417 protein-coding genes, 4 tRNA genes, 1 other RNA gene and 3 pseudogenes (2 of these 425 only partly in view) are annotated in these 461,373 nt (G+C 64.1%); 213 read left to right on the forward strand and 212 right to left on the reverse strand.

All coding sequences use genetic code 11. The features are described from left to right. The 3 genes in view from OU999_01120 to OU999_01130 are tightly spaced (at most 9 nt apart) and all read left to right on the forward strand, a layout consistent with a single transcriptional unit that may run on beyond the window. On the forward strand, positions 1-383 hold the final stretch of the coding sequence (locus OU999_01120; protein ID WAC23825.1) for an efflux RND transporter periplasmic adaptor subunit. Its footprint begins 772 nt before the window's first position; only the last 383 of its 1,155 coding nucleotides appear in the window; its start codon lies off the left edge, out of view; it ends in the stop codon at positions 381-383. A 9-nt stretch (positions 384-392) separates the two neighbouring features. Beyond that, positions 393-3,584, forward strand: a complete 3,192-nt coding sequence (locus OU999_01125) for a multidrug efflux RND transporter permease subunit (protein WAC23826.1) — start codon at positions 393-395, stop codon at positions 3,582-3,584. Beyond that, the gene (locus OU999_01130; protein WAC23827.1) at positions 3,581-5,035 is read left to right on the forward strand and encodes an efflux transporter outer membrane subunit; all 1,455 of its coding nucleotides are present in this window, start codon (positions 3,581-3,583) and stop codon (positions 5,033-5,035) included. Before OU999_01125 ends, OU999_01130 begins: the two co-directional genes overlap by 4 nt. A 51-nt stretch (positions 5,036-5,086) precedes the next feature. Here the strand turns inward: OU999_01130 and OU999_01135 are convergent, their stop codons facing one another. Further along, positions 5,087-7,126 (reverse strand): DEAD/DEAH box helicase, encoded by a 2,040-nt coding sequence (locus OU999_01135; GenBank protein ID WAC23828.1) that lies wholly within the window; start codon positions 7,124-7,126, stop codon positions 5,087-5,089. A 272-nt stretch (positions 7,127-7,398) separates the two neighbouring features. Here OU999_01135 and OU999_01140 point away from each other — a divergent pair, with 272 nt between their 5' ends. After that, positions 7,399-7,716 (forward strand): hypothetical protein, encoded by a 318-nt coding sequence (locus OU999_01140; protein WAC23829.1) that lies wholly within the window; start codon positions 7,399-7,401, stop codon positions 7,714-7,716. A gap of 43 nt (positions 7,717-7,759) precedes the next feature. Here the strand turns inward: OU999_01140 and OU999_01145 are convergent, their stop codons facing one another. The 4 genes from OU999_01145 to radC form a co-directional block, all read right to left on the reverse strand. After that, positions 7,760-9,292, reverse strand: coding sequence for a methyl-accepting chemotaxis protein (locus tag OU999_01145; GenBank protein ID WAC23830.1), 1,533 nt, complete (start codon positions 9,290-9,292; stop codon positions 7,760-7,762). A 7-nt stretch (positions 9,293-9,299) separates the two neighbouring features. Continuing rightward, entirely contained in the window at positions 9,300-9,632 is a 333-nt protein-coding gene (locus OU999_01150; GenBank protein ID WAC23831.1) for a hypothetical protein, read from the reverse strand. Positions 9,633-9,790: 158 nt separating this feature from the next. After that, complete coding sequence (locus tag OU999_01155; protein WAC23832.1) at positions 9,791-10,978, reverse strand: NAD(P)/FAD-dependent oxidoreductase; 1,188 nt, start codon at positions 10,976-10,978, stop codon at positions 9,791-9,793. Positions 10,979-11,051: 73 nt separating this feature from the next. Then, the gene (gene radC, locus OU999_01160; protein ID WAC23833.1) at positions 11,052-11,780 is read right to left on the reverse strand and encodes a DNA repair protein RadC; all 729 of its coding nucleotides are present in this window, start codon (positions 11,778-11,780) and stop codon (positions 11,052-11,054) included. A gap of 104 nt (positions 11,781-11,884) precedes the next feature. Here radC and OU999_01165 point away from each other — a divergent pair, with 104 nt between their 5' ends. The 13 genes and pseudogenes from OU999_01165 to leuB all read left to right on the forward strand — a co-directional run bounded on the left by OU999_01165 (position 11,885) and on the right by leuB (position 23,075). Beyond that, complete coding sequence (locus OU999_01165; protein ID WAC23834.1) at positions 11,885-15,085, forward strand: YdbH domain-containing protein; 3,201 nt, start codon at positions 11,885-11,887, stop codon at positions 15,083-15,085. 20 nt (positions 15,086-15,105) lie between these two features. Next, the gene (locus tag OU999_01170; protein ID WAC25318.1) at positions 15,106-15,297 is read left to right on the forward strand and encodes a YnbE family lipoprotein; all 192 of its coding nucleotides are present in this window, start codon (positions 15,106-15,108) and stop codon (positions 15,295-15,297) included. Beyond that, positions 15,297-15,677, forward strand: coding sequence for a YdbL family protein (locus OU999_01175; protein ID WAC23835.1), 381 nt, complete (start codon positions 15,297-15,299; stop codon positions 15,675-15,677). The genes OU999_01170 and OU999_01175 overlap by 1 nt, the downstream gene beginning before the upstream one ends. 204 nt (positions 15,678-15,881) lie before the next feature. Continuing rightward, positions 15,882-16,241 (forward strand): AtpZ/AtpI family protein, encoded by a 360-nt coding sequence (locus OU999_01180; protein WAC23836.1) that lies wholly within the window; start codon positions 15,882-15,884, stop codon positions 16,239-16,241. Between the two features lie 15 nt (positions 16,242-16,256). After that, positions 16,257-17,043: pseudogene (locus OU999_01185) on the forward strand (F0F1 ATP synthase subunit A). A 57-nt stretch (positions 17,044-17,100) separates the two neighbouring features. Continuing rightward, a complete protein-coding gene (locus OU999_01190) occupies positions 17,101-17,328 on the forward strand; it encodes a F0F1 ATP synthase subunit C (protein ID WAC23837.1) in 228 nt (75 codons plus the stop codon). 78 nt (positions 17,329-17,406) lie between these two features. Further along, on the forward strand, positions 17,407-17,901 hold the full coding sequence (locus OU999_01195) for an ATPase (protein ID WAC23838.1): 495 nt from the start codon (positions 17,407-17,409) through the stop codon (positions 17,899-17,901). Continuing rightward, positions 17,894-18,445, forward strand: coding sequence for a F0F1 ATP synthase subunit B (locus tag OU999_01200; protein ID WAC23839.1), 552 nt, complete (start codon positions 17,894-17,896; stop codon positions 18,443-18,445). Before OU999_01195 ends, OU999_01200 begins: the two co-directional genes overlap by 8 nt. A 188-nt stretch (positions 18,446-18,633) precedes the next feature. Further along, the gene (gene uvrC, locus OU999_01205; protein ID WAC23840.1) at positions 18,634-20,577 is read left to right on the forward strand and encodes an excinuclease ABC subunit UvrC; all 1,944 of its coding nucleotides are present in this window, start codon (positions 18,634-18,636) and stop codon (positions 20,575-20,577) included. A gap of 36 nt (positions 20,578-20,613) precedes the next feature. Beyond that, on the forward strand, positions 20,614-20,883 hold the full coding sequence (locus tag OU999_01210; GenBank protein WAC23841.1) for a BrnT family toxin: 270 nt from the start codon (positions 20,614-20,616) through the stop codon (positions 20,881-20,883). Continuing rightward, complete coding sequence (locus tag OU999_01215) at positions 20,864-21,187, forward strand: CopG family antitoxin (protein ID WAC23842.1); 324 nt, start codon at positions 20,864-20,866, stop codon at positions 21,185-21,187. Before OU999_01210 ends, OU999_01215 begins: the two co-directional genes overlap by 20 nt. A gap of 15 nt (positions 21,188-21,202) precedes the next feature. After that, the gene (gene recO, locus OU999_01220) at positions 21,203-21,937 is read left to right on the forward strand and encodes a DNA repair protein RecO (protein ID WAC23843.1); all 735 of its coding nucleotides are present in this window, start codon (positions 21,203-21,205) and stop codon (positions 21,935-21,937) included. A gap of 79 nt (positions 21,938-22,016) precedes the next feature. Continuing rightward, positions 22,017-23,075, forward strand: a complete 1,059-nt coding sequence (gene leuB, locus OU999_01225; protein WAC23844.1) for a 3-isopropylmalate dehydrogenase — start codon at positions 22,017-22,019, stop codon at positions 23,073-23,075. On the opposite strand, the gene purD is transcribed toward leuB, so the two are convergent. Then, complete coding sequence (gene purD / locus OU999_01230; protein ID WAC23845.1) at positions 23,072-24,340, reverse strand: phosphoribosylamine--glycine ligase; 1,269 nt, start codon at positions 24,338-24,340, stop codon at positions 23,072-23,074. The genes leuB and purD overlap by 4 nt on opposite strands. Before the next feature lie 31 nt (positions 24,341-24,371). Here purD and xseA point away from each other — a divergent pair, with 31 nt between their 5' ends. The 4 genes from xseA (at position 24,372) to OU999_01250 (ending at position 30,429) form a co-directional block, all read left to right on the forward strand. After that, positions 24,372-25,811, forward strand: a complete 1,440-nt coding sequence (gene xseA / locus OU999_01235) for an exodeoxyribonuclease VII large subunit (GenBank protein ID WAC23846.1) — start codon at positions 24,372-24,374, stop codon at positions 25,809-25,811. A gap of 106 nt (positions 25,812-25,917) precedes the next feature. Further along, entirely contained in the window at positions 25,918-26,121 is a 204-nt protein-coding gene (locus tag OU999_01240) for a DUF2093 domain-containing protein (protein WAC23847.1), read from the forward strand. Between the two features lie 151 nt (positions 26,122-26,272). Beyond that, positions 26,273-27,046, forward strand: a complete 774-nt coding sequence (locus tag OU999_01245; GenBank protein WAC25319.1) for a M23 family metallopeptidase — start codon at positions 26,273-26,275, stop codon at positions 27,044-27,046. 233 nt (positions 27,047-27,279) lie between these two features. Further along, the gene (locus OU999_01250; protein WAC23848.1) at positions 27,280-30,429 is read left to right on the forward strand and encodes a TonB-dependent receptor; all 3,150 of its coding nucleotides are present in this window, start codon (positions 27,280-27,282) and stop codon (positions 30,427-30,429) included. A 157-nt stretch (positions 30,430-30,586) separates the two neighbouring features. Here OU999_01250 and OU999_01255 read toward each other — a convergent pair whose 3' ends face one another. Beyond that, the gene (locus OU999_01255) at positions 30,587-31,129 is read right to left on the reverse strand and encodes a hypothetical protein (protein ID WAC23849.1); all 543 of its coding nucleotides are present in this window, start codon (positions 31,127-31,129) and stop codon (positions 30,587-30,589) included. A gap of 312 nt (positions 31,130-31,441) precedes the next feature. Between OU999_01255 and OU999_01260 the strand changes: the two genes are divergently transcribed. The 3 genes from OU999_01260 to OU999_01270 all read left to right on the forward strand — a co-directional run bounded on the left by OU999_01260 (position 31,442) and on the right by OU999_01270 (position 38,001). Next, complete coding sequence (locus OU999_01260) at positions 31,442-34,567, forward strand: TonB-dependent receptor (GenBank protein ID WAC23850.1); 3,126 nt, start codon at positions 31,442-31,444, stop codon at positions 34,565-34,567. A 171-nt stretch (positions 34,568-34,738) separates the two neighbouring features. Beyond that, positions 34,739-36,913, forward strand: a complete 2,175-nt coding sequence (locus OU999_01265; GenBank protein ID WAC23851.1) for a TonB-dependent receptor — start codon at positions 34,739-34,741, stop codon at positions 36,911-36,913. After that, the gene (locus OU999_01270) at positions 36,913-38,001 is read left to right on the forward strand and encodes a PepSY-associated TM helix domain-containing protein (GenBank protein ID WAC23852.1); all 1,089 of its coding nucleotides are present in this window, start codon (positions 36,913-36,915) and stop codon (positions 37,999-38,001) included. Before OU999_01265 ends, OU999_01270 begins: the two co-directional genes overlap by 1 nt. Positions 38,002-38,004: 3 nt before the next feature. Here OU999_01270 and ruvB read toward each other — a convergent pair whose 3' ends face one another. The 9 genes from ruvB to OU999_01315 all read right to left on the reverse strand — a co-directional run bounded on the left by ruvB (position 38,005) and on the right by OU999_01315 (position 42,718). Beyond that, on the reverse strand, positions 38,005-39,027 hold the full coding sequence (ruvB, locus tag OU999_01275) for a Holliday junction branch migration DNA helicase RuvB (protein ID WAC23853.1): 1,023 nt from the start codon (positions 39,025-39,027) through the stop codon (positions 38,005-38,007). Next, positions 39,024-39,242, reverse strand: a complete 219-nt coding sequence (locus tag OU999_01280; protein WAC23854.1) for a type II toxin-antitoxin system HicA family toxin — start codon at positions 39,240-39,242, stop codon at positions 39,024-39,026. Before OU999_01280 ends, ruvB begins: the two co-directional genes overlap by 4 nt. Next, the gene (locus OU999_01285; protein WAC23855.1) at positions 39,235-39,441 is read right to left on the reverse strand and encodes a type II toxin-antitoxin system HicB family antitoxin; all 207 of its coding nucleotides are present in this window, start codon (positions 39,439-39,441) and stop codon (positions 39,235-39,237) included. The genes OU999_01280 and OU999_01285 overlap by 8 nt, the downstream gene beginning before the upstream one ends. A 29-nt stretch (positions 39,442-39,470) precedes the next feature. Beyond that, positions 39,471-40,070: a Holliday junction branch migration protein RuvA gene (ruvA, locus tag OU999_01290; GenBank protein WAC23856.1), complete on the reverse strand. Its 600-nt coding sequence runs from the start codon at positions 40,068-40,070 to the stop codon at positions 39,471-39,473. Between the two features lie 162 nt (positions 40,071-40,232). Further along, positions 40,233-40,718 (reverse strand): crossover junction endodeoxyribonuclease RuvC, encoded by a 486-nt coding sequence (gene ruvC, locus OU999_01295; protein WAC23857.1) that lies wholly within the window; start codon positions 40,716-40,718, stop codon positions 40,233-40,235. 46 nt (positions 40,719-40,764) lie between these two features. Further along, a complete protein-coding gene (locus OU999_01300; GenBank protein WAC23858.1) occupies positions 40,765-41,508 on the reverse strand; it encodes a YebC/PmpR family DNA-binding transcriptional regulator in 744 nt (247 codons plus the stop codon). 69 nt (positions 41,509-41,577) lie between these two features. Next, the gene (locus tag OU999_01305; GenBank protein WAC23859.1) at positions 41,578-42,072 is read right to left on the reverse strand and encodes a GNAT family N-acetyltransferase; all 495 of its coding nucleotides are present in this window, start codon (positions 42,070-42,072) and stop codon (positions 41,578-41,580) included. Positions 42,073-42,079: 7 nt separating this feature from the next. Further along, positions 42,080-42,322, reverse strand: coding sequence for a DUF2312 domain-containing protein (locus OU999_01310; GenBank protein WAC23860.1), 243 nt, complete (start codon positions 42,320-42,322; stop codon positions 42,080-42,082). A gap of 72 nt (positions 42,323-42,394) precedes the next feature. Continuing rightward, the gene (locus OU999_01315; GenBank protein ID WAC23861.1) at positions 42,395-42,718 is read right to left on the reverse strand and encodes a DUF1244 domain-containing protein; all 324 of its coding nucleotides are present in this window, start codon (positions 42,716-42,718) and stop codon (positions 42,395-42,397) included. Between the two features lie 110 nt (positions 42,719-42,828). Here OU999_01315 and pyk point away from each other — a divergent pair, with 110 nt between their 5' ends. Beyond that, a complete protein-coding gene (gene pyk / locus OU999_01320) occupies positions 42,829-44,286 on the forward strand; it encodes a pyruvate kinase (protein WAC23862.1) in 1,458 nt (485 codons plus the stop codon). On the opposite strand, the gene OU999_01325 is transcribed toward pyk, so the two are convergent. The 4 genes from OU999_01325 to ykgO all read right to left on the reverse strand — a co-directional run bounded on the left by OU999_01325 (position 44,274) and on the right by ykgO (position 45,824). Then, entirely contained in the window at positions 44,274-44,672 is a 399-nt protein-coding gene (locus tag OU999_01325) for a type II toxin-antitoxin system VapC family toxin (protein WAC23863.1), read from the reverse strand. The genes pyk and OU999_01325 overlap by 13 nt on opposite strands. Then, positions 44,669-44,938, reverse strand: a complete 270-nt coding sequence (locus OU999_01330; GenBank protein WAC23864.1) for a type II toxin-antitoxin system prevent-host-death family antitoxin — start codon at positions 44,936-44,938, stop codon at positions 44,669-44,671. Before OU999_01330 ends, OU999_01325 begins: the two co-directional genes overlap by 4 nt. A gap of 28 nt (positions 44,939-44,966) precedes the next feature. Further along, entirely contained in the window at positions 44,967-45,590 is a 624-nt protein-coding gene (locus OU999_01335) for an HAD family phosphatase (protein ID WAC23865.1), read from the reverse strand. 108 nt (positions 45,591-45,698) lie between these two features. After that, positions 45,699-45,824 (reverse strand): type B 50S ribosomal protein L36, encoded by a 126-nt coding sequence (gene ykgO, locus OU999_01340; GenBank protein WAC23866.1) that lies wholly within the window; start codon positions 45,822-45,824, stop codon positions 45,699-45,701. Positions 45,825-46,074: 250 nt separating this feature from the next. On the opposite strand from ykgO, the gene OU999_01345 reads away from it, so the two are divergent. From OU999_01345 to OU999_01355, 3 genes are read left to right on the forward strand one after another with little or no spacing between them, the layout of a single operon-like run. Next, on the forward strand, positions 46,075-46,701 hold the full coding sequence (locus tag OU999_01345; protein ID WAC23867.1) for a DUF4136 domain-containing protein: 627 nt from the start codon (positions 46,075-46,077) through the stop codon (positions 46,699-46,701). After that, positions 46,698-47,858, forward strand: coding sequence for a M14-type cytosolic carboxypeptidase (locus OU999_01350; GenBank protein WAC23868.1), 1,161 nt, complete (start codon positions 46,698-46,700; stop codon positions 47,856-47,858). The genes OU999_01345 and OU999_01350 overlap by 4 nt, the downstream gene beginning before the upstream one ends. A 37-nt stretch (positions 47,859-47,895) precedes the next feature. Next, a complete protein-coding gene (locus OU999_01355; protein ID WAC23869.1) occupies positions 47,896-48,360 on the forward strand; it encodes a hypothetical protein in 465 nt (154 codons plus the stop codon). A gap of 12 nt (positions 48,361-48,372) precedes the next feature. Here OU999_01355 and OU999_01360 read toward each other — a convergent pair whose 3' ends face one another. The 9 genes from OU999_01360 to OU999_01400 form a co-directional block, all read right to left on the reverse strand. Beyond that, positions 48,373-50,157, reverse strand: coding sequence for an SLC13 family permease (locus tag OU999_01360; GenBank protein WAC23870.1), 1,785 nt, complete (start codon positions 50,155-50,157; stop codon positions 48,373-48,375). A 38-nt stretch (positions 50,158-50,195) separates the two neighbouring features. Next, entirely contained in the window at positions 50,196-51,545 is a 1,350-nt protein-coding gene (locus OU999_01365) for an MFS transporter (protein ID WAC23871.1), read from the reverse strand. A 168-nt stretch (positions 51,546-51,713) separates the two neighbouring features. Then, on the reverse strand, positions 51,714-52,784 hold the full coding sequence (gene aroC / locus OU999_01370; protein ID WAC23872.1) for a chorismate synthase: 1,071 nt from the start codon (positions 52,782-52,784) through the stop codon (positions 51,714-51,716). A gap of 82 nt (positions 52,785-52,866) precedes the next feature. Next, positions 52,867-53,121: a DUF2442 domain-containing protein gene (locus tag OU999_01375; protein ID WAC23873.1), complete on the reverse strand. Its 255-nt coding sequence runs from the start codon at positions 53,119-53,121 to the stop codon at positions 52,867-52,869. Further along, positions 53,105-53,332, reverse strand: coding sequence for a DUF4160 domain-containing protein (locus OU999_01380; GenBank protein ID WAC23874.1), 228 nt, complete (start codon positions 53,330-53,332; stop codon positions 53,105-53,107). The genes OU999_01375 and OU999_01380 overlap by 17 nt, the downstream gene beginning before the upstream one ends. 22 nt (positions 53,333-53,354) lie before the next feature. Further along, positions 53,355-54,158, reverse strand: coding sequence for an enoyl-ACP reductase FabI (gene fabI, locus OU999_01385; GenBank protein ID WAC23875.1), 804 nt, complete (start codon positions 54,156-54,158; stop codon positions 53,355-53,357). 11 nt (positions 54,159-54,169) lie between these two features. After that, positions 54,170-55,063 (reverse strand): YihY/virulence factor BrkB family protein, encoded by an 894-nt coding sequence (locus OU999_01390; protein WAC23876.1) that lies wholly within the window; start codon positions 55,061-55,063, stop codon positions 54,170-54,172. Between the two features lie 14 nt (positions 55,064-55,077). After that, the gene (locus tag OU999_01395) at positions 55,078-56,016 is read right to left on the reverse strand and encodes a DnaJ domain-containing protein (GenBank protein WAC23877.1); all 939 of its coding nucleotides are present in this window, start codon (positions 56,014-56,016) and stop codon (positions 55,078-55,080) included. A gap of 79 nt (positions 56,017-56,095) precedes the next feature. Beyond that, positions 56,096-56,557: an ABA4-like family protein gene (locus tag OU999_01400; protein ID WAC23878.1), complete on the reverse strand. Its 462-nt coding sequence runs from the start codon at positions 56,555-56,557 to the stop codon at positions 56,096-56,098. 139 nt (positions 56,558-56,696) lie between these two features. Here OU999_01400 and pdxH point away from each other — a divergent pair, with 139 nt between their 5' ends. Together pdxH and OU999_01410 are read left to right on the forward strand one after the other, a co-directional pair. Further along, a complete protein-coding gene (pdxH, locus tag OU999_01405) occupies positions 56,697-57,275 on the forward strand; it encodes a pyridoxamine 5'-phosphate oxidase (GenBank protein WAC23879.1) in 579 nt (192 codons plus the stop codon). Positions 57,276-57,286: 11 nt separating this feature from the next. Continuing rightward, positions 57,287-58,096 (forward strand): PhzF family phenazine biosynthesis protein, encoded by an 810-nt coding sequence (locus OU999_01410; protein WAC23880.1) that lies wholly within the window; start codon positions 57,287-57,289, stop codon positions 58,094-58,096. Between the two features lie 49 nt (positions 58,097-58,145). Here OU999_01410 and OU999_01415 read toward each other — a convergent pair whose 3' ends face one another. After that, positions 58,146-58,766: a twin-arginine translocation pathway signal protein gene (locus OU999_01415; protein WAC23881.1), complete on the reverse strand. Its 621-nt coding sequence runs from the start codon at positions 58,764-58,766 to the stop codon at positions 58,146-58,148. Positions 58,767-58,822: 56 nt separating this feature from the next. Beyond that, entirely contained in the window at positions 58,823-59,944 is a 1,122-nt protein-coding gene (locus OU999_01420) for a serine hydrolase (GenBank protein WAC23882.1), read from the reverse strand. 29 nt (positions 59,945-59,973) lie between these two features. On the opposite strand from OU999_01420, the gene OU999_01425 reads away from it, so the two are divergent. Further along, on the forward strand, positions 59,974-60,339 hold the full coding sequence (locus OU999_01425; GenBank protein ID WAC23883.1) for a hypothetical protein: 366 nt from the start codon (positions 59,974-59,976) through the stop codon (positions 60,337-60,339). A 10-nt stretch (positions 60,340-60,349) separates the two neighbouring features. Here OU999_01425 and OU999_01430 read toward each other — a convergent pair whose 3' ends face one another. Continuing rightward, entirely contained in the window at positions 60,350-60,637 is a 288-nt protein-coding gene (locus tag OU999_01430; GenBank protein ID WAC23884.1) for a chorismate mutase, read from the reverse strand. Between the two features lie 93 nt (positions 60,638-60,730). Between OU999_01430 and OU999_01435 the strand changes: the two genes are divergently transcribed. From OU999_01435 to OU999_01450, 4 genes are all read left to right on the forward strand, one after another. Beyond that, entirely contained in the window at positions 60,731-61,759 is a 1,029-nt protein-coding gene (locus tag OU999_01435) for a polyprenyl synthetase family protein (protein ID WAC23885.1), read from the forward strand. A gap of 52 nt (positions 61,760-61,811) precedes the next feature. Beyond that, the gene (locus OU999_01440; protein WAC23886.1) at positions 61,812-63,218 is read left to right on the forward strand and encodes an MATE family efflux transporter; all 1,407 of its coding nucleotides are present in this window, start codon (positions 61,812-61,814) and stop codon (positions 63,216-63,218) included. After that, on the forward strand, positions 63,211-65,655 hold the full coding sequence (hrpB, locus tag OU999_01445; GenBank protein WAC23887.1) for an ATP-dependent helicase HrpB: 2,445 nt from the start codon (positions 63,211-63,213) through the stop codon (positions 65,653-65,655). The genes OU999_01440 and hrpB overlap by 8 nt, the downstream gene beginning before the upstream one ends. A 125-nt stretch (positions 65,656-65,780) precedes the next feature. Then, entirely contained in the window at positions 65,781-66,059 is a 279-nt protein-coding gene (locus tag OU999_01450; GenBank protein WAC23888.1) for an ETC complex I subunit, read from the forward strand. Between the two features lie 26 nt (positions 66,060-66,085). Here OU999_01450 and ruvX read toward each other — a convergent pair whose 3' ends face one another. Next, complete coding sequence (gene ruvX, locus OU999_01455; protein ID WAC25320.1) at positions 66,086-66,544, reverse strand: Holliday junction resolvase RuvX; 459 nt, start codon at positions 66,542-66,544, stop codon at positions 66,086-66,088. Beyond that, on the reverse strand, positions 66,541-67,653 hold the full coding sequence (locus OU999_01460; GenBank protein WAC23889.1) for a DUF3089 domain-containing protein: 1,113 nt from the start codon (positions 67,651-67,653) through the stop codon (positions 66,541-66,543). The genes ruvX and OU999_01460 overlap by 4 nt, the downstream gene beginning before the upstream one ends. Before the next feature lie 171 nt (positions 67,654-67,824). Between OU999_01460 and gatC the strand changes: the two genes are divergently transcribed. From gatC to rimK, 37 genes are all read left to right on the forward strand, one after another. Next, on the forward strand, positions 67,825-68,112 hold the full coding sequence (gatC, locus tag OU999_01465) for an Asp-tRNA(Asn)/Glu-tRNA(Gln) amidotransferase subunit GatC (protein ID WAC23890.1): 288 nt from the start codon (positions 67,825-67,827) through the stop codon (positions 68,110-68,112). Positions 68,113-68,263: 151 nt separating this feature from the next. Then, entirely contained in the window at positions 68,264-69,748 is a 1,485-nt protein-coding gene (gatA, locus tag OU999_01470; protein ID WAC23891.1) for an Asp-tRNA(Asn)/Glu-tRNA(Gln) amidotransferase subunit GatA, read from the forward strand. 1 nt (position 69,749) lies between these two features. Further along, a complete protein-coding gene (locus OU999_01475; protein ID WAC23892.1) occupies positions 69,750-70,094 on the forward strand; it encodes a type II toxin-antitoxin system PrlF family antitoxin in 345 nt (114 codons plus the stop codon). Further along, complete coding sequence (locus OU999_01480) at positions 70,091-70,498, forward strand: type II toxin-antitoxin system VapC family toxin (GenBank protein WAC23893.1); 408 nt, start codon at positions 70,091-70,093, stop codon at positions 70,496-70,498. The genes OU999_01475 and OU999_01480 overlap by 4 nt, the downstream gene beginning before the upstream one ends. Further along, the gene (gatB, locus tag OU999_01485; GenBank protein WAC23894.1) at positions 70,491-71,993 is read left to right on the forward strand and encodes an Asp-tRNA(Asn)/Glu-tRNA(Gln) amidotransferase subunit GatB; all 1,503 of its coding nucleotides are present in this window, start codon (positions 70,491-70,493) and stop codon (positions 71,991-71,993) included. Before OU999_01480 ends, gatB begins: the two co-directional genes overlap by 8 nt. Before the next feature lie 181 nt (positions 71,994-72,174). Continuing rightward, positions 72,175-73,440, forward strand: a complete 1,266-nt coding sequence (locus OU999_01490; GenBank protein ID WAC23895.1) for an HD-GYP domain-containing protein — start codon at positions 72,175-72,177, stop codon at positions 73,438-73,440. Positions 73,441-73,642: 202 nt separating this feature from the next. Beyond that, complete coding sequence (gene rpsL / locus OU999_01495; GenBank protein ID WAC23896.1) at positions 73,643-74,014, forward strand: 30S ribosomal protein S12; 372 nt, start codon at positions 73,643-73,645, stop codon at positions 74,012-74,014. A 101-nt stretch (positions 74,015-74,115) separates the two neighbouring features. Beyond that, positions 74,116-74,586, forward strand: a complete 471-nt coding sequence (rpsG, locus tag OU999_01500; protein ID WAC23897.1) for a 30S ribosomal protein S7 — start codon at positions 74,116-74,118, stop codon at positions 74,584-74,586. Between the two features lie 259 nt (positions 74,587-74,845). Then, positions 74,846-76,942 (forward strand): elongation factor G, encoded by a 2,097-nt coding sequence (gene fusA / locus OU999_01505; protein WAC23898.1) that lies wholly within the window; start codon positions 74,846-74,848, stop codon positions 76,940-76,942. A 155-nt stretch (positions 76,943-77,097) separates the two neighbouring features. Then, positions 77,098-78,288 (forward strand): elongation factor Tu, encoded by a 1,191-nt coding sequence (gene tuf / locus OU999_01510; GenBank protein ID WAC23899.1) that lies wholly within the window; start codon positions 77,098-77,100, stop codon positions 78,286-78,288. Positions 78,289-78,428: 140 nt separating this feature from the next. Further along, positions 78,429-78,740, forward strand: coding sequence for a 30S ribosomal protein S10 (rpsJ, locus tag OU999_01515; protein WAC23900.1), 312 nt, complete (start codon positions 78,429-78,431; stop codon positions 78,738-78,740). Between the two features lie 255 nt (positions 78,741-78,995). After that, on the forward strand, positions 78,996-79,754 hold the full coding sequence (gene rplC, locus OU999_01520) for a 50S ribosomal protein L3 (GenBank protein ID WAC23901.1): 759 nt from the start codon (positions 78,996-78,998) through the stop codon (positions 79,752-79,754). Positions 79,755-79,760: 6 nt separating this feature from the next. Further along, entirely contained in the window at positions 79,761-80,387 is a 627-nt protein-coding gene (gene rplD / locus OU999_01525; protein WAC23902.1) for a 50S ribosomal protein L4, read from the forward strand. After that, a complete protein-coding gene (locus OU999_01530) occupies positions 80,380-80,691 on the forward strand; it encodes a 50S ribosomal protein L23 (GenBank protein WAC23903.1) in 312 nt (103 codons plus the stop codon). The genes rplD and OU999_01530 overlap by 8 nt, the downstream gene beginning before the upstream one ends. 30 nt (positions 80,692-80,721) lie before the next feature. Next, the gene (rplB, locus tag OU999_01535; protein WAC23904.1) at positions 80,722-81,558 is read left to right on the forward strand and encodes a 50S ribosomal protein L2; all 837 of its coding nucleotides are present in this window, start codon (positions 80,722-80,724) and stop codon (positions 81,556-81,558) included. A 3-nt stretch (positions 81,559-81,561) separates the two neighbouring features. Continuing rightward, positions 81,562-81,837 (forward strand): 30S ribosomal protein S19, encoded by a 276-nt coding sequence (rpsS, locus tag OU999_01540; protein ID WAC23905.1) that lies wholly within the window; start codon positions 81,562-81,564, stop codon positions 81,835-81,837. Then, positions 81,837-82,214, forward strand: a complete 378-nt coding sequence (gene rplV, locus OU999_01545; GenBank protein ID WAC23906.1) for a 50S ribosomal protein L22 — start codon at positions 81,837-81,839, stop codon at positions 82,212-82,214. Before rpsS ends, rplV begins: the two co-directional genes overlap by 1 nt. Positions 82,215-82,217: 3 nt before the next feature. Continuing rightward, positions 82,218-82,916 (forward strand): 30S ribosomal protein S3, encoded by a 699-nt coding sequence (gene rpsC, locus OU999_01550; GenBank protein WAC23907.1) that lies wholly within the window; start codon positions 82,218-82,220, stop codon positions 82,914-82,916. A 30-nt stretch (positions 82,917-82,946) separates the two neighbouring features. After that, positions 82,947-83,381: a 50S ribosomal protein L16 gene (rplP, locus tag OU999_01555; GenBank protein WAC23908.1), complete on the forward strand. Its 435-nt coding sequence runs from the start codon at positions 82,947-82,949 to the stop codon at positions 83,379-83,381. Beyond that, complete coding sequence (rpmC, locus tag OU999_01560) at positions 83,381-83,587, forward strand: 50S ribosomal protein L29 (GenBank protein WAC23909.1); 207 nt, start codon at positions 83,381-83,383, stop codon at positions 83,585-83,587. Before rplP ends, rpmC begins: the two co-directional genes overlap by 1 nt. 10 nt (positions 83,588-83,597) lie before the next feature. Then, on the forward strand, positions 83,598-83,867 hold the full coding sequence (gene rpsQ / locus OU999_01565; GenBank protein WAC23910.1) for a 30S ribosomal protein S17: 270 nt from the start codon (positions 83,598-83,600) through the stop codon (positions 83,865-83,867). 56 nt (positions 83,868-83,923) lie between these two features. Then, positions 83,924-84,292 carry a 50S ribosomal protein L14 gene (gene rplN, locus OU999_01570; protein ID WAC23911.1) on the forward strand — a complete coding sequence of 123 codons (369 nt, stop codon included), beginning with the start codon at positions 83,924-83,926 and terminating at the stop codon, positions 84,290-84,292. Positions 84,293-84,294: 2 nt separating this feature from the next. After that, complete coding sequence (gene rplX / locus OU999_01575) at positions 84,295-84,615, forward strand: 50S ribosomal protein L24 (protein WAC23912.1); 321 nt, start codon at positions 84,295-84,297, stop codon at positions 84,613-84,615. Continuing rightward, on the forward strand, positions 84,608-85,189 hold the full coding sequence (gene rplE / locus OU999_01580) for a 50S ribosomal protein L5 (GenBank protein ID WAC23913.1): 582 nt from the start codon (positions 84,608-84,610) through the stop codon (positions 85,187-85,189). Before rplX ends, rplE begins: the two co-directional genes overlap by 8 nt. A gap of 42 nt (positions 85,190-85,231) precedes the next feature. Then, positions 85,232-85,537, forward strand: a complete 306-nt coding sequence (gene rpsN / locus OU999_01585) for a 30S ribosomal protein S14 (GenBank protein WAC23914.1) — start codon at positions 85,232-85,234, stop codon at positions 85,535-85,537. A gap of 12 nt (positions 85,538-85,549) precedes the next feature. Further along, positions 85,550-85,945 carry a 30S ribosomal protein S8 gene (gene rpsH / locus OU999_01590; GenBank protein WAC23915.1) on the forward strand — a complete coding sequence of 132 codons (396 nt, stop codon included), beginning with the start codon at positions 85,550-85,552 and terminating at the stop codon, positions 85,943-85,945. Position 85,946: 1 nt separating this feature from the next. Further along, the gene (gene rplF / locus OU999_01595) at positions 85,947-86,480 is read left to right on the forward strand and encodes a 50S ribosomal protein L6 (protein ID WAC23916.1); all 534 of its coding nucleotides are present in this window, start codon (positions 85,947-85,949) and stop codon (positions 86,478-86,480) included. 3 nt (positions 86,481-86,483) lie between these two features. After that, positions 86,484-86,834 carry a 50S ribosomal protein L18 gene (gene rplR / locus OU999_01600; GenBank protein ID WAC23917.1) on the forward strand — a complete coding sequence of 117 codons (351 nt, stop codon included), beginning with the start codon at positions 86,484-86,486 and terminating at the stop codon, positions 86,832-86,834. 3 nt (positions 86,835-86,837) lie between these two features. Next, the gene (gene rpsE, locus OU999_01605) at positions 86,838-87,539 is read left to right on the forward strand and encodes a 30S ribosomal protein S5 (protein ID WAC23918.1); all 702 of its coding nucleotides are present in this window, start codon (positions 86,838-86,840) and stop codon (positions 87,537-87,539) included. 5 nt (positions 87,540-87,544) lie between these two features. Next, positions 87,545-87,721 (forward strand): 50S ribosomal protein L30, encoded by a 177-nt coding sequence (gene rpmD / locus OU999_01610; GenBank protein ID WAC23919.1) that lies wholly within the window; start codon positions 87,545-87,547, stop codon positions 87,719-87,721. 165 nt (positions 87,722-87,886) lie between these two features. Continuing rightward, positions 87,887-88,387, forward strand: a complete 501-nt coding sequence (gene rplO / locus OU999_01615; GenBank protein WAC23920.1) for a 50S ribosomal protein L15 — start codon at positions 87,887-87,889, stop codon at positions 88,385-88,387. Between the two features lie 198 nt (positions 88,388-88,585). Continuing rightward, the gene (gene secY, locus OU999_01620; protein ID WAC23921.1) at positions 88,586-89,953 is read left to right on the forward strand and encodes a preprotein translocase subunit SecY; all 1,368 of its coding nucleotides are present in this window, start codon (positions 88,586-88,588) and stop codon (positions 89,951-89,953) included. A 61-nt stretch (positions 89,954-90,014) separates the two neighbouring features. Beyond that, positions 90,015-90,662: an adenylate kinase gene (locus tag OU999_01625; protein ID WAC23922.1), complete on the forward strand. Its 648-nt coding sequence runs from the start codon at positions 90,015-90,017 to the stop codon at positions 90,660-90,662. Positions 90,663-90,813: 151 nt separating this feature from the next. Then, positions 90,814-91,698 (forward strand): hypothetical protein, encoded by an 885-nt coding sequence (locus OU999_01630; GenBank protein WAC23923.1) that lies wholly within the window; start codon positions 90,814-90,816, stop codon positions 91,696-91,698. A 247-nt stretch (positions 91,699-91,945) separates the two neighbouring features. Beyond that, on the forward strand, positions 91,946-93,301 hold the full coding sequence (gene gdhA / locus OU999_01635; protein ID WAC23924.1) for an NADP-specific glutamate dehydrogenase: 1,356 nt from the start codon (positions 91,946-91,948) through the stop codon (positions 93,299-93,301). 84 nt (positions 93,302-93,385) lie between these two features. Beyond that, on the forward strand, positions 93,386-93,856 hold the full coding sequence (locus OU999_01640) for a RimK/LysX family protein (protein ID WAC23925.1): 471 nt from the start codon (positions 93,386-93,388) through the stop codon (positions 93,854-93,856). A 10-nt stretch (positions 93,857-93,866) separates the two neighbouring features. Beyond that, positions 93,867-94,772, forward strand: coding sequence for a 30S ribosomal protein S6--L-glutamate ligase (gene rimK, locus OU999_01645; GenBank protein WAC23926.1), 906 nt, complete (start codon positions 93,867-93,869; stop codon positions 94,770-94,772). Positions 94,773-94,795: 23 nt separating this feature from the next. Here the strand turns inward: rimK and OU999_01650 are convergent, their stop codons facing one another. The 4 genes from OU999_01650 to OU999_01665 form a co-directional block, all read right to left on the reverse strand. Continuing rightward, entirely contained in the window at positions 94,796-95,320 is a 525-nt protein-coding gene (locus tag OU999_01650) for an NUDIX hydrolase (protein WAC23927.1), read from the reverse strand. Positions 95,321-95,425: 105 nt separating this feature from the next. Further along, entirely contained in the window at positions 95,426-96,109 is a 684-nt protein-coding gene (locus tag OU999_01655; protein ID WAC23928.1) for a hypothetical protein, read from the reverse strand. A 2-nt stretch (positions 96,110-96,111) separates the two neighbouring features. Then, positions 96,112-96,897: a TPM domain-containing protein gene (locus OU999_01660; protein WAC25321.1), complete on the reverse strand. Its 786-nt coding sequence runs from the start codon at positions 96,895-96,897 to the stop codon at positions 96,112-96,114. 50 nt (positions 96,898-96,947) lie between these two features. Then, on the reverse strand, positions 96,948-97,538 hold the full coding sequence (locus OU999_01665; protein WAC23929.1) for a LemA family protein: 591 nt from the start codon (positions 97,536-97,538) through the stop codon (positions 96,948-96,950). Positions 97,539-97,698: 160 nt separating this feature from the next. Here OU999_01665 and mscL point away from each other — a divergent pair, with 160 nt between their 5' ends. Continuing rightward, positions 97,699-98,124: a large conductance mechanosensitive channel protein MscL gene (mscL, locus tag OU999_01670; protein ID WAC23930.1), complete on the forward strand. Its 426-nt coding sequence runs from the start codon at positions 97,699-97,701 to the stop codon at positions 98,122-98,124. Between the two features lie 153 nt (positions 98,125-98,277). Further along, positions 98,278-98,659: a transfer-messenger RNA gene (ssrA, locus tag OU999_01675) on the forward strand. An 11-nt stretch (positions 98,660-98,670) separates the two neighbouring features. Here the strand turns inward: ssrA and OU999_01680 are convergent. The 4 genes from OU999_01680 to OU999_01695 all read right to left on the reverse strand — a co-directional run bounded on the left by OU999_01680 (position 98,671) and on the right by OU999_01695 (position 102,491). Continuing rightward, on the reverse strand, positions 98,671-98,898 hold the full coding sequence (locus tag OU999_01680; GenBank protein WAC23931.1) for a hypothetical protein: 228 nt from the start codon (positions 98,896-98,898) through the stop codon (positions 98,671-98,673). A 90-nt stretch (positions 98,899-98,988) separates the two neighbouring features. Further along, positions 98,989-100,239: an N-succinylarginine dihydrolase gene (locus tag OU999_01685; GenBank protein WAC23932.1), complete on the reverse strand. Its 1,251-nt coding sequence runs from the start codon at positions 100,237-100,239 to the stop codon at positions 98,989-98,991. A 54-nt stretch (positions 100,240-100,293) separates the two neighbouring features. Next, entirely contained in the window at positions 100,294-101,304 is a 1,011-nt protein-coding gene (locus OU999_01690) for an arginine N-succinyltransferase (GenBank protein WAC23933.1), read from the reverse strand. Beyond that, positions 101,301-102,491, reverse strand: coding sequence for a hydrolase (locus tag OU999_01695; GenBank protein ID WAC25322.1), 1,191 nt, complete (start codon positions 102,489-102,491; stop codon positions 101,301-101,303). Before OU999_01695 ends, OU999_01690 begins: the two co-directional genes overlap by 4 nt. A gap of 218 nt (positions 102,492-102,709) precedes the next feature. Here OU999_01695 and OU999_01700 point away from each other — a divergent pair, with 218 nt between their 5' ends. Next, on the forward strand, positions 102,710-104,815 hold the full coding sequence (locus OU999_01700) for a malate synthase G (GenBank protein WAC23934.1): 2,106 nt from the start codon (positions 102,710-102,712) through the stop codon (positions 104,813-104,815). 82 nt (positions 104,816-104,897) lie between these two features. Here the strand turns inward: OU999_01700 and OU999_01705 are convergent, their stop codons facing one another. The 3 genes from OU999_01705 to OU999_01715 all read right to left on the reverse strand — a co-directional run bounded on the left by OU999_01705 (position 104,898) and on the right by OU999_01715 (position 107,899). Next, a complete protein-coding gene (locus OU999_01705) occupies positions 104,898-105,731 on the reverse strand; it encodes an alpha/beta fold hydrolase (GenBank protein WAC23935.1) in 834 nt (277 codons plus the stop codon). A gap of 69 nt (positions 105,732-105,800) precedes the next feature. Beyond that, positions 105,801-107,507 (reverse strand): alpha/beta fold hydrolase, encoded by a 1,707-nt coding sequence (locus OU999_01710; GenBank protein WAC23936.1) that lies wholly within the window; start codon positions 107,505-107,507, stop codon positions 105,801-105,803. Positions 107,508-107,611: 104 nt separating this feature from the next. Next, positions 107,612-107,899 carry a 4a-hydroxytetrahydrobiopterin dehydratase gene (locus OU999_01715; GenBank protein WAC25323.1) on the reverse strand — a complete coding sequence of 96 codons (288 nt, stop codon included), beginning with the start codon at positions 107,897-107,899 and terminating at the stop codon, positions 107,612-107,614. Positions 107,900-107,947: 48 nt separating this feature from the next. On the opposite strand from OU999_01715, the gene ccmA reads away from it, so the two are divergent. Next, entirely contained in the window at positions 107,948-108,610 is a 663-nt protein-coding gene (ccmA, locus tag OU999_01720; GenBank protein ID WAC23937.1) for a heme ABC exporter ATP-binding protein CcmA, read from the forward strand. Then, entirely contained in the window at positions 108,607-109,278 is a 672-nt protein-coding gene (locus OU999_01725) for a heme exporter protein CcmB (protein WAC23938.1), read from the forward strand. Before ccmA ends, OU999_01725 begins: the two co-directional genes overlap by 4 nt. On the opposite strand, the gene OU999_01730 is transcribed toward OU999_01725, so the two are convergent. Then, positions 109,279-110,010, reverse strand: a complete 732-nt coding sequence (locus OU999_01730) for an extensin family protein (GenBank protein ID WAC23939.1) — start codon at positions 110,008-110,010, stop codon at positions 109,279-109,281. Between the two features lie 117 nt (positions 110,011-110,127). On the opposite strand from OU999_01730, the gene OU999_01735 reads away from it, so the two are divergent. Continuing rightward, the gene (locus OU999_01735) at positions 110,128-110,562 is read left to right on the forward strand and encodes a hypothetical protein (GenBank protein WAC23940.1); all 435 of its coding nucleotides are present in this window, start codon (positions 110,128-110,130) and stop codon (positions 110,560-110,562) included. A 100-nt stretch (positions 110,563-110,662) separates the two neighbouring features. On the opposite strand, the gene OU999_01740 is transcribed toward OU999_01735, so the two are convergent. From OU999_01740 to OU999_01765, 6 genes are all read right to left on the reverse strand, one after another. Next, positions 110,663-112,051: a glutamate--cysteine ligase gene (locus OU999_01740; protein WAC23941.1), complete on the reverse strand. Its 1,389-nt coding sequence runs from the start codon at positions 112,049-112,051 to the stop codon at positions 110,663-110,665. A gap of 102 nt (positions 112,052-112,153) precedes the next feature. Continuing rightward, on the reverse strand, positions 112,154-112,915 hold the full coding sequence (locus tag OU999_01745; GenBank protein WAC23942.1) for a 16S rRNA (uracil(1498)-N(3))-methyltransferase: 762 nt from the start codon (positions 112,913-112,915) through the stop codon (positions 112,154-112,156). Between the two features lie 33 nt (positions 112,916-112,948). Then, entirely contained in the window at positions 112,949-116,995 is a 4,047-nt protein-coding gene (locus tag OU999_01750; protein ID WAC23943.1) for a CHAT domain-containing protein, read from the reverse strand. Between the two features lie 450 nt (positions 116,996-117,445). Further along, on the reverse strand, positions 117,446-117,667 hold the full coding sequence (locus OU999_01755; protein ID WAC23944.1) for a hypothetical protein: 222 nt from the start codon (positions 117,665-117,667) through the stop codon (positions 117,446-117,448). A gap of 241 nt (positions 117,668-117,908) precedes the next feature. Continuing rightward, positions 117,909-119,582 (reverse strand): amidohydrolase family protein, encoded by a 1,674-nt coding sequence (locus OU999_01760; protein ID WAC23945.1) that lies wholly within the window; start codon positions 119,580-119,582, stop codon positions 117,909-117,911. Then, positions 119,579-120,463 (reverse strand): NAD(P)-dependent oxidoreductase, encoded by an 885-nt coding sequence (locus tag OU999_01765; protein ID WAC23946.1) that lies wholly within the window; start codon positions 120,461-120,463, stop codon positions 119,579-119,581. The genes OU999_01760 and OU999_01765 overlap by 4 nt, the downstream gene beginning before the upstream one ends. A 59-nt stretch (positions 120,464-120,522) precedes the next feature. On the opposite strand from OU999_01765, the gene OU999_01770 reads away from it, so the two are divergent. From OU999_01770 to OU999_01800, 7 genes are all read left to right on the forward strand, one after another. Next, positions 120,523-121,749, forward strand: coding sequence for a threonine ammonia-lyase (locus OU999_01770; protein ID WAC23947.1), 1,227 nt, complete (start codon positions 120,523-120,525; stop codon positions 121,747-121,749). A 330-nt stretch (positions 121,750-122,079) separates the two neighbouring features. Continuing rightward, positions 122,080-122,835 carry an arginyltransferase gene (locus OU999_01775; GenBank protein ID WAC23948.1) on the forward strand — a complete coding sequence of 252 codons (756 nt, stop codon included), beginning with the start codon at positions 122,080-122,082 and terminating at the stop codon, positions 122,833-122,835. Positions 122,836-122,889: 54 nt separating this feature from the next. After that, a complete protein-coding gene (locus OU999_01780; protein WAC23949.1) occupies positions 122,890-125,160 on the forward strand; it encodes a BamA/TamA family outer membrane protein in 2,271 nt (756 codons plus the stop codon). Next, positions 125,160-129,362, forward strand: coding sequence for a translocation/assembly module TamB domain-containing protein (locus OU999_01785; GenBank protein WAC23950.1), 4,203 nt, complete (start codon positions 125,160-125,162; stop codon positions 129,360-129,362). The genes OU999_01780 and OU999_01785 overlap by 1 nt, the downstream gene beginning before the upstream one ends. Before the next feature lie 239 nt (positions 129,363-129,601). Next, positions 129,602-130,513: an alpha/beta hydrolase gene (locus OU999_01790; protein ID WAC23951.1), complete on the forward strand. Its 912-nt coding sequence runs from the start codon at positions 129,602-129,604 to the stop codon at positions 130,511-130,513. Continuing rightward, entirely contained in the window at positions 130,510-131,748 is a 1,239-nt protein-coding gene (locus tag OU999_01795) for an aminotransferase class V-fold PLP-dependent enzyme (protein ID WAC23952.1), read from the forward strand. Before OU999_01790 ends, OU999_01795 begins: the two co-directional genes overlap by 4 nt. Positions 131,749-131,856: 108 nt before the next feature. After that, complete coding sequence (locus tag OU999_01800; GenBank protein ID WAC23953.1) at positions 131,857-132,381, forward strand: DUF2239 family protein; 525 nt, start codon at positions 131,857-131,859, stop codon at positions 132,379-132,381. Positions 132,382-132,412: 31 nt separating this feature from the next. On the opposite strand, the gene OU999_01805 is transcribed toward OU999_01800, so the two are convergent. The 3 genes from OU999_01805 to OU999_01815 form a co-directional block, all read right to left on the reverse strand. After that, positions 132,413-133,459: a tyrosine-protein phosphatase gene (locus OU999_01805; GenBank protein WAC23954.1), complete on the reverse strand. Its 1,047-nt coding sequence runs from the start codon at positions 133,457-133,459 to the stop codon at positions 132,413-132,415. 14 nt (positions 133,460-133,473) lie between these two features. Beyond that, on the reverse strand, positions 133,474-136,143 hold the full coding sequence (locus OU999_01810) for a TonB-dependent receptor (protein ID WAC23955.1): 2,670 nt from the start codon (positions 136,141-136,143) through the stop codon (positions 133,474-133,476). Between the two features lie 144 nt (positions 136,144-136,287). Then, positions 136,288-136,968 carry an arylesterase gene (locus OU999_01815; protein WAC23956.1) on the reverse strand — a complete coding sequence of 227 codons (681 nt, stop codon included), beginning with the start codon at positions 136,966-136,968 and terminating at the stop codon, positions 136,288-136,290. Positions 136,969-137,021: 53 nt separating this feature from the next. On the opposite strand from OU999_01815, the gene OU999_01820 reads away from it, so the two are divergent. Next, the gene (locus OU999_01820; protein ID WAC23957.1) at positions 137,022-137,732 is read left to right on the forward strand and encodes an ATP-binding cassette domain-containing protein; all 711 of its coding nucleotides are present in this window, start codon (positions 137,022-137,024) and stop codon (positions 137,730-137,732) included. Then, positions 137,729-140,260: an ABC transporter permease gene (locus OU999_01825; protein WAC23958.1), complete on the forward strand. Its 2,532-nt coding sequence runs from the start codon at positions 137,729-137,731 to the stop codon at positions 140,258-140,260. Before OU999_01820 ends, OU999_01825 begins: the two co-directional genes overlap by 4 nt. Before the next feature lie 85 nt (positions 140,261-140,345). On the opposite strand, the pseudogene bchJ reads toward OU999_01825, so the two are convergent. From bchJ to phaC, 7 genes and pseudogenes are all read right to left on the reverse strand, one after another. Next, a pseudogene (bchJ, locus tag OU999_01830) lies at positions 140,346-140,837 on the reverse strand (bacteriochlorophyll 4-vinyl reductase). Between the two features lie 31 nt (positions 140,838-140,868). After that, a complete protein-coding gene (bchE, locus tag OU999_01835; GenBank protein WAC23959.1) occupies positions 140,869-142,488 on the reverse strand; it encodes a magnesium-protoporphyrin IX monomethyl ester anaerobic oxidative cyclase in 1,620 nt (539 codons plus the stop codon). A 114-nt stretch (positions 142,489-142,602) separates the two neighbouring features. Beyond that, positions 142,603-143,472: a sterol desaturase family protein gene (locus tag OU999_01840; protein WAC23960.1), complete on the reverse strand. Its 870-nt coding sequence runs from the start codon at positions 143,470-143,472 to the stop codon at positions 142,603-142,605. A 253-nt stretch (positions 143,473-143,725) separates the two neighbouring features. Beyond that, on the reverse strand, positions 143,726-144,823 hold the full coding sequence (locus OU999_01845) for a hypothetical protein (protein ID WAC23961.1): 1,098 nt from the start codon (positions 144,821-144,823) through the stop codon (positions 143,726-143,728). After that, positions 144,823-146,025, reverse strand: coding sequence for a hypothetical protein (locus OU999_01850; protein WAC23962.1), 1,203 nt, complete (start codon positions 146,023-146,025; stop codon positions 144,823-144,825). The genes OU999_01845 and OU999_01850 overlap by 1 nt, the downstream gene beginning before the upstream one ends. 270 nt (positions 146,026-146,295) lie before the next feature. Beyond that, a complete protein-coding gene (locus OU999_01855; protein WAC23963.1) occupies positions 146,296-147,150 on the reverse strand; it encodes a phasin family protein in 855 nt (284 codons plus the stop codon). A 153-nt stretch (positions 147,151-147,303) separates the two neighbouring features. Further along, positions 147,304-149,124, reverse strand: coding sequence for a class I poly(R)-hydroxyalkanoic acid synthase (gene phaC / locus OU999_01860; protein WAC23964.1), 1,821 nt, complete (start codon positions 149,122-149,124; stop codon positions 147,304-147,306). Between the two features lie 172 nt (positions 149,125-149,296). Here phaC and OU999_01865 point away from each other — a divergent pair, with 172 nt between their 5' ends. The 5 genes from OU999_01865 to OU999_01885 all read left to right on the forward strand — a co-directional run bounded on the left by OU999_01865 (position 149,297) and on the right by OU999_01885 (position 153,507). Then, a complete protein-coding gene (locus OU999_01865) occupies positions 149,297-150,508 on the forward strand; it encodes an LL-diaminopimelate aminotransferase (protein WAC23965.1) in 1,212 nt (403 codons plus the stop codon). 107 nt (positions 150,509-150,615) lie between these two features. After that, positions 150,616-151,329 (forward strand): response regulator transcription factor, encoded by a 714-nt coding sequence (locus tag OU999_01870; protein ID WAC23966.1) that lies wholly within the window; start codon positions 150,616-150,618, stop codon positions 151,327-151,329. Positions 151,330-151,397: 68 nt separating this feature from the next. Further along, positions 151,398-152,090, forward strand: a complete 693-nt coding sequence (locus OU999_01875) for a glutathione S-transferase N-terminal domain-containing protein (protein ID WAC23967.1) — start codon at positions 151,398-151,400, stop codon at positions 152,088-152,090. Then, entirely contained in the window at positions 152,087-152,713 is a 627-nt protein-coding gene (locus tag OU999_01880) for a 2-hydroxychromene-2-carboxylate isomerase (protein ID WAC23968.1), read from the forward strand. Before OU999_01875 ends, OU999_01880 begins: the two co-directional genes overlap by 4 nt. Then, positions 152,710-153,507: a crotonase/enoyl-CoA hydratase family protein gene (locus OU999_01885; protein WAC23969.1), complete on the forward strand. Its 798-nt coding sequence runs from the start codon at positions 152,710-152,712 to the stop codon at positions 153,505-153,507. The genes OU999_01880 and OU999_01885 overlap by 4 nt, the downstream gene beginning before the upstream one ends. A gap of 1,004 nt (positions 153,508-154,511) precedes the next feature. Here the strand turns inward: OU999_01885 and OU999_01890 are convergent. The 3 genes from OU999_01890 to OU999_01900 all read right to left on the reverse strand — a co-directional run bounded on the left by OU999_01890 (position 154,512) and on the right by OU999_01900 (position 158,368). Then, positions 154,512-155,948 (reverse strand): amidohydrolase, encoded by a 1,437-nt coding sequence (locus OU999_01890; protein ID WAC23970.1) that lies wholly within the window; start codon positions 155,946-155,948, stop codon positions 154,512-154,514. A gap of 78 nt (positions 155,949-156,026) precedes the next feature. Then, positions 156,027-157,043 carry an SDR family oxidoreductase gene (locus OU999_01895; GenBank protein WAC23971.1) on the reverse strand — a complete coding sequence of 339 codons (1,017 nt, stop codon included), beginning with the start codon at positions 157,041-157,043 and terminating at the stop codon, positions 156,027-156,029. Between the two features lie 269 nt (positions 157,044-157,312). Beyond that, on the reverse strand, positions 157,313-158,368 hold the full coding sequence (locus tag OU999_01900; protein ID WAC23972.1) for a methyltransferase domain-containing protein: 1,056 nt from the start codon (positions 158,366-158,368) through the stop codon (positions 157,313-157,315). Between the two features lie 85 nt (positions 158,369-158,453). Here OU999_01900 and OU999_01905 point away from each other — a divergent pair, with 85 nt between their 5' ends. The 12 genes from OU999_01905 (at position 158,454) to OU999_01960 (ending at position 173,769) form a co-directional block, all read left to right on the forward strand. After that, positions 158,454-159,866, forward strand: a complete 1,413-nt coding sequence (locus tag OU999_01905; GenBank protein WAC23973.1) for an FAD-dependent oxidoreductase — start codon at positions 158,454-158,456, stop codon at positions 159,864-159,866. Positions 159,867-160,159: 293 nt separating this feature from the next. After that, complete coding sequence (locus OU999_01910; GenBank protein WAC23974.1) at positions 160,160-160,330, forward strand: hypothetical protein; 171 nt, start codon at positions 160,160-160,162, stop codon at positions 160,328-160,330. 488 nt (positions 160,331-160,818) lie between these two features. Continuing rightward, the gene (locus OU999_01915) at positions 160,819-161,439 is read left to right on the forward strand and encodes a polysaccharide export protein (protein WAC25324.1); all 621 of its coding nucleotides are present in this window, start codon (positions 160,819-160,821) and stop codon (positions 161,437-161,439) included. Between the two features lie 55 nt (positions 161,440-161,494). After that, entirely contained in the window at positions 161,495-163,009 is a 1,515-nt protein-coding gene (locus tag OU999_01920; GenBank protein WAC23975.1) for a Wzz/FepE/Etk N-terminal domain-containing protein, read from the forward strand. A gap of 14 nt (positions 163,010-163,023) precedes the next feature. Then, positions 163,024-164,079: an AAA family ATPase gene (locus tag OU999_01925; GenBank protein ID WAC23976.1), complete on the forward strand. Its 1,056-nt coding sequence runs from the start codon at positions 163,024-163,026 to the stop codon at positions 164,077-164,079. A gap of 2 nt (positions 164,080-164,081) precedes the next feature. Beyond that, entirely contained in the window at positions 164,082-165,815 is a 1,734-nt protein-coding gene (locus OU999_01930; protein ID WAC23977.1) for a hypothetical protein, read from the forward strand. Positions 165,816-165,844: 29 nt separating this feature from the next. Then, entirely contained in the window at positions 165,845-167,077 is a 1,233-nt protein-coding gene (locus OU999_01935) for an XrtA-associated ATPase (protein ID WAC23978.1), read from the forward strand. 41 nt (positions 167,078-167,118) lie between these two features. After that, positions 167,119-168,009 carry a DUF3473 domain-containing protein gene (locus tag OU999_01940; GenBank protein ID WAC23979.1) on the forward strand — a complete coding sequence of 297 codons (891 nt, stop codon included), beginning with the start codon at positions 167,119-167,121 and terminating at the stop codon, positions 168,007-168,009. Then, positions 168,009-169,103, forward strand: a complete 1,095-nt coding sequence (locus OU999_01945; GenBank protein WAC23980.1) for a FemAB family PEP-CTERM system-associated protein — start codon at positions 168,009-168,011, stop codon at positions 169,101-169,103. The genes OU999_01940 and OU999_01945 overlap by 1 nt, the downstream gene beginning before the upstream one ends. Next, entirely contained in the window at positions 169,103-170,326 is a 1,224-nt protein-coding gene (locus tag OU999_01950) for a TIGR03087 family PEP-CTERM/XrtA system glycosyltransferase (protein WAC23981.1), read from the forward strand. The genes OU999_01945 and OU999_01950 overlap by 1 nt, the downstream gene beginning before the upstream one ends. After that, entirely contained in the window at positions 170,326-171,873 is a 1,548-nt protein-coding gene (gene xrtA, locus OU999_01955) for an exosortase A (GenBank protein WAC23982.1), read from the forward strand. Before OU999_01950 ends, xrtA begins: the two co-directional genes overlap by 1 nt. 6 nt (positions 171,874-171,879) lie before the next feature. Beyond that, a complete protein-coding gene (locus OU999_01960) occupies positions 171,880-173,769 on the forward strand; it encodes an amidotransferase 1, exosortase A system-associated (GenBank protein WAC23983.1) in 1,890 nt (629 codons plus the stop codon). 7 nt (positions 173,770-173,776) lie between these two features. Here the strand turns inward: OU999_01960 and OU999_01965 are convergent, their stop codons facing one another. Together OU999_01965 and mnmA are read right to left on the reverse strand one after the other, a co-directional pair. Continuing rightward, positions 173,777-175,141, reverse strand: coding sequence for an alginate export family protein (locus OU999_01965; protein ID WAC23984.1), 1,365 nt, complete (start codon positions 175,139-175,141; stop codon positions 173,777-173,779). 61 nt (positions 175,142-175,202) lie between these two features. Further along, entirely contained in the window at positions 175,203-176,339 is a 1,137-nt protein-coding gene (gene mnmA / locus OU999_01970; protein WAC25325.1) for a tRNA 2-thiouridine(34) synthase MnmA, read from the reverse strand. A 191-nt stretch (positions 176,340-176,530) separates the two neighbouring features. On the opposite strand from mnmA, the gene OU999_01975 reads away from it, so the two are divergent. Together OU999_01975 and OU999_01980 are read left to right on the forward strand one after the other, a co-directional pair. Continuing rightward, positions 176,531-176,899 (forward strand): hypothetical protein, encoded by a 369-nt coding sequence (locus tag OU999_01975; protein ID WAC23985.1) that lies wholly within the window; start codon positions 176,531-176,533, stop codon positions 176,897-176,899. Between the two features lie 7 nt (positions 176,900-176,906). Next, positions 176,907-177,206 carry a DUF1153 domain-containing protein gene (locus OU999_01980; protein WAC23986.1) on the forward strand — a complete coding sequence of 100 codons (300 nt, stop codon included), beginning with the start codon at positions 176,907-176,909 and terminating at the stop codon, positions 177,204-177,206. A gap of 96 nt (positions 177,207-177,302) precedes the next feature. Here the strand turns inward: OU999_01980 and OU999_01985 are convergent, their stop codons facing one another. The 4 genes from OU999_01985 to hisS form a co-directional block, all read right to left on the reverse strand. Further along, positions 177,303-178,187 (reverse strand): DUF4167 domain-containing protein, encoded by an 885-nt coding sequence (locus OU999_01985; protein ID WAC23987.1) that lies wholly within the window; start codon positions 178,185-178,187, stop codon positions 177,303-177,305. A 232-nt stretch (positions 178,188-178,419) separates the two neighbouring features. Next, on the reverse strand, positions 178,420-179,277 hold the full coding sequence (gene prmC / locus OU999_01990; GenBank protein ID WAC23988.1) for a peptide chain release factor N(5)-glutamine methyltransferase: 858 nt from the start codon (positions 179,275-179,277) through the stop codon (positions 178,420-178,422). Between the two features lie 97 nt (positions 179,278-179,374). Continuing rightward, on the reverse strand, positions 179,375-180,463 hold the full coding sequence (prfA, locus tag OU999_01995) for a peptide chain release factor 1 (GenBank protein ID WAC23989.1): 1,089 nt from the start codon (positions 180,461-180,463) through the stop codon (positions 179,375-179,377). A gap of 142 nt (positions 180,464-180,605) precedes the next feature. Then, positions 180,606-181,853, reverse strand: a complete 1,248-nt coding sequence (gene hisS / locus OU999_02000; protein WAC23990.1) for a histidine--tRNA ligase — start codon at positions 181,851-181,853, stop codon at positions 180,606-180,608. Positions 181,854-181,962: 109 nt separating this feature from the next. On the opposite strand from hisS, the gene OU999_02005 reads away from it, so the two are divergent. The 8 genes from OU999_02005 to OU999_02040 all read left to right on the forward strand — a co-directional run bounded on the left by OU999_02005 (position 181,963) and on the right by OU999_02040 (position 189,782). Next, positions 181,963-183,891: a peptidase M61 gene (locus OU999_02005; protein WAC23991.1), complete on the forward strand. Its 1,929-nt coding sequence runs from the start codon at positions 181,963-181,965 to the stop codon at positions 183,889-183,891. A 62-nt stretch (positions 183,892-183,953) separates the two neighbouring features. Beyond that, on the forward strand, positions 183,954-184,496 hold the full coding sequence (ppa, locus tag OU999_02010; protein ID WAC23992.1) for an inorganic diphosphatase: 543 nt from the start codon (positions 183,954-183,956) through the stop codon (positions 184,494-184,496). Positions 184,497-184,527: 31 nt separating this feature from the next. After that, on the forward strand, positions 184,528-184,833 hold the full coding sequence (locus tag OU999_02015; GenBank protein ID WAC23993.1) for a hypothetical protein: 306 nt from the start codon (positions 184,528-184,530) through the stop codon (positions 184,831-184,833). A 159-nt stretch (positions 184,834-184,992) separates the two neighbouring features. Beyond that, a complete protein-coding gene (sucC, locus tag OU999_02020; protein WAC23994.1) occupies positions 184,993-186,192 on the forward strand; it encodes an ADP-forming succinate--CoA ligase subunit beta in 1,200 nt (399 codons plus the stop codon). A gap of 263 nt (positions 186,193-186,455) precedes the next feature. Continuing rightward, a complete protein-coding gene (locus OU999_02025; protein WAC23995.1) occupies positions 186,456-187,205 on the forward strand; it encodes an electron transfer flavoprotein subunit beta/FixA family protein in 750 nt (249 codons plus the stop codon). After that, positions 187,202-188,131 (forward strand): electron transfer flavoprotein subunit alpha/FixB family protein, encoded by a 930-nt coding sequence (locus OU999_02030; protein ID WAC23996.1) that lies wholly within the window; start codon positions 187,202-187,204, stop codon positions 188,129-188,131. Before OU999_02025 ends, OU999_02030 begins: the two co-directional genes overlap by 4 nt. 481 nt (positions 188,132-188,612) lie before the next feature. Continuing rightward, positions 188,613-189,002 (forward strand): hypothetical protein, encoded by a 390-nt coding sequence (locus tag OU999_02035; GenBank protein WAC23997.1) that lies wholly within the window; start codon positions 188,613-188,615, stop codon positions 189,000-189,002. Between the two features lie 123 nt (positions 189,003-189,125). Continuing rightward, a complete protein-coding gene (locus OU999_02040) occupies positions 189,126-189,782 on the forward strand; it encodes a hypothetical protein (protein WAC23998.1) in 657 nt (218 codons plus the stop codon). 30 nt (positions 189,783-189,812) lie between these two features. Here the strand turns inward: OU999_02040 and OU999_02045 are convergent, their stop codons facing one another. From OU999_02045 to mdh, 8 genes are all read right to left on the reverse strand, one after another. Next, positions 189,813-190,535 (reverse strand): hypothetical protein, encoded by a 723-nt coding sequence (locus OU999_02045; GenBank protein ID WAC23999.1) that lies wholly within the window; start codon positions 190,533-190,535, stop codon positions 189,813-189,815. Between the two features lie 3 nt (positions 190,536-190,538). Continuing rightward, positions 190,539-191,195, reverse strand: a complete 657-nt coding sequence (locus OU999_02050; GenBank protein ID WAC25326.1) for a trimeric intracellular cation channel family protein — start codon at positions 191,193-191,195, stop codon at positions 190,539-190,541. 206 nt (positions 191,196-191,401) lie between these two features. Next, positions 191,402-192,799 (reverse strand): dihydrolipoyl dehydrogenase, encoded by a 1,398-nt coding sequence (gene lpdA / locus OU999_02055; protein ID WAC24000.1) that lies wholly within the window; start codon positions 192,797-192,799, stop codon positions 191,402-191,404. A gap of 178 nt (positions 192,800-192,977) precedes the next feature. Beyond that, on the reverse strand, positions 192,978-194,216 hold the full coding sequence (gene odhB, locus OU999_02060; GenBank protein WAC24001.1) for a 2-oxoglutarate dehydrogenase complex dihydrolipoyllysine-residue succinyltransferase: 1,239 nt from the start codon (positions 194,214-194,216) through the stop codon (positions 192,978-192,980). Positions 194,217-194,276: 60 nt separating this feature from the next. After that, positions 194,277-197,102: a 2-oxoglutarate dehydrogenase E1 component gene (locus OU999_02065; protein WAC24002.1), complete on the reverse strand. Its 2,826-nt coding sequence runs from the start codon at positions 197,100-197,102 to the stop codon at positions 194,277-194,279. Positions 197,103-197,284: 182 nt separating this feature from the next. Next, positions 197,285-198,172, reverse strand: coding sequence for a succinate--CoA ligase subunit alpha (sucD, locus tag OU999_02070; protein ID WAC24003.1), 888 nt, complete (start codon positions 198,170-198,172; stop codon positions 197,285-197,287). Next, positions 198,169-198,777: a hypothetical protein gene (locus tag OU999_02075; protein ID WAC24004.1), complete on the reverse strand. Its 609-nt coding sequence runs from the start codon at positions 198,775-198,777 to the stop codon at positions 198,169-198,171. The genes sucD and OU999_02075 overlap by 4 nt, the downstream gene beginning before the upstream one ends. Then, the gene (mdh, locus tag OU999_02080; GenBank protein ID WAC24005.1) at positions 198,777-199,739 is read right to left on the reverse strand and encodes a malate dehydrogenase; all 963 of its coding nucleotides are present in this window, start codon (positions 199,737-199,739) and stop codon (positions 198,777-198,779) included. The genes OU999_02075 and mdh overlap by 1 nt, the downstream gene beginning before the upstream one ends. Positions 199,740-200,176: 437 nt before the next feature. Here mdh and OU999_02085 point away from each other — a divergent pair, with 437 nt between their 5' ends. Beyond that, positions 200,177-201,196: a hypothetical protein gene (locus OU999_02085; GenBank protein ID WAC24006.1), complete on the forward strand. Its 1,020-nt coding sequence runs from the start codon at positions 200,177-200,179 to the stop codon at positions 201,194-201,196. Positions 201,197-201,209: 13 nt separating this feature from the next. Here the strand turns inward: OU999_02085 and OU999_02090 are convergent, their stop codons facing one another. Next, positions 201,210-202,124, reverse strand: coding sequence for a GNAT family N-acetyltransferase (locus OU999_02090; protein ID WAC24007.1), 915 nt, complete (start codon positions 202,122-202,124; stop codon positions 201,210-201,212). A gap of 177 nt (positions 202,125-202,301) precedes the next feature. Between OU999_02090 and OU999_02095 the strand changes: the two genes are divergently transcribed. Then, positions 202,302-203,180, forward strand: a complete 879-nt coding sequence (locus OU999_02095) for a class I SAM-dependent methyltransferase (GenBank protein WAC24008.1) — start codon at positions 202,302-202,304, stop codon at positions 203,178-203,180. Between the two features lie 3 nt (positions 203,181-203,183). Here the strand turns inward: OU999_02095 and OU999_02100 are convergent, their stop codons facing one another. From OU999_02100 to infA, 11 genes are all read right to left on the reverse strand, one after another. Continuing rightward, positions 203,184-203,768, reverse strand: a complete 585-nt coding sequence (locus OU999_02100; protein WAC24009.1) for an urea carboxylase-associated family protein — start codon at positions 203,766-203,768, stop codon at positions 203,184-203,186. After that, positions 203,758-204,453: a YqcI/YcgG family protein gene (locus OU999_02105; GenBank protein ID WAC24010.1), complete on the reverse strand. Its 696-nt coding sequence runs from the start codon at positions 204,451-204,453 to the stop codon at positions 203,758-203,760. The genes OU999_02100 and OU999_02105 overlap by 11 nt, the downstream gene beginning before the upstream one ends. A gap of 43 nt (positions 204,454-204,496) precedes the next feature. Further along, positions 204,497-205,936 carry a UdgX family uracil-DNA binding protein gene (locus OU999_02110; protein WAC24011.1) on the reverse strand — a complete coding sequence of 480 codons (1,440 nt, stop codon included), beginning with the start codon at positions 205,934-205,936 and terminating at the stop codon, positions 204,497-204,499. An 11-nt stretch (positions 205,937-205,947) separates the two neighbouring features. After that, the gene (locus tag OU999_02115; protein WAC24012.1) at positions 205,948-207,198 is read right to left on the reverse strand and encodes a putative DNA modification/repair radical SAM protein; all 1,251 of its coding nucleotides are present in this window, start codon (positions 207,196-207,198) and stop codon (positions 205,948-205,950) included. Between the two features lie 96 nt (positions 207,199-207,294). Further along, a complete protein-coding gene (locus OU999_02120) occupies positions 207,295-208,131 on the reverse strand; it encodes an alpha/beta hydrolase (GenBank protein WAC25327.1) in 837 nt (278 codons plus the stop codon). 138 nt (positions 208,132-208,269) lie between these two features. Next, positions 208,270-208,839: a DUF1993 domain-containing protein gene (locus tag OU999_02125; protein ID WAC24013.1), complete on the reverse strand. Its 570-nt coding sequence runs from the start codon at positions 208,837-208,839 to the stop codon at positions 208,270-208,272. Between the two features lie 94 nt (positions 208,840-208,933). Then, a tRNA-Phe gene (locus tag OU999_02130) sits at positions 208,934-209,009 on the reverse strand. A 131-nt stretch (positions 209,010-209,140) separates the two neighbouring features. Beyond that, positions 209,141-209,305: a DNA gyrase inhibitor YacG gene (gene yacG / locus OU999_02135; GenBank protein ID WAC24014.1), complete on the reverse strand. Its 165-nt coding sequence runs from the start codon at positions 209,303-209,305 to the stop codon at positions 209,141-209,143. An 11-nt stretch (positions 209,306-209,316) separates the two neighbouring features. Then, positions 209,317-210,285, reverse strand: a complete 969-nt coding sequence (locus tag OU999_02140) for a ribonuclease E/G (protein ID WAC24015.1) — start codon at positions 210,283-210,285, stop codon at positions 209,317-209,319. Beyond that, complete coding sequence (locus OU999_02145) at positions 210,282-210,863, reverse strand: Maf family protein (GenBank protein WAC24016.1); 582 nt, start codon at positions 210,861-210,863, stop codon at positions 210,282-210,284. Before OU999_02145 ends, OU999_02140 begins: the two co-directional genes overlap by 4 nt. Further along, entirely contained in the window at positions 210,863-211,081 is a 219-nt protein-coding gene (gene infA / locus OU999_02150; GenBank protein ID WAC24017.1) for a translation initiation factor IF-1, read from the reverse strand. Before infA ends, OU999_02145 begins: the two co-directional genes overlap by 1 nt. Positions 211,082-211,374: 293 nt before the next feature. Between infA and OU999_02155 the strand changes: the two genes are divergently transcribed. From OU999_02155 to rmuC, 7 genes are all read left to right on the forward strand, one after another. Continuing rightward, complete coding sequence (locus OU999_02155) at positions 211,375-214,221, forward strand: TonB-dependent receptor (protein ID WAC24018.1); 2,847 nt, start codon at positions 211,375-211,377, stop codon at positions 214,219-214,221. Between the two features lie 119 nt (positions 214,222-214,340). Further along, on the forward strand, positions 214,341-215,108 hold the full coding sequence (locus tag OU999_02160; protein ID WAC24019.1) for a tetratricopeptide repeat protein: 768 nt from the start codon (positions 214,341-214,343) through the stop codon (positions 215,106-215,108). Between the two features lie 86 nt (positions 215,109-215,194). Then, on the forward strand, positions 215,195-216,502 hold the full coding sequence (locus tag OU999_02165) for a PQQ-binding-like beta-propeller repeat protein (protein WAC24020.1): 1,308 nt from the start codon (positions 215,195-215,197) through the stop codon (positions 216,500-216,502). 56 nt (positions 216,503-216,558) lie between these two features. Further along, entirely contained in the window at positions 216,559-217,965 is a 1,407-nt protein-coding gene (gene der / locus OU999_02170; GenBank protein ID WAC24021.1) for a ribosome biogenesis GTPase Der, read from the forward strand. Between the two features lie 144 nt (positions 217,966-218,109). Further along, positions 218,110-218,559 (forward strand): Hpt domain-containing protein, encoded by a 450-nt coding sequence (locus OU999_02175; protein ID WAC24022.1) that lies wholly within the window; start codon positions 218,110-218,112, stop codon positions 218,557-218,559. Between the two features lie 51 nt (positions 218,560-218,610). Next, positions 218,611-219,135: a peptide deformylase gene (gene def / locus OU999_02180; protein WAC24023.1), complete on the forward strand. Its 525-nt coding sequence runs from the start codon at positions 218,611-218,613 to the stop codon at positions 219,133-219,135. Positions 219,136-219,347: 212 nt separating this feature from the next. Beyond that, positions 219,348-220,856 carry a DNA recombination protein RmuC gene (gene rmuC / locus OU999_02185; protein WAC24024.1) on the forward strand — a complete coding sequence of 503 codons (1,509 nt, stop codon included), beginning with the start codon at positions 219,348-219,350 and terminating at the stop codon, positions 220,854-220,856. 274 nt (positions 220,857-221,130) lie between these two features. Here the strand turns inward: rmuC and OU999_02190 are convergent, their stop codons facing one another. The 3 genes from OU999_02190 to OU999_02200 form a co-directional block, all read right to left on the reverse strand. Continuing rightward, positions 221,131-221,448: a hypothetical protein gene (locus tag OU999_02190; protein ID WAC24025.1), complete on the reverse strand. Its 318-nt coding sequence runs from the start codon at positions 221,446-221,448 to the stop codon at positions 221,131-221,133. Positions 221,449-221,509: 61 nt separating this feature from the next. Then, the gene (locus OU999_02195) at positions 221,510-221,959 is read right to left on the reverse strand and encodes a hypothetical protein (protein WAC24026.1); all 450 of its coding nucleotides are present in this window, start codon (positions 221,957-221,959) and stop codon (positions 221,510-221,512) included. Positions 221,960-222,004: 45 nt separating this feature from the next. Then, the gene (locus OU999_02200) at positions 222,005-223,612 is read right to left on the reverse strand and encodes a phosphoenolpyruvate carboxykinase (GenBank protein WAC24027.1); all 1,608 of its coding nucleotides are present in this window, start codon (positions 223,610-223,612) and stop codon (positions 222,005-222,007) included. A 285-nt stretch (positions 223,613-223,897) separates the two neighbouring features. Between OU999_02200 and OU999_02205 the strand changes: the two genes are divergently transcribed. The 7 genes from OU999_02205 to OU999_02235 all read left to right on the forward strand — a co-directional run bounded on the left by OU999_02205 (position 223,898) and on the right by OU999_02235 (position 229,273). After that, complete coding sequence (locus OU999_02205; protein ID WAC24028.1) at positions 223,898-224,605, forward strand: response regulator transcription factor; 708 nt, start codon at positions 223,898-223,900, stop codon at positions 224,603-224,605. Further along, positions 224,574-226,172, forward strand: a complete 1,599-nt coding sequence (locus tag OU999_02210) for a stimulus-sensing domain-containing protein (protein WAC24029.1) — start codon at positions 224,574-224,576, stop codon at positions 226,170-226,172. The genes OU999_02205 and OU999_02210 overlap by 32 nt, the downstream gene beginning before the upstream one ends. A 51-nt stretch (positions 226,173-226,223) precedes the next feature. Further along, positions 226,224-226,658, forward strand: coding sequence for an HPr kinase/phosphatase C-terminal domain-containing protein (locus tag OU999_02215; protein WAC24030.1), 435 nt, complete (start codon positions 226,224-226,226; stop codon positions 226,656-226,658). Between the two features lie 51 nt (positions 226,659-226,709). Beyond that, positions 226,710-227,660, forward strand: coding sequence for an RNase adapter RapZ (gene rapZ / locus OU999_02220; protein WAC24031.1), 951 nt, complete (start codon positions 226,710-226,712; stop codon positions 227,658-227,660). A 105-nt stretch (positions 227,661-227,765) separates the two neighbouring features. After that, positions 227,766-228,176 carry a PTS sugar transporter subunit IIA gene (locus OU999_02225; GenBank protein WAC24032.1) on the forward strand — a complete coding sequence of 137 codons (411 nt, stop codon included), beginning with the start codon at positions 227,766-227,768 and terminating at the stop codon, positions 228,174-228,176. After that, entirely contained in the window at positions 228,173-228,445 is a 273-nt protein-coding gene (locus OU999_02230; GenBank protein WAC24033.1) for an HPr family phosphocarrier protein, read from the forward strand. The genes OU999_02225 and OU999_02230 overlap by 4 nt, the downstream gene beginning before the upstream one ends. Before the next feature lie 21 nt (positions 228,446-228,466). Further along, complete coding sequence (locus OU999_02235; GenBank protein ID WAC24034.1) at positions 228,467-229,273, forward strand: RNA methyltransferase; 807 nt, start codon at positions 228,467-228,469, stop codon at positions 229,271-229,273. Between the two features lie 112 nt (positions 229,274-229,385). Here OU999_02235 and purH read toward each other — a convergent pair whose 3' ends face one another. From purH to htpX, 5 genes are all read right to left on the reverse strand, one after another. After that, on the reverse strand, positions 229,386-230,975 hold the full coding sequence (purH, locus tag OU999_02240) for a bifunctional phosphoribosylaminoimidazolecarboxamide formyltransferase/IMP cyclohydrolase (GenBank protein ID WAC24035.1): 1,590 nt from the start codon (positions 230,973-230,975) through the stop codon (positions 229,386-229,388). A 4-nt stretch (positions 230,976-230,979) separates the two neighbouring features. Further along, positions 230,980-232,836: a heparinase II/III family protein gene (locus OU999_02245; GenBank protein WAC24036.1), complete on the reverse strand. Its 1,857-nt coding sequence runs from the start codon at positions 232,834-232,836 to the stop codon at positions 230,980-230,982. Then, positions 232,833-233,495, reverse strand: a complete 663-nt coding sequence (gene rpe / locus OU999_02250; GenBank protein WAC24037.1) for a ribulose-phosphate 3-epimerase — start codon at positions 233,493-233,495, stop codon at positions 232,833-232,835. The genes OU999_02245 and rpe overlap by 4 nt, the downstream gene beginning before the upstream one ends. Before the next feature lie 96 nt (positions 233,496-233,591). Continuing rightward, on the reverse strand, positions 233,592-234,878 hold the full coding sequence (locus OU999_02255) for an RsmB/NOP family class I SAM-dependent RNA methyltransferase (GenBank protein ID WAC24038.1): 1,287 nt from the start codon (positions 234,876-234,878) through the stop codon (positions 233,592-233,594). A 100-nt stretch (positions 234,879-234,978) separates the two neighbouring features. Then, positions 234,979-235,854, reverse strand: a complete 876-nt coding sequence (htpX, locus tag OU999_02260; GenBank protein WAC24039.1) for a zinc metalloprotease HtpX — start codon at positions 235,852-235,854, stop codon at positions 234,979-234,981. 139 nt (positions 235,855-235,993) lie between these two features. Here htpX and OU999_02265 point away from each other — a divergent pair, with 139 nt between their 5' ends. Together OU999_02265 and OU999_02270 are read left to right on the forward strand one after the other, a co-directional pair. Beyond that, positions 235,994-236,173, forward strand: a complete 180-nt coding sequence (locus OU999_02265; protein WAC24040.1) for a DUF1674 domain-containing protein — start codon at positions 235,994-235,996, stop codon at positions 236,171-236,173. A gap of 93 nt (positions 236,174-236,266) precedes the next feature. Further along, positions 236,267-237,046: a Coq4 family protein gene (locus tag OU999_02270; protein ID WAC24041.1), complete on the forward strand. Its 780-nt coding sequence runs from the start codon at positions 236,267-236,269 to the stop codon at positions 237,044-237,046. Positions 237,047-237,061: 15 nt separating this feature from the next. Here the strand turns inward: OU999_02270 and OU999_02275 are convergent, their stop codons facing one another. The 3 genes from OU999_02275 to cysD are packed head-to-tail and all read right to left on the reverse strand — an operon-like array spanning position 237,062 to position 240,614. Further along, positions 237,062-237,799 (reverse strand): 3'(2'),5'-bisphosphate nucleotidase CysQ, encoded by a 738-nt coding sequence (locus tag OU999_02275; GenBank protein WAC24042.1) that lies wholly within the window; start codon positions 237,797-237,799, stop codon positions 237,062-237,064. Further along, positions 237,796-239,700, reverse strand: a complete 1,905-nt coding sequence (gene cysN / locus OU999_02280; GenBank protein ID WAC24043.1) for a sulfate adenylyltransferase subunit CysN — start codon at positions 239,698-239,700, stop codon at positions 237,796-237,798. The genes OU999_02275 and cysN overlap by 4 nt, the downstream gene beginning before the upstream one ends. Beyond that, on the reverse strand, positions 239,700-240,614 hold the full coding sequence (gene cysD / locus OU999_02285; GenBank protein WAC24044.1) for a sulfate adenylyltransferase subunit CysD: 915 nt from the start codon (positions 240,612-240,614) through the stop codon (positions 239,700-239,702). The genes cysN and cysD overlap by 1 nt, the downstream gene beginning before the upstream one ends. An 84-nt stretch (positions 240,615-240,698) precedes the next feature. On the opposite strand from cysD, the gene OU999_02290 reads away from it, so the two are divergent. From OU999_02290 to OU999_02300, 3 genes are all read left to right on the forward strand, one after another. Continuing rightward, positions 240,699-241,745 (forward strand): helix-turn-helix transcriptional regulator, encoded by a 1,047-nt coding sequence (locus OU999_02290; protein ID WAC24045.1) that lies wholly within the window; start codon positions 240,699-240,701, stop codon positions 241,743-241,745. Positions 241,746-241,877: 132 nt separating this feature from the next. Then, positions 241,878-244,271 carry a M1 family metallopeptidase gene (locus OU999_02295; GenBank protein WAC24046.1) on the forward strand — a complete coding sequence of 798 codons (2,394 nt, stop codon included), beginning with the start codon at positions 241,878-241,880 and terminating at the stop codon, positions 244,269-244,271. Next, entirely contained in the window at positions 244,268-244,762 is a 495-nt protein-coding gene (locus OU999_02300) for a hypothetical protein (GenBank protein WAC24047.1), read from the forward strand. Before OU999_02295 ends, OU999_02300 begins: the two co-directional genes overlap by 4 nt. A gap of 3 nt (positions 244,763-244,765) precedes the next feature. On the opposite strand, the gene OU999_02305 is transcribed toward OU999_02300, so the two are convergent. Genes OU999_02305 through OU999_02315 form a run of 3 tightly spaced genes read right to left on the reverse strand, consistent with a single transcriptional unit; the run spans position 244,766 to position 250,327 of the window. Further along, positions 244,766-246,382 (reverse strand): family 43 glycosylhydrolase, encoded by a 1,617-nt coding sequence (locus OU999_02305; protein ID WAC24048.1) that lies wholly within the window; start codon positions 246,380-246,382, stop codon positions 244,766-244,768. Further along, positions 246,379-247,380, reverse strand: coding sequence for an alpha/beta hydrolase (locus OU999_02310; GenBank protein WAC24049.1), 1,002 nt, complete (start codon positions 247,378-247,380; stop codon positions 246,379-246,381). The genes OU999_02305 and OU999_02310 overlap by 4 nt, the downstream gene beginning before the upstream one ends. Before the next feature lie 55 nt (positions 247,381-247,435). Beyond that, positions 247,436-250,327 carry a TonB-dependent receptor gene (locus OU999_02315; GenBank protein WAC24050.1) on the reverse strand — a complete coding sequence of 964 codons (2,892 nt, stop codon included), beginning with the start codon at positions 250,325-250,327 and terminating at the stop codon, positions 247,436-247,438. A 251-nt stretch (positions 250,328-250,578) separates the two neighbouring features. Here OU999_02315 and OU999_02320 point away from each other — a divergent pair, with 251 nt between their 5' ends. After that, on the forward strand, positions 250,579-251,925 hold the full coding sequence (locus OU999_02320; GenBank protein WAC24051.1) for a pectate lyase: 1,347 nt from the start codon (positions 250,579-250,581) through the stop codon (positions 251,923-251,925). After that, on the forward strand, positions 251,922-252,380 hold the full coding sequence (locus tag OU999_02325) for a cupin domain-containing protein (protein ID WAC24052.1): 459 nt from the start codon (positions 251,922-251,924) through the stop codon (positions 252,378-252,380). Before OU999_02320 ends, OU999_02325 begins: the two co-directional genes overlap by 4 nt. Here the strand turns inward: OU999_02325 and OU999_02330 are convergent. From OU999_02330 to OU999_02350, 5 genes are all read right to left on the reverse strand, one after another. Then, complete coding sequence (locus OU999_02330; GenBank protein ID WAC24053.1) at positions 252,313-253,857, reverse strand: carboxylesterase family protein; 1,545 nt, start codon at positions 253,855-253,857, stop codon at positions 252,313-252,315. The two genes, OU999_02325 and OU999_02330, sit on opposite strands and share 68 nt — an antisense overlap. Next, positions 253,844-254,854: a sugar kinase gene (locus OU999_02335; protein WAC24054.1), complete on the reverse strand. Its 1,011-nt coding sequence runs from the start codon at positions 254,852-254,854 to the stop codon at positions 253,844-253,846. The genes OU999_02330 and OU999_02335 overlap by 14 nt, the downstream gene beginning before the upstream one ends. Continuing rightward, positions 254,851-255,624, reverse strand: coding sequence for a 2-dehydro-3-deoxy-D-gluconate 5-dehydrogenase KduD (gene kduD / locus OU999_02340; protein ID WAC24055.1), 774 nt, complete (start codon positions 255,622-255,624; stop codon positions 254,851-254,853). Before kduD ends, OU999_02335 begins: the two co-directional genes overlap by 4 nt. A 32-nt stretch (positions 255,625-255,656) precedes the next feature. Next, on the reverse strand, positions 255,657-256,295 hold the full coding sequence (locus OU999_02345; GenBank protein WAC24056.1) for an RpiB/LacA/LacB family sugar-phosphate isomerase: 639 nt from the start codon (positions 256,293-256,295) through the stop codon (positions 255,657-255,659). Positions 256,296-256,421: 126 nt separating this feature from the next. After that, positions 256,422-257,438 carry a LacI family DNA-binding transcriptional regulator gene (locus tag OU999_02350; protein WAC24057.1) on the reverse strand — a complete coding sequence of 339 codons (1,017 nt, stop codon included), beginning with the start codon at positions 257,436-257,438 and terminating at the stop codon, positions 256,422-256,424. Positions 257,439-257,601: 163 nt separating this feature from the next. On the opposite strand from OU999_02350, the gene OU999_02355 reads away from it, so the two are divergent. The 5 genes from OU999_02355 (at position 257,602) to OU999_02375 (ending at position 263,139) form a co-directional block, all read left to right on the forward strand. Then, positions 257,602-259,104, forward strand: a complete 1,503-nt coding sequence (locus OU999_02355) for an altronate dehydratase family protein (protein WAC24058.1) — start codon at positions 257,602-257,604, stop codon at positions 259,102-259,104. A gap of 79 nt (positions 259,105-259,183) precedes the next feature. Continuing rightward, complete coding sequence (locus OU999_02360; protein ID WAC24059.1) at positions 259,184-259,999, forward strand: 2-keto-4-pentenoate hydratase; 816 nt, start codon at positions 259,184-259,186, stop codon at positions 259,997-259,999. Between the two features lie 59 nt (positions 260,000-260,058). After that, positions 260,059-261,357 carry an MFS transporter gene (locus tag OU999_02365; protein WAC24060.1) on the forward strand — a complete coding sequence of 433 codons (1,299 nt, stop codon included), beginning with the start codon at positions 260,059-260,061 and terminating at the stop codon, positions 261,355-261,357. A 97-nt stretch (positions 261,358-261,454) separates the two neighbouring features. Next, positions 261,455-262,228: a hypothetical protein gene (locus tag OU999_02370; protein ID WAC24061.1), complete on the forward strand. Its 774-nt coding sequence runs from the start codon at positions 261,455-261,457 to the stop codon at positions 262,226-262,228. Positions 262,229-262,245: 17 nt separating this feature from the next. Beyond that, complete coding sequence (locus OU999_02375; protein ID WAC24062.1) at positions 262,246-263,139, forward strand: polysaccharide pyruvyl transferase family protein; 894 nt, start codon at positions 262,246-262,248, stop codon at positions 263,137-263,139. Here the strand turns inward: OU999_02375 and OU999_02380 are convergent. From OU999_02380 to OU999_02390, 3 genes are read right to left on the reverse strand one after another with little or no spacing between them, the layout of a single operon-like run. After that, positions 263,087-263,866: an ATP-binding cassette domain-containing protein gene (locus OU999_02380; GenBank protein ID WAC24063.1), complete on the reverse strand. Its 780-nt coding sequence runs from the start codon at positions 263,864-263,866 to the stop codon at positions 263,087-263,089. The two genes, OU999_02375 and OU999_02380, sit on opposite strands and share 53 nt — an antisense overlap. An 8-nt stretch (positions 263,867-263,874) precedes the next feature. Beyond that, complete coding sequence (locus OU999_02385; protein WAC24064.1) at positions 263,875-264,846, reverse strand: hypothetical protein; 972 nt, start codon at positions 264,844-264,846, stop codon at positions 263,875-263,877. After that, positions 264,843-265,196 carry a hypothetical protein gene (locus OU999_02390; GenBank protein ID WAC24065.1) on the reverse strand — a complete coding sequence of 118 codons (354 nt, stop codon included), beginning with the start codon at positions 265,194-265,196 and terminating at the stop codon, positions 264,843-264,845. Before OU999_02390 ends, OU999_02385 begins: the two co-directional genes overlap by 4 nt. On the opposite strand from OU999_02390, the gene OU999_02395 reads away from it, so the two are divergent. After that, positions 265,195-266,181, forward strand: coding sequence for a glycosyltransferase family A protein (locus OU999_02395; protein WAC24066.1), 987 nt, complete (start codon positions 265,195-265,197; stop codon positions 266,179-266,181). The genes OU999_02390 and OU999_02395 overlap by 2 nt on opposite strands. A 63-nt stretch (positions 266,182-266,244) precedes the next feature. Here OU999_02395 and OU999_02400 read toward each other — a convergent pair whose 3' ends face one another. The 8 genes from OU999_02400 to OU999_02435 form a co-directional block, all read right to left on the reverse strand. Continuing rightward, positions 266,245-267,711 carry a glycerol kinase gene (locus tag OU999_02400; protein WAC24067.1) on the reverse strand — a complete coding sequence of 489 codons (1,467 nt, stop codon included), beginning with the start codon at positions 267,709-267,711 and terminating at the stop codon, positions 266,245-266,247. Next, positions 267,701-268,318: a 3,4-dihydroxy-2-butanone-4-phosphate synthase gene (locus tag OU999_02405; protein WAC24068.1), complete on the reverse strand. Its 618-nt coding sequence runs from the start codon at positions 268,316-268,318 to the stop codon at positions 267,701-267,703. The genes OU999_02400 and OU999_02405 overlap by 11 nt, the downstream gene beginning before the upstream one ends. Further along, positions 268,315-268,893, reverse strand: coding sequence for an NAD(P)H-dependent oxidoreductase (locus OU999_02410; GenBank protein WAC24069.1), 579 nt, complete (start codon positions 268,891-268,893; stop codon positions 268,315-268,317). The genes OU999_02405 and OU999_02410 overlap by 4 nt, the downstream gene beginning before the upstream one ends. Beyond that, complete coding sequence (gene glpD, locus OU999_02415) at positions 268,890-270,392, reverse strand: glycerol-3-phosphate dehydrogenase (GenBank protein ID WAC24070.1); 1,503 nt, start codon at positions 270,390-270,392, stop codon at positions 268,890-268,892. Before glpD ends, OU999_02410 begins: the two co-directional genes overlap by 4 nt. Continuing rightward, positions 270,392-271,489: an LLM class flavin-dependent oxidoreductase gene (locus OU999_02420; GenBank protein WAC24071.1), complete on the reverse strand. Its 1,098-nt coding sequence runs from the start codon at positions 271,487-271,489 to the stop codon at positions 270,392-270,394. The genes glpD and OU999_02420 overlap by 1 nt, the downstream gene beginning before the upstream one ends. Before the next feature lie 116 nt (positions 271,490-271,605). After that, a complete protein-coding gene (locus tag OU999_02425; GenBank protein ID WAC24072.1) occupies positions 271,606-272,520 on the reverse strand; it encodes an aldo/keto reductase in 915 nt (304 codons plus the stop codon). After that, complete coding sequence (locus tag OU999_02430; protein WAC24073.1) at positions 272,517-273,530, reverse strand: LacI family DNA-binding transcriptional regulator; 1,014 nt, start codon at positions 273,528-273,530, stop codon at positions 272,517-272,519. The genes OU999_02425 and OU999_02430 overlap by 4 nt, the downstream gene beginning before the upstream one ends. After that, complete coding sequence (locus OU999_02435) at positions 273,527-275,536, reverse strand: alpha-glucosidase (protein WAC24074.1); 2,010 nt, start codon at positions 275,534-275,536, stop codon at positions 273,527-273,529. Before OU999_02435 ends, OU999_02430 begins: the two co-directional genes overlap by 4 nt. 177 nt (positions 275,537-275,713) lie before the next feature. Here OU999_02435 and OU999_02440 point away from each other — a divergent pair, with 177 nt between their 5' ends. Next, the gene (locus OU999_02440; GenBank protein ID WAC24075.1) at positions 275,714-278,053 is read left to right on the forward strand and encodes a TonB-dependent receptor; all 2,340 of its coding nucleotides are present in this window, start codon (positions 275,714-275,716) and stop codon (positions 278,051-278,053) included. A 327-nt stretch (positions 278,054-278,380) separates the two neighbouring features. Here the strand turns inward: OU999_02440 and OU999_02445 are convergent, their stop codons facing one another. Both OU999_02445 and OU999_02450 read right to left on the reverse strand, forming a co-directional pair. Beyond that, the gene (locus OU999_02445) at positions 278,381-278,935 is read right to left on the reverse strand and encodes a hypothetical protein (GenBank protein WAC24076.1); all 555 of its coding nucleotides are present in this window, start codon (positions 278,933-278,935) and stop codon (positions 278,381-278,383) included. Positions 278,936-279,343: 408 nt separating this feature from the next. Beyond that, positions 279,344-280,564 carry a serine hydrolase gene (locus OU999_02450; GenBank protein WAC24077.1) on the reverse strand — a complete coding sequence of 407 codons (1,221 nt, stop codon included), beginning with the start codon at positions 280,562-280,564 and terminating at the stop codon, positions 279,344-279,346. Positions 280,565-280,772: 208 nt separating this feature from the next. On the opposite strand from OU999_02450, the gene OU999_02455 reads away from it, so the two are divergent. Further along, entirely contained in the window at positions 280,773-281,243 is a 471-nt protein-coding gene (locus OU999_02455; GenBank protein ID WAC24078.1) for a hypothetical protein, read from the forward strand. Positions 281,244-281,266: 23 nt separating this feature from the next. On the opposite strand, the gene OU999_02460 is transcribed toward OU999_02455, so the two are convergent. Beyond that, entirely contained in the window at positions 281,267-282,493 is a 1,227-nt protein-coding gene (locus OU999_02460; protein WAC25328.1) for an MFS transporter, read from the reverse strand. A 131-nt stretch (positions 282,494-282,624) separates the two neighbouring features. Between OU999_02460 and OU999_02465 the strand changes: the two genes are divergently transcribed. Continuing rightward, a complete protein-coding gene (locus tag OU999_02465; protein WAC24079.1) occupies positions 282,625-283,728 on the forward strand; it encodes a putative sulfate exporter family transporter in 1,104 nt (367 codons plus the stop codon). Here OU999_02465 and OU999_02470 read toward each other — a convergent pair. The 5 genes from OU999_02470 to OU999_02490 form a co-directional block, all read right to left on the reverse strand. Then, positions 283,725-284,084, reverse strand: a complete 360-nt coding sequence (locus OU999_02470; protein WAC24080.1) for a cytochrome C nitrite reductase — start codon at positions 284,082-284,084, stop codon at positions 283,725-283,727. The two genes, OU999_02465 and OU999_02470, sit on opposite strands and share 4 nt — an antisense overlap. Beyond that, entirely contained in the window at positions 284,084-285,283 is a 1,200-nt protein-coding gene (locus OU999_02475; protein ID WAC24081.1) for a molybdopterin-dependent oxidoreductase, read from the reverse strand. Before OU999_02475 ends, OU999_02470 begins: the two co-directional genes overlap by 1 nt. 71 nt (positions 285,284-285,354) lie before the next feature. Continuing rightward, positions 285,355-285,924: a YkgJ family cysteine cluster protein gene (locus OU999_02480; protein ID WAC24082.1), complete on the reverse strand. Its 570-nt coding sequence runs from the start codon at positions 285,922-285,924 to the stop codon at positions 285,355-285,357. A gap of 52 nt (positions 285,925-285,976) precedes the next feature. After that, entirely contained in the window at positions 285,977-287,035 is a 1,059-nt protein-coding gene (locus OU999_02485) for a DUF2332 family protein (GenBank protein WAC24083.1), read from the reverse strand. A 170-nt stretch (positions 287,036-287,205) separates the two neighbouring features. Then, complete coding sequence (locus tag OU999_02490; GenBank protein WAC24084.1) at positions 287,206-287,424, reverse strand: hypothetical protein; 219 nt, start codon at positions 287,422-287,424, stop codon at positions 287,206-287,208. 338 nt (positions 287,425-287,762) lie between these two features. Here OU999_02490 and OU999_02495 point away from each other — a divergent pair, with 338 nt between their 5' ends. From OU999_02495 to OU999_02520, 6 genes are all read left to right on the forward strand, one after another. Beyond that, positions 287,763-290,174 (forward strand): TonB-dependent receptor, encoded by a 2,412-nt coding sequence (locus OU999_02495; GenBank protein WAC24085.1) that lies wholly within the window; start codon positions 287,763-287,765, stop codon positions 290,172-290,174. 250 nt (positions 290,175-290,424) lie between these two features. After that, positions 290,425-292,911, forward strand: a complete 2,487-nt coding sequence (locus OU999_02500; GenBank protein WAC24086.1) for a TonB-dependent receptor — start codon at positions 290,425-290,427, stop codon at positions 292,909-292,911. A gap of 97 nt (positions 292,912-293,008) precedes the next feature. Next, on the forward strand, positions 293,009-294,841 hold the full coding sequence (locus OU999_02505; GenBank protein ID WAC24087.1) for a methyl-accepting chemotaxis protein: 1,833 nt from the start codon (positions 293,009-293,011) through the stop codon (positions 294,839-294,841). Positions 294,842-295,320: 479 nt separating this feature from the next. Next, positions 295,321-317,493: an autotransporter-associated beta strand repeat-containing protein gene (locus tag OU999_02510; protein WAC24088.1), complete on the forward strand. Its 22,173-nt coding sequence runs from the start codon at positions 295,321-295,323 to the stop codon at positions 317,491-317,493. Between the two features lie 268 nt (positions 317,494-317,761). Further along, on the forward strand, positions 317,762-318,346 hold the full coding sequence (locus tag OU999_02515) for a hypothetical protein (GenBank protein ID WAC24089.1): 585 nt from the start codon (positions 317,762-317,764) through the stop codon (positions 318,344-318,346). A 28-nt stretch (positions 318,347-318,374) separates the two neighbouring features. After that, positions 318,375-318,944 (forward strand): hypothetical protein, encoded by a 570-nt coding sequence (locus OU999_02520; protein ID WAC24090.1) that lies wholly within the window; start codon positions 318,375-318,377, stop codon positions 318,942-318,944. Between the two features lie 158 nt (positions 318,945-319,102). Here the strand turns inward: OU999_02520 and OU999_02525 are convergent. The 6 genes from OU999_02525 to OU999_02550 form a co-directional block, all read right to left on the reverse strand. After that, positions 319,103-319,178: transfer RNA gene (locus tag OU999_02525), tRNA-Lys, on the reverse strand. 158 nt (positions 319,179-319,336) lie between these two features. Beyond that, positions 319,337-320,458 carry a rod shape-determining protein RodA gene (gene rodA / locus OU999_02530; GenBank protein ID WAC25329.1) on the reverse strand — a complete coding sequence of 374 codons (1,122 nt, stop codon included), beginning with the start codon at positions 320,456-320,458 and terminating at the stop codon, positions 319,337-319,339. Positions 320,459-320,460: 2 nt separating this feature from the next. Beyond that, positions 320,461-322,380 carry a penicillin-binding protein 2 gene (gene mrdA / locus OU999_02535; protein ID WAC24091.1) on the reverse strand — a complete coding sequence of 640 codons (1,920 nt, stop codon included), beginning with the start codon at positions 322,378-322,380 and terminating at the stop codon, positions 320,461-320,463. A gap of 14 nt (positions 322,381-322,394) precedes the next feature. Continuing rightward, positions 322,395-322,910 (reverse strand): rod shape-determining protein MreD, encoded by a 516-nt coding sequence (mreD, locus tag OU999_02540; protein ID WAC24092.1) that lies wholly within the window; start codon positions 322,908-322,910, stop codon positions 322,395-322,397. Continuing rightward, positions 322,907-323,947: a rod shape-determining protein MreC gene (mreC, locus tag OU999_02545; GenBank protein ID WAC24093.1), complete on the reverse strand. Its 1,041-nt coding sequence runs from the start codon at positions 323,945-323,947 to the stop codon at positions 322,907-322,909. Before mreC ends, mreD begins: the two co-directional genes overlap by 4 nt. Before the next feature lie 14 nt (positions 323,948-323,961). Then, on the reverse strand, positions 323,962-325,005 hold the full coding sequence (locus OU999_02550; protein ID WAC24094.1) for a rod shape-determining protein: 1,044 nt from the start codon (positions 325,003-325,005) through the stop codon (positions 323,962-323,964). Positions 325,006-325,180: 175 nt separating this feature from the next. Here OU999_02550 and mutL point away from each other — a divergent pair, with 175 nt between their 5' ends. Further along, positions 325,181-326,983: a DNA mismatch repair endonuclease MutL gene (gene mutL, locus OU999_02555; protein ID WAC24095.1), complete on the forward strand. Its 1,803-nt coding sequence runs from the start codon at positions 325,181-325,183 to the stop codon at positions 326,981-326,983. A 111-nt stretch (positions 326,984-327,094) separates the two neighbouring features. Next, positions 327,095-327,607, forward strand: a complete 513-nt coding sequence (locus OU999_02560) for a hypothetical protein (GenBank protein WAC24096.1) — start codon at positions 327,095-327,097, stop codon at positions 327,605-327,607. A 12-nt stretch (positions 327,608-327,619) separates the two neighbouring features. Here OU999_02560 and OU999_02565 read toward each other — a convergent pair whose 3' ends face one another. From OU999_02565 to OU999_02590, 6 genes are all read right to left on the reverse strand, one after another. Further along, positions 327,620-328,084: a MaoC family dehydratase gene (locus OU999_02565; GenBank protein WAC24097.1), complete on the reverse strand. Its 465-nt coding sequence runs from the start codon at positions 328,082-328,084 to the stop codon at positions 327,620-327,622. A gap of 42 nt (positions 328,085-328,126) precedes the next feature. Beyond that, positions 328,127-329,335, reverse strand: a complete 1,209-nt coding sequence (locus OU999_02570; protein WAC24098.1) for an ectonucleotide pyrophosphatase/phosphodiesterase — start codon at positions 329,333-329,335, stop codon at positions 328,127-328,129. Continuing rightward, the gene (locus tag OU999_02575) at positions 329,332-330,888 is read right to left on the reverse strand and encodes an alkaline phosphatase D family protein (protein ID WAC24099.1); all 1,557 of its coding nucleotides are present in this window, start codon (positions 330,886-330,888) and stop codon (positions 329,332-329,334) included. The genes OU999_02570 and OU999_02575 overlap by 4 nt, the downstream gene beginning before the upstream one ends. A 93-nt stretch (positions 330,889-330,981) precedes the next feature. Further along, on the reverse strand, positions 330,982-332,082 hold the full coding sequence (gene ychF, locus OU999_02580) for a redox-regulated ATPase YchF (protein ID WAC24100.1): 1,101 nt from the start codon (positions 332,080-332,082) through the stop codon (positions 330,982-330,984). Next, positions 332,083-332,523, reverse strand: a complete 441-nt coding sequence (locus OU999_02585; protein ID WAC24101.1) for a DUF1330 domain-containing protein — start codon at positions 332,521-332,523, stop codon at positions 332,083-332,085. 215 nt (positions 332,524-332,738) lie between these two features. Continuing rightward, positions 332,739-334,640: a DUF839 domain-containing protein gene (locus OU999_02590; protein WAC24102.1), complete on the reverse strand. Its 1,902-nt coding sequence runs from the start codon at positions 334,638-334,640 to the stop codon at positions 332,739-332,741. Positions 334,641-334,789: 149 nt separating this feature from the next. On the opposite strand from OU999_02590, the gene aac(3) reads away from it, so the two are divergent. Beyond that, a complete protein-coding gene (gene aac(3), locus OU999_02595; protein WAC24103.1) occupies positions 334,790-335,662 on the forward strand; it encodes an aminoglycoside 3-N-acetyltransferase in 873 nt (290 codons plus the stop codon). On the opposite strand, the gene OU999_02600 is transcribed toward aac(3), so the two are convergent. The 5 genes from OU999_02600 to OU999_02620 form a co-directional block, all read right to left on the reverse strand. Next, on the reverse strand, positions 335,652-336,491 hold the full coding sequence (locus tag OU999_02600; GenBank protein ID WAC24104.1) for a hypothetical protein: 840 nt from the start codon (positions 336,489-336,491) through the stop codon (positions 335,652-335,654). The two genes, aac(3) and OU999_02600, sit on opposite strands and share 11 nt — an antisense overlap. Then, positions 336,488-337,057 (reverse strand): aminoacyl-tRNA hydrolase, encoded by a 570-nt coding sequence (gene pth, locus OU999_02605; GenBank protein ID WAC24105.1) that lies wholly within the window; start codon positions 337,055-337,057, stop codon positions 336,488-336,490. Before pth ends, OU999_02600 begins: the two co-directional genes overlap by 4 nt. Before the next feature lie 113 nt (positions 337,058-337,170). Beyond that, positions 337,171-337,782 (reverse strand): 50S ribosomal protein L25/general stress protein Ctc, encoded by a 612-nt coding sequence (locus tag OU999_02610; protein WAC24106.1) that lies wholly within the window; start codon positions 337,780-337,782, stop codon positions 337,171-337,173. Positions 337,783-337,901: 119 nt separating this feature from the next. Continuing rightward, positions 337,902-338,822, reverse strand: a complete 921-nt coding sequence (locus OU999_02615) for a TraB/GumN family protein (protein ID WAC24107.1) — start codon at positions 338,820-338,822, stop codon at positions 337,902-337,904. Between the two features lie 66 nt (positions 338,823-338,888). Continuing rightward, complete coding sequence (locus OU999_02620) at positions 338,889-341,225, reverse strand: patatin-like protein (protein WAC24108.1); 2,337 nt, start codon at positions 341,223-341,225, stop codon at positions 338,889-338,891. 130 nt (positions 341,226-341,355) lie between these two features. On the opposite strand from OU999_02620, the gene radA reads away from it, so the two are divergent. The 8 genes from radA (at position 341,356) to OU999_02660 (ending at position 349,737) form a co-directional block, all read left to right on the forward strand. Continuing rightward, a complete protein-coding gene (radA, locus tag OU999_02625) occupies positions 341,356-342,735 on the forward strand; it encodes a DNA repair protein RadA (protein ID WAC24109.1) in 1,380 nt (459 codons plus the stop codon). A gap of 12 nt (positions 342,736-342,747) precedes the next feature. Further along, a complete protein-coding gene (locus tag OU999_02630; protein ID WAC24110.1) occupies positions 342,748-343,251 on the forward strand; it encodes a CvpA family protein in 504 nt (167 codons plus the stop codon). Positions 343,252-343,271: 20 nt separating this feature from the next. Further along, on the forward strand, positions 343,272-343,706 hold the full coding sequence (locus tag OU999_02635; GenBank protein ID WAC24111.1) for an iron-sulfur cluster assembly scaffold protein: 435 nt from the start codon (positions 343,272-343,274) through the stop codon (positions 343,704-343,706). Positions 343,707-343,709: 3 nt separating this feature from the next. Further along, positions 343,710-345,485, forward strand: coding sequence for a monovalent cation:proton antiporter-2 (CPA2) family protein (locus OU999_02640; protein ID WAC24112.1), 1,776 nt, complete (start codon positions 343,710-343,712; stop codon positions 345,483-345,485). 75 nt (positions 345,486-345,560) lie between these two features. Beyond that, entirely contained in the window at positions 345,561-345,839 is a 279-nt protein-coding gene (locus OU999_02645; protein WAC24113.1) for a hypothetical protein, read from the forward strand. Between the two features lie 117 nt (positions 345,840-345,956). Then, positions 345,957-348,680 carry a preprotein translocase subunit SecA gene (gene secA, locus OU999_02650; protein WAC24114.1) on the forward strand — a complete coding sequence of 908 codons (2,724 nt, stop codon included), beginning with the start codon at positions 345,957-345,959 and terminating at the stop codon, positions 348,678-348,680. 6 nt (positions 348,681-348,686) lie between these two features. After that, a complete protein-coding gene (locus OU999_02655; GenBank protein ID WAC24115.1) occupies positions 348,687-349,439 on the forward strand; it encodes a sulfite exporter TauE/SafE family protein in 753 nt (250 codons plus the stop codon). Between the two features lie 169 nt (positions 349,440-349,608). Continuing rightward, on the forward strand, positions 349,609-349,737 hold the full coding sequence (locus tag OU999_02660; protein WAC24116.1) for a hypothetical protein: 129 nt from the start codon (positions 349,609-349,611) through the stop codon (positions 349,735-349,737). Positions 349,738-349,827: 90 nt separating this feature from the next. On the opposite strand, the gene OU999_02665 is transcribed toward OU999_02660, so the two are convergent. Beyond that, positions 349,828-349,902, reverse strand: a tRNA-Asn gene (locus tag OU999_02665). Between the two features lie 94 nt (positions 349,903-349,996). Then, complete coding sequence (locus tag OU999_02670) at positions 349,997-350,785, reverse strand: NAD kinase (GenBank protein ID WAC24117.1); 789 nt, start codon at positions 350,783-350,785, stop codon at positions 349,997-349,999. A 113-nt stretch (positions 350,786-350,898) separates the two neighbouring features. Between OU999_02670 and OU999_02675 the strand changes: the two genes are divergently transcribed. Next, the gene (locus OU999_02675; GenBank protein WAC24118.1) at positions 350,899-352,533 is read left to right on the forward strand and encodes a bifunctional diguanylate cyclase/phosphodiesterase; all 1,635 of its coding nucleotides are present in this window, start codon (positions 350,899-350,901) and stop codon (positions 352,531-352,533) included. 121 nt (positions 352,534-352,654) lie between these two features. On the opposite strand, the gene mfd is transcribed toward OU999_02675, so the two are convergent. Next, positions 352,655-356,152, reverse strand: a complete 3,498-nt coding sequence (mfd, locus tag OU999_02680; protein ID WAC24119.1) for a transcription-repair coupling factor — start codon at positions 356,150-356,152, stop codon at positions 352,655-352,657. Positions 356,153-356,181: 29 nt separating this feature from the next. Further along, on the reverse strand, positions 356,182-356,448 hold the full coding sequence (locus OU999_02685) for a succinate dehydrogenase assembly factor 2 (protein ID WAC24120.1): 267 nt from the start codon (positions 356,446-356,448) through the stop codon (positions 356,182-356,184). A gap of 103 nt (positions 356,449-356,551) precedes the next feature. Here OU999_02685 and recG point away from each other — a divergent pair, with 103 nt between their 5' ends. After that, the gene (recG, locus tag OU999_02690) at positions 356,552-358,609 is read left to right on the forward strand and encodes an ATP-dependent DNA helicase RecG (GenBank protein WAC24121.1); all 2,058 of its coding nucleotides are present in this window, start codon (positions 356,552-356,554) and stop codon (positions 358,607-358,609) included. 31 nt (positions 358,610-358,640) lie between these two features. Here recG and OU999_02695 read toward each other — a convergent pair whose 3' ends face one another. The 8 genes from OU999_02695 to OU999_02730 form a co-directional block, all read right to left on the reverse strand. After that, positions 358,641-358,979 carry a PilZ domain-containing protein gene (locus OU999_02695; protein ID WAC24122.1) on the reverse strand — a complete coding sequence of 113 codons (339 nt, stop codon included), beginning with the start codon at positions 358,977-358,979 and terminating at the stop codon, positions 358,641-358,643. A gap of 98 nt (positions 358,980-359,077) precedes the next feature. Beyond that, positions 359,078-360,301, reverse strand: a complete 1,224-nt coding sequence (gene tyrS, locus OU999_02700; GenBank protein ID WAC24123.1) for a tyrosine--tRNA ligase — start codon at positions 360,299-360,301, stop codon at positions 359,078-359,080. 48 nt (positions 360,302-360,349) lie between these two features. Continuing rightward, positions 360,350-361,348 (reverse strand): CDF family Co(II)/Ni(II) efflux transporter DmeF, encoded by a 999-nt coding sequence (gene dmeF, locus OU999_02705; protein ID WAC24124.1) that lies wholly within the window; start codon positions 361,346-361,348, stop codon positions 360,350-360,352. Positions 361,349-361,444: 96 nt separating this feature from the next. Further along, positions 361,445-362,350 (reverse strand): hypothetical protein, encoded by a 906-nt coding sequence (locus OU999_02710; protein ID WAC24125.1) that lies wholly within the window; start codon positions 362,348-362,350, stop codon positions 361,445-361,447. An 80-nt stretch (positions 362,351-362,430) separates the two neighbouring features. After that, complete coding sequence (locus OU999_02715; protein ID WAC25330.1) at positions 362,431-363,231, reverse strand: DUF1295 domain-containing protein; 801 nt, start codon at positions 363,229-363,231, stop codon at positions 362,431-362,433. Positions 363,232-363,236: 5 nt separating this feature from the next. Continuing rightward, positions 363,237-363,869, reverse strand: coding sequence for a lysophospholipid acyltransferase family protein (locus OU999_02720; protein WAC24126.1), 633 nt, complete (start codon positions 363,867-363,869; stop codon positions 363,237-363,239). A 125-nt stretch (positions 363,870-363,994) separates the two neighbouring features. Then, on the reverse strand, positions 363,995-364,321 hold the full coding sequence (locus OU999_02725; protein WAC24127.1) for a DUF167 family protein: 327 nt from the start codon (positions 364,319-364,321) through the stop codon (positions 363,995-363,997). 22 nt (positions 364,322-364,343) lie between these two features. Beyond that, positions 364,344-366,164 carry a DUF885 domain-containing protein gene (locus OU999_02730; GenBank protein WAC24128.1) on the reverse strand — a complete coding sequence of 607 codons (1,821 nt, stop codon included), beginning with the start codon at positions 366,162-366,164 and terminating at the stop codon, positions 364,344-364,346. Between the two features lie 283 nt (positions 366,165-366,447). Between OU999_02730 and OU999_02735 the strand changes: the two genes are divergently transcribed. Beyond that, positions 366,448-366,855, forward strand: a complete 408-nt coding sequence (locus OU999_02735) for a response regulator (GenBank protein WAC24129.1) — start codon at positions 366,448-366,450, stop codon at positions 366,853-366,855. 48 nt (positions 366,856-366,903) lie between these two features. Here OU999_02735 and OU999_02740 read toward each other — a convergent pair. Continuing rightward, positions 366,904-367,884, reverse strand: a pseudogene (locus tag OU999_02740) (PAS domain-containing protein). 155 nt (positions 367,885-368,039) lie between these two features. Continuing rightward, positions 368,040-368,777, reverse strand: a complete 738-nt coding sequence (locus OU999_02745) for a Crp/Fnr family transcriptional regulator (protein ID WAC24130.1) — start codon at positions 368,775-368,777, stop codon at positions 368,040-368,042. A gap of 274 nt (positions 368,778-369,051) precedes the next feature. On the opposite strand from OU999_02745, the gene OU999_02750 reads away from it, so the two are divergent. Beyond that, a complete protein-coding gene (locus tag OU999_02750; GenBank protein WAC24131.1) occupies positions 369,052-370,812 on the forward strand; it encodes a class I adenylate-forming enzyme family protein in 1,761 nt (586 codons plus the stop codon). A gap of 42 nt (positions 370,813-370,854) precedes the next feature. On the opposite strand, the gene OU999_02755 is transcribed toward OU999_02750, so the two are convergent. Next, complete coding sequence (locus tag OU999_02755; protein WAC24132.1) at positions 370,855-371,598, reverse strand: hypothetical protein; 744 nt, start codon at positions 371,596-371,598, stop codon at positions 370,855-370,857. Positions 371,599-371,739: 141 nt separating this feature from the next. Between OU999_02755 and OU999_02760 the strand changes: the two genes are divergently transcribed. The 6 genes from OU999_02760 to OU999_02785 are packed head-to-tail and all read left to right on the forward strand — an operon-like array spanning position 371,740 to position 377,919. Next, positions 371,740-372,384, forward strand: a complete 645-nt coding sequence (locus OU999_02760) for a hypothetical protein (GenBank protein ID WAC24133.1) — start codon at positions 371,740-371,742, stop codon at positions 372,382-372,384. Position 372,385: 1 nt separating this feature from the next. Beyond that, on the forward strand, positions 372,386-373,693 hold the full coding sequence (locus OU999_02765; GenBank protein ID WAC24134.1) for a DUF4350 domain-containing protein: 1,308 nt from the start codon (positions 372,386-372,388) through the stop codon (positions 373,691-373,693). Then, entirely contained in the window at positions 373,690-374,646 is a 957-nt protein-coding gene (locus OU999_02770; protein WAC24135.1) for a MoxR family ATPase, read from the forward strand. The genes OU999_02765 and OU999_02770 overlap by 4 nt, the downstream gene beginning before the upstream one ends. Next, complete coding sequence (locus tag OU999_02775; protein WAC24136.1) at positions 374,643-375,965, forward strand: DUF58 domain-containing protein; 1,323 nt, start codon at positions 374,643-374,645, stop codon at positions 375,963-375,965. Before OU999_02770 ends, OU999_02775 begins: the two co-directional genes overlap by 4 nt. A gap of 11 nt (positions 375,966-375,976) precedes the next feature. Then, positions 375,977-376,993: a stage II sporulation protein M gene (locus tag OU999_02780; protein ID WAC25331.1), complete on the forward strand. Its 1,017-nt coding sequence runs from the start codon at positions 375,977-375,979 to the stop codon at positions 376,991-376,993. Further along, on the forward strand, positions 376,993-377,919 hold the full coding sequence (locus OU999_02785; GenBank protein WAC24137.1) for an RDD family protein: 927 nt from the start codon (positions 376,993-376,995) through the stop codon (positions 377,917-377,919). The genes OU999_02780 and OU999_02785 overlap by 1 nt, the downstream gene beginning before the upstream one ends. A gap of 22 nt (positions 377,920-377,941) precedes the next feature. On the opposite strand, the gene OU999_02790 is transcribed toward OU999_02785, so the two are convergent. From OU999_02790 to OU999_02805, 4 genes are all read right to left on the reverse strand, one after another. Beyond that, entirely contained in the window at positions 377,942-378,277 is a 336-nt protein-coding gene (locus tag OU999_02790) for a hypothetical protein (GenBank protein WAC24138.1), read from the reverse strand. Between the two features lie 108 nt (positions 378,278-378,385). After that, positions 378,386-379,915: a methylmalonyl-CoA carboxyltransferase gene (locus OU999_02795; protein ID WAC24139.1), complete on the reverse strand. Its 1,530-nt coding sequence runs from the start codon at positions 379,913-379,915 to the stop codon at positions 378,386-378,388. A gap of 44 nt (positions 379,916-379,959) precedes the next feature. Continuing rightward, a complete protein-coding gene (locus tag OU999_02800) occupies positions 379,960-380,529 on the reverse strand; it encodes a peroxiredoxin (protein ID WAC24140.1) in 570 nt (189 codons plus the stop codon). Positions 380,530-380,593: 64 nt separating this feature from the next. Further along, positions 380,594-381,355, reverse strand: a complete 762-nt coding sequence (locus OU999_02805; protein ID WAC24141.1) for a glycerophosphoryl diester phosphodiesterase membrane domain-containing protein — start codon at positions 381,353-381,355, stop codon at positions 380,594-380,596. A 145-nt stretch (positions 381,356-381,500) separates the two neighbouring features. Between OU999_02805 and lipB the strand changes: the two genes are divergently transcribed. Both lipB and OU999_02815 read left to right on the forward strand, forming a co-directional pair. Further along, positions 381,501-382,175 (forward strand): lipoyl(octanoyl) transferase LipB, encoded by a 675-nt coding sequence (gene lipB, locus OU999_02810; GenBank protein ID WAC25332.1) that lies wholly within the window; start codon positions 381,501-381,503, stop codon positions 382,173-382,175. After that, on the forward strand, positions 382,172-382,492 hold the full coding sequence (locus tag OU999_02815; GenBank protein ID WAC24142.1) for a hypothetical protein: 321 nt from the start codon (positions 382,172-382,174) through the stop codon (positions 382,490-382,492). The genes lipB and OU999_02815 overlap by 4 nt, the downstream gene beginning before the upstream one ends. A gap of 68 nt (positions 382,493-382,560) precedes the next feature. On the opposite strand, the gene queC is transcribed toward OU999_02815, so the two are convergent. The 14 genes from queC to OU999_02885 form a co-directional block, all read right to left on the reverse strand. Next, positions 382,561-383,244, reverse strand: a complete 684-nt coding sequence (gene queC / locus OU999_02820; GenBank protein ID WAC24143.1) for a 7-cyano-7-deazaguanine synthase QueC — start codon at positions 383,242-383,244, stop codon at positions 382,561-382,563. 175 nt (positions 383,245-383,419) lie between these two features. Continuing rightward, positions 383,420-383,836: a hypothetical protein gene (locus OU999_02825; protein WAC24144.1), complete on the reverse strand. Its 417-nt coding sequence runs from the start codon at positions 383,834-383,836 to the stop codon at positions 383,420-383,422. Positions 383,837-384,003: 167 nt separating this feature from the next. Beyond that, entirely contained in the window at positions 384,004-384,900 is an 897-nt protein-coding gene (locus tag OU999_02830) for an Hsp33 family molecular chaperone HslO (GenBank protein ID WAC24145.1), read from the reverse strand. A gap of 190 nt (positions 384,901-385,090) precedes the next feature. Next, positions 385,091-386,329, reverse strand: a complete 1,239-nt coding sequence (locus OU999_02835) for a hypothetical protein (GenBank protein ID WAC24146.1) — start codon at positions 386,327-386,329, stop codon at positions 385,091-385,093. 280 nt (positions 386,330-386,609) lie between these two features. Further along, positions 386,610-387,029, reverse strand: coding sequence for a SufE family protein (locus tag OU999_02840; GenBank protein WAC24147.1), 420 nt, complete (start codon positions 387,027-387,029; stop codon positions 386,610-386,612). Between the two features lie 54 nt (positions 387,030-387,083). After that, positions 387,084-387,323, reverse strand: a complete 240-nt coding sequence (locus OU999_02845; protein WAC24148.1) for a hypothetical protein — start codon at positions 387,321-387,323, stop codon at positions 387,084-387,086. 51 nt (positions 387,324-387,374) lie between these two features. Next, complete coding sequence (locus OU999_02850) at positions 387,375-387,644, reverse strand: hypothetical protein (protein ID WAC24149.1); 270 nt, start codon at positions 387,642-387,644, stop codon at positions 387,375-387,377. Positions 387,645-387,672: 28 nt separating this feature from the next. After that, the gene (locus OU999_02855) at positions 387,673-387,933 is read right to left on the reverse strand and encodes a hypothetical protein (protein ID WAC24150.1); all 261 of its coding nucleotides are present in this window, start codon (positions 387,931-387,933) and stop codon (positions 387,673-387,675) included. A 25-nt stretch (positions 387,934-387,958) separates the two neighbouring features. Continuing rightward, positions 387,959-388,267 (reverse strand): hypothetical protein, encoded by a 309-nt coding sequence (locus OU999_02860; GenBank protein ID WAC24151.1) that lies wholly within the window; start codon positions 388,265-388,267, stop codon positions 387,959-387,961. 14 nt (positions 388,268-388,281) lie between these two features. Further along, the gene (locus OU999_02865) at positions 388,282-388,602 is read right to left on the reverse strand and encodes a hypothetical protein (protein WAC24152.1); all 321 of its coding nucleotides are present in this window, start codon (positions 388,600-388,602) and stop codon (positions 388,282-388,284) included. Positions 388,603-388,641: 39 nt separating this feature from the next. Next, a complete protein-coding gene (gene pspC, locus OU999_02870; GenBank protein ID WAC24153.1) occupies positions 388,642-389,049 on the reverse strand; it encodes an envelope stress response membrane protein PspC in 408 nt (135 codons plus the stop codon). Beyond that, complete coding sequence (gene pspB / locus OU999_02875; protein WAC24154.1) at positions 389,046-389,348, reverse strand: envelope stress response membrane protein PspB; 303 nt, start codon at positions 389,346-389,348, stop codon at positions 389,046-389,048. Before pspB ends, pspC begins: the two co-directional genes overlap by 4 nt. 4 nt (positions 389,349-389,352) lie before the next feature. Next, the gene (gene pspA, locus OU999_02880; GenBank protein ID WAC24155.1) at positions 389,353-390,039 is read right to left on the reverse strand and encodes a phage shock protein PspA; all 687 of its coding nucleotides are present in this window, start codon (positions 390,037-390,039) and stop codon (positions 389,353-389,355) included. Positions 390,040-390,165: 126 nt separating this feature from the next. Next, positions 390,166-390,366: a hypothetical protein gene (locus OU999_02885; GenBank protein ID WAC24156.1), complete on the reverse strand. Its 201-nt coding sequence runs from the start codon at positions 390,364-390,366 to the stop codon at positions 390,166-390,168. Between the two features lie 162 nt (positions 390,367-390,528). On the opposite strand from OU999_02885, the gene pspF reads away from it, so the two are divergent. Together pspF and OU999_02895 are read left to right on the forward strand one after the other, a co-directional pair. Then, the gene (pspF, locus tag OU999_02890) at positions 390,529-391,587 is read left to right on the forward strand and encodes a phage shock protein operon transcriptional activator (GenBank protein WAC24157.1); all 1,059 of its coding nucleotides are present in this window, start codon (positions 390,529-390,531) and stop codon (positions 391,585-391,587) included. 41 nt (positions 391,588-391,628) lie between these two features. Next, on the forward strand, positions 391,629-392,768 hold the full coding sequence (locus OU999_02895) for a cupin domain-containing protein (protein WAC24158.1): 1,140 nt from the start codon (positions 391,629-391,631) through the stop codon (positions 392,766-392,768). A 9-nt stretch (positions 392,769-392,777) separates the two neighbouring features. Here the strand turns inward: OU999_02895 and OU999_02900 are convergent, their stop codons facing one another. Next, positions 392,778-393,320, reverse strand: coding sequence for a pseudouridine synthase (locus OU999_02900; GenBank protein ID WAC24159.1), 543 nt, complete (start codon positions 393,318-393,320; stop codon positions 392,778-392,780). Positions 393,321-393,417: 97 nt separating this feature from the next. Between OU999_02900 and OU999_02905 the strand changes: the two genes are divergently transcribed. The 4 genes from OU999_02905 (at position 393,418) to OU999_02920 (ending at position 396,873) form a co-directional block, all read left to right on the forward strand. Then, entirely contained in the window at positions 393,418-394,551 is a 1,134-nt protein-coding gene (locus OU999_02905) for a zinc-binding dehydrogenase (GenBank protein ID WAC24160.1), read from the forward strand. Positions 394,552-394,750: 199 nt separating this feature from the next. Then, positions 394,751-395,239, forward strand: coding sequence for a glycine zipper 2TM domain-containing protein (locus OU999_02910; GenBank protein ID WAC24161.1), 489 nt, complete (start codon positions 394,751-394,753; stop codon positions 395,237-395,239). 155 nt (positions 395,240-395,394) lie between these two features. Further along, positions 395,395-395,949 (forward strand): GNAT family N-acetyltransferase, encoded by a 555-nt coding sequence (locus OU999_02915; GenBank protein ID WAC24162.1) that lies wholly within the window; start codon positions 395,395-395,397, stop codon positions 395,947-395,949. Between the two features lie 168 nt (positions 395,950-396,117). After that, on the forward strand, positions 396,118-396,873 hold the full coding sequence (locus OU999_02920; protein WAC24163.1) for a hypothetical protein: 756 nt from the start codon (positions 396,118-396,120) through the stop codon (positions 396,871-396,873). Positions 396,874-396,879: 6 nt separating this feature from the next. On the opposite strand, the gene OU999_02925 is transcribed toward OU999_02920, so the two are convergent. The 5 genes from OU999_02925 to OU999_02945 form a co-directional block, all read right to left on the reverse strand. Then, positions 396,880-397,851: a DUF481 domain-containing protein gene (locus OU999_02925; protein WAC24164.1), complete on the reverse strand. Its 972-nt coding sequence runs from the start codon at positions 397,849-397,851 to the stop codon at positions 396,880-396,882. 37 nt (positions 397,852-397,888) lie between these two features. After that, on the reverse strand, positions 397,889-398,365 hold the full coding sequence (locus tag OU999_02930) for an RNA pyrophosphohydrolase (protein WAC24165.1): 477 nt from the start codon (positions 398,363-398,365) through the stop codon (positions 397,889-397,891). 17 nt (positions 398,366-398,382) lie between these two features. Continuing rightward, entirely contained in the window at positions 398,383-399,123 is a 741-nt protein-coding gene (locus OU999_02935) for a hypothetical protein (protein ID WAC24166.1), read from the reverse strand. Between the two features lie 5 nt (positions 399,124-399,128). Continuing rightward, the gene (locus OU999_02940; GenBank protein ID WAC24167.1) at positions 399,129-400,106 is read right to left on the reverse strand and encodes an alpha/beta hydrolase; all 978 of its coding nucleotides are present in this window, start codon (positions 400,104-400,106) and stop codon (positions 399,129-399,131) included. Positions 400,107-400,212: 106 nt separating this feature from the next. Continuing rightward, on the reverse strand, positions 400,213-401,115 hold the full coding sequence (locus OU999_02945) for a hypothetical protein (protein WAC24168.1): 903 nt from the start codon (positions 401,113-401,115) through the stop codon (positions 400,213-400,215). A 281-nt stretch (positions 401,116-401,396) separates the two neighbouring features. Between OU999_02945 and OU999_02950 the strand changes: the two genes are divergently transcribed. Then, positions 401,397-401,927, forward strand: coding sequence for a hypothetical protein (locus tag OU999_02950; GenBank protein ID WAC24169.1), 531 nt, complete (start codon positions 401,397-401,399; stop codon positions 401,925-401,927). Positions 401,928-401,990: 63 nt separating this feature from the next. Here the strand turns inward: OU999_02950 and bfr are convergent, their stop codons facing one another. The 3 genes from bfr to OU999_02965 form a co-directional block, all read right to left on the reverse strand. Beyond that, positions 401,991-402,470 carry a bacterioferritin gene (gene bfr, locus OU999_02955; GenBank protein WAC24170.1) on the reverse strand — a complete coding sequence of 160 codons (480 nt, stop codon included), beginning with the start codon at positions 402,468-402,470 and terminating at the stop codon, positions 401,991-401,993. Positions 402,471-402,617: 147 nt separating this feature from the next. Beyond that, positions 402,618-402,788 (reverse strand): (2Fe-2S)-binding protein, encoded by a 171-nt coding sequence (locus tag OU999_02960; GenBank protein WAC24171.1) that lies wholly within the window; start codon positions 402,786-402,788, stop codon positions 402,618-402,620. 65 nt (positions 402,789-402,853) lie between these two features. Then, positions 402,854-404,092 (reverse strand): DUF418 domain-containing protein, encoded by a 1,239-nt coding sequence (locus OU999_02965; GenBank protein WAC24172.1) that lies wholly within the window; start codon positions 404,090-404,092, stop codon positions 402,854-402,856. An 844-nt stretch (positions 404,093-404,936) separates the two neighbouring features. On the opposite strand from OU999_02965, the gene OU999_02970 reads away from it, so the two are divergent. The 9 genes from OU999_02970 (at position 404,937) to OU999_03010 (ending at position 412,491) form a co-directional block, all read left to right on the forward strand. Beyond that, on the forward strand, positions 404,937-405,560 hold the full coding sequence (locus OU999_02970; GenBank protein ID WAC24173.1) for a TetR/AcrR family transcriptional regulator: 624 nt from the start codon (positions 404,937-404,939) through the stop codon (positions 405,558-405,560). Positions 405,561-405,695: 135 nt separating this feature from the next. Next, positions 405,696-406,613, forward strand: a complete 918-nt coding sequence (locus tag OU999_02975; GenBank protein ID WAC24174.1) for a haloalkane dehalogenase — start codon at positions 405,696-405,698, stop codon at positions 406,611-406,613. A 16-nt stretch (positions 406,614-406,629) separates the two neighbouring features. Beyond that, positions 406,630-407,535 carry a dienelactone hydrolase family protein gene (locus OU999_02980; protein ID WAC24175.1) on the forward strand — a complete coding sequence of 302 codons (906 nt, stop codon included), beginning with the start codon at positions 406,630-406,632 and terminating at the stop codon, positions 407,533-407,535. A 143-nt stretch (positions 407,536-407,678) separates the two neighbouring features. Beyond that, entirely contained in the window at positions 407,679-409,112 is a 1,434-nt protein-coding gene (locus OU999_02985; protein WAC24176.1) for a cytochrome ubiquinol oxidase subunit I, read from the forward strand. Then, on the forward strand, positions 409,109-410,110 hold the full coding sequence (gene cydB, locus OU999_02990; protein WAC24177.1) for a cytochrome d ubiquinol oxidase subunit II: 1,002 nt from the start codon (positions 409,109-409,111) through the stop codon (positions 410,108-410,110). Before OU999_02985 ends, cydB begins: the two co-directional genes overlap by 4 nt. Beyond that, positions 410,110-410,253: a DUF2474 domain-containing protein gene (locus OU999_02995; protein ID WAC24178.1), complete on the forward strand. Its 144-nt coding sequence runs from the start codon at positions 410,110-410,112 to the stop codon at positions 410,251-410,253. The genes cydB and OU999_02995 overlap by 1 nt, the downstream gene beginning before the upstream one ends. 30 nt (positions 410,254-410,283) lie before the next feature. Beyond that, positions 410,284-410,700, forward strand: a complete 417-nt coding sequence (locus OU999_03000; GenBank protein ID WAC24179.1) for a phosphate-starvation-inducible PsiE family protein — start codon at positions 410,284-410,286, stop codon at positions 410,698-410,700. Between the two features lie 57 nt (positions 410,701-410,757). Next, positions 410,758-411,315, forward strand: a complete 558-nt coding sequence (locus tag OU999_03005; GenBank protein ID WAC24180.1) for a phosphoribosyltransferase family protein — start codon at positions 410,758-410,760, stop codon at positions 411,313-411,315. 153 nt (positions 411,316-411,468) lie between these two features. Continuing rightward, positions 411,469-412,491, forward strand: coding sequence for an adenosine deaminase (locus OU999_03010; protein WAC24181.1), 1,023 nt, complete (start codon positions 411,469-411,471; stop codon positions 412,489-412,491). Positions 412,492-412,500: 9 nt separating this feature from the next. Here OU999_03010 and gpmA read toward each other — a convergent pair whose 3' ends face one another. Next, positions 412,501-413,187: a 2,3-diphosphoglycerate-dependent phosphoglycerate mutase gene (gene gpmA, locus OU999_03015; protein WAC24182.1), complete on the reverse strand. Its 687-nt coding sequence runs from the start codon at positions 413,185-413,187 to the stop codon at positions 412,501-412,503. Between the two features lie 181 nt (positions 413,188-413,368). Then, complete coding sequence (locus OU999_03020) at positions 413,369-414,691, reverse strand: cytochrome P450 (GenBank protein ID WAC25333.1); 1,323 nt, start codon at positions 414,689-414,691, stop codon at positions 413,369-413,371. Between the two features lie 270 nt (positions 414,692-414,961). On the opposite strand from OU999_03020, the gene OU999_03025 reads away from it, so the two are divergent. The 7 genes from OU999_03025 (at position 414,962) to OU999_03055 (ending at position 420,109) form a co-directional block, all read left to right on the forward strand. Beyond that, on the forward strand, positions 414,962-415,942 hold the full coding sequence (locus OU999_03025; GenBank protein WAC24183.1) for a hypothetical protein: 981 nt from the start codon (positions 414,962-414,964) through the stop codon (positions 415,940-415,942). 74 nt (positions 415,943-416,016) lie between these two features. Then, positions 416,017-416,427, forward strand: coding sequence for an MsnO8 family LLM class oxidoreductase (locus tag OU999_03030; protein WAC24184.1), 411 nt, complete (start codon positions 416,017-416,019; stop codon positions 416,425-416,427). Further along, positions 416,348-417,010 carry an LLM class flavin-dependent oxidoreductase gene (locus OU999_03035; protein ID WAC24185.1) on the forward strand — a complete coding sequence of 221 codons (663 nt, stop codon included), beginning with the start codon at positions 416,348-416,350 and terminating at the stop codon, positions 417,008-417,010. The genes OU999_03030 and OU999_03035 overlap by 80 nt, the downstream gene beginning before the upstream one ends. Positions 417,011-417,014: 4 nt before the next feature. Next, the gene (locus tag OU999_03040; GenBank protein WAC24186.1) at positions 417,015-417,707 is read left to right on the forward strand and encodes an RNA pseudouridine synthase; all 693 of its coding nucleotides are present in this window, start codon (positions 417,015-417,017) and stop codon (positions 417,705-417,707) included. Then, positions 417,700-418,107, forward strand: coding sequence for an alternative ribosome rescue aminoacyl-tRNA hydrolase ArfB (gene arfB / locus OU999_03045; protein ID WAC24187.1), 408 nt, complete (start codon positions 417,700-417,702; stop codon positions 418,105-418,107). Before OU999_03040 ends, arfB begins: the two co-directional genes overlap by 8 nt. Positions 418,108-418,131: 24 nt before the next feature. Further along, positions 418,132-418,614, forward strand: a complete 483-nt coding sequence (locus OU999_03050; protein WAC24188.1) for a GAF domain-containing protein — start codon at positions 418,132-418,134, stop codon at positions 418,612-418,614. A 190-nt stretch (positions 418,615-418,804) separates the two neighbouring features. Beyond that, entirely contained in the window at positions 418,805-420,109 is a 1,305-nt protein-coding gene (locus tag OU999_03055) for an RcnB family protein (protein ID WAC24189.1), read from the forward strand. 3 nt (positions 420,110-420,112) lie between these two features. Here OU999_03055 and OU999_03060 read toward each other — a convergent pair whose 3' ends face one another. The 4 genes from OU999_03060 to OU999_03075 all read right to left on the reverse strand — a co-directional run bounded on the left by OU999_03060 (position 420,113) and on the right by OU999_03075 (position 423,217). After that, positions 420,113-421,213: a hypothetical protein gene (locus OU999_03060; GenBank protein WAC24190.1), complete on the reverse strand. Its 1,101-nt coding sequence runs from the start codon at positions 421,211-421,213 to the stop codon at positions 420,113-420,115. Continuing rightward, a complete protein-coding gene (locus tag OU999_03065; protein ID WAC24191.1) occupies positions 421,207-422,313 on the reverse strand; it encodes a phosphotransferase in 1,107 nt (368 codons plus the stop codon). Before OU999_03065 ends, OU999_03060 begins: the two co-directional genes overlap by 7 nt. 101 nt (positions 422,314-422,414) lie before the next feature. Beyond that, a complete protein-coding gene (locus OU999_03070; protein WAC24192.1) occupies positions 422,415-422,894 on the reverse strand; it encodes a DUF1465 family protein in 480 nt (159 codons plus the stop codon). 125 nt (positions 422,895-423,019) lie between these two features. After that, a complete protein-coding gene (locus OU999_03075; GenBank protein WAC24193.1) occupies positions 423,020-423,217 on the reverse strand; it encodes a DUF465 domain-containing protein in 198 nt (65 codons plus the stop codon). A gap of 204 nt (positions 423,218-423,421) precedes the next feature. Between OU999_03075 and OU999_03080 the strand changes: the two genes are divergently transcribed. Continuing rightward, entirely contained in the window at positions 423,422-423,580 is a 159-nt protein-coding gene (locus tag OU999_03080; protein WAC24194.1) for a YdcH family protein, read from the forward strand. 143 nt (positions 423,581-423,723) lie between these two features. On the opposite strand, the gene OU999_03085 is transcribed toward OU999_03080, so the two are convergent. Then, entirely contained in the window at positions 423,724-424,842 is a 1,119-nt protein-coding gene (locus OU999_03085) for a DUF5694 domain-containing protein (protein WAC24195.1), read from the reverse strand. A gap of 135 nt (positions 424,843-424,977) precedes the next feature. Between OU999_03085 and ptsP the strand changes: the two genes are divergently transcribed. The 7 genes from ptsP (at position 424,978) to OU999_03120 (ending at position 433,288) form a co-directional block, all read left to right on the forward strand. Further along, positions 424,978-427,260, forward strand: a complete 2,283-nt coding sequence (gene ptsP, locus OU999_03090) for a phosphoenolpyruvate--protein phosphotransferase (protein ID WAC24196.1) — start codon at positions 424,978-424,980, stop codon at positions 427,258-427,260. A 167-nt stretch (positions 427,261-427,427) separates the two neighbouring features. Further along, positions 427,428-428,318, forward strand: a complete 891-nt coding sequence (locus OU999_03095) for a DUF4115 domain-containing protein (GenBank protein ID WAC24197.1) — start codon at positions 427,428-427,430, stop codon at positions 428,316-428,318. A 134-nt stretch (positions 428,319-428,452) separates the two neighbouring features. Then, positions 428,453-429,427: a hypothetical protein gene (locus OU999_03100; protein ID WAC24198.1), complete on the forward strand. Its 975-nt coding sequence runs from the start codon at positions 428,453-428,455 to the stop codon at positions 429,425-429,427. Positions 429,428-429,434: 7 nt separating this feature from the next. Continuing rightward, positions 429,435-430,385, forward strand: coding sequence for a tRNA lysidine(34) synthetase TilS (gene tilS / locus OU999_03105; GenBank protein ID WAC24199.1), 951 nt, complete (start codon positions 429,435-429,437; stop codon positions 430,383-430,385). A gap of 93 nt (positions 430,386-430,478) precedes the next feature. Further along, complete coding sequence (gene ftsH, locus OU999_03110) at positions 430,479-432,434, forward strand: ATP-dependent zinc metalloprotease FtsH (GenBank protein WAC24200.1); 1,956 nt, start codon at positions 430,479-430,481, stop codon at positions 432,432-432,434. A 21-nt stretch (positions 432,435-432,455) separates the two neighbouring features. Next, the gene (locus OU999_03115; protein ID WAC24201.1) at positions 432,456-432,848 is read left to right on the forward strand and encodes a hypothetical protein; all 393 of its coding nucleotides are present in this window, start codon (positions 432,456-432,458) and stop codon (positions 432,846-432,848) included. Positions 432,849-432,910: 62 nt separating this feature from the next. Continuing rightward, a complete protein-coding gene (locus tag OU999_03120) occupies positions 432,911-433,288 on the forward strand; it encodes a hypothetical protein (protein ID WAC24202.1) in 378 nt (125 codons plus the stop codon). A 53-nt stretch (positions 433,289-433,341) separates the two neighbouring features. On the opposite strand, the gene OU999_03125 is transcribed toward OU999_03120, so the two are convergent. From OU999_03125 to OU999_03140, 4 genes are all read right to left on the reverse strand, one after another. Beyond that, complete coding sequence (locus OU999_03125) at positions 433,342-434,319, reverse strand: nitronate monooxygenase family protein (GenBank protein ID WAC24203.1); 978 nt, start codon at positions 434,317-434,319, stop codon at positions 433,342-433,344. Positions 434,320-434,378: 59 nt separating this feature from the next. Next, complete coding sequence (locus tag OU999_03130) at positions 434,379-435,152, reverse strand: thioesterase family protein (GenBank protein WAC24204.1); 774 nt, start codon at positions 435,150-435,152, stop codon at positions 434,379-434,381. 98 nt (positions 435,153-435,250) lie between these two features. After that, a tRNA-Val gene (locus OU999_03135) sits at positions 435,251-435,325 on the reverse strand. Between the two features lie 108 nt (positions 435,326-435,433). Then, the gene (locus OU999_03140) at positions 435,434-435,811 is read right to left on the reverse strand and encodes a response regulator (GenBank protein WAC24205.1); all 378 of its coding nucleotides are present in this window, start codon (positions 435,809-435,811) and stop codon (positions 435,434-435,436) included. Between the two features lie 198 nt (positions 435,812-436,009). Between OU999_03140 and OU999_03145 the strand changes: the two genes are divergently transcribed. Next, a complete protein-coding gene (locus tag OU999_03145) occupies positions 436,010-436,906 on the forward strand; it encodes an N-formylglutamate amidohydrolase (GenBank protein ID WAC24206.1) in 897 nt (298 codons plus the stop codon). 253 nt (positions 436,907-437,159) lie between these two features. After that, positions 437,160-437,588: an addiction module antidote protein gene (locus OU999_03150; protein ID WAC24207.1), complete on the forward strand. Its 429-nt coding sequence runs from the start codon at positions 437,160-437,162 to the stop codon at positions 437,586-437,588. A 21-nt stretch (positions 437,589-437,609) separates the two neighbouring features. Here OU999_03150 and OU999_03155 read toward each other — a convergent pair whose 3' ends face one another. The 4 genes from OU999_03155 to OU999_03170 all read right to left on the reverse strand — a co-directional run bounded on the left by OU999_03155 (position 437,610) and on the right by OU999_03170 (position 443,132). After that, positions 437,610-438,509, reverse strand: coding sequence for a hydrogen peroxide-inducible genes activator (locus tag OU999_03155; GenBank protein WAC24208.1), 900 nt, complete (start codon positions 438,507-438,509; stop codon positions 437,610-437,612). Between the two features lie 330 nt (positions 438,510-438,839). Further along, positions 438,840-440,318, reverse strand: a complete 1,479-nt coding sequence (locus OU999_03160) for a TolC family protein (GenBank protein ID WAC24209.1) — start codon at positions 440,316-440,318, stop codon at positions 438,840-438,842. Then, the gene (locus OU999_03165; protein ID WAC24210.1) at positions 440,318-441,421 is read right to left on the reverse strand and encodes an HlyD family efflux transporter periplasmic adaptor subunit; all 1,104 of its coding nucleotides are present in this window, start codon (positions 441,419-441,421) and stop codon (positions 440,318-440,320) included. Before OU999_03165 ends, OU999_03160 begins: the two co-directional genes overlap by 1 nt. Continuing rightward, a complete protein-coding gene (locus tag OU999_03170; protein ID WAC24211.1) occupies positions 441,408-443,132 on the reverse strand; it encodes an ABC transporter ATP-binding protein in 1,725 nt (574 codons plus the stop codon). Before OU999_03170 ends, OU999_03165 begins: the two co-directional genes overlap by 14 nt. Before the next feature lie 237 nt (positions 443,133-443,369). Between OU999_03170 and OU999_03175 the strand changes: the two genes are divergently transcribed. Beyond that, positions 443,370-443,573, forward strand: coding sequence for a hypothetical protein (locus OU999_03175; GenBank protein WAC24212.1), 204 nt, complete (start codon positions 443,370-443,372; stop codon positions 443,571-443,573). On the opposite strand, the gene OU999_03180 is transcribed toward OU999_03175, so the two are convergent. Together OU999_03180 and uvrA are read right to left on the reverse strand one after the other, a co-directional pair. Beyond that, positions 443,560-443,856, reverse strand: a complete 297-nt coding sequence (locus OU999_03180; protein WAC24213.1) for a hypothetical protein — start codon at positions 443,854-443,856, stop codon at positions 443,560-443,562. The genes OU999_03175 and OU999_03180 overlap by 14 nt on opposite strands. Further along, positions 443,856-446,855, reverse strand: a complete 3,000-nt coding sequence (uvrA, locus tag OU999_03185) for an excinuclease ABC subunit UvrA (protein WAC24214.1) — start codon at positions 446,853-446,855, stop codon at positions 443,856-443,858. The genes OU999_03180 and uvrA overlap by 1 nt, the downstream gene beginning before the upstream one ends. A 199-nt stretch (positions 446,856-447,054) precedes the next feature. On the opposite strand from uvrA, the gene OU999_03190 reads away from it, so the two are divergent. Beyond that, entirely contained in the window at positions 447,055-447,507 is a 453-nt protein-coding gene (locus OU999_03190) for a hypothetical protein (protein ID WAC24215.1), read from the forward strand. A gap of 27 nt (positions 447,508-447,534) precedes the next feature. Here the strand turns inward: OU999_03190 and OU999_03195 are convergent, their stop codons facing one another. From OU999_03195 to OU999_03210, 4 genes are all read right to left on the reverse strand, one after another. After that, the gene (locus OU999_03195) at positions 447,535-448,911 is read right to left on the reverse strand and encodes a HAMP domain-containing sensor histidine kinase (GenBank protein WAC24216.1); all 1,377 of its coding nucleotides are present in this window, start codon (positions 448,909-448,911) and stop codon (positions 447,535-447,537) included. Beyond that, positions 448,908-449,903 carry a hypothetical protein gene (locus OU999_03200; protein WAC24217.1) on the reverse strand — a complete coding sequence of 332 codons (996 nt, stop codon included), beginning with the start codon at positions 449,901-449,903 and terminating at the stop codon, positions 448,908-448,910. Before OU999_03200 ends, OU999_03195 begins: the two co-directional genes overlap by 4 nt. 60 nt (positions 449,904-449,963) lie before the next feature. Next, on the reverse strand, positions 449,964-451,175 hold the full coding sequence (locus tag OU999_03205) for a hypothetical protein (GenBank protein WAC24218.1): 1,212 nt from the start codon (positions 451,173-451,175) through the stop codon (positions 449,964-449,966). A gap of 99 nt (positions 451,176-451,274) precedes the next feature. Further along, a complete protein-coding gene (locus OU999_03210) occupies positions 451,275-451,592 on the reverse strand; it encodes an Hpt domain-containing protein (GenBank protein ID WAC24219.1) in 318 nt (105 codons plus the stop codon). 70 nt (positions 451,593-451,662) lie between these two features. On the opposite strand from OU999_03210, the gene OU999_03215 reads away from it, so the two are divergent. Next, positions 451,663-454,029 carry a hypothetical protein gene (locus OU999_03215; protein ID WAC24220.1) on the forward strand — a complete coding sequence of 789 codons (2,367 nt, stop codon included), beginning with the start codon at positions 451,663-451,665 and terminating at the stop codon, positions 454,027-454,029. A 9-nt stretch (positions 454,030-454,038) separates the two neighbouring features. Here OU999_03215 and OU999_03220 read toward each other — a convergent pair whose 3' ends face one another. Genes OU999_03220 through OU999_03230 form a run of 3 tightly spaced genes read right to left on the reverse strand, consistent with a single transcriptional unit; the run spans position 454,039 to position 459,846 of the window. Next, the gene (locus OU999_03220; protein ID WAC24221.1) at positions 454,039-455,502 is read right to left on the reverse strand and encodes an efflux transporter outer membrane subunit; all 1,464 of its coding nucleotides are present in this window, start codon (positions 455,500-455,502) and stop codon (positions 454,039-454,041) included. After that, positions 455,499-458,693: a multidrug efflux RND transporter permease subunit gene (locus OU999_03225; GenBank protein WAC24222.1), complete on the reverse strand. Its 3,195-nt coding sequence runs from the start codon at positions 458,691-458,693 to the stop codon at positions 455,499-455,501. The genes OU999_03220 and OU999_03225 overlap by 4 nt, the downstream gene beginning before the upstream one ends. A gap of 4 nt (positions 458,694-458,697) precedes the next feature. Then, positions 458,698-459,846, reverse strand: coding sequence for an efflux RND transporter periplasmic adaptor subunit (locus OU999_03230; protein ID WAC24223.1), 1,149 nt, complete (start codon positions 459,844-459,846; stop codon positions 458,698-458,700). Positions 459,847-460,168: 322 nt separating this feature from the next. On the opposite strand from OU999_03230, the gene folE reads away from it, so the two are divergent. Together folE and OU999_03240 are read left to right on the forward strand one after the other, a co-directional pair. Then, positions 460,169-460,783 carry a GTP cyclohydrolase I FolE gene (folE, locus tag OU999_03235; GenBank protein WAC24224.1) on the forward strand — a complete coding sequence of 205 codons (615 nt, stop codon included), beginning with the start codon at positions 460,169-460,171 and terminating at the stop codon, positions 460,781-460,783. Positions 460,784-460,904: 121 nt separating this feature from the next. Beyond that, positions 460,905-461,373, forward strand: the 5' portion of a protein-coding gene (locus OU999_03240) for an intradiol ring-cleavage dioxygenase (protein ID WAC24225.1). The gene runs 461 nt beyond the window's last position; 469 of the gene's 930 nt are visible here — the first part of the coding sequence; its start codon is at positions 460,905-460,907; its stop codon lies beyond the right edge, outside the window.

Here is a 461,373-nt window from a genome sequence, read left to right on the forward strand (position 1 = left end):
TCAATGCCGCGACCGGTACGGTGACCCTGCGCGCGCGCTTCTCCAACCCGCAAGGCCTGTTGCTGCCCGGCATGTTCGTGCGGGCGCGCTTCGATCAGGCGATCAACACCAATGCCATTCTGGTGCCGCAGGCGGCGGTCACGCACAATGCGCGCGGCGATGCGAGCGTGTTCGTGGTTGATGCGGGCAACAAGGCCGCAGAGCGCAAGGTGACTGCCGATCGTGCGGTCGGCAATGACTGGGTCGTGACCAGCGGGTTGAAGCCCGGCGACAAGGTGATCGTCCAGGGCCTGGCCAAGATCAAGCCCGGCGCGCCGATCCGGCCCGTTCCGGCCAGCAAGCCTCAGGTGATCGCGCCGCCCAAGCCCGACACCAAAGGCTGAGGCGCGGCGATGTCGCGCATCTTCATCGAGCGACCGATTTTTGCCTGGGTGCTGGCAATCATCACGATGCTGGCAGGCGTCGGCGCGATCTATCTGCTGCCGGTCGAGCAATATCCCGATGTCGCCCCGCCCCAGGTCAACATCCGCGCGACCTTTCCCGGAGCCTCGGCGGACACGTTGGAAAACAGCGTCACCCAGATTATCGAGCAGCAGCTGACCGGCATCGACGGGCTGTTGTATTTCAACTCCAGCTCCACCTCGCGCGGGCAGGTGACGATCAGCGCGACGTTCGAAAAGGGCACCGACCCGGATATTGCGCAGGTGCAGGTGCAGAACCAGGTGCAGCAGGCGCTCGCCCGTCTGCCGCAGCAGGTGCAGCAACAGGGGCTGCGCGTAACCAAATCGAACCCCGATTTCCTGTTCATCGTCGGCGTCTATGACGAGACCGACCGCAGCACCAATATCGATGTGTCGGACTTTCTGGTGTCGAACCTGCAGGATACCCTGTCGCGCATCGATGGTGTCGGGGAAACCAACGTGTTCGGATCGCAATATGCGATGCGCATCTGGCTCGATCCCGATCGTCTCGCCTCTGTCGGGCTGATGCCGGGCGACATCGTCACCGCCATCCGCAACCAGAATACCGAGGTCGCCGCAGGTGAGGTCGGCGGGCTGCCGCAGCCGGAGAGCAACCGGCTCAACGCCACGGTCACGTCGCAATCGCGCCTGCGCACGGTGGACGAATTCAAGGCGATCATCCTCAAGTCCGAACAGAGCGGCGCGATCGTCAAGCTGGGCGATGTCGCCCGGGTGGAGCTGGGCGCGGAAAACTATTCCGCCTCCAGCCGCATCAACGGCCATCCGGGCGCGGGCCTGGCGATTTCGCTGGCCCCCGGCGCGGACGCGCTGGCCACTGCCGATCTGGTCAAGCAGGCCGTGGCCGACGCACGGTCGAGCTTTCCTCCGGGTTACAACGTGGCCTATGCCAATGATTCGACCGCCTTCATCCGGCTGTCGATCGAGGAGGTGGTGCAGACGCTGATCGAGGCGATCATTCTGGTCGTCATCGTGATGTTCGTCTTCCTGCAAAGCTGGCGCGCGACGCTGATCCCGACCATCGCGGTGCCGGTGGTGCTGCTGGGGACGTTCGCGATCTTCTATCTTGCGGATTTCTCGATCAATACGCTGACCCTGTTCGGGCTTGTGCTGGCTATCGGCCTGCTGGTTGATGATGCGATCGTGGTGGTCGAGAATGTCGAGCGCCTGCTCGACGAAAATCCCGACATGACGCCCAAGGAAGCGACCATCAAGTCGATGGGCGAGATCCAGGTGGCACTGGTGGCGATTGCCGTGGTGCTGTCTGCCGTGTTCCTGCCGATGGCATTTTTCGGCGGGTCGACCGGCGTCATCTATCGCCAGTTCTCGATCACCATCGTCTCGGCCATGGTGCTGTCGGCGCTGGTCGCGCTGATCCTCAGTCCGGCGCTGACCGCGACGCTGCTCAAGCAGAAAAAGCATGACGGGACCGAGCGGGAGAGTCGGTTGAAGCGCAGCTGGCCCTGGGGCGCGCAGCGGATGGAGCGCGCGCAGCGCTGGTTCAACCACGGCTTTGCCCGCGGGACCGACCGCTATGTCGCGGCGGTCGAAAAGGTGGTCGATCGCAAATGGCTGTTCATGGCGATCTATGCGATCGTGCTGGTACTGCTGGTCGCGCTGTTCGTGCGGCTGCCCACAGGGTTCCTGCCGACCGAGGATCAGGGCGCGGCGCGGCTGCAGTTCCGCCTGCCGGCCGGCGCGACCCAGGGGCGCACACGCGAAGTGCAGCTGGCGATCGAGAAGTACATGCTCAATGACGAGCGCAAGAATATCGCGGTGATGTTCAGCGTGGCCGGTGGCGGGCAGGGCGCGGCAGGCCAGAATACCGGCCAGGGCTTCGTCAACTTTGTCGACTGGTCCGATCGCACCGGTGCAGCAGATTCTGCCGATGCGATCAGCGAGCGGGCGACCAAGGCCTTCTCCGCCTTTCGCGATGCGCAGGTCAATGTGCTGGTGCCGGCCGCGATACGCGGGCTGGGCCAGACCAACGGCTTCAGCCTGCAGTTGCAGAACACCAGCGGCATGAGCCGAGAGGAGTTCGCAGAAGCGCGCGACAAGCTTTTGGAACTGGCGGAAAATGACCCGGTGCTCGCGGGCGTGCGGCTGGGCGAACTGCCCGATGTGCAGACGCTGCAGGTCGATATCGACCAGCCCAAGCTGGCCTCGCTGGGGCTCAACCAGAATGACGTCAACACCACGCTGTCGGCGGCCTGGGGTGGGCAATATGTCAATGATTTCATCGACCGTGGCCGGGTGAAGCGCGTGTTCGTGCAGGCTGATGCGCCCTATCGCGCGACGCCCGATGATATCGGCCGCTGGTTCGTGCGCGGCAATGACGGGCAGATGGCGCCATTCTCGGCATTCTCCCGCACCCGCTGGTCGACCACGCCGACGACGCTGTCGCGCTTCCAGGGCTATCCGAGTTTCCAGTATGAAGGCCAGGCGGCACCGGGGCAGAGCTCCGGCGCGGCGATGGACCGGATCGAGGAGCTGGCCAAGGAGATCCCGGGGGTCAGCGTGGCCTGGTCAGGGCTTTCATTCCAGGAACGACTGTCCTCGGGCCAGGCACCATTGCTCTATTCGCTGTCGCTGCTCGTCGTCTTCCTCTGCCTGGCTGCGCTTTACGAAAGCTGGACGATCCCCGTTGCGGTGATGCTGGTGATCCCATTGGGCCTGGTCGGGGCGGTGTTCGCGGTGACGCTGCGCGGGCTGGAGAATGACGTCTATCTGCAGATCGGCCTGCTCACCACCATGGGGCTGGCGGCGAAGAACGCCATTCTGGTGATCGAATTTGCCGAGCAGGCGGAAAAGCGCGGCGCGCGCGTCATCGATGCTGCGCTTGAGGCCGCGCGCCTGCGTCTGCGGCCCATTCTGATGACCAGCCTGGCATTCATCTTCGGCGTGCTGCCTCTCGCCCTGTCGAGCGGCGCAGGGGCGAACAGCCGCATCGCGATCGGCACATCGGTGATCGGCGGCATGCTGACCGCGACGGTGCTGGCGATCTTCTTCATCCCGCTGTTCTTCGTGCTGGTCCGCCGTACGACGCGCGACACGCTCAAGAAGCTGCACATCGGCGAGCCCAAGCCCAATGAAGGTGCAGCATGAGGCGCGCGGCACCTTTGATCGCGCTGGCGCTGCTCTCGGGCTGCTCTATGGCGCCCAAATATGTCCAGCCCGACCTGCCGGTTCCGGCCTCCTGGCCGGTGGGCGATGCCTATCTTGCGCAGAGCGAGGCGGCGCTGCCGGTGATGAGCTATCGCGAGGTATTTGCCGACCCGCGTCTGGCGCAGGTGATCGAGCAGGCGCTTGCCAATAACCGCAACCTGCGCGTGGCGGCCGCGAATATCGAGGCGGCGCGCGCGCAGTTCCGCATCCAGCGCGCCAGCCAGCTGCCGCAGATCGGCGTGGCGGCAGGCAGGACGCAATTCGACAACGGCACCGCCAACCAGAACCGCAACCAGGATGTCGATATCGGCAACAGCCCGACGGCCAGCCGGTCGACCGCCGGGGTCCGCTATACCGCCGATGTCAGCAACACTGCCTTCGAGATCGACCTGTTCGGGCGCTTGCAGTCGCTGTCCGACGCGGCGCTCAACCGCTATTTTGGCACCGAGGCAGCGGCGCGCGCGACGCGGCTGACGCTGATCGGCGATGTTGCCGATGCCTGGCTGACCTATGCCGCCGACCGGTCGCTGCTCAAGCTGGCCGAGGATACCGCCGCCAATGCGCGCGAGCGGGTGAAGCTGACCCGGCTGCGGCTGGAGGGCGGCATCGCTCCGCGCACCGATCTGCGTCAGGCCGAGCAGATACTGGCGACCGCCGAGGCCGATATCGCGCAGCAGACCACGGCGCTGGCGCAGGACGTGAATGCGCTGCAACTGCTCGTCGGCGCACCTGTCGATACGGCGCTGCTGCCGCAGTCGATCGCCGATGCAGGCGAGGCGGTGCGCACACTTCCGGCAGGGCTTGATTCGACGATCCTGCTGCGCCGCCCCGACGTGATGCAGGCCGAATATGAACTGCGCGCCGCCAATGCGGAGATCGGTGCCGCGCGCGCAGCGCTGTTCCCGCGCATCACGCTGACAGGGCTTGCCGGGCTTGCCAGCAATGCGCTGTCCACGCTGTTTACCGGCGCGGCGTTCAACTATTCGGCGGGTGTCAATGTGCGCTATTCGCTGTTTGCTGGCGGTGCTGCGCAGGCGGGCGTGGCGCAGACCCAGGCGCAGCGCGATGCGGCCATCGCAGGCTATGAGGGCGCGATCCAGGCGGCCTTCCGCGATGTGGCCGATGCGCTGGCACGGCGCGGCACGATAACCGAGCAGCTCCGCGCCAACCGTTCGTTCGTGGATGCGGCAGAGGACAGCTTCCGCCTCACCGATATGCGCTATCGCGGCGGGCTCGATTCCTTCCTCACCAGCCTCGATGCCCAGCGCTCGCTCTATCAGGCGCAGCGCACGTTGCTGACGACGCAGCTTGTCGAGGCGAGCAATCGCGTAACGCTCTACCGCGCGCTCGGCGGAGAAGCGGTCGAGACGTCACCCGGCGCGAGGCCGTGAGCCTTTAGGCAGTCCCCTCCCTGAAAGAGAGGGGACGATCGGGCAATTCCCTTAGCCCTTGGGACGCTTGTTGAAGGGTTTGCCGCCCGGCTTTCCTGCGGGACGAGGCTTGCCGTCGAAGCGCGGCTTGCCGCCAGGGCCACCAGTCCGGGGACCTTCGCTGCGGGGCGCATCGCTGCGCGGGCCACGTGCGGGACGATCGGCAAAGGAAGCGCGGTCGGCCTGGGTCTTCTTGTCGCCAAACACCTTCTTCTCGCCGAAGGGCTTGCGGTCACCGAACGGCTTCTTGTCGCCAAACGCCTTGCGCTCTCCTGCGGGCTTGCGATCGCCATAAGGCTTGCGCTCGCCATCTTCACGGGGCGGACGGCGCTCGCCATCCGGGCGGGCTTCATAGCGCGGCTTGAGCGGCGCATTGCCGCGACCCTTTTTGCCCGAGCCGGCACCATCGCGGCGCTGCGGCGGGCCGGAGCGGCGCTGGAACTCGGGCGGACCATCGGCCTTGGTGATGATGACGCTGCCTTCATCGCCATCCTCGCCGCCAGAGGTACGCTCCACCGCCTGGGCAAAGCGATCCGCCACGGTACGCGGGATCTCGAAATGGGTGGCGTCGTCGCTCAACCGGATGGCGCCGATTTCGCCGCGCGTGACATGGCCACGGCGGCACAGCAGTGGCAGCAGCCAGCGCGGATCGGCATTCTGACGGCGGCCGATGTTCATCGAGAACCACACGGTGTCCTCAAAACCGGGACGCGGGCCGAAGTCGCGCGGCGGCGGCGGCGAGGATGCGTCGAGCAGCTCTTCGGGCTCGGGCATCTGCGCACGGTGCGCCTGCACCAGCATGATGGCCAGATCTTCGGCACTGCGTTCGGCCAGCAGGGCCTGTGCCAGCTCGCGATCGGCCTCTTCGACCTCGACCGGCGCGCGCAGCCGCTCCAGCAGGCGTTCGCGGTCGGCCTGGCGGATGTCTTCGGCCGAAGGCGGCGTGATCCACTGCGCCGGGATATTCGCCCCGCGCAGCATCTGTTCCAGACGGCGGCGGCGCGGATAGGGCACGATCATCAGCGCGGTGCCCTTCTTGCCTGCGCGTCCGGTGCGGCCCGACCGGTGCTTCAGCGTATCGGCATCGCGCGGCAGCTCGACATGGATGACCAGCGAAAGGCCGGGAAGGTCGATGCCGCGTGCAGCGACATCGGTCGCCACGCACACGCGCGCACGGCGGTCACGCAGCGCCTGAAGCGCCTGGTTGCGCTCGTTCTGGCTGTGCTCGCCCGACAGGGCCACGGCGGAAAAGCCGCGCTCGATCAGGCTGGAATGCAGATGGCGGACATTATCGCGCGTCGCGCAGAACAGGATGGCGGTCTCCGCTTCATGCAGGCGCAGCAGGTTGACCACCGCATTTTCGATGTCCGAAGGCGCGACAGTGCAGGCGACATAATCGATGTCGCCATGGCCGCGATCTTCGCTGACCGTCGAGATACGATGCGCATCGCGTTGATAACGCTTGGCCAGCGCGACGATCGGCTTGGGCATGGTCGCCGAGAACAGCAGGGTGCGGCGGCCCTCGGGCGTGGCGTCGAGGATTTCTTCAAGGTCTTCGCGAAAGCCCATGTCGAGCATTTCGTCGGCTTCGTCGAGCACCGCGACTTTCAGCGCCGACAGGTCGAGCGCGCCGCGTTCCAGATGGTCGCGCAGGCGTCCGGGTGTGCCGACCACGATCTGTGCGCCATAGCCCAGATTGCGCCGCTCGCGCGAGGCATCCATGCCACCGACACAGGTGGCGATGCGCGCGCCTGCGGGGCCGTAGAGCCACATGAATTCGCGGCTGACCTGCAGCGCCAGTTCGCGCGTCGGGGCGATGATCAGCGCCTGGGGGGCGGTGCCACCGCTCACCCGGCCATCCTCGCCGATCAGTTCGGTCGCCATCGAAAGCCCGAAGGCGACGGTCTTGCCCGATCCGGTCTGAGCGGAAACAATCAGGTCGCGGCCTTGCGCTTCGGCTTCCAGAACGGCCTGCTGCACGGGGGTGAGGGTGTCATAGCCGTGCGCATCAAGCGCGTCCGACAGAACGGCGGGAACGGTATCAAAAGGCATGGGATTTCAATTCGTGTCGATGATGCGAAGGTTCCGCATCCATCGGCGAAACCGCGCGCGAGGCCCAAAATCCGGCTTCGCTGCAAGCCCGGGCGCTTAGCGGATTTGCGGCCTTGGCACAATCATATTCGCTTGAGGCCCAATTCCGCTCCGATTGAGTCGGCCCCGCTTTGGGTGTAATCTGCGCGCACAGGAGAGATGGCATGGTGAACAGGCGGACTGGGATCTCGATATTGGCATGTGCAGCTATGCTGGCCTTGCCAGCCGGAGTCATGGCGCAGGAGGTCGGCAACTGGGTGCTGTCTCCCTGGCGGGGCAGCACTGTGCTCTATCCCGGCGTGATTGAATCGCGCACTGGCAGTCTGGTCACCATCCGGTTCGACGACGGTGATGTCGAGACGCGCCAGGCCAGCACGGTCCGGCCCTTCGATTGGCGCGCAGGCAGCCGCATCGCCTGTCTATGGAGCGACAACAGATGGTATAACGCGACCGTCCGCACGATCGCGGCAGACGGCTTTACCATGCAGATCCGCTATGACGACGATGGCGTGATCGAGAACACCAATACGGGCCGCTGCCGCACGCGCTGAAGCCTGTGCGGCAAGCCTGGCAGTTTCGGCCCGCCCGGTGTGATCAGGCTGCGCGCGCCAGCTTGGGGTGCGCCATGGCCATGCCAGCTTGAGACAGGCGGAAGCGGCTGATTTCCTGGGCCAGAGTGCGCGACTGGTCTGCCAGCGAGCGGGCGGCTGCGCTGGTTTCCTCGACCATCGCCGCATTCTGCTGGGTAATGCCGTCGAGCGCGCCGACGGTGCCGTTGACCTCGCGCAGCTTGGCTGCCTGGCTTTCGACCGACCCTGCGATGGTGGAGACGAACTCGCTGATCTGCAGGATGCGGGTGGTGATCCGCTCCAGCGTCTCGCTGGTTTCGCTGACCACATTAACGCCCAGGGCGATCTGCTCGTTCGACGCGCTGATCTTGGTCTTGATGTCCTGCGCGGCTTCGGCCGAGCGCTGCGCGAGCGCACGGACTTCGGACGCGACGACAGCAAAGCCCTTGCCAGCCTCGCCGACGCGGGCGGCTTCCACCCCGGCATTGAGGGCCAAGAGGTTGGTCTGGAAGGACAGCGCGTCGATCACCGCGATGATCTGGTCGATTTCGCGCGCAGAGCTCTCGATATTGGTCATCGCCTCGCGGGCTCGTTCCACAATGCCCGCCGATTTCTCGGCCTCGCCTTGTGCGGCATCGAGCACATGCCGGGCTTCGACCGCGCGATTGGCGGTGTCCGAAATCGAATCGGATACCGAGCGGATGGTCGAGACGGTGTCGTGCAGCGTCGAGCTCTGGCGCTCGGTGCGATCTGCCATGTCGTTCGAGGCATGGCTGACATCGCCCGCGCTTTCGTCGATACGGGTGGCGACACCCGAAATCTTCTCCAGCGACTGGCGCATGCCCTCCAGCGCACCGTGATAGTCGGCGCGGAGCTGCTCGTATTCGGGCGGGAAGGGCACGTCGATGCGCGCGGTCAGGTCGTTGCGTGCCATGGCCTTGAGGCCTTCGCCAAGTTCGCCGATGACCTTGGTCTGCTTGGCGGCAATGGCATCGCGGGTGGCTGCGGCATCCTGCTCCAGCCGTTCGGCCTCGCGCCTGGCTTCGGCCTGACGCTCGATCATCCGTTCAAGCTGCAGCGATACCTGGATCAGTACGGCAGCCTCGACCAGCACGATCGCCGCATGCAGCAGCACGCGCGGCAAATCCGCGCCGTCCGGGAAGACCCAGGCCGGCATCAGCACGTTGGTGCCCAGATGGTGCACTGCAATCACCGCTGTCCCGGCCACGATCGCGCGCCAGTCGCACATCACCACCAGCGTGGCGAGCAGCGCGAAGAACGCCATATGGACGTCCATCTGCAGATTGGTGCCGGCTGCCTGGTAGAGCAGGATGGCCGGATAGACCGGCAATGTGCCGCCCAGAAGGATGCGGGTGGTGCCATCGGCCTTGCCGCTGCGCACGAGAAAGGTGGGGATCAGCGTGACCGCGACCGCCATGGCGATCGGCGCCCAGCCGCTGCCGGCATACAGGCTGATCCCGGCGATGACGCCGACGCAAAGCCATGCGATGACGATCAGCGCGAAGGCGCCGTTCTTGCGAATTCCTGTCAGTTCCATGCGACGCTCATATGTTCCTTGAGGTGGAGGCGAGGTTGCCGCAGAAGATTGCGGGTGCCTTGATCACCAGGCTGTTGTGATGCCACGCGCCAGCTGTGAGCTGTTCGCGCTTGCCATAGACCAGGATCGATCCGGGCAGCGGGCCAGTACCCAGAAAGGCGGCCCCGTCGCGTATCGTCCAGTCCATCGCCCGGCCCATGCCGCCGCCGTCCAGTGGAATGACCATCATCGGCCCTTCGTTTGGCGGAGCGAGCATCGCGGCCAGCAGCGCGAGCGCCACGACCAGCCCCTGCACCAGCACGGCAAGGCTGACCCCGCAATCAGCTGGCCGTGCAGGCATGTCCGGAGGGTGCGTTGGTGCGTGCATCGTCACCGATATCGCCCACCCTGGTAAATTTTCGATTATTCATCCGACTGGATGCAAGAAAAGCCCAAATCAACGCAGTTGCAAACGATTGATGATGGTATTGATTTCCAAATAAAACCACCAATTTGGTTTTAAATCGCCTGGCCAGCCGCATGTCCGCTCGCCCAGGCCCATTGGAAATTATAACCGCCGAGCCAGCCGGTCACGTCCACCGCCTCGCCAATGGCGTAAAGGCCGGGAACCTTGCGCGCTTCCATGGTCTGCGACGACAGGCCATCGGTGCTGATGCCGCCGGCGGTGACCTCGGCCTTGGCATAGCCTTCGGTGCCATTGGGGTGGAATGCCCAGGCCCGCAGCCGCTGCTCTGCAGCCTGGAGCAGCTTGTCCGGCGTATCGGCCAGCCGCGCGTCGCCGCCGATTCGCTCGCCCAGCGTCGCGGCGAGGCGATCGGGCAGCATGGTGCCGAGCAGGCTGCGCAGGCTGGCGCGTGGCTGGTTGCGCTTGGCGGCGGTCAGCCAGCCGGCGGGCGCATCGGGCAGAAAGTCGATGCCGACCGGATCGCCATGCCGCCAATAGCTGGAAACCTGGAGGATCGCGGGACCGGACAGCCCCTTGTGCGTGAACAGCGCCGCCTCGCGAAACATCGTCTTGCCGGCACGCGCGATAACTTCGGTTGCGACCCCGGAAAGCGAGCGGAACAGTGTCTCGTCACCGCCCAGCGTCAACGGAACCAGCGCCGGCCGGGGCTCGACCACCTTGAGGCCAAACTGTCGTGCCAGATCATAGGCAAATCCGGTCGCGCCCATCTTGGGGATGGAAGGCCCGCCGGTGGCGATGACCAGCGCGGGCGCGGCTGCCGACCGGTCGCCATAGGTGACATGATATTGGCCATCGGCATGGCTGACCGCGCGCACCGGATGGCCCAGCGCGATCTCGACCGCGCCCTTGTCGCATTCGTCGAGCAGCATCGCGACGATCTGCCGCGCCGACCCGTCGCAGAACAACTGGCCCAGCGTCTTTTCGTGCCATGCAATGCCATGCGCATCGACCAGATCGATGAAATCCTGCGCGCTGTAGCGGCCCAGCGCCGACTTGGCGAAATGCGGATTGGCGCTGAGATAGCGGTCCGGCTGGGTATGGATATTGGTGAAGTTGCAGCGTCCGCCGCCCGAGATCAGGATCTTCTTGCCCGGTGCATCGGCATGATCGAGCAGCAACACCCGCCGTCCGCGCTGTCCGGCGGTCGCCGCGCAGAACAGGCCGGCCGCGCCAGCGCCCAGGATGATCGCGTCATAGGTTGAGGGGGCAAAGGCGGGCATGGACCGGGCCTATGGCGGATGCGGGAGGGAAGGGGAACACCCAAAATCCTCGCTGGGCGAGCAAGGCGAAGTGCTAGATCAACCCCATCGAGCGCATGCTCGAATGGCCGTCTAGCCCGATGATGATATGATCGTGCACCCCGATGCCCAGCCTTTTGCCGGCCTCGATGATCTCGCGGGTGATGTGGATGTCCTGCTTGCTGGGCTGCGGATTGCCGCTGGGGTGGTTGTGAACGAGGATCAGCGATACCGCCCCCAGGTCGAGCGCGCGCTTGATTACCTGGCGGGTGTAGATCGCGGCCTGGTCGACCGACCCTTCGGACATCACATCGTCGCTGATCAGCATGTTCTTGGCGTTGAGGAACAGCACGCGCACCCGTTCGCGGGTGAGATGCGCCATGTCGAGCCGCAGATAGTCGAGCAGCGCCTGCCAGCTCGACAGGATCGGCTGGCGGCGCACCGGTTCGCTCACCAGCCGCCGCGCTGCCACCTGCACGATCTTCAGCGCCGCTGCACTCGTCTCGCCCATGCCCGGCAGCGCGCGCAGCGAATCGCCATCGGCGGTGAGCACGCCTGCCAGCGAGCCGAAATGGTCGATCAGCTGCTTGGCCAGCGGCTTGGTGTCGCGGCGCGGAATCGCCAGGGTCAGCAGATATTCAACGATTTCATGATCATGCAGCCCGGTTCCGTCAGTGTTCAGCAACCGCTCCCTAAGCCGGGCGCGATGGCCCGCACCATGATGCCCGCCTGCCGGAAGATCGGGCAGTTCGGCATCGGCCAGCAGAGGCAGCGAAGAGGGCATGATTTGAGGTTAATGGGTCGTCTTGATGCGGGCAAACGCTTTGTCGGAACGGCTTTGCCCGTACGCCGTTGCAAGGCGATCCTTTGCAAGCCATTCAGGTGACAATGAGCGATCCCGATACAGAAGCCGAAACGATCCCGCCCGAAAGGCAGGTGCGGGCGTGGCGGCGTATCGCCTGGCCGCTGCGCGTCGTGCTTTGCGGGGTCGCGCTGCTGGGGCTGGCCGGTCTGATCGCCTGGACCCAGCGCGAGGATATTGCGCGCAACCTGATCGGCAATGAACTGGAGGCGCGCGGAATAGAGGCGCGCTACGACATCGAATCGATTGGCGTAGGACGTCAGATGGTGCGCAATCTGGTGCTGGGCGATCCCCGACGGCCCGATGCGACGATTGCGCGGCTCAGCATCGATATCAGCGGCGGCCTGTTCGGCCTCAGCATCGACCGCGTGATCGTGGAAGGGCTGCGCGGCTATGGGCGGCTCGACAAGGGGCGGATCAGCTTCGGCAGCCTGGACAAGCTCATCTACACCGGCAGCGAGGACCCGTTCAGTCTGCCAAGGCTGGACCTGACGCTGCGCGATGCGCGGGCGCGGATCGAAAGCCCCTATGGCACGATCGGTATCAAGGCCGACGGCAGCGGAAACCTGCGCGATGGCTTCAAGGGCCAGGTCGCAGCGATTGGCGCCAAGCTGAGCTATGCCGGTTGCGCGCTTGACCGGCCCAGCCTGTTCGGCGCAGTCCGCATCGTCAACCAGCGTCCGTCCTTCCGGGGACCGGTGCGCTTTTCCGGCCTCTCCTGTGCTACCGGCGGATTGTCGGTCGGGCCGTCGTCGATTGCGCTGCGCGCGGGAGCCAACGCCGCGCTCGACCGGGTCGAGGGGGCGATCGTCCCCGCAACCGGCGCGATCCGGGGCAATGGCTTTGCCGCAGACGGGCTTGGCGGCAGGCTGGGCTTTTCCGCCAGCGCGCAGCAGCTCGATGGCGATATCGATCTGGCGCTGAACCAGATCGGCGTCACGGATAATGGCTTCGGCCGGCTGGCCGCCCAGGGCAAGGGCGTCTTGCGTCTGGGCGGCGCGCAACCCGATTTCGGTTTCGAGGGCGATCTGCAGGGCGAGCGCCTGACGATGCCGAACGCGCGGCTCTCCGGGCTGGACAGCGCGGTCAGGGCCAGTGCCAGCCTGCCGATCGGGCCGCTGGTCGAACGGATGGCTGCGGCCGCGCGCAGGGCGCTGCCGGGTGCGGACCTGACGATGACCGTGCAGGCGCGGGCCAAGGGCGAACAGCTTTCGCTCGCCGTACCGCGGCTTGCGCTGACCGGGGCGAGCGGGGAGCGCCTTATCGGCGGCAACAGCCTCAGCGTGAAGCGCGTCGGCAGCGAATGGCAACTCGCGGGCAATGTAGCGACCGGCGGGGCGGGGCTGCCGGTCGCGCAGCTGCGCATCGTTCCGCGCGGGCAGGGGGCCTATGCGCTCAAGGCGACGATGCAGGATTACAGCGCAAGGGGGGCGTCGTTGGCACTGCCGCAGTTCGAGGCGCTGTGGAACGGACGCGGTGCGCTCAGCTTTACCGGGCTGGCGCGGCTTTCCGGCCCCATTCCGGGCGGAGCCGTGAGCGGTCTGGTGCTGCCGCTACAGGGCCGCTGGAGCGATGCGCGCGGGCTTGCCCTGTATGACCGCTGCCAGCTGCTGCGCTTTGACCGGCTGCAGCTTTCGAATTTCACGTCCGGCGCGCAGGCGATCACTTTGTGTCCGCAGCGCGGCCAACCGATGGTCCGCACCGGCGCTCAGGGGCTCGCCGTGTCGGCGCGTCTGGCTGGCGCTACGCTGCTGCGCGGCAGGCTCGGATCGAGCGATCTGACGCTGGCCGCCGGTTCAGCGCAGGTCGATTTTCCCGGCGCCGCCCGGCTGACCGATGTCGATCTGCTGATAGGCAATGAAAGCTCTGGCACGCATATCACCGCCGGCGATCTCAGCGTCGATCTGGGAGGCGTGCTGGGTGGGCGCTATGCCGATGCCGAGGCGACCATCGGCGCGGTACCGATGATCCTGACGCGGGGTTCGGGCAGCTGGCGCTTTGCCGAATCGGTGCTGGAGGTCAGGGGCGACGAATGGCTGCTGCGCGATCGCCAGATTCCGGCGCGGTTCCAGCCGCTGATCACCGACGACATGCAGCTGACTCTGGCGGACGGACGTATCGCGGTGACCGGGGTGCTCGACGAGCCGCAGACACAGCGCCCCGTTGTGCGCGTCGCCATTTCGCATGATCTGGCGAGCGTGACCGGCCATGCCGATCTGTTCGTCGATGCGCTGACATTTGACGACCGCTTGCAGCCCGAAATGATCAGCAACATCGCGCTGGGCGTCATCGCCAACACGCGCGGGCTGGTCGCGGGGCAGGGGCGGATCGACTGGTCGGCAAACGGGGTCACGGCGAGCACCGGGCGATTCCGCACCGATTCGCTCGATTTTGCCGCCGCCTTCGGTCCGGTCACCGGGCTGTCCGGGGAAATCGTGTTCACCGACCTGTTGGGCCTGTCGACGGGCCCCGGCCAGGTCGTCCGGTTGGCGCAGGTCAATCCCGGCTTCGCGGTCTATAACGGCACGATTCGCTACCAGCTGCTGCCTGGCTTCAAGATGCAGGTCGAGGGCGGCGAATGGCCGTTTGCCGGTGGGCGGCTGCTGCTCGACCCCGGCATGGTCGATCTGGTGAGCGAGGAGCCGCGCCGTCTGGTCTTCCGCGTCGACCGCGTCGATGCCGCGCAATTCCTCTCCGGTTTCGACTTCGAGAATATCAACGCCACCGGCCAGTTCACCGGGGTCATTCCCATCATTTTCGACAAGGATGGCGGCCATGTGCGCGGCGGGCGGCTGGAGGTGATCGGCGATGGCGGGACGCTCGCCTATGTTGGGGAACTGACTTATGAAGACCTTGGCACGATGGCAAACTTCGCCTTCAACGCCTTGCGATCATTGCGATATCGTGACCTGGTTGTCGAGATGGATGGCGAGCTGGCCGGCGAAGTTGTCACGCGGATCCGCTTCGATGGCCTCAGCCAGGGCGAGGGGGCATCGCGCAATTTCCTCACCCGCCAGGTCGAAAAGCTGCCGCTGCAGTTCAACGTGACGATCAGCGCGCCCTTCCTGCAGCTGATCACCTCGGCGCGCTCGCTCTACGACACGCAGTATATTACCGACCCCGGCGTGCTCGGGCTGCTGCCGGGCCAGATCAACAACCCGAAGCCAAGTTCGACAACGCCAGCAAAACCGGGCATTCAGCCCCCAGAAAGCGAGGATCGTCCATGAAGGGCAGCAAGAGGATGGCGATGGTGAGGAACCCGTGGGGGCAGATGGCGGTACTGGCATTGGCCACCGCATTGCTGGGCGGGTGTGTGACGGTGACGGCGCCTGACAAGCCGATCGTCATCAACCTCAACATCAATATCAAACAGGAAGTCGTCTATCGGCTCGATGGCAAGGCCAAAGAGGTGATCGACGAAAATGCGGAGATTTTCTGATGAACAGGGCGATTATCAAGGCGGGGCTCGCAGGCGTTCTGGCGCTGGGGCTGGCGCTGCCCGCCATGGCGCAGCGCGATCCGGCCTATGAGGCTGCGCGCGAAAACGGCAGCATCGGCGAAAAGCCGGACGGCTATCTGGGCATTGTCAGCGGCGGCGATGCGCAGTTGCAGAAGCTGGTCAGCGACATCAACCTCAAGCGCAAGCAGGTCTATACCGACCGTGCTTCGGCCGAAGGTTCGACCGTCGAACAGTTCGCTTTCACGGCGGGATGCAACACCATTTCGCGCACCAGGCCGGGTGAAAAATACCAGGCGCCCGATGGCAGCTGGAAGACTCGGGACGGCAGTCCACCGGTGCGCGATGCACGCTGCCCCTGAGGCACACAGCCGTATTAACCTGGATCAAGCCCGGATTTCATCGGAAATCCGGGCTTTTTTGTGCGTATTCTCGCAGCGCAGCATGACCATTGACTTGGGCACCAGCCCTTTCTAAACGGGCCGCGCCTTGGCGGGTCCGCTCGCTGTCGGGTGCGTGCTTTTTGAACATCGTAGCCTCAGGCCCGATAACAGGGAGTAAAGCACATGGCAGAGAATGAACCCGGGCAAGACCCTGTCGGCGGCGACGCGCGGATCGATCACATCGGTGACCGTATTCGCGATATCACGCAGCGGGAGCAGGCCGAAGCGAGCGGCAAAGGGGGCGGGGTCGATGCAAATTATCGACTTGGCAACCGGGTGCTCGCCGATCTGCTGGGGGGAATTGCAGGTGGTTTGCTGTTCGGCTGGCTGTTCGATCGCTGGCTGGGCACATCGCCCTGGCTCCTGATCACGTTCCTCGCACTGGGGATCATCGTGGCCTTCAGGAACATCATCCGGGTTTCCAACGCATATTCGGCGGGGCTGAAAAATCAGCAGTCTCCGCAGGATAAGTCTGAAGATTAAACGAAGAGGTAGGTTGTGGCAGCCGAGTCAGGCAAAATCGACCCGATGCACCAGTTCGAGATCGCTCCCCTGTTCCAGGGCGGGTTCGATCTTGCTGGCCAGACCATCACCTTCACCAACAGCGCCCTGTGGATGCTGTTGACGCTGGTTGCCGTCTGGGTGTTCATGCAGGGCGGCATGAAGCGCGAGCTGGTGCCCGGACCGCTGGCAGTTGATGGTCGAAGGCTTTACCGGCTTTATCGACGACATGATGACCGCCAATATCGGCGCCGAAGGCCGCAAGTACGCGCCTTATGTGTTCTCGCTGTTCATGTTCATCCTGTTCGCCAATATCCTGGGCCTGCTGCCCATTGGTGTTGTCGGCGGACACCCGTTCACCGTCACCAGCCATCTGACGATCACCGGCGTGCTCGCCATCGTAAGCTTCTCGATCGTGCTGATCGTCGGCTTTGCGCGGCATGGCTTCCACTTCTTCTCGCTGTTCGTGCCGCACGGTACGCCGCTGCCGATGATCCCTTTCATCTTCGTGGTCGAGCTGCTGTCGTTCCTGGTGCGTCCGTTCAGCCTGGGTCTGCGACTGTTCGTCGCGATGACCGCGGGGCACATCCTGCTCAAGGTGCTGGCCGGTTTCGTGATCAACTCGACCAACGCCGGTATCGGCTATGGCCTGATGGTCGGCCTGCCCAGCCTGACGCTGATGGTCGGCATCAGCGCGCTGGAAATCCTGGTCGCGGTTGTCCAGGCCTATGTCTTTGCGCTGCTCACCTCGCTGTACATCAACGATGCGGTGAACCTGCACTAAGCCTTTCTTTTCGTTATCAATCTTTCCATCCAATCGAGTTTCTTAAGGAGTATTACAATGGACGCAGAAGCTGCAAAACTGGTCGGTGCTGGCCTGGCTGCAATCGGTGCCGGCATGGCCGCCATCGGCGTGGGTAACGTGTTCGGTTCGTTCCTGGAAAGCGCACTGCGCAACCCGGCTGCTGCCGATGGCCAGCAGGGCCGTCTGTTCATCGGCTTCGCCGCTGCCGAACTTCTCGGCCTGCTGGCGTTCGTCGTGGCGATGATCCTGATCTTCGTTGCCTGATTTCCGCGGGATCGGGGTCCGGTGTTCGCACCGGCCCCGTCCGCACCTACAAGATTCTGATCCACGGATAGCTTCGATATGCCCCAGATAGACCAGATCATGACCACTTACGGGTCCCAGCTTTTCTGGCTGGTGATCACGTTCGGGCTGATTTACTTCGTGATCGGGCGCTCGATGTTTCCCAAGATCCAGGGCACGGTCGATCAGCGCAAGGCCAAGATTGCCGGCGACATCGCCGCTGCCAAGGCCGCGCACGCCCGCGCTGATGAAATCGAGGAAGAATATCGCCTGGCCCATGCCAAGGCCCGCGATGCGGCGCTCGCCGTGACAGCGGAAGCCAAGGCCAAGGGTGCGCGCGAAGCCGAAGCCAAGGTGCGTGAGGCCGATGTCGGCATCGCATCGCATCTGGCCGAAGCGGAAGCTGCGATTGCTGCCCAGCAGACCGCGGCCCTGACCGAGATCGAGGCGGTGGCTGTCGAAGCGGCACAGGATATCGTCGCCCGGCTGACCCCGGCAAAGATCACCAAGCCGCAGGTCAACCGTGCGGTCAAGGGAGCGCTGGCCGATGCTTGACCTCATCATCCTCGCCTCGGAAGCAGGCGAACATGCTGACCCCTCCGTGGGCGGCGTCCACCTGCTGAACGCGACCTTCTTCGTTTCTGCCGCGATGCTGATCCTGATCGGCATCATCCTGTGGAAGAAGGTGCCTGCTGCGGTCGCCGCATCGCTCGATGCGAAGATCGCCGGTATCAAGGCCGAACTCGACGAAGCCCAGACGCTGCGTGCCGAAGCCGAAAAGCTGCGCGCCGAATATGAGGCCAAGCTGGCCTCTGCTTCGAAGGAAGCTGCGGACATGAATGCCCGCGCCGAAGCCGAAGCCGAAGCCGTGCTCGCCAAGGCGCGCACCGATGCGGAAAACCTGATCGCACGTCGCCAGAAAATGGCGACCGACAAGATCGCTGCCGCCGAGCGTGCTGCCGTCGCCGAAATCCGCGAAAAGGTGGCCAAGGCAGCGACGGGCGCAGCCGCCAAGCTGATCGCCGAAAACCACGGTGCGGAAGCCGACCAGGCACTGGTCGATCACACCGTCGCCGAACTCGGCACCCGGCTGAACTGATCACGCTCCTCCCCTTTCGGGAGAGGGAAATGTCGCCTGGCCAGCTTGCTGGCCAGGCGAACGTGTTTCTGCGGGGCGCTCTTGATGCTTCTCGCTTGAGGGCAGGGGGCCAGCGTGCAGGGGCCAGACGCCAAAGCATCGCCAGCCCATTGACCTGATGACTCCGCCGCGCCACATGCAGCGACATCATGGCAGGCCGTCCCGCTCATCCCAATGACAGCAACCCGCGCGCACCCGACCGCTTTCTTGAAGAAGCGGCGACGTACAGCGTGCGCGGAGCCGATGCGCCGGACCTCGACACCGGGATAGCCGCGATCCGCAATACGTTGAAAACGCTGCCCACGCGACCTGGCGTCTATCGCATGATCGATGCGCGCGGCGATGTGCTCTATGTCGGTAAGGCGCGTGCACTTAAGAACCGCGTGACCAACTACACCCAGGTAGACAAGCTGCCGCGCCGGTTGCAGCGCATGGTCTCGCTGACCCGGTCGATGATGATCGTCACGACCAACAGCGAGGCCGAGGCGCTGCTGCTGGAGGCGCAGCTGATCAAACGCTATCGTCCGGCGTACAATGTGCTGCTGCGCGACGACAAGAGCTTCCCCTATATCCTGCTGCGCGAGGATCACGATTTTCCGCGCATGTCGAAATATCGCGGCGCTCAGAAGTACAAGGGCCAGTATTTCGGCCCCTTCGCCAGCGCCGGATCGGTGACCAGCACGCTCAATTCGCTGCAGAAGCTGTTCCTGCTGCGCTCCTGCTCGGACAGCTTCTTCGCCAACCGCTCGCGGCCGTGCCTGCTGTACCAGATCAAGCGCTGCTCGGCCCCGTGCGTCGACCGGATCAGCAAGGAGGACTACGCTGCCCTGGTGGGCGATGCGCGCGCCTTTCTGACCGGCAAGTCGACCGATGTGCAGGCCAAGCTGGGCAAGAAGATGGAGACCGCAGCCGAGGCGCTCGATTTCGAAAGCGCGGCGGCCTATCGCGACCGGCTGAAGGCGCTGACCTTCATCCAGGGCAGCCAGGCGGTCAATGCGCAGGGGATTGCCGATGCCGATGTGTTCGCCATGGCCAGCCAGGGCGGCACCGTGTGCATCCAGGCGTTCTTCATCCGCGCCGGGCAGAACTGGGGCCATCGCAGCTTCTTCCCCGCGCATGTCCAGGATCTGGACGAGGCGGAGATCCTGACCAGCTTCCTGATGCAATTCTATCAGGACATGCCGCCGCCCAAGCTGATCCTGACCGACCGCCAGCCGTTCGAATGCGATCTGATGCTGGAGGCCCTGTCGGCCAACCGCACGAGCAAGCTGGAGCTGCTGGTGCCGCAGCGCGGCGAGCGCAAGCGGCTGATCGACCAGGCGCAGCGCAATGCAACCGAGGCCTTGCAGCGCCGTGTCGCGGAGAGCGCGAGCACCGCCAAGCACCTGACCGAGATGGCCGAGCTGTTCGGGCTCGATGGCCCCCCCGACCGGATCGAGGTCTATGACAACAGCCATATCCAGGGCACCAATGCGCTCGGCGCAATGGTCGTTGCGGGGCCGGAGGGCTTTCGCAAGGCGGCCTATCGCAAGTTCAATATCAAGCGCGCCGAGACAGTGCCGGGCGATGACTATGCGATGATGCGCGAAGTGTTCGAACGCCGCTTCGCCCGTGCGCAGAGCGAGGATCCGGATCGCAGCGGCGGCGACTGGCCCGATCTGGTGCTGGTCGATGGCGGCAAGGGCCAGCTCAAGGCCGCAATGGAGGCGTTGGCGGGGCTGGGCATCGATGACGTTGCGCTGGTCGGCGTCGCCAAGGGGCCCGACCGCAATGCCGGGCGCGAGACCTTCTTCCTGCCCGATGGCAAGGAATTCACCCTGCCGGTGAACAGCCCGGTACTGTTCTACCTGCAGCGGCTACGCGACGAGGCGCATCGCTTCGCCATCGGCGCGCATCGCGGCAAGCGCAAGAAGGCGATGACCACCAGCCCGCTCGACGAGGTGCCCGGCATCGGCCCGGCGCGCAAACGCGCGCTGCTGATGCATTTCGGCACCGCCAAGGCGGTGCGCAGCGCCAGCCTGGAGGATCTGCAAAAGGCCCCCGGCGTGTCCAAGGCGATGGCGCAGATGGTCTATGACTATTTCCGGGGATGATTGCATTTTTATACCATTTTGGTATATCGGCGATCCATGCAGTTCGAGTTCGATCCCGCAAAGAGCGCGTTGAACAAGCAGAAGCACGGCATCGATTTTGTCGAGGCGCAGGCGCTTTGGGATGGACGTGCCAGCTACATCATTGAAGCAAGGCATGACGGAGAACTCCGCTATGCCTTGATTGGCAAGATTGACGGGAAGGTCTGGACGGCGATCCATACCATTCGAGATGGGATGTTTCGGATTATTTCCGTGAGGCGGGGGCGTGAAGCAGAGGTGCGATATTATGAAGCCCAAGACCATTAGTGCAGAAGAATTTGACCGGATGTTCGACGATGGCGAGGACATAAGCGAATATCTCGATTGGTCGACAGCACGCCGGTTGCATGAGCCTGCCAAGCGCGTAAATGTCGATTTCCCCGCTGACGTCGTCTCAAAACTTGATCGCGCGGCAAAGCGACGCGGTGTTTCGCGTCAGGCATTGATCAAGATGTGGATTGTGGCCCAACTCGATAACGAAGCCCTGGTCAACAGGTCGAGCAGCCGGAGCGAGGCGGTCGGAGCTGCCCAGCAATCCGAAAATGAACCGAAACTCGACAACGCGGCCTGAAATTTTTACAGTTGCATGCCCGTCATCCGCACCTCCGCGATCGTCTGCACGGTGCGCAAGCATGGCGAGCATGGCGCGGTGGTGCGGCTGTTCACGCCCAATCATGGGCTGCAATCGGGCTATGTGCGGGGAGGGCGGTCGACGGCGTTGCGCCCGGTGCTGATGCCCGCGAACCTGGTGACGGCGGAGCTGCGCAGCCGGGTGAATGACCAGCTTGCCGGGCTGACGGTCGAACTCGCGGAGAGCCGCGCGCCTTTCTACAGCGAGCCGCTCGCTGCTGCGGCGTTCGAATGGGTGACGTTGCTCACCGCGACGGTCGCGCCAGAGGACCAGCCATTTCCGCGTCTTTACGCCGCGCTGACGGCGCTGCTCGACCTGGTCTGTGCGGCCCCCTCGGCGCGATGGTGGCTGCGCGCGATGGTGCGCTATGAGGCGCTGCTGCTGGCCGAGCTGGGCTTCGGGCTTGATGTGGAGCGCTGTGCGGTGACCGGCGAGCGCGAGGATCTGGCCTATGTCAGCCCGCGCACCGGGCGCGCGGTGTCGCTGCACGCCGCCGGGGTCTATGCCGAAAAGCTGCTGGTGCTGCCTGCGTTCATGACCGGCGATGAAGAGCCCGACTGGGAACAGCTGATGCAGGGCTTTGCGCTGACCGGGCATTTCATCGAGCGCCAGTTCTTCACCGACCGCCGTGCCGATGCGCTCGCCGCGCGGGCGATGCTGATCGATCGGGTGCGGCGCATGGTGGGCTGATCGGATCACCCGCAAAACAATGTTGCGGAAATGCGCTGCCGGACGCTATGCGCGCCTCCACAACAGACAGGATGACCCCATGAAAATTGCCATTCTCCCCGGTGACGGCATCGGCCCCGAAATCATGGCCGAGGCGGTGCGCGTGCTGCGCGCGCTCGATCTGCCGGGGATGGAATTGCATGACGGGCTGGTCGGCGCTGCCGCCTGGCGCGTCCACGGCCATCCGCTGCCGCCAGAGACGCTCAAGCTGATGCACGAATGCGACGCGCTGCTGTTTGGTGCGGTGGGTGATCCCGCCTGTGATGGTCTCGAGCGGCATCTGCGCCCCGAACAGGCGGTACTGGGGATGCGCAAGGAGCTGGGCCTGTTCGCCAACCTGCGTCCGGCCAAGGTGTTTCCGGGGCTGGAAGCGCACAGCTCGCTGCGTCCCGAGGTCGCAGGCGCGATCGACCTGATGATCGTGCGCGAACTCAACGGTGACGTGTATTTCGGCGAGAAGGGCATGCGCACCACCGCCGATGGCCAGCGCGAAGGCTATGACATCATGTCGTACAGCGAGAGCGAGGTCCGCCGCATCGCGCATGTCGCCTTCCGTACCGCGCAAGGCCGGTCGGGCCGGCTGTGCTCGGTGGACAAGGCCAATGTGCTCGAAACCTCGCAGCTGTGGCGCGACGTGATGATCGAGGTGTCGGCGGAATATCCCGATGTGACGCTTGAGCATATGTATGTCGACAATGCCGCGATGCAGCTGGTCCGCGCGCCGGGCAAGTTCGACACCATCGTTACCGGAAATCTTTTCGGCGATATCCTGTCCGATCAGGCGAGCATGTGCGTCGGCTCGATCGGCCTGCTCGCCTCGGCGTCGCTGGGTGCGGAGCAGACCGCGTTCGGCACCAAGGGGGCGTACGAACCAATCCACGGCAGCGCGCCCGATATCGCGGGCAAGGGCCTGGCCAATCCGGTCGCGATGATCCTCTCCGCCGCGATGATGCTGCGCCACAGTTTCAGCCTGGAAGCCGAAGCCGCGCGGATCGAGGCAGCGGTGGCGAGCGCGCTCAATGCAGGCGCGCTGGGTGCAGACCTGGGCGGGACCATGGGGACAGTCGCGATTGGCGATGCGGTGCTGGCGGCGCTCTAACCCCGCTCGCGCGCCACTTCGCGCCAGCCGATGTCGCGGCGGCAGAAGCCGGTGGGGAAATTGATCGCATCGACGGCGGCATAGGCCGCACGCTGCGCCTCGGTGACGCTGCTGCCGGTCGCGGTGACGTTGAGCACGCGGCCGCCGTTGGCGACAAGTGCGCCATCCTTCAGCGCGGTGCCTGCGTGGAAGACCTTTGCGCCGCCGGTATCGCCCAGTGCAATCGCGCCACCCTTTTCGGGCGTGCCCGGATAGCCCTTGGCGGCCATCACCACGGTGAGCGCATAGCCATCGGAAAAGCGGGGAGGGGGGCAATTCGCTAGCTCGCCCATGGCGGTCGCCAGCAGCAACTCGGCCAGATCGCTCTGCAGCCGGGTCATCAGCACCTGACATTCCGGGTCGCCAAAGCGGCAGTTATATTCGATCAGCTTCGGGCCTTCGCTGGTCAGCATCAGTCCGGCGAACAGCACGCCTGAATAGGGCAGCCCTTCGGCGGCCAGCGTGGCGACGGTCGGCGCGATGATGCGCTCCATCACTTGCGCTTCCAGTTCGGCCGTCAGCACCGGGGCAGGGCTGTACGCGCCCATGCCGCCGGTGTTGGGGCCGGTGTCGCCTTCGCCCACCCGCTTGTGGTCCTGCGCCGATCCGAACGCGACAATCGCGCTGCCATCGGTGATCGCAAAGAAGCTCGCCTCTTCTCCGCACATGAACTCCTCGATCACCACTTCGGCCCCGGCCTCGCCAAAGGCACCGGCGAACATATGGCCGATGGCATCGTCGGCCTCCTCGCCAGTTTCGGTGATGATCACGCCCTTGCCGGCTGCCAGCCCGTCAGCCTTGATCACCACCGGCAGGTCGAAATCGGCCAGCGCCGCGCGTGCCTCTGCGGCATGGCTTGCGCGGACATAGCGCGCGGTGGGGATGCCGGCGCGGTCGCACAGGGCTTTCGTGAAACCCTTGGAGCCTTCAAGTTGCGCGGCCTTGGCCGAAGGGCCGAACACCGGCACCCCGGCGGCGCGCAGGCTGTCTGCCAGGCCATCGACCAGCGGCGCTTCGGGCCCGATCACGACCAGTCCGATGGCCTGTTCGGCACAGAATGCCGCAACCGCTGCATGATCGCTCACGTCGAGCGAGACGCAGGTCGCATGCTCGGCTATCCCCGGATTTCCGGGCGCGGCGAAGATGCTTTCCACCTGCGGGGATTGCGCCAGTTTCCAGCACAGGGCATGTTCGCGTCCGCCGCTCCCCACCAACAGGATATTCATGCCCGACCCCTTTTCAGATGATGTACCCCCCATGATGGAAGGGACGCGTTCGGGCGGGCTGTTAGCCCAGATGCCCCCCGGCGACAACGCCCCGCCGCTGTCGGTTTCGGAAATCTCTGGGCAGTTGAAGCGCATGGTCGAGGACCGCTTTTCGCACGTGCGGATTCGCGGCGAGATTTCGGGCTTCAAGCGCGCGGCGTCAGGGCATTGCTATCTTGCGCTCAAGGATGACAAGGCAGTCATTGATGGCATCATCTGGAAGGGCACGGCACAGCGGCTGCCCTTTCGGCCCGAGGACGGGCTCGACGTGATCGCCACCGGCAAGCTCACCACCTTTCCGGGCCGATCCAAGTACCAGATCACGATAGAATCGCTCGAACTGGCGGGCGAGGGCGCGCTGATGCAGCTGTTCGAGAAGCTGAAGGCGCGGCTGGCGGGCGAAGGGCTGTTCGATCCGGAGCGCAAGCGCGCGCTGCCCTTCCTGCCGCGCACCATCGGTGTGGTGACATCGCCGACCGGATCGGTGATCCGCGACATATTGCACCGGCTCGCCGATCGCTTCCCCAGCCATGTGCTGGTCTGGCCGGTGCTGGTGCAGGGCGAGGGAGCGGCAGGCCAGGTCGCGGCCGCCGTGCGCGGTTTCGGCGCAATGCCGCTGGCAGAGCGGCCTGACCTGCTGATCGTGGCGCGCGGTGGCGGTTCGATCGAGGATCTCTGGGCGTTCAACGAGGAGCCGGTGGTCCGCGCGATTGCCGAAAGCGTGATCCCGGTCATCTCCGCGGTCGGGCACGAGACCGACACGACGCTCGCCGATTTTGCTGCCGATCGCCGTGCGCCGACACCGACCGCTGCCGCCGAAATGGCGGTGCCGGTGCGCGCAGATCTGCTGGCGGGCCTCGGCGAGCTAGGTCTGCGCGCGACGCGGGCGATCAACCGCACCCAGGCGCTGGCGCGCGAGCGGCTGGAGGCGCGCGCGCAACGCCTGCCCCGCCTCACCGATCTGCTCAGCCCGCAGCAGCAGCGCGCCGATGACCTGGGCGAGCGGCTGCGTGCGGCGCTGGGCCTGCGCCTCGCCGATGCGCGCGGCACGCTGGCGCGGGCGTCCGGAGCACTGCGCCCGGCGGTGCTCGATGCCCGCGCGGGACTGGCGCGCGAACGGCTGGCGCGGCTGACGCTTGATCCGGCGGTGCTGGAACGGATCACCGGCAGGGCTGCCGAGCGGCTTGCCGGGCTGGAGCGGGTGCTGGCCCAGCTCGATCCCGATGCGCCGCTGCAGCGCGGCTATGCCCGCGTGACCGCTGCCGATGGCCGGACGCTGATCGACAAGGCCGCAGCCGCAGGAGAGCCGTCGCTCAAGCTGCATTTCCGCGATGGTGTGCTCGATGTCGTCCCGGCAGATGGCCCGGCCACGCCGCCCACAGCAAAGCCGAAGCCGAAGCCTGCCGAGCCGCGCCAGCCGAGTTTCCTTTAGGCTGGCCCATGGATTTGCGATCCGCTCTAGGATCGCTTATCTTGGCCGCCAGCCCATCTGCCGCGCATAAAGCGGCCGTACATATTCTGGGGAGCATGATAGCCCGATGTTGATGTCCAACCGTGATCGCGTCGCGCGCGTTCAATATATGCCCAACGGTTTTCGCCTGCTCAGCGCGGGCGACCATGTCCTGTGCGCCGAGACCGGAGCGAAGATCGATCTGGAAGAACTCCGTTACTGGAGTGTCGAGCGGCAGGAGGCCTATGCCAGCTGCGAGGTCTCCGTTCGCGCTGCGCTGGGCCAGGGCTGAGCCGGTGCGGGGGGCGCTGGCGTTTGGCAGCCTGATCGCTATGACGCTGGCCGCGCCGCTGCTCGGCCAGGCCAGCCCGCAGACCCCGCCGCCGCAATCGGCGACACCCGCGCCCAGCGGTCCCGATTTCCTGACCCGCCCGTTCGGTGCGATGCGTCCATTGGCGAGCGGCATCAAGCTCAGCGCCGCGCCGGTTCAGGGGGCGCTGCTGCGCGGCACCGCGCCCAAGGGCGTGGCTGCGCTCGACCTGGATGGCGTTAAGGTGCCGGTCGCGCCGGATGGCGCGTTCCTTCTGGGCTTCAACCGCGACGCGCCGCCGCTGGGCGTGCTGACCGTAACCTTTGCCGATGGCCAGGTGGTGAGCGAGCCGCTGGCCATCGAACCGCGCGCCTGGCGCCGCGAGTTCGTTGCAGTGGCGGCGCGCGGCGGTGTGCCGAGCGAAGCGTTCATGGCGCGGCGCAAGCCCGAGCTCGAGATGATCGAGGCCGCCCGCCAGCGCCAGTCGGACAGCAATGGCTGGCGTCAGCCGTTCATCTGGCCCGCCAAAGGACGCGTGTCCGGCGTCTTCGGTTCGCAGCGCATCTACGCGGGCGAGCCGGGCAGCTTCCACAGCGGCGTCGATGTTGCAGGCGCGGTGGGTGCGCCGGTGGTGGCGCCTGCCGATGGCGTCGTCATCCTCGCCGCGCCGACGCCGTTTTCGCTCGAGGGCAACCTGCTGATGATCGACCATGGCATGGGCCTCAACAGCGCCTTTCTCCACCTGTCGGCGATCGACGTGAAAGTCGGTGACACGGTGCGCCAGGGCCAGCCGATCGGACGAATCGGCGCGACAGGACGGGCCACCGGACCGCATCTGCACTGGGGCATGAAGTGGAACGACGCCCGGATCGATCCGCAACTTCTGGTTGGTCCCATGGCGCAATGAAATAATTATATTTCGCATGCCAACCTGACACATCCGTAAATGTGGCGTTCATGTTACAGGTTGAGGTAAATCTGGCGACGTGATGCCCCCCGGCGCTTTACAGAGCGCGAACACCCCGGTTAGCTGGGTTCCAAGGTCTGGGGAGACTGGCTGCTGTTCTGATAGGACCGAGGTTCGGCCCCCGACTGCTATTGCCCGCGCTTCGCGCGCACAACGCACAGGGGTTGCATCACATGAAGGTTTCTTCTCGTCTTTTCGCGGGCGTTGCACCGCTCGTTCTCGGGTTCGCTCTTTCGACCGTTCCAGCAATGGCTCAGGAGCAGGAAAGCAAGCGCGAGCAAGAAGATAAGGCGATGACGCTTCCCGAGAGCGCGACGGTTGCGAAGGACAATGTCATCGTCGTCTCTGGTTCGCGCATCAAGCTGCCGAACCTCAGTAGCGCTGAGCCGATCGTCACCGTTGCGGCGCAATATGTCGAAGACCGCAACATCACCAATATCGCGGACGCATTGAACGAAATCCCCGGCTTTCGTGGCTCGGTGACGCCAAACGGAGCGCAGGGCACCTTCGGCCAGGGCGTGAACTTCATCAATGCGTTCGGGCTGGGTTCCAACCGCTCGTTGACGCTCATCAACGGCCGTCGCGTCGTCTCGTCGAACGTCGCCACCATCTTTGGTAACGCAGCGCCGGGGACGCAGGTCGATCTCAACATCATTCCGACCATTCTGGTCGACCGCGTTGATCGTGTTGGTATTGGTGGTGCGCCGACCTACGGTTCGGATGCCATTGCCTCGACGGTCAACGTCATCCTCAAGAAGCGGTTTACCGGCCTTGATCTGCGTGCCACTTCGGGCCTCACTGAAGAAGGTGACAATTTCCGTATCAACATCAGCGGCGCAGGCGGTATCGATCTGTTCGGTGGGCGCGGCAACCTAACCGCTGCCGTTCAGTACGAAAAGGTTGACGGCGTTCTCAGCAATGCCCGCAGCTATTTCCGGGACAATGTCGGCGGTGCTCAGAACCCCTGCACGGTTGTGGCTGCAGGCGCATGCGTGGCCAGTAACCTTGTCAGCACAATCCGCGGCCCGGGCGGCGCAGCCCTGGGATTGAACGATGGACGTCTGAACCCCAATATCGGCTTCAACAACAGTACAACGGACAACTTTCCTGGCACCATCCTTGTACGTCGAAACGGAATTCCGTCACTGTCAGTGAACGGCGTGATTGCGAACATCGGTGCACTTCGCCCGCTGGATTTCAATGTGCAGTTTTCGCCGTCAGGCGACCTCGTGCCTTACAGCACTGGCACGCTCTTTGCCGGACCAATCACCAGCGCTGCCTCTCGTTCCTCGGGTGGTGATGGCTTCGTCTTTGCAGACTTTACACAGATTACCAGCACAGTACGGCGTATTTCTGCTAATCTGTTTTTCAATTACGATGTGACGGACAACATTCGCTTTTTCGCGGAAGGTATGTTCTTCAATGGCCAGGGTAACGAACTGGTTCAGCAGCAGTCGTTCAACTCGACGCTCTTTGGCGGCGGCAGCAGCGCACTGACCTTCTCGGTCAACAATCCGTTCCTCACCGCTCAGGCGCGCAACCTGCTGGTTGCCAACGGGTACCAGACTTTCCGTCTCAGCCGCGTCAACCTCGATCTGAATGACGGTACCGGCTCATCGGATAATGACCTGTATCGTGGCGTTGCTGGCTTCGATGGCGATTTCAAGGTCGGTGATCGCGATTTCAATTTTGAAGTGGCGCTGACCTACGGCCGCAACAATTTCACCGATTTCGGTCAGGACATCAACCAGCAGAACTTCGTGAACGCCGTCAACGTTGCCACTGTCAATGGCCAGATTGTCTGCACAACTACGCCTGCAGTCCTTGCCACGCCGGGCTTTACGCCGGTGGCTGACCCGAACTGCAAGCCGCTGAATCTGTTCGGTCGCGGCGCACCCTCGGCCGAAGCCTTGGCCTATGTGGTGGAAGATAACGTAGCGCAGAGCGTTCTGGAGCAGACCGTATTCAATGCGAATATCGGTGGTTCGCCTTTCGACATTTTCGGAAACCCGATTGGCTTCAACGTGGGTTACGAGCACCGCGTTGAAGAGGCATCGTTCACCCCTAGCGCATTCCAGCAGGCTGGTCGTGGCCGTTCGGTTGCTATCTTGCCGAACGGGGGTAAGTACACTCTCAACGAGGTGTTCGGCGAACTTTACGTTCCGCTGATTTCGCCGGACAACGACTTCTTCATCCACAGCCTGGAAGGCTTTGCCCGCGGTCGCTATGTTGACAATACTGTGAACGGCGGCTTCTTTGCCTGGTCTGCAGGTGGATCGTTCTCTCCGATCGAGGACGTGACATTCCGCGGTAACTTCACCCGTTCGTTCCGTGCACCTTCGATCACCGAACTGTTCTCGCCCGTCACCAACACCTTCGTAACCGTGCCTGACCTTTGCGCTCCCGGTAACATCGCGGCAGGTCCGGTGCCCGCAACGCGCACCCGGAATTGCAATGCCTTCCTGCAGCAGTTCCCGAATGGTACGCCTTTGGCTGCGGCAGTCGCGACGGTGCCGGGCCGGAGTGGTGGTAATGCCAATCTGGATAACGAAGAAGCTAACAGCTACACCTTTGGTGTAATTCTTCGTCCCCGCTTTATTCCGGGTCTCTCGATTGCTGTCGATTATCTCGACGTGAAGATTCGTCAGCCCATTGCCAACCTGACGATTGCGCAGATCGCATCGGGTTGTTTTGACAACGAAACCTTCGATGCGGCCAATCCGGCGAACGGGAACAACTTCTGCTCGTTCATCCGTCGCGATGCGAATGGTCAGGTGCCTGCGGATCCAGCCAACCCGGCTGTGGTTTCGGGCTTCGTCAATGGCCAGAAGATTACCTTCAGCGGCATTCAGGGCGTGCTGGATTACGAAACCTCGCTTGACGGAATCGGTCTGGGCGGAAAGTTCGAGATCGGTGGTGACGTTTTCTACGTGCGTCGTCGTATCGTCGACATCACTGGTGTTGCCCCAGCCCGCTCGGATGGAATCCTGGGCGATCCGGAATGGCAGGGTCAGCTGAGGCTCCGCTATACCAATAACGGTTTTGGCATCTCGACCAACTTCAATTATACGGGCGAGCAGCTAACCTCGCGCTTCAACCGTGGTCCGTCGCCGAATGACACGCGCGAATTCGATCAGTACAAAGATTTCGTGACGATTGATGCGAGCGTATTTGCCACCACAAAGGACGACTTCCGGTTTACCTTCTCGGTGACAAACCTGACCAACCGCGTCGGACAGGGCTATTTCGGCTTTATCGTTCCCGCCTCGATCAACGATCCGTTCGGTCGTCGCTTTGCCGTGAGCGTCCGCAAGCTGTTCTGATCTTTTCGATTGCATGTCATTGATCGTGACTGGCGTGAGGCAAGGGCATTCGCCTCACGCCAACGATCAAGGAAAATGCTGCTAGCAAAAAAATTGGGCAGCACACCATCGCCGGTGTGCTGCCCAATTCCGTTATGTCACCTTAGGTTGGCGAATCTTACTCGATCCGCTTTGCGCGGATCGCGCGCTTGTTGCGCACCTTGACGAAATAGCCGCCCATCACACCCGCCTTGATCTCAAGCGCGTCGCCGATCTGCGGGATGAAGCTGACGCCTTCGGTCGTCTGCCAGACAGCGCCTTCCGCGATGCCGATATTCCAGCGGCCGCCCTCTGCCTTGCGCAGCGTCTTGATCGTGGTCGTGAGGGTGCGCTCTTCTTCGGCGTCATCATCGCTGCCGCCGAAAATCGAAAGATCGGGCAGGCGGAAGCCGAACAGCGAGCGTTTGGTCTTCTTGACCTCCTTGTCCTCGATCACGACGATCTGCTTGGAATCGACCGCAGCGGACAGCTTGGCCGATGTGGTGTCGAAACAGGCGAGGCGTTGGGCATTGTCCGCGATGCCGCGGCAGGCCTCCATCGCTTCGAACAGCTCGGGGCTGGGGGGAGGGGGCGATTTCTTCCGCTCCTGCGCTGCAGCAGGGACCGCCAGCAAGGCGGCGATCGCCAAGCCCGATGCGAGTGTTCGATGTACCTGCGTCATATATGTTCGCCTCTTGCTGATTGCGTGTTGCGCCACGCATAAACCATGCTGCGCAAAAGGTGAAAACCCTTTCGATTGCGGCCTGCATGAAGGCCAAAAAGGCGGCGAGGGGGCGAGTGTCATTCGCGGCGCCCCAAAGTGACGGTTGTGTGTCTTTTATGCTACATCCACCGGAAAAGCGTTGAAAATCCGTGCTCGCCGGTTGCGCTCTTTTCCGCACTTCGCCTACACCGATGCCATGGCGGGCCAAAGAGACCCTCCAGAACTGGGTTAGCCAAGCCTTTTGGGTGAGGCAATCAAGGGGAATACCACATGAAAACGCAATTTAAGCTAAGCTTGCTTGGCACCAGCCTTCTGGTTGGTGCAGCGGCGCTGGCAACGCCTGCGTTCGCGCAGGATCAGGATCAAGAGCAGGACCAGGCGTCCAGCGGCGATTCTACCATCGTTGTTACGGGTTCGCTCATCTCGAATCCCAATCTCGAGCGTTCGGCTCCGGTCAATGTGACGGGCGCTGAAGAAATCGAACTGCTGCAGTCGAACGTTGCAGAAGAAATTCTGCGTGAAATCCCGGGCGTTGTCCCGTCGATCGGTTCGGCGGTGAACAACGGCAACGGCGGTGCTTCGTTCGTCAACCTGCGCGGTCTGGGGAACAACCGCAACATCGTGCTGCTCGACGGCACGCGCATCGTTCCGGCTGGCCTGGCCGGCGTGTTCGACTTGAACAACATTCCGCTGGCCCTGGTTGAGCGCGTTGAAGTGCTGACCGGCGGTGCGTCGACCACTTATGGTGCGGACGCTATCTCGGGTGTGGTCAACTTCGTGACCCGTCAGGACTTTGCTGGTCTGGAAGCCAATGTCGGCTATCAGATCACCGAGCGTGGCGATGGCGGCACCTTCCGTGCCGACGTGACCATGGGTGCGAATTTCGACGACGGTCGCGGTAACGCCGTGTTCAGCGTCGGCTATCAGCAGTCCGATCCGGTCTACCAGGGTGCGCGCGACGTTTCGCTCACCACGCTGGAAACCTTCAGCGGTACGGCACTTGGTTCGGGTACGTCGTTCCCGTCGCGCTTCTCCGGCGTTCGCAACCTGGCTGGCACTGCCAACGGCGGTACCGACCAGATCAACGCGGCTGGTCAGTTCGTTCCGACCTTCCAGACGTTCAACTTCAACCCGTTCAACATCTTCCAGACGCCGTTCGAGCGTTACAACATGTTCGGTGCGGCGAAGTACGAAGTCAGCGATTCGGTTGAAGTCTACACCCGCGGCATGTTCTCGAAGAACACCGTGGATACCATCATCGCCCCGTCGGGTGCCTTTGGTATTGCCGTCAACGTCAGCCTGAACAATCCGTTCCTGCCTGCCGCTGCACGCAACCAGTTCTGCGCGTTCGACGTCAACCCGAGTGCAACCGTCTACACCCCGCGCTTCACGCCGGCTGAGTGTACTGCTGCGGCAACCGCACTGCCGGGCTCGGCGGCCTATCGTGAAATTGGTCTGAACAACACGTTCGTTCCGTTCGATATCAACGGAAACGGCGTGATCGCTGCTGGCGAAGGTTATTTCAACAACCCGCAAACCGCTCTGTTCCGTCGTTCGGTCGAAGCCGGACCGCGTATCAGCAACTTCTCGACCACCCTGTTCGACTACAAGCTCGGTGCGCGTGGATCGATCACGGACTCGATCGACTGGGATGTGGCTGGTTCGTACGGCGAGAGCGAAAACCGTCAGACGATCAAGGGCTATTTCACCAACTCGCGCGTTCGTCAGTCGCTGCTGACCACCCGCGATGCTGCTGGCAACGTCGTCTGTCAGAACGCGGCCAATGGTTGCGTTCCCGCGAACTTCTTCGGTGACATCTCGCCTGAAGCGGTGGACTTCCTGGTTCAGGAAAGCTCGTCCTTCGTTCGTACGTCGCTGGCTCAGGCTCGCGGTACGATCAGCGGTGACTTCGGCGTGACCAGCCCCTGGGCGGCCGAGCCGATCTCGTTCGCAGTCGGTGGCGAATACCGCAAGTATCGCGCATCGCAGGGTGCCGATACGCTGGCTCAGTCGGGTGATCTCGGCGGTGCCGGTGGTGCGACCCCGAATATCAGCGGTGGATATGACGTTTATGAAGCTATCGGCGAAGTCATCGTCCCGATCGTTTCGGATCGTCCCTTCTTCCAGAGCCTGACTCTCGAAGGCGGTCTGCGTTACTCCGATTACTCGGTCGATGCACCCGGCAGCCCGGGCTACACGGCCACGACCTACAAGGTCGGCGGTACCTGGGAACCCGTTCAGGGCGTCTCGATCCGTGGTAACTATGCCCGTGCGGTTCGTGCACCGAACATCGCGGAGCTGTTCAGCCCGGTCAACACCGGCCTGACCAACCTCGGCGTTGATCCCTGCGCTACGCAGCGGACCAATGGCACGACGCTTCGTGCGCCGCTGACCGGTGAACTGCTCGCAGTTTGCCTTGCGCAGGGTGCGAATGCCGGCAACGTGCAGAGCATCCCTGAGCCGATTTCGGGTCAGGTTCTGTCGACCGGTGGTGGTAACCTGAACATCCGTCCTGAAAAGTCGGACAGCTACACGATCGGTCTGGTGCTGCAGCCGTCGTTCCTGCCGGGCTTCTCGGCGTCGTTCGACTACTACAACATCAAGGTCACGCAGGCGATCAGTGCGCCTACTCCGGCAGACGTCATCGGCGCTTGCTTCGGCGTGGGTAACAACGGCATCTTCACCCCGGCAGCTGGCGCTGCGGCATCGGTGGCTTGTACCTCGATCCGTCGTGACCCGATTACCGGTGGCCTGAGCGGTGACCCGAACACGAGCACGGGTCTGCCCTCGACCCTGTCGAATGGCGGTAGCCTGAAGACCGACGGTATCGATGTGTCGATCAACTATGCGACTGACCTCACCGACGATATCGGTCTGGCCCTGTCGTTTGTCGGCAACTACACGTTCCAGTCGCGGTTCAACGCTTTCGTGGCGAGCCCGATCTCTGTGAACCGTGATTGCGTCGGCTATATCAGTGCCAACTGCGGATCGCTGCAGCCTGAATTCCAGTGGTCGCAGCGCACCACCCTGACGTTCAAGGATGTCGACGTTTCGCTTCTGTGGCGTCACCTGTCCTCGTTCCAGCAGGAACCGCTGGACGTCGCTGACTCGGGCGCGTTCTTCAGCGGCACGCTCGGCGCAGCGATCCCTGGTGTTGGCGGTCAGACGGTTAACTTCGGCCGGATCAAGGCGTACGACTATTTCGATCTGTCGGCACGCTTCAACGTCAGCGACACTCTGACCTTCACTCTGTCGGTTCAGAACCTGTTCGACAAGGATCCGCCGCTGACCGGTAACAACGCTGGTACGACGTCGTTCAACTCGGGTAACACCTTCCCGTCGACGTATGACGCGCTGGGTCGTCGTTACGCTGTGGCTGCAAAGCTGCGCTTCTGATCCCTTACGGGTTCAGCAACGAACAAACGGGGGTGGGTCGCAAGACCCGCCCCTTTTTGTTTGTCCGTCAATCGTCTGACGGGCAGGCTATTTGATCAAAACGGCTAATGCAAATCCGTTGCAATAGCGTTTGAGGCTTGGTAGAGGCTCCCCCAAGAGAAGGGGTGAGTCATGAAGTTTTGCCGTTTGATTGCCGTGCTGCTGGCTACAGCAACGACATTTCCTGTTCTGGCGCAGGATGATGCCGGAAATGCCGACGCGTCTGCTGCCGATGAAGCGCAGAAGGACGATGCGCAGATCGTTGTCACGGCCGCCCGTACGATCCTGCCGCCCAACGCCTTGCCATTGACAATCGATATCATCGACAAGCAGGCGCTCGACCAGCAGATCATCCTGTCCGGTTCCGTGACCGATGCCGTCGCGACACTCACGCCGTCGTTTTCGCCGACGCGCGGCAAGCTGTCGGGGGCAGGGGAAACGCTGCGCGGGCGGTCGCCGCTTTATGCGATCAACGGCATTCCGCAATCGACGCCACTGCGCGACGGCAGCCGTGACGGCTTCACCATCGATGGCTTCTTTGTCGAGCAGGTCGAACTCATCTATGGCTCCAATGCCTTGCAGGGCATCGGCGGCACGGGCGGCATCGTCAACCAGGTGACGGTCGGTGCGCCGAAGCAGGAGGGTCTTTCGGGCCGCGTGCTGCTTCAGGGCACGGCGGACAGCGATTTCCGTTCGGACGGGTTCGGCGGCAAGGCTGCGGGGCTGGTCCAGTACAAGGCGGACCGGTTCGATGCGACGGTCGGGGCCTCCTATGAGCGGCGCGGCGTGTTTTACGACGCGCGCGGCCGTCGGATCGGCCTCAACCTGACCCAGGGAGAGACCCAGACCTCGGATGCGCTCTCGCTGTTCGGGCGCTTCGGCTATGCCCTGTCGCCCACTGCGCGGCTCGACCTGATGGTCAGCCGCTATGAGCTGAAGGGCGATGGCGAGTTTGTCGCGGTGGCCGGCAACCGGCTGACCGGGCTTCCGACCAGCGCTGCCAAGGGCACGCCTCCTGGCAAGCCGGCGGCCAACCGGACCGAAAGTGTCGCGCTCTCGCTGACCGACACCGATCTGGGTGGTGGCAATCTGGTCAGCCAGATTTTCTTCAACCGCACCCGCGACACCTTTGGCGGTGAGCTGGGCGCGATTGCGGCATTCCAGGACGTGCGCATTGCGCCTATCGGCACGCTGTTCGATCAATCGCAGAACCGCTCGCGCAAGCTGGGCGGCAAGATCAGCTATGAACGCGCGGTCCCCGGGGTCGAGGATCTGACTGCGATCATCGGCTTCGATGCGCTGTTCGACAAGACCGAGCAGCGGCTCATCGCCACCGACCGCATCTGGGTCCCGCCGACAGACTTCCGCAGCCTCGCACCCTTTGCCCAGGCGAACCTGAAGCTGTTCGATGGCGTCGTTCGCCTGGCCGGCGGCGCGCGCTGGGAAAATGTCGAGATCAAGATCGACAATTATACCACGATCGCCACCACCACGACGCCGCGCGGCGGCGTGCTGGTCAATGGCGGCAGCCCCAAGTTCGACGATGTGCTGCTCAATGGCGGGGTGATCATCGAACCGGCCCAGGGCATCCGGCTCTATGCCAGCTATGCCGAAGGGTTCACCGTGCCCGATGTCGGCCGCATCACGCGGGCCATCGGCACGACCGGGGTCGATCTCGACAATTTCCTCGATATCAGCCCGATCATTTCGAACAATCGCGAGATCGGTGCCGAGGTGAAGCGCGGGCCGATCGATGCCAGCGTCACCTATTTCTGGTCGACCAGCACGCGCGGACAGCTGCTCGTTGCCCGGCCTGACGGCATATTCGACGTGCAGCGCCAGCGGATCGAGATCGAGGGGCTGGAGGTGAACCTGGGCGTGCAGATGCCGATCGACGGGCTGCGCCTGTCGGCAGGCTATGCGCATATCCTGGGGCGCAGCGATACCAATGCCGATGACCGGGTCGACACCGATCTGGACGGGACCAATATCTCGCCCGACCGCCTGAACCTTGCCGCCAGCTTCGACCGGGGCCGGGTTTCAGCGCGGGTGCAGACGCAGGTCTATTTCTCGCGCACGTTCAACGGCCTGGTCCGCGATCCGCGCAACGACTTTGGCGGCTATACGCTGACCGACGCGTACATAGGCTATGATGTCGGGCCGGGGCGGATCATCCTGAGCGCGCAGAACATCTTCAACCGCCAGTATATCGATTACAACAGCGACGTGCGCCTGCCGACCGACAACCTGTCGTTCTTCGCCGGGCGCGGGCGCACGATGACCCTGGCCTGGGACATGCGCTTCTGATGAAGACGCTCGATCTGCTGCACCGCTGGACGGGCGGGCTGATCGGCCTGGTGCTGCTGGTACTGGGGCTGAGCGGGACCGTGCTGCTGTACCGCGATGCCCTGGTCATGCTGCCGCATGCCAGCGACGAGCAGGTGCAGCAGACCGGGGCGCTGATCGCGGCGACCGAGCGGTTGATGGCCGATCCCGCTAACCGGCCGAGCAGCATCGTCTTTGCCAGCAACAGCTTCGGGCTCGACCGGGTCTCCTTTGGCAGGGAGGCTGGGGCCTATGCCGACCAGGCAGGCAATATCATTGCCCGCTGGAGCAGCCCCTGGGAAAGGCCCGAGCTGTTCCTGTTCGATCTGCACCACCATTTGCTGGCCGGCGAGGCCGGGGAGATCGTCGCCGGAATAGCCGGGCTGTGCGGGCTGTTCTTCGTCGTCAGCGGCATCATTCTGTGGTGGCGCACGCGCGCAACCTTCCGGCTGCGGCTGTTGCCCGCGCGCATGACGCGCCCGGCCATCCTGTGGCATCACCGTGATCTGGGGATTGTGTTTGCGCCGCTGTTGCTGCTGGTGATGTTCACCGGCACCACGATGATCTTCCGCCCCGTTGCCGCCCTGATCCTGGGCCCATCCGCGCCTGCCACGATCGAGGCCTCGTTCAAGCCGCCCGAGGCCCAATTCGGCGCGCTGGCCGATCGGCCCGATTGGGCCGCGATGCTCGGCACCGCGCGCCAGCGTTTCCCCGATGCCGAAATCCGCATCCTCAGCCTGCCCAGAGAGCCTGGCAAACCCGTGACGATCCGGATGAAGCAGGCTGCCGAATGGCTGCCCAATGGCCGAACGACCTTGTGGTTCGCGCCCGATACCGGCCATCTGATCGAGGCGCGCGATGCCCTTGAGGCACCGGGCGCAGCGCAGGTGTTCAACACCTTCTATCCGCTGCACGCCGCCAAGGTGGGCGGGCTCGCCTATCGGCTGGCGATGACGCTGGTCGGCTTGGCGCTCAGCCTGCTGGGTTCGCTGACCGTCTGGACATTCTGGTTCCGACGCGGGCGGACGGTGCGGCGGGTCGGCTCGCGCGTCACGGTTCCCGCCGAATAGGGATCACAGATCGAACAGGCCTTCCTGCGCGCCTTCGGGCGGGTTGAGACCCAGATGCTTCCACCCGCGCGCGTTGAGGCAGCGGCCGCGTGCGGTGCGGGCGATCAGGCCGAGCTGGATCAGATAGGGTTCGATCACGTCCTCGATCGTGTCGCGCGGTTCGGAAAGGCCCGCTGCCAGCGTTTCCACGCCAACCGGCCCACCGCGATAGATATCCGCGATCATCATCAGGTAACGCCGGTCCATTGCATCCAGCCCCAGCCGGTCGACTTCAAGCCGGGTGAGGGCGGCATCGGCGGCGGCGGCGTTGACGGTGGGGTGGCCTGCGACATTGGCGAAATCACGTACCCGGCGCAGCAGCCGTCCGGCGACGCGCGGGGTGCCGCGTGCGCGCCGCGCGATCTCGGTGGCGCCATCCTGCGCAATCGCCAGCCCCAGCAGCCGCGCCGCACGGCTGACGACCAGTTCCAGCTCTTCGACCGTGTAGAAATTGAGCCGCACCGGAATGCCGAACCGGTCGCGCAAGGGGGTGGTGAGCAGCCCCTGGCGCGTGGTCGCACCGATCAGGGTAAATGCGGGCAAGTCGATCCGCACGCTGCGCGCTGACGGACCTTCGCCGATGATCAGATCAAGCGCGCGGTCCTCCATTGCGGGGTACAGCACCTCCTCGACCACCGGATTGAGTCGGTGAATCTCGTCGATGAACAGCACGTCGCCTTCTTCGAGGTTGGTGAGCAAAGCGGCCAGATCGCCCGATTTGGCGATGACCGGGCCGGATGTCGCACGAAAGCCCACGCCCATCTCGCGCGCGATGATCTGCGCCAGTGTCGTCTTGCCCAGACCTGGAGGTCCGAACAGAAGCACATGATCGAGCGCCTCGGACCGGCCCCGCGCCGCCTCGATGAACACACGCAAATTATCGCGCGCCGCCGCCTGGCCGATGAATTCGCCCAGGGTCTTGGGGCGCAGCGCCGCATCCTGATCTTCAGGAATGCGATCGGGGGTGAGCAGGCGGTCTGTGGTCACTTGATAGCCTTGAAAAATTCATCTTGTGAAAGCCCGGCCTGGCGGATGATGCCTGCCAGCGTGCCGGTTTTCACTTCTTTGTGGAGCGGCACCACGGTGCCTTGGTCTCCGCGACGCATGACGACGTGGCTGCCTCGCTCACGAACCTGCTGAAAACCCATCCGCTCCAGCGCACGTATAATATCAGGACCGGACAGTACCGGCAGTTTAGGCATTTTCCTGCACAGCAAAAGTTGTGATCAGCGGCGAGCCTGTCAGTTTCATCGGGAACTCTTCAAGGTACAACTCGACAGCTTCACGCAGGTTGGTGATGGCTTCGTCGAGTGTGCCACCTTGGCTGGTTGTCCCCGTTTCCGGGTTGAAGGCAACAAAGCCACCTTCTTCGGCATGAGTCAGAACCGCGGTCACCTGCATGGCAGTATCCTTGTGAAGCTATCCGTTCCTTAGCGCGCCGCCTTCTTCAGCGCCAGACGTACCAGTGCATCGAGGCTCGCACCTTCGCCGAGGTCCTCTTCCGCCCCTGCAACTGCACGCGCGGCATCGGCGGGTTTGAAGCCCAGGTTCTGGAGCGCGGAGACCGCATCGGCGGCATGGCTGCCCACCGGGACCGGCACGCCCATACCGCCTGTACCCAGCGCGATCACGCCCATCTTGTCCTTGAGCTCGTTGCAGATACGGACCGCCAGTTTGGGGCCGACGCCCTGCGCGCGAGCGATCATCGCCTTGTCGCCCTGCGCCACGGCGCGGGCCAGTTCTTCGGGGGTGAGCGCGGAGAGGATGGCCAGCGCCACCTTCGATCCCACGCCCTGCACGCTCGTCAGCAGGCGGAAGCCGTCGCGTTCGCTGGCCGAGGCAAAGCCGATCAGCCGCATGTCGGTCTCGCTCACCTGCATTTCGGTGTGCAGCACGACCTTGTCGCCGCGTGCGCCCAGGTTGGACAGGGTGCGCGATGAGGCAAAGACCAGATAGCCGACGCCGCCCACGTCGATCACCGCATGGTCATGGGCGGTGCTGTCCAACAGTCCGGTAAGCTTGGCGATCATTCTGCTTCATTCCCTCTCCCCTCTGCGGGAGAGGGTTGCGCAGACTTAGGCGCTCGCGCCCTAGTCGGAGCTGGGTGAGGGGGCGTTCCACCCTCTCCTAGCTGCGCTAGCCGCTTGCGCAGCAAGCTTCGCTATCCTCTCCCGTCAAGGGAGAGGAGTGCCCTAGCGCAGTTTCTCGAATGCCGCCAGATGCGCATGGGTGATCGCGACGGCCAGCGCGTCTGCGGCATCGGGCCCTGCAATCTGCACGCCGGGCAGCAGCCGCTGGACCATGGCATCGATCTGTACCTTCTCGGCCGCGCCAGTGCCGACAATGGCCTTCTTGATCAGCCGCGGTGCATATTCGCCGACGCCAAGCCCCGCACGCGCCAGTCCGAGGAGCAGGGCCCCACGCGCCTGGACGAGCTTGAGCGTGGTTTGCGGGTTCTTGTTGACGTAGATTTCCTCGATCGCAGCGGCATCGGGCTGATGATCGGTCACGATCGCCGCGAGTGCGGTGTCGAGTTCGAGAAGGCGCGAAGGCAGGGCGGCCTTCGCGTTGGTCTTGATCTGTCCGTTGGCAATATGGCTCAGCCGATTGCCCTGATAACGGATGATGCCCCAGCCGGTGGTGCCGAGGCCAGGGTCGATGCCAAGGATGATGGTCATCGGATTCAAAACCCCTCCCCTGAAGGGGAGGGGCCTGCCACATAGCTCAACCCAGCTTCTCCATCACCGCGTCGGAGACTTCGTAATTGCCCCAGACGGTCTGGACGTCGTCGTCATCGTCCAGCGCGTCGATCAGCTTGAACAGCGACTGCGCATCGCCTTCCGCGACATCGACCTTGACCTGCGGACGCCAGGCGAGCTTGACGCCTTCGGCCTCGCCCAGAGTCTTTTCCAGTTCGCCGGCCACTGCATGAAGGTCTTCCATGCTGGTCCAGATCTCGTGGCCGTCCTCGGTGGATTCGATATCCTCGGCGCCGGCTTCCATCGCGGCTTCGAGAACCTTTTCCTCGTCGCCCGCGCTCGCCGGATAGCTGATCAGGCCCATGCGGTCGAAGCCATGGCTGACCGCGCCCGATGCACCCAGATTGCCGCCATTCTTGCTGAATGCCAGGCGCACATTGGTGGCGGTGCGGTTGCGGTTGTCGGTCAGCGCTTCGACGATCAGCGCGATGCCGCCGGGGCCATAGCCCTCGTAGCGGATTTCCTCGTAATCCTCGCCACCTGCGGCTGCAGCCTTGTCGATCGCGCGCTGGATATTGTCCTTGGGCATCGACTGGGCCTTGGCGGCATTGACCGCGAGGCGCAGGCGCGGGTTCATGTCCGGGTCGGGCAGGCCCAGTTTGGCCGCGACGGTGATTTCGCGGCTGAGCTTGGAAAACATGGCCGAGCGCTTTTTGTCCTGCGCGCCCTTGCGATGCATGATGTTCTTGAATTTACTATGGCCTGCCATGGCGGATTTCTGCCTGCTTGATGGGGTGAATAATGGTTCTGGAGCGCGCCTTTACACCAGCGAGGCGACTTATAGCAACCGCTGCCACCAGCCGACATCGCGCCAGTCGCCGAGCTTCCAGCCAACCTCGCGATAGATGCCGACCGGCACCATGCCCATTGCCTCGTGCAGCGCGATGCTGGCGGGGTTGGGCAGGGCGATGCCAGCGAACACCGCGTGGATGGATTTCGCCCTCAACCGGTCGAACAATGCGGTGTACAGCGCGCGTCCCAGGCCCAGGCGCTGGGCATCGGATGTGACATAAACGGCTATATCGGCCGAGGTCGCATAGGCAGCGCGGGTGCGGTGTGGGCTGCCATAGGCATAGCCCAGGATCTCGCCATCGCGTTCGGCGATCAGCCAGGCGTGCGATTGGCCATATTCGGCGATCCGCCTGCCCATCTCTGCGGCATCGGGGGCTTCGGTCTCGAAGCTGACCCATGTCTGTTCGACATAGGGTGCGTAAATGGCGGCGATCGCGGCTCCGTCGCGGGGGTGCCCGTCGCGGATGGCAAACGCCGCCATTGCGAGATCAGCCCAGGCCCAGAGCCGCCTTGTAGGTGTCCAGAATGGCTTCCATCTCCAGCCTATCGTGCGGCTCCATTTTGCGCAGCCGGACGATCTGGCGCATGATCTTGGCGTCATAGCCCTGCGACTTGGCCTCGTTATAGGTGTCGCGGATATCGTCGGCGACGCCCTTGCGCTCTTCTTCAAGGCGCTCGATGCGCTCGATGAAGAGGCGCAGCTGGTCGTCGGCGGCAATAGGTTCGCTCATCGCTAATGTCTTTCAAGAAAGGGGTGGGAGCGCCGGGCGAATCTCCGGCACGGAATCAGTCGGATCGCCCCCTTAATGGCCAGGCGCGTTCTTCGCCACGCTTTCCTTCATCCGGGCAAGCTGCTCCTCGCTGGCCTCGCCCTGATAGCGCGACTTCCAGGTGGTAAAATCCATGCCGTAGATCAGTTTGCGGGCCGCCTCGCGGTCGGCTGCGCCGCCTGCTTCCATCACCCAGTCGGCCAGGCAATTGCGGCAGAAGCCGGCCAGGCCCATCAGGTCGATATTCTCCGCATCGTGCCGATGACGCAGATGTGCGACCAGGCGGCGGAAAGCGGCGGCAGCGACATCATCGGGAATATCGACTTCGGCGGGCGGGGCGGTAACAGCGTCTGTCATAGCATTTTTTCCACAAAGTTTTGCGCTTGGCGGCGGTCTGGCCTAAGCAATGCGCGAACGAACCGTGAGCCGTGCAAACGTTCGCGGCATGACCAGTCCAGGGGATGAGAGTGAGCAAGACTATCGCTAAGCGCAGCCGCAAGGTCAAGATTCTGGCGACCTTGGGCCCAGCCAGCAACAGTCCGGAAATGATCGAGAAGCTGTTCCGCGCCGGCGCCGATGCCTTTCGCGTCAACATGAGCCATGGCGAGCACGCGACGCACGCCGCCACGATCAACGCCATCCGTCAGATCGAGACCAAGCTGCAGCGGCCGATCACGATCCTGTGCGATCTGCAGGGGCCGAAGCTGCGCGTCGGCACGTTCGAGGGCGGCAAGGCATTCCTGAAGCATGGCCAGCATTTCACGCTCGATTCCAATCCGGAGCCGGGCAACGACCAGCGCGCCTATCTGCCGCACAAGGAGATTTTCGCCGCGCTCGACAAGGGACAGCGGCTGCTGATCGATGACGGCAAGATGGTGCTGCGCGTGCTGCGCCCGGGCGATGCCGAAATCCTGTGTTCGGTCGAGGTCGGCGGCTTCATTTCGGACCGCAAGGGCCTCAACGTTCCGGACAGCCTGGTGCCAATGGCCGCGCTGACCGAGAAGGACCGGCGGGATCTTGCCTTTGCGCTCGACATGGGTGCGGACTGGATTGCGCTCAGCTTCGTGCAACGGCCCGATGACGTGGCCGAGGCGCGTAGCCTGATCGGCGGGCGCGCGGCGCTGATCGCCAAGATTGAAAAGCCCGCAGCGCTGGCCTCGCTGGAAGCGATCATCGAACTGTCGGACGCGGTGATGGTCGCGCGCGGCGACCTGGGCGTGGAAATGGCGCCCGAAGAGGTGCCGGTGATGCAGAAGCGCATCGTCGAAACCGCGCGCCGATCGGGCAAGCCGGTGGTCGTGGCGACGCAGATGCTCGAATCGATGATCACCAGCCCGTCGCCAACCCGTGCCGAGGTGTCGGACGTCGCCAATGCGGTCTATGACGGGGCCGATGCAGTGATGCTCTCGGCCGAGACTGCGGCGGGCGACTGGCCGGAGCTGGCCGTTGGCATGATGGACCGGATCGCCACCCAGGTGGAAAGCGACCCCGGCTATGCCGCGCGCGTGCATTTCATCGAGACGCTGCCCGATGCGACGACCGCGGATGCGCTGTCGGCTGCATGCAGCGAGATCGCCAATACCGTGCGGGTGAGCGCCATCGTCTGCTTCACCTTGTCCGGATCGACCGCCCGGCGCGTGGCGCGCGAGCGGCCCGCTGTGCCGGTGATGGTCCTGACCCCTTCGCGCGAGACAGCGCGGCGGGTCGGCTTGCTCTGGGGCGCCTATCCCGTGGTGACGCGCGATATAGGCAGTTTCGAGGAGATGATCGGCAAGGGCAAGCGCATGGCGCTGCGCCATGGCTTTGGTGAGGCCGGTGGCCGCATCATCGCGCTGGCGGGCGTTCCGTTCGGTACGCCGGGCTCGACCAACGTGCTGCACATCGTGACGCTGACCGGCGACGAGCTGAAGGGCTATAAGGGCTGATAGGCCAGCGGATGGTTGAGCAGAGCGCGGTCGCGGGTCAGCAGCCGCGCGCCTTCCAGCTGCGCCTGGACGAGCAGCAACTCGTCGAACGGGTCCTTGTGGTCGATCGGGACGAGCAGGGGCGCGGCGGCGGTCTGTGCGTCGAGCATCAACAGGCTCATTCCGGCTGAATGAACCAACGCCAGCGCTTCGATAGGATCGATGGTGCCCTTGCGCTCACCCGAAGCATAGGCCGACGCCCATTTCAGCCTGATTTCCCAAATCGAAATTGCGGACGCAATGATCCGATTGTCTTGACTGGTTAACACCTCGCGCTCGTGCGCAGTCAATCTGGCGGGATCGCTCGCTAGCCAGATGATGAAATGCGTGTCGAGCAGGATGTTCAATCTTCGAGGCCAAGCACTTTTCGACTGAATGCTGGATCGTCGAATTCGGGGGGCCAAAGATCCTGCCCTTCGAAGCGGTCCAGTCCGTGTTCCTTGCGGAATGTTTCAGCAGCGGCCCAATCGATGCCGCCCCGACGACGTTCTACCAGGGGAGAAAGCTCGGCCACGGGCTTGCCTTCGTCGGTGATGACAACCTTTTCGCCGCGCATTACGGCAGCCATGGCCTCTGCAAAGCGGGCCTGGGCATCACGGATCGACAATTCCATCGGCGCGAGATACCACAAAGCGTGACCATCATGTAGTCACATTCTCGATCACCCCGCGCTGGACCAGCTCGGCCTCCAGCGTGGCGACATCGCGGAAGACATGGCCCTGCAGCCCGCAAGCAACCGCGCTTTCGATATTGTCCTCGCGATCATCGATGAACAATGCGCGCGCCGGATCGATGCCGAAGCGCTCGATCGCCAGGCGATAGATCGCAGGATCGGGCTTGATCAGCTTCTCTGCGCCCGACACGACGATGTCACGGAACAGATCGAAGACCGGGGCGGTGGGGCGGAACATGTCCCAGAATTCGACGCCGAAATTGGTGATGCCGAAAATCGGATAGCCCATCAGGGCCAGCCGCTCGGCCAGATCGATCATGCCAGGTACCGGTCCGGGGATCGTCTCCAGCCAGCGGGGGACATAATGGCCGATCAGATCGGCATGGCCGGGATGCTCGGCAGTCAGTTCCGCAACCATCTCGGACAGCAGACGCCCGGCGTCGTGCTGCGAATGCCATTCGATCGTCAGCACCTGGCCGAGAAAATGGTCGAGCTCCGCCGGATCGTCGATCAGCTTTGCATAGAGGTTGCGGATATCCCATTGGTACAGGACATTGCCGACATCGAAGATGATGACATCGACTGGCTGCATCGCGTTTTCCCCCTCAACCACGCAAGCAAAAGGCCCCGGAGCTTTCCGGAGCCTTTAGACCGTTTTCAGACCTGTGCCGACGCGCCGGATTGTGGCGCGGCGCGCCGATCAGCCCTGGCGGGCCTTGAAACGACGGTTGGTCTTGTTGATCACATAGGTGCGGCCGCGACGACGGATAACGCGGTTGTCGCGATGGCGATCCTTGAGCGACTTCAGCGAATTGCGAATCTTCATGACGTTCAGGCCCTTGATTGAAATCGATACAGGGTCATGGCGTCCGTGGCAAAGCGCAGCTGCGCATTTGCCGGGCCGGATCAACCATGCCGGAAAGCGGCGCGGATACGGTGAGGGCGGCACAAAGTCAAGCATCGCTGCCGGATCGCCAGCCGTTTTTTCTGCGCTTCATTGGCCATTCATCGCAAGGTGGGTTAGGCAGTGACAATACAGGCGCGCTGCGTCTGATAGACGAAAGGGCGCTGACATCATGGTTTTTTCAGGCAGATCGCACGCGCTGGTCCTCTGTGCGACGCTGGCAGTGACGATGCTCGCCAGCGGCTGCGTTTCGCCAGCAGGCCCGGTGGAAGCGGTACGCTTCGTTTCTCCCGACCGCGCGAACGAGCTGGGCCGCGGACCGATTCGCGTGGTGGCGGGCGAGGGGATGGAGAGCAACAGCCTGGAGTATCGCAGCTACGCCGCTGCGGTCGAGCGCGAGCTGGAGCGGGTCGGATATCAGGTGCTGCCGGTCGGAACGCGCGACGCCCCCGACATCCAGACCGCCACGGTGCGGGTCGAGCGGACGGTGCTTTCGCCAGCTGTCCCGGATCGCAATCCGGTGAGCGTCGGCGTTGGCGGAGGGACCGGCGGCTTCGGATCGGGCGTGGGTGTCGGCATCGGCATCAACCTGGGCAGCAAGCCCAAGGACCGCATCTCGACCGAAATGTTCGCCAATATCCGCGCAGGCGACGGCACCATGCTGTGGGAAGGGCGCGCTAATGTCGAGGCCAAGGAGGGCTCGCCCATGGCCGAGACACAGCTCAATGCGGCGAAACTCGCCCAGGGGCTTTTTACCCGCTTTCCCGGTGAGTCTGGAGCGACTATCAGCGTGCCATGACTCACGCGCACACCCCCAGCATCACCGCCGCCTTTGATTCCGGAAACATCGTCACCCATGGTCTGTCACCGCTTGCGAGCGGCGGCTGGCGTGCCGAGCTTTCGATCCGCAAGGACAAGGATTCGGATTTCTTTCAATGGTTTCACTTCCGTGTCGCGGCGCAGCCCGGTACCGATCTGGAACTGGTCATCACGGGCTTGCGCGAATCTGCCTATCCCGATGGCTGGCCCGGTTATCGCGCCTGTGTCAGCGAGGACCGCGACTATTGGGGCCGTGCGGAAACCAGCTATGACGCCGCAGCCGGCGCGCTGACGATCCGCCACCAGATGGGCACAGGCGTTGCCTGGTTCGCCTATTTCGCACCCTATTCGATGGAGCGTCACCATGACCTGGTGGCCGAGATGGCGAGCCGTCCCGGCGTACAGCATCGCGAACTGGGGCTGAGCCTCGACGGCCAGCCGATCGATTGCCTGACAATGGGTGAAGGACCGGTCCAGGTCTGGCTCTACGCCCGCCAGCATCCTGGCGAATCGATGGCCGAATGGTGGATGGAAGGTGCGCTGGAAAAGCTCACTGATCCTGCCGATCCGCATGCCCGGCTGCTGCGCCGCGATTGCACGCTGCATATCGTGCCGAACATGAACCCGGACGGGTCGCTGCGCGGCCATCTGCGCACCAATGCCGCCGGCGTGAACCTCAACCGCGAGTGGCACGAACCGTCGCCCGAACGCAGCCCCGAAGTGCTGTGCGTGCGCAACGCCATGGATGCCACCGGCGTGAATTGGGCGATGGACGTGCATGGCGACGAGGCCATTCCGCATGTCTTCATCGCCGGTTTCGAGGGCATCCCGTCCTGGACCGACGCGCAGGGCGGACGCTACGATCGCTATCGCACCCTGCTGGCGGCGCGCACGCCCGATTTCCAGACCGCCAAGGGCTATCCCAAGGCTTCGGCGGGCAGGGCCAACCTGTCCATGTCGACCAACCAGCTCGCCGAACGCTTCGGGCCTTCGCATGGCTGTGTTTCGATGACGCTGGAAATGCCGTTCAAGGACAATGACGATCTGCCGTGCCCCGATCAGGCATGGAGCCCCGAACGGTCGAAGCTGCTCGCGCATGATTGTCTTGCCGTGCTGGCGGAGATGATTGCGGGCTGATCCGGGCCGTTCATCGCGATGCAAGGCGGGCAGGCGCATGGTGCGCCTGATCCTGGACCAGAAAGGACTCGTCATGCCCGCCCATCGCCGTCTGATCGCCGCTGGCCTGTTTGCCACCGGAACCGCGCTGTTCGCCTTTCAGTCGCTTGCCCTAGCCGAGGGTGAAACGCCCAAGCCGTCGCGGGTTCCGCCTGCGGAGGTGGTCGGCGAACCGGTGAGCTGCATCAACCTGGCGCAAATTCGCGACAGCCAGGTACGCGACAGCAAGACGATCGATTTCATGATGGCGGGCGGCAAGGTCTTTCGCAACGAACTGCCGCAGCAATGCGGCACGCTCGGCTTTGACCGCGCCTTTACCTATTCGACCTCGCTGACCCAGCTGTGCAATGTCGATATCATTACCGTGCTGCAGAATGTCGGCGGCGGCCTCAATCGGGGCGCAAGCTGCGGTTTGGGCCAGTTTACCCCGGTCAAGCTGATCAAGCAGCCCAAGGCCAAGTGATCCGCTTCGCGATCAGTTCAGGCCGATGATCGCGAAGCAGGTCGCAAGACCAACCCCCATGGTCAGCGGGATGCCCGCCTTGAAGAAATCGGTGAAGCGGTAATTGCCCGCAGCATAGACCAGGGTGTTGGTCTGATAACCGATGGGCGTTGCAAAGCTGGCAGAAGCGGCGAACATCACCGCAATCACCAACGGGCGTGGATCGATTCCCAGATCGTTGCCCAGCTTGATGACGATCGGCGTCACCAGGATCGCGACGGCATTGTTGGTGATGATCTCGGTCAGCAGCACCGACACGATATAGACCGCAAACACCACCGCCCAGATCGGCGCATCGGTGAGGAATGGGGCAAGCGCGTTGACCACCACGGTGACGCTGCCCGATTCTTCCAGTGCCAGGCCAACGGCGAGCATCCCGAAGATCAGCACCAGCACATTGCCGTCGATCGAGCTCCAGGCTTCCTCGGCATCGATGCAGCGCGCGATCAGGATGAAGCCCACCGCCAGGATCGCAGCAACCTCGATCGCGACCACGTTCAGTGCGGACAGGATGACCACCGCCGCCAGTGCGCCGATGGCGAGCGGGGCCTTGTCGCGGCGGAAGGCACGGGCATTGGTGTTGGTGACCCCGAACAGGTTCGGGTTCTCGTACATCCGCGCAATATCCTGCTTGGAGCCGGTCACCACCAGCTTGTCGGCGGCGTGGATCTTGGCGTTGGGCAGGTCCGATCGCGGCAGGTTGCGATAGCGGCTGAGGCCCAGAATGCGGACATTGAGCAGCGACAGGAAGGGGATGTCGTACAGCCGGTTGCCGATGCTGGGATGGCTCGGCGCGACCATCGCCTCCACCACCTCTTCACCCATCGGCCCGACATCGCCCTTGCGCACGATGCCTACCTTGAAATCCTGGCTTTTGCGCAGCGACATCAGCTCGGGCAGGTCGGTGCGGATCACCACCACGTCATCGGGCTGCAGGACCTCGCCGGCCAGGCTGTGGCGAATATAGCGGCCGTTGCGCTTTATCGCGGTCACCTGGATCTTGGCGCGCTTGAAAATGGCGGTTTCGCCCAGCGTCTTGCCGCGCAGGGTTGATGCGTTGCGGATAGTGAGCTCGGTCAGGAACAGTTCGTCGTTCTGGCCATCCCGGGTCAGGCTGGCATCATCCTTTGGCAGCAGCCAGGCGCTGGCGGATGCGAGCATGATCATCCCCGCAACGCCGGCAATCAGGCCGTAAGGCGTGATCTCGAAAATGCCGAAAGCTTCCAGCCCGCTCGACCGCGCGACCGAATCGACGATCAGGTTGGTCGACGTGCCGATCAGCGTCGTCGTTCCGCCCAGAATGGTGATGAAGCTCAACGGGATGAGCAGCTTCTTGGCCGAATATCCCGTGGCTTGAGCGAGGCGCAGGATGATCGGGATCATCACCACCACGACCGGCGTGTTGTTCATGAAGGCCGATGCGACATAGACCCCGACGAACATCTCGGCGACCGCCAGCCGGGGATGGCGTGCGGCGCGGCTGATGATCGCCCCGGCGATCGCATCGATCGTGCCGGTGCGCAGCAGCGCGCCCGACAGAATGAACATCGCCCCGATGGTGATCGGCGCGCTGCTCGAGAAGACCGAAAACAGCTGTTTGGAATCAATGATGCCGAGGAACAGAAAGGCGCAGGCACCCAGAATGGCGATCACAGCCGCCGGAAAGCGCTCCATGACAAAGCCTACGAACATCATCGCCAGGATGACCAGCCCGATGACGGCCTGCCATGTCTCGATAAACAGCCTGACATCTTCCACAGGCCGTCCCCCCTTGTCGCCTCAAGACAGCATATGCCTTAGCCGCTCTTCAGTTCCGCTGTCAGCCGCAAACTGGCCCGCCAGAACAGGAAGGCCGGAATCAGCCCCAGCCATGCTGCGCCATAGAGCACCCAGCGGACGCTATCCTCGCCGGCATAGGGCTGAAACGCATCGGACATCATGCCGAAGAGCAGCGGCCCAAGCCCCAGGCCGATCAGATTTTGCGAAAACAGCATGACCGATGCCGCAACCGCGCGCACTTCCGGGCGCACCAGACCCTGCACACAGGCATAGACCGGGCCGTAATACATGATGTTCATCGCGGTCGGCAGCACCAGCAGCGCCAGGGCTACCCGCCAGTCGGTGGCCGAATAGGCGAGGAACAGGATCGGTGCGGCCAATGCGATTGCCACGGCCGGGCCGGTGAGCAGGTGCTTGCGGTCGCGCTTGCCGAAATGATCGGCCAGCTTGCCGCCGCCCCAGGTCCCGATCATGCTCGAAATGCCCAGCGTCACGCCGAGATAGAGGCCGGTTTCGCCGGGGGTGAGCCCGAAATTGCGGATGAACAGCACCGCTACCCAAACGCCCTTGCCGTACGACAGGAACGCAATCAGCCCGCCGGCAATGCACAGAAAGACAAAGCAGCGCGACATGAGCAACTCGCGCAGCGCTTCGCGCACCGGCACCTGCGCCTTGGCGGCAGGCAAGGCGGCACCCTTGATCAGCCCAACCCGGCGCGGCTCCTTCATCAGGAACGGCACCAGCAGCGCCAGCAGTACGCCCGGTGCGCCGACCACGTAGAAGGCGGCGCGCCAGCCATAGGCATCGGCCAGGCCACCGCCGATCACCATGCCCAGCAGCGATCCGATGGGGATGCCCAGCCCGTAAAAGGCGATAGCGGACGAGCGCTTGTCCGCAGGAACGCTGTCGGAAATCAACGAATGCGCGGCCGGGGTGCAGCCGGCTTCGCCCACGCCGACGCCGACCCGCGCCAGCAGCAGTTGCGGAAAGGTCCGCGCCGCGCCGCAGGCCATCGTCATCGCCGACCAGATCGCCACCGACCAGGCGATCAGCGAGACGCGGTTGGTGGTGCTGCGATCAGCATAGCGTGCGATGGGGATGCCCAGCAGCGTGTAGAACAGCGCAAAGGCCAGACCCGTCATCAGCCCGAGCTGGGTGTCGCTGAGCTGGAAATCGCGCTTGATCGGTTCGGCGAGGATCGAGACGATCTGCCGGTCGAGAAAGTTGAAGATATAGATGATCATCAGCGTCCACAGCATCACGCGCGGACTGGATGCGCCATGAGTGGGCGAGGGGGCTGCTGGCGTGTCTGCGGCCATGGCGGACGATACATCGGTATCATCTGCCCGGGTGCGGGTGACGGTCATGCACTCTCCTGTCGCGCCGCTTCCTGACCCTTGCGGGGTGGGCGGCTGCTTGTGGAGCCATGCTAGACCTGTTTGCGCAGCAGAGGCAATCACCCTGCGACCAAAATGTGCCGTTAACGTCAACTGTCGCTACGGCACAGGTGGTTCAGCTGTAACGGAAAATGCCTGTCAGCCGCACTGCGCGCGGTGCAGCAGCTTCTGGTCGGCCAGCACCAGCGCCACCATCGCCTCGACCACCGGGGTGCCGCGAATGCCGACGCACGGATCATGGCGTCCCTTGGTGACAATTTCGCTCGCTTCGCCTTCGCGCGTGATCGTTTCCACCGGGGTCAGGATCGAGCTGGTCGGCTTGAAAGCGACGCGCACCACCACGGGCTGCCCGGTCGAAATGCCGCCTGCAATGCCGCCGGCATGGTTGGCGAGGAACTCGGGCGATCCGTCCGTGCCGGGACGCATCGGATCGGCATTGCGCTCGCCGCTGAGGCGCGCGGCGGCAAAGCCATCGCCAATCTCGACGCCCTTGACCGCGTTGATCGACATGGCTGCAGCAGCAAGCTCGCTGTCGAGCTTGGCATAGAGCGGCGCGCCCCAACCCGCAGGCACCCCGGTGGCGACGCATTCGACGACGGCACCCAGCGAACTGCCCGCCTTGCGCGCGGCATCGACCTTGGCCTCCCAGCGCTTCGCCGCTTCGGGATCAGGGCAGAAGAACGGATTGCGGTCGATCTCCGCCGCATCGAAGCGCGCAGGGTCGATGGCATCACCCCCCAGCTCGCAGACATAGGCGATCAGCTTCACTTCCGGGATCACCAGCCGCGCGACGCCGCCTGCTGCCACGCGCGCAGCGGTTTCGCGCGCGCTCGACCGGCCACCACCGCGATAATCGCGAAAGCCGTATTTGGCGTCATAGGCATAGTCTGCATGCCCAGGTCGATAGGCCTTGGCGACCTCGCTATAGTCCTTGGACCGCTGGTCGACATTCTCGATCATCAGCGAAATCGGCGTGCCGGTGGTACGCCCTTCGAACACGCCCGACAGGATGCGCACTGCATCGGGCTCCTGCCGCTGCGTCGTGAAGCGCGAGGTGCCAGGACGGCGTGCGTCGAGGAATGGCTGGAGGTCCGCTTCGCTCAGCTCCAGACCCGGGGGGCAGCCATCGACGACAGCACCCAAGGCAGGGCCATGGCTTTCCCCCCAAGTGGTGAAGCGAAGCACGCGGCCAAAGGTGTTGAAGCTCATGCGGGCAGTCCAGTCAGGCGCAAAATGGATTTCGCGCGCTTTGCGGTATTGCGCGCGCGCTGTCCAGATGCTGAACTGGCGGTCAGGCGGCGCGAGAAGAGGGCAATGTTCGGTCCCCGCGACCGGCAATCAGCCCGGCAACCGAAATATCCTCGTCAATTGCTTCCCAATGGAGGCCACGCGGCGAGAGGGTAACGGCTGACCGCTGCTCCGGCGTCGCATCCAGCAGACGGTGGAACCATACCAGAGGCACGCCCAGCGACCGTCCGTCCGACAGGTTGACCCAAAGCGTGTCGTCATCGCAATGTGCCGAGGTCGGGCTAACCGAAATATCCATGCCAAGCCCTTTCCAACACGCTGCGGTTGGCGCGGACGATCAGCATTGCTATCGCCAGATCGCGCCTGTTCAGGCCTTGGTTATAGGCCACCGACACTTCCCCACCAAGCCAGAACTTGGCCTCACCATCGCCATTGGTGACGTGAACATGACATGGCTCGAGCGGACTACCTTCGTCGGAATAGCAAAAAGAACCGAAAGCCTCTCTCACGCAGGACCGTTGGCACGACCGCTCAATCCAGCGCGATGTCGGGTGCGTCTTCCTGCTTCATGCCTACCACGTGATAGCCCGAATCGACATGGTGCGTTTCGCCTGTCACGCCCGAGGACAGGTCGGAGCACAGATACAGGCCTGCACCGCCAACATCCTCGATGGTCACGTTGCGGCGCAACGGCGCGTTATATTCGTTCCATTTGAGGATGTAGCGGAAGTCGCCGATGCCGCTGGCGGCGAGCGTCTTGATCGGCCCGGCGGAGATGGCGTTGACGCGGATGTTCTCGCGGCCCAGATCGTTGGCGAGATATTTCACGCTGGTTTCCAGCGCCGCCTTGGCCACGCCCATCACGTTGTAATGCGGGATGACCTTTTCCGCGCCATAATAGCTCAGCGTCACGATCGAACCGCCATCGGGCATCATCGCCCGCGCCCTTTTTGCAACCGCAACAAGCGAATAGGCGGAGATGTTCATGGTCATCAGGAAGTTTTCGAGGCTGGTATCGACATACAGGCCGCGCAGCTCGTTCTTGTCCGAAAAGCCGATGGCATGGACGACGAAATCGATCGTCGGCCAGCGCGCCGCGAGTGTCTCGAACGCGCGGTCGAGCGCCGCCATGTCCGATACGTCGCAATCGAAGGTGAAGTCGCTGCCCAGCTCTGCCGCCAGCGGGATGACGCGCTTGCCAAGGGCCTCGCCCTGATAGCTGAACGCCAGCTCTGCGCCATGTTCGGCGAGCTTCTGCGCAATACCCCAGGCGAGCGACTTGTTGTTGGCAAGCCCCATGATGAGGCCACGTTTGCCCTTCATCAGTCCGTCCATGTCTTGGTCCTTCAGTCTGTGTCTGTTTCTTGCGGCACACCGCCGCGCGCCCGCGCAATGGCGGCGTTCAATTCGGCCCCGATTACCATAGCAAGACCGATGAGAAAGAAGAAAATCAGGCTGACCATCACGCCGGCGAGGCTGCCATAGGTCAGGTCATAATCGGCAAAGGTCCCCAGAAAATAGGGCAGCAGCGCCAGGCTCGCCATCCACCAGATGCTGATGAACAACGGCCCCGGCCAGAATGGATGGCCTGCGCGCCGGTAGACCGTGGGGGTCAGCATGCCGAATACGAGGTAGAGCATGCCGAGCAGCACCAGAAAGGTGAACAACTGGCTGAACGCGACCAGCGACAGGGCGTTGTCGGGGAAGGGGACGTTCTGGGCGATGACCTCGGCGGCGCCCACAAGCACCACCTGCATGCTGAGCGCGAGCATGGTGGCGATCACCGCGATGATGATCAACGCCATCGACCCCAGGCGATAGCGCCAGAACGGCTTGTTGGACGCCGCGCCATAAGCCCGGCGGATCACCGAGCGGATCGATTCGATCAGGCTGCCGGTGGTCCACAGGCCGACGATAACCGCCAGCCACAATAACGGGCCGGTGCGCGCGGTCATCGACGCTTCGACCGGCCCCGCCAGCACATCGGCCATGCTGGGCGGGACGGCGGCCAGGAAGGCCCTGACCGCTTCCTGCCCATATTCGCTGCGCCCGAAGACGCCGCCCAAGGCTGCTGCCACGACGAAGAACGGAAAAACGCTCAGCAGCGCGAGATAGGCAAAGTTGCCCGCAACCACCCCGCCATTGGTGGCAACATTGGCCGCCACCTCGCGCAAGATGGCCTTGGCCTGCACGTAATGCTTGCTGAGCCTCTGCGGCAAAATCCGTTCAATCGCGGACATGCAAGATCCTGCGGTCAGCCGGCCAGACCGCAGCGCGGGTCATAATCGGCGCTCCAGCCTTCGACGAACGCGCTCAGCGCCGCATCGCCGCCTTCGGGAAGCCGGATCTGCAGTTCGATGATCTGGTCACCGCGCACGCCGTTCTTGCCATGAAAGCCCTTGCCCTTGAGGCGGAGCTGCTGGCCCGACTGGCTGCCCGGCTTGATCTTCAGCATCACCGCGCCATCGACCGTGGGCACGCGGACGTCGCCGCCTGCGACCGCTTCCTTGAGCGAGACCGGCAGATCCAGCCGCACATTGTCGCCATCGCGGCGGAAGAACCGGTGCGGCCGGACCTCTATGGTCACGATGCCGTCGCCATGCCCGCCGGGGCCAGGCTGGCCCTTGCCGGACAGGCGCATGTTGGTGCCCGTCTCGACACCATTGGGCAGCTTGAGGTCGATGGTCTTGCCATCGGCCAGCGTGATCCGCTGCGGCTTCAGCGTGGCGGCATCGGTGAAGTCTACCGCCATCTTGTAGGCGACATTGGCCCCCTTGGGGGCATTCTGCCTTGTGCCGCTATAGGCCCCGCCGCCGCTAGCCCTGTTGCCGCCACCAAAGCCGCCGAACAGGCCATCAAAGATATCGGCAAAATCGATGCCGTCATTGCCGAAGCCGGAAAAGCCCGCATTGTCGCTCGACCGGCCCTGCTGGCGATAGCCGCCACCGCCAAAGCCGAACGGCGCGGCCGGGTTACCGTCGATATCGATCTCGCCGCGGTCGAAGCGCGCGCGCTTGTCCTTGTCGGACAGCAGGTCATACGCCCGCGTCACTTCCGAAAAGCGCGCAGCGGCCGCCGGATTGTCCTTGTTGTAATCCGGGTGCAGCTCCTTGGCGAGCTTGCGGTACGCGCTCTTGATGTCCTTCTCGCTTGCGCCCTTGGAAACACCGAGAATTGCATAGGGATCAGCCATGAATGTGGTCGCCATTGTTGGTGAGGATATCCATTGTTGCCGATTTACAACAATATCTGGGGTAGGGGCAGGGCATTTTTCAAGCCGGGATGCGGCGGTCCGAGGGGCCGCGCAATAAAATTGTCCGCACCACGATGTAAAGTGCCAGGCCGAACGGTCCTGCAGCAAAGGTGAAGAACAGGATCGGTGCCTGGACCAGCCGCCCCTTCAGCGTGCCCAGCCCATGCGCATCGGCATTGCGCGCGATCCACAGGCCGACGAACAGGTCGAACGCCAGATAGTGCACCCAGCCGATCGTGACCCCGGGGTCGCTGGCAAAGATGCTGCGCACGCCCTTGATCGTCGAGAAATCCGCGCCGCCGCCGGTCGGCACGATCCCGGTCAGCACCAGAGTCAGGCCCAGGACATAGCCCAGCGCGAGCAGCAGAAGCGGGCCGAAGAACAGCGCCGACATCACGCTCTCGCGACGCGGGGCAAGGATCAGCACGGCCCAGGCGATCATTGCCAGCAGATTGGCCGCCCCGAAAATCTGTTCCCACATCGCCGGCTATCCCCTTGATGACCGCAGCAAAACCCTGTTCATCGCCAGGCCGCTGCGCCATAAGCCGCGCTGGCGGAATCACCACTGTCTTATATGGTTAAGGCAGTCAAGCGAGCCGCATTGACCAAGGCAGGATGAAATGGCCGACGATCCCTTTGCGCTGTTCGATACATGGTATGCTCAGGCGCGCGAGACCGAGATCAACGACAGCAATGCGATGGCGCTGGCGACTGCGAACGAGCAGGGCCACCCTTCGGTCCGCATGGTGCTGCTGAAAGGCCATGGTCCGGACGGGTTCATCTTCTACACCAATTACGAGGGCCGCAAGGGCGGCGAGCTGCTCGCCAATCCGCATGCCGCGCTGCTGTTCCACTGGAAGTCCTGGCGCCGCCAGATCCGTATCGAAGGGCCGGTTCAACCGGTCGATGATGCGACCGCCGATGCCTATTTCGCGAGCCGGTCGCGCGATTCGCAGCTGGGGGCCTGGGCTTCGGACCAGTCGCGCCCGCTGCCCGAACGCGCGATCTTCGAACAGCGGTTCGCCGAAGTGCAGGCGCTGTTCGCCGACAAGCCCGTGCCCCGGCCGCCACATTGGTCTGGCTTCCGCGTCGTGCCGCAGCGGATCGAGTTCTGGGAAGATCGCGACCACCGGCTGCATCATCGTCGCGTATTCACCCGGACCGGAAACGGTTGGGATGAAGGACTGCTGTACCCCTGAGGACCATGGCCATGACCGAATTGCCCCAATCACTGCCTTATTGCCATATCGACGCCTTTGCCGATCGTCCGTTCACCGGCAACCAGGCGGCGGTAATGCCGCTCGATGCCTGGCCTGACGATGCGGTGCTGCAGGCGATCGGCGAGGAGAACAATTTCGCCGAAACCGCCTTTATCGTGCCGATCGACAGCGACGAGGCGGAATATGAGCTGCGCTGGTTCACGCCTGCGGTCGAGATTGCGATGTGCGGCCATGCGACGCTGGCCTCGGGCCATTATGCGTTCGAGAACGGTTTTGCAGGCGATACCGTTCGCTTCCTCACGCGCAAGGCCGGCGTGCTGAGCGTCAGCCGCGATGGCGACAGGCTCTCGCTTTCGCTGCCGGCTCTGGCCCCTTCGCCCGCCGCACTGCCCGATTGGACTGGCCTGCTGGGCGGAACGCCGCGCGAATATCATGTCCATCCCGGGCGGTATAATGTCCTGCTGTTCGATCATGCCGACGACGTGCTCGCGCTCCAGCCCGACTTCAAGGCGCTGGGCGCGCTGGGCGATCACCAGTTCATCTGCACCGCGCCCGGCAAGGATACCGATGTGCTGAGCCGCGTCTTCGTGCCCGGTGCCGGCGTCGACGAGGACAGCGTCACCGGCTCTGCCCACGCGGTGCTGACGCCCTTCTGGGCGGCGCGGCTGGGGCGGAGCAGCTTTACCGCGTTCCAGGCCAGCCAGCGTGGCGGCTTGCTCCACTGCACGCTCGATGGTGACCGCGCGGTGCTGGCGGGCCAGTGCTTCACGGTGGTGACAGGTACGTTCCGGCTGCGCTGAGGCCTGATCGCTCGCCCTCGAGCCTGCGGTAGCGAGGGGAGGGGGCTGGCTAGCCCGCCACCTTCGCCTTGCTCGCCGCCTCCAGCGCATCCCAGCTGCTCCAGTCGATGGCGCGGCCGGGATAGGCGATGCTGCGCAGCGGCCAGTCCTTCGCGATCCATTGCTGCACCCAGGCATAAAGCTTGGCATCGAAACCGGCGTCATATTCGGCCTTGGTCACCCACAAGGTGACCATTGCGTCATAGCCGGGCACCGGGCTGGGATAGACATAGACACAGCCGCGCTCGCGCTTGCCGTCGGGGGTCAGCACCGCATAGGCAAAGGATTCGCGCCGCTGGAACCTGCCTTGCTCGGTTTCCATGTCCTTCATCGCATCGGCGTCGGAAATGTTCGGGTGCGGCCAGGCGGTCGAGCGGGTGAAGGTCTTTTGCAGATGCTCGATCGACGACATGTACGCGTCGAAATCGACCTTCACCAGGTCCGGGCCCAGCGGCACCAGCTTGAAGCCCGGCCCTTCGATCAGAGTCGGGACGGCAAAATCGGCGGCGACAAATTCCCGCGCTGCGCTTTTCTGGGCGTTCGCATAGCCGCTGGCGACCTGCGCCTGGGCGGGTGCGGTGACCGTGATCGCCAAGGCGGCACAAGCGGCAGCAAGAAGTTGTCTGGTCATCGTCAGTCCCCCGGAGAATCGCTCGGGCACAGCCTGACAGATGCAGCGCTTTCAGCCTAGTCCCTCGGGAACATCGCCGCGATCCTGCCGATCTGCTCCTTCACGGGATCGAGCACATCATCCTGCGTCTTGCCGAGCCGGACGATGGTCAGCCGCTGGCTGGGGCTGACGATGACGAACTGCCCCAGATGCCCCTGAGCCGCGAACACGTCGGGCGGCAGAAGATCGGGGTAGAGGATCTTGCGCTGCCCTGCGGCATGGGGCTTGTTGAGCCAGATGTGCCCGCCATAGGTCGGATTGTTCGGCGAGCTGGTGAGCATGAAATCGACCCAGCCGCGCGTCAGGAACTGGTTGCCGGCGATCGAGCCCTTGTTGCGCAGGAATTCGCCGAACTTTGCCCAGTCGCGCGCATTGGCCTGGATGATCGACCCGCCGACCAGCGTCCCCGACGCATCGAATTCGGGGACCATCGATGTCATGCCCAGGGGTTCGATCAACCGCCCGCGCATGTAATCCAGCATGGCGCGGCGGCGCACGTCGGGGTCCTTGCTGTCGGTGAGCTGGCGCGTGATGATATCGCTGAGGATCACGCTGGTATTGGTCGAATATTCAAACTTCGATCCCGGCTCCGCCTCCAGCGGCTGGCCCTCGGCATAGCGCACCATATTGTCGCGTCCGTCGAGGAACAGCATCCGCACTTCGTCCGATTCGTACGGCGGGTCTCCGGCCTCTGTGTGCTGCAGGCCGGAGGACATGTGCAGCAGATGGCGCAGCGTGATCGCACCGCGCGGATCGCCAGGGCGCTGCCAGTCGGGGACCGGGGCAGGCGCATCGAGCGCCAGCCGTCCGTCTGCGACCATCAGGCCGACAAGGACGGCGGTCACGCTCTTGGCCATCGACCAGCTGATGAAGCGGGTGTTGCGATCATAGCCCGGCGCATAGCGCTCCGCCACGATCTCGCCGCCGCGCATGATCACCAGCGCGCGCGTTTCGGCAAATTCATCCTCGTTGAACAGCTTGTCGATCTCGGCATTCAGCGCCGACGTAGAAACGCCGGGCGTGTCTGCGATCATCGTCTCGCCGCTGTCTGCTGCCTTGCCCTCTATCGCGTAGAGTCCGAAAGCGGTTGCGCCAAGAAGGCCGGTTGCGGCAAGGGCAAGAAGGATGCGGTGCTTCATGCTCGCCTCCATCAATCAGGCAGGGACCAATGGCAACTCGAAATATGGGCACGATGCAGGGCAGCGGCGGCAAGCTGAAATGGGTGCTGCTGGCCATCGCCGTGATCGTGCTGTGCGTGATCGCCTATCTCTATCCGTCGCTGCGTGCCTATAGCCAGACGGGTGCGGCCTATTCGGCGCGGGTGGTCTGTTCTTGCCGCTATATCGGCGGGCGCGAGCTGGGCGATTGCGAGAAGGACCTGGAGCCCGGCATGGAAGTTGTCAGTCTGAGCGAAGCCGCCGATGCCAAGCGGATCGACGCCACGGTGCCGTTGATGGCTGCCGAAAGCGCCGAATATCGCGAAGGCTGGGGCTGTGTGCTGATGACGCCCAAGGAGCGCGACGCCATCCGCTGATCGTGGCCGTTCAGCCCTGATCGCGGATCTTCTCGTGATGGCGGATCACCTCGTCGATCACGAAGCGCAGGAACTTTTCCGAAAAATCGGGGTCCAGATCGGCATCGACCGCCAGCCGCTTCATCCGGGCGATCTGCTCTTCCTCGCGGCCGGGATCGGCCGGCGGCAGATCGGTCCTGGCCTTGTATTCGCCAACGGCCTTGGTGATCTTGAAGCGCTCTGCCAGCATGAAGATCAGTGCAGCGTCGATATTGTCGATGCTTTGCCGAAATGCAGCCAGTACCGGGTCTTGCGCCATAAAACTCGTGCCTTGTCAGAATCGGTCAGCGCGTTGCGTAAAAGCTGCGCTTTGCGCTTGCCTTAAGCCATGCGGCTTGCCACATCGCAACCCATGACCGCGACTGTTCATCCGATTGGCCGCCCTGCGGGCGCAGCAACCGCCGCCCCCAGCCTTGATCCGATCATGGCGCTGGTGGCGCAAGACCTCAATTCGGTGAACAGCGTCATCCTTGATCGCATGCAGTCCAAAATCCCGCTGATTCCCGAGCTTGCCGGGCATCTGATTGCCGGTGGCGGCAAGCGCATGCGGCCCATGCTGACGCTCGCCTGCGCGCGTCTGCTCGATTATCCCGGCACCCGCCATCACAAGCTGGCCGCCGCTGTCGAGTTCATTCACACCGCGACGCTGCTGCACGATGACGTGGTCGACGGGTCGGACCTGCGCCGGGGCAAGAAGACCGCGAATCTGGTATTCGGCAACCCCGCCACGGTGCTGGTGGGCGACTTCCTGTTCAGCCGCTCGTTCGAGCTGATGGTCGAGGACGGCTCGCTCAAGGTGCTCAAGATTCTCTCGGGCGCCTCTGCGATCATCGCCGAGGGCGAGGTCGACCAGCTGACCGCGCAGCGCCAGATCGAAACCAGCGAAGAACGCTATCTCGCCATTATCGGCGCCAAGACCGCAGCATTATTCGCCGCTGCCTGCCGCATCGCCGCTGTCGTGGCGGAGCGTGACGAGCAGGTGGAACTGGCGCTCGACGCCTATGGCCGCAATCTGGGCATTGCCTTCCAGCTGGTCGACGACGCAATCGATTATGTGTCGGACGCGGCGACCATGGGCAAGGGCGTGGGCGACGATTTCCGCGATGGCAAGGTGACGCTGCCGGTGATCCTGGCCTATGCGCATGGCAGCCCCGAAGAGCGCAAGTTCTGGGAAGCCGCGATTATCGGCCACCGGACTTCGGACGAGGATCTGGCACATGCGACCACGCTGCTCCGCCAGCACAAGGCCATCGACCTGACGCTCGACCGCGCCCGGCATTTCGGCCAGCGCGCAATCGATGCGATTGCAGGCTTCCCGGCGAGCAAGGCCAAGTCCGCGCTGATCGAAACGGTCGAATTCGCCATCGCGCGAGGCTATTGAACCCGGCTGACCCGAATCGCCGGGCAGCCCCCGGCAGATCGAGATTCAGTGCATGACGGCGCTTTCAGCCAGTTCCAGTCCAGACCGATCCGCAGGCACCGGCCTTGCGGCAGAGATTCGCGCGCTGCTGTTGCTTGCTGGGCCGCTGGTGCTGGGCAATCTCGCGCAAATGGCGATCCACACGACCGAGGTGATCATCCTGGGCCGTTATGACGTCCAGGCGCTGGCCGCTGCCGCGCTGGCGGTGAACCTGTATTTTGCCTGCGGAACCTTTGGCATGGGGCTGATGACCGCCGCCTCGCCGATGATCGCGGCCGAGCGCGGGCGGCGCAAGCATTCGGTGCGCGACATCCGCCGAACCGTGCGCCAGGGCATGTGGGTCGCGCTGACCGTGTGCGTACCGATCTGGGCGGTGCTGTGGAATGCCGAACTGCTTTTCCTGCTGATGGGGCAGCAGCCCGACCTGTCGCGCGATGCCGGGCAGTTCATGCGCATCGCCATGTGGGGCCTGCTGCCCTGGCTGCTGCAATTCGTGCTGCGCATGTATGTATCCGCGCTCGAACGCCCGATCTGGGGTGTGTTCGTGACGCTTTGCGGTGTGGGCATGAACCTGATCGCCTGCTGGGCGCTGGTCTTCGGCAATCTGGGCTTTCCCGAACTGGGGCTGCAAGGCGCGGCGATCGCCAATCTGCTCGCCAATTGCACGCTGTTTGCGGTGATGGCCCTGGTGGTGACGCGGGTGCGGGTATTTCGCCGCTACCGGCTGTTCGGCCGCTTCTGGGTGGCCGATTGGGCGCGCTACAAGGCGCTGTTCCGGCTGGGCCTGCCGATCGCGGTCACCTTCGCCTTCGAGGTCGCGATCTTCAGTTCCGCCGCCTTTCTGATGGGCCTGATCAGCCGCGATTCGCTCGCGGCGCATGCGGTGGCGATCCAGATCGCGTCGTTCGCGTTCATGGTGCCGTTCAGCCTGTCCCAGGCGGCGACGGTTCGCGTCGGCCTGCACCATGGCGCGCGCGATGCCAGGGCGGCGGGCCGTGCAGGCTGGGCCGCGCTCGGGCTGGGCGTGCTGGCAGCGTGCGTGATGTCCGCGACCATGGCGTCGATCCCGGAGGCTTTGGTCGGCCTGTTCATCGATCCGGCAGACGCGAGCGCTGCGCCTGCCTTTGCCCTGGCGCTGAGCTTCCTGCTGGTCGCTGCGATCTTCCAGCTGGTCGATGCGGTGCAGGCGGTGGGGGCAGGGGTGCTGCGCGGCCTGCAGGACACGCGCTGGCCGATGCTGTTTGCCGCGTTCGGCTATTGGGTGGTCGGCATGGGCACCGCCTGGTTCTTCGCCTTCCGCCTCGGATGGGATGGCGTGGGCGTGTGGATTGGCCTCGCTGCCGGGCTGGCGGTGGTGTCGGTGCTGATGGTCGGACGCTGGGCGCTGCGCGACCGGTTCGGGCTGGGGGTCTATGCCTGACCTGCCCATTCACGCGGTCCTGCCCGATCTTCTGGCGGCGCTGAACACCAGCTCCAACGCCGTTCTCGTTGCTCCCCCCGGTGCCGGCAAGACCACGACCGTGGCACCTGCGCTGCTCGACCAGCCCTGGTGCACGGGCCAGGTGCTGCTGCTCTCGCCCCGGCGTCTCGCTGCGCGCGCGGCGGCCGAGCGTATGGCGGACCTCGCCGGTGAGCCGGTCGGCCAGACGATAGGCTATGCGACCCGCATGGACAGCAAGGTGAGCGCGGCAACCCGCGTGCTGGTGCTGACCGAAGGCATTTTCGTGGGTCGCATCCAGGCCGATCCCGAGCTTGCGGGCGTGTCTGCGGTGCTGTTCGATGAGGTGCACGAGCGCAGTCTGGACAGCGATTTCGGCCTCGCACTGGCGCTGGAGGCGCAGGGTGCCTTCCGGCCCGATCTGCGCCTGCTCGCCATGTCGGCGACGCTCGACGGCGCGCGCTTCGCTGCGCTGATGCAGGGCGCACCGGTGATCGAGAGCGAAGGCCGCTCGCACCCGCTCGACCTGCGCTATCTGGGGCGGCGCGGCGAAGTGCGGATCGAGGATGAAATGGCGCAGGCGATTCGCACGGCGCTGAGGGAGGAGACGCAAGGTGATGTGCTCGCCTTTCTCCCCGGCGTGGCGGAGATATCCCGAACCGCCGAGCGCCTGGAAAGCCTGGGCGATGGCATCGCCGTGCTGCCCCTGCACGGCACGCTGACCCCGCCCGAACAGCGCGCCGCAATCCGCCGCGACCCAGACGGGCGGCGCAAGATCATCCTCGCGACCAGCATTGCCGAAACCAGCCTTACCATCGATGGCGTGCGCATCGTCGTTGATAGCGGCCTGGCGCGGCGCGCGCGCTATGATCCGCTGGCGGCGACCACCCGGCTGGTGACCGAGCGCGCGAGCCAGGCCGCCGCGACCCAGCGCGCGGGGCGTGCAGCCCGCCAGGGGCCGGGCGTCGCCTATCGCCTGTGGGAGGAAGCCGCGACCGGCGGCCTGCCGCGCTTCGATCCGCCCGAAATCCTGGACAGCGACCTTGCGCCGATGGTGCTGCAATGCGCGGCGTGGGGAGAAAGCGATCCGGCGCGCTTGAACTGGCTCGACCCGCCGCCTGCGCCCTTGCTGGCAGAGGCGCGCAAGCGTTTGGTCGCCTTGGGTGCGGTTGATGCGGGCGGAGCGATCACGCCGCTGGGCCGATCGATCGCGGCACTGCCGCTGCCGCCGCATCTCGCGGCGATGCTGCTCAAGGGTGCGGAGGCTGGCTGCGCCCTGCTGGCGGCGGAAATTGCGCTGCTGCTACAGGAACGCGCCCTCGGCGGGCAGGGCGAGGACCTTGATGCCCGGCTGTCGCGTTGGCGCAGCGACCGCGGCGAACGCGCATCGAAATCGCGCAAGCTCGCCGAGCGCTGGGCGAAGCTGGCCGAGCGCCAGGTGCCGGCAACCACGCCGCGCGCGCTGCCGCCTGCGGTGCTGCTGGCCATTGCCTATCCGGATCGAGTCGCCAAGCGGCGCGATGCTGCGGGGGAAAGCTGGGCCAGTGCTGGTGGGCGCAGCTTCCGGCTCGATAGCGCATCGTCGCTGATCACCGCGTCCTGGCTGGCGATCGGCGAGGTGCAGGGCAAGGCCGCCGACGCGCGCATCCTCAGCGCCCTTGCGCTCGATGCGAACGATGTCGATGCGCATCTGGCGCACCGGATGGAGCGGGTCAGCCGCTGCGATTTTGCCGTCGAGGGCAGGCGGGCCGAAGCCCGGCTGGAGCGGCGGCTGGGCGCGATCCGGCTGGCGAGCGCCCCCGATCCGGCGCCCGATGCCGATGCCGTGCTGGCCGCGCTGCTGCGGGGCGTGCGCGATCATGGCCTCGCCCTGCTCGACTGGGGCGACAAGGCACTCGCCTTGCGCCAGCGCGCTGGCTTTGCCGGGGTCGAGGCGCTGGGTGAGGCGCATCTGCTCGAAACGCTCGAGGATTGGCTCGCGCCGCTGCTTGTCGGCAAACGCACGTTTGGCAGCGTCAGCCCTGGCGATCTGCACAACGCGCTGCAGGGCCTGGCTGGCTGGGACGCGATGCAGACGGTGGACCGGATTGCGCCCGCCGAATTCCAGAGCCCGGCCGGGACGCGCCATGCGATCGATTATACCGCAACCGCCGGCCCTACGGTGGAACTGCGCGTGCAGGCGCTCTATGGTCTCGATACGCACCCGGTGGTGGGGCGCGATGCCATCCCGCTGGTGCTGTCGCTGACCTCGCCCGCAGGCCGTCCGATCCAGACCACGCGCGACCTGCCCGGCTTCTGGCGCGGCAGCTGGCGCGATGTCGCCAAGGACATGCGCGGTCGCTACCCGCGTCACCATTGGCCCGATGCCCCCTGGGAAGCGGTGGCAAGCCTGGCGACGAAGAAGCGCCAGGGCATTTGAGTGCGTAAAGCCCGCTCTCGTTCAGGCGAGAGAACAGCGCTGGATGACCACAGCACGCTTGACCCGCACGCCCGCACTGTAGCAAAGGCGCGCAGGATCACTTTTCCCGGGACGGATAATCACCAATGGCCGCACGAATCTATCAGCGCCCCAAGAACGCCATGCAGTCGGGCCGCGCGCTTACCGATCTGTGGGTGCTCGAATTCGAGCCTGCCGAAGCCAAGAAGCCCGATCCGCTGACGGGCTGGGCCGGTTCTGGCGATACGCAGCAGCAGGTCGTGCTGAAATTCCCCGATCTGGAGGCTGCCAAGGCCTATGCCGACAAGTACGGCATCACCGTGCGCATCGAACAGACACCTCCGCGCCGCCTGAAGATCCAGGCCTATGCCGATAATTTCTGCTGATATTTGCTGATCGGTGCCTGGCGGGGTCAGCCCGCCATCGCGTCGATTGCCCCTTGCAGGATGAACGCTGCGGCCGCGCTGTCGACGCGCTCGGCGCGCTTGGCGCGGCTCATGTCCGCATCGATCATCGCGCGTTCCACCGCCTGGGTCGACCAGCGCTCATCCCATAACAGCACCGGCAGGCCCAGCACCGCGATATTGCGGGCAAAGGCGCGCACGCTCTGCGTTTGCGGGCTGTCGCTGCCATCCATGTTGAGCGGCAGGCCGATGACCAGCCCGGTGATGTGCTGATCGCGCACCAGCTGCTCGATCGCCGCCTTGTCTGCGCCGAACTTGGTGCGCTTGATCGTCTTGGCCGCCGTTGCAAAGCTCCACCCGGCATCGCAGAACGCGGTGCCGATGGTCTTGCTGCCGACATCCAGCCCGATCAGCCTTCCACCAGCAGGCAATGCCGCGCGGAAATCAGCCGCGTGCGTCGTGATCAGCGCGCCAGAAATGCTGCTACCCTCCGCTCCGCATCGGCGCGAATGCTCGCCCAGAACAGCGGATAGTCATAGACGTGATAGTTGTTGCCGGGCAGCACATAAGGGCCGAGCTGCGGTTCGCCGCCCAGCAGCAAAAGCCCGCGATCGTCGCATCTCGCGCCGACCAGGCCGGGGGTGATGACGCCGTCGGTCAGGTCCTCGTTCGGCACCAGCGTGCCCAGGTTCCTGTCCGCCGGGGCCTCGTCGCCCAGCACACCGGTGATCGGGTTGACGCACAGCATAGGGCTCTGGCCGCGCAGTTCTCCGTCAAAGCCGACGCTCGCGGCATAGGCATCGAGCAGCAATTGCGGCTCGGCCGGTTCACCGAAGCTCTGCCAGCCCAGCATGCAGTTCGCCTGATCGGGGTCGGTGCAGGGCGGAAGCCCCAGCGCCAGCAGATCGGTGGTCAGCGACACCGGCCAGCCGACGACATAGGCGGCAACTACCCGGTCGGCGAGCGGCCGGGTGACGACGCGCTGGCGCATCAGCGTGGTCAGATGCAGCCCGCCCTGGCTGTGCCCGGCGATGATGATCGGCATGTCCTTGGGGATTTCGGCAATGAACTCGTCAAAGGCCGCCAGCACATCGGAATAGGCGGCATCAAAGGCCATTTGCGCTTCGGGCTTGTTGGTCAGAAAGGCCCCGATGGCCGCCTGGCGGTAGCGCGGAGCCCAGATCTGGCCGATGCCGTTGAACACGCTCGCCTGGCTGCGCAGGAAGATGCGCGCCCGGTCCTGCGATTCCTTGTCGTCCAGCGGTGCATTCCACAGCTCGCGCTTCATGTACGAAGTCGGATGAATGTAGAACACCGCGACCTTGGGGCTGGCGGTCGGCTCGAAGCCCTCGGGCGTCCATAGCGACGGGTTGGCCTCACCCTCGATTCCTGGGCGGGAGAACCACATGTCACGCTTGGCATAGGCGCTGGTCTCGACCGCTTCAGGCTTCACGAATTCTGCGGAAGGAACAAAGGCGGCGGCGAATATCTGTTGGGGAAACAGTCGGTAGGCCGCGAAAGCTACGACGATGAGGAAGATGATCGTGGCAATCAGGTACAGGAACTTGCGAGCCAAAAACTCTCTCCGGGGGCAGGGCCGTGCGCGCGAAATGGCGTCGCCGGGATGGAGCGCATATAGAAGCGCAATACGGGCGTCGCCAGTAAAGTGTTGCGCAGCGTCTGGATTGCGCAAATGCAGCATTTGCCCGCTTGATGGCCGGGCAGGCCAGTGCTAGCCGCTGAAGCCATGTCAGTAGATAGCAAAACTGTGAAAAAGATCGCCAGCCTGGCGCGGATCGCGATGACCGACGCCGAGGTCGAAGCCATGGTGCCGGAATTCAACGGCATATTGGGCTGGGTCGAGCAATTGGGCGAGGTGGACGTCACCGGTGTCGAGCCGATGACCGCCGTTATCCCCAACACCCTGCGCCTGCGTGAGGATGTCGTCACCGACGGCAACATCCGCGAAAAGGTGCTGGCCAATGCGCCCGCAGCCGAACACGGCTTTTTCGGCGTTCCCAAGGTGATCGAATGAAATCCGCAGGATTTCAGTCGATCATCCCGGACAGCGGCGCAGCCGCGACCGATCCGGGATCCATGACAAAAGGCAACGAGCGACGCCCCTGGACTCCGGCTTTCGCCGGAGAACGGTTGGCTTGTGGCCTGGATGAGATAGAGTTTTCAGCATGACCGACCTTACCGATCTCGGCGTTGCCGACATCCGCAACGGCGTGCGCGCCGGTACCTTCAGCGCGCGCGAAGTCGCCACCGCCTTCAACGCGCAGGTGGCAGGCGCCAAGGCGCTGAATGCGTTTCTGATCGATACGCCCGACCACGCCTTGGCAGCTGCCGATGCGATCGACGCAAAGCGCGCGGCGGGCGAGGACCTGCCGATCATGGCGGGCGTGCCCATCGGCATGAAGGACCTGTTCTGCACCATCGGCGTCGAGGCGCGCGCGGCCAGCGAGATCCTGAACGGTTTCAAGCCGACCTATGAATCGACTGTCAGCCAGAAGCTGTGGGATGCCGGCGCAGGCATGCTGGGCAAGCTCAACATGGACCAATTCGCGATGGGATCGTCGAACGAGACCAGCGCGTTCGGCAATGTCATCTCGCCCTGGCGGCGCAACGATGGCGGCAACGCGCCGCTCGCGCCCGGCGGTTCTTCGGGTGGCAGCTCAGCGGCGATTTCGGCGCGGCTGTGCCCGGCAGCGACCGGCACCGATACCGGCGGCTCGATCCGCCAACCCGCAGCCTTTACCGGCATCAGCGGCATCAAGCCGACCTATGGCCGCTGCTCGCGCTGGGGCGTGATCGCGTTTGCCTCGTCGCTCGATCAGGCAGGGCCGATGGCGCGCGACGTGCGCGACTGCGCGATCATGCTCGAGGCGATGAGCGGCTTCGACCCCAAGGATGCGACCTCGCTCAACCTGCCGGTGCCCAATTGGGAAGCCGGATTGTCGAGCAATCTGAAGGGCAAGCGCGTCGGTATTCCCAAGGAATACCGCATGGACGGCATGAATGCCGAAATCGCCGCGATCTGGGATCAGGCCACCGACTGGCTGCGCGACGCAGGCGCGGAGATCGTCGAGGTCTCGCTGCCGCACACGCGCTATGCGCTGCCCGCTTATTATATCATCGCTCCGGCGGAAGCTTCGTCCAATCTCGCGCGCTATGATGGCGTGCGTTACGGTCAGCGCAACCTGCCCGATGGTGCAGGCCTGCAGGACATGTATGCCGCGACCCGTGCTGCGGGCTTCGGCCCCGAGGTCAAGCGCCGCATCATGATCGGCACCTATGTGCTTTCCGCCGGCTTCTACGACGCCTATTACACCCAGGCGCAGAAGGTTCGTGCGCTGATCGCCCGCGATTTCGCGCGAGCATGGGACCATTGCGACGTGCTGCTCGCGCCGACCGCCCCGAGCGCCGCCTTCGGCCTGGGCGAAAATAGCGACGATCCGATCGCGATGTATCTGAATGACGTGTTCGCCGTGCCTGCCTCGCTGGCGGGCCTGCCTGCGATGTCGGTGCCCGGTGGTCTCGACAGCATGGGCCTGCCGCTCGGCCTGCAGATCATCGGCAAGCCGCTCGACGAGCAGGGCGTGCTCAACGCGGGCCTTGCGATCGAGGAACGCGCCGGGTTCACCGCGCGGCCCGAGCGGTGGTGGTGAGATGGCGTTGACGGTATTACCGGTATTCGGTAATACTTTTGCTATGACCTATCAAAGCAACATGACCTCGAAAGGCCAGGTTACGGTCCCCAAGGACATTCGCGATGCGCTGGGGCTGGAGCCAGGACAGGCTGTGGCATTTGAAATAGACGCAGACGGAAATGCCCGGATCATGCGCGCAAACGGCCCGGATCAGGTTGAGGCGAAGAAGGCTGAGTTTCTGAACAGGCTGAAAGAGGTGCGGTTGCGGTTCAAGGCAATGGATACGATGTCCGACATGGATGGCCTTGCGTACCAGCGCTGGCTCCGCGGCAACGAATTTGACGATGACGGCCAAAGCGCGTGATCTTTGACACCAATGTGGTGATAGACCTGATCGAAGGGTCGTCTTCACCCCTGTTTGACGATAACATTGCGCGCTTGATGACCCGGCATAGGTTTTTCATCAATGAGATCATTTTTGCTGAACTTGCGGGTCGCTATGCCTCGTCTGAGGAGGTCTCAGGATTGTTGCATGATCTGGGACTGCACATGGCGCGCCTGACGTTGCCAGACTGTTACAGAGCCGGAGTTGCGTTTCATGCCTATCGCAAGAATGGTGGTGCTCGCACGACGATTTTGCCGGATTTTCTGATCGGCGCCCATGCCGCCGGTCAGGGATGGCCGCTGGTCACGCGCGACCGCAAAGGTTTTGCTGCCTATTTTCCTGAGGTCGAACTGATCGACCCGATGAAGGTGTCCAATGACTGAATCAACCTATCGTATCCAGGGTGCCACCGGTGAGTGGGAGGTCGTGATCGGCCTTGAGGTGCACGCCCAGGTCACCAGCAACGCCAAGCTCTTTTCCGGCGCGGCCACCGCATTCGGGGCAGAACCCAATGCGCAGGTTTCGCTGGTTGACGCCGCGATGCCCGGCATGCTGCCAGTGCCGAACCGCGAGTGCATTCGCCAGGCGGTGCGCACGGGCATGGCCATCGGCGCGCAGATCAACCGCTGGTCGCGGTTCGATCGCAAGAACTATTTCTATGCCGATCTGCCGCAGGGTTATCAGATCAGCCAGCTCTACCACCCGCTGGTGGGCGAGGGCGCGATCGAGATCAGTCTGGACGAAAAGAACCCCGATGCCGAAACCAAGACGATCGGCATCGAGCGCATCCATGTCGAGCAGGATGCCGGCAAGCTGATGCACGATCAGCACCCGACCATGTCCTATGTCGACTTGAACCGGTCGGGTGTGGCGCTGATGGAAATCGTCTCGCGCCCCGACATGCGCTCGCCTGCGGAAGCGGGAGCTTATCTCAAGAAGCTGCGCACCATCCTGCGCTATGTCGGCAGCTGCGACGGCAATATGGAAGAAGGCTCGATGCGCGCCGACGTCAACGTCTCGGTGCGCAAGCCGGGCGACGAATTCGGCACCCGGACCGAGACCAAGAACGTCAACTCGGTGCGCTATGTGATGGCGACGATCGAGCATGAGGCCAATCGCCAGGTCGATGTACTGGAGAGCGGCGGTTCGATCGTCCAGGAAACCCGGCTTTATGATCCGGACAAGAACGAGACGCGGTCGATGCGCTCCAAGGAGGATGCGCACGACTATCGCTATTTCCCCGATCCGGACCTGTTGCCGCTGGAACTCGACGATGCGTTCCTGAGCGAATGCGAGGCGTCGCTGCCCGAACTGCCCGATGCCAAGCGCAGGCGGTACGAGAGCGATCTGGGCCTTTCGGCCTATAACGCAGCGGTGCTGACCGCCGAGGCGGAGACGGCGCGCTGGTTCGAGGCGCTGCTGACAGAATGCGCCAAGGCGCAGAGCAAGCCAGAGGCAGAGGTGGCCAAGGCTGCGGCCAACTGGCTGCTGTCAGAGCTTTATGGTGCGCTCAACCGCCTGGGCAGGACGATCGACGATAGTCCGGTCAGCGCGGCAGCGGGCGCGGAGCTGATCGCGCTGGTCGCCAATGGGACGATTTCGGGCACCATCGCCAAGCAGGTGTTCGAGATCATGCTCGAAACCGGCGACGCTGCCGGCAAGATCGTGGAGGAACGCGGCCTCAAGCAGACGTCCGACACGGGAGCCATCGACGCGGCCATTGCCAAGGTTCTTGCCGACAATGCCGACAAGGTCGAGCAGTATAAGGCTGGTAAAGAGGCGCTATTCGGCTTCTTTGTTGGCCAGACGATGAAGGCGATGCAGGGCAAGGGCAATCCGCAGCTGGTAAATGAACAGTTGAAGAAGGCCCTTAACTGAACATGTCAAAGTCGGCCCCACGGCCGTCAATTGTAACTTTTAAGTGCGAATTTTGCGGGCTTACGCGATGTTAACAATTTGACCGGATATCCCGAGGTCATAGAACGCCGGAAATGGGGGAGGGCGGGGCTGTAAATGGAGCCCTCCACCTGTGTCCGGCACCGAGGGAACCGGGCTTTTGTTGAGACACATCAAACCAGCTGACGTTGCGACGGGGATGTTCGTCCACGGCTTTGTCGGCTCGTGGTTTGATCATCCGTTCTGGCGGAAAAAGTTCCTTCTCGAAGACGATGACGATGTCCTGAAGATCCGCCAGAGCAAGGTGGAAGCGGTGATCGTCGATGATGAGCGCGGTATCATGCCGCGCCCCAGGGTAGAGATCCGCGACGTTGCCGAGCCGATGCCGGCCCGCCGCCTCGCGACTCAGCCCAATCCCATGGCGACGCGCTATACGCCGCCATCATCCGCGCCGAAGAACACCGGCTTCAAGCAGGAAGCCAGGCGTGCGGCCAAGATCGTCGAGAAATCGAAAAAGCAGGTTGGCGCGATGTTCGAGGCGGCCCGGATGGGCCAGGCGATCAAGGTCAAGGACGTCGCGCCGCTGATCGATGAAATCCGCGAATCGGTGGAGCGCAACAACAAGGCGCTGACCAATCTCGTCCGGCTGAAGAGCAAGGACGAATATACCTATATGCATTCCGTCGCGGTATGCGCGCTGATGATCAACATGGCGCGCAAGCTGGACCTGGACGAGGCGACGATCCGCAACATGGGCATGGCGGGGCTGCTGCACGACCTGGGCAAGATGGCCGTGCCGCAGATGATCCTCGACAAGACCGGACGGCTGACCGAGGAAGAATTCTCGGCCATCCGCACGCATCCCGAACGTGGCCATGCGCTGATCGGCGACAATCCCGAGATTCCCGATATGGCCCGCGATGTGTGCCTGCACCATCACGAGAAGATCGACGGTACCGGCTATCCCTTCGGGCTGGCGGGCGACGAGATCAGCATGGCGGCGCGCATGGGCGCGATCTGCGATGTCTATGATGCGGTCACCTCCAACCGCCCGTACAAGGACCCGTGGACGCCGTGCACCGCTTTGGGCCGCATGGGCCAGTGGAAGGGCCATTTCGACGAGCGGCTGATGGGCGTGTTCATCAACTCGATGGGCCTGTACCCGGCAGGGGGGCTGGTGCGTCTGAACGATCACCGGCTGGCGCTGGTGGTCGACAATTGCCCCGAAGAACTGATGGCCATCCGCGTGCTGCCATTCTACTGCACCTCGCGGTTGCAGGAGATCAAGCCGGACGAGCTGATCGTCGCGCCCGACAAGGGTCCGCAGATCCTGGGCATCGAACGGCCCGATTTCTGGCATTTCGACGACTGGTCGGCCATGCGCCAGTCGGTCCTTGCCAAGGCGCAGGGTCTTTCCGCAGCGGCTTGACCGTGCGGGCAATCACCGCTAAGGGCCGCGCTTCGACCGCCGGAGCCCCTGGGCCAAATCGGTCGAAACCAAGCAGAACACTGGCGCAAGGTGCGGGTGGGTAAAAGGCGGAGCCTCCACCAGATCGGCGTGCGAACAGCACTCCGGTACCGTATCGGGCGACAGAGTAACCTCATACTCTACCAATCAGGTGAAGAGAAACATGCCAACGATCAACCAGCTGGTCCGCAAGGGCCGGGTGCCCCAGAAGGCGAAGTCCAAGGTGCCCGCAATGGATGCAAACCCGCAGAAGCGTGGCGTTTGCACCCGCGTCTACACGACGACCCCGAAAAAGCCGAACTCGGCACTGCGCAAGGTGGCCAAGGTCCGTCTGACCAACAGCCGCGAAGTCATCACCTATATTCCGGGTGAAGGCCACAACCTGCAGGAGCACTCGGTTGTGCTTATCCGCGGCGGCCGCGTACGCGACCTTCCCGGTGTGCGTTACCACGTGCTGCGCGGCGTTCTCGATACCCAGGGTGTCAAGGACCGCAAGCAGAGCCGTTCGAAGTACGGCGCCAAGCGTCCGAAGTGATCCGTCCCGGGGACGGATCATCCCGGATAAATCGCTTCACGCGATTGTGTCCGGGATCCATCGGTCCCTGCTGCTGATCCCGCTATTTTCAGGAGTTACCTATGTCTCGTCGTCGTCGCCCGGAAAAGCGCGTCATCCTTCCCGATCCCAAGTTCGGTGATCTGACGCTGTCCAAGTTCATGAACAACCTGATGCTGGACGGCAAGAAGTCCGTCGCAGAACGCATCGTCTATGGCGCAATGGATGCCATGCAGGCGAAGGCCAAGGCCGACCCGCTGCCGATGTTCCACGATGCGCTGAACAACGTGAAGCCCGGCATCGAAGTGCGCAGCCGCCGCGTCGGTGGTGCGACCTATCAGGTCCCCGTCGAAGTGCGTCCCGAGCGCGCCCAGGCGCTGGCCATCCGCTGGCTGATTGCCGCTGCGCGCAACCGCAGCGAAACCACGATGGCCGCGCGTCTGTCGGGCGAACTGCTCGATGCCGCCAACAATCGCGGCAATGCGGTCAAGAAGCGTGAAGACACGCACCGCATGGCCGAAGCGAACCGTGCCTTCTCGCACTATCGCTGGTAATCTGTGTCCTCTCCCCTGATGGGGAGGGGCCGCAACACATCCGTGTTGCAGGGAAGGGGAGGGCGCACCATATCGGCCGCGCCAACCCCTTTTCGCTTGAGGACCGGGACTTTGCTGGTCCTGTTGCAAATGCCCCCTCCCGCAAGGGATGAGGGGTTGAGGCTGCATCCCGTCATGAGCCAATTCGCGCTGGTCAAAGCGCCGGGGCTTCATTATAGGGCGCGGCAAATTACGCCCCCAAATCTTGGAGTTTGAGATCATGGCACGCAGCCATCCCCTGGAGAAGTACCGCAATATCGGCATTATGGCCCATATCGACGCGGGCAAGACCACCACGACCGAGCGTATTCTCTATTACACCGGCAAGTCGTACAAGATCGGCGAAGTGCATGAAGGCACCGCGACGATGGACTGGATGGAGCAGGAGCAGGAGCGCGGGATCACGATCACGTCTGCGGCCACCACGTGCAAGTGGCGCGCCGAAGAGGGCAAGGGCGAAGAGCACCTGATCAACATCATCGACACCCCCGGCCACGTCGACTTCACGATTGAAGTCGAGCGTTCGCTGCGCGTGCTCGACGGCGCGGTTGCATGCTTCGACGGCGTTGCCGGCGTTGAGCCTCAGTCCGAAACCGTGTGGCGTCAGGCTGACAAGTACGGCGTGCCGCGCATGTGCTTCGTCAACAAGCTGGATCGCACCGGTGCGGACTTCTATTTCTGCGTCCAGTCGATCATCGATCGTCTCGGTGCGCGTCCGGCTGTCCTGTATCTGCCGATCGGCATCGAAGGTGGCTTCAAGGGCCTGGTCGATCTGGTCGAGAACCGTGCGATCATCTGGCTGGAAGAAAGCCTGGGCGCCAAGTTCGAATATCAGCCGATCCCCGATGATCTGGTCGAAAAGGCGGCGAAGTATCGCAGCGACCTGATCGAAATGGCGGTCGAGCTCGATGACGCGATGATGGAAGCGTATCTCGAAGGTAATGAGCCGAGCACCGCTGACCTCAAGCGGCTGATCCGCAAGGGTACGCTGGAAATGGCGTTCGTCCCGGTGGTGTGCGGTTCGGCGTTCAAGAACAAGGGTGTGCAGCCGCTGCTCGACGCCGTTGTCGATTATCTGCCTTCGCCGCTCGACGTTCCTGCGATCAAGGGCGTGAAGCTTGACGGCGAAACGCCGGACGAGCGCCCGTCTTCCGACAGCGAGCCGTTTGCAGCGCTGGCGTTCAAGATCATGAACGACCCGTTCGTCGGCACGCTGACCTTCGCCCGCATCTATTCGGGCAAGCTGGAAGCCGCTTCGACCGTCATCAACTCGGTGAAGGACAAGAAGGAAAAGGTTGGCCGCATGCTGCTGATGCACGCCAACAGCCGTGAGGACATCCAGGAAGCGTTTGCTGGCGACATCGTCGCTCTGGCGGGCCTGAAGGATACCACGACGGGTGACACCCTGTGTGCGGCCACTGCGCCGATCATTCTCGAGCGGATGGAATTCCCCGAGCCCGTGATCGAACTGTCGGTCGAACCCAAGACCAAGGCCGACCAGGAAAAGATGGGCGTGGCGCTCAACCGCCTTGCACGCGAAGATCCCTCGTTCCGCGTGTCGTCGGATACCGAAAGCGGTCAGACGATCATCAAGGGCATGGGCGAGCTTCACCTGGAAATCCTCGTCGATCGCATGCGGCGCGAGTTCAAGGTGGAAGCGAATGTCGGTGCGCCGCAGGTGGCCTACCGCGAATATCTCGCTAAGCCGGTGGACATCGATTACACCCACAAGAAGCAGTCGGGTGGTTCGGGTCAGTTCGGTCGCATCAAGTTCAAGCTGACGCCGGGCGAGCGCGGATCGGGCATCACCTTCACCGATGCGGTGAAGGGTGGTAACATTCCGAAGGAATATATCCCGTCGGTCGAAAAGGGCATGCGCGAAACCGCTGCCTCGGGATCGCTGGTCGGCTTCCCGATCATCGACTTCGACATCGAGCTGTATGACGGTGCCTATCATGACGTCGACTCGTCGGCGCTGGCGTTTGAAATCGCCGGTCGTGCCGGCATGCGCGAAGCCGCCCAGAAGGCCGGTATCAAGCTGCTGGAGCCGATCATGAAGGTCGAGGTGGTGACGCCGGAAGACTATCTGGGCGACGTCATCGGCGACTTGAACAGCCGTCGTGGCCAGATCCAGGGCACCGACACGCGCGGCAACGCGCAGGCGGTGGAAGCGGTCGTGCCGCTCGCAAACATGTTCGGTTACGTGAACCAGCTGCGTTCCTTCACCCAGGGACGTGCGCAGTACACGATGCAGTTTTCTCACTATGACGAGGTTCCGGCGAATGTCGCAGCCGAGGTCAAGGAGAAGCTGGCATAAGCCGGGCATAGTCGCTATAGGCGCTCGACCTTAGCCCGCCGAATCGCGCCGTCAGGCGCCTCGGGCTTTCATTAGGGTGTTGACAGTTTTGGGCAGTCTCGCCAGAGCGCGGCGCGGACTATCCCACAGATAGTAAAGAACGAAGGTAGGAAAAAATGGCCAAGGCTAAATTTGAGCGGACCAAGCCGCACTGCAATATCGGTACCATCGGTCACGTCGACCATGGCAAGACCACGCTGACCGCAGCCATCACCAAGGTGCTCGCTGAAACCGGCGGCGCGACCTTCACCGATTATGCGAACATCGACAAGGCTCCCGAAGAGCGCGAGCGCGGCATCACCATTTCGACCGCACACGTCGAATATGAAACCGAAGCCCGTCACTATGCGCACGTCGACTGCCCGGGTCACGCTGACTATGTGAAGAACATGATCACCGGTGCCGCCCAGATGGACGGCGCGATCCTGGTGGTGAACGCTGCTGACGGCCCGATGCCGCAGACCCGTGAGCACATCCTGCTCGCTCGTCAGGTCGGCGTGCCCGCACTGGTCGTGTACATGAACAAGGTTGACCAGGTCGACGACGAGGAAATCCTCGAGCTCGTTGAACTGGAAGTTCGTGAACTGCTCAGCTCGTACGACTTCCCCGGCGACGATATTCCGATCGTCAAGGGTTCGGCTCTGGCCGCTCTGGAAGGTCGCGACGACACCATCGGCAAGGAATCGATCTACGCCCTGATGAAGGCCGTTGACGATTACATCCCGCAGCCGGCTCGCCCCGTCGACAAGCCGTTCCTGATGCCCGTGGAAGACGTGTTCTCGATCTCGGGTCGTGGTACCGTTGTGACCGGCCGCGTCGAAACTGGCATCGTCAAGGTTGGCGAAGAAGTCGAAATCGTCGGTCTGAAGGACACCCGCAAGACCGTCGTCACCGGCGTCGAAATGTTCCGCAAGCTGCTCGACCAGGGTGAAGCTGGCGACAACATCGGTGCGCTGGTTCGCGGCGTTGCCCGTGAAGAAGTCGAGCGTGGCCAGGTTCTCTGCAAGCCCGGTTCGGTTACGCCGCACACCGAGTTCAACGCAGAAGTGTACGTGCTGTCGAAGGACGAAGGTGGCCGTCACACGCCGTTCTTCGCCAACTATCGTCCGCAGTTCTACTTCCGCACGACCGACGTGACCGGCGAAGTGATCCTGCCCGAGGGCACCGAAATGGTGATGCCGGGGGACAACGTCACGATCGGCGTCAAGCTGATCGCTCCGATCGCGATGGATCCGGGTCTGCGCTTCGCAATTCGCGAAGGTGGCCGTACCGTCGGTTCGGGGGTTGTCAGCACGATCACCAAGTAATATAGGGCCATCTCCCGGACGGATCTGATTCGTCCGGGGGATGGCAGTTTTTCAATAGGCCGCCCCGGCGTTGGGCTCGAAAGAGCCAACGGGTTTCTGGGGCGGTTTGTTTTTCGCTCTTTCGCATCGGTAAAGTGGTAATGGAAACGCAGAATATCCGTATTCGCCTCAAGGCATTTGATCATCGCGTGCTCGATCAGGCGACCGGCGACATCGCCGACACCGCCCGCCGCACCGGCGCTCTCATTCGTGGTCCCATTCCGCTGCCGACGCGCATCGAGAAGTTCACCGTGAACCGCGGCCCGCATGTCGACAAGAAGTCGCGCGAGCAGTTCGAGGTGCGCACCTACAAGCGTCTGCTGGATATCGTCCAGCCGACCCCGGCCACCGTCGATGCGCTGATGAAGCTCGAACTGGCCGCTGGCGTCAACGTCGAGATCAAGCTGGCCTGAGGCCGGCACGCCCCGGACCTGGTCCGGGGATCTCTGCCCGACAGGGCAGGGGCCTAAGGGATACCGCGCAGCCTTTGCTGCGGCTCTGGTCCCCCGTCTTTTCCCTCATTCGTGCGCGGATGAGGGGAAAAGCCAACCCGGACGGGGTGATCATCAAAATTCGGGTTGGCCCTCAAGGTTTAACGGCCTTGGGGGTTTTTCGTTGGATACGCCCGCAAGCATTCACGCAAGCGGGCCTCTATTGGGAGAATGATCATGCGCACTGGCGTGATCGCGAAAAAAGTCGGGATGACCCGCCTGTTCCAGGAAGATGGCCGGCACGTGCCCGTCACCGTCCTGTCGCTGGAAGATTGCCAGGTGGTTTCGGTGAAGAACCAGGACCGTGACGGTTACGTCGCTGTCCAGCTGGGTGCCGGAGCTGCCAAGCCCAAGAACGTCAACAAGCCGCAGCGCGAGCATTTTGCCAAGGCAGAAGTCGCTCCCAAGATGCTGATGGCCGAGTTCCGCGTCGCCGACGATGCGATCCTCGATGTGGGCGCCACCATTTCCGCCAACCACTTCATCCCCGGTCAGCTGGTCGACATTACCGGCCACACCCAGGGTAAGGGCTTTGCCGGCGCCATGAAGCGCTGGGGCTTCGGGGGTATGCGCGCGTCGCATGGCGTGTCGATCTCTCACCGTGCCCATGGTTCGACCGGTCAGCGTCAGGATCCGGGCAAGGTCTTCAAGAACAAGAAGATGGCAGGTCACATGGGTGATCGTCAGCGCACACAGCAGAACCTGGAAGTCGTCCGTACCGACGAAGCGCGCGGCCTGATCTTCGTCAAGGGTTCGGTCCCCGGTTCCAAGGGTGGCTGGCTGATGGTTCGCGATGCCGTCAAGGTTCCGCTCCACGCCGATGCTCCGTACCCCGCCGCGATCCGCACTGCTGCGGGCAATAACGACAATGCTCCCGCCGACACGCCTGCTGAAGACGTGGCCGCTGTGGAAGCAACCGACGGCCAGGAGGGTTAATCGGTCATGAAGCTCAAGGTTCAAACCCTCGACGCCACTGCCAAGGGCGACATCGAACTGAACGATGACGTCTTCGGCGTGACCCCGCGTGCAGACATTCTGCACCGCGTCGTCACCTGGCAGCTCGAAAATCGTCGTGGCACCGCGCGTGCCGCCCGCGAGCGCAGCGATGTTGCCCGCACCGGCAAGAAGTTCGGTCGTCAGAAGGGCGGTGGTACTGCTCGTCACGGCGATCGTCGTGCCCCGATCTTTGTCGGCGGTGGTAAGGCTCACGGTCCCCGCGTCCGTGACTTCAACCCCTCGCTGAACAAGAAGGTGCGTGCACTCGGCCTGAAGATGGCGCTGTCGTCCAAGGTTGCCAGCGAAAGCCTGATCGTGGTCGATACGCTCGATCTGGCTGATGCAAAGACCAAGGTTCTGGTCGCGCAGCTCGGCAAGCTCGGCCTCGGCAAGAAGGCGCTGTTCATCGATGGCGATGCCGTGAATGACAATTTCAAGAAGGCTTCGGCCAACCTGATCGGTCTGAACGTGCTGCCCGCCGTCGGTGCCAATGTCTATGACATCCTGAAACACGATACGCTGGTGCTGACCCGCGCCGCTGTTGAAAAGCTGGAGGCCCGGTTCAATGGCTAAGAAATCCGACACCATCGATACCCGTCATTACGACGTGATCGTGGCCCCGCACATCACCGAAAAGTCGACGCTGCTGAGCGAGAACAACGCGGTGGTCTTCAAGGTCAGCCAGGACGCGACCAAGCCGCAGATCAAGGCGGCGGTTGAAGCTCTGTTCGACGTCAAGGTCGTGGGTGTGAACACCCTGGTCCAGAAGGGCAAGACCAAGCGTTGGAAGGGCCGTCCCTATACCCGCAACGACATCAAGAAAGCCGTTGTTCGTCTGGCCGAAGGCCAGTCGATCGACGTCACCACCGGCGTCTGAGCGCGGTCGGCAAGCTGACAGGATAGAGATATGGCACTCAAATCATATAATCCGACAAGCCCGGGCCGTCGTGGCCTGATCCTTGTCGACCGCAGCGACCTGTACAAGGGCGGCCCGGTCAAGGCGCTGACCGAAGGCAAGCGCAAGACCGGTGGACGCAACAACAAGGGTCATGTGACCTCGCGCGGCATCGCCGGCGGTCACAAGCAGCGTTACCGCATTGTCGACTTCAAGCGTCGCAAGCTCGATGTTCCCGGCACCGTGGAGCGGATCGAATATGATCCCAACCGCACCGCCTTCATCGCGCTGATCAAGTACGAAGACGGCGAACTGGCCTACATCCTGGCGCCGCAGCGTCTGGCCGTTGGCGACACCGTGATCGCTGGCGAAAAGACCGACGTGAAGCCGGGCAACGCCATGAAGCTGGCGCAGATGCCGGTCGGCACCATCATCCACAATGTGGAAATGAAGCCGGGCAAGGGCGGTCAGATCGCCCGTTCGGCAGGCACCTATGCACAGGTCGTCGGTCGTGACCGCGGCATGGTGATGGTCCGTCTGAACTCGGGCGAGCAGCGTTACATCCCCGGCGCCTGCATGGGCACCGTGGGCGCCGTGTCGAACCCCGACAACAGCAACCAGAACTTCGCCAAGGCTGGTCGCAAGCGCTGGATGGGCCGTCGTCCGCTGACCCGCGGTGTTGCAAAGAACCCGGTCGATCACCCGCATGGTGGTGGTGAAGGCCGCACCTCGGGTGGCCGTCATCCGGTTACGCCGTGGGGCAAGCCGACCAAGGGCATGCGCACTCGTAAGAACAAGTCGACCGACAAGATGATCATCCGGTCGCGTCACGCGAAGAAGAAGAGGTAAGTCATGGCTCGCTCCATCAAAAAAGGGCCGTTCTTCGACCTGTATCTGCTGAAGAAGGCAGAGACGGCGCAGGACGCTGGCGGCCGTGCACCGATCAAGACCTGGTCGCGTCGTTCGACGATCCTGCCGCAGTTCGTCGGCCTGACGTTCAACGTCTATAACGGCCACAAGTTCATCCCCGTGGCGGTCAACGAAGACATGGTGGGTCACAAGCTGGGCGAATTCGCTCCGACCCGCACCTTCCCTGGCCACGCTGCTGACAAGAAGGGCAAGCGCTAATGGGCAAGGCAAAATCTCCGCGCCGGGTTGGCGAGAACGAGGCTCTGGCCGTCGGCACCACCATCCGTGGTTCGGCACAGAAGCTGAACCTGGTTGCTGCGCTGATCCGCGGCAAGAAGGCCGAGGACGCGATGAACATCCTGTCCTTCTCGAAAAAGGCCATGGCGGTCGATGCGAAGAAGGTGCTGGCTTCGGCCATCGCCAACGCGGAAAACAACCACAATCTCGATGTCGACGCGCTGGTCGTGGCCGAGGCGAGTGTTGGCAAGGCGATCACGATGAAGCGTTTCATGACGCGCGCTCGTGGCCGTTCCAGCCGCATCGTCAAGCCGTTCAGCCGCCTGCGCATCGTGGTGCGCGAACAAGAGGAAGCGTAAGCCATGGGTCACAAGAGCAATCCGATTGGCCTGCGTCTGCAGATCAACCGCACCTGGGACAGCCGCTGGTTCGCCGAAGGGCGTGACTATGCGCGTCTGCTCAAGGAAGACATCGAGCTGCGCAAGTACATCATGAAGACGCTGCCCCAGGCTGCGATCTCCAAGGTGGTCATCGAGCGCCCGGCCCGTCTGTGCCGCGTCTCCATCTATGCTGCACGCCCCGGCGTGATCATCGGCAAGAAGGGTGCGGACATCGAAAAGCTGCGCAAGACGCTGGAAGGTCTGATCGAAGGTGGTGAGGTCAAGCTCAACATCGTCGAGATCCGCAAGCCCGAAATCGACGCCAAGCTCGTCGCACAGGGCATTGCCGATCAGCTGATCCGTCGCGTTGCCTTCCGTCGTGCCATGAAGCGCGCGATGCAGTCGGCGATGCGTCTGGGTGCCGAAGGCATCAAGGTGATGTGCGGTGGCCGTCTGGGCGGTGCTGAAATCGCGCGTACCGAGCAGTATCGCGAAGGTCGCGTGCCGCTGCATACGCTGCGTGCCAATGTCGACTATGCCGAAGCCGAAGCGCTGACCGCGTACGGCATCATCGGCATCAAGTGCTGGATCTTCAAGGGCGAAATCCTTGGTCACGATCCGATGGCGCAGGACCGGCTGATGATGGAAGCACAGACTTCCGGCGTCCGCCCGGCCCGCTGAGCCCAGAACAGACAGACAAGGTAGAGCATCATGCTGCAACCGAAGAAAATGAAGTTCCGCAAGGCTTTCAAGGGCCGTATCAGCGGCAATGCGCCCGGCGGAACCAGCCTGAATTTCGGGTCCTATGGCCTGAAGGCGCTGGAGCCCGAGCGGATTACCGCTCGCCAGATCGAAGCCGCTCGTCGTGCGATCACGCGTCACATCAAGCGTCAGGGACGTTTGTGGATCCGCGTGTTCCCCGACGTGCCCGTCACCAAGAAGCCCGCTGAAGTCCGTCAGGGTAAGGGCAAGGGTTCGGTCGAATATTGGGCCGCCCGCGTCAAGCCCGGCCGCATCCTGTTCGAACTGGACGGCGTGCCTGGTCCGATTGCCGCGGTGGCGTTTGAACGTGCAGCGATGAAGCTGCCGATCAAGACCAAGGTCGTGGCGCGCCTGGGCGATACGTCGCACCTGGGAGGTGAGTGATGAGCAAGATTTTTGAAGACCTTCAGCAGAAGACCGACGATCAGCTTTCCGCTGAACTGGGTGCGCTGAAGAAGGAAGCGTTCAACCTGCGCTTCCAGGCCGCGACCAACCAGCTGGAGCGCCCCGCGCGCGTCCGTGAAGTGCGTCGCACCATTGCCCGCATCAAGACCCTGCAGAGCGAGCGCGCTCGCTCTGCAGCCAAGTAAGGAGGCCGATATGCCGAAACGAGTTCTGACCGGAACGGTGGTCTCCGACAAGGGCGACAAGACCGTGGTGGTGAATGTCGAGCGCAAGGTGAAGCACCCGCTTTATGGGAAGATCATCCGCCGCTCGAAGAAGTACCATGCGCATGATGAGAACAACAGCTTCAAGGAAGGCGAAACCGTCCGCATCGAAGAGACGGCGCCGATTTCCAAGCTGAAGACCTGGAAGGTGCTGGATCGGGTGAACACCCACAAGGCGCCCGAGGCATCGAGCGAAGCATAAGCCATTAGGAACTGCCGGACTGGTTCCGGCAAGCCAGACAAGAAGGAAACGGATCCATGATCCAGATGCAATCCAATCTTGATGTCGCTGACAACAGTGGCGCGAAGCGCGTCCAGTGCATCAAGGTTCTCGGCGGATCGAAGCGTCGCTTCGCCGGCGTGGGCGACATCATCGTCGTCTCCGTCAAGGAAGCCGCTCCGCGCGGCCGCGTGAAAAAGGGTGACGTGCACCGCGCCGTCATCGTGCGCACCGCCAAGGATGTGCGCCGCGCCGACGGCAGCGTCATCCGCTTCGACAGCAATGCTGCTGTGCTCATCAACAAGAATGACGAGCCCATCGGCACCCGTATTTTTGGCCCGGTGGTCCGTGAGCTGCGCGCGCGCAAGCACATGAAGATCATCTCGCTGGCTCCGGAGGTGCTGTAACCATGGCAAGCGCGAAGATCAAAAAGGGTGACAAGGTCGTCGTCCTGTCCGGCAAGGACAAGGGCCGCAACGGCACCGTCACCAAGGTGATGCCGAAGGACGACAAGGTCGTCGTTTCGGGCCTGAACGTGATGGTCCGCCATCGCAAGCCCAGCCAGACGAACCCCCAGGGTGGTCTGGACCGGGTCGAGGCCCCGCTGCACATTTCCAAGGTCGCCGTGGCTGACCCCAAGACCGGCGCGCCCACGCGCGTTCGTTTCGAGACGGTCGACGGCAAGAAGGTCCGCGTGGCTGTAAAGTCCGGGGAGAAGATCGATGGCTGATAAGTACGTGCCCCGCCTGCGTCAGCGTTATGACGACGTCATCGTCAAGGCGATGCAGGAAAAGTTCGGCTACACGAACCCGATGCAGATCCCGAAGCTGGAAAAGATCACCATCAACATGGGTGTCGGTGAAGGCAGCCAGGATAAGAAGAAGGTGACCACCGCCGCTGCCGAAATGGAACTGATTGCCGGCCAGAAGCCCGTGATCACCAAGGCGCGCAAGTCGATCGCTCAGTTCAAGCTGCGCGAAGGCATGCCGATCGGCTGCAAGGTGACCCTGCGCAAGGAGCGCATGTTCGAGTTTCTCGATCGTCTGGTGACGATCGCGATGCCGCGCATCCGCGACTTCCGTGGCCTGAACCCCAAGAGCTTCGACGGTCGTGGCAACTATGCCATGGGCCTGAAGGAGCAGATCATTTTCCCCGAAATCAGCTACGACCAGATCGACGCTGTTCGCGGAATGGACATCATCGTGACCACGACCGCCAAGACGGACGATGAAGCGCGCGAACTGCTGCGCCTCTTCGGCTTCCCGTTCCCGGTTGAGGAAACCCAGGAAAAGGCGGCGGCTTGATTGCCCTCCGTCTCGCATTTTAGAAAGGCGAGAACTTAAGTCATGGCGAAACTGAGTTCCATCAACAAGAACGAACGTCGCAAGAAGATGGTCAAGCAGTATGCTGGCCGTTATGCGCGTCTTCGTGCGAAGGCAGAAGACAGCAGCCTGGACGAGACCGAGCGTCTCATCGCCCGGCTGAAGATGGCTGAACTGCCCCGCAATGCAAACCCCACGCGCGTTCGCAACCGGTGCAACACCACCGGCCGTCCCCGCGCTTATTACCGCAAGTTCGGGCTCTGCCGTATCGAGCTGCGTGATCTGGCCAACAAGGGCCTGATCCCCGGCGTTACGAAGTCCAGCTGGTAAGGATTTGATGATATGGCAATGACCGATCCTCTGGGCGATATGCTCACCCGCATCCGCAATGGCCAGCAGGCCAGGAAGGACAGCGTGATGTCTCCGGCGTCGAACCTGCGCGCTCGCGTGCTCGACGTTCTGCAGCGCGAAGGCTATATCCGCGGATATACCGAAGAGCTGCTGGGCCGCCACAAGGGCCTGCGCATCGAGCTGAAGTATTTCGAGGGCCAGCCCGCGATCAAGCATGTCGCGCGCGTGTCCAAGCCTGGCCGCCGCGTCTATTCGGGTTCCAAGGAACTGCCGATCGTGCGCAACGGCCTGGGTATCACCATCGTATCCACCCCCCGTGGTGTTCTGTCCGACGCGGAAGCGCGCGAACAGAATGTCGGCGGCGAGGTGCTGGCGGAGGTATTCTGATATGAGCCGCATTGGTAAAAAGCCTGTGGCAATTCCCGCAGGCGTCACTGCTTCGATGGCCGATGGCGTCATCACCATGAAGGGCCCCAAGGGCGAGCTGACGATGCAGACCGTTCCCGACATCGCCTATGAACTGGGTGATGGCGAGCTTTCGGTGAAGCCGGCCAACGGCACCCGCCGTGCCCGCGCTTTCTGGGGCATGCAGCGTACGCTGGTTCAGAACCTGGTGGTCGGTGTGACCGAAGGTTTCACCAAGACGCTGAACATCACCGGCGTCGGCTATCGTGCCAACGTCCAGGGTAGCAATCTGAAGCTGCAGCTCGGCTACAGCCATGACGTCGATTTCGCTATCCCCGATGGCATCGATATCAAGACCCCGGACCAGACCACGATCCACATTTCGGGCAGCGATCGCCAGAAGGTCGGTCAGGTTGCCGCCGAAATCCGTCGCTGGCGCAAGCCGGAGCCCTACAAGGGCAAGGGTATCAAATATGCGGGCGAGTTTATCTTCCGCAAGGAAGGGAAGAAGAAGTAAGCCATGGCGAAGCTCTCTTTGTTCGATCGTCGCCGCCAGCGCGTCCGCAGCTCGCTGCGGGCCCGGGCCGGTGGACGTCCCCGTCTTTCGGTGCACCGCACCGGCAAGCACATCTATGCGCAGATCATCGACGACGCAGCCGGCAAGACGCTGGCTTCGGCTTCGACGCTCACCAAGGGCAGCAAGGCTACGGGTGCAACCGTTGCCGACGCGATTGCCGTGGGCAAGCAGATTGCAGAAGCCGGCAAGCAGGCTGGCGTGACCACCGTTGTGTTCGACCGTGGCGGTTTCATTTTTCATGGCCGGGTCAAGGCCCTGGCCGATGCCGCTCGCGAAGGCGGTCTGGAGTTTTAAGCGATGGCAGATGAACTGAACAACGCAGAAGGCGGTGCCGACGGTAACCCTCAGGGTGAACGTCAGGGCCGTGGTGGTCGCGGTCGTGGCCGTGGCGGCAATGATCGTGGCGGTGAGCGCGGTGGCCGTGGTCGTCGTGACGATCGCAACAAGCGCGATGAAGAGCAGGGCGAAGAGCTGATCGAAAAGCTCGTTCACATCAACCGCGTGTCGAAGACCGTCAAGGGCGGTAAGCGCTTCGGTTTCGCCGCTCTGGTGGTGGTTGGCGACGGTCAGGGCCGTGCCGGCTTCGGTCATGGCAAGGCGCGCGAAGTGCCTGAAGCGATCAGCAAGGCGACCGCTGCTGCCAAGAAGAAGATGATCCGCGTTCCGCTGAAGGAAGGCCGCACGCTGCATCATGACGGCAAGGGCCATTTCGGTGCGGGCAAGGTGACGCTGCGCAGCGCGCCGCAGGGTACCGGCATCATCGCCGGTGGTCCGATGCGCGCCGTGTTCGAAAGCCTGGGCGTGGCCGACGTTGTGACCAAGTCCAACGGCACCTCCAACCCCTATAACATGATCCGCGCGACCTTCGAGGCGCTCGGCGAACAGACCAGCCCCAAGTCGGTGGCAGCACGTCGTGGCAAGAAAGTTGCCGACCTGCTGGGCCGTGGTGGTGCATCGGCTGCTGTCGCCGAGGTCGAAGCCGCCGCGATTACGGAGTAATCGACATGGCAACCATCAAGGTAAAGCAGACCGGATCGCCGATCCGTCGCCCGGAATCGCAGCGCAAGGTGCTGGCCGGTCTGGGCCTCGGCAAGATGAACCGCGTGTTGGAACACACGGACACGCCCGAAATTCGCGGCATGATCCAGAAGGTCCGTCACATGGTGACCATCGTCGACTGACCAACTTGTCCCTCTCCCTTCACGGGAGAGGGTTGGGAGAGGGGCTTGCGCTGAGGCTTGCCCCTCTCTACTGCGCCTAGCCAGCAGGCTGGAAAGGCTGCGTATCTCTCCCCTCAAGGGGAGAAATTTTGTATTAGCGCGAACAAAGCGAAAGCGAGTGCACCAATGAAACTGAATGAGATCAAGGACAATGATGGCGCCCGCAAGGGCCGGATGCGCGTCGGACGCGGCATCGGCTCGGGCAAGGGCAAGACCAGCGGACGCGGTCAGAAGGGCCAGACCAGCCGCTCGGGCGTCTCGATCGCCGGATTTGAAGGCGGCCAGATGCCGCTGCACATGCGCATCCCGAAGCGCGGCTTCAACAATCCGTTCGGCAAGGATTACGACATCGTCAACCTGGGCATGATCCAGAAGTTCATCGATGCCGGCAAGCTCGCCACCGATGCGACTGTCGATCAGGCCGCTCTGCGTGCAGCCGGTCTGTCGCGTGGTGGCAAGGATGGCGTGCGTCTGCTCGCCAAGGGTGAACTCTCGGCCAAGGTGACCTTTGCGGTTGCCGGTGCCTCCAAGTCGGCGGTGGAAGCCATCGAAAAGGCTGGCGGCAAGGTTGAAATCATCGCTCCGCGCGAGCCCTACCGCAAGCCGGAACGCGAAAAGAAAGCCTGACCCTTACGGTCGGCTTGTCAAGCACGCCCCGCCTCCCGATATGGTGAGCGCGGGGCGTCTTGCTTGAAGCGCCCCGAGACGGTATCGCTGCGCTTTGCCGCCACGGCGGACGAACGCAGGGCAGGGCGCTTCGGAAAGATTTTTCGGCCTCGCGCCATCATGGGCGCTGCATAGGCCGCTTTTTGGGAAACAGGTTTCATGGCATCACGGGCCGACAATCTGGCTAGCAATTTCAGCCTGGCAAAGTTTAGCCAGGCGACGGAGCTGAAGAACCGCATCTGGTTCACCATCGGCGCCCTCATCATCTTCCGCCTGCTGAGCTATGTTCCGCTCCCCGGCGTCGATCCGACCGCGCTGGCCACGCTGTACCAGCAGACCAAGGGCGGGGTTCTCGACATCTTCAACACCTTCTCGGGCGGTTCGCTGGAGCGCATGAGTCTGATCGCGCTCGGCGTGATGCCCTATATCACCGCCTCGATCGTGGTGCAGCTTGCCGCTTCGCTGTCGCCGCAGCTCGCCGCTATCAAGAAGGAAGGCGAATCGGGCCGCAAGAAGCTGAACCAGTACACGCGCTACGGCACCGTTTTCCTGACCGCGATCCAGGGCTATTTCATCGCTGTCGGTCTGGAATCCTATGCAGGTGCCAGCGGCATTCAGGCCGTGATCGACCCGGGCATCATGTTCCGCGTTGGTGCGGTCATCAGCCTTGTCGGTGGCACCATGTTCCTGATGTGGCTGGGTGAGCAGATCACCGCGCGCGGCATCGGCAACGGTATCTCGCTGATCATCATGGCGGGCATTGTCGCGCAGATGCCGGTGTTCGCCGCGCAGATGTTCGAAGGCGGCCGTACCGGTTCGATCTCGCCCTTTGCGATCATCGCGCTGATCGGCATGATCGTCGGCCTGGTGCTGCTGATCAGCTTCATGGAGCGTGCTCAGCGCCGCGTGCTGATCCAGTATCCCAAGCGTGCCACCCAGCGCGGTGTGATGCAGGCCGACCGCAGCCATCTGCCGCTCAAGATCAATACCGCTGGTGTGATCCCGCCGATCTTCGCGTCGTCGCTGCTGCTGATGCCGCTGACCATTTCGCAGTTTGCCGGCAACTCGACCGATCCCAATTCGGCAGTAGGCGGCGTGCTGGTGACGCTGAACCAGTATCTGGCGCATGGCCAGCCGCTGTACATGACGCTCTATGCGCTCGGCATCATCTTCTTCTGCTTCTTCTACACTGCCGTGGTGTTCAACCCGGAGGAAACGTCGGAGAACCTCAAGAAGAATGGCGGCTTCATCCCGGGCATCCGTCCGGGCAAGAACACCGCGACCTATCTGGATTATGTGCTCACGCGCATCACCGTGGTCGGCGCAGCCTATCTGACGCTGGTCTGCGTCCTGCCTGAATATGTGATCGCGCAGACCGGCATCCCGCTGTTCTTCCTGGGCGGCACGAGCCTGCTGATCGTCGTCAACGTCACCGTCGACACGATTACGCAGATCCAGAGCCATTTGCTGGCGCATCAATATGCCGACTTGATCAAGAAGGCGAAGCTCAAGGGGCGCTTGCGCTAAGCGACGCGCTGGGGAATAGAATGGGCCGGGCACAACCGGCCCAGTGGGGGATGGATTACCCATGAATATCATACTTTTGGGCCCTCCGGGGGCGGGCAAGGGCACGCAGGCACAGCGTCTGGTGGACGAACGCGGCATGAAGCAGCTTTCCACCGGGGACATGCTGCGTGCAGCGGTCAAGGCGGGAACGCCGATTGGCCTCAAGGCCAAGGCGGTGATGGAAGCCGGCGAACTCGTCTCGGACGAGATCGTCTCGGGCATCATCGGCGACGCGCTCGACGAACTGTCGCCCGATACCGGCATCATCTTTGATGGCTATCCGCGCACGGCGGCCCAGGCAGAATCGCTCGACGAGATCCTCGACGCGCGTGGTCGCAGCCTGCACCATGTGATCGAGCTTGAGGTCAATGAGGATGCGCTGGTCGATCGCATCACCGGCCGTTTCACCTGCGCCAATTGCGGCGAAGGCTATCACGACCGCTACAAGCTGCCCGCCAAGCAGGACGTGTGCGACAAGTGCGGATCGACCGAATTCAAGCGCCGTCCCGACGATAACGAAGAAACCGTGCGGACCCGCATGGCCGAATATCGCGCCAAGACCGCGCCGATCCTGCCCATCTATGAAGCCCGCGACATCGTTTCGCGCGTCGACGGCATGGCCAGCATGGATGCGGTTGCCGGCCAGATTGCGGCCGTTCTCGACGCCTGATTGACCGTTTTCTCCCCTGCCGGTTGCGGGAGGGGAGAAACGGCAGCGCCTTGGTCAGCCAAGGCAATCGCACGCCTGGCGCCGACGCGCCACTTGCCCCGGCACCATTTCAGCGGCATGGCTGATACCCTGATCCAGGGGAACCCAACGCATGCGTAACGCTCTTGCCTCTCTCGCCTTTGCCCTTGCCGCCATCGCGCCCGCGCAGGCCGAAGTGGTCGAGCAGGCCGATAACGGCTTTGTGGTTCAGCACAGCCTGACCGTGTCCACCGATCCCGATGCGACGTTCGCCATGCTGCGCACGCCGGCCAAGTGGTGGGACAAGGACCATACCTGGACCGGCAATGCCGAAAACCTGTACATGGACGCGCAGGCGGGTGGTTGTTTCTGCGAACTGATCCCCAACGAGGCGACCACTGAGAGCGGCGCTCCGCAGCGCACGCTGCGCGGCAGTGTGCAGCATATGCAGATCACTTATGTCGATCCGGGCAGGCTGCTGCGCATGTCGGGCGCGCTGGGCCCGCTGCAGAGCGAGGCTCTGGCCGGCGCGATGACCTTCACGCTGAAGCCGGTCAAGGGCGGGACGCGGATCACGATGGACTATGTCGTGGGCGGCTTCATGCGGATGAAGACGGCGGACATCGCGCCTGCGGTCGACAAGGTTCTGGTGGCACAACTGTCGCGGCTGGCCATGGCGCTTGGGCCGCTGGTCGGGGCAGGGGACGCGGCAGATACGGCGGACGAAAAGCCCGAGGATCCAGTACCTGCCACTGGAGATGAACCTGCCAGCGACAGCGCAGTCAGCGCGCTGGTCAGCGATCTTGCCCCCGATGATGCAGTCACAGATAGTAGCACCGATCTTGGCGACCCCGAGCCCGAGCTCAAGCCCGAAGCAAAGCCTGCACCCAAGCCTGCGCCCAAGCCAACGTCCAAGCCGGCCGCCGCCTCGGTTCCTGCGGCCAAGAGCGGCAAGCCCGCCACCCGTCCGGTGACCAGACCGGCCCGCGACGAGAATGAAAGCGAAAGCGGGCGCTGAACGCAGCGTATTTGCATCGACCATAGCGGTCTGAATTGCTGCAAGACGCGGCGTTTCTCACCGCCGATTTAACCGAACTTTGCCGGGCTTGTGGCCCCGCTTCTTGCTGCGCTTTGGCTGTGCGGATTAGCACTTTCGCTGCGCCCGTTTTGCGTTAGAGTTCCGCAGCAATGCAGGCGAATCAGGAGAGTTCGCTGCATTCGGGCCGGGTCGCGCAGTTCGCAGCATCACCTCAAAGGGGGGACCTATGGCCGTTACCGATCACGTAGATTTGCCGACCTTCATGGAAGGCGTGAAAAAGCGCAACCCGCACCAGCCGGAATTCGTCCAGGCCGTGCAGGAAGTCGCCGAAGACATTTTCGATTTCATGGCAGACAAGGAGCAGTACCACTCGCAGCAGATCCTGCGGCGTATTGCCGAGCCTGATCGGGTTGTCTCGTTCCGCGTCTGCTGGGAGGACGATAACGGCAATATCCGCGTGCAGCGCGGCTGGCGCGTGCAGAACAACAACGCCATCGGCCCGTACAAGGGCGGCATCCGCTTTCACCCCTCGGTGACCGAATCGGTGCTGAAGTTCCTGGCCTTCGAACAGACCTTCAAGAACGCGCTCACCGGCCTGCCCATGGGCGGCGGCAAGGGCGGATCGAACTTCAACCCCAAGGGCAAGAGCACGCGCGAGATCATGCGCTTCTGCCAGAGCTTCATGACCGAGCTGTATCGCCATATCGGCGCAGACGTCGATGTGCCCGCGGGCGATATCGGTGTGGGTGGCCGCGAGATCGGCTATATGTTCGGCCAGTACAAGCGCATCACCAACCAGTTCACCGGCGTGCTGACCGGCAAGGGCCTCGAATGGGGCGGCTCGCTGATCCGCACCGAGGCAACCGGCTATGGCGCGGTCTATTTCCTCGCCAACATGCTGGCGCACAAGGGCGATGACCTGGTCGGCAAGACCGCCGTCATTTCGGGCTCCGGCAACGTTGCAACCCATGCAGCGGAAAAGATCGTGCAACTGGGCGGCAAGGTGCTCACGCTGTCCGATTCGGGCGGCTTCATCCACGATCCCGACGGCATCACGCAGGAGAAGATCAACTGGGTGAAGGACCTCAAGAACGTGCGGCGCGGTCGCATCGAGGAATATGTCGCCCAATATCCCAATGCCAGCTTCACCGCCGGCAAGACGCCCTGGGGCGTGCCGTGCGACGTCGCCTTGCCCTGTGCCACGCAGAACGAGCTGCTGGGCGAGGATGCCAAGATGCTGGTCGCCAATGGCTGCATCGCGGTGGCCGAAGGGGCCAATATGCCGACCGATCTTGACGGTGTGCATATCTTCAAGGCGGCCAAGATCCTCTATGCGCCGGGCAAGGCGTCCAATGCTGGCGGCGTTGCGGTTTCGGGCCTTGAAATGAGCCAGAATTCCGAACGTCGCGCCTGGAAGGAAGACGAGCTGCAGCAGATGCTCAAGGACATCATGATGGGCATCCACAACAGCTGCCTGACGCATGGCGACCAGGGCGGTGGCTATGTCGATTATGTGAAGGGCGCCAACATCGCCGGCTTCAAGAAAGTCGCCGATGCCATGCTCGCCTTTGGCGTAGTCTGAGACAATGCGGGGGGCGGCGGGCAGGACGAACTGCTCGCCGCAACCCTGTTGCATTGTTGCCGTTGCCTGCTAACGGGCGCGGCGATGGCCCGGTCTTCCCGCACCCCACGAGCAGACCGGCAACCGATTGATATCGGCTGGGTCGAATGCGTCGACCTGCCTGATCTGGGCCTTTCGAAGATCAAGGCCAAGATCGACACTGGCGCTGCCACCTCTTCCATCCACGCAACGCGGGTCAACCCCGTGACGATCGACGGCAAGCTGTTCGTCGAATTCTGGTTCCGCGCGCATCGCGGGGAACCGGCGCGTAAATATCGCGCGCCGGGCGTGGAGCAGCGCCGGGTCAAGAGCTCGAACGGCGCGATCGAACTGCGCTATGTCATAGAAACGACGATGATCCTTGGTAGCGTGCGCTGGAAGGGGCACATGACCTTGGCCAATCGCAACACCATGAACTTCCCCATATTGATTGGCCGCCGAGCGCTGCGGCGCGGTTTCCGCGTCGACTGCATGCGCAAATGGACGCTCGGCCCGCCAGAGGAAACCGACAGATGAAGTACCCCCGATGAAAATCGCGATGCTGGCGCGAAACCCCAATCTCTATTCGCATGTCCGCCTGTGCGAGGCTGCGAAGGCGAGGGGGCATGAAATCGACATTCTCAACACGCTGCGCGTGACGCTGAACGTCACCTCGCACCGGCCCGGCGCGCAATATCATGGCGAGCCGATCGCGCATTATGACGCGGTGATCCCGCGTATCGGTGCGTCGATCACGCAATATGGCCTGGCCGTGCTGCGCCAGTTCGAGATGATGGGCGTGTGGCCGCTCAATGAAAGCGTCGCCATCGGGCGTTCGCGCGACAAGCTGCGCTCGATGCAGATCTTTGCCAAGCATGGCCTGGGCCTGCCGGTGACGGCCTTTGCCCATGACCCCAAGCAGACCGATGAGGTGCTGAAGATCGTCGGCGGCGCACCGGTTGTCATCAAGCTGCTGGAAGGCACGCAGGGCATCGGCGTGGTGCTGGGCGAGACCGAGAAATCGGCCAAATCGGTGATCGAGGCGTTTCGCGGTGCGAACGTCAACATCCTGGTGCAGGAGTTCATCAAGGAGGCCGATGGCAGCGACATCCGCATCTTCGTGATCGGCGGCAAGGTGGTGGCATCGATGATGCGCACCGGGGCCAAGGGCGATTTCCGCTCCAACCTGCATCGCGGCGGCAGCGCCAAGGCGATCAAGATCACGCCCGAAGAGCGCTCCACCGCGGTCCGTGCGGCCAAGGTCATGGGGCTGAATGTCGCAGGCGTCGATATCCTGCGCTCCAATCACGGGCCGGTGATCATGGAGGTGAACAGCTCGCCCGGGCTGGAGGGCATTGAAAATGCCACCGGCAAGGACATTGCCGGCATGATCATCGATTTCCTCGCCGCCAACCGCCAGGCGGGCAAGACCAAGACCAAAGGCAAGGGCTGATCGGAAAGCTGGGGCGGGGGGCCTCAGCCCAGCATCCCTGCTCCCAGCAACAGCAGCAGCTTGACGTCGACGCCACAGCCCTCGGCGCGCTTGGTGGCGATGAACGCCTCCAGATCGGCCAGCGGCACGATATGGACGGTGATATCCTCGCCCTCGACGCCGCCGCCCTCATGAACGCGTTCCAGATCGTGCGCCCGCATCAGATGGAAGGATTCGCTGACCATGCCGGGCGAGGAATAGAACTCGCCCAGATTCTCGATCCGTCTGGGCCGAAAGCCGGTTTCCTCTTCAAGTTCGCGCGCAGCAGCCCGTTCGGGCGCTTCACCCTGCGTTTCGTCGCCGACCAGCCCTGCGGGAAGCTCGATGCAGTTGCGGCCCAAAGGCATGCGAAACTGCTCGACCAGCACCACCGATCCATCCTGCACGGCCAGGATGACCGCCGCGCTGATGCCGCGGCTGCGCGAGACATATTCCCATTTGCCCCGCGTCTTGGCGGTGATGAAGCGGCCCTGCCAGGCGATTTCCTCGGGTTCTTTCAGGGATTCCATTGCGGTCAAAGCGATTGTGCTCCTGATGCCGTCATTCCCGTGGACGCGGGAGCCCCGCCTCTGCGGAGGTGACGAGGGAAGGACCGAAGAGTGAGCGCCCCGCCTTCAAAGCTCGATCAACCGGTCAGGCAGTTCGTTGGGGTTGTCGTCGCTCTTGGGGAAATGCTCGGCCAGCACCTTGCCGACATCGCGGACAGCCGCCGCCATGCCTTCGCCAGCACGGCCTGCGCGCAGCTCGGCTATCATGTCGGCCATGGCTTCGCCCCAGACATCGGGGCTGACCTTGGCCGCGATGGCGCTGTCGGCGACGATTTCGGCCCGGTGTTCGGCCATGGAAAGGTAGATCAGCACGCCCGTCAGCCCGCGCGTGCGCTTTTCCGCGCTTACCCGGAACAGGTTGATCGCCCGCTGCCGCACGCGCGCGCGTTTCACCGCGCTGGGGGTCAGCGCCAGCCGGACCAGCTTCCACCCGACAATCAGATGGACCAGCCCGAACTTGGCGGCGAGCGCCAGCATGATCAGCGTCAGATATTCGCTGGCGGTATAGACATGCTCCCAGCCACCAGTGGCCTGGGCCAGCAGCGCTTCGAACCATTCGGGGAAAACCGCGATACAGGCGAGCGCGAGGAACATCACCGCGACCGCCCAATAGATCGGCGTCTCGCGATAATCATCCGAGTGTCCGGCGATGACCGTGACGATCTCGCCATCGGTCTGCTTCTCCGCCTCCGCCACGGCTGCGGTGACGATGCAATGCTCGTCGGGACTGATGCTTTCGACCTTGGCCATGTTTACCATCCCCCTGACGAGCCGCCGCCGCCGAAGCTGCCGCCGCCACCGCCAAAGCCGCCACCGCCACCAAAGCCGCCGCCACCGCCGCCCCAGGAAGAGCCCGAAGACGCGCCCCAGGTGGTGATGCCGCCGATGCCCGATCCGCGATACCGGCTGCCCTTGCCGCGCATGCCGTGGAGCATCGGAATGACGAAGAAGAAGAAAATGATGATCGCCCAGAAGATGAACAGGCCGATGCCGTCGCCGTCATCGGCCTTGCGCGATTCCTCTTCGACTTTCGATGCATAGGCGCGCGCTTCCTCTTCGGGCAGCGTCAGCTGGGTGATGATCGCATCGGTTCCCGCCGCGATGCCGCCGGGCATGTCCTTGTCGCGAAAGCGTGGCAGAATGTCCTGCTGGATGATCTGGCTGGACAGGGCATCGGTCAGCACACCTTCCAGGCCATAGCCGACCTCGATCCGCACCTTGCGGTCATTGGGCGCCACGATCAGCAGCGCGCCATTGTCCTTTTCCAGCGAGCCCTTTTCCGCCTGGCCGATGCCCCATTTGCGGCCGAGCTGATAGCCATATTCCTCGATCTCATAGCCCTGCAGATCGGGCAGCGTGACGACGACTAGCTGGCGCGTCGACTGCTTTTCCAGTGTCTCCAGCTTGGCGGTCAAGGCCGCTTCCTGCGCGGGATCGAGCAGATTGGCGGAATCGACGACCCGGCCCGTCAGCTTGGGAAAGGTCTGGGCGAATGCGGTGCCATGCGCAGCCGCGACCAGCAGCAGCGTTACCGCCAGCCACTGGCCGAGCCACGATTTCAGGCCACCCGCAGGAGCGGTGAGGCGTGTCACTTGCCGAAATCGACCTTGGGAGCCTCCTCGGCGCCTTGGGTCGTGGCCTTGAACGGCACCATCGGCTTGGCACCATGGATCAGGTTCGCGCCGATCGAATCGGGAAAGGTGCGGATGGTGGTGTTATATTCGCGCACCGCCTCGTTATAGTCGCGACGCGCCACCGAAATGCGGTTCTCGGTGCCTTCGAGCTGGCTCATCAGCGTCGTGAAATTCTGCTGGCTCTGCAGCTGCGGATAGGCTTCGACCACGGTGCGCAGCTGGCCCAGCGCCTGGGTGAGCTGGTTTTGCGCCTGGCTGAACTTCTCGAAGGTTTCCGGATCGGACAGATCTTCGGTGGTGATGTTGATTGCCGTCGCGTTGGCGCGCGCCTGGGTCACCTGGGTCAGGATCTTCTCTTCCGATGCCGCCCCGGCCTTCACCGTCGACACCAGATTGGGGACCAGATCGGCACGGCGCTGATACTGGTTTTCCACATCCGCCCATTTCGCCTTGGCGTTTTCTTCCGCCGTGGGGACCGAGTTGATGCCGCACGCAGTAAGCGACAGCGCTGCCACCAGGGGCAGGGCATAACGGGTGATACGCATAGTCAGTAATTCCCTCCGATTGATAACGCGCGACCGTTATATCGTGTTAATACGGCAAGGCTGCAAGGGCATGTTTTACATGTTGCCCTCGCAAGGCGCTCGACATCTCCACGTCGGTTGGGATTATAGGGCCATCTGCTGACAGCAAAAGGGGAAAGACGTGCTTCAGGAATTCAAGGCGTTCATCGCGCGCGGCAATGTGCTCGATCTGGCGGTTGCGGTGATCATCGGCGCGGCCTTCGCCACCATCACCACCTCATTGACCGAAGACATCATCATGCCGGTGGTCGGCGCGCTTTTCGGGGGGGCAGACTTTTCCAGCTATTTCATCATGCTGGGCCCGGTGCCTGAAACCTATGCCGGATCGCTTAGCGATTATGCCGCGCTCAAGAAGGCAGGGGTGCCGCTGCTCGGCTATGGCCAATTCATCACCGTGATCATCAATTTCGTGATCCTGGCCTTCATCATCTTCCTCATCGTGCGCACCGCGAACAAGCTGCTCAAGAAGCCGGAGGAACCGGCTGCGCCGTCTGGCCCGAGCGAAGTCGAGCTGCTCGCGGAAATCCGCGATCTGCTGAAGAAGTGACCGCATTCTCCCCTCCCGCGCGCGGGAGGGGTGGACGGAGCGCAGCGACGGACGGGGTGGGGTAGGCGTTCGACCGGTGGACGCCCCCACCCCGGCCTTCGGCCACCCCTCCCCGCGGGGAGGGGAAAGAGCAGCACCGAAATTCTTGCCCGCTCACTTCCCATTCACCAAAGCATCGCTATATACGCCTCTGCCGGCTCGTCCGGCTATGACGATAAACTGCGGCGTGCAATAGGCACAGCGGACCCGGGGGCGGTACCCGGCGGCTCCACCATGATCCTCGCGCAGGCGGGGCTTTTGATGGGGCCGAACTAGGATCGACGTGTGTTGAAAGACGTTGTTTTCGTCCGGGCTGAGTAACCCGTTAAAGGCTCAAACACGATAAGTGCCAATGACAATGACGCACTCGCCCTCGCTGCATAATTCAGCGGCCTAACGGCCAAGAAATATCTAGCAAGAGCGCGGTTGAACCCACCGGGCAACAGAAGCGGAGTTCAGCGGTTTGGAGAGCACCGGGCAACAGAAGCTCTCCACTTTCCCATCATATCATTCCGGCCCGTAAGCCTTCTGGTAATCGATCGCGTCGAGCATCTTGGCGCCGGCCATGAACACCGCGCCGGTGCAGGCCACAAACAGCAGCCAGCCGCCATAGCCGGGATATTGATCGAGATAGAGCTTGCCGCGTTCGCAGGCGCCCAGGGCCAGGGCATAGGTGATCAGATACACTTCGAACTTGGTCTTGATGATGAACAGGCGGCGTATCTTCTCAAACATGGCTCTTCCCCCGCAAGCCCTGTGCCAAGGGCGGTTTTCTGCGGAACAGGATAGTTAAGAAAGGGTTAAACTGTAAAGCCTGCCGACAGGTCATCCCAGCGCTTCGAGGTCCAGGGCCGACAGCAGCGCCGCGCGCGCCGTGCGGACGGTGTCTGCAAGAGCGGGATCGGCCAGCGCATCGGGTGCGATGCTCTCCGGCCAATATTCGGCGATGATGCGTTCGGCCAGGTCGAGCCGTTCGGGCGTGGCGATGAAGCGCGGGTCGACGGTGGCAGGATCGGCGACGACGCGGAGCCTGAGGCACGCGGGGCCGCCGCCATTGGCCATGGACTGGCGGACATCGACCGGCACCAGCTTTCGGATCGGGCCATTGCCGGCGACCATCGCCTCCAGCCAGCCCCATACGGTGGGCACGGCTTGCGCCTCGCTCGGCAGCACCAGCGCCTGACCGCCACCGGGCAGGCTGACCAGCTGGGCATTGAACAGATAGCTCTTGATCGCATCGGCGAGCGAGACCGCGCTGGCCGGCACCTCGACGATCTGGAGCGGCGGGAAGGCGGCGCGGATGGCGGCATAAGCGGCTTCGCGGTCCTCGAACGCCTGTTCATGCGTAAACAGCACCGTTTCATTGGCGACCGCGACGACATCATTGTGGAATGCGCCCGCGGCGATCGCGGTCTCGCTCTGCTGGATGAACAATGTGCGCTCGGGGGCAAGTCCGTGCCGCCTGGCGATCGCCTTGCCTGCCTCGATATGCTGGCGGGCGGGGAAGCGGCCACCCGCCTTGCCATAGACGAAAATCTCGACGCCGGGCGCGCCATGGCCATCGCACAGCCGCATATGGTTGGCCGCGCCCTCATCGCCGAACGGGGCAGGCACGGGGCCGTGCACCGCGAAATGCCGCTGGTCGGCAAAGGCGATCTGCAACTGGGCCAGCGTCCCGGTCCATTCATGGCTGCGGTGCGGCATGGTCATGAGGTTGGCGATCGTGAGGTGGCAGCGGCCATCACGGGTGTCCGGGGCAGGCGAGACGGTGGCCGCATTGGCCGCCCACATCGATGAGGCGGAAAAGCTGGCGGCGCGCAGATGCGGTTCGGCGCTCGCCATGTCGGTCGCCAAGCGGTCAAGCCAGCCGATATTGGGCCGGTCGAGCGGCATGAAGAAACCCTGCGGCAGGCCCAGCGCCAGGTTTGCGCGCATTTTGGCGATGCCCTGCAGCGCCGCCGCGCGCGGCGCGCTCACCGATCCGGCATTGTTGGCCGAGGCGATATTGCCGAGGCTGAGCCCCGCATAATTATGGCTGGGGCCGATGATTCCGTCGAAATTGATTTCGGTGAGCATCTCTCGTCCTGTTTTTCTTTTTCCTCTCCCTTCAAGGGAGAGGGGTTTTCGGTGTCACCGTTCGATCCAGCGCAGGGCATCGCCTGCACCTACCCGCAGCACATCGGCTGCTTGCGCATCCAGCGTGACCCCGTCTGCGCCATCCGCCACCTTGCCATAGGCGCAGCGGAAATCGGCGAGGCGGCCCGAAGCGACCAGCGACATCGTGCCGCTGTCGCCAAGCCCTGCGACCCTGGCATCGCGGGCATTGCGGATCGAATGAACCTGATCGGTGCGCGCGGTCATGGTCGGTCCGCCATCGAAGATGTCGACATAGTTTTCGTGCGCAAAGCCTTCATTTTCCAGCATCCGCATCGCCGCGCGGCCGCTGACATTGGGCCTGCCCAGCACATGGCGCGCGCTGTCGCTCAGCATGGCGACATAGACCGGGTGCTTGGGCATCAGATCGGCGATGAACTGGTTGCCGTGCAGCGCATTGAACGTGTCGGCCTCGTCGAAGCTCATGCCGAAGAACCGCCCGGCGATGCTGTCCCAGAAGGGCGAATCGCCGGCATCGTCGATGATGCCGCGCAGTTCGGCCAGAATGCGGTCGGCAAAGCGCGCGCGGTGCAGGCCGATGAACAGATAGCGGCTGCGCGCCAGCAGCATGCCAAGCCCGCCGGCACGCTCATTGGGGTGGAGGAACAGCCCGCCGACCTCGCTCGACCCTTCAAGATCGGTGACAAGGCTCAGAATCTCGGCGCGGAAGGTGCGGCCCAGTTCGGCGCTGTGCTGGGTCAGCGTGCTCAGCCGATAGCTGTAGAACGGCCATTTCTGCCCGACTTGGGTCAGCAGCTGGCATGTGCCGCGAATCTCGCCGGTCTCGGTGTTTTCCAGTACCAGCACGAACAGCTCGTCGCTCAGGGAATCGTCGTCGCGCCCGAAACAGGCGGTCGATCGCTCGAGCTTGCCTTCCAGCGACTTGCGGTCGGCGGGCAGGTTGGTGAACCCCCCGCCGGTCAGCTTGGCCATTTCGTAAATGGCCTGCAGATCGTCAGGCGTTGCCGCCCGGATGACAAAACTCATAACCCCCTCTTTTCGGCAAGCCGCAATATGGTGAGCGCAGACAGCCGGGCGCGTTCGGCCAGGCTGTCGGTGATCAGGAATTCGTCCGCGCTGTGGATCGCGCCGCCACGCACGCCCATGGTGTCGACCACCGGCACGCCGCAGGCCGCGATGTTGTTGCCGTCGCACACGCCGCCGGTTCCGCGCCAGGCGATGTCGAGCCCCAGCGCCGCGCCGCAATCCTTGACCAGCCCGAACAGCTTTTCAGCGCCGGGATCGATCGGCTTGGGCGGGCGGCCGAAGCTGCCGTGCACATGCACGCCCACCTCGTGCGCTGCCGCAATCTCGTCGCCCAGCCTGCGCAGCGCTTCATCAGCGAAAGCCTGCATCTCAAGGCTTTGCGGGCGGAAGTTGACGCGCAATATGGCGTGATCGGGCACGACATTGTTGGCGCTGCCACCGTCGATCTTCGCAGGGTTCACCGACAGTCCGTCACGGGTCAGCGCCTTCAGCCGCACCGCGAGATCGGCGGCGGCGACCAGCGCGTTGCGTCCTTCATGCGGGTTGCGCCCGGCATGGGCGGAGCGGCCGGTGATGATGATCGCAAAATTGCCCGATCCGCCGCGTTCGCCGGCCAGGGTGCCGTCGGGCAGGGCAGGCTCATACGTCAGGGCGGCGACCTTGCCCGCAGCAAGGCTGGCGATCAGCGGCGCGGACGAGCCTGAACCAACCTCCTCGTCGCTGTTGATCAGCACGTCATAGCCGATCGATGCAGCGAGCGGCGAGGCTTCGACGGCCTTGAGCGCCGCCAGCATCACCGCGATGCCGCCTTTCATGTCGGCGACGCCGGGGCCATTGAGCACGCCCGGCTCAATCCAGCGCAATGCCTGGAAACCGTGATCGGCGGGGAAGACCGTGTCCATATGCCCGGTGAGCAGCAGCCGCAGATTGGCGCCGGGACGAACGGTCACGACCAGATGCTGGCCGCGCGCAATCGTGTCAACGCTGCCATCGGCGCGCACCGCTTCAACCGGCGCACCATCGACCAGCCGGACCTCGCCGGGCAGGGCGGAGAAGCTGTCGGCCAGCAGCGCGGCAGTCTGGGCAAGGCCGGCAAGATTGCCCGATCCGCTGTTGATCGCGGCCCAGCGCTCGACCTGTTCCAGCATCGCGGTCTGGTCGATCCGGTCCAGACAGGCGCGCTCCATCGATGTCAGGCTGGCGGATGCGGTCAGGCTTGAGGTGCTGCTCGTCATCCGCCACCCCATAGCCCGGTTGCAGGCCCGCCGCCACCCATGCCGAGCAAAAGCACATTTACTTTGGCCGGTTGCATTGCCATAGGCTGTCGGCCATTCCTCCCCGGGAAAACTCTCTTACTCTGCGCGCCTGCCGCCGGGGTGATTGTATCAAGCAAAGAGGACCGGGAATGAGCGAATATCTCCAGAGCAACGGCATCAGCATCGATTCCGCGCTGCATGGTTTCATCACCGAATCGGTGCTGGCCCCGCTTGCGCTGGATGCGGATCGCTTCTGGGCGGATTTTGCCGCACTGCTCGAACGCTTCGTGCCTGTGAACCGCAAGCTGCTGGAAAAGCGCGAGGATCTTCAGGCGAAGATCGACGACTGGCACCGGGCGCGTAAGGGCCAGCCGTTCAATGCCATGGAATACCGGACGTTCCTGTATGACATCGGCTATCTGGTCACCGAGCCGCAGCCGTTCAGCATCGGTACGGAGAATGTCGATCCGGAAATCGCAACCATGGCGGGGCCGCAGCTCGTCGTTCCCTCGCTCAACGACCGGTTCGTGCTCAACGCCGCCAATGCGCGCTGGGGCAGCCTGTACGATGCCTATTACGGTACCGATGCGCTCGACGCCGCCGCGGCGCAGCCCGGCGGCTATGACCCCGTGCGCGGCGCGGCGGTGGTGAAGGCGGCCAAGGCTTTTCTGGATGAGGCCGTTCCGCTCGCGGCTGGCAGCTGGGCCGACTATACCGGCGGCATGCCTGCGCTCGCCGATCCGGCACAGCTGGTCGGTACGCGCGGTGCCAGCCTGTTGCTGCGCCACAATGGCCTGCATATCGAGATCGTGATCGATCCTGCGCACCCGATCGGCAAGGACGATCCCGCTGGCATCGCCGATGTGCTGATGGAAGCCGCGCTCACCACGATCGTCGACATGGAGGATTCGGTCGCGGCGGTCGATGCCGAGGACAAGATCCTCGCCTATACCAACTGGCTGGGCCTGATGCGCGGCGATCTGCAGGCGAATTTCCCCAAGGGCGGCAAGACGCTGACCCGCGCGCTCGAAGCGGACCGCGACTATGTCGCGCCCGATGGCACCGCGTTCACCTTGCCGGGGCGCAGCGTCCTGTTCGTGCGCAATGTCGGCCATCTGATGACCAACCCGGCGGTGCTGCTCGCCGATGGATCGGAAGCGCCCGAGGGCATTCTCGACGCGGTGTTCACCAGCGCGATCGGCTGCCATGACCTCGAGGGCCTGGGCCGTTTCCGCAACAGCCGTGCGGGATCGATCTATATCGTCAAGCCCAAGATGCACGGGCCCGAAGAATGCGCCTTCACCAACGAGCTGTTCAACGCGGTAGAGGACATGTTGGGCCTTGCGCGCCACACCATCAAGGTCGGCGTGATGGACGAGGAGCGCCGCACCTCGGCGAACCTCGCCGCGTGCATCCATGCGGTGAAGGACCGGATCGTGTTCATCAACACCGGCTTCCTCGACCGCACCGGCGACGAGATCCACACCTCGATGCAGGCGGGCGCGATGATCCGCAAGGGCGACATGAAGGCTTCGGACTGGATCAAGTCGTACGAGGCGCGCAATGTCGGCATCGGCCTGAAATGCGGGCTCGATGGCAAGGCGCAGATCGGCAAGGGCATGTGGGCCGCGCCCGACATGATGCGCGACATGATGGAACAGAAGATTGGCCATCCGCTGACCGGCGCGAACACCGCCTGGGTACCATCGCCCACCGCCGCGACGCTGCACGCGATGCACTATCACAAGGTCGACGTCTTCGCCCGCCGCGCCGAAATCGCGAGCCAGCCGGTGCCGACGCTCGAGCCGCTGCTCAATGTGCCGCTGGCCGCCGGTCAGAACTGGTCGCCGGATGATATCCGCGCCGAGCTGGACAATAATGCGCAAGGGATCTTGGGCTATGTCGTTCGCTGGGTCGATCAGGGCATCGGCTGTTCCAAGGTGCCCGACATTCACGATGTCGGCCTGATGGAAGACCGCGCGACACTGCGCATCTCATCGCAGGCGCTCGCCAACTGGCTGCTGCACGGTGTTTGCACGGCGGAGGAAGTGGACGCGGCGCTGCTGCGCATGGCGGCCAAGGTCGATGCGCAGAATGCGGGCGACCCGCTCTACACACCGATGTCCGACAATCCGGACGGCTCGTTCGCCTTCCAGGCGGCGCGCGATCTGGTGTTCAAGGGTGTCGAGCAGCCCAGTGGCTATACCGAACCGCTGCTGCACGCCTATCGCCAGAAGGTAAAAGCCGCGGCCTGATCCGTACCTGAAAAAATCCCCGTCACTCCCGCGAACGCGGGAGTGACGGTAAGGGTGCTGGAAGTTGGACCCGGCCCAGCCGTTACTCGTCCACCGCATCCAGATGGGCGCGGATCGCGGCCAGGCTTTCGTCGAGATGGCTGAGCAGGAACAGGTGCCCGCCATCCTCGATGATCTTGAGCTCCGAATTGGGGATCAGCGTCTTGAGGATATGGCCATTGGCGACCGGCACGATCTGGTCGTCGCCGCCCATCAGCACCAGTGTCGGCTTGTTCATGAACGGCAGGAACGGCGCGCTGGTCCAGCCGAGCATGGCGAGCAGCTGGTAGAAATAGCCGATCTTCGACGGCGGCGTGATGCGCCCGGTATGGCCGGTCGCGCCTTCGGTCGATCCGCCATAGAGCGTCGCGAAATGCTTCTCCATATAGCTGGGGTCGATATAGCGGCGCGGATCGGCCATCTTGCTGAGCGCAGAGATATTGCCGGGGATCATGAACATGCCGGCGGTGGTCGCGGCTAGAACGAGCCGGTTGACGTTGGCCGAATGCTGGAGCGCGAAATGCTGCGCCATCGCGCCGCCCCAGCTCACGCCCATCACGTCGACCGTGTCGATACCGAACCGGTCGAGCAGCAGCCAGGCCACACGCGCCATCAGAAAGGCGTTATAGGGCACGCGCGGATCGGGCGAACCGCCGACGCCGGGCATGTCGAAGGTGATGAACGGCCGCTCTTCCAGCAGGTCGGCAAAGGGCGCGACCGCTTCCATGTTCGCCCCGATGCCGTTGAAGAACAGCAGCGGCGGCTTGGTCAGCCCTTCGTCAAAGCGCCAGCGCGCCACGCGCAGGGTACGCCCATCGGCCTGTTCCATCGTGATTTCGGGGCCGGATGCGGCGGCGGGCTTGGGTTTGGTGGCCAAAACGGAATTCCAGTCGGTTGATGTCAGATCGGACAAACCCTCCCCGATCTGGGGAGGGTTTGCAACGCTTCACTCCAGTACATACAGGCCGGGCGCGGGTTCCAGCGCGGGGTGTTTCTTGCTGCCGGTCGAGGCTGGCGCGGCCTTCTTGTCGCCCGAGCGCGCCTGGACCCATTCCATCCAATAGGGCCACCAGCTGCCCTTGACCTCTTCGGCCTTGGCCAGCCAGTCGTCGACATCGGCCGGGGCCTTGCCCGCCTTGGTCGGCGTGCTGCCCTTCATCTTGAAATATTTGGCCTTGGGGTTGGTCGGCGGGTTGAGGATCGCCTGCATGTGTCCCGATTGCGAAAGGATGAAGTCGACATTCTTCGATCCGAACAGCTGGGTCGAGCGATAACAGGCGCGCCATGGCGTGATATGGTCGGTCACGCCGCCCAGGATGAACAGGTCGTTGGTCACCTTGGACAGATCGATCTTGTGATCGACCATCTCGACCTCGCCCTTCTTCGTGAAGGCGAGCGTCTCGAAGATGGTGAGGAAGTCGCCCATCAGGCTGGCCGACAGGTTGGTGGCGTCGGCATTCCAGAACAAGACGTCGAATGCCGGCGGGTCCTCGCCCATCAGATAGTTGTTGATGACATAGTTCCAGATCAGGTCGTTGGGGCGCAGCCAGGCAAAGCCGCGCGACAGGTCGCTGCCCTTGATCACGCCCTTGCGCGCCGCGCGCTGCTTGGCGAGTGCCAGGCCATTGTCGCTCATCAGCGATCCGGCCTCGATATCGGTCTGCTTGGGGTGCAGCACGCACACCATCAGCGTTACCGAGCCGATCCGGTCATCGCCCGAGGCCTCCAGCTTGGACACCAGCATCGCCAGCGTCTGCCCGCCGGAGCACCCGCCCGAGACATTGACCTTCTTGGAGCCCGTAATCTCGCACACCACATCCAGCGCGCGTGTGCAGGCGGCGATATAATCAGCCATGGCCCAGGCGCCATGTTCCTTTTGCGGGTTGCGCCAGGAGATGACGAAGGTCTGGATGCCGTTGTCGACCTGCCACTTCACCACCGATTTTTCCGGCGACAGGTCGTTGATATACATCTTGTTGATCTGCGGCGGGATGGTCAGCTGCGGGATCGCGTACACCTCGTCCGTGGTCGGCGCATACTGGACCAGTTCCATGATCTCGTCGCGATAGACGACATTGCCCTTGGAGGTCGCGACATTCTCGCCCAGCTTGAAGGGCTTCTTGTCGACCTGGCTGACCATCCCGTCATTATAGACCATGTCGTTATAGGCGTTCTTCAGCCCCTTGAGCAGCGACAGGCCGCCCGAATCGACGATGCGTTTCTGCGCGGTCGGGTTGCCGATCAGGCTGTTGGTGGGCGCGAGCGCATCGATGATGATCGCGGAGATGAAATTCGCCCGGTCGCGCTCGAGCGCGTCGAGTTCCAGCTCGTCGATCCAGGTCTTCATGCCCTTTTGCACGGCGAGATAATATTGCGCGCCCGCCTTGAAGAACGGGTTGAACCGCCAGGCCGGGTCCATGAAGCGCTTGTCCTTGGGGTCGGGCGTCAGCTCCGACTGGCCCATCATGATCTTGACGACATCTTCCGAAAAGGCCTGGGCGTGGCGCATCGTGCGCGCAGGATCGCTGGCGGTCTCGCGCAGCAAAAGGCCGATCGCGCCGATAAAATCCTCGCGCGCCAGCCCCATCAGCGGACCCAGCGCCGTGGTGGACTGGGCCGCTTCATCGACCAGATCCGGGGTGTCACCTGCCATAGACTGTCTCTCCCAAAATGGCTTGCCGCCCCGTTCATGCAGGGTCGGTCCGGGAGCACAGTATAGCGCGGCTGCGGCGGGCACAATGGCCGCAATTTCAGGTGTCAGACGAGCGCGTCGATGGCGCGCGCGAGGTCGATATCGCGCTGCGACAGGCCGCCCGCGTCATGCGTCGTCAGCAATATCTCGACCCGGTTGTAGACATTGGACCATTCGGGATGATGATCGGCCTTTTCCGCAAGGATGGCCACGCTGGTCATGAAGCCGAACGCGCGGGTGAAATCTGTAAACTTGAACGAGCGGGTGATGCCGTCGCGCGCCGGTTCGTGGCGCCATTCGGCCAGGCTGGCCAAGGCTGCAGCGCGCTCGGCGTCATCCAGTTTGCGAACCATCATCGTCTCCTCTTGGCAGCGGGCGGCAAATGCGCCATCCGGGGGCAGATGGCGCATGATGCTGCAATATCCAAGGGCTTTGATGCCAACAGCTTTGAAGGGGGCGCGGCGCTGGCATGCACCGGGCTTGCCTGTCTGCGCGGCGGCCGGATGCTGTTTCGCGGGGTCACGTTCAACCTGTCGGCGGGCGAGGCGTTGCATGTTACCGGACCCAATGGCCTTGGCAAATCGAGCTTGATCCGGGTGCTCGCCGGACTGCTGCCGGCTTATGCGGGCGAGGTGACGGCGACCGGGCGCATGGCGCTGGCAGACGAGAAGGTCGCGCTGGATGCTGGCCAGCCACTTGCCCGCGCGCTGATGCACTGGACCCGTCTCGATGGCAGCGCCGATGCCGATGTAACCGGCGCGCTGGCAGGGGTCGATCTGGCGCATCTGGCCGATGTCCCGGTGCGCTTTCTTTCGACCGGGCAGCGCAAGCGCGCGCTGCTTGCACGGATCAGCCTGTCGCGCGCCGGGATCTGGCTGCTCGACGAACCGGCCAATGGCCTCGACACCGCCTCGATCGCGCGGCTGGGCACGCTGATGGAGCGGCACAGGGCAGGGGGCGGCATCGTGCTCGCCGCCTCGCACCAGCCGCTGCCGCTGGAAGGCGCGCAGACGCTGCCGCTGGCTGATTTCGTGCCCGCGCCTGAAGCCGAAGAGCCCGCATGATCGCTGCGCTGGGCACGCTCATCCGCCGCGAGCTCATGCTCGCCTTTGGTCTGGGCGGCGGCGCGCGCGGCTCTGCCGGCTTCGTGATGCCGATCATCTTCTTTCTGGCGGTCGCGACCATCTATCCCTTTGCCGTCGGGCCGGATGCGCAATTGCTAGGCCGCACCGGCGGCGGAGTGATCTGGGTCGCGGCCTTGCTCGCCAGCATCCTGCCGATCGACCGGCTGGTCCAGGCCGATGTCGACCAGGGCATGATCGACCAATATGTCGTGCGCGGCCTGTCCGAAGAGCTGATCGCGCTGGCCAAGACGATCGGGCATTGGCTGAGCTTCGGCCCGCCGCTGATGCTGGCAGCGGTGATTTCCGCAGGTTTGCTCGGCCAGTCGGCAGAGCAGCTGATGATCGTCGAGATTGGCCTGGCCTGTGCGACGCCGGCGCTGGCCGCCCTTGGGGTCATGATCGCCGCACTGACCGCAGGGCTTCGCCATGGCGCGGCGCTGGGTGGCTTGCTGCTGCTGCCCCTCGCAGTGCCGCTGCTGATCTTCGGTGCGGGCAGCCTGACGCCGGGCAGCCAGAACGGGCTCTTACTGCTTGCCGCCGCCAGTCTGTTGCTCACCGTCATCTGCCCGATTGCGGCAGGCGCTGCGATCCGCGCCGGGCGGGAGTGATCAGCGACAGGCGCGCCAGCCCATCGTCCCGCGATCAGCCAGATCGAGGTGAAGATGATCGGCATGCGCAGCGTTGTAATCGGGCGAAAGCGTGGTCGAAAACAGCGCGCATGCGCCATCACGCACCGCGCGCAGAAAGCCTGCTCTGTCCGCATCGCCATTCCAGTCCTTGAGTACCGAAATGCGCCGCCCATCGGCGAGCACGAAAGCGCTGACGTCGAGCGCATCGGCAGTGGCATGTTCGCTCCACGGCCCTTCGCCGCGCCCGTACATGCGGCGGCAGGAATAGCTGCCAAAGGTCTCGATCTTCACGACTTTGCTGCCCAGTATCGCCTGTGCGCGGGGCTGTACCACCTGTGCCTGCCAGAGCAGCAGCCCGATAGCCATCGGGCAGGACGGCGCGACCGAGGCCGGGGCGAGCGGGAGCAGCATCTGGCCAGCGTCGGCCCTTACCGCATCTTCGACGCGGCATTGGTCCGCACCGAAAGGATCGCGCGAGCTGAACTCCAGGCCAGAGCTTTCCAGCAGCGCCAGGCACTGATTGCGCTGCCCGGTCAGGTCGACGATCTTGCCGCGCGTTGCCATGCCGATGGGATCGGTAAGGCTGAGCGGCGTCCAGGGCAGGTCCTCGCGTCCAGGTTTCAGCCAGACATAGCCGACCAGCAACGCACAGCCGATCACGGCGAGCCAGATGAGCCGTTTGAGCCAGCTGAAGATTTTGGGAATACGCATATCGCTGTCTAACGCGAACCTGTGCCGGAAGATGCAGCGCGATTACCTTTGGCGTAATTGTTCCGCGTCGGCAAACAACCGACAAGCAACGCATTGGACGCAATGGGAGAGACGCAGATGACCAACTGGACCACGCAGATGACGCTCTGGTGCTTCGGGGTGATGCTATTCGGGCTGGTGCTGATGGGCGGCGCGTTTGCGCCCACCGCTGCACCGGTGACGCTGCTGCTGGAGGTGCTGGGGGCAGATGCGCCGATCCGCTACGATCCGCTCCACCGCTTCAGCCTGGCGCTGATGGGCGCCGTGTCGCTGGGCTGGGGCGCAAGCCTGCTCGCGGTCGCGCGGATCACGCCGGACCTGTCGGCACCACATGCGCAGAAGCTGTGGCGGATGGTGACCTGGGCGGTGCTGCTGTGGTTCGTCGTCGACAGTTCACTCTCGGTCGCGACTGGCTTCTGGCGCAATGCTATCCCGAACACAGTGCTGCTGGCCTGGTATCTGCTGCTGCTCGCGCGGCTGCCAGGAAGTGCGGGCCAGATGGCGCGGGCATGATCACGGTTCCCCCTCACCCAGCTTCGACTAGGCAGCGAGCTGCCAAGTCTGCGCAACCCTCTCCCGCAAGGGGAGAGGGGAGGACGGGGAGCAACGCCGGTCAGAACTGCATCGCGCCGTAGATTCGACTGAGATCGCCGCCCCATTCGCCATGGTAGAGCGCGAGCAGGTCTTCGGCCGGGGTCTTGCCGCGCGCGACGACATCGCGCAGCGGTTCCAGGAAGCCGGTTTCATTGTCGCCGCTGCTGTTCAGCCGCGCTCGTGAGGCAAGGCCCGATGAGGCGATGTCGAGCACTTCGGCTGCGATGTCGCGTAGCTTGCGACCCCCGGCGATCGGCGCGTCGAGGCCCAGCTTCGGCACCGAATCGCGCAGCGCCTGGCGCTCCTCGATCGTCCAGCCCTTGACCACGTCCCAGGCGGCATCGAGCGCGCCCTGGTCATAGAGCAGGCCGACCCACAGCGCGGGCAGCGCGCAGATGCGGCTCCACGGCCCGCCATCGGCGCCGCGCATTTCGAGGAAGCTTTTCAGGCGCACTTCGGGAAAGGCGGTCGAGAGGTGATCGTTCCAGTCGCTCAGCGTCGGCCGCTCGCCGGGCAGGGCAGGGAGCTTGCCGTTCAGGAAATCGCGGAAGCTCTGCCCCGCCGCATCGATATACAGGCCGTCGCGGAAGACGAAGTACATCGGCACGTCGAGCATATATTCGACATAGCGCTCATAGCCGAACCCGTCCTCGAACACGAACGGCAGCATGCCGGTGCGCGCAGGATCGGTGTCGGACCAGATATGGCTGCGGTACGAGAGCATGCCGTTGGGCTTGCCCTCGGTGAAAGGCGAGTTGGCGAACAGCGCGGTTGCCAGCGGCTGGAGCGCAAGGCCGACGCGGAACTTCTTGGCCATGTCGGCTTCGCTGGCATAATCCAGATTCACCTGGATCGTGCAGGTGCGCAGCATCATGTCCAGCCCCATGCTGCCGACCCGCGGCATATGGTTCAGCATGATGCCATAGCGGCCCTTGGGCATGATCGGCAGTTCGGCTCGGGTCTTGTCGGGCCACATGCCCAGACCCAGAAAGCCCTTGCCGGTCTTTTCGCCGATCGCCTTGACCTGGGCGAGGTGCCGCCCGGTCTCTGCGCAGGTTTCGTGCAGGTTTTCCAGCGGCGCGCCCGACAGTTCGAGCTGGCCGGCAGGCTCGAGACTCACCGTGCCATCGGGGCCGCGCATCGCGATGACATTGCTGCCGCCATCGGGGGTGCGTTCCTCGACCGGCTCCCAGCCGAATTCGGTCAGCGCCATCAGCAGGTCGCGAATGCCGCCGGGCTCGTCATAGCTGGGTGCGTGGAAGTCGTTGCGACAGAACACGAATTTCTCGTGCTCGGTGCCGATGCGCCAGTTCGCCTTGGGCTTTTCGCCCGCCGCCATCGGCTCTGCCAGCTGCGCAATCGAGGTGATGACGGGATCGTCTTCACCGGTGGTGGTACGTGTACTCATCGCTGCGCCCTGAACCCCTGAATATTCTGTCGCCGGTGCTTTAGTTGCGCCTTGCAACCCATGCCAGCCTTAAAATCTGTAATGGGATCAATGACCGGACAATCAAGGGCCCCAGTCGCCATTCGCCGCCATCCAGACAGAGGTCGCGACGATGGCAGCAGTCTCTGCCCGCAGGATGCGCGGGCCCAGCGAAACCGGCACTGCTGCCGGATGCGCGCGGATCGCGGCATTCTCGGCATCGGTAAAGCCGCCCTCGGGGCCGATCAGCACCGCTGCCGGACCGGAATGGTCGCGTGCTGCCTGTGCCAGCGAAACCCCGCCCTGATCGTGCAGCCGTTCATCGGCGAAGAACAGGTGCCGCCCCTCGGGCCAGGCCTTGAGCAGCGCATCGAGCCGGGTGAGCGGCGCGATCTCGGGCAGGGCGGTGCGCTCGCACTGTTCCGCCGCCTCGATCATCGTGCCGCGCAGCCGGTCGTCCTTCACCTTGTCGACCACCGCCCGGTCGGTCAGCACCGGGACGAACCGCGCAACGCCCAGTTCGCAGGCCTTTTCGGCGAGAAAATCGAACCGCGCCTTCTTGATCGGCGCCGCGCACAGCCAGAAATCGGGCACGGCTTCGCGCGGACGGGTCTGGCCTTCGATCTCGAGCATCAGATCGCGCTTGCCGCGGGCTGTCACCCGGCCGAGAAATTCGCCGCTGATATCGTCGAACAGCTTCACCGCCGCGCCTTCGGCCAGCCGCATCACGTTGAGCAGATAATGCGCCTGATTGCCCTCGATGCGCAGCGCTCCGCCCGTGGCGAGCGGCTGATCGGTGAACAGGCGCGGGGCAGAGCGCGGCGGCCAGGCAGGGGTTGCGGTCATGCCCTACCGACTAGCCCGCGCGCGCGCCTGCGTCTAGCGCGCCCCGTCGCCGATCAAGGTAAACGGCGCCCAGGCATTGGGATGGGCGAGCGTGTCGCTGTCTGAATCCTGGCTGGCATCGTTGCGGATCTCGCGCATCGCCTGGGCAAAGGCTTCGGCGCGGGACAGCGCGGGGTTGTCGCGCGCGATCTCGATCGTGCGCACCGTCATCTTCGCCGCGACATCGTCGCGCACCGGCCAGTGCGAGGCGAGCAGGTTGCGCGCGCCGGCATAGAAGAACGCGCGGGCCAGGCCCGACAGTCCGGGCGCGCCTTGCGAACCATCGCCCGCAGCGGTGTTGCAGGCTGACAGGATGACCCAATCGGCATCGAGCTTGAGCGTGGCGACTTCGGACGCGGTGAGCAGCCCGTCATCGGCCTCGGACGGCGTAGCGGGCGGGGTGAAGACTAGGCCTGGCTCTGCCGCGCCTTCGATCTCGCCCGCCATCAGCCCGTGCGTCGCCAGCGCGAGAATGCGCGCGTCGGAAAGCCGGGCCTTGCGGACATTGGCCTCGGTGGCCTGCGCGCCGGTCATCACGCTGGCGGGGCTTGCCCCCAATGCAGCGCGCATCGCGGCAAGCTCCTGCGCGGTACCCGGCAGGCGCGCCATCGATTTGAGCGTCGCGATATCGACCACGCCGCCGCCCGATCGCGTCGTGCCTTGCGCAAAGACCTGCGATGCGGCGAAGCCTTGCGGCCTGGCGCGACGCGGATCGCGGCCCTTGCCCTTGACGAATGCCCCGCGACCACCGCCGCCGCGCACGGCGACCGCGCCTTCCAGCACCGGATCGCCAAAGCCCATGAACGGCTGGCGGTTTGCCGCGCCGCCAGCGGGTGCGGTGCCCAGCTTGTCGCGCAGGAACTTCAGCGATTGCAGCGAGGGGATCTGGATCAGCGCATGGGCATCGGCGAACCATTTGGTGCTGCGCAAATTGGCCGGATCGCCATCGGCTCCGGTCGGCTTTTCCGTTACCAGCATGCCGAAGGGCAGGGAGGACAGTGCCCCACCTGCCGCGATGAACACATGCCGCTTGCCCTTCAGCCCGGCCTCGACCGGCGCGATCAGGCTCTGGTACAGCGCAAAGGCGGACTGGCGATCGAACGGATAGGCGCCTTCGCCCTCGTTCGACCATTCGGCGTCCTCGACCGTATCGACCTCGACATTGGCCCCGACATCCCAGAGCAGGCGGCGGACGAGCAACGCCACCTCGCGCTTCTTCAGGCCGGCCCGGTTCCAGTTGACCCCGCTATCGGTCACCGTGATGACATGCGTGCCGAATTCGGACGGCAGCACCAGCAGCAGCGCTTCGTCAGGCTGCATCAGGTCGATGATCTGCTTGGCATCGAGCGGACGTGGCTGAACCAGATCGAAATATTGCGGGAAGCGGCCGAGCAGGATCGTATCGATATTGGCGGTCTTTGCCTCGATCGCGCTGCGTTCCGCGTCGATGGCAGCGACCTTTTGCGGCGTATCCGGCGCGCCGGAGCCCAGCACCAGATTGCGTTCGCTGCCCAGCGCTGCCCAGCGGTCGCCCAGTTCGCGCCGCTGGCGGACATAATCGCCCAGCCCGCCTGCGCTGTCGGCGGCGGCGCGCGCAGCCGATTCTGCCACCGCCTGGCCCGCGGGGCCGTCCATCGCCTCTTGCGCGGCGACGATGGCGCGCACGAACATGTCGGCGCGACGATCGGGCTGCACCTCGCCCAGTTGCCAGGCCGCGTCCATCAGCGTGGAGAAGTAAAAGGCTTCGTTCTCGGTCGGCTGCTGGCCGGCAGCGGCAAGGCCCCGCCTTTTGCCGACAATGCCGCGCTGGGTACGCAGCGCTTTCACCGTCTGTTCGGCAATGCGAAACGCTTCATCCTCGCTGCCCTTGCGGCTGAGCAGCGCAATGCCGAAGCTGTTCAGCGCCTGTTGCGTGAACGGATGGTTCTTGCCGAACTGTGCCTCATAGGCGGGTACCAGCTCGCGGTAGAGCGGTTCGGCCTCGGCATAGCGACCCTGGAAAAACAGGCACAAAGCGAGGTCGTTCAGGCTGTAGAGACGTTGCGGGTGCGTCTTGCCCAGCAACCGGGTGCGCGCCTCCAGCGTGCTTCGGATGACCGGCTCCGCCTCGGCAAAGCGTTGCTGGTACATCAGCAGCGCGCCCAGATTGCCCGCATAGATCAGCGTTTCGGCATCGTCCTCGCCCAGCACATTTCGGCCCAGGTCCAGCGCTTCGCGATAGAGCGGTTCGGCCTTGGCGAACTGCTCCTGCGCCTCATAGGTGCGCGCCAGGTCGTTGAGCGTACGGATGCGGATCGGCGAGGCCTGGCCATATTCGCGGGTCGCAACGTCGATGATCCGTTGCTGCAGCGTCTCCGCCTCGGGGAAGCGGCGCTGATCCTTGAGCACAATGGCGAGCCGACCCATGGCGTTCAGCGTATCGCGCTTCTGCTCGCCCTGGGTGCGGATATAATCGCTCACCGCCTCGGCCAGCCAGGGTTCTGCCGCCGGGTTCAGACCCTGGTCGGCGAACAGCTGGCCGATAGAGACCTTGGTGGTAATGGTGGCGGGATTGTCGGGGCCGTTCAGTTCCTTGCGCAGCGCCAGTTGCTCGCGCAACAGGGCCTCCGCTTCGGCAAATCGGCCCTGGGATTTGAGATTGAACGCAAGACCATTGAGCGGCGGCAGGATGTCGGGCGTCTTGCGGCCCTCCAGCTTTTCCCAACCGGATACGGCCTGGCGAAACAGCGGTTCGGCATCCTTGTGGCGGCCCATGGCATCCAGATTGACCGCCACGTTTGTCGTCATCGCCACGGTCGCGGCGTGATCGGTCCCGAACAATCGGATCGTCGTCTCGCGCGCCTCGGCCAGCAGCGGGGCGGCCTCGGCAAACCGGCTCTGGTCGCGCAGCACATCGGCCAGCGTGTTGAGCGCGACAAAGGTTTCGGCGGCGTCTGGACCGTTGATCCGGCGGCGTTCGGCCAACAGCGTTTCAGCCAGCTTTTGTGCTGCCGAAAGATCGCCGCTGCGCCGCAGGGCCGCGATCTCTTTGGCCAGTTTTGTCAGCCGCGCCTCATCCGCGCTGCCTGCAGGCCCAGCGCCTGTTTGCGCGGCGGCCTGTTGCGTCTTGGCCGGTGCATCGGACGTGCGATAGCGCTGCGCGGCATTGGCGATCTGCCGGGTCAGCGGCGCATCAGGACCCAGGGTAGCGGAAAGCCGCGCAGCGGCCTTGTCCATCTTTTCCAGGCCCTTGGCGGACTGACCCGCCAGGATCTCGTCCGCGCCGAGCAGCGCCAGCGCGGTCAGCGTGTCGACATGGTCTGCACCCTGCTTGCGCTTGCGGCGGTCGTACACGTCTTGCAGCACCGTGCCTGCGGTCTTGTGGTCGCCGATGTCGGTGAGCAGCATGCCGTAATTCTGCGCGAGCTTCAGCGTTCCCGGCGCATCCTCGCCCAGCGCCTTGCGCATGCGCGCATAGGTGTCGGCATAGCTGGCCCTGGCCTCATCCTTCTTGCCCTGATCGGCCAGCGCCACCGCAACCTTGCCCTGCAGTTCGAGCGCGGCTTCGCTGTCCGCGCCATATTGCTTGGCATAGCCTGACTGGACCCGGCGATAGAGCGCCTCTGCCCGGGCCGGTTCGCCCGCGCGGTTGAGGGCACCCGCCAGATTGTCGGCGGCAGGCAGCGTCTCGGGATGATCCTTGCCGAACCGGGCCTCGATGGCGGTCAGGATGGCTTCGAGTTCCTTGGCGGCATCCGGGAAGCGGTTTTGCTGGAACAGCGACAGCGCCAGCGCGGTGCGTGTTGCCCGTGCGAGCGGGTCAGCGCCGTCGAGCGCGGTGCCGATGTCCTGCAACAGCGCGCGCGCCTTGCGCTCGGCATCGACGGGCCTTCCCGACCGGTTGAGCTGCTCGATCTCGCGATTGGCCTGCTCGATCTGCCTGGAATCGGGCGCGAACGCACTCAGCGGGAGCGATGCCAACAGCATGGCGCTGCTCGCCAGCGCCAGGATGCGCAGCGAAATACGAGGATTCTGGGTGATATCTGGCGAGCCGGAACGCATCGATTGCCCCGCAATGGATCGGCAAGGCTTAGTGCCATGATGCCGACAGATGGGCGCGACCCGAATGTGCACCTTGTGCGCAATTCCGTGCCGCTGCGCAAGGGGCAGGGCGGTGCGTCAGGCTATGGGATGGGGGGGCAGAAAAATATAAGCCCGGGCGCGATGAGAAGGGGGGAGGATCGCGCGCCCGGGCTCATGTTTTTTAGGACGGCATTGGAGGGGGGGCTTGGTCTGCCGTCCTGAATGAAAAACCCATATGCCGATATTAGGTTCCAAAAAATTTTCGCCGACGATAATTTTTTTGAATGCGCTTCGAGGAGCTGCAGCAACTCCATGAAAATGCGGCACAAACGCACCCGTCGCCGGATAGCCGACACAAAAAAACGGGGCCCTAAGACCCCGTTCTCTTGATTCAGTTGGACCAGAGCGGTCCGACCATGCCTGAAATAATCAGGGGCTGGTCGGGCTGTCGCTGTCCTGGTCAGCAGCGATCACGATGCCACCGATCACGGCAGCAGCAGCGACGACACCGATGATGATGCCGGTGCTGCCTTCGGCTTCGCTCTCATCGCTCGAAGCAGCCGAAACGCGTGCGACACTGGTCTGAGCCAGTACCGGCGTTGCGGCGACGGCAAGTGCGGCAAGAGCTGCCACAGCAAAACGATTCTTCATTATAGCCTCCGTCACGTATTCAATTCATCACCAAGATCTTTTTAAAATCAAGGCTTTGCAACCCGTTGCGAAAAGAGTGTTTTACGAGCTCTTCCCGACGCTCAATGCCCAACTAGGCGGAAAGTTCCCAGCTTGCAAGCCAGTATTGGGCTCTCGTTCACCGTAAAAAAGCTTTTGTGGCAGCCTGTTGCAAGCGGGCAACGAATGGTTTCTGCATGGTTAACACCGGGTCCATCATCGGTCAGCCACCTTCGCCGCGCTGGTAGCGGCGCACCCCGCCGACCCATGTTTCGACGACCTTGGCTCCGCGCAGTTCTCCGGGCGTACTCAGCAGCGGATCGACATCGAGCAGGATGAAGTCGGCGCGCATGCCGGGCATCAGCGTGCCGAACCGGTCTTCGGCAAATCCCGCATAGGCAGCGCCGCGCGTGAACGCATCGATCACCTCGGTACGGCCCAGACGCTCTTGCGGCTGCCACCCGCCGAACGGCTGGCCTTGCGCATCCTCGCGGGTGATGGCGGCGGCCAGCCCGGCAAAGGGATCGGGCGATTCCACGGGCGTGTCGGAGCCGAAAGCGAGCGGAACCCCCGCCTGGCTCAGCGTCTTCCACGCATAGGCCCCCGCCAGCCGGGCCGGGCCCAGCCGCGCCTCGGCCATCAACCGGTCGGAAATCTGGTGGACCGGCTGCATCGAGGCGATGATGCCGTTCTTGGCGAAGCGCGGTATGTCGACCGGGTCGATGATCTGCGCGTGCTCGATGCGCCAGCGCCGGTCGCCCTTGTAATCCTTGGCCAGTTCCTCGATCGCCGAGAGCGCCTGCGCGTTTGCGCCATCGCCAATGGCATGGGCGGCGACCTGGAAATCGTCCATCGCCGCGCGGCTCATCAGATTGAGCAACTGGGTATCGTTGACGAATGCAAGGCCGCGCTCGCCGGGCTTGTCGGCATAATCGGCCTTGAGCATCGCGCCGCGCGAACCGAGCGCGCCATCGAGATACAGCTTCACGCCATTGAGCCGCAGCCTGTCCTCGTAAAGCCAGGGGGTGGGACGCGGGCCGCCGATCGCGACCATCGCCTCGATCCCGGCGGCATAGGACATGATGCGCACGCGCAGCCGCCCCTCGTCACCGGCCCGGCGATAGGCCTGCCAGTCGTCGATCGTGGTGCCCATATCGGCGATGCCGGTAATGCCCAGCGCGAGCAGATGGTCCTGCGCGGCGATCAGCGCGGCATCGCGGTCCACCGCGCGCGGCGGCGGCACGGACTTGCTCACCAGTGCTTCGGCGGCATCGACGAACACGCCTGCCGGCTTGCCACCGATGCGCTCGACACGGCCACCGGGCGGGTCCTTGACGTCAGGCTTGACGCCCGCGACCTGCATCGCGGCGCTGTTCGCCCAGCCGGCATGGCCATCGACCCGCTCCAGCCATACCGGGCGATCGGGCACGACGGCGTCCAGATCTGCGGCGGTCGGGAAGCGGCCCAAGCCCCATTTCTCCTGGTTCCAGCCGCGCCCGATGATCCACGGGCGGCTGGGATTCTCGTCGGCATAGGCCTTGATCTTGGCCAGCGCCTCTTCCAGCGTCCTGGTGCCGCTGAGGTCGAGCGTCAGCAGCGAAAAGCCCAGGCCCATGACATGGCCATGCGCGTCGATGATGCCGGGCATCAGGGTGCGGCCGTCGCCGTCGAGTCTGTAGTCGATCTTTTCGGGGCGCTTGTCGCGGCGCTCGAGCAGGGTCTTCACCTTGCCGTCATTGTCGATCACCAGCCCGGTGAAACTGATCACCTTGCCCTTGGCATCGAGCGTCATGCCGTTGACATTGTCGATCAGCCCATCGGCGAGCGCGGGCGTGGCCGCGCTGGCGAGCAGGGCGGCGGCGAGTGCGGCGGTGCGCACGAACAGTGATCGCCTCATTTGCGCGGCAGCCTGCGGATCAGCGCGCTGGTATCCTGGCGACCTGCGCCCAGATGCTGCGCCTCGGCAAAGAACTGGTCGAGCAGGGCGGCAACCGGGAGCGATGCGCCATTGTTGCGCGCCTCGTCGAGCGCGAGCCCCAGATCCTTGCGCATCCAGTCGATGGCGAAGCCGAAGTCGAAACTGTCTTCGGCCATGGTCTTCCAGCGATTGTCCATCTGCCAGCTTTGCGCAGCGCCGCCGGAGATCGCCGAGAAGACCTTGTCGAGATCGAGCCGGCTGGCCTGGGCAAAGCGCATCGCTTCGCTGAGCCCGCCCAGCACGCCTGCGATACAGATCTGGTTGACCATCTTGGTGGTCTGCCCGTCGCCCGGTCCGCCGACATGGACGATGCGGGTGGAATAGCTTTTGATGATCGGGCGCGCGGCATCGACCGCATCCTTCTTGCCGCCGCACATGATAGCAAGCGTGCCGTTCTCCGCGCCTGCCTGGCCGCCGGTGACGGGAGCATCGACGCACAGGATGTTCTTGGCGCGGCCCTCGACCGAGATCTGGCGCGCGATGGTCGCAGAGACGGTGGTATGGTCGATGAACAGCGCGCCCTTGGGCAGCGTGGTGAACGCGCCCTGGCGGCCCATGATGACCTGGGCAAGGTCGTCATCATTGCCGACGCAGGTGATGACCGCATCGACGCCTTCGGCCGCGTCGGCGGGAGTCGCGGCGATGCGTGCCTTGTCCGCCAGATGCGGATGTGCCGCCAGCCAGGCCTCGACCTTGGCCGGGCTGCGATTGTACAGCGCCAGACTGTGGCCGTCATTTCCAAGATGGCGGGCCATCGGGCCCCCCATCACACCGATACCGATAAATGCTATATTTGCCATGGCGGTGCCTTAACGGATGTTTTCAATCCGCGCCATATCGGTTAGGGGCCGCAGCCGATATGACCAGCCCCACAGACCGCCTCACCCTGGATGATATCCGCGCCGCGCATGCTCGCATCGCCGGCTCCATCGTCCGCACGCCCACGCTTGTCAGCAGGACGCTGTCGGCGATTACCGGGGCGACGGTATATCTGAAGTTCGAGAACCTGCAGTTCACTGCGGCGTACAAGGAGCGCGGTGCGCTCAACTTCCTGTCGCAGATGAGCGAGGAAGCCAAGGCCAAGGGCGTGATCGCTGCGTCTGCGGGCAATCATGCGCAGGGCCTGGCCTGGCACGGCACCCGCCTGGGCGTGCCCGTCACCATCGTGATGCCCAAGCCCACACCCACCATCAAGGTGCAGCAGACCGAGGCCAATGGCGGCCGCGTCATCCTGTTCGGCGAGAAATATGACGATGCCTATGCGCATGCACGCGAGCTCGAAGCCAGCGAAGGGCTGACCTTTGTCCACCCGTTCGACGATCCGGTGATCGCGGCGGGGCAGGGGACGGTCGCCATCGAAATGCTGGAGGACGCGCCCGAGATCGATCATTTCGTGATTCCGATCGGCGGGGGCGGGCTGTTCTCGGGCATGGGCACGGCTGCACGTGCGCTCAAGCCCGATATCAGACTGACCGGCGTCCAGGCGCAGCTCTATCCCAGCATGTACAATACGGTGAAGGGCACCCAGTATCCGTGCGAGGGCGATACGCTGGCCGAGGGCATTGCGGTCAAGCAGCCGGGCGACTTCACCCGCGAGATCGTGCGCGCGCTGGCCGATGACATCGTGCTGGTGAGCGAGCCGCAGCTGGAAACAGCGGTCAGCCTGTTGCTGCAGATAGAAAAGACCGTGGCCGAAGGCGCAGGCGCTGCCGGGCTGGCGGCGCTGCTCGCAGAGCCCGAGCGGTTCAAGGGCCAGACGGTGGGCGTCGTGCTGTGCGGCGGGAATATCGATACCCGGCTGCTCGCCAATGTGCTGCTGCGCGATCTCGCCCGATCGGGCCGTCTGGCACGCCTGCGCATCGCGCTGCAGGACCGGCCCGGCGCGCTGTTCAAGGTGATGCGCCAGTTCGACGCGCATCAGGTCAACATCATCGAGATCTACCACCAGCGCGTGTTCACCAACCTGCCCGCCAAGGGCCTGATCACCGATATCGAATGCGAAGCGCGCGACCGCAGCCAGCTCGACGCGCTGGTCGCCTCGCTCAAGGCCAGCGGATATGATGTCGGCCTGGTAGAGGTGGCATAACTCTCTTCTGCCCCCTGTTTGCGCAGGAGGGTTCAGCCGAAGGGCGGCCGGGCCCGATCACTCTTGCCATGTCCTGTTCACCCCGGTCCGCAAGGCCGGGTGAGGAGAGGGAAGTCGCGTGTTGGCCAGCATGGCTGATGCCTGCGATTCAGCATGAATCGCGCTTTATCCACAGCCAGCCCGCGCTCTACCGCCGATTTGACTCGACTTGGCGCGCCTTAACCAAGAAAGTTGGTTAACCGGCTTGGCGGTTGCGGCGGTTGTCGAGCATAGCATGGCAACGGCTTTCATCCGCCGATCTGGACCATTTGGACAAGGACCGTTCCGTACGTGAGCGCACCGGCACGCTTTCCCCGCTTCTTCGTGACCAACCCTGGCCCATGCCCCTATCTTCCGGGCAAGAGCGAGCGCAAGGTGTTCACCGAGCTGAGCGGTCCGCATGCGGACGAACTCAACGACGCGCTGAGCCGCATCGGGTTTCGTCGCAGCCAGAACGTCGCCTATCGTCCCAGCTGCCTCGATTGTCGCGCCTGTGTGTCGGTGCGCGTGGTGGCAGACAAGTTCGTGCCCTCGGTCAACCAACGCAAGTTGCTGAAGCGCAACCGCGATCTGATCGTTTCGGCCTGCAAGCCCTGGTCGACACAGGAGCAGTACGATCTGCTGCGCCGCTATCTGAAGACCCGGCACCCGGGCGGCGGCATGTCCGACATGGACGACATGGATTATGCCGACATGGTCGAGCACACCCCGGTGCGCAGCTATGTCATCGAATATCGCGAGCCCAACCCCGATGGCAGCGCCGGCAAGCTGGTCGGCGCGTGCCTGACCGATCAGCAGGGCGATGGCCTGTCGATGATCTACAGCTTTTACGAGCCCGACCATCCGACCCGCCGGGGCCTGGGCAATTACATCATCATGGATCATATCCAGCGCGCCGCGCGCGCCCGGCTGCCCTATGTCTATCTGGGCTATTGGGTAAAATCTTCGCCGCGCATGCAGTACAAGATAAAATACCAGCCGCTGGAACTGCTTGGCCCCGATGGCTGGCACCCTTTCGACCTTGAACGGGACGGCGCTGGCGCATAACCACTATTTTGATTTCGGGCGGGAACCCGCCTGCGCTGAAAGCATATAGGGTTGATGAGGCTGGGTGATCGCGCGCGTCTGTGTAAGGCGGGAACACTGGTCATGCTGGCCGCTGGCTGCGCATGGCCGGGCTATGCGCACGCGCAGCAGGTCCCCGCTACTTCCAGCGATGTTGCGGCTCAATCGTCCGAACAACCCGAACTGCCGGCGCCCGAGGCGGAAGACCCGCTGGGCATAGACCCGCTCGCCCCGCTGGATCAGCTTCCCGGCATGGAAGTCGAATGGCCCGATGGTGGCGACATTCCCGCATGGCCGGGTGAATTCACTGCCGAAGATACACTCCCCGCCGATACCCAGGCCGCCGATGCCTCGGATCGCACCGATGGCGATGCTGTGGCTACGGGCATTGACGATGTCCGCGATGGCCTCGCCGCACTGCCGGGGGACGCGGCGGTCGATCCCCTGCTCGAAGGTGAGGAAGGGGACGCTGCCCAGCGCCGCGCCGAACGCGAGGCGGAGCGCGAGCAGAGGCGCGCCGAGCGCCAGGCGCTGCGTGAGCTCGATGATGGCGATGTGCGCTACCGTGTCACGGTCAACTTCCTGCCGTCCGAGGACCTCGCCGATCTGGACCAGGATGCCTTTCGCGATCGCTTCCAGTCGCTGTCGACCCTCGAGCGACTGTCGGACGACGACGCCAATCTGGCCCAGGTCAACCGCCGCGCCCGCGACGATAACGACCTGCTCGATACCATGCTGCGCGTCTATGGCTATTATGATGGCGAGGTGCGCAATTCAGTCGCCCGGGTGGCGGGGGAAGATCGGGTTGCGCTGAATTTCGAGGTGACGACCGGCCCGGTCTATCGCCTGAGCGCGATCGATCTCGCCGGGCTGGACGCGGTGGGGGTCGACGTGCCTGCGGCCCGCGCGGTCTTTGCCATGCAGGTGGGCGATCCGGCCAATTCGGACAAGATCGTCGCCGGGCGTCTGGCGGTGCTGACGCGCTTGCTGGAAACCGGATTTCCGTTTGCGCAGACCGGCGAGCCCGATCTGCTGATCGACCACGAGGCGCGCAGCGGTGCGCTGACCGTCCCTGTCACCCCCGGCGGCCAGTATCGCTTTGGCGGCATCATCGCCAACGATCAGGGGCTGTTCGGGTCGCGGCACCTGCAGCGGATTGCGCGGTTTGCGCCGGGCGATATCTTCCAGGCGTCGGAGATGGACGATCTGCGCCGCGCGATCCTCGCAACCGGGCTGGTATCGACCGCGACCCTGACCCCGGTCGCTGCGACCGATCCCGTCGGCAACGAGCCCGGGACAGTGGATGTCACGGTAGAGACCGTAGCCGCACCGCTCCGCACGATCGCGGGCGCAGTCGGCTATGGTACTGGAGAAGGCTATCGCGCGGAGGTCAGCTGGGAACATCGCAACTTTTTTCCGCCCGAAGGCCTGGTCCGCGCGCGCGCTGTGGGCGGCACGCAGGAACAGCTCATCAACCTGGTCTTTCGGCGCAACAATTTCCTGAAGCGCGACCGGGTGCTGACCGCTCAGGTGCTGGCCAGCAACATCAATCGCGATGCCTTCGAGGCACGGACCTTCCTGGTTGCGGCCTCGCTGGAGCGGCAGACCAACCTGATCTTCCAGAAGAAATGGACCTGGTCGCTGGGGGCGGAGCTGGTGCTGTCCGACGAACGCGACAGCCGGGCGCGGATTGTCGGCGGTGCAAGGCAGACGTTCTTCATCGCCGCGTTGCCGACGGCGCTGACCTATGACGGCACCGACAGCCTGCTCGATCCGACCAAGGGTTTCAGGCTCGGCGGGCGCGTCTCGCCCGAATATTCGCTGCAATCGGGCAGCAAGGGCTATGTCCGCATCCAGATCGACGGCAGCTATTACCAGCCGATATCGGACAGGATCGTGCTGGCAGGGCGGGCGCGGCTGGGCAGCACGCTCGGCGCGGACCGCTTCGATATCGCCCCGTCGCGGCGGTTCTATGCCGGTGGCGGCGGGTCGGTGCGCGGCTATGGCTTCCAGCGGATCGGCCCGCGCGACGGCAATGATGATCCGATCGGCGGCAATGGCCTTGCCGAATTCTCGCTCGAGGCACGCGTGCGCTTCGGCAATTTTGGCGTCGTCCCGTTCTTCGATGCGGGCAATGTCTATGCCGGCAGCACCCCCGATTTCAGCGGCATGCGCTATGGTGCCGGTATCGGCGTGCGCTATTACAGCAGCTTCGGGCCGTTGCGGCTCGATGTCGGCACGCCGCTGAACCCGCAGACGGGCGACAGCCGCATCGGTATCTATATTTCGCTGGGACAGGCTTTCTGATGGCGGATGAGCCGGTGACCGACGCCGTGTCGTCGCAGCCCCTGGCGCCGGCGCGCAAGCCGGTGCGGTGGGTGCGCGGGCTTGTCATCGGCGTGCTGGTGCTGGCCGGCCTGGTGGCAGCAATGCTGTTCGGGCTGGACAGCGGGCCTGGCCGCCGCTTCGTCGCCGAGCAGATTGCCGGCTATCAGCTCAAATCGGGCCTTTCGCTGCGCGTCGCACGGATAGAAGGGTCGATCTATGGCAAGGCGGTGCTGCGCGGGGTCGAAATCCGCGATACCAAGCGCGTCTTCTTCACCGCCTCGACCGTCGATCTCGACTGGCGGCCGTTTCGCTTCCTCAACAACCGGCTCGACATTCGCGATCTGGTCATCCGGCGCGGCGAGTTGCGAAGCCTGCCAGAACTGAACCCGGGCGACCCCGACGATCCGCTGCTGCCGGCCTTCGATATCCGCATAGACCGGCTGCAGGCCGATGGGCTGGTGATCCGCGATGGGATTGCCGGGCCGCGCCGGGTCGCCAATATCGCGGGCAAGGTCGATATCCGGTCGGGCCGGGTGCTGGTCGATGCGCGCGCTGCGCTGGCCGATGGCAGCGACCGGCTGGCGGTGATGATCGACGCCATCCCCGATCAGAACCGGCTGATGATCAATGGCGACATTGTCGCGCCTGCAGGCGGAGCCATCGCTGCGCTAGCAGGCCTGACGCAGGACATGTCTGCCTCGGTCAAGGGCCGGGGCGATTGGAATTTCTGGGAAGGCAAGTTGGCTGCCCGCCTGGGCGACCGAGAATTGACCGCGCTCGATATCAACCAGCGCGAAGGCCAGGTGCGCATCCGGGGCTTTGTCCGCCCCGAGCCGCTGATCGGCAACAGCTTTACCCGCGCGCTCGGCCCTGCCATCGGCGTGGTCGCGCGCGGCACGCTTGACGCGCGCGTGCTGTCGGGCATGGTCGCGCTGGCGGGCCAGGCTGGGACGATCAATGCCAATGGCGCGATCGATCTTGGCGAAAACCGTTTCGACAATGTTGAGCTGCTGGCCGCACTGTCTCGCCCGCAACTGCTCGCAGAGGGGCTTGAGGCGCGCAATCTGCGCGGGCAGGTGACGCTGAAAGGTAGCTTCGGCGAACTGGAAGCGCCCTATCGCCTCTCGGCGGACCGGGTTGCAATGGCCGGTGTCAGCGCCGAAACGCTGCTGGCGCAGGGCACGATAACCCGGCAGCAGCGCGATTTCACCATCCCCGTCAAGGTCAGCGCGACGCGCGTCGCCACCGGCAATGCCTATGGCGACCGCCTGGCGAACGGCCTGCGCGGGCAAGGCGTTGTGCGGATGCGCGACGGCATCCTCAGCAGCGATCCCATCAGGCTGGTCAGCAACAGCCTTGTCGCGCTGGTCCAGCTTTCGGGCAGCAGCCAGCGCGGACGCTATCTGGCCGTCGCTGATGTCCGCCTGCCTGCCTTCGGGGTCGAGAATGTCGGTGATGCCGATATCGATGCCAATCTGCGCCTGGCCTTTGGCGGCGGTGCCGCCTGGGATCTGCTGGGCGATGTCCGCGTGCTGATGCGCCGTGTGGTCAACGAGACTGTGGTCACCCTGATCGGGCCAGGCCCGCGATTTGCCAGCAAGTTCAGCTATGGCGCCGGCCAGCCCTTCGTGCTGCGCGATGCGAGCCTGGCGGCGCAGAAGCTGGCGCTGATCGGTGGCGGCCGGCTGGAGCCCGATGGCCGTATCGTGCTGCGTGCCAGCGGTCGTCACCGCGATTACGGCCCGCTGGATGTGACGGCAGATTCCATCCGGGGCGACACGCGTGCGGTGCTGACGCTGGAAGATCCGCTGCCTGCGCTGGGGGTGCAGGATCTGCGGCTGGCGCTGGGCACCGTGCCCGATGGTTTCTCGGTCGATGTCACCGGCCAGTCGGCGCTCGGTCCGCTCGAAGGTGCAACGCGCATCTTTGCGCGCGAAGCCGGGCGGACGCTGATCCAGATCGAGCGCTTCACCGTATCGCGCGCGCTGTTTGCGGGCGATATCTATGCGACCAAGGCGGGCATCGAAGGCGCGCTCGACGTCTCGGGCGGGGGCATTACCGGCAATGTTACGCTCGATCCGCGCGCCGGCGGGCAGGGCGTCAAGGCGTTGCTCAACCTTGCCAATGCGCGCTTCGATGGCGAGGTGCCGATCACCATCAACCGGGGCGCAGCAGAAATTGATGCGCTGATTGCCGAAGGGCGCAACACGATCGTCGGCAGCATCCAGGCGCAGGGCATCGGGCGTGGGCCGCTGTTCATCGGGCGACTGGCGGCCAATGCCAATCTGGTCAATGGTGAGGGCAGGGTGACCGCGTCGCTGGCCGGTCGGCGCGGCAGCAATTTCGAGCTCCAGACCAGTGCGCAGATCGCCGGCAATGCGATCACGCTTGCGGGCAATGGCCAATATGGCAACCGGCGGCTGCGGCTGGTGCGTCCGGCGCGGCTGACAAAGCTCGAAGACGGCGGCTGGAGACTGGCGCCTGCGGTGCTGCGCGTCGGTCGCGGGCGCCTGGGCGCGCAGGGGCGCTTTGGCGGCGGCCTCACCGAACTCAGCGCGCAGTTCAACACGGTGCCGCTGGCGCTGTTCGACGTTGCGGTGCGCGAGCTTGGCTTTGGCGGTAACGCCTCCGGCACGCTCAACTATCGTCAGGCCGATGGTGGCTTGCCGACCGGCAAGGCCAGTGTGAAGCTCGACAACCTGACCCGTACCGGCCTGATCGTCAGCTCGCGCCCGGTCGATATCGCTGCCAATCTGGCGCTGACCGCCGATGCGCTGGCGGTACGCGCAGTGATTGCCGAGCAGGACAAGACCGTCGGCCGCGCGCAGGCGCGGATCGGCAATCTGCCGCAGGGTTTCGACCTGTTCGGCCGTTTGCAGCGCGGTACGCTGGCAGGGCAGCTTCGCTTCAACGGTCCGGCGGACTCGCTCTGGCGGCTTCTGGGCATCGAGGCGTTCGACGTCACCGGCCAGGTCGGCGTCGCAGCGGACCTTTCAGGCTCGCTGCGCGATCCCAGCATCAACGGCATTCTCGCCACCCGCACCGCGCGGCTGGAAAGCGGGCTTTCGGGCACGGTGATCTCCGACATCGTCTCGCGCGGCCAGTTTAACGGATCGCGGCTGACGCTGACCAGCTTCAGCGGCAAGGCCGGATCGAACGGCACGATCACCGGGTCGGGCTATGTCGATTATGGCGGCCTATTCGCCTCGCCATCGCAAGGCGTCGCGGTCGAGATCAAGGCGACGGCGAAGAATGCGCAACTGGTCAATCGCGACGATTTCGGTGCCACCGTCTCGGGGCCGCTGACCATATCATCCGATGGCACGACCGGGACGCTGGGCGGCGATGTCGTGCTCAATCGGGGGCGCTTCCGGCTGGGCCAGTTCAACGCTGCTGAAGCGCTGCCGGTGATCAACGTGCGCGAAATCAACCGCCGTGCCGACGAGGCCCCCCGCCGCGAGCGGCCCGCCATCTGGCGCTACAATGTCAAGGCGCGCGCGCCCAACCAGTTCACCGTCACCGGTCTTGGCATCAACAGCGAATGGGCGGCCAATATCACGCTCACCGGAACGGTCGATGCGCCGCGTATCAGCGGCCAGGCCGATCTGATCCGCGGCGAGTATGAATTTGCCGGTCGCGATTTCGATCTCGAGCGTGGCCGCATCAGCTTCCGCGGGGAATCGCCGCCCAATCCGGCGCTCGACATCGCGGCCTCGGCCAACCTCACCGATCTCAACGCCACCATCAACGTGCGCGGAACGGGCCTGGCGCCGGAGATCAGCTTTACCAGCACCCCGGCGCTGCCCGAGGACGAGCTGCTCGCGCGGTTGCTGTTCGGATCGTCGATCACCGATATTTCCGCGCCCGAGGCGGTGCAGCTTGCAGCGGCGCTGGCATCGCTGCGCGGCGGCAGCGGGCTCGACCCGATCAACGCACTGCGCGGGGCGATCGGGCTCGATCGTCTGCGCATCGTCGAGGGCAACCAGACCCTCGGCCAGGGCACCAGCATTGCGGCGGGCAAGTATATCACCCGCAACACCTATGTGGAGATCGTCACCGACGGGCGCGGCTATTCGGCCACCCAGGTGGAATTCCAGATCACGCGCTGGCTGTCGCTGCTGTCGTCAATCTCGACGATCGGCCGGCAGAGCGCCAACGTGCGGATTTCGAAGGATTATTGAGCTTGGCGCGAGCTATCCCTGAACACCGCCGCTCAGCCTGAGCCGGTCGAAGGCCACGCGCTTTGGTGGTGGCCTCAAGCTGCATCTTGCACCAGCCAACCCTGTAAGCGAGAAGGCATGGTGCGAAAGCGGTCTTGGCTCGATAAGGGTTCTTTGTGAAGGGGTTGCGCGGGGCCTTTGACAAGCTGAGGCTGAGCGGACGTGGATGCGGACGGAACACCTAGGGGAGGAACCACATTGTGCGAACGGTTACATGGGGAGCAATTGGCCTGGCGGTTCTGCTGCTGGGGATCAGGCTCGTCGATGGGTCGCAGGTCGCAGCCATGCTGAACGACGACAAGCCGATCATGCAATGGCCCGATCTGCTTGATCAGCCGCGCCCCCAGCCGGACCGCACGATCACCTATGGCAAGGATGCGCTGCAGCTGGTCGACCTGTGGTTGCCCAAGGGCGAGGGACCGCATCCGGTGGTCGTGATGATCCATGGCGGCTGCTGGCAGACCGAAATCGCGACACGCGACATCATGAACTATATCGCCGATGATCTCCGCAAGGACGGGATCGCGGTGTGGAATGTCGAATATCGCGGAGTCGATCGTGGCGGCGGCTATCCCGGCACCTATCTGGATGTCGGCGCAGCGGCGGACCTGCTGGGGGCTGAGGCCAAGGCGCTCAACCTCGACCTTACGCACACCATCGCCATCGGCCATTCTGCTGGCGGACATCTTGCCCTTTGGCTGGCCGCGCGTCAGGCGCTGCCCGAGGGTGAGCCGCTGCGTGGCGCGAAGCCTCTGCGGATCGACACCGCGATCAGCCAGGCCGGCATTGCCGATCTGCGCGCTGCGATGAAGCGCACCGGTCATGCCTGCGGCACCGACGCACCGACACGGATGGCGGGTGAAAAGTTCGCGCTGACCTCGCCTCCCGAAATGCCGGTCAGCACCGCGCAGCAGATCCAGTTCCACACCGACAAGGACAAGATCGCTCCGCCGGCCTATGCCGAAACCTATGCCGCAGACATGAAGAAGCGCGGGGTCACGGTCGAAAACCATGTCCACGGGCCTGAAGGCCATGTCGAGCTGATCGCGCCCACCAGCCGCAGCTGGGCGGCGCAAAAGGCGCGGATCAAGCAGTTGCTGGGACAGAAATGAGCATGGACTATCCTTCGCTTGCCGAGGCAGAAGCACGCGATGCGGCCGATCCGCTGTACGCCTGGCGCAACCGGTTCACGCTGCCCGAAGGCGTGATCTATCTCGACGGCAATTCGCTGGGTGCATTGCCGACCGCGACGCGCGCACTGATGCGCGATGCGACCGATCGGCAATGGGGCGAGGGGCTGATCCGCAGCTGGAACGATGCCGACTGGATCGGCGCGCCGCGCCGCGTGGGCGACAAGATCGCTACGCTGATCCGCGCTGCGCCGGGCGAGGTGATCGTCTGCGATTCGGTGACGGTCAACCTCTACAAGCTGATGGGGGCGATCCTCGCGGCGAGGCCGGGCCAGGGCAGGACGATCCTGACCGAGAGCGGCAATTTCCCGACCGACCTGCATGTTGCTGCAGGAATTGCTGCGCAGCATGGCCTGGTGCTGGATGCCTGCCAGCGCGGCGAGATTGCCGATCGCATCGGCCCGGACACCGCGCTGATCGTGCTGACTCATGTGCATTACAAGACCGGCGAGCGGTTCGACATCGCCGCGGTGCAGGCACTGGCCGACACGCATGATGTGCCGCTGATCTGGGACCTGTCGCACAGCGCGGGTGCCGTGCCGCTGAACATGGCCGCGGATGCTGCGCGCTTTGCCGTGGGCTGCGGGTATAAATATCTGAACGGCGGCCCCGGTGCCCCGGCGTTCCTCTATGTGGCCGGTGAAGCGCTGGAGTTTCTGGGGTCTCCCATTCAGGGCTGGATGGGCCATGCCGCCCCCTTCGCGATGACCGATGATTATGCCCCGGCACCGGGTATCGAGCGTTTTCTGGCAGGCACGCCGCCGATGCTGTCGCTGCTCGCGCTGGAAGGCGGGGTCGACCTGATGCTGGAGGCGGACCGTGATGCGCTGTGGACCAAGTCGCAGGCGCTGTTCAATTTTCTCATCCAGTTGATGGCGGCGCGCTGCCCGCAGCTTGAGCTGATTACCCCGGCGCGCGCAGATCTTCGCGGCAGCCATGCCAGCTTTGCGCATCCGCAGGCCTGGCCGATCAACCGCGCGCTGATCGACGCGGGCGTGATCGGCGATTTCCGTGCACCCAATGTGCTGCGGCTGGGGCTGACCCCGCTCTATCTGGGCTTTGCCGATCTGTGGCACGCGGTGGATCGGCTGGCCGCGATCATGGATGAAGGCCGCTGGCAGCGTAGCGAGTACAGCGCCCCGACACGGGTGACCTGATGATGCAGCACTCCCATGGCGTAGATGCGCATAAATTTATCCGGGTGTAATTGACAGATATTATACCCGGATGTAATTGGATGCCCACAGCAATGGGGTGTCAGCACAATGTCCAGTTTCACGGCCTTTCTTGGCGGCAAGCAGATTGCTTCCGGCAGCAGCGACGATGTTGTCAGGGCGATCCGCGATAGCCTGCACCTTCACGATGGCGCGCTTCTGGTGTTCGATGACGAGACGGGGCGGGTCACCGATCTTGATTACCGGGCCGTCGCTCAGCAGGGGGCCGGTCGTCCCAGGCTTGGCGTGAAAGCGCGAGAGGTCACGCTGCTGCCGCGCCACTGGGAATGGTTGTCCGGTCAGCCCGGCGGTGCATCCGCTGCGCTGAGGCGGCTGGTCGATGCGGAGCGGAGCAAGGGGCAGAGCGAGCACCAGCGCCGCGACGCAGTCTACCGGTTCATGCAGGCCGCTTGCGGCGATATGCCGGGTTACGAGGAGGCATTGCGGGCGCTTTACGCGGCGCGCCGTGAAGATTTCCTGGCGGCGATTAACCCATGGCCAGCAGACATGGTACGCTATATCGCCAGGCTGCTGACCGGATCTTCCGATGAGCCGGGGGCAGAACCGGGCGCATAACGACGGGGTTCAAGCCAGGCCGGGCGGCGCCCTATTCCAGATACAGCGACCGCAGCCTTGCGACATCCACCGCAGTCACTCCGAGCGTCGCCAGATAACCTTCGACACCGCCATAATCGCGATCAATCACCTCAAAGAACTGCGCGAGATGCGATTTACCCGAGGCGGAATAGAGCGGCTCTGCCTTCACTCCGCCGGGCTTTTTCGCGGCGGCGGCATAATATTGGACGATCGGGTTGGTCGGATAGTTGGCCGGGTCGAGCGGCGGCATTTCGTTCTGCGGGCGGCGCAGCTGGGTGGAGAGGTGATAGTCCGCCAGGATCGTCTCGCGATCCACGCCGAGTGCGCTCAGGATCAGCGCCGAGGCAATGCCGGTGCGGTCCTGCCCCGCAGAGCAGTGATACATCACCGCGCCATCATCGGCGAGCAGCCGCTTGAACAGCGAGCGGTACTGGGGGGCGAGCAGCTTTTCCATGCCGGTATAGACATATTCGCCCTTCATGCTGCCCATATTGGCCATCAGGGGTTTCAGCGAATAGTCGTTCGATACGAACAGCGCGCCGGTGCGGTCGTCGAGCAGCGTGCCTGCGACCTCGCGCTCCTCGAGCGAACGCAGATCGACGATAGTGCCGATCTGGAGTCCGCCGAGCAGCGCGTAATCATCCTCGGTCAGCAGCGGCAGCGCGCCTGAGCGGAACACCTTGCCCCAGCGCACCGTCTTGCCGCCTGCGCCCTTGTAGCCGCCCAGATCGCGGAAATTCGATCCCTTGGCGAGCGGCAGCTCGCGCTCTGCGGTCAGCGTCAGCGAGGCATCGCCGCCATCGCGCAGCACCAGGAACTGGCGCTTGGTCGAAGGCAGCGCGACAACGGCCTCACCCTTGCGATTGGCCTTGACCACGGGCACGGCCGCCCCGGCCGCAACCGGAGTGTCAGTGACGATGATGTCGACCGGATCGCTGTCCTTCCAGCTGACCTTGACATGATCGGCATCGACGCGGCTGACCGTGACATTGTCTATGGCAAGGGCAGGCGCGGAGCCAGCGAGCAGCACCAGAGCGAGAGCGGTCTTGAGGCGCATGTCAGTCTCTCCTGTCAGAAGCCGAAGCGGATGCCGGCAAGGTAGCGCCTGCCGATCTGTTCGACCTCGGTCGGGCGTGCCTTGGTGCCCAGAAATGCCGTGTATTTGGCGTCAGTCAAGTTGTTGAGATCGGCAAACAGGCTGATGTTCGGGGTGATGTCATAGCGGATCGCGACATCGACATTGGTATAGCCGCCGCGGAACTCGTCCCCGGTCACGGTACCACCGGTGCCAATCGACAGCGATTCGAGGTAATCGCTGCGCCACTGGTAGCTGGCGCGGATCGAGAGCCCGTATTTCTCGTAATAGAGCGATGCGTTGACGATCGTGTCCGACGTGCCGGGGAAGCCGATATTGCGGCGCTGATCGGTATCGAAGCTGCCCTCGATCAGCGTCAGGTTGCCCTGGAAGCCGAAGCCGTCGAGCGGCGAGGGCAGGAAGGTGAACTGCTGCTGGTAGTTGAACTCGACGCCGTACAACTCGCCCGAATTGCCGTTGAAGCTGGAGGTGAGCAGATAGCGCGAACGATCGACGCCATTGCTGTTGAAGGCGTCCGAACCCACGATCTGCGTGTTCGAGAACAGCACATTGTCGACCCAGCGGTGGAAGCCCGACACCGCGATGATGCCCTGGCCGGGAATATAATATTCGAGGCTCGCATCGACGCCCCAGGTATATTCTGGCCGCAGCGTCGGGTTGCCGCCGCTGATCGTGCCAGGGCTGTTGGTATCGTTGATCGCAGAGCCCACGCGGATTTCGCCGAAGCTGGGCCGGGCAATGCCGCGCTGGCCGGCCACGCGGAACACCAGATTGTCGGTGACATCAAAGCGCGCGTTCACGCTGGGGAAGATGTCGGTATAGTCCTGCGGTGCGGACAGCGGCACCAGCGTGCCGTTGGCGAGCCGGGCCTGGCCCTGGTTCTGCAGCCGGAAATGCTCGACGCGCGCACCGGCGATCACCTGGCCGCCATCGAACACCCATTTGGCCATGCCATAGGCGGTCAGGGTCTTCTCGTTGAGTTCGAAGCGGTTTTCCGCGGGCACATTGTTGGCCGGATTGAACCGGCCCTGGCGCTGCAGCGTCGCGAAGATATTGTCGAGATCGGCGCGCATCCGCGTGTTGTCGACATAGTTGAAGGTGAGCCCGAGCGGGAAACCGGTGTCCCAGGGCGTGTTGCTGATATAGCTTGCCGGGTTGAAGCTGAGGCCGGTGCCGGTGAGTGCCTGAGGCGACAGCAGCACCGCATTGGACGTCGCGAAGATGAACCCGCCAATGTCGCGATCGGCATAGAGCAGGCCGCCGGTCAGCGTCACATCGCCCAGTTCCTTCGCGACATCGAGTTTCACGGTATAGCTGTCGGTGAACACGTCCTGCACGATCGGGATGACCAGAGCGGGCGAGGTGTTGGCATTGATCAGCGTGGTCTGGTCGAAATTCGCCAGCGCCGGACCGCGCACGAAGCTGCCCGCCGTCGCTCCCGGCACGGTCTGGAACAGCTGCACGATTGGGAAGTTCGGGCGACTGAAATCATAGCGAACCGAAGGCGAGGTCGCGGTCGCCGTGCTTGCCTGGACCAGCGGCAGATAGGTGGTGTTCTCGGTGCGGGTATAATTGGCCGCGAAGTTCACCTTCCAACCGTTTTCCTCATAATCGCCGCCGATGGTGTTGATGAAGTTGCGCGTGCGATAATTGCCGAGATTGAAAGAGCCCCGGATCGGCACGCGGACGAGATCGCCGCCCGACAGGTTGCGCGTGCCCGAGAGCGCGCGGTCGAGCCGGATCTCGTACTGGTCGCGCTGCTCGTCGTCCTTGAACTCGGTATAGATGGTCTTGGCGTAGAGCTTCTGGCCTTCTTGCGGTGAGAATTCGAAACCTGCAAACAGGCCGTTATTCTCGCGCACCAGGCGATACTGGCGGATGTCGATTTCGGTCGGACCAAACTGGGTATCGGTGGGGCCGCTGGGTTCGTCATACAGGCCGACCTCGCGATTGTCCGTGACCTGCTCGCGGCGGTAATGCGATGCGCCGGCGACCACGCCGAACGTGCCATCGCTGTACGATACGCGGATCGAGCCCTGGCGCTGCTCGCCTTCGCCCAGTTCCATGAAACCGTATCCGACATCGCCCTGGACGTGGAAGCCGTTCTTGCCTTCCAGCGGCGAGAAGGTGCGCAGGTCGATATTGGCGACGATCGCCTCAGCCTGGATATTGGGGGTGAGCGACTTGTTGATCGCCAGCGCGCTCAGGATCACGGCGGGCACCGCATCGAAGCGATAGGCGCGGGTGAGGCCGCCTTCGTCCGCGCCGATCATCGGCACGCCATCGATGCTGACCGAAGTCCAGCGGTTGGGCGCGCCGCGCACCTGGATATAGCGTTCCTGGCCCTGGTCGCGCTGCACCGCGACGGCGGGCAGGCGCGAGAGCGCAGCGGCACTGTTCTGGTCGGGGAAGCGGCCGACCGAGTCTGCTGCCGAAATGTCGATCAGATTGTCGGCGTTGCGCTTCTGCGCGATCGATTCCCCCTGCGCGGTGATGATAGCGCCCTGGACGATGATTTCGCCTTCGGCTGCAGCCTCATCCTCGGCCTTGTCCTGCGCCATCACAGGCAGGCCCGCAGCGGCGACAAAGGCGATGACCGAGATGGATGAGCGCAGCAGCGCATCGGCACGTGTGTTCAGAATCATGACGCAACCCCCGTTGATGTTCGAGGGCGCAGCTAGGGGCGGGGGATGACGCCGCCATGGCGTCACGATGACAGGTTATCCGGGTTGCTGCGGCAAAGCGTCTTCTGGGTGTCAGCGCAATGTCACCAATCTGACGCTATCGCCTCAACCCTTCAGTTCTTCCGCGACCATGTCATCGATGCCGGACACCACCCTGGCGATGCCCTTGGGGTTGGGGTGGATGCCATCAGGCAGCATCAGCGCCTTGTCGGTGATCACCCCGTCGAGAAAGAACGGATAAAGCTCGGCATCATATTTCTCGGCGAGCTTCACATAAATGGGGTTGAACTTCGACGCATAATCCTGGCCCAGATTGGGCGCCGCGATCATGCCGGTGAGCACGACGGGGATCGACCGCTTCTGCAATTCCTTCAGCATCGCCTCCAGATTGCTTTCGGTCTGATCAGGGCTGATGCCCCGCAGCATGTCGTTGCCGCCCAGGCCCAGGATGACGAGATCGGGCTTGCGCGGCAGGCCGTCGAGCGCAAAGGCAAGGCGCTGCAGCCCTGCTGCGGTGGTATCGCCCGAGACCCCGGCATTGTGGACCGAGACCTTCAACCCCTTGGCGGACAGCGCTTTTTCGAGCTGTGCGGGGAAGCTTTCATCCTGCCGGACGTTATAGCCTGCATACAGGCTGTCGCCGAACGCCATGACCAGCCGGGTATCGGCGCTCAGCGGATTGCGGCCAGGCTGTTCGGCGCCATTGTCCGCACCCTTTTCGACCGGAGGCTTCGGCGCTTCGTCCGACGGCTGCGAACATCCGACAGTGCAATGGACAAGCAACAAAGCCGCCCCATATAGAATGCTGTTCCGACCCAAAGCGAAAGCCCTTTCATTTCATGCACGATACGCTCACGCGGCCTCATATTGCCATTGCCGCCCGCAATGTCACCCTCTCGCTCGGCGAGGCAGGCAATCAGACGCAGATTTTGAAGGGCATCGATCTGGAAATTCCGCTGGGCCAGTCGGTGGCGCTGCTCGGGCCTTCGGGATCGGGCAAGTCCTCGCTGATGGCCATCCTGTCGGGTCTGGAACGCGCCAGCAGCGGCGAGGTTCAGGTGGCGGGGCTCGATTTCGGCCCGATGGACGAAGACGGGCTGGCGCGGGCACGGCGCGGGCGCATCGGCATCGTGCTGCAGGCCTTTCACCTGCTGCCGACGATGACCGCGCTCGAAAATGTCGCGGTCCCGCTCGAACTGGCGGGCATTGCCGACCCGTTCGGCACCTCGGCGCGCGAGCTGGAGGCGGTGGGGCTTGGCCATCGCACCACGCATTATCCCAGCCAGCTTTCGGGCGGCGAACAGCAGCGCGTGGCGATTGCCCGCGCGATGGCACCGGGGCCGGAGATCATCTTTGCCGATGAGCCCACCGGCAATCTCGACGGCACCACGGGCGAGGCGATCATCGACCTGCTCTTCAGCCGCCAGCGCGCCAGCGGGGCGACGCTGCTGATCATCACCCATGACCCGGCGCTGGCCACGCACTGCAACCGCGTCATCGAAATGCGCGACGGCCTGATCATCGCGGACCGGCCCGGCGGCGCGGCATGAGCTGGGCGCAGATCTGGCGGATCGCGCGCCGCGACCTTTCCGGGCGTTTTCGCGGGCTCAGGCTGCTCATCATCTGCCTGTTCCTGGGCGTGGCGACGCTGGCGACCATCGGCAGCCTGACGGCATCGATCACCGGCGAGCTTTCGCAGCGCGGCCAGGTGATCCTGGGCGGCGACTTCGAAGCCACCATGTCGCAGCGCATGGCGAGCGATGCGGAGCTCGCCGCGTTCGAGCGCGAAGGGCTGGTCTCCGAAACCGTGCGCATGCAGGCGATGGCGCAGCGCGCCGCGCCGCGTGGCACCGGAAGCGGCCCCGATGCGATCCTCGCCGAGCTGAAGGGGGTAGACTATGACTATCCGCTATATGGCACGCTGACATTGCAGTCGGGCAGATATGGCCCGCTCGACCCTCAGAGCACCGTGATTGGCGCGGGCCTGGCCGACCGGCTGGACCTGAAACCCGGCGACCAGATCCGCTTTGGCGAGGCCGAGTTCACGATCAGCGGCATCATCACCGATGAGCCCGACCGGCTGGGCGAGGGCTTCACCCTGGGGCCGGTGGCGCTCGTGTCCGATCTCGGTATCAAGCGGACCGGGCTGATCCAGCCGGGCAGCATGTACGAGGCCAAATATCGCGTGAAGCTGGGGCCGCTCGCCGACCCGCAACAGGCGATCGCGCGATTGAAGGCCGAGTTTCCTGAAGCCGGGCTGGAACTGCGCGACCGCGATCGCGGTGCGCCGGGGACGTCTCGCTTCATCGAGCGCATGGGCCAGTTCCTCTCGCTGGTCGGGCTTGCCGCGCTGGTGATTGCCGGGATCGGTGTCGGCAATGGCGTCGCCTCCTATCTCGCCACCAAGCGCCAGGGCATCGCGACGCTCAAGATCCTGGGCGCAGGCTCGGCGGACATCCTGCGCATCTATCTGGTGCAGATCCTTGCGGTCTCGGCGCTCGCCATTCTGGGTGGGCTTGTCGCAGGCGCGCTGATCCCGCCTGCGATCATCGCGGCGGCGGGCGATGTGCTGCCCGTAAAGCCCGGCTTTGCCATCCATCCGCTGCCGCTGTTGGTGAGCGCGGCTTATGGCCTGCTCATCGCCTTCATCTTCGCGTTGCCGCCGCTCGCCCGCGCGCGGCACGTGCCTGCGGCCGGACTGTTCCGATCGCTGATCGAGGGCAATCGCTGGCCCGACCGCGCGACCATGGTTGCGGTGGCGCTCGGCATTGCGGCGATCGTCGCGCTGGCGCTGGTCACCGCGCGCGAGGCGCTGTTCTCCGCCTGGTTCATGGCGGCGGCGACCGGCGTGTTGTTGATGCTCGCCGCGATCGGTTGGGCGATCCGCTGGACCGCCGCGAGGTTGCCGCGCCCCAAGGCTCCGCTGCTGCGGCTGGCGCTCGCCAACCTGCACCGCCCGGGCGCACAGACCGGACAGCTGGTGGTCGCGCTGGGGCTGGGGCTGACCCTGTTCGTCATCCTGGCGGGCATCCAGACCAGCCTCACCAACGAGATCACCCGCACGGTCCCCCAGGAAGCGCCCAACCTGTTCGTGCTCGATGTGCCGGTCGCCAAGGGGGCCGATTTCCGCCGGATCGTCGAACAGGCCGCGCCTGGCGCTGCGGTCAACACCGTGCCGTCGCTGCGCGGAACGGTGACCGGCTACAAGAACATCCGCGTCGCCGACCTCAAGGACATTCCGGAAAATGCCTGGGTGCTGCGCGGCGAGCGCGGCCTGACCTATGCCGAGACGCTGCCGCAAGGGAGCGAGCTGATCGAAGGCACATGGTGGCCCAAGGATTATGACGGTCCGCCTTTGGTCTCTGTCGACCGCGAGATGGCGAAGATCCTGGACCTCAAAGTTGGCGACAGCCTGACCGTCAGCCTGTTGGGGCGCGAGTTCACCGCCAGGATTGCCTCGCTGCGCCAGATCAACTGGGACACGATGGGCTTCAACTATGTGATGGTGTTCAGCCCCAACACGCTGCGCGATGCGCCTCACAACCTTGCCGCAACGGTCTCGCTCAAGGGCATGGCGGATGCCGGTGTGAAGGAGCGCGCGGTGTCCAAGGCGGTGCTGGCGAACTTCGCGTCATCCTCGGTGATCGAGGTGCGCGATGTCATCGGCCAGGTGACGACCATCCTCACCCAGATCGCGACCGCCATCGCCGCCGCCGGGTCGATCGCGATCCTGTCGGGCATTGCGGTGCTGATCGGTGCGATCGCCGCCAGCCGCCAGGCGCGCATCTATGACAGCGTGATCCTGAAGACGCTGGGCGCGACGCGCGGGCAGATCTTGTCGGCGCAGGCGCTCGAATACGGCCTGCTCGCTGCCCTGCTGGCGCTGGTCGCGCTGGCGCTGGGGCTGACTGCGGCCTGGTATGTCATCACCCAGATATTCAGCTTCAACTGGTCGCCTGACTGGCCGGTGGTGATGCTGACGCTGGGGGGCGGCGCGCTGCTGACCTTGGGGCTGGGGATTGCCGGATCGCTGCCGGTGCTGGCGGCGCGGCCCGCACGCGCGCTGCGCCAGCTGTGAGCGGCGCGATGCGATAGTGCCAGCGCAAGGGGTAACTCGGATCGGGCGCGGCGCCGGTACAGCCTGAGGCTGCGCGCACCAGCCGCGAATAGAGCCGCGCGAACACCCCGGCGTACCAGTGGAACAGCGTGTCGGGCGGCGCGATGCGATCGCCCGCCTGGCTGCGGTCGATGCTGAAATGCCACGGCCCCGCCACGGTGAAGCATCCGGCGCCGATGAAGGTCCAGGCGTGCCGCTCGATCGCGCGCATCAGCAGCCGCGCGGCAATGGGAGCGGGCAGCCAGCGCAGCGCCAGCGCGGCGAGGCGCGGGATGCGGTTGGCGATGATATAGTCCGCCGTGCCCAGCGCCGCCTCTTCCGCGACGGCCTCTGCCGCGTCCGGGTGCAGCATCGCCAGCGCCTGGTGCAGCCGCAGCGCCTCGCCCTCTGCAATCATCGCCTCGCCGGAGGGCAGGGTATCGATCCCCGCTACCTCCAGAACCTCGCGCGCCGCCACTGCGCCGATCTTGGCCTCCATTGCCGATGCCATTTGCAGCACGGCATTGGGGCCGATCAGCGCGCCCGTGTGCGCCTGCACACTGCCAGCGCGCGAGGGAGCGGCAGCCACCTCACTCGCCCTTTGGTGCTGCACTCAACTCGATGCGATCGCGGGCGCGCTCCTTCATCTGCGCGCGGACGGCGGCGCGGCGTTCGCTGGCGCGGGCGGCGCGGTCTGCCGCCGTTTCCCAGTCGGTCGCGGCCTGCTCGACCGGAACGCGCTTTTCGTCGAAATGGAAGTCGACGCTCTTGGCGGTCTGCGGCCCCCAATAGCCCGCCTTGCCAAGGTCATAGAAGGTGCGCTTGAACCCGGCGCGCAGGAACGCATAGAGGCAGCCGAGCAGATAGCGCCGCCGAAAGCCGGTGCCGCGCCAGGGATAATGGAACAGGGCCTTGCGCATATAAAACCGGCGGTAATTCGCCATCACCCGGTCGAGCAGCTCGCCGCGCTCCATCGCCGCGGGCTTCATGATCGGCGTCACGAAATTATACTTGCTGAAATCGTGCACCTCGACCTTGTCCTTCAGCTCCTCGAACAGCGGGGTGAAGGGCCAGGGCGTGTACATCGACCAGTTGGCAAGGTCGGGCTGCCAGTCCCAGGCCATGCGCCAGCTTTCCTCGAGCGTCTCGGCGGTCTCGTTTTCCAGCCCGACGATGAACTGGGCCTCGACAAAGATATCGGCCTCGCGCAGCAGGCGGATCGCGGTCTTGTTCTCCTCGACCTTGGTTTCCTTGTTGAACATGTCGAGCCGCATCTGCGCCGCTGCCTCGGTGCCCAGGCTCACATGCACCAGCCCGGCCTTGCGGTAGAAAGGCAGCAGTTCCTTGTCGCGATAGATATCGGTGACGCGGGTGTTGATGCCCCATTTCACCTTGTCGGGCAGGCCGCGATCAATCAGCTCCTGGCAGAACTCGATGAACTTCTTGCGGTTGATCGTCGGCTCCTCGTCGGCGAGGATGAAGAAGCCGACGCCGTGCTTCTCGTGCAGCTCCTGGATCTCGTCGACGACCAGCTTGGGATCGCGCACGCGGTAATCGCGCCAGAATTTCCATTGCGAACAGAAGGAGCAGGTGAACGGACAGCCGCGCGCCAGATTGGGGATGGCGACGCGCGTGCCGAGCGGGATATAGGTGTACTGCTTCCAGTCGAGAATGTCCCAATCGGGCTTCAGGCTGTCCATGTCCTTGATCGTATCGGCCGCCTTGCTGGCGATGACCTGATCCCCCTCGCGCCAGGCGAGCCCGGCAATGGCGGCGCGGTCCTGCGGCCAGCGGCCTTGCGCGATGGCGGTGAACAGCTCGACCGCGATGTTCTCGCCCTCGCCGCGCACGATGACATCGATATGCGGCGCTTCCATCAGCACCTGGGCATACATGAAGGTCGCATGCACCCCGCCCAGCACCCGCACCGCATGGGGGACGGTGAGCGCGGCGATCTCCAGCACCCGCTCGGCGGCATAGATGCTGGGCGTGATCGCGGTGGTGCCGACGATATCGGGCTGAAGCTCTGCCATGCGCGCGGCGAGATCGTCATCCGACACCCCCTCGGTCATCGCGTCGATGAAATGGATGTCGTCAAAGCCTGCGCGCCGCAGCGGCCCGGTGAGATACGCCACCCAGGCCGGCGGCCATGTCCCGGCAATCTCCGCCCCGCCAGAGCGATAATTGGGATGCACGAACAGGATACGCATGGGGCCCCTCCGGAGACTCGGGGGTGATGCCCCGTATCGTCAGAGGATGGGGGAGGAGGCAGGCGCGATCATTGAGGTGGATCAAATTTGGTCGGGGGGTGCCGCCGATCTTATTCAGGCCTCTTCCAGAGGACCCGGTGGCGCCGCTGCCGGACGGGGCCGAACGCCCGCCGCCTCCCCGATCATCCGCGCCCATTCGCGAAACGGGTAAAACCACAGGGCAACGAAATCATTGTCGGGCACGCCTGCGCTTCGGGCACCCATGGGGGCGTCGAGCTGGTGCGGTGCGCGATAGGTGCCGAACAGCCAGTCGTACAGCGGCAGCGCATTGGCCAGGTTGGTATTATAGGCGGGCTCGGCATCGAGGTGATGCCAGCGGTGGAAGCGCGGGCTGGCGATGACCATGCGCAAGGGCCCGTGGTCCCAATCCAGCGGCGAGTGGACATAGGCCGAATGGAGCAGCACCGCGAGCGTACTGGCCGCGGCGGCGGCCGGCGGCAGACCCATCCAGCCGATCATGACCAGCGCGAACAGGCGCATCACCACCGCCTCCAGCAGGTGGATGCGCCACTGGGTCAGGCCATTCACATGGGTGTCGCTGTGGTGGATGGCGTGGATTGGCCATCCCCAGCGGCTGTGCAGCCAGCGGTGCGACCAATAGAGCCAGAACTCCTTGGCCACAAAGGCGATGAGCACCAGCAGCGGGAACGGCACATCATGCCAGATCGAGGGCGACAGGCGCGGCAGGCCAAGCGCGTTATAGGCCATGAGAACGCCGGCAGTGGCCAGCGCCAGCCATGGCGTGAGCACGAGGTTGCTGAACCAGAAAAGCACGCTGACGCCGCTATTGGCCAGCGCATTGCGCGACACCCACGCCCGATATCCGCCGACCAGGGCGATCAGCAGCGTGACGGCCGCCGTGGCGACGATCACCTGGAAGGATCGCAGCTCCCATAACCGCATCGGATCGAGCGAGAATTCCAAGCGACAACTCCGCAGGGGGTGGCGGGGAAGCTTAGCGTGGTTGTTCTCAACAAATCATTTACCGGCGCGCCGAACGCCCGGTGAGATAGGCCGCCCAGGCGGGAGGCCATGTCATCGCAATCTCCGCCCCGCCCGACGATGTTCGGATGCACAAACAGGATACGCATGAGACCGTCCGGAGACTCGGGGACGGTATGCCCCGTAATGTCGGACGAGGTTGGGGCAGCGCGGAAGATCATAGAGGTAGATCGCCTTACAGGGCAGCAAACTCCGGGTTAGCAAAAATCTGCTTTGCGGCTTCTAAGACCAGCGGCTCAGCAAATAGCGAGATAAACGACTTATGATCATCTTGCAGGACAAACTCTCCAATCCGGTTATGCGCAATTGAGCACCTAACTCTATAAATCCAATATGCACACAAATCCGTGATAAATTGACCGAAGTCATCCTCGTTCTGTACCAATCTTTTTAGCTTAAATTGCTGAGGATTTAGTAAATTATTATCAATGCAATCTATAAGCAGATTCCACTTGTTCACATCTGAAACTATGTTTCCTGTTTTGCTGTGATGAAAAAATATTTCCTCACGTTCCGTCGAAAAGGGCGTTGATAAAAGAAGAGATGATGCCAAGCTATTATGATTATTACAAAATTCTCTCATAATTCTCTTAAGCCGATCAAGTTCTGAGCGACCAAATTCGGAATATATCTGGCTAAAGCCCGCTATATTTTCATCTAATGCTTTGATTCTTTTAACTAAAACGAAATCAAATAAAAGCTCTATGCTCTGGTAAATTTTTAAAAATCGTTCAAATGGATTGTTTGCATAAATAAATCGATTGATTGACTGGCGATGGTGCTCAGAAGCGATTTTAATGCCGGGGATTGCGGTGATAATGTTGACTTCAACCTCATGCTCTAGAGGTTCAATAGGTATGTGACTGAATTTTCCCCAAATAGGAGCCGATACCAGGTAATTATCACGATATTCCTGAAAATATGCAGCATCTAAAATTAAACAATCTTTTTTAAAGCTGTAATGGTTGTCTCCAATTTCAGAAAAGTCTGCATCTGCCAGAAATGCAACATATTTCCAAATCGTAAATTCGGAAATCAACATGTTGCCGTTCGATCGACAAAAACACAGCGTTCCAATTGATGCATTGTTTAAATCAATAACCTCAATGTCGGTTTGTTGGCGAATTCCACTTGAGATAGCCTCTACTTGAATTGCGATAAACTGATTTATCGCCAAATAACCATCTATCATCCGTGGGTTTTCAACGGTAAAACCCTCGCAAATCGGCATTAATTCACTCAAAACCGCTTCTGTTATTTCGTCGACAGTCATCACTCAGATGCCAACTGCCATGCACGCGCTAACGAACTATCGCCCTCATCTCGAAAAAACTCCTTAAATCCGTTAAGTAACAGCTTTCTCGTTGCCGCGCCGACATTGACTTTTCTGGGGTTGTTCCCCATCCGAAGCCTATCAAAAACCTCTAAATCAAGTGGATCAGTTCCTATCGGGGCTGCTTCAAGTTTCTTACTCAATTTTTGGAGGGCTGCATCAAGCCTTTTCCCTTTTAGTTCAATATTCTCTGGTAACTCGCTTGAAGTGAATTGGGCAACGGCAGCAAAGAATGATACAAACACATTTTCTGATGCAAGCCAGTGCACATTGCGCGACGGCTTTACCGAAATAGCACCGTCTATTTGGTCAATAGGATCGAGCTCAGGCTCTGGCTCTGGCTCGTCATCACCCTGATAAATTCGAAATATGTGATCATCGAACTCTGAGTAAATCTTCAGGTACTTTATGAAGGACTGAAATTGCTCAGAAATATCTTGTTCAGATGCATCAAGTGCTTCCTCTATTTGCATTCTATTTGCAATAATATTATCTTTTTGTGATTCTGTCGATGCAGTTATATGTGCTTGGTAGGCTGATACTACAACATTGAGAGGGAATTTTCGCGATCGACGGCGTCTTGTTGTATCTCTCTCTGTATATATCTGCAGGTTATCAATTTGACTTTCAATTGAAGTTTTGAGCGACATAAAAAGGAGTTCAACCTGATGGCGAATTGACATCGGTTTCTGGCCGGCATTAAGAACAATAATACGGTATATTAATTTTTTTATGTCAGATTCGAGCCAAAACTCCACTAATATTTTCTGGTCTTCACTGAAAATGTGTCGAGAATGCAACAAGTCGTGCATAATATATGTACGCTGGAGGCCATCCAAAATATCAACCCGGCCGGGTTTTGATAAAGCTTCAGCCGTTGCGCGTGAATCATTGATCAGAGGGATGATTTCTTCTACAAATTCAGGCTTTACTGCTAGTGTTATGGAAGGAAGTAGTGCGCCGTTACGAATATCTAGAGATAATCTTCGGTATGCTTTATGCGACTCTCGGCGTCGTTGTATCGTGAAATTTCCGAAATCTTCCCCAACGATGCTCAGGTATTGTGGTATATCCATCTGACAATAGACAACTGGTGTGTCAGACCTGAGATCCCGGGTATGTCCCAATACGCTAAGAGGCATAAATTCTCCTGTACCGGCCAAACTAGGCTGACCGTCTCGAACCGGACAGCCATAAGCAGCTAGGTCCGATAGTTTTGCAGATCGCTTCGCGCTGTCTCGCGGTGCCGTCCCGGAGACTTGCTATCGCTCCCGGTTGTTTACGTCTAGTTTTTCATGACGATATGATTCTGTAATTTCCAACGTCCTATGTGATGGCGCCCGACGCATAAAAAAGCCGCCCCGGTTGCCCGGAGCGGCTTTTTCAATTCCCAGCGGGAAGGGGGGTAAGGGTTACGCGGCCTTCTTGAAGCTGTCGACCGCGACGCTGACGCGGTTCGAGATCGGCTGGAACACGTCGCCGGCCAGCTTGATGAACGCTTCGCTGTTCTTCGAGGTCTGGGCGACGGCGGTGTCGAAGCTCTTCTTGACCAGCTTGGTCTGCAGCTCGATGAACTCGGTCGGCGACTTGACGGTGGTCATTTCCTTGAGCGCCGCGGTCAGCTCTTCAAAGCCCTTCTTGGCGTCTTCGGCATAGGCCTGGCCCATTTCCTGCGCGCCCTTGGCAGCGATCTTGCCCGATTCGACCAGGGCTTCAACGTTGCCCTTGTTGAACTCGCTGGCCTGCGAAGCCATTTCGGTGCCCTTTTCATAGGCGGTCTTGGCGCGGGTCGACATGTCGCCCATCAGGCCCTTCAGGCGCTCGGTCATGGCTTCGGCGGCCTTCTTGGTTTCGGTGGTGATGGTTTCTGCGGTGGTCATGATCTTGGATTCCTTCTTGATTGCGGGTGCGGCGGCCTTGGCGGCGACCGGTGATGCTTTGACTGCGGACTTCTTGACGATGGTCGTCTTGGGCGTGGTCTTGGGCTTTGCCGGTTTGGCGGCAGGCTTGGCCATCTTTGGTTCCGCGACCTTGGCGACGGGCTTTGCAGCCGGCGCCTTGACCACGGGGGCAGGCTTCGCCGCCACGGGCGCTGCGGTGACGGCGGGTGCCGCGACCTTGGCGACCTTCGGCGCGATCACGGGATCGGCAGCCTTGGCAGGTTCGGCCTTGGGAGCCGCCGGAGCGGCTTCCGCTTTCGCACTCACGGCAGCGGCATTGGCCACGCCTGCGTCCCCGGCGGCGGGCTTGTTGCTTTGATCGGACATTGCGGTATCACTCTCGTGCTGCTTCATGCTGCACTGCACAATAGTGATCGGCGGGCTTGACGTCAAGGAAAATGTTGCACTGCACAAAAGGCCCTGGAGCGCAATAACGTCGCCCGCATTTCATAGCGCGCTCCGCCGTGGCTCGCAAGCGGTTCAGCGCGTCTTGACGTAGCGTCCCGGCGCATCCTCGATGGCTTTGAGCTTGCCCTTGCCGGGGACGCGCGCGCCCTTGGCCTTCACGGTTTTCGGGCCATGCGCCTTCAGCCATTCGATCCAGTCGGGCCACCAGCTGCCGCGCGTTTCCTTCGCACCTGCAATGAAATGCTCCAGGCCGTTCACCGGCTCGTCATTGGTCCAGTACTGGTATTTCTGCATCGAGGGCGGGTTGACCACGCCGGCGATATGGCCGGAACCGGCCAGCACGAAGCGGGTGGGGCCGGAGAGCTGCTCGTTGAGACGCCACACGCTTTCCAGCGGGGCGATATGGTCTTCGCGCCCGGCCTGAATATAGGCCGGGGTCTCGATAAGGCGCAGGTCGATCGGCGTGCCGTCGATGACGATCGATCCGGGGCGGACCAGCCGGTTGTCGCGGTACAGGTCCTTCAGATACGACCGGTGCCATTTGGCGGGCAGGTTGGTGGTATCGCCATTCCAGTGCAGCAGGTCGAACGGGGGGTAATCCTCGCCCAGCAGATAGTTGTTGATCACATAGTTCCAGATGAGGTCGCGCCCGCGCAGCAGGTTGAAGGTCGCGGCCATATAGCGCCCGTCGAGATAGCCGGTGCTGCCCAGCTGCTCGATCAGCGCGAGCTGCTCGTCATCGACGAACAGGGTGAGGTCGCCCGCCTTTTCGAAATCGACCTGCGCGGTGAAGAAGGTGACCGACTTGACGCGGCTTTCCTCGCCGCGTTTCGCGAGCAGAGCCAGCGTGGCGGCCAGCGTGGTGCCCGCGACGCAATAGCCGATGGTGTGGACATGCGGCACGTCGAGCAGGTCGCGCACGGTATCGATCGCCTCGATCTGCGCCTTGACATAATCGTCCCAGATCACCTCGGCCATGCTCTCGTCGGCGGACTTCCACGAGACCATGAACACGGTGATGCCCTGTTCGGTCGCCCAGCGCACGAAGCTTTTCTGCGGGTTGAGATCAAGAATGTAGAAGCGGTTGATCCAGGGCGGGAAGATGACCAGCGGGATCTCCACCACCTCGTCGGTCGTGGGAGCGTACTGGATCAGCTGGAACAGCGGGCTTTCGTACACCACCTTGCCCGGCGTCACCGCGATGTTGCGGCCCAGCTCGAACGCGTCCGGATCGGTATGGGTCAGCTGGCCCTTGCGCATGTCGGAGAGCATGTGCTCCAGGCCCTTGAGCAGGTTGTCGCCCTTGCTCTCGACCAGCTTCTCCATGACCAGCGGGTTGGTCAGCGCAAAGTTCGCGGGGCTCGACGCATCGAGCAGGCCCTTCAGGGCAAAGCGCAGCTTTTCCTTCTGCTTGGGCTCCAGCCCGTCGACGCGGTCGGCAATGCGCAGCATCTGTTCGGAGACCATCAGATAGCTCTGCTGGATCAGCGCATAGACCGGGTTGTCGTGCCACTGGCGCGCGGCAAAGCGGCGGTCGCTGCGCAGCTCGGGCACGGTGCCGGGCAGCCTGGGCGGGCCGCCTTCATGCTCGGCGATCAGGGCAGGGGGGGTGATCGCGCCGATAAAGCCCTGCCACAAGGTCATGCCATCGCGCCACATATCGGCCTGCGCATCGAGCATCGCCTGCGGCATCGACCCCATCCAGGCGGGCAGCTTGGCCTGGAACGCCTGCGGATCGGTGAGCGCGGGCATGTCCTTCTGCGCCATCTGCTGCGCCATGGTCGCGGCATGCTCCAGCATCATCTGCTGCGCGCGGCCGAACACCCAGGTCCAGTGCTGCATCTCTTCCAGCGTGGGCAGGCCCGGCGGGGTGAACTCGTTGTCGGCGGACATGGCGGCCTCTCGTTTCAATGCTTTGGGCTTTCCTAGCAGCGCTGAGTTGCAAAGATAAGTCCCTGATAATTGCCCGATGATCGCCGCAGACTTCCCGCTTTTGCTCGACAGGCGCGCATACATAGGTCAAGGAAGGCGCTCCATTCACGGAGAACTGAAAAGCGAATTTGATATGTCCGACGAATTCTACCGCATCAAACGCCTGCCGCCTTATGTGATCGCTGAAGTCAATGCGATGCGGGCCGCGGCGCGAGCGGCCGGAGAGGACATTATCGACCTGGGCATGGGCAATCCCGACCTGCCGCCGCCGCCGCACGTGATCGAAAAGCTGTGCGAAGTCGCGATGAAGCCCGATGCGCATGGCTATAGCCAGTCCAAGGGCATTCCCGGCCTGCGCCGCGCCCAGGCCAATTATTATGCCCGCCGCTTCAATGTGGAGCTGGACCCCGAGACCGAGGTCGTCGTGACCATGGGATCGAAGGAGGGCCTGTCGAGCCTCGCCACCGCGATCACCGCGCCGGGCGATGTCGTGCTCGCGCCCAATCCCAGCTATCCGATCCACACCTTCGGCTTCATCATCGCCGGCGCGACGATCCGCTCGGTGCCGACCACGCCCGACGAGAATTACTGGCGCTCGCTCGACCGCGCGATGGCGTTCACCGTGCCGCGCCCCTCGGTGCTGGTGGTGGGCTATCCGTCCAACCCCACCGCAGAGGTGGTCGATCTGGCGTTCTACGAGCGGCTGGTCGCATGGGCCAAGGAGAACAAGGTCTGGATCCTGTCCGACCTCGCCTATAGCGAGCTTTATTACGATGGCTGCCCGACGCCCTCGATCCTGCAGGTGCCGGGCGCGAAGGATGTCGCGATCGAGTTCACCTCGATGTCCAAGACCTATTCGATGGCCGGATGGCGCATGGGCTTTGCGGTGGGCAACCGCCAGCTGATCGCCGCGCTGACCCGGGTGAAGAGCTATCTCGATTATGGAGCATTCACGCCGATCCAGGCCGCCGCCTGCGCAGCGCTGAACGGCCCGCAGGATATCGTCCAGAAAAACCGCGAATTGTACCACAAGCGCCGCGATGTGATGATCGACGCATTCGGCCGGGCAGGGTGGGACATCCCTGCGCCGCGCGCCTCGATGTTCGCCTGGGCACCGTTGCCGCCAGCGCTGAAACATATGGGCAGCCTCGAATTCTCCAAGCAATTGCTGCAGCATGCCAAGGTCGCGGTCGCGCCAGGCGTGGGCTATGGCGAGGATGGCGAGGGCTATGTCCGCATCGCCATGGTGGAAAACGAGCAGCGCCTTCGCCAGGCCGCGCGCAACGTGAAGCGCTATCTATCCAGCATGGGGGTCAACACCCCCGGCCAGGCGGTAGGCTCCTGATCCTGGCGCTGCCAACGCTCCGTTTCGGAGCGGACTGCGCTCAACCCCGCAGCGTGAACACGCTTTAATGCTTCCCACGGCACCAGTTGGTGCCGCTGGGGACATTGATGAAACTTCCATGCGATCCGGCACTGGGCGGCGCAGGCGGCGGCAAAGGCGCTTCGGCGCCGCGCTGGCTGCTGGCGGGCGGCGACACTGCAGCGCTCGAGCGACTGGCGCTGGTGCTGTCGCGCTTCGCCATCGATGCGCAGCCCTATCTGCGCGCGCCGGATCAGGCGCGGCACAGCCCCGTGCTGTGCGATGCCCGGGCGCGCGCCATGGCCCGGCAATGGATCGATGAGATTGCGCTGCGATCGGCACCGCTGCTGTTTGTCGGCGCAGCGACGGGCGGCACGCGCGCGCGGCTGATCGATGCCGGGGCGGCGGACGCGATGTCGGCCCGCGTCGCCGCATCCGAACTGGCGGCCAGGATGAAGGCTGCCGACCGGCTGCACGAAACGATGCAGGGCCAGGTCCGGCTGGCGGGCCTGACCTTCGATACCGGGCTTCGTCAGGTGCGCTGGCACGACCTTCTGCTGCCGTTGATGCCGCGCGAGTTCGATCTGCTGCTGGTGCTGGCGCGGCAAGCCGGATCATCGGTCAGCCGCGATGACCTGCTCCGCGCGGTCTGGCGGACGGAATTCGACCCCGGCACCAACAGTGTCGAGGTGCATATCTGCAAGCTGCGCCGCAGCCTGATGGGCCTGCGCGGCCGGGTGTGGATCGAGACTGGGCGGCACTGCGGCTACCGATTGGTCAGCCTTTCCGCAACTGAGGGGTGACAGACCGCCCTCAGCGATTATGGTCGGTTGCAAGACGCAATGCGAATCTGCGCGGGAGAGGCTCAGCCGTGATCGATCTCTATTATGCCCCCACGCCCAATGGGTGGAAGATTTCCATCATGCTCGAGGAATGCGGGCTGCCCTATCAGGTGCGGCCGGTGAACATCGGCGCAGGCGAGCAGTTCGCGCCCGATTTCCTCAAGATCAGCCCCAATAACCGCATCCCGGCGATCGTTGACCATGATCCGCCCGGCGGTGGCGAGCCGGTCAGCGTGTTCGAGACCGGCGCGATCCTGCTGTATCTGGCGGAAAAGTCCGGTCAGTTCATGCCAGCCGATCTGCGCGGGCACGTTTCTGTGATGCAGTGGTTGATGTGGCAGATGGGCGGGCTGGGGCCGATGCTCGGACAGAACGGCCATTTCAAGCTCTATGCGCCGGAAAAACTGCCTTATGCCATCGATCGCTACGAGCGCGAGACGGCGCGGCTTTATGGCGTGCTCGATCGGCGGCTGGGCGAGGCCGACTATGTCGCGGGCGCGGATTACACCATCGCTGACATGGCGATCTTCCCGTGGATCATGACGCACAAACGGCAGGAGATCACGCTCGATGATTATCCGAACATTGCCCGCTGGTACGCGCTGTGCCGCGCGCGTCCGGCGCTGCAGGCGGGGCTGGCGGTGATGAAGGACGCGATCAACCGCAACCCGCAAGCCGATGCCAAGACCCGCGAAACGCTGTTCGGAATCAAGACCGCATGACCCACGCCGTCGAATTCTGCTTCGACCTGTCCAGCCCGTGGACGTACCTGGCCTTTCACAATATCCGCCCGCTGGCGGCGCGCCATGGGGTGACGATCCAGTGGACGCCGATCCTGGTCGGCGGGGTGTTCAATGCGGTCAATCCCTCGGTCTATGCCGCGCGCGAAAATATGGACAGCCCCAAATACCGGCACATGGGCAAGGTGATGCGTGGCTGGGCGCAGCTCGCCGGGGTGGAGCTGAAATTCCCGGCGCCCTGGCATCCGCTCAAGAGCATCGCCCCGATGCGGGCGTGTTGCGCGCTGGAGGACGATCAGCCGGCGCTCGAGCGCTTTGCCGAGGCAGCGTTTCACGCCTATTTCGTCGAGCAGCGCAACCTGGATGATCCCGCCGAAGTGGCTGCGGTCGCCGATGCCATCGGCATGGATGGCGCAGCGCTGGTCGAAGCGTCCGTCAGCCAGCCGGTCAAGGACCGCCTGCGCGCCAATACCGAACGGCTCGTGGCGCGCGGCGGCTATGGATCGCCCTCGATTTTCGTGCATGGCACGGATATGTATTTCGGCAACGACCAGCTCCCCCTGGTGGAGCAGGCACTCAAGGTCAACGGAGAGGCAGTTTCATGAACGACCGGGTCAGCATTACCATTGAAAACCATGTCGCCGATGTGCGGCTGAACCGTGCGGACAAGATGAATGCGCTCGATCCGGCGATGTTCGACGGCATCATCGCCGCGATCGACCGGCTGGAAAACGAGCCCGGCGTGCGCGCCGTGGTGCTGTCGGGCGAGGGGCGTTCGTTCTGCGCGGGCCTTGATATGGCGAGCTTCACCGCACCTGCCGGAGGTGGCGAAGGCTCTGCGCCGTCCAAGCTCACCGACCGGACCTATGGCAATGCCAACAAGTTCCAGCAGGTCGCGTTCGGCTGGCGCAAGCTGCCGATGCCGGTGATCGCGGCGGTGCACGGCGTGTGCTTTGGCGGCGGGCTGCAGATCATGTCGGGCGCGTGCATGCGCATCATCGCGCCCGATGCGCGGCTGTCGATCATGGAAATGCGCTGGGGCCTGATCCCCGATATGGGCGGCTATGCGCTGTGGCGCGGCACGGTGCGCGACGATGTGCTGCGCGAGCTGACCTATACCAACCGCGAATTCTCCGGCGAAGAGGCGGGGCGCATCGGTTTTGCCACGCATCTCGATGCTGATCCCCATGCCCGCGCAATGGCCATCGCCACCGAGATCGCCACCAAGAACCCGGACGCCGTCCGCGCCGCCAAGGACCTGTTCAACCGCACGCCCGATCTCGATACCGATGCGATCCTGATGGAAGAGAGCGTGCTGCAAGAGGACATCATCCGCACGCCCAACCAGATGGAAGCGGTCTTCGCGTTCATGCAGAAGCGGGCTGCGAATTTCAGCTGAGGGGTTTCCTGTTCTCCGGCGAAAGCCGGAGCCCAGGGGCGATATTGTATTGCAGCCGCTCTGGATTCCGGCGTTCGCCGGAAAACGAGAAGGGCAAGCACTCTCTAACGCTGGTGTCGCTGCAATCCTGTACGTTCACAAACACGTTGCAGGTGCCAATTCGTTAGAAGTTTGCGTCTTCTGACGTTTTTGCAATGTCCGCTTCTGGCGTTGATTTTATCCGACACGAATGACCATTTCTGGGTGGTTTTCTGCCTTCAACGCAATGTCTCAAGCAGAGCGCGGGTTTCGTCGTTTGTAGGTGGTCGACTGTCATCAGCCACCCACCCGATTGCCTCTGCGACTTCCTTGGTTTCAGGTTGAAAATCGTCGCTCATCATTAGGCAATCGCCGATGTAATTTACAGACATCCACGGGATGGTTCCATCGAGCAATGACTGGAGAAGCCGAGCCATGTGCGTCCGGGTGACTGTAAACTGCGGACCGTCTGTGACGATTATATAGCCGATATTCGTGGGCGACCGAACTCCAGCTTCGCAAGCATCAACCTCCTGCTCGATGGCTTGAGCTAAGGTCGTAGCCGAAGTCGTGCCGTCAAGAAATGACGCGAGTAGAGCGTGTTCCATTCGCTCAAGTTAGCGGAGGGCCGAATGTCGGCAATGGGGTCGTTTCCTGAACGGCAAGATTTGTTCTGCGAGGCTGAAAAACCGCCACCCACATCCGCTCAGCCTGAGCCTGTCGAAGGCCCCGCTATTCGGCCAGCGTGGGCGCGGGTCCTTCGACTTCGCGGGCTCTTAGCCCGCTGCTCAGGATGAGCGGGGGTGGTTAGTCTGGTGCCGGTAACGGGACCGCTTAAAGATACACTGCCTTTGCCCGTGAGAACGTCAAAGCTGGCAACGTCGTGATCCTAGGCTAGGCTGCATTATTCGTGGCAGTGCACGCTAGGGCGCTGATGTCCCCGGCAGGCGCAAACCGACGCTCTCCGGTGAATGAACCGCTGAGCCTCAATCCCGATAATCCAGCGGCGGTTTGCGGTCGCCCAGCAGTGATTGATACTTGTAGTCCGGACCCAGCGCTGTCTTGAACGCCGCCGTCGCTTCATCACGCAATGCCGGGTTGGTGTAGAGCTCGATCGCGGCCAGCGTCATCGCTTTCGCTGCGACCTGGGCTCCCTTGAAGCCGATGGTCATGCCGCTCGCCGCTGCCGATTGCCAGCTGTGCGATGACGTTCCCGGAACCCAGGTGGCCGCACGCAGGCCGACGGTCGGCGTCGCATAAGACACATCGCCGACATCGGTCGAGCCATAGCCCAGCGTGACATCATAAGGCTGCACCTCGCTCTGGCTGCCCAGCGGCAGATCGGGCTTGTCGAAGCTGGTGCGGATGCCCTCGGCGAACCTGGTTTCCTCCGCCGTATAGGTGATTCCGCCGACCTGGCGGAGCTTCATGTCCATCATCTTGGCGAGCGGCTCGTTGACCAGCAGCGGGTTGTTGCCGTGGATGATCTCCCATTCCACCGTGGTTCCGGTGCCCTGCGCTGCGCCTTGCGCTGCAGCCTCCAGCCGGGTCCAGATGCTGCGGACCTGATCGGCATCGGGGTGGCGGACGTAATAAAAGACCTCGGCGAAATCGGGCACGACATTGGGCGCGCTGCCGCCTTCGGTGATCACGTAATGGATTCGGGTCTGCTGCGGCACGTGCTCGCGCATCATGTTGGCCATCATGTTCATCGCTTCCACGCCGTCGAGCGCCGAGCGGGCACGCTCGGGCGCGCCTGCGGCATGCGCGGAAACGCCCGAGAAGCGGAACTTGGCCGACCTATTGGCGAGTGTCGTGCGTGCCGCGGCGGAATTCTCGTCATCGGCATGCCAGTGGATGGTGAAATCGACATCCTTGAACAGCCCGTCGCGCACCAGATAGACCTTGCCGCTGCCGCCTTCTTCCGCAGGCGTGCCATAGAGGCGGACGCGGCCCGGCGTGCCCGTAGCCTTCAGCCAGTCGCGAACCGCCAGCGCAGCGCCCAGCGATCCGGCGGCGAACAGATTGTGCCCGCAGGCATGCGCCGCGCCCTTGCCGGCGAGCGGTGCGCGCGTCGGCAGCGCATCCTGGTTGATGCCGGGCAGTGCGTCATATTCGGCCAGGATCGCGATCACCGGGCCGCCGCTGCCATATTCGGCGATGAATGCGGTGGGGATGCCTGCGACGCCGGGGGTCACCTTGAAGCCTGCGGTCTTCAGCCGCTCCTGCAGCAGCGCGCTCGATCGTTCCTCCTTGTAGCCGACCTCGGCCCATTCCCAGATCTGCCGCGCGACCTTGGCGGTATCGTCATAGCGCGCGTCGATGGCTTTCAGCGTCTGGGCCGTGGCGGCGTCCTCGGTTTCCCCCGCCAGCGCGGCAGAAGGCAAGGCGAAGGCGAGCGTGGCGAGCAGAAGATGTTTCATGGATGCGGCCCCTTGGTTGATCGGATGGCGGCATCATGTTGAAGCAAAAGGGGGAGCGCAAGAGGGCGATCGCGCGGGCTATTGCCAGTCGAGGAACCCGACCTGCACGCAATGGTCGATCATCCGCCGGAATGCGGCTTCATCGATCGCGGGCGGGTCTATACCTGCCATCCGCTGCAAGCTGTCCCCGGCAAAGCGCGGGCTGCGCAGGAAATAGTCGAAGAACTGCGGCCCGATACGGCGGTGGACCATCGCGGTGCGGCGGTCGAGCGCCGTGGCGCCATAGGCCGCAGGATCGATCATCCGCGCAGGGACCGTGCCGGGATAGTCGGCGACGATGCGCAGCATCTCGGCCATCGCAAATGGGGCTGCTCCTGCCAGATGCACCCGCGCTCCGTCGAACGCGGTCATGTCGCCCGCCATCGCCATCAGCCCGGCGACGACATGGCAGATCGGCACGATCGCAAAGGCGGCGTCGGGTGCAGCGGGGACATCGCCGAGCATCGGCGAGCCGAACAGACGGAACAGGTGGTGGAAGCCGTCGATCCGCGCGATCGCGCCATCCCGGATCCGCCCGACAATGATCGCGGGTCGCGCCAGTGCAGCGACCAGTCCCGCGCTGCGTGCCGCCTCGACCAGCGCCTCGGCACGCGCCTTGCTCGCCTCATAGCCATTGGTGAAGCTGGCCTTCAGGTCCGCAGCCGTCTCGCCTATCTCGCCATCGGCACGGCCGCAGACATAGGCGGTGGAGACGTGCAGCAACGGGCAGTTCCAGGCTTGCGCCAGCGCGATGGCATGCGCGGTGCCGCCGACATTGACCGCCTCATGCACCGCATCGCTGGCGGCGAAATCGACGGTGGCGGCGCAGTGCACCAGCAGGTCGATGCCCGAGAGCGGCTCGGCCAGCCCAAAGCCGGGCAGCGCCACATCGCCCTGCAGCGCGACCAGTTCAGCGACCCGGTCGCGCCCGTCCATGTCGAGCACGTCGCGCCCTTCGCCCCGCACCAGCGCGGTGACGCAGTGCCCGGCATCGAGCAACGCACCCGCCAGCGCGCCGCCGACGAGGCCGGTCGCTCCGGTCAGAAAGATGTGCATGGAAGCCCCGTTTGGATGAGCATCAACCCCCTCCGCTCAGCCTGAGCCTGTCGAAGGCCCCGCGCATCCGGTCCGGCCACCTTCCTCGTCACCCCCGCGAAGGCGGGGGTCCCGCTTGTGCGTCGCGCGAAAAAAGAAGCGGGTTTCCCGCGTGCGCGGGAATGACGAAGATGGATACGCACAACTCGCACGGGGCCTTCGACAGGCTCAGGCTGAGCGGGGGTGGGGCGCATGATGTTGTGCTGGTAGGGGTGACACCAAGAGGTCGTTCAGCAGCAGCCTGCTGCCACCGCTCCATCCTCGCCCGCCGCCTGTGCGAAGGGCAGGCCTCCGCCGCATCCTGCGAACACGCCATAATGGGTCGAGAAATCGCCGATGAACTGGAAGTGCGAGGCAAAGCGGGTGTCGCTCAGCATCTTCCAGCTGTTGCCGCAGATCGGGAAGATGCGCCCGCGTTCGATCCGGTGGTGCTTGTCGAGCGTGAACACGCGCTCCTCGCCCTCGACCGTGCCAAGATAGACCACCGCCTGGCCATAATCCTCGCACTCGGGCTCCAGATCATCGAGCTTGAACAAGCGGTAGGTGGCCGAGAAGAAATCGATGCCATCGAGCATCTCGGCGATGCGCGGGTCGCCGATGCCCAGCGGGCGGTCCTTGACGAGGCGCGGATCGGTAAAGCCGGCGGCCTTGGAAAGCTTGAGGAAATCGCCCCAATAGAGCGCGCCCGAGAGGCATTCGCCATGCAGTACCGGATCGGTCAGCAGATGCTGCGGCACCCGCCGGCTCGAATAGACGTCGGAAAAATACATCTCGCCGCCGGGCTTGAGCAGCCGGTGCGCATCGGCGAAGACCTTGGCCTTGTCCGCCACCAGATTGATGACGCAGTTCGATACGATGATGTCGAAGCTGCCGGGCTCGAGATCGAGCGCGTCGAGTTTCTCGATATCGCCCTCGACAAAGCGCACATTCGATTTGGCATAGCCGAACGTCTCGCGGTGCCATTCGATATGGGCATTGGCGACGGCAAGCTGCTCGGGCGTAGCATCTACGCCGACGACCTCGCCATGCTCGCCGACCAGTTGCGCCAGGATATAGGCGTCCTGGCCCGAACCCGAGCCGAGATCGAGGATGCGCGCGCCTTCGATCGCCGAGGGGGCGATCAGGCCGCAGCCATAATAGCGCGCCTTCACGTCGGGATGGACATTGGCTAGCGCCTTGATCACCGCGAGCGGCGGCCGTTCCGCCGTGGTGCACGCATCGGTCCGCAGGTCCGCCGATTCCGACAGGACTTTGCCATAATATTCGCGCGAATTTTCAAGATTCATGCTGGATTCCCTTGGCCGTCACGCACAAACACTAGCCTTGAGGCCGTCCGGTAACCAGCGGCAATTTGAAGGCGAAGGACAGTCCATGGCATATACGCATGACGTGATCGTGATCGGGGCGGGATCGGCTGGGCTCGTCTGTTCGGGCGGATGCGCGATGTTCGGGCTGAAGCCGCTGCTGATCGAGCGCGGACCGATGGGGGGCGACTGCCTCAACACCGGTTGCGTGCCCAGCAAGGCGCTGATCTCTGCCGCGCACCGTGCGCATGACCTGCGCACCGCGAGCGAGTTCGGCATGGCCTCTGTCGAACCTGTCGTCGATTTCCGCGCGGTGCACGATGCGGTGCACGAAGCCATCAAGACCATCGAGCCGCACGACAGCGTCGAGCGCTTCGAAGGGATGGGCGTCGAGGTGGTGCGCGGCGATGCGACCTTCACCGGTCCGAAGAGCGTGGTGGTCGATGGGAAGACGTACACCGCGCCACGCATCGTCATCGCGGTGGGCAGCCGCGCCTTTGTCCCGCCGATCAAGGGGCTCGATGCGGTGCCTTATCTGACCAACCACAATGTCTGGGACCTGACCGAGCTGCCGCAGCGGCTGATCGTGCTGGGCGGCGGGCCGATCGGCATGGAACTGGCGCAGAGCTTCCGCCGGTTGGGATCCGAGGTCGTGGTGGCGACGCTCGGGCGGCCTTTCCCGAAGGACGATGGCGATGCCGCGAAGATCGTCATTGACCGGCTCGAAAGCGAAGGCGTCGAGATCATCCACGATGCCGAGGGCGATGCGGTCGAAAAGACCGCCGACGGCCTGGTGCTCACGCTCAAGGACGGGCGCACGCTTGAGGGCACGCACCTGCTGATCGCTACCGGGCGCGAGGTGAATTTCGATGGGTTGGGGCTCGAGGTCGCGGGCGTAGCGCATGACAGGAAGGGCATCCTTGTCGATGCCCGGCGGCGGACCAGCGCAAAACACATCTATGCGATCGGTGACTGCCGCGACGGCCCGCGCTTCACCCATGCCAGCGGCTATGAGGGCGGCAATGTCGCGCTCGAGATCAGCCTGGGCGTGCCGACCAAGGCCAATTATGCCGCGCTTCCCTGGGTCACCTATACCGATCCCGAACTCGCGCAGGTCGGCCTGACCGAGGACGATGCGCGCAAGGTGCACGGCGATGCGATCACCGTCTGGCGCGAGGACTTCGACCACAACGACCGCGCGGTGACCGAGCGCGAGGTCACCGGCTTCGTCAAGCTGGTCAAGAAGGGCAGCAAGGTCATCGGCGGCACCGTGGTCGGACGCGGCGCGGGCGACCTGATCCTGCCGATCGCGATGATGATCGCGGGCAAGTCCTCGACCTTCGGCGTCGCCAGCCTGATCGTGCCCTATCCCAACCGCTCAGAGCATATCAAGGCGGCGGCATTCGCGTCCGATGAGGGCAAGGTGTTCAACAAATGGTCGCGAGGCTGGGCGCGGTTTCTGGCGCGGCTGCGGGGGTGAGGGGTTGGACGCGCGGGGATATGGTGCGTCAGGTTTCGGGTGACGGGCCCCAAAAGCGCAGATGGCCGGGACTAAGTAGGAAGCGGTCGTCAAGTCGAACCCGCGTATGTCCCAAAGGTCCACACGTGCCCCTCAAGATCCAGGCAAACAAAGTCGCGAGAGCCAAAATGCGTGTCATAGGGCTCGGTGACTATCCTTGCCCCCGCTGACCGTGCCCGCTCGCAATGGCTATCGACCTCCCCAGGCAAAACCACGCAGACGCACTGATTGGTCCCGTTGAGTGCGATCGGAGAATGCATTCCATATTTATCATCGAGCCGATCAAGGCTGAGGTAGAAAAGCCCATCGCGGAAGCGCATTTCTGCAAACACAACCTGTTGGTCAGCCTCGACAACTTCCTGAACGGTAAAACCGAACGCTTCGGCAAGCCAGGCTATTGCCGCCTTGGGATCGCGATAGCGTAGGTTGGGTATCAGACTTGCCACCCATGCAGCGTAGGAAATCAGTCCGACATCTGCAATGGTGGCGTTTGTTGAAAGGCAGCTCTTTTTCTGAACTGCGTCAAACCGGCCACCACCTCCGCTCAGGCTGAGCGGAGGTGGTGAGGGGCGCGCTCCTCTGGCTCGCACCCGGCGCACCGGTCGGCAGATGAGCCGTTAATAGAGCCAGGTTATTCTTTTCACCCTTTGCAATGGACCTTTCTGGGGTGGCAGGCTGAGCGATGTGCCTGTGCTTCGCTGGGCCGAATGATCGGGTGGGCACCTGCTGGTGCGCGGCCAGCCACACGCTCAATGTAAAAACGCCTTCACCATCAAACACTAACGCTATGTTCACCCTTTTTCGTCATAGCTGCTGCCAATCTGCGTGAACCTGGCCCAGCAAACCGCTGTGCCTCGGGGATTCGCGGGGCGACGAAAAAGGTGTTGAAATGGAAGTGTTCCGTCTGTTGAAAATGGCCATCGCGGCCCTGGCGACCACCGCTCTGCTCGCGGCTTGTGCCTCGACCGCCAGCGGTCCGCAGCTTCCTCCGGCATCGTTCGTCTCGCTCTCCGACGGGCCTGGCGAGGAATATATCATCGGCCCGCTTGACGAGCTGACCGTGTTCGTCTGGCGCAACCCCGAGCTCGGCGCGAAGGTGCAGGTGCGCCCCGATGGCCGCATCACCACGCCGCTGATCACCGACATGCCCGCCGTCGGCAAGACGCCGACCATGCTGGCCGAGGACATCAAGCTGCAGCTGTCGCAGTACATTCAGGAGCCGATCGTCTCGGTCATCGTCAACAGCTTTGCCGGCACCTTCTCGCAGCAGGTGCGCATCGTCGGCGCGACGGAAAAGCCCGCATCGATCCCGTATCGTGCTAACATGACCTTGCTCGACGCGATGATCGCCGTCGGCGGCCTGTCCGAATTTGCTGCGGGCAATCGGGCAAAACTGGTGCGTTTCGACAAGGTCTCGGGCCGCCAGCAGGAATATCCGATCAAGCTGGGTGACCTCATCAAGAAGGGCGACAGCCGCGCCAACGTGCTGCTGCAGCCCGGTGATGTGATCATCATCCCGGAAAGCATGTTCTAAGCCCGGCGCGAGCCGGACCGCACCGCACCGCAACAGCGAAAGAAAAGCCTGACCGATGAATGGCCTGTACGAAGAATTCCGGATCGCGGTACACAGCGTGTGGCAACGCCGCTGGCTTGCCATGGCCATTGCCTGGGCGATCTCCCTGGCGGGCTGGCTCGCCGTCGCGCTGATCCCCAACACCTATGAATCGCAGGCCAAGCTGTTCGTCCAGACCAAGGCGATCCTGCCCGAGAATACCGGCATCAGCCCGGTCGAGCGGCAGAAGCAGATCGATACCGTCGAACAGACGCTGACCTCTGCCGCCAATCTGGAAAAGGTCGTGCGCGGGACCGATCTGGGCAAGGGCCTGGTTACCCCGCGCGAAATCGAGGGGGCCGTGAACGGCCTGCGCACCGCGATCAAGATCAAGTCCGAGCAGGACAATCTGTTTGAAATCGCCGCGACCATGTCTGCCGGCGGCCGCTCCGACGGTGAAGCCGCCAATCTGGCGCGCGACGTGGTGCAGAAGCTGATCGACATCTTCGTCGAGGAGAACCTGGCCGGTGGCCGGGGCGAGACCAGCGATACGCTGCGCTTCCTTGATGAACAGCTCGCCAAGCGGCAGAAGGAGCTGGAAATTGCCGAACAGAAGCGGGTGAAGTTCGAGACCGAGAATCTGGGCATGCTGCCCGGCATCGGTTCGGTCAGCCAGCGGCTGGAACAGGGCCGGGTCGAGATCAACCAGATCGATTCGCAACTCATCGCCGCGCAGAGCGCGCTTGCTGCGATCAACGGCCAGATTGCCGGCACGCCGCAGACCATTGCTGGCGGCGGCGGTGGCGGCATCAACCCGGTCGCACAGGCCCAAGGTGAGATGGCCTCGCTCAAGGCGCGCGGCCTGACCGACCAGCATCCCGATGTCCAGGCGTTGAAGAACCAGATCGCCGCGCTCAAGGCGGCAGGCGCTGGCGCCAGCACGGCATATGGCGTGTCCAACCCGGCCTATAGCTCGCTGGTCAGTATGAAGGCGGAACGCCAGGCGGCGGTTTCCGCACTGCAATCGCGCAAGGCCGCGCTGCAGGGCGAGATGAACGCGATGGTCGCCAAGCAGATTCAGGAGCCGGGTGTCGCCGCTGAACAGGCGCGGATCGCGCGCGACTATGAAGTGCTCAAGGCGCAATATGACAAGCTGCTCGCCGATCGCGAACAGGTGCGTCTGCGCGGCCAGGTAGAAACGCAGACCGATGCAGTCCGCTTTGACCTGATCACCCCGCCGTCGAGCCCGCGCACGCCGATCGCGCCCAAGCGGCCCCTGCTGCTGGCGGCGGTGCTGTTTGCAGGCATTGCCGGCGGCATCGGCGGCGCGTTCGCGCTCGGCCAGCTCAGCGCCAGCTATCCCACCTCTGCCAAGCTTGAAGCGGCCAGCGGCCTGCCGGTGATCGGATCGATCTCGCAGATGCTGACCCAGGTCCAGCGCGACGAGCGCAAGCGCAAGCTGCGCATGTATATCGGCTCGGGCGGGGCGCTGGTGGGGGTCTTCCTGGTACTGCTGATCATCGAGTTCATTCAGCGCGGCTCGGTGGTTTGAGGGGCGAAAGAGACATGACCATGCACGATCCCATCAAATCGCCGGACAAATCCGAAGGCACGCCCTCGCTGATCGAGCGCGCGGCCCAGATGTACGATTTCCGCAAGGCGCTGAGCCCGCAAACCCCTGCATTGCCTGCAGAGCCCGAGGTTGCGCCCCAGGCAGCTCCGACGGCGCCCACGCCTCCCGCGGCACCGGCAGCTCCGACGGTCGCGGCAACGCCCGTCGCTGCAGCACCTGCCGCCCCGGTGCCGGCACCGCAGCCCGTGCTGCCTGCCGAACCCGTGGCTGTGGCAGCCGCCGTCGCCCCGCCGGTACGCCCGCGCGCGCCCAGCCTGCCGGAGGCCAAGGTCGACCGCGATGTGTTGCGCGAATCCGCATTCATCGTGCCCGACGGCCCGGTGACCAGCATCTCGGAAGAGTTTCGCATCGTCAAACGCCGCCTGCTCGCCAGTGTGCAGGCAGAGGCCAATGCCGGGCTGGGTGTCGCAGCCCAGCGCATCCTGATCTGCTCGGCCAATCCGGGCGACGGCAAGACCTATAGCGCGATCAACCTCGCGATTTCGATCGCGACCGAAAAGGACCATGACGTCCTGCTGGTCGATGCCGATTTCGCCAAGCCCAGCATCCTGTCCTCGCTCGGCATTGCCGGGCAGCGCGGGTTGATGGATGCCCTGGCCGATCCTTCGGTGGCGGTGGAAGATTGCATCATCCCCACCGACATTCCGGGCCTTTCGGTGCTGCCAGCCGGTCGTCAGACCAACACGGACAGCGAATATCTCGCCTCGGCGCGGACCCAGGAGGTGCTCGCCAGCCTGACCGCTGGACGGCCGGGTCGGATCGTGATCTTCGATTCGCCGCCGCTGCTCGCCGCATCGCCCGCAGCGACGCTCGCCCAGCATGTCGGCCATGCGCTGATGGTGGTGCGCGCCGATGTGACCAGCGAGCGCGCTCTGCGCGACGCGCTCAGCCTGATTTCGGGATGCAACCAGATTCAGCTGCTGCTCAACGGGGTGAAATTCTCCCCCTCGGGCCGAAGCTTCGGATCCTATTACGGATATGGAGAATGACCATGACGAAATGGTCGGATTTCATCGGCTTCAAACGTGGCGCGCCGCTGGCAGTGCTGGCCGTGGCTCTTGCGGCAATGCCGCAGGCCGCGCAGGCACAGCAGGGCGGCACCGACCCTGGCGTCGGCCAGGGTCAGAGCCAGGGGCAGGGCGGCCGGAGCGGCGGTCTCGCCAATGGCCGCCGCTCGGTGGTGATCCCCTATCTGGAAGTCGGCCAGGTGCTGAGCGCCGACCTCAAGAATGGCGGCGATCTTCTGACTTACAGCCTGGCCGCAGTCGGTGTCGATGCGGCGGTGGCGACGTCGCGCGCCGAGGCGCAGATCAGCCTTCGGTACGAGCGTCGCTTCTCGTGGAACGACGATTTCGGCGATGAAGATGCGATCAGCGGCGTTGCGCGGGGCAATCTGCAGATCATTCCCAACACGCTGTCGATCGAGGCTGGTGCCCTGGGTGTCCGCTCGCGCGTCGATAACCGTGGCGCCGCGCCCAGCAACCTGATCGGCGGGTCGGATAATGTCACCCAGATCTATTCGGTCTATGCAGGCCCGACGCTCGCCACCCAGATCGGCACGGTCGATGTGAACGCGCTCTACCGCATCGGCTATACCAAGGTGGAAGCGGACGCGGCAGCGCTGCCGGCGGGCGCGCGCCCGCTCGACCTGTTCGACGACAGCGTCAACCACGCTGCCAGCCTTGCCATCGGTCAGCAGCCCGGCGGTTTCCTGCCGATCGGCTGGTCGGTCAGCGGCGGCTGGTATCGCGAGGATGCCAGCCAGCTCGACCAGCGGTTCGACGACAAGATCGTCCGCGCCGACGTGACTGTTCCGGTCAGCGCCACGCTCGCGCTGGTCGGCGGTATCGGCTATGAAGATATCGAGATTTCCGAACGCGATGCGGTGCGCGATGCGACCGGTGCGCCGGTGGTGGGCAATGATGGCCGTCTGGTGACCAACAAGGCTTCGCCGCGGCTGCTGTCCTATGATCAGGATGGCCTGATCTGGGATGTCGGCGTGCTCTGGCGTCCCAGCCGCCGCACCTCGCTCGAGGCGCGGGTCGGCAAGCGTTATGACAGCATGACCTATTACGGCACCTTCAGCTACACGCCGAACCAGCGCGTGGCGGCAAACCTGACGGTGTACGATCTGGTCGCAGGCTTCGGCTCGCGGCTGAACGACAATCTCTCGGGCCTGCCGACGCAGTTCGATGCGACGCGCAACCCGTTGAGCGGCGACCTCAACTCGTGCTTCTTCGGCACGGGCGGGGGCGGGGGCGGCAACTGCCTCAACGATGCGCTGCAGTCGGTCGCGTCTTCGGCCTTCCGCACCCGCGGCGTCACCGGCCAGATCAGCCTGACCAGCGGCAGCTGGCAGCATGGCATCGGCGCGGGCTATAGCCGCCGCAAGTTCTTTGCCGCCGATACCGGCGCGCTGGCTGGCTTTGACCAGACGATCGACGAGATCTGGTTCGCCAGCTATGTCGGCGCCAAGCAGCTTGACGCCCGTTCCAGCATCACCGGCACCATCTATGCCAATTATCTGGAGAACGGCCCCGGACAGGTGCTGAACGGCGGTGGCAGCGACGTGCTGGGCCTGGGCACAAACCTGGCTTATGGCCGCAACTTTACCAACCGGTTCAATGGTACGCTGGCCGTGGGGCTCGACTATTTCGATCCCAAGGGCTTCGAAAGCAGTCTGGTGGCCTCGGCGCTACTGGCGCTGCGCTATTCGTTCCAGTAAAACTCATCGGAATATCAGGGGGAAAGCCCATGTTTGAAACCCATTATGGCCTCAGCGGACGACCATTTCAGCTGACCCCGGACCCGCGCTTCTACTTCGAGAGCGCGACGCACCGCAAGGCGATGTCCTATCTGGGCTATGGCCTGGCGCAGGGCGAGGGCTTCATTATCATCACCGGCGAGATCGGCGCGGGCAAGTCGACGCTGGTCGCGCATCTTATGCAGACGGTGGACAAGGCCCGGCTGACCGCCGCACAGATCGTCACCACGCAGCTCAAGGGCGATGACCTGCTGCACATGGTGGCGAGCAGCTTCGGCGTGGCCACTGCGGGTCTCGACAAGACCGGAACGCTGGCCGCGATCGAGCATTTCCTCCACACCGAGGCGCGCGCCGGTCGCCGCTGCCTGCTGGTGGTCGATGAATCGCAGAACCTGCCGATGGCCGCGCTCGAAGAGCTGCGCATGCTGTCGAACTTCCAGCTGGGCAGCCACCCGCTGCTGCAGATCTTCCTGCTCGGCCAGCCCGAATTCCGCGCCATGGTGCAGGGTTCGCCCGGTCTGGAACAGCTGCGCCAGCGGATCATCGCGACGCACCATCTGGGCGCTATGGAGCAGCACGAGCTTCAGCCTTATGTCGAGCATCGGATGACGCTGGTCGGCTGGACCGGTCGCCCGGCCTTTGCCGAGGATGTCTGGGCGCGGATGTTCTCAGAGACCGGCGGGATTCCGCGCAAGGTCAACATGCTGATCAACCGCGTGCTGCTGATGGCGGCGGTGGACAATCGCGATACCGTCGATGCCGCGCTGATCGATGCCGTGCTGGCCGATCTGGCGATGGATTCGATGAGCGACGAGGATTGGCAGAACGAGGCCATGCTGGCGAGCGCCGCCCGCCATGCCGAGAATGCCGCCCCTGTCGCGCCCGCGCCTGCGCCTGCTGCGCCGCTTGCAGCTGCAGCGATCCCGGAAGTCAGCCGCACCGACTTCAACCATTTCGTGCGCGAAGTGCGCGCCTTTGCTACCGAGCAACAGGATGCGCGCGCGCTGCTGGTGCAGGAACTGCAGGCGGCGCTCGACCGCGTCGATGCGCTGGAGGCCCGTCCTGCTCCGACCGTCGATGTCGAACCGCTGGAACAGCGGATCGCGGCGCTGGAAAAGCTGCAGGCCGAACAGCAAAAGGCGCTGCATCGTGTGCTTGCGCTGCTGGTCGGCTGGGTCGAGGATGATTCTGCAGGCATGTGGCCCCAGGGGCGTGCAGCCTGATCGTGTTTTGAACGCGGCCATTTGGCCAGGAGTGAGTGACCGTGCGCGAAGCATCGCTGGGCCAGCAACGCGCCGCTGACAGGCGCATCGTCAACGGCCTGTCGGTCGATGTCGAAGAATATTTTCAGGTGGGCGCGTTCGAGAACACGATCGCGCCGCAGGATTGGGATGGCATTGCCAGCCGGGTGGAGTTCAACACCGGCGCGGTGCTCGACCTGTTCGCGCGCTGCGGCGTCAAGGCGACCTTTTTCACGCTGGGCTGGGTGGCGCACCGCTATCCGGCGCTGATCCGCCGCATCATCGCAGAGGGGCATGAGATCGCCAGCCATGGCTGGGACCACACCCGCGTCTTCACCATGACCCCCGACCAGTTTGCGCAAGATATCGACAAGGCGCGCAAGGCGCTAGAAGATGCAGGCGGCGTTGCCATCAGGGGCTATCGCGCGCCCAGCTTCTCGATCGACCAGCGCACGCCCTGGGCGCACCCGATCCTGGCCGAACGCGGCTATGCCTATTCGTCGAGCGTCGCCCCGATCGCGCACGACCATTATGGTTGGCGCGAGGCACCGCGCTTTGCCTTTCGTCCCGTCGCAGACTCCGACCTGATCGAGCTGCCGGTCACTACCGTGCAGCTGGGCGAACGCCGGTTCGGGGCAGGGGGAGGCGGGTTCTTCCGCATCCTTCCTTACGCGTTGTCGCGCTGGGCGCTGCGCCGCGTCAACGCGACCGACGGCCAGCCCGCGATCTTCTATTTCCATCCCTGGGAGGTTGATCCCGACCAGCCGCGTGTCGAAGGCGCGCCGATGCGCTCGCGCTTGCGGCACTATACCAGGCTCGATGCGATGGCGGGCAAGCTGGAGCAACTGACCCGCGATTTCAGCTGGTGCCGGATCGACGAGATCGCGCTGCCGCTTGCGGCCGGAAGGCTGTGATGCTGCATTTTGCTCCGCCGATGCTCGCGCAGCCTCTGGTTCGCGTCGCAATACTTGCCGATCCGCAGGAGCGTGCACGGATTTCCGCTTGGCTGGATGCGCACGAAGCCGCGACCGCCTTTCACAGGCTGGCCTGGGGCGAGGCGATTGCCGCTGCTACCGGACATGACCTGCTGGCCCTGATCGCAGAGGATGCAGCCGGCGCGATCAGCGGATATCTGCCGCTGCATGTCGTGCATTCGCCGCTGTTCGGGCGTGCGATCGTCTCTGCGGGCTTTGCCGTGGATGGCGGCATCATCGCCGATGATGCGGCGAGCGCGGCGATGCTGGCGCAGGCCGCGTGGCAGCTGTGCGAACGCTACAGCGCGCCGACGCTGGAATTGCGCGGTGGCTTGCTGCCCGACGATCCCAGCTGGACGATCAAGTCGAACGCGCATGCGGGCTTTGCTGCCGATCTTGTCGCCGATGGCCCCGATGCCGATCAGAAGCAGCTCGAATGGATCCCGCGCAAGCAGCGTGCCGAGGTGCGCAAGGGCCTGGCCAACGCGATGACGGTGCGCACCGGCACGGGCGCGCTCGACCGGCAGCAGCATTATGCCATCTATGCAACGAGCGTCCGTAATCTCGGAACGCCGGTCTTCCCGCGCGCGCTGTTCGATGCCGTGCTCGATGCATTCGGCGACGATGCGGATATCCTGACCGTGCTGCACGACGATGTGCCTGTGGCCAGCGTACTCAGCCTTTATCATCGCGGCGCCGTAATGCCCTATTGGGGCGGCGGGGTCTGGGAAGCGCGCGGCCTGCGCGCCAATGACGTGATGTATTATGCGCTGATGAACCATGCGCGCCGCAAGGGCTGCACGCGGTTCGATTTCGGCCGGTCGAAGGTCGATAGCGGGGCGTTTGCGTTCAAGAAGAACTGGGGTTTCGAGCCTGCACCGCTCAGCTATGCGGTGCGCACCGCCGACGGCCAGCCGCCGCGTGACGTCAACCCGCTCAGCCCCAAATACCGGATGCAGATCGCTCTTTGGCAGCGCCTGCCGCTGGGCATCGCCAACCGGCTCGGCCCCTGGATCGCCAACGGACTGGGCTGATGGGCGAACTGCTCTTCCTGGCGCATCGCATTCCCTTTCCGCCCGACCGGGGGGACAAGATCCGCTCGCATGCCCTGCTCAAGGCGCTCGCCGCGCGCTCGCCGGTTCATGTTGCGACCTTTGGCGAGACCGATGCCGATATGGCGGCAGAGGAAGAGCTCGCCGCGACCGCAGCGAGCCATATCCTGGTGCAGCGGACGATATCGAACGTGCGCGCCGGGCTGCAGGCACTGTCCGTCGGGCTGCCGGTCTCGCTGGTGGCATTCGATAGCGACCTGATCCGGCGCTATGTCGGACGCCTGATCGCGACGCGGCCGATCGACACGATCTTCGTGTTTTCCGGCCAGATGGCGCAGTTCATTCCTGAAAGCTTTGCCGGGCGCGTGGTCATCGATTTCGTCGACATGGATTCGGCCAAGTTTGCCGCCTATGCGCGAGGCTCGCTGAGCCCGATGAGACTGGTCAATGCGCGCGAGGCGCGGCTGCTGGGCGCGTTCGAGCGGGCGATGGCGCGGCGCGCGCATCTCAGCCTGTTCTGCAGCCCCAATGAGGTGGCCGAATTCCGGCTGGGCCTGGGCGAGCAGAATGTGCGGGTGGATGCGGTGGTCAACGGCATCGATACGGTGTTCTACGATCCGCAGGGCGTCAAGCCGGCCGTCTATGCCGGCGCGCCCGGGCCGCATATCGTGTTCACCGGACAGATGGATTATGCCCCCAATGTCGATGCGGTGGTGCACTTTGCAGAGGCTGTTCTGCCGAGCGTACAGCAACGGTTTCCGCAGGCCTGTTTCCATATAGTCGGGCGCAATCCCGCGCCGGCGGTACAGGCGCTGCAGGGCAGGGCCGGGCTTGATGTCGTCGGTGCGGTCGATGATATCCGCCCATGGATCGCGTCGGCGGACATGGTGGTCGCGCCGCTGCGCATCGCGCGCGGCATCCAGAACAAGGTGCTTGAGGCCATGGCGATGGCCCGCCCGGTCATTGCCTCTGCCGCAGCCGCCGAAGGTATCGAGGCGCGGTCGGGCGGGCATTTTCTGGTCGCAGCCAGCGATGAGGCCATGGTCGAGGCGCTGTGTGCGCTCGCTGCCGATCCCGCGCGCGCAAAGGCGATCGGAGAGGCCGGGCGCGCGCACATGCTGGCGCATTATCAATGGGATGCCCGGCTCGCACCGCTGCTGCAATGGCTCGACCAGCCGCCCGCCCTGGTGCCGAGCGAAGCCTGATGGCAAGCCTGGCCGCAGACATTCCCGATACCGCCGAACCGCAGCCGCTCAGCCCCGCCTGGCGTTCGGCGCTGATCCGGCTGGGCATTGCCTGGGCGGTGATCCTCGCCGTGTTCGCACGCGATGCGGCGGATATGGTGATGATCTGGTGGGACAGTTCCACCTTCAACCACATCCTGCTGATCCCCTTCATCCTGGGCTGGCTGGTGATACAGCGTGCAGAGGAACTGAAGCGCATCACGCCTTCGCTCTGGTGGCCGGGCCTGCTGGTGATGGCCGCAGCGGCTGGCGGCTGGGTGCTGGGCGAGGCTGCCGGGGTTGCGCTGGCGCGGCATCTGGCATTGGTCATGTTCCTGCAGGGCAGCACCCTCGCGTTGCTCGGCCCGCATGTCGGCCGCGCACTGATGTTTCCGCTCGGCTATGCGTTCTTTCTGGTTCCGGTGGGCGAGGAGCTGGTCCCGCCATTGCAGACCATTACCGCCGACATATCGATGGCGCTGCTCGGCCTGAGCGGCATCCCTGCGCATATCGAGGGGGTGTTCATTTCCACCCCCACGGCGCTTTTCCGCGTGGCAGAGGCCTGTTCGGGCGTAAAATTCCTGGTCGCGATGGTCGCTTATGGCGTGCTGGTCGCCAATGTCTGCTTCAACAGCTGGCCGCGCCGCATCGGCATCGTTGCGCTGTCGATCGTGATCCCGATCCTGGCCAATGGCGTTCGCGCCTTCGGCACCATCTATATCGCCGACCTGTACGGGCTCGATTTTGCCGCCGGGTTTGATCATGTCTTCTATGGCTGGATATTCTTTGCCGTGGTGCTCATCCTGGTGATGGCGATCGGCTGGCGCTTCTTCGACCGGCAGGTGAGCGATCCGTTCATCGCACCGGCACTGGCGCAAACGCTCGCCACCGGATCGCGCAGCGTCGCGCGGCAGGGCCGGGGCGTGATTATCGGCGCGGCCTTGCTGCTCGCCGCGCCGCTGGGCTGGGCGCTGCTCGGGCTGCCCGATGCAGCCCCGCTTCCGCAGCGTGACAGCCTGCCCGAGATCGCAGGCTGGCAGCGCGCGCCCTATGCTCCCGCAACCGCCTGGACGCCGCGCGCCACGGGCAGCGATCGGCGCTGGATCGCCAGCTATGTCCGCGATGGCCAGCGCGTCGATGTCTATGCGGCGCTGTTCGATGGCCAGTCCGAGGGGCGCGAGATCACCGGCTATGGCCAGGGCGCGCTCGATCCCGATGGCACCTGGTCATGGGTGGAACAGGGCCAGCCAATCGCCAATGGCAGGGCCGACATCATTACCGGGCCCGGGCGCCTTGTGCGCGATGTCGCGACCTTCTACCGGGTGGGGGATGTGGTGTCCGGCAGCAACCTTGCCATTCGGCTGGAATCGTTGAAGGCACGGCTGCTCCGCCAGAGCCAGCCGGCGATGATCCTGATCGTCTCGGCTGAGCGTCGCGACGACCTGTCTGCGCGCCCGGCGATCGATGCGCTGCTGCGCGATGCCGGCGGCGCAAGGCGGCTGTCCGAAACCATTCTGGTGGGGCGCTGATCGGCCATGTGCGGTATTGCTGGCATTTTCCATCTCGAGACCGCCAAGCCGGTCGATCCGGCGCGCATCCGGTTGATGACCGATGCGATGCTGCACCGCGGCCCTGACGGAAACGGGTGCTGGACCGCGCCGGGCGTGGGGCTGGGCCATCTGCGGCTGTCGATCATCGATCTGGAAGGCAGCGCGCAGCCGATGCTCAGCGCCGACGAGGCCGATGTGCTGACCTTCAACGGCGAGATCTACAATTTCCAGGAGGTCCGCGCAGAGCTGAGCGCGATGGGCCATCAGTTCCGCACCTCGGGCGATACCGAGGTGATCCTGGCCGCCTGGCGGCAATGGGGTGAACGCTGCCTGGAGAGGCTGAACGGCATGTTCGCCTTTGCGATCTTCGATCAGCGCCAGCAGCGGCTGTTAATGGCGCGCGACCGGCTGGGGGTGAAGCCGCTCCATTATGCCAGCCTGCCCGATGGCAGCGTGATCTTCGCGTCCGAGCTCAAGGGCCTGCTCGCGCATCCGGCGCTGCGCCGTGCGCCAGACCTGCTGGCGGTCGATGACTATCTGGCCTTTGGCTATGTGCCCGACCATCGGTGCTTCGTCAGCGGGGTGAAGAAGCTGCCCGCCGGCCATTATCTGATGCTGGAGCGGGGCAAGCCCTTGCCCGAGCCGGTACGCTATTGGGACGTCGATTTCTCGCGCCGTGCCAGGGGGTCGGTGGCTGATCTGCAGGCCGAATTGCTGCACCATATGCGCGAGGCCGTGGCTTCGCGGATGGTGGCGGACGTGCCGCTGGGCGCATTCCTGTCGGGCGGCGTGGACTCCTCGACCGTCGTGGCGCTGATGGCCGAGCGCAGCAGCCAGGCGGTGAAGACCTGCAGCATCGGCTTTGACGTCGCCGCGCTGGACGAGAGCGATTACGCGCGCCGCATCGCCGAGCGCTTCGCCACCGATCATCGCACGCGGACCGTGTCGCCCGACGATATCGCGATCATCGACCAGGTCGCCGCGCAGTTCGACGAGCCCTTTGCCGACGCATCGATGCTGCCCACCTTCCGCGTCTGCCAGCTGGCGCGCGAAAGCGTGACGGTCGCGCTGTCAGGCGATGGCGCGGACGAGGCGATGGCGGGCTATCGCCGCCATGTGTTCCACCATGGCGAGGAACGGGTGCGCAGCCTGTTGCCGCAGGGCTTGCGTGGTCCGGTGTTCGGAGCACTGGGCGCGCTGTACCCCAAGGCGGATTGGGCACCGCGCCCGCTGCGCGCGAAATCGACATTGCTGTCGCTCGCGCGGTCGGGGGCGGAAGGCTATGCCGATGCGGTCGGCGTGACCGGCCATGCGATGCGGCAATCGCTCTATTCGGACAGCCAGCGCCAGGGCCTTGGCGGCTATCGCGCCGAAGATCACATGATCGCGCTGATGGAAAATGCGCCCGCGCGATCGGGCCTCGATGCTGCGCAATATGCCGATATGAAGCTGTGGCTGCCCGGCGATATCCTGACCAAGGTCGATCGCACCAGCATGGCGGTCAGCCTGGAAGCGCGCGAGCCGCTGCTCGATTACCGGCTGATCGAGTTCAGCGCCTCTTTGCCCGAAGCCATGCGCGTGAGCGGCGGGCAGGGCAAATGGCTGATGAAGCGCGCGATGCGCGGCACCTTGCCCGACGATATTCTCTATCGCCCGAAAATGGGTTTTGTCAGCCCGATCGCGCAATGGTTTCGCGGGCCGCTCGCCGATCAGGCGCGGCAGATCGCCAGCGGTTCGGCGCTGGCGCGCAGCGGATGGTTCAACACCGCGCGGCTCAGCGAGATCGCCGAGGCGCATATCGCAGGCCGCAGCGACAATGCGCGGCTGCTGTGGCAATTGTGGATGCTCGACAAGGCGATCGACCGCGTGTTCTGACGCCGCGTCAGAAGTTCAGGACCATCTGGCCATAGGCATAGCGCGTGTCGCCAAAGCCGGTGGCATTGGGCGCTTCTTCCAGCAATCGTCCGGTGGTCAGCACCGCCGCGCCCGCCTCCAGCCGCAGTGTCCTGTCGATCAGCCAATGGCCCAGCCGCACCTCGAGCATATGCCCGGCAAAGCGCCCCGATCGGCCCTGCGCATCGACCGGGCCGTTGTTGCCGAAGCGGTCGCGCCGGCTGTGCACCCAGGCCGGGCGCCACAAAGTCATTACATCCCAGCGCGGGGCGGGGGCGATCTCGGTGCGAAGGCCCGCCGTCAGCAGATTGGTGCGGGCCAGCGGGCCGAATATGCCGCTGGGTCCCAATTCGAACCGGCGCGGGCCGAACAGCGTGTCGAACCGGCCAGAGGATTCCGGGGTGCGCGGATCATCGCCACTCGCAAGATCGAACAGCGCCGAAAAGCGCGGCTTGCCTGGCCAGACCGGGCTGAAGCCCAGCTCGGCATGGGCGAAAAAGGCACGCACATCCTGTCGCCGCGCGCTCGCAGCGATCGACTGGCGGACGGTGCCGGACTGGACCGCTCCTTCCAGATCCATGTCCCATCGCCCCGCCGCAGGAGCGCGGTGCAGGCGCGCACCCCAGGTGAACAGATGGCGGTTGCGCGTCGGCCCATTTTCGCCATCGCGTTCGTTCAGACCGAAGACATTGGCCTGCAGCGTGATGCCATCGAACAGATCGGGCCGGGAATAATGTGCGCCCCAAAAGGTGAGGTCGAAGCTCTCGCGGTCCCAGCGCACTTCATTTTCGATCAGTTCGGCCTTGGCGGAAGGCAGCCGCGTGTGCGGCAAGGTGTAGAAAGCGACGAGATGATCGTTGGCCTTGCCGCGCCAGTCGAGCCTGACGCCGGTAAAGCTGTTGATGCTGTTGCGGAACGCGTTGCGCCCTGTAAGCCTGCGCGAGCCGAGATTGAGGTGAAAGCGGCCTGCGGTCAGTTCGACGGGGCCGGAGCCATAGCTGATCGAGGCGCGGCTCAGCTCCAGCGCATTGACTTCGCTTGTCGTGACCGCGCCCGGTGCGTCGATCACATAGGCGCGCGCGTCGATCAGCTCTGCCGATAGTCGCCATGGTCCGGTGCGGTAGTCGGCGGCAATCGCGGTCTGCACCGTGATGGCATCGTCGCGCGAGGGCAGACCAGGGCGAAACTGGCCTTCGAGCAGCTCATAACGCACCCTCAGGCTGCCCGAGAGAGTGAGCGAATCCCCGTCATCCGGTTTCCGGTTCTCGCTGGATGGCGGTTGAACCGGCTGCGCAAGGGCGGGCGCGGCCGAAATGGCCGTGGTGATCGCCGTCAGGATTGCGAATGCGCGCAAGGTCGTTCCCCAAGTTTGCCGGGCTTAGCGGATATCAAGGCGTGAGGGGAGGGCGAACCGTTCAGGCGGCGAGCGCAGGTTCGACTGGTTCGGTCGAGGCGATCCAGCCGCCGCCGAGCACGCGGTCTCCAGCATAGAGCACCGCAGCCTGGCCGGGCGCGACGCCATATTCGGGGCTCAGGAACACCAGCCGCCGGTTGGCGCCGCTGCCCTCGATCCGCACTGGCGCAGGCCGCGCGAGCGAGCGCACCTTGGCTTCCATCGGCCCTTCATAGCTGCCGCCGATCCAGTTCATGTCCACAATCTCGGCAGCCCGCGTGGCGAGCGCGGCGCGCGGACCGACGATCACGCGGCGCGTGCCCGCATCGAGCTTGATGACATAAAGCGGCTCGGGCTGGCCGCCGATTTCCAGCCCCTTGCGCTGGCCGATGGTGAAATGAATGAGCCCCTTGTGCTCGCCCAGCACGCGGCCATCGACATGGACGATCTCGCCGCCGGTATCGGCATCGGGCCGCACCTTGCGCACGACGGCGGCATAATCGCCATCGGGCACGAAGCAGATATCCTGGCTATCGGGCTTGGCCGCGACGATCAGGCCCATGTCCTGCGCCAGCGCGCGTACCTGCGGCTTGGGCAGGTCGCCCAGCGGAAAGCGCAGAAAGTCCATCTGGTCGTCGGTGGTGGCGAACAGGAAATAGCTCTGGTCGCGCGCGGGATCGTGCGCGCGGTGCAGCTCGGCCCGGCCATCGCTGCCCAGCATGCGGCGGACATAATGGCCGGTGGCCAGGCAATCCGCGCCCAGATCGCGTGCCATCTGCAGCAGATCGGTGAACTTCACGCCCATGTTGCACTGGATGCAGGGGATCGGGGTGCGTCCGGCCATATATTCGTCGGCAAAGCGATCGACCACCGACTCGCGGAAACGGCTTTCATGGTCGAAGACATAATGCGCGATGCCCAGCCGGTCGGCGACTGCACGTGCGTCACGAATGTCCTGGCCGGCGCAGCACGATCCGGCGCGCTTCACCGCTGCGCCATGATCATAGAGCTGCAGCGTGATGCCGATGGTCTCTGCACCCGTCGCCGCCGCCAGGCCCGCCACGACCGATGAGTCGACTCCGCCCGACATGGCCACGACGATTCGTCGCGCCTTCATGTCGCCGTCGAGCTGGAAACCGTGGGAGGAGGGGAGCTGCATGTGCGTGCATGTAGCGGTGGCGGCAACATTCTGCCAGCCCGACACTGCAAAAAATTGCAGATGCATGACACCGGCAAAACCCCGTGATTTCCGGCCTTTTCGGCACAGTCTTAGCGACATTTAACCAAGGCTAATTACCTGTGAAGGCAGCTTTTACCTGCTCTTACGGTTTGCCTGATACACCCTTGGTCATGGACATGAACTTCCCCCATGACTCAGTCCACCAGGCCAACAGCGTGCCGGTAAGCCTGCGCGCCTTGGATATGGACATCCTGCGTGCGCTGGCAGCCGCGCCGGTGACGGTGCGTCCCGACCATCCCCGCATGGTTAAGGACAGCGCGGACCCGGTGCGGATGCTGGCGGCATGGCTGGCTGGCCAGGTGCGGGCCGACCGAGTGGTGCCGGGCAGCTTCAACCCCCACTTTGCCGCTCTTCTGAACCGCTTCACCCCGGTGGAACAGCAGGGTGAAAATGGCGTTTACCATTGTGCTTCAGTCAATCGAAAAGCCGATTGGTTACACCCTGGCCACGCGCAAACTTGCAGTAACCAGGCCTTTTGAGGACGTGATGATCGAGAATCAGAAAATCAAACCGGCACAGGTCATTGGTCCGCTCGGCGAACCCTTGACGCTGGACAACCTGCCGGCCCCGGGCACGAAGCGCTGGGTAGTGCGTCGCAAGGCGGAAGTCGTTGCAGCCGTGAACGGCGGCCTGCTGACGATCGACGAGGTGTGCGAACGCTATGATCTGACGCTGGAGGAATTCGCTTCCTGGCAGCGTGCGGTCGATCGTTCGGGCATGCCTGGCCTTCGCGTCACGCGCATCCAGCACTATCGCGACCTGTACGAGCGCCAGCAGCGCTACTGACGTTCCCCCACCGTCAACAGAAAAGGGGCGCGGTCCACATCCGGACCGCGCCCCTTTCTTTTTGTCCTGGCCAGATCCCCGAAAGGGAGCAGGCGCTTATTCTGCAGCCGTCGTTTCGACGTCGCCCGATTCTGCAGCCTTGCGACGCGGCGCCGCGCGGCGCTTGGGCTTGGGCGCCTCGGCTTCGACCGGAGCGTCCGAAGTGATGCCGATCGCGGGCGGCAGGATCATCGGATCGAGCGCATTGCTGCCTTCGCCATCGGCAGCGCGCGGCAGACGTCCGCGGCCGCGCACGGTGCGGCGGGGCTTGGCATTGCCATCGTCGTCGTTCGACGCTTCGGCAGGAGCGGGGTTGCCCGCATCCTGGTCGTTGCGCGGTTCGGCATCGCGACGCTCGGTGCGCGGACGCAGCTGGCGCTCCTCGCGCTGACCCTCGTCCCGCCGGCCTTCTTCGCGCGGACGACGCTCACGACGGTTGTCGTTCTGACGGCCTTCGCTTTGGCGAGCTTCGCGCGGCTGGGTATCGCGACGATGGTTGCGGGGTTCGTCCTGCTCATCGCCATCGTCATCGTCATTGCCGCGCGACGAGGCTTCGTCGGCCTGGTCCTGCGCATAGTTGCGCTGGCTGTTGCCCTGCACCGAGCCATAGACGTTATCGTCTTCGTCATCGGCATAATCGCCGCCATTGTCGCGGCCCTGGTCTTCGCGCGGACGACGATATTCGTCCTGACGGGCGCGGTTGTCGGCGAGCACGCGGAAATAATGGTCGGCAAATTGCAGATAATATTCGGTGGCCACGCGGTCGCCGTTCATCTGCGCATCATGCGCCATCTTCTTGTATTTCTCGAGCATCTGCGTGGCATTGCCGCGCGCCCGGCTGTCGATCCGGTTGCCCTGATCCATGCCCCCGCCGCGACCATTGTTCTGCGGACGGTTATTGCCACGGCCGCGACGACGGCTCGTTCCACGATTGTTGTTCAAAGTTGACGCTTCCTTATCAGTCGCAAGTTTCCTGCGTGTCCTCTGCGCGTCCGTGCAGGCCGTCGCCCTAAGGCGCGCCGCGCGTCCCAAGCCTTTCATCCGCTTTGAGTGGCCGTATCAAGCTGCCCGAAATAGATGATTGGGGTCAGCAAGCGTGATGGGCCATGTGCCTGCATCACCTGTCTTGCTGCACCGGTGGTAGCGGGTCGCCAAGGCCTTGCCAAGCGAAATATCAGGCGGAGGCGCGTCTGCGCAATATCAGTGCGCGGTCGTGCCCCGCCAGATCGCGCCTGCATTCGACATCGAACTTGTGCGCCACCGCGAGCGCGGAGACGGCCTCGCGCTGGCTTGTCCCGATCTCGAACACCGCAACGCCATCTGGGGCCAACAGCGCGCGCAGGGCGGGGATGAGAATGCGATAGTCGTCCAGCCCGTCGTCCCCGGCAAACAGCGCGCTATGCGGCTCATGCCCGCGCACCTGCGGTGCCAGCTCGGCATCGGTCTCGACATAGGGCGGGTTGGCCAGGACAAGGTCGAACGGCCCCGGCAGGGCGGCGGTCCAGCCATCGACCCGCCAATCGCCGCGGATCAGTGCGGCACGGTCCGCCAGCCCGGTTGCCGCAGCATTGCCGCGCGCGATGTCGAGCGCGGCCAGGCTTGCATCCATGCCGGTTCCCGTGGCCTGCGGATATTCGCTCAGCGCCGCGAGCAGCAGCGCGCCCGATCCTGTGCCCAGGTCCAGGATGCGCGCCGGAGGGGTGTCAGCACGTGCCGCCAGCGCCGCCTCGATCAGCGTCTCGCTATCGGCACGGGGGATCAGCACGGCGGGGGAAACGGCGAGGCTGAGCGTCCAGAAATCCTGCCTGCCGGTGATATAGGCGACAGGCTCGTGCGCCAGCCTGCGGGCCAGGCGAGGGGCGAACCCAGCAGGCACCACATCGCGCATCCGCATCAGCAGCATCGATCCGCGATCGATGCCCAATGCATCGGCCATCAGCAGCTCGGCATCAAGCCGGGGCGTCTCGGATATTCCGGACAGGTCCGCCGCCGCCATGCGCAAGGCGTCGGCGATCGTCGCATCCGCCGTCATTCCCGCGAGTGCGGGAATCCCGCTTGCGCGCTAGCGATGGAAGCAAGCGTTACCCCCGCATCCGCGAGGGGCACGGCGAAACGCAGATCAGGAAAGCTCACCCGGCCACGTCCATATTCGCCAGGCGCGCGGCCTGATCTTCGGCGGTCAGTGCATTGACCAGTTCGTTGAGACCCCAGCCTTCCAGAATCTCTTCAAGCCGGTGCAGCGTCAGGTTGATGCGGTGGTCGGTCACGCGGCCCTGCGGGAAATTATAGGTGCGGATGCGCTCGGACCGGTCGCCCGAGCCGACCATCGACTTGCGGGCATCAGCCTCGGCATTCGCGGCCTTGCTGCGTTCGAGCTCGTACAACCGCGCGGCCAGCACCTTGAGCGCCTTGGCCTTGTTCTTGTGCTGCGACTTCTCGTCCTGCTGCGTCACCACCAGGCCCGAGGGCAGGTGGGTGATGCGCACCGCGCTGTCGGTCGTGTTGACATGCTGACCGCCTGATCCCGACGCGCGATAGACATCGATGCGCAGATCATTGTCGTTGATCTGGACATCGACCTCTTCGGGCTCGGGCAGGACGGCGACGGTGGCGGCGCTGGTATGGATGCGCCCGCCGCTTTCAGTGACGGGAACGCGCTGGACGCGGTGCACGCCGCTTTCGTACTTGAGCTTGGCGAACACGCCCGATCCGTTGACCGAGGCGATGACTTCCTTGAACCCGCCGACATCAGCGGCGTTCGCGGACAGGATTTCGATCTTCCAGCCCTGTTCCTCGGAAAAGCGCGTGTACATGCGCAGCAGATCGCCGGCGAACAACGCTGCCTCGTCGCCGCCCGTGCCTGCGCGGATTTCCAGCATCGCCGGGCGATTGTCGGCGCTGTCGCGCGGCAGCAGCTTGATTGCCAGATTCTTTTCGGCAGGGGGCAGCCGCTCGCGGATGGTTTCCACCTCACCGGAAGCCAGCTTGACGATATCGGGGTCCGACGCGTTGTCCGCGATCAGCCCTTCGAGCACTTCCAGCTCGGCACGCAGGCGGCGCACTTCGGCGGCGGCGCGTGCCACCGGTTCCAGCTCGGCATAGTCCTTGGCCGTCTGCACGAACTCTTCGCCTTCGAGCGTGCCCGAAGCCATCCGTGCCTGCATCTTGCCAAAGCGCGCCTCGATCTGCGCGATGCGCTCATCCGCGATGCGGGTCATTCCCTATTCTCCCCCGATGATACGCTGCAGCCTTGAAGGACATCGCCCCCGCTCCACGCCACAGCGCCGCTTGCCCCCGAATACAGCCCGTTGCAAGAGCAGCAGGCCATTGAATTGGAGGCAATTGGCATCTCAACTGACATCATTTGGTTGAAATACCGTTCAGCACGCCGGCCACTTTCTCATGCAAGGTGCTTTCCGGGGCAGAGCGGATGTTGGCTTTCGCATTCTCGCCGTCATGCTGAAAGGATATCAGCACCTTGGCGTTGGTCTTTGCCGCCTTGTCATAACGCTTGCGCGGCGATCCGCTGGCGATCATGTCGCTGGAAATGCCCGCGCCGCGCAACCGTGCCTGCGCCGATGTTGCCTCGCCAAGCGCGCGATCATCCTCCACCGCGATGATGACGTCGAGGCCGAGGTTCAGCCCCGAAATATCGCACAGCATGGCCAGCCGCTCGATCCCTGCGGCCCAGCCGACTGCCGGGGTGCTGGGCCCGCCGAGATTCTCGATCAGCCCGTCATAGCGCCCGCCGCCCAGGACGGTGCCCTGCGCGCCGAGCCGGTCGGTGACGAATTCGAACGCGGTGTGGCGATAATAATCGAGCCCGCGCACCAGCCTCGCATTGCGCGTCCATGCGACGCCCGCGGCATCGAGCCCGCTCGTCACCTTGGCGAAGAACGCGGCCGCTTCATCGGTCAGATAGGCGTCGATATCGGGCGCGGCATCAGCGATGGGGCGGTCCTGCGGCTCCTTGCTGTCGAGGATGCGCAACGGATTGCGTTCCAGCCGATCCTGCGATTCTGCCGAGAGATCGCCCTTATGCGCATGAAAATACTGGATCAGCGCGGCGCGCCAGGCGTCGCGGCTGGCGGCATCGCCCAGCGTGTTGAGCTGCAGCGTGACGCCCTCGGCAATGCCCAGTTCGCGCAGGATCTGGTCGGCCATCACCAGCAGCTCGACATCGGCCTGCGGCTCGCCTGCACCGATGATCTCGGCATCGATCTGGTGGAACTGGCGATAGCGGCCCTTTTGCGGGCGCTCATAGCGGAACAGCGGACCGTGCGTCGCTAGCTTGAGCGGCGCATATTGCTGCCAGCCATTGGTGAGATAGGCGCGGGCGAGGCCGGCGGTGAATTCGGGCCGCAGCGTCAGCGAATCACCGCTGCGATCGTCGAACGTGTACATTTCCTTCGAAACGACATCGGTGGTTTCGCCCAGCGAGCGCGCGAACACGGCGGTCGCCTCGAACACCGGCATTTCGGCGCGGCGGAAGTTGTAAAGCCGGCGCACACGCTCAAACGTCTCGACCACATGGCCGAACCGCTCCTGATCTTCGCCGAAAATGTCCTGTGTGCCGCGGATCGCGCCCGGTGTGGTAATTTTGCCCATATTTTGCCGCCATTAGCGACTTTTTGAACCGACGCCAAACCGGCGGGTGCATTTTTTTGAATGCGGTGTTTATGGTGGGGAAACACGCGCGTTCAAAAGGGTCCTGAAATTGCGTCATCTTTTCGCTTCCACCTGCCTCGTCCTCGCACTTGTTGCTGCGCCCGCCGCTGCCGAGAACAGCAAGCCCCAGCCTGTACCGGTGGCCGATCTGGTGCCAGCCCCGCGCGATCTTCCATTTCCCGGCGTGATGACGATCGAGGTGGACGCGACAGATATCGACCGCGCGATCTTCAGTATGAAGCAGACGATCCCCGTGCCCGATGATGCGCGCGCGAGCGGGCGGCTGACGCTGCTGTATCCGCAATGGCTGCCGGGCAATCATGCACCGCGCGGAGAGATCGAGAAGCTGGTCGGGTTGAAGTTCAGCGCCAATGGCAAGCCGCTTGCCTGGCAGCGTGATTCGCTCGACGTGAACGCGTTCCACATCACACTGCCGCAGGGCGTGCGCGAGGTGGTGGCCAATTTCCAGTTCGTCAGCCCGACAGCCGGCAACCAGGGCCGCGTCGTCGTGGCGCCCAAGATGATGAACCTGCGCTGGAACAATGTGTCGCTTTACCCGGCAGGCTATTTCACCCGCAACATCCCGGTCGATGCCTCGGTCACCTGGCCGATGGGCTGGCAGGCGGGCAGCGCGATGCGGGCCAAGCGCACCACCGGCAACAAGACGGCTTATGAACGCGTCGATTACGACACGCTGGTTGACAGCCCGATGTTCGCCGGCGCGCATTTCAAGAGCTTTGCCCTGTCCGACAAGGTGACGCTGAACGTCGTGGCCGACGCGCCGGAGTTCCTGGCCGCGACGCCCGACCAGATCGAGGCGCACAAACGGCTGGTGGCAGAGGCAGAGAATCTCTTCGGCGTGCGCCATTACGACCGGTACGACTTCCTGCTGTCGCTCTCTGACGAGATGAGCGGCATCGGCATCGAGCATCATCGCAGCAGCGAGAACGGCGTCGGTACCGGCTATTTCACCGACTGGGCCAAGGGGCCGGGATCGCGCAACCTGCTGCCGCACGAGATGACGCACAGCTGGAACGGCAAGCACCGCCGTCCGCAGGGCATCTGGGCACCCGATTTCCGCCAGCCCAGCCGCGACGACCTGCTCTGGGTCTATGAAGGCCAGACCCAGTTCTGGGGCTATGTGCTCGGCGCGCGGTCGGGGCTGTTCAGCTATCAGGACACGCTCGATGCCTTTGCCAGCATCGCCGCCGGGCTCGATCGCAGGGCAGGGCGGAACTGGCGGCCGCTGATCGATACCACGCACGATCCGATTATCGCGGCACGCCGCCCCAAGGGCTGGGCCAGCTATCAGCGCAGCGAGGATTATTACAACGAAGGCATGCTGGTATGGCTGGAGGCTGATCAGATCATCCGCCGCGAATCGGGCAATGCCCGCTCGCTCCAGGATTTCGCGCGCAGCTTTTTCGGCGGACGCGAGGGCGATTGGGGCGTGGTGACCTATGAGCTGCCCGATGTCGTCGCGGCGCTGAATGCGGTGCAGCCTTATGACTGGCAGGGCTTTTTCCAGACCCGCGTCTATGAGGTGACGCCCGAAGCCCCCAAGCAGGGTTTCGCACTGGGCGGGTACGAACTGGTCTATGTGCCCGAGCTCAGCAACTTCATCCGATCGGGTGAGGCGGCATCGGGGACGACCGATCTCAGCCATTCGATCGGCCTTGTGGTGGAAAAGGACGGCAAGATTGCCCAGGTGATATGGGGCAGCCCGGCCTTTGATGCCGGGATGACGGTGGGCGACCAGATCACCGGCATTGCCGGGCGCGATTTCACCACGGATGCGCTGAAGACCGCCGTTGCCGCCACCACCACGACAGGAACGGTCGATCTGCTGGTCAAGCGCGGCAAAAGATACCGCGAAACCGCACTTTCCTATAAGGGCGGCTTGCGCTATCCGGCGCTCCGCAAGACGGGGCAGGGCGAAACGGGCCTTGACCGCCTGCTTGCGCCACAAACCCGCTGAACGCTGAAGGAACGGGCAGCTCGTTCAGGGGGGAGCGAACCAGAACAAGGGCCTCCATCCACATGCTTATCAAAGAGATTCCGACCGGCAAGAACCCGCCGAACAATGTCAACGTCATCATCGAAGTGCCCACGGGCGGCGAACCGGTGAAGTACGAATTCGACAAGGCTTCCGGCGCGCTGTTCGTTGACCGCATCCTGCACACGCCGATGCGCTATCCGGCCAATTACGGCTTCATCCCGCACACGCTGTCGCCCGATGGCGACCCGCTGGATGCGCTGGTCGTCGCGCGTTCGCCGTTCATGCCCGGCTCTGTCGTGCGTGCGCGCCCGATCGCCGTGCTGAACCTGGAAGACGAGCATGGCGGCGACGAAAAGGTCGTCTGCGTGCCCGACACCGCGACCTTCCCGTATTACAGCGATGTGCGCGAGAAAGAGGACATGCCCGACATCGTCTTCGCCCAGATCGAGCATTTCTTCACCCACTACAAGGACCTGGAAGCCGAAAAGTGGGTGCGAATCGGCAAATGGGGCAATGCCGAAGAGGCACGTCGCATTATCATAGAGGCGATCGAGCGCGCCCAGGGCGTGAAGACCGAAGCCTGACATGGTGCCCGGGATCGCAAGCCGGAAAGGGGTGTCACGCGTTGGCGCCGTCCTGTCCGGCCTTGCGATCCTGGCGCTTTCCGGGTGCGCCACGCCCGAAATAAGGACCCGCGCTGCGCTCGAGCGGACGGGGCTCAGCCGCCCGGTTTCCGCCTGTATGGCCTCGCGCATGGTCGACCGGCTGTCGCTGGCGCAACTGCAGCGGCTGGGGCGGCTCGGCAAGCTGCAGCAGGCGGGCAATTTCGAAGAATTCCTGCGCCTCACCATTGCGCTGGGCGACCCCGAAATCCTGGGTGTGGTCAGCTCTTCGGGCCTTATTTGCGCGGTACGCAACTGACTGGCCAAAAACCGCCGCGCCCTGTTCGATTGCAGGGTTTCCTTTGGCCCGCGTCTATGCTTTAGCGCCCGCACAAACGTTCATCGACCGATTAACGGTCGGGTTTGGACCGAAATCGAGTCGTCCGCCCGGCCACATCAGAAAGGCATGGGAGCCCTCATGAACATCCACGAATATCAGGCCAAGGAACTGCTCGCGAAATATGGCATCGGCATCCCCGCCGGCCATGCCGCGCTGACCGTTGAAGAGGCGGTTGCCGGCGCCGAGAAGCTGCCTGGGCCGCTTTATGTCGTCAAGGCGCAGATCCATGCCGGCGGACGCGGCAAGGGCAAGTTCAAGGAACTGGGCGCCGACGCCAAGGGCGGCGTGCGTCTCGCCAAGTCGATCGATGATGTCCGCAAGGATGCGGGCGAAATGCTGGGCAACACGCTGGTGACCATCCAGACCGGCGATGCCGGCAAGCAGGTCAACCGCCTGTACGTGACCGACGGCGTCGACATTGCTGCCGAATATTATCTGTCGATGCTGGTCGACCGCAAGACGGGCCGCGTCGCGATGATCGTCTCGACCGAAGGCGGCATGGACATCGAAACCGTGGCGCACGACACGCCCGAGCGCATCACCACGATCACCATCGATCCCGCACAGGGCTTCATGCCGCACCATGGCCGCGCCGTGGCGTTCGCGCTCAAGTTGTCGGGCGATCTCAACAAGCAGGCCGCCAAGCTGGCGAGCCAGCTCTACACCGCGTTCATGGACCTCGATTGCGCGATGCTCGAGATCAATCCGCTGGTCGAAACGAAAGACGGAAAGCTGCTGGTGCTCGACACCAAGATGAGCTTCGATTCGAACGCGCTCTATCGTCACCCCGATGTAGAAGCGCTGCGCGACGAGACCGAGGAAGACCCGATGGAGGTCGAAGCCTCCAAGTACGACCTTGCCTATATCAAGCTCGATGGCGACATCGGCTGCATGGTCAACGGTGCAGGCCTTGCCATGGCGACGATGGACATCATTAAGCTCAACGGCATGTTCCCCGCCAACTTCCTCGACGTCGGCGGCGGCGCGAGCAAGGAAAAGGTGACCGCGGCGTTCAAGATCATCCTGTCCGATCCTGCGGTGAAGGGCATTCTGGTCAACATCTTCGGCGGCATCATGAAGTGCGACATCATCGCCGAGGGCATCGTTGCTGCTGCCAAGGAAGTGAACCTGTCGGTGCCGCTGGTCGTGCGCCTGGAGGGCACCAACGTGCAGCAGGGCAAGGACATCCTGGCGAACAGCGGCCTGCCGATCGTCAGCGCCGACAATCTGGGCGACGCCGCCGAGAAGATCGTCGCACAGGTCAAGCAGGCGGCTTGATTGCCGCAACCCAACCCTCTCCCGTGACGGGAGAGGGTTGCGAAGACTTGGTGAGCGAAACGCGAACCTAGTCGAAGCTGGGAGAGGGTGGCTTCGCGGCCCTTGCGCCTGACGCCGGCCCTCTCCAATTCCGACTAGGCGGCCCCGCCGCCAAGTCTCCATATCCTCTCCCGTGAAGGGAGAGGATGGGGTATATGCCCCCACTTGACGTTTACGTGAACGGAAACTAAATACCGCTCACGATCATTAGGGAAGGAAGCGCCATGAAGATCCTTGTGCCCGTGAAACGGGTCATCGACTATAACGTGAAACCGCGCGTCAAGGCGGACGGCACCGGGGTTGACCTGGCCAACGTCAAGATGAGCATGAACCCGTTCGACGAGATCGCCGTCGAAGAGGCGCTTCGGATCAAGGAAGCGGGCAAGGCGGAGGAAGTCGTCGCCGTGTCGGTTGGACCTGCCAAGGCCCAGGAAACGCTGCGTACCGCGCTCGCCATGGGTGCAGACCGCGCGATCCTGATCGAAACCGACGAAACCGTCGAGCCGCTGGCCGTCGCCAAGCTGCTCGCCAAGGTGGCTGCGGAAGAAAACCCCGGCCTGATCCTGCTGGGCAAGCAGGCGATCGACGATGACAGCAACCAGACCGGCCAGATGCTGGCCGCACTGCTCGGCTGGGGCCAGGCAACCTTCGCCAACACCGTTGCGGTCGAAGGCGATGCCATAACCGTTGCGCGTGAAATCGATGGCGGCCTGCAGACCGTCAAGCTGAACACGCCCGCCATCGTCACCACCGACCTGCGTCTCAACGAGCCGCGCTATGCTTCGCTGCCGAACATCATGAAGGCGAAGAAGAAGCCGCTCGATGTGAAGACCCCGGGCGATTACGGCGTCGATATCGCGCCGCGCCTGACCACGCTCAAGGTTACCGAACCGCCGGTGCGCAGCGCCGGGATCAAGGTCGCAGATGTCGACGCTCTGGTCGGCAAGCTCAAGGAAATGGGAGTTGGCGCATGAAGACGCTCGTATGGGTTGAACATGACAATGCTGTCATGAAGGATGCAACGCTTGCGGTCGTTACGGCTGCGGGCAAGCTGGGTGAAGTGCACGCGCTGGTCGCAGGCTCGGGCTGCGCTGGCGTGGCCGAACAGGTCGCCAAGGTCGCTGGCATCGCCACCGTCCATGTCGCCGATGATGCCTCGCTCGAACATGGCCTGGCCGAAAATGTCGCGCCGCTGGTAGCCAAGCTGATGGAAAGCCATGACGCGTTCCTGGCGCCTGCCACCACCACCGGCAAGAACATCGCGCCGCGCGTCGCAGCCCTGCTCGACGTGATGCAGATTTCGGACATTCTCTCGGTCGAAGGCCCCAAGACCTTCACGCGTCCGATCTATGCCGGCAACGCGATTGCCACCGTCGAATCGTCGGACGCCAAGCTGGTCATCACCGTGCGCGGCACCGCCTTCGACAAGGCAGCGACCGAAGGCGGCTCGGCTGCGATCGAAAATGTCGGCGGCGCATCGGACTCCGGCCTGTCGACCTTCATCAGCGCCGAAATCGCCAAGAGCGAGCGTCCGGAGCTGACCAGCGCCAAGATCATCGTCTCGGGTGGCCGTGCGCTGGGTTCGGGCGAGAAGTTCGAGGAAGTCATCACGCCGCTGGCCGACAAGCTCGGTGCCGGCATCGGCGCATCGCGCGCCGCGGTGGACGCGGGCTATGTCCCCAACGACTATCAGGTCGGCCAGACCGGCAAGATCGTCGCACCGGAAGTCTATGTCGCTGTCGGCATTTCCGGCGCGATCCAGCACCTTGCGGGCATGAAGGACAGCAAGACAATCATCGCGATCAACAAGGACGAGGACGCCCCGATCTTCCAGGTGGCGGACATCGGCCTGGTCGCGGACCTGTTCACCGCAGTGCCGGAGCTGACCGGCAAGCTGTGATCGGCTGATCCGGTTTCAATTGTACGAAAACCCCGGCGGGCAACTGCCGGGGTTTTTGTTTGTGTGCCTTCAGACGCGCCGTCTCGTGCGTCACCCTGAACTTGTTTCAGGGCCCATTTCTCCCCCAAGCGGCTTCGGCAATCGGGGCACGATGGATCCTGAAACAAGTTCAGGATGACGTGGTCATGTCTCGGTGGGGAGCGCGGGGCCTTCGACCCGTTCAGGCTGAGCAAAGGTGGGTTCTGCGTGCTCGAGGCTCGAACGAGCACCGCCTTCCGCCCCCAAGCTCAGCGAAAGCGTGCGCATGTTTGTGTGGATCGGGCTGCAGCGGCCTTGGGCCCGGCTTTCGAGTTGTTCATTTAAAGTGCGATTTACCTGAACAAATGCTGTCATCCCAATTCAGGCTCGCCACAGCGGCGAATCGCTAGACCTTCCATTGTCCCCGCCGGAAATGACGGGGTGAGATGGAAGGAATTGGACGATGGCAAAGGCAAAGGGTCTTTTCGGCGCAGCGCTGCTCGGTGCTGCTGCCATGGTTTCGGCGGCGGTTCCTGCTGCTGCCCAGTGGCACGGCGGTGGCGGCCCCGGATGGGGCGGCGGTGGCGGCTGGGGCGGGCGTGGTGATCGCGCGATCAACCAGTGCGTACGCGCTGCCGAATTCGAGGCGCGCCGCTTTGGCCGCTTTGCCCAGGTGACCGACATCCGCGACGTTGATCGCACCCGCTTCGGCCTGCGCGTGCAGGGCCGGGTCGTCGTGGAACATGGCGGTCGCTGGCGCGGTGGCGGGGTCGATCGTGGCCGCTTCACCTGCTTTGTGGATCGGGGCCAGGTGCGTGATCTGCGTCTCAGCGGGCTCGGCAATTTCCGCTAAGACGGGGGTCTGACCTCCTGCTCCCTGGCGGTTCAGCCTGGCGACAGGCTGAACCGCCTAAACCAACGATCAATCAGGTACAGCGCCTCTGCGCCAGGGCCTTGCCGAACGAAAGGCAATGCAATGTTGAAAGCACTCACAGGTCTGGGCGCAGCGGGCGCAATGCTGGTGACCGGTTCGGCCTCGGCCATGGCCGCGCCGGTGTCTCACACCGCGATTTCCGATGCCCCTCTGGCCGCCACCGGCTGGGACAGTTCGTCCGAAAGCGCGTCGCAGTGGCGCGGCGGCTGGGGCGATCGGCGCTGGCGGGGCCGCAATCGCGGGATCGATGGCGGCGATATTCTGGCCGGCGCCCTGATCCTGGGCGGCATCGCGGCCATTGCCAGCGCGGCGACCAATTCGGCGCGGCGCAATGGCGATGATCGCAGTTATAATGATGATGTCCGCTCCGCCAGCGACCGTTGCGGTGCGGCGGCGGTGGCGCAGTCCGGCCTCGGCTCGCGGATCGAGCGCATCGACAATGTACTGCGCGACGGCAATGGCTGGCGCGTCGAGGGACTGGTCGGCTCGCGCCGCAATGGCGTCGACAGCTTCACCTGCGGCATCAGCTATGGCCGGATCGATTATGTCCGCTTCAACCGCGCCAATGGTGCCTGGGGCGCGAATGACGATGCGTTCGACAACAGCGTGGCGGTGACCGAACCGCCGTTCAGCGTCGATCCGAACGAAGACGATTATGCCTGGCGCAATGACGATGCGGAGCCCTTTCCGCCGGAATGACGCCAGGCCTTTTTTACCGGAAGGGACCGGCTAGACTTGGCCTGTCCCACCCGGTCTGACCCCCTGCGGCGCGCTTCGCCCCTTCGTGCGCCGCAGGGGTAACAGACAGATCCCGACCAGGATCGAGATGACCGCCAGCGCCGCAAATCCGATCAGGATCGGATGGTTGGTGTCTTCGCGCTGCTGCAGGTCCATGATGTGCAGCCCCCACATGAAATCGAACATCCGCCACAACGCGCTGCGCGTCGCCAGCACCGCGCCGGTTTCCTCGTCGATATAGATATGCGTGTCATCGGCGAAGCGCGCCTGCCAACTCGGGCGGGGGCGGCGCAGTTCGAGCGGCGCATCTTCGGCGGTGAAGCGGGTCACGCCGTGCAGTTCGGCGGTCCCGGCAAAGGCCGCACGGGCGAGCAAAGCAGCCTCGCTGGCGCTCACTGCGGGCAGCAGCGCGCCGGTGCGCGCATCGGCGCGGCGCTGGCCGCCATCGGCATAGTCGATCAGCCACACCGGTGTGCCTGCCTGCTGGCTGAGCGTGAGCGTCTGGACGGGCCGTCCCTGCAGATAGGGTGCCACGGGGCGGATGCCGGGCAGGGCGGGCACTTCTGCCTTCAGATGCTCGCCGCGCACGGTATCGATGGGGAAGCTCGCCATGAACAGGCCCGATGCGGTCCAGAGCAGCAGCGGCACGCCGACCAGCCAGCCCAGCCAGATATGCCAGCGCATCACCATCCGCCGCCTCAGCCGCAATGCCATGGCTCAATCCTCCATGCGTGTACTGCCACCGCCACGATAGGCGGGCAGCGCGATATTGTAGCGGATGGCCAGACCGCGCAGCACGAAACCGGCGACCGCGCCGATGATCGCGGCGATCTCGACCTCCAGCCCGGCGAGCCGCAGTCCGACATACAGGCCCGATCCCAGCGCCGCAGCGGTGACATAGAGTTCGGGCCGCAATATGATCGACGGTTCACCCGCCAGCACGTCGCGGATGATGCCGCCCACGCATGCGGTAATAACGCCCATCATCACCGCGGGCAGAGGATCGACGCCGAACTGCATCGCCTTGGCCGCGCCGAACACGCTGTACGCGCCCAGGCCGATGGCGTCGAACCAATCGAGCATCCGTCCCTCCCACCAGCGCTGCGGTGTCACCCAGAGCAGGCCCGATACGGCCAGCACGACGACGAGCACGCGCGAGTTGGCGATCCAGAACACCGGCGCGCCGATCAGCAGATCGCGCACCGTCCCGCCGCCGACCCCGGTGATGAGCGCAAAGAAGGTGAAGGTGACAAAGGTCTGCCGCTTCGCCGCCGCTGCGAGAGCCCCCGATGCCGCGAACACGGCGATGCCGAACATGTCGAGCGTGCCGAGGATCGTGCCGAGATCGATGGCGGCGGGCAGGGGCGTTGTCATGCGGCCCCCATAGTGGAACGGCGGCCCGATTTCACGTGTCATATGCTCTCTCCTCTTTAGGGGAGAGATACGTAGGCTTGTGTGCGCAGCACACTAGACGGAGTTGAGAGGGGCGCAGCACTGGCCCCTCTCTGCTGCGACTATGGCAGCAAGCTGCCAAGTCTCGCTTCTCTCCCCTAAAGAGGAGAGAGCGGTGTCCCACTCCATCAAATATGGATCGGCTTGCCCTGCACGGCCATGGCCGCTTCCTTCAGTGCCTCGCTGTGCGTCGGGTGGGCGTGGCAGGTATAGGCGATGTCCTCGCTGGTGCCGCCGAATTCCATCGCTTGCGCAGCCTGCGCGATCATCGTGCCGCCGAGCGATGCGATGATCCACACGCCCAGCACGCGGTCCGTCTTGGCGTCGGCGATCACCTTGACCAGGCCGTCGCCTTCATGGTTGGTCTTGGCGCGCGAGTTGGCCATCATCGGGAACTTGCCGACCTTGATCTCGCCGCGCTCGCGGGCCTGCTCCTCGGTCAGGCCGACGCCCGCGATTTCGGGCATGGTGTACACGACCGACGGAATGATGTCGTGGTTCACGATTCCCGTGAGGCCCGCGATATTTTCCGCGACCGCAATGCCCTCGTCCTCGGCCTTGTGCGCCAGCATCGGACCGGGCACGCAATCGCCGATGGCCCAGATGCCGGGGACCTTGGTCTGGAAGTCATGGTCGATTTCGACCTGACCGCGACCGTTGACCGCAAGCCCCGCCTTGTCGAGCGCCAGGCCGTCGGTGTTGGGACGACGGCCGATCGAGACCAGCACGACATCGGCTTCGATCGTTTCCGCAGCGCCGCCAGCCAAAGGCTCGACGGTGAGTACCGCCTTGCCGCCCTTGACCTCGGCCCCTGTGACCTTGGTCGAAAGCCTGAATTCGATGCCCTGCTTCTTGAAGACCTTGTTCGATTCCTTGCGGATTTCGCCGTCCATGCCGGGCAGGATCTGGTCGAGATATTCGACCACGGTGACCTTCGCGCCCAGGCGCTTCCATACCGAGCCGAGCTCCAGCCCGATCACGCCGCCGCCGATGACGACCATGTGCCCGGGTACCTTGGCCAGTTCGAGCGCGCCGGTGGAATCGACGATGATCTGCTTTTCATTGTCCACGGTGATGCCGGGCAGCGGGGTGACCGACGATCCGGTGGCGATGACGATGTTCTTCGCGCGATAGCTCTTGCCCGCGACATCGACGGTATCGGCACCGGTAAACGCGGCATGGCCCTTGAGCCATTCGACCTTGTTCTTCTTGAACAGATACTCGATCCCGCCGGTCAGGCCCTTGACCGCATCGCGCCGCTGCGCGTGCATGGTTTCCAGGTCCAGCTCGACCGAACCCTTGATGCCCAGCTTGGCGAGCTTGCCGCTGGCGGCTTCTTCGAACAGTTCGGACGCGTGCAGCATCGCCTTCGAAGGGATGCAGCCGACATTGAGGCAGGTGCCGCCCAGCGTCACGCGGCTTTCGACGCACGCGGTCTTCAGGCCCAGCTGCGCCGCACGGATCGCCGCGACATAGCCGCCAGGGCCGGCACCGATTACCAGAACGTCGAAATCATAATCAGCCATTTTCAAACTCCATCGTGCGGTCGGGCTTTATCAAACCTGTCAGGCACTGTCTTTCCCGTCATTCCCGCGAAAGCGGGTATCCCGCTTGGTCATGGTCGAGGAGGCATAAGCGGGACCCCCGCCTGCGCGGGGGTGACGAAAGAAGGTCCCGTCGGTTCCGTCTTCCGCATCGCTTGCATCAAAGATCGATCAGCAACCGCGTCGGATCCTCGATCGCTTCCTTGATACGCACCAGGAAGGTTACAGCTTCACGGCCATCGATCAGGCGGTGGTCATAGCTCAGCGCCAGATACATCATCGGGCGCGCGGCGATCGAGCCGTCGGGCATCACCACCGGGCGCTGGTCGATGCGGTGCAGGCCCAGCACTGCGCTCTGCGGCGGGTTGATGATCGGGGTCGACATCAGCGATCCGAACACGCCGCCGTTGGAGATGGTGAAGGTGCCGCCCATCATCTCGTCCATCTTCAGCGTGCCATCCTTGGCGCGCTTGCCGAAATCGGCGATGGTCTTCTCGATGCCGGCGAACGACAGGCTCTCGGCGTTGCGGATGACCGGAACGACCAGGCCGTTGGGCGCGCTGACCGCGACCGAGATATCGGCGTAATTGTGATAGACGATCTCATCGCCCTCGATCTGCGCGTTGACCGACGGAACGTCCTTCAGCGCCAGACAGGCGGCCTTGGCGAAAAAGCCCATGAAGCCCAGGCGGATGCCGTGCTTCTTCTCGAACAGGTCCTTGTACTTGTTGCGCGCTTCGATGACGGCGGTCATGTCGACGTCGTTGAACGTGGTCAGCATCGCCGCATTTTCCTGCGCGCTCTTGAGGCGCTTGGCGATGGTCTGGCGGATGCGGGTCATGCGCACGCGCTCGGTCTCGCGACCGGCGGTGCCACTGGCGACAGGCGCGGCTGCAGCAACGGGAGCGGCGGCGGGTGCAGCGGGTGCCTTCGCGGCTTCAGCCGCAGCGGCGAGCACGTCTTCCTTGGTCAGGCGGCCGTCCTTGCCGGTGCCCTTGATGCTGGTCGGATCAAGCCCGTGTTCCAGCACCAGACGGCGCACGGCGGGCGACAGGCTCACCGGTTCGCCGTTCGGCGCGGACGCAGCCGCAGCAACCGCTGCAGGGGCAGGGGCGGCTTCGCTCTTGGCGACCGCAGGCTGCGGCGCGGCGACGGCAGCGCCCGATGCTTCGATCGTGGTCAGGATCGATCCGACCTGCACGGTATCGCCCTCGGCAAAGATCAGCTGGCCCAGCACACCTGCAGCAGGCGCAGGGACTTCGACCGCGACCTTGTCGGTTTCCAGGCTGGCAATCGGCTCATCGGCGGCAACGGTGTCGCCCGGCTTCTTCAGCCATTCGCCGATGGTCGCTTCGCTGATCGATTCACCCAGGACGGGCACTTTGACTTCGATGCTCATGGTTCACAAACCCTATTTCTATCCGCGATCAACCTGCGGAATTGATTATATTTCTGTGTCTCAGCTCTGGCGCTGGCGGCGGATCTCTCCGCGGACATCATGGCCCAGGGCGTCGGCAATCAGCGCGCCCTGTTCGGCCTGGTGCCGCTTGGCAAGACCAGTGGCGGGCGATGCCGCCGCGACGCGTCCGGCATAGCGGGCGCGTTGCGGCTTCACACCGGCATCGGCCAGGCATTCCTCGATGAACGGCTCTACGAAGAACCAGCTGCCATTGTTGCGCGCCTCTTCCTGCGCCCAGACGACCTCTTCCAGATTGACCATGCGCTTCAGGCGGATGGTCAGCGGCTCGCCGGGGAAGGGATAGAGCTGTTCGAGGCGGATGATCGCGGTGTTCTTGTCACCGGCCGCATCGCGCGCTTCCATCAGGTCGAACGCCACCTTGCCCGAACACAGCACCAGGCGCTTGACGTCCTTGTCTTCCGGCTGGTTGGGGTCGGAAAGGATGCGCATGAAATGGCTGTTGCCCTGGAAGTCGCTGGCCTTGGACACCGCCATCTTGTGCCGCAGCAGCGACTTGGGCGTCATGATGATCAGCGGCTTGCGGAAGTTACGGTGCATCTGGCGGCGCAGCACGTGGAAATAGTTTGCCGGCGTCGTGATGTTGCACACCTGGATGTTGTCGCCCGCGCACAGCTGCAGGAAGCGTTCGAGGCGCGCCGAGCTGTGCTCGGGCCCCTGACCTTCCATGCCATGCGGCAGCAGCATCACCAGGCCATTGGCGCGCAGCCACTTGGCCTCGCCGCTGGCGATGAACTGGTCGATCATGATCTGCGCACCATTGGCGAAATCACCAAACTGCGCTTCCCACAGCACCAGAGTCTTGGGATCGGCCATGGCATAGCCGTACTCAAAGCCCAGCACGCCATATTCGGACAAGGGGCTGTCCAGCACCTCGAACCGGCCATGCGGCACCTGTTCGAGCGGCAGATAGCGTCCGCCGGTATTCTGGTCGATCCAGACCGCATGACGCTGGCTGAACGTGCCGCGGCCCGAATCCTGGCCCGACAGGCGGACGGCATAGCCTTCTGACACCAGCGAACCATAAGCGAGCGCTTCGCCGGTGGCCCAGTCAAAGCCTTCGCCCTTTTCGAACATTTCGCGCTTGGCCTCGATCACGCGGCGCAGCGTCTTGTGCACCTCATGGCCTTCGGGGATCGTCGTGAGCGTGCGGCCCAGGCTTTCCATCAGCTTCTTGTCGATGCCGGTTTCGACATTGCGCCGCGCGCTTTCCGAATCCGCCGGCATGTGCAGGCCCGACCAGCGACCGGCGAACCAGTCCGCCTTGTTCGCCTTGTAGGTCTTGCCCGCCTCGAACTCGACCTCGAGCTGATCGGAGAAGGTCTTGGCGCTGTTGTCGATCCAGTCCTGCGACACCACGCCTTCGGCAATCAGGCGATCGCCATAGATCTTGCTGACGCGCGGATGCTTGCGGATCCGCGCGTACATCAGCGGCTGGGTGAAGCTCGGCTCGTCGCCTTCGTTATGGCCGAAGCGGCGATAGCACCACATGTCGATGACGACATCGCGGTGGAAGCGCTGGCGGAAGTCGATCGCCATCTTGCAGGCAAAGGTCACCGCTTCCGGATCATCGCCATTGACGTGCAGGATCGGCGCCTGGACGCCCTTGGCGACATCCGACGGATAGGGCGACGAGCGCGCGAATTGCGGGCTGGTCGTGAAACCGATCTGGTTGTTGACGATGAAGTGGATGCAGCCGCCGGTATTATAGCCGCGAATGCCCGAAAAGCCGAGGCACTCCCAGACAATGCCCTGGCCGGCAAAGGCCGCATCGCCGTGCAGCAGCACCGGCAGCACCTGGTTGTGATCGGCCAGGTCGTCGCGGATCACCTGCTGCGCGCGGACCTTGCCGAGCACGACCGGATCGACCGCTTCGAGATGCGAGGGGTTGGGGACCAGCGACATATGGACGCTGATGCCGTCGAACTCGCGGTCGGTGCTGGTGCCGAGGTGGTATTTCACGTCGCCCGAACCGCCGACATCATCGGGATTGGCCGAGCCGCCCGAGAATTCGTGGAAGATCACGCGATAGGGCTTGGCCATCACATTGGCGAGCACGTTGAGGCGGCCGCGATGCGGCATGCCGTAGACGATTTCCTTGAGGCCGAGCTGGCCGCCGTACTTGATGACGGCTTCCAGCGCGGGGATCATCGATTCCCCGCCGTCCAGACCGAAGCGCTTGGTGCCGACATATTTCTTGGCGAGGAAATTCTCGAAGGTTTCAGCCTCGATCACCTTGGAGAGGATCGCCTTCTTGCCGTTCTCCGAAAACTCGATGACCTTGTCGACGCCTTCCATCCGGTCCTGGAAGAAGCGGCGCTCCTCCACGTCCGAGATGTGCATGTATTCCAGGCCGACCTTGCCGCAATAATTGGCGCGCAGCGTATCGATCAGCTGGCGCACGGTCGCGCTTTCAAAGCCCATGGTGCCGCCCAGGAACACCTGCTCGTCGAGCTCGCTGCCGACAAAGCCGTGATATTCCGGGGTGAGGTCAGCAGGAAGCTCCTGCTGCGACAGACCCAGCGGATCGAGATCGGCTGCCAGATGGCCGCGCACCCGGTAGGTGCGGATCAGCATCATCGCCCGGATCGAGCGATCCGCTGCGCGTGCGATCGCGGCTTCGTCGATCGGTTTGCCCGCCTTGGCCGAAGCGTCGCGGACAGCAGCCTTGACCGCCGCCTGCATCTGCATCGGGTCAAGCGCCGCCGTCAGGTCATCGCCATCGGCCATCGGCCAATTGCCACGCTGCCAGCTGGGGCCCGGCTGCGGGCCTTCTGCGGGGTCGAAATCAAATCCGTCGTAGGTCATGTTCTAGCGTCCCTTTTCCCTCTCCCCATCGCGGGAGAGGGTTGCGCAGACTTGGCGCTGAAAGCGCCTGGTCAAAGCTGGGAGAGGAGGGGACACGCACTACCGGTCGTGTTCCCATCCCTCTCCCTCGCATCGTTTCGCGATGCTTTCCCTCTCCCGTGCTGGGAGAGGGATATTTCCAATCACACCGTTTCCAGCAGCTCAGCAAGGGTCGTGCCAAGCAGCGACGGCGAGGGAGAGACGCGGATGCCCGCTTCTTCCATCGCCGCGATCTTGTCCTCGGCGCCGCCCTGGCCGCCCGAAACGATCGCGCCTGCATGGCCCATGCGGCGTCCCGGAGGCGCGGTGCGGCCAGCGATAAAGCCGACCATCGGCTTCTTGCGACCGCGCTTGGCTTCGTCCTTCAGGAACTGCGCGGCTTCTTCTTCCGCGCTGCCGCCGATTTCACCGATCATAATGATCGACTTGGTTTCGTCATCGGCCAGGAACAGTTCCAGCACGTCGATGAAATTGGTGCCGTTGACCGGGTCACCGCCAATGCCGACGGCCGTGGTCTGGCCGAGGCCGACCGCCGTGGTCTGGTGCACGGCTTCATAGGTCAGCGTACCCGAACGCGAGACGACGCCGACCGAACCCTTCTTGAAGATGCTGCCGGGCATGATGCCGATCTTGCACTCGTCGGGCGTCAGCACGCCGGGGCAGTTGGGGCCGATCAGGCGCGACTTGCTGCCCTGCAGCGCGCGCTTGACGCGCACCATGTCGAGCACCGGAATGCCTTCGGTGATCGCAACGATCAGTTCCATCTCGGCGTCGATCGCCTCGAGGATCGAGTCCGCGGCGAACGGCGGCGGAACATAGATGCAGGTCGCGGTCGCGCCGGTCGCGGCCTTGGCTTCGGCGACGGTGTTGTAGTTGGGCAGGCCGATATGCGTGGTGCCGCCCTTGCCGGGGGTCACGCCGCCGACCATCTGCGTGCCATAAGCCAGCGCCTGCTCGGTGTGGAAGGTACCGGTGGCACCGGTCATGCCTTGCGTGATGACCTTGGTGTGCTTGTTGACGAGAATGCTCATTTCTTGAGAAACTCCATTGCTGTGGCCGTGAAGACAAGGCCGGTAAGGGGGATGCCGGTGCCAGCGAGTGCGCCGGGCGCGGCGTACGAAACTTCCATTTCCATATGGCCAGGCTTCAGGCCGGGGTTCCACACATGCTTGATGATGCCCGGCGCCGGTTCGGTCGAGCTACCGGGCTTGCGCACCGCCCAGTCTTCCAGATCGTCAGCCGATATGGGGGCGGTGGCCGCGAAATCATAGACGCGGCAGCCTTGCGAGCGGATGGTTTCCAGATCGACGCCGGAAAGCGCCAGCGAGAGCTCACGTCCCGCAACGGCCATGCGATATTCGCCGCCATCGAGCAGCCTGGCTTCGGGATCGCTCTCGACCAGCCTGGCCTTGCCATAATCGACCAGCTGGCGCAGCGCGCCCTTGTCATCAGCAGGGATAGGTTGCCAGCCAGCAGCGGCAATCGAGGCCTTGGCGACCGCCATGTTCTCGATGCCCGAACAGGCGGTGGCAAACGCGGCGAGAACCTCGCGCGCAGGGTAGGGGTTTTCGGCTGGCGGCGCGTCTTGCAGCGCCGCCAGCGCGAAAAGTCCGATCAGAAGACCGGAAGCCGCCATCAGGCGAGGCTCGGGTCCAGCGCCTTGCAGGCGTCGAGCAGTTCCTTGACCGCATCGACCGAGACCTGAAGGTTGCTCTTTTCTTCGTCGCTCAGCGCGATCTCGATCACCTCTTCGGCACCGTTCGCGCCGATCACCACCGGCACGCCGACATACAGGCCATCAAGGCCGTACTTGCCGTCGACCTGCACCGCGCAGGGCAGGATGCGCTTGGTGTCGCCCAGATAGGCTTCGGCCATTGCGATCGCGCTGGTGGCGGGCGCATAGAAGGCAGAACCGGTCTTGAGCAACGCGACAATCTCGCCGCCGCCCGAACGGGTGCGCTTGACGATCTCGTCCAGACGCTCTTCCGAAACGCCCTTGATCTTGGCCATGTCCTTCACCGGGATGCCGTTGATCGTCGAATAGCTGAGCACGGGAACCATGGTGTCGCCATGACCGCCAAGCACGAAGGCATTGACGTCCTTGACGCTGACGCCGAATTCCCAGGCGAGGAAGGTCGCGAAGCGCGCGCTGTCCAGCACGCCGGCCATGCCGACGACCTTGTTGGCAGGCAGGCCGGAGAATTCGCGCAGCGCCCAGACCATGGCGTCGAGCGGGTTGGTGATGCAGATGACAAAGGCGTCGGGCGCGTTGGCAGCAATGCCTTCGCCCACGGCCTTCATGACCTTCAGGTTGATGCCCAGCAGGTCATCGCGGCTCATGCCCGGCTTGCGCGCGACGCCAGCGGTGACGATGATGACGTCTGCACCTGCAATGTCGGCATAATCGTTGGTGCCGGTGATCTTTGCGTCAAAGCCTTCGACCGGGCCGCACTGCGAAAGATCGAGCGCCTTGCCCTGGGGCACGCCTTCCACAACGTCGAACAGCACGACGTCGCCCAGTTCCTTGAGCGCTGCGAGATGCGCGAGCGTGCCGCCGATATTGCCTGCGCCGATGAGCGCGATCTTCTTGCGTGCCATGGTCAATCCTTTCCGAAAATTATGTGTCCCGGCCGAAACTGCCTGTCAGGAAATGCGGGGGTGCCTTGTGGTGCGTGTGCGTTCCCTGAACAGAAATCCGGCAATATGCTTGTCCGTTTCACGACCTCAGATGGGCGCGCCCCGGCCTTGCACAGCCTGAGTCATCGCGCTCGCCGGCCTGCCTAGGCCGCTTGGACGGGCATTTCAACCTTCAAAAGCCGCTCAGGATCAATTATTTGTGCAATTGAAAACTGTTAGCAATAAGCCAAGTTTGGGGTGCTGGTCCGATCGCTTGCCGCCACGATTGCCGCTGAACACTGACCCAAAGCGGAACACCCCAGATTAACATGGGATAGACATGATACAGTGTTTCCTGTAGCCGATCCAACGCTGCGAAAAAGGTAAGCGGGTCTTAACCCGGCCGACATAAGGGTTGGATGATGGCTACCAAGGTTCAATATACCGTCGACACCGAATTGTCGCTCAAGCTCTTCCAGCAAGGCGTGAGTGCACAGGAGAATTTCGACAGCTCGATCGCCGGCAAATGCCGCGACGGCGAATTCGGCATTTTCTATCAGATGGACCGGCTGGAGGCCTATGGGCTGACCGGCGTGTTCTTCGTCGATCCGTTCCCTGCGCTCGTCTATGGCCCCGGGGTTGTCGCCAAGATCGTCGAACCGATCCTGAAGCGCGGGCACGAGGTGCAGCTGCACATCCATACCGAATGGCTCGAATTCGCACGCGGCCATGATCTGGAGCACCTGCGCGGACGCAACATCGCCGATTTCGCGGCAGACGATCAGATCCGCCTGCTCGACCAGGCGCGGGCACTGCTGATGATGGCGGGCGCGCCCAAGCCGACCGCCTTTCGCGCGGGCAATTTCGGGGCGAATGACGATACGCTGCGGGCGCTCAGCGCGCTCGACGTGCAATATGACAGCAGCTTCAATCCCGCCTTTCTCGCCGGTGAATGCGCCATCGATCTGCCCGCCGATACACCGCCCTTTGCCGAGCACCTGGGCGTTGGCATCATTCCGGTCAGCGTGATCGAGGACCGCCCCGGCAGCATCCGCGCGGCGCAGCTGTGCGCGCTTTCCGCCTGGGAAATGCGCGATGCGCTGACCCACGCCGCCCAGCATGACTGGCCGTGCTTCACCATCGTCAGCCACAGCTTCGAGCTGCTCAGCCGTGACCGCAGCCGGGTGAACCCGATTGTCACGCGCCGCTTCGAATCCATGTGCCTCAACATTGCCGAGCAGGCGCGGTTGGAAGGCACGGGCTTCGAGGCGCTCGAACCTCGCCGCAAGCGCGCCCTGACTGCGGTTCCGGCCAATCTGGTGCGCACGGCGCTGCGCTATGGCGAGCAGGCGGTGAGCCGCATCCGCTATGAGGCGGGTATTATCTCGACCCTGTTCCTGAACGAGTTCGCTGCGTTCGAGAGCGTCGTCGCGATCTGAACCGCAGCGCGGATCAACCGCGCAGAAGCTTGCGGATGCGCGCCTTCACGCCGAGCCGGTCAAGCCAGGCCCCGGTACCCTCGACCGTGGCGTTGAACGCTTCGTGCCCCGCCAGCAACGCCCTGTTTGCCAGTGTCGGCTTGAGCAGGAACACCGTCGCGCATCGCGCCTGATCGGTGCCGAACAGCGCCTTGTGCGCGCCGTCCCCTTCAGTGAAATCGAAATAGCGGAAACGGTGTTCGGCAAACAGCTCTTCGAGCGCATGCATCTGCAGCACCGTCCCGGGGGAAAGCTGCGCGGTGGCCTGATCGTAGCCGAGATAGGCATAGATCAGCACGTCGTTCACGACCGGCAGGTACAGATAGGCAATCGGCTGGCCGTGCAGGAACAGGATATAGGCGCGCAGATTGCCTGACCTGGCCAGAGCATCGGCTTCGGCGCGAAACGCGGCATGGCCTGGCAGGCCTGCATCGAGCAGCCGTGCCTGATAGGTCTGATCGGACAGCGGCAATGCGGCCGCGAAGAACGCGTCGAGCTGTTCGGCCTGATGATAGCTGCGAATGTCGAGCGTGCCGTCCCCGCTATCGGCCAGCTTGCGCATCTTGCGTTTCAGCGTGGCCCGCGTCTTGGATGAGAACTGCGCCATATAGCCATCATGGCCCAGCGCCATGTCGATATAGTGCCGGGCATAGACCTGCGGTTCGGAGGCGATCAGGCCCGGAAAATCGCGCGCCAGATGTACCAGCCGGGCGGCCGGCACCGATTGCAGCCGATAGCCATCGGCATTGGCCTCCAGCGCTGCCGGTTCAAGCGGTTGGTCGGCCAATATGGCATCGAGCCCATAGCCGATCGGCACCAGATGCCGCCGCGCGCGCAGGACGCACCGGTCCCCCAGCAGAAAGCGGATATCGGTGGCGACAGGCTGCATTCGGATGTTCCGGTGAGGGCGGGTGGGGTGCTGCACACGATAAATGGTGACGGTTAAGATCGCTTGAACCCTCTGATCTTCGTCCAGGGGTTTACCCGATATTCACGCGCGCCTTATAGTCCCTCCGCCTACGAGCTGCGACCTCGTGATCTCTGCCACCGCTGATGGAACACTGACATGACGCAGCCCCGGCCCGATGCCGCGTGCAACCATTGTGGATCGACCGGGACGCGGCCAGTCGCGCGCGTCGATGGCTATAGTCTGGTTCGCTGCGCCGCCTGCGACCTGGCCTTTATCGCCGATCCGCCCGAGCCCGCTGCGCTGGCCGCGATGTATCAGGCGGGCAACAACTACCACAGCGCGCTGCACGACCCGGCCAGCGACGATTTCGCGCGCATGACCGATGTTGCGCGCACGCATCTGCGCTTCGTCCGGAACTACGCCCAGCACGGCACGCTGATCGATATCGGCTGTTCGACCGGGTTGTTCCTCAACGAGGCCCGCCGTCAGGGCTTTGATGTCGCCGGCGTGGAGTTTTCCGGATCGTCCGCCAGCTTCGCGCGCGATCATTTCCAGCTTTCGGTCACCGACGGCGATATCCACGCGCTGGACGATGCCGATGGCACGTTCGATGTCCTGACCATGTTCGATGTGATCGAGCATGTGCGCGATCCGGCGAGAGACATCTTGGCGGCGCACCGGCTGCTCAAGCCCGGCGGCCTGTTCATCCTTTCGACGCCCAATATTGACGGGCTGTTCCCCAAGGCGTCGGAGCCATTGGCTGGCCCACTGGGATACTGGCCGCACCCCGAGCCGCCATGGCATCTCTACCAGTTTTCGGTGCGGACGCTGTCGGCCATGCTCGAGGCACGGGGTTTCGCCTGTCTGGGCACGCACCACACCGCGATCGATCTTGGCTATACCTTCGGCACGCCGCGCGATCTTGCGCGCAGCCCCAAGAGGCTCGCCTATGCCATGGCCTTTGCGCCCCTGGCCTGGTTGGGACCCAAATTGGGGATGGGCGACTGGTTCTATATTGCCGCCCGCAAGTGCTGATGCTCAGTCGGTGACAGCGTAGTGGATCGGCTTGAACGATCCGTTGTTCGACTGCAGCGCCGAGCAGGCGGTGAGCCCAATGATCAGGTCCATCTGCGCGGTGAAACTGATGCTGTCGCCTGCCTTGCTGAGCGGGGGATCGACGCGCAACTCGCCGGTCGCCGCATCGATCGGCACGTTCATGAAGCAGTTGAACGCCACCGGGATCATGTCCTTGGTGACGCCGTAGGGGGCGAGCGCTGCGGCCAGATTGCCAAAGCAGCCGCGATGCGGATCGGTATCGCCATAGATGATCCGGAACGTGTCCTTCGAACATGGGGTGAGCAGGAAATCGTGCCGCCCCACATCATCGGCGACAATGTCGAGCATCACCTGGCTGCGGTTGGAATAGAGCCTGTCGCCCAGCCCGAGATAGATCTTGCTCGCATAATCGAGCGTGCGTCCCGACGAGATGACCTCGCCGATGTCATGCCGGTTGAACGCCAGCAGGTCGGCCACCTGTTCGCCGAGCACATCGGTGACGGTGAGCGTCTGGCCCTTGTTCAGCGTGAAGGCTGTGCCCGAACGCGGAGGAATCTCATGCGGCACGTTCGGCTGCCTTTCTGGGACGCAGCGGGCAGCGCCACTCGGCACCGACAGCGCGTCCGCTATATTGCCGCGCTTCCGATATCGTGCCGTGCAGCGCCAGCATTGGGTTTGCCTCGCCCGCCAGTGCGATATCGCGCTCGATGATCGTTCCTCGCATCTTCTCGTACATGCCCGAGGCGCGCAGCTGTTCGAACTGATCGTGCAGATTGAAGATGATCGCAGGGCGTTCGAACCGCCGCGCCGGGCGGCTCGCGCCCGGATGCAGCCCGACCACGAAAAAGGCCTCACCGCCAAAACTGAGCGAGAAATGCGGATCGTCCGGATCGCCGCTGACCCGGGGGTCGACAGGCTGGCCCAGCCAGTCGTCCTTGTCGCTCAGCGATTGCAGCCGCTGCCACAGATGCTGCTCGAACCCGGTCTCGTCGAGCCCCGGATCTTCCTCGAACAGCACGGCAAGCGATTGGAACGGTACCGGGTCGAGCGTGTAATCGCGCGCGATGTCCATCAGGGCAGGGTGAATGCGCAAGTCATCCCAGGCCGAACGCAGATCACGCCCGACTATGATGCGCATATTGCCTTTGCCCAGCGCGGACTTTGCGCCGACACAGGGGAAATTGCGGTCCTGAATGAAAGCGCGGAACCGGTCCGCGAGAGCTTGATCGCGGTGCGTGCATGTTTGAGCCATGCCACCCCTACGCTGCGAGTGCATTGGGGTTGCTCGCTTGGCCTCATGCAAGTTTTGCGGTGAGAGCTTGCGCGGCAGCGAGGTCGGCGATGAAGGCGCGGCGTTCTGCAGCGGCGCGCTCGCGGTCGGGCAGGCGCAGCAGGAACGAAGGGTGCACCGTCGCCACCAGCTGCGCGCCATCGTCGAGCCGGTGCACCGTGCCGCGCATCGAGGCAATGCTCGCCGACTTGCCGGTCAGCCCGCGCAGCGCGCTACCCCCCAGCGAAACGATGATGTCGGGTTTCACCAGCGCGCGTTCCTGGTCGAGCCACCAGCGGCAGATGTCGATCTCGCCCGTGCTGGGGTTCTGGTGCAGCCGGCGCTTGCCGCGTGCGACGAACTTGAAATGCTTGACCGCATTGGTGACATAGAGCGTCGCACGGTCCATCCCGGCCTCGGCAAGGGCTTCGTCCAGCAGCTGACCGGCAGGGCCAACAAAGGGGCGGCCTTCCAGATCCTCGCGGTCGCCGGGTTGCTCGCCGACCAGCATGATGCGGGCATCGCTTCGTCCTTCGCCAGTCACCGCCTGGGTCGCCTGGCAATGCAGCGGGCAGCGGGTGCAGCTGCGCACGGCCTGGTTCAGCGCCTCGATCGATCCGGCATCCTGCGGCATTGCGGTTTCCGCCTGACCGCGCACGCGCCATTTGTCGCTGCGCGGATTGGCGAGCGAGACAGCGGTCTCCCGCATCTGCTCCACCCGTGCTTCGGCTCCGGCGATTAGCGGCGCGATGTCCTGCGCCTCGGGAAGGTTGTGCCAGTATTTCTTGGGCATTTCCGCACGCATCGCGGCGATCTTGACCCGGGCGGGGTTGAAGATCGCGCCATAATAGGTGCGCCACTGATCTTCGACGACATCATGGTCGGGCACCTCGTCGCGGGTGCCGCCGGGGCCGAGATGCAGCTCTTCACCATGCCAGATCGCGCGTGCGTCCGGGGTCAGTATCGCCCAGTCCATGCCGTAGAAGCGCTTGCGAAAAAAGGGTGCGGCAAGGCGCAGGATGCGGTGTTCGGGCTCGAACCAGGCGGCAAAGCGCTCGCGCCCCGTCTCGTCTTCGCCCAGACGGCGAAAGCGCACGAACGCATGCATCTTGTGCAGGTCGCGGCGGATCGCCTTGTCCAGCCGCATCAGCCAGTCGGTATCGGGATCGGAGCGCCGCTCGAGCAATCTGCGATCGTCCAGCGCCCGCCACACGATCCGATACAGCCGCGAGGGCACGGATTGGTCGCGATGGCAGATCACGCGATCGGTAATCGCCACCAGTTCGCGGGGCAGGGTGATCGTGCGCTGCGGCTGAAGCGGCGTTGCATCGGCAAACAACGACCCGCTTTCACCCGCGTGTCGCCACACGATATCCTGCGGCGGCACCTCCGCGGCGAGCAAGGCGCGCGCCGCCGTTCGCCATTCACCGAAATCGCCAGGTTGCTGCAGGATGATCTCGCGCATCGTGGCGGGCCCTAAAGTGCCAGGCTCATCTGCTCGGGCGGCGGAGCGAAGCGCGCGCGCAGGTTTGCGCTGTCGGTCAGCCCGCCTGGCCGCCAGTCGGGGGTAGTGACAAAGGGCAGCACCTTCTTGACCGATGCGGTGAGCCGGGCGAGATCACCGATGCGGATCGCGCCCAGCCGCCGTGCGGCGATGATCCTGTCCACTGCGCGGGTACCCAGCCCGGGTACACGCAACAGCATCTCGCGCGGGGCGCGGTTGATATCGACCGGAAAGCTCTCGCGTCGCTGCAGCGCCCAGGCGAGCTTCGGGTCGATGGAAAGGTCGAGCATCCCTTCATTCGCTCCGGCCATGATCTCTGCCCGATCGAACCCATAGAAGCGCAGCAGCCAGTCCGCCTGATACAGCCGGTGCTCGCGCATCAGGGGCGGGCGCACCGGCGGCAGATCGCTGCTCGCATCGGGGATCGGGCTATAGGCCGAATAATATACGCGGCGCAGGCGATAGCCCGAATACAGGCTGGTGGCAGAGGCGAGAATGTCATCATCGCGCGCACCATCGGCCCCGACGATCATCTGGGTCGATTGACCTGCGGGAGCAAAGCGCGGCGGCCGGGCTTTTCTGAGCAGCCGGTCCTTGCGCGCCTCGACCGCATCCTCGACCCCGACACGCACGCTCGCCATGGTCTTGCGAATGGTCTGCGGCTTCTTTTCCGGCGCGAAGCTTTTCAGCCCGTCCTCGGTCGGCAGCTCGACATTGGTCGAAAGACGGTCGGCATAAAGCCCCGCGCGCGCGATCAGTTCGGGCGACGCACCCGCTATCGTCTTCAGATGAATATAGCCGTTGAAACGATGCTCTTCGCGCAGCAGCCGCGCGACCTCGACCAGCTGCTCCATCGTGTAATCTTCCGACCGAATGATGCCGGAGGACAGGAACAGCCCCTCGATATAGTTGCGCTTGTAGAAGTCGAGCGTCAGCCGGACGACCTCTGCCGGATTGAACCGCGCTCGCGGGACGTTGCTTGACGCGCGGTTGATGCAGAAGCGGCAGTCATAGATGCAGAAATTGGTCAGCAGGATCTTCAGCAGCGATATGCAGCGGCCATCGGGCGCATAGCTGTGGCAGATGCCCATGCCACCAGTTGACCCGATGCCCTTGGTGCCGGTCGAATCACGCCGCACCGTGCCCGACGATGCGCAGGACGCATCATATTTCGCCGCGTCGGCGAGCACGGCCAGCTTTTGCAGAATCGGTTTTTCGCTCATGCCCCTGATATAGAGGTAAGAACAAAGAAAGAACAGTGCTTTGCTGTCGCGGCCTGCCCGGCTCACCGCATGCGGCGGGCCGGGCAGGGCACTGGATTATCGGCCGATGAAATCGAGGATGTCGGCGTTCAGCTGATCGGCATTCACCGTGAGCATGCCGTGCGACAGGCCTTCGTAGATCTTCATCTCGGCATGCGGCAGCAGGTCGGCCTGGAGCAGCGCGGCATTCCTGTAGGGCACCACCTGATCGTCATCGCCATGCAGCACCAGGGTCGGCACGGTCATGGCCTTGAGATCATCCGTCTGGTCGGTCTCGCTGAACGCCTTGATGCCCTCATAATGCGCCTTGGCGCTGCCCATCATGCCCTGACGCCACCAGTTTTCGACGACCGCCTCATCGGGTTCCGAATCCTCGCGGTTGAAGCCGTAGAACGGGCCCGATGCGACATCGCGGAAAAAGGCGGCGCGGTTCGCGGCGAGCGCGCTGCGGAAGCCGTCGAACACTGCCATCTCGAGCCCATCGGGATAGCGGTCGGTCTTGACCATGATCGGCGGGACGGCGGCAACCAGCACTGCCTTTGCAACCCGGCCCTGCGGAATGCCGTGCTGCGCGACATAGCGCGCGGCTTCGCCACCGCCGGTGGAATGGCCGATATGCACCGCGTTCCTGAGGTCCAGATGCGCGGTGACGGCGGCGGCATCGGCGGCATAATGGTCCATGTCATGGCCCTCGCTCACCTGCTCGGACCGGCCATGGCCGCGGCGGTCATGCGCGATCACGCGGAAACCCTTGCTCAGGAAGAACAGCATCTGCGCGTCCCAATCATCGGACGACAGCGGCCAGCCATGATGGAACATGATCGGCTGGGCGTCCTGCGGGCCCCAGTCCTTGAAGAAAATCTGCGTGCCGTCAGAGGCGGAAACATAGCCCATCATCGTTCTCCCGTGTTGCGGAATACCCAGCATAGCGACCATTAGGGGCGGCAAGATGACGCCGCGCTGATGCGACTGACGTGCTGCCCGCAAAAGGTCTTGAGGCAATACGATATCGGGACGGTCGGGTTGCGCCGTTCAGGCGGGCGCGGGCATGGTTCCCGGGCGCAGATAGGCGAACATATGCGCGACATAATCGCCCTTGCCCAGTTTCACCCCCTGCGCGCGCAGGATCGCATAGGCGGCCATCACGTGGAAGAACAGCTGCGGGATCGCCCAGTCGCGGACATATTGCGCGGCGCTGAGATCGAACACCATGCCATTGGGCAGGCTGTGGGCGACGGGGGTTTCCGGTGGCAGATCGGCCATGTCTGCCGATGCCTTTTCGACGAGGGCGAGCGTGCCGGCGATCCGCGCCTGCGCATCGGCAATCGACCAGCGCTGCTCCCCCGCGCCGCGCCCTTCGTTCAGCAGCGTGGCCAGGCTTTCGGGAAAGGGCTCCTGGCGAAGGCGGAACACGCCTTCCTGCGCCTGCACGCAAGAAAAGCAGATCTGGGTGAACAGCGGGAACATGTCCGGCGCCAGCCGTGCGCTCATCAGGTCGGCAGCCTTGTCGGCACCCAGCTGCGTTTCCGCCTTGTCGATCCAGACGGACAGCGCCTTGAGCATCTGCATGTACGTGGGAACGAGCGTGTCCTTGAGAGTCATCGGGCTATCCTCTTGGTATCGGCCAAGGTGATAGACGCGAAGGAAGGCAACGCAAGCGCGATGCAGGGCAAGGACGAAGGGCTGAAAGAAAAAGTGGTGCCCGGGGACGGGATCGAACCGCCGACACTGCGATTTTCAATCGCATGCTCTACCAACTGAGCTACCCGGGCATCGGGCCGCGCCGCACCGGAAAAGCTGGTGGGCTGCAAGGCTCATCGCCAGACCGGCGATTTGGAGCGCCGCCTATAGGCAGGCTTGGGCAGGCTTGTCCATAGCAAAATCGCTGTGCCGTTCGCGCAGCTCAATCATATTCCGCATCGGGACGATCAGCGGGCGGGCCGGGCACGCTATAGCCTTCGCCCAGCCATTTCAGCAGGTCGCGATCCTTGCAGGCCTTGCTGCAAAAGGGCGAGAAATCGGGCCGTGCAGGCTTTTTGCACAAGGGGCAGGGGCGGGGCGTGCTCATGATCGATGCATCTAGGCAGAAACCGCGCTGACCGCAACCATGCGTCCGGTGCGGCGCTGCAGCGCGTCCAGCCATTCGGGCCTGGCGCCGAGCAGCTGCGATTCGGCGCTGGGCAGATCGAGGCGGAGTATGCCTGTCCCGATACCGCGCTCGGCGCTGCGCAACCGGGCGAGCAGCTGCCAGCGGACCGGATCGGCGGCATGCAGTTCGATCAGCGACGCGCCTGTCCGCCGAATGACGATCTGCATCAGGCCAAAGCCATTGATCGCGGTGCGCTCGCACGCGGTGGACATGGCCGCATCAAAGGCAGCCATCACAGCGTTGCGATCGGCCTTGTCGCCCAGCGTCGGGAAATCGACGGCGATGCTGCCGCCCATGCCGTGCCGCCGGATCGCCTCGGCCAGGGCAGGCGCAGCAGCCAGCGCCAGCGCGCGGGGAGCCAGATCGCCATCGACATCGACAACCATCATCGCCGGGGTCGGCGAGAAGGTCAGCATCCCGCCGGCGAATCCAATCTGGCCGGTTTCCGCCTCGTCGATCAGTTCGTTCCAGCCAGCATCGGCCAGGCTGTCGGTCCCGGCGGCGATGCAACGGACGATGTCCAGGCCTTGCGATTCGATCCGCTCGATCAGGCTGGGGGCAGGGCGCAGCGGCGTCTCTGGTGCTACGGGCCGCAGCCGGGGCGGCTTGGTGCGTAGGGTGCCGGGTTCGACCAGCGCCTCGCGCACGATTTCGGCGCGGACAATGGCCCCTTCGCTCACCCCCTTGGGGAGCGGCTGCAGCATCGCCTCGCTGCCATCGGGCATCAGCGCGCGTGCGCGATGACCGCCCGCGCTTCTGGCCAGCAGCTTCACGTCGATAATGGCGCCGGGAAGGTGCGGCTCGTCCTGCCGCTGGATGCGGGCCTCTGTCAGGCGACCCTGTTCGATCAGCGCCGCGCGCTCTTCGCCTATGCCCGCTTCATACAGCCAGTGCATCATGCCGGGCGCGGCAACAGGCCCGCGCTCAGCAGCATGCTGCGCGTTTCGTACAGGGGCAGGCCCATGATGCCGCTATAGCTGCCCGCCATGGAGCGGATCAGCGCTTCGGCGCTGCCCTGGATGGCATAGCCGCCCGCCTTGCCCTGCCATTCGCCGCCGGCGATATAGGCTTCCAGCTCTTCGGCATGCAGCCGCTTGAAGGTGACAGTGCTCTCCGAGAGCCGGTGCAGCGCGCGCCCGCCCGGCAGCATCAGCGTGACTGCGGACAGCACCATGTGGCGGCGACCGGACAGCAGCTCCAGGCAATAGCGGGCATCGGCCTCGCTCTCTGCTTTGGGCAGGATGCGGCGTCCGGCCGCAACCACGGTATCGCCGGACAGCACGGCATCATCGGGATGCTGGGATGCGATCACCGCTGCCTTTTCGGCCGCCATGCGCCGGGCATAGACGCGCGGCAGTTCCGCCTTGTTCGGCGTTTCGTCGATATCTGCGGGGATGATGGCGTCCGCAGTAATGCCGATCCGTGCCAGCAGCTGCTGGCGGCGGGGGCTGGCCGATGCGAGGATCAGCTTCGGCATTATTTGAAGCGGTAGGTAATCCGGCCCTTGGTCAGATCATAAGGGGTCAGCTCGACCAGAACCTCATCGCCCACCAGCACGCGGATGCGGTTCTTGCGCATCTTGCCGGCGGTATGGCCCAGGATTTCGTGATCGTTTTCCAGCTTGACGCGGAACATCGCGTTGGGAAGCAGTTCGACCACCTGGCCGCGCATTTCGAGAAGTTCTTCTTTTGCCATTCGGCCCCTGCAATGTGGTTTGCTGTGATGGCGGTGCGACCTTTCGCACCACCGTGTTGCGCGGTCATGGAGTCCATGGGCCTACGCAAAGTTCAGCGCGCCTTACAGACAAAGCGTGCAAAAGAAAAGACGGGAGTTTGGGCGACTTGCCGCACCGCTGCCGGGCCATGCGCCAAAATTTGTTACAATTCAGCACTGGCTAAGGCGGCTTTGCGCATCATATTGCGCTGCAACAGACAAATCCCCCCATGCGCGTTCCCCATCTGCGCAAACGATAAAGAGACACCGCCCCCATGATGCTTCCGCTGCGATCCCGGATGACGCCCCCCGTATCTGTGCGCCCCTGGCTGGGCATGTCCTTCGCTTCGGCACTGTTGATCGCGACCAGCCCGGCGGCGCTGGCGGCCTCGCTGGACGATGAGACGGTCGATGCCAAGGCGGCTGCGGCAGATACCGCCCAGGCGCAGACTCCGTCCGAGCCTTCGCCGCCCGATACCGAACCCGATAGCGATGGCGAGACGATCGTCGTGGTGGCCGAACGTCTGCGCGGTTCGATCCAGACCGATATACCGCCCGTCGCAGAGCTGAATGCGCAGGACATTGCGAGCTATGGTGCATCGTCGCTTGCCGAGCTGCTGCAGCAGATTGCGCCGCAGACCGGCAGCGCGCGCGGGCGCGGCGGCGACGGGCCGGTCGTGCTGCTCAACGGCCAGCGGATTTCAGGCTTCCGCGCCATCCGCGACATCCCGCCCGAGGCCATCGCCAAGGTCGAGGTGTTCCCCGAGGAACTGGCGCTGAAATACGGCTTCCGCCCCGACCAGCGCGTCATCAACTTCATCCTGGTCGAAAATTATCAGAGCCTGGCGGCAGAGGTCGACAATGGCCTGTCGACCCAGGGCGGCTATGGCACCACCGAATTCGAGGGCACGTTCACCAAGCTGGGCAAGAACACGCGGCTGATCGTCGATGTCGAATATGAGATGGCGACGGCGCTGCGCGAGAGCGAGCGCGGCATCGTCCAGCCGGATAGCAGCGCGCCTTTTGCGCTTGGCGGCAATATCGGGGCATCGCCCTTCGGGACCGGGGCGGATATCAGCCCGGCGTTGAGCGCGCTGGCCGGACGCAGCGTGTCGCTGGCCGGTGTGCCGCAGGGCATCACCGGAGTGCCTGCGCTTTCCGCCTTCACCGCAGCGCCCAACACCACCGACCTGGGCGAGTTCCGCACGCTCATCCCCAATTCCGACCGGATCCAGGCCAATGCGACCTATATCCGCAATCTCGGCCCGGACACCAATGTGCAAGTCAACGCGACCTATAGCAACAATGCCGCCACGTCGCTTCTGGGGCTCAACACCGCGACGCTGACCATTCCTACGGCCAATCCGTTCAACCCGTTCGGCCGCGATGTCAGCCTGCTCACCGCCTTTGGCGATCCGCGCGCGATCACGCGGACCATCGACACCGACACCTATTCGCTGGGCTTCAATGCCAATGGCGTGCTGCCCGCCAACTGGAAATGGGCGCTGACCGGCGACTATACCCGCATCGATACGCTGACGGTCATCGACCAGCCGGTCGATGTCAGCGGGGTCCAGGCGGCGATTTCGCGCGCCACCGGTGCGATCAATCCGTTCACCGGAACGCTGGGCAGCCTGCTCCCCGGACTGGTCAGCGACACCGCACAAAGCCGCAACCAGCTGTTCAACACCCAGCTGACCGCCAATGGCAAGCTGGCGGACCTGCCCGCCGGCCCGGTCAACCTGACACTGGTCGGCGGCTTTGCGCGTCGGCTGCAGGACTCGACCGACAGCCGCCGGGCCGGGCAGGGCAGCGTCTCGCTCACCCGCAGCGAGGCCAATGTCTCGGCCAATATCGATGTGCCGCTGGTCGACACCTATATGAGCGACTGGTTCGGCAAGCTTTCGGTCAATGGCAATCTGGGCTATCGCGAATTGAGCGATATCGGCGGGTTGCTCAGCTTCGGCTATGGCCTCAACTGGTCGCCGACCGACACGGTGACCATCCAGGCCTCGCTGATCGGCGAGGAGGCTGCGCCCGGCATTGGCCAGCTTGGCGATCCGCAGATCGTGACGCCCAATGTCAGCACCTTCGACCTTGCGCGTAACGAGACCGTGCTGGCGACGATCATTTCGGGCGGCAATCCGCTACTGACGGCTGAAGAGCGGCGCGACGTCAAGGTCTCGCTCAGCTATCGCCCGCCGTTCGTCGAGGGGCTCGATTTCCTGGCCGAGTTCATCCGCAACCGCAGCTATGGCACCACCGCGTCCTTCCCGATCCTGACGCCCGAGATCGAGGCGGCCTTCCCGGACCGGATCATCCGCGACACCGATGGCACGCTGCTGGCCATCGACCAGCGCGCGATCAATTATGACCGCGTGACCAGCGACCGGCTGCGTTATGGCATCAACTTCTCCAAGCGGATCGGTGGCGACGAGCGCGGCGGCGCGGGCGGCGCCGGCGGTCCCGGCGGCCCCGGCGCGGGCGGGCCTCCGCGCGGACCGGGTGCGGGTGGTCCGCCGCCCGGTAGTCCCGGAGGCGAGCGGGCTGGTGCAGGCGGACCGCCGCGAGGCCCGGGTGCAGGTGGTCCTCCGCGCGGCCCGATGGGCGGCTTCGGCCCCGGAGCCGGCGGCCGTGGCGGCCGCTGGAACATCTCGATCTATCATACCGTCCGCTTTGCCGAGACCATCCGCATCCGTCCGGGACTGGCCGAGCTCGACCTGTTGAACGGGTCTGCCATCGGGTCGAGCGGGGGCGTGCCGCGCCATGGGGTCGAGCTGGAAGGCGGGCTGTTCCTGAACGGCATCGGTCTGCGCTTTACCGGCAATTATCAGAGCGGATCGCGGGTCGATGGCGGCGGCTTGGCCGGTTCGACCGATCTTCGCTTCAACGATATTGCGACCTTCGGCATGCGCGCCTTTGTCAATTTCGACAACAAGCCCAAGCTCACCGAGGCGCTGCCGTTCCTCAAGGGATCGCGGCTGCGCCTGGGGGTCGACAATATCTTCAACGCCCAGCAGCGGGTGACGAATGAGGCAGGCGAGGTGCCGCTGCGTTACCAGCCCGGCTTCATCGATCCCCAGGGCCGCGTCGTCTCGCTCAGCTTCAGAAAGCGCTTCTGACGCGGGCAAAAGCTGCGGCAAATTTGCCATGGCTTTTGCCCGGCACGGCGGTTAAAGACGCTGACCTTGAGCCGGGGCGAAAGCCTTGCGGCCCTGAAAGCTATGCAAGGAGCCCCCTTTTGGCGCTGACACCGAAACAGGACGCAGATGCCGCGCGCGACAACATGTTCCTGCGCGAAGTCGATGAGGCGCTGCGCCAGGATCAGATGACCGGCATCGTCCAGAATTACGGCAAGCAGCTGCTGATCGGTATCGTCGTCATCCTGCTCGCGCTGGGCGGCTGGTTTTGGTACCGGCACATGCAGACCGAAGATGCAGGCGTGCGCGGCGAAGAGCTCACCAATGCGCTTGATGCGGTGCGCGGCAACAATCTTGCGGGCGCCGCCAATGCGCTGAAGCCTCTCGAGACCGCTGATCAGCCTGGGTATCGCGCTGCGGCCCAGCTGCTGGAAGCGGGCATCAAGCAGGAACAGAATGATCCCAAGGCCGCAGCTGCGCTGTTCGCCAAGGTTGCAGGCGACGACAGCCTGCCGCAGCCGCTGCGCGATCTGGCGCTGATCCGGCAGACTGCGGCGGAATATGACAGCCTGAAGCCTGCCGATGTCGTCGCGCGGCTGAAGCCGCTGGCGGTGCCTGGCAACCCCTGGTTCGGCAGTGCAGGCGAGATGGTCGCGATTGCGCACATGCGGATGAACAAGCCCGATTTGGCCGGGCCGCTGTTCCAGAAGCTGGCGGAAGACAAGCAGGTGCCTGAAACCATTCGTTCACGTGCGCGTCAGTTGGCCGGTGTCATGGGCGTCGACGCGGTGGATGATCCGAGCAAGGCGCAGGGCGTCGCTGCTCCGGTTGCTGCGCCGGGGCTGGCTGCACCGGCGGGTGCGCAGTAAGATAAGTTTTGCGGGTCGCTACCGTTGACGTTGATTTTGTGATGATTCGGGGAGCTTGACTGGCAATGCACAAGGCAAAATGGGCGATGATTCTCGCGCTGTCGGCGACGCTGGCAGGGTGCGGCGTATTGGGTGGCGGAGACAAGCCCAAGGTGACGCCCACGGTGGGCAATCGCACATCCATCCTTACCCGCGCTGAAAGCGGCGCGAATGTCGACAAGGATCTGGCGGGCGTTTCGGTGATCCTGCCGCCTGCGGTGACCAACGCCAACTGGAACCAGCCCAGCGGCACCGCGACCAAGGCCATTGGCCATCTGACCATCGGCGACAATCTCGCTCGCGCCTGGAGCGCCCGGATTGCCGGATCGAGCCTGCGCGTCCGCCTGGCTGCCGCGCCGGTCGTTTATAATGGCCGCCTGTACGCGATCGACACCAACGGCACCGTGCATGCCTATGATGCTGCCTCCGGTACGCAGGTCTGGTCGGTCACGCTGGAACCCGACAAGGGCGGAACGTCGTCCGTGTTCGGCGGCGGCGTCAGCGTCGATGCCAACCGCGTCTATGCCACCAACGGCGTCGGCGAAGTGGCCGCGCTCAACCCGGCAGACGGTTCGCAGATCTGGCGCGTCAAGCCGGCAGGCCCGCTGCGCGGATCACCGACCCTGGCCTTTGGCTCGGTCTATGTGATGTCGCAGGACAATCAGCTCATCGCGCTCAACCAGACCGATGGCACCACCACCTGGAACCAGAGCGGATCGCTCGGCCAGGCAGGCGTGTTCGGCGTGGCCGCTCCTGCTGCAGGGCAGGGCACCGTGGTCGCAGGCTTCTCCAGCGGCGAGCTGATCGCCTATCGCTACGAGAATGGCCGCAACCTGTGGTCGGACGCGCTCGCGCGCACCAGTATCTCGACCTCGGTGTCGACGCTGACCGATATCGATGCCGACCCGATCATCGATCGTGGCCGCGTCTATGCGGTGGGTGAGGGGGGCCGCATGGCCGCCTATGAACTGGTCACCGGCCAGCGCATCTGGGAACTGAATATCGCAGGCATTTCGACCCCGGTGATCGCGGGCGAATGGCTGTTCGTGCTGACCGACGATGCGCGCATCCTGTGCATCGCGCGCGCCACCGGCAAGGTGCGCTGGTCCACCCAGCTGCAGCGCTATCGCAAGGAAAAGAAAAAGACCGGCGCGATCTACTGGAACGGCCCGGTGCTGGCCGGTGGTCGCCTGTTCACGGTGAACACCGAAGGCGAAGTCGGTGCGGTCAACCCTGCGGACGGCACCTTCTCGCTGCTGTTCGAGCTCAAGGAAAAGGTGTCGCTGCCGCCGATCGTGGCCGACAACACGCTCTATATCCTCGACGACGGCGGCACGATTACCGCCTATCGGTGATGCCTGTCTGATCGCGGGGGGAGACAAAGCCTCCCTTCCGCGATACAGGCGCAATCATGTTACCCGAAATCGTCATCATCGGCCGACCCAATGTCGGCAAATCAACCCTGTTCAACCGGCTGGTCGGCAAGAAGCTGGCGCTGGTCGATGACCAGCCCGGTGTCACGCGCGACCGCCGCGTTGGCAAGGCAGAGCTGCTGGGCCTGCATTTCCAGATCGTCGATACCGCAGGCTATGAGGACGAGGACCCCGAAACGCTGCCTGGCCGCATGCGCCAGCAGACCGAAGCCGCTGTCGCCAGCGCGCGCGCGGCGATCTTCGTCTTCGATGCGCGCGCCGGGCTGACCCCGCTCGACGAGGAAATCGCCCGCTGGCTGCGCACCACCAAGACGCCGATCATCCTGATGGGCAACAAGGCGGAAGGCAGGGCGGCAGATGGCGGCCTGATGGAATCCTATGCGCTGGGCATGGGCGAACCGATCGCGTTCAGCGCCGAACACGGCGTCGGCGTCGCCGAGCTGTTCGACGCGCTGCGCCCACTGATCGAGGATTGGGATGAGGGCGGCGAGGCGGAAACCGAGTTTGCCGCGGTGCATCTCGATGCCGAATCGATCGATGAAAGCGCGCTGGAGGCAGCGCCATTGCAGCTGGCGATCGTCGGACGCCCCAATGCGGGCAAATCGACGCTGATCAACAAGATTCTCGGCGAGGACCGGCTGATCACCGGACCGGAAGCAGGCATCACCCGCGATTCGATCGCGATCGACTGGACCTGGGAGCCCGCCGACGGCGCGCCCTCGCGCAAGGTGCGGCTGATCGATACCGCGGGGATGCGCAAGAAGGCCAAGGTGACCGACAAGCTGGAAAAGCTCTCGGTCGCCGATGCGCGCCGCGCGATCGACTATGCCGAGGTCGTGGTACTGCTGCTTGATGCCACGCGCGGGCTCGAGCTGCAGGAGCTCAAGATCGCCGATCATGTGATCAAGGAAGGCCGCGCGCTGGTCATCGCGATCAACAAATGGGATGTGGCGCAGGACGCGTCGAGCCTGTTCAACGGCATCAAGGCCGCGCTCGACGAGGGCCTGGCGCAGCTCAAGGGCGTGCCCGTGCTCACCATTTCGGGCGTCACCGGCAAGGGCATCGATACGCTGATCAAGGTCGCGTTCGAAACCCGCACCGCCTGGTCGCGCCGCGTTTCCACCGGCCAGCTCAACCGCTGGTTCGAAATGGCGGTGGAGACCAATCCGCCGCCAGCCCCCGGCGGCAAGCGCATCAAGCTGCGCTATATCACCCAGGCCAAGGTGCGCCCGCCGGGCTTTGTCATCTTCGGCACCCGGGTGGACGAGCTGCCGGAAAGCTATTCGCGCTATCTGGTCAATGGACTCAGGCGCGAGCTGGGTTTCGGCGCGGTTCCGGTCCGCATCACCTATCGCGCACCGAAAAACCCGTTCTCGAACAACTGATTTTCGGCGCTTAGCTGATCCGGCACTGAAAACATGGTTTTTGTTGTTGAACGTTGCAGTTACTTGGCTCGCGCAAGACTTCATTTACCATTCGCGATGTAATTTGAGCCTTGAGTGCTTTGGGGCACGTCGGGAGATTGCATCATGTCGTATCAAGAGGCACCGTTGATTAACTGGTCGACCTATGCCGAAGCGCGTGCGACCCTGGGCGGCGATTTCGTGCGCATCCTGGGCTATTTCCGCGAAGACGGGGTCAAATCGGTCGACGCGATAGAGACCGCGATGCGGGAGCGCAGCGCCGCTCGGCTCGTGCTGCCTGCGCATACGCTCAAGAGCGAAGCGCATCAGTTCGGTGCGGAGCGGCTGGGTCTGCTGGCCGAAAAGATCGAGATGGTGGCGCGGCATTGCGTCGAGACCCATGTTGAGCCGGACGAGCTGCTCGAAGATGTGGTAGGCCTGCGCGACATGTTCTCCGGATCTCTGACGCTGCTGGAAAAAGAGGCCAACCCGCTGGTCGAACGGCGCACCTTTGGCCGCAAGCCCAATATGGCAGGCGCGAGCCTGGGCGCGCAGCGCAGCTTCGGTCGGGCCTGATCGGCCCCCGCACGGCTTGACCGCGCCGCATTGCAGTCATATCTGGGCGGCATGGCTATCCGTCCCATCCTTGAAGTGCCCGATCCGCGGCTGAAGACCGTCTCCACCCCTGTCGAGACGTTCGACGATGAACTGCGGACGCTGGTCGCCGACATGTTCGAGACGATGTACGATGCACCCGGCATTGGTCTGGCTGCGATCCAGGTGGGCGTGCCCCAGCGCGTGCTGGTGATCGACCTGCAGGAACAGGAAGACGAAGAGGGCAAGCCGATCCGCGCCCCGCGCGTCTTCATCAATCCCGAAATTCTCGATCCTTCGGCCGAACAGTCGCTGTATAACGAGGGCTGCCTGTCGGTCCCCGACCAATATGCCGAAGTCGAACGCCCCGCATCGATCCGCGCCCGGTGGCAGGACCTGGACGGCAAGGTGCATGAGGAAGCGATGGAGGGCCTGATGGCCACCTGCCTCCAGCACGAGATGGATCATCTTGAAGGCATCCTGTTCATCGACCACCTGTCGCGCCTCAAGCGCCAGATGGTGCTGAAAAAGCTCGAGAAGCTGCGCAAGGCTGCCTGATTACCCCCTAGAATGTAACAAAGAATAGCTGTGACCCCTGCGGAAGCGGGGAGCCCGCTAATTGTCCGGCGGTGGGCAGGAAGCGGGATAACCGCGTGCGTGGGAATGACGGAAACAGGCATCACCCGGTTCGGCGGCAATGCCCCATTGCCAAGCCGGTTGGTGCGCTCTAGGTTCGCCTTTCGTTCCACTCCTCAGCGCGGAAACCTCTCATGGACCCCATGGTCGCCATCCTCAACATCATTGCCCTGGTCATCGGGCTTGCCATCGGCTGGTGGCTGGGCGGCAAGCCTGTCGCCATTGCCCGTGCCGAGCGCGAGGAAGCGCAGGCGGCGTTCAAGACTTTGCAGGAGCAGTTCAACGCCGCGATCCGCGACCTGGCTGGCGCGAGCGAGCGAGCGAAGCTGGCCGATGAGCTTGCCGGCAAGCTCGACGAAGCGCGGCAGCACAATGCGACCCTGGGGGGGCAACTGGCCGCTGCTAGCGAACGCGCTCGCCAGGCCGACGATCTGGCCGAACGGCTCGATACGGTACGTGGCCAGTATGAGGCCGCTTCCACCCAGCTGTCCGCGCTCAAGGCCGATGCGGCCAATCACGACAAGCAGGTGCGCTTGCTGGTCGAGGCGCGCGAACAGCTGGTCCAGCAGTTCGGCGAGGTCGGCAACAAGCTGCTCGGTGAAGCGCAGGAGGCGTTCCTGCGCCGCGCGAACGAGCGCTTTGCGCAGTCTGAGGAAAAGAACGAGGAAAAGATCCGCACCCTGCTCGCCCCGGTGGGTGAGCGGCTCAAGACCTATGAAGAACAGGTTCAGAAGATCGAGGCGACGCGGAGCGAGGCCTATGGCAATCTCACCGGCCTGATCGAGCAGATGCGCGCCGGGCAGGACCGGGTGCAGGCCGAGGCCGCACGTCTGGTCAACTCGCTGCGCAATGCGCCCAAGGCGCGTGGCCGCTGGGGCGAACAGCAGCTGCGCAACGTGCTCGAAAGCTGCGGCCTGGCCGAACGCACCGATTTCCTGATGGAGCTGAGCGTCGATACCGAGGATGGGCGGCTGCGCCCCGATGCGGTGGTCAAGGTGCCCGGCGGGCGCTCGCTGGTGATCGACGCCAAGGTGTCGCTCAATGCCTATCAGGATGCGTTCGGGGCGGAAGATGACGACGGTCGTCGGCTCGCGCTGACTGCGCATTGCGCCTCGATGAAGGCCCATATCGATGGCCTGTCACGCAAGGCCTATTGGGACCAGTTCGAGGACGCCCCCGATTATGTCATCATGTTCGTGCCCGGTGAGCACTTTCTGTCCGCCGCGCTGGAGCATGATGCCAAGCTGTGGGACTATGCCTTTGAAAAGAAGGTGTTGCTGGCGACACCTACCAACCTCGTTGCAATCGCGCGCACCGTCGCCAGCGTGTGGCGGCAGGAAGGCCTGGCGCAGGAAGCGCGGCAGATCGGCCAGCTCGGCAAGGAACTCTATGACCGCCTTGCGGTTTCCGCCGAGCATCTGAAGCGCGTCGGCTCGGGCCTGTCGAGCGCGGTCGGGCATTACAACAAGTTCGTCGGCAGCTTCGAACGCAATGTGCTGTCGACGGGCCGCAAGTTCGCCGCGCTCAACATCGAGACCGGCAAGCGCGAACTGGAGACGATCGACGAGATAGAGGCGCTGCCGCGTTATGGCGATGCTGCGCTCATTGAGGCGGATGAGGGTGTGAAGGACGCGGCGGAGTAATCTGAAATCCTCCCACAGCTCGCTGGGGGAAGGGCAGCGGGATCGTGCCGCCGATCAAAGACCGTGCAAGTCCGTTTTTCGTGACGAGCCGGGCGCGGATTTTTGAGCGAAATCTCCCCTCCCGCTGGCGGGAGGGGTTAGCGAAGCCGGGGTGGGGCGAGCCGCAGGCGAGCTTACGGACGGTGCCTGTTCAGGCCCACCCCGCGCGGCAGGCCGCGCTGCCCCTCCCGCACGCGGGAGGGGAGAGGATGGAGCGCGCAGCAGCAGGGGCGACTTACTGCCCGGTGAACTTCTTCGCGAAGCCCATGATGTCGTTGACCGGGTTGCCGTCGCCATCCTGATCCAGGAAGCCGGTGACCTTTTTCAGCGCATCCTCGCCGCCGACCTGGGCGAGCAGGTCCTGCAGCTTGTCCATCGGCAGGCCGGTGGACTCAGCAGCGGATGCCACCGTGTCGCCGGGCTGGGGTGCGGCTTTGCCCAGCGCTGCCATCGCGGACTGGACCTGCTCTTCGCTCAGGCCTACCTGCTTGGCGAGGCCAGCAATCTTGTCGACGCCGCCCAGCTGGCCGACGATGTTGTTGAGGAAATCCATGCGTTCAGCTCCCTTTGTTTGGCTGCAAGTTAACATGGGGGCAGGGGCGTAGCCACGACATTCACTCCGGTAGCGGCGCGACATCTGGTAAAATCACCGCACGGCGCGCCTCGACCGAGAACAGCCGGTCGCGCGAAAAGAAACGCAGCGGCCAGTTGCGCGCGCCTTCAGGCTCTGTCAGCAGCGCGTTGACCCGCTGGGCGAGCGGCAGATCGGGATCGCAGCGCCGGTGATAGGCGGTGACGCCGACTGCATAGCAGTGCGTGATTGTCGCATGGAAGCCGCTGCTGTCAGTGTTGGGCGTGCCGACGCTGGCATTGTGGCGGCAGATGATGCCCGGAAGATCGCGGGTCAGATCGATATCCGGCCGCTCGGCTGTGAGCCAGTAGCAGGCGGCGACATGCGCCTCGTGCGTCCATTCCTCGCGCGGCAGGCATGAAGCGATCAGCCGTTCGCCAAGGTGGCGAACGGCTGTGCTGGAATCGAAAAATCGGATTGTGTGGTCGGTCATGATCGGGCTTTCAGAAGCGAAGGCCCGATCGTGAACCGGGCCGGGTCAGGCAGCGACGGCCTGACGTTGCGGGGCGGCGGCGCGGACCGCCTCATCGACATGCTCTTCGAACTGCGCGAAATTATCGATGAACTGGCCGACCAGCTTCTGCGCGGTGGCGTCATAATCGGCCTTGTCCGCCCAGGTGCCGCGCGGATCGAGGATCGCGGTGTCGACGCCCGGCACGCTGACCGGGACTTCGAAGCCGAAATTCGGATCAGTGCGGAATTCGGTGCTGTTCAGGCTGCCGTCGAGCGCGGCGTTGAGCAATGCCCGCGTTGCCTTGATCGGCATGCGGCTGCCGACGCCGTGCTTGCCGCCGGTCCAGCCGGTGTTGACCAGCCAGCAGGTGACATTGCCCTTGGCGATGCGCTCCTTCAGCAGATTGCCATAGACCGAAGGGTGACGCGGCATGAACGGCGCACCGAAACAGGTCGAGAAGGTCGCCGAAGGCTCGGTCACGCCGATTTCTGTGCCGGCGACGCGTGCGGTATAGCCCGAAAGGAAGTGGTACATCGCCTGTTCCGGGGTCAGCCGCGCGATCGGGGGCAGCACGCCATAGGCATCGGCAGTGAGGAAGATGATGTTCTTCGGCACCGGACCCAGATTGTCCTTCGACGCATTGGGAATGAAGTCGATCGGGTAGGAACCGCGGCTGTTTTCCGCCAGCGAATTGTCGGCGAAATCGAGCGTGCGGGTGGCCGGATCCATCACCACATTTTCCAGCACCGTGCCGAAGCGTCCGGTGGTGGCGTAGATTTCGGGCTCGGCCTCGGGCGACAGGTTGATCATCTTGGCATAGCAGCCGCCTTCGAAGTTGAACACGGCGGTGTCCGACCAGCCATGCTCGTCGTCACCGATGAGCGTGCGGCTGGCATCTGCGCTGAGCGTGGTCTTGCCGGTGCCCGACAGGCCGAAGAACACAGCCGTGTCGCCTTCGGGGCCGATATTGGCGGAGCAATGCATCGGCATCACGCCCTTGGTGGGCAGCAGATAGTTGAGAATGCCGAAAACCGACTTCTTCATCTCGCCGGCATAAGCGGTTCCGCCGATCAGGATCAGCTTTTCCGACAGGTTGACCGCGATCACGGTCTCGCTGCGCGTGCCATGCTTGGCCGGGTCAGCGCGGAAGCTGGGCAGGTCGATGATCGTGTATTCGGGCACGAAATCGGTCAGCTCTTCCGCCTTGGGGCGGACCAGCAGGGTGCGGATGAACTGGTTGTGCCAGGCGAATTCGTTGATGACGCGGACATTGACGCGATATTCGGGCTGCGATCCGCCGAACAGGTCCTGCACGTACAGCTTCGGCTTTTCGCCCAGGAAGGCGAGGAAATCGGCCTTCAGCGTCGCGAAGTTTTCCGGCGTCATCGCGACATTGGTCTTGCCCCACCAGACGGTGTTCTCGGTCTCCGCATCGCGGACGATGAACTTGTCATTGGCGCTGCGGCCAGTGTGCTTGCCGGTCGCAACGACCAGTGCGCCGCCCTTGGCCAGCGATCCTTCGCCATTGCGCAGGGCTTCTTCGACCAGGGCTTCGGTGCCCAGGTTCCAGTGCTGGTTGTCGGTTGCGGTAAAGCCCTGATCGGCAAGCGAAACTTTGGATTTATTGGCCACTGCTGAAATTCTCCCAAGTTGGTGCCGCCTTCGGCTGATCTCGCGCCCACCCGCCAGCCTTTGCAATCCACGGCGACTCACGCAGTTCTTCCCTCGTGATGCAATCGTCCAAGACCACCGCTCGGCACTCTGTCAATAGCTGCTACCGGTGTCATAACACGGGTGGTGCATTGTTGTGTGTGCACACCCAAAATGCTGCGCCGCGGCAAGTGGCAGATAGCGGTTTACCCCGTCGCCATGATATGCGACCCGCAGACAGCTATATCGAGGAGGATAGAGCCACTCATGGCGGCAGTGATTGCGCTGGTCGATGACGACCGCAACATTCTGACATCGGTATCGATCGCGCTGCAGGCAGAGGGCTTTGTCACGCGCCTGTATTCGGACGGAGAGGCGGCGCTCAAGGCGATCACCGAAACCCCGCCCGATCTGTGCCTGTTCGACATCAAGATGCCGCGCATGGACGGGCTGGAACTGCTGCGCCGGGTGCGTGAGACGAGCGCGGTGCCGGTGATCTTCCTGACCTCGAAGGACGAGGAGCTCGACGAGGCGCTGGGCCTGGCGATGGGCGCGGACGATTATATCACCAAGCCCTTTTCGCAGAGGTTGCTGATCGCGCGGATCAAGGCGATCCTGCGGCGCGCAGAGCTGATGCGCACGCCCGATCAGCCGAGCAACGAGCCAGCCGCCGAACCGATCGTGCGGGGCCGGCTGGAGATGGACCCGGCGCGGCACATGGTCAGCTGGGACGGCAAGAAGGTGACGCTGACGGTCACCGAATTCCTGATCCTCGAGGCGCTGGCGGCGCGGCCCGGCGTGGTCAAGAGCCGCAACCAGCTGATGGATGCGGCGTATCAGGATGACGTTTACGTCGATGACAGGACCATCGACAGCCATATCAAGCGGCTGCGGCGCAAGTTCCGCGAGGTCGATCCGGAGTTTTCAGCAATCGATACGTTATATGGCGCCGGATACCGATTCGCTGGCGAATAACCTGCCCGTGGGCAGGCTGGGCTGGACCCGCCGGGTATCGCTGACCTGGCGGATTCTGGCGGTCAACGTGTTCGCCATCGCCATGCTGGGCGGTGGCCTGCTGTATCTCGACAGCTATCGCGAACAGATCATCCAGGAGCGGCTGGAGCAGGAGCAGCAGAGCATATGGCTGCTGGCGCACGCGCTCGAGCGGTTGGACCAGCCGGGGCGCGTCGCGATGATGCGGGCGGTCAGCACGCGCTATGGCTCGCGCATCCGGCTCTATGATCGCAGCGGTGTGATAAGGCTCGACAGCTTTGCGCTCGGCCGCCCCACATATGAGCTGCGCAATCCCGATGAGGAGCCGTGGCAGCGGCATGCCGCACGCTTGCTGGACCAGGGGTTCGACTGGCTGGTCGATGCCGCCAGGGTCGATTTCTATGCCGAGCGCCAGCCCGACCGGCTGCAGAACTGGCCCGAAGCGGCGGCGGCTCGCTCCGGCCAGGGGGCTTATGCCCGCATGCGCTATGCGCCCGACCGCACGCCGATGATCAGCGCAGCGATTGCCCTGCCACGCGGCGACGGCGTGCTGCTGACCAGCTATAATGCGCGCGACATCACCCGGATTGTCCGCGCAGAGCGGTTCAACCTGGCGATGATCGTGCTGGCAACCACGATCGTCTCGGTGCTGTTCTCGCTGTTCCTGGCGCGCACGATCGTCCAGCCGCTGCGCCGCCTGGCGAGCGCGGCGGTGCGGGTGCGGCTGGGCCGCGCGCGCGAGGTGGTGGTACCGCGGCTGCCTTCGCGCGGTGACGAGATCGGCTTGCTTGCGCGGTCGCTGTCCGACATGAGCATGGCGCTGCGCCAGAAGATCGATGCGACCGAGGCCTTTGCCGCCGATGTCAGCCACGAGCTCAAGAACCCGCTCGCCTCGCTGCGCTCGGCGCTCGAAGGGTTGGGCAGCGTCAAGGACGAAGGACTGCGGGCGCAGCTTTTCGAGATTGCCTGCAGCGATGTCCGCCGTCTCGACCGGCTGATTACCGACATTTCGGAAGCCTCGCGCGTCGATGCGCAGCTCACCCGGACCCGGTTTGAGCCGATCGACCTGGGCGAGATGATCGAGAATCTGCTCGAGCTGCGTCGGTCGCGCGGATTGAACCAGGGGCGCGAGACCGCCTTTGCCCGGCCTCGGCGCGGCGTGGCGGTGGTGATGGGCGAGGGGACCCGGCTGGAGCGGGTGATCTCGAACCTGCTCGACAATGCGGTGTCCTTCTCGCCGCCGGGCGGGCTGGTGCGGATCGAGGCGACGCAGATGCGCGGGCGCGTGCTGGTGCGGGTGATCGACGAGGGCCCGGGCGTGCTGCCCAGCGAGCGCGAGGCGATCTTCCGTCGCTTTCACAGCGCACGGCCCGAAGGCGAGGCGTTCGGCCAGCATAGCGGCCTGGGCCTCGCGATCGCGCGGACGATCGTGGAGGGGCATCACGGCACCATCACCGTCGCCGACCGGGATGACGGCGCGCCAGGCGCAGTGTTCGAAATCTGCCTGCCGGCGATGGACCATCAGGAACTGCCCATTTCCCCGGCCTGAGTGTGACGCTAAACCGGGGGTAATCCGAAAACGGAGCAGGGGGAGGACAAGATGGCACAGGGTGATTCATGCACCTATCCGGCCAGCTGCGTCAGCATCGGCGGAGCGGCGCTGCTGATCAGCGGCGAATCGGGAATCGGCAAGTCCGAGCTGGCGCTGGCGCTGATCGATCGCGGCGCGCGGCTGATCAGCGACGATCACACGGCGTTGCGGCCCGGGAACGGGCGCCTGATCGCGTCGCCCGCGCCCAATATCGGCGGGCTGATCGAGATACGCAATCTGGGGCTGCTGCCGGTCGAGCCGGGTCCGGATTGTCCCGTCGCGCTGCTGATCGAGCTCAACCGCGCCGCGCCGCGCTGGATCGAGCGCAGCCAGCAGCGGATCATTCTTGGCCTGGCTGTCCCTGAGATTCTGCTGTCGCCCGATAGCCGGGTGCTGCCGATCAAGGCCGAAATGGCGTTGCAAGCTTATGGCCTGAAGGGCTAGTGCGGGGGGCATGCGCGGCCCGTGTGCCGCGCGCCATGCCGGGAGTGGCCGATGACCGATTCCAGTGCAGAGCAGTCCAGCCCGCAAGCCGAAGAGCCGCACCGGGTATTGCTGGTCACCGGGCTGTCTGGAGCCGGCAAATCGACCACGCTCAAGACACTGGAAGATCTGGGCTGGGAGGCGATCGACAATTTTCCCATCCGGCTTTTGCCGCTGCTGATGGACACGCCCCAGGCCGTCCGGCGCGACGGGCAGGAGCGCCCGCTGGCCATCGGCTTCGACACGCGCACGCGCGGGTTCGATCCCGGTTCGATCGTGCGTCAGGTGCGCGATCTGGAAGAGCGGCCCGAATATGCGATCAGCACGCTTTTCCTCGATTGCGCAGGGCGCGAACTGCAGCGCCGCTATGCCGAGACGCGCCGCCGCCACCCCCTGGCCCAGGACCGGTCCGCCGAGGCGGGCATTGCCGAAGAGCGCGAATGGCTGCAGCCGCTGCGCCGCTGGGCGGAAAATGTCATCGATACCACCAACCTGCCGGTCTCCGACCTGCAGCAGGAAATCCGCGCGCGCTTTGCGCTGGAACAATCGCCCACCAGCATCATCGTCACCAGCTTCGGCTTTGCGCGCGGCATGCCGCCCAGCGCCGATCTGGTGTTCGACATGCGATTCCTGCGCAATCCGTACTGGGACCGATCGTTGCGCGAGATGACCGGATTGGATGCGCCGGTTGGTGCCTTCGTGACCGAAGACCCGGCCTATCAGGGTGCGATCGACCGGATTGTCGAGCTGCTGACCTTTCTGCTGCCGCGCTATCAGGCCGCCGCCAAGGCCTATGTGCACATTGCCATCGGGTGTACCGGGGGGAGACACCGGTCGGTGTTCGTGGCGCAGGAGATCACCAAACGCTTGCAAGCAGCAGGCTTTTGTCCCACTGTCCAGCATCGCAATCTGACGTCACGACCCACAGATGCCATAGAGGAAAGCCCCGCGCCGCCTTCGTGAATGCGACCCGCCGGGCAGGGGAGAGATCGCTGAAAACGGCACGGGTCTGGGACAGACGTCGGAAACTGAGACTTCAAGATACAGCAATTGGTACAAACATCCCCCATGATCGGTCTTATTCTCGTCACCCATGGACGGCTCGCACAGGAATTTCTGGTCGCGATGGAACATGTGGTGGGCAAGCAGCAGCATATCGAAACCATCGACATCGGCCCGAACGATGACATGGAGCAGCGGCGGGCGGACATCGCCGCCGCTATCGCCAAGGTCGATACGGGCAAGGGCGTCATCGTGCTGACCGACCTGTTCGGTGGCACGCCGTCGAACCTTGCCATATCGCTGCTCGAGGCGGGCCGGGTCGAGGTGATCGCGGGCGTCAACCTGCCCATGCTGATCCGGCTGGAAGGCGCGCGCCGATCGATGGACGTGCGCGAAGCGGTCGCTGCCGCGCGCAACGCCGGGCAGAAATATATCAGCGTGGCCTCTGACCTGCTGGGGCAGGAAAGCGCCCAATGATCGAGCAGACCGTGCAGATCACCAATGCACGCGGCCTGCACGCCCGGGCGAGCGCCAAGTTCGTCGCAGCGGTCGCGCGCCTGCCCGATACGGTCAAGGTGCACGTCAGCAAGGACGATAACGAAGTCACCGGCAGCTCGATCATGGGCCTGATGATGCTGGGCGCGGCGCGCGGCGACAGCATCACCATCCGCGTCGAGGGCGAGGGTGAGGATGCCGCGCTCAAGAAGCTGGTCGGCCTTGTCATGGACGGCTTTGGCGAGGACTGATCCTCGCCGCCTGCGCGCGCCATGACCCATAACCGCCTGCTCATCACCGGCTTTTCCAACCCTGCGGTCAAGGCCGCGCGCGCGTTGCGCGAGAAGAAGCACCGCAAGCGCGAGGGCCGGTTTCTGGCCGAAGGACTGCGGCTGCTGACCGAGGCACGCGAGGCGGGAATCCTGCCCGAAGCATTGTGGCTGGGCCAGCAGCGCGATCCGCATCCGCTGGTCGATGCGCTGGAGCAAGCGGTCGTCGCAGCGGGCGGCACGATCTACGAGACGACGACCGACATCCTTTCCAAGATCAGCGGCAAGGACAATCCGCAAACCGTGCTTGGCGTTTTCGCCGACCTGCCGACCTCACTGCAGGCGCTGGATCGCAGCCGTTCGGGCATCTGGCTGGTGGCGCAGTCGATGCGCGATCCGGGCAATCTGGGCACCATGCTGCGCACCTGCGATGCGGTAGGGGCCGGCGGGCTGATCCTGGTCGATCAGTGCGTCGACCCGTTCTCGGTCGAGGCGGTGCGCGCCAGCATGGGCGCGGTGTTCACCGTGCCGGTCGCGCAGGCCGAATGGGGCGATTTCCTGACCTGGCTGCGCGCGGGCGAAGGCCAGCTGGTGGGAACGAGCCTCAACACGCGTTTCGACTATCGCGGCGCGGATTATGTCGCGCCCTGCTTCCTGCTGATCGGCAACGAGGCCCAGGGGCTTCCGCCGGCTTATGAGGCGGAATGCGATCTGCTGGTCAAGATCCCGATGCTGGGCAAGGCGGACAGCCTGAACGCGGCGGTCGCTGCCGCCGTCATGGCCTATGAGGTGCTTGCCCGGCAGGGCTGAGCATTTTCAAGCTGACCGTTGATGGTCAACGGCTCGGAAAACGCGACCACAAAAAGTGCAGAGCGCTTCAACACATTGTGAAAACGCTCTCACCCCGCCGAGAACGCCCGCATCAGTGGCGGAAATGGCGCATGCCGGTGAACACCATTGCCAGGCCGGCCTCGTCGGCTGCGGCAATCACCTCGTCGTCGCGCATCGATCCGCCCGGCTGGATGACGGCCGTCGCGCCCGCCTCCACTGCGGCCAGCAGGCCATCGGCGAACGGGAAGAAGGCGTCCGACGCGACCGAGGAGCCGACCGTGCGCGGCTCGCCCCAGCCATAGGTTTCGGCAGCCTCGCGCGCCTTGGCGGCGGCAATGCGCGCGGAATCGCGGCGGTTCATCTGGCCCGCGCCGATCCCGGCGGTCGCGCCATCCTTGGCATAGACGATGGCGTTCGACTTGACGTGCTTGGCCACCGTCCAGGCGAACAGGCAATCGGTCAGTTCCTGTTCGGTCGGCGCGCGCTTGGTGACGACCTTAAGGTCTTCGCGCGTGATCCGCCCATTGTCGCGCGACTGCAGCAGCGCACCGCCCGCAATCGTGCGCAGCGCGATGCCGCCGCGCGCCGGGTTCCAGAGCTCGCCGGTCAGGATCAGCCGCAGGTTCTTCTTCTTCGCGAACACCGCCTTGGCCGCATCATCCGCATCGGGTGCGCACACGACTTCCGTGAAGATATCGCTGATCGCCTCTGCGGTCGGCCCGTCGAGCGGACGGTTGACCGCGATGATGCCGCCGAACGCCGACACGCTGTCGCATTGCAGAGCCGCCTTGTAGGCGCTGACCAGGTCGTCGCCGCTGGCCACACCGCACGGGTTGGCATGCTTGACGATGACCACGGTTGGCGGGCCGTCGCGGAATTCGGCGACCAGTTCCAGCGCGGCATCGGCGTCGTTGAGGTTGTTGAAGCTCAGCTCCTTGCCCTGAACCTGCCGGTGATCGGCGAGCGATCCACCCGGCGCGAAGGCGGGCAGGTAGAGTGCAGCGCTCTGGTGCGGGTTCTCGCCATAGCGCAGCGCCTGGCCCTTGCGGAACGGGACCGAGAGCTTCTCGGGATACATGTCGCCCTGATCGGCAAAGGCGAACCAGCTGGCGATCATCGCGTCATATTCGGCGGTGGCGGCATAGGCCTTGGCGGCCATCTTGCGGCGGAAGGCCAGCGTGGTGGCGCCGCCGCTTGCCTGCATTTCCTCGGTCAGCGTCGCGTAATCGGCAGGATCGGTGACGATCGTGACGAACGCATGGTTCTTGGCGGCTGAGCGGACCATGCTGGGGCCGCCGATATCGATGTTCTCGATGATCTCGTCGCGCTCGGCGCCCTTGGCGACGGTCGCGGCAAAGGGGTAGAGGTTGACGACGACCAGATCGATCGCGCCGATGCCATGCGCTTCCATCGCCGCCACATGCTCGGCATTGTCGCGCACCGCGAGCAGGCCGCCATGCACCATCGGGTGCAGCGTCTTGACGCGGCCGTCCATCATCTCGGGAAAATCGGTGATCTCTGAAATGTCACGCACGGTGAGCCCAGCATCGCGCAAGGCTTTGGCGGTCCCGCCGGTGGAGACCAACTCCACGCCATGCGCGGCCAGAGTGGCCCCGAGTTCTGCCAGGCCGCTTTTGTCGGAGACGGAAAGCAGCGCGCGCTTGATCGCAATGTCGGTCACGTGATTATCCCATATGCTTGATTAGCCAGCCGTAATTGCCGCCGCCCACCGATGCGGTGCCGGACAGGACAATCTGCTGACTGGGCCTGATCTGCCCGTTTTCATCCACCCAGAGGCTTTCCTCGAGCGTTACCTTGCTCGCGGCAGTGCGGAACTGCCACAGCGACCCATCGGCGACGCGCAGAAACACGCCCCAGCCATCGGTGGCGAGATGCGCCTCGACATCCACGCCCAGATGGAAGCGGATGGCAAAGGGCACGTCGCCCTGCTTCTGACGGCCAAAGCCGCGCCCGAAGCCTCGATTGGGCACGGGCAGCAATACATCCTCGCCGCGCAGCTCGCGCCCGTCGCTGCGCAGGACGAGCAGGCGGCGGTGCACCAGGCCATAGCGCCTGGCATAGCCGTCATGCGTCATGTCCAGCCGCGCGGCATCGTCGCTGTCGCGGCGGTCGAGCTCGACCAGGCCAACACCCTTGCCGAGCTGGCCCTTGGGCAGAACCGAGGTGCTGTTGGTGTCATCAAGGCAAAGTGTCGAATGCGCGGCAGTCGCGCGCAGGCCCTTGGCAAGCTCGGGCGGCATGTCGGGCGCGATGGCGCTCGCTCCGCCGCAATTGACGATCAGCCGGTGCGGGCCATGGCTCATCTCGAACGCCAGCGTCGAAGCGCAGCCCATCACCGCGTGGCGCGCCATGGCCGGGGTTCCGGCATCGACAAGCACGACGGTGCGCCCGGCGGGAACGCGCTGATATCCCCAGTGCCGGGCATCGCGCAAAGGACGGGCGCGGATGCCGCTGGCGCGGATCAGCGTCGCCATGGTCTCGGCGGAAATGCCGGGCGCGCCCTGCCAGCTGCCCAGACCGCCATCATGATGCGTCAGCCCCTGCAGCGCAGGCACCGCGCGGCTGAGCGCCAGCTCGACAATGGGCGACAGAAGCTCGCCGCGCGCGGCATAGACGGCGCGGAGCATCGACAGCATCCGGATCGCCTCGATCTGCGCCAGCGGAGCGCGCGACAATGCGCCGCCATCTTCGCCCAGAAAACCCTCGATCGCGCGCTTGAGCCCGGCCTCGCCAAAGATGCGGCGCGGCTCGCCATCGGGCAGCAGCAGCGCGGCGGCGACGACACCGGTCCAGGCGGTGACCCGGGCCAGCCCTTCGGGTGCCTTGTCGGCAACATGGTCCAGATGACGCGCCGTGCTGGCGAAGTTTCGAAGCACGCGCGAGCGATAGACGAGGTCGCTGCTCGACAGGATCAGCGGGGCATGGGCAGCGCAGTTGATGATACGCTTGGCCGCCAGATCGGCGCGCCAGGCCGGGTCTGCGACGGTCTCCAGATGGGCGTCCAGCCATTGGGTGACCAGCCGTTCGGCAATCGGCACGCAGGTTTCGCGCGGTGCCGCAGCGGCCAGATCGCGCAGCCATGCAAAGCTGTGGACATATTCCAGCACCTCTGGGGGTGCCTGCAAGTTGCCGAAATTGACCTTGGCCAGTTCAACGCGCTGCCCTGCTATCTGGAAGAATCCGGCGCGAATGGCCTTGCCGCGACGGGCGTCGCCGGGGAACGGATCGTCCGGAGCGGCCAGCAGGCGGAGCGGTGACCGGCCCTTGAGCCGCAACTTGTGCAGCGGGGTGCGCCAGGTCAGCCGATAGAAATAATGGACGATGCTCTCGGTCAGCGAAAGACCACGGTCGTTTTCCAGCCGGACGAGCTGCTTGCGCTCCCCGGAGCGCGTCGATCCATCCTCGATCAGGTCGGGGCGCGGCTCGCTGTCTGCGCCGATCAGCGGCAGGCGACGTTCCTGCTCGCTGGCTTGGGCTGCGCGGGCGCCTGTCCGGCGGCTCTCGGACAGGACATCGTTCATTGGCCCTTCAACTCCCGGATATTGGCGGCATATTGGTCCGGCCCGCCCTTGAAGCTTGCCGTGCCCGCGACCAGCACATTTGCCCCGGCATTGGCGGCCTGGGGCGCGGTGATCGTATCGATGCCGCCATCGACCTCCAGATCGATCGCGCGGCCCGATTTTGCGATCATCTTGGCGATCGCCTCGATCTTGCGCAGCTGGCTGGTGATGAAGCTTTGCCCGCCAAATCCGGGATTCACGCTCATTACCAGCACCAGATCGACCTCATCGATCAGATAATCGAGCATCTTGGCCGGGGTTGCAGGGTTGAGCACCACGCCAGCCTTTTTGCCCAGCGACTTGATGAGCTGGACGGTGCGATGCACATGCGGCCCCGCTTCGGGATGCACGCTGATAATGTCCGCGCCGGCATCGGCAAAGGCCTGGACATACTGGTCCACCGGCGAAATCATCAGATGCACGTCGAACGGCTTGCTGCTGTGCGGGCGCAAGGCCTTCACGACAGCCGGGCCGATCGTGATGTTGGGCACGAAATGGCCATCCATCACATCGATATGAATCCAGTCAGCACCAGCGGCATCGATCGCGCGCACTTCTTCTCCCAGACGCGCGAAATCGGCGGACAGGATGGACGGGGCTATCAATGGGGGCTGCGGCATAGGCTTAGCCGCTTAACCCTCAACATCTTGTGGAGCAAGGCGCTTTGGCGCGCTTTTCCACATGATTTGCCCCATGGGCGGACAGCGTGCCGAAGATCAGCCGTTATGCCGCAGCCGGGCCATGAAAAAACCGTCGAGACCGCCTGCATCGGCCAGCATGCCGGGGAGCGTGCGCACCTGGCCCAGCGCATCGGGCGTCACGCCATCGGGCAGTTCATCGCTGCGCACCGGATCGATCGCATAGCGGCTGTCATCCGCCAGAAAGCGCGCGATCACGTCCTCTCCTTCGGTCTTTTCGAGCGAGCAGACCGCATAAACCAGCATTCCGCCAGGCTTCACCCAGTTCGACGCACGCTCCAGCAGCAGCGCCTGCTGTTCGGCTCGGTCCTCGATATGGCGCGGGGCGATGCGGTAGAGAACATCGGGATGGCGGCGGAAAATCCCGGTGGCGCTGCAAGGCGCGTCGAGCAGCACGGCATCGGCCTGCTCGTCGGGCCGCCATTCGAGCAGATTGTCGGTGACCGTTGCCGCATCCAGCCCGGTGCGCTTCAGATTCTGGCGCAGGCGCTTGATCCGCTTTTCGGAATTGTCCAGCGCGGTCACCTGCCATCCGGCAGCGGCAAGCTGCATCGTCTTGCCCCCCGGCGCAGCGCACAGATCCAGGACGCTGCGGCCCTGGCCTGCGCCCAGCAGCCGCGCAGGCAGGCTGGCGGCCAGATCCTGCACCCACCAGTCGCCCGATTCGAAGCCTTCGATCTGTTCGATCGCGCCCGCGCGCGGAAGCCGGACATGACCGGGGGCGAGCGAGATGCCGCCGAGCTGCTCGGCCGTGGCGGCGGTAGAATCGGTGCTGGCGAGGCTGAGGTCGAGCGGGGGCGGGCTGCCGAGCGCTGCGCTGGCGGCCTCTGCCATCGGTTCGCCCCACAGGGCGCTCCAGCGGTTCGCGGTGGCGGGCGGCAGTTCGGGGGCGGGCAGGGCGACGCCGGCGCGCATCAGGCTGCCGAAAACGCCATGCGCCAGCTTGCGCGGACCGCCCTGCAGCAGCGGCAGCGCGGTAGCAACGGTCGCGTGCGGCGGGGTTTCCAGCGCCAGCGTCTGTGCCAGCATGATGCGCAGCACCATCCGCGCCTTGGCATCCTCGGCCAGCGGCAGGCGGGTCATGCTGTTGATCAGCAGATCGAGGCCCGGCAGATGCCGCAGCACCTCTCCGGCGATCGCCATGGCCAGCGCGCGGTCGGAGCGGTCGTCTATGCCCTGGCAGGCGGCGTGCTGCGCGACATCGAGCGATTCTCCGCGCCGCATGACAGCGTCGAGCATTTTCAACGCCGCGCGGCGAGCGGGCAGGCCGGGGGTATCGTCGGTGGTGGAAGTGCGGTTGTTCATCGAGGCGCGTTAGGCCGGGTCGGGCAACAAATCAAATCCGCTACCGATCTGGGGGTTGCTGTGCCTATCCCCTCCCGCAGGTGGGAGGGGATAGACGGGATCATCCCCGGCCTAGCGGGTCGAGCGCGCTGCCCTTGCGGCGCGGCGCGGGCTGGGCGGCCTGTTCGCCTGCCATGGCTTCGAGCGCGGCGATGCGGTCGCCGGTATCGGGATGCGTCGAAAACAGCGCGCGAACGCCCGAGGGCACGATATAGAGCTGCGCCGCCGCAGGGTTGCGCTCGACCACCGGATTGGGGATGCGTTCGGCCTGGCCAGCAATCCGCGCCAGCGCAGATGCCAGCGCGAGCGGCTTGCCGCTGATTTCCGCGCCGCCCCGGTCCGCGCCGAATTCGCGGGTTCGGCTGATCGCCATCTGCACGATCATCGCCGCAAAGGGTGCGACCAGCACCGCCAGCATCGTCGCCCAGGGGTTGCGGTTGTCATCACGGAAGAACAGCCCAAAATTGGCCAGCATCGAGACGGCCCCGGCGATGGTCGCGACCATGGTCATGATCAGTGTGTCGCGGTTCTTCACATGCGCCAGTTCATGCGCCATCACGCCCTCGACCTCGTCGCGGCTCAGCATCTGCAAGAGCCCGGTCGTGGCGGCAACGGCAGCGTTCTCGGGGTTGCGGCCCGTGGCAAAGGCATTGGGCGCGGCCTGATCGATGATGTAGACGCGCGGCATCGGCAGTCCGCCGCGTTCGGCAAGACGCGCCACCAGGGTGTAGAAATCGGGGTGGCTCTGGGCATTAACCTCGACCGCATTGTGCATTTTCAGCACGATCTTGTCAGCGTTCCAGAAGGTGAACAGGTTCATGCCCGCCGCAACCAGCAGCGCAATGACGGCACCGCCCGACCCACCCAGCGTATAGCCCAGCGCCATGAACAGCGCGGTCAGCGCTGCCAGCAGCATGGTGGTCTTCAATCCGTTCATGGCAACTTGCAATCCTTGTGTCAGCGTTGCGCGCCCGGCGCTTCACATTGCGCCGACCACGCCCCATATGCCCGGAACAAATCTAGGAATGCCGCGCTGGTTTTCAATCGACCGCGCGGTCCAGCCCAAGGGAAGCAGCATGTCACAGACCCCCCGCGCCACGCGCCGCCCCGATCATGTCAAGCCGCCTGCCCATTGGGGGAAATCCGTGCCGGTGCCGGTGCCCCAGCCGATTGCTGCAGATCAGGCGGAAGAGGCTGCCAAGGGGCCGACGCGGTTCGGCGATTGGGAGCACAAGGGCATCGCCATCGATTTCTGATCATCTGTCATTGCCGATGACACGACTTTTCAACCTTTGCCGGACATGTTATTGACACGACTGTCAGTTTCAAACGCTTAGGCGAGGTGCATCATGTCTGAACCGGTGTTCCGTCATCCCGAACGGCCCGTGCCGAAATTCCGCCCGTTCAAGGCGATGCACCATTTCCGCAATCTGATTGCGGACAAGGAAGATACCGAGCAGGTCTTCCACATCTTCCAGTGCCTGCCCCGGATGAAGCTGGTCGATGAGATCCGCGCCTTTGTGTACAACGATTTCGGACGCCAGCTGCGGATGAGCGAACCGTATCTGCCCGATATTCTGGACGATCACGCCCGGCTGCGCGCGATGCCCAAGGGCAGCGTGGCGCATGCCTATGTCGATTTCATGGAGCGCGAAGTCCTTTCCGCCGCAGGGCTGGTGGCGGAATATGACCGGTTCCAGGGCAACCGCCGATATGGCGACATGATCGAATGGTATGTGAACCGGCTGCGCGACACGCATGATCTGCTGCACGTGCTGACCGGCTATGGCCGCGATGCGCTGGGCGAGGCGTCGGTGCTGGCGTTCACGTACGGGCAGAACCCGTCGCCGGGCAACATCTTCATCGCCTATATGGCCGCGCTCAACATGACGCGCACGATCCGCAGCGATGCGCCGGTGTTCAAGGCGGTGGGCGAGGCGAAAAGGCTGGGCAAGGCCTGTCCGCGCATCGCCGAGCAATCGATGCTCTCGTTGCTCGCCGAACCACTGGCTGAAGCCCGCAAGCGGCTCAACATCGATGAACCGCGCTATTATGTGATGGCGCATGACAGATTGCGTGCGCGCGGGATCGATCCCTATAACCTGCTTGGCAAGGCCCAGCCCGCCTGACGCTGCGGCTGGCGATCAGCCCAGCGAGCGCATTGCCGTCAGCACGCGCTCGGTCCATTCCGGACGGCAGATCAGCAGGTCGGGCATATAGGTGTCGAGCTGGTTGTAGATCAGCGGCGAACCGTCGGCGCGGCTGACATGCAGCCCGTGCGCGGCGGCGACCGCGACGGGGGCGCAGCTGTCCCATTCATACTGGCCGCCGGTGTGCAGGTAGATTTCGGCCTCGCCGCGCACCACCGCCATCGCCTTTGCCCCGGCGCTGCCCATCGGCAGAAGCTCGGCACCGAGCAGTTCGGCGACCGCCAGCGCCTCTTTGGCAGGGCGGCTGCGGCTCACCAGCATGCGCGGGATCGGCGCGCCGGGGGGCAGGGGCTGCGGCTGGTCGGAGCGCAGCACCAGATCGAGCCCTGGCAACGCCACCGCACCCAGGACCGCATGGCCGTCGACCGACAGGCCGACATGCACCGCCCAGTCGCCGCGTGCCTCGCCATATTCGCGGGTGCCATCGACCGGATCGACGATCCACACGCGTGAATGGCCCAGCCGCTCGGCATTGTCCTTTTCCTCTTCGGAAAGCAGGCCGTCGCCGGGCCGCTGTTCGCGCAGTGCGTGGCACAGGAACTGGTTGGCGGTCTGGTCGCCGGTCTTGCCCAGCGCCGGACCCGTCACCAGCCCGCAGTCGCGCACCTGCAACAGGATGCGCCCTGCGGTTTGTGCCAGCTTCGCGGCGAGCTCTCCGTCGGTCAGGCTCATTTCAGCGGCATCAGCTGGCGAACGATGTGGTCGGCGGCTTCTTCCGGCGTCATTTCAACGGTGTTGACGCGGATGTCCGGGTCTTCGGGCGGCTCATAGGGGCTGTCGATACCGGTGAAGTTCTTGAGCGCGCCCGAGCGGGCCTTCTTGTAGAGCCCCTTCACGTCGCGCGCCTCGGCAACCTCCAGCGGGGTGTCGACGAAAATCTCGACGAATTCGCCTTCGGGCAGCATCTTGCGCACCATGTCGCGCTCGGCGCGGAAGGGGCTGATGAACGCGGTCAGCACGATCAGACCGGCATCGGCCATCAGCTTGGCGACCTCGCCAACGCGGCGGATATTCTCGATCCGGTCCGCCTCGGTAAAGCCGAGATCGCGGTTGAGGCCGTGGCGGACATTGTCGCCATCAAGCAGGAAAGTATGGCGGTTCATCAGGTTGAGCCGCTTTTCCACCTCATTGGCGATGGTCGACTTGCCCGATCCGGAAAGCCCGGTGAACCACAGCACCTTGGGCTTCTGGTTCTTCAGGCTGGCGTGCACCTCGCGGGTGATGTCGGTCGCCTGCCAGTGGACGTTCTGCGCGCGGCGTAGCGAGAAATGCAGCATGCCCGCGCCGACGGTGCGGTTGGTCAGCTTGTCGATCAGGATGAAGCCGCCCAGCGTCCGGCTGTCGGCATAGGGTTCGAACACCAAGGGCTTGTCGGTGGCGATCTCGGCCACGCCGATAGCGTTCAGCTCCAGCGTCTTGCACGCCAGATGGTCGAGCGTGTTGACGTTGACCGTGTATTTGGGCTGCTGCACCGTCACCGACACGGTTTGCGTGCCCAGTTTCAGCCAATAGGAGCGGCCCACCAGCATCGCATCATCGTCCATCCAGACGATCGTCGCCTCGAACTGGTCGGCGGCCTGCGGCGGCTGGTCGGCGGTAGCGATGACATCGCCGCGCGAGCAGTCGATCTCGTCCGCGAAGGTCAGCGTGACCGATTGTCCCGCCACCGCTTCGTCCAGATCGCCATCCAGCGTCACGACGCGGCTGACGGTGCTGGTCTTGCCCGAAGGCAATACGCGGACCGGATCTCCCGGCTTGATCGATCCGGTGGCGATCAGCCCCGAAAATCCGCGAAAATCGAGATTGGGCCGGTTGACCCATTGCACCGGCATGCGGAACGGCTTGTCGGCATCGAGCGAGGACAGCACTTCGACGGTCTCGAGATGTTCGATCAGCGTCGGCCCGGTATACCACGGCGTATTGTCCGACCTGGTGGTGATATTGTCGCCCTTGAAGCCGCTGATCGGCATCGCGGTGAAGCTCTCGATGCCGATGCTCTGCGCAAAGGTCCGGTATTCCGCGACGATCTCGTCGAAACGGCTCTGGTCATAGTCCACCAGATCCATCTTGTTGACCGCCAGCACGATGTTGCGGATGCCGATCAACTGGCACAGATAGGAATGCCGCCGCGTCTGGACGAGCACGCCCTTGCGCGCGTCTATCAGGATCACGGCAAGATCGGAGGTCGATGCACCGGTGATCATGTTGCGCGTATACTGCTCGTGCCCCGGGCAGTCGGCGACGATGAACTTGCGCTTTTCGGTGTTGAAGAAGCGATAGGCGACATCGATGGTGATGCCCTGTTCGCGCTCGGCGGCCAGGCCATCGACCAGCAGCGCGAAATCGATTTCCTGCCCCTGCGTGCCGACCTTCTTGCTGTCGTTTTCAAGCGCGGCGAGTTGGTCCTCGAAGATCATCTTGCTGTCATAGAGCAGCCGTCCGATCAGCGTCGACTTGCCGTCATCCACCGACCCGCAGGTGATGAAGCGCAGCATCGTCTTGTGCTGGTGGACATCGAGATAGGCGTCGATATCCTCGGCAATCAGGGCTTCGGTCTGGTACACGGCGTCCATCAGAAATAGCCCTCCTGCTTCTTCTTCTCCATGCCCGCGCCGCCGGCATCCTTGTCGATCACGCGGCCCTGGCGCTCGGATGTTGTGGTGAGCAAGGTCTCCTGGATCACCTCGCTCAGGGTGCTCGCAGTGCTTTCGACCGCGCCGGTGAGCGGGAAGCAGCCCAGGGTGCGGAAGCGGATCGAGCGCTCGGTGATGTCGGGCGTCTTGCCCAGCACGCGGGTCAGCCGGTCAATGTCATCGGCCATGAACAGCTGGCCTTCCCATTCGAAGGTCGGGCGGACGGCCGCAAAATAGAGCGGCACGATCGGCACGTCGTTGAGCTGGATATATTGCCAGATGTCGAGCTCGGTCCAGTTGCTGATCGGGAACACGCGGATGCTCTCGCCCTTGTTTTTCCGCGCGTTATAGAGATTCCAAAGCTCGGGCCGCTGGTTCTTCGGATCCCAGCCATGGCTGGCGGTGCGAAACGAGAAGATGCGCTCCTTGGCGCGGCTCTTCTCCTCGTCGCGCCGCGCGCCACCGAACGCCGCGTCGAAGCCGTGCAGGTCGAGCGCCTGTTTCAGCCCCTCGGTCTTCCACATGTCGGTGTGCAGCGGACCGTGATCGAACGGGTTGATCCCGCGCTCTGCCGCCTCGGGATTCTGGTAGACCAGCAGCTCCATGCCGCTTTCGCGCGCCATCTGGTCGCGCAGCGCGTACATGTCCTTGAACTTCCACGTCGTATCGACATGCAGCAGCGGGAAGGGCGGGGGCGATGGGTAAAAGGCCTTGCGCGCCAGATGCAGCATCACGGCGCTGTCCTTGCCCACCGAATAGAGCATCACCGGCTTTTCCGCCTGCGCCACGACTTCGCGCATGATGTGGATCGCCTCGGCTTCCAGGCGCTCGATATGGGTGAGGGTGCGGGTCATGCTTCAGGCTCCACTGTCGATTGCGCGCCATTGGCACACGCAAGGCCCCCTTGAACCTCCCATATGGGAGGGTATAGATAATTCATGCGTTTTGACCCCGGCCTTATCGAAGCATTGCATGAAGGCATGTTCCAGGCGCCCTTATGGGATGACTTCCTCCACCGATTGCGTGCGAGTTCCGGCGCGGCGCTGGCGCTCCTTGCCATCCGCCCGCAGGGGCAGAGCGATGTGGCAGAGCTGGTCGCGGGCGAGGGGCCATCGGGCGCGCTCCGGCGGATGATGGTGGGTGGCCAGATGCGCGAGGGGCGCGGCTACGCTCTGGAGGAACTGCAAGACCTGGCGACAGCTGCCGATCGCGAGGCGCTGGCATCGGCGCAGATCAAGGCATTGCGCGCGGTCCGTGTTACCGAGCCGAGCGGCGTCGATGGCTGGCTCGTCTGTGCCGGCGGTCGCTCGCTCGGCTCGTCCGCCGGTGCGCTGGTGCTGGCGCTCGCCCCGCACCTCAGGATCGCGTTGCGCGGTTTTGCAGCGCTGGAGCGCGAGCGTTTCCGGTCCTCGGTCACGGGAGAGGCGTTCAACCGGCTCAATATCGGCTGGCTGACGCTGGACGGGCAGGGGCGCATTGTCGAGGTCAGCGAGAATGCCGGACAGATGTTCCAATGGGGCTCGCTGTTGCGACGCGGGCGCTATGACCGGCTGGTGCCGTCAGAGCCCGCGATCGACCGCCAGCTGACCGGTTATATCAAGCAGGTGACTGCAGGCCGCACCGTGCGACCGCTGGCGATCAACCTGAGCCGCGATCCCTGGCTCGACATGCTGGTGGCGCCGCTGCAGGGCGACACCATTTCGGGCCATCGTTCGGCCAGCGTCATCGTCTATGTCAGCGGTGACCGGCGCAGCCAGGCGGACCGGTGCGAGCAGCTGGTCGACATGTTTGGCCTGCTGCCCAGCGAGGCGCGGCTGGCCTGGCTGCTGGCCCAGGCGACGAGCATTGCAGATGCGGCGGAAACGCTGGGAATCACGGTCGAAACCGCGCGCAACTATTCAAAGAAGATCTATGCCAAGACCGGCGCGAGCGGCCATGCCGAGCTGGTGCGCGTGATCATGACCAGCGTGCTGGCGCTGAGCTGAGCAGGTCAGGCAGATAAGGCGCTGCAATTTATCGCAAATCGGCAATGGGGGGCATTGACCGGCATGCGATAGTATCACATGCAAGCACCCTGATCATTTCAGGGGCAACAATGCCCCGAAAAGGGGGTCGTCTTGCGTCGTTTTTCCGGAGTTTCCGCTTCCCTGTTCGCGCTCGCCATCGGCGCTGCTGCCTCGCCCGTACTCGCCAATCCGGTCGAACAGACCAAGGGCAGCTACGAGGACAAGTTCCGCCAGCTCGAAGGCGAGGAATGGCCGACGCCGACCGATTATCGCAACGCATCGGGCGCTCCGGGCTATCGCTACTGGCAGCAGAAGGTCGACTATGACGTGCAGGCGCGGCTCGACGAGGCTAGGCGCACCGTCAGCGGCACGCAGACCGTGCGCTATCAGAACAATTCGCCCGACGCGCTGCCCTATTTGTGGCTGCTGCTCGACCAGAACGATTACAAGCGCGATTCCATCGCCGCGATGACCGAGACGGTGTCCGGCGACAAGATCAGCCTGGCTGAAGTCCGCCGCGTCAAGCGGATGCAGGAATGGGAAGGCGGCTTCACCATCTCTGCCGTGCGCGACGCGAGCGGCAAGGCGCTGCCCTTCACCGTGGTCGACAGCCTGCTCCGCATCGATCTGGGCCAGGCGGTCGCGGGCAATGGCGGCGAGACCAGTTTCTCGATCGAATGGTCGTTCCCGATGGTCGAGAACAAGGTTGTTGGCGGCCGATCGGGCTATGAATGCTTCACTCAGCCGGGCGAGGACGGCAACTGCATCTTCGAAGGCGCGCAGTGGTTCCCGCGTCTGGCGGTCTATTCGGACTATGAAGGCTGGCACAACAAGGCGTTTCTGGGCTCGGGCGAGTTCACGCTCGAGTTCGGCGATTATCGCGTCGCGCTGACCGTGCCCGCCGATCATGTCGTCGCCGCCACCGGCGTGCTGCAGAACCCCGATCAGGCGCTCACCGCCGCGCAGCGTCAGCGGCTCGAACAGGCCAAGACCGCGACCAGCCCCGTCTATGTCGTGACCCCGCAGGAGGCCGTGGCGGCCGAGCGCGGCAAGGCGTCGGGCGAGAAGACCTGGGTGTTTGCGGCAGAAAACGTCCGCGATTTCGGCTGGGCCTCGTCGCGCAAGTTCGCCTGGGACGCGCTGGGCGTGAAACAGGATTATGCCGATCAGCCGCTGGTGATGGCGATGAGCTTCTTCCCCAAGGAAGCGCGCCCGCTTTGGGATGCCTATTCGACCAAGTCGATCGCGCACACCATCGACGTCTATGGCAAGTTCGCCTTCCCCTATCCCTATCCGGTCGCGCAGTCGGTCAACGGCCCTGTCGGCGGCATGGAATATCCGATGATCACCTTCAACGGCCCGCGCCCGGTGAAGGACAAGAAGACCGGCAACCTCACCTATACCGAGCGCGCCAAATACGGCCTGATCGGCGTGGTGATCCATGAGATCGGCCACAACTGGTTCCCGATGATCGTCAATTCGGACGAGCGCCAATGGACCTGGATGGACGAGGGGCTGAACACCTTCCTGCAGTTCCAGGCCGAGCGGCTGTGGGACAAGGATTATCCGGCGCGGCGCGGCGAGCCCAAGGATATCGCCGAATACATGCTGTCGACCAACCAGATGCCGCTGATGACCCAGTCGGATTCCGTGCTGCAGTTCGGCGCGAACGGCTATGGCAAGCCCGCCACCGCGCTCACCATCCTGCGCGAGACGATCCTGGGCCGCGAGCTGTTCGACCGGGCCTTCCGCGAATATGCCGAACGCTGGCGGTTCAAGCACCCCACGCCCTATGACTTCTTCCGCACCATGGAGGAAAGCTCGGGCGTCGATCTCGACTGGTTCTGGCGCGGCTGGTTCTATTCGACCGACCATGTCGATATCGCGCTCGACAAGGTCGTGCGCGCGACGCTGGAGCCTGCGGATGCCACCGCTGCGGCTGCTGCACGCAAGAAGCTTCGCGATGCCGAACCCGCCTCGCTCACTGCTACGCGCAATGCCGGTCAGCAGACGGTGGTCGAACGCGATCCTGCGACGCGTGATTTCTATGACGCCATCGATCCGCTCGACGCCACGGCCGCTGACAAGCGCAAGGCCTCCGAAGCCTTTGCCGATCTGACGGCGGAGGAAAAGGCGGCTCGGCAAGTGACCGACAATTTCTATCGCTTCAGCTTCGGCAATCGCGGCGGCCTGGTCATGCCGGTAATCCTGAAAATGGATTTTTCGGACGGATCGAGCGAGACCGCGCGCATCCCTGCAGAGGTGTGGCGCTACAACCAGAAGGCGGTGACCTGGCAGTTCGTGACGCCCAAGACGCTGGTGCGTGCCGAGGTCGATCCGCTGTGGGAAACCGCCGACGCCGACCGGTCGAACAATGTCTTCACCGGCCAGATCGATCCCAAGACGCTGAAGATCGACACGCCCGAAGAGGGCAAGAACCGCATGAAGGATTCGGACATGAAGGTGCTGCCGGATTCGCTGCGCACCTATGATGCGCCGAAATGATGCGCCGCGTTCTGTGCTTGGCTGCGGCGGCAACGGGCCTGGCGCTCGCCCCGCAGGCCGGCGCGCATCGCGGGCATGATGCGATGAGCGTGGTGACACTCGATCCTGACGGGAAGGTCACCGTCTCGCACCGGTTCGAGGCGCATGACCTTGAACCGGCGCTGGCCGAGATCGCGCCCAATGCGCAGACCAGCCTCGACGATCCCGATGCGATTGCCGAGCTGAAAACCTATCTTCTCGCGCATTTCCATCTGCGCGCCGATGGCAGTGAGGTGCCGCTGTCGGTTGCCTCGGTCGAGATCGGTGTGCGCGACGTGCGGGTGGACTATGCGGGCTCCGTCAAGGGCAGGCCCAAGGCTGTCGCCGTTCAGTCGACCATCCTGCGCGATATCTACCCGCGCCAGGTCAACCAGGTGGTCGTGAAGCGCGGCAGCTATGTGCAGACGCTGCGCTTTTCGGGCGACGAGGTGAAGACCGTCGCGCTGCCGTGAAGTTCAATCGTCCAGCGCGGTAAAGCGGAAATCGCGGAATTTCGCTTCGCCGGGACCTGCCGCATAAAGTCCGGGGCGCAGCATCAGAAAGCCGCCGCGGACATTGTGGTGATAGCCCGAGACTTCCATCCCGCGGTCGAACTTGACCCAGGTCCTGCCGCCATCGCCCGAGCTGTGGAAGCTGACGATATGCTGGCGGTTGGTCACGCGGAGGCGCATGTGCTTGCCATGCGGGTTGACGGGGCGCCCACGCTCGATGCCGTACTGATGCGTCACGAAGCGTTCGGCGTCGAAGCCGAGGCCCGCATAAAGCTTGTCGTCATAGAACAGCACCAGCCCCGCGGTGCCGCCAGGCGCGAGTTCGATATCGCATTCGAACCGGTAGGATGTGTCGCCTGCGGTCAGCAACAGCGGCGATCCGGTCGAAGGGGCAAGGCCCTTGCCTTTCAGGAACAATGTCTTGTCCGCAACGCGGGCGCGGCTGGCCTCATCAGGGTCAGGGCGGAAGAACGACCATTTGGTGCCGAGCTGCAGGCTGGCGAAATCGTCGGACAGCGCCATGCCATGGGGCAGGGCTTCGCCGCCCTGGGGCTTTGCGATCGGCGCGGAAAGATCGCCGCCGGTCATCCTGAACCAGCCGTCCGCCGTGAATGCGACCGGATCGAGCAGGCACTGCCGTCCGAGTGTCCAATAGCCGTTCTCGAACCCGTGATAGAGGCTCCACCAGCTGCCATCGGGCGCCTCGACCAGACTGGCATGACCGCGCGACCACCAACCTTCGCCGATGTCGGTGGTGCGCACCAGCGGATTGCCGGGATGCTGCTCCCACGGGCCGTGGATCGATCGCGAGCGGGCAGCGATGACCATATGACCCGTGGGAGGCCCTGCCGTGCCGCCGACAGCGGTCAGCATGTAGAAATACTCGCCGATGCGTTGGATCTTCGGCCCTTCGGGCGCAAAGCCTTCGACATCCCATTCTTCAGGATAGCGCCAGGGATCGTAGACATGCTCGACATCGCCCGTGACGCGCATGCCGTCGTCGGACAGCCGCACCCGGTCCCCGCCTGAGAGGAACAGCCAGCGCGATCCGTCCTCGCCCACCGCATGGCAGGGGTCGATATGCCTGTGCAGGCCCAGTGGTACCGGATCGCTCCAGGGGCCGTCGATATGGTCCGCCCATATGACGAACGTGTCGTTCTGCGGGCTGGCCTTCACCGGGATGTAGATGAAATAGCGGCCCTGGTGCTTCTCCAGGCTGACCGCCCAGACCGAGCCGATATTGCGGGTGAGTGCAGGCTTGCGGGGCTGCCAGTTCACCAGATCGCGCGAATGCCAGATCAGCAGGCCGGGATAGGATTCGAAGCTGGAAAAGGTGAGGTAATAATCCTCGCCGTCCTTGAGGATTGCAGGATCGGGCCGGTCACCCGACAGCACAGGGTTGAGGAAGGTGCCATCGCCCAGATCGGCGATGCGCTGATTGTCGAGGCCCCGGCGCCAGCCTGGGGAGGGTAATGACGCCGGGGAGGGGCTTGCGGGCAGAGATGTTGCAAGCCCCAAGGTCGAAAGGCCAGCCGAGGCGAGCGCGCTGCGGCGGCTGAACAGAGGGAAGCGGCTGGTCACAGCGCCAGCCCCGTGGTCCGCGCCCAGGCGCGCCAAAGCTCTGGCCAGGCCTCGACCGGCTTGCCGATCGCCTTGCGCAGGCCAAAGCCATGACCGCCATGTTCGAACAGATGTGTCTCGACGCGCACGCCCTTGTCCTTGAGCGCGGGGCGCAGCAGCAGCGCGTTGCTCACCGGCACGACCTCGTCGTCTTCCGCATGCAGCAGGAAGAAGGGCGGGGCATTGGCGGGGACATTGCGATGCGGCGAATGCGCAGCTTCCATCGCAGGCGTCGGGGTCTTGCCGAGCAGCAGGTCGCGCGAACCGGGATGCGCATCGGGCGGGGTCATTGATATGACCGGATAGATTGGCGCAGCGCTATGCGGCCGGGCCGAGAGCTGGTCGGCGGCGTCTACTGGGTCATAGACCTGCGCATCGAAGCGCGTCGCCAGATCGGCGCACAGATGGCCCCCTGCGGAAAAGCCCATGGCAGAGACTCGCTCGGGATCGATGGCGAAATCGCCTGCGTGCGCGCGGATCACGCGCATCGCCCGCTGCGCATCGGCGAGCGCGACATTGGGCCCCGCCGCCCAACCTTCGCCCGGCAGGCGGTAGAACAGCACAAAGACGGTAAAACCGCGCGCCGCCAGCCAGCGGCCCATTTCATAGCCTTCCTTGTCGACCACCACCCAGCGATAGCCACCGCCGGGCGTGATCAGCACCGCCGCGCCATTGGGCCGATCGGGTCGGAACACCGCGAGCCGAGGCTTGGTGATGCCGAACACCGCGCGGTCGGTGACCAGCCGGTCGGTCGAGCGCTCCTGCACGGTTTCGACAAGCGGCTTTGCAGGGGCACCCGGCGCGCCATTGGGCCAAATGTCGATGGTCTCTTGCGGCTGTGGCAAGCCGGGGGGCAGAGCACCGCCCGGCACCTCGGGTACCGGCGTCTGCGCTCTGGCCAGACCGGCCAGGCCCAGAACGAGCGGAGCCGCCATGAGGGATCGGCGGTCGATCGTCATGGCGGCTCCTCTCGTCATTCAATGGGGCGGCAGCGAGCCGCCGCCCCGGTTGCGATCAGTATTTGAAGCGCGCGCCCAGGAAGAAGGTGCGGCCGAAATGGTTGTTCTCGTAGTTCCGGTTCGCGTCGAAATCGGTGAAGCGATAGCGATAGGTGTCGGTCAGGTTGTTGCCTTCCAGCGAGACTTCGACCCATTCGGTCAGCTTGTAGCGGATCGAGGCGTCGAGGTTGAACTGGCTGCCAAAGCCTTCCAGAATGTTGCCGGTGCCGCTTGCGCCTTCGTGCCAGCGGCTGCGATAGGTCGCCATGACGCGGGCGGAGAACTTGCCATCGTCATAATAGAAGGTGCCATTGTACGAACGCTTCGACACGTTCGCCAGCGCCGCGCTGCGGGTCACGTTGACCAGCGCGCCACCCGGCAGGGTCGCCGGGCCCTGCACGATGAAATCGGCATTGCTGTCGATAAAGGTCGCGTTGGCCAGAATACCGAAATTGCCCAGGAAGCCATCGGTAAACACGGTGAACGGCAGCTGCAGGGCGACTTCGACACCCTTCAGCTTGGCACCGGTTCCGTTGACCGGCGTGGTCAGCGTCCAGATCGGCTGAGTCAGAAGCGCCGGGTTCAATGCAGCAGGCGAAGACGGGTTGAGCACCGAGACGGGCAGGCCGGTCTGGGCAAAGGTCGCCTCGGTGATTGCCGCCGTCTGGGTGAAGCTGTCGACATTCTTGATGAAGCCAGCCACCGACAGCAGCGCCTGCGGAGCGAAATACCATTCGATCGCCAGGTCATAGTTGGTTGCACGGAACGGCTCCAGGAACGGGTTGCCGCTGTTGACGCGGAAGTTGAACCCGTCCGCCGAACCGCCAGGCGTCAGCGAACCCAGCGTAGGCCGGGTGATGACCTCTGCTGCTGCAGCACGGATGATCAGGTTCTGCGTCGGGAAGATGGCGAGATTGGCCGAGGGCAGCCAGTCGTCATAGCTGCGCTCGATCGTCGCTTCGACCGTGCCGACCAGGCCGTAGGACGACTGTTCGGTCTTCACATAGCGGATGCCGGCGTTCAGCGCATATTCCATGCCGAACAGGTCACCCTTGGCATCGAACTGCAGATAGCCGCCCTTGGTGGTTTCCTGCACGCCGCGGTTGTTGCCCGCATCCACCGCCAGCGGACGGCTGTAGAGCTTGGTGAATTCGGTCGTGGCGTCGAGATTGGGGACGAGCCAGGCGTTGGTATTGCCTGCAGGCTGACCGGCCTTGCCCAGATTGAACAGCTCAGACAGCGCCGGTGTGGCCTGGAAGCCGTAGATCGCCGTCGGTCCGAACAGGCTGGTGGGCGAGCAGGTGATGGTGCCGAGCACGCGGTCCAGACCGCCATTGCCGCAGACAGCCGTATCGCGGGTAAAGGCCACCGTGTCGAATTCGAACCGGCGCCACATCACGCCTGCCTTGACCGTGAAGCCGTCGGTGACGTCCCATTCGGTGCGCAGCTGTGCGGTCTTGAACTGGTTGACGATCTCGGACGGACGGTCGCGAATTTCGGCGAGCTGGAACACCGCAGGATCGGTGACGCTGGTGCCGAAGGTGAGGCGCGGGCGCTTCATGTCGGTATAGTCGTAGCTATAGCCCTGCGCGTCGCGGTCATCGAACACGATGGTCGTTTCCACCGGAATATCGGCGGTCGACTTGGAAATGCCGCCCAGCATGGTGAAGCGGAAGCTGTCCGACAGGTCCTGATCCCAGGTGCCGCCGACCTGATAGAATTCGGTGGTGCTCTCGCGCAGATAGTGTTCGGTGCGGACCCAGGCATCGTTCAGCGTTGCCGAGATCATGTTGTTGTTGGCGTCATAGACCGGGTTGACGACGTCAATCGAACGCTCGTTTGAGCGCAGCAATACCTCGCCCCAGCGCTCGCGACGGTCGCTGTTGAAGCGCGAGAACAGGCCGTCGATCGAGAACTTGGTCATGTCGGTCGGCGCGAACTGGATCGATCCGGTAATGCCCAGACGCTCGCGGTCGTGCTTGACTTCACCATAGCGCGGAATGCGCGGGTGGAAGGACAGCGCGGCCTGGTCGCACGCGGCGCTGCGGCCATTGGTGTAGACGCCGCCGCTGTTGCGCACGGCGGTGAGGTTGGTCGCGCTGGTGGTGAAGCACGGCGCGCCGTTGACCGAGTCGAACCGCGCCTGTGCCCAGCGCACGGTGTTGTTGCCGAGCTCGAGCACCTGCGTCTTCTGGTACGCAGCCGACAGTGACACGCCGAACGTGCCCGAATCGTTGCGCCAGCTCAGCAGGCCTGCGAGACGGGGACCGGCATATTCGGACAGATCGTTATAGCTCACCACGGCCGAACCGACGGCGGTGAAGCCCGCCTTGGCCGCGAGCGGGTTTCCGGTGTTGAGATCGACCACCGCGCCCAGCGAACCTTCGTCGAGGCTGGCTTCGGCGGTCTTGTGGACCACGATCGAGCTGAACAGTTCGGAGGCGAACACGTTGAAGTCGAACGCGCGGTCGCGATTGGCCGATGCGCCATCGGTCGAGGTGGCGACGGTTTCGAGGCCGTTGACGCGGACGCGGGTGAACTGGCTCGACAGACCGCGCACGGTGATCGCGCGACCTTCGCCCGCGTCACGCGTGATCGAGATGCCGGGAATGCGCTGCAGCGATTCTGCCAGGTTCTGGTCGGGGAACTTGGCGATGTCTTCGGCGACGATCGCGTCGATCGCACCGACCGAGGTGCGCTTCAGGTTGATCGCCGCTTCAAGCGACTGGCGGAAACCGGTGACGACGATCTCATCGGCTGCAAGACCTTCGTCCTCAACCTGAGTCGGCTGCTCGGCTTCGGCCACCTGGGCCTGTGCGGTACCCGCAGCGCCCAGCGCGCATCCGGTGAGCAACGCGGCCTTGAAAATGGAAATGCCGGTTGCCCGGTGCGAATGCTGTTGGCGCATGTCTGTCCCCTCCTGATCGCCTTTTTGAGGCAATTGCTACCGGTGTCAAAGGAGAAGATGCATCCTGCATCCGACACTCTCTGACACCCTGACTCCCGATCCCAGGTACCTCGCTTAAGCGTGCACCACTGTTCTTTCCGATGTCCCAAGCGAACAGGCCAGTGAGGCTGGCTGATCGCGGTAACCGGTGTCATTATGTATTGCCCTCTTGGCATGGCTCTGTCAATAACCATGGCAACGGGAGAGAGCATATGCGCAAGACACTCAAAAAGGCCGCATTTGCCGGGGCTTTTGCCCTGGCCTGTCTGGGGCCGGTGGCGGCCGAGCCGCATCCGGGTGATCCGACACGTGGCGGGGCAGGGGGGCGAATCATCCGCGTGACCACGCTTGCCAAGGCGGGTCCGGGATCGCTGGCAGAGGCGCTTGCCGCCAAGGGTCCGCGCACCATCGTGTTCGAAGTCGGCGGGGTGATCGACCTGGGCCGCAGCACGCTGGAGATCAGCGAACCGTTCGTCACCATTGCCGGGCAGACTGCGCCCTCGCCTGGCATTACCATCATCAAGGGCGGCATTGATCTGCGCACGCACGATGTCATCGTCTCGCACATCCGCGTGATGACCGGCGCCGACGGCCAGGCGCGGATGTCGGGCTGGGAAGCCGATTCCTTCTCGACCGTTGCCGCGCACAATGTCGTGGTCGAACATTGCAGTTTCCTGTGGGGGGTGGATGAGAACATGTCCGCCTCCGGCCCGCGCTTCACTGGCGACACGGTCGAGCAATGGCGCGCCGGGACCAGCCATCACATCGTCTTCCGCGACAATCTGGCAGCTGAGGGTCTGGCCAATTCCAGCCACCCCAAGGGCGAGCACAGCAAGGGCTCGCTCATCCATGATAATGCAACGAATATAATGTTTTACCGCAATGTCTGGGCGCACAATGTCGAACGCTCGCCGCTGGTCAAGGGCGGGGCCCAGGTCGCGATGGTCAACAACCTGATCTACAATCCCGGCCACCGCGCAGTGCATTACAACCTGATGAACCTCGAATGGCAGGGGCATGACTATGTCACCGGCGAGATCACGGCGGTCGGCAATGTCATGCGCGGCGGCAATGACACCAACGAGGGTCTGCCGTTCCTGATGCTGGGCGGGGACGGCGATCTTGCCTATTTCGGCAAGGACAATCGTGCGGTCGACCGGCATGGCAATCCGCTGCCCCAGTTCGGCCGCTATGGCGAGACGCGCGCGAAGCTGGTCGCCGCAAAGGCACCGCTTGCGAACCTGTCGGCCTATAGCGTCCTGCCGTCGGGCGAGGTCGAGACATCGCTGCTGCAGACCGCGGGCGCCCGCCCCTGGGACCGGGCACCCGATGACATTCGCGTGCTGTTCTTCGTGGCCGAAGGGCGCGGCGACATTATCGACGATGAGAGCGAGGTCGGCGGTTATCCCGCGCCGGTGGCGACCTTCGCGCCGTTCGACGAGGCGCAATGGGATCTGGCCACGATGACCCCGAAATCGGGTCGCTATCCCGGCCAGAAGGGCGGCGCGCAGGAGTCGCTTTCCACCCGCGACCGCCAGATGCGGACCCCCCAGCCATGAGCGCGCTGGTCGCCGCGCTGCTGCTGGCCGCAGCGCCGCCGATGGCGGTGATCGACGAGCTGGACACGGTGAAGCGCGAACCGCCGCCGCATGGGGCGATCGGCATGAGCACGGCCTGGCGGATCAGCGACCATGTCCCGCAGCCGCGCAGGATGGAATTCCGCCGGCGGACGCTCGATATCGGTGCCGCTATCGGCGAACACCCGATTGCGCATGACGAGGTCTATTATGTGCTCGACGGCGAAGGCGAGGTGGTCTCGGACGGCCAGCGCGCGATGCTCAAGCCCGGCATGACTGCCTATCTCTATGACGGCGCGGTTGTCGGCATCTGGCAGAAGGGCGACAAGCCGCTTGCGCTGATCATCGCCTATCCGGTCAAGGAACCGGTCAGCTGCCCGGCTGAATGTACGGCGCCGTCGCCCACAGCTCCCGCTCGAATCGGCGGGGATCGTTGATCGCGCGCGCCGCGCTATCGCCCACCACCAGCGTCGCGCGATCGGGCAGGCCATAGGCCGTCCAATCGGCAAGGCCCGGCTTTCCGGTTCTGGCAAGGCTGGCAAAGGCCGACATCATCAGATCGCGCGTGCGGCGCGCGCCTTCGTTCGTCCCGCTATAGCTGCCCGGCGCATCGAGCGTGCCGAAGACATAGGGAATGTCATCGGTATGCGCCGCACCGCGCAGCGGATCGACGGGCGAGCGGCGATCGAGCTGGTACACCCAGGTGGCTTTCGCGCCTGCTGTCGCGCGCGCATCCGCCTCGATCACCTGGCCCGGCCATGACCGCCCATCGGTGGTCGCGGCATAGAAGAGCCGTTCGGGCGTCCAGTCCGGATAATGTTCGCGGTAGCGGGCGACGACCCATTCGGGGTCGAGATCGATCTTCACTTCGGCCGCGATGCGCCGCGCGATATTGCTCCAGTCCAGCCCTTGCAGCCTGGCCCCGCGCGGATCGATAAAGGCGCGCGTTTCCTCGCGCGTGTTGCCGAGGATCATCGGAATGGCGAGCGACTGTGGCGCTGCATCGGGCCAGAACGGGTGGCGCGGCAGGTTGGTCATGTCGAGCACCGGCCCGAAATAGAGCGATCCGCCGATCACCGGATCGGTGGCGGCCAGCGCGTCGACAATGCGCGCGGCAGGCGCTGTGCGCAGGCCGTCGACATCATCTGTCGCGAGCTTCATCGCCGTCATCAGCGCCTGGGTGCGCTTCCAGGCATTGCCTGGGCCGCTGGCAGTCACCTGTTGTCCGCTCATCGTGGCGGCGCGGTGAAACAGGCCGTCAGCCTGGGGCATGGCCATCAGTGTTGCGATCTTCGCCCCGCCGCCCGATTGGCCGAACACCATCACGCGATCCGGATCGCCACCGAACTCGGCGATGTTTTTTCGTACCCATTGCAGCGCGAGGACAAGGTCGAGCTGGCCCAGATTGCCGCTATCGGCAAAGCGCGCGCCAAAGGGCTTGAGCCAGGCATAGCCAAAGGCGTTGAGCCGCTGGTTGACCGTCACCACCACGACATCGCCCTGCGCGGCGAGCCTGTGGCCATGGGTCAGCGGATCGGTGACGGTGCCGTTGCTGTACGCGCCGCCATGAAAATAGACCATGACCGGGCGCTTGGCTGCAGCATGCGTTTCCGGCGTCCAGACGTTGAGGAACAGGCAATCCTCGGACTGCGGCAGCTCTGCATTGCCCCGCTGCGGCGCGATCGGGCCGAATTGCTGGGCGAGCACCCTGGCGTTGATCAGGGGTTCAGGCGCAGCGCGGGCAAAGCGCTCGGCGCGGCCATAGCGGATGCCCTTGAAGGCCAGCACGCCGTCCTCGCGCAGCCCGGTAAATCGCCCGGCGCGCGGATCGATTCGCCGGGCCAGCGCAGGGGCAGCGAACAGTGCGGTGCCGCCAGCGAGCAGCGCCCGCCGGCTCAGCTCAGCGGCGGACATCGCCGCCCTGGGCTGAAAACGCGGCCAGTTCCTGCGGCCCGATCAGGCAGAAATCGCCCGGCAGCGAATGCTTGAGCGCGGCAAGCGCCAGTCCGCATTCGGCCATTGCCTGCGCATCGCCGCCTTGCAGATACTGGTGCAGCACGCCGGCAGCAAAGCTATCGCCGGTGCCGATCCGGTCGACAATGCCTGTGACATCGATCTCCGCTGTCTGATGCTTGGCATCGCGGGTGTCGACGCGCGCGGCAATGCGGTGATGATCGCTGCTGACGATATGCCGCGCGGTCGAGGCGACGAGCTGTAGCTTGGGGAAGGCCGCAAAGGCCGCTTCCACCGCTTCGCGCCGCCGTTCTGCGCCATCGCCCGAAAAGCTCTTGCCCAGCAGCAGCGATATGTCGCGATGGTTGCCGATGAGCACGGTCGCCGCGCCGACCAGCCGGTTGAGGATAGCACGCGGGTCGCTGTCCCAGCTTTCCCACAGCAGCGCGCGATAATTGCCGTCGAAGCAGATCGGCACGCCCGCCGCCTCTGCTTCCGCCACCGCTGCTTCGGCGAGCGCAACGCCGCCGGGGCCCAGTGCGGGAGTGATGCCCGACATGTGCAGCAGCGCTGCGCCGTCGAGCGCGCCCTTGAGGTCGATCGCTTGCGGATCAGCCAGCGCAAAGGCCGATCCGGCCCGGTCATAGGTAATCGATGATGGCCTGAGCCCTGCGCCCGGCTCCAGAAAGTACAGGCCCATGCGGCCAGCGGCGCGCGCGACGAAGCGCGTGTCCACGCCCGCAGCGCCGAGTTCTGCCCGTGCCCTGTCGCCCAGCGGAGAGGAGGGGAGCAGCGTCGCCATGCGGGCATGATGGCCGAGCGAGGCCAGCGCGGCGGCGACATTGGCCTCCGCACCGCCCACGACCATGTCGAGGCTCTGCGCCTGGACCATCATCTGCGCGCCCGGAGGCGACAGGCGCAGCAGCATCTCGCCGAAACAGACGACAGGCCCCGTCACCGGGCGAGCCACCCGCCATCGACTGCCAGCACATGGCCCTGGACATAATCCGCAGCACTGCTGGCAAGAAACACCGCCGCCCCGCCAATGTCCGCGGGATCGCCCCAGCGGCCTTCGGGGATGCGTTCCATGATCTGCCGGTTGCGCGTCTCATCGGCCTGCAGCGCCGCGGTATTGTTGGTGGCGATATAGCCCGGCGCGATGGCGTTGACATTGACGCCCTTGGCCGCCCATTCGCAGGCGAGCAGCTTGGTGAGGCCGGCAAGGCCGCTCTTGCTCGCGGTGTAGCTGGGCACGCGGATGCCGCCCTGGAAGCTCAGCATCGATGCGATGTTGATGATCTTGCCGCGCCGTACGGTCTTTTCGCGCTGTGCGATCATGTGCCGTCCGGCCGCCTGGCTGAGGAAGAAGACCGACTTGAGGTTGGTATCAACCACCGCATCCCAATCCTCCTCGGTAAAATCGACCGCATCGGCGCGGCGGATGATGCCGGCATTGTTGACCAGAATGTCGAGCCCGCCAAGCGATGCCAGCACCTGATCGATCACGGCCTGGACCGGGGCAATGGTGCCGAGATCTGCCGCTACCAGTTCGCACCGGCGACCCAGCGCGCGGACCTTGGCGGCAGTGTCATCGGCAGGCGTACGGCCCACGGCGGCGATATCCGCACCCGCCTGCGCCAGCGCCAGCGCAATGCCCTGGCCGATGCCGGTATTGGCCCCCGTCACGACTGCAACGCGACCCGAAAGGTCGAAAAGCCCGTTCGTCATATCGTCCTCTCCCCGATTTTCGGGCGCTGTTATCAGGCGGTCAGTTCGCGCAGATAGGCGGCGATCGCCTCATCCTGGCAATTGGGATAAAAATACTCGGCAAAGCGCTCGCCCGCCACCGCTGCCTTGAGCAGGTCCTGATCGACGGTCTTGAGCACCGTCAGCATGTCGTGGCACGACGCCGCCTTGAGGTCCTTCAGGATGCCGCGGTTCTTGGCCATGATCGCGGCACGCTCCTTGGGATAGCCCAGGCCGCGTTCGCCGTCGAACAGCTTGGCATAGCAATCGCGCAGGTTCAGCTCTGCCGCCCAGCCAAAGCCCTTGGCATAGGGCATGGAAATGGCGTTGCCGTCATTGATCTGGCCGAACAGAAAGGCGTCGGTCGGGTCGATGACCAGACCACAGAACACGCCGGGCATCGCGTTGCAGGCGAGCATCGATCCCATGCCGGTGCCGCAGCCGGTAACGACGAAGTCCGCCGCGCCCGAATTGAGCAGGATGCCGGAGAGCAGGCCGTTCATCACATAGGTCAGCGAGGCTTCATCCTCGGCAGTGTACATGCCGTAGTTGAACACCTCATGCCCCAAAGGCACGGCGACATCGGTCAGCGCTTCGTGAATGATGCCGTTCTTGGCGGCCTGGCTGTTTTCGGTGATCAGGGCGATCTTCATGTGTCTCTCCTGTCCGGGCGATGCCGCCCCGGATATGTCGGGTGGTCGTTTGACCCGCTTGGTAACCGGTGTCATTGCGCGGCGCAAGCGTTATTGCGGTGGCGCAGGTGCGAAGCTGGAGGAGCGTCACGCCTCGGCGACGGAGGCGCGTTCGATCAGATCGGAGAGGAAATGCGAGGGCTGCTCGCGTGCCTCGCCGGGGTCGATCAGCTTGATCGCAGCGGCCTTGGCCATCGCCTGGATCGGCCAGCGGACGGTGGTGAGCGGCGGCCAGATATGCGCGGCAATCGCGGTATCGTCAAAGCCGATGATCGACAGATCCTCTGGCACCGACATGCCGATGCTGCGCGCGGCGTGCAGCACGCCTGCGGCCATCTCGTCATTGCTGGCGAAGATCGCGCTGGGGCGGGGGGAGGCGGCGAGCAGTTTCTCGCCCGCAGCAATGCCGGTTTCGAAGGTGTAGCTACCCTCGGCCATGATGGCGGGGTCGATCGCGATCCCGGCGCTTTCCAGAGCGTCACGATAGCCCAGCGCGCGCTCGGCTGCCGAACGGAAGCCTTCAGGCCCGGCGACAAAGCCTATCCGGCCATGGCCGCGCCCGACCAGATAGCCGACCGCCTTGGCCACCGCCTCGCGATCATTGGACGCGACCATATGCGCATCCTCATCGAGGCGCACCGAGCCCATGCGGACATAGCTGACGCCGAGTTCGTCGCACAATTGCGCGAGTGCGTCGTTTTCGGAAATCGGCGGCAGCAGCAACACGCCGAACAGCCGCTGCTGTTCCAGAAAGGTGCGGACATCGTCGAGCATGTCTGGCGACCGGCGGTTGACCGGGCGGACGACCAGAGCAAATTCGGTGTCGCGGATTGCCGACAATATGCCTTCCTGCACGCCCAGAACCATCTGCGCATTGGGGTTGTCGTGGATCAGTCCGATCAGGAAATTGCGGCGCAGCGCCAGCGCGCGCGCCTGCGGATTGGGCACATAGCCAAGCTCGGCAATCACCGTCTCGACCTTTTCGCGCGTGGCGGAATTGAGCAGCGGCGATCGGTTGATGACGCGGCTGACGGTCTTTTTGGACACGCCGGCCAGGCGGGCCACGTCGTTGATCGTCGGCTTGCCGTCCTTTGCCTTGTTCACGCGCTCTTGTGCTCCATCGCCTTGCTACACCGGTGTCAGTGCAACGCCCCTCCTAGCGCCAAGCGCAGGTCAAGCGCAATCCCGGCGGCATTGACACCGGTTACCATGGCGCTATGGCTGTGCGCGGACGATCGATCGAGAGTCGTCGCCTTGGGGGAGCCTGATGATGGCCGATGCGATGCAGGTACATGCCGCAGATACGGTGGCCGTGGCCCTGCGCGCGCTGCAGGCGGGCGATCGCGTCACGCTGGCCAAGACCGAGCTCACGGTGCTCGCCGACATTCCCCAAGGCCATAAATTCGCGCTTGCGCCGCACGCTGCGGGCGATGCGGTGGTCAAATACGGCCTCACCATCGGCCGCGCCACGCACCCGATCATGCCGGGCGAGCATGTGCACAGCCACAATCTGGCGACCGCACTCGAAGGCGAGCTGCATTATGCGGCGGCTGCTCGGTCTGCGCCCGTATCGGATGCCCGGCCCGAGGGGCGGACATGGCAAGGCTATATGCGGGCCGATGGCCGGGCAGGGACCCGCAACGAAATCTGGATCCTTCCCACCGTCGGCTGCGTGGCGCTGACCGCAGAGCAGATCGCGCGCGAGGCCGAGCAGCGACATGCCGGGTTGATCGCCGAAGGGCGGATCGACGGAATCATGGCCTTTGCGCATCCGCATGGCTGTTCGCAGCTGGGCGATGATCTTGCTGGAACCCGCGCGCTGCTTGCGGGGCTGGCGGCGCACCCCAACGCGGCGGGCGTATTGCTGATCGGGCTGGGCTGCGAATCGAACCAGCTCGACGCGCTGATCGAGGCCGTTCCAGCACAGGCGCGCGCCAGGGTCCGCACCCTGGCGTCCCAAGCTGCGGGGGACGAGCTGGCGGAAGCGGGTGCGATTGTCGACGCGATGGTTGTCGAGGCGGCGCAGGCCCGCCGCGAAAACCTGCCGCTCGGCGCGCTGGTCGTCGGGTTGAAATGCGGCGGGTCGGACGGCTTTTCGGGGCTTACCGCCAATCCGTTGCTCGGCCGGTTCAGCGAACGGCTGGCGGCGGCGGGCGGAATCCCGATCCTCACCGAAATTCCAGAGATTTTCGGGGCGGAACAGGCACTGCTCGACCGCGCGGTCGATGGCGAGGTCTTTGCGCGCGCAGCCGATCTCGTGAACGGGTTCAAGCGCTATTATCTCGATCAGGGCCTTCCGGTTTCGGAAAACCCGTCGCCCGGCAATATCGCGGGCGGCATTACCACGCTCGAGGAAAAATCCGCCGGCGCGGTGCAGAAGGCCGGCACGGCACCGCTCACCAGCGTGATCGATTATGGCGCGCAGGCGGTCACGCCCGGCCTCGCCCTGTTGGAGGCCCCCGGCAATGATGCAGTCTCCTCGACCGCACTGACGGCTGCTGGTGCGACCCTGGTGCTGTTCACCACCGGGCGCGGGACGCCGCTGGGCTTCCCCGCGCCCACGGTCAAGGTCGCCTCGAATCGCGCATTGGCACAGGCCAAGCCGCACTGGATCGATTTCGATGCTTCAGCGGCTCTGGACGAAGGTGCGCAGGCGACCGACGAAGCGTTTCTGAAGGCGCTGCTCGCCATCGCCAGCGGGCGCAAAACGGCTGCGGAACGGGCGGGGCAAAGGGCGATAGCAATCTGGAAAAAGGGTGTGACCCTCTAGCGCGATCGGACGCGAAGACGCGGCCCCTTGCGGATGACACCGGTTTCCTCTAGGCAACAAACAAGAGAAGGACGTGAGGATGGGGATGGAATTGACGGTGAGTTCGGAGGTCGACGCGGTGGCGCAGGCCTTTGTCAGCGCACGGCGCGAAGCGCGGGCGCTCAGCGCCTATCCGGGCACCGCGCCTGATGCGCTTGCGGCGGCCTATTCGATCCAGGACCGCGCAATCCATATCGACGGCCGCGCTGTTGCCGGCTGGAAGGTCGGGCGGATCAATCCCCCACTCGATGGCACGCTGGGCGCCAATCGGCTGTCCGGGCCGATCTTTGCTGATAGCGTGGTCGATGCCGCTGCCGGCCAGGTGCCCGACATGCCGGTTTTCGACGGCGGCTTTGCGGCGGGCGAGGCGGAAATCCTGCTCCATGTCGCGCCCGGCTTTGCCGGACCCGTGCCCAGCGACGATGACGGCACCCGCGCGATCCTGGATGATGTGCGGCTGGGGATCGAGATTGCCAGCTCGCCTTATGCACGGATCAACCTTGATGGCCCGGCGGTCACCGTATCCGATTACGGCAACAATGCCGGCATGGTGCGCGGCGCAGAGCTGACCGGCTGGCGCGATCTGGACCTGTGCGCGATTGTCGTGCGCAGCGAGATCGACGGGGCTGAGGTCGGCGAGGCGACTGCGGCCAACATGCTCGACGGGCCCTATGGCGCAGTGCGCTTTTTGCTGGCCAATCTGATCGAGCGCGGTTTCGATGTATCGAACGGCCTTTGGGTATCCACCGGCGCGATCACCGGCGTGCACGAGATTGCTGTCGGTCAGTCGTTCCGGGCGGAATTCGTCGGCCATGGCGATGTCCGCTGTCGGGTAGTCGCCGCGCAGCCGCGCTGACATCCACGCTTGCGATGCGGATCGGCAAGAGCCGGGCGCCCGATTTGGGAGAGTTGAACATGGTTGAAACCGCAGCAACGTCGGCACGGCCCCAGGCGCTCGATGCCGCAGCGGGCAGGGCAGGGCGCTATCGCTGGGTGATCGTCGGCCTGCTGTTTGCGGCGACGGCGATCAACTATATCGACCGCCAGATGATCGGCGTGCTCAAGCCCACGCTGGTCGCAGAATTCGGCTGGACCGAAACCGACTTTGCCGCGATCGTCTTCTGGTTCCAGCTGGCTTATGCCATCGGTTATATCGGCTTCGGGCGCATCGTCGATGTGCTGGGCGCGCGGCTGGGCTATGCCATTGCGATCGTCATCTGGACCGCAGGCCATATGGCGCACGGCCTGGCGACCGGGGTGACCAGCTTTGCTGCGGCGCGCTTTGGCCTGGGCATCGGTGAAAGCGGCAACTTCCCCGCCGGGATCAAGGCGGTGACCGACTGGTTCCCGCAGCGCGAGCGCGCCTTTGCCATCGGCCTGTTCAATGCCGGGGCCAATGTCGGCGCGATCATAACGCCGCTGCTGGTGCCGGCGCTGGTGCTGTGGTTCGGCTGGCGCGAAGCCTTTTACATCACCGGCATTTTCGGTGTGATCTGGCTCGCGGCGTGGTGGGCGATCTATCGCCACCCGTCCGAGCACAAGAGCGTGTCTGCGGCTGAACTGGCCTGGATCCAGCAGGACCCTGCCGATCCGGTGGAAAAGATCGGCTGGGGCAAACTGCTCACCGTGCGCGAGACCTGGGCCTATGCGCTGGGCAAGTTCCTGATCGATCCGATCTGGTGGTTCTTCCTGTTCTGGCTGCCGGGCTATCTGTTCGAGCGCTATGACATGGACCTCAAGACCTTCGGCCTGCCGCTCGCCGCGATCTACCTGATCTCGGATGGCGGTTCGATTTTCGGCGGCTGGATGTCCTCGCGCCTGATCAAGGCAGGCAAGACGCCCAATTTCGCGCGCAAGGCGACGATGCTGGTCTGCGCTCTGGCGGTGACGCCGATCTGGTTTGCGCAGGGCATCGACAGCGTCTGGGGCGCGGTGCTGATCATCGGCCTAGCGACAGCCGCGCACCAGGCCTTTTCGGCCAATCTCTATACGCTGCCGTCAGACGTGTTCCCGCGCGGCGCGGTGGGCTCGGTGGTCGGCATCGGCGGCACCGTCGGCGCGCTGGGCGGCATGGGCATGGCGCTGTTCACCGGCTATATCCTCGACAGCACCGGCAGCTACGAAATCCTGTTCGCGATCTGCGCCAGCGCGTATCTGATGGCGCTGCTGGTGGTTCACCTGCTGAGCCCCAGGCTGGAACCGGCCAAGGTCTGATCGAGCCTTGTCGCGTATCGGAACCCGAATTGTGGCCGTGTTCCTGCGCTTTGCTTATGGGCTTGACCCGTTTTTGCCGTGTCGCTAGCCCCCGATCATGGATCTGCCCGTTTGTGTCATGCTGTGGATTGGAGATGCGCTGAGCGCGGTCGAAAGGGCGTGCATACGCTCGGTCCTGCGGCAGGGGCACAGGCTGGTACTCTATACCTATGACGATCTGAAGGGCGTGCCTGAAGGCGTCGAGCTGGCCGATGCGGCTTCGGTGCTGCCGCGCGAAACGATCATCCGTCACAAATCGGGCAGCGTTTCGCTTTTTTCGGACCGGTTCCGCTTCGAGATCATGCGCCAGTCGCTCGGCGTGTGGCTTGATTCCGATGCCTATCTCATCAAGCCGCTTCACATTGAACAGGACAAGCATTTCTTCGCCTTTTGCGAGCCGGGCTATGTCGGTCAGGGCGTGCTGTATATGCCGCCGGACTCTCCGGTGATCGAACCTCTTCTGAGGCTATTCGAGCAACCCTATATTCCCGACTGGTTGCGCAAGCGCGATCGGATAAGGGCGTACTGGCGCAAGTTCAGACAGGGCCATATCAACCTTGGCGACATGCCCTGGGGCGTTGGCGGGCCGATGGGTCTCACGGCCCTGGTGCAGCGCCACGGGCTTATGGATCAGGTCATGCCGCCGGACGTCCATTACCCCTGGGACTGGCAGGTAGCGGACTGGATTTTCGATCCCGCACGGTCGCTGGAAGAGCACATCACGCCCGCCACGCAGGCGCTACACTTGTACAATACCATGATAGCCAGTCGCAAAAATGAACCCGCACAGCCGGGTAGCTTCATGCATAGATTGCAGCAGGAAGGCGCTTGAGCTCCAGCGCTTTTGGCTTGCTGGCATATCCCGGCATCGAGAATCTGGGCGATGTCATGCAATCGCGCGCAGCAAGGCGCTTTCTGCCGCAGGTCGATTGCCTGATCGAGCGCGAGCGCCTTTCTACGAGGCAGCATGACGGCCCGGTCAAGCTGATCACCAATGGCTGGTTCATGCACGATGCGACGCAATGGCCGCCCCACCCGTCTATCGACCCGTTGCCGGTGTCGATGCATTTCGTCGAATGCTCAAAGCCAAGAGTGCGGCGCTGGATCAAGTCCGCCCGCGACGTGATGCTGTCCGGGGCCGGTGCGGAATGGCTGCGCGCGCACGGTCCCATCGGGGCACGCGACATGGTGACCTGCGAAACGCTGCTGGCGCATGACATACCTGCCTATCACACCGGCTGCCTCACGCTGACGCTCAAGCTCGATCGGCCGGTCCCGCGCGGGGATTATCTGGTGGCCTGTGACCTCAGCCCCCGGGAGCTTGCCGCGCTGCAGCGCCTGGCCAGGGGAAGGCAGGTTGTCAGCGTCACCCATCTGGGTGGCGAAACGCTGGATCAGCAGGGTCAGGAGCGGGAGGTCGAACGCCTGCTTGACCTTTACGCCGGGGCTGCAGCGGTGGTGACCACGCGCATCCATGCAGCGCAGCCATGCCTGGCGATCGGAACTCCGGTGCTGCTGCTGCACCCCAGAAAGGCGGCGCGCCGGATTGCCGATGTGGCTCAGCTGATGCACCATTGTTCATCGGATGTGTTTGTCCGGGGCGGCTGCGATTACGATTTTCTCGCGCCACCGGCCAATCCGGATCGCCACACCGCGCTTGCGCGGGATCTGGTCAAGCGCTGCCGCGCGTTTACCGGCTTTGACGATCAGGACCTTCCGCGACCAGCACCGCAGCTTCCTTGACTTGGGTGAGCCGCCCATCCTCCAGCCGATAGACGATGTCGCAGCAATCGAGCAGCGCGGTCCGGTGCGTGACGAGCACGATTGCAATATGGCGCGGCAGGCTCTGCAGGCAGCTCCGGATGACAGCCTCGCTTTCCATGTCGAGCTGGCTGGTGGCTTCGTCCAGCACCAGCAGGTCATGCGCGCGATACAGGGCATGGGCTAGCGCGATCCGCTGGCGCTGTCCGCCGGACAGGCTTGACATGGTCTCGCCCAAAGCGGTGTCGAGCCCATGCGACAGCGAAGCGACAAACTCCGTGAGGCCTGTCTGCTCGACGGCCCGCAACAGCCGCTCCTGATCGGTGTCTTCGGATCGAACGGGGAAGCTTATCGCTTCGCGCAGGGTATGGCCGACCAGCAGCACATTCTGGCTGACCACGCCCATGCGGTCGCGCCATGCGGCGGCATTGGCGGACGTTATCTCCTGTCCGTCGACCTGCAACATCCCCTCCACGGGAGTGATAAGGCCGCTCAGCACGTCCAGCAGCGTCGATTTTCCCGAGCCGCTCGCTCCGACAATCCCGATCCTTCCGCCATAGGGAACAACGAGATCGAGCCCCTTGAGCGTATCGCCGCGGTCGGGCCGCGATACCCGGATGGCCGACAGTGTTATCGAATGGCGAAAGGCAATGGGGGTTCGCGAAGCTTCGGGAACAGAGCCAGGCAATTGATCGAGCAGCTCGCGCATCGATGACGTCACCTGGCCATGGGCGCCAATCTGGCTGACGGTACCGACCGGATCGTGGCCAGGTGCGGCAGCAGCCGCAGCCCACCCAGCGCCAGAACTCCGAGCGCGGGGACCAGGGTGCGATAGTCGGCATTCAGCAGTGGCCATATCAGCGCAGCGATCAGGAATACGAGCAGGCCGGCTATCTCGATTTCGGATCGCGCCGTCTGGCCAGCCACGACCGATTGCACCAGCCCACCCCGAAACGTGCGCTCGATATCGTCAAAATCCGCAGCGATACGCGCTTGGCCGTTGGTCAGGCATATGTCGCGGAACGCGGTTCGCGCTTCGTAGATGAGGCGTGCGCGCTGCCGGCTGAGCTCGGGCACGTCATCCTTGGCGGCCGGCCTTTTCCTGAAACGAGACGCTGCCATCATGCCGCCAATGGTGACCAGCAGGATCGTCAGGCCGAGCAGCGGGTAGAGGAGGGTGAGCACGGCGACAATCAGCAGGCCGGTACCGAGCGAAATCACGCCGCTGATCAAGGGAACGAGGGCGTGATAGCAGACGATCTGCAGTTCCTCGAACGCAGCAAATGCCCGCGATGCGCCGGTTTCGAGATAGCTTGCATAATCCTGATTCTGCAGGCGTGAAAATGCCAGTATCGCAAGCGAGGTCGCCACCGCATATTGTGTCTTGATGACGGCGCGCTGGCCCAGCAACCGCAGGACGGCACTGGTCAGCATCGTGCCGATCAACGCCAGCTGGACAAAGGGAATGGTGCTGCGCGCCGATGACACGAACAGGGCAGAGGCAGCATGCTGGATCAGCAGGAGCGACCCGATTTCTGCGGTTGCCGCCAGGGTACTGAGCACGATGGCCCATCTGAAAGCCCGCTGCGCCGAGAGATCGGCATAGCGCACCAGTTCCCAAAGTTCCCTGGCACGCACCAAAAAATTGCGTTTCCCTGCCGAGGCAGATACCGGGCGTGCGTCCGTCATGTCGGTCTATCCTCGCCACGACTCAGGCCATTCAAGCGGGCAGTTTCGATTTTTCCATCCCCATCCCGTTTGTCGAAAAGATGGCGGAAAAGGTTGGAGTTTGGATACGATTGAGCGAAAAGGCGTTTCAAGGCAATCAGGTTGGCATGGGCCGGTTTCGGGCTTGCCTTCCGTCCGTTGGCCTCCAGCTGCGACTGGACAAACACGTTTTGCGTCTGCTGATGATCTGATCGGCGATGGCGTGAACGTTGCAGGTAGAAAAAGTGCATGAGGAGAGCAGGCTCAAGCGAAAGCCAGGCAACAGCGGATGCGCCGTCATTGTCGGTGGTGATGCCTGTGTACAATGCCATGCCCTATCTCGATGCAGCCATTGCCAGCATTCTCGGACAAACCAAAACTGATTTTGAATTTTGCATCTATGATGACGGATCGACCGACGCGTCGCTGGAGTGCGCCCGGTCATGGGCGGCCCGCGACACGCGCATCAGGGTGGAAACGGGTGGTCGGCGGCTCGGCCCGGTCGGCAGCTCGAATGCGGCCATGGCGATGGCCTCCACCGATCTGATCGCGCGCATGGACGCCGACGATCTGGCGCATCCCGAACGGCTCATGCTGCAATATGAATCCATGCGGAGGCGACCCGACATAGCGCTGCTCGGATCGACGTTCCGCATTGTCAACGAGGCGGGAGAGCTGTTGTCGACCGAGACCTCCGACCGGCTTTTGGCGACATCAAATCCGCTGGCGCATCCCACCATCATGGTCCGTCGTACCGCATTTGTGACTGCGGGCGGCTATCGCGAGGGTACGGAGTATTTCGAAGACAACGACCTTTATGCAAGGATGAGCGCGATAGGTGCTTGTTATGTCCTCAGAAAACCGCTGCTCGATGTCCGTATGGGCGGGCAGAATGCGCGCCTCCAGGATGATCGCGCCGCCCTTGTCGCGCAGCTCGATCGGTTTTTCCGCCCGCACAGCCGGCGCGATCGTGCGAATGAAACCCATTCAGCCAATGCGGTGCGAACCCTGGCCCAGTTGCGCGTCTTCAATCTGCAGCGGCCCGGCCTGATAGGATATATGGTGCGGTGCGGCTCATTCGAAAACCTGCGCCAGGGGCTTGCCGTGCTGGGGTTTGTGACGCTGGCGGAAGTGTCGCCCAAGCTGACATTGGAGGCTCTGCGCGCCATGTGGCACCTGCGCGAGCGGCAGGTCGCCAGAAAGCTGGGCGACCGAAAACTGTTTCGCTGGGTCCCGGGCATGGGTTCGGCGCTGATCCATGACGGGGCGTCTTCGGTCGGCCAGCCGGAGCGCGATTGCGCTCATCAAGGGGCCTGAAGGTGCGGACGGCCCCGTCAATCCAGCGATAGCAGACCGGCGACAGCGCACGCCGGCAGATGATCAGGACGGCCTGATCGCTGCCGACCACTGCCCGAGGCGCCGGTCGCGCACGGCATTGTCCATGGCGGGCTCGAAGGTCTGGATCGGGGCCACCATCGCGCGGGCCTCTTCAAGCGAGCCATAATGGCCGGAGCCGATCGCCGCCAGGATCGCCGCGCCGCGCGCCGTTGTCTCGACGTCGCTCGGGCGTTCGCAGGGAATGCCCAGCACATTGGCGATATCCTGCGCGATCCAGTCATTGGCGCTCATGCCTCCGTCGAGCCGCAGCACCGACCATCCAGCCCCGTCGGCGGCAAAGGCACGACCGAGATCGTGGAACACATTGGCGACCGATTCGAGCGCAGCGCGCACGATATGCGCGCGGGTGGTGGCGAACGAGAGCCCGCTGATGCTGCCGCGTGCATCGGGCATCCAATAGGGCGCTCCCAGGCCTGACAGGGCAGGGACCACGACCACGCCGCCGCTATCGGGCACCGACCGGGCGAGCGCTTCGCTCTCGGCCGCATCGCCGAGCAGGCCGATGCTGTCGCGCAGCCATTTGACCAGGCTGCCAGCGACAAAGACCGATCCTTCCAGCGCAAAGCTGCGCGTGCCGTTCACCTCGCACAAAATCGTGCCGAGCAGGCGATGCTCTGACCTGGGCGGGGTCTGGCCCATATTAGCCAGGATGAACGCGCCGGTGCCCAGCGTCGCCTTGGTCTGGCCCTGGCTGAAACAGCCCTGGCCGATTGTGGCGGATTGCTGGTCGCCCGCAAGCCCGGTGATCGGGATCGCCGCGCCGAACAGCGCGGGCAGGGTGGTGCCGAACGTGCCGGTGCTGGGCACGACCTCCGGCAGCGCGGAACGCGGCACGCCGAAAAGGTCGCACAGCCCCTGGTCCCAGCCCTGACCGGTCAGGGCGAACAGGCTGGTGCGGCTCGCATTGGAAACGTCGGTGACATGCAGACCGCCGGTGAGATTCCACACTAGCCAGCTTTCGATCGTGCCGAAGGCAAGCCGGTCGCTCAGCGCGTCTGCCCCATCGATGTTGCGCAGCATCCACGCCATCTTGGTCGCGGAGAAATAGGGGTCGAGCAGCAGGCCGGTCGCCGATTGCACCGCGCCCTCATGCCCGGCCGCGCGCAAGTGCTGGCACTGTTCGTCGGTCCGCCGATCCTGCCAGACAATCGCCTTGCCGAGCGGCTGGCCGGTAGCTTTGTCCCAGGCCACGACAGTCTCGCGCTGATTGGTGACGCCGATCGCGGCGATCCGCTCCGCGCCGCCCGCGCGCTCGATCATCTTGCGCGCGCAGACCAATGTGCGGTCCCAGATTTCGGCTGCGTCATGCTCGACCCAGCCGGGCTGGGGATAGTGCTGGGTGATGTCGCGCTGTTCGGTGGCGATCCATTCTCCCGACAGCGTATAGAGCATCGCGCGGGTGGACGTGGTGCCTTCGTCCAGCACCAGGATCAGCTTGTCACCCGCCATGCGCTGCCTCCTTGTCCGCGCTGTCGCCCAGCAGATCGCCGATATCGGCAACCTCCAGGCCGAAGCGTTCGACCAGATCTGCAATATCGGCAGGCCGCGCCATCTCGCCATCGTCGCGCATGATCGAGCAGATCACCGCCGCATCACCGCAGCCTGCGCGGCGGGTCAGGTCGATTGCGGCTTCGGCGGCGGCAGGTCGCTCGGCAACGCCGCCTGCAGAGCAGATTAGCGGGAAGATATGGCCCGGCGAGACGATGTCGTCGGCGGTGGCATCGGGCGCGACCGCGACCTTGACGGTCTGTGCGCGGTCGGCGGCGGAAATGCCGGTGGTGACGCCTTCTGCCGCCTCGATCGAGCGGCCCAGGGGCCGTCCGGACTGACGATCCTTGCCTGGGTTCATCAGGCCGATGCCCAGCCGCAGCGCGCGGTCCTGCTGCATCGCAAGGCAGATCAGGCCCCGGCCATAGGTCGCCATGAAATTGATCGCCTCGGGCGTCGCATGCTCGGCGGCGACGGCGAAATCCATGTCGCCCCGGCGGAACTGGTCGCCGGTGATGATGATGACCTTGCCCTGTTTCAGGGCCTCCACCGCAGCTGCGATGCTCATGCGGCGGGCCTTGCCATGGCGCTGAGGCTGGTTGCGCCCTGCACGACCTGCTGGCCGACCATGTCGAGCTGCATCCGCGCGCGGTCGTCGAGACACTCGCCATCGGGCGAATACAGGCCGGGATAGGTGCGGATCGTCGCGCCCATCGGCGTCGGCCAGCCACGCAGCGCGTGGACGATGCTGCGCAGCGTCTGCATCGTGCTCATCGTCGCCTGGTCGCCATAGGCCGTGGCGATCAGCCCGACCGCCCGCCCATCGAGATAGGGCCGGGCGTCCTTGGACAGGTCTTCCAGATAATCGAGCGCGTTCTTGACCAGGCCCGAGATCGTGCCGTGATAGCCGGGCGCTGCGAGCAGCACGCCATCGGCGGCACGCACCGCCTCGACCATCTCGCGGCCTTCCTCTCCCGCATGCGCGCTGCTGCGATAATGCGGCAGCGCGGCGAGATAGGCCCCGTCGAACAGCTGCACCTCTGCACCGTGCGCGGCGGCGCTCGCCATCGCGGTGCGCAGCGCCAGCTCAGTGGTGCTGCCGATGGAAACGGTGCCGCCGATGGCGACGATGCGGGGTGTCATGACGTCAATTCCTCTGTGAAAAACCGGTCGAGATCGTGCGCCTGTTCGGGCGAGAGATGAAGCCCCAGCTTGGTGCGCCGCCAGAGGATATCCTCAGCGCTCATCGCCCATTCGTTGGTCACCAGATGGCGGACTTCGGCTTCGGTCAGGCCATGGCCGAAATGGCGGCCGCATTGGTCGAGCGTCGCGGCATCGCCCAGAAATTCTGCCGCGACCGTGCCATAGCTGTGGACCAGGCGCTCGGCCCAGCCGGCCTCGAGGAACGGATAGCGCGCGCGCAGCGAGGCGATCTGCTGCTCCACCTGATCCACGCCGAAATCGCCACCGGGCAGGGGGCGGCTGTGCGTCCAGTGATCGCCGCGCAATGCCGGGATGCGGCTCGCCATCGTGTCGACCGCTTCCTGGCTGAGCGTGCGGAAGGTGGTGATCTTGCCGCCGAATACCGACAGCATCGGCGCACCCTCGTGCGCTTCGGTAAGATCGAAGCGATAGCCGCGCGTCGCGGCTTCGGGCTTGCCCGACCCGTCATCGACCAGCGGCCGAACGCCCGAATAGGTCCATACGACATCGGCGGGGGTCACCGGCCTGGTGAAGAAGCGGCTCGCGCCCTCGCACAGATAGGCGATTTCTTCCTCGCTCGCGACGATGGGTTCGCCAGGTTGCTGGTCGCGGTCGGTGGTGCCGATCAGCGTGAAATCCTGCTCATAGGGAATGGCGAAGAAGATGCGGCCATCGGGGAGCTGGAAGAAATAGGGGTGCGGGTGATCGAACAGCTTGCGCACCACGATATGCGATCCGCGCACCAGCCTGATCGACTGTTTGGGCTGCTCGCCTGACTTGCCCAGGATCCCGAGCACCGAGGGACCGGCGGCGTTGATGACAGAGCGCGCGGCGAATTCGCCCTGCGGCGTCTCGATGCGCCACAGTTCGCCTGCGCGCTCCAGCCTGGTCACCGGGCAGCGTGTGCGCACCTGAGCGCCATGATCGGCGGCGTCGCGGGCATTGAGCACCACGAGCCGCGCATCATCGACCCAGCCGTCCGAATAGACGAAACCGTGCACGAATTCGGGCTTGAGCGGCTTGCCCGCCGGATGTCGGTCGAGCCGGATCGTCTCGGTCGCAGGCAGCAGCTTGCGCATGCCGAGATGGTCGTAGAGGAACAGCCCGAGCCGCAGCAGCCAGCGCGGGCGCAGGCCCTTGACCCAGGGCAGCACGAACCGCATCGGCCAGATGATGTGCGGCGCGATGCCCCAGAGGATCTCACGCTCCCCCAGCGCCTCGCGCACCAGACCGAATTCGTAATGCTCCAGATAGCGCAGGCCGCCATGGATCAGCTTGCTCGAGTTGGACGAGGTGCCGCTGGCCAGATCCTGCGCCTCGAGCAACAGCACGCGCGCGCCGCGCCCTGCGGCATCGCGCGCAATGCCGGTGCCGTTGACGCCGCCGCCGATCACGGCGACGTCGAACACGCTGGCGTCAGGATGCGGCGACTGGTCCATCAGATGTCGAGCGGTCCGTGCTGGATATGCGGCAGAACGTAGCGCGCAAACATATCGGCTTCCTGCACATGCGGATAGCCCGAGAGGATGAACGCCTCGATGCCCTCGGCCTGATAGGCGCGCAGCTTGGCGAGCACCTGATCGGGCGTGCCGACGATCGCTGCGCCACAGCCCGAGCGGGCGCGGCCGATGCCGGTCCAGAGGTTTTCCTCGACAAAGCCATCGCCATCGGCGGCCCCGCGCAGCTCCTGCTGACGCTGCACGCCGTAATTCTTGGCATCGAGCGACTTTTCGCGGATCGCCTTGCCGGCTTCGTCGTCGAGCTTGGAGAGCAGCCGATCAGCATAGGCGCGCGCTTCGTCTTCGGTCTCGCGCACGATGACATGGACGCGATAACCGAACTTGAGCGTACGGCCATATTTCGCGGCGCGGGCCTTCAGGTCGGCGATGTTCTCGCGCACCTTGTCCATCGTGTCGGGCCACATCAGGTATACGTCGCAGGCTTCTGCAGCGCACTCGCGCGCTTCATGGCTCAGCCCACCGAAATAGAAGGCGGGGCATTTGCCCGACAGCGTGGTGACGCGCGGCGGATCGAGCTTCAGGTTGAAAAAATCGCCTTGGAAATCGAGCGCCTCGCCATTCAGCAGGGTGCGCACGATCTTCATGATCTCGGTTGCGCGGGCATAGCGGGGGCCGGATTCGATCTTCTCGCCCGGCATGTCGGACGAGATGATGTTGACGTTCAACCGCCCGCCGGTGCCTGCGGCATTGGGGCCGAGGATGCGGTCCAGCGTCGCGATCCGGCGGGCGAGCTGCGGCGGCCAGTCCTCACCCATGCGCGTCGCCCAGAGCAGCTTGATGCGGCGGACCTGGGTGGCGACGGCAGCGGCGAAGGCGGTGGTGTCGAGGCCAAGGCTATAGCCCGAAGGCAGCAGGATGTTGTCGAACCCGCCCTCTTCGGCGCGCAACACGATGTTGCGGCAATGCTCCCAGCTCGACTGCAGATACGGGTCGGGCACGCCCAGGAACTCATAGTCATCGTCGCACAGCGCCGAAAACCAGGCGATTTCGCATTGTTGGTCGGTGGCTTGGGTCATTGTTGCTTCCTTCGGTCTGGCGCGGGGCCTTCGACAAGCTCAGGCTGAGCGGATGGGGTTTGAATGGCTGCTTTGACTCCGCCCATGTCGAGCCTGTCGAAGCACGCCGCGCAGCTTCAGGGCAGGGGCTCGCCGCGCGCTGCCACGAGCACCGCGTACCAGTCCTGCCGGCTCCAGCGCACCTTGAGAGCCTGAGCGCCCTCGGCAATGCGCTCGGCCTGTTGCGACCCGATGATGGGCACGATGCCCGCCGGGTGCGCCATCAGCCAGCTATAGGCCGCAACGCTGCGCGACACGCCTTGCGCCTCTGCAACCACATCCAGCGACGCTGCCACGGCGCGGTCGCGCGCGGTCTCTGCCGCTGCCAGCCGTCCGCCGCCCAGCGGCGACCAGGCCATCGGCGTGAGGCCCATCATCATCGCCTGATCAAGCTCGCCATTTTCGAAGCAGGTGATGCGCAGCGGGCTGATCTCGGGCTGGGTGGTGACCAACTTGTTCGCCAGGAAATGGTCGAGCGCCGCAATCTGGGGCATTGTGAAGTTCGACACGCCGATGGTGCGGATCTTGCCCGCACTCACCGCGTCGTCGAGCACGCGCGCGACCTCCTGCGGGTGCGCCAGAATGTCCGGGCGGTGGATCTGCCACAGGTCGACCATGTCCACCTGCAGGCGGCGCAGCGAATTGTCGATCGCGGTGCGCAGATAATCGGCGCTCTGGTCATAGGGCAGGGGGGGCAGGATCCCGCCCTTGGTGGCCAGCACCATGCGCTGGCGCAGCGCCGGATCGGCGGCGATCACCTCGCCCAGCAGCGCCTCGGCATCGCCAAAGCCGCCCTGGCCGTCAAAGCCATAGATGTCCGCCGTATCGAGAAAGTTGATCCCGGCATCGAGCGCGGCATGGACCAGCCGTGCGGCATCGGCAGCGCTGCGGCCATTTTCGGCCAGCCGCCACATGCCCCAGGCGATGGGGGAGACAGCAATGTCGCTTCTGCCCAGCGGACGGAAGGCGGGCGGCAAGGGCAGTTCACTCATGAAAACGTCCTGTTTGGGGGCGCCACGGAGGCGCGTTCGATAAGGGTGTGGGGCAGGCGGCGATGGCTGATATCGCCGCCTGCGATCAGGATTTCGGTCGCGGTGCGCGCCAGCTCGGCCATCGGCTGATGGATGGTGGTGAGCGGCGGCCAGACGGTGCGGGCGAGCGTGGTATCGTCAAACCCTGCGACCGAGAGCTCGGCGGGCACATCCATGCCGCGATCATGCGCGACGGCGAGCACGCCGGCGGCCATATCGTCGTTCGAGGCGAAGATCGCGCTGGGCCGCTGCGGCAGATCGAGCAGCACGCGGCCACCGCGCACGCCCGAATCGAAATCGAACTCACCATCGCAGACCAGTACGGGATCATAGGGCAGACCGGCGCGGTCGAGCGCGCGGCGATAGCCGAACAGACGGTCGTCCGACGCCATATGGTTCTGGTGCCCCTTGATGAAGCCGATGCGGCGGTGCCCAGCATTGATCAGGTGCGTGGTCATGTCGTCGGCAGCCTGGGCATCGTCCATGAACACCGAACTGGTGAGCGCGTGATTGGTGCCCGGTGAAATACGCACGAACGGAATGTCGAGCGCTTCGAGCGCGCGCAGCACCGGGTCGCAATCGGTCACGGGCGACGACAGGATGATGCCGTCAACATGCGTTTCGGTGACCAGCCCGCGCACCTGTTCGCCGACCTGGGGGTCGGCCACATCGACCGGCTGCGCGAGCAGCCGGATGCGGTTGGCGCGGCAGAAATCCCAGCAGCCGGTCTGGATCTGGAACATGTAATAGGGGCTGTGATTGTCATAGATCAGCGCGATCTGGTTCGACTTGCCGCCGGACAGGATGCGCGCTGCCACGCTGGGGCGGAAATCGAGGTCGCGCATCGCCTCCTCGACCCGGTCGCGCGTCGTCTGACTGACATAGGGATGGCCGTTCAGCACGCGGCTGACGGTCTTGACCGCCACGCCCGCCTTGGCCGCGACATCGCGGATATTCGCCCGTTCGCTCATCGCTCCAGCACCTCGTTTAGCCCGCCAAACAGCGCGGCAAAGGCGCTGTCGGGGCGATAGAATACTGGCGGCTGGCCGATCGGCGCAGCGATGCGGTGCGTGCCGGGGGCATAATCCACGCCCGTCCACACGTGCCGCCATTGCCCGGCGCCGGGCAGCACGACATCGCGCACCACGGCGCCCTGTTCGACCACCGGAGCCACCAGCAGGTCGGCACCGTAGAGAAACTGATCCTGCACCGTAAAGAGGGCAGGGTCGTGCGGATGGTGCAGGAACAGTGGGCGCTGCACCGGCAGGCCGTGTGCGCTTGCCTCCTTGCACAGGTGCCGCACATAGGGTGCCAGATGCGCATGCACCCGGCTCCAGCGCGCGAAACTGGCCATCAGCTCGGGCGTCGAATCATATTGCAGATTGTCATCGGGCCGGTTGCCTTCATGGCTCCGCATCACAGGCGCGAAGGCGGCCAGCTCGCACCAGCGCTGCATCAGCTCTTCGGTGCGGATATTGCCGTGCAGCGAGGTATAGCCGCCGCAGTCCGAATGGCTGTACGTATTGCCGACAAGGCCGGCGGACAGTGCGCCTGTGATCACCGTGCCGATGCCGTCATGCCGGGTGAAATCGACCGACTGGTCGCCCGCCCAGAGCAGCGCGCAATGCGCTTGAACCCCGGAAAATCCGGCGCGCATGAAGAACACCGCATCGCCGGTGCGGCCCCGGCTTTCGACGGCGCGGGCGTTGACCTCGGCCCAGAGCACTGGCCAGCGATTATGCGCCTCCATCGGGTCGGAGCCATCGGCGAGGCGCAGATCGGTGGGAAGATATTCGCCAAAATCGGCCATCCAGCCGTCGATGCCGATATCGAGCATCTCGCGGCCCAGCACACGCTCGGCGAACCAGGCGCGGGTTTCCTCCCGGGTGAAATCGACCACGCCGCAGTCGAACTCGCCGAAATCGACGAGATGGACTTCGTCGCTATCGGTGCGAAGACAAAAGTGGCCGCCGCCTTCCGCCTCGGCGAACAGGTCGCCATCGACGGAGATGTAGGGGTTGGCATAGGCCATGAACCGGATGCCGCGCTGATGCAGATCTGCAATGCGCGCCTTCAGGTCCGGATAGCGCTGGGCACTGCGCTCTCCATTATGCCAATCCCAGAACAGGCGGCGGCCAAAGCTGGTTTCGCGGATGCCCGCCCAGTCTTCGCACCACAGGGCGGAGACGGCGGTACCCGCGTCGATAAAGCGTTCGAGCCGGTCGAAACTGGTAATGCCCGATTTCAGCCCGACGATTGCGCCGCCAATCGCCCAATCGGGCAATTCGGGCTGACGGCCGAAGCGCTTCGAGAGCGCGGACACAAGCTCCATCGGGCCATCGGCCGCAAACAGCTCAAAACCTGCCTCACCGCTCCACACGTCGACCGCATGGAAAGCGGGGTCGGTGAAATCGAGCACGCTGTAGCAGCTGGCATCGAGATGCACGGCGATCCAGCGCGAGGTCATGAAGGTTGGCTGCGGATAATTGGTGTTCCAGTAATCGCCGCCCGCCATCCCCTCGGCATCCATGATGCGGGTCAGCTCGGTCGATTTGTCGCGGCCCACGCCCGGCTCGCTGGTCCAGATGGGGAAGGCGCGGCCACTCAGCGCCAGATAGCTCATCTGCTCGCCGCCGCCCCAGACGCATTCCCCGCTCTCGGCATGGAAGCGGACGCGCAGGCGATCATAGCCATGGGTGAGCGCGCGCACCGTCAGCCGGTTACCCTTCAGCGCGATGGTGGCGACAGGCTGTCCGTTGCCGATCAGCTCGATACCATCTGCGGTCTCGCGAAACGCGGCGGGCGCCAGCTGATCGCTGGGCGAGTCGGAAATGCGGAAATTGCCGCGAAACATCGTGATATCGGGGTTGCCGCGCGCCATGACCACCGCCGGACAGGCGGGGCGATGAGACAGCACGATCCGGTCCCCGAACAGGAGATCGAACCCGTCATTCTGGGCTTGCACCCGCAGTTTCAACGCGCTTTTCCTCATCCCTGGCTGTCAGTGTTGCGAAATGGTCGCAGCCCTTGTCCGTTTTTCTGACACCGCTTGACATATCGAGGCGGTCATAGCAGATCAAGCGTCAATCGCGGCGACCATATCAAGGGGCATCAAGCCCCCGCTACGACCGCAATCTCGCAGGGAGAGGGTATCATGAAGCTCACCAATTATCTGTCCATCCGTGCCGCCGCGCTGTCTGCCACCGCGCTTTCGCTCGCCTTTGCCATGCCCGCTCATGCGCAGGATGCAGCCGATGAAGACCAGGGCGGCATCACCGAAATCGTCGTGACCGCGCAGAAGGTTGCCGAGAACGTCCAGGACGTTCCCATCGCGATAACCGCGATCACCGCAGACCGTCTGGAAACCACCGGCGTCACCAGCCTCGAAGGGCTGACCCAACTTGTTCCTTCGGTCAGCTTCCGCAAGGGCACGACCAGCGCCAACAGCGCCATCGTGATGCGCGGCGTTGGCACCATCACCTTCTCGATCGCGGCAGAGCCCAGCGTTTCGACCGTGGTCGACGGCGTCGTGCTGAGCCGTTCGGGCCAGGCGTTCATGGACCTGGTCGATGCCGAGCGCCTTGAAGTGCTGCGCGGCCCGCAGGGCACGCTGTTCGGCAAGAACGCATCGGCCGGTCTGGTCAATATCGTGTCCAAGGGCGGCACCGATACGCTGCAGGCCGAAGCGCGCCTCGAAGCGTTCGACGACGATGAATACCGTCTGCGCGGCGCGATTTCCGGTCCGCTCGCCGAGAACCTGACCGGTCGCATCACCGCGTTCTACGGCAGCTATGACGGCAACATCACCAATATCAACGGCGGCCGTCGCAATACCATCAACGGTTACGAGCATTACGGCGCGCGCGGTATCCTAGATTATGATGGTGGCGGCTCGCGCTTCCGCTTCATTGCCGATTATTTCGAGGCCGACGACGATTGCTGCGCCGACGTAACCGGCGTCAGCCGTGGCGCGGTGCTCGATGCCGAACTCGGCCTGCCCGGCGGCGTGGCGCGCGGTGTCAACCAGCGCTTCGTCAATCACAACCTCGTCACCCGCACGCTCGACAAGCAGTGGAGCCTGACCGCGTCGGCCGATTTCGACGTGTTCACCAGCCATGTGCTGAGCGTGATCGCGGGCTATCGCAACTGGGAAAACACCGAAATCCGCGAAGGCGACTTCCTGCCGCGCGCGCTTGTCGGCACTGGCGAACTGCACGACAATGGCCAGGTCCGCACCGAGCAGCTCTCGCTCGAAGTGCGTCTCGCCTCGGACCAGACCAAGCCCTTCTTCTATCAGGTCGGCGGCTTCATCTGGGGTTCGGACAACGAGCAGGACTTCACCCGCCGCAACATCACCTGCGCGACCTCGACGCTGCCGATCGATCCGATCACCGGCGGACGTCCGTGCAACGTCAACGATCGCACCAACACGCTGTTCCCGACCGCGACCTCGTTCAGCGCCGTGGAATCGCGCAACTATGCGATTTTCGGCCAGGCGACCTATCGCCTGAGCGACATGTTCGCGGTGACGGGCGGCCTGCGCTACACCTGGGATGACCTGAGCTTCGTCCACACCCGCGCGCCGGGCGTGAACGCGACCACCGGCCTGCCGGCGACCGGTCCCGGCGTCTCGGGCGCGCCTGCTGGAGGCACGATCGCTTCGGGCGGCAATGGCACCAACACCTCGCGCGGTGACAGCACCAACGGCAACCTTTCGGGCCGCGCCGTGCTGCAGTTCACGCCCAGCGAAGACGTGATGCTCTATGGCAGCTATACCCGCGGCTACAAGGGCCCGGCGTTCAACGTGTTCTTCAACCACACCGCGCCGACCAATGCGATTCCGATCGACGAGGAAACCTCCGACGCGTTCGAAATCGGCATCAAGTCGCAGTTCCTCGACAACCGCGTGCAGCTGAACGCCTCGGCCTTCACCGTCACCTATGACGGCTTCCAGGCGAACAACTTCGTGCTGCTGAATGGCGCGGTTGTCTCGAACCTGACCAATGCCGGATCGGTGAAGAGCGAAGGCTTTGAAGTCGATCTGCTTGCCGTACCGGTCGATGGCTGGACGCTGCGCGCGAGCGGGGCCTATGCAGACGCCACCGTCAAGCGGTTCAACCCCAACCCCGCCACCAACGCACCCGATGCCCGCAACGGCACCCAGCTGCCGCTGGCGCCGAAGTTCACCTGGACCATCGGAACCAGCTACGAGCGCGATCTGGGCGGCTTCAAGATGTATCTCGACACCGATTTCCGCCATGTCAGCCGCCAGTTCTCCGATCTCGGCGAACAGGGCCCGATCGCGGCCTATGGCATCTGGAACGGCTCGATCGGTTTTTCGGACCCCGAAGACAATTACCGCATCAGCTTCCTGGCGCGCAACATCACCGACAAGGCCTACGCCCTGCTCAACGTGACTGCCGGCCAACGCCTGCAGATCCCGCGCGACGCGGACCGCTATTTCGGCATCAGCCTGCGCGCACGCCTGCGCTGAGGGTTACCGGCATAGAATAGCCCTGCAGGTCGTGGGGTGAGACAAAGGGGGCTCTGGGCGCAATGTCCGGAGCCCTTTTTTGATCCTCCCCCAGCTTGCTGGGGCAGGGGGCCGCCCGCGCAGCGGGTGGTGGAGGGGAAGCGTCCGGGTATCCTATCCACCCCAAAGCACAATCCCGCTCATACGGAGCGGCGAATGTCGGCTATAGGGCTTTGCAGGAAAAAACCTGCCGTTCTGCAATCGACTCCCTTCTTGCCGCTCTATAAACCTAGGTGTTGGCCCAAATGCGGGCATTTGGAATTGGCCGATGGATTATAGGCGCGAAGCTTAGCTGTCCCGAAACTTCTGAACGGCTATCCAGATATAGAGGCCAAAGAACGCACCGCTTCCGATGAGCCAAGCCCATGTCTTGAGATCGCGTTCCGGCGAGTTGAACGATCCTAGGAATGCGACGCCGCTGAACAGGAGCGCAAAGATAATAAAGCGCCAATTGAGCATGGCGCGAGCTTGACGCCGCGCTTCTGAAGCCGGTCTTGGGGGTGCTATAGTGGGCCGGCCCCGAACGAGGCGACGCGGGGCAAAGCTGGCCCAGATTAGCCACGCTGATATACCGATCACGCATGCTGCAACCATGATCGAGTTCGACCAATCCGGCAGTGACAATAATTTTGAGGTGACGGTCCAAACGAAGACCGCCAGCATCACAATGCCCACTACCATCCAAATACCGCGCCGCCCTGCTACTTTACGCCAGCTTTCGGTCAGTCGTTCATATTCGTCAGCAGTTACAAGCTTACCACCGCTCTTCATCGAAGGGTAATAAAGATATCCCCCGTCTATAGGCGTAAATTGCTTCGTGAACACACTAATCGGATCAAACACCCAAGTCCCCCCTGCCGCCGAGCATTGCGCGTGGATAATGCGTTGCACAGGTGTTAAGGCGCGATGATGGCCGAAAGCAAGTGAGCCTGAGGGGCCGCATGCCAAGCGTCCATTCCAAAAGCAGCCTTTCTGCAATCCACCCATTCCCGTCATTTGCGCTGCCCCCGCGCTTCGCCAGAACCTGCCGTCACACTGAACCCTTCGACGGTGCTCAGGACAGGCTTGTTTCAGGGTCCATTTATCCCCGCGTACCTTCGGTTTATCCGGCGCGATGGATACTGAAACGCGTTCAGCCTGACGGGCTTTGCTCTCTCCCCTTTTGGGGAGAGAAACGAAGGCTCGGCAGCTTGCTGCCTAGCCGGAGTTGAGAGGGGCGAGCGCGCGGTGTCTGATATCAACGGAGCCTGATCAGGTGCAGGTCTCGCCATCAAACACAATCGCACGCACCTTGCGCATCATTTCCATGGCCACTGGCGGATCGCGATTGGCCATGATCACAATCGTCATTTGATCATCCGGAAATGTCGCAGTCTCGACATTCACCCCCAAAGTCCCGCCATTGTGGCCCGTCCATCGGTGCCCGTTGTAATTGCCAACCGCAAAGCCGAGGCCATGCGACACCGCAGGTCTGTTGGGACCAGCAGGAGCCACCTCAATCTGCGGGGAAATGAGAAGATCACGCATGGCGGCACTGGTCAGCTTTCCTGACATCAGAGCCGCAAAAAAACGCTGCATATCGGCTGCGGTGCTATAGGCGCCGCCCGCCGAATTGCCGACAAGTGCTGCTTCCACGGCGGGACGAAGCGGACCGGGCGGCGGCATCTGCATGCCATTCGGCCCGCCAGGCGTTCCCGGTGGTGGTCCGGGGGGCGGCCCCGGTGGTCCAGCATGCTGGCCGGGTGCGCTGCCAGGGGGCGGGGGCAGCATTTCAGGCATATTGGTCATCCCGACGGCGCGATTGGCCTTATCGGCTGGCAGGATGCTCGAAGCGGTCATCCCCGATGGCGCAAAGATATGCTGCTGGAGATAGGCCTCAAAGCTCTCACCGCTGACACGCTCAACCATCAGGCCCAGCAGGAGAAAGCCGGAGTTTGAATATTGGAACCGCGAGCCGGGCGTGAATTGCGGGACGTCGCGCACGACCAGAGGTTTCAGATCGGAAAGGCTTCTCGCTGCCTGAAGAGCCGACAGATTGTCCGGCGTGAAGAAGTTGCCGAGCCCGCTGCTATGGGTCAGCAACTGACGGACGGTCACTGCTCCAGCTTCGGTCGTCAGGCCATCGACATGAATCTTGATGGGATCGTCCAAACCGATCTTGCCCGCATCGACCAGTTGGGCCACCGCGACCGCCGTGAACATTTTGCTGGCTGATCCCAGATTGAACCTGGCATCGCTTGCGATGGCGGCGCTCCCGTCCCCGGCCATCAGGCCCTGCGTAAAGGATACAGCGCCGCCTTGCCGCGATACTGCAATGACGCCAGAGAAAGACGAAGGGGCTGCAACGCCCGCCAGGCACGCGCGCAACGCATCGTCGTCCAGCGCTTGTGCGGTGGCGGTGGCACCAGCCCCCGGACAGGCCAGCACTGCCGTGATGAGCATGGCTGAAATCGGTCGAATCAAACGCACCATTTTGTCTCCCACAGAGGTTCAGCAGCTTTGACGGGCACCAACTTCAAATTCTATAGATGGTCTTGAACTAGCAGGTTTGTTGAATGGTCAGCCCAGGAGGCAGTCGATGCGTGAACATATGCATGTAACGGAGCGAGCAGCGGCCGCAGCCTTTGCATCGCCCCGTCAGCGCAAGACCATACAAACTCTGATAGCGGGGGAGATGTCGATGACCGAACTGGCATCGGCCACCGAGCTCCCGCTCAGCCTGCTACACTATCATGTCTCGCAATGTATGCGACTGGGCCTGGTCGAGATCACGCGAGAGCAGCCCCGGTCCGGGCGGGCGGTGAAATTCTATCGTGCGGTCGCCAAATCCTTCTTTGTGGCCGCCGATCTCATCGACGAAATGCCGGGGACAGCATTCACACGGAAACTGCGGAACCTGCTTGATCAGAATTTGAACAGGTCACTGCAGGGGATTTGCTTCAAACATGATGGCGTTCGTCCCCGCGCCGAGCTTGTGACTGATCCCGACCAGCAGAAGGATGCCGTTGAACTATGGCTCGACGTCGGTCTGACGCGAGCCGATGCGGCCCGGCTGCGACAGGAACTGAAAGCCCTGATGGACCGCTATCGCGCATGCGAAAGCGCTGCAAGTCCGCGCTATCTGCTGCACGTTGCAGCGGTCAAACTCTGATCCCGCCGACAACCTCGATACCCTCACTCCGCCGCCAGCTTCAACCTTGGGATCATCACCTGGATGAACGCCAGCGCGACCAGATACGCGCTGCCGCAGATCGCGAACAGGGGCACATATCCCATGCCGCTGCCCAGCGAATAGCCGGCAAACTCGATGATGGCGGTGCCCGACAAATTGCCCGCGACTGCGCCCAGCGCGATGACGCTGGCGACGCGGGTGGCGGGGATGATGTCGGCGGTCATGCCGAAGACATTGGTCGAAAAGCCCTGATGCGCGAACAGGCCGAGGCCGATCAGCACCGCTGCGATCCACGGATTTCCGGTCTGGAGCGAGAGCGGCATGGCGAGCACCACCAGCGCATAGAACAGCATCGAGGTCTTGCGCGCGGCGTTGACGGTCATGCCCCGGCTCAGCAGGATCGGATACAGGCCTCCGGACGTGATCGCGCCCAATGCGGCCAGCGTGAAGATGATCGCGATCGGCCAACCCAAGTCGCCCTGGGAAAGCCCGAACTGGCGGTTGAAGAAATCGGGCATCCAGAACAGCACGAACCACCATACCGCATCGATGCAGAATTTCGCGCCGATCACGGTCCAGGTCTTGCGGTCGGAGAGCAGCACGCCCCAGGGCACCGGCGACCGCTCCGGAATGTCGCCGATCGGCTTGAGGTTCCGCGTGCCCCACCACCAGCCGGCGAGCCAGAAGAAGCCGAGCGCGCCGGTGACCCAGAATGCCGCCTGCCAGCCGAACGCCAGCGCAAAGGGCGGGATCAGCAAGGGGGTGAGGATCGCGCCGATATTGGGCGCGGTGTTGATCAGGCCGATGGCGACACTGCGCTGCGCGACGGGCAGGTACATGGCCGCCGCCTTCAGCCCCGCAGGCGTGCTGACCGATTCGCCCGCCGCCAGCACGATCCGCGCGGCGACGAATTGCTGCACGGTCTGCGCCAGCGCGTGCGCCATTCCGGCGGCACTCCACACCGTGACCGCGATGGCATAAGCGACGCGCACGCCGAGGCGATCAACGAACCAGCCGACGAACAGCAAGGTGCCTGCCGCGGCAATCTGGAAGGAGGAGCCGAGATGCGCGTAATCGGCATCCGACCAGCCGAATTCGGCCTCCAATGTCGGTTTCAGCAGCGCGAGCACCTGCCGGTCGACATAGTTGAGCGCATTGCCCAGGAAGAGCAGGACGACCAGCGCGATTGCCGCGCCGCGTGCCATGCCCTGATGCCGTGCCTCGTCCATCGCGCTTCCTCCCGTTGCACGCGCCTGTCCACGGCGCTTCATGCTTGCACGATAGCCGCTCGCGCGCGTAAGAAAAGCCCTATATGACACCGAAGGACATATCCGGGCATCGGGCAGGGGAGGGCTGAGCATTGAAGCGGCAGGAGATTGACTGGGATTCGCTGCCCGCAGCAGGTGACCTGTTCGGCGAAATGTATCTGGCGGATGTCACGCCGCAGCCAGCCGCCGATGCCGCACCAGAGGCGGCCAAGCCGCGCGACACTATCTTCCAGGGGCTGGCCATCTGCGCGATTGCTGCAGGCGCGGCCGCATGGCTTTCCGAACATTACAACTTCCCGATCATCCTGCTCGGGTTGCTGATCGGGCTGTCGCTGAGCTTCGTCGCGCGCGATCCGCGCAGCCACAAGGGGCTCGATTTCGCCTCGCGCACCTGTCTGCGCTTCGGAGTTGTGCTCCTGGGGTTGCAGGTGACCTTCGCGCAGATCGGGTCGCTGGGCGTGCAGCCCTTTGCCGCGCTCGCCGCGATCATGACGGTGACCTTCCTCGCTGGGATTCTCGGCGCGCGGCTGGTTGGTCAGTCCAACTATACCGGCATTCTGGCAGGCGGTGCGACCGCGATCTGCGGGGCCAGCGCGGCAATGGCGCTCTACGGCATTATCGGGCGCGAGCGGCTCAACCAGTCGCAATTCGCGATCACGCTCGTCGTCGTGTCGCTGGCCAGCGCGCTTGCGATGTCGCTCTACCCGATTCTCGCGGAATATCTGGGCCTGAGCGACCAGCAGGCGGGGTTCCTGATTGGCGCATCGATCCATGATGTCGCGCAGGCCATCGGCGGCGGCTATGCGTTTTCGGAAGCCGCGGGCAGCTATGCCGCCATCGTCAAGCTGTCGCGCGTGGCGATGCTGGCACCCGTGGTCATCATCACGGGGCTGGCCATAGGCAATGCCGATCAGGCCGAAGGGAGCCCCTTGTGGAAGCGGCTGGCGCTGCCCTGGTTCATCGTCGCCTTCTTTGGCGTGGTGTTGCTCAATTCGCTGGTCGCCATGCCCGAACCGGTGCGCGATTCGGCGCTCAGCCTTTCGAAAGGCCTGCTGCTGATCGCGGTGATCGCCACCGCGATGCGCAGCCGCATGGACCTGTTGCTCGAAACCGGAATTCGTCCGGCAATCCCGGTGATGATCGCGACATTGACCAGCCTCGCCGCCTCGTTCGCGGTGGTGATGCTGCTCTTTTAACCGAAGCGTTCGGCCAGCAGTTTCGCGATCGCCTCGGCATCGGCGGGCTCGACCGGCGCGCCATAGACCTTGACCATCTTGGTCACCTCGTCGGTCCAGAACTTGTCGCCCATGCCGCGCGGCTGGGTGGTGACATATTCCAGGCTGTGACAGGCGGTGCAGTTGTTGACCACGACCTCTGCGCCCGCATCCGCAAGCTCGGCAGGAATGGTCTCTTCCGGCAGCTGATAGCTGACCGGCTCTATACGTGCTTCGACAACCTGCGGTCCGTTCTCGCTGTCCAGCAGCGACCATGCCGCACCGGCTGCGGCAAGGCCCAGCAGGCCGAGCCCGATGACAAGTCCCTTGCTCTGCATCACACTGCCTCCAGCACGACCGTTTCGGCCACATTGCGCATATAGCCAGCAGGCTGCCAGAGCGGCTCCATCGGCTGAACCTCGCCGCTCTGGGTCTCTGCGCGCACGCGCAGGGGGTGGCGACCCTTGGCTAGCGTGATGCCGAGCCGCCAGTCGCGGAACGAATAACGGCCCATATCCTCGCCCAGCTTTGCTTCCTGCCAGTTGCGGCCATTGTCGGGCGAGACCATCACCCGCTTGACCGGATCGCCGCCGCTGAACGCAATGCCGCGCAATTCGGTAGTGCGCCCGGCACCAATTTTTTCGCCATCGGCATGGCTGGTGATGAAGCTGCGCACGTTGAACCGCGCAATCGGACGGGTCTTGTCGGGCTTGGTGCCCGGCTCGACACAGCGGCAGTCATTGTCGGGAATGCGATAGGCGGTCTTCATCCAATACCCGTCAAACTCGGCGTCCACGACATTGATTTCATTAAGGTGCTTGACCCAATAGGTGCCGAAATGGCCCGGTACGACCAGGCGCAGCGGATAGCCGTTGAGGAAGGGCAGCTCCTCGCCGTTCATGGCAAAGGCGACCATCACCTCGCCATCCCGGGCATGGTCGATGTCCAGCGCCTTGACGAAATCGGCAATGCCATCAGCAGGCGGATTGTCGAGCCCGTTGAACGTCACCTGCGCTGCGCCGGGGCGAATTCCGGCCTTGTCGAGCAGGTGCTTGAGCGCCACGCCCTGCCAGCGCGCGTTGCCCATCGCGCCATTGCCCAACTGGCCGCCGGCGACGCGCGGAGTGACAAAGCCCCGGCTGTTGCCCGAGCACTGGTTCACCGCGACGATCTCGCTCACCGGAAAATCGCGGCGCAGCGAATCGAGCGTCAGCTGCAACGGCTTTTCGACATGCCCTCCGATGGCCAGGCGGAAGCTGCGCGGATCGATCTCTGTCGGCAGGCCCGACAGGTGATAGCGCACGAAAAAGGCGTCATTGGGCGTCAGCAGCCCGTCATTGAAGACCGAAAACGGGGTTTCGAGTTGCGGTGGGCGGCTGGTCAGCAGGATCATCGCGCGCTTGCCGGGCAGCTGGACCAGCGGCCGTTCTCCATTGGCAAAGGGCAGGGTGATGCTGCCGCCACCGCTCTTGGCCGCCGCCCCGATGAGCGCCGCGCCTGCGCCTGCCACGAACAGCCTCCGGTCGATCCCGTTCATTTCCGCTCCCATATCCTTCCGCGCCATAGCGCGCATCGCCTTTTTGCGCAGGATGCAGCGTATGTCCACCGTTAGTCATAGTCGCGCGCGGGCAGGAATGCACGATAGCGTTCGCGCCATGCGGCGACCTCGTCGGCGAGGGCGGCAGGCGGCGGGTCACCCGACAGCACGAGCTCGGCAACATCATTTTCCGGATGCATCAGCATCTTGCGCGCACCGTCGCTGAACCACACCGCGACCAGCTGGTCGCACAGCGAATCGAGCACGCGCGCGGCCATGCCGCTGGCGATCGCATCGCTGCCGGGAAGCGCCAGCACGGTCAGCGCGATGGCCTCGAACGCGTTGCGCGCTTCTTGGTTGAAGCTGACCGAGACGATCAGGCCCGATCGGTCTGGCCTCGCCTCTTCGGGCAGCGCCGCCACCCTGCGCCAGGCACAGAACCAGGTGCGGCAGATCGTGGGGCGCACCGCATGGATGCTGCATCCTGTGGGAGTAAGCTTGGTGCACGGCGTGCCGGCGGGCTTGGCGAAATCCGGCGTATCGACCTTCAGCGTGACGCAGCAGGCGGTGCAACCGCCGCAATCGCGCTCCGCAAGCACGGGGCCCAGCAGCAGTGTTTCCAGATCCGTATCGCCCGTCATGGCGTCAAGCTGTGGCGGGCAGGGGGGCTGAATGCAAGTGCCCCGGCGTTGTTCAGCGCCAAGCGATCCATTCGCCATAAGGGTGGCAGGTTGCCAGCAGGCGCTGTTCGCCATCGGGCCAGCAGGTGAGCATCAGCTGCACCTCGCTGCGATCGGGCGTCCATTCCAGGTTGATCCAGGCAAGCGGGCTCTGTTCGGTTGCGCGTTCACCCGCATCGGCGATGATTTCGGCCAGGCGTGCGCGCTCGGGCACCGGCAGATACTGGCGGAACATCGAATGGAATATCACGCGGCAGGTGCCGGCGGGCTGCGGCCAGGCAAGCTTGCGCTCGATCCAGGCCAGGGCCTCGGCCTGTTCGATCTGTGGCGGGCAGGCGCGCGCGATGTCGAGTGCATGCTCAAGCCGCTGCACGCGATGGCGCTGATCGGCCCAGATGAATGCCAGCAGTCGCTCGCAGGAATCGGCATGGCTGGCATAAAGCGGGTGCAGATCGGCGCCGCTGGCGGAGATTATGTCGACCGGAGCGGTTACGGGCGCAGGGCCCCGCCATTCGGGCGCGATGCGCAACGGCGATTCCCGGTCTCCGCACTGCACGCCGCCAAGATCATAGCCATAGCGGGCGAGGTTGAGGTTGAGGCCACAGCTGGTGCCCAGCTCCAGCAGCTCGAAAGGCAGGTCAAAGCGCTTGGCGGCGACCATCAAGGCCGCCATCAGTGCGGCGGAGCGGCCGACCTCGTTGGTCTGTGTCGGGTCGCGCAGCCATTCGATGATGAACAGGTCGCAACGTGCCAGAGCGAGCGCCAGCGCATGGTCGAAATCGGCATGATCTCCGCGATAGAGCGCGGTCAGTTCCGGCACGATCCCGCGCCGCGCGATGGCATGCAGCGCACCGTTGAGGCGCATGGCCAAGGCCGCAGCGGCGCGGTCACCCGGCCAGCTGGCAATCACCGCCTCGGTCATGGGCGCATGGTGGAGTTGCCGGTCGGCAGCCTCCAGCACCCGGCCGACAAAATCCGATCCCAGCGCGCGGCAGATATCTGCCTGCCGCGTCAATTCCGATGGCGTGTCGATGGTACCAGGCAGCGTCAGCAGGTCGGCGCTGTCTGGCATGCGCTTGCGGTCTGGGCCGAGCTTTTCGGCTGATAATTGAAGCGCTAGTGAAGTCATTTTTCCCGCCAATGAGAAGTCGGCAAGGACACCCGACCACTTTCCAAAAGGCTAGGCATTCAACGTAAACAAGAAGTTAATGCTGGCGGATGTGACAACGTGAGCCAGTGCCCTCAGGTGGCAGGCCATGCAGGGCTGACGAGGCAGGGCGAAGGGGCCTTGCGGGTCAGGGAACGGCAGGCCTTTGCGCGAATCGGGCCGACCTTGCGGACGGCGCATGCGATGTTCCGGGCGTTGCTGATGCGGGAAGACTGTCCGAAGCGCGGATGGAAACCGAAAAAATCGATCGATCGGGTCCGCATGTCGGCCGCAGCCACAGCAATCTGCAGCATTGAAAGAACTGTTTTGATTTCAACGCTTTGAAAACGATTGCCGGCTTTTATCGGTTTCGCCTGCCTATCGCGCTGGACGCCGATGTCACTCGGCTAAATATATGTAAAATCTGGAAAAACTTTAATTTCAGCGTGGGCTGGTTGCAATTCGTTTGCGTGATCACCTGGCGCTTTAAAACCAGCGTTCAGGTTTAACTTTGCATTAAGCAACCGATCCTAACCCGCCCTCGAAACCAATCGCTATTCTTTTGGGGGCGCAAATGAACACTTTGAAGACCAGTATTTTTACATGTGCATCGTTTTCCGTAATGGCGCTGTGTGCAGTTTCTGCGCCGGCCATGGCGCAGGACGAAAAGCCGATGACCGCGTGGGAAGCGAGCCGGACGGTTGACGAGGGCGATATGGTCACCACCGGCGTGGCCCGTGGCCGCGACCGTCTGAACAGCGCGACATCGACCAGCGCGATCAAGGAAAACGACATCATCCGCCTGGCGCCGCGTTCGCTGGCCGAACTGTTCCGCAACATCCCGGGCATCCGTGTAGAGGCGGCCGCAGGCGAGGCGCAGAACAACTATACTGTGCGCGGGTTGCCGATGGTCAATGGCGCCAGCAAGTACATCCAGATCCAGGAAGACGGCCTGCCGGTCATGGAATTCGGCGATCTGATGCGTCTGACGCCCGATCTGTTCGTGCGCGCCGACTTCAACGTCGCGCAGGTCGAATCCATTCGTGGTGGATCGGCCTCGACCTTCGCTTCCAACGCACCCGGCGGCGTCATCAACCTGATTTCCAAGACTGGTGAGGTCGAAGGTGGATCGGTGATGGCCACGGTCGGCGTCGACTTTGAAAGCTATCGCACCGATTTCGACTATGGCGGCCGTCTGGGCAATGGCTGGCGCTTCCATGTCGGCGGCTTCTATCGCGAGGGCGAGGGCGTGCGTGAAACCGGCTTCAACGCTTCGCGCGGAGGCCAGGTGAAGATGAACGTCACCAAGCAGTTCGATGGCGGCTATATCCGTTTCTACGCCAAGCTGCTCGACGACCGCGTTCCGACCTTTACCGGCACGCCGCTGCTGGTCACCGGCACCAATGACAATCCGTCTTTTGCCGATCCCGTCGGCATCAACAGCCGCACCGACTCGCTACTGTCGCCGACGCTGCCCGTGGCGCTGACGCTCGGATCGTCCGGAGCGGTGCGTCGCCGCGACTTCACCAACGGGGTGGAGGTTCAGGCCAAGTCGCTGGGCTTTGATGCGCAGTTCAGCCTCGGCGAATGGTCGTTCACCAACCGCTTCCGCTATGCCGACCAGTCGACCCGCAACACCACGCTGGTGGTATCTTCGGCTGCTCCGGCGGGCCAGTTCGCAACGCGCTTCGGCGGTGCGGGCGCGGTCTACCGCTATGCGGCTGGGCCGCGTGCCGGCCAGCTGTTCAACGCAGCAGGCGGCAACGGCCTGGCGGCGCTCGCATTCTTCTCGGACAATGCGGCGCCCGATGTCAGCAACATGACCAACGATCTGCGCCTCAGCCGGGTGTGGAAGGTCGGCGGCGGCGATCTGACCACGACCGCCGGGCTCTATCGCTCCAACCAGAAGTTCGTGTCCGAAATCGGCTTTGCCACCTTCTTCCAGGACGTCGTGGGTGGTGGCCAGGCGGTTCCGCTGAACCTGTTCAACGCTGCTGGCGCTGCGCTGACCGATGGTGGCTATCGCAATTTCGGCGGCCCGGGTGCTGCCGGCAACATCCGCGACAACAATGTCACCTACCAGACCACGGCACCGTTCGCCTCGGTCAACTTTGCCAAGGGCAAGATCGCGGTCGGTGGATCGGTACGCTGGGACAACAGCCGCGCGCGCGGCAATATCATGAACGACGGTGCAGTGCGCCGGTTCGACATGAATGGTGACGGCTTTATCTCGGTTCCGGAAACGCAGGTGTCGTTCGTACCGGTCGGCGTGACGCAGCCGGTACGCTACAGCCACGACTATCTGTCCTATTCGGTCAGCGTGAACTATCGCATTGCCGAGCCGTTCGCGATGTTTGCCCGGTACAGCCTGGGTGGCCGTGCAGCGGCGGACAAGATCCTGTTCACCCCCGCGATCAGCCGCACGACCGGTGCGCTGCTCAATCCCGGTGCCGGCGATGACAGCGTGCGCCAGGCCGAGATCGGGCTGAAATATCGCAAGGACGGGCTGGTGCTGAACCTCACCGGTTTCCATGCCAAGACCGATGACACCAACTCGCAGATCCTGACCAATCCCGTCACCGGCCAGCTGGAGCTGAACTCTGTGACGCGTGCCTATACGGCCTATGGTCTGGAATTCGAAGGCGGCTTCCGCCGTGGTCCGTTCAGCATCACTGCGCATGCCACCTATACCGATGCCGAAATCAGCAGTGCCGAAAACCCCGCGCTGGAGGGCAACATCCCGCGCAACCAGCCCAAGCTGCTGTTCGGGGTCACCCCGCAGTTCGACACCGACAGCTTCACCATCGGTGCCAACATCATCGGTGTGACCAAGAGCTTCAGCCAGGACGTCAACCAGCTGCGGATGCCGGGCTATGCCACGGTCGGCCTGTTTGCGCAGGTTCGCCCGATGGAGCGCATGGAACTCAGCATCAATGCCAATAACGTGCTGAACGAGCGGGCGATAACCGGCATTTCCGAAGGTGTACTGCCGACATCCGGCGTGGTCATGGCGCGGCCGCTGTTCGGGCGCTCGATCTCAGCCTCGGCGCGCTTCTTCTTCTGATCCGCGCCGACCTGACGGTTCTTGTCGTCATGTCCACGTTCCAGACCGCCCGGGCCGCCATGGGGGAGGCCCGGGCGGTTCTGTGTGTAAGGGGGCCGGTTGGGACGTGCCGTTCGCTGTCGCCCAGGTTGATGGATTGAGGGCCGGGCCAACAATTTTTCCGCGAGGTCGAACAGGCTGAATCGCCATTAACCACGCTTTAATTGGAATCACATAGGCCAGTCTCCAAGGTCTAAATCAGGGGCAACCAATGAAGTTCCATAGTAATCGAGTAACTATTTGCACGTCTGTCATCGCTATCGCAGCCAGCGCCGTTGCAGCACCCGCAGTCGCGCAGGAAGCAAAGCCGCAAACCGCATGGGAAGCCAGCCGCACCGTCGATGAAGGCGATATGGTCACCACTGGCGTGGCCCGTGGTCGCGACCGTCTGAACAGCGCGACCTCGACCAGCGCGATCAAGGAAAACGACATCATCAGCATCGCACCGCGATCGCTGGCCGAACTGTTCCGCAACATCCCCGGCATCCGCGTCAATGCCGCGACCGGCGAGGGCGGCAACAGCTATACCGTGCGCGGTCTGCCGCTGGTCAATGACGGCGCCAAGTATATCCAGCTGCAGGAAGACGGCCTGCCGGTGCTCGAATTCGGTGACCTGCTCACCCTGACGCCCGATATCTTCATCCGCGCCGACCTCAATGTCGCGCAGGTGGAATCGATCCGCGGCGGCTCCGCGTCGACCTTCGCATCGAACGCGCCGGGCGGGGTGATCAACCTGATCTCCAAGACCGGTGAGGTCGAAGGCGGATCGGTGATGGGCACCATCGGCGTCGACTTTGAAAGCTATCGGACCGATTTCGATTATGGTGCGCGCCTGGGCGATGGCTGGCGCTTCCATGTCGGCGGGTTCTACCGCGAAGGCGAAGGCCCGCGTGAAACCGGCATGAACTCGATGCGCGGCGGCCAGGTGAAGTTCAATGTCACCAAGCAGTTCGACGGCGGCTATATCCGCGTCTATGCCAAGGTGCTCGATGATCGTGCGCCCAGCTTCATCAACACCCCGCTGCGCGTCACCGGCACCAATGCCGATCCATCCTATTCGGATGTGGCCGGCCTCGACACGCGTACCGATTCGCTCGTCTCGCCGCTGTTGCCGAACTCGCTGCGCCTGGGCACCTCGGGCACGCCGACGCGCCAGACCCTGGCCGAAGGCACGCATTCCAAGTCCAAGTCGCTGGGCTTCGACGCCCAGTTCAGCCTTGGCGAATGGTCGGTCACCAACCGTTTCCGCTATTCCGATCAGTCGCTGCGCAGCCTGATCCTGTTCCCGTCGGCCGCAGCGCCTGCGGCTGCTTTCGCCACGCGTTTCGCTGGTCCCGGTGCGACGGTCAGCTATGCGGCGGGCCCGCGTGCTGGTCAGGCCTTTGACGGGTCGGGCAACGGCCTGCTCAACGTCTCGTTCATCGTCGACTCCGATGTTCCCGATGTCAGCAACATGACCAACGACCTGCGCGTCAGCCGCGTATGGAATGTCGGCGGCGGCGATCTGACCACGACGGCTGGCCTTTACCGGTCGAGCCAGGAATATGTATCCGAAATCGGCTTCACCACCTTCCTTCAGGACGTTGTCGGTGGCGGTCGCTCGGTCGCGGTCAATCTGCGCACGGCGACCGGTATTCCGGTCACCGATGGCGGCGTTCTGGTCTATGGAAGCGCGGGCGGCGCCGGCAACTCGAAAAATACCGACCTGACCTATCAGGTCACCGCGCCGTTCGGATCGTTCAACTTCGCCAAGGGCAAACTTGCCGTCGGCGGGTCGATCCGCTGGGACAATGTCCGCGTGCGCGGCAACATCATCAACGATACCGGGGTCCGTCCGTTCGACATGAACGGCAACGGCACGATCTCCATTCCGGAGAGCCGCGTCGCGTTCATCCCCAATAACGTGACCTTCCCGGTCAATTATAACCACGACTATGTGTCGTACTCGCTGAGCACCAACTATCGCGTGTCCGAGCCGTTCTCGATCTTCGCCCGCTACAGCCGTGGCGGACGTGCAGGGGCGGACAAGATCCTGTTCACGCCCGCCGTCAGCACCGTTACCGGCGCGCTGGTCAACAGCGTGGCGGGGCATGATGTGCTGCGCCAGGCGGAACTCGGCCTGAAATACCGCAAGGACGGCATTGTCCTCAACCTGACCGGCTTTTATGCGCTGACCGACGAGACCAACTCCCAGCTGCGCACCAATGCCGTCACGGGCCTGGCCGAACTCGCCACGGTGGCGCGCTCGTACAAGGCCTATGGTCTGGAGTTCGAAGGCGGCATCCGTCGGGGTCCGTTCAGCCTGACGGCGCACGCCACCTATACCGAGGCGGAAATCGATGCGGCGGAAAACCCGGCCCTGGTCGGCAACATTCCGCGCGGTCAGCCCAAGCTGCTCTATGGAATCCGTCCGCAATATGACAGCGACATGTTCTCGGTCGGGTTCAACGTGATCGGCCAGACCGGCAGCTTTGCACAGGACGTCAACCTGCTGCGTCTGCCTGCCTTCACCACCGTGGGCGCCTTTGCCCAGTTCCGCCCGATGGAGAAGCTGGAGTTCAGCGTGAACGCCAGCAACCTGCTCAACGAACGCGCGATAACCGGCGTGTCCGAGGGGGCAATTCCTGCAGCGGGCGTGGTGATGGGACGCACAATGTACGGCCGCACCGTGTCGGCTTCTGCACGGTTCTTCTTCTGATGTGCGGCCTGCCCCGGGACGAAGTGCCCGCCGCAATCCGGCTGTTTCCGCGCCCTGGGGCAGGCGCACCTTCTATCTGGACCACAAAGGCTTGATCATGCTGAACAAACTGAACATTCCGCGGAAGCTCAGCCTGTCCTTCCTGATGATCTGCAGTTCTGCTGCGCTGATGATGATTGTCTTTGCCGTCAACCTTTGGTTGATCCAGTCGTCGACGGACCAGAACAACCATTCGCAGTTGATCTACGGCAAGGTGCAGGTGCTGGAAACGTCGCTGCTGCGGCAGAACAGCCAGTTCCGCGGCTTCCTCGTCACCGGCGATGAATCGTACCTCAAGAGCTATTACGAAGGCCGCGACGAATATGACGCCGCTGCCGACGAGCTGGAGAAGCTGATCGTCAACCCTGCGCATCTGGCGCTGCTTGAAGAAGCACGCACCGAGACGCTGGCCTGGCGCAAGAACTGGGGCGACAAGCTGATCAAGTGGACGCAGAGCGGACGCCGCGAACAGGCGGTCGATGCTGTGCGCAATGCCGGCAAGGCGGTGCTGGTGAGCAAGGCGGTGCTGCCGCTGCGCGACATTCGCGATGCCGAGCTGGCGTCCATCGAAAACAATTCGGCCCGGCAGGAATCGGCGCTGACCTCTGCGATCATCGCGCTGGTCGTGGGCGGCATTGCACTGATCGGGATCGCTATCGGTTTGGCCGTTGCACTCAGCCGCGCCATCGCTCTCCCCATCACCCGCCTGACCGAAGCCATGGCCAGCCTGGCAGCGGGCAAGAACGCGATCGATGTCGATGTGAACCGCGCCGACGAACTGGGTGACATGGCCCGCGCCGTGGTCGTGTTCCGCGACGCTGCGGTCGCCAAGTCCCGCGCCGACCAGGATCAGGCCAATGTCGTGACGGCCTTGGGCAAGGGTCTGGAAGCGCTCGCCTCGGGCGACATGACCTATCAGATCACCGAGCCGTTCGCGGCCAATTACGATGGTCTGCGCATGACCTTCAACCGCACGGTGGAAGGCCTGGAAACCAGCCTGTCGAGCGTCGCCAGCTCTGCCCAGAGCGTGCACAATGGCGCGGGCGAAATCCGCGCGGCATCCGAAGACCTGTCGCAGCGCACCGAACAGCAGGCAGCCAGCCTGGAAGGTGCGGCCAGCGCGATGGACAAGGTCACCGGCATGGTCGGCGAATCCGCCAGCAGCGCCAAGACCGCGCGGATCGAGATTGATACCGTGCACAAGGATGCCAATGAAGGCGGGCAGGTCGTCGACAAGGCAGTGAGCGCGATGGACGCGATCGAGCGGAGCTCGCAGGAGATCAGCCAGATCATCAACGTCATCGATAGCATTGCCTTCCAGACCAACCTGCTGGCGCTCAATGCCGGGGTCGAGGCGGCGCGGGCAGGGGAGTCCGGCAAGGGCTTCGCGGTCGTCGCCAACGAGGTTCGCAGCCTCGCCCAGCGTTCGGCCGATGCCGCCAAGGACATCAAGGCGCTGATCACCGCGTCGAGCGAACAGGTGCAGGAGGGCGTTGGCCTGGTTGCCGAGACCGGCAAGATGTTCGACCGCATCATGGGTCGCATCGGCGATGTCAGCAAGATGGTGGCAGAGATTGCCGAGGGGGCCGAGACCCAGTCGTCCAACCTGCGCAGCGTCAACAACTCGGTCGGCGACATGGACAAGATGACCCAGCAGAATGCCGCGATGGTGGAAGAGACCACGGCTGCTGCACGCACGCTGGCATCGGAAGCCGACGAACTGGCATCGCTGGTCGGTCGTTTCCGGCTCAAGACCAGCCTTGGCCGCGCACCCAGTGCGCCGAGTGCGCCAGCCAGCCGATCGGTGGCACGGGCACGCCCGATCCCCCGCACCTCTGGCAATCTCGCACTCAGCCCTGTCGCGGATGACGATGACTGGAGCGAGTTCTGATCAGCTCAACCTGATACGCGGGCAACCGCGGACCATCACGAAAATCGGGAGGATGGGGGCCGGCCTGGCAAGGGCTGGCCCCCATTTTCATGGCCGTGGAGCAGGTGGCAGAAGCACCCCGCAACATGTTACAAATTGGGGATTTTCTGCGGTCGAGAAACGTATACCGCATGTTGCAACATTTTTATCTTTTGTTAACATCACGGCAGTTCAGGGGATGATCTGGCCCGCGCGACTCGGCGCGTCCATGGCGTCGAGGGGGCAATATGAAAGCTTGCCTTTTGGCGTGCGAAGTTAAGCAAGCGGCTGATTTTATTGCTAATGCTTGCAATTGCGCCTCTCATTCCGTTTGCGTTTTTTCCCAATTCTCTCGCCCATCCTCACGGCATGGACATTCCGGCCCGTAAGCGGCTGCGCGCCTTCACAATATACTTAAACCGGGTCGCAACTGGTTGATAGATTGAGTTTGGGGGGAATTTATGCAGTCGATCCGGAACAGCGGTGCAGACCGTTCGGAACGTCGTGCCAAGTCGATGCCGCAGCGGCATGGCTTGTTCAGCAGCACGGCGTTGATTCCCGCGATCGCAGCATTGGCAGGCGGCGTGATCATGCTGCCCACCAGCGAGGCGCAAGCCCAGACCTTGGTCGATCCAGGCACCGCCGCCAATGGCTTTGGCGACAACAGCCTCTGCCTCGATTCCGCGCTGGATCTGTGCCCGATCGATCTTGGCGCGATCAACGACACGACCCCACCGGTCCTGGCCGATCTGTCTACTGGCCGCGCTGGTCGTTCGCTGCTGATGGGCGGTGACAATGGCGCGCAGATCTTCAGCATCAACGCGGATGGGGACTTTGAGTATTTCTCCGATTTCAACCAGAATACGCTCGTCCTCAACAAGCCCATCACCAATTTCATCGTTAGCGGCAACTCGTCGCAGTTGGGCGCCATCACTGAAAGCGGTGGCGCGCGCGCGCTCCGCAAGACCGGTTCGGCACGACTTGATATCGGATGTTTAGGCGGGTGCGCCACCAACACCTATTCCGGCGGCACCATCATTGCCGAGGGCTTTCTGGGCTGGGACAGGGATAATGCCTTTGGTGCCGCGGGCACGTCGATCACCATCGATGGCGGAGCAGGGCTGCTGTTTAACGGCACCTTCTCCACGAACCGTCCGATCACGCTGAGCGGCGGCACCGCCACGATCAGCGCGTTCAGAAGCGACCCGATCAATCATACCGGCACGATTTCCGGCGTCATCTCCGGCTCCGGCGCGTTGAGAATCGGCGGCAATGCCCAGCAGTTTGGCACGGTGGTGCTGTCGGGTGCCAATAGCTACCAGGGCGGCACCACCCTTGCCTCGGGAACCTTGTCGGTATCGTCCGATGGCAATCTCGGCGCATCGGGAACCGGGGTCAGCATTGGGAATGCGACCTTTGCCTTTGGCGGCAGCTTCTCGACCAGCCGCCCGTTCGACCTGACCGGTCAGGCAAAAATCACTGTCGGCACCGGCCTGACCGGAACGATCACCAGCGCGATAAGCGGCAACAGCGGCAGCCTGGACAAACTGGGCGCGGGCACGCTCGTCCTCAGCGGAACCAACAGCTACCGCTTCGGCACGACCATAGCTGGCGGCACCCTGCAGATCGAGGCGGACGCCAATCTGGGTGCGGCTGGACTTTTCGTGTCCATCAGCGACGGCGCGGGGCTAACATTTGCCAACAACTCCTTTGCGACCACACGCGCTATTACCCTGTCCGGGACGGGTGGCACGATCACGGTCAACCCCTCGCTGACGACCACCCTTAATGGCGTCATCCAGGGGGGAGCAGGCCTCACCAAGAGCGGTGCGGGCACGCTGATTCTGACCAACGCCAACAGCTATGCCGGCACGACGATCAATGCCGGCACGTTGCAGATCGGCAGTGGTGGTACGACGGGTACGCTGGGTCTGGGCGATGTTACCAACAATGCCACGCTGACCTTCAATCGTTCCAATGACCTGACAGTGTCCAACGCCATCTCAGGCGGCGGCTCGGTCATCAAGAACGGTGCGGGCACGGTGATCCTGACCGGGGCGAACACGTATTCCGGTACAACGACCATTTCGGCGGGCACGCTGCAGATCGGCAATGGTGGAACCAGTGGCGTGCTGGGGTCCGGCCAGGTCACCAACAGCGGTACGTTGGTTTTCAACCGGTCCGACGACATCACGGTGGCCAATGTCCTTGCCAACACGCTCAATGGCGTGGTGGTGAAGCAGGGCGCAGGCATGCTGACCCTGACGGGTGATCTCAGCGGTATCGGTGGCCGGGTAGAGATTGCGGGCGGCACGCTCTCGCTGGGCAACGCCAGTGGTCTGGGGGCACCGGTCACCTTCACCGGCTCGGGCATGTTGCGGACCGCCGGCAACGCGGGCCAGCCCACGAACAGCTCCATCGTCAATGGCATCACCGTGAGCAACGGCGTCATCGCCACGCTGGCAGCCGCCAATTCGCGCACGCTGACCATCAACGGCAACTTCGATCTCGGCACCGCAGCAGGCACGACCTTGCGCTTCGGCGCGGCGGGCATTGAAGGCGATGTGCAGATGAACATCTCGAGCGTCACAGGCACGCTCGGCAACAGTAGCGTCATTGCTATCGACCGCACTCGGTTGATCACCAACGCGACGTTCAACCAGTTGATAGCCGCAGCAACCGGCGGGCTCACGGTCACGGCCGGTGCAACACTTGATGTCAATGGCACCAGTGTTCAGGCCAACAACCTGACTGGCAACGGACTGATCACCAATTTCCGCGTCAACGGCAACACAAATTTCACCGCCTTCCAGACCGCAAGTTCGACCTATGGCGGTGTCATTGCATCGACCATCGGCACCCTGTCGCTGACCGTTGCGGGGACCGGCGGGCCGCTGATCCTGACGGGAACCTCGACCTATAATGGCGGCACCACGATCAACGCCGGCGCAACGCTGCAACTGGGCAACGGCATCACAAGCGGCGCCATCACCCAGGGCAGCTTCGCCAACAACGGCACGCTGGTCCTGAACCCCGGCGGTGCGTTCACCTTTGACCGGACGGTGACCGGCACGGGCACGCTGATCAAGCGGTCCACCAACACCGCCACCATCACCAGCAATCTCCAGCAAGGCGCGATCACGGTCGAGGCGGGGACGCTGGCGCTTTCCGGCACCAACACCATTGGCGGCATCACCGTGAGCGGCGGCATGTTGCAGCTGGCCAGCAACGCTGCTGCGGGCGGGGCTGGCGGGCAGATCACCACCACCGGATCGGTGATCGATTTTGCCAACGGCATCACCAACGCCACGCCGATCCTGCTCAATTCCAATACCACCCGGTTGCAGGTGACCACTGGAACGGCGACGCAATCGGGCATCATTTCGGAAACCGGCGGCGCGCGGCCGCTTGAGAAGATCGGTGCTGGAGCGCTCGTCCTTTCGGGCCTGAACAGCTATTCTGGCGGCACTTTGATCAGCGGCGGCACGTTGTCTATCGGTTCTGACGAAAACCTCGGCGCATCGGGCACCGGAATCGACATCGGCAATGCGACGTTCCAGTTCAACAACAGCTTTTCGACCACTCGTGCCTTCACGCTCACGGGTACGTCTACCATCAGTGTGGACGCTACGCGGATTGGTACAATCAACGGCAATATCGCCGGCGTCGGCAGCCTCACCAAGACAAGCTCAGGCACATTGGTTCTGACCAATGGCAACAGCTATGAAGGCGGGACGACGATCAGTGCCGGTGTTCTGCAGATCGGCAATGGCGGAACCACCGGCACGCTGGGACGGGACGACATTGCCAACAACGCCTCGCTCGTGTTCAACCGGTCCAATGATCTCACCGTAGCAAACCGCATCACCGGCACCGGCACCCTAACGAAGCAGGGCGCAGGCACGCTGGTCCTGAACGGCCTCAACACCTATGCCGGCGGCACGACGATTTCTGCGGGGACGCTGCAACTCGGCAGTGTCGGCGGCTCATCTGGCACGGTGGGCAATGGCTCGGTCTCGATTGCTGCGCTGGCCAACCTTAGGTTTGATGGGGGCGGCAACAAAGTGGTTTCCGGCGCGATTTCGGGCGACGGATCGATCACCGTGGCGGGCACCGGCAGCGCAATACTCGACAACGCGAACAACCCCTTTACCGGCGGCACCACCGTCAATGCGGGCACACTTGCCCTGGCAGCGGCCGGCAGCGCGGGCACCGGCACGATCCGGATGAACGGCGGCGCATTGCAAGCCAATAGCTCGTTCACGCTGACCAACCGATTGACCGTCGCGCAGGGAGCGGACGTGCGGATCGTGACTGCGCCAGGCGTCACGCTGACGAAGACCGGCGACGGAACCAATCCATTGGACCTTGTCGGTACCTTGCGGATTGCAACCACCGGGACCGGCGCAAATGCAGGGACCTTCCGGTTTTCCTCGGCTGCCACGACAGCCGAAACGGCACGGCTCATTATAGAGAGCGGCACGTTGCTCAACACGACCTCGGTTGTTCTGCCTGCCCTTCTGAACGTCATTGAGCTCACGCAGATCGACGCGGCCGGAACGCTCAACTTGGGCGGGGTCAATTTCAGCGGCACCGATGGCATCAAGAACCTGCAGGGCAGCGGCACGCTGATCAACAGCGGCGCGACGACCAGAATCCTTGGCGGCAGCTTCTCAGGCAGCCTCAGCGGCACGCAGAACATCATTTCCACCGGAACGCTAAGCCTGTCGGGGACAAGCGATTTTACCGGCACGACGACCGTCCAGTCGGGCAAGCTGACCGTCAGCAGTGCGGGCGCCCTGGGCACCAGTGCCAGCGGGACGACCGTCAACAGCGGTGCGACTCTGGAGATCGTCGGATCGTCGCCATCGCTGGTGGTCAGCGATGCGCTCACGATCAGCGGTACAGGCGTTGGTGGCACGGGCGCACTGCGTGTGGTGCCCAACGCTAATCCGGGTTTCCAGGGCGTCAGCTTGTCGGGGGGCGTTACGCTTGCAGCCAACGCGACGATCACGAACACGGACCGGATGCTGCTGCTGGTGACCGGTTCCCCCATTCAGCTTGGCGCTTCCACGCTCACCTTCAATGCGGAAGGGACCGGAAATTCCACGTTGAGGCTGAACAGCGTGATTTCGGGCACCGGCGGCCTGATCAAGAACGGCGCATCAGCGATGGACCTGAACGGTGCCAACACGTTCACCGGGCCTTTCGCGATCAATGGTGGCGACGTCAGCGTGAACGGCGGGGCGGCGCTTGCGGACACGGTTGCGGTCAGCATGAGCACCGGCACAAGGCTGTTCGTCAACAGCTCTGAAACCATCGGGTCGCTGGCCGGGGCGGGTTCGGTCAACTTTCAGAACAATTCGATCCTGACGACCGGGGGCACCAACACGTCGACCAGCTTTGCTGGCAATATCCTGGGAATGGGCAGCCTGACCAAGCTGGGGACGGGCACGTTCACCCTCTCCGGGACGAACAGCTATTCCGGCGGCACTACGATCAGTGCAGGGGCGCTGGCGGTTGGCAGCGATACGGCGCTGGGCACCGGCGCGCTGACCATGGCCGCTGGCACGACGTTGGAATGGGCGGCCACAGGAAATCGTTCGATCAGCAACGCCATCAACCTCAGTTCCGGCAACGGCTTCAGCGTTTCAGATCCGAATTTTACCCTGAACTTGGGTGGCGTGATCAGCGGAACGAGCGGTTTCACCGTAACCGGTGCTGGCATCGTGGCGGTCACTGGCAACAACCTTCTTGCCGGCACCATCACGATCTCGGCGGGCATCCTGTCGGTCGGCAACGGCGGCACCAGCGGAACGCTGGGCACTGCCAATGTGGTGAATAATACATCACTTCAGTTGAACCGTTCGGACAATGTCACGCTGAGCAATGTCATCAGCGGCACCGGCTTTTTGTTCAAGAATGGCTCGGGCACCCTCACGCTGTCAGGCGACAACAGCTATAGCGGAATCACCCGGATCTTCGCAGGCACTCTTCAGATCGGCGATGGCGGTACTTCAGGCTCGCTCGGTAGCGGCAGCGTGTTCTTGGAGAACGACTCGTCGCTGCTGTTCAATCGGTCGGACAATATCACTGTCGCCAGCAGCATCGGCGGTGGCGGCCCGCTGACCAAGCTGGGCGCGGGGACCCTCACGCTGACCGGCGCGAACAACTATGTTGGCACGACCATTATCAGTGCGGGCACCCTGCAGATCGGAAATGGCGGCACTACAGGCACGCTGAGCACCACTGCAGGCACGCCGAATTTGGGCAATGTCGTGAACAATGCGGCGCTGGTGTTCAATCGGTCGAACGATTTGACTGTCGCGAACGCCGTCAGCGGCAGTGGCTCGCTGACCAAGCTGGGCGCCGGCACCCTCACGCTGACCGGCCGAAACACCTATGATGGGGTAACGACTGTTTCTGCGGGTACGCTCGTCGCTCTCAGGGACAGCTCGCTCGGCACCGCGGTCGGGAACACGATCGTTGCCAATGGCGCAACGCTTCAAATCGTCGCAGATGGCCCAGTGGCCGAATCGATCACCATCAACGGCACCGGGGTGGGCGGCGTTGGTGCACTGCGTTTCAATGGGGCAACCCAACTGAATGGCGCAGTCACGCTCGGCAGCGCGGCTCGGATCAACACGGATGCCCCCTTTAGTGCCGTCTTGGCCGGTGGCATTACCGGCGACAATCTTGCTCTGACCATTGGCGGCACAGGCAGCACGACCGTCAACTCGGTGCTCGCGCTCGGCACCGGCAACCTCGTCAAGGATGGTACCGGAACACTGGTACTGGCGGGCAATAACACCTTCGGTACCACGACCATCAACTCCGGCACATTGCGGATCGGGAATGGCGGCACAACCGGTACGCTGGGCAGTGGCAATGTCTTGAACAACTTCGCGCTGGTGTTCAACCGGTCGAACGACTTCTCGGTCAGCAACGCCATCAGCGGCGGCGGTACGCTGACCAAGCAGGGCGCGGGAAATCTGACGCTGAGTGGTGCGAACGCCTATTCAGGGCTGACGACCGTTTCGGCAGGCACGCTGACCGTCAACTCCGATGGCGCGCTGGGCAGCAATGTGGCCGGGACGACGGTCAGCAACGGCGCCACGCTGGCGTTCGGCACGGCTGGAACCATTGCCGATGCCATCAGCTTCAGGGGAACCGGGGTGGGCGGCGTCGGCGCGCTGAATGCGCTCGGGTCGGTCAACCTCGATGGCAATGTGCTTTTGGAGGCCGCCGGGTTGGTCAGCGTCCAGAACGGACAGTTGATCCGTTTTCGGGGGTCAAGCTTCGGGGCCCTCGGCAATGCCGTGCTGACCCTGAATACGGACGGTAATTCGTCGATCTTTGTGAATTCCGCGGTCAGCGGCATCGGCGGCCTGATCAAGAATGGCGCCGGCCAGGTTCAACTGGCCGGCAACAACAGCTTTACCGGCCCTGTCACCATCAATGCCGGCGTACTGCAGGTAACTGGTGGCAATGCGATCAATGACTCGGTGGCGATCACGGGTGTCGGATCGGGCCGCTTGTCGCTGGACGCCAGCGAGACCATCGGATCGATCGCGGGTACAGGGTCGATTGGCCTGTTCAACAATTCGACCCTGACGACGGGCGGCAACAATTCGAGCACCAGCTATTCCGGCCAGATCTTGTCGACCGGTAGCCTGGTCAAGCTCGGCACGGGCACGTTCACCCTTACGGGCGACAGCAGCTATCTGGGTACGACCACCATCAGCGGGGGCACGCTGCAGATCGGCGATGGCGGCACCACCGGAACGCTGGGCAGCGGCGCGGTGACGAACAATGCGACGCTGGCGATCAACCTGAGCAGCGACATCACGCTGGCCCAGTTGATCACCGGTACCGGCGCGCTGCGCAAGCTGGGCGCCGGGGTGGCCACGCTGTCCTCCAACCTTGCGTTGGGTTCGGCAACGGTCGAGGCTGGCACGCTGCTGCTGTCGGGATCAAACAGCTTCACCAATGGTATCACTGTCGCCGGCGGCACGCTGGCGCTGCGCAGCACCAATGCGGCGGGCGGTGCAACCGGGCTTATCCGCACCACCGGTTCGGTCATCGATTATGGTGACGGCCTGGTCATGGCCACGCCGATCCAGCTCAACTCGAACACCACGCAGTTGCAGGTCCTCGCGGGATCGGCGACCCAGTCCGGCGTGATTTCCGAAATCGGCGGAGCGCGCCCGCTGGAAAAGATCGGTGCTGGCACGCTGACCTTGTCGGGCGCGAATACCTATTCGGGTGGCACCACGATCACCGCAGGTCGCCTGAACATCGCGTCCGATGCAAATCTGGGCAATGGAACAGGCAGACTTACGATTGGCAATGCCGTGCTGGGCGTGACCTCGACGTTGAGCTCGGGACGCGCAGTGTCACTGACCGGCGCAGCCGGCATAGATGTCGCATCGGGGCACGGCCTGTTCCTGTTTGGGCTTGTTTCGGGTCTGGGCGGGCTGACGAAGACAGGTACGGGCTCTTTGTTCCTGATCGCGAACAACGGTTACGCCGGACCCACCACGGTCAGCGGCGGCGACCTTATCGTTGGTGGAGGAAGCACCACGGGAACGCTGGGCGCAGGTAATGTCGTCGTCAACAACGGCTCCACCTTGCAATTCAACCGGTCTGATGCGTTCACGGTCGCCAATACCATCTCGGGCGCGGGTCTCGTTGCCAAACAGGGCACCGGGGTGATGACCCTCACCGGCGCGAATAGCTTTTCCGGCTCGCTGTCCATCCTTGGCGGTGCAGTCGTTCTGGACCACGCCACAGCGGGTGTGATCGACGCGGCTGGGACAGGCCGAATTTCCCTGTCGAGCAACACCATCTTGCGGACCGATATTTCCGGCTCGCTGGCCAACAACCTTACGTTCCGTAGCGGCAACTCGACGGTGGCGGCTGCAACCGGCACCACCCTGCGCCTGGCATCGAACCAGATTTCATTTGAAGCCGGGGCGGGTTCGCCGCTCAATTTCGGCGCGGCAACCGCGACCGGAACCGTTGAGCTGGCCCCGACGATTGTGCTCGTAGGGTCTCAGGTCAATCCGATCAACATCAACGGCATCACGCTGCGACTTGCCAATACCGGCGCTTATACGCTGCTGAATGGCTCCAACGGCGTGTTCCTGAACGGCGCGACGCTGGGCGCGGATTTTGCGGGCACGCTCACCAAGCCGCTCACCGTCAGCGCGACCGGAAGCACGATCGATGTCGCGGCAGCATCGCTGACCTTGCAGGGTGCTAATTCCTATAATGGCGTGCTGACCAAGACGGGTGCGGGCGAATTGCGTCTGACGGGCGCAGGGACAGGCAGCAGCACGGTGCAGCTCAACGCGGGCACTCTGGCGCTGCTCTCCACCGATGCACGCTGGGGCACAGGCACGCTGCAGATGGCGACCGGCACCACCTTGCGACTGGGCCTGCCGAGTCCTGCGACCCTGGCGAACAACATCGTTCTGGGCGCAGGCGCAGGATCGACGATCATCGCTTCGTCGACGACTTTCTCCGGGGCGCTGTCCGGCGGTGCACTGACCATCGCATCGGGCCTCGGCACCGACGGGCCGAGCGTTGTTCGGCTGACGGGCACCAACAGCTATGGTGCGACGACCATCGGGGCGGGCAATACGCTGCTGATCGGCACTGTCGCCAGTGGCGGTACGCTCGGCACGGGCAACGTCACCATCAATTCGGGGGCAACGCTACGCTTCGAGGGCAACAACGACACGGTCGGCAATGTCATTTCGGGCGCAGGACGACTGGTCCGCGACGGGATCGGGACGACCACGCTGACCGCGGTGAACAGCTATGCCGGTGGTACGCTGATTTCGGGTGGCGGCATCGCGATCGGCAATGCAGGCGCGCTGGGCAGCGGTGCGCTCACCATGACCGGCACGTCCAGCCTGACCACCGCGACGGGTGTCTCGGCGACGGTCACCGGCGTGACGATCGGCAATTTCGCCAGTTCCAGCATTTCTGCGGCAGCAGGGCAGACGCTGGCGCTGGGCGGAACGCTCGACCTCAGCAGTTTCGCCAACTCGCTGGTCTTCGGCACGCTTGTCCAGACCGGCACCGTCCAGATCGGTTTTGCCCCTGCAACCGGGCCGGTCACCAACGCATCCATGCGCATCGATGCGGGCACCCTGCGTCTGGGCTCGGCGTCGGATGCCTTCCTGCTGCGCCTGGGTGGCGGAATGACCATCGGATCGCCAGGCGGCATACTGAGCGGCCTGGTTGGTACGCTCGACCTCAACGGCTTTGCAGGCGGCGGCGTCAACCTCAACGGTTTGGGCGCAATCACCAATTCGTCCGCAACGGGCGCTCAGTTCGAAGCTCTGCAGAATGCGGCATCGACTTTCGGCGGCACGATTGGCGGCGGCACCGGCGCGATCTCGCTGCTCAAGAGCGGCACCGGCGCGCTGACGCTGACCGGCGCGAACACCTATTCCGGCACGACCAGCATCACCGGCGGCAGCCTGCAGATCGGTAATGGCGGCACCACCGGAAGCCTTGGCACCGGCGCGGTATCGATCGCCAGTGGCGCGCAGCTACTGCTCAACCGCAGCGACGCAGTCAGCATGGCCAATATCTTCACCGGTGCTGGCGCGGTGCAGAAGAACCTGGCCAATACGCTGACGCTTACCGGGAGCAACACCGGCGGAAACGCCTTTACCGGCACGTTCAACGTCAATGGCGGGATGCTGCTGGTCAATGGAACGCTGGGCGATGTCACCAACCGCGCTGCGACCATCAACGTGGCATCGGGCGCAGCGCTGGGCGGATCGGGTACGATCCAGGGCAATGTCGTGGTCGCCAATGGCGGCATCCTCTCGCCCGGCAACAGCCCCGCGACGCAGACCATCGCGGGCAACCTCACGCTCAACGCCAGCTCGGTGCTGAACTTCGAGCTCGCACAGGCGGGCGTTGTCGGCGGCGGGATCAACGACCTGATCAGCGTCGGCGGCAATCTGGTGCTCGACGGGACGCTGAATGTCACCGCGCTGCCTGGCTTCGGCGCGGGCTTCTACCGCCTGTTCAACTATGGCGGAACGCTGACCAACAACACGCTGAACCTCGGCACGCTTCCGCTGGGCTTTACCTCGTCGATTCTCACCGACATTGCGGGCCAGGTGAACATCCTGTTCAACGCGGGCGCGCAGACGGTGCAATATTGGGATGGCACCGACCTGACTGGTGCCATCGCCACGGTGAACGGCGATGGCGGCGCGGGCAGCTGGACCAGCGCCGCGACCAACTGGACCAACCCCACCGGCTTTGCTGTCAACAGCAGCTGGGCGGGCCAGGCAGGCGTGTTTGCAGGCGCAGCGGGTGGCACGATCGGCATCACGGGCAGCCAGGCCTTCCAGGAACTGCGCCTCCTGACCAGCGGCTATACGCTCAACGCTAATAACGCCGCGAGCGGGCTAGCGACGACGGGCGGCTTCTCGATCATCAATGTGGATTCGGGCATTGCGACCCTGATCAACGCCCCGATCTCGGGCTCGGCAGGGCTGACCAAGACCGGCGGCGGCACGCTGACGCTGGCCGGTGCGAACAGCTATGCGGGGCTCACGACCGTCAGCGGCGGCACGCTGTCGCTGACCAGCGGTGGGGCGATTGCTGGCGCGGTGCAGAACAATGCGACGCTGACCAATGCGGGGACGATCAGCGGTCTCGTGACCAATGCGGGCACGCTGACCAGCACCGGCACGCTGGCGGGTGGGCTTACCAACAACGCGGGTACGACGGCGAATGTCGCTGGCAGTTTTGGCGGCAACGCAATCGTCAACAGCGGCACGCTGACGCTGACCGGCGTGACTGGCGGCATCGGTGCGGTGACGCAGAATGTCGGCGGCACGATCAACCTTGGCGGGCAAAGTGTCAGTTTTGGAAGCCTAGCGGGTACAGGGACGATCAACCAGTCCGGTCCAGGTGTTCTGACCATCGGCGGCAACAATGCGAGCACCAGCTTTGCCGGAAATTTCACCGGCAGCTCTGGCAGCATTGTCAAGACAGGCACGGGGACCCAGACCCTGAGCGGCTCCAGCAGCTGGGGAGGCCTGACGACCGTGGATGGCGGCACGCTGTCCATTACGGGTGCGGGCTCGCTTGCTGGCCAGGTCCTCAATCGCGCAAGCTTCACCAATGCCGGTATCGTCGCAGGCTCGGTGATCAATTCGGCAACGCTCGTCTCAACCGGTGTGATCGGCGGCGGCCTCACCAACAACGCCGGTGCCATCGCCAGTATTGCCGGGCAGTTGAATGGCGCGGTCACCAACACGGGCACGATCACGCTCACGGGCATCACCACGGGCATGACCAATGTCGAGAATAATGGAACGCTCAACCTTGCAGGCTTTGACACCAGCATCGGCAGCCTTGGCGGATCTGGCGGGATCGCTCTTGGCAATGGCCTGCTGACGGTCGGCGCAAGCAACGGCGCGCAGCTGTTCGACGGCATCATCTCGGGCACAGGCGGGCTCGTGAAGGTCAATGCAGCCAGTACCCTGGAGCTGCGCGGTGCGAACAGTTACGCCGGACTCACCACCATCAGCGGTGGGAGGCTGACCGTGTCGGGCTCCGGACGTCTGGCAGGGCCGGTGCAGAACAATGCCACTTTCATCGTGGATGATGGGGTGATCGCCGGGCTTGTAACCAATGCTGGGACTCTCGTTTCGACCGGGGCACTGAACGGGGGGCTGGTCAACAGTTCGGGAGCCAATGCCGGGTTGCGCGGCACGCTGAACGGACCCGTTTCGAACTCTGGCACAATCACGCTGACCGGCATCACCACCGGCAATGCGGCGGTGAGGCAGACCGGCACAGGCACGTTCAACATGGCCGGGTTCAATGCCACCATCGGCAGCCTTGCGGGCAGCGGTCAGGTGCAGCTGGGCAGCGGCACGCTGACGCTGGGCGGTGCGAACACGAGCACCGATTTTGCCGGGGTGATCTCCGGCAGCGGGTCGCTGGTCAAGACCGGCACGGGCACGCAGACACTCTCGGGCGCGAACACGTTTGCGGGCCTCACGTCGATCACGCAGGGCTCGATCGTCCTGGCCACCGGTGGATCGCTGGCGAGCGCGGTTCAGAACAATGCGACCTTCATCAATGCGGGAACGACCGCAGGGCTGGTCACCAATGCAGGCACGCTGACCTCCACCGGGACGCTGGGCGGCGGGCTGATCAACACCGCGGGCGCGACGGCCAATCTTGCCAACGCGGTCAATGGCGCGATCACCAATTCGGGCGCGATCACGCTGACGGCGGGCCTTTCCGGATCGCCCACCTTCACCCAGAATGCGGGTGCAAGCCTCAACCTCGCCGGGTTCAGCGCAACGCTGGGCAGCATCGCGGGCAGTGGCGCAATCCAGCTTGGCTCCGGCACGCTGACCGCAGGGTCAAACAACAGCTCGACCAGCTTTGATGGCGTCATCTCCGGCTCCGGCAGCTTCACCAAGACGGGCAGCGGTGCGCTGACGCTGGGCGGCAGCAACACGGCAGAGAGCAATTTCACCGGGACCGTCACCGTCAATTCCGGATCGCTGGTGCTCAACGGACGGCTGGGCGATGCGGTCGCCAACAGCGCGACGCTCAATATCGCCAATGGCGCGACGTTGAGCGGCTCGGGCACCTTCCTGGGCAATCTTGCGCTGGGAACGGGCGGCATCTTTGCGCCCGGCAACAGCCCGGGCACGCTGGCCATCGGCGGCAATCTGCTGCTCGATGCAACCTCGGTGCTCAATTTCGAACTCGCGCAGGCGGGCGTGGTCGGCGGCGGCATCAACGACCTGATCACCGTCGGCGGCAACCTGACGCTCGATGGCACGCTCAACGTGGCTGCACTGCCGGGCTTTGGCGATGGCATCTATCGCCTGGTCAATTATGCCGGTGCGCTGACCGACAATGGCCTCGCGTTCGGCTTGCGTCCCGATGGCTATACCGCCTCGCTGATCACCAATGTCGCTGGACAGGTCAGCGTCCAGTTCACGCTGGGCGTCCCCACCGTGCTCTACTGGGATGGCGCCGACACCACAGCTGCGTCCAATGCAGTCAACGGCAATGGCGGATCGGGCACCTGGAACAGCACGACCACCAACTGGACCTCTGCGCCCGGATTCTCGACCAGCTTTGCCTGGGGCAGCCAGACCGGCGTATTCGCAGGCGCAGCGGGCGGTACGGTTCAGGTCAGCGGAACCCAGGCGTTCCAGCAGCTGCGCTTTGAAACCGGCGGCTATGTGCTGGGCACGGCCGCAGGCGGCGGTGCGCTGGCAACCACCGGCGGCACATCGATCATCGACGTTTCGGCAGGGCTGGCGGCGACGATCGACACGCCGATTCAAGGAACGGCAGGCCTGACCAAGGCCGGCACCGGCACGCTCACTCTGGGCGGCGCAAACAGCTATGCCGGGCTCACCAGCATCGCAGCAGGCACGCTGGCCCTGTCCAGCGGCGGCGTGATTGCAGGGGCGGTCGATAACGCCGCAAGCTTTAGCAACGCAGGCACCGTGGCGGGTCAGGTGACCAACCGGGCCAGCCTGACTTCGACCGGGGCGCTGAACGGCGGTCTGGTCAACAATGCGGGCGCGACGGCCAGCCTTGCGGGCACGGTGACGGGCGCGGTATCGAACGCTGGCACGATCGTGCTGACCGGAGCAACCACCGGCATCGGCGCTCTCGTCCAGACCGGCGGTGCGCTCGACCTCGCCGGGTTCAACACCAGCATCGGCAGCCTTGCGGGCAGCGGATCGGTGGCCCTGGGCAATGGAACGCTGACCCTGGGCAGCGACAACGCCAGCACCAGCTTTGCGGGCGTCATCACGGGCAACGGTGGCCTGACCAAGACAGGCAGCGGCGCGTTCACGCTCACCGGCGCGAACACCTTCTCAGGCGGTACCACGGTCAGCGCCGGCCAGTTGACGCTGGCTGCAGGCGCCTCGCTTGCCGGTGCGGTGATCAACAATGCGAGCTTCGTCAATTCCGGCACTGTCGCCGGGTCGCTCACCAACAATGGAACCGCGACCTCGAATGGCATCCTGAATCTTGGCCTGACCAACACCGGCGGCGCGACCGCGTTCATTTCCGGACAGCTGAACGGCGCGGTCACCAATTCGGGCACCATCACGCTCACCGGGCTCACGACGGGAATGGGGTCATTCAACCAGTCTGGCGGCACGCTCAACCTGGCCGGGTTCGGTACGACCATCGGCAGTCTGGGTGGCAGCGGGGCAGTCCAGCTTGGCACCGGCGGCTCGCTCGTCACCGGCGGCAACAACACGACAACCACCTTCTCCGGCGTGATCTCGGGCAATGGCAGCCTGACCAAGACGGGCACCGGCACCTTCACGATGTCGGGCCTGAACACCTTTACCGGTTTGACCACGGTCAATGGCGGACTGGTCCAATTGACCAGCAGCGGCGCGATTGCCGGCGCAGTGCAGAACAATGCCAGCTTCACCAATTCCGGCGCAGTGCAGGGGCTGGTCACCAATGCGGGAGCGCTGCGCTCTACGGGTACGCTGGCTGCCGGACTGACCAACAACGTTGGCGCGGTGGCTGATCTTTCGGGCGTATGGAACGGCACGGTCTCCAACGCAGGCACCGTGCGCCTCATCGGGTCCATCAGCGGCAATGCCACGTTCAACCAGCTTGGCACCGGTGTGTTCGACCTGGCGGGATCCACTGCATCAATCGGCGCGCTTTCGGGTGCAGGTTCGGTGCAGCTGGGCACGGGCTCGCTCGCAATGGGCAGCAACAATGCCAGCACCAGCTTTACAGGTGTCATCACCGGCAGTGGCGGTATCGAAAAGCTCGGCACGGGCACGTTCACGCTGACGGGTGCCAACACATTTGCCGGTCGCACGCTGGTCAGCGCCGGTTCGCTGACCCTGGCATCGGGAGGCTCGCTGGCCGGGCCGGTGACCAACAGCGCCGTCTTCACCAATGCAGGAACCGTTGCCGGCGCAGTGACCAACAGCGGTACGCTGGTATCGACCGGCGCGATCAACGGCGGCCTGATCAACAATGCCGGGGCAAGCGCGAACATTTCGGGCGTGCTCGCCGGAAACGCCATCAACCGGGGCACGATCACCCTGACCGGAGCGACGACAGGCATTGCCGAGCTTTCGATGGCGACGGGAGCCACGTTCAACCTGGGCGGTTTCGCGACAACCATCGGCAATCTGACCGGTGGCGGCGGCACCATCGCCCTGGGCAGCGCCACGCTGACATTGGGCAGCGGCAACCAGTCGCAGACCTATGACGGCACGATCACCGGAACCGGCGGCCTGACCAAGGTCAGCGCCAGCACCTTCTCGCTTTCGGGCGCGCAGGGCTATACCGGCCTGACAAGCGTCAATGGCGGCACGTTCATTCTGGGCAGCAATGGCTTGCTGGCAGGGGCGCTGGCCAATAACGCCACGGTCAGCACCAATGGCCGCATCGCCGGTCTGGTGACGAACAACGCCACGCTCACCTCCACCGGCGCGCTCGATGGCGGGCTGGTGAACGCGGCGGGCGCTTCTGCGAGTATTCGCGGCACGCTGGCCGGGGCGGTCAGCAATGCAGGCTCGATAACGCTCACGGGTTCGACCACCGGCATCGGTGCTGTCACCCAGGCGAGCACGGGCAGCTTCGATACGGCTGGGATCAGCACCAGCTTCGGCAGCCTGGCCGGCAGCGGCACGGTGCGCCTGGCCAATGGCGCGGTCCTGACGACGGGCGGCAACAATGGCAGCACCAGCTTCGGCGGCCTGATCACCGGAAATGGCGGGCTGACCAAGGCGGGTACGGGCACGTTCACGCTGACTGCGGTGCAGGACTTTACCGGCCTCACCACCGTGGGTGCGGGCACACTGGCGATCGGCACCGGCGCTTCGCTCGCGGGCGGCGTGACCAACAACGCCACATTGACCAACGCTGGAACGATCGCTGGCGCGGTGACCAACACCGGTGCGCTGGTTTCGACCGGCACGCTTTCGAGCGCGCTGACCAATGCGGCTGGCGCAACGGCGCAGATCGCAGGCCTGCTGGACAATGCCGTCAGCAATGCCGGAACGATCACGCTGACCGGCACAACCACCGGCATCGGCGCAGTGACTCAGGACGCCACCGGGGTCTTTGCCCTGGGCGGCTTCAATACCAGCATCGGTAGCCTGTCGGGCAGCGGATCGGTGCAGCTGGGCGCGGGCGTGCTCACCACCGGCGGGGACAACAGCACGACCAGCTTTGGCGGCGTGCTGTCGGGTACGGGCGGCCTTATCAAGACCGGCAACGGCAGCTTCGCGCTGTCTGGCGCCAACAGCTATGCCGGCCTCACCACGGTGAACCAGGGCGTGCTCTCGGTGCGCAACAACGCGGCGCTGGGCACAGCAGCGGCTGGAACCGTCGTGGCTGCAGGGGCGGCGCTGGAACTGCAGGGCGGAGTCACGGTCAATGGCGAGGCGCTGACGATCAGCGGCACCGGTGTCGGTGGCGCGGGCGCATTGCGTAACGTCGCCGACAACAACATCTGGGCAGGCACGGTCAGCTTGGGATCGGACAGCCTGATCACGGCCGATGCAGGCCGTCTGGACATCGAGTTGCTGGCCGGAACGTCGCAGGCGTTGACGACCGGCGGCGCGGGCCTGATCGGCCTCGCCAATGCGACCAGCGCAGGCACGCTGATCGTCACCGGTGGGAGCACCGCATTGTTCGGCACCGGCAATTTTGCTGCGGGCGTGACCGTCAATGCAGGCAACCTGTTCCTGCAGGGCGGCACCAGCATCGACGATGCAGCGGCCGTGACCCTGGGCACCGGCAATCTGATCGTCGCGGTGTCCGAGACCATCGGTTCGCTGGCAGGCGCAGGCGGCACGGTGCAGATCGACGCCGGACAGACGCTCAGCCTCGGCGGCAACAATGGATCGACCAGCTTTGGCGGCGTGATCTTCAACACCGGCAATCTCGCCAAGCAGGGTACCGGCACCTTCACCGTGACGGGCCTGCTTGCACATAGCGGCACCACGGCGATCACCGGCGGCACGCTGCTTTCCGGCGCGGCCAATATCTGGTCGGGCAATGGTCTGGTGACGATTGCCACCGGCGGCACGCTCGATCTGGGCGGTTTTGAACAGGGCATCGGATCGATTAGTCTGGCGGGCGGCACGCTGGCCAACGGCGCGCTGACGGGCAGCATCAGCTCGAGCGGCGGCACCATCCGCGACATCAGCGGCACCGCCAACGCCTTGCGCGCCATCGGCGGCACCACCACGCTGACCGGCGCGGGCAGCTTTGCCCAAGGCGTGACGCTGGCAGGCGGCGATGTCGTGCTGCAGGGGGCAGGGGCCTCGATCGCGGACAGCGCCCTGGTCACCGTCGACACCGGTACGCTTGCCGTGAATGTCGGCGAGACGATCGGCGCGCTGGCAGGCAGCGGCGGCCGCGTGCAGATCGCCGCGGGTCAGACGCTCACCACTGGCGGCAGTAACCCGAGCACCGCCTATGCGGGCGTGCTGGCGGGCAATGGCGCTGTGATCAAGACCGGCGCGGGCACGTTCACGCTATCGGGCGCGAACACGCTCACTGGCCCGATCACCGTGAATGCAGGCGTGCTTGCACTTGCCAGTGGCGCAAGCCTGGCTGGCGCGGTGCAGAACAATGCCGGGTTCAGCAATGCAGGCACGGTCGCGGGCCTGGTGACCAATAGCGGCACGCTGATCTCGACCGGCGTGCTGGGTGGCGGCCTCGTCAACAGCGGTTCGGCGGGCCTTTCCGGCCAGCTCAATGGCGCGGTCAGCAACAGCGGCCTCGTGCAGCTTCAGGGTGCCCTGACCGGCATCACCGGCTTCAACCAGACCGCCAATGGCATGTTCGATCTGGCCGGGTTCAACACCAGCATCGGCAGCCTTTCGGGTGCTGGCAGCGTGCTGCTGGGCAGCGCCACCCTGACGCTGGGCAGCAGCAACGCTTCCACGAGCTTCGGCGGCACGATCGGCGGCACCGGCGGGCTGATCAAGACAGGGTCGGGCACCTTCACGCTGACCAGCGGCCAGGGCTATACCGGCCTGACCACGGTCAATGCAGGTCTGCTGTCGCTCACGGCGAATGCGGGCCTCAGCGGATCGGTGCTGAACAATGCCGGTTTCGCAAGCTCCGGCCTCATCCTGGGATCGCTGACCAACAACGGCACCGCGACGCTGGCAGGCCAGATCAACGGCGCGGTCATCAACGGCGGCAGCATCACCGCCAGCGGTCAGCTGATCGTGCAGGGCCGCCTGACGCAGAATGCGGGCGGCAGCACGAACCTTGCGGGCTTCAACGCGTCGCTAGGCAGCCTGGCGGGCGTGGGTCCGATCCAGCTTGGCAGCGGAACGCTCGTGGTGGGCTCGGACAACAGCTCCTCGCTGTTCTCGGGCGTCATATCGGGCAGCGGCGGGCTGCAGAAGCTGGGCACCGGCACGTTCACGCTGACCGGCATCAACAGCTATACCGGCGTCACGCTCGTCAACGCCGGTACGCTGGTGATCGGCGAGGGCGGGAGTGTCGGCGGTACCACGGGCAGCGTGACGGCAACGGTTGCGGCACCTTCGTCCGTGAGTGCACCGGTTGCCGTTGCAGCTTCGGCGCCGCTCGTGGCTGAACAGGCGAGAATGCCCGAAGCGGTCACCTTGCTGGCAGCGACCAGCGCCACGGCCGATACCGGCCCGGCTTTCGCAGCGGCCACCAGCACCGCCGCGACCGCCTCGCCGTCGCTTGCTGCGCGTGCGGGCATGATCGTGGACAACGGAGCGATTGCAGGCGGGCTGACGCCAGCCAGCCTCACCTCCAGCGCAGAGCGTCTGCCGCTGGCAGGCGGCGTCTCCTCCGGACCCGAGCGGGTTGATCTGTTCGGCGATCCGGTATCGGGTGCGGTCTTGGCCGATCTGCCGGTCGTGACGCTCGGCGAGGCCGCCCAGTCGGTCGCTCCGGCGGCGGCTTCGGCGGCCTCGTCTGAAGGGCGTCTGGCCATGCTGTCCGATCTCAGCAACGGCCTGGGCACAGCGCGGCTCGATAACGGCCTTGGCGCAGATGCGCTGCAGGGCGACGCGGAAATGGCGAGCCCGGTTACAGCGGCGCTGCTCGATCCGGCGGCTCCCGCTGCATCTGCAGGCGAAGCCGCGATGGCGGGCACGCTCAGCACGGCGGTCATCGCAGGCAGCGTGCTCAACAATGCAGGCCTGATAAACCACGGCTCGATCCTGGGCCAGCTGGTCAATTCGGCAGGCGCTACGGCGGTCAACAATGGCGTGATCCGCGGGCTCGTAACCAACAATGGCACCTTCACCTCGGTGGGGACGCTTTCGGGAGGCCTGGCCAACAGCGGCACGGCGCGGATCAGCGGTGTGCTGACCGGCGATGTGTTCAACAGCGGCAGCATCACGCTGACCGGCCTCACCACCGGCATCGCGCTGTTCCAGCAGGCGGCCACCGGCAGCCTCAATCTGGGCGGCTTCGATACGACGCTGGGCGTGCTGTCGGGCGCGGGCACGGTCACGCTGGGCAGCGCACGGCTCACAACCGGCACCAACGGCGTGAACTCGTTGTTCAGCGGCGTGATCTCGGGCAGCGGTGCGCTGACCAAGACGGGCACCGGCGGACTGATCCTCGATGGCGAGAACAGCTATACCGGCGGCACCACCATCGCAGGCGGCACGCTGCAGCTGGGCAATGGCGGCACCACCGGTTCGATCATCGGCCCGGTGCTGAACAACGGCGCGCTGATCATCAACCGCAGCAATGGCTATACCTTTGCGAGCACCATCAGCGGCACCGGCATGTTCGTGCAGGCGGGCACCGGCACCACGACGCTGACCGGCGCGAACAGCTATAGCGGCGGCACGCTGATCTCCGCCGGTCGCCTGATCGGTTCCACGGTCTCGCTCCAGGGCCTGATCCAGAACGATGCGGCACTCGAATTTGCCCAAGGCACCAACGGCGTATTCGCGGGCCGCATCGGTGGCACCGGGCTGTTCGACAAGACCGGCGCAGGGCTGCTGGAACTGACTGGCGACAACAGCGCGCTGCGCGGGGCAACGACGGTGCGCGCAGGTGAATTGCGCGTGACCGGATCGCTGGCGGGATCGGCCACCAATGTGCTCTCCGGCGCGACGCTCTCGGGCAACGGCACGGTCGGCGGTTTGGTCGCTCGTAGCGGCGCGACAGTCTCGCCGGGGGCAAATGGCCTCGGCATGCTGGGCGTCAATGGCGCGATCCAGCTGCAATCGGGCAGCACGCTCCGGCTGCAGGTGCAGGCCCCCAATGGCTCGGACATGCTGATCGGCAACGGCACGATGCAGCTGGGCGGCACGGCGGCGATCACCAATCTGGGCGGTACCTATGCCTTCAACAGCAACTATCTGCTGCTTCAGGCCAGCGGCGGCCGCACCGGCACGTTCGATACGGTGACCGGCTTTGGCGAGTTCGGCATCCTCTACCGGCCGCAGCTGGTCTATACCGCCAACCAGGTGCTGCTGCGCATGGCACCCAATCTGCTCACCAACATTGTCGGCGCCACGCCGCTGACCGCCAACCAGCGTTCGGTGGTGTCGCGGATCGATGCGGCGGTGACCGCTGGCTATAATCCGCAGCCGCTGTTCAACGTCTATGCGCTGCCCAATGCGCAGCAGCCGAACGCGTTCGATCAGCTCTCGGGCGAGGTCTATGCAACCGCAGCGGGCGTGGGCATCGAACAGGAGCGGCTGGTGCGCGAGGCTGTGCTGGGCCGCATCGGCGCGGTCGCGTCCGCCTCGCGCGAGACGACCGAATGGGGCAATGGCGCAGGCGCCTGGGGCCAGGTGTTCGGCAGCTGGGGCGATGGCAAGCGCGACGGCAATGCCGCGCGCTATGAAAGCGATCGTCAGGGCTTCATCACCGGCATCGATTACGGCAATGCCAATGGCGAAGGCAGCTGGCGCATCGGCGCATTCGGCATGCACATGACCAGCAAGGTCAGCGTCGATGCACGCGGATCGCGCACCGAGGTCGAACAGACCGGCGGCGGCCTTTATGCCGGCGTCAACAGCGGTGGCTTGAGCGTCGCCATGGGCGCGAGTGTGACCGGGGTTGACCTCACCAGCGTGCGCAACATCGTGCTGCCGGGCTTTGCCGAGACCAACCGGGGCCGGGGCGATGGCCGCGCGGTGCAGGGCTTTGCAGAGCTGAGCTATGCGATCGATGCAGGCAACGCGACCTACCGTCCGTTCGCCAGTGTCGCGGCGGGATCGTTCAAGCTCGATGCGCTGACCGAAACCGGCGGCGCGGCGGCGCTTGCGGTCCGGCGTCAGAGCTATAGCAGCGGATCGATCACCATAGGTGCCGATGGCGTGGTGCGCATGGGCAAGGTGCAGCTCTCGGGCACGCTGGCAGGGCGGGTCCAGGTCGGCGATCGCGATCCCGCAGCCCAGATCGCTCTGGCTGCTGCTCCAGCTCAGGCCTTCACGGTTCGCGGTGTCCAGCTCGACAGCTTTGCTCTGGCCGCCAGGCTTGATGCAACGCTCAAGCTTGGCAGCAATGCCGATCTGTCGCTGGGCTATACCGGCCTGATCGGCAACGACACCGCCGACCATGGGGCAAGGGCGACGCTCTCGGTGCGGTTCTGAAATCTGGATGTGGGCTGCAGCGATGGCAGCCGCTGGCTGACGCGCTGAGCCCGCGCTCCGCTCGCGCCCGCCGCGACCTTTTGCCCGTTAAAGCACCGGGGCAGCAGGGCCGTGCGCTCCATCGCCATATTGTCTCGCCGCGGGCAGCGCCTTAAGGGTTCGAGGCCAGACGGGGATCAGGAAAAGAGCGGTCGGTCTTATGCGCCACCGGGAGGGCCGAAGGATGCAAGTATCGGAACCGACGCCTTTTTCAGGCCGAATGGGGTTGATGACGCGTGCCGCCGCCCTGCTGACGATCAGCCGCCTGCTGCTGCGCGCTAATATCCGATCGCGTCACCGGCGCACGCTGCTGGGCTATCTGTGGCTCGCCATCCCGGGAATGGCATCGGCATTTGCGTTCAGTCTCCTGCGCAAGGGCCAGCTGCTGGCAGTTGGCGAGGTCGCGATGCCCTATCCGCTGTTCGTGTTATCGGGGGTGTTCCTGTGGCAGGCCTTTGTCGACGCGCTCACTGCGCCGACCCAGCATCTTGTTCAGCAGCGCCGCTTCCTCTCGCTTGTTCCGGCACCCTTTGAAGCGGTGGTGATCGCTGCTGCGGGCGAGGTCCTGATCAACCTCGCGATCCGGATGGCGATACTGGCGGCCGCCATGCTGGTTTTTGGGCAGGCCCCTGATTCTGCATGGTTGCTGCTGCCGTTGGCCGGGCTGGCCATGGTTGCGATAGGATTGGTGCTGGGGCTGGCGCGATCAACCCCTGCTGGTTGCAACCTATCTCACGGGCTGGCTTGCCTTCGCGCTGTATTCCCTGCCGCCATTCCGGTTCAAGTCCCGCGGCATTGCCGGCATCCTTTGTGATGCGACCGGCGCGCATCTTGTCCCATCAATGTTGGCAGCCCTTGTCACGGCGCGCGCGCTTGGCATGGCGTTGCACGCCGAATGGGTACTCGCCGTCGGATGCTGGGCCTTGCTCTATGGGCTGCGCGGCATCCTGTGGCATCAGATCGGCGATCTTGGGGCGGATCAATCCTCTCGAACGCACACATTTGTCGCGCGCTATGGCAAGAGCGTGACGATCGGGACGGTGCACTGCTTGCTCTTTCCGCTGGAACTGTGCGCGATGGCCGCCATCGTCATCCAGACAGGGCCGGGCGGCGTGGCTGCTGCCTGCGCGGCGCTTCTGCTTTACGCCGGGCTGGAATATGGCCGTTACGACCGCTTCGACATGAGCGTGATCGTTGTCGAGCCCAGACCGCGCAGCAGCGTCGCCCTGCTCGAATATTACGGGGTTTTCCTGCCGCTTGCGTTTCTGGTGCTGGGCATCTTCCGCGACTGGGAAACGCTCGCCATCCTGCTGTTGCACGGCCTGCTGTTTCCAGCCCGTTGCCGGCAGATCTGCGCCGACATCGCAAAGTTCGCCGACCCGCAATACGTTCCGCGCTCCAGGCGTGTGTGATCAAGGCAGCGGTGTTCAAGCTTGGCGGTTATCGTTCCGAAGCCAAAGCGTGCAGCAACCCGGCCGCCTGCTGTGCAGGGACCGGCGGGTGATGCGATGCCGATCTGCCCGGGGCCGGGGAAATGCCCCATGGGGCCAACGTAAACGTAGGGAAAAAATGGTGGACGCACTAGGGCTCGAACCTAGGACCCGCTGATTAAGAGTCAGCTGCTCTACCAACTGAGCTATGCGTCCATCCATGGCGGGGCGGCTCGAATCAGCCGCCGCCGGGAGAGCCGTGCCTATATAGGAATGAGGACGGATGGGAAGACCTTTTTTGGCCTTCTTGCGCATAAATTTGCGGGTCGTCGGGTAAGGTCCGGCGCGGCCGCTTTTTGGCGGCGCGCTGTCGTTCAGGCGACCACCCGGCCAGCGCTGCCGCCGCCCTGGCGGGTGGTGCGTTCGATGCCCATCAGCAGGCCGATACAGATCATGATCGTCATCATCGACGATCCCCCATAGCTCAAAAAGGGCAGGGGAATGCCGACCACCGGGGCCAGGCCCATGACCATCAGCATGTTGATCGCGATGTAGAAGAAGATCACCATGGTGAGGCCGCCGCCGGCCAGCTTGCCGAATCGGGTAGTCGCGTTGAGCGACACGATCGTGGCCCAGCGCAGCAGCAACGCGAACATCAGGATCACGAACAGGCCGCCGATCAGCCCCCATTCTTCCGCCATCGTGGCGAAGACGAAATCGGTATGCCCCTCGGGCAGATAGTCGAGATGGCTTTGCGAGCCCTGGAGATAGCCCTTGCCGCCGATGCCGCCCGATCCGATCGCGATCTTGGACTGGCTGATATGATAGCCGGTGCCCAGTGGGTCGCTCTCCGGATCGAGGAAGATGAGCACGCGGTTCTGCTGATACTCCTTGAGCAGGAAGAAGAAGGCAAAGGGCACGAAGGCCGCGCCGGCCAGACCCGCCCCGATGAACAGCCGCAGCGGCACGCCCGCCAGGAACATCACGGTGACGCCGCCGGTCATCACCGCGATCGATGTGCCAAGGTCGGGCTGGGTCATCACCAGGAACCACGGCACGCCGATCAGCACCAGTGGCGGCCAGATGGCCGACCAGCTGCGCGCCTGGCCGATGGGCAGCATCTCGTAGAAGCGCGCGATGGCGAGCACCACCAGCGGCTTCATGAATTCCGATGGCTGCAGGCGGATGAAGCCCAGCTCGATCCAGCGCTGGCTGCCGCCCTTGACCGCTCCCGCCAGCTCGACGAGCAGCAACAGCACCGCAAACAGCGCATAGGCGGGGAAGGTGCCCAGCTTGACGAAATTCTCGCTGAACAGGCGGATGACGAGCGCCATCGTGAGGAAGACGACAAAGCGCAGCGCGTGAATGCCCGCCCAGGGCGAAATGCTGCCCCCGGCGGCCGAATAGAGCACGACCACGCCGAAACCGGCGATGGCGATGGTGATGAAGATGATCTGCCAGGGCAGCTCCGCCACCGGGCGGGGGACAAAGGCCAGCATCAGTCGGCGGCCTCTGGCGCTGGCGGTTCAGCCGTCAGGCCTTCGGCCCGCGCCCGGAAGGCGGCGAACTCGCTGGCCATGCGCTCGGAAATATTGCCGCCCCAGCCGGCCTCCATCGCCAAAAGGCTGTCCATCGCCTTTTGCGGATCGAACATATAGGTCATGAAATCCTTGGCCACCGGCGCTGCGGCGCGCGATCCGCCCAGACCATGTTCGATCACAACGGCGGCAGCATAAAGCGGCTGTTCGACCGGCGCGAAGCAGACGAACAGGCCATGGTCGCGATATTTCCACGGCACGCCCGCGCCGCCCCGGCTGCCCGAGCCGAGACCGCGCACCTGCGCGGTACCGGTCTTGCCGGCCATGGCGATGCCGTCCAACGGCAGCTTGGAGCGCGCCGCTGTCCCCTGGCTCACAACCTGCGCCATGCCCTGCTGCGCGATCGCGAGATGCTCGGGCGCATAGGGCAGGGTGGGCGCGATCTTGTCGTTGGGGATCAGATGCGGATAGAGCTTGCGGCCCGATGCCAGCCGCGCGACCATCACCGCCAGCTGCAGCGGATTGGCGATGACATAGCCCTGGCCGATCACCGCGTTGAGCGAGTCCGATGCGGTCCATGCCTGCTTGAACTTGCGCATCTTCCATTCGCTGTCGGGAATGGTGCCGTAACGCTGGTTCAACCCGGCCAGGTTGAAATCCTCGCCCAGCCCCATTTCGCGCGCGACCATGGCGATCTTGTCATAGCCCAGCCGGTGCGCCTGCGCGTAGAAATAGGTGTTGCAGCTCTTTTCGATCGCGCGGACCATGTTGACCGGTCCGTGGCGTCCCAGGCACTGGTAGAAGCGGTTGCCCAGCCGATAGCCGCCGGGGCAGTTGACCGTCTCTTCCGGATCCACCCCGTGCTGCAGGCAGGCGACCGCGGCCATCGGCTTGAGCGTCGATCCGGGCGGATAGAGCCCGCGCGTCGCCTTGTTGAGCAGCGGCACGCGCTCATCCTGCGACAGCATCGAATATTCCAGCCGGCCGATACCATCGGAAAAGCTGTTGGGGTCGAAACTGGGCATCGACGAAAAGGCGAGGATCCCCCCGGTCTGGCAGTCGATCACCACCGCCGCGCCGGATTCGCGGCCCATCCTGCGCGCGACAAATTCCTGCAGACCGCCATCGATGGTGAGCTTGAGCGGCTTGCCGGGCACGTCTTCCTGCACGCCCAGTTCGCGCACGATCTTGCCGCGCGCGGTGACTTCCACCTTGCGCGCCCCGGGCTTGCCCTGAAGCTGCGGCTCGAAATATTTTTCCAGCCCGTCCTTGCCGATCTTGAAACCGGGGGTGATCAGCAGCGGATTCTTGTTTTCCTCATATTCCTCGGCATTGGCGATGCCGACATAGCCCAGCAGATGCCCGACCGCCGCGCCGGTGGGATATTGACGCGAAAAGCCGCGCTGCGGCGCGACGCCGGGAAGGTCGGGCAGGCGCACCGACAGCGCGGCGAAATCTTCCCAGCTCAGCCCCGATGCGACCGGCACCGGTTGCAGACCGTGCGCCTCTTTCATCGCGGCGCGCAGATCGTCGACCTTGTCGGGCGTCATGCGCAGGATGTTGCTCAGCTGATCGATAGTCGCATCGACATCGCGCACGCGCTGCGGGATCAGGTCGACGCGGAAATCGGCCTTGTTGTTGGCCAGCGGCTTGCCGTTGCGGTCGATGATCCAGCCGCGGCGGGGCGGAATGAGCGTCAGGTTGACCCGGTTGCTCTCCGACAGCATCTTGTAGCGCTCGTTCTCGACGATCGAGATATAGGCCATGCGCGTGGCCAGGATGGCGCCGACCAGGCCCTGCGCCCCGCCGATCAGCATCGTGCGGCGGTTGAACGTGATGTTCAGCGAATTGCGCGTGATCAGCTTGCCCGGTCGTCTCATCGGTCAGCCGCCCCTCAGCGCTTGAGGCGGATATGGTCGAGCCGCGCGACGACGCGCAGCACCAGGGGATAGGTGAAGATCGCCAGGATCATCTGGGGGAACAGCACCGAAAGGCGCGTGTCGCTGACAAGGAAATTGTTGATCGCAAGGCCTCCTGCGAGCGCGAATATAAGCGCTACGGCGGCTATGAACCAGTCCTGCCAGTAATTGCGCCAGATATAGCGCTGCTCGATCAGGTCGAGCGCGATCAGCACCACCGACCATAGCAGCACCGCGCTGCCTACCGGCTGGCCGCTCAGGATATCGTCGAACATCCCGAACGGAACGCCCGCCCAGACCGGCCAGATGCCGGGACGCAGCAGCTGCCAGCAGATCAGCACCATCAGGCCGAAGGGTGGCAGCACCGGGGCAGAGGCGACGATCGGCAGCAGCGGGGTCATCGATCCGATCAGCACCGATCCGATCGGTACGGCGGCCTTGCGAAAGGCAGAAGGCTCGCGGTTCAGCCGGGCGCGATAGGGCGCGTTCATTGCGGCTGCGGTCCTTGCGCTGTGGCTTCGGTTGCAACCGGCGCGGGCGTTGGCGAAGGCTGGGACGCTGGCGCAGACGGCGTGGCTGCCGACGGTGTGGGCATCTTGGCCGGTTCGGCCTTGCGCGGCGCAGACAGCGTCGTCGCCTCTTCCGTATTGGCGGGCGGAAGGCCGCTGGCTTCGGGATCGACCAGTTCAGGCTCGTACATTTCCTGCACGATGACGAAATCGGTGCCGGCAGGGTTGGCGAGCAGCTTGCCGATCGCGCCGTCGCCGGTCAGCTTCTCAATGATCGCGACGGGCACATTGGGCGGATAGATGCCGCCATTGCCCGATGTCACCATCACATCGCCGACCTTGAACGGGTTGATCCCGATATCGATCAGCTTGATGTCCACCCGGCCATCGCCGCGCCCTTGCGAGAAGGCGACCGTGCCATCGCGCGCGCGGCGGACCGGCACGACATTTTCCGCATCGCTCAGCAGCAGCACGCGCGAGGTATTGGGCCCGGTCTCGAGCACGCGGCCGATCAGCCCGCGCTGGGCGCGTACCGGCTGGCCGCGCTGCACGCCCTGGCGCGATCCGACATCCAGCGTGGCAAAGCGACGGCTGCTCGAGGCGCTGGAGTTGATCAGCCGCGCCGTAGCCACCGGACGGCCCTCCTGCTTGATCAGGCCGAGCAGACGGCGCAGCTCGCGATTTTCCTGCTTCAGCGCGCGTGCCTCGATCAGACGGATGCGGTTGCGCTCCGCCTCGCGCTGGAGCGCGGCGTTCTTCGACCCGGCGTTGAAATAGGCGGATAGTTCGCTCCAGCCGCTTTGTACGCCCACGCGCATGCCGGTGAGCAGGCGCGCAGGGGGCGCTGCGGCTTCAGCCGCGACCGAGCGCACAGCGGAAAAGGCCGCCGGATCGAAATAGGACAGGGCAAGCAGCAGTAATCCGGCAAATGCGCCGGTAAACGCGAGCAAATACCCGGTGAAAATCTGCAGCTGCGCCTTGCGGGAGAACCCGGGGCGCCGTTTGCGGGGCGGCGCCATGCTTCAGTCGCCTGTCAGGCGGTCATCAGCACGCCGCGGAAGATGGGATCCTCCATGGCGCGGCCAGTGCCGATGGCAACGCAGGTCAGCGGGTCTTCCGCGACGGAAACGGGAAGGCCCGTCTCTTCGCGCAGATGCGCATCGAGTCCGGCGATCAGTGCACCGCCACCGGTGAGCACGATGCCCTGATCGACGATATCCGCAGCGAGTTCGGGCGCGGTGTTTTCCAGCGCGATGCGAACCCCCTCGACAATGGTGCTGATCGGTTCGGACAGCGCTTCTGCGATCTGGCCCTGGTTGATCGAGATTTCCTTGGGGATGCCGTTGACGAGGTCGCGGCCCTTGATCTGGATGGTGTGGCCGATGCCATCGGGCGGCGCGGTGGCGATGCCGAAATCCTTCTTGATCCGCTCTGCCGTGGTTTCACCGATCAGCAGGTTATGATGGCGACGGACATAGGACACGATGGCTTCGTCCATCTTGTCGCCGCCGGTGCGGACCGAAGTGGTATAGGCCAGGCCGCGCAACGAAAGCACCGCGACTTCGGTCGTGCCGCCGCCGATATCGACGACCATCGATCCGACAGGCTCGGTCACCGGCATGTCGGCACCGATGGCAGCGGCCATGGGCTCGACGATCAGCATCACCTGGCTGGCACCGGCGTTCGATGCGGCATCGCGGATGGCGCGGCGCTCGACCGAGGTGGATCCCGAAGGCACGCAGATCACGATCTCGGGATAGCTGAACATGCTGCGCTTGCCGTGCACCTTCTGGATGAAGTGCTTGATCATGTGCTCGGCGACCTCGATGTCGGCAATGACGCCATCGCGCAGCGGACGGATCGCCTCGATCGAATCAGGGGTCTTGCCCATCATCATCTTGGCATCAACGCCCACGGCCTTGACCCGCTTGATGCCGTTGATCGTTTCCAGTGCCACCACCGAAGGCTCGTTCAGCACGATGCCCTGATCCTGGACATAGACAAGCGTGTTCGCGGTGCCCAGATCGATCGCCATATTGTGCGAACCGAACCGGAAGAGTTTGGAGATGAACGACATGCAGACTTTCCAAATATCAGGAGCCAGACAGGGCGGACAAAGCGGCGATCCGAAAGGATTGAGCGCGATAGTCCTTCAGGCGGAGGCTAACCCGTGAACCCGGCCGGACCAGGCGTGAAAAATGCAGGGAACTCGGGAGTCGCGTCCAAGCCGCGCTTGGGCTAGAGCCGTGGCCATGTCAATACGAAGGCTGCCAAACGCCCTGATAAACCGGATCGCAGCAGGCGAAGTGGTGGAAAGACCAGCCAGTGCGTTGAAGGAGCTTGTCGAGAACGCGATCGACGCCGGCGCAGACCGCATTGCCATCGCGCTGACCGATGGCGGGCTGGGTGCAATCGAGGTGATCGACAATGGCTGCGGCATGGCCGCGGACGAGATTGCTCTAGCGCTCGAGCGGCACGCCACCTCGAAACTGCCGGATGATGCGATAGAATTGGTGACCACCATGGGCTTTCGCGGTGAAGCCTTGCCGAGCATCGCCAGCGTGGCGCGGCTTTCCATCGCCAGCCGCACCGCAACCGGCGATGGCTGGCGGCGGGTGGTCGATCATGGCGATGTCGTCGAGGACGGCCCGGCCTCGCTGCCGCCGGGCACGCGCATTCGGGTCGACAGCCTGTTCGCCCGGGTCCCGGCGCGTCGCAAGTTTTTACGTTCTGCGCGCAGCGAATATGCCGCCTGCAGCGATGTCGTGAAGCGCCTGGCGATGGCGCGGCCCGATATCGCGTTCAGCCTCGAATCGGACGGACGGCGCGTCTTTTCGGTCCAGGTAGGCGAGGCGCGGCTGACCCGCATCGCCTCGCTCACCGCGCGCGGCCTCGCCGACAATGCGGTGTTGCTCGATTTCGAGCGTGAAGGCGTGCGCCTGAGCGGGGTGGCGGGGCTGCCGACCTATAACCGGGGCGTGGCGGACCATCAGTTCTTGTTCGTCAACGCCCGCCCGGTGCGCGACCGGTTGCTGAACGGCGCGGTGCGCGCGGCCTATGCCGAGATGCTGGCACGCGACCGGCATCCGGTTGTGGCCTTGTTCCTCGACGTCGTGCCGCAGGATGTCGATGTGAACGTCCATCCGGCCAAGACCGAGGTGCGTTTCCGCGATGCGGCGATGGTGCGCGGCATGATCGTCTCCGGCCTCCGCCGCGCGCTTGATGAGGGCGGCTTCCGCGCGGTGCAGCGCCCGGCAGAAGGCGCGCTTTCGCGATGGCAGAGCGAGCCGGTGGCCCCGCGCCCCAGCGATCCCGACATGTTCAGCATGCCCGCACCGTCGATCGCAACCACGCCGCAACAGGAGCCGGCATGGCTGGCGGCGGCAGGCGTTGCCGAGCGCAGCCAGCCGTTCATGGCCGCAGCGCCGATGGGCCGCGCCGAGCCCGCGGCCCAGCCGGTACCGATGGCCGAGCGCTATCCGCTGGGCATTGCGCGCGGACAGATCGCCAAGACCTATATCGTCGCCGAGGCCGAGGACGGCCTGGTCATCGTCGACCAGCATGCCGCACACGAGCGGCTGGTGCTGGAACGGATGCGCAAGGCGGCCGATGGGGGCAGGGTGGCCGCACAGGCATTGCTGATCCCCGAAGTGGTCGAAATGGACGAGACCGCCTGCGACCGGATCGAGGAGCGCGCGAGCGAACTCGCCGAATTCGGGCTTGAGGTCGAGCGCTTCGGCCCGCACGCGGTGCTGGTCCGCGCCACCCCCGCGATGCTGGGCGGCGGCGACGTCCATGCGCTGGTGCAGGATATTGCCGACGAACTGGCGGCCTTCGATGCGGCGCTGTCGCTCAAGGAACGGCTCGATCTGGTCGCCTCGACCATGGCCTGCCACGGATCGGTGCGGGCAGGGCGGGTGCTGTCGGTCGCGGAGATGAACGCGCTGCTGCGCGAGATGGAAATCACCCCGCATTCGGGTCAGTGCAACCACGGCCGCCCGACCTGGGTGAAGCTGGCGCATGGCGATATCGAGCGACTGTTCGGGCGGAAATGATGGCGTCACGCTCTCCCCTGCCGCAAGCGGCAGGGGAAAGGCTTGAGGCTTTTGCCCCGCCGATGACCACGCTATAGGCCCATCAACATTCCCCGATCCCGGAGCTTCCTGATGCGCATCGCACTGCTAATTCCGCTCGCCTTGCTTGCAGCCTGCAGCAGCGACAAGCCGCAACAGGACGAGCTGGTCACGCTCGATGGCGGGCCGTCGGCAACATCGGGCAGCGTTTCGGCTTCGGCAGGCGGCACGACGCCAGCGCCGACGACCGGAACTCAGGCAGTCGATGCCGAGGGATCGAAGCTCGAACCTTTGCTGTCGAGCGCGATCAGCGCGGCGGGGCTCGATAGCGGCGCCTGCCGGTTCAGCCCGGCCGAGGGGGCACTTCCGGTGCTTGTTGCCGGCAAGACCGGCGGCAAGGCCTTTGTCTCGGTGGCGGGCAAGATGGTGGATGTGGTGGCCTCGGGCCCCGTCGCGCAGACGGGCGGCAGCTTTTCCGGCGAGGGCGTGACGCTGATGGTCTCGGCATCGGGCAAGGATGCCGCAGGCAGCGCAGCCAGCATGCAGGTCAGCGACAGCGATGGCCCCAGCTTTTCCTACCAGGATGGTTTCTGGGCCTGCAACTGAGGCCCATTGCCCTCAATCCTCGATCGGCGCTTCCGGATTGCGCACCTTGATCAGGCCGTTGCTGCGCATGGTCATCACCGGCTCGTCATTCTGGTTGAAGATGACGAGATCGGACTTGAACAGCCCCATTTCCGGGCGGTTCTTCGAGCGGCGCTTTTCGATGATCGTGGTTTCGACACGCAGGGTATCGCCGGGATAGACCGGCTTTACCCAGCGCAGATTGTCCATGCCGGGCGATCCCAGACCTGCCTGGCGGCTGGTCTTCATGTTCTCGACCAGCATCGCCATGGTCATCGCGCAGGTATGCCAGCCGCTGGCCGACAGCCGTCCGAAATGCGTCTGCGCCGCTGCCTCGTCATCGAGGTGAAAGGGCTGCGGGTCGTATTTCTGGGCGAATTCGATCACCTCGTCGCGGTTGACGTCATAGCGGCCGAATTTCGAAGTCGTGCCGACTTCCAGGTCTTCATAATAGATCATGGACATGAGTTTTGAGGCGCAACCGATTTTTTGCAAGGGAAATCAGCGCGCCAACAGCGGCGCGAGCGTGGCGGCATTGCCGTCCGATGGCAGCGGCGCAAAGCCGGTCAACGCGGCGATCAGCGGATAGACATCGACATTGTCGAACAGCGGCAACGCAGCCGTCGGGCGGATCGCTGGGCCGAAGGCCATGAACAGCGCGTGCATGTCCGCATTGGCGGGGTCATAGCCATGCGCCCCGCCCTTGACCGGATAGGGCGGCGGGCCGGACAGGATCGTCCAGCCATTGTCGGCAATGCAGATGATCGCCGCGACACGCGGATTGGTGCCGTATTGCAGATGCGCGGGCAGCTGTTCCTTGCGGTGACAGGCCATGTGCTGGTGCGGCTTCAGCAGTGCCTGATACACGCGTTCATCGGTCCCGGCAGCCGGTTCGATCGCGGCATAGGGCCCGGCCTCGACCGCGATATAGCTGGCCCGGTCGATCAGGTCATCAAGCTGGATGACCCGATCCTCTGCGGTCTCCGCCATGCCGTGATCGGCGGTGATGATGAAATTGGCGCGCACCCCCATGGCCTCGACGCCGCGCGCGACTTCGCCGATCCGCGCATCGACCTCGGCGATCGCCGCATCGAGTTCAGGCGAGCGGCCAGGGCCGACGCGGTGCCCGGCGGTGTCGACGGTATCGAAATACATGGTGACCAGGCGCGGCCGGATCGCGGCGGGGCGACGCATCCAGTCGAGCACCGTGTTCACCCGCTGCGCGTTGCCGATATTCTGGTCGAAGCGCATCCAGTCGCTGGGCCGCCGGTCGCCATGCGCGACCTCGCTGCCCGGCCAGAACATGGTCGCAGTGCGCAATCCGGCCTTCTCGGCGGTTATCCATACCGGCTCGGCCTGCTGCCACCAGAAGGGATCAAGCGCCTGTTTGGGGTCGCCCATGCTGAACTTCTGGTCGGGCCGCACGGGATCGATCATCGCATTGCCGACAATGCCGTTGCGGTCCGGACGCTTGCCGGTGACGATGGTATAATGGTTGGGAAAGGTCTTGCTGGGAAAGCTCGGTCGCATTGCCGCGGCGACACCGCGCCTGCGGAATTCGGCGAGATTCGGTGTCAGGCCGCGCTCCAGATAATCGGGGCGCATCCCGTCGATCGAGATCAGGATGGTGACGGCTGGCTCGCTTTCCTCAGCCAGCGCCGGGCTGGCGAGCGCGAGCGTCAGCAGCGCCGTCAGCAGCCGCGCGATCATGCCGACAGCCCGGTCATCTGCGCGCCGGGCGTGCCATGCGCGATCTCTGCGGTGGCGCGGCGCTTGATGCTGTTCTGGCGCACCGACACCTTGTCGACGACCTGGAAATGGCTTTGCCAGGCATCGGGCGTGACCTCGCAGACCACATAACCGCGCTGATCGTTGACGAACTTCAATTCGGGGTTGAACTTCAGGAACTGCTCGCTGCCGGGGCGCAGGTCCGATCCGTCGCCGCCGCTGCTGATCGACGTGGTGACGATCTCGGTCCCCACCACCTTGTCCTGATGCACCAGATCGCCGACGAAATTCTGGTGCTCGTCGCCGGTCAGCACCACGACATTGCCCAGGCCTGCCATGCGCGCAAGCATCCGCTGGCGCGGCACCTCGTACGAGGCCCAGCTGTCCATATTGGCAATCCGGGTCTCTTCATTCGCAGCGCGGCGGCGATCAAGGCTCATCATCATGATCTGCTGCGCCAGGCAGTTCCAGCGCGCGCTGTTTCGCTTCAGGTTGCGCGCCAGCCACTCTTCCTGCTCTGCACCCAGAACTTGCGCGGTCATGTCGCCCACGCCTTCGCAGATCGGCTTGAACCCGTCATCGCACGCCTGGTCGCTGCGATAGGAGCGCGTGTCGAGCAGCTGCAGCTCTGCCAGATTGCCGAATCGCGCGGTGCGATAGAAGGTGCCGGTCCCGAAGCGCGGCATGTTGGCGCGGCGGACGGGCATGTGCTCGTACCAGGCCTGCAGCGCAGCGGCGCGCCGCAGCGCGAAATCGTCTGCCGGGACATCGGCATTTTCGCTGATCCCTGCGACCCAGTTATTCTCGATCTCGTGATCGTCAAAGGTTGGGAAGAAGCTGTGCATGGCATGCGCGCGCTGCAGATCGGTGTCGGTCTTGGTCTGGGCGTAGCGCAGGCGATAATCGGCCAGATCGAACAGTTCCTGCCCGACATGCTGGCGCACCGGCACCTGCAGCCCGCCGCCAAAATAGTTGGCACGCGTCGGGCTGCCGCGATATTCGTAGATATAGTCGCCATAATGGAACACGAAGTCGAGTTCCTCGCGCGCCAGATGGTTGTACGCGCCGTAATAGCCGTCCTCGAAATTCTGGCAGCCGACCACGCCGAACTTCAGCCGTTCGACCGCGGCCTGCGCCAGCGGCAGGGTGCGTGCGCGACCGGCAAAGCTGCGCTCTCCGCCTGCGGTGAAGCGGTACCAATAGGGGCGCTGGGGTTGCAGCCCGCTGACCTCGACATGCACCGAATGCGCGGTCTCGGGCCGGGCGATTGTCTGACCCTTGGCGACGATATTGGCGAAACGGTCGTCGCTTGCCACCTCCCAGTCCACCGGCATCGGCGCCATCGCCATGCCACCGTGCGCCTCGAGCGGATCGGGCGCGAGCCGGGTCCAGATGACGAAGCCGTCGGGCGAGGGATCACCCGAGGCGATGCCGAGCGCGAAGGGGAAGGTGCGGAACACGCTCTGCGCCTTGAGTATGCCGGGAGCCGCGATGGTGAGCGGCACGGCGGCAATGAACAGGCGGCGAGAGAGCATGGGTCTTGATCCTTCGATGGGCGGCGGCCAGAGCCGCCATGCCCGGATTATCTGACAGGCCTGTGACGGCCTGCCCGATCATGATGATCGGCGTCAGACGTTGAACTTGAAGTGCAGCACGTCGCCGTCCTGCACGACATATTCCTTGCCTTCCTGGCGCAGCTTGCCGGAATCGCGCGCGCCGGCTTCGCCGTTCAGCGCGATATAATCGTCATAGGCGATGGTTTCGGCGCGGATGAAGCCGCGTTCGAAATCGCTGTGAATCTCGCCCGCTGCCTGCGGTGCCTTCGATCCGACCTCGACCGTCCACGCGCGCGCTTCCTTGGGGCCGACGGTGAAGAAGGTGATGAGGTGGAGCAGATCGTATCCGGCGCGGATCACGCGGGCGAGGCCGGTTTCCTCCAGCCCCAGATCGGAGAGGAATTCCATGCGGCCATCATGGTCCATGCCGACGAGCTCGGATTCGATCGCGGCAGAAACGACGACGGCTTCGGCACCTTCGGCCCTGGCCTTTTCGAACACGCGCGTGCTGAACGCATTGCCCTCGGAAGCGCTGCCTTCGTCGACATTGCAGACATAGAGCACGGGCTTGGAGGTCAGCAGCTGCGCCTGGGCGAGCACGCGGGCTTCCTCGTCATCGGCGGGCTCGGTCAGCCGCGCGGGCTTGCCTTCGCGCAGCAGTTCCAGCGCCTTGCCGAGCACCGATGCGCCGATCTTCGATTCCTTGTCGCCCTGCTGGCCGCGCTTGATGAGGCCGGGGACGCGCTTTTCGAGGCTTTCGAGGTCGGAAAGCAGCAGCTCGGTCTCGACCGTTTCCGCATCGGAAATCGGATCAACCTTGTTCTCGACATGCTGGATATCGTCATCCTCGAAGCAGCGCAGCACGTGCACGATGGCATCGACCTCGCGGATATTGCCGAGGAACTGGTTGCCCAGACCCTCACCCTTGGACGCGCCGCGCACCAGGCCTGCAATATCGACGAACGCGAGCTGGGTGGGGATGATCTTCTGGCTGCCGGCGATAGCGGCGAGCTTGTCCAGCCGCGGATCGGGCACCGCGACATTGCCGACATTGGGCTCGATCGTGCAGAACGGATAGTTCGCCGCCTGCGCTGCCTGTGTCTCGGTCAGTGCATTGAACAGCGTGGACTTGCCGACATTCGGCAGCCCGACAATACCGCATTTGAAACCCATCTAATCTTCCTTGCCGAAATTGTGCGCGACGAGCGGCAGCAGGCGCGAATCCTCCAGCGCTGCTGTCCTGTGGCCAATTCCGGCCAGATAGGCGGCATCGCTGTTCCACGCAATAAAGGCTTCGACACTGGTCTGCTGCACCAGCATGGCCATGTCCCACCGTTCATCCGAAGGGCCGATCAGCCAGGGGCCGCCATCACCCAGCAGCAGCACCTCGCCGCCGCTCGCCCGCAGAAAGGGCAGGGTGTGCTCGTAATAGCGCATGAAGGCATCGCGGCCGCTGACCGGCGCTTCAGGGGCCAGATGCGGGCTGGCGCTGTAATCGGCCTGTGCGCGGAAGCGCAGCAGGTTGAGCATCACGACCGGTCCGCTGATGCCGCGCATCATGAAGTCGCGTCCCGCGGTCTGGCTGACCTCAAGATAGGGTGATGTGCTGTGCATGATGGCCTCGCCGCTTCGGGTTTCCGGGGCCATGGCCTAGAGTGGTTTCGCGTGAAAGGGAACATTTCACGGCCCGGAAATCACGGCAAGCCAGGGACCTGGACCCCGCTGGGCGTGTCCCCAAAGCCGCGCCGTGCCGCTCATGCCTGACAGAAAACGGCGGGGAACAGCGCATGGCTGCTCCCCGCCGCATGATAAGCCGGTGTGACGTCGGCTCAGTTGCCGACCGGTTGCTTGTCCGTGCGCGTCACCACGATGGTGGACGACCGCGGCTTTTCGCCGTTGATCGGCCAGTTGCCGGTCGGGTGCTGGATGTTCACGAAAAAGTCGGTCAGGTTGGGCGTATAGGCGATGCCGGTAATCTCGCAGCCCAGCGGCCCGACGAGGAAGCGCTTCGACTGCTTGGTGCGCTGGTCAACATGGAACATCGCGTTATGGCCGAACGCCTGATCGATGGTCACGCCGGTGACGCCCGAGGTGCCGGGGACCGAGTGGTCGGTCTGCACCCACATGCGGCCCTGCGGGTCGATGCGGATGCCATCGGGGCTGGAGAAGGTATCGCCATTGATGTTGCCGACCAGGTTTTCACCGCCCGGACGCAGCGCAGAATCGCCCGCCAGCAGGAACAGTTCCCAGGTGAAGGTCGTTGCCAAAGGCGAATCGCCCCCTTCGCGCATCTTCAGGATATGGCCGTGACGGTTGGTGACGCGCGGGTTGGTGGCATCGGTCACGCGGCGACCCGAATTGTTGGTCAGCGCGACAAAGATCGCGCTGTTGTCCGGGGCGACCGTGATCCATTCGGGGCGGTCCATGACGGTGCCGCCGGCCACGCGCGCTGCCGACTTGGTGTTGATCAGCACATCGGCCTGGTTGCGGAAATCGACCACGGTCGGGGCGGGAGGCGTCGTGCTCTGGCTGATATTGCCCGGATCACGCGCGCCGACGACAAGGCCGTTCTGGCCCTGTTGCAGCAGCCGCCATTCGCCAGTGCCGTCCGCGTTGAAGCGCGCAACGAACAGCTGGCCGAAATCGAGCATGTCGATATTGGCGGCGCGGTTGGTGGCGCTGAACGCGCGTTCGCACACGAACTTGTAGATGCATCCCGGGGTGGCATCATCGCCCATATAGAAAGCGACGCGGCGCTCGGCATTGGCCATGAACGCGGTGTTTTCATGGTCGAACCGGCCCATTGCAGTGCGCTTGGTCGGCGCGGCAAGCTCCTGGAACGGATCGATTTCGACCACCCAGCCATAATCATTGGCAGGCTGGCTGGGGTCGAAATAATTGTCGGTGGTTTCCTCGCAGGTCAGATAGGTATTCCACGGCGTGCGGCCGCTGGCACAGTTGTTGAGCGTGCCCTTGATCGGGTTGCTGAGCAGGCCAGCAGCCGGGCCACCGACGCGATAGGCGGAGTTGCCGGTGTAACGCTTGTTGTAGCGCGAGTTGGGGACGACGGCCCATTTGCCGTCCGCACCCTTGGCGATTTCCACCACGCCGACACCGACGGCCGACAGTGCGAGTTGGCGCTGGGCGGCGGTGGCGGATGCCGGGTTGCTGGTGACCGCAGCCGCATCGGCATCGCTCATCAGGATGTTGAAATCGGGATATTCGAAGTTTACCGCCAGCACCCCTGCAGTGCTCGCGTCGGTATTCGGGATGGCGAACAGCTCCATGCCGTCATGGTTGCCGCCAGCCCATTTCTCGGCCTGGCCGGGGGTGGGGAAGGAGCCGCTGAAACCGGCAACGCCCGGCTCGATCAGATCGCCTGCTTTCAGCAGTACGGCGGTTTCATAGCCGGTCGGAACGGTGACGCGGTCATTCTGGTTGGCCGCGACAGAGGTGAAGTTGACCGAGAAGCTGGGGGCAGGGGCCGGAGTGGGCGTCGGGGTCGGCGCGGTGCCGGTATTGGGGGGCAGCGTCACATTGTTGCCGGTGCCGCCATTGTCGCCACCGCAGTTCGCGACCAAAGGCGCAAGCGCCAGGCCGAACAGGCCATTGGCCAGGATCTTGCGGCGCGAAGGATTGGCGGCAACGATCGCTTCCAGGCAATTGGGATTGTCATGATCGGCATTTTCGATGCGATAGGGCGCGCGCGCAGCGTCGGTCAGGTGTGACAAGGTGATTCCCCCGAGAAAACAGGCAGTTGATGCCGCGTTCAGCCCCGCGCTGGAGCGGCGTGCGCGTGTGGTGCCCGATTTGCGCGCGATTGTGATGGCAGGGCGATGACAATGGCGGGAAGCAAATGCGACGTTCGTGTGTCGCCGGAATGGGGGTTGTTTTCTGGCCCGCACCGGCCTTGCGCAGCGTCGCCATATTCACCAGCTTGGCGAGCATGATGCAGCCGCTGGTGACCATGGATGATCTGGTCAGGGACCTTGCCGCTTCGGGGATTGGCCCGGGCGATATGGTGATGGTGCACGCAGGTCTGCGCAGCATCGGGCCGATGATCGCGGGGCCCGATACGCTGATCGCGGCGCTGCGCCGATGCGTCGGGCCCGATGGCACCGTGATGGGCTATGCCGACTGGCAGGGCGCGCCCGAAACGGCGTGCGATGAAGAAGGGCATATCCTGCCCCAATGGCGCAAGCATGTGCTGCCGTTCGACCCGGCATCATCGCGCGCCATCCGCGATAACGGCGCGTTTCCCGAATTTCTCCGCACCACGCCGGGTGCACTGCGCAGCACCAGCCCCGGCCCTTCGATGGTCGCGATCGGCGCGCGGGCGCGGTGGCTGATCGATCCGCATCCGCTCGATTACGGCTATGGCCCGGGCACCCCGCTCGCGCGGCTGGTCGAGGGGCGCGGCAAGGTGGCGATGATCGGTGCGCCCTGGGAGACGATGACGCTGCTGCACCATGCCGAGCATCTGGCCGATATTCCGGGCAAGCGCGTGGTCCGCTGGGACGTGCCCATTCTGGAAAATGGCGGCACGGTGTGGCGGACGGTGGAGGAGTTCGACACCGGCAATCCGGTGGTCGACGGTCTGGACGACGATTATTTTGATGCAGTGGTGCGCGATTTTGTCGCCATGGGCGGCGGACGGCAGGGCAAGGTCGGTGCTGCGGAGTGTCTGGTCGTCGATGCTGCCGAGATGACCGGCTTTGCGATCACATGGCTGGAAAGCCGCTTCAGGCGTTAGCGCGGCGCGCCGCCAGCAGCCCGATGCCCAGCCATAGGCCGAGCGGGAAGCTCATCCCTGCACCCACCAGCGGCACCGGGAACCAGCCGAACAGCGGCGCGACACAGGCTGCGGCGATATAGAGCGCCAGCGCGCGTGCGGCGGTATCGCCCAACCGCATCGCGAGCAGCATCAGCGGGATCGCGGCCAGGCTGACCATCGCCGCCCAGCCAAGCGCCGGGTGCGCCGCCATGGCGAGGCTGATGATCTGTTCGACCTCGGCCACCGGTTGCAGCGGATCGGGGCGGAGCAGAGCCAGCGCGGCAAGGGCGAAGATGCACAGCACAGAGACGAGCGCCGATATGCGCTTGTCGGTCAGCATCACCACCAGCGCAGCAAAGGCGAAGGCAAAGGCCTGCGATGCATCGGGCTGGATTGCCAGGATCGCCGCGATGCCGGTAGCCGCGATCGGCACCAGGCGATTCTCCGCGCCCAGCCGGGCCATCGCGACAATGGCGGCAGGCAGGGTGAGGGCGGCGATGTTGACGTACAGCGGCCCTGCGGCCAGCCAGCGATGCACGCCATCCTGGCCGGGCGCTGCCAGCGTGGCGGCGACGAGCGCAAGCGCGACAAGCACGATGCCGCTCAATAGGCGCGGGGAGGGCGTGGTGCGTGCCATGGCCAGCGCGGTAACAGCGCCGAGTGTCCAGGCGGCGATATTGGGGATCCAGCGCATCGCCGAAATGTCGGTCATCGCCATGGCCGCAACACCGCACAGCGTGGCCAGCAGGGACAGGCCCGCGAAACCGCCGAGCAGCTTGAAATCGATGCGTGCGGGTTCGGCGATCATCCCTGCTGCCTCAGCGCGACGTCGTTCATGAAGCGCACGTCGTCATCCTGGGTCAGCCAGCCGGCCTCAGCACCGATCGCGCCGAGCATGTCGGTCAGGTCATCGAGCTCGGTCTTGGCGAAATTGCCCAGCACATGGCCGGTGACGCGGTCCTTGTTGCCGGGATGGCCGATGCCGAGCCGCACCCGGCGGAATTCGGGGCCGATATGCTGGTCGGCAGAGCGCAGGCCATTATGCCCGGCAGTGCCGCCGCCGCGCTTCACCTTGACCTTGAACGGTGCAAGGTCGAGCTCGTCGTGAAAGATGGTGACGTCCTGCGGCTCGAGCTTGAAGAAGCGCATCGCCTCGCCAATCGCCTGGCCCGACTTGTTCATGAAGGTCGCCGGCTTCAGAAGCAGCAGCTTCTCGCTGCCCAGACGGCCCTCCTGCGCCCAGCCCTGGAAGCGGCGCTTGGGCGGCTCTAAGCCGTGCATGTCGGCGATGATGTCGATGGCCATGAAACCGACATTGTGCCGGTGCAGGGCATATTCGGGTCCGGGATTGCCCAGACCAACCCAGATCTGCATGGAACCGCTCCCTTTGTTTCAGGGAGGGGCGGGGAGAGGGGCATTGCGCCAGCCTCTCGACATTCCCCTCTCCCGACCCTCCCCCCTTGCAGGGAGAGGGCGAGAAAGATGGATTATTCGCCAGCCGGCGTTTCGTTATCGCCTTCGGTCGACTTCAGCGCCGAAGGAGCAACGATCGTCGCGATGGTGAAATCGCGGTCGGTAATCGCCGAGGTCGCGCCCTTGGGCAGCTTGACCGCAGAGATGTGGATCGAATCGCCGACATCGACACCGGTGACGTCGATTTCGATCTCGTCAGGAATGTTGGTCGCATCGCACACCAGTTCCAGCTCGTGACGGACGACGTTGAGCACGCCGCCACGCTTCAGGCCGGGCGAGGCGTCTTCGTTGACGAACACGACGGGGACGGCGACTTCAACGGTCGCGCCCTTGACGATACGCAGGAAGTCGACGTGGAGCGGACGGTCGGACACCGGGTGGAACGCCACATCCTTGGGCAGGGTGGTGATCGTGTTGCCATCGACTTCGATCTCGACGATCGAGTTCATGAAATGGCCGGTGCCGAGCAGCTTGTTCAGCGCGCGCTCTTCGACATGGATCGTTTCAGGATCCTTCTTGTCGCCGTAAATGACGGCGGGTACACGGCCTTCGCGGCGGAGTGCACGGGAGGCTCCCTTGCCTGCCCGATCACGCAGCTGGGCCGACAGGGTAAGCGTATCGCTCATGGTCTGTCTCCAGATTGTAGATGGTCAAAATATCCCCGGCCACGCCTCCAGGGATGACCATGGCGTCAGGGAAGCGGTGCCCTTAGTCGGCATCGCCCGCAAAAGCAAGCGTTCTGGCCCTATTGCAGCCGGGTGACCTTGAACCCGCGTGCTTCCAGCATCGCCTGCACGCTGTCATCGCCCGCCAGATGGGCTGCGCCGACCGCGACAAAGGGCCTTGCTCCCAGGCTCAGCAGGTCCTCGATCTGGCCAGCCCAGTCGCGATTGCGGCGCACCAGGATGCGTTCGCGGATCTGCGGGCGCTCGAGCAGGCCGCGATTGGCAGCCTCGGCGAGCTTTTCGGGCTCGCCCTTCAGCCAGGAGGTCACCATGTCGCGATAGGCCTGGGGCGCATTGTCGGCATCGGCGACGACGCTTTCCAGCATCGCGCGCTGGTCGGCCTCGTCGAGCTGATCGAAATAGGTGAACTGCCGCGCGGCAGTTTCCAGGCCGATCACCGGCTTGTCGCGCCGACGATAGCGGGCGGCGAGCACGCGCTCGACGCCTTCCTCGCGCACCATGGCCAGGTTCGCGGTCGCAGCGCCTGCCAGCGAAAGTGCGGCGGCCCAGCTCTCCAGTGTTTCGAACCGCGCCGCCGACAGGCGGCTGGCGGCGCGCAGTTCTTCGCCCTTGGCGCGCAACCCCGGCGGCAGGCGCTCGGCTAGCGGCGGCTGGCCAGGGCTGTTGCCCAGCTGCTGAAAGGTCCTGGTGATCTCGGCAGAATCTTCCAGCCCGACCACCTCCAGCACCAGCCGATCGCTCGAATCCATCGCGGCCTTCATCCTGGGGCTGATCCATTTGAGGTCGGGTGGCAGCGCATGGATTCCGCCAAACAGCCAGGCTTCGCCCCCGTCAGGGCCTTGCACGTGCCATAAGGCCGGCGTTCCCTTTTTCGGGCCATCCCAGGCAGCAAGCCCCATGTCGAGAAATGGAAACCCGCTGCACGCCTGGATCAGCAGGAGCAGCGGCAGCATCAGCCAGCGAGCGGTCGCAATGTTCATGATCGCCAAACTAGGCACGCCAGTCCGCAAAGGCCAGTACGCAAACGCCAGTCCGCAAACGAGCCCCTAGCCTCCGAACGCCGCCTCGATTTCACGCCTCAGGCCGGGGACGAGGCCGGGATCGGTGGTCAGCACCTGCTCCTCCTCGTCGCAAATGGCCAGAAACGCGCGGCGCTTGAAATCGGCGAGCAGGTGCGGCGGGAACAAGATGCCATCGGGCATGGCCGATGCGATGATGTCGATCAGCCGCTCTGCGCCGTGCAGACGGCCCCACAGATAGTCATTCTCTCGATAGGCGCGGCTGAAAAAGGCGCCGAAACTGTTGAACTCGATACCCTTGAGCGTCGCAGCTGCGCCGCCCTGGCGCAATGTCTGGCAATCATCGGGCGAGATGCGGTCCACCTTGATCGGATCATATTCATTCTGCCCTTCGCCCTGCAGCAGCGGCAACGTGGCGATGTCGTAGAACGGGAAGCCGAGATAGGCGAGCAGCAGCGAGCGGCGACTTTCGCGGGGCAGCAGCGCGAGCGCAGCGGCAAGCTGCTCGTCGACAATGGCATCGGCGCTGCGCAAGTCGCGGCGTTGGGCGAGCTCGGCAATGGCCATGGCCGGGTCATCGATCGCGCCGGCTGCGATATCGGCAAAATTCTGGCCCAGATGATCGGTCGTCTCGCGGTCGAGATAGTGCGCCAGGCACGCGTACAGCGTCTCGTGCATCGCGACGACGGCTTGCGCCGGGGCATGGCCCGACTGGGCGATATCCTCACCCAATCGGCGGGCGAGGAAGCGCAGGCGGCGGATGCGGAAACCCAGATCCTGGGTGCGGAAGAACAGGATCGCCTCTTCGCTCGCGCCGCCACCCTTGCCCGAAAGCCGGTCCATGCCGCTGCGGCGCAATTCGGCCCTGATCGCTTCGCGCAGCCGCTCGGCATAAAGGGCCTTGGGTCCGCGATGTGCGCGGCGCAGCGTATCGACAAGGTCCTCGACGATCGTCGCCAGCTTGAGCTGCGCGTACGAGGCATAAGCAAAGCCTGCCATATGCGCGGCACGGTCCTGCGCCTTGTTGCGCCATTTGGTCAGCCGCTGCGGGGTCGGGCTGTCGAGGAACAGGGTATAGCCGAACAGCTTGCCGACGGTTTCTTCCACCTCGCCGCGCAGTGCATCGGTGATCGAACGCATCTGCCGGACGCGCGCCGAGCGGCGCTCAATCCCTTCCAGATTGTCTCGGATCGGCTGTTCGCGCGGAATGTCCGAAATCGCCCCGAAGATGGTCGAGAAAAAGCCGGGCAGCCGCTGGCCGCGCGCATCGCGCTCGCCCGACTGGTCCATGCCGCCGACCATGTCGGGCTTGGGATCGATATAGACGAAGCGCCGGTCGATCTCGCGATGCGCGGGGCGGTCGCGCAGCGCATCGATGGCCTGGGCGAAGGGCGCGTTGGCCAGCACCGATCCGTCGATCAGCACCGCGCTGTCGGCCTTGCCCTCGGCATGATGCTGCGGGAAGATGCGCTCGAGGAACCTCTCGCGGCCCGGCCATGGCCGCTCGCGCCGCGCCAGCATGCGGTCCATTTCGGCGACGTTGAACGGGGGAAACGCGCCGGGAAAGCTTGCGGTGGCACGCGCGGCAAAGACCAGTTCGGCCGGGTCCGCCAGCGAATCGTCGCGTCCGCGCATGTAGCGAAAGCCGATCGACAGCCGGTGCTCGGTCTCCACCACCTCGGCCGGGCTGTTGAGCCTGAGCCGCTCGAGATGACCGCGAAAATCGGTGACGGTGACGAACAGGTCGAGCGGCTGGCCCAGCGGCAGCAGCCGCGGGCCCGGGGGCGTCGCCGTCATCGCCTCCATGGCGTCATAGAGCAGTCCGGAAAAACCGGTGCCGCTGAAGGGCGGGGCGAACCAGCGCGCACGGACAAGGCGTGAGAGCTTGGTGCGGACCTCGCTGCGTGCTTCGGGCGCGACGCTGCGGTCGAGAGCGCCGCCGGGCCGCCGCAGCAACAGCCAGACCAGCGGCTGCGCCCAGAATTTGGTAAAGCGCGAAAACGGCCGGGCATCGGGATCGAGCAGCCGATCGATATCGGCGCATTCCAGCCACATCCGGGTCAGCGGTTCGAGCGACTGGCCGCTGGTCAGCGCCTGGGCCAGAAACACCCCGTTGATGCCGCCCGCGCTGGCCCCGGCGATAATGTCCGGCAGCAGGCGCAGCTTGACCTGCGAATGTGCGGCAAAGGCCTCGAACAGCTCGCGATAGACATTCTGGCTGCCGGTTGCGGGGGCATCGCCTGCATGGAAGTTGCGGCTGGCGCGGGTGGCGCGCCAGATTTCCTTGGTGATGCCGTGCATGTAGACGGCCAGGCTGATGCCGCCATAGCAGACCAGGGCAATGCGGAGTTCCTTCTGACGCATGGCGGCGGGGCGGACCTTGTGTTGTTGCAGGCTTTTGAGGTCAGTTCGCTCCAACGCTATCCATGTTACCAGCGAAGGCAAGGGCAAAGCCGCAATTGCGTTCCAGTTTTGTTCGAGCTATGCGGCGGTCATGGCCAAACCGCGCAAAAGCTATGTCTGCCAGGCCTGTGGCAGTGTCTCCAACCGCTGGCAGGGCCAGTGCGCCGATTGCGGCGAATGGAACACCCTGGTCGAACAGGCCGCGCCGACCGCCTTTTCCGCGCGGCATGATCTGCAGACCGGCGGGCAGCGGATCCAGCTTGCGCGGCTGGATGCGGCGGTCGAGCTTCCGCCGCGCATCTCGACCGGCATTGCCGAGTTCGACCGCGCGCTGGGTGGCGGGCTGGTCGCAGGTTCGGCGACGCTGATGGGCGGCGATCCGGGCATCGGAAAATCGACGCTGCTGCTCCAGGCATCGGCCAATATGGCGCGGGCAGGGCACAGCATCGTCTATATCAGCGGGGAGGAAGCGGCCGATCAGGTGCGGCTGCGCGCGATGCGGCTGGGCCTCGCCGATGCGCCGATCGACCTTGCGTCCGCGACATCGGTACGCGACATCCTGACGACGCTGCGCAGCATGGAAGCGCCGGTGATGCTGGTGATCGATTCGATCCAGACCATGCATTCCGACCTGATCGAAGGCGCGCCGGGCACGGTCAGCCAGGTGCGCGCCTCGGCGCAGGAGCTGATCCGCTTTGCCAAGGAAAGCGGTTGTGCGGTGATCCTGGTCGGCCATGTCACCAAGGATGGCAGCATCGCCGGACCCCGCGTGCTCGAGCATATGGTCGATACCGTGATGAGCTTCGAGGGCGAGCGCAGCCACCAGTATCGCATTCTGCGATCGATCAAGAACCGCTTCGGGGCGACCGACGAAATCGGCGTGTTCGCGATGGAAGAGGCGGGCCTGTCCGAAGTCGGTAACCCTTCGAGTCTGTTCCTCAGCGATCGCGATGCGCAGATGCCGGGCACTTCGGTATTCCCGGCGCTGGAGGGCACGCGCCCGGTGCTGGTCGAGATCCAGGCGCTGACCGTGCGCCTGTCGAGCGGGGCGACGCCGCGCCGTGCGGTGGTAGGCTGGGATTCCGGGCGGCTGGCCATGGTGCTGGCGGTGCTGGAGGCGCGCTGCGGGCTCAGCTTCTCGACCGCGGAAGTCTATCTGAATGTCGCAGGCGGGTATCGCCTGTCCGATCCTGCCGCCGACATGGCGGTGGCCGCCGCGCTGATCTCTGCCCTGTCCGAACGGCCGCTGGGCAGCGCGACGATCGTTTTCGGCGAACTGGCGTTGTCGGGCGAACTGCGCCCAGTGGCGCATGCCGGCCTCAGGCTGCGCGAGGCGGCGAAGCTGGGGTTCGAAAAGGCGCTGGTGCCCGCCAGCGTCACCGCCAAGGGGGCAGGCGATACCGGCGGAATGCGGCTCAGTTCCTATACCCGGCTGGCAAATCTCGTTGACCAACTGCTGGGGCGCAACTAGCGAGGCGGCGCTATGACCGCATTCGATATCCTTGTCCTCACGCTGCTGGCTGGTGGCGCGATTCTGGGTTTCCTGAACGGATTCGTCTATGCGGCGATCTCGCTGATCGCGTGGATCGCGGGCATATTCGCGCTGCGGCTGTTCCACACCCCGGTCACCGCATTGCTGCGCGAACCGGTGGGCAATGACGGCGGCGCTGCGGCGCTGGCGCTGGTCGGCATCTATCTGGGCGTCTACCTGATCGGCAAGCTGATCGCGCACACGCTGCGATCGCGCACGCGCAAATCGGTGCTCGGCCCGATCGACCGGGTGTTGGGCTTCGGCTTTGGCGCGGTCAAGGGGCTGATCCTCGCGACATTGACCTATCTGCTGGTCACCATGCTCCACGCGGTCGTCTGGCCGAACGAGGGCCAGCCCGAATGGATCACCGACAGCCGAACCTATCCGCTGCTCAATGCCAGCGGCACCGCGCTGGTCGATCTTTACGATTATCAGCAGTCGCTCGGCGATGAGTGACGAAAAGCCCGTAGGCCGATATGGCTAAGGTGCTCTATACGCCGCAGATCCTGGCGCTGGCCGTGTCGCTGGCCGAATTTCCGCTGACCGATGATCTGCCGCATCAGGCCGAATTGCGCTCGCAAAGCTGCGGGTCGGTGGTGCGCGTCGGGCTGGCGCTTGATGATGCCGGACATGTCGTGCGCTTCGGCCTGCGTGCCCAGGCCTGCGCGCTGGGCCAGGCATCGGCCGCAATCCTCGCCGCCGAGATAAGGGGGCAGGGGCGGGAAGGGCTGGAAGGCGCTCGTGACGATCTCGCCGCGTTCCTGGCGGGTCAGCGCGGCGATCCGGGCAACTGGCCGGGGATCGACCATCTTTCCAGTGCCTTGCCTTATCCGGCGCGGCATGGTTCCATCCTGCTGCCCTGGCGCGCGACGGTCGCAGCGCTAGACCTTTCGGCCCGAACGGACACCTGACCCATGGAACATGGCGGCGATATCTTCCTTTCGGGCACCGTGTTGCTCGCCGCTGCGCTCGCCTTCGTGCTGCTGTTCCGCAAGCTGGGGCTGGGCGCGGTGCTGGGCTATCTGGTCGGCGGCATCATCATCGGGCCGCAGGCGTTGCAGCTGGTGGCCGATCCCGAACTGATCGTCGGTTTTGCCGAGATCGGCATCGTGCTGCTGCTGTTCCTGGTCGGGCTGGAACTGGCCCCAGCGCGGCTGTGGCAGCTCAAGCGCGACATTTTCGGCCTTGGCATGTCCCAGGTGGTGATTTGCGGCATCGTGCTGGCAGGCTTTGTCTATTTCGTTACCGGATCAACCTGGGGCGCGGCGCTGGGCCTTGGACTGCCGCTCGCATTGTCCTCGACCGCGCAGGTGCTGCCGTTGCTGCAATCGCAGGGACGGCTCAATACCCCGACCGGCGAACGCGCCTTTTCGATCCTGCTGTTCCAGGACCTGTCGATCGTCCCGCTGCTGACGATCATCGCCGCCCTGTCGCGCGCGCCACAGACCGGGCCGCAGACGCCGGGCTGGCTGCTCGCGCTTTACGCCATCGCATCGATCGGCGGGCTGGTGATTGCCGGGCGCTATGGCCTTGCCCCGCTGCTCAAGCTGATCGGCAAGGTCGCCGAGCGCGAACTGTTCATCGTGGCGGGGCTGTTCGCGGTGTTCGGCAGCGCCGCGCTGATGAACGCCATCGGCCTGTCGGCGGCACTGGGCGCCTTTATCGCAGGCGTGATGCTCGCCGACTCTCCCTTTCGGCACGAGCTGGAGGCGGATATCGATCCGTTCCGTTCGATCCTGCTGGGGCTGTTCTTCCTGGGCGTCGGCATGATGCTCGATATCGGCGTGATCATGGCCGATCCGCTGTTCGTCATTGCGATGGCGCTGGCTCTGGTGGCGATCAAGGTCGCGATCATCTTCGGCATTGCCAAGGCATTCGGCCTGGAAAACCGCGCGGCGTTCGTGCTGGGCCTGCTGCTGAGCCAGGGTGGCGAGTTTGCCTTCGTGCTGTTCGCAGAGGCGCAGGCCGCGCTGCTGATCGAACCAGCCGCAGCCAGCCGCTTTGGCGCGATCGTGACGCTGTCGATGGCGACGACGCCGTTCCTGATGCTGCTGACCCGTCTGTTCGGCGGGGTTCGCGGCTCAGGCACCGAGGATATGGTCGATCCCGAACAGGCCCGGCAGTCGAACGCCATCGTTATCGGCCATGGCCGGTTCGGCCAGGCCGTGGCGCAGATCTTTGCAGGCGCGAGCATTTCGGTAACGCTGATCGACATCAACCCCGATCAGATCCGGCTCAGCGGCGAATTCGGCCGCAAGGTCTTTTACGGCGATGGCACCCGCATCGATCTGTTGCGCCGCGCCGGTGCGGAACATGCAGGGGCGCTGCTGTTCTGCATGGATGACAAGAATTTCGGGCCCGACCAGATCGCGCCGATCGCGCATGCCTTTCCCGAAGCGAAGATCTTCGTGCGCGCCAATGATCGCCGCCAGCTGCTGTCGCTGAAACTGGCCCCGATTGCCGCTGCCCAGCGCGAACTGTTCGAATCCTCGGTCAAGCTGGCGCATACCGCGCTGCTGCGTACCGGGATCGATCCGGTGGTGGCGGACCGGGTGGTCGAAGAATTTCGCCGGCGCGATTGCGAGCGGCTGGAACTGCAGATGGAGGCCGGCAGTATAAGGGCCGGCATGCATCTGAGTTTCGGAGGGGCGGACTCGCAGGCTTTCGATCCGCAGGCAGAGCAGGGATGACCATCCGTGCAAGGCCATGGACGAATGACCTGCCATTGCCTATGTAGGCGCCCTATCAGGATGAATTTCGCCCCCATGAAGCTGCTTCTTGCTCTGCTGGCCCTGCTGACCGGATTCTCGGTAGCAGACGGCGTGCGCCTTGCCGATCCGGCCATGGCGCATGGCAATGGCGTGGTGCGCGACTCGCAGCTGCTGGCAGAGGACCGTCAGGTCGCGGTCAGCGCGGCGGTGCTGCTGGCCGCCATCGTGCTGCCGCTGGTCATGGTGCTGCGCCCGTCGCAGCGTTGGGTCCCCGTGCGCAAGGTGGCCATTGCGCCCCGCACGGTTCACCGGTCGGACCGGCTGCTCCAATAAATCATGATCGGGCGCGCTGCGGCGTGCCCTTTTTTCTGCCCCTCCAGGGCCTGACCGATCGCGCCAGATGCGCCAATCGGCATATCTCTTTCTCTATATTTTCAAGGAATTAACGCCATGCTCGGCGCCATTGCCAAATCGCTTTTCGGGTCCGCCAATGACCGTTATGTCAAGGGCCTGCTCAAGATCGTCGACAAGATCAACGCCTTCGAACCGCAGATTTCGCCCATGTCGGATGAGGAACTGCGCGGACAGACGCTCAAGTTCCGCGAACGGCTGGAAGCCGGCGAGACGCTCGACGACATCCTGCCCGAAGCCTTTGCCACGGTGCGCGAGGCCTCGATCCGCACGCTCGGCATGCGCCATTTCGACGTGCAGATGGTCGGCGGTATCGTGCTGCATCGCGGCGAGATCGCCGAAATGCGCACCGGTGAAGGCAAGACGCTGGTGGCGACGCTCGCCTGTTACCTGAACGCGATCGAGCGCAAGGGCGTGCACGTTGTCACGGTCAACGATTATCTCGCAGCGCGCGATGCCGAATGGATGGGCCAGGTCTATCGGTTCCTGGGCCTCACCACCGGGGTGATCGTGCCCAATCTCAACGAGACACAGCGGCGCGAGGCCTATGCCGCCGACATCACCTATGCCACCAACAACGAGCTCGGCTTCGACTATCTGCGCGACAATATGAAGCACGAGCGCAACCAGATGGTGCAGCGCCCCTATAATTTCGCGGTGGTCGACGAGGTGGACTCGATCCTGATCGACGAGGCGCGCACGCCGCTGATCATCTCTGGCCCCACCGATGACAAGTCCGAGATGTACATCGCGGTCAACGCGATCGTGCTGATGCTCGACGAGGCCGATTACGACAAGGACGAGAAGTCCCGCTCGGTGATCCTGACCGAGGACGGCACCGAAAAGGCCGAGCGCCTGCTCGAAGAAGCGGGCCTGCTCACCGGCAGCAACCTTTATGATGTCGAGAACACCCAGATCGTCCACCATCTGGACCAGGCCCTGAAGGCCAATGTGATGTTCAAGCGCGACATCGACTATATCGTCAAGGACGACCAGATCGTCATCATCGACGAATTCACCGGCCGCATGATGGATGGCCGCCGCTGGTCGAACGGCCTGCACCAGGCGGTCGAGGCCAAGGAAGGCGTGCAGATCAAGCCCGAGAACCAGACGCTAGCCTCGATCACCTTCCAGAACTATTTCCGCATGTATCCCAAGCTGTCGGGCATGACCGGCACCGCGGCGACCGAAGCGGCCGAATTCTACGACATCTACAAGATGAACGTGGTCACCATCCCGACCAACAACCCCATTCGCCGCATCGACGAGGAAGACGAGTTCTACAAGAACACGACCGACAAGTTCCAGGCGATCGCCAAGGCCATTCGCGAGAAATACGAGACCGGCCAGCCGGTGCTGGTGGGCACGGTGTCGATCGAAAAGTCGGAGCTGCTGTCCGAATTCCTCAACCAGGAAGGCGTCAAGCACAGCGTCCTCAACGCGCGCTTCCACGAGCAGGAAGCGCATATCGTCGCGCAGGCCGGGCGCATGGGCGCGGTGACCATCGCCACCAACATGGCAGGCCGTGGGACCGACATTCAGCTCGGCGGCAATGTCGAATTCCGCACCGAAGACGAGCTGCGCGACATGCCCGAAGGGCCTGAGCGCGATGCCGCGATCGAGCGGATCAAGGCCGAAGTGGCAGCGGAAAAGCAGCGGGTGCTGGAGGCCGGCGGCCTGTTCGTGCTGGGCACAGAGCGGCACGAAAGCCGCCGCATCGACAACCAGCTGCGCGGGCGTTCGGGCCGTCAGGGCGACCCCGGCCTGTCGCGCTTCTATCTCTGCCTCGAAGACGATCTGCTCCGCATCTTCGGCCCCGATACCCTGTTCTCGCGGATGATGAAGAACAACCTGGCCGATGGCGAGGCGATCGGATCGAAATGGCTGTCCAAGGCGATCGAGACCGCGCAGAAAAAGGTCGAGGCGCGCAATTACGACATCCGCAAGCAAGTCGTCGAATATGATGACGTCATGAATGATCAGCGCAAGGTCATCTATGAACAGCGCGCCGAGATCATGGATGCCGAGGCCGTCGACGATGTCGTCGCCGACATGCGCGCCGATACCGTCAACGCCATTGTCGGAGAGGCCTGCCCGCCGGGCACCTATCCCGAACAGTGGGACATCGCCCAGCTCAAGGCGCGGGTGAACGAGGTGTTCGGCCTGGAGCCGGACATCGATGCCTGGCTGCAGGAAGACGCAGTCGAACCCGAGCTGATCGAAGAGCGCATTCGCGAAATGGCCGAAGCCAAGGTCGAAGCCAAGGCGAGCGAGATCGAAACTGGCATGTGGCGCTCGATCGAGAAGTCGGTGCTGCTGCAGAGCCTGGATCATCACTGGAAGGAGCATCTGGCCACGCTCGATGCGCTGCGCCAGGTCGTGTTCCTGCGCGCCTATGCGCAGAAGACGCCGATCAACGAGTACAAGAGCGAGGCCTTCGGCCTGTTCGAACGCATGCTCGAGGTGATCCGCGAGGATGTGACCGGCACGGTGATGAACCTCGAAATCCGCGAACCGGAAATGCCTTCGCTGCCCGAGCTGCCCGATTTCCTGACCACCCATTTCGATCCGTTCACCGGAGAGGACAACAGCGCCGATATCGATGGCGGTACCCTGGGCACGGTCACGGCGACGCTGCCGCCGCGCCAGTCGCCGATGCCCGAGGCGTCGGACGACCTGTTCACCAGCGAGATCAGCCGCAACGCGCCGTGCCCGTGCGGATCGGGCCGCAAGTACAAGCACTGCCACGGCAAGGCTGCCTAAACGGTCATGTGGGGGCTGGCAGCCGGCTTCGCGCTGACGGCCCTGCTGTACGCATCCGTCGGCTTTGGCGGCGGATCGACCTACAATGCGCTGCTGGTGCTGGCAGCGACCGATTACCGGCTGCTGCCCGCCATCGCGCTGATCTGCAACCTGATCGTGGTGACGGGCGGCACGATCCGCTTTGCCCGCGCAGGGCAGGTGCCGTGGAAACCGCTCTGGCCGATCCTGCTGCTGTCCGCGCCCTGCGCTTGGGCCGGTGGGCGGCTGCCGGTGGACAAGCCGCTGTTCGTGGCGCTGCTGGGCTCGGCGCTGCTGGTCGCCGGGCTGCTGATGCTGCTTCAGCGGGAGCCGAAAGAGGGGCAGGGCGGGCGGTCACGGCTGACCTGGCTGGGCGTGCCGATCGGCATGGGCGTGGGCTTTTTCAGCGGCATTGTGGGCATCGGTGGCGGCATTTTCCTCGCGCCGGTGCTGCACCTGCTGCGATGGGCCAGCGCCCGGCAGATTGCTGCGAGCGCCAGCGTGTTCATCCTGGTCAACTCACTGGCAGGCCTTGCCGGGCAGCTGATGAAACAGGACGCCGCCGCGACACCGGCTGCAGTGGCCGCCTATTGGCCGCTGTTCGTCGCGGTGCTGATCGGCGGGCAGATCGGCAGCTTCGCCGGCGTCCGCCTGTTGCCGCAAAAAATCATCCGCATGGGGACGGCGGCGCTGATCCTGTATGTCGCGGCGCAATTGTTGTGGCAGCGTTTCGGCGGCTGATTGCCTGCGCTGCTGTACTTGCGGAGATGCAAGATGCCCAAGGATTTCGCTTGGCCGGCCCAAAGGGCAACCAATGACCGGCCGATCCGTAATCCCTAGGCGCTGACAGGCCGCTCAGCCCAAGGATCTATGTATCGAACCCAGACTTCTCATCGCTTATGGCCTGATCGTGCTCATCGCCGTCATTTTGGCAGCCGCCATCTTCTATGCCCGGCACACATCGCACCGTCAGATCTACAAGCGGCAACGCGAGAGCGACAGGAAACGCGAGATCAAGCGCGACCTGGAGGGACGCTGAGCGCCATATTGTCTGTATCGATTGAGGAAAAGGGCTTGCGGAACAATGTCCGGCTTCAACCACCTCAATTGGTGGTGGGCAAAAAAAGGCTGGCTCCCCGAGTAGGATTCGAACCTACGGCCAAGTGATTAACAGTCACCTACTCTACCGCTGAGCTATCGGGGAATGCCCTTTTGCCTGCCCGAAGCGCCGAAGCTCCCCGGGAGAAGCGCGCCTATAGCACCGGGTTTTTTGGTTTGGCAAGCGTCTGATTTAGCGTTCAGACGATAAATTGCTCTGCCGAAATCCGGTCGTCGAGGCTGTGGCCCGGATCGAACATCAGCGACAGCCGCCGGTTGGGGTCGATCGCGATCTGGATATCGCGGATATCGCGCACTTCGCGCTGGTCGGCGACCGCGCTGACCGGTCGCTTGCCGGGCTCCAGCACGCGCAACGTGATCTGCGACGAATCGGGCAACAGTGCCCCCTTCCAGCGGCGCGGGCGGAACGGGCTGATCGGGGTGAGCGCCAGCATGCCGCAGCCCAGCGGCAGGATCGGGCCGTTGGCGGACAGGTTATAGGCGGTCGAGCCCGCTGGCGTTGCCACCAGCACGCCGTCGCAGACCAGCTCGCTGATCCGCACCGCGTTGTTGACGCTGACCTCCAGCTTGGCGGTCTGGCGCGTCTCGCGCAGCAGCGACACTTCGTTGATCGCGGGATAGGTGACGCGCTCCCCGCTCATCGTGGTCGCCGTCATCGACAATGGCAGCACCTCGAATGCCTGGGCGCGGTCCAACCGGTGGTGGATGCTGTCGCCGCTGCGCCACAGATTCATCAGAAAGCCGACCGTGCCAAGGTTCAGGCCATAGACCGGCACGATTCGCCCGCGCTCCAGCATCTGGTGCAGCGTCTGCAGCATGAAGCCGTCGCCGCCCATCACGACCACGATATCGGCCTCGTCCAGATCGGCCCAGTCGTGTGCCGCCTGCACCTCGCGCGCCGCCTTGCGCGCCCGTTCGGTGGGAGAGACGGCCAGCGCTATTTTACGGTCAAGAACCGAAGGGGGCATGTTCCACGCCTTGTTTATGGGTGACAGGGTCTTAACGGATCGGTGCTAATGCGCCAATCATTCTTGGGCCATTGCGCGCTGTGCCATTGCAGGGCAGGGGGCGAGGCCATGGCATGCCGATCGGGGGGCGAATTCTGGACAGCGCGGTGCATCGATACAGGCTGACCTGGCGCAGCATCGGCGAATCCCCGCTGAGCCCCGAATGGGTGGCGATGCTGGCCGAGACAGGCTTTGATCCTGCGCCCGGCGATGCGGCCGATCTGGCGATCCTCGACCTGCGCGGGCAGTCGGTGGCAGCGCTCCCGCGCGACCTGCCGGGCAGTCAGGATGCGGGCCTGTTGCTGTGCGATCCCGAGATGCTCGATCATCTGGCGCCATTGCCTGTGGGGCTGACGCATGCGCTGGTCACACCGTTTTCCGAAGCTGCGGCCCGGCTGCAGCTTTCGCTGATACATGCTGCAATGGCCGACCAGGCTTTGCCCACTCAGGATCTGCACGCGCGCATCGCCAGCTTTGCCGAGGCGGGGGAGGGGCCGCTGCACGCCATGCTGATCGGGCTGAGGCGCATGCCGGCGGTCAACGCCACCTATGGCATTGCGGTCGGCGATGCAGCGCTCGAGGCGATGGAGCAGCGCCTGGTCCGGCAGGCGAACCGTCTTTCGGGCGGCACGGCGCTGACGCTGCGGCTGTCGGGCGGCGATTTCCTGATCGCCTATAGCATGGCGGAAGAGCGGCTGGGCTGGCAGGTCATGGCAGAGCGCATGCTGCGCCACGTATCGGAGCCGCTGGACGTCGCCGGGCACCGTTTGCGCCTGACCGCCCGCGCCGCCCTGGCGCTGGCGCGCGACGATGAAAGCCCGGTGTCGCTGCTCGACCGATTGTCGGCAGGGCTCGCCAATGCGCGCGAAAGCGCAGCGGAACCCGTGCGCTGGGCGGACCGCCAATCGGACCATGCGCCGCAAAGCGGCTATCGGCTGGAGCAGGATATCGTCCAGGCTATCGAGCGCGACGAGATCACCGTGCTGTTCCAGCCGCAATTCGCAGTCGAGACCGGGCGGATCGTCGGAGCAGAGGCGCTCGCCCGCTGGCATCATCCGCAATATGGCGAGATTGGCGCGGGCACACTGTTTGCCATTGCCGACAAGGCCGATTTCACCAGGTCGCTGTCGCGGCACATCCGGCACCGAGCGATGGGCCATGCAGCCGGCTGGACCGGTGGCTTGTCCGGTCTGCGACTCTCGCTCAACGTGACTGCCGAAGACCTTGGCGAGAAAGGTTTTGCCAAGCGCGAGCTGGCGATGATCGAGCAATGCGGCTTTCATGCCAAAAGGCTGACCCTCGAAATGACCGAGCAGGCGCTGGTGCCAGATTTCAAGCGCGCTGCGGCCCGCTTTGCCGCGCTGCGCGAGGCGGGGGTGAAGATTGCCGTCGACGATTTCGGCACCGGCTATTCCAGCCTGTTGTACCTCAAGCGCCTGCCGCTCGATTATCTGAAGCTCGACCATGCGATGACGCGCGACATTGGCGGGGCGGAGGCAGACCGGATCATCGTTCGCTCGATCATCGCCATGGCCAAGGCGCTGAACCTCAAGGTCATCGCCGAGGGTGTCGAGAGCGACGCCCAGCTGGCAGCGCTGCGCGAAGAAGGCTGCGACTATTTCCAGGGCTTTCTGCGCGGCAAGGCGATGGAGGCAGGGGCGTTCGCGGAATTCGCCACAGCAGCTCTCTCCTGTTCAGGGGAGAGATAGCGAGACTTGGCGGCTTGCCGCCTAGTCGCAGCAGAGAGGGGGTGAGGTTCGACAGGACCGTCTTCGCTTTTGCCCCCTCTTCCAACCCTCTCCCCTGAAGGGGAAATGGCTACGACAGCGGCTAACCCGCCTTCGCCTTTTTCTTCACAATGCCCGCCAGGCCCTTGGAAAGCTGGATCAGGCCGTTGATCCGCGCGGCGGGATCGCTCCAGACGCGCTGGATCAGCAGTTTCTGGTCGGGGCGCAGCTTGGCGACGCCTTTGAGCCGGTCGACATAGGCGAGCAGACCGGGGACATCGGGGAAGCTGTCGTTATGGAAGCTGACCAGCGCGCCGCGTGCGCCGACATCGATCTTGGCGACGCAGGCGGTGATGCAGTTGAGCTTGATCTCGATCAGCTTGATCAAATTGGTCGTCGCATCGGGCAGCGGGCCGAACCGGTCGATCATCTCGGCGGCAAAGGACTCGATCTCGGCAGCGTTGGCGAGGTCGTTCATGCGGCGATAGAGCGCCATGCGCACCGCGAGATCGGGGACGTAATCCTCCGGAATCAGGATCGGCGCATCGACGGTGATCTGCGGCGAGAATTTCTGGCGCGGCAGGTCGAGCGACAGGCCGCCTGCCTTGGCCTCGAGGATCGCCTCTTCCAGCATCGACTGATAGAGCTCGAAGCCGACCTCGCGGATATGGCCCGACTGCTCGTCGCCGACCAGGTTACCGGCACCGCGAATGTCGAGATCGTGGCTGGCAAGCTGGAAGCCTGCGCCCAGCGTGTCGAGATCGCCCAGCACCTTGAGCCGCTTGTCGGCCGTTTCGGTCAGCACGCGGTTTTCCGGCGTGGTGAAATAGGCATAAGCGCGCGTCTTCGACCGGCCCACGCGCCCGCGAAGCTGATAGAGCTGCGCCAGCCCGAAGGTATCGGCGCGGTGGATGATCAGCGTGTTGGCGCTGGGGATGTCCAGGCCCGATTCGACGATCGTGGTGGAGAGCAGCACGTCATATTTGCGGTCGTAGAACGCGCTCATCCGCTCCTCGACCTCTGACGGTGCCATCTGGCCATGCGCCATGATGTGGCGAATTTCCGGCACCTCGTCGCGGATGAAATCGCCCAGCTTGTCGAGATCGCTGATCCGCGGGGCGACGAAATAGGATTGGCCGCCGCGATAATGTTCGCGCAGCAACGCCTCGCGCAGCACCACCGGGTCCCAGGGCATCACATAGGTGCGCACCGCAAGCCGATCGACCGGCGGGGTCTGGATGACGGAGAGCTCGCGCAGACCGGACATCGCCATCTGCAGCGTGCGCGGGATGGGGGTGGCGGTCAGGGTCAGCACATGGACATCGGCCTTGAGCGCCTTCAGCCGCTCCTTGTGTACGACGCCGAAACGCTGTTCCTCATCGATGATGACCAGGCCCAGCCGTTTGAATTCGACCGATTTGGCGAGCAGCGCGTGCGTGCCGATGACGATATCGGTGGTGCCATTGGCCAGCCCCTCGCGCGTCGCCTTGGCCTCGCTCGCCGTGACCAGGCGCGAAAGGCGCCCGATATTGAGCGGAAAGCCCTGAAAGCGCTCGACGAAATTGGTGTAATGCTGCCGCGCCAGCAGCGTCGTCGGCGCGACAATGGCAACCTGCATGCCCGCCATCGCGGCGGTGAACGCCGCGCGCATCGCGACCTCGGTCTTGCCAAAGCCGACATCGCCGCAGACCAGCCGGTCCATCGGCTTGCCCGAGGCGAGATCCTCGAGCACCTCGGCGATGACCCGCTCCTGGTCCTCGGTCTCCTCGTACGGAAAGCGGTCGACAAAGCTTGCATAGACGCCGGGCTCGATCTCGGCGATGTCGGCGGTGCGCAGCGCGCGTTCCGCCGCAGTCTTCATCAGCTCGCCCGCGATCGCGCGGATACGTTCCTTGAGCTTGGCGCGTCGCCGCTGCCAGGCCTCGCCGCCCAGCTTGTCGAGCGGCACGCCCTCGCTTTCGGAGCCATAGCGGGTGAGGACGTCGATATTCTCGACCGGGACATAGAGCTTGTCGCCGCCGGCATAGGTGAGCCAGACGCAATCGTGCGGGCTCTTGCCGACCGGGATCGAAACCAACCCCTCGTAACGCCCGATGCCATGATCGATATGCACGACCAGATCGCCCTGCGATAGCGACTGCAGCTCGGCCAGGAACGCGTCGGCGGACTTGCGCTTCTTGCGTCGCCGCACCAGCCGATCGCCGAGCAGATCCTGTTCGGACAGGATCTCGTAGCGATCGGTGGCAAAGCCGTGGTCCTGCGGCAGCACGACCATCGAGGCCATGCCGGTCGCCGCCTGTCCCAGCGCCTCCTGCCAGCTTTCGGCGAGCGCCATCCGCGCCAGCCCATGGTCCTTCAGCAGGCCGAGCAGACGGCTGCGCGAGCCTTCCGAATAGCTCGCAATGATCGCGCCCTTGGAGGCGGCGCGCAACTGCTCGATATGGGCCACGGCGGCAGCATAGACATTGTCGCCGCGCGCGCGTTCTGCGCCGAAATCGCGCGCGGTGCGATAGCCTAGGCCAAGCACGCGTTGCGATTCGGGTTCGTCATGGCTGCTGACGAGATGAACCGGGTTCTCGTTTTCCGCCGCGCGCCATTCCTTGGGCACCAGATACAGGGCCGAGGGCCCCAGCGGGCGATAGCTGCCCGCCTTGTCCTCATTCCCGCGCTGACGGTTGGCGTGATAGTCGGTGATGCTTTCGAACCGCTGGTCGGCAGCGGCATCGGCCCCGCCATCGCGCAGCACCAGATCATGGTCGTCGAGATGCTCGAACAGCGGCACCAGCCGCTCCTCGATCATCGGCAGCCAGTGTTCCATGCCCGCCAGCCGCCGCCCGTCGCTGATCGCCTGATAGAGCGGGTCGGTGGTGGCATTGGCACCAAAGGCCTCGCGATAGGCGCTGCGGAAGCGCTTGATGCTGTCGGCATCGAGCAGCACTTCGGAAGCGGGCAGCAAAATGTGCCGCTCGACCCGCTCGGTCGATCGCTGCGTGCCCGGGTCGAAGGCGCGCATCGTATCGAGCTCGTCGCCGAAGAAATCGAGCCGGAGCCCCGAATCCATTCCTGCCGGGAAGATGTCGATCAGGTTGCCGCGCACCGCGAACTCGCCCGAATCGGCAACGGTATCGGTGCGGGCATAGCCCTGGCGGACCAGCTTCTCGATGAGCGCCTCGCGCGCGATCATCATGCCGGGCTTCAGTTCCGCGCCGACCTGGCGGATGCGGAACGGAGTCAGGGTGCGCTGGGTGACGGCATTGGCCGTGGTGACCAGCAGCTGCGGCCCGCCGGCGGGCTGTTGCAGCGTCCACAGCGCCTTCAGCCTGCGCGCGGTGATGCCGAGCGAGGGCGAGGCGCGGTCATAGGGCAGGCAGTCCCAGGCCGGGAACTCGATCGCTTCCAGCTCAGGCGCATAGAAAGGCGCGGTTTCGGCCACCGCGTGCATCATCGCATCATCGGGCGCGATGAAGACCACGCGTCCGCCCTGCTTGCGCGCGGCAGCGGCGCGGGCAAGGTCGGCCAGCAGCAGGGGCAGCGCCCCGGGGGCGACGCCGGCCAGCGTCAGCGGCGCGGTCGCCTGAAGAATGCGGCTGATACTGTCCACGTGTGTCCTGCCCTGCGTGCTGCCGGAAATCAGCGCGGGATGTTGATGAAGTCGAGCTGACGGAAGGCGTCCATCTGCGGCCCTGCAAACTGCTCGGGCACGCTCTGGGTGCCGATGGCCCAGGCCATGATGTCCACGTCCTGCTCCTCGATCAGCGTCTCGAACCAGTCGAGCTCCGCGTCAGACCAGCCCTGGCCATAGCGGTCGAAAAAGCCGCCGATCATATAGTCTGCCTCGCGCGTGCCCCTGTGCCAGGCGCGGAAAGCCAGGCGGCGCAATCGGGTTTCGCGGTCCATGCCAGATGTTCCTTTGCTTGCGGGGTGGGCCGGGCCTGCCTAAGACGGTGGACAGACTTCCAGCCAGCAGCACATTCAGTGCCTTGCGTTTTTTGCGATAGCCATGCGCCCCCAGATACTCAACCCCGCATTCGCCGAGATCGAAAGCCTGAAGGGCGTGGGGGCGACTCTGCAAAAGCCGTTTGCGCGGCTCGGCATCGCCCGGGTCAAGGACATGGCCTATCACCTGCCGACCGGTTTCATCCGCAGGCGCAAGGTGGACAATGCCGATCAGGCCGGGACCGGCGAGCAGATCATCATCGCGCTCACCGCCACCGGCTATCGTTCCAGCCCCGGACGCGGGCCGACGCGCGTGATCGCCGAGGACAGCATCGGCAACCATATCAGTCTGGTGTATTTTGGCGGAAATCCCGGCTGGGCGAAGAAGCTCTGGCCGCTGGGCGAGACGCGGCTGGCAGCAGGCAAGCTGGAGATATGGGGCGAGGCGTGGCAGATCGTCCATCCCGACCATGTTGTCGAACCCGGCCAGGCCGACCAGATCGGCGAGGCCGAGCCTGTCTATCCGCTTGCCGAAGGGCTGGGGCAGAAGCGCGTCGCCTCATTGGCGGCGCAGGCGCTGGCGCAGCTGCCGCCGCTGCCCGAATGGATCGAGCCGACGCTCAAGGCGCGCGAGGGCTGGCCCGACTGGCACGAGGCGCTGGCGGCGGCGCATCAGGGGATGGACGAAAAGCCCCGCGAGCGGTTGGCCTATGACGAGATTTTCGCCAACCAGCTCGCCTTTGCGCTGATCCGGCAATCGAACCGCAAGCGCAAGGGTGTCGCGCTGCAGGGCGACGGCCATCTGCGCGACGGGCTCAAGCTGCCCTTCGCGCTGACCGGTGCGCAGCGTCGGACAATCGAGGAGATCAACGGCGACATGGCGCAGGACGTGCCGATGCTGCGCCTGCTCCAGGGCGATGTCGGCGCCGGCAAGACGCTGGTCGCGGTGATGGCGATGCTGAATGCGGTCGAATGCGGCGGGCAGGCGGCGCTGCTCGCGCCCACCGAGATCCTGGCGCGGCAGCATTTCGACACGATCTCGCGGATGCTCTCTGGGCTTCCGGTCAGCATTGCGGTGCTCACCGGGCGCGACAAGGGCCGCGCGCGCGAGGCGACGATGATGGGGCTAGCCGATGGCTCGATCCAGATCATCATCGGCACGCACGCGCTGTTTCAGGACGCGGTGCGCTATCGCAACCTTGCGCTGGCGGTGATCGACGAACAGCACAAGTTCGGCGTGTCGCAGCGGCTGATGCTGCAGGAAAAGGGCAGGGCGACCCCGCATCTGCTGGCGATGACCGCCACGCCGATCCCGCGCACGCTGACGCTCAGCCATTATGGCGAGATGGATGTCTCGCGGCTCGACGAGCTGCCGCCGGGGCGCCAGCCGATCGAAACGCGCGTCATCGCCGATGACCGCCTGTCCGAGATCGTCGATGGCCTTGGTCGGCATATCGAGCGCGGAGGCCAGGCCTATTGGGTGTGCCCGCTGGTGATGGACAGCGAAACCAGCGATCTGGCAGCTGCCGAGACCCGCGCGGCGCAGCTTGCCGAGCGCTTTCCCGGCAAGGTGTCGCTGGTGCACGGGCAGATGCCGGTCGAGCGCAAGGACGCGATGATGGCGGATTTCGCCAGCGGCAAGACCGCCTTGCTGGTGGCGACGACGGTGATCGAAGTCGGTGTCGATGTCCCCAATGCGACGCTGATGATCATCGAGGCGGCGGAGCGGTTCGGGCTGGCCCAGCTGCACCAGCTGCGCGGGCGCGTCGGGCGGGGCGACCAGAAATCGGTCTGCATGCTGCTGCGTGGGAGCGCGCTCAGCGAGACGGCGCGGGCGCGGCTGGCGCTGATGCGCTCCAGCCAGGATGGTTTCCATATCGCCGAGGAGGATCTGCGGCTGCGCGGTGGCGGGGAATTGCTCGGCACGCGGCAATCGGGCGAAAGCGCCTTTCGCATTGCCAGCCCGGAACAGGTGCAGCGGCTGATCGCGACGGCGACCGACGATGCGCGGCTGCTGATGGACCGCGATGGCGGGCTGGACAGCGATCGCGGCCAGGCAGCGCGGACAGCGCTTTACCTTTTCGAGCGCGACTATGGCGCCAAGCTGCTGAGAGGAGGCTGAATCCTCCCCGTGGGGAGGATCCGGCTGCGGATCAGCGCCGCCCGAATGGCGGCGTGGTCGCGCCCAGCTGATCGATCATCTGGTTGAATTCGTTAAGGCGGATCACGCGTTCCAGCTGGAAGCCGCTGCGGCCGCCCAGCGACCAGATCAGATGCGCCTCGATACGGCCGATGACCGGCAGGCGCACGGTGATCCGTTCGCCCTTGGCCAACGGCATATCGCCCTCGGTCATGAAGCCATTGGCAGAGATGTTGACGATATGCGTCTTGATGTCACCCAGATGCCGGTGCTCGGCAATCGTCGGATGACTGACGACATGACGCGCCGCCTGGCGTTTTTCGACAACCGCTAGTTTCGCACCCCTGGACATATCGACCACCCATTCAAGCATGTTTGCTGGAGGTCACCTTCGAGCAAATTTACCAACAAAGTGTAAATTATCGTACCCATTACTTGCCGGTCGTCAGATCAGTCTTCCGCCAGCACCAGTCCGTGCTTCTTCTGGCCCAGGCTCATTTTGTCCCCGGGCTTAACCATAAAATCAAAGCCTTGAACCTTCTCGCCATTTACCCTGACCGCACCTTCCTCGATCTTGCGCTTGGCTTCCTTGTTCGATGCGGTGAAGCCCAGCGCGGTGCTGGCCTGCACGATCGACACGCCCTCGGCGGGGACGCGGATGCTCGGCAGGTTGCCGCCTGCCTGGCCCTGTTCGAAGGTTGCGCGCGCGGTTTCGGCGGCGGTCTGCGCCGCCTCGGCACCGCGGCACATGGTCGTTGCTGCGTCGGCCAGTATCTTCTTGGCCTCGTTGATCTCGGAGCCTTGCAGCGCTTCGAGCCGCGCGATCTCGTCGAGCGGCAGGTCGGTGAACAGACGCAGGAAACGGCCGACATCGGCATCCTGGGTGTTGCGCCAGAACTGCCAGTAATCATAAGCGGGCAGCGCATCCTCGTTGAGCCAGATCGCGCCTTTCTCGGTCTTGCCCATCTTGCCGCCGTCCGCCAGCGTGATCAGCGGGGTGGTGACGCCATAGACTTCGGTGCCATCAACGCGCCGCGCAAGCTCGATGCCGTTAACGATATTGCCCCATTGATCGGACCCGCCCATCTGCAACCGGCAGCCGACGCGGCGCGACAGTTCCAGAAAATCATAGGCCTGCAGGATCATGTAATTGAACTCGAGAAAGCTCAATGACTGCTCGCGGTCGAGCCTGAGCTTGACCGAATCGAAGCTCAGCATCCGGTTGATCGAGAAATGCTGGCCGATGTCGCGCAGGAAGGGAATGTATTCGAGCCTGTCGAGCCATTCGGCATTGTCGACCATGACCGCGTCGGTCGGCCCGTCACCAAAGGTCAGGAAGCGTTCGAACACGCGCTTGATTGATGCGACATTGGCCGCGATCGTATCGGCGGTCAGCAGCCGCCGCGCCTCGTCCTTGAAGCTGGGGTCGCCGATCTTGCCGGTACCGCCGCCCATCACGACGATCGGCTTGTGCCCGGTCTGCTGCAGACGGCGCAGCAGCATGATCTGCACCAGCGATCCGACATGCAGCGACGGCGCGGTCGGATCGAAGCCGATATATCCGGGAACGACCTGCTTGGCGGCCAGCGCATCGAGCGCCGCCGCATCGGTCAGCTGGTGGATATAGCCGCGCGCATCAAGCAGCGTCAGAAGATCGGAGGAATATTGGCTCATGATGGCCGCGCGCTTAGCATCGTTAGGCGCAGGCGAAAAGCGGGTCTATCATGCAGGTGCAGGCGCGTTGGCGGGGTCGCAGCGCGTATCGGCGCAGGGGATGATCTCGAATGTGCAATGCGACAGCGCGGGGAGATCGCCGAGCAGCGCCCGGTAATGCGCGGGCGGGCGCGGGAAATGCGTCGCGAGCGAGACGATCAGTGCCAGATGGCCGGTGCCCACCTGCCACAGGTGCAGATCGACCACGCGGTTGTCGGCATCCGCCTCGATCCGCTGGCGGATTTTCTGCGCGGTGGCCGGGTCGGCCTCCATGTCGAGCAGAACGCGGGAGGACTGGCGCATCAGCCCTGCCGCCCACCACAGAATGACGCCCGCGCCGATGATGCCCATTGCCGGGTCGAGCCATGCCAGCCCCATCCACAGCCCGCCGGCCAACGCCACCAGCGCCAGCACCGATGTCAGCGCATCGGTGAGCACATGCACATAGGCTGCGCGCAGATTATGGTCGTGGTGATGATCGCCGTGATGATGGTCATCGTGATCGTGATCGTGATCGCTATCATGGCCATGCTGGCCATGCCCGTGATCATGCCCGCCGAGCAGAAACGCGCTGGCAATGTTCACCGCAAGGCCGATCACCGTGACGATGATCGCGGCGGAATAATCGATGGTGACCGGCATCAGCAGCCGGTTTGCCGATTCCCAGGCCATCAGCAGCGCAATCACGCCCAGCAGCAAGGCGCTGGTAAAGGCGGTCAGCGTGCCGACCTTGCCGGTGCCCATCGAAAAGCGCCGGTCATCGGCATGGGTGCGCGCGAAATGATAGGCAAATCCCGCCAGTCCCAATGCGGCGACATGACTGCCCATGTGCCAGCCATCGGCCAGCAGCGCCATCGATCCGGTCCACCATCCGCCCAGGATCTCGGCCACCATGGTGACCGCAGTCAGCGCGACGACATACCAGGTGCGGCGCTCGCTCTCATCTGCGCGGTGCCCGGCAAAGACATGATCGTGCGTCAGTTCTTCAAGCGCGGCGTCATGGTGCATGGCGGAATTCCGAAGGTGACAGGGGGTGACCGGTGCTTGCGCCGGCTTCTGCCCCGATTCTGTCAGTGCTTGGCCGCGCGCGCAACCCCGCTGCGGTCAGTCCTGTGCCAGCGCCTTCAGCAGCGCACGCTCCAGCGGATCGAGCGCGCCATCAGCATCGACCATCTGTTGCAGCCAGTCTTCTTCCGCCTCGCTCAGGCCGGGTTCGGACACGGGCAGCGGCTGGGCCTCCGGCTCTGGGGCAGGGCTGTCGCCCAGCGCCTTGAACATCCGCCCGAAAAAGCTGCCGATGCCGGCCGATGTGTCGGCCATGAACGCATGCAGCCGCGCAGCATCCTGGTGCGAAAGCGCGCGGAAGCGCTGGTCGGTCATCAGATGCAGCCGCATCGCCTGGACGAACAGCGTCTGCCATTCGGGCGCGTTGCTGCCGCCGAGCGTGGCGTCCTTGATCGCGAACAGCAGTTCCGCCTCTTCGCGGTTGATATGGGCAGGCGCCATGCCGCCGGTGGCATAGAGCACGCGGCGCAACAGGCGCACTTCTGCGGTGCCGATGCTGCCAGCCAACAGACCGTTGCCGCAACGGGTGGGGCCTTCGCCGTGCAGCACGGCATTGCGGATCTGGTCGAGGGCATAGCGCTTCAGCCGGTCGGGCGTATTTTCTGCCTTCTCGATCACCTTGACCAGCAGTTCCAGCTCGGCAAGGCTGTCGACCTTGCCGTCCTGGTCGATCGCGCGCATCAGCCAGTCGGCCTTGGCATCATCGACATAGCCGCGCGGCTCGGCCTGCTCGACGATATGGACGGTAATGGCCTCGACAAAGAAATCGACCCATTCGGCGCTGGGGGCCGAAGCGACGCGGTTGAGCTCGAACAGGATGTCGGCCTCGCGCGCGCTGATCTGCCCGTCGGGCCATACCGCCTGGCGCAGCGCCAGCGTTTCATCCGGCCCCAGCGCCCGCGTCTGGGCGATCATCGCGGTTACATCGTCGAGCGGTCTGGTCATAGGTGCGCGCTGCCTGCTGCCTTGGTTTGCAACGCAGCTTAATGCGCAAGCCTTAAGAGGCGGTAATCAACGCGGAAACCTTATCCCCGGCGCGGCGGCATCGGAAAGAACGACGAGGTGCGCGCAATATAGTCGGCATATTCGGGCCGGGTCTTTTTCAGCCCGCGCTCCAGCATCGCCGCGCCGCTCCACTTTACCAGCGTGAAATTGAGGAACAGCGGACCGATCAGACTGGCGAGCGCGATATCCCATCCGGTCGAGAACGCGACCAGCCAGATGCCCCACCAGGTGCAGGCATCGCCGAAATAATTGGGGTGACGGGTATAGCGCCACAGGCCGGTGTTCAGCACCTTGCCCTTGTTCTCGGGCTTGGCGCGGAACTGTTCGAGCTGCCAGTCGCCGATCGTTTCAAAGCCGATGCCGATCAGCGCAATGAGCGCGCCGAGCAGGGCCAGCGCATTGGCTTCACCGCCCCGCCAGATGCCGAGCTGCGCGGGCAGGCAGACCATGAACAGCAGCGGGCCCTGCAGCAGAAAAACCTGCAGCAGCGCGGTCTTGGCAAAGCTCCAGCCTTTTTTCTCCTTCGCCGAGGCGATGATCTTGGCATAGCGCGGATCGACACCGTTGCGGCGCCAGCGGATGAACAGATGCAGCCCCAGCCGAACGCCCCATAGCGCGGTGAGGCCCAGCAACAGCGCAGCGGCGGGCGAGGCGGCGTTGCTCAGCCAGAAGGTGGCAGCGGCGAGCAGTACCATGCCCATCGGCCAGACCGCATCGATGAACGACACATCCTTGATCGCCACCGCAACGCCCCACAGCACGATCATCACGCCGAAAATCAGGGCCAGATTGTGCAGCAACAGGGGAATGGCGTCGGTCACAGGGCTCACAGGCGGCTATCCTTGATGATATCGGTGCCGGCGCGGTCGGGATGGCGCGGCGTCACGCTTTTGTAGAATTCCATGATCTTCTTCATGTCCTCGGCATAATCACCGGTGGGCATGATGGCAGGGCCAAGCCCGCCGACCTTGCGGCCATAGTCCATCAGTCCGCAGACAAGCGGTACACCCGCCGCCAGCGCGATCTGGTAAAAGCCGGTGCGCCATTGGCGGACGCTGCCCCGGGTGCCCTCTGGCGCGATGGTCAGCATGAACTCGTCGCGCCGCGCGAACTCCTCGACCATCTGCTGCACCTGGCCGCGATTATAGCTGCGCTCGACGGGAACGCCGCCCATGTCGCGCATGAACCGCCCCAGCGGCCAGCGAAACAGCGAGGTCTTGGCCATGAAATGCGCCTTGATCCCCAGATCGCCGGTCAGGCCCAGAAAATAGAGGAAATCCCAGTTGCTGGTATGCGGCGCGGCGATGATGACGAAGCGCCGCGGCTCAGGCACCACGCCTTCCGCGCGCCAGCCATGGCTGCGATAGAGCATGAGCAGCAATCGGCGCACCAGGCGCGAGAGCAGGGTGGGAGGACGGTCATTGGTGCGCGGTGGCCACGCGTCGTGCTCAATATCCATGATCGTCTACGTCCGCCCCCATCACCGGCCCCTTTCGCCAGTTACGACGCGAACAGTGCATAAGATGCGGCAAACTGGCAAATGTTATTGCCATATGTTGGTGCGCGCGCGGTGGGACTATGCTGTCAGGTCGAAGGCAGGCGTTCCAGGCGCGCGATCAGCTGGGCTTCATCGCCTGATACATGCACCTGCTTGGCGCGACCGGTCTCGCCGGAGCGGATGGTGACATCCCGTTTGCGAACTTGCAAAGTCTCCGCGAGCAGTGCGATCAGCGCGTTGTTCGCGGCCCCGTCAACCGGCGGCGCGGCCAGCCGGACCAGCAGTACGGCGCGGCCATCGGCATCCGCACCCCATCCCTGAACGACGCTGCGGCTGGCGCGCGGCGTGGCGCGCACGAAAAGCAAAACCCCGCCCGGCGCGCTGCGCCACGGCGGGGTCTCGTCGGTCGGCATCGCTTCGCAGCCGGTCAGGCGATCAGCCCTTGGTCGCGGCGATCCAGCGGTTGATCTTCTCTTCCAGCACCGCCATCGGCAGCGCGCCGGTGTTGAGCACCTGGTCGTGGAACTCGCGCGGGTCGAACTTGGCGCCCAGTTCCTTCTCGGCCTTGGCCTTCAGCCGCTGGATGGTCAGCGCGCCGATCTTGTACGCCAGCGCCTGGCTGGGGATGGCGATATAGCGCTCTACCTCGGCGGTGGCGTCGGTCTCGCCCATCGACGAGTTGTCGAGCATGTACTTGATCGCCTGTTCGCGGGTCCATCCCTTCGAATGGATGCCGCTGTCGACCACCAGACGCATGGCGCGCAGCATCTCGTCATCGAGATGGCCGAAGCGCTGATAGGGATCGGTGAACAGGCCCATCGGATAGCCCAGCTTCTCCGAATAGAGCGCCCAGCCTTCGACATAGGCGGTGTTTCCGCCAAAGCGCATGAACGCGGGCAGCGTCTCGTTTTCCTGCGCGAGGCTGATCTGGAAGTGATGGCCAGGCGCGCCCTCGTGCAGATACAGGGTGGTCATGCCCGGCGTGGTGCGGCTGGGCAGGTCATAGGCGTTGAAATAGAAGATGCCCGGGCGCGAACCATCGGGATTGCCCGACTGATAGCTGCCGCCTGCCTCGAATTTTTCGCGGAATTCCTCATAGGGGCGGATTTCCAGCGGCGTCTTGGGCAGGATCTTGAACTGGGTCGAGATGACCGCATCGACCTTCTTGCCGATGTCGTAATAGCCCTGGGTCAGCGCCTCGCGCGTCGGCATCTTGAACTTGGGGTCGGTGCGCAGATAGTTGAAGAATTCGGGCAGCGTGCCCTTGAAGCCGACTTCGGTCTTGATCGCGTCCATCTCGGTGAGGATGCGCTTGACCTCGCTCAGGCCCAGATTGTGCACATCGTCCGCAGTGAGCGGCAGCGTGGTCGTCTGTTCGATCAGATAGGCATAGAGCTTGTCGCCGCCCTTCATGTATTTCAGGCCCACGCCCTCGCGCGCATCCTTGAGATAGTCATTGGCGAGATAATCGCGCAGCCGCTTGTAGGCGGGATAGATATCGTCGGTGATGGTCTTGCGATAAGCCTCGGTAAAGCGCGCCTTGTCGGCCTCGCTGAAATCGGCCGGGAACTGCTTGACCGGTCCGTAATAGGGCGAATCCTCGGGCTTCTGCGCAAGCTGCGTATCGAGCTGCTCGATCACGTTGCGGATCGTCAGCTTGGTTTCGACCACGCCCGATGCCTGGCCCTGCTTGAACCGGTCGATCGAGCGGTCGAGCAGCAGGATGAACTCCTTGTGGCGCTTCAGATTGTTCTCATAGTCGGTCACGGTCTTGAACGGCGCGGTGCCGGTGCCCGATGCGAAATTGGGATAGAAGGTGTGGAAGCCGAAAAAGTGGTTGATCGGTCGCACGACGGTCAGCGGCAGATACTCGGCCGACAGACCCTTGAGCGTATCCTTCTGGTTTCGCTGGAAAATATCATAGGCAATCTGGTTCACGGTGCTCAGCTTGGCCCGGTCGATCTTGGCCAGCTCCGAGAGGTTGGCTTCGGCCGCCTTGCGCTCGCCATCGAAATAGGCGTCGGTGACATAGTCGCCCAGCCGGTCGGCATAGCGCGTATCGCCCCGGAACAGGCCGTTGATCGGATTGCGCTTCAGGCTCGCTTCGTCATCGGCGGCGAACAGCGCGGTCAGGCGTGCGTCCTCGGACTGGGGTGCGGCCTGGGTCGCGGTCTGGGCCAGCGCCGGAGCGGCGGCGAGAGGGGCGGCGAGCGCTGCGCTTGCCAGCAGCAGCATGGTCTGGCGGAAAGAAGGCATGAAATGGTGTCCCCAGTTTTGAAGCCCGCGCATCGATCCCATGATCGGTGCGGGCGTATAACATGGCGCTAACACGCGATTAACCGCCCGGCAATCGCACCGTCATGCACTTGTCGAACGTCGTCATCCGTTGGTGGAAACTGACGGAGAGCGAAGCGATGAATTGATTGCATCGATTAACATGGATCAACTTATCGATGAAACTTTATGGCAGCCCAATGGTTTGATGTTCCAGATGCCGCCCATTGGGGGTCGCCAGCCGGAAAATGACAACGTTATCATCATGACTGCCCGCATTCTCATCATAGAAGACGAATTTCTCGTCGCGCTCGACATGCAGGTCGGGCTGGAAGATGCGGGCTATGAGGTCGTGGGCGTTGGCGACGACTGGAAATCGGCCATGAAACTGGCCGAACGGGCACCGACCGTGGCGCTGGTCGATATCAACCTGTGCGATGGCGCGACGGGCCCTTCGATCGGCGCGTGGCTGGGCCAGGAAATCGGCTGCACGGTGATTTTCGTGACCGCAAATCCGCGCCAGATCGATATTCCCATTCCCGGCGCTCTGGGCGTCATGATCAAGCCTGCCGACAGCAGGCAGGTGGTCGAAGCGATCGATTTCGCGCTCGCTGCGCGCAGTGGTGCCGGCACGCCGACGCCGCCGCCCGGGCTGATGCTGCTCTCTTCCTGAGTATTTGCAAAGCTTGATCGGCGATCTGCGAAGTTGCAAATGTAACCTTCAGACAGGCGCGCCGTCGACTCGTTTCAGTCGCGAAGCCGACACCTTCATATCGACCCGCAGGCCTTCGGGCAGCCAATGGCGTTCAATAGCGCCCGCCAGCTGCTGGGTAATGGCCAGCTGAACCAGCCGCGTGCCGAAGCCCGTTTCGTCAGGCTCGCCCGCGACGACAGGCCCCTTGTCCTCGATCCAGCTGATCGCGACGACATCGTCATCCTGCGCGACCACGATCTGCACGGAGCCGTCTTCGGATGACAAGGCACCGTATTTGGCCGAATTGGTGGCCAGCTCGTGAAAGACGAGGGCGATCGGTGTCGCGCTGCGGTCATCGATTTCGGGGTCGTCGCCGCTGATCGTCAGCCGCCCGGCACCCAGCGCCGGATAGGCGCTCAATATTTCGGTGAGCAGTCCGCTGAGGGTCGATGCGATATTGACCGGGCGCGATTGCTCGCTGTGCGGCCTGGCAAATTCATGCGCGCGGCCCAGCGCGGCGATGCGGTCCTGCAGTTCGGCGGCCATCGGGCGCAGCTGGGGGTTCTGCCGCGCAGACATGCCGATCAGCCCGTTGATCACCGCAAAGATGTTCTTGATCCGGTGGCTGAGTTCGCGGCTCAGGACCTCGTTTTCCTCGGCCATCATCTTCGATTCATGGATATCGGTGCAGGTGCCGATCCAGCGGACGATCTCTCCGGATTCGTTGCGCAATGGCAATGCGCGCCCCAGCGTCCAGCGATATTCGCCGCTATGGTGGCGCAGCCGGTAGTTCACCTCATATGGCTCGCCCGTGGCCAGCGAATTCCGCCATATTCCCCAGGCATAGTCCTGATCGTCAGGGTGGAACATGTCGTTCCAGCCTTCGCCATCGGTCGACCCGGGCGGAACGCCGGTAAATTCGTACCAGCGCGCGTTGTAATAGTCGTGATAGCCGTCGGGCAGGGTGGACCAGACCATTTGCGGCATCGCATCGGTCAGAATGCGAAAGGCCGAATTCATCCGCTGCAACGTGTCGCGGGTCGCCACCACGCCTTCCTCGCCCTGGCCGCGGGTGACGCCAAAGGCTTGCGAGAGAAAATCGAGTTCAGACATTCGGTCGGCTTTCTAGCGGACCTCTCCGCTCAGGAACAGTTCACGGGGGCTCAGCCCCGCGGTGAGGGGAACCAGCTTGAATCCAAAGCACTGAACCGGTCGACGAAACGCGCCAGTTCAATCAGCTTCGGTTCGTCAACCAGCGTCACCGTGCTGCGGTTCCGCGTGATCAGCTTTTCCTCGGTCATTTGCCGGATCAGGCGGTTGACGTGCACCTGGGTGAGCCCGACCGCATCGCCCAGATCACTCTGGGTCAGCGGAATGCGGACGACGGGATTGTGCTGCCCGCTGACCGCGCGCATCCGCGCCGCTATCGACAGGAACAGGTTGGCGAGCCGCGCCTTGCCCTCGCTGCGCCCCAGCGCGCGCAGCCGATCGTAAAGGTCGATGCTTTCCATCTGGCTGATCGAGAAGAACAGCGCAGCCAGGCGCGGATGTTCAATGAAGGTCTGGCCCAGCGCGCGGCGCGGGAAGCGGCACACCACCATATCGGTCGCGGCGACGATGCTGGACGGGGCATCGCGAAAGGCGATTCCCGATGCGCCGATCATGTCGCCGGAAAAGTGGAAGCGGAGGATCTGGCGCTTGCCCGACGGCAATCGGCTCTCGGACAGCGCCCAGCCCTGATGGACGATCAGCAGCTCCGAAAGGTCGTCGCCTTCCTGCCAAAGCATGCTGCCGGAGCTGTATTCGCGCGGCTCTTGCTCCAGATGGGCAATTGCCTTGTTCTCGGCGGGGGTGAGGTCGAGATAACGGTTCAGCCGGACAACAAAACAACTGTCGGACATGGTCGGGCTCCTGCAGAAAGGGGCATTCAGCCGACCTGCCGAACTGCCCCGTCAATCGATCTCGGTCTTGTAGTCGGCGCCACACTTGTAGGCAGGCGACGAAAAATATCCAGCAAATTCAGATTATTAACATATGTTATAAATATGCGCTGCTGCACAGAAACCACGTACGCGCCGGTGGCTGAAACGATCCTGAAAATCAGTGATTGCGTGTCGCAGCCAATTCCATAAAGTTGACGCGAACGTAAATTTACGCAGAGAGGATCATCACGTCATGACGCTCATCGAGAGCCCGTCCCCATCTGAAACCGCTGCCGAAAAATGGGCGCCGCCTGCCGGATGGCCGGCAATGTCGCTTGGGCAGATCGAGGCGATGCTGTGCGCCGCCGGCCAGCCGTTCGAGATGGAGACGGTTTCGGTCGAGGGGGTGGCGACCCGGTGCTGGAAGAACGCGCCGCCGAGCCTGGCTGCACTGGCCCAGATTGCCCGCATGCATGGCGACAAGACCTTTCTGGTCTATGAGGATGAGCGCGTCAGCTATGACGCCTGGTTCCGCGCCACGGCCACCCTGGCCGCGCATCTCCAGGCTGCCGGGATCGGCAAGGGCGACCGCGTGGCATTGGCCATGCGCAACCTGCCCGAATGGCCGGTGGCCTTTTTCGCGATTGTCAGCATCGGCGCGATCGCGGTGCCGCTCAACGCCTGGTGGACCGGCGCGGAGCTGGCTTATGGCCTGGCCGATTCCGGCGCGAAGCTGCTGATCGCCGATGCCGAGCGGCTGGACCGGATCGCGCCGCACATGGGTGAACTGGGCGCATTGGGTTCCATGCTGATCAGCCGCAGCCTGGGCACGTTGCCCGAAGGCGCATCGCGGCTGGAAGACGTGATCGGCGCGCCGCCTGCTTATGGCGACCTTGCCCCGGCGGAGCTGCCTGTCGTCGATATCGCGCCCGATGATGCGGCGACCATTTTCTATACCTCGGGCACCACCGGCAACCCCAAGGGCGCGCTGGGCAGCCATCGCAACATGACGACCAATATCCTGACCACCGCCTATGCCGGGGTGCGATCGTCGCTGCGCAGGGGCGAGGCGCCGCCCGCGCCCGAGCCTGCGGTGATGCTCACCGTGATACCGCTGTTCCACGTCACCGCGTGCAGCGCGGGCATGACCGGCGTGATGTTCGGCGGATCGACGCTGGTGTTCATGCACAAATGGGATGCGACCAGGGCGCTCGAGATCATCGAGCGCGAGCGGGTGACCGCGACCGGCGGGGTGCCGACCATCGCCTGGCAGCTGATCGAGCATCCCGACCGCGACAAATACGACCTGTCCTCGCTCAAGTCGATTTCCTATGGCGGCGCGCCCTCTGCGCCCGAGCTGGTGCGCAAGATCCGCGAGGTGTTCGGCGCGCTGCCCGGAAATGGCTGGGGCATGACCGAAACCATGGCGACGGTGACCAGCCACACGGCAGAGGATTATCTCAACCGTCCCGACAGCTGCGGCCCAGCCGTGCCGGTCAGCGACTTGAAGATCATGGACGCCGATGGCGTCACCGAACTGCCGGTGGGTGAGGTGGGTGAGCTCTGGGCACGCGGGCCCCAGATCGTGAAGGGCTATTGGAACAAGCCCGAGGCGACGGCGGCGACCTTTGTCGATGGCTGGGTGCGCACCGGCGACCTGGCGCGGCTCGATGAGGAAGGCTTTTGCTATATCGTCGATCGCGCCAAGGACATGATCATCCGTGGCGGCGAGAATATCTACTCTTCAGAGGTCGAGAACGTGCTGTACGATCACCCGGCGGTGACCGATGCGGCGCTGATCGGCCTGCCGCACCGCACCCTGGGCGAGGAACCGGCGGCGGTGGTGCATCTGGCCCCCGGCACGAGTGCGACCGAAGCCGAGCTGCAGGCCTGGGTGCGCGAGCGGCTGGCCGCGTTCAAGGTGCCGGTGAAAATCGTGTTCCACCACGAAACGCTGCCGCGCAACGCCAATGGCAAGATCCTGAAAAAGGACCTTTCCGGACTGTTTGGCTGAGCAGCCTGGCCCGGGCCCCAGCGCGGGAGCCCGGGCCGGCGATCAGGCGAAAACGCTGGCCAGCTGCTCGCTGCTCGCGCCTTCCTTGGTCCCACGCAATTCGATATAGACGGCGGCGATGCCAGCGGCACCCACCGCTGCGCTCACCGTGCTCAGCACGGCGCTGCTGACCACCGAGAGACTGGGGCTGATCAACGAGATGATCCCGATCGGGATGCCGATGATCGTGCTGAAGATGATGAACACGATGATCAGCCCGAGCAGCTTGAGCCGCGACCCCTTGGTCAGCGCCGAACTGCGGCTGAGCGCGTCCGATACGCTCAGATTCTCGACCATCATCGCGGGCACCGCCACCATCCACATCAGATAGAGGATGATGCCGGGAATGATGAGCATGACCAGCCCGATGCTGATGCCGATTGCCACGACAATGCCCAGGCCGATCAGCGGCAGCAGCTTGCCGATCGCGCGGCTGACGCATTCGCCGAAATTCACCGGTCGGCCTGCGATATCATTGGCCGACGCGACGATCAGCGAGGCCTGCAGGATGATCGACAGGAACAGGAACAGGACATAGCCGACGATGCTGCTGACAATCGCGGTCGGGCCGCCGAGCAATGCCGTCGGATCGGCCAGCGAAGGCGTCACGAACATGCCGATGCCCAGTTGCGGCAGACCCACGATGATCAGCGAAAGCCCCAGAAACAGGGCGGCGTTGCGCGCGATGACGCCAAAGGTGTTCGAAAACACGTTGGATATGCTGAACTCGGCAGGCTGGCTCGCCATATCAATACTCCCGGTTGATTGTCCCAAGCGACCGAATCTTGTTTTGCGGTCAGCCTAACATGTGCCAGCGAACGGTCCAGTGCGGTTGATCACCTGCAAATCGCCTTGCTCCCTCGGCGCGCTTCTGCAATCACCCGCGTTGTGACTGCTGGCCCGGCCCTTACTGCACCTCGCCGCGAAGGTTTTGATGCGGCCTATGACCAGGTGCGCGGCGATGGCAGCATCCAGTTCACGCCCGATTTTTCCAAGCCAGCCGATCCACCGCCCGAATGGTGGAGCGATTTTTCCAGATGGCTGGGCGAACTGCTCGAGCCGCTGATCAAGGCGATCGCCTATGCCTGGCCGGTGCTGAGCAAGGTCCTGCTCGTGGCGTTGATCGCGGGAGTCCTGGTGCTGCTCTGGGTGATCCTGGCGCCCTATATTGCCGACTGGCGCGAACGTCGCGCGGGCGTGCAGCCCGACTGGGTGCCCGATCAGGCGCAGGCGCGCGCCTTGCTGGAAGAAGCGGACAGGCTGGCTGTGGAAGGCCGGTTCGACGAGGCAGCGCATCTGCTGCTGTACCGGTCGATCGAGGATATCGCCGCCAAGCGCCCCGATCTGTTGCGCCCTTCAAGCACCACGCGTGAGATCGGTGCGTTCGATGCACTTTCGCAAAGGGCGCGCCAGGCCTTTGGCGTCATCGCAGGGCATGTCGAGGCGAGCTTCTTCGCGCGCCGCCCGCTCGATCGCAGCGCGTGGGACAGCTCGCGCGAGGCCTATCGCGCCTTTGCGCTGGACGGCGGCTAAGATGGCGAGCGAGACCGGCGGCTCCCCCTTTGCGCGCGGCACGGTGCTGCTGATGGTCGCCATCGGCTTCGCCGCGTTTCTGGCGCTGCTCTATGCGATCGGGGCAGGCGGGGCGCTGCGGAAGGGCAATAATGGCCAGGCGCATGGCGCATCGGCAAGCATCGTCGGCTATTCGGCTCTTGGGCGTCTGCTCGAGAACACGGGAACGCCGGTTCGCTACGGACGCAGCCCGGTGGCGGTGCAGCAGCAGGACCTGCTGATCATCACCCCCGAGATTTCCGCCGATCCGACCGAACTTGCCGCCCTGGTCAACCAGCGCGCCTTTATCGGCCCCACGATCATCATCCTGCCCAAATGGCAGGTGTCCCCTCTTGATGGCCTCAAGAGCGGCTGGGTTCAGCTCGATTCGCCATGGGTGGCGATGCAATCGCCGCAGATCCTGTCGCAGCTGGTCACCGCCAGGACGCGGCTCGAAGGCGTCAGCCCTCAGTTTTCGCAGTTTCCCCTCGTCCAGGCCGAAACGCCCGAGCAGAAGACCGCGATGCTGAAACAGGCGCTGAAGGCGCGGGTAACGATTACCGGCGACAAGCTGAAGACCGTGCTGGCCGATCCGGCGTCCGGCGCAGCGCGGGTTGCGGTCATCGACGATGGCGGCTGGTATCCCTCGCTGGATGCCGATGCGTCGGCCGAGCCGGGTTCCGGCGTGCAGCAGGGGCGCTATCCGGTCGTGATCGTTGCCGATGCCGACCTGATGAACAATATGGGGCTGGCCAACCGCAAGACGGCCGCGCAGGCGTTGCAGATTGTCGATGCAGCCTGGTCGGGCGGCGGTGAAGGCGTGGTGTTCGACCTCACCCAGAACGGCCTTGGCGCGTCGGAAAACCTGCTCTCGGTCGCGTTCCGCCCGCCCTTTGTCGGCGCGGTCGCCAGCCTGGTGCTGGCAGCGATCGCCTTTGCGTGGATGGCCTTCTTCCGCTTTGGCCCGCCCTTGTCGGATGAGCGGCCCTTTGGCTTTGGCAAGACGGCGCTGGTGCGCGGCAGCGCGGCGCTCGTCCGCCGGCTCGGGCGCGATCATCTCGTCGCCAATGCGTATGCCGATCTGCTGCGCGATCGTGCGGCCCGCGCGCTGGGTCTGCCGCCATCGCTGCCGCCCGATCAGGTCGATGCAAGGCTGGCCCTGGTGCCTGCCGATGGCGAGGGCCGAAGCTACGAACAGTTGTTGAACGACATGCGCAGCGCGCGCGACCGGCCCGCCATCGCGGCCGCTGCGCGCGCGCTTTATGGATGGAAAAAGGACCGGATGGGATGAACTTGGCCGATATCAACGCTTTGGGTGATCGCATCCGCGCCGAAATGGGCAAGGCCATTATCGGGCAGGACGAGATCATCGATCATCTGCTGATCGCGCTGTTTTCCAGCGGGCACGTACTGCTGGAAGGGCCGCCGGGGACCGCCAAGACCTTCATGGCGCAGTGCTTTGCCGCGTGCCTGTCGCTCGATTTCGGGCGCATCCAGTTCACCCCGGACCTGATGCCCGGCGACATCATCGGATCCAACCTGTTCAACTTCCAGACCAGCCAGTTCACGCTGACGCGCGGTGCGATCTTCACCGACCTGCTGCTGGCCGACGAAATCAACCGCACCCCGCCCAAGACCCAGGCCGCGCTGCTGGAGGCGATGCAGGAGCGCAGCGTGACGCTGGACGGCACGCGGCATGCGCTTTCGCCGCATTTCATGGTGGTGGCGACCCAGAACCCGATCGAGCAACAGGGGGTGTATCCGCTGCCCGAAGCCCAGCTCGACCGCTTTCTGTTCAAGCTGCTGGTCGGCTATCCGGATGCGGCAGAAGAGGCGCGGATCGTTGCCGAATATGGCAAGCGCAGCGGCGTGCAGCGTCCCGATGCCTTTGCCATCCAGCCGCAGGTAACGGCCGAGGAGCTCAGCGCGGCGCGCGCTGCCGTCGGCGAGGTCAAGCTGGTCGATGAGGTCGTCGCCTATATCGTGCGGCTGGTGCGGGCGACGCGCGAGACGGCGGATTTCGAGAGCGGAGCTAGCCCGCGCGCTGCGATCATGCTGGCCAATGCGGCGCGCGCACGCGCTGCGCTTCAGGGTCGCGACTATGTGATCCCCGATGACGTCAAGCAGCTCGCAGCCTCGGTGCTGCGCCACCGCACGCTGCTGTCGCCCGCCGCCGAGATCGAAGGTCGCCGCGTCGAGATAATCGTCGCCGATCTGGTCGAACGGACCGAGGCGCCGCGTTGATCGGAGCCTATCCGACCCTGCGTGCGGGCCTGCTGATTGCAGGCGGTGCGCCGCTGGCGATTGCGCTGGCGGCGTTCACACCGGGATTGTGGGCGCTCGGCCCCGCCTGGTCGGGCGCCGTTTTGCTGCTTGCGCTGATCGATGCGCTGATTGCGGGCAGGGCGCGGGATATTGCGCTCATCGTGCCGGCGAGCAGTGAGCTGGGCAGCGATGTTCGCATCGCTATCGAGGCCGAACTCGCCGCCCAGGTTCCTGTCGTGCATGCCCAGGCGAGCATTGCGGTGGCGAGCCGGATCGTGCCTGGCGGACGCGGCTTTGCGAAGTTGCAAAGCTCGGATCGCAAATCGGCACTGCGCGGCGAATTCGCTCTGTCGCCGGTGCGGCGCGGATCGCTGGAGATCGAGCGGTTATGGCTGCGCTGGCAAGGGCCGCTGGGCCTGGGCTGGCGTCAGGAAGCGCGGGCCAGCGGGGAGAGCGTCGCCATCCTGCCCGATATCGCGGCGGTGCGCGCGCCGGCGCTGCAGATATTCCTGAAGGAAGCGATCTACGGAATCCTGGCGCGGCAGATGCGCGGCGAGGGGAGCGAGTTCGAGGCGCTGGTCGAATATCAGCCCGGTTTCGACCGGCGATCGATCGACTGGAAAAGCTCTGCCCGGCACTCGAAGCTGCTGGCGCGCGAATATGATACCGAACGCAACAACCAGATCGTCTTCGCGCTCGATAGCGGATCGGACATGTGCGAGCCGGTCGCGGGCCTGCCGCGGATCGACCGCGCCGTCTCGGCAGCGCTGCTGACCAGCTATGTCGCGTTGAAGGCGGGCGATCAGGTCCGCCTGTTCTCGTTTGCCGCCCGGCCCGAGCGCGCGACACCCTTTGTCTCGGGCAGCCGCAATTTTTTCCGCCTGCAGTCCGAGGCGGCCGGGATCGACTATCGCTTCGAGGAGAGCAACTACACGCTGGCCCTCTCGACGCTCGCTGCGCAACTGCAGCGGCGATCGCTGATCGTCGTGTTCACCGACTTTACCGACCCAACCAGTGCAGAACTCATGCTCGAATCGGTCGGTCGGCTGATCGACCGGCATCTGTTGCTGTTCGTCGCGATGGAGGATGAGGAGCTGCTGTCCCTGGTCGACCAGCCGCCCGATACCAGTGAAATGGTCGCACAAAGCGTCGCGGCGGCGAGCCTGCTGGCGCAGCGCCGCATGGTGATCGCACGGCTGCGACATATGGGGATCGATGTGGTCGAGGGGCGGCATGACGAGATCGGTACGCGGCTGATGAACGCCTATCTCAAGATCAAGCGGCGGGGGCAGCTGTGAGCGGCGCTGCCATGCAAGCCTCGGGCGAACAGGCCGTGGCCGCCGCAGTGCTGCGCAGCGACCGTTTCCGGCTGGAGCGCGAGCGTGACTGGCAGCGGCTCGACGCCATGGTCACTGCGATGGAGAAGGGGCGGCTCAAGAAGCTGTCCGACAATGACGTCATGGCATTGCCGGTGCTCTATCGCAACCTGCTCTCCAGCCTGTCGATCGCGCGCGAAAGCTCGCTCGATGCGGGGCTGATCGCCTATCTGGAATCGCTGACGCTGCGCGCGTATTTCATCGTTTACGGCACGCGCACGACGCTGGGCGGCTGGTGCCGCGGCTTTTTCGGCGGCGGACTGAGCCGCGCGGTGCGCAGCATTTGGCCGGACTTGCTGGTGGCGCTGGCGGCCATGGTCGCTGGCGCAGTGCTGGGCTTCTTCCTCGTCGATGCGGACACGCAATGGTACTACCGGCTGGTGCCCAGCCAGTTCAGCGACGTGCGCGTGCCGGGTGCCTCGCGTGAGGCGCTGATGGGCACCTTGTTCAGCGATACGGAAAAAGAGGGGCTCTCGGTCTTCGCCGCCTATCTGTTCAACAACAATGCCCAGGTCGCGATCATGGCCTTTGCGCTGGGCTTTGCCTTTGGCGTGCCGACCTTGCTGCTGCTGGTGTACAATATGGTGGGCCTGGGTGCGATGCTCTGGGTATTCGCGTCGCGCGGGCTGACGGTCGAGTTTATCGGCTGGCTCTCGATCCATGGGACGACCGAGCTGCTCGCCATCCTGCTGGCCGGGGGCGCAGGGCTGCATATCGGGCGGGCGCTGGGCTTTCCGGGTCCACGCAGCCATCTGACCGCTTTGGGCGATGCCGGGCGAAGGGCAGCGCAGGTGATGGCGGGGGTGATCGTGATGCTGATCTGCGCGGGGCTGCTTGAAGGCTTTGCCCGCCAGCTCGTCCAGTCGACGGCCATGCGCTATGCGATCGGCTATGGCGTGCTGGCGGTCTGGCTCACCTATTTCTTTGCCTTCCGCCCGAGGCGCGTCTGATGGCGCGCGCTGCCGATCTGGGACGTACGCGCGGGGCCGATCCCAAGCTCAAGCGTACGCTGGTGACGCCCGAGGGTGTCGCGCTGGACGTGGCCATCGCTCCTGCCAGCGCGCGCGTCGGGGCGTTGTTCATCGATCTGAGCGCGCTTTTCGGGATGTTTGTCGCGTTCGTCCTCACGATCCTGCTGCTGGTCTGGGGCTATGAGCGGGCAGGGCTGCCATCGGTGTCCGATGGCGTGCTCAACTTCCTGTTCATCCTGTTCATCATCGGCACGTTTCTGGCGCGCAATGCCTATTTCCTGTTCTTCGAGCTCGGGCAGCGCGCCGCGACTTGGGGCAAGAGATCGGTGGGCATTCGCGTGGCTGCGCGCGATGGCGGACGATTGACCGCAGAAGCGGTGATCGCCCGCAATCTGCTGCGCGATATCGAGATGTTCCTGCCGCTGATGTTCATGACATCGGGCGGTGTGCAGGGCACGCTGAGCGAATTTGCCGCCTGGAGCGGCATCATCTGGGTCGGCATCTTCCTGCTGTTCCCGTTGCTCAACAAGGACCGGCTGCGCTGCGGCGACCTGATCGCCGGGACCTGGGTGGTGCAGGCGCCCAAGGCCGTATTGGGCGCTGTAGTTGCGACTGGCGCGCCAGCCAGTGCCGAAGTCGCAGCGCTGCCCGCCGACCGCTACCGGTTCAGCGAGGCCGAGCTGTCGGTCTATGGCGAATATGAGCTGCAGATGCTGGAGCAAGTGCTGCGCAACGGCAATGCCGAGGCGATGGAGACGGTGGCGGCGACGATCTGCGGCAAGATCGGCTGGACTCCGCCGATCGGCGATGAGCGTGCGTTTCTCGAGGCCTATTACACGCAACTGCGCGCCCGGCTGGAACGCGCAATGCGTTTCGGCCGAAGGCGCGCTGACAAGAACAGCTGATAAGGGGCGGCGGCGTAGCCGATCAGGCTGCGCCGAGCAGTCCGGTCACGACCTGAGCCGACGGCGGGCGCAGCGTGCGCATCGCCTGTTCGGGGTCGCCAAGCATCGACTTTGCAACCTGCCGCGCGAAATCGTCGAGCGACTTGGGCAGCTCGGCCGCGGCGGCCGCCTTGGCGAGGCTCTCCATCGCACCGCTGGTGGCAGTGGGGCGATTGACGAGATTGATCACGCCATCATTGGCCGGCCTGCTGGGGGCAGGGTCGGTATTGGTCGGTGCGACATCATTGGCCTGATAATTGGGCCGGATGTACACCGTCCGCATCGAAGGCGAACCGGGAGGGTCTGAATTATTGATCATGGCACGGGGTCCTGACAGAATTTCAGGATGACCTTGCCATGCGCTGCGTTAAGGCGGGCTTCAGGAAAATGGCGTCCGCTGCGTTAAGCATGTCGCAAAAACGGATGGCTAGGCCCGTCCTGCCGACAGCTTCGCCCAGGCCAGATCCGCGAACTCGCATAATAACGGCCGCGTCTCGCGCGGATCAATAATATCTTCGACGGAAAAATGCTCAGCGCTGCGGAACGGGCTGCGCACCTTGTTCAGCCGGGCGCGGATTACCGCCAGATGCGCTTCAGGGTCCGTGCTCGCCTCCAGCTCGGATTTATAGGCCACCTCGACCCCGCCCTCGATCGGCAGCGATCCCCAGTCGCCACTCGGCCAGGCAAAACGATACTGGAAACGCTCGGCGTTCGACATGGCAGAGCCCGCAATTCCATAGGCGCGCCGGACGATGACCGAGGCCAGCGGCACCTTGGCGCGGTAGATGGCATTCATTGCGTTGACGCCATAGCGGATCGTGCCCGCGCGCTCGGCATCCGCGCCGATCATGAAGCCGGGATTGTCGACCATATGCACGATCGGCAGGCGGAACTGGTCGGCCAGCTTGACGAACCGTTCGGCCTTTTCGCTGGTCTTGGCCTCCCATGATCCGCCCAGAAAGCTGGGGTCGCTGGCCAGTACCGCGACCGGCCAGCCGTTGAGCCGGGCGAAGGCGGTGATGACCGCACGGCCCCAGCGGCGGCCCATTTCGAAGACGCTGCCCTGATCGAACACCTGCGCCAGCACGCGCCGCATCGCATAGACCTGGCCCGGATCGCGTGGCACCGCGGCCAGCAGCGCTTCCTCGCGCCGATCGCTGGGGTCATCGCAGGGCACGCGCGCTGCCAGGCCGTCGACCGAGGAGGGCAGATAGGAAAGGAACCGGCGCGCCACGGCAAAGGCCTCGGCCTCGCTCGCCACCTCTTCATCGACAACGCCATTGCGGCAATGGATTTCGGTGCCGCCCAGCTGCTCCTTGTCCACGGTCTCGCCGATCGCGGCGGCAACGGCGGGGCCGGCGGCGAACAGCTGGGACAGGCCCTTGACCATCACCGAATAATGGCTGGCGACGGTTCGCGCCGCGCCCAGCCCTGCAGTGGGGCCAAGCGCCAGCGCGACCACGGGCACGGTCTCGAGATTGGTGACGATATGGTCCCAGCCGGGCACCATCGGGACATAGGTATAGCCCATGGTCTCCAGCGTCTTGACCGACCCACCGCCACCGGTGCCGTCGATCATGCGGACCAGGGGCAGGCGCAGTTCGTGCGCCATCGCCTCGCATTGCACGAACTTGCGGTGCAGAGCGGCATCGGCGGCACCACCGCGCACGGTGAAATCATCGGCGCTGGCCACGACCGCGCGGCCATCCAGATTGCCGCGTCCAAAGATGAAGTTGGAGGGGGCAAGATCGACCAGATCGCCGTGGTCGTCATAGCTGCCCCGCCCGGCGATCTTGCCGATTTCGCGAAAGCTGCCGGGATCGAGCAGGGCATCGATGCGCGCGCGCGCATCCATCTTGCCGCGCGCATGCTGCCGCGCGACCTTGTCTTCCCCGCCCATCTTCTCGGCCAGCGCACGGCGCCGGGCAAGCTCGTCGATCTCTTCCTGCCAACTCATGCCCTGACGCTAGCGCGGCGGGAGGCAGCGGTCACGCAGGAATGTCAGCCCTTCTTCTTGGCCATGGATTGGACCGCACCTAGCGTCAGCTTGACGTGATCGCGATAGTCCATGTCGTCATGGACGAAGGTCACGCGGCCATTGGGCGCAACCACCATGCTGGTCCGTCCGGTCATGTTCGGACGCCCGGCAAGGCCCACGCCATAGGCCTGGATCATCTGCGGCGTCGCCTGCGCGACGGTGAACTTGCTCTGGCACGCCTCGGTCGAAAATTTCTTCAGCTCGTCAATGCCGTCGGCAGACAGGCCGATCACGGTGGCGCCGGCCTTTTTGAAATCGGCCATGCGGCTGGCAAACTCATGCGCCTCGGCCGTGCAGCCGCTGGTAAACGCCTTGGGGAAGAAATAGAGCACGACCGGGCCCTTTTTCAGCTCGCTGGCGAGGCTCAGCTTATAGGCCTTGCCTGCCTTGGCACCGGTGGTGGTGAACATCGGGGCCTTGCCGCCGATCGCGATCTTGCCCGCATCGGCAGCGAGCGCCGGAGCTTGTGCGATGATCGCGGCGGACCCTGCGGTCAGGGCGAGGGCGGAAAGCGAAATTGCAAATGCGCGCATGGCGAAGGACCCCTTTGTCTGTGCTGACAGCAACTTAGGGAGGCCGGGGCCAAATTCCAGCGCCTCAGGCAAATTCGCGCGCGATATCCTCTGCCCCTGGCCCGGCGAGCTGGCGATAGATCCCGGCATAGACGCAGACCATCAGCACCGAGAGAAGCGTGCTCATCACCGCATCGACCAGGATGGTCAGCGTGTCGCCAATCGCCCCGTCAAGTGCCAGCCGGATGATGATGCCGAACACGGTGACGCTGGTGATGTAGACGAAAAAGGCGGTGACCGCGACGATGACCAGGAACAGCAGGATACGCCCGCTATTGCCCTTGGTCAGCGCCCAGGAGCGGCGCATCGGCGCGATGATCGTGTGCGACCGTTCGGCCACCATCACCGGGCCGGCAGCAATCAGCTTCACGAAAATGTAGATGCCCGGAAGGACGAAGGCGAGCGAACCGAGAAAGGTAAGTACGCCGCTCAATACCCCCATCGCGTAATAGGGCAGGATGATAGCGAGCCCGCGGCGCATGGCATCGCCGACATTCGGGCGGCTGGCATCGAGCATCAGCACCAGCATGACGATGCTGGCAAAGCCGTTGAGCAGGCCGATCAGCACGATCCACACCAGATTGTCGGAATAGAATTGCTGCATGTTCGCATAAATCGCGGAGATATCGGCATCGGGCGGCGATACCGGGGGCGGCGCGAACATCGCAAAGGCAAGGCTTGGCAGCAGGATGAACACACCCGCCACGCTGAGCAACAGCTCGCGATTGGCGCGGAAAAGCTGCATCACGTCGTTCCAGCAGCCGGAAAGATCGAGCTTGCGCGTCATGGCGGGATTGGCCTCACTGGCTAAAGCGACTAAAGGCTTGCGCTAAACGCCGCACGGGCGCTGCGCAAGGCATTTGGCGCACCATCCGTCGCGCGCTGAGGCAGGACCGATGGCAGCAAGCTTGACCACAATCGACCAAGACCAGATGGCAGCGCCCGAATGGCGGGTATCGCCGGGACTGACGCCCTATCCCCAGGCTCTGGCCGAGATGGAAGCGCGCAACAGCGCGATCGAGCAGGGCGAGGCGGGTGAACTGCTATGGCTGCTCGAACATCCCCCGCTCTACACCGCCGGCACCAGCGCCGATCCTGCCGAGCTGCTCAGCCAGCAATTCCCGGTGTTCGATACCGGGCGCGGCGGGCGCTATACCTATCACGGGCCGGGCCAGCGCGTCGGCTATGTGCTGCTGGACCTGCGCCAGCGCGGCAAGGATGTGCGCTGCTTCGTCCACGCCGTCGAAGGCTGGGTGATCGCTGCATTGGCTGATCTGGGGGTGCCCGCCCGCCGCGCCGAAGGGCGGGTAGGCATCTGGACCGATAACCGGATGGGCCAGGAGGCCAAGATCGGGGCCATCGGCGTGCGCGTGCGTCGCTGGGTGACGATGCATGGCTTTGCCGTCAACGTGAACCCGGACCTTGCGCATTTCGGCGGCATCGTGCCGTGCGGCATTGCCGAATATCCGGTCACCAGCCTCGCCGATCTGGGCGTCGATGCGACCATGCCCGATCTGGATGCCGCGCTCGCGCGCCACCGGGATGCCTTTCTTGCAGGTCTGGGCGGGGCATGCCAAAGCGAGGCGAAAGGGAAGGGACGCACATGACGCAGAAACCTGTGATTTTCGGAGCGCTGCTGGCTGCGCTGGCGCTGTCGGCATGCAACGACAAGCCTGCCGACAAGACCGCCGTCGCACAGGGCAGCACGCCCGAAGGCACGATCAGCGACGAACTGCCCGATCTGGAACTGCTGCCCAATGATGCGCCGCTGGCCGATCCGGCTGATCTGCCGCCGGTGCCCGGCGTTGCGCCGGTGGCACCGGCGACGGGCGAGGCCGCCACGCCCGTTGCAGATGCGCCGGCGCCCGCCGCACCCGCTGCTGCGCCAGCCGAGCCGAAGCTGGAAGGGTCGATCGCGGAATAAGATGCTATCCGGCACGGGCCGCAAGTTCAGGCGTCGCGCTTTCAGGCGTCAGCCCGCAGGCGCAACCCTCAGGCCGCGTACACCGTCGGATCGATCAACCCGGCATCGGCAAAGCCCTGTTTGCGCAGGCGGCAGCTGTCGCACAGGCCGCAGGCGCGACCATCGGGCGAAGGATCATAGCACGACCAGCTCATGCCCGGATCAAGCCCCAGACGCGCCGCTTCTGCCGCGATTTCGGCCTTGCCCAGATATTGCAGCGGCGCGTGGATGGTGAACGGTTCGCCCTGGTCGCCCGCCTTGGTGGCAAGGTCCGCCAGCCGTTCGAACCCGGCAATGAAATCTGGCCTGCAATCGGGATAGCCCGAATAGTCGAGCGCATTCACCCCGATGAAAATGTCGCGCGCACCCAGTGCTTCGGCCCAGCCGAGTGTCAGCGACAGGAAAATCAGGTTGCGCGCGGGCACATAGGTAACCGGAATATCCGCACCGACCCCGGTCTTGGGCACCGCGATATCGTCGGTCAGCGCCGACCCGCCGAACTGGCGCAGGTCCAGTGGCAGCACGATGTGCCGCACCGCGCCGATATGCGCAGCGATCTTCCTTGCGGCTTCGATCTCGACCCGGTGGCGCTGGTTGTAGTCGATCGTCAGCGCGGCGACAGCAAAGCCCTGTTCCCTGGCCCGCGCCGCGGACACCATGGAATCGAGGCCGCCTGAAAGCAGCACGACGGCGGTTTTCTGGGGTTCGGTCATGTCCACGCGCATATTGCGCTGCGGCATGACGGGCAATTCAAAAAATCGGGCCGCGCGGACATGTCCGGCGGCCCAGTGAGGTCTTCACGACCTGAATGGAGGAAAGCGTACCGAATCCGGCACGCCACCGTCATAACCCGATGATGGTTAAGAAAAGGTGCAAGCCCGCCAGCGATCAGCCGGCACAGGCCCCGGCATAGCGTGCCTCCAGCGCGAAGGCGAAGGGCGAGTTCTGCGCGATCCCCTGAGAATCGATCTGCACCAGGCCGCGACCTTCATATTTGATCGTGGTGCGGCCCGATCCGCCACCTGGGCAGCGATAGGTCACGGTGACCTCATCGGGCTCGTCAGAGACGACGAAGCGGCTGCACTGCTGGTCGCGATGCCGCAATTGCAGCAGCTTGCGCGCATCGCGTACGCACAGTTTGTCGGAAGCATCGGCGCTCCCGCGTTCCTTGAGGTTCCAGAGCCCGGGCTGCAGCTTGTTCAGCATGGCAAGCTCCGGCGCATCGGCGGGGGCCGAAAAAGCAGCCAGGCCCAGCGCGCAAAGCGGCAGGGCAAGCCATTTGAGGCGGACGGGGGAGATAGTCATGCGGGTTAACCCTATCGTTGGATCCTGCCGTTCAGCGCAGCAGGCACATTCAATGGCGTGCGACCCAATTCAGGTTTCTTGCCCCAGGCAATATCTGTGCATTACGCGAAGATGATGGCGAAATCATTCGGTAATTATGGCGGGTTTGGGGCCCTGCCGTACCAAATTCAGCCAGGCGTCGGCGGCTCGATATGGAAGATGCGCGAGCAAAACGCGCAATCGACAGCGATCGTCCCGGTATCGCCGACCATCTCGGCCTGCTCCTCGGGCGGAAAACGACCGATGACATCGCGGATATGCTCGATATTGCAGCGGCAACCCTTGACCAGCGGCGCACCATCCACGGCGCGCACCTCGTCCTCCTCGTGGAACAGCCGCCACAGGATGTCGCGTCCGCTCAAGCCCGGGTCGAGCATCTCGCCATGGCTCAATGTGCCTGCCAGGATCGAGACATGCTCCCATTGCGGATGGTCGAGCCGCACGTGCAGCCGCTCGCGCCCTTCCTCGCCTTCGGGAAGGTGCTGCACCAGAAAGCCCGCGCTGCGGCAGCCGGTGGCATCGCTCTCGATGGCGATGCGGATCATCGTCGGTACCTGTTCGGACTGGGTGAAATAGCTCTCGCACGCCTGGGCCAGCGAATCCCCGTCGAGCGGGACGATGCCCTGATAGCGGCCCTTGCCGAAGCTCTGGTCGAAGGTCAGCGCGAGATAGCCCTTGCCGAACAGCGCAAACAGCGACGGGTTGGCACCCAGCCGCGCCAGCCGTTCGGCATCGAAGCGCACATGACCGCGCAGTTCGCCGCCGCGATAATCGACGACCAGCAGTTCCACAATGCCGCCCTCGGTTTGCGCCTGGATGGTGACCTGGCCGCCATCCTGCTTCATCAGCGATCCGATCAGCGCGGCGATGGTGATCGCTTCGGCCAGCACCAGCTTGATGCAGGTGGGATAGTCATGCGCGGCAAGGATTTCGCGCAAGACGCTGTCCAGCCGCACAAACCGCCCGCGCGCATCCTGGCCGGGAAGGGTGAAATGGACGGGCGGAGTGTCGAAAACGGTGCTCATGGCGGGCTATATGGTGCGGGTAAGCGGCGGCGTCAAACCTGGGTTCTGATTGCCCGCCATCGCGGGCCGGCGAATGAGGGGCATACCATTGCAACACGCCCCCTTGTCGGCTCAGCCTGAGCGGGGGGTGAGGGCATTACCCGGTCGGAAGCCAGAACTTGCCAATTTGCAAACGAGCCCTTTGCAACCCTCAGTTCAGGTTCAAGGATCCGTTCGCCACCTGCCCCAGCGCGCCAAGGGCTTCGAGCGCATCGTTCGAATTGCCGTCTGCAAGCGTCATGATCTGCATCATCACGGCGGGCGAGGCTCCAAGCTCGCCTGCGAGCTTGAAGAAGAGGGGCTGGCTCCACTGCTCGCCAGAACGCACCGCAGCGAACATGGCGCGGTTGAGATCGGCAAGCCCGGGCTTGCCGGCGCGCCGCAAGTCCTGATCGATCGAGAGCCACATGATCAGCCCGCATTGATATTGCAGATCGAACTTACCTTCGGCCGACGCCTTGCTCAGCGTTGTCGTGGCGAGACCGGTGGCGCAGGCCTTTTCGGCCTCCTCTTTGCGCTTCAGCACATAGGCTCGCTCTGCCGGACCGCGCCCAACCATCGCCAGCGCGGCCATGGCATCGGCGCCGCCTTCATGCATCCAGCCAAAACGATCATCGCCGACCAGCTTGCCGGATTTGTCCTGCTGGTACAGGTGAGCGGCTTCATGCGCGAAGAACCATTCCAGCCACAGCGGACTGTCCGCGAGCATCCGTTTCTTGGCGTCCTCTCCGTCGAAGTGCATGAAGATCTGCCTTGGCAGGGTACCGCCCTGGCTCGAGATCCGGCCATCCTTTTCCGGCTCATCGTCAATGGAGACGTAGAGTTCCGGTTTGAAGGACAGCGGTCCGTAGATCGCGGCAAGATCCTGCATGGATTGGGGCAGCGAGCGGTCGAGGTGCTCACGCGCCGCAACCGGAAGACCAGGGTCGATGATCGCCACGAAACCATCGGCGTCCACCGGCTTCAGCGTACCTATGAATATGCTGGTTCCCTCGTCCCGGCTGACGAACTGATCGCGGTCCGCGCTGCGGCGGCCTTCGACACCGACGATCTCGCCGGGCGAACTAATGCGGATGGGAAGGGGCCCTGGCTGCTCGCATGGCGCGGTCGCACAGGCGTGAAACTGCCCGGAATAGACAAGAGCGCCGCCTTCGCTGAAGGGCGAGAAGGGCGCGTAGCTCTTGGGCAGGGCGCGATAGTCGATGGCGATCCTGAACGCGACCTGCCGGAACGGGCGCCCGTCCGTGCGTTCGATCCGTTCGCCTTCGCCCTCCTTTACCCACCGAAATGCGCCGTCCATTGGTTTCCATGCTTCGGCGCGATAACCGCCAAGCTCCTGCGGGAAATGGAGCGCCGTGGTCGCCTGGCGGAGGCGATAGTTCGCCGTCACCTGCCGGTCTGCAGAGCGGGTCAGATCGAGCGATACCGGCTGCGGGGAGCCAGGCGTGCCCATCCCGGTCGCGCAGCCCGCCAAAGCGAGCGCCAGAAGCGAACTTACGGCAAGCGTAGGACAGGACGACTGCATATCAATTCCCTGAATGCTCGGTCCTGGGCGACATCTGCAGTTCCGGAGCAGCGTCGCAAACCCGCCCTTTGCCTGCGCACCCAGTTCAAATCATGCTAGCACGGCCTGCCATCACGCCGAAGCCGCCAATACGCTAGCGGGGAATTTACCCCGTATATCGCCCCGCCGTCTCGCGGATCAGCGCGATCATGTTGGGAATGCCCTGGGTGCGGTTGGAGGAGAGCTGGTTCTTCAGATCGAATGGGGCGAGCGCGCCCTCGATGTCGGCGCTGGCGACATCGCCCGGCGTCTTGTCCTGCACGGTGAGCAGGACGAGTGCGATAATGCCCTTGGTGATGGCCGCGTTGCTGTCAGCGAGGAAGTGCAAGGTGCCGTCGTCGGTGCGGGTGGGATAGACCCAGACGGAGGCGGAGCAGCCGCGGACGAGAGTCGCGTCGGTCTTCAGCGCATCGGGCATCGCATCGAGTGTTTTGCCGAGGTCGATGATCAGCCGATAGCGGTCATCGGCGTCCAGAAATTCATATTCTTCGGCCAGATCGGCAATGCTGGGGGCTGCTGTCGTCATGGCCGGGCAGATAGCGATGCGGCGGGGCAAAGTCACCCCGCCGCACCGCGATAATTACAGCTCCACTCCGGCCGCGATCGCTTCCAGCTTGCGGATGCGTTCCTTGAGGTCCGCAATCTCGATGCGCGAATGGGTGGAAGGCGATCCGCCATCGTGCATCGGTGCGTGCGATTCGATCTCGTGGCGCTTGAATGCCAGCCAATCGCGCCAGCCGCGCAATGCGGTGGAGGAGACCAGTGCAATGGCCAGCAAGGCACTGGTTGCCACAGTCATGTAGAGATAGGCGCTTTCCATGATATTACCCTTTACGGCCCCCGCCGCCCGGTGGATGGTTCATGCGCCGCGTCAGCGGTCGCGCAGTTTCTCGATTTCAAGGCTGAGGTCGCTCGACTGGCGCTGATCGGTGATGACACGCTCCAGCACTTGGACGCGCTCCTTCAGCGCACGGACGTCCTCGCGCAGACGCTGGGTCTCGGCGGTATCAACCGGAACGGCCAGCGTTTCCTTGCCTGTGCCGTCTTCCAATATGCCGTGCTTGGCGCGGTAACGGGTCTTCAGCACGTTGGCGACCATCACGATCAGCACTATGCCGATCACCATTTCAAACGGGTTCATCTGCGTTTTCCTTCAACGTCTCTCTTGTTCAGCTCAGCTGCTTGGTGCGCAGATCCTCGATCTGCTGGGCCAGGTCGTCGCGGCCGCGACCGTCAGTGATGATGCGCTCCAGCGTGCGGACCCGCTGTTCCAGCTTGTCGTTGACCGGTGGACGTTCCAGTGCGCGGGCCTTGGTCAGCTCGATTTCCAGTTCCAACGTCTTGCGCTTGTGGTGGGTCCAGATGGCCAGCCCGCCAATGGCGAACGGTGCAATCGGGATGAGAGCGAAGATAAAGTCGAAGTCGAACATGGATGTGCCCCCAGGAGTAAAAGTGTCAGTTAGCCCGCTTGTCGCGCAGGGCCTCGATTTCGTGCGTCAGGCGGTGCGCGTCATCGGTGACGATGCGTTCGACATTGCCCAGACGGTCCTTGATCGATCCCAGTTCGGCGCGCAGCTGCGCATTTTCCTGGCTCAGCAGCTTGATCCGCTCGACCGATTCCTGATCGGTCTTGGGATAGACCGGCTTGCCCCAGCTGTTTTCCAGCGGATAGCCGTTCCTGATCCGCATCCAGGTGGTGAGTACCCAGCCTGCGGTGATCGCGATGAACGGGATCGCAAGGGCGGGCGCAAGCGCTTGTATCATTGCAACCTTGTCCATCACGCGGGGTCCTTTTCGATGCGCAGGCGTTCGATTTCATCGGCCAGCCGGACGCTGGAACTGTTGGCGTCGGTGGCAATGCGTTCCAGCACTGCGATCCGCTCTTCCAGTCTTCCGATCTTGCCGACCAGTTGCTCGTTTTCATTGGTGAGCAGCGATATTTTTCGATCAGCGTCGGGATCGCTTCGTTCAATGACTTTGCCAGTCCACTGATCTTCCAGCGGATACCCATGCTTGGCCCGGATCCAGGTCGTGATGACCCAGGCACCCATGGACAGCATGATGATCGAAAGGACGAAACCCGGTCCACCCCAGCTCATGATATTCTCCTGATACCTTGTTGTTTTAGGTGCCGCGTGTCAGCGCAGGCTTTCGATCTCGTCGGCCAGCCGCGTGTTCTTGGCGGTGTAGAACAGCTCCACATCAGCCAGGCGACGGTCGATTTCGCGGAACCGGGCCTTGACGTCGCGGGCGGTGCGGGTCGGGGACTGGCGCACACCCTGCCAGAATTTCTGGTCCTGATCGTCGGTATAGAGGTGCGAAGGCTTTTTCTCGGCGAACATGCCCATCAGGAAATAGCCCACCAGCGCCCAGCCGGTCATCAGCGTGACGAGAACGGTGGCAACGCGGATCCAGACCACATCGATACCGGTATAGTCGGCGATTCCGGCGCACACGCCCATGAACTTGCCGTTCTGCTTGTCGCGATAGAACTTGGTCTTGCGCGGGGCAGGGGCGTCATATTTGTACTTGTCCAGCCGGCTCATTTCCTCACCCTTTCCTTCAGCATGCGCTCGACCTGCTCCAGGCCGTAGTCGTCTTGGTCATCAGAGCTGGTCAGCCGCGCCGGGCGCCAGTCAGGATTGTCGGCCGAAATGATCCGCTCGACGGTGTCCATGCGATCATCCAGGCGGCGTGCCATCGCATGCAGTTCTTCCAGCAGCGTTTCGTCCGACGTCGTCAGCGTCGCTGCGGTCTTCCATTTGGTTATGTAGTGAAAGATCAGCCACGGCAGCCCGATGAACAGCATGCCGACGACGAAGATGGGGACCAGAATGTCTTCCATTGTCTCAACCCTCCTTCTTCAGCGCGCGCTTCATGGCTTCGAGCTCCTCGTCCACCTTGTCGCTATCGGCCAGGGCGGCGAATTCGTCGTCCAGGCTGCGCTGGCCCAGCACCTTGCGCTCGTCCTCGGCCATGCCCAGTGCATCGGCGCGGCCTTCGGCCATGTCGACGCGGCGCTCGAGCAGGTCGAAGCGGCTGAATGCCTCGCGGACCTTGTCGCCATTGTACATGGTGCGCAGCTTGACGCGGTTTTCGGCGCTTTCCAGGCGGCTCATGATGTTGTTCTGGCGCATCCGGGCCTCGCGCAGCTTGGCCTGCAGCTTGGCGATATCCTGTTCCGAAGCGCGCAGCGCATCATCCAGCACCGCGATTTCGACATTGAGCTGATCGGCCATATCGGCAGCCTTTTTCTTTTCCAGCAGCGCGGCGCGGGCCAGGTCTTCGCGGTTCTTGGACAGCGCCAGTTCGGCCTTTTCGGTCCAGTCCGCCTGAAGCTGCTCCAGCTTGCTGACGTGCCGCTTCATTTCCTTCTGGTCCGCGATGGTGCGGGCGGCAGAGGCGCGGACTTCGACCAGCGTCTCTTCCATTTCCAGGATGATCATGCGGATCATCTTTGCCGGGTCTTCGGCCTTGTCGAGCAGTTCGGTAACATTCGCTGCGATGATGTCGCGGGTGCGAGAGAAAATTCCCATGGCCAAAACTCCGTTTCGTAAATTCAGGCGGACTGGATCCTTGTCCACCTTACCCCCTTTTGCAGTTCAGTGGAAAGTGATTGGCCGGGACGGGGCAAGGGGGGGTAAGCGTCCCGGCCAAATCCGTCAGGCAAGGTACCGGACGGAAACGATGGAGCGAGCATCTCCGTTGTGGTGAACGGGCGAGGCGGCGGCCTCGATGCTGGCAAAGGCGGTCAGAAACAGCGTGGTGATCAGCGCCAGCGCGGCGACCGTGGTGACCAGCGTGGACTTGAGGACATTGTCCTGATCCTGGCTGTTCGCGTTCGAAGCATTGGTGGTTTTCACTGTCTTTCTCCCTAGAACCGCTTTGTGTCGGTGTTGTCCCATGCATTGCAGAGAGCGTGCCAAACTGAAAAACCATTATATATCAAGTGTTTGGAAAATTCGATGAACGCGACCGTTGGTTAGGATTGCCATGAGTTGGGATTTTGCACTATCTCTTGGCGCATGGAACGGGGCAGTCAGTTCATCGGGGAGTCGGGGGCGTTTCTGGACGCGGTCGAACGCGCCAGCCGCGCGGCGATGCTCAACCGTCCGGTGCTGGTCATCGGCGAGCGCGGGACGGGCAAGGAGCTGATCGCAGAGCGCCTGCATCGCCTGTCCTCGCGATGGGACGGCCCGCTGATCACCTTGAACTGCGCCGCATTGCCCGAAACGCTGATCGAAGCCGAATTGTTCGGCCACGAGGCAGGCGCGTTTACCGGCGCGACCCGTGCACGCCAGGGCCGGTTCGAGGAAGCCGATGGCGGCACGCTGTTCCTCGACGAACTGGCGACATTGAGCATGGGCGCGCAGGAGCGCCTGCTGCGCGCGGTCGAATATGGCGAGGTGACGCGCATCGGCTCCTCGCGCTCGATCAAGGTCGATGTGCGCATCGTCGCGGCGACCAACGAGCATCTGCCCGATCTGGTCGACAATGGCCGCTTCCGCGCCGACCTTCTCGACCGGCTGTCCTTTGAGGTTGTCACACTGCCGCCGCTGCGCGCGCGCGAAGGCGACGTCATGGTGCTGGCCGATTTCTTCGGGCGGCGCATGGCGGCCGAGCTCGATTGGGACCGCTGGCCCGGTTTCGGGGTGATGGCGACCGATGCGATGAAGCGGCACAGCTGGCCCGGCAATGTCCGCGAGTTGCGCAATGTCGTCGAACGCGCGGTCTATCGCTGGGACGATTTCGAGCGCCCGGTCGATCATATCGTGTTCGATCCTTTCGAATCGCCGTGGAAACCGAGGGCCGCGGCGCGCTCTTCGGCGCAGGCCGACGCCTCGCCGTGCGACGAGGTGATCGATGCCGCGCTGTCCGATCCCGGCGTGCGTGCGACGCTCGACCAGACGATGAACTTCGATGCAGTCGACGATCTTCGCGGTGCCGTCGACGCGCATGAAAAGCGCATCCTTCAGGCAGCTCTGGCCCGCCACCGCTACAACCAGCGCCAGACCGCCAAGGCGCTGGGCCTCAGCTATGACCAGCTGCGCCATTGCCTGAAAAAGCACGATTTGCTGGGGTGAAAAGGCTGGACGTCAGCGCGTGCGGCTGAAATGGGGAGCGGATGAAACTTGCCCGCTTCGATCCCGCCGCCTTCCTCGCCAGCCACTGGCAGCAGGCCGCTTTGCAAATTCGCAATCCCTGGGATGCATGGCAATGTCCGATCGAGCCTGACGAACTGGCGGGGCTGGCCTGCGAGCCGGAGGTGGAATCGCGGCTGGTCGAGCAGTCCGGCCCGGAAATCTGGGCTTTGGAGCAGGGTCCGTTCGATGCGGAACGCTTTGCCGCACTCGGCGCGAAGCCCTGGACGCTGCTGGTGCAGGCTGTCGATCATCATGTGCCCGAGGTCGCCCAACTGCTTTCGCAGTTTCGCTTCATCCCCAATTGGCGGATCGATGATGTCATGGTCAGCTTTGCCAGCACCGGCGGCGGGGTGGGGCCGCATTTCGATCAATATGACGTCTTCCTCATCCAGGGACGCGGGCACAGGCGCTGGCGCATCGGGCAGCGATGCGATGACACTACCCCATTGCGCGCGCACGCGGATTTGAAGCTGCTGGCGGACTTCGAAGAGCGGGCGGTGTACGATCTAGGCCCGGGTGACATCCTCTATGTGCCGCCTGGCGTGGCGCATGATGGGGTCGCGCTGGACGATGACTGCATGACGCTGTCGATCGGCTTTCGTGCGCCGTCGCGCGCGGAGCTGATCACAGGCTGGAGCGACCATGTGCTCGACGAACTCGGCGAAGATGATCGCTATGGCGACCCCATGTTACCGTTACAAGACCAGCCCGGAGAGATCACGGAAGCGGCTCTGGCGAGGTTGCAAGCCATGGTGCTCGAAAGACTGGCCGATCGCGCCGGATTCGCCCGCTGGTTCGCCGCTTTCAACAGTGCGCCCAAATATCCGGACATGGATTGGAGCTCTGAAGAGCCTTTGACCCTCGAAGAAGTGCGGGAGGCTGCTCAGGGTGGGACGGTACTTCGCAACTTTGCAAGTCGTTTCGTTTTTGTCCGTGAGAACGACGCTGTGCTGCTGTTTGTCGATGGCGAGATGCGCGAATGCCGCGGGCCTGCTGCGCGATTTGCCGAGGCACTGTGTGCGAAGCATGAGATTGCGCTGGGCGAGATCGATGACGATATGCTTGCGTTATTGCTCGACCTCGCCAATCGCGGGGCGATTGCCTTTGCGGGCGAGGATTGAGCGACGCAGCTAGCGTATGTCTACGCAGCGCCACTGGCCGGGATCCAGGTCTTGCAGCGTCCAGTCGCCCACCTGCCAGCGCACCAGCCGCAGCGTCGGAAAGCCGACAGCTGCGGTCATGCGACGCACCTGACGGTTCCTGCCCTCGCGCAAGGTCAGAGCGATCCAGCCGTCGGGTACGCTCTTGCGGAAGCGCACCGGCGGGTCGCGCGGCCATAGATCCGGCTCGGCCAGGCGCTGGGCGAGGGCTGGGCGCGTGATGCCGTCCTTGAGCAGCACGCCGCTTCGCAACTTTGCAAGCGCCTCTTCGGTGATGCTGCCTTCGACCTGGGTCCAATAGGTCTTGGGCAGCTTGTGCCGGGGATCGGCGATGCGGGCCTGCAACCGCCCGTCATCGGTGAGCAGCACCAGCCCTTCGCTGTCCTGATCGAGCCTCCCTGCCGGGTAGACGCCGGGCACATCGATAAAATCGGCGAGCGTCGGCCGCGATCCATCGCCGCTGAACTGGCAGATCACGCCATAGGGTTTGTTGAACAGGATCAGCCGGGGCAAGGGAAGGACACTTTCTGCGCGCCATGGGTGGCATTGTCGTGCAAGGCTTGGCACAGGGGAGCATCGAACAACAACCCCAATAGAGAGAGGCCCGAACATGACGCTTCCGTCAACCTATCTGCAGATGATCTCCACCGTCAGCGCCGAAGGCGAACTGGTGATGGAACTTGCCGAAAAGCCGATGCCCGAGCTGGGCGACGACGATGTGCTGGTCCGGGTCGAGGCGACTCCGATCAACCCGTCCGACCAGGGCGTGATGTTCGGTTGGGCCAGCATGGGCCAGGCCACGAGCGCAGGCGAAGGCAAGCAGACGAAGCTGTCCGCTCCCGTCTCGCCGCAGGGCATGGGCGTGATGAAGGCGCGCATCGGCCAGGCGCTGACCGTGGGTAATGAAGGCGCGGGCACCGTCGTCGCCGCCGGGGCGGGTGATTATGCGCAAAGCCTGATGGGCAAGGTCGTCGCGGTGATGGGTGGCGGCATGTATGCCGAATATCGCAAGGCCCCGGCGATGATGTGCCTGGTGCTGAAGGATGGCCACACCGCGCGCGATGGCGCTTCGTGCTTCGTCAACCCGCTGACCGCGCTGTCGATGGTCGAGACGATGCGGATGGAAGGCCACAGTGCGCTGGTCCACACCGCTGCGGCGTCGAACCTGGGCCAGATGCTGAACCGCATCTGCGCGGCCGATGGCGTCGAACTGGTCAATGTCGTGCGCAAGCCCGAACAGGCCGATCTGCTGCGCGGCATAGGCGCGAAGCATATCATCGATTCGAGCAGCGACACCTTCATGGCCGACCTGACGGACGCGATCCACGCCACCGGCGCGACGCTGGCCTTTGACGCGACGGGTGGCGGCAACCTTGCCTCGAACATCCTGACCGCAATGGAAGGTGCCGCTGCGCGCACGCCCGGCGCTTACAGCATCTATGGTTCGGTCCATCACAAGCAGGTGTATCTGTACGGCGGCCTCGATACGTCGCCGACCGTGCTGAGCCGTGGCTATGGCATGGCCTGGGGCGTGGGCGGCTGGCTGCTCCCCAATTTCCTCGCCAAGGCAGGCGCGGAAGTTGCGATGCGGTTGCGCGCCCGGGTGGCCGATGAGCTCAAGACCACCTTTGCAAGCCATTATACCGACGAGCTTTCGCTGGGAGAGGCGCTGCAGGCCGATGTCGTCAAGCGCTATTATGCCAAGGCAACGGGCGAAAAGTTCCTGATCTGCCCGCAGAAATAAGCGCTTTTCGGGTGGGCGGGCAGGGGATCGTTCCTTGCGCGCCCGCCCGCATTTCCCATATCGCATGGACGACGCAGGTGTTCACCCAACCCTGCTGCAAGATGAACAAGCTTCCCACGGACCGTTCAGTTTCACTCCCTTAAATATGAACATAACGGATGGCGAATCGGCGCTGTCCCGGTCTCTAGGGAGACAGATTATGAAGAAGTTCATTCTTGCTGCTGCCGCTGCCGGTGCAGTCACCCTCTCGGCCGCTCCGGCCATGGCAGCCCCTCTCGCCAGCTACGCGCCCAGCGCCGAGGCTGCCTATGGCGTCGATTATCGCGCCCCCATCGCGCATCAGTGGCGCGGCTATGACGACGACTGGGGTCGTCGGGGTTACGATCGTGGCTATGGCCGCGATGGCCGTGACGGTCGCTGGGATGATCGCTACGACCGCCGGTTTGATCGTCGTCAGGCGCGTGGCTGGAACGGCCAGTCCTGGCGCGGCAATGACGGCCGCTACTATTGCCGCCGCGACAACGGCACCACCGGTCTGCTGATCGGCGGCGCAGCTGGTGCCCTGGCTGGCAGCGAGATTGCCGGACGCGGTGACCGCACCGCAGGCGCGGTTATCGGAGGTATTGCCGGCGCGCTGCTGGGGCGTTCGATCGACCGCAACGATGGCAACCGCTATAGCTGCCGCTAATATCGCCTGATCCGCCGTTGATGGGCGGGTCGGCATCCAAGACCCCTCTCGCCCTTCGGCGGGAGGGGTTTCTTGCGCCCGGGCGCAGGGCGCTTGCCAAGCGGTGGAGCGCTGCCTATCCCGGCATTCCTCAACGAGGCGAAGGGAGCGGCGCGATGATCAATGGACCCATATTGGTAACGCAGCGGCTGATCCTCCGCCCGCCCGGCCCCGAAGATTTCGAGCCCTGGGCCGAATTCTGCGCCGATGAAGAGACGATGCGCTTTCTGGGCGGCGTCCAGCCGCGCGCCGTCGCCTGGCGCGGCCTGTGTTCCATGGCTGGCGCATGGCATATTCGCGGCTATGCGATGTTCTCGCTGATCACCCGCGATACCGGCGAATGGATCGGGCGCATCGGCCCCTGGTATCCGGATGGCTGGCCGGGGCAGGAGGTCGGCTGGGGCGTGCTGCGCAGCCATGCGGGCAAGGGCTATGCGTTGGAAGCCGCGGTCGCGACGATCGATTATGCCTTCGACCTGCTCGGCTGGGAAACGGTGATTCACACGATCGATCCGGACAACAAGGCCTCGATTGCGCTGGCGGAGCGGCTAGGCTCATACAATCAGGGGCCGACCCGATTGCCGGAACCCTATCAGGATTCGCCGGTGGACTGTTACGGCCAGACCAAGGCCGAGTGGCAGGAGAACCGGAAGAAATTTGTCCGGTTCTGAAACGACTTAGCCGAAATTCCCGTTTTGGGACGGGCAAGATCGAGAAAGCCGCGCGGTTAACCCTCTTTCGACAGGACAGTTTCGCTGTTCGCGGGGCATGGCTAACGTAACGCTAACGCCTTCTCTGGCATGGGAAGGCATATAGCCGATCTATCGAGGATATCAGCCATGGCCCGACTTTCCTTCGCGATGACGCGCAACCTGCTGGCGCTGGGCGGTGCCGCGCTGGCGCTCGCAGCCTGCCAGAATGCCGACGACAAGGCAGCGCAGAACGAGGACGCGGCATTGCTGGCCGATGCCGCCGACCCCGCGATGAAGGGTGCGCTGGAGGACCAGATCCTGGTCGATCCCGATCTGGTCGATAAATCCAACCGCAACGCCGTGCTCGGTGAAGGCAGCGACGGATCTGTGCCGTCCGCCGGCGTGCCCAAGGGTCAGCTGGCCGCTGTCGAAAAGGCCGCTACGGCTGCCATCGGCCCGCGCGGTTTGATGAAGGCACCCCAGCCGACCAAGGTCGCAGCCGAAGAGTGCAAGGATTGCAACCAGGGCAGCACCCTGGGGGCCAAGGCGGCGCAGCAGAATGGCGTGTGCCAGGGCAAGCTCGACTATGCGCTGGGCTGGGCGAGCCGCATGCCTGCCGATTTCGCGGTCTATCCGCGCGGCAATGTCAAGGAAGCCGCTGGCGTCGACAGCGGCCAGTGCAACATCCGCGTGGTCAATTTCACCACGCCGGCAGCACTGAAGAACGTCGTCGATTTCTATTATACCAAGGCGCGGCGCGGCGGTTATTCGGCCGAATATCAGCTGCGCGGCGAAGACCATGTCCTGGGCGGCACCAAGGGCAATGCGGCCTATGTGCTGTTCCTCAAGCCCATGGCCAATGGCGGGACCGAGGTCGATATCGTCGCCAATGGCGGCCGCTGATCGCGCCTAGAAGCCGTAGACGATCGTGAGCCGGCTGGTGGTATCGGTCGGCGCGCGGCCCAGCGCCGGGTTCGATTCATACTGCACGGTATAGGACAGGCGCGCCTTGAGCTTGCCGATCAGCTGCGAATCGATCGCGGCGACCGAAAACAGCGTGCTGCGCTGTTCATCGACATAGGCACTGGCGGCTTCGGTGATCTGGATCGTCGGCGTCAGCTTCAGCTTGATGTCGACCGAGGCGAGTCCGGCCAGCACCGATTCGTCCATCCCTGTCACCAGCCGGGTAAAGCGCCAGGCTGGACCGGCCTTGACGCTCATCTGCGCATTCTCGCCGGTCAGCAGGCTGTATCCGACACCGCCCGACAGGCTGTAGCGCGCGTGGAACCCCTGGAACCGGTCCTGTTCATATTGCCCCAGGCCGTAGACATAGCCGCGCTGGTTGAACTTGTAGTTGGGCTCGGCGCTGACGCGATATTGCTCGCGCACCACCACATTGCTGGTTTCCTGATAATCCGCGCGCCCCAGCAGGCCGAGACGCCAGTCCTCGCCCTCGACCGTCAGCTTGAGTCCGGCGGCGAGGCCGATGCCCGGTGCGTTGCCGGTGGTGGTGAAGGCACCCAGCTCGCCTTCGCCTGAATATTTGACGGCGGCAGCCTGTTCCACCTTGGCCTGTTCGGTCTTCGTGTCTGCCTGCGCGGTGACGACCGGGGCGGCGGCGGGAGCAGGCGAAGGTGCCGGCGTGGGGGCAGGCGTTGCGCTGGCGTTGCGGAATTCCGCGACCTGCGCATCGATCGCTTCGGCGGTCTGAGGATGTGCCTGCTTGGCATAGCGGACCACGGCGTCCAGCCCGGCAGCATCGCCCGAGCGCAGCGCGGCATCGATCATCTTGGTGACGGCTTCCGGCGCTTGCGCGGCCAGCGGCGTGGCAGCAAAGGTTGCCAGCATCATGGCAAAGGGCAGGGCGCTGCGGAACAGCATCAGGGCTAACCTCCCATCGATGAAACGAGGGGGCAGCCTAGATGAGTGGACGGAACTCTTCCACCACCGCGCGGTACAACCGTCGCTTGAATGGCACGATCAGTCCCTCAAGACTGTCGGGATCGGCCCAGCGCCAGGTGCGGAATTCCTGGTGATCGGTCTCGATATTGATGTCTGCATCGGTGCCCATGAAGCGCATCAGGAACCACATCTGGCGCTGGCCGCGATATTTGCCGCCCCAGATCTTGCCCATCAACTCGGGCGGCAGGTCATAGAGATGCTCGTCGCGCGACCGGGCGATGACTTCGGCCAGGTGCGGCGCGATGCCGGTTTCCTCGCCCAGCTCGCGATAGGCGGCCTGTTCCGGGTCCTCGCCCGGATCGATGCCACCCTGCGGCATCTGCCAGGCCTCGACGGTGCTGTCGAGCCGCTGGCCGACGAAGACCTTGCCGTCCTGATTGACCAGCATGATGCCCGCGCAGGGGCGATAAGGGAGGCTGTCAAATTCACTCATGCCTTTGGCCTTAGCTTTCAGGGGGCCGAAAAGGCAATGGAGCAATCGTCCGATACGGTTTTGCCCCGACAAAATGCGATGGAGCGAAAGCGGCTCATCATTGCCAGGACCAGCGCATCGCCGACCGGCTCTTCGCGCGGGCCAAAGGATTCGCCGCGCTCGGCATATTGCAAGACCGCGACATTCTCGTCGTCACGCAGCAGCAGTGCCAGAAACTGCTCGCCGCGCCCGGTGCGCGCTCCCGGATATCCGCCCGCTGCCGTCGAGCCGCAGCCATTGCTCGACAGGTTATATTCTGTCCCGTCGGCCATCCTGCCGCTGGCAATCACGCGGGAGAAGTTCGCAACTTCACAACCCTTTGCGGTGTTGAAGAAGCGCTGCTGCATGTCTGCGGTCGAGACTGGCGCGGTGCCTGCGCCCTTGAACGCGGAGAAGGTGATCATCCGCGTCCAGTTGTCCATCGTCTCACCCTGCGGCACGAATTCCATGATCAGCTGGCGGTCGTTTCTGGCTTCATAGGCGGGTTCGAACGTGGCGAACACCTGAAAGCGGACTTCGCGTTCGAACACCGGAGCAGAGAAGGTGCAGCAGCTGTCCGGATCGCTCGCGCGCTGCTTGCGATAGGCGGCGATCACGCCTGCAAAGTCGGGGGCGTTGCGAACTTGTGAAGGTGATTGCGCCTCAGCTGGGCCGGGCACGGCAAGGGTGAGCAGCGCCGCCGCTGCGCCACCTGTTGCCGTTGCCCAGGCCTGCGCCATGCGCATTACAGCGCCAGCATCGCCTTCATGCCGCGGAAGATCGCATCGCAATCATCCTGCGCCGAAGGCACGCCCTTGCGCAGGCAGATAAAGCCGTGGATCGTACCGCGCATCTCCATATAGGTCACATCGACCCCGGCCTTGATCGCCCGCGCGGCAAAGTCGCGGCCCTGGTCGCGCAGCGGATCGAGCCCTGCCGTCACCAGCAGCGTCGGCGGCAGGCTGGCCAGGTCACCGTTGATGCAATCGTTGCGGATATCGCCCGGCGTCGCGGCGTAATTGTCGTTGAACCACGTCATCGCTTCCGAAGTGAGCAGGTACCCTTCGGCAAATTCAGTGAACGATCCACCGGTCTGGCTGGAATCGACTACCGGATAGAGCGGGGCCTGCGCGATTACCGGAACCGCGGCGGGGTTGGCGACCAGCGCCTGGGTGATGACGATCGTCAGATTGCCGCCGGCGCTGTCGCCAGTGAACACCAGGCCGGTAATCTCCAGACCCAGTTCCTTGCCGTTCGCCGCGAGCCAGCGGGCTGCGGCTTCGCAATCCTCGGGTGCAGCGGGGAAGGGATGTTCGGGGGCGAGCCGGTAATCGACCGCAATCACCGGCAGGTCCAGCTTTGCCGCCAGTTCGGTGCAATAGGGGTGGTGCGTTTCCAGATCGCCGATCACGAAGCCGCCGCCATGGAAGAACATGATTGCAGGGCCCGGCTCACGCGTTTCGCGGGCATCATAATAGCGCAGCGGAATATCGCCTGCCGGGCCGGGGCAGCTCAAGTCGCGGACAATGGCCAGCGGCGTCGGATCGGCATCGCCGACAAAGCGCATCATACGATAAGCCTCGCGCGCGTCTGCGGGGGCCATCTCGTTCATCGCAGGTGCGCCGGTTGCCGACATCATCGCCAGCATCATCGCCACATCGGGGCGCACAAAGGGCCCGCCGGCGCTGCTGGTTTCCCGCTCGATCTCGATGGTTTCGCTCATGCTCGCATCCTCCTCCTGGTATCTTTCCGGATGCAAGGTTATCCGCTGGCCTGCGCCTGGTCCATGGACAATTTGTCCCGCGCGAGCGGAGGCGATGACCCCAACCTCAGGTCGCCCTCCAGAATATGCGGTTTATATAATAGTCCTTCGCTGGCTTGCCGTCCTTGTCCAGCGAGGGCGTGAACTTGGCGCGGCGCTTGATGACATCGCAGCTATAGGGTCCGATGGTCGCCGGCGTGGTGGAGCCCAGCACGAAGCAATTTGCAACCGCACCGGTTTCGTCGATCACCAGCCTGAAATCGACGATGGCCGACGTTCCCCTGGCGAGCATGGCGTCAGGATAATCGCCAGTTTGCGCCCATTGGCCGGGCTTGCTCGCAGGTTCCGCTCGCTTCGGGCGCGCTGCGATCTCGGCTGGATCGAAGCCCCAGGAGCGGACCAGATCGTCGGTGCAGGCCCGCATCGCGGCCATCGGAGCTGCCATCGATACCAGATCGAGCGTGAAAGGCTCACGGCCCGAAAGCTTGACATAGAGCCCGCTGACCGCCTTTTCGGTGTCTGCGGTGACCCGGGGCAGATCGGCAACGCCTGACCCTGGCGAGTCCATATTGTCCAGCCGCATCGATTCTGAAAACACCACGGGAATCTGGGCGTTTTTCGGCCCGACGCTGCCGTGGGTGACGAAAGAGAGCGCGGATTTTTCCGAGCTGGGGCGGAATTCCAGCTGCGCGCGCGAGCGCAATTCGCTCTGATAGCCCAGGCGCGATCCCATCAGGGTGACGCGCAGGCTATCCTGCGGCCCATTTCGAGTGAAGCGCGCCTTTACCTCGTTCTTGCCTTCGCCGAACGTGGCAGACAGATGGCACGCGTTGGTCGCATAATCCATATTCCAGGGGCCACTCTGTTTCAGCAGGTCGCCGGGTTGGTCCGTCGCCGAAACGGTGAGCAACGCGATCACCGGGGCCAGAGCCACTGCCCATCGTGCGCGCGCATGCGCGGCCGCTATCATATGCCCATCCTGTCTGATCCCCGATTGTGACCCCGTCGCTTCGCGCCGCAAAGCACGATCTGGCGTTTCTGCTATGTTTTGAGGCGCGTGTCTCCCCGTTATTCAAGCAAATTGGGGCTAATACTTGGGTTGACCAGTCTACAGATGCCATTGGTCGAATAACGATGCTGAAAACGTGCGGGTGCGACATTTGGGAAATTGTCATGATGCATCACACGGTTTGCAGTGTGGTGCCGCCACATGAATTCCGGAAAATGCTTGCGTCGTTCACATTGGGCTCAATGCCGGCAACGACAGCCGTCGCGCAAATCCAAAGCCCCAGCGCCGCAGAATCCATCGTCGTCACCAGCCCGGAAGAGGTGCGCAAGCTGCGCTCGCCGGGGCTGCCGATCCGCTGGTTCTATACGCAGACGGTCGAAGGGCTGGGCGGACGCACCACGACGCGCGGCGACCAGGGGGTTGCGCTGCTCAAGAACGTCAATCCCGGCCGCATCGACAGCCCGATCCAGGTGAGCATCATCGGCTGCACGGTGGTGGTCGACATGCCGCGTGTTTCGCATGTCTCGATCGGGGCGCTGACCGATTATCTGGCCTTCGCCATTCTCTCGCGCACGCGCATGGATGCTACGCCGAACGCGTCGAGCATCATGAACCTGTTCGAGGCGAGCCAGGACGAGCGTCCCGATGCGATGACCGACCTCGACAAGGCGATGCTGAAAGCGCTGTACCGCATTCCGATCAACCGCAACGCAGCCGTTCACCGCGCGCAGATTGCCAGCGAGATCATCAAGGAAATTTCGGCGGTTCAGTAACGCGCCAGAGCCAGTTTCTGCCTGCCAGGGATGGATCTGGTCCATCCCCGGCGGCGATTGGCATCAATCTTCAACCGCGCTCGACTGGAGCTGGATATAATTCTGGATGCCCATGCGGTCGATCAGGTCGAACTGCGCTTCCAGCGTGTCGACATGCTCTTCCTCGCTGTGGAGGATATAGGCCAGAAGGTCGCGGCTGCCATAGTCGCGGACGGTTTCGCAATAGGCGATGCCTTCCTTGAGCAGCGGAATCGCCTCGTTCTCGAGCGCGAGGTCGGCCTTGAGGATTTCCTCGACCGTCTCGCCGATCTTCAGCCGTCCGAGCAGCTGGAAATTGGGCAGGCCGTCGAGGAACAGGATGCGGTCCGCCAGCTTGTCGGCGTGCTTCATCTCGTCGATCGATTCCTCATATTCGAACTTGGCGAGCTTCTTGATGCCCCAATTGGCCAGCATCTTCGAATGCAGGAAATACTGGTTGATCGCCGTCAGCTCGTTCTTGAGCGCGTCGTTGAGATATTCGATGACCTTGGGGTCGCCCTTCATGATGATGCTCCTGTAACCGCACGGCCTCTCTCAAGGCGCATGGGCGTGATTAGTTCAGGAGCGCACAATAGCGCCGTTTTCAGCGATTGGAAAGACTTTGCAGCGCGGGAAATACTTGATTTTTAACCGGAATTTAGCCGGCTATTGCTAGGCGGTCGCAGTTTCCCGGGTGATAATGCTTTGCGCAAACGACAGGCACTGGCCGCATTTGGGACGCCGACCGAGCCGAGCGTAGACCTCTGCCGGGCGGGCCGCGCCATCGCGCAGAGCGTCCTTGAGGTCCTGTTCCCGAATCGCATTGCAGATGCAAACAACCATGCGTCTCTCCTGTGATCGCCGAGATAGCGATATTGAGAACGCATCGCAACAGTCTTTTTGCGATTCTATCGCAAACGCATCGGCTGCAGTTTTCTGCGCGCCAGCGATCGCCACAGCCATTCGGCCGGTCCGAACCGGTACCGTTCCAGCCAGGGCTTGGACCAGGTGAGCATGATTCCCCATGCCGCGAACACGAACAGCATCGCCGTGGCGCGGTTGATCTCGCCGAACAGCCCGAGACCCCAGCCATAGAAGATGAAGGTCATCAACAGGCTGGTGCCCAGATAATTGCTGAATGCGGCGCGGCCGGCGGCGGCGACGCGCACGACAAGCGCGCTGTCGCGATGGTCCACCACCCACCAGAGCAAGGCTGCGGCCCAGCCGACCGTCAGCACGATGCGGAAGGGGAAGGAGAGGCTGAAGAACGCAGCAAACGTGATCACCGTGTCATAGCCGCTGGCGATGACCCAGGCGGCCAGCGCGATCATCGGACCCAGGCCGATGGCGAACGCCCGCAGCGCAACCTTGGCGTAGATGGAAGGAGCCCACATCCCCAGGATGAAGCCGCTTTTGAGCATCGCCATGCCCAGCAGCATCATCCCCAGCGTATCGAGCGTGAAGAACATCAGGGTGTTGACGAGCGATTCCGGGAACATGCCCAGATGCTCGCGCATGATCGGCAGCCAGCCGCTGCGATACAGCTCCAGGCTTTCGGTGATCTGCTCGGTGCCCGGCTTGCCGAAGCTGGCCAGCATCTTGCGGGTGCCCTCGATCGTCTCGGCATCCGCACCGGCGGCCGAACCCTGAACCGACTGCCACCAGCCGCCGCCGACCAGCAAAAGCGTCAGCACAAAATAGAGCGTGTAGAAAATGGCCGCCCAGCGCAGCAGCTGCTTCACATCCTTGTTCACGAAGAACAGCGCGAGCGTGCCGCAGATTGCATAAGGCACCAGAATGTCGCCCCACCATATCAGGATGAAATGGGCTGACCCGATGACGAACAGCCAGGCCATGCGGTTGAGATGCACGCTGCGCGGGTTCTGCCCGGCGGCCTCGGCGCGCTGCATGACCAGCAACATGCTCGCTCCGAACAGCACGCTGAACAGGCCGCGCATCTTGCCATCGAACGCCACGAAATTGATCGCCCATACCCCGGCGTTGAGCGGATCGGTTCCGCCCCACGCTGCAGGGTTCACATAGGCCGCATCGGGCATCGCGAAGCCGATGATGTTGAGCAGCAAAATGCCCATCACCGCAAAGCCCCGAATGGCGTCGAGCGAAAGATGGCGATCGGTCTGTGTCATAAGCCAAGCCCCTTGCGGCAGACCCGATAGGCGGTGGGCCAGGCCGAGATGGTTTTCTAACATGGTTGCCGTTCATCGCAATGCTGGAAGCGCCAGTGGGGGGAGGGGGGAGCATCAGCGGCGCCTGCATCGAGCGAGTCTGGGGAAAAGCAATGTTTTACAGGTACTTATCTGAATTTAGACCGTATGGTCTATTTGAGGACCTCTGGGCGGACCGTCCAGTCCAGCATCAGACCGCCTGGCCCATCCCAAAAGGGCGATTCTGGACCGTTCGAGAGCGATTTGGAGGGTTGGCGGCACCTTTCTGGCATCTCAAAAGAGGGTTCAGAGACCTTCAAATGCTCGATTTGGACCGTCCGGTCGGGTAGCCAAAGGTTAATGGACCGACCGGACCAGAATTCTGGTGCTGCCGACATCGCTGAGAACCCCTGCAGCGCGGCATGGCCCTGGCAAGGTTTCGTCAATCTTGGTTAACGAATGAACAGGCCAGATTTATCGTCTATTTACCTTGGTTAACGTAAAATTTAACCACGTTTTATCAGTGTGATAACCTCGCGCTCTCTTAAGAAATCGAGGTTGTTCATCAGCCGGCCAGGATAATCCTTGCAAAAGGCTTGCTAGACCGTTCGCCCCATAGGCTGGGGTTAACCACAGATTGACCGAAGATTAAGCCGCGATCGCCACAGGTTGCGCTGATCTTAACGTGCCAGCGCAAATGGTTAACAAAATCTTTGGCCTGTTTGTCCACTTTTCGGGGCTCGGGAGGCCAAGTGTTAACGGCTTTTCGGGGTCAAAAAGGGGTGCTGCTTGACAGCTTGCGACCCCTCGCTAGACTGGTTGGTCTATGCTGGCCTTTTTGCTCGATCCCGCCACCCTTTCGGGTCAAGGCGCGGCTTCCACCGACATGCACCCCACCCGGCTGCGGCTGATCAGTGTCGCGACCCGGCTGTTTCAGCAGCGCGGCTATCACGCGATCGGGCTGTCCGAAATTCTGGCGCTGTCAGAAACGCCCAAGGGCTCGCTCTATCATCACTTCCCCGGCGGGAAGCCTGAGCTGGCCACCGCATGCGTGGCGCGGATCGCCGATAGCTCGCTGCATGCGATCGAGCAGCTATCGGCCAGCGGGCTCGATATTGTGGGCTTTTTGCGCAATCTGTCGGAGGTCACTGCAGCCTGGTTGCAGAGGACCGACTGGCTCGACGGATCTCTGCTCGCGGTGATCGGGCAGGAGCAGGGCGGGGCCGGCGGACCATTGAGCGAGGCGGTGCGCATCGCCTATCAGCGGATCGAAATGCGGCTCGCGCGCTGGCTGATGGCCGAAGGCGTCGCGGTGACCCGGGCCAGAGACATGGCGGCCACGATCATCGCCGCGCAGGAAGGTGCGCTGGTGCTGGCGCGCAGCCGTCACGATGCCGCGCCAGTGGCGCTGGTGACTGACATGCTGTGCATGATGGTGGAGCGCGGATAGCCCGGTTTTGCGGCGTTTCGATGCGCTGGACCGATCGGTCGGGCGGGTGCCGGGCAGGCAAATAGGGGCAGGTACGGTAACGGCCGCACCAGCACCGGCGAACCGATAACAGGCCTGGACTGAGGAGAGCATGTGATGACGATCGAGGCTTTGCGGACACCCGAAGCGGCTTTTTCGGCCGTGCCGGATTTCGATTATCCGGTCAGCTATGCCGATGACCTGCCGGGTTATGAGGGGCTTCGTGCGGCCTGGATCGATACCGGGCCCGAGGATGCGGACCGCGTCTTCCTCTGCCTGCATGGCGAGCCGAGCTGGTCCTTTCTCTACCGCCGGATGATCCCGGTTTTCCTGGATAGCGGTGCGCGGGTGATCGCGCCCGATCTGTTCGGCTTCGGGCGCTCGGACAAGCCGGTGGACCGCGCTGTCTATACCTTCGACTTCCATCGCAACCATCTGCTGCGCCTGGTCGAACGGCTGGACCTCAGGAACATCACCCTGGTGGTGCAGGACTGGGGCGGTCTGCTCGGCCTGACTCTGCCGGTGGACGCGGTGTTTGCGGACCGACTGTCGCGGCTGATCGTGATGAACACCGGCCTGGGGCAGGGCGAGAGCCCGGGACCCGGCTTCGATGCCTGGAAGCATTATGCGCTGTCGACGCCCGATCTGCCGGTGGGCCGCATCATCGCGCGCGGTACGCCGCACCTCACCGAACAGGAAATCGCAGCTTATGACGCGCCCTATCCGGGGCCCGAATACAAGGCCGGTGCACAGGTGTTCCCGGCGCTGGTGCCAGTGACGCCCGACATGCCGGGGGTGGAGCATGGCAAGGCCGCTGCGCGCTTCTGGAGCGAACGCTGGTCCGGACAGAGTTTCATGGCTGTCGGCGCGGCGGACCCGGTGCTCGGCATCGCGCCGATGGCGCGGCTGCGCGCGATCATCAAGGGATGTCCCGAACCGCTGATCATCCCCGATGGCGGCCATTTCGTGCAGGAATGGGGGGAACAAATTGCCCGCGCCGCGCTTGCAGCTTTCGGGGATGTGACACCCGCCTGACCTGGAGATGAGCCTGATGACCGAAACCACCCCGCGCCGGATGCGCGCCAGCGACTTCCACCCCCATATTCTCGAGATTTTCGACGGCTATGTGCACGGCAAGCTGAGCAAGCGCGAATTCATCCAGCAGGCGGGGCGCTATGCCGCCGCGGGGGTGACCGGGTTGATGATCCTCAACCAGCTGAGCCCCGATTATGCACTCGCGCAGCAGGTCGCTCCGGATGATCCGGCAATCCGTACCGAACGGGTGGAGTATCAGAGCCCCGAAGGCCATGGGACGGTCAGGGGGCTGATGGCGTGGCCCACTAACACCAAGGGCAAGCTGCCTGCGGTGCTGGTGGTGCACGAAAATCGCGGCCTCAATCCCTATATCGAGGATGTCGTCCGCAGGCTGGCCAAGGCGGGCTATCTGGCGCTGGGCCCGGATGGGCTGACATCGCTGGGCGGCTATCCCGGCACCGACGACCAGGGTCGCACGATGCAGGCCTCGCTCGATCCGGCCAGGCTGATGGAGGATTTCTTCGCCGGGTTCGAGTTCCTCCGCGATCACAAGGCCTCGACCGGCAAGGTCGGCGTCACCGGATTCTGCTATGGCGGCGGTGTCTGCCATGCGCTCGCGGTGGCCTATCCGGACCTGGCCGCTGCCGTGCCGTTCTACGGACGCCAGGCCAGGCCCGAGGAGGTGCCGTCGATCAAGGCGCCTTTGCTGATCCACTTTGCCGAGAATGACGAGCGCGTGAACGCCACCTGGCCGGCCTGTGAGGCCGCGCTCAAGGCCAATGGCAAGACCTACGAAGCGCATTTCTATGCAGGGACGGCCCATGGCTTTCACAATGACACGACGCCCCGGTACGACGAGGCGGCCGCCAAGCTCGCCTGGGACAGGACGCTGGCGCATTTCGGCCGGTATCTGAAGGCCTGATCCTGCCCAGCTCAGCTTGGACAATGTGTCTAATAGGGGTTATCCTGCGGCTGTCCTAAACAGGTGACAGCCGCAGGCTGCCGGACTGGAGCAAATACCGGCTGCCACGCACATGCGGCAATGCGAGACGGGAGATCGCGCCGATGTTCGATGGTTTTGATGCGCTGCTGCTGGCGCGGATCCAGTTTGCCTTCACGGTCAGCTTCCACTTCATCTTCCCGGCCTTTTCGATAGGCCTCGCCAGCTATCTGGCGGTGCTGGAAGGGCTGTGGCTCAAGACCAGCGACCATATCTATCTCGACCTGTTCAAATACTGGCGCAAGATCTTCGCTATCGCCTTTGCCATGGGCGTCGTCTCGGGCATCGTGATGTCCTATCAGTTCGGCACCAACTGGTCGGTATTCTCGGACAGGACCGGACCGATCATCGGCCCTCTGATGGCCTATGAGGTGCTCACCGCCTTCTTTCTGGAAGCAGGCTTTCTGGGCGTCATGCTGTTCGGCATGGACAAGGTCGGGCGCAAGCTGCACTTCACGGCCACGCTGATGGTTGCCGTCGGCACCTTCATCTCCGCCTTCTGGATTCTCAGCGTCAACAGCTGGATGCAGACGCCGACCGGATATGAAATCGCCGCCAATGGCCAGTTCGTCCCTGGCGAAAGCTGGCTGGCGATCATCTTCAACCCCAGCTTCCCCTATCGCCTCGTCCACACGGTGATGGCCGCGTATCTGACCACCGCGTTCGTCGTCGGTGCGGTCGGCGCGTTTCACCTGCTCAAGAACAAGGCGGATCATCGCGCGCAGCGGATGTTCTCGATGGCGATGTGGATGGCGGCTCTGGTCGCTCCGCTGCAGATATTCGCAGGCGACATGCACGGCCTCAACACGCTCGAGCATCAGCCCGCCAAGGTGATGGCGATGGAAGGCCATTACCAGAGCCATCCCGATGGCGCGCCGCTGATCCTCTTCGGCATCCCCAACAGTGCGGAAAAGCGCGTCGATTATGCCATCCAGATTCCGGACATGTCCTCGCTGATCCTCAAGCATGATCTGAACGCACCGCTCGCGGGGCTGGACAGCGTTCCGGAGGACAAGCAGCCGCCGGTGGGCATGATCTTCTGGTCGTTCCGCATCATGGTCGGCATCGGCTTTGCGATGCTGGGTATCGGGCTGTTCAGCCTGCTCGCGCGGGTGCGCGGCAGGCTTTATGACTGGCCGTGGCTGCACCGCGCCGCGATCGTCATGGGGCCGTCGGGCTTTGTTGCGGTCATCGCCGGCTGGATCACCACCGAGGTCGGCCGCCAGCCCTATACCGTCTATGGCCTGCTCACCACGGCAGACAGTGTCTCGCCGCTTGCCGCGCCCGCGGTCGGGGCTTCCCTGGTGGCGTTCATCGTCACCTATTTCATCATGTTCGGGGCGGGCACCGCTTATATCCTGAAGCTGATGAGCAAGCCTGCCACCGGGCATGAGGAGGCGGCAGCGTCGGGCCCGCTGCGCAGCGCGGGCATCACGCCTGCAGCGGCCGACAGCACGCAGCGCGGGCGCAGCGGCACCATGATGGAGGAGGGCGCATGAACATCGACCTGACCATTGTCTGGGCGTTCATCATTGCCTTTGCCGTGTTCGCCTATGTGGTGATGGACGGGTTCGACTTGGGCATCGGCATCATCTTCCCGGCGCTGGGGCGCGGGGCAGAGCGCGACAAGGCGATGAATTCGGTCGCGCCCGTCTGGGACGGCAACGAGACCTGGCTGGTATTGGGCGGGGGAGGGCTGCTCGCCGCCTTCCCGCTGGCTTATGCGATCATCCTGCCCGCCATCTACCCGCCGATCATCGCGATGCTGTTGGGGCTGGTGCTGCGCGGCGTGGCCTTCGAAGGTCGCTGGCGCGACCCCAATCACCAGCCATTCTGGGATTTTGCGTTCACCGCAGGCTCGTTCGTCGCGGCCTTTGCGCAGGGCGTCACCCTGGGCGCGCTGCTGCAGGGCGTGGAGGTCGAAGGACGCGCCTATGCGGGGGGCTGGCTCGACTGGCTCAGCCTCTATTCGGTGCTGACCGGCATCGGCACCGTGATCGGCTATGGCCTGCTGGGTTCGACCTGGCTGATCATGAAGACCGAAGGGCCGGTGCAGGACCATGCCTTTCGCATGAGCTGGAAGCTGTTCCCGGCCACTCTGGTCGCTCTCGGCGCGGTCAGTCTCTATACCCCGTTCCTCGAGGCCGAATATTTCGCGCGCTGGTTCACGTTCCCCAGCGTGCTCTTCTCGGCACAGGTGCCGCTGCTGGTCGCGCTGATCAGCTTCCTGCTGCTGCGCGCGCTGCAGAAGCGGCACGATTATGCGCCGTTCCTGCTGACCCTGACGCTGTTCCTGCTCGGCATGATCGGGCTGGGCATCAGCATGTTCCCCTATGTGGTGCCCGATGAGGTGACGATCTGGGATGCGGCGACCCACCCCAGCAGCCAGGCGTTCATGCTGGTGGGCACGCTGTTCATCGTGCCGCTGATCATCGGTTATACGGCATGGGCCTATTGGGTGTTCCGCGGCAAGGTGGGGGATGAGGGCTATCACTGATGCTGCCCGATAGCGACAATCCTGATCGCGGCGATGCCCGCCCGCTGGCCGAGCGGCTGGGCTGGATGGCCGCGCTCTGGCTGATATCGGTCGGCGTGGTGGGGGTGATCGCTTATGCCATCCGGTGGTGGATAAACGCCTGACGCTGACCGCCCGGCATGGTATCATGCGCCATGGCAGACCCGGCCGATCCTGTAACCGACCCTGGCGCAACGCCCCGGCTTGCTGCCGACACCCTGGCGGTGCGCGGGTTCCAGCTGATCGAACACGTTCTGCTGGTGCTGGTGGCGCTGATGACATTGTTCGCGGCGGGGGTGGAGGTCTGGGGCATCATCGCCGCCCGCACGATCTCGCTGGCCGACATCCTGCTGATGTTCCTCTATACCGAGGTGATCGGCATGATCGCGGTCTTCTATACCGGCACCGGATCGCCCTTTGTCTATCCGATCTTCATCGCCATCACCGCGCTGGCCCGGCTGATCGTGCTGCAGGGCAAGGACATGGCGCCGGACAAGATCCTGTTCGAAGCGGGCGCCATCCTGCTGCTCGCGGTGGCCGCCGTGATCCTCACGCGCGCGGGCAGGGCTTGACCAGGCCGGGCGTGCTGGCAAGAAGGCGCAACGCTCGCGCTCAGCAAGGCTCGCTTCATGACCATCGAAAAGCACTACATCTCTGCCAATAGCCTGTTGGAAGACAGCTATCGCCTGGCCATGAAGGTGATCGAAAGCGGGTATCAGCCCACGCATATCGTGGGCATCTGGCGCGGCGGCGCGCCGGTGGGCATCGCGGTGCAGGAGCTGCTCGAATATCATGGCGTGGATGCCGACCATATCGCCATCCGCACCGCCAGTTATTACGGCATCGACCAGCAGAGCAAGGACGTGCGCGTCTATGCCCTGGGCTATCTCATCGATACGCTGAGCCCCGAGGACCGGTTGCTGGTGGTCGACGACGTGTTCGACAGCGGCAAGTCGATCCGCGCGTTCATCCATGAACTCGCCGCCAAGTGCCGCTACAACATGCCGCACGACTGGCGGATCGCGACGGTCTATTACAAGCCCTCGCGCAACCAGACCGACATGACGCCGGACTTTTTCGTCCACGAAACCGAGCAATGGCTGGTCTTCCCGCACGAGATCGTGGGGCTGAGCGTCGATGAAATCCGCGCGCACAAGCCGGGGGCGGCGATTATCCTGGGGGAATAGAAAGGCGCTCATCCAACCGTCATTCCCGCGAACGCGGGAATCCCGCTTCCGTGTCGACGGTGGTGTGAATAGCGGGACCCCGCATGCGCGGGGGTGACGAAAGTTGGTGATGGGAATTGCGCCCTTTAACGCCACTTGGCATAACCTCATCGCATGACACCCGATCAGCGTGACGCCTATATCGCCCGCCTGCCCAAGGCCGAACTGCACCTGCATATCGAAGGCTCGCTGGAGCCCGAGATGCTGTTCGAACTCGCACAGCGCAACAAGGTCGCGATCCCTTTCGCCAGCGTCGAGGAAATTCGCCAGGCCTATAATTTCAGTAATTTGCAGGACTTTCTGGATATCTATTATCAGGGCATGGCGGTGCTGCTCACGCAGCAGGATTTCTACGACCTGACCTGGGCCTATCTGGAGCGCGCGCATGCCGACCATGTCCGGCATGTCGAGATTTTCTTCGACCCGCAGGGCCATACCGAGCGCGGCGTAGCCTTCGCGGATGTCATTACCGGCATTGCCGACGCGCTGGCCGATGGCGAGAAGCAATGGGGAATCACCTCGCGGCTCATCATGTGCTTCCTGCGCCATCTCGATGAGGCGGCGGCCGAAGCGACGCTGGACGAGGCGATCCCCTATCTCGACAAGATCGCGGGCGTGGGTCTCGATTCCTCCGAGGTCGGGCATCCGCCCTCGAAGTTCCGCAACGTTTTCGCGCGCGCCCGGTCGCTGGGGCTCAAGCTGGTCGCGCATGCGGGCGAGGAGGGGCCGCCCGAATATGTCCACGAGGCGCTCGACATCCTGGGTGTCGACCGGATCGACCATGGCAACCGCGCGCTGGAGGACGCAGGCCTGGTCTCGCGGATCGCGGGCGAGGGCATGACGCTCACCGTCTGCCCGCTCTCCAACCTCAAGCTGTGCGTGATCGACGAAATCGGCCAGAGCCCGGTCGCCAGGATGCTCGATGCCGGCATCCGGGCCACGGTCAATTCGGACGATCCGGCCTATTTCGGCGGTTATGTGAACGCGAATTACCGCGCCATCGCCTCAGCGCTGGACCTCAGCCGCGATCAGCTGAAAACGCTGGCGGCCAACAGTTTCATTGGCTCGTTCCTGCCCGAAGAGGCGGTTGCGCATCTGCTGGCCGAGATCGACCATCATGATGCGCATTTCGCCTGATCGCGCGGATCAGCGCTCGCTGAGATAATAGCGTTCGACTTCGGCGAGATTGTCGTCGAGCTGATAGACGATCGGCTGGCCGGTCGGGATTTCCAGGCTGGTGATCGCATCATCGGCGATGCCCGACAGATGCTTAACCAGCGCGCGCAGCGAATTGCCATGTGCCGAGATGATGACGCGCTTGCCCGCCTTCAGTTCGGGGGCGATCCGGCTTTCCCAATAGGGCAGCACGCGTTCGATGGTGTCCTTCAGGCTTTCGGTGTTGGGGATCGCGATGCCGGCATAGCGGCGGTCCTTCGACAGATCGAATTCCGATCCGGCCTCAAGCGGCGGCGGCGGAATGTCGAAGCTGCGGCGCCAGATATGCACCTGCTCGTCGCCATGCTTGGCTGCGGTCTCGGCCTTGTCGAGGCCGGTCAGGCCACCATAATGCCGCTCGTTGAGCCGCCAGTCCTTCTCGACCGGCAGCCATAGCCGCTGCATTTCTTCGAGTGCCAGGTTGAGCGTCTTGATCGCGCGGGTCTGCAGCGAGGTGAAGGCGATGTCGAAATCGAGCCCCTTGTCGCGCATCAGCCGTCCGGCCGCGCGCGCTTCCTCCGCGCCCTTTTCGGTCACGTCGACATCCCACCAGCCGGTGAAGCGGTTCTCCAGATTCCATTGCGACTGGCCGTGACGGATAAGGACAAGCTGCGGCATTTCGGGGCGTCTCCTGTTGCGATTGCGTGCGCGTTTAGCGCAGAGGTCACGACAGGCAACCCCGTTTTCTTCATCGTCATTCCCGCGAACGCGGGAATCCCGCTACCTTCACCGACCGTCGCGAAGAAGCGGGACCCCCGCCTTCGCGGGGGTGACGAGGAATGCCGTCAAGCTTGAGCCGTCAGATTCGCTCGAAACGCACCTTCAGGCCATCCTTGGGCTGCGGGATCGGCCAGGCCTGCCATTCGGGGGCATAGCCCGGTTCGGTCACGATGCGATGCTGGCTGAGCACGTGATGCAACAGCACCTTGATCTGCATATAGGCAAAGTGCAGCCCCAGGCACATATGCGCGCCGCCGCCGAACGGCACCCACGCATATTTGTGGCGGTTGCGGGTCGCCTCTGCGGTGAAGCGCATCGGATCGAACCGGTGCGGCTCGGGCCAGTGCTCTTCCTGCTTGTGGGTATAGGCGGCGCTGATGCTGACCGGGGTGCCGGCCGGGATGCGATAGCCGCCGAATTCGAAATCCTTGAGCGCACGGCGCGGGGTCGAGGGCACCGGCGGGATCAGCCGCAGCGCTTCCTTGAACGCCATCTCGGTCAGCTCGAGATTGGGCAGCGAATCATAGGGCATCGGCGTGCCTGCAGGCGCATGCTCGAGCAGCTCGGCGCGGATCTTGTCCTGCCATTCGGGATGGCGCGCGAGCAGCCAGATCAGCGAGCTGGCCGACGAGGTGATGGTGTCGTGCGCGGCCATCATCAGGAAGTTCATGTGATCGACCACCTCATCGGTGGTGAGCAGGCTGCCATCGTCGCGGGTGGCGCGGCAGAACTGGCTGAACATGTCCGGGCCCTGCTGTTCGCGGCGCTTCTGGACCTCGGGCGTGAAATAATCGACCAGGAACTTCCGTCCGGCCACGCCCCGGCCCATCTTGGTGAAGGGCAGCGGACGGCGCACCACGCCGATCGATGCCTGGACCATGTCGACAAAGGCCGTGTTGATCTTGTCCGCTTCGGGGCCCCAAGGGATGCCAAGGAAAGAGGTCGCGGCAAGATCAAGCGTCAACTTCTTGATTTCGCTATAGAACAGAATGTCGCGGTTCGCCCATTCATTGACCCGCGCCGCAATCCCCTCGTTGAGCTTCTCGGCATAATGGCGCATCGGACCGGGCTTGAAGGCGATCGACAGGGCGCGGCGGTCGGCACGGTGATGGTCGAAATCCATCAGCATCAAGCCGCGCGGGAAGAGCAGGTTGAGCACCGGACCCCAGCCCTGTTCGGAAGAGAACACCTTGTCGCGGTCGAACAGCACCAGCTCGTTGGCTTCCGCGCCGAACAGCGCGACCTGGCGGCGGCCAAAGGCATTGGTGCGATAGACCGGGCCGTATTTGGCGCGCATCTCGTTGCCGAACTTCTCCGGATCGGCGAGCATCTTCAGCGTCACGCCCAGGATCGGCAGGCCGTCCTCACCCGGAATATGGTCGAGCGAGCCCGGTCCCGGCATCCGGGTCCAATGCGGATTGCCGCTGTCACGCTGGATCGTGTGATCGGGGAACATTTCGCGCGGGGGAGCAATCACGGTGGCCATGGGGAATCCTCTGCTCTGGTTTAATCGATCCATTAAATACCAATTGACACCAATGTTAGCAAGCGGTCTGTCGCAGCAGATTTTCCATTCATCGTTAATTCAACTGGCCGGTTCTATGAACGAACCATCGGGGGCTTACCCCGGCGGCCCGCCGCGCCTGGCTTGCGGCGACATGGGGATGATGCGTTGAAACCTCTTTCCTTATTGCACAATGCCCGCCGCCAGGCGGTTCGTGTTGCGGCGCTGGCGCTTGGCGCTGCGTCACTTTCGGCGTGCGCTTACGGCTATGGTGACTATGGCGGCTATGGCGGCTATGGTGGCGTCTCGGTCGGTGTCGGCAGCGGCGGCTATGCCGGCGGCTTCGATCCCTATTGCGACGGCTTTTCCGCCTGGGACAGCTGGTATGGCTGCGATGCCGGCTATGGCTTTGGCCAGATCGGCTATGGCGGCGGCTATTGGAACAATTTCTATTATCCCGGCTATGGCCTGTGGCTCTACGACCGGCCCGGAGGTCGGCGCTTTGCGATGGACGACCGCCAGCGCCGCTATTGGGGCCAGCGTCGTTGGGAATATCAGCAGCAGCGGCGTGCGGATCGCCGCGATCTGCACGATGATCGCCGCGACTATCGCGATGATCGCCGCGACTGGCGCAGGGATCGGCGCGAGACGCTGGACGACCGGCGCGACTGGCGGCGCGAGCGCGAAGCGAACGGTCAGGAATTCCCGCGCACCCGTCGCGGCGAGCGCGAGCGCATGGGCGGCCTGACGCCTGAAGACCGCCAGCGGCGGATGGAACGTTGGCAGCAGAGCCAGCAGGATCAGATCGGTCAGCCCCAGGATGGACGCAGCGGCTGGCAGGGTCGCGGTGAAGGCCGGGGACGTGGTGACGGGCAGTTCCGTGGGGACGGTCAGGTCCGTGGCGACGGCCAGGGCAGGGGTGCCTGGCAGGGCAGGGGCGAAGGGCGTGCCCGGCCCGAAATGCAGCAGCCCCAGCCGGGCGCGCAGCCGGGCTTCACCCCGCCGCCGCGCGCCGAACGGCCGCCCCGCATGGAGCGGCCGCCCCGGGCCGAACGTCCGCCGCAGATGATCGATCGGCCAACGCCGCGCGGTCCGGCCAGCGTCCCTGATCGCGATGGCGTGCGTCAACAGGATGTGCGCGAGGACTGATAACACGGGCTTTTGCAGGGGCGGGTGACGCCATGGGGTTGTGACCCGCCCCGAAAGCCCTATTCTAGAGAGCGATGATCCGTTTTTCGCTCCTCGACCAATCGGTGCGCTTCGCCGATATTCCCGCCAGCGCCGCATTGGACGCAACGCTTGAGGCAGCGCGGCTGGCCGACCGGCTGGGCTATCACCGCCTCTGGGTGTCAGAGCATCACGCCAGCCGTTTCCTGTGCGGCAGCGCGCCCGAAATCCTGATCGCAGCGATGGGCGCGCAGACCCGCCGCATCCGGCTGGGTTCGGGCGGCGTCATGCTGCCGCACTACAGCGCCTACAAGGTCGCCGAACAGTTCTCCGTGCTGAGCAACCTGTACCCCGGACGCATCGATCTGGGCGTCGGGCGCGCGCCGGGTGGCGAAATGCGCGTCGCGGCTCGCCCTATCCGCGCCGCATCCGCCGAGCTTTCGCGAGTTCCCGCAACAGGTAGCTGAACTTGCAGGATATTTCGACGGCAGCCTGACCGAGCCGAGGCTCAGTCCCGAGCCGGCGGGCGATGTACCCATTTGGATCCTGGGCACAAGCCCGGACAGCGCGATGCTGGCTGGCGCGCTGGGGCTGCCTTATGCGCTGGCGCTGTTCATCAACCCGCATGCCGATCCCAGCCTGACCGACCTGTATCGCCGCAACTTCCGCCCCAGCGCCCAGCTCGCTGAGCCCTATGTGATGCTGGCGACCACAGCGTTCGCCTGCGACGATGCCGAACGGGCCGAGTTGCTGCGCAAGAACTATTTCCTCAACATCGCGCGCTTGCTGGGCGGGGGCACCCAACCGGCCGTGTCGCCCGAGGACAGCCGCGACATGGGCTTTACCGAGCGCGAGGCGATGATCGTCGGGGCACAGGCGCGCATTGCCGCATTCGGTACGCCCGATACGGTCCGCGCCAGGGTGCTGGCGCTGGTCGACGCTTTCGGTGCCGATGAGGTCATGATTTCGTGCAATGCCTATCACCAGCATGACCGCCTGCGCGCGATCGAGCTGTTCGCCGAGAGCCTTGCCCTGGCCGATGCGGCCTGACGTCATGCCGTCTGCCGTACCCGATTTCTGCGCCGCCGATGCGCTGCCGTTCATGGATGGCGAGGCGCTTGTCATCGACAAGCCAGCGGGCCTGCCGGTCAGCCAGCCCCGGCGCGGTGGCCGCAGTCTAGAGGATTTTCTGCCCACCTTGCGCTTCGGCTTTCGGCGCGAGCCACAACCCGTGCATCGGCTCGATCAGGATACGTCGGGCTGCCTGCTGCTGGCGCGCAACGTCAAGGCGCTCAAGCGCTATGGTGCAGCGTTCGAGAGCGGCGTGGTGACCAAGGTATATTGGGGGGTGGTCGAGGGGCTGGTAGCGGAGCAGGGCGGCACCATCGACCTGGCGCTCGCCAAGATCAGCAGCGCGGCCGAAGGCTGGCGGATCGTGCCCGACACTGGCGGGAAGCGCGCCGTAACGCACTGGCGGCATCTGGCGGTCGTGCAGGGCCGGACGCTGATCGAGTTCAGGCCGGAGACGGGGCGGACCCACCAGATCCGCGTGCATGCGCTGCACGGGCTGGGCCACGCTCTGGTCGGCGATCCGGTTTATGGCAAGGTCGATCCAGCCGGGCTGATGCTGCATGCCGCCAGCCTGACAATCCCGCGCGGCGGCAAGCCGGCGATCGAGGCCCGCGCGACCATGCCCGAACGCTTCCTGAAGCTGGGCTTTGCCGTGCCGGAGGATATTGATGCCTGATATCAATATTCCTGATCATGCCATTGTTTCAGAACGCTTCATCACCGCATCCGGTCCGGGTGGGCAGAATGTCAACAAGGTCGCGACGGCAGTTCAGCTGCACGTCAACATCTTCGCGCTGGGGCTGCCGCCTCTGGTCTATAGCCGGTTGCGGGCGCTGGCGGGCAGCCGGATCAACCAGGATGGCGAGCTGGTAATCCAGGCGCGCAGCCATCGCACGCAGGAGGCCAATCGGCGCGAGGCGCGCGAACGGCTGGCCGCCTTGCTCGCCGAGGCCTATGATCTTCCTGCCGTGCGCGCCAAATCGCGCCTCAACCGCGTCGGCAAGACCGAGCGGCTTGCGGGCAAGAAGAACCGCTCCACCATCAAGAAGAACCGCGGTCGCGTGTCCTTCGACTGAACCTGAGATATCGGACCTAACGCCATGTACGCATTTGATATTGATCCCAACGCTCCCAAGTCGCAGCTTTATGACGATCTGCATTCGGCGGCTATGGCGCTGGTCGCGGGTGAGCCTGATGGCGTTGCGAACATGGCCAATGTCGCCGCGCTGATCGGGCAATTTCTCCCCGGCCTCAATTGGGCGGGCTTTTACCGGATGGTCGATGGCGGGCTGGTACTGGGTCCGTTCGTAGGCAAGCCTGCCTGTATCCGCATCGCGCTGGGCAGCGGCGTGTGTGGTACGGCAGCGGCGAGCGGCGAGACTCAGCTTGTCGCCGATGTCCACGCCTTTCCCGGGCATATCGCCTGCGATGCTGCCAGCCAGTCCGAACTGGTGGTGCCGGTCATCCACGAGGGACAGGTGACGCATGTCATCGATCTGGACAGCCCGCATCTGTCCCGGTTCGATGAAGAGGATCGTGCGGGGATCGAACGGCTGGCGCGCAGCCTTGCGGGACGGATTTAAGCGCGGTTAACCCCGATGCGCCGGTCTGACCCATATTGAAACAGGCGGCTTGCGCACAGGCGGTTTTACATCGCTGCAATGGTGCAAACCCCCGGCAAATGCTAACAAAGCCTTAAGAAAGCGGGGCGGCATGGCGGCAAGCTGTGCGCCTCGCTTATCGGTGTCAGCGATTGCCCAAGGGGAGTTAACCATGAAGAGCCGCGCCTTTGCTTCCATGCGTCACGCCGCGATGGCCGCCAGCCTGCTTGCCGTTGCCGGCATGGCGCTGCCCGCTCAGGCCGCCGAATCGCCGATGAAAAAGACCGCTTCGGGCTGGTTCGATTTCAAGGCCGGCAGTGCGCTCAACGGCAGCACCGTGGTGCGCCCCGGCTATGGCATGCGTTTTCCCGTCGGTGCACCGGCTTATGTCCGCCCCTTCCGTGGCTTCATCCTGCCGCGCGTCTGGGTGGCCCCCAGCTATTACATCGCCAATTGGCAGGGGTATCGCCTGCCGCGCCCGGCCCAGGGCTTTGGCTGGTCGCGCTATTATGACGATGCCGTGCTGACCGACCGCAATGGCCGGGTGTTTGACACGGTCCAGGGCGTCAACTGGCAGGCCGCGCCGGGCACCGCCACCACCGTGGTGCAGCAGACCTATTCGCCCGATTACGACCCCTATAACTATGACAACAGCCTGTTGCTGGGTAATGACGATGTGCTCGAGGGCACGCATTGGGTGCGTGGCCCCGCCGATACCGCCGGTGTCGATTATGATCCCAGCCTTCCGCCGCCTCCGCCGCCGGCTTATTCGGGCATGGACGAGCGCGCGTTTCTGGAGGCATGCCGCCGTGACAGCGGCCTCGGTGGAGCGGCGATCGGTGCCGCTGCCGGAGGCCTTGCGGGCAACCGCATCGCCGGGCGTGGCAATCGGACTGGCGGCACGCTGATCGGCGCGGGCGTGGGTGCGCTGGCCGGTATGGTCATCGACAAGGCAGAGGATCGTGAACGCTGCAAGCGCCTGCTCGCGGCAGAGACTGCGGGCGGCTATGGCACCAGCTATGCGCCGCCGCCTCCTGTGAACTATGCAGGCGATTATGATCCCGCCTTTCTGGAAGCCTGCCGCCGCGACAACGGTCTGGGCGGCGCAGCGGTCGGCGCAGCGGTTGGCGGTCTTGCGGGCAACCGGATTGCCGGTCGCGGCAACCGCACCGGCGGTACGCTGATCGGCGCGGGCGTCGGGGCGATCGCCGGCATGGTGATCGACAAGGCCGAGGATCGCGAGCGCTGCAAGCGCCTGCTGGCGCAGCAGGGCGTCGCTCCGGGCCAGCCGGGGGGTTATCCGCCGCCGCCTCCGGGCTATTATTATTACTATCCGCCGCCGATCGTCACCACCATCACGATCACGCCGGGAAGCTGCAACTGCAATGAAACGGTTGTTGTGACCGAGGACGTGCCGGTGCATCACAGCCCGGTGGTCCAGCACCGCAGCAAGAATGTGCGCGTCTACCGCAAGTGAGGTTCAGCCGCTGACCGGCGTGTCGCCATAGCCGGTCAGCCCCCAGGGATCATAGGGGCCGAGCACCAACTGCTCGAACGTGCCCAGCCCGGTCTCGCCCGCGCTGGTCGTCACGCGGCACAGGATCTGCACGTGCAGATTGCCCATGTCGGGGGCGAGCGGGTCGAGCGCGGCAAGATCGAAATCCTCGCGTTCGACCGCCAGGGCGCCATGGTTCAGCCCATGGCCCCAGCGCGCACAGGTATAGCCCAGACCGCGCATCTGGAAGCGCTGCAGTGGCGTGAAGCTGACGCTGAGGGGGCCTTGCCCGGTATCGATCACCAGGTCGCCGCCCGCAGGCCAGCGTGTGCCAGGCTGGTGCTGCGTGACCATCTCGGCGTCGGGCGTCTCGACAAATTCGTCATGTCCTGCGCCATCGGGGGCAATCACCGCGCGCGTATTCCACGGCTTGCCGCTGCGATGCGCGTTCAGGTGAAAGAACAGGCTGCGGCTTTCCAGATTGATCGGCGTCCATTGCCAGAAAAAGCTCGGCTGGCGGCTGCCCGAGTGCGGCTGGGCATCGGCCGCGCCGACCGGGCGCACACCCCAGCTGCGATCGCGGGTGCCGCTGCATCCGGGCACTACATCGATGCGCTCGCCATCAATCTCGATCCAGCCGCTATAATGGCCGTTCTGGGTCATCCGCGTATAGTCCATGAAGGTGCGCGGGCCGTTGCGGAAGGTGAAGCGCGGCTCCTCGATCGGGAAGGCACGGCCTGTGAAGGTCAGTTCCGCCTTGATCCCTTCGCCGTCAACATGGATGCGAAGTACTTTGAGTGGCTCGATCACCTCGATCCGGATCGGGCCGACCGCCAGGTCCAGCCGCTCCATCCCGAGTTCGCGCGAGGCGTGAAGATTGTGTTGCACACCATTGCGAATGCAGCAAAAGCTGGCGTCGGCGATGTCGAGATGCGGGTATACGCCAAAGGCCAGCGCGAAAAAGCCGCTGCCATCGGGATTGTAGCCGTTGAAGAAATAGCGGTCGTAGAAATTGCGGTCGGTGCCGGAATAGGCGATCGGCTCTGGTGTCTGGTGCAGGGGATAGTCATCACCTTTGGTCAGCATCCCATTGTCTCCGCTTGTTTTTCTGCATTGCGCAGCAGTGCGCCGATGCTGTCATGGTCGATCGCCAGGCTGCACGCGCCGCGCGCCATCGACAGGAAATTGGCATCGCCGCGCTCGGTCCGCTCGACAAAGGCGGCGCTGAAAACCGCGGTCGACAGGCCAGACAGCGCGCCGATGCGATAATCGTCCCAGATCGCGGCGCGGTCGCGCGGTACCCCCAGCCGGGTCATCTCGGCGCAATACAGGTCGATCAGTGCGTCCTCATGCACGCGCCGCAATTGCGTGCCGATACCGGTACCCAGAAAATAGCCCAGATCGCTGGTGCCGCCGCCCGTGACGCAGGTCTGCCAATCGACCAGCGCGATCGGCTCAGCGCCGCCACGAATGTCGAACAGCATGTTGTCGAGCCGGAAATCACCATGCATGATGCAGCGTGTCGAGGGCGTGAAATGGAACCAGGTCGCGCAATGCTCGGCCAGCAGCTCGCACACCTCCAGATATTCGGGTTCGATCTGCCCGGCATAGCGTTCGCGGAAAACGGCCTGCGCGCCGGGATAGGCCTGGATGATCCAGTCGCGCGCGGCCGGGTCCCCTTGCAGCCAGTCCTCGTCGAGCACCGGCAGACCATCAGTCGAGGCATGCAGCAGCGCCGCCTGGCAGATGGCGGCACGCGCCTGTTCGGGCGTGCAGGGGGCCAGCTGGTTGCCCGCCTGAGCCGGGCCGAGATCTTCGAACAGCAGGATGAAATCGCATCCGGCATCATCGATCAGCGCGGTGAACACCTGGGGCACGCGCATCGAGATCAGCGGCGCGACACGCGCGTAAAAATTTACCTCGCGCAGGTACAGCTTGAAATGCGCTGCGGTCGTGCGGCTGGTGGCATCGCGCGAAGGCAGCTTGGCGGCAATGGAGCGCGGTGCGCCAGGGGCAGGGCGGTCGTAGCTGAGCGCGATCCGGACGGTATCGCCCACTTGTCCGGTCCCGATCGGCGTCGAGTCCATCGCCGCGATATGCGCGCCGTCCAGAACGCCCGCTGCGTCCAGCTGCCCCTGCAACCAGTCGCGGCTGATATCCTCCGCGCGCGTCGGAAATGCCTGCATGCCTGTCCTCTCCGCCGGATCGTGTCCGGTCGCTGTTTAATCACATGATTAAACAGGGGGTGGCAGATTGCAATCGGGCATTTGCCCTGGCGTTGCCGGGTTCAGGCCAGTTCGCTGGCGAGCCGGGCCTGCATCTGGTGAACCATCGGGTGCATGGCCTGCACCTCGGCAAAGCCAAGCCGGTCCGCCTCGAGCGACCGTTCCAGCCGGATCAGCCGATCCAGCAGGTGCTGGGTTTCGTGGACCAGACGCTGCGCCTCGACGGGAAGACGCGTCACCACGAACGGATCGCTGGTGCTGCATTTGCCGAGCGAGCGGCTGCGGCTGCGGAGCTGATGTTCGGAAAGCTCGCCGGCGAAGAACGCTTTCTGGTTCAGCAGCCAGGCGATCGAGTGCATCAGCCGGGTGGTCACGCGCAATGACTCGCATGACATGTCGATGCGGATATCGTCCTGCTCGCCCAGCCCCTGTTCGCGTGGGGTCAGCTCGAAATAGGAGCGCGCCTCGTCGGCAAGGACCATCGCCTCGATATAGAGCGACTCGACCAGCTTGGCAGTGAAGGGGGATTGAACGCTTTCCATGTGCGATGTCTGCCAAATCCGCATGAACCTGCACAGGCCAAAGCTATGGTTAAGCCGCCATTGCGGGGCTTTGTGTCAACTCGGAACAGTCGAACGCATACATGTGAAGCGGTTTGCGGTGCCGTTCAGGCGATGATGTCGGGGATCAGATAGTCTTCCAGTATCGCGATCTGGTCGCGCAGCATCAGCTTGCGCTTCTTCAGCCGGGCAAGCTGCAGCATGTCCGGCGTTCCGCCATTGCTGAGCGCGACAATGGCATGGTCGAGATCGCGATGCTCAATGCGCAATGAGACCAGCTTCTGCCGGACTTCTTCCTCTGTCACGCGCGCGCCCTTTCCCACCACAGCATGGCCCGGTCAGGGCCCTGGATCGCCATAGCGCAGGCGCGAGGCCTGCCGGTTATCGCGGTTATGGAATGTTTCGCCGCATTGCAAGCGGGCCTGTGCATAACGCCACAGACAGGCCGGAAATTTTATGTTTAGATTGCTGTCCCAAGATGAGAAGGCAACGAGTCGAAGGAGACATACATGCTGAACGACAGCCATACCGAAGCCCTCAAGGCCAAGCATGCTGGTATCGAACGGATGATCCACGACGAAGAGCGCAGGCCGGCACCCGACACTGCGCTGATCGCCAAACTCAAGAAGCAGAAACTGCGTATCAAGGAGGAAATCAGCCTGCACTGATTAGGTTGATCTGATTACCGCGGATGTCGGCCGGGGGGCCTGGCGTCCGCAAAACCGCCCGGCGCGCCTGCAAGGCCTGATACAGGCCGGGGGCAGAGCGCGCGTCGGGCAACGGGGCTGATAGTCGTTGCGTGGTCCCGGCGTCAGCGCAAGACCGTGTCGCTGTCGACCAGCTGCACGTCGTGCATCTGGTGCAGATACGCCTCATAATAGCCCTTGTGCGAAGCGCCGACGATCGTGAGCATCCGCGTCCCCGGATAGCGGCCCAGAACATCGCGCATATTCGCCACCATGCGCAGATTGCGCGTCTCCCAATAGCCGACATATTTCCGGCCAAAGCCTTGAGCGGATGGCTCAACCAGAGCGGCACCGAAATCTGAATGATAGGTGACCAATTGGGTCTCGGCCGAATTATAGGCGCGATACAGGTTCAACAGGCCATCGGGTTGCGTAAGCCTGGCATTGAGCTGCTCGCTTTCGGCCCGTCGCGCATGGGATGCCGGATTGTCCCACGCCGTCATGATCGCCTGCTCGTTGGCCTTTATTTCCGCAAGGTCGGTGGGTTCGGGCGAGTCCGCCGTGTGATCGTCGACGCTCCACAGCCGCTCCAGCCCGAGCCGCGCGGCGAGCGGCGCAGCCAGCAGATCGGTCTCGTTCCGCCGCGTGCGCGCTTTTTCGAGCGTTGCGACCAGAGCCTCGGTCAGTCCATCGCCTGCCTTGCGCTCCTCGGTCGATAGCCTCAGCCATTGCACCAGGGCGGAGCCGGGTTCTCCGGCTGCCAGCAGCACGGCAGCGAGGTGACGCCGCTGGCTAGGCGTGGGGCTGGCGGGCCAGGCGGCCAGCAACCGCTCCGCCTCGGCATTGGCCTCGGGCACGCTCAGCCCCGTTGCAGCGCCCGCCGGAGCCGGATCGAAGCAATAGACCTTCACCGTTTCGGCATAGCGCGAAGGATGGCGGCGCAGGCTGTCGCATTGCAGGCCGGACAGATCCTCGGTGGCAATCGCGGTGGGCCGCCATGCCGCCAGCCGATCAAGCAACGGGGCGAGCAGGTCCGGCGTGAAACTTTCGGGCAGGCCCGACAGGTGCGGAGTGCCAAGAACCAGCACCTCGTTGGGCGTTCCCTTGGGCGGGCCCTTGAGCTCTTCGGGGTGAAAGGCGGGGCGATATGCCTGGCCCAGAGCGGGCAGCGCGGCGAGCGTCAGTCCGGCGGCCATGCAGAACTTGATCGGCGCGACGCGAATGAAGGGCAAACGAATGGACAAGGCAAAACTCCCGGATCGAGGTGTGTTGCTGTATTGATACGATAAGGAGCGGTCTGTGTCGATAGCCGGCACATCACCCCAAATCGGAGCGAAGCCCGGATGGCGCGCCGCTTTTCCGCGTGCTAGACCCATGGCATGTCCGAAGCCCAGATCAACGCCACGCTCGCCGCCCGCAACATTCTTACCCGTCTGCACGATGTCATGGCCGCCCGCACCAATGCGCAGGCCAAGCTCAACCAGGTGGTCGACATTATCGGGGATTCGCTGAACAGCGAGGTGTGTTCGATCTATCTGTTGCGCGAAGGCGTGCTGGAACTGTTCGCCACGCGCGGCCTCAACCAGGAGGCGGTGCACGTCACCAAGCTGGCGCTGGGGCAGGGGCTGACCGGCACGATCGCCAAGAATGTCGAGACGCTGAACCTGGCCGAGGCGACCGCGCATCCGGACTTTCAGTATCGCCCCGAGACCGGCGAGGAAAAGTTCCACAGCTTTGCCGGGGTGCCGATCGTGCGGATGGAGCGCGCTGTCGGGGTGCTGTGCATCCAGCATGTCGAGCCGCGCCGCTATCTCGAGGTCGAGATCGAGGCGATGCAGACGGTGGCGATGGTGCTGTCCGAGCTGATCGCCAATGCCGGGCTGGTCGATGCGCAGGGCGCGGTCGATGGCGGCGCGGAGCTGACGCATTCGCAGCGCGAGATCGGCTTTCCGCTGGTGGCGGGGCTGGCGAGCGGCAAGGCGGTCTTCCACCAGCCGCGCATTACCATCGAGCATATCGTGGCAGAGGATGTCGAGGCGGAGCGCCAGCGCGTCTATTCCGCCTTCATCAAGATGCGCGAGCAGATCGACAAGATGGCGAGCCAGGCCGAATTCGGCAAAGGCGGCGAACATGACGAGGTGCTCGAGACCTACAAGATGTTCGCCTATGACGAGGGCTGGTCGCGGCGGATCAACGAGGCGATCGACAGCGGCCTGACCGCCGAGGCCGCGATCGAACGCGTCCAGCAGCGCACCCGCATGCGCATGCGGCAGATCGACGATCCGCTGCTCGCCGACCGGATGCACGATCTGGAGGACCTGTCCAACCGGCTGCTGCGCATCGTTTCCGGCCAGATCGGCACCGCTGCGCAAATGGGCCTGCGCCAGGACACCATCTTGATCGCGCGCAACCTGGGGCCGGCAGAGCTGCTCGAATATGACCGGCGGCGGCTCAAGGGCGTGATCCTGGAGGAGGGCTCGCTCACCGCGCACGTCACCATCGTCGCGCGGGCCATGGGCATTCCGGTGATGGGCCGGATGCGCAACATCCTGCACCAGGTGCGGCAGGATGACCATCTGCTGATCGACACCAACGAGAATTCGGTGCTGATCCGTCCCGCGCCGCAGGTGATCGAGGCGTTCGAGGCCAAATATCTGCGCAGCCGCGAAAAGCAGGCCGCCTATGCGGCGCTGCGCGATGTCGAGCCGCGCACGAGGGATGGCCAGCGCATCGACGTGCTGATCAACGCCGGGCTTCGCGATGACATTGCCCATCTGGCGGTCACCGGCGCGGACGGCGTGGGGCTGTTCCGCACCGAGTTCCAGTTCCTCGTCTCGGCCACATTGCCGCAGCGCGAGCGGCAGTTGCGGCTCTATCGCGACGTGCTCGACGCGGCGGGGGAAAAGCCGGTGGTATTCCGCACCGTCGATATCGGCGGCGACAAGTCGCTGCCCTATCTGCGCGAGGATGGCCCCGGTGAGGAAAACCCTGCCATGGGCTGGCGCGCGGTCCGCGTGGCGCTGGAACGTGACGGACTGCTCAAGGTGCAGGCGCGGGCGCTGATCGAGGCGGCAGCGGGGCGGACACTCAACGTCATGTTCCCGATGATCGCCGAACCCTGGGAATATGATGCCGCACGCCAGGTCTTCGAGGAGCAGCTCGCGTTCCTCAAGGGCCGCAAGAAGATGCTGCCTGATCGTATTCGCTTTGGCGCGATGCTGGAGGTGCCGGCTCTGGCCGAAACACTCGACCTGCTGGGGCCGAAGATCGATTTCCTGTCGATCGGCACCAACGACCTTACCCAGTTTCTGCTGGCGGCCGACCGGGCACATCCCAAGCTGGCGCAACGTTATGACTGGATTTCGCCGGCGATCCTGCGCTTCATCCGCCGCGTGGTGAAATCGGTCGAGCCCTATGACATCGACCTCACCGTCTGCGGCGAGATGGGCGGGCGGCAGCTCGAGGCGCTGGCACTGCTTGCCGTGGGTATCCGCCGCCTGTCGATCACGCCTGCCGCCGTCGGCCCGATCAAGGCGATGGTGCGCTCGCTCGACCTGGAAGCGGCCACGGCACGGATGGAAGAAATGCTCGCGCATCCCCCCGCTGACATGCGCGGCGCGCTGCAGGATTGGGCGACCAATCAGGGCGTCGAGCTCGGCTGAACCGCAAACCTTTGCGCAAAGACGCCATATGACAGTGTTTTTACATCTCCGTTCGGCCCAAACAGGGTTAAAAAAGGGCCAATAACGTTGACTTTGGGGCTGGTTCATGTTTCTCCCAATTCGGGGGCAACATCATAACCGGGCCAACCCGGATCGGGAGCGCAAACGTGTCCGACACGGCAGATAAACCAGCGGCTGCGCCATCTGGAGATGGGGCGACAACCGGCGATCTTTTCCCACCTTCGCACATTGGGGAAAGCCTGGCGGCTGCCCGGCGCGCGCAGGACCTGACCCTTCAGGATATCGCCTCGCGCACACGCATCCCGATGCGGCATCTCGAGGCAATGGAAGCGGGCAAACTGGAAAGCCTTCCCGGGCGCACCTATGCCATCGGTTTTGCCAAGGCCTATGCCCGCGCGGTCGAGCTTCCCGAAGACGAGATTGCGCAGGCGATCCGCGAGGCATTGGGCGGCGCATCGCATCAGCCGACGCGCGAAGTGACGCAGTTTGATCTGGATGAGCCCAGCAAGGTGCCTTCGGCCAAGCTCGCGCTGATGGCGGCAGTTGCAGGCGCGGTGATCCTGATCGCAGGCTTCGGCGTTTGGCGGACCTATTTCTTCCCCGGTGCGAATGTCGAGGACCTGGCCCAGGCTGCCGATGCCGCTTCGTCCAGCGAAAGCGTGCCGGGCAAGGCCAAGCCCAAGGGCAAGCCGGTAGCTGCACCGGCGGTCGATCCCAAGGCGCAGGTCGTGTTCACCGCGACCGAGGATGACATCTGGATCAAGTTCTACGACGGCGAAGGCAAGCAGCTGATGCAGAAGCAGATGGCGCTTGGCGAGCAATATACCATTCCTGCTGACGCCGTGGACCCTCAGGTCTGGACTGGGCGTCCCGATGCCTTCCAGATTACGGTGGGCGGGCGTAATGTGCCGCCGCTGGGCACGTCGGAAGTCGCGGTGAAGGATGTTCCGGTGACCGCCGCTGCGCTGATGGCGCGGCCCGCTGCGCCGCCTGAAACCGCATCGCAAGCCGACGCGAGCGCCGCTACGGATGGCTGAATATAGCCGGGCAGGTCAGTCAACTCCCGTTCAGTGACGTCATGACATCGAATTTGTGCCACGCGGCTTTGACGAACGCTGCGGGGGCCTTATAGATTTGCCACGATAACCAAAGCACCGAGCTGGAGCCCGACATGACGACCGCCCGCCTTTTCCCGGTTTTTCCGCGCCGCATCGGCCTGTCCGCGCGGCTGCTCGTCGGCACCATGGTCACGGCGCTGGTGGCGTCGGCCAGCCCGGCAGCCGCGCAGGCGGCACCGCTGGAGCCGCGTGTGAAGAAGCTGGAATCCGAAATGCGCGCCGTGCAGCGCAAGGTCTTCCCCGGCGCATCCGACCGGTTCTTCGAGCCGGAGATCAGCGCGCCCACCGCAACGCCGACGCCGAACGGCGTTTCGGCCAGCGCGCCGCTGACCGATCTGCTGCAGCGGGTCGATACGCTGGAAACCCAGATTACCCGGCTGACCGCGCAGACCGAAGAAAATGGCTTCAAGATCGGCCAGCTTGAAAAGCGGCTGATGCAGCTGGAAGATCAGGCCAAGCAGGCGGCCGCCGCAGCCGCCGCAGCCACACCACCCGCATCCACGGTCCCCGCTGCAACGCCGGGTGGCGGTGGTGCCACGGTGCGTCCGGCAACGCCTGCTGCGGCCAGCACCGCCGCTGCTGCACCCAGTGCCGAGCGCATTGCTGCGGTCGCCAAGATCGAAAAGCCGCAGACCGCCGATGCGGGCGAGGACGCCTATCTGTACGGCTATCGGCTGTGGGAGGCCAAGTTCCTCCCCGAAGCCCAGGCGCAGCTGCGCTTCACGCTGGAGAAGCACCCCAAGCACAAGCGGTCGAGCTATACCCGCAACCTGCTGGGCCGCGCCTATCTGGACGATGGCAAGCCCAGTGCTGCGGCCAAGATGTTCGCCGAGAATTACGAGAAGGAGCCCAAGGGCGACCGTGCTCCCGAAAGCCTCTATTTCCTGGGTGAATCACTGATCAAGCTCAACGAGAAGGCCAAGGCGTGCGTCGCCTTTGCAGAGCTCGCGGAAGTCTATCCCGAGGTTGCCGCGGGCCGCCTGATCGACCGGCTGGCCACCGGGCGCCGCAATGCCGGATGCAAATGACGCGGCATTGACGCAGGCTACCGAGGCGCTTGCACGTCTGACCGGGACCAGGCAGGCCAGCCTGTTGCTGGCCGTTTCGGGCGGACCGGACAGCATGGCGTTGCTCGACTGGCTGGGGCGCGGCTGGCAGGGCGCTGTATCGGCGGCGACCGTCGATCACGGATTGCGCCCCGAAAGTGCTGGCGAGGCGGCGATGGTCGCGTGTTATTGCGATGCGGCTGGCATCGCGCACACGACGCTCCAGCCCGCTGCGCCGATCACCGGCAGCCTGCAATCGGCCGCCCGCGCCGCGCGCTATGCGCTGCTGGAGGCGCATGCCGACGCTATCGGTGCGCAGTTCATCGTCACCGCGCACCATGCCGATGACCAGCTCGAAACCGTGTTGATGCGGCTCGCCCGTGGCGGCGGTGTCGATGGGCTAGCGGGTATTCGGGCGCGCGTCGGCCGGGTGGTGCGGCCGCTGCTGGGCTTCCGCAAGGCGGATCTGCTCGGCCATTGCCAGCGTGCCGGCATTGCGTTCGTGGAGGATCCCAGCAACGCCAATCGCGATTTCGACCGGGTGCGGATGCGTGAGGCGCTGGCAGGCTTTGATGCGATCGACCCGCTCAAGGCGGCGCGATCGGCATTGGCGCTGGCCCAGGCCGCCGAAGCGCTTGACTGGATTGCGGCGCGCGAGGCGGACCATGCCATCATTATCGACGAAACCGGTGTTCGCCTCGCTTCCAGCGCGTTTCCGCCTGCCTTGCTGCGCCGCCTGGTGCTGCGCTGCATCGACCAGGTGCAGCCGGGCCTTCAGGTACGGGGCCCGGCGCTGGACCGCTTGATCGAGACGCTCCAGTCCGGCAGCCAGGCGATGATCGGGGATATGCTGTGCGGTCAGTCCCGGACCGATCCGGGCTGGCATTTTGGTCCCGCACCGCCGCGCCACGTCGCAACGGGCGAGCGTGCGGCAGAATAATGACAATCGCAGGTCAAAGCGCGGGCGGATTATATTGTCATTCAGGAATAGCAGCCTATCTTGATCATGGTTTACCGCTGCAAAGGCTTTGTGATGAACGACGATCAGGATCCCGGCTCCAACCAGAATGGCTGGATGAAGAACATGCTCATCTGGGCAGGGGTCATTATCGGCCTGCTCGTGGTGGTATCGCTCATTGATACGCGCGGGTCCGCAGATCGCGGCAGCTCGATCAGCTATTCGACCTTCCGTGACCGCGTTGCCGATGGCCAGGTGAAGAACGTGGTCATTTCTTCGGATCGCGTCTCGGGCACCTATGTCAACGATGAGGCCTTCTCCGCCGTGCGCGTCGAGAATGACCCGACCCTCATTCCGCTGCTCGAAGAAAAGGGCGTCGATTACAGCGGCAAGGCGATCGAACAGCCCAGCCTGCTGGTCGCGATCCTGTTCCAGTCGCTGCCGTTCATCCTGATCATCGCCATCGCGTTTTTCGTCCTTCGCCAGGTGCAGAAGGGTGGCGGCGCCAGCGGTGCGATGGGCTTTGGCAAGTCCAAGGCCAAGCTGCTCACCGAAAAGGCGGGCAAGGTGACCTTTTCCGACGTCGCCGGCATCGACGAGGCGCGCGAGGAGCTGCAGGAGATCGTCGAGTTCCTGCGTGATCCCAGCAAGTTTGCCCGTCTAGGGGGACAGATCCCCAAGGGCGCGCTGCTGGTCGGCTCGCCCGGCACCGGCAAGACGCTGCTCGCTCGCGCCATCGCGGGTGAGGCAGGCGTGCCCTTCTTCACCATTTCGGGTTCGGATTTCGTCGAAATGTTCGTCGGCGTTGGTGCAAGCCGCGTGCGCGACATGTTCGAACAGGCCAAGAAGAACGCACCGTGCATCGTCTTCATCGACGAAATCGATGCGGTCGGTCGCCATCGTGGCTCGGGCCTCGGCAATTCGAATGACGAGCGCGAGCAGACGCTGAACCAGCTTCTGGTCGAGATGGACGGCTTCGAGGCCAATGAGGGCATCATCATCATCGCGGCGACCAACCGTCCCGATGTGCTTGACCCCGCGCTGCTGCGTCCGGGCCGTTTCGATCGCCAGGTCGTGGTGCCGGTTCCCGATATCGAGGGCCGCGAAAAGATCCTGCAGGTGCACATGAAGAAGGTGCCGCTGGCGCCCGACGTCAATGCTCGCACCATTGCGCGCGGAACCCCCGGCTTCTCGGGTGCGGACCTCGCCAACCTGGTCAACGAGGCCGCTCTGCTCGCTGCGCGTCGCGGCAAGCGGCTGGTCGCGATGAGCGAGTTCGAGGCAGCCAAGGACAAGGTCATGATGGGCGCCGAGCGCAAGTCCATGGTGATGACCGAGGACGAAAAGCGCATGACCGCCTATCACGAGGCTGGACACGCCATCGTTGCGGTGCACGAGCCTGCGTCCGATCCGATCCACAAGGCGACGATCATTCCGCGTGGCCGTGCGCTGGGCATGGTGATGCGTCTGCCGGAGCGTGACGTGTACAGCTACCACCGCGACAAGATGTACGCGAACCTGGCGGTGTCCATGGGTGGCCGCGTCGCCGAGGAAGTGATCTTCGGCTATGACAAGGTGTCTTCGGGCGCCAGCGGCGACATCCAGTACGCCACCAAGCTCGCGCGCGACATGGTCACCAAATGGGGCATGTCCGACGAACTCGGCCCGCTCCAGTACGAAGAGCAGTCGGAAGGCTATCTCGGCTATGGCCAGAGCCAGCGGCTGATGATGTCGGACGAGACCGCGCGCAAGATCGATGCGGAAATCCGCAAGGTCGTCGATCAGGGCTATGACCGTGCCAAGCAGGTGCTGAGCGACCATGTCGACCAGCTGCACACGCTGGCGCTGGCGCTGCTGGAATATGAAACCCTGAGCGGCGAGGAAATCCAGCAGCTGATCGACACCGGCAAGCTTGATCGTCCCGATGGCACGACCACCAAGCCCGATGTCGCTCCCGGCATCGGTGCGGTGATCCCGCGCGCTGGCAAGCGCAAGGGGCCGTTCCACGATCCCAAGCCGCAGGGCGCCTGATCCGGGCCCTTGCCGATGCTGATGTCCGGTTTGACGATGGTGCTTCTTGCCTCGCAGGCAGCACCACCACCGGTCTTGCCTGCCCCGCCTGACACCGTTGCAGAGTTTCTGCGCCAGGTTGACGATCTGGTCGCGATCGGTGGTGACGCCGCTGTCAGCTCGCCCCAGGCCGACATCATCCGCGCCGCATTGCAGGCTTCGGCGCTGGCGTACCGTGCGAGCCTTGCCGAGGCCGCTGCCCGTGGTGAGGCCCCGCCAAGCTGTCCGCCACCGCCGGGCCAGGCGCAGCTTTCGCTCGGCGATATCACAGGCTATCTGCGGGCATTTCCCGAGGTTAACCGGGCCATGCCGCTCGAAACCGCGTTCGCGCTGGTGATGACCCTGCGCTACCCTTGCGCAGCACCATCGCAATAGGGTCATTGGCGGTTCATCTGGCGATGCTAATCCATCGGGCGATCAGTCGAGGGAGGACAGTGATGAAGCGGGGCGTTCAGGCAGCCATACTTGCAGTGACGGCGGTCATTCTGACCGGGGCGGCATCGGAAATGACCGTGGCCGAGTTTCTGGCGGGGATGAAAAAGGCCGAAACCCTGGGTCCGGCCGCCTTGCTGTCCAGCGATGTCCGCGCGCTGCGGGCGGAATCGGACCGGGTGCGCGAAATGTATGTCGCCGATATCGCGCGGCAGAAAAAGGCAGGCGGCAAGATGCACAGCTGCCCGCCGGTGAGCGATCGCCCGAAGATGACGGGCGAGGAATTGCGTACCTATCTGACCAGCCTGCCGCCAGCAGCGCAGAAACAGCCCTTCCGCCTCGCGGTCTACAACCTGATGAAGAAGAAATTTCCCTGCAAGTGATGCGCGGGCATTCGGCTGCGGGCCTCCCGCCCGAAGGCAGGAGGGCATAGCCGTCAGGCGGCGAGAAAGCCTTCCAGCCGGCCGCGAATGATCTGCTCGGCTTCAGTCATGATCCGGTCGATCAGTTCCTTGCAGGTCGGGATATCGTGGATCAGCCCTGCGACCATGCCGCAGCTCCACGCGCCCGCGTCCATATCGCCTTCCATCATGATTCGCGGATAGACGCCCGCAACCTGCTCGATGATATCGGTGAACTGCAGGTCCTTGCCCTTTTCACGCTCGATCATCAGCAGTTGCTCGACGGCCTCGTTGGTCAGCACGCGCTCGGTATTGCGCAGCGGGCGCATCACCAGACGCGTGTCGAGCTCGGATGCCGCCACGATGGCCTGTTTCACATTCTCGTGCACCGGGGCTTCCTTGGTCGCGATGAAGCGGGTGCCCATGTTGATGCCGTCTGCGCCCATGGCGAGCGAGGCGACGAGTGATCGCGCATCGGCCTGGCCGCCCGAGGCGACAAAGGGAATGTCGAGCTCATCCGCCGCGCGGGGCAGCAGGATCATGTTGGGCACGTCGTCCTCGCCAGGATGGCCGCCACATTCAAAGCCATCGACCGAAACCGCATCGCAGCCGATCGCCTGAGCCTTGAGCGCATGGCGAACACTGGTGCACTTGTGGATCACCTTGACGCCGGCTTCCTTGAGATAGGGCAGCACCGATTGCGGATTGTTGCCCGCGGTCTCCACTGCCTTGATGCCATTTTCGATGATCACGCGGACATAGCCGGGATAATCGGGGGCGGTTAGAACCGGCAGGAAGGTCAGGTTCACGCCGAACGGCTTGTCGGTCATCGCCTTGCACTTCTTGATCTCCGCATCGAGATCCGCAGGCGTCTTCTGCGTCAGGCCGGTGATGATGCCGAGGCCGCCGGCATTGGATACGGCCGCTGCCAGTTCGGCAAAGCCGACATAATGCATGCCGCCCTGAATGATCGGATGTTCGATGCCGAAAAGTTCGGTGATGCGGGTCTTCATGGCATTCTCTCCTGGCTTTTATGCTTCTGGATTCCCGGCGGGCGGGAAGGGGGGACGAATCAGACGAACAGCGCGACGCTCTGCATGGCGGTCATCACCGGCTCGAGGCGGCTGTTCCAGACGGTCATGTACTGGCTGGCGGCACCATGATGCGCGTGATGCGTCACCGATTCGAGCAACCACCAGCCGTTTTCGGTCTGCGGCGCGTCGGTCAGCAGGTTGACCTGCCAGTTCATGCTGCTCACTGGCCCGGCGACATCCATCAGCCCCATGGCCGATGGCGGCAGGCCATCGCCGATGCACAGCAATTCGGTCATATGATCGAGGCCGTCGCGCGCGGCAAAGCGGTGCCAATTGGCGAGGCGCGGGGTGTTCATGCCCAGCTCCAGCCGCTTTTCGGGATATTCCATCTGCGAGGTGAAGAATTCGGGCGGCCCACTGCGCGTGCTGCCTTCCTCGGGCGGGGGGGCGACATCGGGGCGATGGACCCCCTCGAATTCGATCTTGCTCTCGCGCTTACTCATGAAGATGAAGGTGCCGATAAAGCCCAGGCCCTCGGCGCTGCGGATCTTGACCTCGACAAAGGCAGTGTTGCGCCCGCGGCGCAGCAGTTCGGTCGAGATGGTGACCTCGCCCGCAAGCGGCCCGACAAAGGCCACCTGGGCCGAACGCAGCGGCGGTGCATCGGGCACGGCGAGCCGGGCCGCGTGATGCGCCAGCGCCGAGGAAAGGCCACCATAGGAGGTGCGCCCCTGCATCCAGCATGAGGGGATCGAAACGGTCCAGCCAGTGTCGGTCTGGACCAGCGATGCGAGGGTCTGAGCGAGATTCATCGCGCGATTAAGACCAGAGATTCTGCGGCGAATCTACCGGAAATTTGACCGGAGCGGACTGCCGCTACGGATTGCTGAACGGGTGAGAGGGGAAAGGCTGGTGGGCGTAGGAAGGATTGAACTTCCGACCCCTGCGATGTCAACACAGTGCTCTACCACTGAGCTATACGCCCACGCTTTGCCTTGTACGCCGGAGCCAGAAGCTGCGGCAAGGGCGGTCCATTACAAAGAGCTTGGCGGTCGTGCAAGCCATAAATGGAGGTCGCGCAAAAGGAATCGGATCAAAGGCTCTGCGCAAAGGTGCCGCGAGCGAAAACGCGGTCGACTTCGAGCACCAGATCCTTGAGGTGGAAGGGCTTGGACAGCACCCGCGCGCTGGGCGCCGCTTTTTCCGCCTTCAGCGTGACGGCGGCGAATCCGGTGATGAACATGACCTTGGTATTGGGCGAAATGCGCCCGCAATGCTGGGCCAGTTCGATGCCGTCCATCTCGGGCATGACGATGTCGGTCAGCAGCAGATCGAAATGCTCGTCCTGCAGCAGCGGCAGCGCTGCGGTGCCCCGGTCCACCGATGTCACTTCGTAATCGGCCTTTTCCAGCGCACGCTGCAAATAGGTCCGCATGGCCGCATCATCTTCTGCCAGCAATATGCGCAACATTCGCCAATTCCTCCACCGCGTGCCTTGATGACGGTTTATGCCGGAGGCGGTTAAGATTTTCCAGCATTCCGATGACACTGATTGTGCATGCCCCGAAGCAGGACATCGGAAGGGACAGGGGTAAACCTGCGCCAGGCCCGGCGATCGCGCCCGATGCGGCTTTGACTTGACCCGTGCTTTGGCGCATGTCCGTGAGCCATGGATGATGCGCCCATCGAAGCTGCGATGCCAACGCGGCTGTTCAGCCTGGAAGGGGTGGATGCAGCGCGCGTGCCCGTGCTGGTGGCCGTGCCGCATGCCGGTCGCGACTATCCCGACGCCATCCTGCAGAATGCGCGCGTTGTGCCCGAGGTGCTGGAGCGGCTCGAAGATCGCCACGCCGACATGCTGCTGCCCGAGCGGACAAGCTCTGGCTGCGCAACGCTGGTTGCGCACACGGCGCGCGCGTGGATCGATCTCAACCGCGCGCCGAGCGAGGTCGACCCGCAAATGGTCACGGATGCGCCGCGTACCGCCTTTGCCCAGCCCAGCGCCAAGGTGCGCGGCGGTCTGGGCCTGGTGCCGCGGCGTCTGGCCGATCATGGCGAGTTATGGCGCAGGCCGTTTGCGCAAGCCGATATCCAGGGGCGGATCGCGCAACTGCATGATCCCTATCACCGCGCACTGGGCCAGGCGCTCGCGGCGCTGAAATCGCGATTCGGCTGTGCGCTGTTGATCGACCTGCATTCCATGCCGCCGCTGCGCCCGGAGGGGAGCAACCGCCCGCCGCAGATTGTGCTGGGCGACCGGTTCGGGCGATCGGCGAGCGGGCCGGTGTGCGACCTTGCGCTGCGCGTGCTCAAGAGCTCTGGGTTCGAGGTTGCGCTCAATCACCCATATGCCGGCGGCTATGTGCTCGACCGCCATGGCAGGCCGGCGCGCGGCATTCACGCGCTGCAGGTCGAGGTCGATCGCAGCCTGTACCTCGCGTCTGATCTCAAGACCCCGGGCGAGGGACTGGGCCAGATCAGGCACGCTCTGGCGAGTCTTGTCCGGACATTGGCGGATGATCTGCTGCGCCTTGATGGCCCTGATCTGGCCATCGCTGCGGAATAACCCGCGGAACCCCCAAGAAAAAACCGCCTCGTGACGGATCACGAGGCGGCCAAGGTTCAGGGAGGAGGTGCACAAGTGCACCTGCCGGAACGCGAAAGGGGGGGAAGCGTCCCGACACAGTCAATTTAGGGCAAAGCACGGGGCACTTCAATGGCCCCAAAGGTAAAAATTATCGGTGCGCGAATTTTCTTGCTAATGCGATCCACTCGCAATAACGTTTGTGTGTCGGTCCCACGGGGCGCGGCAAACGGTTATGGAAGGAGTGGTCATGGGCTATTGGTGGCACGACATGCTGGATCAACCAGCCGAGCTGGGATCTGCAAGTCTCGTCGAGGCGAAGCTGGTGGTGGCCATGCGGATCGCGGTGTTTGCGCACAAGTCGGGCAACGATCCGGCCCCCCATGTCGCCGCGCGGCTGGGCAGCGTGGCGCTGTCCAATCAGCTTTCGCTGGTGGTCGAGGCGATGGGGCAGGCCTGGCCAGAGCCGTTCTGCGTTTCGCGCCCGTGCTGCGGCAGATTGTCGCCCGACGAGACGATGTTTGTCGGCATGGTGCGCAGCGCGATGCGTGGCAACCGCGCCGCGTTCGACCGGCAGACCAGCGAAATGCTCGCCGAAGATGCGCGCACGCTGATCTACAACCTCATGTGGCAGATGGGCCGCATGGTGCCTGCTTCGGCGTGATCCGGGCGTGGTGCTTGTGCTTCAGGGCGTTTCGTTGACATAGGACCGGATGAATTCGGCGATGGCATGGAAGCCGTCGCTGAACGCCGCGCCGGTGCGCCACAGGGCTGCGATCGATCGGCGCGCATTCCATCCGGCAATGTCGAGCGTCGCGACAACTTCGGCCGCCTGGGTTTCGGCGGCCATATAGCGCTCCGGCAGCAGCGCCAGCCCGATGCCTGATCCTACCATCTGCCGGATGCTGTCGAGGCTGGTCCCTTCATAGTCATGCATGATGTGCGCGCCGAGTTGTTCGCAGATATCGCGCGTCTGGCGATGGAAATGGTGCCTGCGGTCGAGCGTGAGAAAACCCTCGCCCTTGATCGCGCTGGCGGGAATATCCTTTTGTCCGGCAAGCGGGTGATCGGGCGGTGCGATCACGAACATGCGCTCGCTGAACAGTGGTTCCACCACGATCCCGGTGGCATCGACCGGCATCGGGCACAGCATCATGTCCAGCTCGCCGCGCATCACCTGGCGGACCTGGTCATCGGGAATGCCTTCGCGGATGTGCAGCCGCAGATCGGGCTGCTCGCGGTGAAGTCCGGCGACGATGGCCGGCATCAGATAGGGGCCCAAGGTCGGCGTGACGCCAAAGCGCAAGGTCCCGCCTATGCCCTTGCCCGCGCGCCGCGCGAGGTCGGAAAGATCGCGCACCTGCACCAGAATGCCGCGTGCCCGGGCCGCGATATCCCGCCCCAGGGGGGTAAGTTGTACATCCTGGCCGCTGCGGTCGATCAGCGATGCGCCCAGCCGCGCCTCCAGCGTGCGCAGCTGCTGGCTGAGCGTGGGCTGCGATACATGCACGGCAAAGGCGGCGCGGCCGAAATGGCGATGATCGTCGAGCGCGACGAGATATTGCAATTGACGCAGGCTGGGCATCGGCGACCTCCGAGGTGATAGAGGCTATCTATCAACAACCCGCGATCCTTTCAAATGGTAACAATGATACGATGTGCCATATTGCGGTCACACCAAGCAGAGGAGCAGCCCCTCCCCGAACCGCTCCTGCCAAACTGCTTGATAGATGCCGCGGCTTGAACGGACACCCCAAAGCTGCGGACAGGGTGGCGCATCGGTCCGCCGAGGTCGCAGCTTAGCCTCCGGTGCGTCACCCGCCTATTTTCATGGAAAATAGAGAAAAAGCCGTGCTGCCCATGGGCGCACGGATGTGCTCGGCCCCGCCGAGCACCCGGCATTAATGCGTGAAAATCAGCGCTGAAGGCTCTCCGCGAACGCATCGCCCAACTGCAGCGCATCAAGATCCGCAGCGACCGCAACCAGATCGGCGCGCGCCTGGGCAAGGCGGAATTCGGCGTCCAGCCTGCGGATTGCTGCGTTGGCGGCAGCATCCTCGCGCAGGTTGACCAGGAAGAAGTCGCTCGCCCCCGCCTGGAACAGCCGGCGTTCGCCCGAGGCCAGCTTTTCGGCCTGAACCTCTTCATCGCGGGCCAGAACCGCCAGCCGCTCGGCGGCGGACAGATTGTTCGAAAGCTGCTGAACCTCGGCGAGAATCTGCTCCTCGCTCTGACGGCGCTTCCATTCCAGCGCGTTGATGCTGGCCTCTGCCGCCGCGACATTGCCCTTGGCAGCCCGGTTCTGCAGCGGCATCGAGAAGGTGAAGCCGACCACCGCCTCGAACGGGTCGCGTGATCGCCCGCCCAGTCCCTGTTCGCCAAAATCCTTGCCCGCCTCTGCAAACAGGCGGAGCGAGGGCAGCAGCTTGTTCTGCTCCAGCTCCAGCTTTGCCTCGCCCTGTTCGAGCCGCTGTTCGATCAGCTTGATATCAGGGCGCTGCGCCAGAATGGCTGCAGGGTCGGTGTTGCGGACGGCGCGGATCATCGGCAGCGATGTCGGCAGGTCTGCAGGCGTGGCAACCCGGGGACGGCCGTCCCCATCGCGCCAGAACAGCGACAGGCGCTGCGCCGCATTGGCCAGATCGCGCTCGGCCGCCACCAGCAAGGACTTGCGGCGCAGCAGGTTCTGCTCGTTTTCGGTCAGCAGGATTGCGGCACGCGCGCCCAGCTGCACCTGGCGGCGAATGCCGTCCTGCCTGTCTTCCGCCAGGCCGACGAGCGAACGGTAGACGCGCACCTGCTGTCCGGCAGCCACCCATTGGCCATAGGCCTGGATCGCGCGCTGCTGCACCCCGATCGCGATGATCAGCGCATCCAGCCCGGCAATGTCGCGCTCGATCAGCGCGTTGCGCTGGCCGAAGCGGCGGTCATCGATATAGCGGTCACGCAGCAGCGCGAACACGCCGCGCACCTTCAGTTCGCCCAGCCGGTCGGTGAAGCTGTAATCCTCGTAAACCGGAAAATCGCCGCGCGAGACGCGATAGCTGGCTTCAAGCTGACCACCATTGTTGGTCAGCGGCTGGATCGCCTTGCCCTGGACATAAGTGCCGTCATAAAATCCGGTGATCCGGGAAAAGCCCTCGCCGGTGAACAGCAGATCGAAGGCGCCCTCGCTGGCCAGCACGCGACCATCGGCGGCGCGCGCCGTGGCCAGCGCCTCGAGGATCATCGGCGCATATTGCCGCGACGATGCCAGCACCTCCGAAAGCTGCAGCCCCCGGGAAGAGGGGACCTGCTCCGGTGCCGCGACCGTCGCGGGCAGGGGCTGGGCGATGCCTGGCGCCGGGGCAAGCGCCAGGGCCGCCAATCCGGCAAGCAACAGCGACTTGCGCATCACTTCTTCCCCGAGCCGCTGCTGGACGAGCTTCCCGACGATGACGATGATGTCGTCTTGCCGCCGGTCTGCGTGGTTCCGGTATCGCCCTGTTCGGTCAAGGCCGGGTTCTGCAGCGGGAAGTCGTTGAGCTGACGCCACAGTTCGAAGCCGACCGAGACCTGCTCCATCGCTACCCAGCCGCGCACATTCGCGCCCAGGCGCACATAGGGTTCGCCCGGCCAGCGCGGCTTGCCCTTGGCCTCCTGCACCAGCACGCGGAACAGACCGTTCTGCGATGCGGCAAGGTCGACCTGCTGCACCTGTCCATCGAACAGGCCGCGCGCGACCGAGGGCCAGCCGGAGAACTGGATTGCGGGCCAGCCTTCAAACTCAAGCCGGACCTGCTGGCCGCGCTTGATCAGCGGGGCATCGCGGCCATCGACATAGACTTCTACGACGCGCTTGGCTTCGGTCGGCGCAAAGGTCGCCAGCACGTCGCCCTGCGAGACCATCGTTGCCCGATCGCCGCCGGTGATCCGCTGGATCACGCCATCACGCGGTGCGCGGACAAGCTGCAGCGACTGGCGCGCCAGATTGATGTCGATCTGCGTGATTGCGGCGCGGGCTTCGGCGAGTGTCGCTTCCATCTCCGCCACCTTGATCCGCGCCAGTTCATTCTCGCGCCGCGACGCCAGTCCTTCGCTGAACAGCGTGCCGGTACGCCCGACATCGAGCCGCGCAGTGTTGAGCGCGCTGGCCGCCGCTGCTGCCTTGGCCTCGGCCAGGCTGCGTTCGACGCGCAGGCGCTGCAACAGCATCGGATCGTTGTCGGAAATCTGGACGATCGGATCGCCTTCCTTCACCACGGCACCGTCCTGAACGTACCAGCGTTCGATCCGGCCAGAAACCAGCGCAGTCACATTCTGCAGCCGGTCCTGCGGGTTCAGTGCAATCACCTGGCCTGCGCCATAGGCGGTCTGGATCCACGGAACGTAGATCATGAACAGCACGGCGGCGATCAGCGAGAACACCACCATCAGGGCGATGGCGCGCAAGGGGCGGGGGGTGCGCTGGGCCGCGAGCGTGCGGAAGCGGACAATGGCGCGATCACGCGTTGCCATGGGCTGCCTCCTCTGCCTTGGTGTCGACGATCTGAAGGAACTCGTCGGGGTCGTCTATGATCCTTTGTCCATCATCGCCCAGCCACAGATAGCGGCAATCGGGCGTGACATCGGGACGATAGCTGAACTGAATCACCGTGGAGCCTTCCGCACGCATCACCTTGCGGACATCGGCCAGGATGGCGGGGTCGATCATGTCGAACAGGCCGGTGAGAATCAGCAGCCTCGGGCATTTCAGCATCGCGCCTGCCAGCTTCAGCCGCAATGCTTCGGCATAGGATAGTGGCCAGCCGCTGGTCGAAAGCTGCGTATCCAGCCCGTCGGGCAGACGCATCACGCGGTCTTCCAACCGCACCAGCGTCAGCGCCTTCAGCACATCGCCCGATGTGGTCTCGGGGCCTGCCAGCCGCAGATAGTCGCGGATGCTGGCCTGCACGATCGTCGGCCTGTCGAGGACGATGATCTCGCTGCGCAGGCGGAACATGTCGACCATCGCGATATCCTGCCCGCCGAGCGTGACGACGCCCGTTTCCGGCGTGAGGTAGCGCTTCATTGCATGGGTGAACAGCCGCTGGATGCCGTGGTTCTGGGCCTGCGCGATCAACTGCGTGCCGGCGGGGATGGCGATGTCGAGCGTGATCCCGGGCGCAGTGGCGTTATGCGTCACGCGGCGCAGCACCAGATCGCTGCCGCCGATCGCATCCTGCCCCTCGCGCGCCTCTTCTTCCTGCTCGATATGGTAGATCAGGCCGATCTCTTCGGCGGCCGCGATCAGATCATAGGTGGTATCAAGATAGGCGCCCATCTGCCCCAAGCCGAAGAACGCGGCGGAGAGAATCAGTTCGGCCGCCACCAGCTGGCCGATCGACAGCTCGCCCTGGATGACCAGCCAGCCACCCAGCGCCAGCAGGCCGGAGCTTGCGAGGGCATAAAGCAGCAGGAACGCCACAGTCTGCGACATGGTATAGCGGAAATGCTTGGCCTTGGCGGTGACATAGGTCGCGGTCACTTCCTCAGACCCATCGAGCGCGTAATCGACATGGCGACCCGATTTGTAGAAGCCGTTCGACGCGCCGACATTCTCCAACCAGCGGGCGGCGTCATATTTGGCATGGCTGAGCGCGATGCCCGAGCGCACGGCACCGCGCGTCCAGACCAGCAGGATGAGCACCGCCAGTCCGATGACGATCAGGTTGAAGGCCAGGAAGAACGGGTGATAGAAAGCCGTGACCGCAAAGCCGACCGCCGATTGCAGGATGATGGTGAAGCCGCCGATCAGCAGGCTGGGCACGGCCTTTTGCACCGTGTTCACATCGAAATAGCGGTTGAACAGGTCCTGGCGCTTGCTGTCCTCAAAAAACGGATTGCGCGCATGGATCGAGCGTATGGTGATCTCTGCCACCTGGCGCGCATAGAAGCGGCGGGCGAACAGCTCCATCGTGTAGATGCGCAGCGCCGACAGCATCACCGCGATCAGCAGCAGGCCCAGCAAGGTGCCTGCCAGCGTCACCAGCGGCGTGACGAGCGCGGTGTTGGCGACCGAATTGATCAGCATCTGCACCGAGATCGGTGTTGCCAGTGACAGCACGGAAATCGCCACGCCATAGACCAGCGCCAATGCGAGGAAGTTGCGTTCGCCCTTCAACAGGCTGAACATCCAGCGGATAGCCTCGCGTGCGCCCATGATATGATGTTCGGAAGATGATGCCATTTTTTGCCTGCCAGTGAATCCAAGGTCGCCAGCGCACGAATTAGGCGACCCTGCCGATAAACCCATTCGAAAGGGTCTAATCGGAGCGATTGGTTTTTTCTATCGGGAAGCTGCCCCCCGAACATAGTTTTCCATGATATAGGTTAACTTGCCGCAGGTCGAACGGTTCAGTGCGGCGTTTGATCCGACGGCGCGACGAAATTCAGCATCTTGGCGCAAAACAGCGTCTGTGTAGCGATGAGCACCGCCACCGCCGCCTTAGCGCCTCGATTCAGCCGATTCCAGCGCGGCCAGCAATGCCAGCTTGCTGGCGCTCCGATTTTTGCTGCTATTGCGCAAAACCGTGTCTGGCGTGAGCGCGACCTGTTGCCTGCGCTCGAACAGCATCTGCTGGAATGCTGGAAAATCGATGCGGCGTCCTGCCCATTCAGTCTTGTCTGAGGATATCGACACCAAATTCTCCTAGGGTTTCCTCACGGAGCTGGCGATCTAGATACTCCGGATCACAGCCGGAGTTAAGCCGATAAAGTTCCCGCGCTTGAGCAAGCGTGTCATCAGCGATGCAGCATATGTCGAAATCCATCGTCGAAATTGCGCTGCCAGTGTAAAATTCGGCCGCTGCTCCACCCACCAATATGGGGCGGGTGAAGCCCCTCATAGCCATCGCCTCGCTAATCTGCGCAAACATGCGCAGCGCGGCGATGAATTCCGGCCGATACCCCATCACCGTTTCAGAAGCGGCGCCAGATACTGGCCGGTATAGCTTCTTGCGACCTTCGCGACCTGCTCGGGCGTGCCTTCGGCCACCACTTCGCCACCCTTGACCCCACCTTCGGGGCCCATGTCGATGATCCAGTCGGCGGTCTTGATGACGTCGAGATTGTGCTCGATCACCACCACGCTGTTGCCCTGATCGACCAGCCGGTGCAGCACCTCGAGCAGCTTGCGGACATCCTCGAAATGCAGGCCGGTGGTGGGCTCGTCGAGAATGTACAGCGTCTGGCCGGTCGAACGGCGGGACAGTTCCTTGGCAAGCTTGACGCGCTGCGCCTCGCCGCCGGACAGGGTGGTTGCCTGCTGGCCGACCTTCACATAGCCGAGGCCCACTTCCCACAGCATCGCCATCTTGTCCCGGATCGGCGGGACCGCCTTGAAGAACTCGACCGCATCCTCGACCGTCATGTCGAGCACGTCGGCGATCGAATGCCCCTTGAACTTCACTTCCAAAGTCTCGCGATTATAGCGCTTTCCACCGCATTCCTCGCAAGTGACGTAAACATCGGGCAGGAAGTGCATCTCGATCTTGATGACGCCATCGCCCTGGCACTTCTCGCAGCGCCCGCCCTTGACGTTGAAGCTGAACCGCCCGGGCTTGTAGCCACGCGCCAGCGCTTCGGGCAGTCCGGCGAACCAGTCGCGGATATTGGTGAAAGCCCCGGTATAGGTCGCCGGGTTGGACCGCGGGGTGCGGCCGATCGGCGACTGATCGATATCGATCACCTTGTCGCAATGTTCGAGACCCGTGATCTTGTCATGCGGCCCGGCGATGATCCGCGCGCCATTGAGCGCGCGCGCCGCGCCGGCAAACAGCGTGTCGATGGTGAAGCTCGACTTGCCCGATCCCGAAACGCCGGTGATGCAGGTAAAGGTGCCGAGCGGGATCGAGGCCGTCACCCCGGTCAGGTTGTTGGCGCGCGCATTGTGGACGGTCAGCTTCTTGCCATTGCCCTTGCGGCGCTTCTTTGGCACCTCGATGCGGCGCTCGCCGGTCAGATATTGCGCGGTGAGCGAATCCTTCGCCTTCAGCAGTTCTTTCAGCGTGCCTTTCGCCACGACCTCTCCGCCGTGCACACCCGCGCCAGGGCCCAGATCGACGATATAATCCGCGGTGCGGATCGCATCCTCGTCATGCTCGACCACGATCACGGTATTGCCCAGATCGCGCAGCCGCTTGAGCGTCACCAGCAGCCGGTCATTGTCCTTCTGGTGCAGGCCGATGCTCGGTTCGTCGAGAACATAGAGCACGCCCGACAGCCCGCTGCCGATCTGGCTGGCGAGGCGGATGCGCTGCGATTCCCCGCCGGACAGCGTGCCGCTGGTCCGGTCGAGATTGAGATAATCGAGCCCGACATTGTTGAGGAAGCCCAGCCGCTCGATGATTTCCTTGAGGATCGCCTTGGCGATCTGCTGCTGCTGCGGACCCAGCTTGTCGTTGAGCGTCTCGAAGAACTGGAGCGCATCGGCCACCGACCGCCGGGTCGAGATCGAAATGTCTTCGCCTGCGACCTTGACGGACAGCGCCTCGGGCTTGAGGCGCGCGCCGTCGCACACTTCGCAGGGCTGCGCGGTCTGATATTTGCCCAGTTCCTCGCGCATCCACGCGCTGTCGGTCTGCAGCAGGCGGCGGTTGAGATTGCCGATCACGCCCTCGAACGGCTTCTTGACCTCATAGCTCTTGCGACCGTCCTGGAAGCGCAGCGTCACCGGCTTGCCGGCGGTGCCGTGCAGGATGATCAGCCGCACCTCGCCGGACAGCTGCTGCCACGGCGTTTCGAGCGAGAAGCCGAATTCGCGGCCCAGGCTGGCGAGCACCTGCATGTAATAAGGCGAGGGCGGGTTCGACTTGGCCCAGGGCACGATCGCACCCTTTTTGAGGCTCAGCTCTTCGTTGGGCACAACGAGCTGCGGATCGAAATACATCTTCTCCCCCAGACCGTCGCACGCCGGGCAGGCCCCCTGCGGCGCGTTGAACGAGAACAGCCGCGGCTCGATCGCCTCGATGGTAAAGCCGGAGACCGGGCAGGCAAAGCGTTCGGAAAAGATGATGCGGTTGTCGGGAATGCCGGCATTCTTCATGCCTTTCTGCGCCCTCTCCCCTTTAGGGGGGAGGGTTGGGAGGGGGGCAGTCGCATCGGATGCATTTTCCCCTCTCCCTCCGCCGCTGCGCGGCTCCTCCCTCTCCCCTGAAGGGGAGAGGGCACTTACCGTCCCGTCCGCCAGATCGACATAGGCCAAGCCGTCGGCAAGCTTCAGCGCGGTCTCGAAGCTGTCGGCGAGACGCGTCTCTATGCCCCCACTATCGTCTTTGGCGCGCACCGCCATGCGATCGACGACCACCTCGATGTCGTGCTTGTACTTCTTGTCGAGCGCAGGCGCGGCGTCGATCTCGTACATCTCGCCGTCGATCCGCACGCGGGTGAAGCCGGCCTTTTGCCATTCGGCCAGCTCCTTGCGATATTCGCCCTTGCGGCCGCGCACGACGGGCGCGAGCAGGTAGAAGCGCGTCCCTTCGGGCAGCGCCATCACCCGGTCGACCATCATGCTGACCGTCTGCGCGGTGATCGGAAGGCCTGTCGCGGGCGAATAGGGCACGCCGACCCGCGCCCATAGCAGGCGCATGTAATCGTAGATCTCGGTGACCGTGGCCACGGTCGAACGCGGGTTGCGGCTGGTGGTCTTCTGCTCGATGCTGATTGCGGGGCTGAGGCCGTCGATATGCTCGACATCGGGCTTCTGCATCATCTCCAGGAACTGGCGCGCATAGGCCGAGAGCGACTCGACATAGCGCCGCTGACCCTCGGCATAGATGGTGTCGAAGGCCAGGCTGGATTTGCCGCTGCCTGACAGCCCGGTAATCACGATCAGCTGATCGCGCGGCAGATCGATGTCCACGCCCTTGAGATTGTGTTCGCGCGCGCCGCGCACAGAGATGTGAGTGAGCATGGACGGCCTTATGTTCTATTGATGTTCCGCTGGCAAGCGGGAGAATGCGGCTCCGGAAGCCTTGGCCAGCCGGGAGCAGCGAACATGGTGCCGCACCGGGCAAGGCGCAAGGGCTGGACGGCGGCTGGAGGGAACGCCTTTGCGGGTGCGGCGTATGCATGTTAATCGAGATCAACTTTGGCTTGAGGGAAGCACAAACATGAAAATCCGTTCGTTCAGCACCGCGGCGCTGGCCATCTGCATGGCTGGAACTGCCTTCACCCTGCCGGCGATCGCCCAGCAGGCGAGCGCGCCCGCGTCCGAGGCACCCGATAGCGGATCGATGGAGCCGTCGCCGGTAACGCGCAATCCCAGCACCCCCGAAGAACAGGCGCAGCGCGAGGCGGCCAATGCGGCGCAGGTCCAGGCGTCGAACGCGCAGCTCGCTCAGAATGCGGCCAATCTCGCGAATTACGAGGCGCGCCGGTCGAGCTATGAAAACCAGATGAAGCTGTACGAGAACACGGTCGAATCGCGGGCTCGCGCCGAAGCCGAATATGCCGAGGTGAAGAAGCTGTACGATGCCATCCATGCGCAGTGGGAGGCCGATGTTGCCGCCTGCACCGCCGGCGACCGCAAACGGTGCGCGCAAGCTCCGGTGATGCCGCAATAATCCGACGCCGCGCCTGAACTGGCGCGATCATCCCGTTTTCGGAAGTACCAGTGTAAAGCGCGCCCCCTGACCGGGCGCGCTTTCGACCGTCAGGTCGCCGTCCATCGCCAGCGCCAGCCTGCGCGAGATGTACAGTCCCAGGCCGCTGCCGCCATCGCCGCTGCGGCCCAGCCGTTCCCATTTGTTGAACAGCCGCTGCTGCTCTTCATCGGTCATGCCCGGCCCCTGGTCGGCCACGGTGACGCTGGCCCAATCGGGGCCATCGTCGAGACGCAGCCAGATCATCGACCCGTCGGGTGCATAGTTGATGGCATTGCCGAGCAAGTTGAGCAGCACCTGCAGCACGCGGCGGAATTCGCCGATCGCGGGCAGGCTTTCATCCTCGGAGGGCTTGTCGATGCGGATCGAGCGGTCGGCGGCCTTGAGCGCAAGCAGCCCGGCTGCGCGGCGCGCCAGATCTGCCATATCCACGGGTTCGCGAGCGGCACTGAAGCCGCTCGCCTCGATCGCTTCAAGGTCGGCCAGGTCGTCGATCAGCGCCAGCAGATGCCGTCCTGCCGATGCGATATCGCCCGCATAGCTCGCGTAATCCGCGCGCAACGGGCCCTCTAGTCGGCCACCGATGGTCTCGGCATTGGCGATGATCCGGCCGATCGGCTGGCGCAAGGCCGGGCCGATCTGGCTGCCGAACATCCGCGCGAGTCGGTCGCCGTCGAACAGCGGCGGCAGCGGCGCGGCCTGCGCGGTCTCGGTGAGCGCCGGTGCTTCGGTCAGGATCAGGTGCCAGCCCGCTGCCTGATCGTCGCGCACCCGTTGCAGCGCCCATGCGCGGTCATCGCCGACGATGCGGACGCGCGCGCCGTTCTGGCAATCGGCGAGCACCAGCGGGCCGCCGTCTTCGTGCATCAGCAGCGAACCCACGGGCTTGAGCGTGCTCTTCTCGGGCTGCCATTCGGCAGAAAGGCCCATGGGCGTATCGACATGCAGAATACGGCCGAGCGGATCGACGCGGACCCGCAGCGCATCGGCCAAGGGTGGCAGGGGTCCTGCCAATGGTGCCGTCTCGCTCGCCGGTGCCAGCGCGCGCGCGCGCCACTGGGTGATGACCAGCGCCACACCTTCGGACTCCGGCGCGCATTCGCACCACATATCGATCAGTTCAGCCGGACCTGCCGCAGTGACAGGGCGCGACAGGTGCATGCCGAGCCGCATCGCGTGTCGCGCCAGATCGAGCAGGGCGGGTACGGCGAGCATTTCGCCCGGGGCACCGCCCAGGCTGGCATGCAGGTCCGCCAGTGCTCCGTCGGCGCGCAGCAGCCGACCGTCGCGGTCGACATGCGCTTTCAGCGACGCTGCGTGCGGCGTGTCTGCCAGCACGGAAGGATTGGGTTGCCGGGCGTTCACCAGCCGGACCCGTGCAAAAGATCGGGCGCAAGATTGCGCCATTGCGCCAGCAACCGCGTGGCATCCTCGGTCGTCAGCGCGCGCAGATCGGCAGATGTCGGCACGTCCTCGGGACGCAACGAGGCGAGCGTCGCCATCCCCTGCAAAAGGCGCGTGGCGATATCCGCATCCACCCCGCAGGCCCGCAGCACGACGGCGAGACGCGCCAGATCGGCATCGCGCAGCATGTCGAACAGCAGATCGGAGGGCAGGCCGCTCACCCGTTCCAGCATCGCCATCACCAGCGACGGTCCATTGTCCGCCAGCGCCCAATCGTCGCCGGCGCGCGGCAGCGTGAACAGGTGGCAGAAGCGCATCAGCCGGTGGGGGCGTCCGCGCCGCTCGTCAAAGCCCTGCAACAGCGCATTACCCGCCTGGCCAAGCGCGACCGGATCGGTGCCGGGCTGGTCCTGCAGCCAGGCCAGTGCGAGCCGGACGAGGCCGTGCAATATCTCGGGAGGCAGTTCATCCAGGTCGATGACAAAGGCCTGAGCACGGCTGAGGAAGCGGCTCTGGGCGATGATCAATGCCATCGCCGCTTCGGACAATTCGTCCTGCGCGTCGGCGATCTGGGTTTCGACCCGGGGCGGCAGTTCGGGAATGTTGAGGCCGACCAGACCGGTATGGCGGCACAGCCGCGCCTCGATCGCGCGCGCGTGCAGCAGCCGGATGGTCGGGCCGTGGCTGATCACGACATGCCGCGCCATTTCGCCAGTGCGCCCTGCATCATCGCGTCCGGCAAGGGCTTCGGCGAGGCGCGCAGCGATCGATTCGGCAAACCCGCCGGTCAGGCTCAGATCGTCCTCGCGCAGCGCCTGAGCGCTTTCGGGGAGCAGATGCTGGCGCACCAAAGCGGGAACCGCCATCGCCTGCCGGGCCTGCACTTCGGCCTGACGCAGCAGCGCGCCACCATCCCGTAGGGCCGGGCGTGCAGGGGCCATGTCGGTTTTCATCGCCTTGCCCTACCAATGGCTGGTTAAAATGCTGTTAGTTCAATGTCGCAGCGCACTGGCTCAGATATGGGGCGGGGCCTTGTCCGCCGCAAGCGCATCCGGGCGTGTCTGCCACAGCAAAAGCCCGGTGAGCGCCAGATTCCACAGCATCAGCATCGGCATCAGCCCGCCAAGTGGCAGGGCGATCAGGGCAGCCAGTGCAATCAGGCTGGGCGATCCGGCCAGCCGTCGCCACAGCCGGGGCAGGGGGCCAGGCGTCCGGCCCAACACCGTGGCCAGGCCGGGCAGCAGCAGCGCGGCAAACAGGCCCGACAGCCTGTCCGATGCCGCGACGCTGAGCACCGTCACCACGATGAAGGCGAGCGCAAAGGCAGCATTGCGTGCCGTCTGTTCCCAGCTGCCGGTGATCGTCGCTGCGAAGCGCCCGAACAGGCGATTGGCGGCATGGCCCCCGGCGCGCCCGAGGACCAGCAGGGGGAGCGCCGCGACGCTGAAGCCCGCAGCCGCCAGGCCGATGCCCATCACCGGCAGCGCGATTGCCGACAGGCGCAGCGCAGGTCGGCTCCAGCGCGCGGACCAGGCCTTGCGGGCCAGATTGCCGAACAGGCCGGTATGCACCAGCCGCCCGCCCAGCGGACCGGCCGATCCGGCCAGCTCTTCCAGCGCCAGTGTCTCGATTTCGGGGGCGTTGCGCACCATCGCGATCCGCCCGGCTTCGGCGAGCGAAAAGGGCAGGATTTCGCGTCGATAGCCTTTCTGCACCGCCAGCCGCAGCAGTGCCGACTGGATGCTCCAGTCTTCGGGCAGGTCGCGCGCCTCGACCAGATCGCGCGCGCGGACACAGGCCAGACCCGCCCAGACATGGTTGATATCGATCCGCTCGAACCGCTCGATCAGCACCCGTGCGCCTTCGCCGGGCGCGAAGCTGGCGACGAACGTGCCCGTCTCGCGCGCCAGCCGGTGCATGACGCCGGGCGCCACATACAGGCCATCGGCAATCACCAGCAGTTCGTCCTCGCTCGCCAGCCGCACGCTGATATCGGCGATCGAGCGGACGAGCTGGCAGGGAATGCCGCGCTGGGCTGCATAGGCCTCGATCTCTCGCGTGCGATCGTCGACCGCGCCGACCAGGCACAAAATCTCGCCCGCACCGGCATCTGCCGCCAGATCGACATGCAGCATCGCCAGCCGACCCTGCGCGAGCGGAAGCGATCCGCGCAGCGCAGTGCCGCCGGGAACAGTCTCGATCAGCGATATCAGCGCAGCGCGCACGTCGGGTTCCGGCTCCTAGGTTAGAGAAGCGGTCCTCTTATCGGCTGGCTGTAGGGATGCCAACCGGTGCTGGGCGATGCCGGCGCAATATGCGCGAGTTTACATGGAGTTGGGTGAGATTTCGCCGAAATCGCGCATCGCGGTGGCGAGGTCACGGAGCACCACCGGATCGCCGGGAGCACCCTCCAGCGCTTGATCGGCCAGATCGACAATGCCCTGCACGCCAAAGCTGGCTGCGAGGCTCTTCAGGCGAAGGGCGGCGAAATGCCAGTTGGCATCGCATCGCGCCCGGCCCAGCAGATCGATCTGCCGCGCCGCGCTTTCGATGAACGCGCCGCGCAGTTCTGCGAGAAGGTCGGGATCGCTGCCGACGGCTGCAGCCAAGGCCGCGTTCAAAGCTCCGGATTCATACGCCATGACATATCCGAATAGACCAACCGCCTTAACTTTCGGTTTCTGGCCGGGCAAAATCTGTTAAACATGTTCCATGGGCGAGGGGAAAAAGATCATAGACCTGCGGCATGGTCGCAGCGACGAAAATCCTGCGGCGCAGGAGCCGGTTCCGGACATGGCGGCACCGGTTCTGTCGGCGCGCGCGGCTTCCGGGGAGGAAGGCGATTCGCACGTTCCATGGGCCGATGAGGAGGACGCGCCGGTGATCGGGCGGTCCATCGGTCTATGGGGCTGGGTGGCGCTTGGCACTGGTATCGTCTGGACCGCGGCCTATGTCTGGGCGTCGCTGCCGATGTGGCAGGGCATGATGACCCCGGCGCTCGCCACCCAGGCGCTGGCGCAATGGGCGATGCCGATGGTGCTGATCGCGGTGCTGTACCTCGCCTTTCAGCGCAACAGCACCAGCGAGGCGCGACGCTTTGCCCAGGTGGCAGGATCGCTGCGCGCCGAGAGCGCGATGCTCGAATCGCGGCTGACGCATGTGAATGCGGAACTGTCGCTGGCGCGCGAGTTTCTCGCCAACCAGAGCCTTGAGCTGGAATCGCTCGGCCGGGTTTCGAGCGACCGGCTGCGCGGGTTCGCCGAGGAACTGCGCGCGACCATCGAGGCAAGCGATACCGGGATGCGCGCGATCGGCGAGGTCAGCGCGGCGGCATCGGGCAATATGGAAAAGCTGCGCAACCACCTGCCGGTAATCGCCAATTCCGCCAAGGACGTGACCAACCAGATCGGCAATGCCGGGCGCACCGCGCAGGGCCAGGTCGAAAGCATGATCAATGCGTTCCAGAAGCTGAACGCATTCGGCCAGGCGGCGAGCACGCAGATCGCCGCGCTGGTGCAGGAATCGGATGCCGCGACGCAGCGGCTCGCCCAGTCGGTGGATGCCAGCGGGACCGCGCTGACCCAGCAGGTGGCTGAAGCCAGCCAGCAGATGGACCAGGCGATCGAGACGGTCGCCAGCCGCCTCGCCAACACGCGCAGCAATCTGGACCAGACCACCGAGGCTCAAGCCGAGCAGCTCCGAACGCTGATCGGCGAGCTCGAACGTTCGTTGCTGAGCATGGCTGACGCGATGGGCCAGCGCGCGGCAGATAGCCGCCGCGAGTTGCGCGTTGCATCGGACGACATGGGCCTGACTCTGAACGCCCTGGCGACATCGACCGGCGAAAGCGAGGCGACGATCCGCCAGATCATCGGAGCGGCGGATGCCCAGATCGGCGAGGCTGAGCGGCGGCTTCAGGCGATGGAGAAACAGAGCGGCGAGGCGCTCGCGAGACTCGCGTTCGCGCTGTCCGCGCTCGACGGCAATGTCGCTGCACTGACCGAAAAGCTGGCAGCCGGCAGCGGCCATGCCGAGATATTCGATGCCAAGTCGCAACAGGTGCGCTCGGTGCTTGAAAGCATCCAGCGGCAGGTGGGCGAGGCGATCCCGCAGGCGCTGACCGTTCTTGATGATCGCGCGGGCTCCAGCCGCGAGGGCGTCGGCGCGCTGCGCGAAGGCGTCTCGCAGGTCGACGACGAGATGATCCGGCTGGGTTCGGTGCTCGGCAATTTCGAGCAGCGCATTGCCGAGCAATCGGCCGAGATTGCCCGGCTGGCGCAGAACAGCGAGAGCGGCTGGCGTGCGCGCGCGGACGAAATCGGCGCGCTGATTGCCGCGATGCGCTCGGCACGCGACGAGATCGACCAGATCAACGACCATAGCGCGATCAAGCTGGTCGAAACCATGCGCGATGTTCAGCGCGAGGCGCAGGCCGCCGGGGATGAAGCCCGCCGGGCGATGGATCATGCCATTGCCGGGGCCACCGAAAAGCTGGGCAAGGATAGCGGCGCGGCGTTGGAAAAGGTGCTGCGCGGCAAGGCCGAGGAACTGGTCGGCAAGCTCGAAAGCGCGATCAATCGCGCGGTCGGGGCCACCAGCGATGCCAGCCTGCACCTCAAGGACCAGCTGGCGCGGGTCGATGACTTGGCCACGCATCTGGAACGGCGGGTCGCCGATGCACGCGAGCTGGCCGAAGAGCGCACCGACAATGATTTCGCGCGGCGGCTCGCTTTGCTCACCGAATCGCTTAATTCGACCGCGATCGATGTCGACAAGATCCTGTCGACCGAGGTCAGCGACACCGCCTGGTCAGCCTATCTGCGCGGGGATCGCGGTGTATTCACCCGCCGCGCCGTCCGCTTGATAGACAATGGCGAGGCGAAGGACATCGCCGCAGCCTACGAGAATGACGCGGAATTCTTCGAGCTGGTGAACCGCTATATCCACGATTTCGAAAGCATGCTGCGCACCGTGCTGTCGACCCGCGACGGCGGCGTCATGGGTGTGACGCTGCTGTCGTCGGAAACCGGCAAGCTCTATGTCGCACTGGCTCAGGCAATCGAGCGTTTGCGCAACTGATTGCGTTGGTCAGTCGCGCCTGGTCGCGCTGACCTCCTGAACCGGCGGAGCATTCTCCCAGCCGCCGCCCAGCGCGCGGAACAGCGATACTTCCGCCTCTGCGCGCGAGGCTGCCGCCGATCCGCTGGCGGCGCGGGCGGTCAGCAGGTTGCGTTCGACCTCGAGCAGCTGCAGCGCATTGTCGCGACCGGCACGGAAGCGGATGCGGGTGATGCGGGCGACCTCTTCAGCCGCCTTGGCAGCGGCGCTCAGCGCCGCTTCCTGTTCGACAGCCGCCTTCAGACGGGCGAGCGCCTGTTCGGTTTCCTGCAGCGCGGTCAGCACGGCACCATCAAACGCCGCGAGCCGGGCATCGGCCTGGGCCGAAGCAGCATTGACCCGTGCCCGGGCCGCGCCATCGATCGGGATCGACCATGAGATGAGCGGGCCGAGCGAAAAGCCCAGATTGTTCGACTCGGTCAGCGCTCCGGGTGAGGTGCCGCCGATCGAGAGCGAGCCTGCCAGGCTTATCGATGGATAGAGCGCCGCCGTCGCAACGCCCACGCGTGCGGTATCGGCTGCCAGCCGGGCCTCGGCCGCGCGCACATCGGGACGGCGCGCCAGCAGCGCGGCGCCATCGCCCACCGGGATCGGGGTGCGGACCTTGGGCGGCGTGGTGCACGCGGCTGCGGCGGCATCGATGCTGCTGGGCGTGTCGCCGGTCAGCGTTGCGAGCGCATAAAGCGCCGCGCGCTGTTCGGCCTCGAACTGCGGCACCTGCGCCTGTGCCTGGGCGACCAGCAGCTCGGCATTGGCGACATCGCGCCGCTGGCCGCGGCCTGCCGTGAACAGCCGCTGGTTGAGGTCGAGCGTGCGCTGCTGGGTGGCCAGCGATTCGCGGGCGATATCGGCCTGCAGCCTGCTCGAACATGCGAGCGCATAAGTGCGCGCGACCTCTGCCGCCACGCTGACCCGGGCCGCGTCCAGATCTGCCTGCGCCGCCAGCGCATCGCCGCGCGTCGCCTCGACCGAGCGGCGAACGCCGCCGAAAAGGTCGATTTCATAGGAGGCATCGCTGGCAAGCTGATAGAAATCAAAGGTCAACGGTTCGGGCGGGGCAAAGCCGACGCCGGCATTGGCCCCGGTGCCGACTTGGTTGGTATTGGCCGATCCGCTGGCATTGACGCTGGGCAGCTGCCGCGCCCTGGCCTCGCGGATCAGCGCGCGCGCACGGCGCAGATTGGCGCTCGCCTCACGCACGCTGGTGTTGCGGGCCAGTGCTTTGGTGACCAGTGCGTCGAGCGCCGGATCTTCGAACAGACGCCACCAACCCTCGGGCAACGGGCTCTGGGCAAAGCGCGGATCGGCGCCTTCGGCAAAGCCCTGCGCCGCTGTGGAGGGCGTGGCGGGGCGCTCGAAATCCGGGCCGACGGTGCAGGCGGCCAGGCTTGCGCTCAACGCGGCGCAGGCGAGCAGGCGGGTTTTGAACATCATGGCTGGTGGCCCTCCAGTACGGGCATTGCAGGCGGGGGCGGATCGTCCTTGCGGCGGCCCATGCGCGCTTTGATCCGCTCCTCCAGCGTGCGCACCATCACGTAGAAGGCGGGTGTGAACAGCAGGCCGAAGATGGTGACCCCGATCATGCCGAAGAACACCGCGATGCCCAGCGCCTGACGCATTTCCGCGCCGGGACCGCTCGAGATCACCAGAGGCAGCACGCCCAGGATGAAGGCGAGCGAGGTCATCAGGATCGGGCGCAGGCGCTGGGCTGCGGCATGACGCGCCGCCTCCAGCACCGACTGGCCGTGGTCCTCGTTATGCTTGGCGAATTCGACGATCAGGATCGCATTCTTGGCGGCCAGACCGATCAGCACGACGAGGCCGATCTGAGTCAGGATGTTGTTGTCGCGCCCCATGGCATTGACCCCCAGGATCGCGGCAAGCAGGCACATTGGCACGATCAGGATCACCGCCAGCGGCAGCACCAGGCTTTCATACTGGGCGGCGAGCAGCAGGAAGACGAAGATCACGCCGAGCCCGAAGACGAGGATGCCGGTATTGCCCGCGGCGCGCTGCTGATAGGCGATCTCGGTCCATTCATAGTCGAAGCCCTGTGGCAGCACCTTGGCGGCGACCTGCTCCATCATGTCGAGCGACTGTCCGCTGGAATAGCCAGGAAGGGTATCGCCCTGCAGTTCGGCTGCGCGATAGAGGTTGTACCGCACCACGCGATAGGCCCCGGAATCGTTGCGCAGGCTCATCACCGCATCGAGCGGCACCATCTGCCCGGTGGACGAACGCGTGCGCAGCCGTCCGATATCGGAAACATCGTCGCGATAGGGGGCATCTGCCTGTGCGGTCACGCGGAAGGTGCGGCCCAGGAAGTTGAAGTCATTGATATAGCTGGAGCCGAGATAGGTGCCGAGCGTCGAGAAGATGTTCTCCACCGGCACGCCAAGCTGCTCCGCACGCGCGCGGTCGATATCGGCGAACAGCCGTGGGGTGCGCGTGTTGAAGGTGGTGAAGGCACCGGCGATGCCCTCGGTCTGGTTGGCCGCGCCCATCATCGCAAAGGCCGCGCCTTCCAGCGCCTGGAGCCCTGCATTTCCGCGATCCTCGATCACCATCTTGAAGCCGCCACCTGTGCCCAGGCCCGATACGGGCGGAGGGGCGATGACCAGGATGCTGCCCGCCGTGATCTGCGACATGGCACCGCGCAGCTGGTTGGCAACCTCGTCGGCGGTGATGCGGGTACCCGCGGGCTTGAGCGTGATGAAGATCGCCGCGGCATTGGGCGCGTTGGTAAAGGTTGCACCGTCAAATCCGGCAAACGCGATTGTGCTGACGACCGTGTCGTTCTTCAGCGCGATCGCCTGCGCTTCTTCCAGCGCGGCGGTGGTCCGCTGCAAGGAGGCGCCCGGCGGCATCTGCACGACGCCGATGAGATAGCCCTGATCCTGTGCCGGGATGAAGCCCGCAGGCGTCGCGGCAAAGCGCCATCCGGCCACCGCGATCAGCGCCAGATAAGCCAGCCCCATGAACATCAGGCTGCGCACGGTGCGCGCGGTGAGGCGGCCATAGCGTTCGGACAGATTGGCAAAGGCCCGGTTGAACCCGCGCGCAAAGCGCTGGCCCCAACCGCGCCAACCGGCGGGAATTGCGTCCTCGGAATGCGCGCGCGGCCGCAGCAGCAGCGCTGCAAGGGCGGGGGAGAGCGTCAGCGACACAAAGGCGGAAACCGCCGTCGCGCCAGCGATTGTCACGGCGAACTGCTGATAGAAGGCACCGGAGATGCCCGGGATGAAGGCGGTGGGAATGAACACGCCGCACAGCACCAGCGCGATCGCGATCAGCGCGCCTGACACTTCGTCCATCGTCTTGTGCGCGGCATCGAGCGGGCTCAGCCCCTCTTCCTCCATCAGGCGTTCGACATTTTCGACCACCACGATGGCATCGTCGACAACGATGCCGATGGCGAGCACCATGCCGAACAGCGACAGGCTGTTAAGCGAGAAACCGAGTGCTGCCAGCACCGCGATTGCGCCTGCCAGCGCAATCGGGATGGCGATGATCGGGATGATCGCCGCGCGCCAGCTCTGCAGGAACAGCAGCACCACGATCGCGACGAGGATGATCGCCTCGATCAGCGTGTCCTGCACCGCCTCAATCGAGGCTTCGACATAGCTGGTCGGGTTATAGGGGATGCTATAGGCCATGCCCGGCGGGAAATTCGTTTCCGCGCGCTTGAGCTCGTCCTCGACCGCCTTGGCGACGGTCAGCGCGTTCGAGCCGGGAAGCTGCGAGATGGCAAGCGCGACGGTCGGCTTGCCGCTGGCAAAGGCGTTGATGCTGTAATCCTGCGCGCCAAGCTCGATCCGCGCGACATCGGCCAGCCGGGTCAGCGCCAGGCCATCGCGCTTGATGACGATCTGGCCGAATTCCTCGGGCGTGCTCAGTCGTCCCTGAGTCTGGACGCCCAGCTGGAATGCTGTGCCGCCGGTGTTGAACGGCGGCTGGCCGATCGAGCCGGCAGAGACCTGCGCGTTCTGCGCGCGAATCTTGCCGACGATCTCGTCCACCGTCAGGTTGCGCGTCGCCGCCAGCTCGGGGTCGATCCAGACGCGCATGTTATAGTCGCGCCCGCCGAACAGCCGCGCCGAACCGATGCCGTCGATGCGCGAGATGCGATCGATGATCTGCAGCGTCGCATAGTTGCTGATATAGGGCTGGGTCAGCGAGCCATCAGGCGAGTAGAAGTTCGCCACCAGCAACAGGTCGGGCGAGTTCTTGCGCACGGTGACGCCGATCTGGCGGACTTCCTGCGGCAGGCGCGGCTCGGCGGTGCTGACGCGGTTCTGCACCAGAACCTGCGCCTGGTCGACATCGGTCCCCTGGGCGAAGGTGACGGTGATGGCGAGGTTGCCGTCGCCGGTCGACGATGACGACATGTAGAGCATGTCCTCGACGCCGTTGATCGATTCCTCCAGCGGCGCGGCCACCACATCGGCGATGGTCTCGGCGCTCGCACCCGGATAGCTGGCGCTCACCACCACGGTGGGCGGCGCGATTTCCGGATATTGCGACACCGGCAGCGTGGGATAAGCCACCACGCCGAAGATGACGATCAGGATCGAAAGGACCGCCGCGAAGATCGGGCGGTCGATGCAGAAATGGGCGATGCGCATGGGCTTAGCTCGCCGTCGCCTGGGCCGGGGCCGGGGCAGAGATTGGGCGGGCTATCGGGGCGTCGTCCTTGGCGCGGGCCTTGATCTGGCCCTTGCGCGGGGTGACGACCATGCCCGGTTGCATCCGCGCCAGGCCATCGATGACGATGCGCTCGGTCGGTGCAAGGCCTTCGCGGATCACACGCAGGCCTTCGACCATCGGTCCGGTCTGCACGGGGCGCGGCACCACCTTGTTGTCCTTGCCCAGCACGAAGACAAGCTTGCGCGTCTGGTCGGTCATGATCGCCTCGTCGGGCACCAGCATGGCCTTGTAGGTGCCCGATCCGAGCAGCCGGGCGCGCCCGAACATGCCGGGGACCAGGAAGCCGTTGGGATTATCGACCATCGCATAGGCCGTGATCGTGCCGGTTTCCGGGCTGATGCCGTTGTTGAGGAACGCCATGCGTCCGCGCCAGCGGAAGCTGGGCTCATCGGCCAGCTGAATTTCCACCGGATTGGGCGCATAGCGCGAGCTCTTGCGCTCGCCGCCGGCATCCTGGCGGATATATTTGAGATAGAAGGCCTCCGCGCCGTCGAAGCTGAAGCGGATGGGATTGATCCGCACGATGCGCGTCAGCTCGGTCTGGCCTTCGGACACGAAATCGCCGACATCGACCATGCGGTTGGATGCCCTGCCGGAAATCGGCGCACGCACCTCTGTAAACGACAGGTCGAGCTGCGCCGATTGACGCCGCGCCTGGGCGGCTGCGAGCGAGGCGCGCGCGGTGCGCAGATTGGCCGACAGCGTATCGGCCTCTTCCTTGCTGATCGCATCGAAATCGACCAGCTCCCGCCCACGCGTTGCCTGCGCCTGCGCATTGGCAAGCGCGGCGCGTGCACTGGCGATGCTGGCTTCGGCTTCGGCCAGGGCAGCGCGATAGGGGCGCTGATCGATCACGAACAGCAGCTGGCCCTTGGCGACATCACCGCCATCGCGAAAGGCGACGCGCGCGATCGGACCGGAAACCCGCGCCACCAGCTGCACGTCCTCATCCGCCGTGAAGCGGCCGATATACTCGTCCCAATCGACGACCTCGCGCTGCAGCGGCACCGCCACGGTAGCGGCGGGCGGGGGAGGCGGCGGGGGCGGCTCGGACGAGCAGGCGCTGATCATGAGCGAAAGCGCGGCTGCGAAGAGCGCGCATCTGGGGGGGACGCGCATCGGTGACTCCGGATTTTGATATTGCACCGCAACATCGTGGAGGAAACGTAACGGAAGGTCCAGAGAAAAAAGTTGCAATTAACAACTAATCTATGTTTATTTTTTGCAACTGCATTTTCGCAACCCGCAAATGTGCGGATGGTTCCGCCGAAAAATCCGGCTCTGTGCGGGATTGGCGAAATCGTTTGCCATCGTCTGTTCGCGCGACGGTTGTAGACCTTGTCGGCCAACCCTATCTCACGCCGCGACTGAATGAAAAAAGGGGGAATGCCAGATGCTTTATCATGACGCCGATGATGACGGCGATCTGTCGGAAAAGGGCAAGATCCCCGTGCCGCAGGATGTGCAGCAGGCCATCGTGACGCTGCTGCGCTGGACCGGTGACGATCCCGAGCGCGAAGGGTTGCGCGACACGCCGCTGCGCGTTGCGCGCGCGTGGAAGGAATATTGCTCGGGCTATGGCGACGATCCCAGCGTGCACCTCAGCCGCACGTTCGAGGAAGTGGGCGGCTATGACGAGCTGGTGCTGCTCAAGGACATTCCGTTCCAGTCGCATTGCGAACATCACATGGCGCCGATCATCGGCAAGGCCTGTATCGCGTACATGCCCAAGGACCGGGTCGTCGGCATTTCCAAGCTGGCGCGCGTGCTTCATGGCTATGCCCGCCGCCTGCAGGTGCAGGAACGGCTGACGGCGGAAGTCGCGGCGTGCATCTGGGAGCATCTGCAGCCGCATGGCGTGGCTGTGGTCATCGAGGCGAGCCATAGCTGCATGACCGCGCGCGGCGTGCGCACGCCGGGCGTCGGCATGATCACCAGCCGCCTGCTTGGCTGCTTCCTGGAAGACCATCGCTCGCGCGAGGAAGTGATGAGCCTGATGGGCTATTGAGCCCTTGCAGGGCCTGTTTCCGCGCACTTCGGGCTGAAACACAGCTGCAACAATCTGAAATCGGGATGTGAGGTCATGTCTTTAGCTGCTGACGGTGCAAACCGTCAGCAGGAGCGAAAACATGGCCTTGCAATCCCCGATCGACACTTCACCGCAGCCGAATGCCCAGCACGATCATGATGAGGGGCTCGCCCGCGATCTCCGCCAGATCGAGCAAATGCGGCTGGGCCGACGCAACATGCTAGGCTGGATGGCATCGGCAGGGGGCGCTGCGCTGATCACCGCATGCGGCGGAAGTGGCAGTTCGGGCAGTACATCGACGGTGACCGTGGCGGGAACAACCAGCACCACGACCACCACCACGACCTCGACTCCCACGCCCAGCCCGACCGCCTCGACGTGCACGGTATATGCGACCGAGACCAACGGTCCCTATCCGGCAGATGGCACCAACACCTCCAACGGCAGCACCTCCAATGTTCTGACCATCAGCGGCGTGGTGCGGTCCGACATCCGGCCGAGCTTTGTCGGGTCGACTACCGTTGCCGCCGGCGTTCCGGTGACCTTCACCATCACCGTGGTGGATGCCA

This window comes from Blastomonas sp. SL216 (assembly GCA_026625625.1).
Taxonomy (GTDB): Bacteria; Pseudomonadota; Alphaproteobacteria; order Sphingomonadales; family Sphingomonadaceae; genus Blastomonas.

What these genes read in the sequence shown, in the direction of transcription:
- OU999_01125 (WAC23826.1), top strand. Translation starts at nt 393, where the DNA reads ATGTCGCGCATCTTCATCGAGCGACCGATTTTTGCCTGGGTGCTGGCA.
- OU999_01130 (WAC23827.1), top strand. Translation starts at nt 3,581, where the DNA reads ATGAGGCGCGCGGCACCTTTGATCGCGCTGGCGCTGCTCTCGGGCTGC.
- OU999_01135 (WAC23828.1), bottom strand. Translation starts at nt 7,126, where the DNA reads ATGCCTTTTGATACCGTTCCCGCCGTTCTGTCGGACGCGCTTGATGCG.
- OU999_01140 (WAC23829.1), top strand. Translation starts at nt 7,399, where the DNA reads ATGGCGCAGGAGGTCGGCAACTGGGTGCTGTCTCCCTGGCGGGGCAGC.
- OU999_01145 (WAC23830.1), bottom strand. Translation starts at nt 9,292, where the DNA reads ATGGAACTGACAGGAATTCGCAAGAACGGCGCCTTCGCGCTGATCGTC.
- OU999_01150 (WAC23831.1), bottom strand. Translation starts at nt 9,632, where the DNA reads ATGCCTGCACGGCCAGCTGATTGCGGGGTCAGCCTTGCCGTGCTGGTG.
- OU999_01155 (WAC23832.1), bottom strand. Translation starts at nt 10,978, where the DNA reads ATGCCCGCCTTTGCCCCCTCAACCTATGACGCGATCATCCTGGGCGCT.
- radC (WAC23833.1), bottom strand. Translation starts at nt 11,780, where the DNA reads ATGCCCTCTTCGCTGCCTCTGCTGGCCGATGCCGAACTGCCCGATCTT.
- OU999_01165 (WAC23834.1), top strand. Translation starts at nt 11,885, where the DNA reads ATGAGCGATCCCGATACAGAAGCCGAAACGATCCCGCCCGAAAGGCAG.
- OU999_01170 (WAC25318.1), top strand. Translation starts at nt 15,106, where the DNA reads ATGGTGAGGAACCCGTGGGGGCAGATGGCGGTACTGGCATTGGCCACC.
- OU999_01175 (WAC23835.1), top strand. Translation starts at nt 15,297, where the DNA reads ATGAACAGGGCGATTATCAAGGCGGGGCTCGCAGGCGTTCTGGCGCTG.
- OU999_01180 (WAC23836.1), top strand. Translation starts at nt 15,882, where the DNA reads ATGGCAGAGAATGAACCCGGGCAAGACCCTGTCGGCGGCGACGCGCGG.
- OU999_01190 (WAC23837.1), top strand. Translation starts at nt 17,101, where the DNA reads ATGGACGCAGAAGCTGCAAAACTGGTCGGTGCTGGCCTGGCTGCAATC.
- OU999_01195 (WAC23838.1), top strand. Translation starts at nt 17,407, where the DNA reads ATGCCCCAGATAGACCAGATCATGACCACTTACGGGTCCCAGCTTTTC.
- OU999_01200 (WAC23839.1), top strand. Translation starts at nt 17,894, where the DNA reads ATGCTTGACCTCATCATCCTCGCCTCGGAAGCAGGCGAACATGCTGAC.
- uvrC (WAC23840.1), top strand. Translation starts at nt 18,634, where the DNA reads ATGGCAGGCCGTCCCGCTCATCCCAATGACAGCAACCCGCGCGCACCC.
- OU999_01210 (WAC23841.1), top strand. Translation starts at nt 20,614, where the DNA reads ATGCAGTTCGAGTTCGATCCCGCAAAGAGCGCGTTGAACAAGCAGAAG.
- OU999_01215 (WAC23842.1), top strand. Translation starts at nt 20,864, where the DNA reads ATGAAGCCCAAGACCATTAGTGCAGAAGAATTTGACCGGATGTTCGAC.
- recO (WAC23843.1), top strand. Translation starts at nt 21,203, where the DNA reads ATGCCCGTCATCCGCACCTCCGCGATCGTCTGCACGGTGCGCAAGCAT.
- leuB (WAC23844.1), top strand. Translation starts at nt 22,017, where the DNA reads ATGAAAATTGCCATTCTCCCCGGTGACGGCATCGGCCCCGAAATCATG.
- purD (WAC23845.1), bottom strand. Translation starts at nt 24,340, where the DNA reads ATGAATATCCTGTTGGTGGGGAGCGGCGGACGCGAACATGCCCTGTGC.
- xseA (WAC23846.1), top strand. Translation starts at nt 24,372, where the DNA reads ATGATGGAAGGGACGCGTTCGGGCGGGCTGTTAGCCCAGATGCCCCCC.
- OU999_01240 (WAC23847.1), top strand. Translation starts at nt 25,918, where the DNA reads ATGTTGATGTCCAACCGTGATCGCGTCGCGCGCGTTCAATATATGCCC.
- OU999_01245 (WAC25319.1), top strand. Translation starts at nt 26,273, where the DNA reads ATGCGTCCATTGGCGAGCGGCATCAAGCTCAGCGCCGCGCCGGTTCAG.
- OU999_01250 (WAC23848.1), top strand. Translation starts at nt 27,280, where the DNA reads ATGAAGGTTTCTTCTCGTCTTTTCGCGGGCGTTGCACCGCTCGTTCTC.
- OU999_01255 (WAC23849.1), bottom strand. Translation starts at nt 31,129, where the DNA reads ATGACGCAGGTACATCGAACACTCGCATCGGGCTTGGCGATCGCCGCC.
- OU999_01260 (WAC23850.1), top strand. Translation starts at nt 31,442, where the DNA reads ATGAAAACGCAATTTAAGCTAAGCTTGCTTGGCACCAGCCTTCTGGTT.
- OU999_01265 (WAC23851.1), top strand. Translation starts at nt 34,739, where the DNA reads ATGAAGTTTTGCCGTTTGATTGCCGTGCTGCTGGCTACAGCAACGACA.
- OU999_01270 (WAC23852.1), top strand. Translation starts at nt 36,913, where the DNA reads ATGAAGACGCTCGATCTGCTGCACCGCTGGACGGGCGGGCTGATCGGC.
- OU999_01280 (WAC23854.1), bottom strand. Translation starts at nt 39,242, where the DNA reads ATGCCTAAACTGCCGGTACTGTCCGGTCCTGATATTATACGTGCGCTG.
- OU999_01285 (WAC23855.1), bottom strand. Translation starts at nt 39,441, where the DNA reads ATGCAGGTGACCGCGGTTCTGACTCATGCCGAAGAAGGTGGCTTTGTT.
- ruvA (WAC23856.1), bottom strand. Translation starts at nt 40,070, where the DNA reads ATGATCGCCAAGCTTACCGGACTGTTGGACAGCACCGCCCATGACCAT.
- ruvC (WAC23857.1), bottom strand. Translation starts at nt 40,718, where the DNA reads ATGACCATCATCCTTGGCATCGACCCTGGCCTCGGCACCACCGGCTGG.
- OU999_01300 (WAC23858.1), bottom strand. Translation starts at nt 41,508, where the DNA reads ATGGCAGGCCATAGTAAATTCAAGAACATCATGCATCGCAAGGGCGCG.
- OU999_01305 (WAC23859.1), bottom strand. Translation starts at nt 42,072, where the DNA reads ATGGCGGCGTTTGCCATCCGCGACGGGCACCCCCGCGACGGAGCCGCG.
- OU999_01310 (WAC23860.1), bottom strand. Translation starts at nt 42,322, where the DNA reads ATGAGCGAACCTATTGCCGCCGACGACCAGCTGCGCCTCTTCATCGAG.
- OU999_01315 (WAC23861.1), bottom strand. Translation starts at nt 42,718, where the DNA reads ATGACAGACGCTGTTACCGCCCCGCCCGCCGAAGTCGATATTCCCGAT.
- OU999_01330 (WAC23864.1), bottom strand. Translation starts at nt 44,938, where the DNA reads ATGGAATTGTCGATCCGTGATGCCCAGGCCCGCTTTGCAGAGGCCATG.
- OU999_01335 (WAC23865.1), bottom strand. Translation starts at nt 45,590, where the DNA reads ATGCAGCCAGTCGATGTCATCATCTTCGATGTCGGCAATGTCCTGTAC.
- ykgO (WAC23866.1), bottom strand. Translation starts at nt 45,824, where the DNA reads ATGAAGATTCGCAATTCGCTGAAGTCGCTCAAGGATCGCCATCGCGAC.
- OU999_01345 (WAC23867.1), top strand. Translation starts at nt 46,075, where the DNA reads ATGGTTTTTTCAGGCAGATCGCACGCGCTGGTCCTCTGTGCGACGCTG.
- OU999_01350 (WAC23868.1), top strand. Translation starts at nt 46,698, where the DNA reads ATGACTCACGCGCACACCCCCAGCATCACCGCCGCCTTTGATTCCGGA.
- OU999_01355 (WAC23869.1), top strand. Translation starts at nt 47,896, where the DNA reads ATGGTGCGCCTGATCCTGGACCAGAAAGGACTCGTCATGCCCGCCCAT.
- OU999_01365 (WAC23871.1), bottom strand. Translation starts at nt 51,545, where the DNA reads ATGACCGTCACCCGCACCCGGGCAGATGATACCGATGTATCGTCCGCC.
- aroC (WAC23872.1), bottom strand. Translation starts at nt 52,784, where the DNA reads ATGAGCTTCAACACCTTTGGCCGCGTGCTTCGCTTCACCACTTGGGGG.
- OU999_01375 (WAC23873.1), bottom strand. Translation starts at nt 53,121, where the DNA reads ATGGATATTTCGGTTAGCCCGACCTCGGCACATTGCGATGACGACACG.
- fabI (WAC23875.1), bottom strand. Translation starts at nt 54,158, where the DNA reads ATGGACGGACTGATGAAGGGCAAACGTGGCCTCATCATGGGGCTTGCC.
- OU999_01390 (WAC23876.1), bottom strand. Translation starts at nt 55,063, where the DNA reads ATGTCCGCGATTGAACGGATTTTGCCGCAGAGGCTCAGCAAGCATTAC.
- OU999_01395 (WAC23877.1), bottom strand. Translation starts at nt 56,016, where the DNA reads ATGGCTGATCCCTATGCAATTCTCGGTGTTTCCAAGGGCGCAAGCGAG.
- OU999_01400 (WAC23878.1), bottom strand. Translation starts at nt 56,557, where the DNA reads ATGTGGGAACAGATTTTCGGGGCGGCCAATCTGCTGGCAATGATCGCC.
- pdxH (WAC23879.1), top strand. Translation starts at nt 56,697, where the DNA reads ATGGCCGACGATCCCTTTGCGCTGTTCGATACATGGTATGCTCAGGCG.
- OU999_01410 (WAC23880.1), top strand. Translation starts at nt 57,287, where the DNA reads ATGACCGAATTGCCCCAATCACTGCCTTATTGCCATATCGACGCCTTT.
- OU999_01415 (WAC23881.1), bottom strand. Translation starts at nt 58,766, where the DNA reads ATGACCAGACAACTTCTTGCTGCCGCTTGTGCCGCCTTGGCGATCACG.
- OU999_01420 (WAC23882.1), bottom strand. Translation starts at nt 59,944, where the DNA reads ATGAAGCACCGCATCCTTCTTGCCCTTGCCGCAACCGGCCTTCTTGGC.
- OU999_01425 (WAC23883.1), top strand. Translation starts at nt 59,974, where the DNA reads ATGGCAACTCGAAATATGGGCACGATGCAGGGCAGCGGCGGCAAGCTG.
- OU999_01430 (WAC23884.1), bottom strand. Translation starts at nt 60,637, where the DNA reads ATGGCGCAAGACCCGGTACTGGCTGCATTTCGGCAAAGCATCGACAAT.
- OU999_01435 (WAC23885.1), top strand. Translation starts at nt 60,731, where the DNA reads ATGACCGCGACTGTTCATCCGATTGGCCGCCCTGCGGGCGCAGCAACC.
- OU999_01440 (WAC23886.1), top strand. Translation starts at nt 61,812, where the DNA reads ATGACGGCGCTTTCAGCCAGTTCCAGTCCAGACCGATCCGCAGGCACC.
- hrpB (WAC23887.1), top strand. Translation starts at nt 63,211, where the DNA reads ATGCCTGACCTGCCCATTCACGCGGTCCTGCCCGATCTTCTGGCGGCG.
- OU999_01450 (WAC23888.1), top strand. Translation starts at nt 65,781, where the DNA reads ATGGCCGCACGAATCTATCAGCGCCCCAAGAACGCCATGCAGTCGGGC.
- gatC (WAC23890.1), top strand. Translation starts at nt 67,825, where the DNA reads ATGTCAGTAGATAGCAAAACTGTGAAAAAGATCGCCAGCCTGGCGCGG.
- gatA (WAC23891.1), top strand. Translation starts at nt 68,264, where the DNA reads ATGACCGACCTTACCGATCTCGGCGTTGCCGACATCCGCAACGGCGTG.
- OU999_01475 (WAC23892.1), top strand. Translation starts at nt 69,750, where the DNA reads ATGGCGTTGACGGTATTACCGGTATTCGGTAATACTTTTGCTATGACC.
- gatB (WAC23894.1), top strand. Translation starts at nt 70,491, where the DNA reads ATGACTGAATCAACCTATCGTATCCAGGGTGCCACCGGTGAGTGGGAG.
- rpsL (WAC23896.1), top strand. Translation starts at nt 73,643, where the DNA reads ATGCCAACGATCAACCAGCTGGTCCGCAAGGGCCGGGTGCCCCAGAAG.
- rpsG (WAC23897.1), top strand. Translation starts at nt 74,116, where the DNA reads ATGTCTCGTCGTCGTCGCCCGGAAAAGCGCGTCATCCTTCCCGATCCC.
- fusA (WAC23898.1), top strand. Translation starts at nt 74,846, where the DNA reads ATGGCACGCAGCCATCCCCTGGAGAAGTACCGCAATATCGGCATTATG.
- tuf (WAC23899.1), top strand. Translation starts at nt 77,098, where the DNA reads ATGGCCAAGGCTAAATTTGAGCGGACCAAGCCGCACTGCAATATCGGT.
- rpsJ (WAC23900.1), top strand. Translation starts at nt 78,429, where the DNA reads ATGGAAACGCAGAATATCCGTATTCGCCTCAAGGCATTTGATCATCGC.
- rplC (WAC23901.1), top strand. Translation starts at nt 78,996, where the DNA reads ATGCGCACTGGCGTGATCGCGAAAAAAGTCGGGATGACCCGCCTGTTC.
- rplD (WAC23902.1), top strand. Translation starts at nt 79,761, where the DNA reads ATGAAGCTCAAGGTTCAAACCCTCGACGCCACTGCCAAGGGCGACATC.
- OU999_01530 (WAC23903.1), top strand. Translation starts at nt 80,380, where the DNA reads ATGGCTAAGAAATCCGACACCATCGATACCCGTCATTACGACGTGATC.
- rplB (WAC23904.1), top strand. Translation starts at nt 80,722, where the DNA reads ATGGCACTCAAATCATATAATCCGACAAGCCCGGGCCGTCGTGGCCTG.
- rpsS (WAC23905.1), top strand. Translation starts at nt 81,562, where the DNA reads ATGGCTCGCTCCATCAAAAAAGGGCCGTTCTTCGACCTGTATCTGCTG.
- rplV (WAC23906.1), top strand. Translation starts at nt 81,837, where the DNA reads ATGGGCAAGGCAAAATCTCCGCGCCGGGTTGGCGAGAACGAGGCTCTG.
- rpsC (WAC23907.1), top strand. Translation starts at nt 82,218, where the DNA reads ATGGGTCACAAGAGCAATCCGATTGGCCTGCGTCTGCAGATCAACCGC.
- rplP (WAC23908.1), top strand. Translation starts at nt 82,947, where the DNA reads ATGCTGCAACCGAAGAAAATGAAGTTCCGCAAGGCTTTCAAGGGCCGT.
- rpmC (WAC23909.1), top strand. Translation starts at nt 83,381, where the DNA reads ATGAGCAAGATTTTTGAAGACCTTCAGCAGAAGACCGACGATCAGCTT.
- rpsQ (WAC23910.1), top strand. Translation starts at nt 83,598, where the DNA reads ATGCCGAAACGAGTTCTGACCGGAACGGTGGTCTCCGACAAGGGCGAC.
- rplN (WAC23911.1), top strand. Translation starts at nt 83,924, where the DNA reads ATGATCCAGATGCAATCCAATCTTGATGTCGCTGACAACAGTGGCGCG.
- rplX (WAC23912.1), top strand. Translation starts at nt 84,295, where the DNA reads ATGGCAAGCGCGAAGATCAAAAAGGGTGACAAGGTCGTCGTCCTGTCC.
- rplE (WAC23913.1), top strand. Translation starts at nt 84,608, where the DNA reads ATGGCTGATAAGTACGTGCCCCGCCTGCGTCAGCGTTATGACGACGTC.
- rpsN (WAC23914.1), top strand. Translation starts at nt 85,232, where the DNA reads ATGGCGAAACTGAGTTCCATCAACAAGAACGAACGTCGCAAGAAGATG.
- rpsH (WAC23915.1), top strand. Translation starts at nt 85,550, where the DNA reads ATGGCAATGACCGATCCTCTGGGCGATATGCTCACCCGCATCCGCAAT.
- rplF (WAC23916.1), top strand. Translation starts at nt 85,947, where the DNA reads ATGAGCCGCATTGGTAAAAAGCCTGTGGCAATTCCCGCAGGCGTCACT.
- rplR (WAC23917.1), top strand. Translation starts at nt 86,484, where the DNA reads ATGGCGAAGCTCTCTTTGTTCGATCGTCGCCGCCAGCGCGTCCGCAGC.
- rpsE (WAC23918.1), top strand. Translation starts at nt 86,838, where the DNA reads ATGGCAGATGAACTGAACAACGCAGAAGGCGGTGCCGACGGTAACCCT.
- rpmD (WAC23919.1), top strand. Translation starts at nt 87,545, where the DNA reads ATGGCAACCATCAAGGTAAAGCAGACCGGATCGCCGATCCGTCGCCCG.
- rplO (WAC23920.1), top strand. Translation starts at nt 87,887, where the DNA reads ATGAAACTGAATGAGATCAAGGACAATGATGGCGCCCGCAAGGGCCGG.
- secY (WAC23921.1), top strand. Translation starts at nt 88,586, where the DNA reads ATGGCATCACGGGCCGACAATCTGGCTAGCAATTTCAGCCTGGCAAAG.
- OU999_01625 (WAC23922.1), top strand. Translation starts at nt 90,015, where the DNA reads ATGAATATCATACTTTTGGGCCCTCCGGGGGCGGGCAAGGGCACGCAG.
- OU999_01630 (WAC23923.1), top strand. Translation starts at nt 90,814, where the DNA reads ATGCGTAACGCTCTTGCCTCTCTCGCCTTTGCCCTTGCCGCCATCGCG.
- gdhA (WAC23924.1), top strand. Translation starts at nt 91,946, where the DNA reads ATGGCCGTTACCGATCACGTAGATTTGCCGACCTTCATGGAAGGCGTG.
- OU999_01640 (WAC23925.1), top strand. Translation starts at nt 93,386, where the DNA reads ATGGCCCGGTCTTCCCGCACCCCACGAGCAGACCGGCAACCGATTGAT.
- rimK (WAC23926.1), top strand. Translation starts at nt 93,867, where the DNA reads ATGAAAATCGCGATGCTGGCGCGAAACCCCAATCTCTATTCGCATGTC.
- OU999_01650 (WAC23927.1), bottom strand. Translation starts at nt 95,320, where the DNA reads ATGGAATCCCTGAAAGAACCCGAGGAAATCGCCTGGCAGGGCCGCTTC.
- OU999_01655 (WAC23928.1), bottom strand. Translation starts at nt 96,109, where the DNA reads ATGGCCAAGGTCGAAAGCATCAGTCCCGACGAGCATTGCATCGTCACC.
- OU999_01665 (WAC23929.1), bottom strand. Translation starts at nt 97,538, where the DNA reads ATGCGTATCACCCGTTATGCCCTGCCCCTGGTGGCAGCGCTGTCGCTT.
- OU999_01680 (WAC23931.1), bottom strand. Translation starts at nt 98,898, where the DNA reads ATGTTTGAGAAGATACGCCGCCTGTTCATCATCAAGACCAAGTTCGAA.
- OU999_01685 (WAC23932.1), bottom strand. Translation starts at nt 100,239, where the DNA reads ATGCTCACCGAAATCAATTTCGACGGAATCATCGGCCCCAGCCATAAT.
- OU999_01690 (WAC23933.1), bottom strand. Translation starts at nt 101,304, where the DNA reads ATGAGTTTTGTCATCCGGGCGGCAACGCCTGACGATCTGCAGGCCATT.
- OU999_01695 (WAC25322.1), bottom strand. Translation starts at nt 102,491, where the DNA reads ATGGAGCGCGCCTGTCTGGACCGGATCGACCAGACCGCGATGCTGGAA.
- OU999_01700 (WAC23934.1), top strand. Translation starts at nt 102,710, where the DNA reads ATGAGCGAATATCTCCAGAGCAACGGCATCAGCATCGATTCCGCGCTG.
- OU999_01710 (WAC23936.1), bottom strand. Translation starts at nt 107,507, where the DNA reads ATGGCAGGTGACACCCCGGATCTGGTCGATGAAGCGGCCCAGTCCACC.
- OU999_01715 (WAC25323.1), bottom strand. Translation starts at nt 107,899, where the DNA reads ATGGTTCGCAAACTGGATGACGCCGAGCGCGCTGCAGCCTTGGCCAGC.
- ccmA (WAC23937.1), top strand. Translation starts at nt 107,948, where the DNA reads ATGGCGCATGATGCTGCAATATCCAAGGGCTTTGATGCCAACAGCTTT.
- OU999_01725 (WAC23938.1), top strand. Translation starts at nt 108,607, where the DNA reads ATGATCGCTGCGCTGGGCACGCTCATCCGCCGCGAGCTCATGCTCGCC.
- OU999_01730 (WAC23939.1), bottom strand. Translation starts at nt 110,010, where the DNA reads ATGCGTATTCCCAAAATCTTCAGCTGGCTCAAACGGCTCATCTGGCTC.
- OU999_01735 (WAC23940.1), top strand. Translation starts at nt 110,128, where the DNA reads ATGACCAACTGGACCACGCAGATGACGCTCTGGTGCTTCGGGGTGATG.
- OU999_01740 (WAC23941.1), bottom strand. Translation starts at nt 112,051, where the DNA reads ATGAGTACACGTACCACCACCGGTGAAGACGATCCCGTCATCACCTCG.
- OU999_01745 (WAC23942.1), bottom strand. Translation starts at nt 112,915, where the DNA reads ATGACCGCAACCCCTGCCTGGCCGCCGCGCTCTGCCCCGCGCCTGTTC.
- OU999_01750 (WAC23943.1), bottom strand. Translation starts at nt 116,995, where the DNA reads ATGCGTTCCGGCTCGCCAGATATCACCCAGAATCCTCGTATTTCGCTG.
- OU999_01755 (WAC23944.1), bottom strand. Translation starts at nt 117,667, where the DNA reads ATGAAGAATCGTTTTGCTGTGGCAGCTCTTGCCGCACTTGCCGTCGCC.
- OU999_01760 (WAC23945.1), bottom strand. Translation starts at nt 119,582, where the DNA reads ATGAGGCGATCACTGTTCGTGCGCACCGCCGCACTCGCCGCCGCCCTG.
- OU999_01765 (WAC23946.1), bottom strand. Translation starts at nt 120,463, where the DNA reads ATGGCAAATATAGCATTTATCGGTATCGGTGTGATGGGGGGCCCGATG.
- OU999_01770 (WAC23947.1), top strand. Translation starts at nt 120,523, where the DNA reads ATGACCAGCCCCACAGACCGCCTCACCCTGGATGATATCCGCGCCGCG.
- OU999_01780 (WAC23949.1), top strand. Translation starts at nt 122,890, where the DNA reads ATGAGGCTGGGTGATCGCGCGCGTCTGTGTAAGGCGGGAACACTGGTC.
- OU999_01785 (WAC23950.1), top strand. Translation starts at nt 125,160, where the DNA reads ATGGCGGATGAGCCGGTGACCGACGCCGTGTCGTCGCAGCCCCTGGCG.
- OU999_01795 (WAC23952.1), top strand. Translation starts at nt 130,510, where the DNA reads ATGAGCATGGACTATCCTTCGCTTGCCGAGGCAGAAGCACGCGATGCG.
- OU999_01800 (WAC23953.1), top strand. Translation starts at nt 131,857, where the DNA reads ATGTCCAGTTTCACGGCCTTTCTTGGCGGCAAGCAGATTGCTTCCGGC.
- OU999_01805 (WAC23954.1), bottom strand. Translation starts at nt 133,459, where the DNA reads ATGCGCCTCAAGACCGCTCTCGCTCTGGTGCTGCTCGCTGGCTCCGCG.
- OU999_01810 (WAC23955.1), bottom strand. Translation starts at nt 136,143, where the DNA reads ATGATTCTGAACACACGTGCCGATGCGCTGCTGCGCTCATCCATCTCG.
- OU999_01820 (WAC23957.1), top strand. Translation starts at nt 137,022, where the DNA reads ATGCACGATACGCTCACGCGGCCTCATATTGCCATTGCCGCCCGCAAT.
- OU999_01825 (WAC23958.1), top strand. Translation starts at nt 137,729, where the DNA reads ATGAGCTGGGCGCAGATCTGGCGGATCGCGCGCCGCGACCTTTCCGGG.
- bchE (WAC23959.1), bottom strand. Translation starts at nt 142,488, where the DNA reads ATGCGTATCCTGTTCGTGCATCCCAATTATCGCTCTGGCGGGGCGGAG.
- OU999_01845 (WAC23961.1), bottom strand. Translation starts at nt 144,823, where the DNA reads ATGACTGTCGACGAAATAACAGAAGCGGTTTTGAGTGAATTAATGCCG.
- OU999_01850 (WAC23962.1), bottom strand. Translation starts at nt 146,025, where the DNA reads ATGCCTCTTAGCGTATTGGGACATACCCGGGATCTCAGGTCTGACACA.
- OU999_01855 (WAC23963.1), bottom strand. Translation starts at nt 147,150, where the DNA reads ATGTCCGATCAAAGCAACAAGCCCGCCGCCGGGGACGCAGGCGTGGCC.
- phaC (WAC23964.1), bottom strand. Translation starts at nt 149,124, where the DNA reads ATGTCCGCCGACAACGAGTTCACCCCGCCGGGCCTGCCCACGCTGGAA.
- OU999_01865 (WAC23965.1), top strand. Translation starts at nt 149,297, where the DNA reads ATGTCCGACGAATTCTACCGCATCAAACGCCTGCCGCCTTATGTGATC.
- OU999_01870 (WAC23966.1), top strand. Translation starts at nt 150,616, where the DNA reads ATGAAACTTCCATGCGATCCGGCACTGGGCGGCGCAGGCGGCGGCAAA.
- OU999_01880 (WAC23968.1), top strand. Translation starts at nt 152,087, where the DNA reads ATGACCCACGCCGTCGAATTCTGCTTCGACCTGTCCAGCCCGTGGACG.
- OU999_01885 (WAC23969.1), top strand. Translation starts at nt 152,710, where the DNA reads ATGAACGACCGGGTCAGCATTACCATTGAAAACCATGTCGCCGATGTG.
- OU999_01890 (WAC23970.1), bottom strand. Translation starts at nt 155,948, where the DNA reads ATGAAACATCTTCTGCTCGCCACGCTCGCCTTCGCCTTGCCTTCTGCC.
- OU999_01895 (WAC23971.1), bottom strand. Translation starts at nt 157,043, where the DNA reads ATGCACATCTTTCTGACCGGAGCGACCGGCCTCGTCGGCGGCGCGCTG.
- OU999_01900 (WAC23972.1), bottom strand. Translation starts at nt 158,368, where the DNA reads ATGAATCTTGAAAATTCGCGCGAATATTATGGCAAAGTCCTGTCGGAA.
- OU999_01905 (WAC23973.1), top strand. Translation starts at nt 158,454, where the DNA reads ATGGCATATACGCATGACGTGATCGTGATCGGGGCGGGATCGGCTGGG.
- OU999_01910 (WAC23974.1), top strand. Translation starts at nt 160,160, where the DNA reads ATGCATTCCATATTTATCATCGAGCCGATCAAGGCTGAGGTAGAAAAG.
- OU999_01915 (WAC25324.1), top strand. Translation starts at nt 160,819, where the DNA reads ATGGCCATCGCGGCCCTGGCGACCACCGCTCTGCTCGCGGCTTGTGCC.
- OU999_01920 (WAC23975.1), top strand. Translation starts at nt 161,495, where the DNA reads ATGAATGGCCTGTACGAAGAATTCCGGATCGCGGTACACAGCGTGTGG.
- OU999_01925 (WAC23976.1), top strand. Translation starts at nt 163,024, where the DNA reads ATGACCATGCACGATCCCATCAAATCGCCGGACAAATCCGAAGGCACG.
- OU999_01930 (WAC23977.1), top strand. Translation starts at nt 164,082, where the DNA reads ATGACGAAATGGTCGGATTTCATCGGCTTCAAACGTGGCGCGCCGCTG.
- OU999_01935 (WAC23978.1), top strand. Translation starts at nt 165,845, where the DNA reads ATGTTTGAAACCCATTATGGCCTCAGCGGACGACCATTTCAGCTGACC.
- OU999_01945 (WAC23980.1), top strand. Translation starts at nt 168,009, where the DNA reads ATGCTGCATTTTGCTCCGCCGATGCTCGCGCAGCCTCTGGTTCGCGTC.
- OU999_01950 (WAC23981.1), top strand. Translation starts at nt 169,103, where the DNA reads ATGGGCGAACTGCTCTTCCTGGCGCATCGCATTCCCTTTCCGCCCGAC.
- xrtA (WAC23982.1), top strand. Translation starts at nt 170,326, where the DNA reads ATGGCAAGCCTGGCCGCAGACATTCCCGATACCGCCGAACCGCAGCCG.
- OU999_01960 (WAC23983.1), top strand. Translation starts at nt 171,880, where the DNA reads ATGTGCGGTATTGCTGGCATTTTCCATCTCGAGACCGCCAAGCCGGTC.
- mnmA (WAC25325.1), bottom strand. Translation starts at nt 176,339, where the DNA reads ATGCAGCTCCCCTCCTCCCACGGTTTCCAGCTCGACGGCGACATGAAG.
- OU999_01975 (WAC23985.1), top strand. Translation starts at nt 176,531, where the DNA reads ATGGACATGAACTTCCCCCATGACTCAGTCCACCAGGCCAACAGCGTG.
- OU999_01980 (WAC23986.1), top strand. Translation starts at nt 176,907, where the DNA reads ATGATCGAGAATCAGAAAATCAAACCGGCACAGGTCATTGGTCCGCTC.
- prmC (WAC23988.1), bottom strand. Translation starts at nt 179,277, where the DNA reads ATGACGGCGGATGCGACGATCGCCGACGCCTTGCGCATGGCGGCGGCG.
- prfA (WAC23989.1), bottom strand. Translation starts at nt 180,463, where the DNA reads ATGACCCGCATCGCGGATGAGCGCATCGCGCAGATCGAGGCGCGCTTT.
- hisS (WAC23990.1), bottom strand. Translation starts at nt 181,853, where the DNA reads ATGGGCAAAATTACCACACCGGGCGCGATCCGCGGCACACAGGACATT.
- ppa (WAC23992.1), top strand. Translation starts at nt 183,954, where the DNA reads ATGCTTATCAAAGAGATTCCGACCGGCAAGAACCCGCCGAACAATGTC.
- sucC (WAC23994.1), top strand. Translation starts at nt 184,993, where the DNA reads ATGAACATCCACGAATATCAGGCCAAGGAACTGCTCGCGAAATATGGC.
- OU999_02025 (WAC23995.1), top strand. Translation starts at nt 186,456, where the DNA reads ATGAAGATCCTTGTGCCCGTGAAACGGGTCATCGACTATAACGTGAAA.
- OU999_02030 (WAC23996.1), top strand. Translation starts at nt 187,202, where the DNA reads ATGAAGACGCTCGTATGGGTTGAACATGACAATGCTGTCATGAAGGAT.
- OU999_02035 (WAC23997.1), top strand. Translation starts at nt 188,613, where the DNA reads ATGGCAAAGGCAAAGGGTCTTTTCGGCGCAGCGCTGCTCGGTGCTGCT.
- OU999_02040 (WAC23998.1), top strand. Translation starts at nt 189,126, where the DNA reads ATGTTGAAAGCACTCACAGGTCTGGGCGCAGCGGGCGCAATGCTGGTG.
- OU999_02045 (WAC23999.1), bottom strand. Translation starts at nt 190,535, where the DNA reads ATGGCATTGCGGCTGAGGCGGCGGATGGTGATGCGCTGGCATATCTGG.
- OU999_02050 (WAC25326.1), bottom strand. Translation starts at nt 191,195, where the DNA reads ATGACAACGCCCCTGCCCGCCGCCATCGATCTCGGCACGATCCTCGGC.
- lpdA (WAC24000.1), bottom strand. Translation starts at nt 192,799, where the DNA reads ATGGCTGATTATGATTTCGACGTTCTGGTAATCGGTGCCGGCCCTGGC.
- odhB (WAC24001.1), bottom strand. Translation starts at nt 194,216, where the DNA reads ATGAGCATCGAAGTCAAAGTGCCCGTCCTGGGTGAATCGATCAGCGAA.
- OU999_02065 (WAC24002.1), bottom strand. Translation starts at nt 197,102, where the DNA reads ATGACCTACGACGGATTTGATTTCGACCCCGCAGAAGGCCCGCAGCCG.
- sucD (WAC24003.1), bottom strand. Translation starts at nt 198,172, where the DNA reads ATGAGCATTCTCGTCAACAAGCACACCAAGGTCATCACGCAAGGCATG.
- OU999_02075 (WAC24004.1), bottom strand. Translation starts at nt 198,777, where the DNA reads ATGGCGGCTTCCGGTCTTCTGATCGGACTTTTCGCGCTGGCGGCGCTG.
- mdh (WAC24005.1), bottom strand. Translation starts at nt 199,739, where the DNA reads ATGGCACGCAAGAAGATCGCGCTCATCGGCGCAGGCAATATCGGCGGC.
- OU999_02085 (WAC24006.1), top strand. Translation starts at nt 200,177, where the DNA reads ATGATGGCTACCAAGGTTCAATATACCGTCGACACCGAATTGTCGCTC.
- OU999_02090 (WAC24007.1), bottom strand. Translation starts at nt 202,124, where the DNA reads ATGCAGCCTGTCGCCACCGATATCCGCTTTCTGCTGGGGGACCGGTGC.
- OU999_02095 (WAC24008.1), top strand. Translation starts at nt 202,302, where the DNA reads ATGACGCAGCCCCGGCCCGATGCCGCGTGCAACCATTGTGGATCGACC.
- OU999_02105 (WAC24010.1), bottom strand. Translation starts at nt 204,453, where the DNA reads ATGGCTCAAACATGCACGCACCGCGATCAAGCTCTCGCGGACCGGTTC.
- OU999_02110 (WAC24011.1), bottom strand. Translation starts at nt 205,936, where the DNA reads ATGCGCGAGATCATCCTGCAGCAACCTGGCGATTTCGGTGAATGGCGA.
- OU999_02115 (WAC24012.1), bottom strand. Translation starts at nt 207,198, where the DNA reads ATGAGCGAAAAACCGATTCTGCAAAAGCTGGCCGTGCTCGCCGACGCG.
- OU999_02120 (WAC25327.1), bottom strand. Translation starts at nt 208,131, where the DNA reads ATGGGCTATGTTTCCGCCTCTGACGGCACGCAGATTTTCTTCAAGGAC.
- OU999_02125 (WAC24013.1), bottom strand. Translation starts at nt 208,839, where the DNA reads ATGACTCTCAAGGACACGCTCGTTCCCACGTACATGCAGATGCTCAAG.
- yacG (WAC24014.1), bottom strand. Translation starts at nt 209,305, where the DNA reads ATGAGCACGCCCCGCCCCTGCCCCTTGTGCAAAAAGCCTGCACGGCCC.
- OU999_02140 (WAC24015.1), bottom strand. Translation starts at nt 210,285, where the DNA reads ATGATGCACTGGCTGTATGAAGCGGGCATAGGCGAAGAGCGCGCGGCG.
- OU999_02145 (WAC24016.1), bottom strand. Translation starts at nt 210,863, where the DNA reads ATGCCGAAGCTGATCCTCGCATCGGCCAGCCCCCGCCGCCAGCAGCTG.
- infA (WAC24017.1), bottom strand. Translation starts at nt 211,081, where the DNA reads ATGGCAAAAGAAGAACTTCTCGAAATGCGCGGCCAGGTGGTCGAACTG.
- OU999_02155 (WAC24018.1), top strand. Translation starts at nt 211,375, where the DNA reads ATGATGCTTCCGCTGCGATCCCGGATGACGCCCCCCGTATCTGTGCGC.
- OU999_02165 (WAC24020.1), top strand. Translation starts at nt 215,195, where the DNA reads ATGATTCTCGCGCTGTCGGCGACGCTGGCAGGGTGCGGCGTATTGGGT.
- der (WAC24021.1), top strand. Translation starts at nt 216,559, where the DNA reads ATGTTACCCGAAATCGTCATCATCGGCCGACCCAATGTCGGCAAATCA.
- OU999_02175 (WAC24022.1), top strand. Translation starts at nt 218,110, where the DNA reads ATGTCGTATCAAGAGGCACCGTTGATTAACTGGTCGACCTATGCCGAA.
- def (WAC24023.1), top strand. Translation starts at nt 218,611, where the DNA reads ATGGCTATCCGTCCCATCCTTGAAGTGCCCGATCCGCGGCTGAAGACC.
- rmuC (WAC24024.1), top strand. Translation starts at nt 219,348, where the DNA reads ATGGACCCCATGGTCGCCATCCTCAACATCATTGCCCTGGTCATCGGG.
- OU999_02190 (WAC24025.1), bottom strand. Translation starts at nt 221,448, where the DNA reads ATGGATTTCCTCAACAACATCGTCGGCCAGCTGGGCGGCGTCGACAAG.
- OU999_02195 (WAC24026.1), bottom strand. Translation starts at nt 221,959, where the DNA reads ATGACCGACCACACAATCCGATTTTTCGATTCCAGCACAGCCGTTCGC.
- OU999_02205 (WAC24028.1), top strand. Translation starts at nt 223,898, where the DNA reads ATGGCGGCAGTGATTGCGCTGGTCGATGACGACCGCAACATTCTGACA.
- OU999_02210 (WAC24029.1), top strand. Translation starts at nt 224,574, where the DNA reads ATGGCGCCGGATACCGATTCGCTGGCGAATAACCTGCCCGTGGGCAGG.
- OU999_02215 (WAC24030.1), top strand. Translation starts at nt 226,224, where the DNA reads ATGGCACAGGGTGATTCATGCACCTATCCGGCCAGCTGCGTCAGCATC.
- rapZ (WAC24031.1), top strand. Translation starts at nt 226,710, where the DNA reads ATGACCGATTCCAGTGCAGAGCAGTCCAGCCCGCAAGCCGAAGAGCCG.
- OU999_02225 (WAC24032.1), top strand. Translation starts at nt 227,766, where the DNA reads ATGATCGGTCTTATTCTCGTCACCCATGGACGGCTCGCACAGGAATTT.
- OU999_02230 (WAC24033.1), top strand. Translation starts at nt 228,173, where the DNA reads ATGATCGAGCAGACCGTGCAGATCACCAATGCACGCGGCCTGCACGCC.
- OU999_02235 (WAC24034.1), top strand. Translation starts at nt 228,467, where the DNA reads ATGACCCATAACCGCCTGCTCATCACCGGCTTTTCCAACCCTGCGGTC.
- OU999_02245 (WAC24036.1), bottom strand. Translation starts at nt 232,836, where the DNA reads ATGAACGATGTCCTGTCCGAGAGCCGCCGGACAGGCGCCCGCGCAGCC.
- rpe (WAC24037.1), bottom strand. Translation starts at nt 233,495, where the DNA reads ATGCCGCAGCCCCCATTGATAGCCCCGTCCATCCTGTCCGCCGATTTC.
- OU999_02255 (WAC24038.1), bottom strand. Translation starts at nt 234,878, where the DNA reads ATGAACAACCGCACTTCCACCACCGACGATACCCCCGGCCTGCCCGCT.
- htpX (WAC24039.1), bottom strand. Translation starts at nt 235,854, where the DNA reads ATGAACGGATTGAAGACCACCATGCTGCTGGCAGCGCTGACCGCGCTG.
- OU999_02265 (WAC24040.1), top strand. Translation starts at nt 235,994, where the DNA reads ATGTCACAGACCCCCCGCGCCACGCGCCGCCCCGATCATGTCAAGCCG.
- OU999_02270 (WAC24041.1), top strand. Translation starts at nt 236,267, where the DNA reads ATGTCTGAACCGGTGTTCCGTCATCCCGAACGGCCCGTGCCGAAATTC.
- OU999_02275 (WAC24042.1), bottom strand. Translation starts at nt 237,799, where the DNA reads ATGAGCCTGACCGACGGAGAGCTCGCCGCGAAGCTGGCACAAACCGCA.
- cysN (WAC24043.1), bottom strand. Translation starts at nt 239,700, where the DNA reads ATGGACGCCGTGTACCAGACCGAAGCCCTGATTGCCGAGGATATCGAC.
- cysD (WAC24044.1), bottom strand. Translation starts at nt 240,614, where the DNA reads ATGACCCGCACCCTCACCCATATCGAGCGCCTGGAAGCCGAGGCGATC.
- OU999_02290 (WAC24045.1), top strand. Translation starts at nt 240,699, where the DNA reads ATGCGTTTTGACCCCGGCCTTATCGAAGCATTGCATGAAGGCATGTTC.
- OU999_02300 (WAC24047.1), top strand. Translation starts at nt 244,268, where the DNA reads ATGATGCGCCGCGTTCTGTGCTTGGCTGCGGCGGCAACGGGCCTGGCG.
- OU999_02310 (WAC24049.1), bottom strand. Translation starts at nt 247,380, where the DNA reads ATGACGATCGACCGCCGATCCCTCATGGCGGCTCCGCTCGTTCTGGGC.
- OU999_02315 (WAC24050.1), bottom strand. Translation starts at nt 250,327, where the DNA reads ATGCGCCAACAGCATTCGCACCGGGCAACCGGCATTTCCATTTTCAAG.
- OU999_02320 (WAC24051.1), top strand. Translation starts at nt 250,579, where the DNA reads ATGCGCAAGACACTCAAAAAGGCCGCATTTGCCGGGGCTTTTGCCCTG.
- OU999_02325 (WAC24052.1), top strand. Translation starts at nt 251,922, where the DNA reads ATGAGCGCGCTGGTCGCCGCGCTGCTGCTGGCCGCAGCGCCGCCGATG.
- OU999_02330 (WAC24053.1), bottom strand. Translation starts at nt 253,857, where the DNA reads ATGTCCGCCGCTGAGCTGAGCCGGCGGGCGCTGCTCGCTGGCGGCACC.
- kduD (WAC24055.1), bottom strand. Translation starts at nt 255,624, where the DNA reads ATGACGAACGGGCTTTTCGACCTTTCGGGTCGCGTTGCAGTCGTGACG.
- OU999_02345 (WAC24056.1), bottom strand. Translation starts at nt 256,295, where the DNA reads ATGAAGATCGCCCTGATCACCGAAAACAGCCAGGCCGCCAAGAACGGC.
- OU999_02355 (WAC24058.1), top strand. Translation starts at nt 257,602, where the DNA reads ATGATGGCCGATGCGATGCAGGTACATGCCGCAGATACGGTGGCCGTG.
- OU999_02360 (WAC24059.1), top strand. Translation starts at nt 259,184, where the DNA reads ATGGGGATGGAATTGACGGTGAGTTCGGAGGTCGACGCGGTGGCGCAG.
- OU999_02365 (WAC24060.1), top strand. Translation starts at nt 260,059, where the DNA reads ATGGTTGAAACCGCAGCAACGTCGGCACGGCCCCAGGCGCTCGATGCC.
- OU999_02370 (WAC24061.1), top strand. Translation starts at nt 261,455, where the DNA reads ATGGATCTGCCCGTTTGTGTCATGCTGTGGATTGGAGATGCGCTGAGC.
- OU999_02380 (WAC24063.1), bottom strand. Translation starts at nt 263,866, where the DNA reads ATGCGCGAGCTGCTCGATCAATTGCCTGGCTCTGTTCCCGAAGCTTCG.
- OU999_02385 (WAC24064.1), bottom strand. Translation starts at nt 264,846, where the DNA reads ATGACGGACGCACGCCCGGTATCTGCCTCGGCAGGGAAACGCAATTTT.
- OU999_02395 (WAC24066.1), top strand. Translation starts at nt 265,195, where the DNA reads ATGCCCTATCTCGATGCAGCCATTGCCAGCATTCTCGGACAAACCAAA.
- OU999_02390 (WAC24065.1), bottom strand. Translation starts at nt 265,196, where the DNA reads ATGGCATTGTACACAGGCATCACCACCGACAATGACGGCGCATCCGCT.
- OU999_02400 (WAC24067.1), bottom strand. Translation starts at nt 267,711, where the DNA reads ATGGCGGGTGACAAGCTGATCCTGGTGCTGGACGAAGGCACCACGTCC.
- OU999_02405 (WAC24068.1), bottom strand. Translation starts at nt 268,318, where the DNA reads ATGAGCATCGCAGCTGCGGTGGAGGCCCTGAAACAGGGCAAGGTCATC.
- OU999_02410 (WAC24069.1), bottom strand. Translation starts at nt 268,893, where the DNA reads ATGACACCCCGCATCGTCGCCATCGGCGGCACCGTTTCCATCGGCAGC.
- glpD (WAC24070.1), bottom strand. Translation starts at nt 270,392, where the DNA reads ATGGACCAGTCGCCGCATCCTGACGCCAGCGTGTTCGACGTCGCCGTG.
- OU999_02420 (WAC24071.1), bottom strand. Translation starts at nt 271,489, where the DNA reads ATGACCCAAGCCACCGACCAACAATGCGAAATCGCCTGGTTTTCGGCG.
- OU999_02425 (WAC24072.1), bottom strand. Translation starts at nt 272,520, where the DNA reads ATGAGTGAACTGCCCTTGCCGCCCGCCTTCCGTCCGCTGGGCAGAAGC.
- OU999_02430 (WAC24073.1), bottom strand. Translation starts at nt 273,530, where the DNA reads ATGAGCGAACGGGCGAATATCCGCGATGTCGCGGCCAAGGCGGGCGTG.
- OU999_02440 (WAC24075.1), top strand. Translation starts at nt 275,714, where the DNA reads ATGAAGCTCACCAATTATCTGTCCATCCGTGCCGCCGCGCTGTCTGCC.
- OU999_02450 (WAC24077.1), bottom strand. Translation starts at nt 280,564, where the DNA reads ATGGTGCGTTTGATTCGACCGATTTCAGCCATGCTCATCACGGCAGTG.
- OU999_02455 (WAC24078.1), top strand. Translation starts at nt 280,773, where the DNA reads ATGACCGAACTGGCATCGGCCACCGAGCTCCCGCTCAGCCTGCTACAC.
- OU999_02460 (WAC25328.1), bottom strand. Translation starts at nt 282,493, where the DNA reads ATGGACGAGGCACGGCATCAGGGCATGGCACGCGGCGCGGCAATCGCG.
- OU999_02470 (WAC24080.1), bottom strand. Translation starts at nt 284,084, where the DNA reads ATGCAGAGCAAGGGACTTGTCATCGGGCTCGGCCTGCTGGGCCTTGCC.
- OU999_02475 (WAC24081.1), bottom strand. Translation starts at nt 285,283, where the DNA reads ATGAACGGGATCGACCGGAGGCTGTTCGTGGCAGGCGCAGGCGCGGCG.
- OU999_02480 (WAC24082.1), bottom strand. Translation starts at nt 285,924, where the DNA reads ATGACGGGCGATACGGATCTGGAAACACTGCTGCTGGGCCCCGTGCTT.
- OU999_02485 (WAC24083.1), bottom strand. Translation starts at nt 287,035, where the DNA reads ATGCCAGACAGCGCCGACCTGCTGACGCTGCCTGGTACCATCGACACG.
- OU999_02490 (WAC24084.1), bottom strand. Translation starts at nt 287,424, where the DNA reads ATGCTGCAGATTGCTGTGGCTGCGGCCGACATGCGGACCCGATCGATC.
- OU999_02495 (WAC24085.1), top strand. Translation starts at nt 287,763, where the DNA reads ATGGCGCAGGACGAAAAGCCGATGACCGCGTGGGAAGCGAGCCGGACG.
- OU999_02500 (WAC24086.1), top strand. Translation starts at nt 290,425, where the DNA reads ATGAAGTTCCATAGTAATCGAGTAACTATTTGCACGTCTGTCATCGCT.
- OU999_02505 (WAC24087.1), top strand. Translation starts at nt 293,009, where the DNA reads ATGCTGAACAAACTGAACATTCCGCGGAAGCTCAGCCTGTCCTTCCTG.
- OU999_02510 (WAC24088.1), top strand. Translation starts at nt 295,321, where the DNA reads ATGCAGTCGATCCGGAACAGCGGTGCAGACCGTTCGGAACGTCGTGCC.
- OU999_02515 (WAC24089.1), top strand. Translation starts at nt 317,762, where the DNA reads ATGACGCGTGCCGCCGCCCTGCTGACGATCAGCCGCCTGCTGCTGCGC.
- OU999_02520 (WAC24090.1), top strand. Translation starts at nt 318,375, where the DNA reads ATGTTGGCAGCCCTTGTCACGGCGCGCGCGCTTGGCATGGCGTTGCAC.
- mrdA (WAC24091.1), bottom strand. Translation starts at nt 322,380, where the DNA reads ATGAGACGACCGGGCAAGCTGATCACGCGCAATTCGCTGAACATCACG.
- mreD (WAC24092.1), bottom strand. Translation starts at nt 322,910, where the DNA reads ATGAACGCGCCCTATCGCGCCCGGCTGAACCGCGAGCCTTCTGCCTTT.
- mreC (WAC24093.1), bottom strand. Translation starts at nt 323,947, where the DNA reads ATGGCGCCGCCCCGCAAACGGCGCCCCGGGTTCTCCCGCAAGGCGCAG.
- OU999_02550 (WAC24094.1), bottom strand. Translation starts at nt 325,005, where the DNA reads ATGTCGTTCATCTCCAAACTCTTCCGGTTCGGTTCGCACAATATGGCG.
- mutL (WAC24095.1), top strand. Translation starts at nt 325,181, where the DNA reads ATGTCAATACGAAGGCTGCCAAACGCCCTGATAAACCGGATCGCAGCA.
- OU999_02560 (WAC24096.1), top strand. Translation starts at nt 327,095, where the DNA reads ATGCGCATCGCACTGCTAATTCCGCTCGCCTTGCTTGCAGCCTGCAGC.
- OU999_02565 (WAC24097.1), bottom strand. Translation starts at nt 328,084, where the DNA reads ATGATCTATTATGAAGACCTGGAAGTCGGCACGACTTCGAAATTCGGC.
- OU999_02570 (WAC24098.1), bottom strand. Translation starts at nt 329,335, where the DNA reads ATGATCGCGCGGCTGCTGACGGCGCTGCTGACGCTCGCGCTCGCCAGC.
- OU999_02575 (WAC24099.1), bottom strand. Translation starts at nt 330,888, where the DNA reads ATGCTCTCTCGCCGCCTGTTCATTGCCGCCGTGCCGCTCACCATCGCG.
- ychF (WAC24100.1), bottom strand. Translation starts at nt 332,082, where the DNA reads ATGGGTTTCAAATGCGGTATTGTCGGGCTGCCGAATGTCGGCAAGTCC.
- OU999_02585 (WAC24101.1), bottom strand. Translation starts at nt 332,523, where the DNA reads ATGCACAGCACATCACCCTATCTTGAGGTCAGCCAGACCGCGGGACGC.
- OU999_02600 (WAC24104.1), bottom strand. Translation starts at nt 336,491, where the DNA reads ATGATCGCCGAACCCGCACGCATCGATTTCAAGCTGCTCGGCGGTTTC.
- pth (WAC24105.1), bottom strand. Translation starts at nt 337,057, where the DNA reads ATGCAGATCTGGGTTGGTCTGGGCAATCCCGGACCCGAATATGCCCTG.
- OU999_02610 (WAC24106.1), bottom strand. Translation starts at nt 337,782, where the DNA reads ATGAGCGATACGCTTACCCTGTCGGCCCAGCTGCGTGATCGGGCAGGC.
- OU999_02615 (WAC24107.1), bottom strand. Translation starts at nt 338,822, where the DNA reads ATGAACATTGCGACCGCTCGCTGGCTGATGCTGCCGCTGCTCCTGCTG.
- OU999_02620 (WAC24108.1), bottom strand. Translation starts at nt 341,225, where the DNA reads ATGCGTCAGAAGGAACTCCGCATTGCCCTGGTCTGCTATGGCGGCATC.
- radA (WAC24109.1), top strand. Translation starts at nt 341,356, where the DNA reads ATGGCCAAACCGCGCAAAAGCTATGTCTGCCAGGCCTGTGGCAGTGTC.
- OU999_02630 (WAC24110.1), top strand. Translation starts at nt 342,748, where the DNA reads ATGACCGCATTCGATATCCTTGTCCTCACGCTGCTGGCTGGTGGCGCG.
- OU999_02635 (WAC24111.1), top strand. Translation starts at nt 343,272, where the DNA reads ATGGCTAAGGTGCTCTATACGCCGCAGATCCTGGCGCTGGCCGTGTCG.
- OU999_02640 (WAC24112.1), top strand. Translation starts at nt 343,710, where the DNA reads ATGGAACATGGCGGCGATATCTTCCTTTCGGGCACCGTGTTGCTCGCC.
- OU999_02645 (WAC24113.1), top strand. Translation starts at nt 345,561, where the DNA reads ATGAAGCTGCTTCTTGCTCTGCTGGCCCTGCTGACCGGATTCTCGGTA.
- secA (WAC24114.1), top strand. Translation starts at nt 345,957, where the DNA reads ATGCTCGGCGCCATTGCCAAATCGCTTTTCGGGTCCGCCAATGACCGT.
- OU999_02655 (WAC24115.1), top strand. Translation starts at nt 348,687, where the DNA reads ATGTGGGGGCTGGCAGCCGGCTTCGCGCTGACGGCCCTGCTGTACGCA.
- OU999_02670 (WAC24117.1), bottom strand. Translation starts at nt 350,785, where the DNA reads ATGCCCCCTTCGGTTCTTGACCGTAAAATAGCGCTGGCCGTCTCTCCC.
- OU999_02675 (WAC24118.1), top strand. Translation starts at nt 350,899, where the DNA reads ATGCCGATCGGGGGGCGAATTCTGGACAGCGCGGTGCATCGATACAGG.
- OU999_02685 (WAC24120.1), bottom strand. Translation starts at nt 356,448, where the DNA reads ATGGACCGCGAAACCCGATTGCGCCGCCTGGCTTTCCGCGCCTGGCAC.
- recG (WAC24121.1), top strand. Translation starts at nt 356,552, where the DNA reads ATGCGCCCCCAGATACTCAACCCCGCATTCGCCGAGATCGAAAGCCTG.
- OU999_02695 (WAC24122.1), bottom strand. Translation starts at nt 358,979, where the DNA reads ATGTCCAGGGGTGCGAAACTAGCGGTTGTCGAAAAACGCCAGGCGGCG.
- tyrS (WAC24123.1), bottom strand. Translation starts at nt 360,301, where the DNA reads ATGAGCCAATATTCCTCCGATCTTCTGACGCTGCTTGATGCGCGCGGC.
- dmeF (WAC24124.1), bottom strand. Translation starts at nt 361,348, where the DNA reads ATGCACCATGACGCCGCGCTTGAAGAACTGACGCACGATCATGTCTTT.
- OU999_02710 (WAC24125.1), bottom strand. Translation starts at nt 362,350, where the DNA reads ATGACCAGACCGCTCGACGATGTAACCGCGATGATCGCCCAGACGCGG.
- OU999_02720 (WAC24126.1), bottom strand. Translation starts at nt 363,869, where the DNA reads ATGGATATTGAGCACGACGCGTGGCCACCGCGCACCAATGACCGTCCT.
- OU999_02725 (WAC24127.1), bottom strand. Translation starts at nt 364,321, where the DNA reads ATGCCGACCGACGAGACCCCGCCGTGGCGCAGCGCGCCGGGCGGGGTT.
- OU999_02730 (WAC24128.1), bottom strand. Translation starts at nt 366,164, where the DNA reads ATGCCTTCTTTCCGCCAGACCATGCTGCTGCTGGCAAGCGCAGCGCTC.
- OU999_02735 (WAC24129.1), top strand. Translation starts at nt 366,448, where the DNA reads ATGACTGCCCGCATTCTCATCATAGAAGACGAATTTCTCGTCGCGCTC.
- OU999_02745 (WAC24130.1), bottom strand. Translation starts at nt 368,777, where the DNA reads ATGTCCGACAGTTGTTTTGTTGTCCGGCTGAACCGTTATCTCGACCTC.
- OU999_02750 (WAC24131.1), top strand. Translation starts at nt 369,052, where the DNA reads ATGACGCTCATCGAGAGCCCGTCCCCATCTGAAACCGCTGCCGAAAAA.
- OU999_02755 (WAC24132.1), bottom strand. Translation starts at nt 371,598, where the DNA reads ATGGCGAGCCAGCCTGCCGAGTTCAGCATATCCAACGTGTTTTCGAAC.
- OU999_02765 (WAC24134.1), top strand. Translation starts at nt 372,386, where the DNA reads ATGGCGAGCGAGACCGGCGGCTCCCCCTTTGCGCGCGGCACGGTGCTG.
- OU999_02770 (WAC24135.1), top strand. Translation starts at nt 373,690, where the DNA reads ATGAACTTGGCCGATATCAACGCTTTGGGTGATCGCATCCGCGCCGAA.
- OU999_02780 (WAC25331.1), top strand. Translation starts at nt 375,977, where the DNA reads ATGCAAGCCTCGGGCGAACAGGCCGTGGCCGCCGCAGTGCTGCGCAGC.
- OU999_02785 (WAC24137.1), top strand. Translation starts at nt 376,993, where the DNA reads ATGGCGCGCGCTGCCGATCTGGGACGTACGCGCGGGGCCGATCCCAAG.
- OU999_02790 (WAC24138.1), bottom strand. Translation starts at nt 378,277, where the DNA reads ATGATCAATAATTCAGACCCTCCCGGTTCGCCTTCGATGCGGACGGTG.
- OU999_02795 (WAC24139.1), bottom strand. Translation starts at nt 379,915, where the DNA reads ATGAGTTGGCAGGAAGAGATCGACGAGCTTGCCCGGCGCCGTGCGCTG.
- OU999_02800 (WAC24140.1), bottom strand. Translation starts at nt 380,529, where the DNA reads ATGCGCGCATTTGCAATTTCGCTTTCCGCCCTCGCCCTGACCGCAGGG.
- OU999_02805 (WAC24141.1), bottom strand. Translation starts at nt 381,355, where the DNA reads ATGACGCGCAAGCTCGATCTTTCCGGCTGCTGGAACGACGTGATGCAG.
- lipB (WAC25332.1), top strand. Translation starts at nt 381,501, where the DNA reads ATGGCAGCGCCCGAATGGCGGGTATCGCCGGGACTGACGCCCTATCCC.
- OU999_02815 (WAC24142.1), top strand. Translation starts at nt 382,172, where the DNA reads ATGACGCAGAAACCTGTGATTTTCGGAGCGCTGCTGGCTGCGCTGGCG.
- queC (WAC24143.1), bottom strand. Translation starts at nt 383,244, where the DNA reads ATGACCGAACCCCAGAAAACCGCCGTCGTGCTGCTTTCAGGCGGCCTC.
- OU999_02825 (WAC24144.1), bottom strand. Translation starts at nt 383,836, where the DNA reads ATGACTATCTCCCCCGTCCGCCTCAAATGGCTTGCCCTGCCGCTTTGC.
- OU999_02830 (WAC24145.1), bottom strand. Translation starts at nt 384,900, where the DNA reads ATGAGCACCGTTTTCGACACTCCGCCCGTCCATTTCACCCTTCCCGGC.
- OU999_02840 (WAC24147.1), bottom strand. Translation starts at nt 387,029, where the DNA reads ATGACGACAGCAGCCCCCAGCATTGCCGATCTGGCCGAAGAATATGAA.
- OU999_02845 (WAC24148.1), bottom strand. Translation starts at nt 387,323, where the DNA reads ATGGAAAGCGCCTATCTCTACATGACTGTGGCAACCAGTGCCTTGCTG.
- OU999_02850 (WAC24149.1), bottom strand. Translation starts at nt 387,644, where the DNA reads ATGAACCCGTTTGAAATGGTGATCGGCATAGTGCTGATCGTGATGGTC.
- OU999_02855 (WAC24150.1), bottom strand. Translation starts at nt 387,933, where the DNA reads ATGTTCGACTTCGACTTTATCTTCGCTCTCATCCCGATTGCACCGTTC.
- OU999_02860 (WAC24151.1), bottom strand. Translation starts at nt 388,267, where the DNA reads ATGATACAAGCGCTTGCGCCCGCCCTTGCGATCCCGTTCATCGCGATC.
- OU999_02865 (WAC24152.1), bottom strand. Translation starts at nt 388,602, where the DNA reads ATGAGCTGGGGTGGACCGGGTTTCGTCCTTTCGATCATCATGCTGTCC.
- pspC (WAC24153.1), bottom strand. Translation starts at nt 389,049, where the DNA reads ATGAGCCGGCTGGACAAGTACAAATATGACGCCCCTGCCCCGCGCAAG.
- pspB (WAC24154.1), bottom strand. Translation starts at nt 389,348, where the DNA reads ATGGAAGACATTCTGGTCCCCATCTTCGTCGTCGGCATGCTGTTCATC.
- pspA (WAC24155.1), bottom strand. Translation starts at nt 390,039, where the DNA reads ATGGGAATTTTCTCTCGCACCCGCGACATCATCGCAGCGAATGTTACC.
- pspF (WAC24157.1), top strand. Translation starts at nt 390,529, where the DNA reads ATGGAACGGGGCAGTCAGTTCATCGGGGAGTCGGGGGCGTTTCTGGAC.
- OU999_02895 (WAC24158.1), top strand. Translation starts at nt 391,629, where the DNA reads ATGAAACTTGCCCGCTTCGATCCCGCCGCCTTCCTCGCCAGCCACTGG.
- OU999_02905 (WAC24160.1), top strand. Translation starts at nt 393,418, where the DNA reads ATGACGCTTCCGTCAACCTATCTGCAGATGATCTCCACCGTCAGCGCC.
- OU999_02910 (WAC24161.1), top strand. Translation starts at nt 394,751, where the DNA reads ATGAAGAAGTTCATTCTTGCTGCTGCCGCTGCCGGTGCAGTCACCCTC.
- OU999_02915 (WAC24162.1), top strand. Translation starts at nt 395,395, where the DNA reads ATGATCAATGGACCCATATTGGTAACGCAGCGGCTGATCCTCCGCCCG.
- OU999_02920 (WAC24163.1), top strand. Translation starts at nt 396,118, where the DNA reads ATGGCCCGACTTTCCTTCGCGATGACGCGCAACCTGCTGGCGCTGGGC.
- OU999_02925 (WAC24164.1), bottom strand. Translation starts at nt 397,851, where the DNA reads ATGCTGTTCCGCAGCGCCCTGCCCTTTGCCATGATGCTGGCAACCTTT.
- OU999_02930 (WAC24165.1), bottom strand. Translation starts at nt 398,365, where the DNA reads ATGAGTGAATTTGACAGCCTCCCTTATCGCCCCTGCGCGGGCATCATG.
- OU999_02935 (WAC24166.1), bottom strand. Translation starts at nt 399,123, where the DNA reads ATGGCGCAGGCCTGGGCAACGGCAACAGGTGGCGCAGCGGCGGCGCTG.
- OU999_02940 (WAC24167.1), bottom strand. Translation starts at nt 400,106, where the DNA reads ATGAGCGAAACCATCGAGATCGAGCGGGAAACCAGCAGCGCCGGCGGG.
- OU999_02945 (WAC24168.1), bottom strand. Translation starts at nt 401,115, where the DNA reads ATGATAGCGGCCGCGCATGCGCGCGCACGATGGGCAGTGGCTCTGGCC.
- OU999_02950 (WAC24169.1), top strand. Translation starts at nt 401,397, where the DNA reads ATGCCGGCAACGACAGCCGTCGCGCAAATCCAAAGCCCCAGCGCCGCA.
- bfr (WAC24170.1), bottom strand. Translation starts at nt 402,470, where the DNA reads ATGAAGGGCGACCCCAAGGTCATCGAATATCTCAACGACGCGCTCAAG.
- OU999_02960 (WAC24171.1), bottom strand. Translation starts at nt 402,788, where the DNA reads ATGGTTGTTTGCATCTGCAATGCGATTCGGGAACAGGACCTCAAGGAC.
- OU999_02965 (WAC24172.1), bottom strand. Translation starts at nt 404,092, where the DNA reads ATGACACAGACCGATCGCCATCTTTCGCTCGACGCCATTCGGGGCTTT.
- OU999_02970 (WAC24173.1), top strand. Translation starts at nt 404,937, where the DNA reads ATGCTGGCCTTTTTGCTCGATCCCGCCACCCTTTCGGGTCAAGGCGCG.
- OU999_02975 (WAC24174.1), top strand. Translation starts at nt 405,696, where the DNA reads ATGACGATCGAGGCTTTGCGGACACCCGAAGCGGCTTTTTCGGCCGTG.
- OU999_02980 (WAC24175.1), top strand. Translation starts at nt 406,630, where the DNA reads ATGACCGAAACCACCCCGCGCCGGATGCGCGCCAGCGACTTCCACCCC.
- OU999_02985 (WAC24176.1), top strand. Translation starts at nt 407,679, where the DNA reads ATGTTCGATGGTTTTGATGCGCTGCTGCTGGCGCGGATCCAGTTTGCC.
- cydB (WAC24177.1), top strand. Translation starts at nt 409,109, where the DNA reads ATGAACATCGACCTGACCATTGTCTGGGCGTTCATCATTGCCTTTGCC.
- OU999_02995 (WAC24178.1), top strand. Translation starts at nt 410,110, where the DNA reads ATGCTGCCCGATAGCGACAATCCTGATCGCGGCGATGCCCGCCCGCTG.
- OU999_03000 (WAC24179.1), top strand. Translation starts at nt 410,284, where the DNA reads ATGGCAGACCCGGCCGATCCTGTAACCGACCCTGGCGCAACGCCCCGG.
- OU999_03005 (WAC24180.1), top strand. Translation starts at nt 410,758, where the DNA reads ATGACCATCGAAAAGCACTACATCTCTGCCAATAGCCTGTTGGAAGAC.
- OU999_03010 (WAC24181.1), top strand. Translation starts at nt 411,469, where the DNA reads ATGACACCCGATCAGCGTGACGCCTATATCGCCCGCCTGCCCAAGGCC.
- gpmA (WAC24182.1), bottom strand. Translation starts at nt 413,187, where the DNA reads ATGCCGCAGCTTGTCCTTATCCGTCACGGCCAGTCGCAATGGAATCTG.
- OU999_03020 (WAC25333.1), bottom strand. Translation starts at nt 414,691, where the DNA reads ATGCCGGGACCGGGCTCGCTCGACCATATTCCGGGTGAGGACGGCCTG.
- OU999_03030 (WAC24184.1), top strand. Translation starts at nt 416,017, where the DNA reads ATGATCCGTTTTTCGCTCCTCGACCAATCGGTGCGCTTCGCCGATATT.
- OU999_03040 (WAC24186.1), top strand. Translation starts at nt 417,015, where the DNA reads ATGCCGTCTGCCGTACCCGATTTCTGCGCCGCCGATGCGCTGCCGTTC.
- arfB (WAC24187.1), top strand. Translation starts at nt 417,700, where the DNA reads ATGCCTGATATCAATATTCCTGATCATGCCATTGTTTCAGAACGCTTC.
- OU999_03050 (WAC24188.1), top strand. Translation starts at nt 418,132, where the DNA reads ATGTACGCATTTGATATTGATCCCAACGCTCCCAAGTCGCAGCTTTAT.
- OU999_03055 (WAC24189.1), top strand. Translation starts at nt 418,805, where the DNA reads ATGAAGAGCCGCGCCTTTGCTTCCATGCGTCACGCCGCGATGGCCGCC.
- OU999_03060 (WAC24190.1), bottom strand. Translation starts at nt 421,213, where the DNA reads ATGCTGACCAAAGGTGATGACTATCCCCTGCACCAGACACCAGAGCCG.
- OU999_03065 (WAC24191.1), bottom strand. Translation starts at nt 422,313, where the DNA reads ATGCAGGCATTTCCGACGCGCGCGGAGGATATCAGCCGCGACTGGTTG.
- OU999_03070 (WAC24192.1), bottom strand. Translation starts at nt 422,894, where the DNA reads ATGGAAAGCGTTCAATCCCCCTTCACTGCCAAGCTGGTCGAGTCGCTC.
- OU999_03080 (WAC24194.1), top strand. Translation starts at nt 423,422, where the DNA reads ATGCTGAACGACAGCCATACCGAAGCCCTCAAGGCCAAGCATGCTGGT.
- ptsP (WAC24196.1), top strand. Translation starts at nt 424,978, where the DNA reads ATGTCCGAAGCCCAGATCAACGCCACGCTCGCCGCCCGCAACATTCTT.
- OU999_03100 (WAC24198.1), top strand. Translation starts at nt 428,453, where the DNA reads ATGACGACCGCCCGCCTTTTCCCGGTTTTTCCGCGCCGCATCGGCCTG.
- ftsH (WAC24200.1), top strand. Translation starts at nt 430,479, where the DNA reads ATGAACGACGATCAGGATCCCGGCTCCAACCAGAATGGCTGGATGAAG.
- OU999_03115 (WAC24201.1), top strand. Translation starts at nt 432,456, where the DNA reads ATGTCCGGTTTGACGATGGTGCTTCTTGCCTCGCAGGCAGCACCACCA.
- OU999_03120 (WAC24202.1), top strand. Translation starts at nt 432,911, where the DNA reads ATGAAGCGGGGCGTTCAGGCAGCCATACTTGCAGTGACGGCGGTCATT.
- OU999_03125 (WAC24203.1), bottom strand. Translation starts at nt 434,319, where the DNA reads ATGAAGACCCGCATCACCGAACTTTTCGGCATCGAACATCCGATCATT.
- OU999_03130 (WAC24204.1), bottom strand. Translation starts at nt 435,152, where the DNA reads ATGAATCTCGCTCAGACCCTCGCATCGCTGGTCCAGACCGACACTGGC.
- OU999_03140 (WAC24205.1), bottom strand. Translation starts at nt 435,811, where the DNA reads ATGTTGCGCATATTGCTGGCAGAAGATGATGCGGCCATGCGGACCTAT.
- OU999_03145 (WAC24206.1), top strand. Translation starts at nt 436,010, where the DNA reads ATGGATGATGCGCCCATCGAAGCTGCGATGCCAACGCGGCTGTTCAGC.
- OU999_03150 (WAC24207.1), top strand. Translation starts at nt 437,160, where the DNA reads ATGGAAGGAGTGGTCATGGGCTATTGGTGGCACGACATGCTGGATCAA.
- OU999_03155 (WAC24208.1), bottom strand. Translation starts at nt 438,509, where the DNA reads ATGCCCAGCCTGCGTCAATTGCAATATCTCGTCGCGCTCGACGATCAT.
- OU999_03160 (WAC24209.1), bottom strand. Translation starts at nt 440,318, where the DNA reads ATGCGCAAGTCGCTGTTGCTTGCCGGATTGGCGGCCCTGGCGCTTGCC.
- OU999_03165 (WAC24210.1), bottom strand. Translation starts at nt 441,421, where the DNA reads ATGGCAACGCGTGATCGCGCCATTGTCCGCTTCCGCACGCTCGCGGCC.
- OU999_03170 (WAC24211.1), bottom strand. Translation starts at nt 443,132, where the DNA reads ATGGCATCATCTTCCGAACATCATATCATGGGCGCACGCGAGGCTATC.
- OU999_03175 (WAC24212.1), top strand. Translation starts at nt 443,370, where the DNA reads ATGAGCACCGCCACCGCCGCCTTAGCGCCTCGATTCAGCCGATTCCAG.
- OU999_03180 (WAC24213.1), bottom strand. Translation starts at nt 443,856, where the DNA reads ATGGGGTATCGGCCGGAATTCATCGCCGCGCTGCGCATGTTTGCGCAG.
- uvrA (WAC24214.1), bottom strand. Translation starts at nt 446,855, where the DNA reads ATGCTCACTCACATCTCTGTGCGCGGCGCGCGCGAACACAATCTCAAG.
- OU999_03190 (WAC24215.1), top strand. Translation starts at nt 447,055, where the DNA reads ATGAAAATCCGTTCGTTCAGCACCGCGGCGCTGGCCATCTGCATGGCT.
- OU999_03200 (WAC24217.1), bottom strand. Translation starts at nt 449,903, where the DNA reads ATGAAAACCGACATGGCCCCTGCACGCCCGGCCCTACGGGATGGTGGC.
- OU999_03210 (WAC24219.1), bottom strand. Translation starts at nt 451,592, where the DNA reads ATGGCGTATGAATCCGGAGCTTTGAACGCGGCCTTGGCTGCAGCCGTC.
- OU999_03215 (WAC24220.1), top strand. Translation starts at nt 451,663, where the DNA reads ATGGGCGAGGGGAAAAAGATCATAGACCTGCGGCATGGTCGCAGCGAC.
- OU999_03220 (WAC24221.1), bottom strand. Translation starts at nt 455,502, where the DNA reads ATGATGTTCAAAACCCGCCTGCTCGCCTGCGCCGCGTTGAGCGCAAGC.
- OU999_03225 (WAC24222.1), bottom strand. Translation starts at nt 458,693, where the DNA reads ATGCGCATCGCCCATTTCTGCATCGACCGCCCGATCTTCGCGGCGGTC.
- OU999_03230 (WAC24223.1), bottom strand. Translation starts at nt 459,846, where the DNA reads ATGATCAGCGCCTGCTCGTCCGAGCCGCCCCCGCCGCCTCCCCCGCCC.
- folE (WAC24224.1), top strand. Translation starts at nt 460,169, where the DNA reads ATGCTTTATCATGACGCCGATGATGACGGCGATCTGTCGGAAAAGGGC.